Annotated in this window: 522 protein-coding genes, 1 other RNA gene, 10 pseudogenes, 7 riboswitches and 1 other annotated feature (1 of these 541 cut by a window edge); of the genes and pseudogenes, 436 read left to right on the forward strand and 97 right to left on the reverse strand. The window is 43.9% G+C overall.

Translation table 11 applies throughout. The features are described from left to right. The 6 genes from comGD to RKD52_RS07410 all read left to right on the forward strand — a co-directional run. Positions 1-109: the final stretch of a competence type IV pilus minor pilin ComGD gene (gene comGD / locus RKD52_RS07385; RefSeq protein WP_454099212.1), read on the forward strand. The gene continues 305 nt to the left of window position 1, outside the view; only the last 109 of its 414 coding nucleotides appear in the window; its start codon lies beyond the left edge, outside the window; the stop codon is at positions 107-109. After that, positions 96-404 carry a hypothetical protein gene (locus tag RKD52_RS07390; protein ID WP_454099213.1) on the forward strand — a complete coding sequence of 103 codons (309 nt, stop codon included), beginning with the start codon at positions 96-98 and terminating at the stop codon, positions 402-404. Before comGD ends, RKD52_RS07390 begins: the two co-directional genes overlap by 14 nt. Continuing rightward, positions 289-828 carry a competence type IV pilus minor pilin ComGF gene (comGF, locus tag RKD52_RS07395; RefSeq protein WP_454099214.1) on the forward strand — a complete coding sequence of 180 codons (540 nt, stop codon included), beginning with the start codon at positions 289-291 and terminating at the stop codon, positions 826-828. Before RKD52_RS07390 ends, comGF begins: the two co-directional genes overlap by 116 nt. Further along, on the forward strand, positions 825-1,199 hold the full coding sequence (gene comGG / locus RKD52_RS07400) for a competence type IV pilus minor pilin ComGG (protein ID WP_454099215.1): 375 nt from the start codon (positions 825-827) through the stop codon (positions 1,197-1,199). The genes comGF and comGG overlap by 4 nt, the downstream gene beginning before the upstream one ends. 73 nt (positions 1,200-1,272) lie before the next feature. Next, positions 1,273-1,791 carry a shikimate kinase gene (locus RKD52_RS07405; RefSeq protein WP_454099216.1) on the forward strand — a complete coding sequence of 173 codons (519 nt, stop codon included), beginning with the start codon at positions 1,273-1,275 and terminating at the stop codon, positions 1,789-1,791. A gap of 25 nt (positions 1,792-1,816) precedes the next feature. Further along, positions 1,817-1,996 carry a YqzE family protein gene (locus tag RKD52_RS07410; protein WP_369735850.1) on the forward strand — a complete coding sequence of 60 codons (180 nt, stop codon included), beginning with the start codon at positions 1,817-1,819 and terminating at the stop codon, positions 1,994-1,996. 48 nt (positions 1,997-2,044) lie between these two features. Here RKD52_RS07410 and RKD52_RS07415 read toward each other — a convergent pair whose 3' ends face one another. After that, positions 2,045-2,368, reverse strand: a complete 324-nt coding sequence (locus RKD52_RS07415; RefSeq protein ID WP_454099217.1) for a DUF3889 domain-containing protein — start codon at positions 2,366-2,368, stop codon at positions 2,045-2,047. Positions 2,369-2,434: 66 nt separating this feature from the next. On the opposite strand from RKD52_RS07415, the gene RKD52_RS07420 reads away from it, so the two are divergent. The 3 genes from RKD52_RS07420 (at position 2,435) to RKD52_RS07430 (ending at position 3,411) form a co-directional block, all read left to right on the forward strand. Beyond that, complete coding sequence (locus RKD52_RS07420) at positions 2,435-2,647, forward strand: hypothetical protein (protein ID WP_454099218.1); 213 nt, start codon at positions 2,435-2,437, stop codon at positions 2,645-2,647. A gap of 270 nt (positions 2,648-2,917) precedes the next feature. Next, positions 2,918-3,199 (forward strand): DUF5658 family protein, encoded by a 282-nt coding sequence (locus RKD52_RS07425; RefSeq protein ID WP_454101160.1) that lies wholly within the window; start codon positions 2,918-2,920, stop codon positions 3,197-3,199. A 14-nt stretch (positions 3,200-3,213) separates the two neighbouring features. Next, the gene (locus RKD52_RS07430) at positions 3,214-3,411 is read left to right on the forward strand and encodes a hypothetical protein (RefSeq protein WP_369735847.1); all 198 of its coding nucleotides are present in this window, start codon (positions 3,214-3,216) and stop codon (positions 3,409-3,411) included. A 55-nt stretch (positions 3,412-3,466) separates the two neighbouring features. On the opposite strand, the gene RKD52_RS07435 is transcribed toward RKD52_RS07430, so the two are convergent. The 4 genes from RKD52_RS07435 to RKD52_RS07450 form a co-directional block, all read right to left on the reverse strand. Further along, entirely contained in the window at positions 3,467-3,796 is a 330-nt protein-coding gene (locus RKD52_RS07435) for a helix-turn-helix domain-containing protein (RefSeq protein WP_369735846.1), read from the reverse strand. A 97-nt stretch (positions 3,797-3,893) separates the two neighbouring features. Beyond that, positions 3,894-4,025: an anti-repressor SinI family protein gene (locus tag RKD52_RS07440; protein ID WP_369735845.1), complete on the reverse strand. Its 132-nt coding sequence runs from the start codon at positions 4,023-4,025 to the stop codon at positions 3,894-3,896. Between the two features lie 31 nt (positions 4,026-4,056). Further along, positions 4,057-4,143, reverse strand: a riboswitch (cyclic di-GMP riboswitch). Between the two features lie 296 nt (positions 4,144-4,439). Continuing rightward, positions 4,440-5,234, reverse strand: coding sequence for a YqhG family protein (locus tag RKD52_RS07445; protein WP_454099219.1), 795 nt, complete (start codon positions 5,232-5,234; stop codon positions 4,440-4,442). A gap of 3 nt (positions 5,235-5,237) precedes the next feature. Beyond that, the gene (locus RKD52_RS07450; RefSeq protein WP_454099220.1) at positions 5,238-6,914 is read right to left on the reverse strand and encodes a DEAD/DEAH box helicase; all 1,677 of its coding nucleotides are present in this window, start codon (positions 6,912-6,914) and stop codon (positions 5,238-5,240) included. A gap of 304 nt (positions 6,915-7,218) precedes the next feature. Continuing rightward, a riboswitch (glycine riboswitch) is annotated at positions 7,219-7,311 on the forward strand. A 165-nt stretch (positions 7,312-7,476) separates the two neighbouring features. Here RKD52_RS07450 and gcvT point away from each other — a divergent pair. From gcvT to gcvPB, 3 genes and pseudogenes are all read left to right on the forward strand, one after another. Continuing rightward, positions 7,477-8,580 carry a glycine cleavage system aminomethyltransferase GcvT gene (gcvT, locus tag RKD52_RS07455; RefSeq protein WP_454101161.1) on the forward strand — a complete coding sequence of 368 codons (1,104 nt, stop codon included), beginning with the start codon at positions 7,477-7,479 and terminating at the stop codon, positions 8,578-8,580. Between the two features lie 25 nt (positions 8,581-8,605). Next, positions 8,606-9,952 (forward strand): aminomethyl-transferring glycine dehydrogenase subunit GcvPA, encoded by a 1,347-nt coding sequence (gene gcvPA / locus RKD52_RS07460; protein WP_454099221.1) that lies wholly within the window; start codon positions 8,606-8,608, stop codon positions 9,950-9,952. Beyond that, a pseudogene (gene gcvPB / locus RKD52_RS07465) lies at positions 9,945-11,406 on the forward strand (aminomethyl-transferring glycine dehydrogenase subunit GcvPB). Before gcvPA ends, gcvPB begins: the two are co-directional and overlap by 8 nt. 213 nt (positions 11,407-11,619) lie before the next feature. On the opposite strand, the gene RKD52_RS07470 reads toward gcvPB, so the two are convergent. Beyond that, positions 11,620-11,979, reverse strand: a complete 360-nt coding sequence (locus tag RKD52_RS07470; RefSeq protein WP_234703420.1) for a rhodanese-like domain-containing protein — start codon at positions 11,977-11,979, stop codon at positions 11,620-11,622. Between the two features lie 231 nt (positions 11,980-12,210). Between RKD52_RS07470 and RKD52_RS07475 the strand changes: the two genes are divergently transcribed. The 5 genes and pseudogenes from RKD52_RS07475 (at position 12,211) to RKD52_RS07495 (ending at position 17,823) form a co-directional block, all read left to right on the forward strand. Next, positions 12,211-13,047, forward strand: a complete 837-nt coding sequence (locus RKD52_RS07475; RefSeq protein ID WP_454099222.1) for a lipoate--protein ligase family protein — start codon at positions 12,211-12,213, stop codon at positions 13,045-13,047. A gap of 318 nt (positions 13,048-13,365) precedes the next feature. Further along, positions 13,366-14,154 (forward strand): annotated as a pseudogene (locus RKD52_RS07480) (ribonucleotide reductase N-terminal alpha domain-containing protein); the annotation flags it as partial. A gap of 341 nt (positions 14,155-14,495) precedes the next feature. Further along, positions 14,496-16,262: pseudogene (locus tag RKD52_RS07485) on the forward strand (vitamin B12-dependent ribonucleotide reductase); the annotation flags it as partial. A 130-nt stretch (positions 16,263-16,392) separates the two neighbouring features. Further along, a pseudogene (gene mntR / locus RKD52_RS07490) lies at positions 16,393-16,825 on the forward strand (transcriptional regulator MntR). A 125-nt stretch (positions 16,826-16,950) separates the two neighbouring features. Further along, complete coding sequence (locus RKD52_RS07495) at positions 16,951-17,823, forward strand: patatin-like phospholipase family protein (RefSeq protein ID WP_454099223.1); 873 nt, start codon at positions 16,951-16,953, stop codon at positions 17,821-17,823. A gap of 18 nt (positions 17,824-17,841) precedes the next feature. Here the strand turns inward: RKD52_RS07495 and RKD52_RS07500 are convergent, their stop codons facing one another. Next, the gene (locus RKD52_RS07500; protein WP_203288043.1) at positions 17,842-18,216 is read right to left on the reverse strand and encodes an SA1362 family protein; all 375 of its coding nucleotides are present in this window, start codon (positions 18,214-18,216) and stop codon (positions 17,842-17,844) included. 43 nt (positions 18,217-18,259) lie between these two features. After that, a complete protein-coding gene (locus tag RKD52_RS07505) occupies positions 18,260-19,207 on the reverse strand; it encodes a DUF1385 domain-containing protein (protein WP_454099224.1) in 948 nt (315 codons plus the stop codon). 250 nt (positions 19,208-19,457) lie between these two features. Here RKD52_RS07505 and RKD52_RS07510 point away from each other — a divergent pair, with 250 nt between their 5' ends. From RKD52_RS07510 to efp, 4 genes are all read left to right on the forward strand, one after another. After that, a complete protein-coding gene (locus tag RKD52_RS07510; protein WP_454099225.1) occupies positions 19,458-19,988 on the forward strand; it encodes a YqhR family membrane protein in 531 nt (176 codons plus the stop codon). Between the two features lie 154 nt (positions 19,989-20,142). Then, entirely contained in the window at positions 20,143-20,598 is a 456-nt protein-coding gene (aroQ, locus tag RKD52_RS07515) for a type II 3-dehydroquinate dehydratase (protein WP_369735833.1), read from the forward strand. Then, on the forward strand, positions 20,585-21,649 hold the full coding sequence (locus RKD52_RS07520; protein WP_454099226.1) for a M24 family metallopeptidase: 1,065 nt from the start codon (positions 20,585-20,587) through the stop codon (positions 21,647-21,649). Before aroQ ends, RKD52_RS07520 begins: the two co-directional genes overlap by 14 nt. A gap of 48 nt (positions 21,650-21,697) precedes the next feature. After that, positions 21,698-22,255: an elongation factor P gene (gene efp, locus RKD52_RS07525; protein ID WP_454099227.1), complete on the forward strand. Its 558-nt coding sequence runs from the start codon at positions 21,698-21,700 to the stop codon at positions 22,253-22,255. A 195-nt stretch (positions 22,256-22,450) separates the two neighbouring features. Here the strand turns inward: efp and RKD52_RS07530 are convergent, their stop codons facing one another. Beyond that, on the reverse strand, positions 22,451-22,633 hold the full coding sequence (locus tag RKD52_RS07530) for a hypothetical protein (RefSeq protein ID WP_369735831.1): 183 nt from the start codon (positions 22,631-22,633) through the stop codon (positions 22,451-22,453). Positions 22,634-22,821: 188 nt separating this feature from the next. On the opposite strand from RKD52_RS07530, the gene RKD52_RS07535 reads away from it, so the two are divergent. The 9 genes from RKD52_RS07535 to RKD52_RS07575 all read left to right on the forward strand — a co-directional run bounded on the left by RKD52_RS07535 (position 22,822) and on the right by RKD52_RS07575 (position 28,308). After that, positions 22,822-23,103 (forward strand): YqhV family protein, encoded by a 282-nt coding sequence (locus RKD52_RS07535; RefSeq protein ID WP_035207096.1) that lies wholly within the window; start codon positions 22,822-22,824, stop codon positions 23,101-23,103. Positions 23,104-23,175: 72 nt separating this feature from the next. Then, a complete protein-coding gene (gene spoIIIAA, locus RKD52_RS07540; RefSeq protein WP_454099228.1) occupies positions 23,176-24,099 on the forward strand; it encodes a stage III sporulation protein AA in 924 nt (307 codons plus the stop codon). After that, positions 24,093-24,608 (forward strand): stage III sporulation protein SpoIIIAB, encoded by a 516-nt coding sequence (spoIIIAB, locus tag RKD52_RS07545; RefSeq protein WP_369735829.1) that lies wholly within the window; start codon positions 24,093-24,095, stop codon positions 24,606-24,608. The genes spoIIIAA and spoIIIAB overlap by 7 nt, the downstream gene beginning before the upstream one ends. A 21-nt stretch (positions 24,609-24,629) precedes the next feature. Then, positions 24,630-24,836, forward strand: a complete 207-nt coding sequence (spoIIIAC, locus tag RKD52_RS07550; protein WP_029279768.1) for a stage III sporulation protein AC — start codon at positions 24,630-24,632, stop codon at positions 24,834-24,836. A gap of 12 nt (positions 24,837-24,848) precedes the next feature. After that, positions 24,849-25,238 carry a stage III sporulation protein AD gene (gene spoIIIAD, locus RKD52_RS07555; RefSeq protein WP_454101162.1) on the forward strand — a complete coding sequence of 130 codons (390 nt, stop codon included), beginning with the start codon at positions 24,849-24,851 and terminating at the stop codon, positions 25,236-25,238. 10 nt (positions 25,239-25,248) lie between these two features. Next, positions 25,249-26,427, forward strand: coding sequence for a stage III sporulation protein AE (gene spoIIIAE, locus RKD52_RS07560; RefSeq protein ID WP_035207086.1), 1,179 nt, complete (start codon positions 25,249-25,251; stop codon positions 26,425-26,427). 12 nt (positions 26,428-26,439) lie between these two features. Further along, a complete protein-coding gene (spoIIIAF, locus tag RKD52_RS07565; RefSeq protein ID WP_454099229.1) occupies positions 26,440-27,069 on the forward strand; it encodes a stage III sporulation protein AF in 630 nt (209 codons plus the stop codon). Further along, on the forward strand, positions 27,062-27,715 hold the full coding sequence (spoIIIAG, locus tag RKD52_RS07570) for a stage III sporulation protein AG (RefSeq protein ID WP_454099230.1): 654 nt from the start codon (positions 27,062-27,064) through the stop codon (positions 27,713-27,715). Before spoIIIAF ends, spoIIIAG begins: the two co-directional genes overlap by 8 nt. Positions 27,716-27,732: 17 nt before the next feature. Further along, a complete protein-coding gene (locus RKD52_RS07575; RefSeq protein ID WP_454101163.1) occupies positions 27,733-28,308 on the forward strand; it encodes a SpoIIIAH-like family protein in 576 nt (191 codons plus the stop codon). Positions 28,309-28,792: 484 nt separating this feature from the next. Here RKD52_RS07575 and RKD52_RS07580 read toward each other — a convergent pair whose 3' ends face one another. Then, the gene (locus RKD52_RS07580; RefSeq protein ID WP_454099231.1) at positions 28,793-28,960 is read right to left on the reverse strand and encodes a hypothetical protein; all 168 of its coding nucleotides are present in this window, start codon (positions 28,958-28,960) and stop codon (positions 28,793-28,795) included. An 83-nt stretch (positions 28,961-29,043) separates the two neighbouring features. On the opposite strand from RKD52_RS07580, the gene accB reads away from it, so the two are divergent. From accB to spo0A, 14 genes are all read left to right on the forward strand, one after another. After that, entirely contained in the window at positions 29,044-29,544 is a 501-nt protein-coding gene (gene accB / locus RKD52_RS07585; RefSeq protein WP_454099232.1) for an acetyl-CoA carboxylase biotin carboxyl carrier protein, read from the forward strand. An 11-nt stretch (positions 29,545-29,555) separates the two neighbouring features. Next, positions 29,556-30,908: an acetyl-CoA carboxylase biotin carboxylase subunit gene (gene accC, locus RKD52_RS07590; RefSeq protein WP_454099233.1), complete on the forward strand. Its 1,353-nt coding sequence runs from the start codon at positions 29,556-29,558 to the stop codon at positions 30,906-30,908. A 22-nt stretch (positions 30,909-30,930) separates the two neighbouring features. After that, positions 30,931-31,338, forward strand: a complete 408-nt coding sequence (locus tag RKD52_RS07595) for an Asp23/Gls24 family envelope stress response protein (RefSeq protein WP_454099234.1) — start codon at positions 30,931-30,933, stop codon at positions 31,336-31,338. Positions 31,339-31,887: 549 nt separating this feature from the next. Continuing rightward, positions 31,888-32,280, forward strand: a complete 393-nt coding sequence (gene nusB, locus RKD52_RS07600; RefSeq protein WP_454099235.1) for a transcription antitermination factor NusB — start codon at positions 31,888-31,890, stop codon at positions 32,278-32,280. Positions 32,281-32,314: 34 nt separating this feature from the next. Beyond that, positions 32,315-33,181 (forward strand): bifunctional methylenetetrahydrofolate dehydrogenase/methenyltetrahydrofolate cyclohydrolase FolD, encoded by an 867-nt coding sequence (gene folD, locus RKD52_RS07605; protein WP_454099236.1) that lies wholly within the window; start codon positions 32,315-32,317, stop codon positions 33,179-33,181. A gap of 19 nt (positions 33,182-33,200) precedes the next feature. Continuing rightward, positions 33,201-34,553 (forward strand): exodeoxyribonuclease VII large subunit, encoded by a 1,353-nt coding sequence (xseA, locus tag RKD52_RS07610; RefSeq protein WP_454099237.1) that lies wholly within the window; start codon positions 33,201-33,203, stop codon positions 34,551-34,553. Continuing rightward, positions 34,546-34,779, forward strand: a complete 234-nt coding sequence (locus RKD52_RS07615; RefSeq protein WP_282032901.1) for an exodeoxyribonuclease VII small subunit — start codon at positions 34,546-34,548, stop codon at positions 34,777-34,779. The genes xseA and RKD52_RS07615 overlap by 8 nt, the downstream gene beginning before the upstream one ends. Continuing rightward, positions 34,776-35,657: a polyprenyl synthetase family protein gene (locus RKD52_RS07620; RefSeq protein ID WP_454099238.1), complete on the forward strand. Its 882-nt coding sequence runs from the start codon at positions 34,776-34,778 to the stop codon at positions 35,655-35,657. Before RKD52_RS07615 ends, RKD52_RS07620 begins: the two co-directional genes overlap by 4 nt. 393 nt (positions 35,658-36,050) lie before the next feature. Continuing rightward, a complete protein-coding gene (dxs, locus tag RKD52_RS07625; protein WP_454099239.1) occupies positions 36,051-37,943 on the forward strand; it encodes a 1-deoxy-D-xylulose-5-phosphate synthase in 1,893 nt (630 codons plus the stop codon). 3 nt (positions 37,944-37,946) lie between these two features. Then, positions 37,947-38,786 carry a TlyA family RNA methyltransferase gene (locus RKD52_RS07630; protein ID WP_454099240.1) on the forward strand — a complete coding sequence of 280 codons (840 nt, stop codon included), beginning with the start codon at positions 37,947-37,949 and terminating at the stop codon, positions 38,784-38,786. Between the two features lie 181 nt (positions 38,787-38,967). Beyond that, positions 38,968-39,417, forward strand: a complete 450-nt coding sequence (gene ahrC, locus RKD52_RS07635; RefSeq protein ID WP_029279800.1) for a transcriptional regulator AhrC/ArgR — start codon at positions 38,968-38,970, stop codon at positions 39,415-39,417. 29 nt (positions 39,418-39,446) lie between these two features. Further along, on the forward strand, positions 39,447-41,171 hold the full coding sequence (recN, locus tag RKD52_RS07640) for a DNA repair protein RecN (protein WP_454099241.1): 1,725 nt from the start codon (positions 39,447-39,449) through the stop codon (positions 41,169-41,171). Between the two features lie 185 nt (positions 41,172-41,356). Then, on the forward strand, positions 41,357-42,646 hold the full coding sequence (gene spoIVB / locus RKD52_RS07645) for a SpoIVB peptidase (protein ID WP_454099242.1): 1,290 nt from the start codon (positions 41,357-41,359) through the stop codon (positions 42,644-42,646). A 303-nt stretch (positions 42,647-42,949) separates the two neighbouring features. Continuing rightward, the gene (spo0A, locus tag RKD52_RS07650; RefSeq protein ID WP_029279806.1) at positions 42,950-43,738 is read left to right on the forward strand and encodes a sporulation transcription factor Spo0A; all 789 of its coding nucleotides are present in this window, start codon (positions 42,950-42,952) and stop codon (positions 43,736-43,738) included. A gap of 68 nt (positions 43,739-43,806) precedes the next feature. On the opposite strand, the gene RKD52_RS07655 is transcribed toward spo0A, so the two are convergent. Next, positions 43,807-43,944, reverse strand: coding sequence for a YycC family protein (locus RKD52_RS07655; protein WP_342823461.1), 138 nt, complete (start codon positions 43,942-43,944; stop codon positions 43,807-43,809). Between the two features lie 43 nt (positions 43,945-43,987). On the opposite strand from RKD52_RS07655, the gene RKD52_RS07660 reads away from it, so the two are divergent. Further along, positions 43,988-44,722: a glycerophosphodiester phosphodiesterase gene (locus RKD52_RS07660; RefSeq protein WP_454099243.1), complete on the forward strand. Its 735-nt coding sequence runs from the start codon at positions 43,988-43,990 to the stop codon at positions 44,720-44,722. Between the two features lie 44 nt (positions 44,723-44,766). Here RKD52_RS07660 and RKD52_RS07665 read toward each other — a convergent pair whose 3' ends face one another. Beyond that, the gene (locus tag RKD52_RS07665) at positions 44,767-44,997 is read right to left on the reverse strand and encodes a DUF2627 domain-containing protein (protein WP_029279810.1); all 231 of its coding nucleotides are present in this window, start codon (positions 44,995-44,997) and stop codon (positions 44,767-44,769) included. Positions 44,998-45,192: 195 nt separating this feature from the next. Between RKD52_RS07665 and RKD52_RS07670 the strand changes: the two genes are divergently transcribed. The 8 genes from RKD52_RS07670 to RKD52_RS07705 all read left to right on the forward strand — a co-directional run bounded on the left by RKD52_RS07670 (position 45,193) and on the right by RKD52_RS07705 (position 55,443). Continuing rightward, the gene (locus RKD52_RS07670) at positions 45,193-47,253 is read left to right on the forward strand and encodes a sigma 54-interacting transcriptional regulator (RefSeq protein ID WP_454099244.1); all 2,061 of its coding nucleotides are present in this window, start codon (positions 45,193-45,195) and stop codon (positions 47,251-47,253) included. Positions 47,254-47,399: 146 nt separating this feature from the next. Next, positions 47,400-48,290: a phosphate butyryltransferase gene (gene yqiS, locus RKD52_RS07675; protein ID WP_454099245.1), complete on the forward strand. Its 891-nt coding sequence runs from the start codon at positions 47,400-47,402 to the stop codon at positions 48,288-48,290. Between the two features lie 42 nt (positions 48,291-48,332). After that, positions 48,333-49,427 (forward strand): branched-chain amino acid dehydrogenase, encoded by a 1,095-nt coding sequence (gene bcd, locus RKD52_RS07680; protein WP_454099246.1) that lies wholly within the window; start codon positions 48,333-48,335, stop codon positions 49,425-49,427. 64 nt (positions 49,428-49,491) lie between these two features. Beyond that, positions 49,492-50,610 carry a butyrate kinase gene (gene buk, locus RKD52_RS07685; protein WP_282032890.1) on the forward strand — a complete coding sequence of 373 codons (1,119 nt, stop codon included), beginning with the start codon at positions 49,492-49,494 and terminating at the stop codon, positions 50,608-50,610. A gap of 41 nt (positions 50,611-50,651) precedes the next feature. After that, positions 50,652-52,073 carry a dihydrolipoyl dehydrogenase gene (gene lpdA, locus RKD52_RS07690; RefSeq protein ID WP_282032889.1) on the forward strand — a complete coding sequence of 474 codons (1,422 nt, stop codon included), beginning with the start codon at positions 50,652-50,654 and terminating at the stop codon, positions 52,071-52,073. 44 nt (positions 52,074-52,117) lie between these two features. Further along, positions 52,118-53,110, forward strand: coding sequence for a thiamine pyrophosphate-dependent dehydrogenase E1 component subunit alpha (locus RKD52_RS07695; protein WP_282032888.1), 993 nt, complete (start codon positions 52,118-52,120; stop codon positions 53,108-53,110). A 12-nt stretch (positions 53,111-53,122) separates the two neighbouring features. After that, positions 53,123-54,106 (forward strand): alpha-ketoacid dehydrogenase subunit beta, encoded by a 984-nt coding sequence (locus RKD52_RS07700; protein ID WP_282032887.1) that lies wholly within the window; start codon positions 53,123-53,125, stop codon positions 54,104-54,106. 29 nt (positions 54,107-54,135) lie between these two features. After that, complete coding sequence (locus tag RKD52_RS07705) at positions 54,136-55,443, forward strand: dihydrolipoamide acetyltransferase family protein (protein ID WP_454099247.1); 1,308 nt, start codon at positions 54,136-54,138, stop codon at positions 55,441-55,443. Between the two features lie 450 nt (positions 55,444-55,893). Here RKD52_RS07705 and RKD52_RS07710 read toward each other — a convergent pair whose 3' ends face one another. Together RKD52_RS07710 and RKD52_RS07715 are read right to left on the reverse strand one after the other, a co-directional pair. Further along, positions 55,894-56,796 (reverse strand): YegS/Rv2252/BmrU family lipid kinase, encoded by a 903-nt coding sequence (locus RKD52_RS07710; protein ID WP_454099248.1) that lies wholly within the window; start codon positions 56,794-56,796, stop codon positions 55,894-55,896. 28 nt (positions 56,797-56,824) lie between these two features. Further along, the gene (locus tag RKD52_RS07715) at positions 56,825-57,001 is read right to left on the reverse strand and encodes a hypothetical protein (RefSeq protein ID WP_454099249.1); all 177 of its coding nucleotides are present in this window, start codon (positions 56,999-57,001) and stop codon (positions 56,825-56,827) included. Positions 57,002-57,201: 200 nt separating this feature from the next. On the opposite strand from RKD52_RS07715, the gene RKD52_RS07720 reads away from it, so the two are divergent. The 9 genes from RKD52_RS07720 to RKD52_RS07760 all read left to right on the forward strand — a co-directional run bounded on the left by RKD52_RS07720 (position 57,202) and on the right by RKD52_RS07760 (position 66,861). Next, positions 57,202-59,061 (forward strand): methylmalonyl-CoA mutase family protein, encoded by a 1,860-nt coding sequence (locus RKD52_RS07720; RefSeq protein ID WP_454099250.1) that lies wholly within the window; start codon positions 57,202-57,204, stop codon positions 59,059-59,061. Continuing rightward, positions 59,062-61,215: a methylmalonyl-CoA mutase gene (scpA, locus tag RKD52_RS07725; RefSeq protein WP_454099251.1), complete on the forward strand. Its 2,154-nt coding sequence runs from the start codon at positions 59,062-59,064 to the stop codon at positions 61,213-61,215. Beyond that, the gene (gene meaB / locus RKD52_RS07730; protein WP_454099252.1) at positions 61,212-62,231 is read left to right on the forward strand and encodes a methylmalonyl Co-A mutase-associated GTPase MeaB; all 1,020 of its coding nucleotides are present in this window, start codon (positions 61,212-61,214) and stop codon (positions 62,229-62,231) included. The genes scpA and meaB overlap by 4 nt, the downstream gene beginning before the upstream one ends. A gap of 76 nt (positions 62,232-62,307) precedes the next feature. Continuing rightward, complete coding sequence (locus RKD52_RS07735; protein WP_454099253.1) at positions 62,308-62,745, forward strand: BrxA/BrxB family bacilliredoxin; 438 nt, start codon at positions 62,308-62,310, stop codon at positions 62,743-62,745. A 245-nt stretch (positions 62,746-62,990) separates the two neighbouring features. After that, positions 62,991-63,767, forward strand: coding sequence for a transporter substrate-binding domain-containing protein (locus tag RKD52_RS07740; RefSeq protein ID WP_029279836.1), 777 nt, complete (start codon positions 62,991-62,993; stop codon positions 63,765-63,767). Positions 63,768-63,846: 79 nt separating this feature from the next. Next, positions 63,847-64,506, forward strand: coding sequence for an amino acid ABC transporter permease (locus RKD52_RS07745; RefSeq protein ID WP_029279838.1), 660 nt, complete (start codon positions 63,847-63,849; stop codon positions 64,504-64,506). Then, positions 64,499-65,221 carry an amino acid ABC transporter ATP-binding protein gene (locus RKD52_RS07750; protein WP_369734022.1) on the forward strand — a complete coding sequence of 241 codons (723 nt, stop codon included), beginning with the start codon at positions 64,499-64,501 and terminating at the stop codon, positions 65,219-65,221. The genes RKD52_RS07745 and RKD52_RS07750 overlap by 8 nt, the downstream gene beginning before the upstream one ends. Positions 65,222-65,341: 120 nt before the next feature. Then, on the forward strand, positions 65,342-66,325 hold the full coding sequence (locus RKD52_RS07755; RefSeq protein ID WP_454099254.1) for an aromatic acid exporter family protein: 984 nt from the start codon (positions 65,342-65,344) through the stop codon (positions 66,323-66,325). Between the two features lie 20 nt (positions 66,326-66,345). After that, complete coding sequence (locus tag RKD52_RS07760; RefSeq protein ID WP_369734018.1) at positions 66,346-66,861, forward strand: L,D-transpeptidase; 516 nt, start codon at positions 66,346-66,348, stop codon at positions 66,859-66,861. Positions 66,862-67,298: 437 nt separating this feature from the next. Here RKD52_RS07760 and prli42 read toward each other — a convergent pair whose 3' ends face one another. Continuing rightward, entirely contained in the window at positions 67,299-67,391 is a 93-nt protein-coding gene (gene prli42 / locus RKD52_RS07765; protein WP_369734016.1) for a stressosome-associated protein Prli42, read from the reverse strand. A 182-nt stretch (positions 67,392-67,573) separates the two neighbouring features. Between prli42 and mce the strand changes: the two genes are divergently transcribed. From mce to RKD52_RS07795, 6 genes are all read left to right on the forward strand, one after another. Next, positions 67,574-67,990 carry a methylmalonyl-CoA epimerase gene (mce, locus tag RKD52_RS07770; protein WP_454099255.1) on the forward strand — a complete coding sequence of 139 codons (417 nt, stop codon included), beginning with the start codon at positions 67,574-67,576 and terminating at the stop codon, positions 67,988-67,990. Between the two features lie 2 nt (positions 67,991-67,992). After that, positions 67,993-69,540: an acyl-CoA carboxylase subunit beta gene (locus tag RKD52_RS07775; protein WP_454101164.1), complete on the forward strand. Its 1,548-nt coding sequence runs from the start codon at positions 67,993-67,995 to the stop codon at positions 69,538-69,540. Positions 69,541-69,558: 18 nt separating this feature from the next. Next, a complete protein-coding gene (locus RKD52_RS07780) occupies positions 69,559-70,683 on the forward strand; it encodes a M20/M25/M40 family metallo-hydrolase (RefSeq protein WP_454099256.1) in 1,125 nt (374 codons plus the stop codon). 64 nt (positions 70,684-70,747) lie between these two features. After that, entirely contained in the window at positions 70,748-71,275 is a 528-nt protein-coding gene (gene msrA / locus RKD52_RS07785) for a peptide-methionine (S)-S-oxide reductase MsrA (RefSeq protein WP_454099257.1), read from the forward strand. Between the two features lie 108 nt (positions 71,276-71,383). Beyond that, a complete protein-coding gene (locus RKD52_RS07790; RefSeq protein WP_369734012.1) occupies positions 71,384-71,560 on the forward strand; it encodes a hypothetical protein in 177 nt (58 codons plus the stop codon). 540 nt (positions 71,561-72,100) lie between these two features. After that, positions 72,101-72,331 (forward strand): hypothetical protein, encoded by a 231-nt coding sequence (locus RKD52_RS07795; protein ID WP_454099258.1) that lies wholly within the window; start codon positions 72,101-72,103, stop codon positions 72,329-72,331. A 37-nt stretch (positions 72,332-72,368) separates the two neighbouring features. Here the strand turns inward: RKD52_RS07795 and RKD52_RS07800 are convergent, their stop codons facing one another. Further along, positions 72,369-73,631 carry a cation:dicarboxylate symporter family transporter gene (locus RKD52_RS07800; protein ID WP_454099259.1) on the reverse strand — a complete coding sequence of 421 codons (1,263 nt, stop codon included), beginning with the start codon at positions 73,629-73,631 and terminating at the stop codon, positions 72,369-72,371. Between the two features lie 88 nt (positions 73,632-73,719). Beyond that, a riboswitch (cyclic di-AMP (ydaO/yuaA leader) is annotated at positions 73,720-73,860 on the reverse strand. 167 nt (positions 73,861-74,027) lie between these two features. Here RKD52_RS07800 and RKD52_RS07805 point away from each other — a divergent pair. From RKD52_RS07805 to RKD52_RS07840, 8 genes are all read left to right on the forward strand, one after another. Next, positions 74,028-75,269, forward strand: coding sequence for a DNA polymerase IV (locus tag RKD52_RS07805; protein WP_454099260.1), 1,242 nt, complete (start codon positions 74,028-74,030; stop codon positions 75,267-75,269). A 104-nt stretch (positions 75,270-75,373) separates the two neighbouring features. Continuing rightward, a complete protein-coding gene (gndA, locus tag RKD52_RS07810; protein WP_454099261.1) occupies positions 75,374-76,786 on the forward strand; it encodes an NADP-dependent phosphogluconate dehydrogenase in 1,413 nt (470 codons plus the stop codon). A 100-nt stretch (positions 76,787-76,886) separates the two neighbouring features. Beyond that, complete coding sequence (locus RKD52_RS07815; RefSeq protein ID WP_029279862.1) at positions 76,887-77,069, forward strand: YqaE/Pmp3 family membrane protein; 183 nt, start codon at positions 76,887-76,889, stop codon at positions 77,067-77,069. A 159-nt stretch (positions 77,070-77,228) separates the two neighbouring features. Continuing rightward, complete coding sequence (locus RKD52_RS07820; RefSeq protein ID WP_454099262.1) at positions 77,229-77,660, forward strand: VOC family protein; 432 nt, start codon at positions 77,229-77,231, stop codon at positions 77,658-77,660. 140 nt (positions 77,661-77,800) lie between these two features. After that, positions 77,801-79,168, forward strand: coding sequence for an MFS transporter (locus RKD52_RS07825; RefSeq protein WP_454099263.1), 1,368 nt, complete (start codon positions 77,801-77,803; stop codon positions 79,166-79,168). Between the two features lie 378 nt (positions 79,169-79,546). Next, entirely contained in the window at positions 79,547-80,179 is a 633-nt protein-coding gene (locus tag RKD52_RS07830; RefSeq protein WP_454099264.1) for an immunity protein Imm33 domain-containing protein, read from the forward strand. Positions 80,180-80,401: 222 nt separating this feature from the next. Then, positions 80,402-81,046, forward strand: coding sequence for a hypothetical protein (locus tag RKD52_RS07835; protein ID WP_454099265.1), 645 nt, complete (start codon positions 80,402-80,404; stop codon positions 81,044-81,046). 99 nt (positions 81,047-81,145) lie between these two features. Continuing rightward, complete coding sequence (locus RKD52_RS07840) at positions 81,146-82,384, forward strand: MFS transporter (protein WP_454099266.1); 1,239 nt, start codon at positions 81,146-81,148, stop codon at positions 82,382-82,384. Between the two features lie 57 nt (positions 82,385-82,441). Here RKD52_RS07840 and RKD52_RS07845 read toward each other — a convergent pair whose 3' ends face one another. Beyond that, complete coding sequence (locus RKD52_RS07845) at positions 82,442-83,473, reverse strand: SDR family oxidoreductase (protein ID WP_454099267.1); 1,032 nt, start codon at positions 83,471-83,473, stop codon at positions 82,442-82,444. A gap of 452 nt (positions 83,474-83,925) precedes the next feature. On the opposite strand from RKD52_RS07845, the gene RKD52_RS07850 reads away from it, so the two are divergent. After that, on the forward strand, positions 83,926-84,237 hold the full coding sequence (locus RKD52_RS07850; protein WP_454099268.1) for a hypothetical protein: 312 nt from the start codon (positions 83,926-83,928) through the stop codon (positions 84,235-84,237). 190 nt (positions 84,238-84,427) lie between these two features. Here RKD52_RS07850 and RKD52_RS07855 read toward each other — a convergent pair whose 3' ends face one another. Then, the gene (locus tag RKD52_RS07855) at positions 84,428-84,835 is read right to left on the reverse strand and encodes a hypothetical protein (protein ID WP_454101165.1); all 408 of its coding nucleotides are present in this window, start codon (positions 84,833-84,835) and stop codon (positions 84,428-84,430) included. A gap of 232 nt (positions 84,836-85,067) precedes the next feature. On the opposite strand from RKD52_RS07855, the gene RKD52_RS07860 reads away from it, so the two are divergent. After that, positions 85,068-85,631 (forward strand): hypothetical protein, encoded by a 564-nt coding sequence (locus tag RKD52_RS07860; protein WP_454099269.1) that lies wholly within the window; start codon positions 85,068-85,070, stop codon positions 85,629-85,631. A gap of 88 nt (positions 85,632-85,719) precedes the next feature. Here the strand turns inward: RKD52_RS07860 and zwf are convergent, their stop codons facing one another. Continuing rightward, a complete protein-coding gene (gene zwf, locus RKD52_RS07865; RefSeq protein WP_454099270.1) occupies positions 85,720-87,210 on the reverse strand; it encodes a glucose-6-phosphate dehydrogenase in 1,491 nt (496 codons plus the stop codon). A 253-nt stretch (positions 87,211-87,463) separates the two neighbouring features. Between zwf and RKD52_RS07870 the strand changes: the two genes are divergently transcribed. The 6 genes from RKD52_RS07870 to RKD52_RS07895 all read left to right on the forward strand — a co-directional run bounded on the left by RKD52_RS07870 (position 87,464) and on the right by RKD52_RS07895 (position 93,694). Beyond that, positions 87,464-88,165, forward strand: coding sequence for an ABC transporter ATP-binding protein (locus RKD52_RS07870; RefSeq protein ID WP_454099271.1), 702 nt, complete (start codon positions 87,464-87,466; stop codon positions 88,163-88,165). Beyond that, positions 88,162-90,405, forward strand: coding sequence for an ABC transporter permease (locus RKD52_RS07875; RefSeq protein ID WP_454099272.1), 2,244 nt, complete (start codon positions 88,162-88,164; stop codon positions 90,403-90,405). Before RKD52_RS07870 ends, RKD52_RS07875 begins: the two co-directional genes overlap by 4 nt. Positions 90,406-90,886: 481 nt before the next feature. Further along, the gene (locus RKD52_RS07880; RefSeq protein ID WP_454099273.1) at positions 90,887-91,384 is read left to right on the forward strand and encodes a hypothetical protein; all 498 of its coding nucleotides are present in this window, start codon (positions 90,887-90,889) and stop codon (positions 91,382-91,384) included. Between the two features lie 471 nt (positions 91,385-91,855). Then, a complete protein-coding gene (locus RKD52_RS07885; RefSeq protein ID WP_454099274.1) occupies positions 91,856-92,464 on the forward strand; it encodes a hypothetical protein in 609 nt (202 codons plus the stop codon). Between the two features lie 53 nt (positions 92,465-92,517). Continuing rightward, complete coding sequence (locus RKD52_RS07890; RefSeq protein ID WP_454099275.1) at positions 92,518-92,697, forward strand: hypothetical protein; 180 nt, start codon at positions 92,518-92,520, stop codon at positions 92,695-92,697. 445 nt (positions 92,698-93,142) lie between these two features. Then, the gene (locus tag RKD52_RS07895) at positions 93,143-93,694 is read left to right on the forward strand and encodes a GNAT family N-acetyltransferase (RefSeq protein ID WP_454099276.1); all 552 of its coding nucleotides are present in this window, start codon (positions 93,143-93,145) and stop codon (positions 93,692-93,694) included. 129 nt (positions 93,695-93,823) lie between these two features. Here the strand turns inward: RKD52_RS07895 and RKD52_RS07900 are convergent, their stop codons facing one another. Then, positions 93,824-94,705, reverse strand: coding sequence for a GNAT family N-acetyltransferase (locus RKD52_RS07900; protein ID WP_454101166.1), 882 nt, complete (start codon positions 94,703-94,705; stop codon positions 93,824-93,826). Positions 94,706-95,072: 367 nt separating this feature from the next. Continuing rightward, positions 95,073-95,372 carry a hypothetical protein gene (locus tag RKD52_RS07905; RefSeq protein WP_454099277.1) on the reverse strand — a complete coding sequence of 100 codons (300 nt, stop codon included), beginning with the start codon at positions 95,370-95,372 and terminating at the stop codon, positions 95,073-95,075. 272 nt (positions 95,373-95,644) lie between these two features. On the opposite strand from RKD52_RS07905, the gene RKD52_RS07910 reads away from it, so the two are divergent. The 10 genes from RKD52_RS07910 (at position 95,645) to RKD52_RS07955 (ending at position 101,480) form a co-directional block, all read left to right on the forward strand. Next, positions 95,645-96,019, forward strand: a complete 375-nt coding sequence (locus RKD52_RS07910) for a DUF2750 domain-containing protein (protein ID WP_454099278.1) — start codon at positions 95,645-95,647, stop codon at positions 96,017-96,019. A 471-nt stretch (positions 96,020-96,490) separates the two neighbouring features. Beyond that, positions 96,491-96,625: a hypothetical protein gene (locus RKD52_RS07915; protein ID WP_454099279.1), complete on the forward strand. Its 135-nt coding sequence runs from the start codon at positions 96,491-96,493 to the stop codon at positions 96,623-96,625. Positions 96,626-96,968: 343 nt separating this feature from the next. Then, positions 96,969-97,460, forward strand: a complete 492-nt coding sequence (locus tag RKD52_RS07920) for a DUF6584 family protein (RefSeq protein ID WP_454101167.1) — start codon at positions 96,969-96,971, stop codon at positions 97,458-97,460. Positions 97,461-97,501: 41 nt separating this feature from the next. After that, positions 97,502-97,897: a VOC family protein gene (locus RKD52_RS07925; protein ID WP_454099280.1), complete on the forward strand. Its 396-nt coding sequence runs from the start codon at positions 97,502-97,504 to the stop codon at positions 97,895-97,897. Between the two features lie 371 nt (positions 97,898-98,268). Beyond that, the gene (locus RKD52_RS07930; RefSeq protein WP_454099281.1) at positions 98,269-98,676 is read left to right on the forward strand and encodes an NUDIX hydrolase; all 408 of its coding nucleotides are present in this window, start codon (positions 98,269-98,271) and stop codon (positions 98,674-98,676) included. After that, positions 98,648-99,151, forward strand: coding sequence for a DUF4304 domain-containing protein (locus RKD52_RS07935; RefSeq protein WP_454099282.1), 504 nt, complete (start codon positions 98,648-98,650; stop codon positions 99,149-99,151). Before RKD52_RS07930 ends, RKD52_RS07935 begins: the two co-directional genes overlap by 29 nt. A 195-nt stretch (positions 99,152-99,346) precedes the next feature. After that, positions 99,347-99,625 (forward strand): hypothetical protein, encoded by a 279-nt coding sequence (locus tag RKD52_RS07940; RefSeq protein ID WP_454099283.1) that lies wholly within the window; start codon positions 99,347-99,349, stop codon positions 99,623-99,625. 118 nt (positions 99,626-99,743) lie between these two features. Next, positions 99,744-100,250, forward strand: a complete 507-nt coding sequence (locus RKD52_RS07945; RefSeq protein WP_454099284.1) for a hypothetical protein — start codon at positions 99,744-99,746, stop codon at positions 100,248-100,250. Between the two features lie 89 nt (positions 100,251-100,339). Then, positions 100,340-100,861, forward strand: a complete 522-nt coding sequence (locus RKD52_RS07950) for a DUF4279 domain-containing protein (protein WP_454099285.1) — start codon at positions 100,340-100,342, stop codon at positions 100,859-100,861. 121 nt (positions 100,862-100,982) lie between these two features. After that, on the forward strand, positions 100,983-101,480 hold the full coding sequence (locus RKD52_RS07955; protein WP_454099286.1) for an NUDIX hydrolase: 498 nt from the start codon (positions 100,983-100,985) through the stop codon (positions 101,478-101,480). Positions 101,481-101,550: 70 nt separating this feature from the next. On the opposite strand, the gene RKD52_RS07960 is transcribed toward RKD52_RS07955, so the two are convergent. Then, positions 101,551-101,955 (reverse strand): hypothetical protein, encoded by a 405-nt coding sequence (locus tag RKD52_RS07960; protein WP_454099287.1) that lies wholly within the window; start codon positions 101,953-101,955, stop codon positions 101,551-101,553. 289 nt (positions 101,956-102,244) lie between these two features. Between RKD52_RS07960 and RKD52_RS07965 the strand changes: the two genes are divergently transcribed. Together RKD52_RS07965 and RKD52_RS07970 are read left to right on the forward strand one after the other, a co-directional pair. Next, complete coding sequence (locus RKD52_RS07965) at positions 102,245-102,760, forward strand: AAA family ATPase (protein WP_454099288.1); 516 nt, start codon at positions 102,245-102,247, stop codon at positions 102,758-102,760. Position 102,761: 1 nt separating this feature from the next. Continuing rightward, positions 102,762-103,007: pseudogene (locus RKD52_RS07970) on the forward strand (IS1595 family transposase); the annotation flags it as partial. Between the two features lie 15 nt (positions 103,008-103,022). Here RKD52_RS07970 and RKD52_RS07975 read toward each other — a convergent pair. After that, complete coding sequence (locus RKD52_RS07975) at positions 103,023-103,466, reverse strand: hypothetical protein (protein ID WP_454099289.1); 444 nt, start codon at positions 103,464-103,466, stop codon at positions 103,023-103,025. Between the two features lie 528 nt (positions 103,467-103,994). On the opposite strand from RKD52_RS07975, the gene RKD52_RS07980 reads away from it, so the two are divergent. The 10 genes from RKD52_RS07980 to RKD52_RS08025 all read left to right on the forward strand — a co-directional run bounded on the left by RKD52_RS07980 (position 103,995) and on the right by RKD52_RS08025 (position 111,090). Beyond that, the gene (locus RKD52_RS07980; RefSeq protein ID WP_454099290.1) at positions 103,995-104,498 is read left to right on the forward strand and encodes a hypothetical protein; all 504 of its coding nucleotides are present in this window, start codon (positions 103,995-103,997) and stop codon (positions 104,496-104,498) included. Positions 104,499-104,606: 108 nt separating this feature from the next. Beyond that, positions 104,607-105,716 carry a sensor histidine kinase gene (locus tag RKD52_RS07985; RefSeq protein ID WP_454099291.1) on the forward strand — a complete coding sequence of 370 codons (1,110 nt, stop codon included), beginning with the start codon at positions 104,607-104,609 and terminating at the stop codon, positions 105,714-105,716. Next, positions 105,694-106,383: a response regulator transcription factor gene (locus RKD52_RS07990; RefSeq protein ID WP_454099292.1), complete on the forward strand. Its 690-nt coding sequence runs from the start codon at positions 105,694-105,696 to the stop codon at positions 106,381-106,383. The genes RKD52_RS07985 and RKD52_RS07990 overlap by 23 nt, the downstream gene beginning before the upstream one ends. A gap of 123 nt (positions 106,384-106,506) precedes the next feature. Next, positions 106,507-106,884 (forward strand): VOC family protein, encoded by a 378-nt coding sequence (locus RKD52_RS07995; protein ID WP_454099293.1) that lies wholly within the window; start codon positions 106,507-106,509, stop codon positions 106,882-106,884. Between the two features lie 144 nt (positions 106,885-107,028). After that, on the forward strand, positions 107,029-107,574 hold the full coding sequence (locus RKD52_RS08000) for a GrpB family protein (RefSeq protein ID WP_454099294.1): 546 nt from the start codon (positions 107,029-107,031) through the stop codon (positions 107,572-107,574). A 62-nt stretch (positions 107,575-107,636) separates the two neighbouring features. After that, positions 107,637-108,503, forward strand: coding sequence for a phosphotransferase (locus RKD52_RS08005; protein ID WP_454099295.1), 867 nt, complete (start codon positions 107,637-107,639; stop codon positions 108,501-108,503). A gap of 162 nt (positions 108,504-108,665) precedes the next feature. After that, complete coding sequence (locus tag RKD52_RS08010) at positions 108,666-109,160, forward strand: GNAT family N-acetyltransferase (RefSeq protein ID WP_454099296.1); 495 nt, start codon at positions 108,666-108,668, stop codon at positions 109,158-109,160. 32 nt (positions 109,161-109,192) lie between these two features. Then, on the forward strand, positions 109,193-109,765 hold the full coding sequence (locus tag RKD52_RS08015) for a GNAT family N-acetyltransferase (RefSeq protein ID WP_454099297.1): 573 nt from the start codon (positions 109,193-109,195) through the stop codon (positions 109,763-109,765). A gap of 222 nt (positions 109,766-109,987) precedes the next feature. Beyond that, positions 109,988-110,626, forward strand: coding sequence for a hypothetical protein (locus RKD52_RS08020; protein WP_454099298.1), 639 nt, complete (start codon positions 109,988-109,990; stop codon positions 110,624-110,626). Positions 110,627-110,700: 74 nt separating this feature from the next. Continuing rightward, on the forward strand, positions 110,701-111,090 hold the full coding sequence (locus RKD52_RS08025) for a VOC family protein (RefSeq protein ID WP_454099299.1): 390 nt from the start codon (positions 110,701-110,703) through the stop codon (positions 111,088-111,090). Between the two features lie 96 nt (positions 111,091-111,186). Here RKD52_RS08025 and RKD52_RS08030 read toward each other — a convergent pair whose 3' ends face one another. The 4 genes from RKD52_RS08030 to RKD52_RS08045 all read right to left on the reverse strand — a co-directional run bounded on the left by RKD52_RS08030 (position 111,187) and on the right by RKD52_RS08045 (position 114,155). After that, on the reverse strand, positions 111,187-112,185 hold the full coding sequence (locus RKD52_RS08030) for an HAAS signaling domain-containing protein (protein WP_454099300.1): 999 nt from the start codon (positions 112,183-112,185) through the stop codon (positions 111,187-111,189). Beyond that, a complete protein-coding gene (locus RKD52_RS08035) occupies positions 112,172-112,519 on the reverse strand; it encodes a PadR family transcriptional regulator (RefSeq protein ID WP_342826893.1) in 348 nt (115 codons plus the stop codon). The genes RKD52_RS08030 and RKD52_RS08035 overlap by 14 nt, the downstream gene beginning before the upstream one ends. A 239-nt stretch (positions 112,520-112,758) precedes the next feature. Next, positions 112,759-113,544, reverse strand: a complete 786-nt coding sequence (locus RKD52_RS08040; RefSeq protein WP_454099301.1) for a GNAT family N-acetyltransferase — start codon at positions 113,542-113,544, stop codon at positions 112,759-112,761. Positions 113,545-113,765: 221 nt separating this feature from the next. Beyond that, on the reverse strand, positions 113,766-114,155 hold the full coding sequence (locus RKD52_RS08045) for an RDD family protein (protein WP_454099302.1): 390 nt from the start codon (positions 114,153-114,155) through the stop codon (positions 113,766-113,768). Positions 114,156-114,326: 171 nt separating this feature from the next. Here RKD52_RS08045 and rnz point away from each other — a divergent pair, with 171 nt between their 5' ends. The 18 genes from rnz (at position 114,327) to RKD52_RS08135 (ending at position 129,902) form a co-directional block, all read left to right on the forward strand. Beyond that, positions 114,327-115,256 (forward strand): ribonuclease Z, encoded by a 930-nt coding sequence (gene rnz, locus RKD52_RS08050; RefSeq protein ID WP_454099303.1) that lies wholly within the window; start codon positions 114,327-114,329, stop codon positions 115,254-115,256. After that, entirely contained in the window at positions 115,246-115,791 is a 546-nt protein-coding gene (locus tag RKD52_RS08055) for a histidine phosphatase family protein (RefSeq protein ID WP_454099304.1), read from the forward strand. The genes rnz and RKD52_RS08055 overlap by 11 nt, the downstream gene beginning before the upstream one ends. A 75-nt stretch (positions 115,792-115,866) precedes the next feature. Then, entirely contained in the window at positions 115,867-116,016 is a 150-nt protein-coding gene (gene rpmG, locus RKD52_RS08060; RefSeq protein WP_029279966.1) for a 50S ribosomal protein L33, read from the forward strand. A gap of 158 nt (positions 116,017-116,174) precedes the next feature. Then, positions 116,175-116,723 (forward strand): hypothetical protein, encoded by a 549-nt coding sequence (locus tag RKD52_RS08065; RefSeq protein WP_454099305.1) that lies wholly within the window; start codon positions 116,175-116,177, stop codon positions 116,721-116,723. Positions 116,724-116,843: 120 nt separating this feature from the next. Next, positions 116,844-117,671 (forward strand): endonuclease VIII, encoded by an 828-nt coding sequence (nei, locus tag RKD52_RS08070; RefSeq protein ID WP_454099306.1) that lies wholly within the window; start codon positions 116,844-116,846, stop codon positions 117,669-117,671. Between the two features lie 423 nt (positions 117,672-118,094). Continuing rightward, complete coding sequence (locus RKD52_RS08075; RefSeq protein ID WP_454099307.1) at positions 118,095-119,501, forward strand: Ig-like domain-containing protein; 1,407 nt, start codon at positions 118,095-118,097, stop codon at positions 119,499-119,501. A 302-nt stretch (positions 119,502-119,803) separates the two neighbouring features. Beyond that, positions 119,804-120,118 (forward strand): hypothetical protein, encoded by a 315-nt coding sequence (locus RKD52_RS08080; protein ID WP_454099308.1) that lies wholly within the window; start codon positions 119,804-119,806, stop codon positions 120,116-120,118. A 109-nt stretch (positions 120,119-120,227) separates the two neighbouring features. Then, positions 120,228-121,037, forward strand: a complete 810-nt coding sequence (locus RKD52_RS08085; protein ID WP_454099309.1) for a class I SAM-dependent methyltransferase — start codon at positions 120,228-120,230, stop codon at positions 121,035-121,037. Between the two features lie 88 nt (positions 121,038-121,125). After that, positions 121,126-121,338, forward strand: a complete 213-nt coding sequence (locus RKD52_RS08090) for a DUF4017 family protein (protein ID WP_454099310.1) — start codon at positions 121,126-121,128, stop codon at positions 121,336-121,338. Positions 121,339-121,481: 143 nt separating this feature from the next. Further along, positions 121,482-121,649 carry a hypothetical protein gene (locus RKD52_RS08095; protein ID WP_454099311.1) on the forward strand — a complete coding sequence of 56 codons (168 nt, stop codon included), beginning with the start codon at positions 121,482-121,484 and terminating at the stop codon, positions 121,647-121,649. 37 nt (positions 121,650-121,686) lie between these two features. Then, on the forward strand, positions 121,687-122,508 hold the full coding sequence (locus RKD52_RS08100; RefSeq protein WP_454099312.1) for a CbrC family protein: 822 nt from the start codon (positions 121,687-121,689) through the stop codon (positions 122,506-122,508). A 63-nt stretch (positions 122,509-122,571) separates the two neighbouring features. Next, positions 122,572-123,360 carry a phosphotransferase gene (locus RKD52_RS08105; RefSeq protein WP_454099313.1) on the forward strand — a complete coding sequence of 263 codons (789 nt, stop codon included), beginning with the start codon at positions 122,572-122,574 and terminating at the stop codon, positions 123,358-123,360. Positions 123,361-123,623: 263 nt separating this feature from the next. After that, entirely contained in the window at positions 123,624-123,932 is a 309-nt protein-coding gene (locus RKD52_RS08110; RefSeq protein ID WP_454101168.1) for a DUF402 domain-containing protein, read from the forward strand. Between the two features lie 41 nt (positions 123,933-123,973). Continuing rightward, positions 123,974-124,681: a DNA alkylation repair protein gene (locus RKD52_RS08115; protein WP_454099314.1), complete on the forward strand. Its 708-nt coding sequence runs from the start codon at positions 123,974-123,976 to the stop codon at positions 124,679-124,681. Positions 124,682-124,787: 106 nt separating this feature from the next. Further along, entirely contained in the window at positions 124,788-125,780 is a 993-nt protein-coding gene (locus tag RKD52_RS08120) for a LacI family DNA-binding transcriptional regulator (protein WP_454099315.1), read from the forward strand. Between the two features lie 140 nt (positions 125,781-125,920). Beyond that, a complete protein-coding gene (locus RKD52_RS08125; RefSeq protein WP_454099316.1) occupies positions 125,921-127,357 on the forward strand; it encodes a PTS transporter subunit EIIC in 1,437 nt (478 codons plus the stop codon). Between the two features lie 65 nt (positions 127,358-127,422). After that, complete coding sequence (locus RKD52_RS08130; RefSeq protein ID WP_454099317.1) at positions 127,423-128,913, forward strand: glycoside hydrolase family 32 protein; 1,491 nt, start codon at positions 127,423-127,425, stop codon at positions 128,911-128,913. Positions 128,914-128,924: 11 nt separating this feature from the next. Continuing rightward, entirely contained in the window at positions 128,925-129,902 is a 978-nt protein-coding gene (locus tag RKD52_RS08135; protein WP_454099318.1) for a carbohydrate kinase family protein, read from the forward strand. 89 nt (positions 129,903-129,991) lie between these two features. Here the strand turns inward: RKD52_RS08135 and RKD52_RS08140 are convergent, their stop codons facing one another. Together RKD52_RS08140 and RKD52_RS08145 are read right to left on the reverse strand one after the other, a co-directional pair. Next, positions 129,992-130,780 carry a phosphatidylserine decarboxylase gene (locus RKD52_RS08140; RefSeq protein ID WP_454099319.1) on the reverse strand — a complete coding sequence of 263 codons (789 nt, stop codon included), beginning with the start codon at positions 130,778-130,780 and terminating at the stop codon, positions 129,992-129,994. 2 nt (positions 130,781-130,782) lie between these two features. Continuing rightward, a complete protein-coding gene (locus tag RKD52_RS08145) occupies positions 130,783-131,331 on the reverse strand; it encodes a helix-turn-helix domain-containing protein (RefSeq protein ID WP_454099320.1) in 549 nt (182 codons plus the stop codon). 291 nt (positions 131,332-131,622) lie between these two features. On the opposite strand from RKD52_RS08145, the gene RKD52_RS08150 reads away from it, so the two are divergent. The 21 genes from RKD52_RS08150 to RKD52_RS08250 all read left to right on the forward strand — a co-directional run bounded on the left by RKD52_RS08150 (position 131,623) and on the right by RKD52_RS08250 (position 146,289). Then, a complete protein-coding gene (locus RKD52_RS08150) occupies positions 131,623-132,147 on the forward strand; it encodes a tubby C-terminal domain-like protein (protein WP_454099321.1) in 525 nt (174 codons plus the stop codon). 141 nt (positions 132,148-132,288) lie between these two features. Continuing rightward, entirely contained in the window at positions 132,289-133,029 is a 741-nt protein-coding gene (locus tag RKD52_RS08155; protein ID WP_454099322.1) for a class I SAM-dependent methyltransferase, read from the forward strand. Between the two features lie 198 nt (positions 133,030-133,227). Next, positions 133,228-133,488 (forward strand): GNAT family N-acetyltransferase, encoded by a 261-nt coding sequence (locus RKD52_RS08160; protein ID WP_454099323.1) that lies wholly within the window; start codon positions 133,228-133,230, stop codon positions 133,486-133,488. A gap of 208 nt (positions 133,489-133,696) precedes the next feature. Continuing rightward, entirely contained in the window at positions 133,697-134,344 is a 648-nt protein-coding gene (locus RKD52_RS08165) for a uridine kinase family protein (protein ID WP_454099324.1), read from the forward strand. Between the two features lie 16 nt (positions 134,345-134,360). Beyond that, positions 134,361-134,864 (forward strand): GrpB family protein, encoded by a 504-nt coding sequence (locus RKD52_RS08170; RefSeq protein ID WP_454099325.1) that lies wholly within the window; start codon positions 134,361-134,363, stop codon positions 134,862-134,864. 266 nt (positions 134,865-135,130) lie between these two features. Beyond that, complete coding sequence (locus tag RKD52_RS08175) at positions 135,131-135,685, forward strand: RNA polymerase sigma factor (protein WP_454099326.1); 555 nt, start codon at positions 135,131-135,133, stop codon at positions 135,683-135,685. After that, positions 135,672-136,436 (forward strand): hypothetical protein, encoded by a 765-nt coding sequence (locus RKD52_RS08180; protein WP_454099327.1) that lies wholly within the window; start codon positions 135,672-135,674, stop codon positions 136,434-136,436. The genes RKD52_RS08175 and RKD52_RS08180 overlap by 14 nt, the downstream gene beginning before the upstream one ends. Beyond that, positions 136,430-137,302: an ABC transporter ATP-binding protein gene (locus RKD52_RS08185; RefSeq protein WP_454099328.1), complete on the forward strand. Its 873-nt coding sequence runs from the start codon at positions 136,430-136,432 to the stop codon at positions 137,300-137,302. Before RKD52_RS08180 ends, RKD52_RS08185 begins: the two co-directional genes overlap by 7 nt. 5 nt (positions 137,303-137,307) lie before the next feature. Then, a complete protein-coding gene (locus RKD52_RS08190; RefSeq protein WP_454099329.1) occupies positions 137,308-138,543 on the forward strand; it encodes a hypothetical protein in 1,236 nt (411 codons plus the stop codon). A 1-nt stretch (position 138,544) separates the two neighbouring features. Continuing rightward, complete coding sequence (locus RKD52_RS08195; RefSeq protein ID WP_454099330.1) at positions 138,545-139,684, forward strand: hypothetical protein; 1,140 nt, start codon at positions 138,545-138,547, stop codon at positions 139,682-139,684. Positions 139,685-139,875: 191 nt separating this feature from the next. Further along, on the forward strand, positions 139,876-140,277 hold the full coding sequence (locus tag RKD52_RS08200) for a hypothetical protein (protein ID WP_454099331.1): 402 nt from the start codon (positions 139,876-139,878) through the stop codon (positions 140,275-140,277). Positions 140,278-140,337: 60 nt separating this feature from the next. Then, on the forward strand, positions 140,338-140,712 hold the full coding sequence (locus RKD52_RS08205; RefSeq protein ID WP_454099332.1) for a DUF2750 domain-containing protein: 375 nt from the start codon (positions 140,338-140,340) through the stop codon (positions 140,710-140,712). A gap of 40 nt (positions 140,713-140,752) precedes the next feature. After that, positions 140,753-141,475 (forward strand): hypothetical protein, encoded by a 723-nt coding sequence (locus tag RKD52_RS08210; RefSeq protein ID WP_454099333.1) that lies wholly within the window; start codon positions 140,753-140,755, stop codon positions 141,473-141,475. A gap of 25 nt (positions 141,476-141,500) precedes the next feature. Then, a complete protein-coding gene (locus RKD52_RS08215) occupies positions 141,501-141,965 on the forward strand; it encodes a hypothetical protein (protein WP_454099334.1) in 465 nt (154 codons plus the stop codon). A gap of 183 nt (positions 141,966-142,148) precedes the next feature. Next, positions 142,149-142,598 (forward strand): DUF5063 domain-containing protein, encoded by a 450-nt coding sequence (locus RKD52_RS08220; protein WP_454099335.1) that lies wholly within the window; start codon positions 142,149-142,151, stop codon positions 142,596-142,598. A gap of 209 nt (positions 142,599-142,807) precedes the next feature. Then, a complete protein-coding gene (locus RKD52_RS08225; RefSeq protein ID WP_454099336.1) occupies positions 142,808-143,185 on the forward strand; it encodes a hypothetical protein in 378 nt (125 codons plus the stop codon). Between the two features lie 50 nt (positions 143,186-143,235). Beyond that, positions 143,236-143,769 (forward strand): ClbS/DfsB family four-helix bundle protein, encoded by a 534-nt coding sequence (locus tag RKD52_RS08230; RefSeq protein WP_454099337.1) that lies wholly within the window; start codon positions 143,236-143,238, stop codon positions 143,767-143,769. Between the two features lie 56 nt (positions 143,770-143,825). Next, positions 143,826-144,275, forward strand: coding sequence for a GNAT family N-acetyltransferase (locus tag RKD52_RS08235; protein WP_454099338.1), 450 nt, complete (start codon positions 143,826-143,828; stop codon positions 144,273-144,275). A 12-nt stretch (positions 144,276-144,287) separates the two neighbouring features. Further along, positions 144,288-145,145 carry a M23 family metallopeptidase gene (locus RKD52_RS08240; protein ID WP_454099339.1) on the forward strand — a complete coding sequence of 286 codons (858 nt, stop codon included), beginning with the start codon at positions 144,288-144,290 and terminating at the stop codon, positions 145,143-145,145. Positions 145,146-145,173: 28 nt separating this feature from the next. Beyond that, positions 145,174-145,962, forward strand: coding sequence for a class I SAM-dependent methyltransferase (locus RKD52_RS08245; protein ID WP_454099340.1), 789 nt, complete (start codon positions 145,174-145,176; stop codon positions 145,960-145,962). 132 nt (positions 145,963-146,094) lie between these two features. Beyond that, on the forward strand, positions 146,095-146,289 hold the full coding sequence (locus RKD52_RS08250) for a hypothetical protein (RefSeq protein WP_454099341.1): 195 nt from the start codon (positions 146,095-146,097) through the stop codon (positions 146,287-146,289). Positions 146,290-146,552: 263 nt separating this feature from the next. Here the strand turns inward: RKD52_RS08250 and namA are convergent, their stop codons facing one another. Continuing rightward, positions 146,553-147,569: an NADPH dehydrogenase NamA gene (namA, locus tag RKD52_RS08255; protein ID WP_454099342.1), complete on the reverse strand. Its 1,017-nt coding sequence runs from the start codon at positions 147,567-147,569 to the stop codon at positions 146,553-146,555. 458 nt (positions 147,570-148,027) lie between these two features. On the opposite strand from namA, the gene RKD52_RS08260 reads away from it, so the two are divergent. The 3 genes from RKD52_RS08260 to RKD52_RS08270 are packed head-to-tail and all read left to right on the forward strand — an operon-like array spanning position 148,028 to position 150,877. Continuing rightward, positions 148,028-149,680: a M20/M25/M40 family metallo-hydrolase gene (locus RKD52_RS08260; protein ID WP_454099343.1), complete on the forward strand. Its 1,653-nt coding sequence runs from the start codon at positions 148,028-148,030 to the stop codon at positions 149,678-149,680. Further along, positions 149,661-150,425 (forward strand): alpha/beta hydrolase, encoded by a 765-nt coding sequence (locus RKD52_RS08265; RefSeq protein WP_454099344.1) that lies wholly within the window; start codon positions 149,661-149,663, stop codon positions 150,423-150,425. Before RKD52_RS08260 ends, RKD52_RS08265 begins: the two co-directional genes overlap by 20 nt. A 14-nt stretch (positions 150,426-150,439) precedes the next feature. After that, positions 150,440-150,877 carry an NUDIX domain-containing protein gene (locus tag RKD52_RS08270; RefSeq protein ID WP_454099345.1) on the forward strand — a complete coding sequence of 146 codons (438 nt, stop codon included), beginning with the start codon at positions 150,440-150,442 and terminating at the stop codon, positions 150,875-150,877. Between the two features lie 24 nt (positions 150,878-150,901). Here RKD52_RS08270 and RKD52_RS08275 read toward each other — a convergent pair whose 3' ends face one another. From RKD52_RS08275 to proC, 4 genes are all read right to left on the reverse strand, one after another. Continuing rightward, positions 150,902-151,597 (reverse strand): cobalamin B12-binding domain-containing protein, encoded by a 696-nt coding sequence (locus RKD52_RS08275; protein WP_454099346.1) that lies wholly within the window; start codon positions 151,595-151,597, stop codon positions 150,902-150,904. 20 nt (positions 151,598-151,617) lie between these two features. Next, positions 151,618-151,980, reverse strand: a complete 363-nt coding sequence (locus tag RKD52_RS08280; RefSeq protein WP_454099347.1) for a hypothetical protein — start codon at positions 151,978-151,980, stop codon at positions 151,618-151,620. After that, on the reverse strand, positions 151,977-152,282 hold the full coding sequence (locus RKD52_RS08285) for an antibiotic biosynthesis monooxygenase family protein (RefSeq protein WP_454099348.1): 306 nt from the start codon (positions 152,280-152,282) through the stop codon (positions 151,977-151,979). Before RKD52_RS08285 ends, RKD52_RS08280 begins: the two co-directional genes overlap by 4 nt. 75 nt (positions 152,283-152,357) lie before the next feature. Beyond that, positions 152,358-153,197 carry a pyrroline-5-carboxylate reductase gene (gene proC, locus RKD52_RS08290; RefSeq protein WP_454099349.1) on the reverse strand — a complete coding sequence of 280 codons (840 nt, stop codon included), beginning with the start codon at positions 153,195-153,197 and terminating at the stop codon, positions 152,358-152,360. Between the two features lie 498 nt (positions 153,198-153,695). Between proC and RKD52_RS08295 the strand changes: the two genes are divergently transcribed. The 6 genes from RKD52_RS08295 (at position 153,696) to RKD52_RS08320 (ending at position 159,560) form a co-directional block, all read left to right on the forward strand. Further along, a complete protein-coding gene (locus RKD52_RS08295) occupies positions 153,696-154,652 on the forward strand; it encodes an MBL fold metallo-hydrolase (protein WP_454099350.1) in 957 nt (318 codons plus the stop codon). 10 nt (positions 154,653-154,662) lie between these two features. Then, positions 154,663-155,457 carry an SDR family NAD(P)-dependent oxidoreductase gene (locus tag RKD52_RS08300; protein WP_454099351.1) on the forward strand — a complete coding sequence of 265 codons (795 nt, stop codon included), beginning with the start codon at positions 154,663-154,665 and terminating at the stop codon, positions 155,455-155,457. A 120-nt stretch (positions 155,458-155,577) separates the two neighbouring features. Then, a complete protein-coding gene (locus tag RKD52_RS08305) occupies positions 155,578-157,119 on the forward strand; it encodes a spore germination protein (protein WP_454099352.1) in 1,542 nt (513 codons plus the stop codon). Further along, on the forward strand, positions 157,116-158,315 hold the full coding sequence (locus tag RKD52_RS08310; protein ID WP_454099353.1) for a Ger(x)C family spore germination protein: 1,200 nt from the start codon (positions 157,116-157,118) through the stop codon (positions 158,313-158,315). The genes RKD52_RS08305 and RKD52_RS08310 overlap by 4 nt, the downstream gene beginning before the upstream one ends. After that, positions 158,302-158,469, forward strand: coding sequence for a hypothetical protein (locus RKD52_RS08315; protein ID WP_454099354.1), 168 nt, complete (start codon positions 158,302-158,304; stop codon positions 158,467-158,469). Before RKD52_RS08310 ends, RKD52_RS08315 begins: the two co-directional genes overlap by 14 nt. After that, entirely contained in the window at positions 158,466-159,560 is a 1,095-nt protein-coding gene (locus RKD52_RS08320; protein ID WP_454099355.1) for a GerAB/ArcD/ProY family transporter, read from the forward strand. Before RKD52_RS08315 ends, RKD52_RS08320 begins: the two co-directional genes overlap by 4 nt. Before the next feature lie 18 nt (positions 159,561-159,578). Here the strand turns inward: RKD52_RS08320 and RKD52_RS08325 are convergent, their stop codons facing one another. Further along, positions 159,579-159,773: a YqzH family protein gene (locus tag RKD52_RS08325; protein ID WP_454099356.1), complete on the reverse strand. Its 195-nt coding sequence runs from the start codon at positions 159,771-159,773 to the stop codon at positions 159,579-159,581. 778 nt (positions 159,774-160,551) lie between these two features. Here RKD52_RS08325 and RKD52_RS08330 point away from each other — a divergent pair. Next, positions 160,552-161,814: a Y-family DNA polymerase gene (locus RKD52_RS08330; protein WP_454099357.1), complete on the forward strand. Its 1,263-nt coding sequence runs from the start codon at positions 160,552-160,554 to the stop codon at positions 161,812-161,814. Positions 161,815-161,828: 14 nt separating this feature from the next. Then, the gene (locus RKD52_RS08335) at positions 161,829-162,161 is read left to right on the forward strand and encodes a YolD-like family protein (RefSeq protein WP_454099358.1); all 333 of its coding nucleotides are present in this window, start codon (positions 161,829-161,831) and stop codon (positions 162,159-162,161) included. Positions 162,162-162,671: 510 nt separating this feature from the next. Here the strand turns inward: RKD52_RS08335 and RKD52_RS08340 are convergent. After that, entirely contained in the window at positions 162,672-162,869 is a 198-nt protein-coding gene (locus RKD52_RS08340; RefSeq protein WP_454099359.1) for a CDGSH iron-sulfur domain-containing protein, read from the reverse strand. A gap of 129 nt (positions 162,870-162,998) precedes the next feature. Between RKD52_RS08340 and RKD52_RS08345 the strand changes: the two genes are divergently transcribed. After that, positions 162,999-163,322: an iron-sulfur cluster biosynthesis family protein gene (locus tag RKD52_RS08345; RefSeq protein ID WP_203287788.1), complete on the forward strand. Its 324-nt coding sequence runs from the start codon at positions 162,999-163,001 to the stop codon at positions 163,320-163,322. Between the two features lie 13 nt (positions 163,323-163,335). Next, positions 163,336-163,578 carry a DUF2552 family protein gene (locus RKD52_RS08350; RefSeq protein WP_454099360.1) on the forward strand — a complete coding sequence of 81 codons (243 nt, stop codon included), beginning with the start codon at positions 163,336-163,338 and terminating at the stop codon, positions 163,576-163,578. Positions 163,579-163,624: 46 nt separating this feature from the next. Here the strand turns inward: RKD52_RS08350 and RKD52_RS08355 are convergent, their stop codons facing one another. Next, positions 163,625-164,545, reverse strand: coding sequence for an alpha/beta hydrolase (locus RKD52_RS08355; protein WP_454099361.1), 921 nt, complete (start codon positions 164,543-164,545; stop codon positions 163,625-163,627). Between the two features lie 97 nt (positions 164,546-164,642). Further along, positions 164,643-164,771 (reverse strand): hypothetical protein, encoded by a 129-nt coding sequence (locus RKD52_RS08360; protein ID WP_277987828.1) that lies wholly within the window; start codon positions 164,769-164,771, stop codon positions 164,643-164,645. Positions 164,772-164,882: 111 nt separating this feature from the next. Between RKD52_RS08360 and RKD52_RS08365 the strand changes: the two genes are divergently transcribed. Beyond that, positions 164,883-165,176: a DUF5316 family protein gene (locus RKD52_RS08365; protein ID WP_454099362.1), complete on the forward strand. Its 294-nt coding sequence runs from the start codon at positions 164,883-164,885 to the stop codon at positions 165,174-165,176. Here RKD52_RS08365 and RKD52_RS08370 read toward each other — a convergent pair. Beyond that, positions 165,169-166,077: a hydroxymethylglutaryl-CoA lyase gene (locus RKD52_RS08370; protein ID WP_454099363.1), complete on the reverse strand. Its 909-nt coding sequence runs from the start codon at positions 166,075-166,077 to the stop codon at positions 165,169-165,171. The two genes, RKD52_RS08365 and RKD52_RS08370, sit on opposite strands and share 8 nt — an antisense overlap. A 934-nt stretch (positions 166,078-167,011) precedes the next feature. Here RKD52_RS08370 and RKD52_RS08375 point away from each other — a divergent pair. The 4 genes from RKD52_RS08375 (at position 167,012) to RKD52_RS08390 (ending at position 169,917) form a co-directional block, all read left to right on the forward strand. Then, positions 167,012-168,211, forward strand: coding sequence for an acetyl-CoA C-acetyltransferase (locus RKD52_RS08375; RefSeq protein ID WP_454099364.1), 1,200 nt, complete (start codon positions 167,012-167,014; stop codon positions 168,209-168,211). 3 nt (positions 168,212-168,214) lie between these two features. Further along, positions 168,215-168,910, forward strand: a complete 696-nt coding sequence (locus RKD52_RS08380; protein ID WP_454101169.1) for a CoA transferase subunit A — start codon at positions 168,215-168,217, stop codon at positions 168,908-168,910. Between the two features lie 14 nt (positions 168,911-168,924). After that, entirely contained in the window at positions 168,925-169,593 is a 669-nt protein-coding gene (locus tag RKD52_RS08385; protein ID WP_454099365.1) for a CoA transferase subunit B, read from the forward strand. 66 nt (positions 169,594-169,659) lie between these two features. Continuing rightward, positions 169,660-169,917: a DUF3886 domain-containing protein gene (locus tag RKD52_RS08390; protein WP_029280048.1), complete on the forward strand. Its 258-nt coding sequence runs from the start codon at positions 169,660-169,662 to the stop codon at positions 169,915-169,917. Between the two features lie 222 nt (positions 169,918-170,139). Here RKD52_RS08390 and RKD52_RS08395 read toward each other — a convergent pair whose 3' ends face one another. After that, positions 170,140-171,012 carry an AraC family transcriptional regulator gene (locus tag RKD52_RS08395; RefSeq protein WP_454099366.1) on the reverse strand — a complete coding sequence of 291 codons (873 nt, stop codon included), beginning with the start codon at positions 171,010-171,012 and terminating at the stop codon, positions 170,140-170,142. A gap of 183 nt (positions 171,013-171,195) precedes the next feature. Between RKD52_RS08395 and RKD52_RS08400 the strand changes: the two genes are divergently transcribed. The 4 genes and pseudogenes from RKD52_RS08400 (at position 171,196) to argS (ending at position 175,053) form a co-directional block, all read left to right on the forward strand. After that, a complete protein-coding gene (locus tag RKD52_RS08400; protein WP_454099367.1) occupies positions 171,196-172,047 on the forward strand; it encodes a phytanoyl-CoA dioxygenase family protein in 852 nt (283 codons plus the stop codon). Beyond that, positions 172,044-172,868 carry a sugar phosphate isomerase/epimerase family protein gene (locus tag RKD52_RS08405; protein ID WP_454099368.1) on the forward strand — a complete coding sequence of 275 codons (825 nt, stop codon included), beginning with the start codon at positions 172,044-172,046 and terminating at the stop codon, positions 172,866-172,868. Before RKD52_RS08400 ends, RKD52_RS08405 begins: the two co-directional genes overlap by 4 nt. Positions 172,869-172,879: 11 nt before the next feature. Then, positions 172,880-172,975, forward strand: a pseudogene (locus RKD52_RS08410) (DUF3886 domain-containing protein); the annotation flags it as partial. 140 nt (positions 172,976-173,115) lie between these two features. After that, positions 173,116-173,336 (forward strand) — a binding site (T-box leader). A gap of 40 nt (positions 173,337-173,376) precedes the next feature. Continuing rightward, positions 173,377-175,053 carry an arginine--tRNA ligase gene (gene argS / locus RKD52_RS08415; RefSeq protein WP_454099369.1) on the forward strand — a complete coding sequence of 559 codons (1,677 nt, stop codon included), beginning with the start codon at positions 173,377-173,379 and terminating at the stop codon, positions 175,051-175,053. A 237-nt stretch (positions 175,054-175,290) separates the two neighbouring features. Here argS and RKD52_RS08420 read toward each other — a convergent pair whose 3' ends face one another. Continuing rightward, positions 175,291-176,193, reverse strand: a complete 903-nt coding sequence (locus RKD52_RS08420; RefSeq protein ID WP_454099370.1) for an aldo/keto reductase — start codon at positions 176,191-176,193, stop codon at positions 175,291-175,293. Positions 176,194-176,264: 71 nt separating this feature from the next. Continuing rightward, positions 176,265-176,387 carry a Z-ring formation inhibitor MciZ gene (gene mciZ / locus RKD52_RS08425; RefSeq protein ID WP_081414156.1) on the reverse strand — a complete coding sequence of 41 codons (123 nt, stop codon included), beginning with the start codon at positions 176,385-176,387 and terminating at the stop codon, positions 176,265-176,267. 139 nt (positions 176,388-176,526) lie between these two features. Here mciZ and RKD52_RS08430 point away from each other — a divergent pair, with 139 nt between their 5' ends. Together RKD52_RS08430 and RKD52_RS08435 are read left to right on the forward strand one after the other, a co-directional pair. Beyond that, entirely contained in the window at positions 176,527-177,078 is a 552-nt protein-coding gene (locus RKD52_RS08430; RefSeq protein ID WP_454099371.1) for an NUDIX hydrolase, read from the forward strand. A gap of 1 nt (position 177,079) precedes the next feature. After that, complete coding sequence (locus RKD52_RS08435) at positions 177,080-178,249, forward strand: endonuclease Q family protein (protein ID WP_454099372.1); 1,170 nt, start codon at positions 177,080-177,082, stop codon at positions 178,247-178,249. A 331-nt stretch (positions 178,250-178,580) separates the two neighbouring features. On the opposite strand, the gene RKD52_RS08440 is transcribed toward RKD52_RS08435, so the two are convergent. Beyond that, positions 178,581-179,144 carry a GNAT family N-acetyltransferase gene (locus RKD52_RS08440; protein ID WP_454099373.1) on the reverse strand — a complete coding sequence of 188 codons (564 nt, stop codon included), beginning with the start codon at positions 179,142-179,144 and terminating at the stop codon, positions 178,581-178,583. A 125-nt stretch (positions 179,145-179,269) separates the two neighbouring features. On the opposite strand from RKD52_RS08440, the gene spoIIM reads away from it, so the two are divergent. From spoIIM to lysA, 19 genes are all read left to right on the forward strand, one after another. Further along, positions 179,270-179,920 (forward strand): stage II sporulation protein M, encoded by a 651-nt coding sequence (gene spoIIM / locus RKD52_RS08445; protein ID WP_454101170.1) that lies wholly within the window; start codon positions 179,270-179,272, stop codon positions 179,918-179,920. A gap of 113 nt (positions 179,921-180,033) precedes the next feature. Further along, positions 180,034-180,498 carry a ferric iron uptake transcriptional regulator gene (fur, locus tag RKD52_RS08450; RefSeq protein ID WP_369733846.1) on the forward strand — a complete coding sequence of 155 codons (465 nt, stop codon included), beginning with the start codon at positions 180,034-180,036 and terminating at the stop codon, positions 180,496-180,498. A 100-nt stretch (positions 180,499-180,598) separates the two neighbouring features. Then, positions 180,599-180,829 (forward strand): YqzK family protein, encoded by a 231-nt coding sequence (locus RKD52_RS08455; protein ID WP_029280067.1) that lies wholly within the window; start codon positions 180,599-180,601, stop codon positions 180,827-180,829. 6 nt (positions 180,830-180,835) lie between these two features. Next, positions 180,836-181,729, forward strand: a complete 894-nt coding sequence (xerD, locus tag RKD52_RS08460) for a site-specific tyrosine recombinase XerD (protein WP_029280070.1) — start codon at positions 180,836-180,838, stop codon at positions 181,727-181,729. A gap of 212 nt (positions 181,730-181,941) precedes the next feature. Beyond that, on the forward strand, positions 181,942-183,129 hold the full coding sequence (gene deoB, locus RKD52_RS08465) for a phosphopentomutase (protein ID WP_454099374.1): 1,188 nt from the start codon (positions 181,942-181,944) through the stop codon (positions 183,127-183,129). Positions 183,130-183,142: 13 nt separating this feature from the next. Continuing rightward, positions 183,143-183,976 carry a purine-nucleoside phosphorylase gene (locus RKD52_RS08470; RefSeq protein ID WP_454099375.1) on the forward strand — a complete coding sequence of 278 codons (834 nt, stop codon included), beginning with the start codon at positions 183,143-183,145 and terminating at the stop codon, positions 183,974-183,976. After that, positions 183,973-185,277, forward strand: a complete 1,305-nt coding sequence (locus RKD52_RS08475) for a pyrimidine-nucleoside phosphorylase (RefSeq protein WP_454099376.1) — start codon at positions 183,973-183,975, stop codon at positions 185,275-185,277. The genes RKD52_RS08470 and RKD52_RS08475 overlap by 4 nt, the downstream gene beginning before the upstream one ends. Before the next feature lie 117 nt (positions 185,278-185,394). Then, entirely contained in the window at positions 185,395-186,555 is a 1,161-nt protein-coding gene (locus tag RKD52_RS08480) for a D-alanyl-D-alanine carboxypeptidase family protein (protein WP_369733840.1), read from the forward strand. Between the two features lie 110 nt (positions 186,556-186,665). Beyond that, positions 186,666-187,019, forward strand: a complete 354-nt coding sequence (gene spoIIAA / locus RKD52_RS08485; protein WP_029280080.1) for an anti-sigma F factor antagonist — start codon at positions 186,666-186,668, stop codon at positions 187,017-187,019. Further along, positions 187,016-187,456, forward strand: coding sequence for an anti-sigma F factor (gene spoIIAB / locus RKD52_RS08490; RefSeq protein WP_369733839.1), 441 nt, complete (start codon positions 187,016-187,018; stop codon positions 187,454-187,456). Before spoIIAA ends, spoIIAB begins: the two co-directional genes overlap by 4 nt. A gap of 11 nt (positions 187,457-187,467) precedes the next feature. Further along, positions 187,468-188,226 (forward strand): RNA polymerase sporulation sigma factor SigF, encoded by a 759-nt coding sequence (sigF, locus tag RKD52_RS08495; protein WP_029280082.1) that lies wholly within the window; start codon positions 187,468-187,470, stop codon positions 188,224-188,226. Between the two features lie 709 nt (positions 188,227-188,935). After that, positions 188,936-189,556, forward strand: coding sequence for a stage V sporulation protein AA (locus RKD52_RS08500; RefSeq protein WP_454099377.1), 621 nt, complete (start codon positions 188,936-188,938; stop codon positions 189,554-189,556). Beyond that, positions 189,546-189,968: a stage V sporulation protein AB gene (locus RKD52_RS08505; RefSeq protein WP_454101171.1), complete on the forward strand. Its 423-nt coding sequence runs from the start codon at positions 189,546-189,548 to the stop codon at positions 189,966-189,968. Before RKD52_RS08500 ends, RKD52_RS08505 begins: the two co-directional genes overlap by 11 nt. A gap of 17 nt (positions 189,969-189,985) precedes the next feature. Continuing rightward, positions 189,986-190,435, forward strand: a complete 450-nt coding sequence (spoVAC, locus tag RKD52_RS08510; RefSeq protein WP_369733835.1) for a stage V sporulation protein AC — start codon at positions 189,986-189,988, stop codon at positions 190,433-190,435. A 22-nt stretch (positions 190,436-190,457) separates the two neighbouring features. Then, positions 190,458-191,492, forward strand: a complete 1,035-nt coding sequence (gene spoVAD / locus RKD52_RS08515; RefSeq protein WP_454099378.1) for a stage V sporulation protein AD — start codon at positions 190,458-190,460, stop codon at positions 191,490-191,492. After that, a complete protein-coding gene (gene spoVAE / locus RKD52_RS08520; RefSeq protein ID WP_029280091.1) occupies positions 191,480-191,830 on the forward strand; it encodes a stage V sporulation protein AE in 351 nt (116 codons plus the stop codon). Before spoVAD ends, spoVAE begins: the two co-directional genes overlap by 13 nt. Positions 191,831-191,839: 9 nt before the next feature. After that, positions 191,840-192,448: a stage V sporulation protein AE gene (locus RKD52_RS08525; RefSeq protein WP_454099379.1), complete on the forward strand. Its 609-nt coding sequence runs from the start codon at positions 191,840-191,842 to the stop codon at positions 192,446-192,448. Further along, positions 192,405-193,883, forward strand: a complete 1,479-nt coding sequence (locus RKD52_RS08530) for a spore germination protein (protein WP_454099380.1) — start codon at positions 192,405-192,407, stop codon at positions 193,881-193,883. Before RKD52_RS08525 ends, RKD52_RS08530 begins: the two co-directional genes overlap by 44 nt. Positions 193,884-194,019: 136 nt before the next feature. Then, positions 194,020-195,342 carry a diaminopimelate decarboxylase gene (gene lysA / locus RKD52_RS08535; protein ID WP_454099381.1) on the forward strand — a complete coding sequence of 441 codons (1,323 nt, stop codon included), beginning with the start codon at positions 194,020-194,022 and terminating at the stop codon, positions 195,340-195,342. A 241-nt stretch (positions 195,343-195,583) separates the two neighbouring features. On the opposite strand, the gene RKD52_RS08540 is transcribed toward lysA, so the two are convergent. Next, positions 195,584-196,435: an aldo/keto reductase gene (locus RKD52_RS08540; RefSeq protein WP_454099382.1), complete on the reverse strand. Its 852-nt coding sequence runs from the start codon at positions 196,433-196,435 to the stop codon at positions 195,584-195,586. 226 nt (positions 196,436-196,661) lie between these two features. On the opposite strand from RKD52_RS08540, the gene RKD52_RS08545 reads away from it, so the two are divergent. The 6 genes from RKD52_RS08545 to RKD52_RS08570 all read left to right on the forward strand — a co-directional run bounded on the left by RKD52_RS08545 (position 196,662) and on the right by RKD52_RS08570 (position 203,200). Beyond that, entirely contained in the window at positions 196,662-197,582 is a 921-nt protein-coding gene (locus tag RKD52_RS08545; protein WP_454099383.1) for an AraC family transcriptional regulator N-terminal domain-containing protein, read from the forward strand. 398 nt (positions 197,583-197,980) lie between these two features. After that, on the forward strand, positions 197,981-199,423 hold the full coding sequence (locus RKD52_RS08550) for a GntP family permease (RefSeq protein ID WP_454099384.1): 1,443 nt from the start codon (positions 197,981-197,983) through the stop codon (positions 199,421-199,423). Positions 199,424-199,453: 30 nt separating this feature from the next. Beyond that, the gene (locus RKD52_RS08555; RefSeq protein ID WP_454099385.1) at positions 199,454-200,155 is read left to right on the forward strand and encodes a CoA transferase subunit A; all 702 of its coding nucleotides are present in this window, start codon (positions 199,454-199,456) and stop codon (positions 200,153-200,155) included. A 15-nt stretch (positions 200,156-200,170) separates the two neighbouring features. After that, entirely contained in the window at positions 200,171-200,824 is a 654-nt protein-coding gene (locus RKD52_RS08560) for a CoA transferase subunit B (protein WP_454099386.1), read from the forward strand. A 30-nt stretch (positions 200,825-200,854) separates the two neighbouring features. Then, complete coding sequence (locus RKD52_RS08565; RefSeq protein ID WP_454099387.1) at positions 200,855-201,640, forward strand: 3-hydroxybutyrate dehydrogenase; 786 nt, start codon at positions 200,855-200,857, stop codon at positions 201,638-201,640. Positions 201,641-201,775: 135 nt separating this feature from the next. Then, positions 201,776-203,200 (forward strand): sigma-54 interaction domain-containing protein, encoded by a 1,425-nt coding sequence (locus tag RKD52_RS08570; RefSeq protein ID WP_454099388.1) that lies wholly within the window; start codon positions 201,776-201,778, stop codon positions 203,198-203,200. A gap of 39 nt (positions 203,201-203,239) precedes the next feature. On the opposite strand, the gene RKD52_RS08575 is transcribed toward RKD52_RS08570, so the two are convergent. Next, positions 203,240-204,121: a DUF1002 domain-containing protein gene (locus RKD52_RS08575; RefSeq protein ID WP_454099389.1), complete on the reverse strand. Its 882-nt coding sequence runs from the start codon at positions 204,119-204,121 to the stop codon at positions 203,240-203,242. A gap of 171 nt (positions 204,122-204,292) precedes the next feature. Here RKD52_RS08575 and RKD52_RS08580 point away from each other — a divergent pair, with 171 nt between their 5' ends. The 7 genes and pseudogenes from RKD52_RS08580 (at position 204,293) to RKD52_RS08610 (ending at position 211,140) form a co-directional block, all read left to right on the forward strand. After that, entirely contained in the window at positions 204,293-204,727 is a 435-nt protein-coding gene (locus tag RKD52_RS08580; protein WP_029280109.1) for a peptidylprolyl isomerase, read from the forward strand. Positions 204,728-204,909: 182 nt separating this feature from the next. After that, complete coding sequence (locus RKD52_RS08585; protein WP_454099390.1) at positions 204,910-205,827, forward strand: nuclease-related domain-containing protein; 918 nt, start codon at positions 204,910-204,912, stop codon at positions 205,825-205,827. Between the two features lie 1,047 nt (positions 205,828-206,874). Further along, positions 206,875-207,020: riboswitch (FMN riboswitch) on the forward strand. A 147-nt stretch (positions 207,021-207,167) separates the two neighbouring features. Continuing rightward, a pseudogene (ribD, locus tag RKD52_RS08590) lies at positions 207,168-208,305 on the forward strand (bifunctional diaminohydroxyphosphoribosylaminopyrimidine deaminase/5-amino-6-(5-phosphoribosylamino)uracil reductase RibD). Beyond that, entirely contained in the window at positions 208,260-208,901 is a 642-nt protein-coding gene (gene ribE, locus RKD52_RS08595; protein ID WP_454099391.1) for a riboflavin synthase, read from the forward strand. Before ribD ends, ribE begins: the two are co-directional and overlap by 46 nt. A gap of 15 nt (positions 208,902-208,916) precedes the next feature. Then, entirely contained in the window at positions 208,917-210,113 is a 1,197-nt protein-coding gene (locus RKD52_RS08600) for a bifunctional 3,4-dihydroxy-2-butanone-4-phosphate synthase/GTP cyclohydrolase II (protein WP_454099392.1), read from the forward strand. 17 nt (positions 210,114-210,130) lie between these two features. Continuing rightward, positions 210,131-210,595: a 6,7-dimethyl-8-ribityllumazine synthase gene (gene ribH, locus RKD52_RS08605; RefSeq protein WP_029280121.1), complete on the forward strand. Its 465-nt coding sequence runs from the start codon at positions 210,131-210,133 to the stop codon at positions 210,593-210,595. Positions 210,596-210,783: 188 nt separating this feature from the next. After that, on the forward strand, positions 210,784-211,140 hold the full coding sequence (locus RKD52_RS08610; protein ID WP_369733819.1) for a GNAT family N-acetyltransferase: 357 nt from the start codon (positions 210,784-210,786) through the stop codon (positions 211,138-211,140). 73 nt (positions 211,141-211,213) lie between these two features. Here the strand turns inward: RKD52_RS08610 and RKD52_RS08615 are convergent, their stop codons facing one another. Together RKD52_RS08615 and RKD52_RS08620 are read right to left on the reverse strand one after the other, a co-directional pair. Continuing rightward, positions 211,214-211,735, reverse strand: coding sequence for a DUF309 domain-containing protein (locus RKD52_RS08615; RefSeq protein ID WP_454101172.1), 522 nt, complete (start codon positions 211,733-211,735; stop codon positions 211,214-211,216). A 133-nt stretch (positions 211,736-211,868) separates the two neighbouring features. Continuing rightward, positions 211,869-211,964 carry a YjcZ family sporulation protein gene (locus RKD52_RS08620; RefSeq protein WP_081414149.1) on the reverse strand — a complete coding sequence of 32 codons (96 nt, stop codon included), beginning with the start codon at positions 211,962-211,964 and terminating at the stop codon, positions 211,869-211,871. 198 nt (positions 211,965-212,162) lie between these two features. Here RKD52_RS08620 and RKD52_RS08625 point away from each other — a divergent pair, with 198 nt between their 5' ends. From RKD52_RS08625 to RKD52_RS08750, 26 genes are all read left to right on the forward strand, one after another. Next, entirely contained in the window at positions 212,163-212,912 is a 750-nt protein-coding gene (locus RKD52_RS08625) for a segregation/condensation protein A (protein WP_029280125.1), read from the forward strand. A 4-nt stretch (positions 212,913-212,916) separates the two neighbouring features. Next, a complete protein-coding gene (gene scpB, locus RKD52_RS08630) occupies positions 212,917-213,501 on the forward strand; it encodes an SMC-Scp complex subunit ScpB (RefSeq protein WP_277987827.1) in 585 nt (194 codons plus the stop codon). Positions 213,502-213,600: 99 nt separating this feature from the next. Then, complete coding sequence (locus RKD52_RS08635; protein ID WP_454099393.1) at positions 213,601-214,008, forward strand: hypothetical protein; 408 nt, start codon at positions 213,601-213,603, stop codon at positions 214,006-214,008. A gap of 24 nt (positions 214,009-214,032) precedes the next feature. After that, a complete protein-coding gene (locus RKD52_RS08640) occupies positions 214,033-214,524 on the forward strand; it encodes a DUF3907 family protein (RefSeq protein WP_369733815.1) in 492 nt (163 codons plus the stop codon). A gap of 848 nt (positions 214,525-215,372) precedes the next feature. Continuing rightward, positions 215,373-216,524, forward strand: coding sequence for a D-alanyl-D-alanine carboxypeptidase family protein (locus RKD52_RS08645; RefSeq protein ID WP_369733814.1), 1,152 nt, complete (start codon positions 215,373-215,375; stop codon positions 216,522-216,524). Continuing rightward, entirely contained in the window at positions 216,517-217,110 is a 594-nt protein-coding gene (locus RKD52_RS08650; protein WP_320155939.1) for a nucleoside recognition domain-containing protein, read from the forward strand. The genes RKD52_RS08645 and RKD52_RS08650 overlap by 8 nt, the downstream gene beginning before the upstream one ends. A 2-nt stretch (positions 217,111-217,112) precedes the next feature. Continuing rightward, the gene (locus RKD52_RS08655) at positions 217,113-217,640 is read left to right on the forward strand and encodes a spore maturation protein (RefSeq protein ID WP_454099394.1); all 528 of its coding nucleotides are present in this window, start codon (positions 217,113-217,115) and stop codon (positions 217,638-217,640) included. A gap of 174 nt (positions 217,641-217,814) precedes the next feature. Beyond that, positions 217,815-218,540, forward strand: coding sequence for a 23S rRNA pseudouridine(2605) synthase RluB (gene rluB, locus RKD52_RS08660; protein ID WP_369733812.1), 726 nt, complete (start codon positions 217,815-217,817; stop codon positions 218,538-218,540). A 100-nt stretch (positions 218,541-218,640) separates the two neighbouring features. Beyond that, positions 218,641-219,165, forward strand: a complete 525-nt coding sequence (gene resA, locus RKD52_RS08665; RefSeq protein ID WP_454099395.1) for a thiol-disulfide oxidoreductase ResA — start codon at positions 218,641-218,643, stop codon at positions 219,163-219,165. 16 nt (positions 219,166-219,181) lie between these two features. Then, complete coding sequence (gene resB / locus RKD52_RS08670) at positions 219,182-220,807, forward strand: cytochrome c biogenesis protein ResB (RefSeq protein WP_454099396.1); 1,626 nt, start codon at positions 219,182-219,184, stop codon at positions 220,805-220,807. A gap of 20 nt (positions 220,808-220,827) precedes the next feature. Beyond that, complete coding sequence (ccsB, locus tag RKD52_RS08675; protein ID WP_454099397.1) at positions 220,828-222,003, forward strand: c-type cytochrome biogenesis protein CcsB; 1,176 nt, start codon at positions 220,828-220,830, stop codon at positions 222,001-222,003. A gap of 110 nt (positions 222,004-222,113) precedes the next feature. Continuing rightward, positions 222,114-222,836, forward strand: coding sequence for a response regulator transcription factor (locus RKD52_RS08680; RefSeq protein ID WP_029566080.1), 723 nt, complete (start codon positions 222,114-222,116; stop codon positions 222,834-222,836). After that, positions 222,833-224,638 carry an ATP-binding protein gene (locus RKD52_RS08685; protein WP_454099398.1) on the forward strand — a complete coding sequence of 602 codons (1,806 nt, stop codon included), beginning with the start codon at positions 222,833-222,835 and terminating at the stop codon, positions 224,636-224,638. The genes RKD52_RS08680 and RKD52_RS08685 overlap by 4 nt, the downstream gene beginning before the upstream one ends. Positions 224,639-224,715: 77 nt before the next feature. After that, positions 224,716-224,907, forward strand: a riboswitch (cobalamin riboswitch). Between the two features lie 150 nt (positions 224,908-225,057). After that, positions 225,058-225,471: a DUF4430 domain-containing protein gene (locus tag RKD52_RS08690; protein ID WP_454099399.1), complete on the forward strand. Its 414-nt coding sequence runs from the start codon at positions 225,058-225,060 to the stop codon at positions 225,469-225,471. Between the two features lie 12 nt (positions 225,472-225,483). Then, complete coding sequence (locus RKD52_RS08695) at positions 225,484-225,999, forward strand: ECF transporter S component (RefSeq protein WP_454099400.1); 516 nt, start codon at positions 225,484-225,486, stop codon at positions 225,997-225,999. Positions 226,000-226,079: 80 nt separating this feature from the next. Then, positions 226,080-226,658 carry a cob(I)yrinic acid a,c-diamide adenosyltransferase gene (locus tag RKD52_RS08700; RefSeq protein WP_454099401.1) on the forward strand — a complete coding sequence of 193 codons (579 nt, stop codon included), beginning with the start codon at positions 226,080-226,082 and terminating at the stop codon, positions 226,656-226,658. 117 nt (positions 226,659-226,775) lie between these two features. Further along, positions 226,776-227,312 (forward strand): RNA polymerase sigma factor SigX, encoded by a 537-nt coding sequence (gene sigX / locus RKD52_RS08705; protein WP_454099402.1) that lies wholly within the window; start codon positions 226,776-226,778, stop codon positions 227,310-227,312. After that, positions 227,309-228,445, forward strand: coding sequence for a GerMN domain-containing protein (locus RKD52_RS08710; protein WP_454099403.1), 1,137 nt, complete (start codon positions 227,309-227,311; stop codon positions 228,443-228,445). The genes sigX and RKD52_RS08710 overlap by 4 nt, the downstream gene beginning before the upstream one ends. Before the next feature lie 210 nt (positions 228,446-228,655). Continuing rightward, the gene (locus tag RKD52_RS08715; protein ID WP_454101173.1) at positions 228,656-229,396 is read left to right on the forward strand and encodes an alpha/beta fold hydrolase; all 741 of its coding nucleotides are present in this window, start codon (positions 228,656-228,658) and stop codon (positions 229,394-229,396) included. 36 nt (positions 229,397-229,432) lie between these two features. Then, on the forward strand, positions 229,433-229,843 hold the full coding sequence (locus RKD52_RS08720; RefSeq protein WP_454099404.1) for a DUF5412 domain-containing protein: 411 nt from the start codon (positions 229,433-229,435) through the stop codon (positions 229,841-229,843). A gap of 75 nt (positions 229,844-229,918) precedes the next feature. Further along, complete coding sequence (locus tag RKD52_RS08725; protein ID WP_454099405.1) at positions 229,919-230,347, forward strand: hypothetical protein; 429 nt, start codon at positions 229,919-229,921, stop codon at positions 230,345-230,347. A 107-nt stretch (positions 230,348-230,454) separates the two neighbouring features. Next, entirely contained in the window at positions 230,455-230,940 is a 486-nt protein-coding gene (locus tag RKD52_RS08730; protein WP_454099406.1) for a hypothetical protein, read from the forward strand. A 54-nt stretch (positions 230,941-230,994) separates the two neighbouring features. Continuing rightward, positions 230,995-231,276 (forward strand): hypothetical protein, encoded by a 282-nt coding sequence (locus tag RKD52_RS08735; protein ID WP_454099407.1) that lies wholly within the window; start codon positions 230,995-230,997, stop codon positions 231,274-231,276. 556 nt (positions 231,277-231,832) lie between these two features. Next, positions 231,833-232,681, forward strand: a complete 849-nt coding sequence (locus tag RKD52_RS08740; RefSeq protein WP_454099408.1) for a LysM peptidoglycan-binding domain-containing protein — start codon at positions 231,833-231,835, stop codon at positions 232,679-232,681. Positions 232,682-232,751: 70 nt separating this feature from the next. After that, positions 232,752-233,564 (forward strand): histidinol-phosphatase, encoded by an 813-nt coding sequence (locus RKD52_RS08745; RefSeq protein ID WP_454099409.1) that lies wholly within the window; start codon positions 232,752-232,754, stop codon positions 233,562-233,564. Between the two features lie 142 nt (positions 233,565-233,706). Further along, the gene (locus tag RKD52_RS08750) at positions 233,707-234,960 is read left to right on the forward strand and encodes an ATP-binding protein (RefSeq protein WP_454099410.1); all 1,254 of its coding nucleotides are present in this window, start codon (positions 233,707-233,709) and stop codon (positions 234,958-234,960) included. Between the two features lie 42 nt (positions 234,961-235,002). On the opposite strand, the gene serA is transcribed toward RKD52_RS08750, so the two are convergent. Continuing rightward, entirely contained in the window at positions 235,003-236,577 is a 1,575-nt protein-coding gene (gene serA, locus RKD52_RS08755; RefSeq protein ID WP_454099411.1) for a phosphoglycerate dehydrogenase, read from the reverse strand. A gap of 178 nt (positions 236,578-236,755) precedes the next feature. Continuing rightward, positions 236,756-236,896: riboswitch (FMN riboswitch) on the forward strand. Between the two features lie 152 nt (positions 236,897-237,048). On the opposite strand from serA, the gene RKD52_RS08760 reads away from it, so the two are divergent. After that, positions 237,049-237,630 (forward strand): ECF transporter S component, encoded by a 582-nt coding sequence (locus tag RKD52_RS08760; protein ID WP_454099412.1) that lies wholly within the window; start codon positions 237,049-237,051, stop codon positions 237,628-237,630. A 43-nt stretch (positions 237,631-237,673) separates the two neighbouring features. Here RKD52_RS08760 and RKD52_RS08765 read toward each other — a convergent pair whose 3' ends face one another. Further along, positions 237,674-237,922, reverse strand: coding sequence for a ferredoxin (locus RKD52_RS08765; RefSeq protein ID WP_029280187.1), 249 nt, complete (start codon positions 237,920-237,922; stop codon positions 237,674-237,676). A 287-nt stretch (positions 237,923-238,209) separates the two neighbouring features. Between RKD52_RS08765 and RKD52_RS08770 the strand changes: the two genes are divergently transcribed. The 11 genes from RKD52_RS08770 to RKD52_RS08820 all read left to right on the forward strand — a co-directional run bounded on the left by RKD52_RS08770 (position 238,210) and on the right by RKD52_RS08820 (position 248,043). After that, positions 238,210-239,259 carry a helix-turn-helix domain-containing protein gene (locus RKD52_RS08770; protein ID WP_454099413.1) on the forward strand — a complete coding sequence of 350 codons (1,050 nt, stop codon included), beginning with the start codon at positions 238,210-238,212 and terminating at the stop codon, positions 239,257-239,259. 9 nt (positions 239,260-239,268) lie between these two features. After that, positions 239,269-240,747 carry a RecQ family ATP-dependent DNA helicase gene (locus RKD52_RS08775; RefSeq protein ID WP_454099414.1) on the forward strand — a complete coding sequence of 493 codons (1,479 nt, stop codon included), beginning with the start codon at positions 239,269-239,271 and terminating at the stop codon, positions 240,745-240,747. A 4-nt stretch (positions 240,748-240,751) separates the two neighbouring features. Continuing rightward, positions 240,752-241,336: a CPBP family intramembrane glutamic endopeptidase gene (locus RKD52_RS08780; protein WP_369733790.1), complete on the forward strand. Its 585-nt coding sequence runs from the start codon at positions 240,752-240,754 to the stop codon at positions 241,334-241,336. A 4-nt stretch (positions 241,337-241,340) separates the two neighbouring features. Beyond that, entirely contained in the window at positions 241,341-242,006 is a 666-nt protein-coding gene (locus tag RKD52_RS08785; protein WP_454099415.1) for a LysM peptidoglycan-binding domain-containing protein, read from the forward strand. A 109-nt stretch (positions 242,007-242,115) separates the two neighbouring features. Beyond that, complete coding sequence (locus RKD52_RS08790; protein WP_454099416.1) at positions 242,116-242,574, forward strand: DUF2663 family protein; 459 nt, start codon at positions 242,116-242,118, stop codon at positions 242,572-242,574. 69 nt (positions 242,575-242,643) lie between these two features. Then, positions 242,644-243,279 (forward strand): CBS domain-containing protein, encoded by a 636-nt coding sequence (locus tag RKD52_RS08795; RefSeq protein WP_454099417.1) that lies wholly within the window; start codon positions 242,644-242,646, stop codon positions 243,277-243,279. Between the two features lie 42 nt (positions 243,280-243,321). Continuing rightward, complete coding sequence (locus RKD52_RS08800) at positions 243,322-243,690, forward strand: hypothetical protein (protein ID WP_454099418.1); 369 nt, start codon at positions 243,322-243,324, stop codon at positions 243,688-243,690. Positions 243,691-243,818: 128 nt separating this feature from the next. Next, positions 243,819-244,736, forward strand: coding sequence for a MerR family transcriptional regulator (locus tag RKD52_RS08805; RefSeq protein ID WP_454099419.1), 918 nt, complete (start codon positions 243,819-243,821; stop codon positions 244,734-244,736). A 121-nt stretch (positions 244,737-244,857) separates the two neighbouring features. Then, complete coding sequence (locus RKD52_RS08810) at positions 244,858-245,460, forward strand: genetic competence negative regulator (RefSeq protein ID WP_454099420.1); 603 nt, start codon at positions 244,858-244,860, stop codon at positions 245,458-245,460. A gap of 233 nt (positions 245,461-245,693) precedes the next feature. Further along, on the forward strand, positions 245,694-246,965 hold the full coding sequence (locus RKD52_RS08815; RefSeq protein WP_454099421.1) for a Glu/Leu/Phe/Val family dehydrogenase: 1,272 nt from the start codon (positions 245,694-245,696) through the stop codon (positions 246,963-246,965). Positions 246,966-247,065: 100 nt separating this feature from the next. Then, on the forward strand, positions 247,066-248,043 hold the full coding sequence (locus RKD52_RS08820) for a YpdA family putative bacillithiol disulfide reductase (protein ID WP_454099422.1): 978 nt from the start codon (positions 247,066-247,068) through the stop codon (positions 248,041-248,043). A gap of 32 nt (positions 248,044-248,075) precedes the next feature. Here RKD52_RS08820 and RKD52_RS08825 read toward each other — a convergent pair whose 3' ends face one another. Then, positions 248,076-249,044, reverse strand: coding sequence for an asparaginase (locus RKD52_RS08825; RefSeq protein WP_454099423.1), 969 nt, complete (start codon positions 249,042-249,044; stop codon positions 248,076-248,078). A 105-nt stretch (positions 249,045-249,149) separates the two neighbouring features. Here RKD52_RS08825 and prsW point away from each other — a divergent pair, with 105 nt between their 5' ends. From prsW to fni, 9 genes are all read left to right on the forward strand, one after another. Beyond that, positions 249,150-249,824, forward strand: a complete 675-nt coding sequence (gene prsW / locus RKD52_RS08830) for a glutamic-type intramembrane protease PrsW (RefSeq protein WP_454099424.1) — start codon at positions 249,150-249,152, stop codon at positions 249,822-249,824. Between the two features lie 257 nt (positions 249,825-250,081). Further along, a complete protein-coding gene (gene sleB, locus RKD52_RS08835) occupies positions 250,082-250,999 on the forward strand; it encodes a spore cortex-lytic enzyme (protein ID WP_454101174.1) in 918 nt (305 codons plus the stop codon). Positions 251,000-251,011: 12 nt separating this feature from the next. Next, a complete protein-coding gene (ypeB, locus tag RKD52_RS08840) occupies positions 251,012-252,355 on the forward strand; it encodes a germination protein YpeB (RefSeq protein ID WP_454099425.1) in 1,344 nt (447 codons plus the stop codon). 95 nt (positions 252,356-252,450) lie between these two features. After that, entirely contained in the window at positions 252,451-253,095 is a 645-nt protein-coding gene (locus RKD52_RS08845) for a flagellar brake protein (protein ID WP_454099426.1), read from the forward strand. Between the two features lie 51 nt (positions 253,096-253,146). Then, positions 253,147-253,341, forward strand: coding sequence for a DUF5359 family protein (locus tag RKD52_RS08850; RefSeq protein WP_029280217.1), 195 nt, complete (start codon positions 253,147-253,149; stop codon positions 253,339-253,341). A gap of 83 nt (positions 253,342-253,424) precedes the next feature. Continuing rightward, complete coding sequence (cmk, locus tag RKD52_RS08855; RefSeq protein ID WP_454099427.1) at positions 253,425-254,096, forward strand: (d)CMP kinase; 672 nt, start codon at positions 253,425-253,427, stop codon at positions 254,094-254,096. A gap of 5 nt (positions 254,097-254,101) precedes the next feature. After that, on the forward strand, positions 254,102-254,686 hold the full coding sequence (locus RKD52_RS08860; RefSeq protein ID WP_369733776.1) for a lysophospholipid acyltransferase family protein: 585 nt from the start codon (positions 254,102-254,104) through the stop codon (positions 254,684-254,686). Positions 254,687-254,815: 129 nt separating this feature from the next. Further along, the gene (rpsA, locus tag RKD52_RS08865; RefSeq protein ID WP_029280223.1) at positions 254,816-255,964 is read left to right on the forward strand and encodes a 30S ribosomal protein S1; all 1,149 of its coding nucleotides are present in this window, start codon (positions 254,816-254,818) and stop codon (positions 255,962-255,964) included. Positions 255,965-255,976: 12 nt separating this feature from the next. After that, positions 255,977-257,038: a type 2 isopentenyl-diphosphate Delta-isomerase gene (gene fni / locus RKD52_RS08870; protein WP_454099428.1), complete on the forward strand. Its 1,062-nt coding sequence runs from the start codon at positions 255,977-255,979 to the stop codon at positions 257,036-257,038. Between the two features lie 50 nt (positions 257,039-257,088). Here the strand turns inward: fni and RKD52_RS08875 are convergent, their stop codons facing one another. Further along, positions 257,089-257,220: a YpzI family protein gene (locus RKD52_RS08875; protein WP_369733774.1), complete on the reverse strand. Its 132-nt coding sequence runs from the start codon at positions 257,218-257,220 to the stop codon at positions 257,089-257,091. A gap of 126 nt (positions 257,221-257,346) precedes the next feature. Here RKD52_RS08875 and RKD52_RS08880 point away from each other — a divergent pair, with 126 nt between their 5' ends. The 39 genes from RKD52_RS08880 (at position 257,347) to ypjB (ending at position 295,247) form a co-directional block, all read left to right on the forward strand. Beyond that, positions 257,347-257,940 (forward strand): YphA family membrane protein, encoded by a 594-nt coding sequence (locus tag RKD52_RS08880; RefSeq protein ID WP_454099429.1) that lies wholly within the window; start codon positions 257,347-257,349, stop codon positions 257,938-257,940. Position 257,941: 1 nt separating this feature from the next. Next, positions 257,942-258,838, forward strand: coding sequence for a YIEGIA family protein (locus tag RKD52_RS08885; protein ID WP_454099430.1), 897 nt, complete (start codon positions 257,942-257,944; stop codon positions 258,836-258,838). Beyond that, a complete protein-coding gene (locus RKD52_RS08890) occupies positions 258,835-259,026 on the forward strand; it encodes a capping complex subunit for YIEGIA (protein ID WP_029280230.1) in 192 nt (63 codons plus the stop codon). Before RKD52_RS08885 ends, RKD52_RS08890 begins: the two co-directional genes overlap by 4 nt. A 222-nt stretch (positions 259,027-259,248) precedes the next feature. Further along, positions 259,249-260,559, forward strand: coding sequence for a ribosome biogenesis GTPase Der (gene der / locus RKD52_RS08895; protein WP_369733771.1), 1,311 nt, complete (start codon positions 259,249-259,251; stop codon positions 260,557-260,559). 15 nt (positions 260,560-260,574) lie between these two features. Beyond that, the gene (locus RKD52_RS08900) at positions 260,575-261,609 is read left to right on the forward strand and encodes an NAD(P)H-dependent glycerol-3-phosphate dehydrogenase (RefSeq protein ID WP_454101175.1); all 1,035 of its coding nucleotides are present in this window, start codon (positions 260,575-260,577) and stop codon (positions 261,607-261,609) included. Between the two features lie 427 nt (positions 261,610-262,036). Continuing rightward, entirely contained in the window at positions 262,037-262,237 is a 201-nt protein-coding gene (locus RKD52_RS08905) for a DUF2768 domain-containing protein (protein WP_203287659.1), read from the forward strand. A gap of 28 nt (positions 262,238-262,265) precedes the next feature. Further along, positions 262,266-262,985 carry a hypothetical protein gene (locus RKD52_RS08910; protein WP_454099431.1) on the forward strand — a complete coding sequence of 240 codons (720 nt, stop codon included), beginning with the start codon at positions 262,266-262,268 and terminating at the stop codon, positions 262,983-262,985. Positions 262,986-263,187: 202 nt separating this feature from the next. Continuing rightward, positions 263,188-264,666: a stage IV sporulation protein A gene (gene spoIVA / locus RKD52_RS08915; RefSeq protein WP_029280240.1), complete on the forward strand. Its 1,479-nt coding sequence runs from the start codon at positions 263,188-263,190 to the stop codon at positions 264,664-264,666. A gap of 526 nt (positions 264,667-265,192) precedes the next feature. Then, positions 265,193-265,471: a non-specific DNA-binding protein Hbs gene (gene hbs, locus RKD52_RS08920; RefSeq protein ID WP_029280242.1), complete on the forward strand. Its 279-nt coding sequence runs from the start codon at positions 265,193-265,195 to the stop codon at positions 265,469-265,471. 205 nt (positions 265,472-265,676) lie between these two features. Further along, positions 265,677-266,243, forward strand: a complete 567-nt coding sequence (gene folE / locus RKD52_RS08925) for a GTP cyclohydrolase I FolE (RefSeq protein WP_454099432.1) — start codon at positions 265,677-265,679, stop codon at positions 266,241-266,243. 30 nt (positions 266,244-266,273) lie between these two features. Then, positions 266,274-266,501: a trp RNA-binding attenuation protein MtrB gene (gene mtrB, locus RKD52_RS08930; RefSeq protein WP_342826604.1), complete on the forward strand. Its 228-nt coding sequence runs from the start codon at positions 266,274-266,276 to the stop codon at positions 266,499-266,501. Between the two features lie 102 nt (positions 266,502-266,603). Beyond that, positions 266,604-267,419 (forward strand): heptaprenyl diphosphate synthase component 1, encoded by an 816-nt coding sequence (locus RKD52_RS08935; RefSeq protein WP_051827265.1) that lies wholly within the window; start codon positions 266,604-266,606, stop codon positions 267,417-267,419. 1 nt (position 267,420) lies between these two features. Continuing rightward, a complete protein-coding gene (locus RKD52_RS08940) occupies positions 267,421-268,116 on the forward strand; it encodes a demethylmenaquinone methyltransferase (RefSeq protein ID WP_369733766.1) in 696 nt (231 codons plus the stop codon). Positions 268,117-268,232: 116 nt separating this feature from the next. Next, on the forward strand, positions 268,233-269,195 hold the full coding sequence (gene hepT, locus RKD52_RS08945; RefSeq protein WP_454099433.1) for a heptaprenyl diphosphate synthase component II: 963 nt from the start codon (positions 268,233-268,235) through the stop codon (positions 269,193-269,195). 101 nt (positions 269,196-269,296) lie between these two features. Continuing rightward, positions 269,297-269,743 (forward strand): nucleoside-diphosphate kinase, encoded by a 447-nt coding sequence (gene ndk, locus RKD52_RS08950; protein WP_029280253.1) that lies wholly within the window; start codon positions 269,297-269,299, stop codon positions 269,741-269,743. Between the two features lie 632 nt (positions 269,744-270,375). Continuing rightward, positions 270,376-271,149 carry a CheR family methyltransferase gene (locus RKD52_RS08955; RefSeq protein ID WP_454099434.1) on the forward strand — a complete coding sequence of 258 codons (774 nt, stop codon included), beginning with the start codon at positions 270,376-270,378 and terminating at the stop codon, positions 271,147-271,149. 76 nt (positions 271,150-271,225) lie between these two features. After that, positions 271,226-272,398: a chorismate synthase gene (gene aroC / locus RKD52_RS08960; RefSeq protein ID WP_454099435.1), complete on the forward strand. Its 1,173-nt coding sequence runs from the start codon at positions 271,226-271,228 to the stop codon at positions 272,396-272,398. Next, positions 272,398-273,483: a 3-dehydroquinate synthase gene (aroB, locus tag RKD52_RS08965; protein WP_454099436.1), complete on the forward strand. Its 1,086-nt coding sequence runs from the start codon at positions 272,398-272,400 to the stop codon at positions 273,481-273,483. The genes aroC and aroB overlap by 1 nt, the downstream gene beginning before the upstream one ends. Next, positions 273,480-273,845, forward strand: a complete 366-nt coding sequence (aroH, locus tag RKD52_RS08970) for a chorismate mutase (RefSeq protein WP_454099437.1) — start codon at positions 273,480-273,482, stop codon at positions 273,843-273,845. Before aroB ends, aroH begins: the two co-directional genes overlap by 4 nt. 336 nt (positions 273,846-274,181) lie before the next feature. Continuing rightward, the gene (gene trpE, locus RKD52_RS08975; protein WP_369733759.1) at positions 274,182-275,726 is read left to right on the forward strand and encodes an anthranilate synthase component I; all 1,545 of its coding nucleotides are present in this window, start codon (positions 274,182-274,184) and stop codon (positions 275,724-275,726) included. Further along, positions 275,698-276,714, forward strand: coding sequence for an anthranilate phosphoribosyltransferase (trpD, locus tag RKD52_RS08980; protein ID WP_454099438.1), 1,017 nt, complete (start codon positions 275,698-275,700; stop codon positions 276,712-276,714). The genes trpE and trpD overlap by 29 nt, the downstream gene beginning before the upstream one ends. Continuing rightward, on the forward strand, positions 276,707-277,465 hold the full coding sequence (gene trpC / locus RKD52_RS08985; protein WP_454099439.1) for an indole-3-glycerol phosphate synthase TrpC: 759 nt from the start codon (positions 276,707-276,709) through the stop codon (positions 277,463-277,465). The genes trpD and trpC overlap by 8 nt, the downstream gene beginning before the upstream one ends. Beyond that, positions 277,462-278,118, forward strand: a complete 657-nt coding sequence (locus RKD52_RS08990) for a phosphoribosylanthranilate isomerase (RefSeq protein ID WP_454099440.1) — start codon at positions 277,462-277,464, stop codon at positions 278,116-278,118. The genes trpC and RKD52_RS08990 overlap by 4 nt, the downstream gene beginning before the upstream one ends. Continuing rightward, positions 278,099-279,328 carry a tryptophan synthase subunit beta gene (trpB, locus tag RKD52_RS08995; protein ID WP_454099441.1) on the forward strand — a complete coding sequence of 410 codons (1,230 nt, stop codon included), beginning with the start codon at positions 278,099-278,101 and terminating at the stop codon, positions 279,326-279,328. The genes RKD52_RS08990 and trpB overlap by 20 nt, the downstream gene beginning before the upstream one ends. Further along, the gene (gene trpA / locus RKD52_RS09000) at positions 279,291-280,112 is read left to right on the forward strand and encodes a tryptophan synthase subunit alpha (RefSeq protein WP_454099442.1); all 822 of its coding nucleotides are present in this window, start codon (positions 279,291-279,293) and stop codon (positions 280,110-280,112) included. The genes trpB and trpA overlap by 38 nt, the downstream gene beginning before the upstream one ends. A 51-nt stretch (positions 280,113-280,163) precedes the next feature. After that, entirely contained in the window at positions 280,164-281,246 is a 1,083-nt protein-coding gene (gene hisC / locus RKD52_RS09005; RefSeq protein ID WP_454099443.1) for a histidinol-phosphate transaminase, read from the forward strand. 58 nt (positions 281,247-281,304) lie between these two features. Then, complete coding sequence (locus tag RKD52_RS09010; RefSeq protein WP_454099444.1) at positions 281,305-282,417, forward strand: prephenate dehydrogenase; 1,113 nt, start codon at positions 281,305-281,307, stop codon at positions 282,415-282,417. 11 nt (positions 282,418-282,428) lie between these two features. Continuing rightward, positions 282,429-283,739: a 3-phosphoshikimate 1-carboxyvinyltransferase gene (gene aroA / locus RKD52_RS09015; RefSeq protein ID WP_454099445.1), complete on the forward strand. Its 1,311-nt coding sequence runs from the start codon at positions 282,429-282,431 to the stop codon at positions 283,737-283,739. Between the two features lie 269 nt (positions 283,740-284,008). Beyond that, positions 284,009-284,638: a hypothetical protein gene (locus tag RKD52_RS09020; protein WP_454099446.1), complete on the forward strand. Its 630-nt coding sequence runs from the start codon at positions 284,009-284,011 to the stop codon at positions 284,636-284,638. A 13-nt stretch (positions 284,639-284,651) separates the two neighbouring features. Next, positions 284,652-284,906 carry a hypothetical protein gene (locus RKD52_RS09025; RefSeq protein ID WP_454099447.1) on the forward strand — a complete coding sequence of 85 codons (255 nt, stop codon included), beginning with the start codon at positions 284,652-284,654 and terminating at the stop codon, positions 284,904-284,906. Positions 284,907-284,929: 23 nt separating this feature from the next. Then, a complete protein-coding gene (locus tag RKD52_RS09030; protein WP_454099448.1) occupies positions 284,930-286,195 on the forward strand; it encodes a tetratricopeptide repeat protein in 1,266 nt (421 codons plus the stop codon). 81 nt (positions 286,196-286,276) lie between these two features. Beyond that, the gene (locus RKD52_RS09035) at positions 286,277-286,816 is read left to right on the forward strand and encodes a ReoY family proteolytic degradation factor (protein ID WP_029566046.1); all 540 of its coding nucleotides are present in this window, start codon (positions 286,277-286,279) and stop codon (positions 286,814-286,816) included. 213 nt (positions 286,817-287,029) lie between these two features. Next, positions 287,030-290,725 (forward strand): alpha-amylase family glycosyl hydrolase, encoded by a 3,696-nt coding sequence (locus RKD52_RS09040; RefSeq protein ID WP_454099449.1) that lies wholly within the window; start codon positions 287,030-287,032, stop codon positions 290,723-290,725. A gap of 347 nt (positions 290,726-291,072) precedes the next feature. Further along, on the forward strand, positions 291,073-291,528 hold the full coding sequence (locus RKD52_RS09045; RefSeq protein ID WP_454099450.1) for a YpiF family protein: 456 nt from the start codon (positions 291,073-291,075) through the stop codon (positions 291,526-291,528). A gap of 143 nt (positions 291,529-291,671) precedes the next feature. After that, positions 291,672-292,181, forward strand: a complete 510-nt coding sequence (locus RKD52_RS09050; protein WP_454101176.1) for a QcrA and Rieske domain-containing protein — start codon at positions 291,672-291,674, stop codon at positions 292,179-292,181. A 3-nt stretch (positions 292,182-292,184) separates the two neighbouring features. Beyond that, entirely contained in the window at positions 292,185-292,859 is a 675-nt protein-coding gene (qcrB, locus tag RKD52_RS09055) for a menaquinol-cytochrome c reductase cytochrome b subunit (RefSeq protein ID WP_029280290.1), read from the forward strand. A gap of 60 nt (positions 292,860-292,919) precedes the next feature. After that, a complete protein-coding gene (locus RKD52_RS09060) occupies positions 292,920-293,687 on the forward strand; it encodes a c-type cytochrome (protein WP_454099451.1) in 768 nt (255 codons plus the stop codon). 71 nt (positions 293,688-293,758) lie between these two features. Beyond that, the gene (locus tag RKD52_RS09065; RefSeq protein WP_369733743.1) at positions 293,759-294,355 is read left to right on the forward strand and encodes a DUF1405 domain-containing protein; all 597 of its coding nucleotides are present in this window, start codon (positions 293,759-293,761) and stop codon (positions 294,353-294,355) included. Between the two features lie 79 nt (positions 294,356-294,434). Beyond that, positions 294,435-295,247 (forward strand): sporulation protein YpjB, encoded by an 813-nt coding sequence (gene ypjB, locus RKD52_RS09070; protein ID WP_454099452.1) that lies wholly within the window; start codon positions 294,435-294,437, stop codon positions 295,245-295,247. A gap of 307 nt (positions 295,248-295,554) precedes the next feature. Here the strand turns inward: ypjB and RKD52_RS09075 are convergent, their stop codons facing one another. After that, positions 295,555-296,427 carry a YitT family protein gene (locus RKD52_RS09075; RefSeq protein ID WP_369734087.1) on the reverse strand — a complete coding sequence of 291 codons (873 nt, stop codon included), beginning with the start codon at positions 296,425-296,427 and terminating at the stop codon, positions 295,555-295,557. A 148-nt stretch (positions 296,428-296,575) separates the two neighbouring features. Between RKD52_RS09075 and RKD52_RS09080 the strand changes: the two genes are divergently transcribed. The 19 genes from RKD52_RS09080 (at position 296,576) to RKD52_RS09170 (ending at position 313,000) form a co-directional block, all read left to right on the forward strand. Beyond that, complete coding sequence (locus tag RKD52_RS09080) at positions 296,576-296,905, forward strand: nucleotide pyrophosphohydrolase (protein ID WP_454099453.1); 330 nt, start codon at positions 296,576-296,578, stop codon at positions 296,903-296,905. A 12-nt stretch (positions 296,906-296,917) separates the two neighbouring features. Then, positions 296,918-297,715 carry a 4-hydroxy-tetrahydrodipicolinate reductase gene (dapB, locus tag RKD52_RS09085; RefSeq protein WP_454099454.1) on the forward strand — a complete coding sequence of 266 codons (798 nt, stop codon included), beginning with the start codon at positions 296,918-296,920 and terminating at the stop codon, positions 297,713-297,715. Positions 297,716-297,728: 13 nt separating this feature from the next. Continuing rightward, positions 297,729-298,157 (forward strand): methylglyoxal synthase, encoded by a 429-nt coding sequence (mgsA, locus tag RKD52_RS09090; protein ID WP_454099455.1) that lies wholly within the window; start codon positions 297,729-297,731, stop codon positions 298,155-298,157. Continuing rightward, positions 298,120-298,860 carry a bacillithiol biosynthesis deacetylase BshB1 gene (gene bshB1 / locus RKD52_RS09095; RefSeq protein WP_454099456.1) on the forward strand — a complete coding sequence of 247 codons (741 nt, stop codon included), beginning with the start codon at positions 298,120-298,122 and terminating at the stop codon, positions 298,858-298,860. Before mgsA ends, bshB1 begins: the two co-directional genes overlap by 38 nt. Next, positions 298,857-300,002, forward strand: coding sequence for an N-acetyl-alpha-D-glucosaminyl L-malate synthase BshA (gene bshA, locus RKD52_RS09100; RefSeq protein ID WP_454099457.1), 1,146 nt, complete (start codon positions 298,857-298,859; stop codon positions 300,000-300,002). The genes bshB1 and bshA overlap by 4 nt, the downstream gene beginning before the upstream one ends. Next, on the forward strand, positions 299,995-301,194 hold the full coding sequence (locus RKD52_RS09105; RefSeq protein ID WP_454099458.1) for a CCA tRNA nucleotidyltransferase: 1,200 nt from the start codon (positions 299,995-299,997) through the stop codon (positions 301,192-301,194). The genes bshA and RKD52_RS09105 overlap by 8 nt, the downstream gene beginning before the upstream one ends. Beyond that, positions 301,179-302,162 carry a biotin--[acetyl-CoA-carboxylase] ligase gene (locus RKD52_RS09110; protein ID WP_454099459.1) on the forward strand — a complete coding sequence of 328 codons (984 nt, stop codon included), beginning with the start codon at positions 301,179-301,181 and terminating at the stop codon, positions 302,160-302,162. Before RKD52_RS09105 ends, RKD52_RS09110 begins: the two co-directional genes overlap by 16 nt. A 251-nt stretch (positions 302,163-302,413) precedes the next feature. Beyond that, the gene (gene panB, locus RKD52_RS09115; protein ID WP_454099460.1) at positions 302,414-303,256 is read left to right on the forward strand and encodes a 3-methyl-2-oxobutanoate hydroxymethyltransferase; all 843 of its coding nucleotides are present in this window, start codon (positions 302,414-302,416) and stop codon (positions 303,254-303,256) included. Further along, positions 303,253-304,095 carry a pantoate--beta-alanine ligase gene (gene panC, locus RKD52_RS09120; protein ID WP_454099461.1) on the forward strand — a complete coding sequence of 281 codons (843 nt, stop codon included), beginning with the start codon at positions 303,253-303,255 and terminating at the stop codon, positions 304,093-304,095. The genes panB and panC overlap by 4 nt, the downstream gene beginning before the upstream one ends. 24 nt (positions 304,096-304,119) lie before the next feature. Beyond that, positions 304,120-304,503 carry an aspartate 1-decarboxylase gene (gene panD, locus RKD52_RS09125; protein WP_454099462.1) on the forward strand — a complete coding sequence of 128 codons (384 nt, stop codon included), beginning with the start codon at positions 304,120-304,122 and terminating at the stop codon, positions 304,501-304,503. A gap of 132 nt (positions 304,504-304,635) precedes the next feature. Then, the gene (locus RKD52_RS09130; protein ID WP_454099463.1) at positions 304,636-305,103 is read left to right on the forward strand and encodes an exonuclease domain-containing protein; all 468 of its coding nucleotides are present in this window, start codon (positions 304,636-304,638) and stop codon (positions 305,101-305,103) included. 25 nt (positions 305,104-305,128) lie between these two features. Then, entirely contained in the window at positions 305,129-307,441 is a 2,313-nt protein-coding gene (gene dinG, locus RKD52_RS09135; protein ID WP_454101177.1) for an ATP-dependent DNA helicase DinG, read from the forward strand. 181 nt (positions 307,442-307,622) lie between these two features. Next, the gene (locus tag RKD52_RS09140; RefSeq protein ID WP_081414144.1) at positions 307,623-307,793 is read left to right on the forward strand and encodes a YpmA family protein; all 171 of its coding nucleotides are present in this window, start codon (positions 307,623-307,625) and stop codon (positions 307,791-307,793) included. A gap of 12 nt (positions 307,794-307,805) precedes the next feature. Then, positions 307,806-308,297, forward strand: coding sequence for a cell wall elongation regulator TseB-like domain-containing protein (locus RKD52_RS09145; RefSeq protein ID WP_454099464.1), 492 nt, complete (start codon positions 307,806-307,808; stop codon positions 308,295-308,297). Between the two features lie 14 nt (positions 308,298-308,311). Then, on the forward strand, positions 308,312-309,499 hold the full coding sequence (locus RKD52_RS09150) for a pyridoxal phosphate-dependent aminotransferase (protein WP_454099465.1): 1,188 nt from the start codon (positions 308,312-308,314) through the stop codon (positions 309,497-309,499). 113 nt (positions 309,500-309,612) lie between these two features. Next, positions 309,613-310,905 (forward strand): asparagine--tRNA ligase, encoded by a 1,293-nt coding sequence (gene asnS, locus RKD52_RS09155; protein ID WP_454099466.1) that lies wholly within the window; start codon positions 309,613-309,615, stop codon positions 310,903-310,905. Between the two features lie 179 nt (positions 310,906-311,084). Then, entirely contained in the window at positions 311,085-311,789 is a 705-nt protein-coding gene (locus RKD52_RS09160) for a DnaD domain-containing protein (RefSeq protein WP_454099467.1), read from the forward strand. 22 nt (positions 311,790-311,811) lie between these two features. Then, on the forward strand, positions 311,812-312,474 hold the full coding sequence (gene nth / locus RKD52_RS09165; RefSeq protein WP_454099468.1) for an endonuclease III: 663 nt from the start codon (positions 311,812-311,814) through the stop codon (positions 312,472-312,474). Continuing rightward, positions 312,467-313,000 (forward strand): YpoC family protein, encoded by a 534-nt coding sequence (locus RKD52_RS09170; protein WP_454099469.1) that lies wholly within the window; start codon positions 312,467-312,469, stop codon positions 312,998-313,000. The genes nth and RKD52_RS09170 overlap by 8 nt, the downstream gene beginning before the upstream one ends. A gap of 75 nt (positions 313,001-313,075) precedes the next feature. Here RKD52_RS09170 and RKD52_RS09175 read toward each other — a convergent pair whose 3' ends face one another. Further along, complete coding sequence (locus RKD52_RS09175; RefSeq protein ID WP_454099470.1) at positions 313,076-315,754, reverse strand: PBP1A family penicillin-binding protein; 2,679 nt, start codon at positions 315,752-315,754, stop codon at positions 313,076-313,078. Positions 315,755-315,798: 44 nt separating this feature from the next. Continuing rightward, positions 315,799-316,392, reverse strand: a complete 594-nt coding sequence (gene recU, locus RKD52_RS09180; RefSeq protein ID WP_454101178.1) for a Holliday junction resolvase RecU — start codon at positions 316,390-316,392, stop codon at positions 315,799-315,801. Between the two features lie 146 nt (positions 316,393-316,538). On the opposite strand from recU, the gene RKD52_RS09185 reads away from it, so the two are divergent. After that, entirely contained in the window at positions 316,539-317,510 is a 972-nt protein-coding gene (locus RKD52_RS09185) for a DUF2515 domain-containing protein (RefSeq protein WP_454099471.1), read from the forward strand. 565 nt (positions 317,511-318,075) lie between these two features. Here RKD52_RS09185 and RKD52_RS09190 read toward each other — a convergent pair. Further along, on the reverse strand, positions 318,076-318,180 hold the full coding sequence (locus RKD52_RS09190) for a spore protein (protein ID WP_369733723.1): 105 nt from the start codon (positions 318,178-318,180) through the stop codon (positions 318,076-318,078). 193 nt (positions 318,181-318,373) lie between these two features. Here RKD52_RS09190 and RKD52_RS09195 point away from each other — a divergent pair, with 193 nt between their 5' ends. Both RKD52_RS09195 and RKD52_RS09200 read left to right on the forward strand, forming a co-directional pair. Further along, positions 318,374-318,622, forward strand: coding sequence for a hypothetical protein (locus RKD52_RS09195; protein WP_454099472.1), 249 nt, complete (start codon positions 318,374-318,376; stop codon positions 318,620-318,622). Between the two features lie 58 nt (positions 318,623-318,680). Further along, positions 318,681-319,052 (forward strand): DUF1798 family protein, encoded by a 372-nt coding sequence (locus RKD52_RS09200; protein WP_454099473.1) that lies wholly within the window; start codon positions 318,681-318,683, stop codon positions 319,050-319,052. 115 nt (positions 319,053-319,167) lie between these two features. Here the strand turns inward: RKD52_RS09200 and RKD52_RS09205 are convergent, their stop codons facing one another. Beyond that, entirely contained in the window at positions 319,168-319,347 is a 180-nt protein-coding gene (locus RKD52_RS09205; RefSeq protein ID WP_454099474.1) for a hypothetical protein, read from the reverse strand. 109 nt (positions 319,348-319,456) lie between these two features. After that, complete coding sequence (gene yppF, locus RKD52_RS09210; protein WP_029280340.1) at positions 319,457-319,636, reverse strand: YppF family protein; 180 nt, start codon at positions 319,634-319,636, stop codon at positions 319,457-319,459. Between the two features lie 172 nt (positions 319,637-319,808). Here yppF and RKD52_RS09215 point away from each other — a divergent pair, with 172 nt between their 5' ends. After that, the gene (locus tag RKD52_RS09215; RefSeq protein WP_454099475.1) at positions 319,809-320,258 is read left to right on the forward strand and encodes a YppG family protein; all 450 of its coding nucleotides are present in this window, start codon (positions 319,809-319,811) and stop codon (positions 320,256-320,258) included. A gap of 34 nt (positions 320,259-320,292) precedes the next feature. Continuing rightward, positions 320,293-320,595 carry a phage holin family protein gene (locus RKD52_RS09220; protein WP_369733719.1) on the forward strand — a complete coding sequence of 101 codons (303 nt, stop codon included), beginning with the start codon at positions 320,293-320,295 and terminating at the stop codon, positions 320,593-320,595. A gap of 23 nt (positions 320,596-320,618) precedes the next feature. Here RKD52_RS09220 and RKD52_RS09225 read toward each other — a convergent pair whose 3' ends face one another. The 4 genes from RKD52_RS09225 to RKD52_RS09240 form a co-directional block, all read right to left on the reverse strand. Beyond that, positions 320,619-320,753, reverse strand: a complete 135-nt coding sequence (locus tag RKD52_RS09225) for a hypothetical protein (RefSeq protein ID WP_454099476.1) — start codon at positions 320,751-320,753, stop codon at positions 320,619-320,621. Beyond that, on the reverse strand, positions 320,753-321,004 hold the full coding sequence (locus tag RKD52_RS09230; RefSeq protein ID WP_454099477.1) for a sporulation protein: 252 nt from the start codon (positions 321,002-321,004) through the stop codon (positions 320,753-320,755). The genes RKD52_RS09225 and RKD52_RS09230 overlap by 1 nt, the downstream gene beginning before the upstream one ends. Next, a complete protein-coding gene (locus RKD52_RS09235; RefSeq protein WP_454099478.1) occupies positions 321,004-321,159 on the reverse strand; it encodes a hypothetical protein in 156 nt (51 codons plus the stop codon). Before RKD52_RS09235 ends, RKD52_RS09230 begins: the two co-directional genes overlap by 1 nt. 61 nt (positions 321,160-321,220) lie before the next feature. Next, a complete protein-coding gene (locus RKD52_RS09240) occupies positions 321,221-321,625 on the reverse strand; it encodes an Hsp20/alpha crystallin family protein (RefSeq protein ID WP_454099479.1) in 405 nt (134 codons plus the stop codon). A gap of 202 nt (positions 321,626-321,827) precedes the next feature. Here RKD52_RS09240 and RKD52_RS09245 point away from each other — a divergent pair, with 202 nt between their 5' ends. From RKD52_RS09245 to RKD52_RS09305, 13 genes are all read left to right on the forward strand, one after another. Beyond that, a complete protein-coding gene (locus RKD52_RS09245; protein WP_454099480.1) occupies positions 321,828-322,331 on the forward strand; it encodes a PTS sugar transporter subunit IIA in 504 nt (167 codons plus the stop codon). Between the two features lie 103 nt (positions 322,332-322,434). Beyond that, complete coding sequence (locus tag RKD52_RS09250) at positions 322,435-324,720, forward strand: DEAD/DEAH box helicase (protein ID WP_454099481.1); 2,286 nt, start codon at positions 322,435-322,437, stop codon at positions 324,718-324,720. After that, a complete protein-coding gene (locus RKD52_RS09255) occupies positions 324,711-325,955 on the forward strand; it encodes a ribonuclease H-like domain-containing protein (protein ID WP_454099482.1) in 1,245 nt (414 codons plus the stop codon). Before RKD52_RS09250 ends, RKD52_RS09255 begins: the two co-directional genes overlap by 10 nt. A 344-nt stretch (positions 325,956-326,299) precedes the next feature. Next, entirely contained in the window at positions 326,300-326,722 is a 423-nt protein-coding gene (locus tag RKD52_RS09260) for a CotD family spore coat protein (RefSeq protein ID WP_369733710.1), read from the forward strand. Positions 326,723-326,786: 64 nt separating this feature from the next. Beyond that, positions 326,787-327,353 carry a DUF1273 domain-containing protein gene (locus tag RKD52_RS09265; RefSeq protein ID WP_454099483.1) on the forward strand — a complete coding sequence of 189 codons (567 nt, stop codon included), beginning with the start codon at positions 326,787-326,789 and terminating at the stop codon, positions 327,351-327,353. A 77-nt stretch (positions 327,354-327,430) separates the two neighbouring features. After that, positions 327,431-327,736: a cell division regulator GpsB gene (gpsB, locus tag RKD52_RS09270; protein WP_029280358.1), complete on the forward strand. Its 306-nt coding sequence runs from the start codon at positions 327,431-327,433 to the stop codon at positions 327,734-327,736. Positions 327,737-327,805: 69 nt separating this feature from the next. Next, positions 327,806-328,196: RNase P RNA component class B (gene rnpB, locus RKD52_RS09275), an RNA gene on the forward strand. A gap of 457 nt (positions 328,197-328,653) precedes the next feature. Beyond that, on the forward strand, positions 328,654-329,805 hold the full coding sequence (locus RKD52_RS09280) for a THUMP domain-containing class I SAM-dependent RNA methyltransferase (RefSeq protein WP_454099484.1): 1,152 nt from the start codon (positions 328,654-328,656) through the stop codon (positions 329,803-329,805). Positions 329,806-329,860: 55 nt separating this feature from the next. Then, positions 329,861-330,058 (forward strand): hypothetical protein, encoded by a 198-nt coding sequence (locus RKD52_RS09285; protein ID WP_369733707.1) that lies wholly within the window; start codon positions 329,861-329,863, stop codon positions 330,056-330,058. Positions 330,059-330,200: 142 nt separating this feature from the next. After that, positions 330,201-332,138 (forward strand): ATP-dependent DNA helicase, encoded by a 1,938-nt coding sequence (locus tag RKD52_RS09290; RefSeq protein WP_454099485.1) that lies wholly within the window; start codon positions 330,201-330,203, stop codon positions 332,136-332,138. A gap of 760 nt (positions 332,139-332,898) precedes the next feature. Then, a complete protein-coding gene (locus RKD52_RS09295) occupies positions 332,899-334,422 on the forward strand; it encodes a carboxypeptidase M32 (protein WP_454101179.1) in 1,524 nt (507 codons plus the stop codon). A gap of 147 nt (positions 334,423-334,569) precedes the next feature. After that, positions 334,570-334,671, forward strand: a riboswitch (purine riboswitch). A 90-nt stretch (positions 334,672-334,761) separates the two neighbouring features. Beyond that, entirely contained in the window at positions 334,762-335,352 is a 591-nt protein-coding gene (locus RKD52_RS09300; protein WP_369733704.1) for a xanthine phosphoribosyltransferase, read from the forward strand. Continuing rightward, on the forward strand, positions 335,349-336,659 hold the full coding sequence (locus RKD52_RS09305) for a nucleobase:cation symporter-2 family protein (RefSeq protein ID WP_454099486.1): 1,311 nt from the start codon (positions 335,349-335,351) through the stop codon (positions 336,657-336,659). The genes RKD52_RS09300 and RKD52_RS09305 overlap by 4 nt, the downstream gene beginning before the upstream one ends. Before the next feature lie 67 nt (positions 336,660-336,726). Here RKD52_RS09305 and RKD52_RS09310 read toward each other — a convergent pair whose 3' ends face one another. Then, positions 336,727-337,485 (reverse strand): L,D-transpeptidase family protein, encoded by a 759-nt coding sequence (locus RKD52_RS09310; RefSeq protein WP_454099487.1) that lies wholly within the window; start codon positions 337,483-337,485, stop codon positions 336,727-336,729. Between the two features lie 105 nt (positions 337,486-337,590). Between RKD52_RS09310 and RKD52_RS09315 the strand changes: the two genes are divergently transcribed. From RKD52_RS09315 to RKD52_RS09330, 4 genes are all read left to right on the forward strand, one after another. After that, the gene (locus RKD52_RS09315; protein ID WP_454099488.1) at positions 337,591-338,244 is read left to right on the forward strand and encodes an MtnX-like HAD-IB family phosphatase; all 654 of its coding nucleotides are present in this window, start codon (positions 337,591-337,593) and stop codon (positions 338,242-338,244) included. A 76-nt stretch (positions 338,245-338,320) separates the two neighbouring features. Beyond that, complete coding sequence (locus tag RKD52_RS09320; protein WP_454099489.1) at positions 338,321-338,857, forward strand: N-acetyltransferase family protein; 537 nt, start codon at positions 338,321-338,323, stop codon at positions 338,855-338,857. Between the two features lie 185 nt (positions 338,858-339,042). Further along, positions 339,043-340,143, forward strand: a complete 1,101-nt coding sequence (locus RKD52_RS09325; RefSeq protein ID WP_454099490.1) for a type III polyketide synthase — start codon at positions 339,043-339,045, stop codon at positions 340,141-340,143. Then, positions 340,140-340,703: an isoprenylcysteine carboxyl methyltransferase family protein gene (locus tag RKD52_RS09330; protein WP_454099491.1), complete on the forward strand. Its 564-nt coding sequence runs from the start codon at positions 340,140-340,142 to the stop codon at positions 340,701-340,703. Before RKD52_RS09325 ends, RKD52_RS09330 begins: the two co-directional genes overlap by 4 nt. Positions 340,704-340,975: 272 nt before the next feature. Here RKD52_RS09330 and RKD52_RS09335 read toward each other — a convergent pair whose 3' ends face one another. Beyond that, positions 340,976-341,263, reverse strand: a complete 288-nt coding sequence (locus tag RKD52_RS09335) for a hypothetical protein (RefSeq protein WP_454099492.1) — start codon at positions 341,261-341,263, stop codon at positions 340,976-340,978. Between the two features lie 208 nt (positions 341,264-341,471). Between RKD52_RS09335 and RKD52_RS09340 the strand changes: the two genes are divergently transcribed. The 4 genes from RKD52_RS09340 to RKD52_RS09355 all read left to right on the forward strand — a co-directional run bounded on the left by RKD52_RS09340 (position 341,472) and on the right by RKD52_RS09355 (position 343,841). Then, positions 341,472-342,107, forward strand: coding sequence for an FMN-dependent NADH-azoreductase (locus RKD52_RS09340; protein WP_454099493.1), 636 nt, complete (start codon positions 341,472-341,474; stop codon positions 342,105-342,107). A 139-nt stretch (positions 342,108-342,246) separates the two neighbouring features. Then, a complete protein-coding gene (locus RKD52_RS09345; RefSeq protein WP_454099494.1) occupies positions 342,247-342,582 on the forward strand; it encodes a PadR family transcriptional regulator in 336 nt (111 codons plus the stop codon). A 3-nt stretch (positions 342,583-342,585) separates the two neighbouring features. Further along, positions 342,586-343,107: a DUF2812 domain-containing protein gene (locus tag RKD52_RS09350; RefSeq protein ID WP_454099495.1), complete on the forward strand. Its 522-nt coding sequence runs from the start codon at positions 342,586-342,588 to the stop codon at positions 343,105-343,107. Positions 343,108-343,214: 107 nt separating this feature from the next. Then, complete coding sequence (locus RKD52_RS09355) at positions 343,215-343,841, forward strand: metal-dependent hydrolase (RefSeq protein ID WP_454099496.1); 627 nt, start codon at positions 343,215-343,217, stop codon at positions 343,839-343,841. Positions 343,842-344,041: 200 nt separating this feature from the next. Here RKD52_RS09355 and RKD52_RS09360 read toward each other — a convergent pair whose 3' ends face one another. Then, the gene (locus RKD52_RS09360; RefSeq protein WP_454099497.1) at positions 344,042-344,434 is read right to left on the reverse strand and encodes a sporulation protein; all 393 of its coding nucleotides are present in this window, start codon (positions 344,432-344,434) and stop codon (positions 344,042-344,044) included. Positions 344,435-344,662: 228 nt separating this feature from the next. On the opposite strand from RKD52_RS09360, the gene RKD52_RS09365 reads away from it, so the two are divergent. From RKD52_RS09365 to RKD52_RS09390, 6 genes are all read left to right on the forward strand, one after another. Next, complete coding sequence (locus RKD52_RS09365) at positions 344,663-348,238, forward strand: dynamin family protein (RefSeq protein WP_454099498.1); 3,576 nt, start codon at positions 344,663-344,665, stop codon at positions 348,236-348,238. Positions 348,239-348,415: 177 nt separating this feature from the next. Further along, complete coding sequence (locus tag RKD52_RS09370; RefSeq protein WP_454099499.1) at positions 348,416-348,691, forward strand: YpbS family protein; 276 nt, start codon at positions 348,416-348,418, stop codon at positions 348,689-348,691. Positions 348,692-348,759: 68 nt separating this feature from the next. Continuing rightward, complete coding sequence (locus tag RKD52_RS09375) at positions 348,760-348,885, forward strand: hypothetical protein (RefSeq protein WP_087946327.1); 126 nt, start codon at positions 348,760-348,762, stop codon at positions 348,883-348,885. A gap of 638 nt (positions 348,886-349,523) precedes the next feature. Beyond that, positions 349,524-350,423, forward strand: coding sequence for a 5'-3' exonuclease (locus RKD52_RS09380; protein WP_454099500.1), 900 nt, complete (start codon positions 349,524-349,526; stop codon positions 350,421-350,423). A 100-nt stretch (positions 350,424-350,523) separates the two neighbouring features. After that, complete coding sequence (locus RKD52_RS09385) at positions 350,524-351,180, forward strand: NAD(P)H-binding protein (protein ID WP_454099501.1); 657 nt, start codon at positions 350,524-350,526, stop codon at positions 351,178-351,180. A 22-nt stretch (positions 351,181-351,202) separates the two neighbouring features. After that, the gene (locus RKD52_RS09390; protein ID WP_369733684.1) at positions 351,203-351,481 is read left to right on the forward strand and encodes a DUF6123 family protein; all 279 of its coding nucleotides are present in this window, start codon (positions 351,203-351,205) and stop codon (positions 351,479-351,481) included. Between the two features lie 27 nt (positions 351,482-351,508). On the opposite strand, the gene RKD52_RS09395 is transcribed toward RKD52_RS09390, so the two are convergent. Genes RKD52_RS09395 through RKD52_RS09405 form a run of 3 tightly spaced genes read right to left on the reverse strand, consistent with a single transcriptional unit; the run spans position 351,509 to position 353,493 of the window. Next, positions 351,509-352,405: a DMT family transporter gene (locus RKD52_RS09395; RefSeq protein WP_454099502.1), complete on the reverse strand. Its 897-nt coding sequence runs from the start codon at positions 352,403-352,405 to the stop codon at positions 351,509-351,511. Beyond that, complete coding sequence (locus tag RKD52_RS09400; RefSeq protein ID WP_454099503.1) at positions 352,402-352,803, reverse strand: reverse transcriptase-like protein; 402 nt, start codon at positions 352,801-352,803, stop codon at positions 352,402-352,404. The genes RKD52_RS09395 and RKD52_RS09400 overlap by 4 nt, the downstream gene beginning before the upstream one ends. A 12-nt stretch (positions 352,804-352,815) precedes the next feature. Further along, positions 352,816-353,493, reverse strand: coding sequence for a queuosine precursor transporter (locus tag RKD52_RS09405; RefSeq protein ID WP_454099504.1), 678 nt, complete (start codon positions 353,491-353,493; stop codon positions 352,816-352,818). Between the two features lie 275 nt (positions 353,494-353,768). Between RKD52_RS09405 and RKD52_RS09410 the strand changes: the two genes are divergently transcribed. Beyond that, the gene (locus RKD52_RS09410; RefSeq protein ID WP_454099505.1) at positions 353,769-354,437 is read left to right on the forward strand and encodes a reverse transcriptase-like protein; all 669 of its coding nucleotides are present in this window, start codon (positions 353,769-353,771) and stop codon (positions 354,435-354,437) included. Beyond that, positions 354,430-354,615: a zinc-finger domain-containing protein gene (locus RKD52_RS09415; RefSeq protein WP_454099506.1), complete on the forward strand. Its 186-nt coding sequence runs from the start codon at positions 354,430-354,432 to the stop codon at positions 354,613-354,615. The genes RKD52_RS09410 and RKD52_RS09415 overlap by 8 nt, the downstream gene beginning before the upstream one ends. Before the next feature lie 38 nt (positions 354,616-354,653). Here the strand turns inward: RKD52_RS09415 and RKD52_RS09420 are convergent, their stop codons facing one another. Further along, positions 354,654-354,920, reverse strand: coding sequence for a DUF2564 family protein (locus RKD52_RS09420; protein WP_369733677.1), 267 nt, complete (start codon positions 354,918-354,920; stop codon positions 354,654-354,656). Positions 354,921-355,111: 191 nt separating this feature from the next. Between RKD52_RS09420 and RKD52_RS09425 the strand changes: the two genes are divergently transcribed. Beyond that, positions 355,112-355,318, forward strand: a complete 207-nt coding sequence (locus tag RKD52_RS09425) for a hypothetical protein (RefSeq protein WP_029280413.1) — start codon at positions 355,112-355,114, stop codon at positions 355,316-355,318. A gap of 57 nt (positions 355,319-355,375) precedes the next feature. Here the strand turns inward: RKD52_RS09425 and cspD are convergent, their stop codons facing one another. Continuing rightward, complete coding sequence (cspD, locus tag RKD52_RS09430) at positions 355,376-355,576, reverse strand: cold-shock protein CspD (RefSeq protein WP_029280415.1); 201 nt, start codon at positions 355,574-355,576, stop codon at positions 355,376-355,378. A 237-nt stretch (positions 355,577-355,813) separates the two neighbouring features. Between cspD and RKD52_RS09435 the strand changes: the two genes are divergently transcribed. From RKD52_RS09435 to RKD52_RS09445, 3 genes are all read left to right on the forward strand, one after another. Next, positions 355,814-356,065 (forward strand): hypothetical protein, encoded by a 252-nt coding sequence (locus RKD52_RS09435; protein WP_029280417.1) that lies wholly within the window; start codon positions 355,814-355,816, stop codon positions 356,063-356,065. 69 nt (positions 356,066-356,134) lie between these two features. Continuing rightward, complete coding sequence (locus tag RKD52_RS09440; protein WP_426866055.1) at positions 356,135-356,401, forward strand: phosphocarrier protein HPr; 267 nt, start codon at positions 356,135-356,137, stop codon at positions 356,399-356,401. Positions 356,402-356,474: 73 nt separating this feature from the next. Continuing rightward, positions 356,475-356,657 (forward strand): hypothetical protein, encoded by a 183-nt coding sequence (locus RKD52_RS09445; RefSeq protein WP_454099507.1) that lies wholly within the window; start codon positions 356,475-356,477, stop codon positions 356,655-356,657. 596 nt (positions 356,658-357,253) lie between these two features. Here the strand turns inward: RKD52_RS09445 and RKD52_RS09450 are convergent. Then, positions 357,254-357,409, reverse strand: a complete 156-nt coding sequence (locus RKD52_RS09450) for a hypothetical protein (RefSeq protein WP_168713766.1) — start codon at positions 357,407-357,409, stop codon at positions 357,254-357,256. Positions 357,410-357,421: 12 nt separating this feature from the next. Beyond that, entirely contained in the window at positions 357,422-357,649 is a 228-nt protein-coding gene (locus tag RKD52_RS09455) for a DUF3892 domain-containing protein (RefSeq protein ID WP_369733672.1), read from the reverse strand. Between the two features lie 138 nt (positions 357,650-357,787). On the opposite strand from RKD52_RS09455, the gene RKD52_RS09460 reads away from it, so the two are divergent. Both RKD52_RS09460 and RKD52_RS09465 read left to right on the forward strand, forming a co-directional pair. Next, positions 357,788-358,486 (forward strand): class I SAM-dependent methyltransferase, encoded by a 699-nt coding sequence (locus tag RKD52_RS09460; protein ID WP_454099508.1) that lies wholly within the window; start codon positions 357,788-357,790, stop codon positions 358,484-358,486. After that, entirely contained in the window at positions 358,483-359,181 is a 699-nt protein-coding gene (locus RKD52_RS09465) for an AIM24 family protein (RefSeq protein WP_454099509.1), read from the forward strand. The genes RKD52_RS09460 and RKD52_RS09465 overlap by 4 nt, the downstream gene beginning before the upstream one ends. A 48-nt stretch (positions 359,182-359,229) precedes the next feature. Here the strand turns inward: RKD52_RS09465 and RKD52_RS09470 are convergent, their stop codons facing one another. From RKD52_RS09470 to metA, 3 genes are all read right to left on the reverse strand, one after another. Continuing rightward, on the reverse strand, positions 359,230-360,237 hold the full coding sequence (locus tag RKD52_RS09470) for a metal-dependent hydrolase (RefSeq protein WP_454099510.1): 1,008 nt from the start codon (positions 360,235-360,237) through the stop codon (positions 359,230-359,232). A gap of 43 nt (positions 360,238-360,280) precedes the next feature. Next, positions 360,281-361,426 (reverse strand): diglucosyl diacylglycerol synthase, encoded by a 1,146-nt coding sequence (locus RKD52_RS09475; protein ID WP_454099511.1) that lies wholly within the window; start codon positions 361,424-361,426, stop codon positions 360,281-360,283. Positions 361,427-361,589: 163 nt separating this feature from the next. Next, the gene (gene metA / locus RKD52_RS09480) at positions 361,590-362,498 is read right to left on the reverse strand and encodes a homoserine O-acetyltransferase MetA (RefSeq protein WP_454099512.1); all 909 of its coding nucleotides are present in this window, start codon (positions 362,496-362,498) and stop codon (positions 361,590-361,592) included. A gap of 139 nt (positions 362,499-362,637) precedes the next feature. Between metA and RKD52_RS09485 the strand changes: the two genes are divergently transcribed. The 16 genes and pseudogenes from RKD52_RS09485 to RKD52_RS09560 all read left to right on the forward strand — a co-directional run bounded on the left by RKD52_RS09485 (position 362,638) and on the right by RKD52_RS09560 (position 376,663). Then, entirely contained in the window at positions 362,638-364,314 is a 1,677-nt protein-coding gene (locus RKD52_RS09485; RefSeq protein WP_454101180.1) for a formate--tetrahydrofolate ligase, read from the forward strand. Then, positions 364,314-364,814, forward strand: coding sequence for a hypothetical protein (locus tag RKD52_RS09490; protein WP_454099513.1), 501 nt, complete (start codon positions 364,314-364,316; stop codon positions 364,812-364,814). The genes RKD52_RS09485 and RKD52_RS09490 overlap by 1 nt, the downstream gene beginning before the upstream one ends. A gap of 2 nt (positions 364,815-364,816) precedes the next feature. Then, positions 364,817-365,300, forward strand: a pseudogene (locus RKD52_RS09495) (glutathione peroxidase). A 57-nt stretch (positions 365,301-365,357) separates the two neighbouring features. Then, positions 365,358-366,221, forward strand: a complete 864-nt coding sequence (locus RKD52_RS09500; protein WP_454099514.1) for an amidohydrolase family protein — start codon at positions 365,358-365,360, stop codon at positions 366,219-366,221. A gap of 59 nt (positions 366,222-366,280) precedes the next feature. Beyond that, complete coding sequence (locus tag RKD52_RS09505; RefSeq protein ID WP_454099515.1) at positions 366,281-367,129, forward strand: DegV family protein; 849 nt, start codon at positions 366,281-366,283, stop codon at positions 367,127-367,129. A gap of 13 nt (positions 367,130-367,142) precedes the next feature. Then, positions 367,143-367,793 carry an HD domain-containing protein gene (locus RKD52_RS09510; protein ID WP_454099516.1) on the forward strand — a complete coding sequence of 217 codons (651 nt, stop codon included), beginning with the start codon at positions 367,143-367,145 and terminating at the stop codon, positions 367,791-367,793. Positions 367,794-367,872: 79 nt separating this feature from the next. Then, positions 367,873-368,997, forward strand: a complete 1,125-nt coding sequence (locus RKD52_RS09515; protein ID WP_454099517.1) for a conserved virulence factor C family protein — start codon at positions 367,873-367,875, stop codon at positions 368,995-368,997. Positions 368,998-369,145: 148 nt separating this feature from the next. Next, a complete protein-coding gene (locus RKD52_RS09520) occupies positions 369,146-369,850 on the forward strand; it encodes a class I SAM-dependent methyltransferase (RefSeq protein WP_454099518.1) in 705 nt (234 codons plus the stop codon). Between the two features lie 31 nt (positions 369,851-369,881). Continuing rightward, positions 369,882-370,628, forward strand: a complete 747-nt coding sequence (gene map, locus RKD52_RS09525) for a type I methionyl aminopeptidase (protein WP_454099519.1) — start codon at positions 369,882-369,884, stop codon at positions 370,626-370,628. A 385-nt stretch (positions 370,629-371,013) separates the two neighbouring features. Next, positions 371,014-372,726, forward strand: a complete 1,713-nt coding sequence (gene ilvD / locus RKD52_RS09530; protein ID WP_454099520.1) for a dihydroxy-acid dehydratase — start codon at positions 371,014-371,016, stop codon at positions 372,724-372,726. Positions 372,727-372,800: 74 nt separating this feature from the next. Then, on the forward strand, positions 372,801-373,235 hold the full coding sequence (locus RKD52_RS09535; RefSeq protein ID WP_454099521.1) for a BrxA/BrxB family bacilliredoxin: 435 nt from the start codon (positions 372,801-372,803) through the stop codon (positions 373,233-373,235). 124 nt (positions 373,236-373,359) lie between these two features. Further along, positions 373,360-374,141: pseudogene (locus RKD52_RS09540) on the forward strand (class I SAM-dependent methyltransferase). A gap of 27 nt (positions 374,142-374,168) precedes the next feature. Then, entirely contained in the window at positions 374,169-374,294 is a 126-nt protein-coding gene (locus RKD52_RS09545; protein WP_454099522.1) for a YuzL family protein, read from the forward strand. Between the two features lie 285 nt (positions 374,295-374,579). Then, positions 374,580-375,167: a YpjP family protein gene (locus tag RKD52_RS09550; protein ID WP_369734083.1), complete on the forward strand. Its 588-nt coding sequence runs from the start codon at positions 374,580-374,582 to the stop codon at positions 375,165-375,167. A 16-nt stretch (positions 375,168-375,183) separates the two neighbouring features. Beyond that, positions 375,184-375,708, forward strand: a complete 525-nt coding sequence (locus tag RKD52_RS09555) for a phosphatidylglycerophosphatase A family protein (protein ID WP_029280458.1) — start codon at positions 375,184-375,186, stop codon at positions 375,706-375,708. Between the two features lie 178 nt (positions 375,709-375,886). Continuing rightward, positions 375,887-376,663 carry a TerC family protein gene (locus RKD52_RS09560; protein ID WP_454099523.1) on the forward strand — a complete coding sequence of 259 codons (777 nt, stop codon included), beginning with the start codon at positions 375,887-375,889 and terminating at the stop codon, positions 376,661-376,663. A gap of 46 nt (positions 376,664-376,709) precedes the next feature. On the opposite strand, the gene RKD52_RS09565 is transcribed toward RKD52_RS09560, so the two are convergent. Next, entirely contained in the window at positions 376,710-376,865 is a 156-nt protein-coding gene (locus tag RKD52_RS09565) for a hypothetical protein (protein WP_454099524.1), read from the reverse strand. A gap of 145 nt (positions 376,866-377,010) precedes the next feature. Between RKD52_RS09565 and RKD52_RS09570 the strand changes: the two genes are divergently transcribed. The 4 genes from RKD52_RS09570 (at position 377,011) to RKD52_RS09585 (ending at position 380,014) form a co-directional block, all read left to right on the forward strand. Next, entirely contained in the window at positions 377,011-377,754 is a 744-nt protein-coding gene (locus tag RKD52_RS09570; protein ID WP_454101181.1) for an anthrax toxin lethal factor-related metalloendopeptidase, read from the forward strand. Between the two features lie 26 nt (positions 377,755-377,780). Further along, positions 377,781-378,575, forward strand: a complete 795-nt coding sequence (locus tag RKD52_RS09575; protein ID WP_454099525.1) for a thymidylate synthase — start codon at positions 377,781-377,783, stop codon at positions 378,573-378,575. After that, entirely contained in the window at positions 378,572-379,063 is a 492-nt protein-coding gene (locus tag RKD52_RS09580; protein WP_454099526.1) for a dihydrofolate reductase, read from the forward strand. The genes RKD52_RS09575 and RKD52_RS09580 overlap by 4 nt, the downstream gene beginning before the upstream one ends. 225 nt (positions 379,064-379,288) lie before the next feature. Beyond that, a complete protein-coding gene (locus RKD52_RS09585; protein ID WP_369733648.1) occupies positions 379,289-380,014 on the forward strand; it encodes a lysophospholipid acyltransferase family protein in 726 nt (241 codons plus the stop codon). A gap of 21 nt (positions 380,015-380,035) precedes the next feature. On the opposite strand, the gene trhA is transcribed toward RKD52_RS09585, so the two are convergent. From trhA to RKD52_RS09600, 3 genes are all read right to left on the reverse strand, one after another. Then, complete coding sequence (gene trhA / locus RKD52_RS09590) at positions 380,036-380,677, reverse strand: PAQR family membrane homeostasis protein TrhA (protein WP_454099527.1); 642 nt, start codon at positions 380,675-380,677, stop codon at positions 380,036-380,038. Continuing rightward, positions 380,661-381,731 (reverse strand): sigma 54-interacting transcriptional regulator, encoded by a 1,071-nt coding sequence (locus tag RKD52_RS09595; RefSeq protein ID WP_454099528.1) that lies wholly within the window; start codon positions 381,729-381,731, stop codon positions 380,661-380,663. The genes trhA and RKD52_RS09595 overlap by 17 nt, the downstream gene beginning before the upstream one ends. A gap of 103 nt (positions 381,732-381,834) precedes the next feature. Next, positions 381,835-382,062 carry a hypothetical protein gene (locus RKD52_RS09600; RefSeq protein WP_454099529.1) on the reverse strand — a complete coding sequence of 76 codons (228 nt, stop codon included), beginning with the start codon at positions 382,060-382,062 and terminating at the stop codon, positions 381,835-381,837. A gap of 111 nt (positions 382,063-382,173) precedes the next feature. Between RKD52_RS09600 and ilvA the strand changes: the two genes are divergently transcribed. The 4 genes from ilvA (at position 382,174) to RKD52_RS09620 (ending at position 385,680) form a co-directional block, all read left to right on the forward strand. After that, positions 382,174-383,442: a threonine ammonia-lyase IlvA gene (ilvA, locus tag RKD52_RS09605; protein ID WP_454099530.1), complete on the forward strand. Its 1,269-nt coding sequence runs from the start codon at positions 382,174-382,176 to the stop codon at positions 383,440-383,442. A 90-nt stretch (positions 383,443-383,532) separates the two neighbouring features. Continuing rightward, positions 383,533-383,784, forward strand: a complete 252-nt coding sequence (locus RKD52_RS09610) for a DUF2535 family protein (RefSeq protein WP_454099531.1) — start codon at positions 383,533-383,535, stop codon at positions 383,782-383,784. A gap of 775 nt (positions 383,785-384,559) precedes the next feature. Next, positions 384,560-385,402: a DegV family protein gene (locus RKD52_RS09615; protein ID WP_454099532.1), complete on the forward strand. Its 843-nt coding sequence runs from the start codon at positions 384,560-384,562 to the stop codon at positions 385,400-385,402. A 17-nt stretch (positions 385,403-385,419) separates the two neighbouring features. Beyond that, entirely contained in the window at positions 385,420-385,680 is a 261-nt protein-coding gene (locus RKD52_RS09620; protein ID WP_454099533.1) for a hypothetical protein, read from the forward strand. A gap of 72 nt (positions 385,681-385,752) precedes the next feature. Here RKD52_RS09620 and RKD52_RS09625 read toward each other — a convergent pair whose 3' ends face one another. After that, positions 385,753-386,259, reverse strand: a complete 507-nt coding sequence (locus RKD52_RS09625) for a PCYCGC motif-containing (lipo)protein (RefSeq protein ID WP_454099534.1) — start codon at positions 386,257-386,259, stop codon at positions 385,753-385,755. Positions 386,260-386,379: 120 nt separating this feature from the next. Between RKD52_RS09625 and RKD52_RS09630 the strand changes: the two genes are divergently transcribed. The 7 genes from RKD52_RS09630 to ypmT all read left to right on the forward strand — a co-directional run bounded on the left by RKD52_RS09630 (position 386,380) and on the right by ypmT (position 392,280). After that, entirely contained in the window at positions 386,380-387,336 is a 957-nt protein-coding gene (locus tag RKD52_RS09630) for a nucleoside hydrolase (RefSeq protein WP_454099535.1), read from the forward strand. Between the two features lie 69 nt (positions 387,337-387,405). After that, positions 387,406-387,978 carry an SCO family protein gene (locus tag RKD52_RS09635; RefSeq protein WP_454099536.1) on the forward strand — a complete coding sequence of 191 codons (573 nt, stop codon included), beginning with the start codon at positions 387,406-387,408 and terminating at the stop codon, positions 387,976-387,978. Between the two features lie 123 nt (positions 387,979-388,101). Next, entirely contained in the window at positions 388,102-388,896 is a 795-nt protein-coding gene (locus RKD52_RS09640; protein ID WP_454099537.1) for an SGNH/GDSL hydrolase family protein, read from the forward strand. Positions 388,897-388,911: 15 nt separating this feature from the next. Beyond that, the gene (locus RKD52_RS09645; protein WP_454099538.1) at positions 388,912-389,496 is read left to right on the forward strand and encodes a YpmS family protein; all 585 of its coding nucleotides are present in this window, start codon (positions 388,912-388,914) and stop codon (positions 389,494-389,496) included. A 270-nt stretch (positions 389,497-389,766) separates the two neighbouring features. Continuing rightward, entirely contained in the window at positions 389,767-390,939 is a 1,173-nt protein-coding gene (locus tag RKD52_RS09650) for an FxLYD domain-containing protein (protein WP_454099539.1), read from the forward strand. Positions 390,940-390,952: 13 nt separating this feature from the next. Then, complete coding sequence (locus RKD52_RS09655) at positions 390,953-392,074, forward strand: S1C family serine protease (protein ID WP_454099540.1); 1,122 nt, start codon at positions 390,953-390,955, stop codon at positions 392,072-392,074. 5 nt (positions 392,075-392,079) lie between these two features. Next, a complete protein-coding gene (ypmT, locus tag RKD52_RS09660; protein WP_454099541.1) occupies positions 392,080-392,280 on the forward strand; it encodes a protein YpmT in 201 nt (66 codons plus the stop codon). A gap of 45 nt (positions 392,281-392,325) precedes the next feature. Here ypmT and RKD52_RS09665 read toward each other — a convergent pair whose 3' ends face one another. Both RKD52_RS09665 and RKD52_RS09670 read right to left on the reverse strand, forming a co-directional pair. Then, positions 392,326-392,556 carry a hypothetical protein gene (locus tag RKD52_RS09665; protein WP_369733630.1) on the reverse strand — a complete coding sequence of 77 codons (231 nt, stop codon included), beginning with the start codon at positions 392,554-392,556 and terminating at the stop codon, positions 392,326-392,328. Positions 392,557-392,718: 162 nt separating this feature from the next. After that, positions 392,719-393,486, reverse strand: coding sequence for a DUF4397 domain-containing protein (locus tag RKD52_RS09670; RefSeq protein ID WP_426866011.1), 768 nt, complete (start codon positions 393,484-393,486; stop codon positions 392,719-392,721). A 145-nt stretch (positions 393,487-393,631) separates the two neighbouring features. On the opposite strand from RKD52_RS09670, the gene RKD52_RS09675 reads away from it, so the two are divergent. Together RKD52_RS09675 and RKD52_RS09680 are read left to right on the forward strand one after the other, a co-directional pair. Continuing rightward, positions 393,632-394,444 (forward strand): alpha/beta fold hydrolase, encoded by an 813-nt coding sequence (locus RKD52_RS09675; protein WP_454099542.1) that lies wholly within the window; start codon positions 393,632-393,634, stop codon positions 394,442-394,444. Beyond that, the gene (locus RKD52_RS09680; protein WP_454099543.1) at positions 394,441-395,205 is read left to right on the forward strand and encodes an SDR family NAD(P)-dependent oxidoreductase; all 765 of its coding nucleotides are present in this window, start codon (positions 394,441-394,443) and stop codon (positions 395,203-395,205) included. Before RKD52_RS09675 ends, RKD52_RS09680 begins: the two co-directional genes overlap by 4 nt. Positions 395,206-395,239: 34 nt before the next feature. Here RKD52_RS09680 and RKD52_RS09685 read toward each other — a convergent pair whose 3' ends face one another. Continuing rightward, positions 395,240-395,488: a DNA alkylation repair protein gene (locus RKD52_RS09685; RefSeq protein ID WP_454099544.1), complete on the reverse strand. Its 249-nt coding sequence runs from the start codon at positions 395,486-395,488 to the stop codon at positions 395,240-395,242. A gap of 58 nt (positions 395,489-395,546) precedes the next feature. Further along, on the reverse strand, positions 395,547-395,975 hold the full coding sequence (locus RKD52_RS09690) for a MarR family winged helix-turn-helix transcriptional regulator (RefSeq protein WP_454099545.1): 429 nt from the start codon (positions 395,973-395,975) through the stop codon (positions 395,547-395,549). Positions 395,976-396,207: 232 nt separating this feature from the next. Between RKD52_RS09690 and msrA (RKD52_RS09695) the strand changes: the two genes are divergently transcribed. Beyond that, entirely contained in the window at positions 396,208-397,155 is a 948-nt protein-coding gene (gene msrA / locus RKD52_RS09695; RefSeq protein WP_454099546.1) for a peptide-methionine (S)-S-oxide reductase MsrA, read from the forward strand. Positions 397,156-397,256: 101 nt separating this feature from the next. On the opposite strand, the gene RKD52_RS09700 is transcribed toward msrA (RKD52_RS09695), so the two are convergent. After that, a complete protein-coding gene (locus RKD52_RS09700) occupies positions 397,257-398,090 on the reverse strand; it encodes a LysR family transcriptional regulator (protein ID WP_454099547.1) in 834 nt (277 codons plus the stop codon). A 103-nt stretch (positions 398,091-398,193) separates the two neighbouring features. Between RKD52_RS09700 and RKD52_RS09705 the strand changes: the two genes are divergently transcribed. Beyond that, positions 398,194-399,036, forward strand: coding sequence for a sulfite exporter TauE/SafE family protein (locus tag RKD52_RS09705; protein WP_454099548.1), 843 nt, complete (start codon positions 398,194-398,196; stop codon positions 399,034-399,036). Positions 399,037-399,774: 738 nt separating this feature from the next. Here the strand turns inward: RKD52_RS09705 and RKD52_RS09710 are convergent. Together RKD52_RS09710 and RKD52_RS09715 are read right to left on the reverse strand one after the other, a co-directional pair. After that, positions 399,775-400,416 (reverse strand): class F sortase, encoded by a 642-nt coding sequence (locus RKD52_RS09710; protein WP_454099549.1) that lies wholly within the window; start codon positions 400,414-400,416, stop codon positions 399,775-399,777. After that, complete coding sequence (locus tag RKD52_RS09715; protein ID WP_454099550.1) at positions 400,385-401,191, reverse strand: DUF4397 domain-containing protein; 807 nt, start codon at positions 401,189-401,191, stop codon at positions 400,385-400,387. Before RKD52_RS09715 ends, RKD52_RS09710 begins: the two co-directional genes overlap by 32 nt. Before the next feature lie 212 nt (positions 401,192-401,403). Here RKD52_RS09715 and RKD52_RS09720 point away from each other — a divergent pair, with 212 nt between their 5' ends. The 3 genes from RKD52_RS09720 to RKD52_RS09730 all read left to right on the forward strand — a co-directional run bounded on the left by RKD52_RS09720 (position 401,404) and on the right by RKD52_RS09730 (position 402,799). Further along, complete coding sequence (locus RKD52_RS09720) at positions 401,404-401,790, forward strand: VOC family protein (RefSeq protein WP_029565968.1); 387 nt, start codon at positions 401,404-401,406, stop codon at positions 401,788-401,790. Next, positions 401,783-402,565: a GNAT family N-acetyltransferase gene (locus RKD52_RS09725; RefSeq protein WP_454099551.1), complete on the forward strand. Its 783-nt coding sequence runs from the start codon at positions 401,783-401,785 to the stop codon at positions 402,563-402,565. Before RKD52_RS09720 ends, RKD52_RS09725 begins: the two co-directional genes overlap by 8 nt. A 99-nt stretch (positions 402,566-402,664) precedes the next feature. Next, positions 402,665-402,799: a YjcZ family sporulation protein gene (locus RKD52_RS09730; RefSeq protein ID WP_081414138.1), complete on the forward strand. Its 135-nt coding sequence runs from the start codon at positions 402,665-402,667 to the stop codon at positions 402,797-402,799. A gap of 102 nt (positions 402,800-402,901) precedes the next feature. Here the strand turns inward: RKD52_RS09730 and RKD52_RS09735 are convergent, their stop codons facing one another. Further along, positions 402,902-403,456 (reverse strand): peptidoglycan-binding domain-containing protein, encoded by a 555-nt coding sequence (locus tag RKD52_RS09735; RefSeq protein ID WP_454099552.1) that lies wholly within the window; start codon positions 403,454-403,456, stop codon positions 402,902-402,904. 294 nt (positions 403,457-403,750) lie between these two features. On the opposite strand from RKD52_RS09735, the gene RKD52_RS09740 reads away from it, so the two are divergent. The 5 genes and pseudogenes from RKD52_RS09740 to thrS form a co-directional block, all read left to right on the forward strand. Beyond that, positions 403,751-404,548, forward strand: a complete 798-nt coding sequence (locus tag RKD52_RS09740) for a toll/interleukin-1 receptor domain-containing protein (protein WP_454099553.1) — start codon at positions 403,751-403,753, stop codon at positions 404,546-404,548. 29 nt (positions 404,549-404,577) lie between these two features. Continuing rightward, positions 404,578-405,261, forward strand: a complete 684-nt coding sequence (locus RKD52_RS09745) for a hypothetical protein (RefSeq protein ID WP_454099554.1) — start codon at positions 404,578-404,580, stop codon at positions 405,259-405,261. A gap of 17 nt (positions 405,262-405,278) precedes the next feature. Beyond that, on the forward strand, positions 405,279-406,088 hold the full coding sequence (locus RKD52_RS09750; protein WP_454099555.1) for an alpha/beta fold hydrolase: 810 nt from the start codon (positions 405,279-405,281) through the stop codon (positions 406,086-406,088). 64 nt (positions 406,089-406,152) lie between these two features. After that, positions 406,153-406,776: a hypothetical protein gene (locus RKD52_RS09755; protein ID WP_454099556.1), complete on the forward strand. Its 624-nt coding sequence runs from the start codon at positions 406,153-406,155 to the stop codon at positions 406,774-406,776. Positions 406,777-407,811: 1,035 nt separating this feature from the next. Continuing rightward, positions 407,812-409,482 (forward strand): annotated as a pseudogene (gene thrS, locus RKD52_RS09760) (threonine--tRNA ligase); the annotation flags it as partial. Positions 409,483-409,696: 214 nt separating this feature from the next. Here the strand turns inward: thrS and RKD52_RS09765 are convergent. Further along, positions 409,697-410,155 (reverse strand): divergent PAP2 family protein, encoded by a 459-nt coding sequence (locus RKD52_RS09765; protein WP_282034239.1) that lies wholly within the window; start codon positions 410,153-410,155, stop codon positions 409,697-409,699. A gap of 188 nt (positions 410,156-410,343) precedes the next feature. Next, a complete protein-coding gene (locus RKD52_RS09770; protein ID WP_454099557.1) occupies positions 410,344-411,135 on the reverse strand; it encodes a hypothetical protein in 792 nt (263 codons plus the stop codon). A 196-nt stretch (positions 411,136-411,331) separates the two neighbouring features. On the opposite strand from RKD52_RS09770, the gene RKD52_RS09775 reads away from it, so the two are divergent. Beyond that, positions 411,332-412,558, forward strand: a complete 1,227-nt coding sequence (locus RKD52_RS09775; protein ID WP_454099558.1) for an MFS transporter — start codon at positions 411,332-411,334, stop codon at positions 412,556-412,558. A 42-nt stretch (positions 412,559-412,600) separates the two neighbouring features. On the opposite strand, the gene RKD52_RS09780 is transcribed toward RKD52_RS09775, so the two are convergent. Then, on the reverse strand, positions 412,601-413,125 hold the full coding sequence (locus RKD52_RS09780) for a hypothetical protein (protein ID WP_454099559.1): 525 nt from the start codon (positions 413,123-413,125) through the stop codon (positions 412,601-412,603). Positions 413,126-413,618: 493 nt separating this feature from the next. Here RKD52_RS09780 and RKD52_RS09785 point away from each other — a divergent pair, with 493 nt between their 5' ends. The 5 genes from RKD52_RS09785 (at position 413,619) to RKD52_RS09805 (ending at position 417,083) form a co-directional block, all read left to right on the forward strand. After that, positions 413,619-413,996, forward strand: coding sequence for a DUF2975 domain-containing protein (locus tag RKD52_RS09785; RefSeq protein WP_454099560.1), 378 nt, complete (start codon positions 413,619-413,621; stop codon positions 413,994-413,996). Positions 413,997-414,007: 11 nt separating this feature from the next. After that, positions 414,008-414,568 carry a hypothetical protein gene (locus RKD52_RS09790; protein WP_454099561.1) on the forward strand — a complete coding sequence of 187 codons (561 nt, stop codon included), beginning with the start codon at positions 414,008-414,010 and terminating at the stop codon, positions 414,566-414,568. Between the two features lie 226 nt (positions 414,569-414,794). Further along, a complete protein-coding gene (locus RKD52_RS09795; RefSeq protein WP_454099562.1) occupies positions 414,795-415,355 on the forward strand; it encodes a tyrosine-type recombinase/integrase in 561 nt (186 codons plus the stop codon). A 21-nt stretch (positions 415,356-415,376) separates the two neighbouring features. Next, positions 415,377-415,871 (forward strand): cation:proton antiporter regulatory subunit, encoded by a 495-nt coding sequence (locus tag RKD52_RS09800; protein WP_369733601.1) that lies wholly within the window; start codon positions 415,377-415,379, stop codon positions 415,869-415,871. Next, on the forward strand, positions 415,872-417,083 hold the full coding sequence (locus RKD52_RS09805; RefSeq protein ID WP_454099563.1) for a cation:proton antiporter: 1,212 nt from the start codon (positions 415,872-415,874) through the stop codon (positions 417,081-417,083). 88 nt (positions 417,084-417,171) lie between these two features. Here the strand turns inward: RKD52_RS09805 and RKD52_RS09810 are convergent, their stop codons facing one another. Beyond that, positions 417,172-417,324, reverse strand: coding sequence for a hypothetical protein (locus RKD52_RS09810; protein ID WP_454099564.1), 153 nt, complete (start codon positions 417,322-417,324; stop codon positions 417,172-417,174). A 13-nt stretch (positions 417,325-417,337) separates the two neighbouring features. After that, entirely contained in the window at positions 417,338-417,664 is a 327-nt protein-coding gene (locus RKD52_RS09815; protein WP_454099565.1) for a winged helix-turn-helix transcriptional regulator, read from the reverse strand. A 131-nt stretch (positions 417,665-417,795) separates the two neighbouring features. Here RKD52_RS09815 and RKD52_RS09820 point away from each other — a divergent pair, with 131 nt between their 5' ends. The 7 genes from RKD52_RS09820 to RKD52_RS09850 all read left to right on the forward strand — a co-directional run bounded on the left by RKD52_RS09820 (position 417,796) and on the right by RKD52_RS09850 (position 423,029). Next, positions 417,796-418,287 (forward strand): lactoylglutathione lyase family protein, encoded by a 492-nt coding sequence (locus tag RKD52_RS09820; protein ID WP_035206834.1) that lies wholly within the window; start codon positions 417,796-417,798, stop codon positions 418,285-418,287. Positions 418,288-418,347: 60 nt separating this feature from the next. Then, a complete protein-coding gene (locus RKD52_RS09825) occupies positions 418,348-418,782 on the forward strand; it encodes an NUDIX hydrolase (RefSeq protein WP_454099566.1) in 435 nt (144 codons plus the stop codon). A 132-nt stretch (positions 418,783-418,914) separates the two neighbouring features. Continuing rightward, positions 418,915-419,367, forward strand: a complete 453-nt coding sequence (locus RKD52_RS09830; protein WP_454099567.1) for an NUDIX hydrolase — start codon at positions 418,915-418,917, stop codon at positions 419,365-419,367. A gap of 70 nt (positions 419,368-419,437) precedes the next feature. Then, complete coding sequence (locus tag RKD52_RS09835) at positions 419,438-420,466, forward strand: alpha/beta fold hydrolase (protein WP_454099568.1); 1,029 nt, start codon at positions 419,438-419,440, stop codon at positions 420,464-420,466. Positions 420,467-420,686: 220 nt separating this feature from the next. After that, the gene (locus RKD52_RS09840; protein ID WP_454099569.1) at positions 420,687-421,286 is read left to right on the forward strand and encodes a class I SAM-dependent methyltransferase; all 600 of its coding nucleotides are present in this window, start codon (positions 420,687-420,689) and stop codon (positions 421,284-421,286) included. Beyond that, positions 421,261-421,947: a response regulator transcription factor gene (locus tag RKD52_RS09845; protein WP_369734079.1), complete on the forward strand. Its 687-nt coding sequence runs from the start codon at positions 421,261-421,263 to the stop codon at positions 421,945-421,947. The genes RKD52_RS09840 and RKD52_RS09845 overlap by 26 nt, the downstream gene beginning before the upstream one ends. Next, positions 421,944-423,029: an ATP-binding protein gene (locus tag RKD52_RS09850; RefSeq protein WP_454099570.1), complete on the forward strand. Its 1,086-nt coding sequence runs from the start codon at positions 421,944-421,946 to the stop codon at positions 423,027-423,029. Before RKD52_RS09845 ends, RKD52_RS09850 begins: the two co-directional genes overlap by 4 nt. A gap of 43 nt (positions 423,030-423,072) precedes the next feature. On the opposite strand, the gene RKD52_RS09855 is transcribed toward RKD52_RS09850, so the two are convergent. Continuing rightward, positions 423,073-423,627, reverse strand: coding sequence for a TetR family transcriptional regulator (locus RKD52_RS09855; RefSeq protein WP_454099571.1), 555 nt, complete (start codon positions 423,625-423,627; stop codon positions 423,073-423,075). A gap of 92 nt (positions 423,628-423,719) precedes the next feature. On the opposite strand from RKD52_RS09855, the gene RKD52_RS09860 reads away from it, so the two are divergent. The 4 genes from RKD52_RS09860 (at position 423,720) to RKD52_RS09875 (ending at position 426,920) form a co-directional block, all read left to right on the forward strand. Next, positions 423,720-424,151: a hypothetical protein gene (locus RKD52_RS09860; protein ID WP_454099572.1), complete on the forward strand. Its 432-nt coding sequence runs from the start codon at positions 423,720-423,722 to the stop codon at positions 424,149-424,151. 152 nt (positions 424,152-424,303) lie between these two features. Then, entirely contained in the window at positions 424,304-424,696 is a 393-nt protein-coding gene (locus RKD52_RS09865; protein WP_454099573.1) for a DUF1349 domain-containing protein, read from the forward strand. Further along, positions 424,693-425,898: an MFS transporter gene (locus RKD52_RS09870; protein ID WP_454099574.1), complete on the forward strand. Its 1,206-nt coding sequence runs from the start codon at positions 424,693-424,695 to the stop codon at positions 425,896-425,898. The genes RKD52_RS09865 and RKD52_RS09870 overlap by 4 nt, the downstream gene beginning before the upstream one ends. 11 nt (positions 425,899-425,909) lie before the next feature. Continuing rightward, positions 425,910-426,920, forward strand: coding sequence for an ROK family protein (locus RKD52_RS09875; RefSeq protein WP_454099575.1), 1,011 nt, complete (start codon positions 425,910-425,912; stop codon positions 426,918-426,920). Between the two features lie 241 nt (positions 426,921-427,161). Here the strand turns inward: RKD52_RS09875 and RKD52_RS09880 are convergent, their stop codons facing one another. Continuing rightward, complete coding sequence (locus tag RKD52_RS09880; RefSeq protein WP_454099576.1) at positions 427,162-427,446, reverse strand: hypothetical protein; 285 nt, start codon at positions 427,444-427,446, stop codon at positions 427,162-427,164. Positions 427,447-427,757: 311 nt separating this feature from the next. Here RKD52_RS09880 and RKD52_RS09885 point away from each other — a divergent pair, with 311 nt between their 5' ends. From RKD52_RS09885 to RKD52_RS09895, 3 genes are all read left to right on the forward strand, one after another. Continuing rightward, a complete protein-coding gene (locus RKD52_RS09885) occupies positions 427,758-427,994 on the forward strand; it encodes a hypothetical protein (RefSeq protein ID WP_369733582.1) in 237 nt (78 codons plus the stop codon). An 11-nt stretch (positions 427,995-428,005) separates the two neighbouring features. After that, positions 428,006-428,671, forward strand: a complete 666-nt coding sequence (locus tag RKD52_RS09890) for an HAD family hydrolase (RefSeq protein WP_454099577.1) — start codon at positions 428,006-428,008, stop codon at positions 428,669-428,671. 105 nt (positions 428,672-428,776) lie between these two features. After that, positions 428,777-430,516 (forward strand): M3 family metallopeptidase, encoded by a 1,740-nt coding sequence (locus tag RKD52_RS09895; protein WP_454099578.1) that lies wholly within the window; start codon positions 428,777-428,779, stop codon positions 430,514-430,516. A gap of 51 nt (positions 430,517-430,567) precedes the next feature. Here the strand turns inward: RKD52_RS09895 and RKD52_RS09900 are convergent, their stop codons facing one another. After that, positions 430,568-431,164 carry a TetR/AcrR family transcriptional regulator gene (locus RKD52_RS09900; RefSeq protein ID WP_454099579.1) on the reverse strand — a complete coding sequence of 199 codons (597 nt, stop codon included), beginning with the start codon at positions 431,162-431,164 and terminating at the stop codon, positions 430,568-430,570. A gap of 119 nt (positions 431,165-431,283) precedes the next feature. Between RKD52_RS09900 and RKD52_RS09905 the strand changes: the two genes are divergently transcribed. The 23 genes from RKD52_RS09905 to RKD52_RS10015 all read left to right on the forward strand — a co-directional run bounded on the left by RKD52_RS09905 (position 431,284) and on the right by RKD52_RS10015 (position 448,417). Continuing rightward, a complete protein-coding gene (locus RKD52_RS09905; RefSeq protein ID WP_454099580.1) occupies positions 431,284-432,135 on the forward strand; it encodes an ABC transporter ATP-binding protein in 852 nt (283 codons plus the stop codon). Next, positions 432,135-432,839, forward strand: a complete 705-nt coding sequence (locus RKD52_RS09910) for a hypothetical protein (protein WP_454099581.1) — start codon at positions 432,135-432,137, stop codon at positions 432,837-432,839. Before RKD52_RS09905 ends, RKD52_RS09910 begins: the two co-directional genes overlap by 1 nt. After that, positions 432,836-433,795 carry an ABC transporter permease gene (locus RKD52_RS09915; RefSeq protein ID WP_454099582.1) on the forward strand — a complete coding sequence of 320 codons (960 nt, stop codon included), beginning with the start codon at positions 432,836-432,838 and terminating at the stop codon, positions 433,793-433,795. The genes RKD52_RS09910 and RKD52_RS09915 overlap by 4 nt, the downstream gene beginning before the upstream one ends. Before the next feature lie 138 nt (positions 433,796-433,933). Continuing rightward, positions 433,934-434,800 carry a PPK2 family polyphosphate kinase gene (locus RKD52_RS09920; RefSeq protein WP_454099583.1) on the forward strand — a complete coding sequence of 289 codons (867 nt, stop codon included), beginning with the start codon at positions 433,934-433,936 and terminating at the stop codon, positions 434,798-434,800. A 160-nt stretch (positions 434,801-434,960) separates the two neighbouring features. Beyond that, on the forward strand, positions 434,961-435,218 hold the full coding sequence (locus RKD52_RS09925) for a hypothetical protein (RefSeq protein WP_454099584.1): 258 nt from the start codon (positions 434,961-434,963) through the stop codon (positions 435,216-435,218). 186 nt (positions 435,219-435,404) lie between these two features. Next, positions 435,405-435,686, forward strand: a complete 282-nt coding sequence (locus RKD52_RS09930) for a hypothetical protein (protein ID WP_454099585.1) — start codon at positions 435,405-435,407, stop codon at positions 435,684-435,686. A 32-nt stretch (positions 435,687-435,718) separates the two neighbouring features. Continuing rightward, the gene (locus RKD52_RS09935; RefSeq protein WP_454099586.1) at positions 435,719-436,543 is read left to right on the forward strand and encodes a hypothetical protein; all 825 of its coding nucleotides are present in this window, start codon (positions 435,719-435,721) and stop codon (positions 436,541-436,543) included. Between the two features lie 124 nt (positions 436,544-436,667). Further along, positions 436,668-437,198 (forward strand): NTTRR-F1 domain, encoded by a 531-nt coding sequence (locus RKD52_RS09940; RefSeq protein ID WP_454099587.1) that lies wholly within the window; start codon positions 436,668-436,670, stop codon positions 437,196-437,198. Between the two features lie 154 nt (positions 437,199-437,352). After that, on the forward strand, positions 437,353-437,793 hold the full coding sequence (locus RKD52_RS09945; RefSeq protein WP_454099588.1) for a MarR family winged helix-turn-helix transcriptional regulator: 441 nt from the start codon (positions 437,353-437,355) through the stop codon (positions 437,791-437,793). 20 nt (positions 437,794-437,813) lie between these two features. Beyond that, a complete protein-coding gene (locus RKD52_RS09950) occupies positions 437,814-438,449 on the forward strand; it encodes a nitroreductase family protein (RefSeq protein WP_454099589.1) in 636 nt (211 codons plus the stop codon). 19 nt (positions 438,450-438,468) lie between these two features. Then, positions 438,469-438,765, forward strand: a complete 297-nt coding sequence (locus RKD52_RS09955) for a putative quinol monooxygenase (RefSeq protein WP_454099590.1) — start codon at positions 438,469-438,471, stop codon at positions 438,763-438,765. Positions 438,766-438,981: 216 nt separating this feature from the next. After that, on the forward strand, positions 438,982-439,731 hold the full coding sequence (locus RKD52_RS09960) for a sugar phosphate isomerase/epimerase family protein (protein ID WP_454099591.1): 750 nt from the start codon (positions 438,982-438,984) through the stop codon (positions 439,729-439,731). Between the two features lie 6 nt (positions 439,732-439,737). Continuing rightward, the gene (locus tag RKD52_RS09965; RefSeq protein WP_454099592.1) at positions 439,738-440,685 is read left to right on the forward strand and encodes a sugar kinase; all 948 of its coding nucleotides are present in this window, start codon (positions 439,738-439,740) and stop codon (positions 440,683-440,685) included. Positions 440,686-440,698: 13 nt separating this feature from the next. Continuing rightward, complete coding sequence (locus tag RKD52_RS09970) at positions 440,699-441,979, forward strand: MFS transporter (protein ID WP_454099593.1); 1,281 nt, start codon at positions 440,699-440,701, stop codon at positions 441,977-441,979. 18 nt (positions 441,980-441,997) lie between these two features. Further along, positions 441,998-442,663, forward strand: a complete 666-nt coding sequence (locus tag RKD52_RS09975; RefSeq protein ID WP_454099594.1) for a bifunctional 4-hydroxy-2-oxoglutarate aldolase/2-dehydro-3-deoxy-phosphogluconate aldolase — start codon at positions 441,998-442,000, stop codon at positions 442,661-442,663. A 55-nt stretch (positions 442,664-442,718) separates the two neighbouring features. Then, positions 442,719-443,732: a LacI family DNA-binding transcriptional regulator gene (locus RKD52_RS09980; RefSeq protein ID WP_454099595.1), complete on the forward strand. Its 1,014-nt coding sequence runs from the start codon at positions 442,719-442,721 to the stop codon at positions 443,730-443,732. Between the two features lie 51 nt (positions 443,733-443,783). Next, complete coding sequence (hxlA, locus tag RKD52_RS09985) at positions 443,784-444,401, forward strand: 3-hexulose-6-phosphate synthase (RefSeq protein ID WP_369733565.1); 618 nt, start codon at positions 443,784-443,786, stop codon at positions 444,399-444,401. Next, positions 444,398-444,946 carry a 6-phospho-3-hexuloisomerase gene (gene hxlB / locus RKD52_RS09990; protein WP_454099596.1) on the forward strand — a complete coding sequence of 183 codons (549 nt, stop codon included), beginning with the start codon at positions 444,398-444,400 and terminating at the stop codon, positions 444,944-444,946. The genes hxlA and hxlB overlap by 4 nt, the downstream gene beginning before the upstream one ends. A gap of 192 nt (positions 444,947-445,138) precedes the next feature. Continuing rightward, positions 445,139-445,378 (forward strand): helix-turn-helix transcriptional regulator, encoded by a 240-nt coding sequence (locus tag RKD52_RS09995; RefSeq protein WP_454101182.1) that lies wholly within the window; start codon positions 445,139-445,141, stop codon positions 445,376-445,378. After that, positions 445,359-445,712 carry a DUF2178 domain-containing protein gene (locus RKD52_RS10000; protein WP_454099597.1) on the forward strand — a complete coding sequence of 118 codons (354 nt, stop codon included), beginning with the start codon at positions 445,359-445,361 and terminating at the stop codon, positions 445,710-445,712. Before RKD52_RS09995 ends, RKD52_RS10000 begins: the two co-directional genes overlap by 20 nt. 24 nt (positions 445,713-445,736) lie before the next feature. Further along, entirely contained in the window at positions 445,737-446,606 is an 870-nt protein-coding gene (locus tag RKD52_RS10005; RefSeq protein ID WP_454099598.1) for an ABC transporter ATP-binding protein, read from the forward strand. Next, positions 446,590-447,318, forward strand: coding sequence for an ABC transporter permease (locus tag RKD52_RS10010; RefSeq protein ID WP_454099599.1), 729 nt, complete (start codon positions 446,590-446,592; stop codon positions 447,316-447,318). Before RKD52_RS10005 ends, RKD52_RS10010 begins: the two co-directional genes overlap by 17 nt. Before the next feature lie 742 nt (positions 447,319-448,060). Beyond that, on the forward strand, positions 448,061-448,417 hold the full coding sequence (locus RKD52_RS10015; protein ID WP_454101183.1) for a glyoxalase superfamily protein: 357 nt from the start codon (positions 448,061-448,063) through the stop codon (positions 448,415-448,417). 29 nt (positions 448,418-448,446) lie between these two features. Here the strand turns inward: RKD52_RS10015 and RKD52_RS10020 are convergent, their stop codons facing one another. Then, positions 448,447-448,836, reverse strand: coding sequence for an SET domain-containing protein (locus RKD52_RS10020; RefSeq protein WP_029280620.1), 390 nt, complete (start codon positions 448,834-448,836; stop codon positions 448,447-448,449). Between the two features lie 256 nt (positions 448,837-449,092). Between RKD52_RS10020 and RKD52_RS10025 the strand changes: the two genes are divergently transcribed. Then, entirely contained in the window at positions 449,093-449,659 is a 567-nt protein-coding gene (locus tag RKD52_RS10025; RefSeq protein ID WP_454099600.1) for a hypothetical protein, read from the forward strand. Positions 449,660-449,677: 18 nt separating this feature from the next. Here the strand turns inward: RKD52_RS10025 and ppc are convergent, their stop codons facing one another. Further along, positions 449,678-452,428, reverse strand: coding sequence for a phosphoenolpyruvate carboxylase (gene ppc / locus RKD52_RS10030; RefSeq protein ID WP_454099601.1), 2,751 nt, complete (start codon positions 452,426-452,428; stop codon positions 449,678-449,680). Positions 452,429-452,711: 283 nt separating this feature from the next. Between ppc and RKD52_RS10035 the strand changes: the two genes are divergently transcribed. From RKD52_RS10035 to RKD52_RS10045, 3 genes are all read left to right on the forward strand, one after another. Continuing rightward, complete coding sequence (locus RKD52_RS10035) at positions 452,712-453,392, forward strand: YIP1 family protein (RefSeq protein ID WP_454099602.1); 681 nt, start codon at positions 452,712-452,714, stop codon at positions 453,390-453,392. Continuing rightward, positions 453,389-454,615, forward strand: a complete 1,227-nt coding sequence (locus tag RKD52_RS10040; protein ID WP_454099603.1) for an efflux RND transporter periplasmic adaptor subunit — start codon at positions 453,389-453,391, stop codon at positions 454,613-454,615. The genes RKD52_RS10035 and RKD52_RS10040 overlap by 4 nt, the downstream gene beginning before the upstream one ends. Before the next feature lie 126 nt (positions 454,616-454,741). Then, a complete protein-coding gene (locus RKD52_RS10045; protein WP_454099604.1) occupies positions 454,742-455,797 on the forward strand; it encodes a glycerophosphodiester phosphodiesterase in 1,056 nt (351 codons plus the stop codon). The last annotated feature ends 47 nt before the right edge of the window (positions 455,798-455,844 follow it).

Below are 455,844 nucleotides of genomic sequence, written 5' to 3' on the forward strand. Positions count from 1 at the left end.
TGACGGGAGGCTCTCTGAAAGCGGCACGATTGTCGTGCAGTACCGTAAAAAAAGATACAATATGATTTTTTACATGGGGATGGGGAGGATGGGTGTTGAGGAACAATAGAGGCACTACATTGGCTGAGACGGTTATGGCTTTTAGCATCTGGTCTATGATTTCGCTGATTTTGCTCCCTGCCTCTATGTATATCAGTCAGGAACGGGAAAAAACGCGGCTTAAACATGAAGCTGTCACTGAATTGCAGACAATCATTGAAAAGCGCGCGTATAAGGAAGGAGAACAAAATGAAGAAGGAAAGGATATCAGCTGGAGTGTTTCCGGAGAGCTTGAAAAAGCATGCATTGAGTGGAGCTTCAAAGGCACGCTCGAAGTGGAATGCCTCTATTCTTTCAGCCCATAGCGGTTTCACATTCTTGAATATGCTGTTTTCTTTCAGTATATTCGCTGTGATTACAGCATCGTCAGCTCTGCTCATTCCCCATCTTTACAGAGTGTCGGAAGATAAACGGGACATAAATCCGCTGGAATGGGAGATCTTTCAGCAGCAGGCTGCCATTGAGTTCAGAGAAGGCACCGGCTTCAAAGTCCAGGACCAAAAGCTTTCATTTACCTCAAAAACGGGAAGAAGCATTGAATTTGAAAAGTACGGAACGATGATTCGGAGACAGGTGAATAACACCGGCCACATTATTTGCTTGAGACATGTGAAGGATATGCATTTTACCCAAATTGAAGGCGGAGCGTTGCTCACAGTTGTCAGTACTTCAGGCAAAACCTACAGGTGCACATTCAGAAGCTTTTTAGGATTGAAGCGATCAGGATGAGAAATGAAAAAGGATTTATCCTGCCGTCTGTTTCAATGATCGCGTTCTTTATCTTACTGATTCTTCTTCACCAGACAGCCGTGTTCACAGCTGAAAAAAAGTTTTACAGCGAGAGAGAGCGTTCAATGATTCTTGAGAATCTGCTCCTTTGCGGTGTTCAGCATTCCATGCAGTCCATTGCGGATCAAGAAGGGATAAACCACTATGAAATAAAGACGGACGATGGTTCCATCACTTATACGGCTGCTGAAAAAGGTGAAGGCGAATTGCTGGTATCACTTGCTGCAAAACTGAATACGGGCCATTTTTCATCAGCAAAATATACGTACAATCTGAATTCAGGAGTAATGACTGATTGGACGGTCTACTGATATAAGTGAAGAGCAGTTCCCTGCATACTGATTCTGTGGTAAGGTAATGGAAAAACAAGCGGAGTGAACAGCAGTGAAGCCAATTTTTATCACGGGATTTATGGGGACCGGTAAAACGACTGTAGGCAAGGTGCTTGCCGAAAAACTCGGATACCCTGTATTAGATACTGATCAAATGATTGAACGTGCAGCAGGGAAGCAGATCAAAGACATCTTTAAAGAAGACGGGGAAGAGGTGTTCCGTTCACTTGAAACGCAGATGATTGAGCGTGCGCCTACAGAAAATGCTGTAATCACGACAGGCGGCGGGCTGCCTGTGCGAAAAGTGAACAGGGACAATATGAAAGAGAACGGCATTGTGATTTTCCTTCAAACCGATCTTGATGTCATTTTTGAACGGGTGCAGCAGGATGAAAACCGCCCGCTTGCCTCAAAGGCTTCAAAAGAAGAGCTTTCATCCCTGTATGAGTCGCGCATAAATGCTTATGAGGACTGTACAATAAAAATCAAAACAGAGGGAAAAACCATAGAACAGCTGGCAGATGAATTGATTGAACGTATAAAAGAGCTGGAAACGCGGCATACTAGCTAAAAAGTGCGTATGAGGTGTGTTTGCAGTGTCTACGAATGATTATGTGAAATATATGACTCAGCAGCTGGTCAGATATATGGATACTCCAAAAGAAGAGCGGAAGGCACTAAAAACAATGCGGAAAACGGAGAAGTCGCCGTTTGCAAGCAGGTGGTTCGGCATCCTTCCCTTTGCTTTTATGTTTTTCTTAAAAAAGAGAAAATAGAAAGAAGGTACCTCATAGAGGTACCTTCTTTCTATTTTCTGCATCTGCTTAATCCGCTTCTTCCAGAACCTGTATCTTTTTGATTTTTTCTGTTTTTGCATCGTAAGAGATGGTGACAAACACCCCGATGTCTTTTATTCCCTCGCGCAATGTCACCTTGTATTGTTTGACCGTCTGATTCTTCTTGGTGTTGTCCCAGATCTTCTGGGCAAACAGTACTTGTGAGAGCGGATAACGTTTTTTCGTTTCTTTAACCGCTACGTTTTTCCAGTCTGTATGCTTTTCCGCATAAACATTTGCTGAATGTGAAACCAAAGCCGGCTGCAGACCGTATATAAGGAGAAGCAGCAAAAGCAATATGGTTTTCCTCATGATATTCACCGTCCTTGTTAGTTATTTTTTCCAAAAATCATGCTGCTATTCAAAGGGGGATTCGAAATGGAATTTATCATGGTTATTGTATTTGTCGGAATTTTGGCAGTGATGGGGATTGCTGGTGACAGCAGAAAAAGAAGCAGACGCAGGGACTCCTCTGGTTTTACGTATACGGGTTCAGACAACGGCAGAGACTGTCATTCTGATTCAGGATTCTTCGGCGGAGGGGATTCAGGCGGGGGAGACTGCGGCGGCGGTGGCGGCGGAGGAGATTGAGAAAGAGGGAGCCTGCAGACACAGGCTTTTTTGTTTTCTATAAAGAATATAGCGTTGTATTGGACGTTCTTTATAATGTTTCAATATAGTAAGATTGTTGAAGATATTTGGAGGGAACCGGCGGTAAACGTTCTTTAAAAAGAAATATAGCGGAATTTGACCCTGTTTTTATTCGCTGAAGAGGTATATACTTTTAGTAGACGAATTAAGTTTGCTTTTTTGTTCTTTATTAAGAATAAAGGCGGAAATGTGTTGAAGGCACTCTTTTTGATGTTAGCAGCTTTAAACAGTATGGACGCAGCATTGACCCTTGCCGGTCTGCACTTTGAGCTGATTACAGAAGCCAATCCTGTTATGAGGATTCTGTATGAGGTGCATCCTGCGGCATTTACATGTACTAAGCTGTCATTTTCATTATTTCTGCTTTTGTTTGTATTCACGGGGCGTGTACCGTCATCACCGACAATTAAAGTCCTTTCAATTGCCGCTGCATTTCTGTATTCGGCTGTTCTTTTGGCTCATTTGCACTGGATCCGGCTGCTGATTGGATGAAAAGGGGAAAAGCGATGTATAAAAAACTTTGCAGTCAGTGCTATCAGCCATCTTTCAGCAGCAGCAAAACAAATCAGTGGATTTGTCCTGTCTGCTCGAATGATATTACCTCCCATAAAGCGATACAGGCTGTTCACGCTGTAAAGAAAATACCGCTGTCAGCCTATCAGCCAATAAGGGCCACAACTTACGGATTTGACAGAAAAGGATAGCTGCATGAAAACAGCACCATACAAAAGGGACCAAAAGACCTTTTGTATGGTGCTGTTATTTTTCCTGATTCATTTTCCAGCGGTTGAATTCCAGAAACTCTCTGAACTGATCCTTGGTAACACCTGAATCCATTGCCTCTTTGACCAGGTTTGCCCAATCATGATCAAGGTTAGCCTGTTTCGTGTTCTGCTCCTCAAGAATAAGTGTATTCATCGAGACCCCGAGAACAGTAGAGACCTTTTCAAGAAATTGAACAGAAGGATTTGACTGCAGGTTCCGTTCGATTGAGCTTAAATATGATTTGGCAACTCCGGCCCGATCGGCAAGCTCTGATAGTGACAGTCCCCGCTCTTTGCGGTATTTTCGTATGCGTTCACCAATCATATAATCACCTTCCCAGAGGTATTATAGCATATAGCGAAGGGGTTGTTATATATATAGAACGAATTTACGAAAAAAAATTACGTCATGCAGGAGATTGTCAACTTTTAACTGTTTGCGTTTTCAAAAACTCTCTGATTTCTTCTTTGCTGATTCCCATTTCCAAGGCTGACAGAATTAACTCTTTCCATTCCTGATCCAGCATTTGAACATCCTGCATTAACACTTCCATTGTAACTCCTCCTAAAATACGCGATAGTATTTCAGGCAGTCCAGCCATCATAGCTCCGGAGAACCGTAGACCTGTGACTTTGCGTCCCGGCTTTTCAGCAGGTTTGCCTTTGTCTGATTATGTGCAACTCTGACACTGCATCAATAACAAAGTATTTCTTTTGTCACTTCTTGCTGTCTATCTAATTTACTACTATTATAAAATTTCATTTTCACTGATTGTGCTGAAATATGTCGATAGAAAAAAATATTTTCATTTTTTTCAAAAAAATACTAATAATTAGAAGTATATTCCTTTTGTGTAGGTATTTTGGCTTGATTTACCTGTTTTCTTCGACAGCCATTCTTCGGCAAAAATAAAAAGGCAAAAAATGATTTTCTGACACTAAAATCATTTTTTGCGTAAATTTTGACATTAAGCGAGGGCAGTCCGGGATAAGTAGAATAAACCGCCGTTTGTAATCGAGACATGAATGTGAGGATCATACAGCTCTTTCAAGGCTTCTTTTTCAAGATGGTAAGATTCCGGCTTTACTTCAAGATCTTCGTAAAAGTGGCTTAACAGCATCATGTCCGAATTCCAGCGCTGTCTTGCATCATCTGCCCAGGAGTGGTCGTCCTGTTCAAATTTAGCTTGTATATAATTCTGAATCCGAACAAGGCCGCTTTGTACTTTGATCATTGGCGATGTTGTAAAACACAAATCAGGAATTCTCGGAGTAAGGGCCATGTTTTCCAGATGATCTTGAAAATCTTCTATGATTGCTCCGCTGATCAGGTGAAGTCCGATTGAATAGAGATGATCCTTTTTCTTGTCGCTCTGATAGGATACCATGACATTCACACCGAGCCATGGATGCAGGGACTGGGAGCTTCCTGTATTTGGCGGGTTTTCATATAGGCGGATATGGCCTCCGAATTTTTGGGCAGTCCGGAAAATCTGATGCAGTCTTGGTGCTCCAAAGTGCATGATTTCCCCTTTCAAATCAGCTGGGGCCCGTTTGGCATCTGTTATTAAAGTCAGCTGCATCGGATTTGGCACGCCGCCTGTTTTCTCAAGATATGTCCAGTAAAACGGCCTGTTCATCAATTCTTTATCCATGTCCACTGTCAGCTGGATCGTCATATAGCCAGGCTGTTTTTCTGTAATGTCGCATGAATTGGCCGTGAAAAAGGTTTCAAGAAACTCGCTGATCTGCTGCTGCTGCATCGTTTATCCCTCCATTCTCTGTTTTGTGTGTTCCTGTTCTGCAGAATGCAGGATGGATGTCAGGTTTTCCATCTTAATTTTCATTTCTCCATCGCTTTTTGATTTGAACAGGATGTCCTGCAGGTGATCTTCGAAATTGGATATCTCCAGTTTTGTCAAAATTTCATCAAGCTCGCCGATGACCTTTTCAAACAGGTTGATTTTTTCATAGAGAAGTTTCAGAATGTGTTCTTCAACGGTGTTTTTTGTTGCCATATTATAAATGTGGACATCTTTTTCCTGCCCGAGACGGTGAATCCGTCCAATCCGCTGTTCAAGCCGCATCGGATTCCAGGGAAGATCATAGTTGATGATGTGATTGCAGAACTGCAGGTTGATTCCTTCACCGCCAGCCTCTGTCGCAATCAAGACTTGAACACGGTTTTTGAAAAGGTCCTTCATCCAGTCTTTTTTTCCTCTCTTGAATCCTCCCCTGAATGGAACAGATGAAATGCCGTGCTGCTGAAGGAACCATTGAAGATAAAACTGGGTGGCCCTGTATTCTGTGAAAATGATGACTTTGTCGTTGATTTGCTGAATCAGTTCAACGGTCCGCTGTGCTTTGGAATTTCCGTCAACTTCATTAATGCAGTTCATCAGTTCTTCAATGACAGAGTCTGGAAGAGGGGATGCTTCACCTTCAGGACGCTCCGCCATTTTTTTCAGCGTCATGTAGACAGCTTCCCTGCTTGAGCATGCCTCTCTTTGCAGCGTCATGATTGAAAAGGTGCTGGCCGAAGAGGCGCCGAATGTTTTTAGACGTGAGATAGCCGTATACAGCTGGCGTTCACTTTCAGACAGTTCAATCGGAACGGTTTCAACATGCCGTTTAGGCCATTCAATGCCCGTATCTCCCCTGCGGTTGCGGATCATGACTTTGTTCACGAGTTCCTGAAGATGCTCATGGTGTTCCAAAGAGCGGTTCTTGGCAGAAAATACTTCTGAAAAGTAAGCTTCGTTGCCTAAATGACCGGGCTTCAGCAGAGAGACAAGATTAAAGATCTCTTCTACGCGGTTTTGAATGGGCGTTGCAGTAAGAAGCAGGCAGTATTTCTTTTTCAGGCTCTGAACAAATTCATAGTTTTTTGTTTTGCTGTTTTTCAGTTTATGAGCTTCATCGATGATGACCAGGTCGTACTGCTGGTTTAGAACAATTTCCCGGTGAGGGCTTCTTTTAGCCGTATCAATAGAAGAAACGACGACATCGCAGGCTTCCCATACGTAGCTTTTCTTTTGCTCAACGGCTGGAATATAGAACTTTTCATGAAGCTCTTTTGCCCACTGGGAGACAAGAGAGGCCGGAACAAGAATGAGAATTTTCTTAGCCAGTCCCCGAATCATATATTCCTTGACGATAAGTCCTGCTTCAATCGTTTTTCCAAGGCCCACTTCATCTGCAAGAATAGCCTTTCCGTTCATGTTTTCCACCACTTGCCTCGCGACCTCCAATTGATGGGGAAGAGGAGTGAAGTCTGTCAGGTGATTTGGAGCCTGAAGCCCTTCAAAGGATGGAACAATCAGGTGCTTTTGCACGGCGCATGCCAATTTGTAATTCTCCCAGCTGGCCCATGGGCCGTCATCATCAAGTTTTTTAAGAAAAGCATCTTGCCACGCGGAGTCAAATTTCAGTTTTACGTTCATGATTGACAGCCCTTTCAAAAAAGAATAGATCTATCTCTATTGTTCACGTTAAGTGGTAAAATAGCAGGTTATCACGATGGATTAGATGAAATGACAGTAAAACACGAACATTCCAATGTGTTTTAAACGAAACATTTGTGAAAAAAGTGATTGATGAATAAAGACCTTAATGGTAGGATGTTAATAAGTAAGAAAGTTGCTAACTTACTCAGTTTTCAGTCAGCGGGCTTCTTATGTCAAAAATGTCATAATGTCTAAAATGTCTACTTATCAGTATCACCAATTAATGAAAAAATATGAGCGGATGAGAGCAAGGGGAGAGACTGCAGCATACGCATGCAGCGCCGAAGGAGCAAACTGATGTGAATCTCTCAGGCAAAAGAACTCTTGCTTGACGCAACTCTGGAGAGAGTTTGTGAAAGCGGCAAACCACCAAAGGGGAAAGCTCGGCCATTTTATTGACCGGGTAAACTTTCAGGTGCAGGGACAGAGACTTCCATTAAAGGGAGTTCTCTGTCCTTTTTTTGATGAAAAAAAGAGGATCATACCGGGAGGCGATGAGATGGCGGATTTAAAGCGGACACCGCTTTTTGACTTATACAAAGAGCAGGGTGCAAAAACGATTGATTTCGGCGGCTGGGACTTGCCGGTGCAGTTTTCTTCTATTAAAGAAGAACATGAAGCTGTTCGCGAAAGAGCAGGCTTGTTCGATGTATCCCACATGGGGGAAATTGAAGTAACAGGCACAGGCAGCCTTGCGTTTCTTCAAAAAACAATGACAAACGATGTTGCTCTTTTGAAAGACGGAGGAGCACAGTATACCGCTATGTGCTATGAAGACGGCGGAACGGTGGATGACTTATTAATCTATAAAAAATCAGATGCGCATTATCTCCTTGTAGTGAATGCATCCAACATTGAAAAGGATTTTGAGTGGCTGAATTCCCAGCTGTTCGGGGACACGGAACTGCAGAATGTATCGTCAGATGTTGCCCAGCTCGCTATCCAGGGACCGCTTGCTGAGTCAATCCTTCAAAAACTCACGGATACAAATTTAAGTGAAATCAGGTTTTTTAAATTCAAAGATAACGTAAAAATTGCAGGAGCTGATGCTCTTGTGTCAAGAACAGGCTATACAGGTGAAGATGGTTTTGAGATTTACTGCGCCGCGTCTGAAGCACCTAAGCTTTGGAAGGCGATTTTGGAAGCCGGAAAAGAAGATGGTCTTCTGCCATGCGGACTCGGCGCCCGTGACACGCTTCGCTTTGAAGCGAACCTGCCGCTTTACGGCCAGGAACTTTCCAAAGACATTACACCGATAGAAGCAGGCATCGGGTTTGCGGTGAAACCGAACAAGGAAAGTGATTTCAACGGCAAAGCAGTATTAAAGGAACAAAAGGAAAACGGACCGGACCGAAAGCTTGCCGGAATTGAAATGATCGATAAAGGCATACCGCGATACGGCTATGAGGTGTTCGCAGGAGAAGAACAGATCGGGGAAATTACAACCGGCACACAGTCTCCTACACTTAAAAAGAATATCGGGTGGGCACTGCTTAAGAAAGAATTTGCTGAGCCCGGCACTGAAGTGTTTGTTCAAGTACGAAAGAAACGCTTAAAAGCAGTTGTCGTGCAGACGCCTTTTTATAAACGACCAAAAAAATAAACCGGGTTGAAAGGGGAATACATCCATGAAACATCGTTACTTGCCGATGACAGAGCAAGATCAGCAGGAGATGCTTCAAGCTGTCGGAGTAGCATCGATTGATGAGCTTTTTCAAGACATTCCTGAAAGCGTGCGATTTAAGGGCGAATACAGCATCAAGAAAGCGAAATCCGAAACAGAGCTAATGAAAGAGATGAGCGCGCTTGCTGCTAAAAATAAAGATTTAAGAAGCAACGCATCTTTCCTTGGAGCTGGTGTTTATGACCACTACATGCCGATCATTGTGGATCATGTGATTTCAAGATCAGAATTTTATACGGCCTACACGCCATATCAGCCTGAGATCTCACAGGGCGAGCTGCAGGCTATCTTCGAATTTCAGACGATGATCGCAGAGCTTACCGGCATGGATGCAGCCAACTCTTCTATGTACGATGGCGGAACGTCACTTGCTGAAGCGGCTATGCTTGCCTGCGGACAGACGAAAAAGAAGAAGGTCATTGTGTCAGGAGCCGTTCATCCTGAAAGCAGAGATGTGCTGAAAACGTATGCTAAAGGACAGTACATTGAGGTTGTAGAAGTGCCTGTCAAAAACGGCGTGACGGACCTTGATGCTTTGAAAGCAGAAATGTCTGATGATGTGGCGGCAGTTGTTGTTCAGTATCCTAACTTTTTCGGCCAGATTGAACCTCTTAAGGACATTGAGCCGATTGCCCATACAGGCAAAAGCATGTTTATCGTCTCTTCCAACCCGCTTGCACTTGGAGCATTGACACCACCGGGTGCATTCGGTGCCGACATTGTTGCTGGAGACGCGCAGCCGTTCGGGATTCCTACGGCATTTGGCGGCCCGCACTGCGGCTATTTTGCTGTCACACAGAAACTGATCCGCAAAGTGCCCGGCCGTCTTGTCGGACAGACAAAGGATGACCAGGGACGCAGAGGCTTTGTTCTGACGCTTCAGGCACGCGAACAGCATATCAGACGTGATAAAGCGACATCAAACATCTGTTCAAATCAGGCTTTGAATGCACTTGCAGCATCTGTTGCCATGACAGCGCTCGGAAGAAAAGGAGTCAAAGAAATGGCTCTGCAGAATATCCAGAAAGCAAACTATGCTAAAAAGGCATTTAAAGAAAAAGGATTCGACGTGCCGTTTGACGGACCAATCTTTAATGAGTTTGCCGTTAAATTAACTAAGCCCGTGAAAGAAGTGAATGCCCGCCTGATTGAAAAGGGCATCATCGGCGGCTTCGATCTCGGCAGCGTATATCCTGAGCTTGAAAATCACATGCTCGTAGCTGTAACAGAACTTCGCACGAAAGAAGAAATTGATGCATTCGTTGAGGAATTGGGGGATGGACATGAATAACGAGAATCAGCCATTGATTTTTGAACTGACTAAGCCTGGCAGAACAGGCTACAGCCTGCCTGAAATGGATATTCCAGAACGATCAGCAGATGAACTCATTCCCGCTGACTATCTCCGCACAGAGGAAGCTGAACTGCCGGAGGTATCAGAGCTTGATATCATGAGGCACTATACAGCTCTTTCAAAGCGCAATCATGGAGTGGACTCAGGCTTTTATCCGCTTGGTTCATGCACGATGAAGTATAACCCGAAGATAAATGAAAATGTTGCCCGCATGGCAGGGCTTGCCCATATCCATCCGCTTCAGGATGAGAGCACCGTACAGGGAGCCCTTGAGCTGATGTATGACCTGCAGGAGCATCTTGTAGAAATTACAGGAATGGATGAAGTCACGCTTCAGCCGGCAGCAGGTGCTCACGGAGAGTGGACCGGACTTATGATGATCCGTGCCTATCACGAAGCAAACGGCGACACCGGACGCACAAAGGTCATCGTACCTGATTCTGCCCACGGAACCAATCCTGCATCTGCCACGGTAGCGGGTTTTGAAACGGTTACTGTAAAATCAAACGAACACGGACTCGTCGATCTTGAAGATCTGAAGCGTGTGGTAGGAGATGATACCGCTGCGCTGATGCTGACAAATCCGAATACGCTGGGTCTTTTCGAGGAAAATATTCTGGACATGGCAAAGATCGTGCATGATGCAGGCGGCAAACTGTACTATGACGGAGCCAACCTGAACGCCGTACTAAGCAAGGCACGTCCCGGAGATATGGGATTTGACGTCGTTCACTTAAATCTCCATAAAACCTTTACCGGGCCGCATGGCGGGGGAGGACCGGGTTCAGGTCCTGTCGGTGTAAAAGCAGATCTTATTCCGTACCTTCCGAAGCCTGTTTTAGTGAAACGTGATGACAAATATGCATTTGACTATGACAGACCGCAGTCCATCGGAAGAGTCAAGCCGTTTTACGGCAACTTCGGAATCAATGTGCGTGCATATACGTATATCCGCACAATGGGTCCGGACGGATTAAAAGCTGTGACAGAGTATGCTGTTTTAAACGCAAACTACATGATGAGAAGACTTTCAGAAGCGTATGATCTGCCGTTTGACAGACACTGCAAGCATGAATTTGTTTTATCAGGGAAAACGCCAGAAAAAACTTGGCGTGCGCACGCTTGATATCGCGAAGCGCCTTCTGGATTTCGGCTACCACCCGCCGACGATCTACTTCCCGCTCAATGTTGAGGAGTGCATCATGATTGAACCGACGGAAACCGAGTCAAAAGAAACACTTGATTCATTTATTGATGCCATGCTTCAAATTGCGAAGGAAGCAGAGGAAAACCCTGAAATGGTTCAGGAAGCTCCTCATACTACCGTTGTTGGACGTCTTGATGAGACAACGGCAGCACGCAAGCCGATTCTCCGTTATCAGAAGCAATAAGAAAAAGGATTCGCCAAGTGGCGAATCCTTTTTGGTTATTTACAGAATGTTAAATTGTTCAGTGATGTGGACAACCTGATAAAGTCATCTGCGTCCAGCTCCAGCGCCTAAATCCTCTGTCAGAACAAATCCGTCAAAAAAGTCAAACCCGGACTTTTCTGCCGGATTCTTATCTGCCTATCGGATCTGATCACGGCGCTTCCGCTTTTGTTATTATTTTTTCGTTTTAATTCTTCCGCTCCAGCCTTTAAAGCCGCCTTTTAATGTGTAAAGGTCCGAATAGCCTTTTTTCTTAAGCATCTGAGCTGTGCGTCCGCTTCTTACTGTGTTTTGGCAATACAGATAAACAGGCTGGTCTTTGCGGATTTCTTTATGGCGCTGTCTCATTTGTGACATTGGGATGTTTCTTGCGCCAAGAATATGGCCGCCTTCAAATTCGTTCGGCTCGCGTACATCGATAAGCTGAGCCTTTCTGTATCCTGCACGGAATTCCTCTTCCGTTAATGTTTTCATAATTTTACGCTGGTAAAAATAAGAGAAGATAGTGTAGGCTGCAATTGCGCCGACTAAAATTAATAAGAAAACCCATGTTGTCAAGCTGACCCGACTCCTTTTTTATACCCTTTATGCGGGCTGGTTCATGTAAACCTCTGTTTATTGGACAAATATAATTATATAAGAGCAGGGTCAAATTGTCATCCATGAATCAGAGTTATTTATTTTCATCCGGTAATTCTTTTTGATAGACTATGATAGCGGAATGAATTTAACAAACAGCCTAAGCATGAAAAATGGGGTATGAACATGGAGAAAGAAATTTGGAGATTTATTGATTCGGGCAATTGCTCTCCTGCTTACAATATGGCGCTAGATGAGGTGCTGCTTGAGTGGAACAGCGAAGGGAACTTTCCGCCTGTAATCCGTTTTTACGGATGGAACCCTGCGACACTCTCTGTAGGTTATTTTCAGAAAGCGGAAAAAGAAATTGATCTTGAAGCTGTTAAACGGAACGGACTCGGCTTTGTGCGCAGGCCAACCGGCGGCAGGGGTGTCCTGCATGATCAAGAACTTACATACAGTGTCATTGTTTCAGAAGACCATCCTGAGATGCCGAAGACCGTTACAGAAGCATACCGTGTGATCTCAGAAGGAATTCTTCAGGGATTTAGAGAGCTTGGCCTAGATGCATATTTTGCTGTGCCAAGAACGGAGGAAGAGAAGCAGGGGCTTAAAAATCCGCGTTCAGCGGTTTGCTTTGATGCCCCATCCTGGTATGAGCTTGTCGTTGAAGGAAGGAAAGTGGCAGGCAGTGCCCAGACACGTCAAAAAGGCGTGATTCTCCAGCACGGCTCGATTCTGCTTGATCTTGATGAAGATCTTTTGTTCAGCCTGTTTAAGTACCCAAGTGACAGGGTAAAAGAACGAATGCAGAAGAACTTTAAAAATAAAGCAGTTGCAGTGAATGCTCTCAGAGAAACAAAAGTAACAATTGAAGAGGCAAAAGAGGCGTTTATAAGAGGGTTTGAAAAAGGGCTGAACATTAAGCTCGAACCGTATAAACTGACTGAAAAAGAACAGGCTGCAGCCATGAAACTGGCAGCTGAAAAATATGAATCGGATGAGTGGAATTATAAACGATAAGCGGCTGAAATAAGTCGCTTTCGTTTATTTTTATTTTTCTATTTATTTCTATGTGTTCCTTATTTTTCTAGGTTTCTGCTCTCTTTTAAATTTGCAACCGACAAATTACTTCAAAAAAAGTGATTTACAATCTCCTATCTTCTTTATTCTCTTTTTTTCACACTCAATTATGAAGTTTTCAATTTGACAAAATGACAACAGACTGACTTTTTATCCATATATAGTATTGTCGAACAAAAAAGAAACACTATATATTGATAAACGGATGGCTGTGTGATAAATTAAATCAAGTACAAAGATAATAGGGGAGTTGTTTGAATGACCGTTGCACTGAATGAAAATCTGAAACTTGATGTGGACAAGCTTAACCACGATATTTCACTTTTTCCCCAAGTTCATCCGATTACAGAAGATATGAAGCTTACACACAAAGGTGTATCCCGTTTAGTCATGCTTGACCGGTACACATTTAAAGACACTGAAAAGCTGACGCTATCCAAAGGCGATTTTGTCGTTCTGACAATTAAAGAAGATCCGAAATTCCCGGCAAGAGGCCTCGGGTACATCTTAGATATAGACTGGCAGGCAAAAATGGCGCATGTACAGGTGGAAGAAGAGTACCGCCTTTCACTTGAGAAGCCTGAAGAAGTAGAATCAGGAGTCATTCACCGCTCTCTTGACGTTATAGAAAAACCGCTTGAAGTATATTACGAACAAATAGCCAAACGGAATGCGACAGGTCTTGCATCTGTTGAGAAAACAGAAGAAAAACGCAAGGAATGGTTTGAGAAGTTCTATCATGAACTTGTCGGCCTGAACTTTGTTCCTGCAGGACGCGTGTTATACGGAGCGGGAGCGGGAACAGATGTGACGTATTTCAACTGCTACGTGATGCCGTTTGTGCAGGATTCACGCGAAGGCATTTCCGAACACCGCAAGCAGGTCATGGAAATCATGAGCCGCGGCGGAGGCGTCGGGACAAACGGTTCAACGCTGCGTCCGAGAAACACCCTTGCAAGAGGAGTCAACGGCAAATCATCAGGCTCCGTATCCTGGCTTGATGACATCGCGAAGCTGACTCATCTGGTTGAGCAGGGCGGATCCCGTTAAATACAAAGTCCACACGGCGGGATAAAAATCTCGTGAATTGCTGGAACACCCTAAAGCTTTTTCAGCCACAACGTGACTGGCAACAGTGAGCGTGAAGGCCTGAAAATGAAAAAGATGACACAATGGGCAATCAGCAGCGAAGCATCTTTGGAAACGGAGATGAACGTTCAGAGACTATTGAAAGCACCTGTAAGATGGTGCGAGTAAACCGGATTTAGTATCCGGGGCACGAGACAAAATCATACGGCTGATTTTGATGATAGAGTCCGATCTCATGTGAAAGCATGAGAGTCAGGCAGAAATGACCTGACCCCTCTTAATGGAGGAGTAACAACTTGCGTGGCGCACAAATGATCATGCTTGCCGACTGGCATCCTGACATTATTGAATTCATTATTTCCAAAATGCAGAATCCCCGTATCCTGCGTTACCTGATTGAAAATACAAATGATGAAACAATTAAGAAATACGCCCAGGAAAAGCTGAAGTTCAAGCCGCTTACACAGGACGAAGAAGCCATGTATCAGAGCATCGTCAATTACAAGCAGATTCCGGGCTACGGCGGATTTAACGAGAAAATCATTAAAGACGCTGAAGTGAAGCTTGCAGTCGGCGGAACTTATACAGTTCACAATTCCGAATTCCTTACAGGAGCCAACATCTCTGTCACGCTGACAAAGGATTTCATGGATGCTGTTGAAAAGGATGCCGATTACGAGCTGCGCTTCCCTGATGTTGAAAGCTACAATGCAGAGGAAATGAAGGCTTACAATGAAGACTGGCATAACCACGGTGATGTACGCGAGTGGGAAAAACTCGGCTACAAAGTGCGCACATACCGTACGATCAAGGCGAAAGAACTTTGGAACCTGATCAACATCTGCGCAACATACTCTGCAGAGCCGGGCATTTTCTTCATTGATAACGCCAATGACATGACAAACGCTAAAGCATATGGACAGAAGGTAGTTGCAACGAATCCTTGCGGGGAACAGCCTCTCGCACCATATTCTGTCTGCAACCTTGCTGCCGTAAATCTTGCAGAAATGGCAGACAAAGAAACGAAAACAGTTAATTTCGAAAAACTGAAAAGAACGGTTGAAGTCGGTGTTCGCATGCAGGATAACGTAATCGATGCAACGCCGTACTTCCTTGACGAAAATAAAAAACAGGCACTAGGCGAACGCCGTGTAGGTCTTGGTGTTATGGGACTTCACGACCTTCTGATCTACTGTGAAACACAGTACGGTTCTGAAGAAGGCAACGAGCTGATTGACAAAGTCTTTGAAACAATCGCTGTCACGGCTTATAAAGCATCTGTAGAGCTTGCAAAAGAAAAAGGCAGCTTCCCGTTCTTGACTGGCGAAACGGCTGAAGAAACGAACAGACTGCGCCAGGCATTTACTGAGACCGGCTTTATGAGCAAAATGCCGACTGATATCCGGGAAGATATCAAAGAATACGGTATCCGCAATTCACACTTGCTGACTGTTGCTCCCACGGGATCCACTGGAACGATGGTCGGAGTTTCAACCGGACTTGAACCATACTTCTCCTTCTCTTACTACAGAAGCGGAAGACTTGGCAAATTCATTGAAGTAAAAGCAGATATCGTACAGGAGTATCTGGATAAAAATCCTGATGCAGATCCGGAGAATCTTCCGGAATGGTTTATCTCAGCTATGGAACTGAGTGCAGAAGCGCATGCAGATGCACAATGCGTCATCCAGCGCTGGATTGACAGTTCAATCAGCAAAACGGTTAACGCTCCTAGAGGATATACGGTGGACCAGGTCCAAAAAGTGTATGAGCGTCTATATAAAGGCGGAGCAAAAGGCGGAACAGTCTACGTTGACGGAAGCCGGGACACTCAGGTCCTTACATTAAAAGCGGAGGAGAATACCTTCTCTGAAACAGAAGAAGCACCGAAAGAAAAAGGCAAAGTTGTTCTTGTGGATACAATCCAGGCTTTGCGCTCGACAAATGTAACAATCGGAAACGAAGTGGGCAATACATGCCCTGTATGCCGCGAAGGTACAGTTGAAGACATTGGCGGTTGCAACACATGCACAAGCTGCGGTGCACAGCTGAAGTGCGGATTATAAGAAACGGAAGAGCCGGGACATCCGGCTCTTTTCTTGTGCTTCTCCCGCAAGCTTTCTTGTCATGACCTGCAAACTAGTGTACACTTGTAATGATTTCCTATGTTTTGAACGTTTTTTTGGAGGGGACCGCATGCCAACACCAAGTATGGAAGATTATATTGAACAAATCTACATTTTAATAGAAGAAAAAGGATATGCCCGTGTTTCAGATATCGCGGAAGCATTATCCGTTCATCCCTCCTCAGTGACAAAGATGGTCCAAAAACTAGACAAAGATGAATATCTCATATACGAAAAATACCGTGGACTTATTTTGACGCCTAAGGGCAAGAAGATCGGAATAGCGCCTTGTCTACCGTCACGAGCTGCTTGAGCAGTTCATGCGTTTGATCGGCGTGGATGAAGAAAAGATTTACAACGATGTTGAAGGCATTGAGCATCACCTCAGCTGGAATGCCATTGACCGTATTGGAGATCTCGTGCAATTTTTTGAAAGTGATGAAGCGCGTGTAGATACCCTGCGTGCAATCCAAAAACAAAATGAACAGGATAATGAGTCCTGAAAAAACGAAAGCAGCTGCTTTCGTTTTTTTCTTGCGCAAAATTGGAAAAGGTCTATTTCCTCGGCCTTCATCTTACACTATAAGGATAGGATAGGATAGGATAGGAGAAGAGGGGAGGAGCTTCTGTGTACATTGATGGTGTCTTCTCTGGCGGCGGCATAAAAGGGTTTGCGCTGATTGGAGCCTATCAGGCAATTGAACAGCGAGGGCTGCAGTTTGTAAGAGTGGCAGGCACCAGCGCGGGTTCGATTGTGGCATCCTTTATCGCAGCAGGATACAAAAGTGATGAAATTATCCGAATGATGGACGATATGGAGCTTGGAAAGTTTCTTGAGAAAAACCCTTCCATTCTTCCATTTAAATTGATGAAATGGCTTAACCTCTATTGGCGCCTCGGTCTGTACAAAGGCGGGAAGCTTGAGGAATGGATCGCAGCCAGGCTGAAGGAAAGGGGAGTTTCCACCTTTGGTGATTTGAGGCCCGGATCTTTAAAAATTGTAGCCTCTGATCTTACAAACGGCAGGATTATTGTGCTGCCTGATGATCTCCCCAGGTACGGACTTGTTCCCGAGCGGTTTTCAGTTGCCCGCGCTGTGCTGATGAGCTGCAGTCTTCCGTATTTCTTTGAGCCTGTTAAGCTGACGAGTGCTGAAGGGACGAACATAGTGGTAGACGGGGGAGTTTTAAGTAACTTTCCAATCTGGCTTTTCAAGGAAAAGGCGAGGCCTGTAATTGGAATCAAGCTCAGTCCGAGAGATGAAGAAAGGCCGAGGAATCAGATTAAAAATGCGATTGAAATGTACGGAGCGCTGTTTGAAACGATGAAAGATGCCCATGATGCCAGGCATATATCAAGCAGGCATGAGAGAAACATCATTTTTCTTCCGGTAGAAAGCATTCTCACGACAGAATTTGATCTCTCAGAACAAAAAAAACTAGCTCTGATTGAGCTAGGAAGAAGCCGGACGGAACAGTTTCTCAAACGGTGGACTTATTAAGGCGAAAAGAAAAGCAGGTCAGAAAAAAGCCCTGCTTTTCTTTTTGCCTTTTCTGCCTTCAATCACGGTCAGGTGTGAAGCCTGCTTCTTTTTAAGAGCGCTTGTTTTGCTGCTCTTTTTTGGAGCCGACACACTTTTCAAATGGGAGCTGCTCTGATTGCGGTCGCTGAAACGCCTTTTGGACTGTTTAGCAGCTTTGGAATAAGAGGAAGAGTCTTTTCCCATTCTTTGTTTTGTAAAGTAACGGACAACAAAATAGATGATGGCTAGAACAGCAGCAAACACGAGCATTTCTCTGAAGAGGAAGCCAGGCCTGCTGATGAGAGTCACTAAAAACCCGATTCCTCCCAGAGCTAACACAATCATCACAAATGGATTCATTCGATTTTTCATGAGTCCACCTCCCAAGATGAAAATGAGTTAATGAAGTTTTAGCTTATACAATTTGTTCTGTTTTTATACCTTCTTCTGTTTCTTTTTCCAGGCGGAGCATTTCATTGAAGCTTGCAATTGCGACTTCGGTCTGTTCGTTGTCAGGCTCTTTTGTGGTTAAAAGCTGAAGGCATAAGCCCGGGTACCCAAGCCATTTCAGGACAGGCACGTCTCTCAGCTTGTTTGTAAACTGCAGCACTTCAAATGAAATGCCGATCACAACGGGAATTAGGGCAAGTCTGTTCAGAACGCGCACATAAAGCGGTTCAGTCGGAACGAGCATGTAGACAAAAACTCCGACAATCACGGTGAAAAGAAGGAAGCTGCTTCCGCATCTGTAATGAAGGCGGCTGTTGCTCTGAACGTTCTCAACTGTGAGCGGCATACCGTTTTCATAACAGTTAATGACTTTATGCTCTGCCCCGTGATACTGGAATACACGCTTGATCAGCGGAGTAAAGGATATCGCGTAAATATAGGCAAGCAGGAGAATAAGTTTGAAAAGACCTTCAATCAGGATCTGTGACAAATCCGATGAAAAAACAGGTCTTGTAAGCTCTGCAAGAAAAAGCGGGACGAGTGTAAAGATGAATTTTCCGAATAAAAAGGACAGAACCCCAATTGCTGCAACACCGAGTATCATCGTCAGCTTTGATTCTTTTTTCGGCTCGTTCAGCTGCTCGTCATCTTCTGGATCAAGGTCGTACCTGTCTGTTGAAAAGTTGAGATGTTTCGTACCATTTGCGCTTGCTTCTATGATTGCTGCGATCCCGCGGATAAATGGTATTTTTTTAAGGGCTGTCAGTGTGCTGTTTGATTTTCTCGGCAGCCGGAAATAATCAATTTCCTTGTTTTTCCGTCTGATGGCTGTAACGTAGTGATGCTTGCCGCCAAACATGACGCCCTCTACTACTGCTTGCCCGCCATATGCGGGCTTGTTCTGCTTTGACATTTTTCACCAACCTACCTATCTATTCTCTTTTTGAGCGGATTTTAAACAAAACGGAAGAGAATGTTATGTTTATATTCTACATAAAAACAGGATAAACCTCTAGGCAGTTGTATTTTATTCTTCATTTTATGCAGGCCGGAAAGGTTCGATGTGAAAGTACGTATGTAGTATATCCTTTTACCGGCCAGTTAGACATTTTCTGCATCAATTTTCGGGATGACTGTACATACTAGGAGAAGGAGGTGTACATATGACAGATGATTTTCAGTCTAATTCTGCTGGAATGAAAGATGAACAGGATGAAAAGCAGGGCGAGGGTCTCCCGTTTATCGCAAGAGCTATGATTACCGGATTTGCAGGAGGTATTTTCTGGAGTTTAATCGGCTATTTGGCTTATGTGCTGAACATGACAGAAATCAGTCCGAACATGCTGCTGCAGCCGTTTCTGCTTGGTGACTGGAAAAACGGCACGATCGGAAATTTTGCGGGAGTATTGGTCATCGGATTCCTTTCTGTAGGAACGGCACTCGTCTATTACTTAGTTTTAAAAAGGTTTTCGTCTATTTTCGTCGGCATGATATATGGAGCGGCTTTATGGGCGCTTGTCTTTTTCCTCTTGAATCCGATCTTTCCAAACGTCAAAACAGTCTTTGAACTCGAGCGCCTGACAACGGTTACGATGATATGTTTATACATTTTATATGGGGTCTTTATCGGGTATTCCATTTCCTTTGAACAAAATGAGCTTCAATCGAAAAAAAAGGGCAGCGCTTCCACGTAACAATGGAGGTAACGCACAATGAAGTATGGTAGAATGTTCTAAAATGAACATTCTATTTTTTGTCGGCTTTTTATTCATGCGGCTTTTGAGAGCGTTTTTGACGAAAACATCTGTCACATGAAGAAGAGTCCTCATAGTGCTTGGAGGTCGAAAGATGAGACACTATATGGTAATTAACGGCCCAAATCTAAATCGCCTTGGGTTGCGTGAACCTGATATTTATGGAAGCAAAACGCTGACAGATCTTGAGCGTGAGCTGATGGTTTTTGCTGAAAAGCAGGGGTTTCAGGTCACTTGCTTTCAGTCCAATCATGAAGGGGACCTGATTGATGCCATTCATGGATCAGATGGCCACTACGATGGCATTGTGCTGAATCCGGGGGCGTTTACCCACTACAGCTATGCATTGAGAGATGCCATTGCAAGCGTTCCTCTTCCTGTGATTGAAGTGCATATCTCCAATGTTCACAGCCGGGAGCCGTTCAGGCATCAGTCTGTCACTGCGCCGGTCACTGCCGGACAGGTGGTCGGACTCGGATTTCAGGGGTACCAATTTGCCCTGCAGGCAATACATACAAAGATAGGGGAGAAACAGCATGCTGAAGATTGAGAAATTAAGAAAAAGGCTTAAGGAGCTTGATGTTGACGGACTTCTTATTGCAAGCGACTATAACAGACGGTACATGACCGGTTTTACAGGCTCATCGGGTGTCGCGCTCATTTCTCTGTCAGGAGCCGTATTTATCACGGACTTCAGGTATACAGAGCAGGCAGCCAAGCAGGTTGAAGGCTATGACATTGTTCAGCACAAGGGGCCGATTCTTGACGAAGTGGCTGCACAGGCAGAAAAGCTTTCAATCAAGCGTCTTGGCTTTGAACAGGATCATTTATCCTTTGCAACGTATTCCGCTTATGCTTCCAAACTGAAGGGAATTGAGTTTGTTCCGGTGTCTGAGGCGGTGGAAAAGTTACGCTTGATTAAGTCTGCAGCAGAGATTAAGATATTAAAGGAAGCTGCGGAGATCGCCGATGCTGCATTTAAGCATATTCTTACAGTAGTACAGCCCGGCATGAAGGAAATTGAGGTTTCAAACGAACTTGAATTCTTTATGAGAAAGCAGGGCGCTGTTTCTTCATCATTTGATATCATAGTCGCATCCGGCCACAGGTCAGCTCTTCCGCACGGTGTGGCAAGTGAAAAAGAAATTGAAAAGGGCGATTTTGTAACCTTCGACTTTGGAGCATACTACAAAGGATATTGTTCAGATATTACACGCACGATTGCAGTCGGCAATCCAAGTGATGAGCTGAAGAAAATCTATTCCATTGTTCTTGAAGCCCAGCTGCGCGGCATGAATGGTATTAAAGCAGGTATGACCGGAAAAGAAGCTGATGCTTTGACAAGGGATTATATTTCAGAGAACGGCTATGGCGAGTATTTTGGCCATTCAACCGGACACGGCCTTGGAATGGAAGTTCACGAAAGTCCGTCATTATCCGCAAAATCAGAAACGGTTCTTGAGCCGGGCATGATTGTTACAGTAGAGCCGGGAATTTATGTTCCTAAGCTTGGCGGAGTCAGGATCGAGGACGATACAGTGGTTAAGGAAGACGGCAATGAATCTCTGACACACTCCCCTAAAGAGCTTATTATCTTATAAAAAGCTTCCGGAAGGCTAAAAAGTGTTATTTACATAGGAGGAACAAATATGATTTCAGTTAATGATTTTCGTACGGGCTTAACAATCGAGGTAGATAACGGCATTTGGCTCGTTATGGATTTCCAGCATGTAAAACCGGGAAAGGGCGCTGCATTCGTACGCTCTAAACTGCGCAACCTCCGTACTGGAGCTGTTCAGGAAAAAACGTTCCGTGCTGGTGAAAAAGTAGCAAAAGCTCAAATTGAAAACCGCAAAATGCAGTATCTTTATGCAAATGGCGACCAGCATGTGTTCATGGACAATGAGTCTTATGATCAAGTGGAACTGCCTGAAGCTTCAATCGAGTATGAACTTAAATTCCTTAAGGAAAACATGGAAGTATCCATCATGATGTTCGGCAGCGAAACGCTTGGTGTTGAGCTTCCTAACACAGTGGAACTTGAAGTTATCGAAACAGAGCCTGGCATTAAAGGTGATACAGCTTCCGGCGGAACAAAGCCTGCTAAAGTGCAGACAGGACTGATCGTCAACGTCCCGTTCTTCGTTAACGAAGGAGACGTTCTGATTATCAACACAACAGACAGCTCATACGTGTCACGCGCGTAACCAGCATAAAAAAACTCCATCTCATCAGATGGAGTTTTTTTTGTTTATTCATTCATCAAAAATTCTCGGGTGTGTATATTTTTATAAAGTTTTCTTCTTGCAGCTTCAGCGACTAGATCCTCTGTCAGAACAAATCCGCCTTAAAAGTCTAGCCTGGACTTTTCTGTCGCATTCTTATCTGCCTATCGGATCTGTTCAAGGCGCCTGCGCTTTTGTTCCTTCCTCAATCATTGTCTGCGCCTGGAAAGTACGCGGCTCCTGCTCTCTTTTTTTCCCCGCTTTGAAAAGAAGTGCGGCCGGCAATAGTATGTATACGGCAATCCCGATGGCCCACTGCAAATAGTGATAGACCTCATAAGCTTCTATTCCAAATCCCATGACACATCCCCCTTTGTACCTATTATTATAAAGTCTGAAAATTCTGTCAAGAATTCTTTTTGTCTAAACGGCCTTTTTCTCTCATAGACTGGACTATAACTCCGTTTGCGGGCTCCGGTTTCGTTCTTTTGGGAATGGACAAGCGAAAATCCGCAGCTTTGTGATTAGAAGAATAGGGGAGGAAGAAGATGAAGCATTTTCTTGCCGGTCTGGATCCTGCTGTCAGATCCATGGCCCTTTTGAGGCTGCTGTCTGCAAGCATTGAAATGACGGCTGCTGTTTTGATGCTTGTCTTTAATGATGTGCGGAAGGCTGTACTGATCAACTCCATGCTGGCTATTGTCGGGCCGGTCATTTTTATTTTGACAATGACGATCGGCATTTTCCAAATTGCAGAACAGCTGTCTTATGCAAAACTGATTTTCATCTCAATCGGCGTAGCCTTTATCTTAATTGGCGTTTATAAATGAGGTCACAGTCATAATGTGTCCAAGCCTGCATACACATAGGAGTATTAAGAGACTATGCAAGGAGGAAGCCATGTGAATGAGATTACAGCTATGCTTCCTGAGCCGATCAGTCAGCATATACTGGACCTTCCGCAGCATGTGCTGCAGCAAATGGAAGAGATTCGCATCAGAATTTCAAAGCGGGTTGAAGTGACAGCGGCGGGAAAACCTGTTTTCCTGTCATACATCGCTACACATCAGGACGGAATTTCTCTTCTGAGCGAATTGAGCCAGTACAGCATCTACGCACTTGAAGAAGAGCTTAAACGCGGCTTTATCACCATTCAGGGCGGCCATCGTGTAGGGCTTTCGGGGCGGGTCATTACAGAGAACGGACGTGTAAAAGCCATCCGGAATGTCACGTCTTTCAACATTCGTGTGGCGCGTCAAAAACGCGGGATTGCTGACCGGTTCATCCCTTGCTGCTACAGCGGAGAGTGGCTGAATACCATGATTATCGGCCCGCCTCAGACTGGTAAAACGACGATGCTCCGCGACTTTGCACGAATCATGAGTACAGGTCATGGACAGATTCCATCAAGAAAAGTAGGGATTGTAGATGAGCGCTCAGAGATTGCAGGATGCATAAACGGCATCCCCCAGCACGAGTTCGGCGAAAGAGTGGACGTGCTTGATGCATGTCCGAAAGCAGAAGGCATGATGATGATGATCCGCTCTATGAGTCCCGATGTTCTCGTCGTGGATGAGGCGGGGAGAATGGAAGATACAGAAGCGATTCTTGAGGCTGTTCATGCGGGTGTCGGACTGTTTATATCCGTTCACGGATGCTCTCTTGAGGATATTAAAATGCGGCCGACTATTGCTCCTCTATTAAACCATCATGTTTTTAAGAGATTCATAGAGCTGTCAAGAGTGAGCGGCCCCGGAACGGTTCAGAGAGTCATTGATGCACAAGGGCGGATTGTCAGAACGGAAGAAGGTGTCCCGCTATGCTGAAGCTGCTTGGAGCTGTATTTATCCTGCTTGCTACAACATGGGCCGGCTTTGAAACGGCAAAACACATCAGTGAACGCCCTCGCCAGCTGAGACAGCTGAAGGTTGCTCTGCAGGCGCTCGAAGCTGAAATTATGTATGCACATACCCCATTAAAAGAAGCAGCCGCCACCCTTTCAAAGCAAATGCCAAAGCCGCTTTCCTGGTTTTTTGAGGTATTTTCAAAGCGTCTGTCTGCAGGGCATACAAGCGTCAGGGCAGCCTGGGAAAACAGCATGCAGGAAGTGTGGAGGATGACTGCCTTTAAACAGGGAGAGTACGAGATTATGAAGCAGTTTGGCGAAACACTCGGCCAGCATGATCTGATCTCGCAGCAGAAACATATTCGCCTCGCACTTGCCCATCTTGAAAGAGAGGAAGCAGATGCACTCGACAGACAGAGCCGCTATGAAAAGATGCTGAAAAGCCTCGGATTCTTATCTGGTTTATTGCTGGTTATTTTATTGATGTAGCAGTCAGGAGGATTACATGCAATGGGAGTAGATGTAAATATCATTTTTCAAATAGCGGGCATCGGAATTGTCGTCGCTTTTCTTCACACAATCCTTGATCAGATGGGCAAAAAAGAGTATGCGCAATGGGTCACGCTCCTGGGCTTTATTTATATTCTGTTTATGGTGGCTTCCATTGTGGAAGATTTGTTTCAGAAAATTAAATCAGTCTTCCTTTTTCAGGGATAGGGGGGCTCAGCCATTGAAATTATCCAGATTGTCGGACTTGGTTTAGTTGCTACCTTTCTCGCGCTGATTGTAAAAGAACAAAAGCCCACATATGCATTCATGCTCGTGGTTTTTGTCGGCTGCGTCATATTTCTGTTTTTAGTTGACGGCGTTGCTCAGATCATCACCATGATTGAAAAAATTGCGCTCAATGCAAACATCAACATGATGTATGTGGAGACGATCCTGAAAATTATCGGAATTGCCTATATTGCCGAATTTGGCGCACAGATTACAAAGGATGCAGGTCAGGGAGCCATTGCTTCGAAAATTGAGCTTGGCGGAAAAATCATTATTCTTGCGATGGCCGTTCCGATCCTGACTGTCATAATTGAAACCATCATCGGCCTGATACCGGCGTGATGGATAAGGGGTGAGAGTTATTAAAAAGGGAATCGCAGCTGTCTTTTTTCTTTTCTTTTTTTCATTTCCGGCACTTGTACAAGCTTCTCCCCCTCCGCCGCAGCAGGAATTGGTTGATCAGCAGATAGACAAGCTTGGGATCCAGGAAATTAAAACGTTCTGGGACGACATTATGACAGAATACGGAGGGTATCTTCCTGAAAGCCAAAAAGGAAGTCTGCTTCAATTTTTAAACGGTGAGAAAGAATTATCCTTTAAAGAATGGTCAAAAGCTTTCCTTAGCTACATTTTCCATGAAATCATTGCAAACGGAAAACTGCTCGGGACATTGATTATGCTTACGATCTTCAGCATGCTGCTGCAGCTCCTTCAGGACGCGTTCAGTCAGAGCACAGTCAGCAAAGTCGCTTATGCTCTCGTTTACATGGTTTTAATGATCATCGCTCTGAACAGCTTTCATATTGCCATTGAATATACTGTTGAAGCGATCCGGACGATGTCAAGCTTCATACTCGCACTCATTCCGCTTCTTCTTGCTTTGATGGCGGCTTCCGGAGGGCTGATATCAGCCGCCTTTTTTCACCCGGTCATCCTTTTCCTCATGAATACAAGCGGAGTGCTGATTGAGAAAATTGTTCTGCCGCTATTGTTTCTCTCCGCCTTGCTGAGCATTGTCAGCACGCTCACAGATCAGTATAAAGTCACCCAGCTAGCCCAGCTTTTAAGAAACATAGGGATCGGGCTGCTTGGTACGTTCTTGACGGTATTTCTCGGAGTGATTTCCGTTCAGGGGGCATCAGCTGCCGTTTCTGACGGGATGGCCATCCGCACGGCCAAGTTTGTCACAGGAAACTTTATACCTGTCCTCGGGCGGATGTTTACCGATGCAACCGATACGGTCATCAGCGCTTCTGTTCTTCTGAAGAACACAGTGGGCATTCTCGGTGTGGCGATTCTGCTGTTTATCGCCGCTTTCCCGGCGATAAAAGTGCTGACTCTGGCCTTTATTTATAAATTTACAGCTGCACTGCTTCAGCCCCTTGGCGGCGGTCCGATCATCAAATGCCTGGATATCATCAGCAAAAGTGTCATCTATATTTTTGCGGCGCTTGCCATCGTGTCACTGATGTTTTTCCTCAGTCTTACAGTCATTATTGCGGCTGGCAATATAACCATGATGGTTCGTTAGGAGGGAGTCAGCATGTCATTTCTGACAGAGTGGATTGCAAACATTATTCTTTTCATCATGCTGGCTGTCATACTGGATCTGCTTTTGCCGAACTCGGCCATGCAAAAGTACGCCAAAATGGTGATCAGCCTTCTGCTAATCGTGATTATCCTGTCGCCGATCTTTAAGCTCTTGTCCGCCGATATCCCGGCAATGGTCCAGGAAGCCGGCATCGGCAGCTATTCATCTGCAAAAGAAGCAGAAATAAAAAAATCCATAGATTCACAAAAAAAAGAAATACAAGCCTCAAATGATGCATATATTTTAGAAAACATGGCTGTCCAATTAAAAACGCAGGCAAAAGAGGAGCTGGTGAAAAGCTATGATCTAGCGATAAAAGACATCCGTCTATCTGCAGAAGCGCCTTTTGAAAAAATAGAAACCAGTCTGCAGAGCATTGAAGTAACGCTTCAGGCCGGCGCAAAAGAAACCGGAGCCGTTGAAGCCGTACAGCCGGTTGACATCAGCGGTACTAATAGGGGAGAGGAAGATTCCATTGCTTCTGAACCTGAGATTAAAACTTATTTAGCCAGTATCTGGGGAGTCGACCCTGAGAAGATTTCCTTGAAAATGGAAGGAGGGGAGGGCAGCACAGATGAATAGTCCCAAACAAATGCTAGAAAAATTGAAAACACTGCTAAACTCTGAAAACGGCAAAAAACCGAACAAGTACCACTACCTCCTGATCGCGCTTGCGCTTGGCATCGGATTTATGCTCGTAAGCAATCTGTTGTCCGGTCAGACGGCCATGCCTGACGTATCTCAAGTATCCGGGTTGTCTTCTACATCTGCAAAAGACGAAGAAGTGTTTAAACCAGCTGATGAAGGCGGGGGCTCAGGTTCGATCGAGAAATATGAGCAAGAATACGAGAATCAATTAAAAGAAGCGCTTGATTCCATGTCCGGAATAAACAATGCCATGGTCGTTGTCAACGTAGAAGCGACTTCCGAGCAAATTCTTGAGAGAAACAGCGTGAGCCAGAATCAGACAACTGAAGAGACAGATCCTCAGGGCGGCAAGCGGACAGTGGAAGATGGTTCAACAGAAGAATCCGTTGTTATTATCCGAAAGGGAGATCAGGAGACACCCATCATCCTGCAGACGAAAAAACCGGAAATCAGGGGTGTGCTTGTGGTAGCTGAGGGTGCTGACAACATTCAAATAAAAAAATCAATCGTTGAGGCTGTAACGAGAGTGCTTGGAGTTCCAAGCCACCGCGTAGCAGTAGCGGCGAAAAAAGGGAAATAGAGGAGGATTCTTGAATGATGCTGAAAAAACAAACGGTTTGGTTATTGACAATGTTAAGCTTGGTGGTTGTGCTTTCAGTGTACTACATCACGACACCTGAAGAAATCAAAAATGATGTGGCTATGACAGGTGCTGAAAAAGCAGAAAAAGCGGAAGCTGCGAAAGAAGCAAAGAAGGATGGAGAGGCTGAAGTGACAGTTGAAGAAGCAGAAGAAGGAACGGTTGTTTCTGTTTCAAATGATGAACTTTTTGCAACGATACGCATGCAGCTTGAAGATTCCCGAAACGCCAAGAAAGAAAGCCTTGAAGACGTTGTAGCAAGCAAAGAGGCGAGTGCTGCAGAAAAAAGCGCTGCCCGTGATGAAATGAATGCCATTGACGAAGCAGTTGCCAACGAGGAAATCCTTGAGACGTTCATCAAATCAAACGGCTACGATGATGCCCTTGTTAGAATTGAAGGCGAAAAAGTCAAAGTAACAGTAAAAGCGAAAGAAAGTTCGGCTTCAGAAGCCAACAAAATCATCCAGCTAGTCAGCGGCGAGATGAAAGGCATGGAAGATGTAGCTGTTACGCTTGAACCTTCAAATCAATAATCGTAAAACCCCGCGTCCATGGCGCGGGGTTTTGTCTTTTACCTGCCTGTCATTTCAAAATTTTCAATTATCCCTTATAATTGAAAAGAACAGTTTATTTTAAGATCACCGGGGGCGGGCAAGAATACATATTGAATTTAAGGACTCAAATGTCGTAAGATAGACATAGGACTTCGTTTTAGTACTAGGCTATAAGAAAAGCGTAAACAGCCGTTTAGCTCCGGGAGTCAGAAAAGGAATCGGCGGGAAAGGCGCTTTTTGCCTTTTTCGACGATTCTGTTCTGACAGAGGAGCTGGCTGTTGAAGCTGGACAATGCGACAAGCGGAAGCACCCGTTTAGCTCCGGGAGTCAGATAAGAAATCACCCGAAAAGTCCGGGTTTGACTTTTTGGGGGATTTTGTTCTGACAGAGGAGCTGGGTGCTGGAGCTAGACAATGCGAAAAGCGGAAGCACCCGTTTTATCTCCGGCAGTCAGATAAGAAATCACCGGAAAAGTCCGGTTTTGCCTTTTTCGACGATTCTGTTCTGACAGAGGAGCTGGCTGTTGAAGCTGGACAATGCGAAAAGCGGAAGCACCCGTTCAGCTCCGATAGGCAGACAAGAAATCACCCGAAGAGTACGGGTAATGCTTTTTTGGCGTTTTTCTGTCATAGTCCATTATCCTTAAATGAAGCTTTGCCTTGCTTAAAACGCGGAAACACAATCATCAAGAATTTGAATAGGGGTGCCAGCAGATGTTGAAAATACAAGAAATCAGAGAACTGATCAAGCTTGTTGACCAGTCTTCAATCGACGAATTTACGTATGAACATGAAGGATCTAAAATTAAATTAAAGAAACGCATGGAAGAGCTTGAGAAAGCAGCTGTGCAGACAGCTCCTGTACAAGCAGCTCCTCAAATGCCAGCAGTACAGCCGGCTGCGGCTCCTGCAGCCCTTCAGGAAGTAAAAGAAGTGCCAAAGGAAGAAGCGAAGGCTCCTGCCCAGGAAGAAAATCTACATAAAATCACTTCGCCGATGGTCGGCACATTCTATGCAGCCTCATCTCCTGAAACAGACAACTATGTGAGCGTTGGCTCAAAGGTAACAAATGATTCGGTTGTCTGCATCGTGGAAGCGATGAAGCTGTTTAACGAAATTGAAGCAGAAGTAAAAGGCGAGATCGTGGAAATCCTGGCTGAAAATGGACAGCTAGTAGAATACGGACAGCCTTTATTCCTTGTCAGACCAGAGTAAGGAGAGAAACTATGATTAAGAAATTGCTTATAGCAAACAGAGGAGAAATTGCGGTACGGATCATTCGGGCCTGCAAAGAACTGGGTATTGAGACGGTTGCCGTCTTTTCAGAAGCAGACAGAGATTCTTTGCACGTTCAGCTCGCTGATGAAGCTTATTGTGTCGGACCGACAGCTTCAAAAGACAGCTATCTGAATTTCACAAATATCATCAGCGTGGCAAAACTTACAGGTAGTGAAGCCATTCATCCGGGTTACGGATTCCTGGCGGAAAATGCTGATTTTGCAGAGCTGTGCGAAGAGTGCAACATCATCTTCGTCGGACCAAGCGCAGATGCGATTTCTAAAATGGGAACAAAGGACGTTGCCAGGGAAACGATGAGAAAAGCCGGTGTTCCGATTGTTCCGGGATCTCAAGGCATCATCAAGGATACGGGCGATGCTGTTTCACTTGCCAATGACATCGGATACCCTGTCATTATTAAAGCAACGGCAGGCGGAGGCGGAAAAGGAATCCGTGTTGCAAAAACAGAACAGGATCTGATCAAAGGCATCCAAATCACCCAGCAGGAAGCTGCCACTGCATTTGGAAATCCCGGTGTCTATATTGAGAAGTATATCGAGGATTTCAGACACGTGGAGATTCAGGTCATGGCCGACTCTCTCGGCAATGTGATCCATTTAGGAGAAAGAGACTGCTCCATTCAGCGCAGACTTCAAAAACTGGTTGAAGAAACTCCGTCTCCTGCCCTTTCAGCTGAAATGCGCGAGACGATGGGAAGAGCTGCAGTTAAAGCTGCTGAAGCCGTCAATTATACCGGAGCAGGCACAGTCGAATTTATTTTCGATCACATCGAAGATAAGTTTTACTTCATGGAGATGAACACGCGGATTCAGGTTGAGCATCCTGTCACGGAAATGGTCACAGGCATCGACCTGATCAAGGAGCAAATCATGGTTGCTTCAGGCAAAGAACTTTCTGTAAAGCAGGAAGATGTTGTCTTTAACGGCTGGTCAATCGAATGCCGCATCAATGCAGAGAACCCGGAGAAGAATTTTATGCCCTCTCCTGGTAAAATAGAAATGTACTTGCCGCCCGGTGGCCTTGGTGTTAGAGTAGACTCAGCAGCATACCCTGGTTATTCTATTCCTCCTTATTACGACTCCATGATTGCCAAATTGATCACTTATGGAGCAACCCGCGAGGAAGCGATTGCGAGAATGAAACGGGCGCTGAGTGAATTTGTTATCGAGGGGATCTCAACAACGATTCCTTTCCATCAAAAACTGCTTGAACACGAAACGTTTGTTTCCGGAGATTTTAATACGAAGTTCTTAGAAATCCATAAGGTTATGGAATCTTAAAAATACACGGAGGTGCTGACTCTTGAAAGAAAACAGGCTGCTTGAAATGACCCATGAAGAAAATGGTCTCGGCAAAGTTGAAATTGCCCCGGAAGTCATTGAAGTGATTGCCGGAATCGCTGCATCTGAAGTAGAAGGCGTTGCACAAATGCGCGGAAACTTCGCTTCAGGCGTTGTAGAACGCCTCGGCAAGAAAAACCACGGCAAAGGCGTAAAGGTTGATCTTTCTGAAGACGGAATCACAATTGATGTCTACTGCGTCATGATGTTCGGGGTTTCCATTCCGACTGTCGCCCAGCGTATCCAGGACAACACACGCCAGGCGCTGTTCAACATGACCGCTCTTGAAATCAACGAGATAAATATCCATGTAGTCGGAATTCAGTTCGAAACAAAATCACAGGAAATTGAAATCGACCAGGAAATGTAAAGCCAGAGGAGTTCTTCCTTTGGCTTTTTTTCTTAAAAAGTTTGGAAGAAGGATATTTTCGAATGGAGTATCAAATTGTAATGCATACAAACCGAGTGGACTGTAGCGGAAGGCACTTGACTCCTTGTCTAGCTGCAGCGCCCAACTCCTCTGTCAGAACAAAATCCCCCAAAAAGTCAAACCCGGACTTTTCGGGTGATTTCTTATCTGACTCCCGGAGCAAAACGGGCGCTTCCGCTTTTCTTCGGGATGAAGAGGGCACGGGAGACCCCGCAAGCGAAGCGAAGAGGCTCCAGGCGCTCCCCGCGGAAAGCAAGTGACTGGAGCGAAAGGGAACGGGTATTACTTCAGGCAGCCATTTAATAAATTGCCATATTCCAGACTGAATAGAGCGAAGATTCCACAAACTACGAATGTTTTAAAGAGAAGGCAGTTTTTTATTCGTTATTTGGCCGAAAAACAACAACTGCAGTGTGCTTCTGTCCGTAAAATATGGTATGATCGTTCTATGACATTTCGACATTTTTGTACATAAAGGAGCAAGTAAGAATGAAACGAAGATTAGCAAGAGAAAAAGCACTTCAGGCACTCTTTCAGATAGACGTAAGCGAGATTGATCCAAAGGAAGCTATGAATCATGCCCTGGACGGAGAACAGATGGATGAATTCATGACGGCACTCGTTCTTGGGACAGTGGAACATACAGAAGAAATTGATGAGCAAATTAAGCCTCACCTCGTAAACTGGAAGCTTGAACGGCTTGCAAACGTTGACCGCTCTGTTCTTCGTTTAGCTGTTTTTGAAATGATGTTTATGGAGGAAATTCCTCTTAACGTTACCCTTGACGAAGCCATCGAACTCGCCAAAACGTTCGGGGATGATCAATCGCCGAAATTTATCAACGGAGTCCTCTCAAACATTAAATCAGCACTCGACAGATAACACTGTCAAACACCACCTGAGGAGGAACAAAACAATGACAGCTTCAATCATCAGCGGAAAAGAATTGGCACAGGAAAAACGCAGACAGCTTGCCGAGGAAGTAAAAGGATTAAAAGAACAGGGAATTACTCCTGGATTAACGATTATTCTTGTCGGTGACAACCCCGCATCTCTTTCCTATATTAAAGGGAAACAGAAAGCGTCCGAAGAAATCGGGGTTGCTTTTAAACTTGAACATTTTTCAGAAAAGATGACGGAAGAAGAACTGCTTAATGTGATTGATACCTACAATGAGGACGACAGCTGCCATGGCATACTTGTACAGCTGCCTCTGCCTGAGCACATCAGCGAAAAAGCAGTCATTGAAAAAATTTCTCCTGAAAAGGACGTTGACGGATTCCATCCTCTTAATGTCGGACAAATGATGGTCGGACAGGACACTTTTCTTCCATGTACCCCTGCAGGAATCGTGGAAATGATTAAATCTGCCGGGATTGAAATTTCAGGAAAGCATGTCGTTGTTGTCGGAAGAAGCAACATTGTCGGAAAACCTGCCGGCATCCTGCTGCTTAATGAGCATGCGACAGTAACGTACTGCCATTCAAGAACGCCAAACTTAAAAGAAATGACCCGTCAGGCAGATATTCTGATTGCTGCTGTTGGAAAAGCGAACTTCATTACAGGAGACCATCTTAAAGAAGGCGCAGCTGTCATTGATGTCGGAGTCAACAGACTGGACACCGGAAAGCTGTGCGGAGATGTTGTCTTTGAGGATGCAATGAACAAAGCCAGCCATATTACTCCTGTTCCAGGCGGCGTTGGTCCGATGACAATCACTATGCTTGCGCATAACGTTGTAAAATCAGCCAAAAAATCTGCTGTTAAACAGCCTTCCAAGTAAGATAAAGGAGTTCAGGCGGATGAGTGAAATCAAACATGTGACGGTAACCGCCCTCACAAAATACATCAAGCGGAAGTTTGATGCCGATCCGCATTTAAAGGATATTTGGGTCAAAGGCGAGCTTTCCAACTTTAAAATGCACAGCCGCGGCCACATGTATTTCACATTGAAGGATGAGGGAGCGCGTATTGCGGCTGTTATGTTTGCAGGCCAGAACGCTTCCTTAAAATTCATGCCGGAAAACGGGATGAAGGTGCTGCTGCGCTGTGAAATTTCCGTGTACGAACCAAGCGGAAATTATCAGGTCTATGTAAAAGAAATGCAGCCTGACGGCATCGGAAGTCTGTATCTTGCTTATGAAGAGCTGAAAAAGAAGCTTGAAAAGGAAGGGCTTTTTGACGAAAGGCACAAACAGCCGATCCCGAAATATCCTTCTGAAATAGGTGTCATTACATCACCTACAGGCGCTGCTGTGCGTGATATTTTAACAACAATCAAACGCCGCTACCCGTCTGCAAAGGTAATCATTATTCCTGCCCTTGTACAGGGAATAAACGCAGGTCCGTCTGTTGTGAAAGCAATCCGGCAGGCAAACAGCCTAGGAACACTTGATGTGATTATTGCAGGCAGGGGCGGAGGTTCCATAGAAGAACTTTGGGCGTTCAACGAAGAAATCGTCGCGCGTGAAGTATTCAGCTCAAAAGTGCCGATTATCTCGGCTGTCGGACATGAGACGGATTACACAATTGCCGATTTTGTCGCTGATTTGCGCGCGCCGACGCCGACAGGTGCTGCGGAGCTTGCTGTTCCCCATTATGCAGATCTTCTTGAGAGAACGGCAAACAAAAAGACCAGGCTTTTGAGAGCGATGCAGGAAAAGCTTACGGCGAAGAAAGAGCAGCTTGCCTATTACCAGAAATCATATGCGTTTAAATACCCGAAGCAGCTGTATCAGCAAAAAGAGCAGCAGCTTGATGTTCTCGTTGAATCCCTGCAAAAGGAGAGCATCCGCAACATCCAGATGAAAAAAGAACGGTTTGCAGCATTGAGCAGCCGTTTGCTCAGGGTTCATCCGGATGAAAAGATCAGCCGCGAAAAAGAACGCCACCAGCAGCTTGTCAAAAAAATGACGCGTGATATGTCTGTGCTTCTGAAACAAAAACAGGCTGCGTTCGGGGCAATGGCTGCAAATCTTAATGCACTCAGCCCCCTTAAAATCATGGACCGGGGCTACAGTATTGCTTATAAAGATGACAGGCTCGTAAAAAGCATTTCGCAGGTGAAAAAAGGCGACGGTCTGAACATTCATCTGCAGGACGGACAAGTCATCTGCCAAGTTACAGGAGTGGAGGAGCGAAAGTCACATGAGTGAAAAAAAAGAGGTTACGTTTGAACAGGCTATGGAAGAGCTTGAGGAAATTGTGGAAAAGCTTGAAGAAGGCGATGTTCCGCTGGAAAAAGCGATTGCCTACTTTCAGGACGGCATGAAGCTGTCAAAGCTTTGCCACGATAAGCTTCAATCGGTTGAAAAGCAAATGGACCTTATTCTCCGCGAAGACGGGGAGCTTGCGCCGTTTGACCTTCAGGAGGAAGAATGATGAACCTCAGCCAGTTTCTTTCTTCGAGAAAAGAAATGATTGAAGCAAGGCTGCCTGAGTACATCAGCAGCCTTCATGCTCCCGCTGTTATTAAAGAGGCAATGTCCTATTCCCTGACAGCAGGAGGCAAGCGTCTGCGTCCCGCGCTGGTTCTCGCGGTTCTCAGAGCTTTCGGAAAAGAAGAAGAAATGGGCATTCCTGCTGCATGCGCGGTTGAAATGATCCATACTTATTCTCTCATTCATGATGACCTCCCGGCGATGGACAATGATGATTTGCGAAGAGGCAAACCGACAAACCATAAAGTGTTTGGCGAAGCAATGGCGATTCTTGCGGGTGACGGTCTATTGACACACAGCTTCGGCGTCATATCAGACCAGCAGGACATATCTGCAGAAATGCGTCTGTCTTTAATCAGTGAACTTGTGCGCGCATCGGGTGCAGAAGGGATGGTTGGAGGGCAGGTCGCTGATATGCAGGGTGAGGGGAAAACTCTTTCCCTTACGGAGCTCGAATACATACATGAGCATAAAACAGCAAAGCTTCTTGGCTTTTCCATCATGGCAGGAGCAATCCTTGCAGAAGCAGAAGCGGATGAAAAAGAAATGCTCAGAACGTTTTCCTATCATTTAGGTATCGCTTTTCAAATCCAGGATGATATTCTGGATATTGAAGGACAGCAGGCCAAGATCGGCAAGCCTGTCGGTTCAGATGAAGGAAATCAAAAAACAACCTATCCTGCTCTTCTCACCCTCGAGGGAGCAAAAGAAAAGCTTGCAGGCCATATTGCACAAGCAAAAGGCATCCTTTCAGAAATGAAGATAGATTCGTCTCTTCTAGAGGAGCTTTGCGATCTGATTGCTTCAAGAGACCATTAAAAAACGCGACGCCAGGTCGCGTTTTTTTATTGGAAAAGGGATAATAAATTATATAAGGCTACCGCATGAAAAAGATAACCTCGTCCAGCGCCCAGATCCTCTGTCAGAACAAATCCGGCAAAAAAGGCGGGACCCGGACTTTTCTGCCGGATTCTTATCTGCCTGTCGGAGCGGGTCTTGGCGCTTCCGCTTTTGTTATAAACCTACGTCAAATTGAGGTTTTTCATACGGTATGGTATACTATCACCATATTTTATACATATCTTAAGCAGACAGCGCGGTAAAGACTGCAAATAAAGCGATAATTAAACAATGGCGCCGTTATCACTTGCTGTGTTAGCGGCTCTTTTTTAGCAAAAGACCTTGAAAATGAACTGAAAGCGAGTGATCCATTTGGATCTATTATCCATTAAAGACCCGTCCTTCCTTAAGAAGCTTTCAAACCCTGAACTAGAACAGCTGGGTGCGGAAATCCGCAAATTTTTGATTGAAAAGCTTTCTGTAACAGGAGGGCACATCGGACCGAATTTAGGTGTGGTTGAATTGACAATTGCCTTACATAAAATCTTCGACAGTCCGAATGATAAATTTCTGTGGGACGTTGGCCATCAGTCTTATGTACATAAAATTCTGACAGGCCGTGCGTGCGAATTCGATACAATCAGACAGTACCAGGGATTGTGCGGATTCCCAAAACGCAACGAAAGCGAACATGACGTCTGGGAAACCGGCCACAGCTCGACTTCTCTTTCTGCTGCTATGGGAATGGCAATTGCAAGAGACTTAAAAGGCACAAAGGATCACATTGTGCCGATTATCGGAGATGGGGCGCTGACAGGCGGAATGGCACTTGAGGCCCTGAATCATATCGGTCATGAGCAAAAGGACATGATCATCATCTTGAATGACAACGAAATGTCCATCGCGCCAAACGTCGGTGCTCTGCACAACGTTCTTGGAAAGCTTCGGACAGCAGGAAAATATCAATGGGTGAAAGATGAACTCGAATATATCCTGAAGAAGATCCCTGCTGTAGGCGGCAAGCTTGCTTCCACTGCAGAACGCGTGAAAGACAGTCTTAAATACATGCTTGTATCAGGCATCTTTTTCGAGGAGCTCGGCATTACTTATCTAGGTCCTGTCGACGGACATAACTATGATGACCTTTTTGAAAATCTGCAGTATGCGAAGAAGACGAAAGGTCCTGTGCTGCTGCACGTCATTACGAAAAAAGGGAAGGGCTATCAGCCTGCTGAAACCGATAAAATCGGCACTTGGCACGGAACAGGGCCGTATAAAATTGAAACAGGCGACTTTGTGAAAGGGGAGGCAGCCGGTCCGGCATGGAGCGCTTTAGTCAGTGAAACAGTGCGCAAACTTGCCCGGGAAGACAAGCGGATTGTTGCCGTTACTCCTGCCATGCCTGTCGGCTCCAAGCTTGAGAAGTTCGCAGCGGAATTTCCTGACCGCATGTTTGATGTGGGCATCGCCGAACAGCATGCAACGACAATGGCCGCGGGTCTTGCAGCCCAGGATATGAAGCCTTTTCTTGCCATTTACTCAACGTTCCTACAAAGAGCGTACGATCAGGTCGTGCATGATATTTGCCGCCAGAATTTGAACGTTTTCATCGGGATCGACCGCTCAGGCCTGGTTGGTGCAGACGGCGAAACGCATCAGGGTGTTTTTGACATTGCTTTCCTGAGACACTTGCCGAACATTGTCCTGATGATGCCGAAAGATGAGAATGAAGGCCAGCACATGGTTAATACGGCCATCAAATACAATGACGGGCCGATTGCCCTGAGATATCCGCGCGGAAACGGCATCGGAGTCAAGATGGACGCCGAACTGAAGGAGATTCCAATAGGCACATGGGAAGTGATCAGACCTGGAACCGATGCTGTGATCCTGACCTTTGGAACGACCATTGAAATGGCGCTTGAAGCTGCTGAAAGCCTCGCCAATAAAGACCTTTCTGTAAGAGTGGTCAACGCAAGGTTCATCAAACCTCTTGATGAGAGCATGCTGTCAGAGATTTTTGAAGAAAAGCTTCCTGTTCTTACTATAGAAGAAGCTGTCCTTCAAGGAGGATTCGGCAGTGCCGTTCTGGAATTCGCGCAGGAAAACGGCTATTCAGATGCTGTCATTGACAGAATGGGAATCCCGGATCGTTTTATCGAACACGGGAGTGTAGGCAAGCTGCTTGATGAGATCGGGATGACAGCGGCGCATGCAGAAGACCGGATCATCAGCATTTCAAAAGAGAAAGAGAAAAGGGTTTAATGAATGAGTTCAAAAAAAGAAAGAATTGATATCCTCCTTGTAGAAAGAGGGTTAATTGAAACAAGAGAAAAAGCGAAGCGGGCCATTATGGCAGGGCTTGTGTATGCAAATGAAGAGAGAGTGGAAAAACCGGGTGAAAAGGTCGACACTTCTCTAAAGCTTACTGTAAAAGGAAATGTCATGCCGTACGTCAGCCGCGGTGGCTTAAAGCTTGAAAAAGCATTGAAAGAATTTGACTTAACGGTAGAGGGCAAAATTCTTTTGGACATTGGATCATCAACCGGAGGTTTTACAGACTGTGCCCTCCAAAACGGGGCAAAAAGCTCCTATGCGCTTGATGTCGGGTATAACCAGCTTGCATGGAAGCTCCGACAGGATGAACGGGTGACGGTGATGGAACGGACGAATTTCCGTTATTCAGAGCCTGCTGATTTTACAGAAGGTCTGCCTGAAGTTGCATCCATTGATGTGTCGTTTATTTCTTTGAGGCTGATTCTCCCTGCACTTAAGAAAATATTAGTCGCAGGGGGAGACTGCATCGCGCTCGTCAAACCTCAGTTTGAAGCAGGCAAAGAGCTTGTAGGCAAAAAGGGCATCGTCAGAGAACCGAAAACACACAGACTGGTGCTTGAAGATATTACCCAATTCGCTCTCAAAGAGGGCTATGACTGTGTCAATCTTTCCTACTCTCCCATTACAGGCGGAGACGGAAACATTGAATTTCTGCTGCATCTGAAGAACGCCATGGACCAGCCTGGTGAAAACCTGCTGCCGGAGAGCATTGATGCAGTAGTCGAAAAAGCACACAGTGAACTGAAAACAAAGAAACAGGAACAGGAATAACGCTGCTGCCGTTATTCCTGTTTGTTCTGCCGGCAGAAATGCAAATGCTTCTGACATTTCTGAGTATACTACCAGTAAATCAATGAACCGCCTGAACATGCAGGCTGACAAAAACATGTACATTTTTAGCGATTTCATATAACATATTCAGTATAATCATACAGTTAACAAGGGGTGCCCAATGAATAAAGGTCAACGACACATTAAAATCCGCGAGCTGATCACACATAATGAAGTGGAAACGCAGGATGAACTGGTGGACATGCTTAAGGAAGCTGCCTTTAATGTCACTCAGGCTACAGTCTCAAGAGACATTAAAGAGCTGCACCTGGTAAAGGTCCCGATGCTTGATGGGCGGTATAAATACAGCCTCCCTGCAGATCAGCGCTTTAACCCGCTTCAGAAACTGAAACGGGCGCTAATGGATGCCTTTGTAAAAATTGATTCAGCAGGCCATAACATTATTATGAAAACACTTCCCGGCAATGCAAATGCCATAGGAGCACTTATCGACAACCTGGATTGGAATGAAATATTAGGGACAATCTGCGGAGATGATACGATCTTAATTATCTGCAGAACACCAGATGATACCGAAACCATCTCCAAACGATTCCTGGATATGCTTTAAAGAATGAAATGGAAGGGGGATTCGGCCCTGTGTTAGCAGAACTTTCCATAAAGAACTTTGCCATAATCGAAGCACTGACTGTCTCTTTTGAAAAAGGGCTTACCGTCCTTACCGGAGAAACAGGAGCTGGAAAATCCATTATTATAGATGCCGTTCATTTGCTGGTAGGAGGAAGAGGATCATCTGAATTTGTCCGCTACGGAGAAAAAAGGGCTGAACTTGAAGGTCTTTTTTTGCTGGATGATGACGCTCATCCGGTCCTTGACAGATGCCAGGAATTTGGGATCGATACAAGTGACGGGATGATTGTCCTGAGACGTGATATTTCAGCAGCCGGCAAGAGTATTTGCCGTGTGAACGGAAAGCTTGTGACCATCGGAATTCTCAGGGAAATCGGCCAGCTCATGATTGATATTCACGGCCAGCATGATAATCAGGAGCTGATGAATGAAGAAAATCACTGGAAGCTGCTCGATCAGTACGGTTCGTCAAAAATAAACCATGCCCTTTCGTCATACAGAGAGATTTACACTACATATGCTTCGCTGCAAAAGAAAATCAAACAGCTTTCTGAAAACGAACAAGAAATGGCCCACAGGCTTGATCTTATTCAGTTTCAGCTCGAAGAAATTGAAAAAGCTGATTTGAAACTAAAAGAAGACGAACAGCTCATGGAAGAAAAAAATGAAATCTCCAACTTTGAAAAGGTTTATGAATCCCTGCAGAACAGCTATAATTCCCTTCACGGCGAACAGCGGGGACTCGACTATATCGGCCATTCCATGAGCCACCTTGAAGAAGTGTCTTCAATTAATGACTCATTGAAAGAAATGTCAGAAACCGTCTCCAACTGCTACTACATGCTTGAAGATCTGTCGTTTCAGATCCGCAGTGAACTTGATAGGCTTGAGTTTGACCCGGAGCGGCTGAATGAAATTGAAGCAAGGCTTGCGGAGATTACGCATCTGAAGAGAAAGTACGGTCAGAGTGTAGAGGAAATCCTTGAATATGCAGCGGGAATCGAAGAAGAGATTGATACGATTCAAAACCGCGACAGCCACCTTTATAAACTGAAAAACGAACTTGATTCGGTTACGAAGGATCTGGTGATTGAAGCTTCGAACCTGACGGCTGTCCGCAGAAAAAGTGCTGCCGAGCTGATAAAAAACATCCAGCAGGAGCTTAAAGAACTTTATATGGAAAAAACAAAGTTTGAAGTTGTGTTCGGCGTCCGCAAGGGTCATGCAGACAGTGTCCAAATAGACGGTGTCCCTGCAAAATTCACTGAAAACGGAGTAGATGAAACAGAATTTTATCTATCTACAAATCCGGGTGAACCCCTTAAACCGCTTTCCAAAATTGCGTCCGGGGGAGAGCTTTCAAGAATCATGCTCGCGATGAAAAGCATTTTCTCCAAGCATCAGGGTGTGACGTCCATCATTTTTGATGAGGTCGATACTGGAGTGAGCGGGAGAGTGGCCCAGGCCATCGCAGAAAAGATCTATAAGGTTTCTGTCGGGTCCCAGGTGCTCTGCATCACTCACCTGCCTCAGGTGGCTGCCATGGCTGATACGCATCTTTTCATCTCCAAAGAGACGGTTAAAGGCCGCACGAAAACAAGTGTCAAACCTCTTCTCGAGGAAGAAAAGATAAAAGAAGTCGGCCGGATGATTGCAGGTGTTGAAGTAACGGATTTGACGAAACAGCACGCCAAAGAATTGCTTGCTCTTGCAGAAGCTGCAAAGAGTTTCTAAATACTGCCCACCTCGGCAGTATTTTTTTTGCCTGCAAAAAAACACCTCATGACCTGTCCTGCGGCATTATACGCCAAAACAGCAACATTTTCTTTTTATATCAGTTATAAATGCTCCTCCAAAAGGCAAAATTAATGAATGTAGCCGATGTATTGGTGTGGTAGGAGCGAGGAGAGTGTGTATAGTTGGGCTCAGATAAAATAAGAAAAATAATTGGTTGTATTCTCCTTGTTTCTTTAATGAGTTTAGGATTTGTAAAACCTGTTAAAGAATACATTCTATTGCCAAATTCTTTAACTGTATTCGAAAATCAGCAATTATCAATGCAGACATCCCTGCAGGCTGATGCAGCTGCGGCGGATTCAGAGCAGGTATTTTCCATTAAAACAGGGAGTGAATCCCTTCAAATTGAAGGCAGGCAAAGCGGAGTCGGAGAAATCGTATTTGACCTTGCCGGCATTCCGATAAAAAAAGTGGACGTTAAAGTCCTTGAAGATTTCCGGGTGATTCCGGGCGGCCAGTCAATAGGCGTCAAACTGAATTCACTTGGCGTGCTTGTTGTCGGACATCATCAAATTAAAACATCCGGAGGAAAAAAATCCCCCGGGGAAATAGCCGGAGTGCAAGTCGGTGATATGATCACGAAAATTAACGGCACCACAGTTGAGAGCATGAGTGATGTGACGCCGTTTATTCAGGATTCTGGAAAGACCGGCAAGCCTCTTGACTTAGTGATCTCGAGGGACAACAAAGAGCTTAAGACAAAGCTTGTTCCGGTAAAAGATGAAAATGAAGGCGCATACCGGATCGGCCTTTATATCAGAGATTCAGCAGCGGGAATCGGGACGATGACCTTTTATGATCCTAAATCAAAGAAATACGGCGCTTTAGGCCATGTTATTTCCGATATGGATACAAAAAAACCAATAGTTGTACAGGACGGACAGGTTGTCAGATCGACTGTCACATCCATTGAAAAAGGAAGCAACGGGAATCCCGGAGAGAAGCTTGCCAGATTTTCAAGCGACAGACAGATTATTGGGGACATTACACGCAACAGTCCATTCGGTATTTTCGGCAGGCTGAACGGAGATATGACAAATGGTCTTTATGACCAGCCTATGCCAATTGCCCTTTCAAATGAGGTAAAAGAAGGTCCTGCGCATATTCTGACGGTTGTAGACGGTGACAGAGTAGAGGAGTTTGATGTACAGGTGGTCAGTTCCACTCCTCAGAAGTTCCCGGCAATAAAAGGGATGGTCATAAAAATTACAGATCCAAAACTGCTTGAGAAATCAGGCGGGATTGTTCAGGGGATGAGCGGAAGTCCGATTATCCAAAATGGCAAAGTGATTGGCGCCGTTACACACGTGTTTGTAAACGATCCGACTTCAGGGTATGGTGTTCATATCGAGTGGATGCTGAGTGAAGCGGGAATTGATATCTATACGCAAGGTGCAAAGAAAGCAAGCTAAAAGGGCAGCTGTTGAGAGGTGATTCTTGACAGCTCTTTTTTATGTCTTTCTTTATTCCCGTTTTTTCGGTAGAATAGAGGGAAGAAGATTATTCGACAAAACTGTTTAACTTTGGAAGCGATTGGTTGCGGGAATCGTCGAAAATGTGAGGAAACTGGAGAAAAAATTAGATATTTCATTTTTTTGGTATTTTTTAAAATAATTAGAGGAATTTATGTTGCATTGTCGAAATTCTCATTTAGAATAAACAATAGAGATGCTAACCGGTTAAGGCGGAGAAATGAAGACTGAGGAGGAACTTTAGTGAAGAAGATAAAAGTATGTGTCGTTGATGATAATCGTGAGTTGGTCGGCCTTTTAGATGAGTTTATATCGAGCCAGGATGACATGGAAGTACTGGGAATCGCCTATAACGGGCAGGAATGTCTGAACATGCTGAAGGACAAAGATCCTGATGTCCTTGTACTGGATATTATTATGCCGCATCTTGACGGCCTTGCTGTCCTTGAAAAAGTCAGGGAGATGGAAAAATCCAAACAGCCGAATGTCATCATGCTGACAGCGTTCGGACAGGAAGATGTCACGAAAAAAGCTGTCGACCTTGGTGCATCTTACTTCATCTTAAAACCGTTCGACATGGAAAACCTTGTCAGCCACATTCGCCAGGTAAGCGGAAAATCCGCTCCTATTCTTTCCAGATCCAGTTCCTCACTCAGATCCCAGCCTGAAAACAAAGGCAAGAACCTTGATGCGAACATTACCAGCATCATTCATGAAATCGGTGTACCTGCTCATATTAAAGGGTATCTGTACTTAAGGGAAGCCATTTCAATGGTTTATAACGATATTGAGCTTCTCGGTTCGATTACAAAAGTTCTCTATCCTGACATTGCAAAAAAATACAACACAACGGCAAGCCGTGTCGAGCGTGCGATCCGCCATGCGATTGAAGTGGCCTGGAGCCGCGGAAACATCGAGTCTATCTCATCTCTTTTCGGCTACACGGTGAGCATGTCAAAAGCAAAACCGACAAATTCAGAATTTATCGCAATGGTTGCCGATAAACTTCGACTTGAGCATAAGGCTTCCTGAGAAGGAAAGAAGCTTTAAATAAAGAAAGAACCCGCTTTCGCCTGAAAGGGGTTCTTTTCATTTAAGCATCATTTCTCTTTTTTCTCGAGTTCGGCAAGCTTTGCAAGCAGAATGTGCTGAGGCATATGCATCAGCTGTTCAACCGGAACATTCAGTGCTTCGCTTAATTTTACAGCCGTATCAGCTGAAATTGGCAGTGGTCTCATGGGAAATCCTCCTTTATTCTATTTTAAGCGGGTGAGAAAGGCAATGACGATAATATTTGGCCACCGGGGTGCAGCCGGCACGCATCCTGAAAATACGATGCCGTCTTTTCAGGCGGCCATTGACCTTGGTGCAGACGGAATTGAGCTGGATGTGCATCTTTCAAAAGACGGCATTCCCGTTGTGATCCATGATGAAACGGTTGACCGAACCACAAACGGCACCGGCTATGTAAAAGATTTGACGTATTCAGAGCTTCAGCAGCTTGATGCGTGCTATTTGTTTCCTGAGTGGAGCGGAAAAGCATCTGTGCCGTCTCTTGAGCAAGTGGCAGAATGGATCAGACCGCTGAATGGCAAGCTGAATATTGAACTTAAAAATGACCGGATCCATTACGGGCAAATCGAAGAAAAAGTTATCAGCATCATTGAAAAGTACACCTTAGAGAGCCGCGTTATCCTTTCTTCGTTTAATCATGACAGCTTAGTAAAATGTTATCACATTTCACCTCATATTGAACGAGGGGCTCTGATTCACGAAAGGCTGTATCAGCCTTGGGCATATGCAAAAACCATCCCTGCAGCTTCCGTGCACCCCTACTATCTGTCGGCTGATCAAACAATGGTTGCGGAAAGTCAGGCGCACGGAATCATGGTCAGACCTTATACGGTCAACGATGAACAAATGATGAAGGACCTAATGAATGCCGGCTGTGCAGGTTTCTTCACGGATTACCCTGAAATGGCTGTTCGGATAAGAAAATCATTAGATACTGTTTAAATGATTGGATGAAGCGCACAGGTTGACTGGGCGCTTCCGCTTTTCTACCTCTGAAACCTCTTCTGAACCTTTTTCCTCTTTGAGTCTCTGCGGAAGATGAATCCTGCGACAAAGCTTAATCCTCCTATAAACAAAAGCAGTCCTCCTATGAACTGCATCCATAATGCCGGAAATGGCGGCTGAAGAATGCCAAACAGCATATCGCGCATGAGTTTGATGCCATAGCCTGCCAAAACGCCAGGTATGACCATTATAATCAGAGCAACTATCCTCATATTTCCCCTTGTCCTTTCCCTGTTCTTTCTAAATTGTCAAGTGAATGAGCCTTTTTGTCAAGTGAGCAAAAGTGGATGTTGAAATCGTGCAATTTTTTGCATAAATGGAACTGTTCGAGTACACTAATGAGGGAATGGGATAGGCTTTTTATATGAAGTATTTTTTGATTTTATAAAAAACAAGGGGATAGATTGATGCAAAAAGTGCTGCTGGTTGGTGCGGGCAAAGGCGGGACTGCACTCCTTAAAATGCTGCTTGAGATCAAAGCGATGGAAATTATGGCTGTTGTTGATATCGATTCAAAAGCACCGGGTATCGAATATGCCAAAAAAATAGGAATTCTGACCAGCTCAGACTGGAAGCCGCTTCTGTCTGATCAGATTAACATTGTCATAGAAGCAACGGGGAGTTCTGAAGTGTTTGAAGAACTGCTTCAGCAAAGAAGCAGGAGCACAGTCATCATACCGGGCAGCGTGGCTCATATCATAACAAATCTGATTAATCAGAAAGAAGATCTGATTACAGCTCTTCAAGAAATTACATATAAGCATGAAACCATTTTTGACGCAACGAATGACGGCATGATTGTCATCGACGACAAAGAGAGGCTCATTCTTTTTAATAAAATGGCCGAAGAAATGACAGGCTTAAAAAAGGAGGATGTCATCGGCAGGCTTGTCAGGGAAGTCATGCCATCAAGCAAACTGCCGAGAATTCTCCAAACGAAGGAAGTTGAAATGAACCAGGAGCAGGTTCTTGAGAACGGCCTGAAAATAATTACAACCCGAATCCCGATTTTTGATCACTCGGGCACTCTGATTGGTGCGCTTTCGCTTTTTAAAGATATAACGGAAATTGTGAATCTTGCTGAAGAGATGACGAACCTGAAAGAAATTCAGACCATGCTTCAGGCGATTATTCAGTCTTCGGATGAAGCGATTTCTGTGGTGGACGAAGAAGGGAGAGGCATCATGATTAATCCTGCCTACTCCCGCATGACCGGCCTGACTGAGGGCGAGGTCCTCGGAATGCCTGCTACAGCGGACATCTCAGAGGGTGAGAGCATGCATATGAAAGTACTTGAAACAAGAAGGCCTGTCCGCGGAGCGAGAATGAAAGTCGGCCCTTCTAAAAAAGACGTCATCGTCAATGTAGCCCCGATTATCGTCGACGGCAAATTAAAGGGAAGCGTCGGCGTCATACACGATATGTCTGAGATTCAGACGCTGACTACAGAATTAAACCGGGCAAGGCAAATTATCAGAACCCTCGAAGCGAAATATTCCTTTGAAGACATTGTCGGAGAAAGTGAAGAAATCAAGCTTGCGATTGAACAGGCAAAACTTGGGGCAAAAACACCTGCAACTGTACTCCTGAGGGGAGAATCGGGGACGGGAAAAGAGCTATTTGCACACGCTATACATAATGCGAGCGACAGAAAATACAAAAAATTTATTAAAGTAAACTGTGCAGCTATTTCAGAAACCCTGCTTGAAAGTGAATTGTTCGGCTACGAAGAAGGAGCATTTTCAGGCGCAAAACGCGGAGGCAAGCGCGGGTTTTTTGAAGAGGCGAATAACGGAAGCATCTTCCTTGATGAAATCGGTGAACTGTCAGCCAGTGTACAGGCAAAGCTGCTTCGCGTTCTTCAGGAAAAAGAAATTGTCAGAGTAGGGTCGGCGAAATCGATTTCCATCAATGTAAGGGTAATTGCCGCGACAAACATCAATATTGAAAAAGCCTTGTCTGACGGTACGTTCAGGGAGGATCTATATTACAGATTAAACAGGTACCCAATATCCATTCCTCCGCTGCGGAACAGGAAAAGTGACATTCCCATGCTTGCCGAACACCTGATCAGAAAGCTGAATCAGGATTATGGACGGAGCATTGAAGGAATTGATGAATCTGCAGCAGCGGCACTGATGGGATACAGCTGGCCGGGTAATGTGAGAGAGCTTGAAAATGTTATCGGAAGAGCAATGATCTTTATGCATTATCATGAACTGAGAATCACAGCCCGCCATCTGCCTGAACTAATCCAGAGTTCTGAAAAAGAAAGACATACCGGGAATGTCCTTATAGAAGATTCCGGAAATATCACGCTGGCCGAAGCTGTAGAAGAAGTTGAAAAAAACCTGATACAGAACGCACTTATTAAACACGGCTATAACCGGACAAAAACCGCTGCTTCATTAGGTGTTTCATTAAGAAACCTGTATTATAAGATGGAGAAATACGGAATTGAAAAATAATGCATGCAATATCTTGCGTGATATGCAATATTTTGCACGGTAATAAAATGACAGATGAAGCGGTTTCACGTTTTTTCATTTGGCACGCTTCTTGCATTATAAATAATCGGGTGCTGTGATTACATCAAGAAAGGGTTGAACGATACATGACATTAGACGACCTGCTGGAAAAAGCGGCACAGCTGGAAAATAAGACGGTTGCTGTTGCAGCGGCAGAAGATGGCGAAGTTCTTGAAGCTGTGAAGCTTGCTCTAGAACGGGAAATGGCTGATTTTATGCTGTTTGGCAACAAAGAAGTCATTGAAACAATGCTTCTTGAAAAACAAATGGATTCCAGAAGAGTCACAATCCATCACGCAAGATCCGCCGAACAGGCTTCAGAAGCAGCCGTAAAAGCCGTTTTTCAAAATGAAGCGGATGTCCTTATGAAAGGGAATGTTCCGACTGCTGTGATTTTAAAAGCTGTGCTGAACAAAGAGTTCGGTCTCCGCACGGGAAACATCCTTTCACACGTGGCCGTTTTTGATGTGCCAGGCTACGACCGGTACACCATCGTGACAGATGCTGCTATGAACGTTGCGCCGGATCTTCAGCAAAAAAAGCAGATTCTTGAAAACTCCGTGACGGTAGCTAGGAAAATTGGCATTGAGATGCCGAAAGTTGCACCGCTTGCAGCGGTTGAAGTCATCAACCCGGCCATGCAGGCCACACTTGATGCTGCTGCACTAACGCAGATGAACACCCGCGGGCAAATCAAACATTGTCTTGTAGACGGACCGCTTGCTCTTGATAACGCCGTTTCCATTGAAGCTGCGGAGCATAAGGGCATAAAGAGCGGGGCTGCGGGACAGGCGGATATTTTATTGGTACCAACCATTGAAGTTGGCAATGTTTTATATAAATCACTTATTTATTTCGCAGGGGCAAAGGTTGGGGCTGTCATTGCAGGAGCAAAAGCGCCAATCGTACTGACAAGCCGTGCAGATTCAGCTGAAAGCAAGCTTTATTCACTGGCGCTTGCCATTTGCACAAGCTGAGAACAGAAAAAGCAAAAATGATACCACTAGGAGGATTTACAGATGGAAATTTTCAAATACATGGAACTATACGACTATGAGCAGTTGGTTTTCTGCCAGGATAAACAATCAGGACTAAAAGCGATCATTGCCATTCACGATACAACGCTTGGACCGGCTCTTGGCGGAACGCGCATGTGGACATATGCTTCTGAAGCGGATGCCATTGAAGATGCCCTTCGTCTTGCACGTGGCATGACTTACAAAAATGCTGCAGCAGGACTTAACCTTGGCGGCGGGAAAACGGTCATCATCGGAGACCCTAGAAAAGATAAGAATGAAGAAATGTTCCGTGCATTCGGACGCTATATTCAAGGGCTGAACGGCCGTTATATTACAGCAGAAGATGTAGGGACTACAGTAGAAGATATGGACCTGATTCATGAGGAAACAGATTACGTAACAGGTATTTCTCCTGCATTCGGCTCTTCAGGCAACCCGTCTCCTGTCACTGCATTCGGTGTATACCGCGGAATGAAAGCAGCAGCTAAAGCAGCATTCGGAACAGATTCACTGGAAGGGAAAACAGTAGCTGTACAAGGTGTTGGAAATGTTGCCTTTAACCTTTGCAGACATCTTCATGAAGAAGGTGCGCAGCTTATCGTAACAGACATCCATAAAGAAGCGGTTCAAAGAGCCGTTGAAGCATTTGGAGCAAAAGCTGTCGATCCTGATGAGATTTATTCTGTTGACTGTGACATTTATGCACCATGTGCACTTGGAGCGACAATTAACGATGATACTATTCCGCAAATTAAAGCAAAAGTCATTGCAGGTGCTGCGAACAATCAGCTGAAAGAAACGCGCCACGGCGATACGATTCATGAAATGGGCATCGCTTATGCACCTGATTATGTCATCAATGCCGGCGGAGTTATCAATGTAGCTGACGAACTTCTTGGATACAACAGCGAAAGAGCGATGAAAAAAGTAGAAGGCATCTACCAGAACATTGAGCGTGTATTTGAAATTGCAAAGCGTGACGGCATTCCTACTTATATGGCAGCTGACCGTCTGGCAGAAGAGCGGATTGAAAGAATGAGAAACTCACGCAGCCAGTTCCTGCAAAACGGCCACCATATCTTAAGCCGCCGCTAATTTGGAAATACAAGGAGAAGGAGCTGCTTGATCAGATCCTTCTCTTACCTGGAGGTTATGAAAGTTGCAAGAAAAAGAATATCGAATACTCGTCATCAACCCTGGTTCAACTTCTACGAAAATTGGTGTATTTGATAATGAGCGTTCTATTTTTGAAAAAACAATCCGTCATGATGCAGAAAAGATTCAATCTTTCTCTCAAATCATTGATCAATACGAATTTAGAAAACAAACGATTCTTGAGACGCTTGATGAAGAAGGCATTAATATCTCTAAATTAAGCGCCGTCTGCGGAAGAGGCGGACTGCTTCGTCCGATTGAAGGCGGAACGTATCATGTCAATGAGCAGATGCTTCAAGATCTCCGGATAGGCTATGCAGGCCAGCATGCCTCAAATCTTGGAGGAATCATTGCCTATGAAATAGCGGGAGGCCTTAATATCCCTGCATTCATTGTGGATCCTGTCGTTGTAGATGAAATGGAACCGATTGCAAAAGTATCAGGCGTTGCTTCAATCGAAAGGAAAAGTATTTTTCACGCACTGAACCAGAAATCAGTTGCCAGAAAAGTGGCCAGGCAGTACGGGAAATCGTATGGAGAAATGAACCTGATCGTCGCTCACATGGGCGGCGGGATTACAGTAGGTGTCCATAAGCAGGGAAGAGTGATTGATGTGAACAACGGTCTTCATGGTGACGGACCGTTCAGCCCTGAAAGAGCGGGTACGGTTCCTGCAGGAGATCTTGTCAGCCTGTGTTTTTCAGGGGACTACTACCGCGAGGAAATAATGAAAATGCTTGTCGGCCGCGGAGGCCTTGTGGGCTACCTTGGAACAAATGACGGACAAAAGGTTGAACGCATGATTGCAGCAGGTGACGAGCGGGCAAAACTGGTTTTTGATGCAATGGCGTATCAAATCGGCAAAGAAATCGGTGCTGCAAGTGCAGTCCTCAAAGGCAAAGTAGATGCCATTATCCTTACCGGAGGCCTCGCATACGGGAAGAGGTTTGTAAAAGAAATCTCGTCTTATATTGACTGGATTGCAGACATTACAGTATTCCCGGGTGAAAATGAGCTGCAGGCTTTAACAGAAGGTGCACTGCGCGTCCTTCGGGGAGAAGAAGAGCCGAAGGAATATCCTAACCCTTCACTTGTAAGTGCGAAACCGCTCAGCAGAGGCTGAGCACAAAATAGATCTTCTTTTTAAGAGAGGAGCATGACCCTATGGCAACTGAATATGATCTCGTGATTGTCGGCGGAGGCACAGGCGGCTATGTCGCAGCCATCCGTGCAAGCCAGCTCGGCTTAAAAACAGCTATTGTTGAAAAAGGGAAGCTTGGCGGCACATGTCTGCATGCAGGCTGCATACCAAGCAAAGCATTGCTTAGAAGCGCGGAGGTTTTTGCAACAGCTAAGCGAAGCGAAGAATTCGGCGTCATTACTTCCGGAGTCGAGCTTGATTTTGCCAAAGTGCAGGAACGGAAGCAGTCCATTATCGATACACTACATAATGGAGTGCAGCATTTAATGAAACAGGGGAAAATTGATGTATACGAAGGAACGGGCAGAATCCTTGGACCGTCGATTTTTTCTCCTATGCCTGGAACCATCTCCGTAGAAATGAACAACGGGGAGGAAAATGAAATGCTGATCCCGAAGAATGTGATTGTCTCTACAGGCTCAAGACCGCGCAGCCTTCCCGGCCTTGAAATTGACGGAGAAGCAGTCCTTACTTCAGATGAGGCATTAAACCTTCCGTCTTTGCCGAAGTCCATCATCATTGTCGGCGGAGGCGTGATCGGCATTGAGTGGGCGTCCATGCTTTCTGATTTCGGCCTTGACGTAACGGTCCTTGAATATGCAGACAGAATACTCCCTACAGAAGATGCGGATATTTCAAAAGAAATGCAGCGCCTGCTGAAGAAAAAGGGCGTCACGGTCGTGACAGGTGCAAAGGTGCTTTCTGAAACACTTGAAAAAGGAGAAGCAGTCTCCATATCTGCAGAGCATAAAGGAGAAGTAAAAACCTTCTCGGCAGAAAAAATTCTTGTATCCGTCGGCCGTCAGGCAAATGTTGAAGGTATTGGCCTTGAGAACACCGACATTCAGATTGAAAACGGATTTATCAAGACAAACGCATTTATGCAGACGAAGGAATCACATATCTACGCAATCGGGGATGTAATCGGCGGCATGCAGCTTGCTCATGTAGCTTCACACGAAGGCATTACCGCCGTTGAACACATTGCCGGGAAAAATCCTTCTGCCATCACGTACAGAAACGTATCAAGATGTGTCTACAGCACACCTGAAATCGCAAGTGTGGGCTACACGGAAGCAGAAGCAAAAGATGCCGGTTTTGACGTGAAGACAGGGAAATTTTCTTTCCGTGCAATCGGCAAAGCGCTTGTTTTTGGAGAGTCGGACGGGTTTGTCAAATTAGTTGCAGATGTTAAAACAAATGACCTTCTTGGCGTTCATATGATCGGACCGCACGTGACAGATATGATTTCAGAGGCCGGTCTTGCCATGGTGCTGGATGCAACCCCGTGGGAAATCGGGCACACGATCCATCCGCATCCTACGCTTTCTGAAGCAATCGGCGAAGCTGCTCTTGCAGTGGATGGCAGCGCAATACATTCTTAAGGGGAACGACTTCCCTTACATACTGATTTTTAGGAGGCAGCAAAATGGCTGAAAATCGTCATCAAACTCTTGGTCTGACAGATCAGGATGTTCTTGAAATGTATGAAACTATGGTTATGGCCCGTAAAATTGATGAGCGCATGTGGCTGTTGAACCGTTCAGGAAAAATTCCGTTTGTCATCTCTTGTCAGGGTCAGGAAGCGGCACAGGTTGGAGCTGCTTTTGCCCTTGACCGCAAGAAAGATTACGCACTTCCTTACTACAGAGATATGGGCGTTGTTCTTGCATTTGGCATGACAGCCAAGCAATTGATGCTTTCAGGGTTTGCAAAAGCGGAAGACCCGAACTCAGGCGGACGCCAGATGCCCGGTCACTTTGGACAAAAAGTAAACCGCATCGTAACAGGTTCTTCTCCTGTAACCACGCAGGTGCCGCATGCTGTCGGCATTGCTCTTGCAGGAAGAATGGAGAAAAAGGACATCGTGACGTTCGTAACATTCGGAGAAGGCTCATCCAATCAGGGTGACTTCCATGAAGGTGCAAACTTTGCAAGTGTTCATAAACTTCCGGTTATTTTCATGTGCGAAAACAACAAATACGCGATCAGTGTGCCGTATGAGAAGCAAGTGGCGTGCGAAAAAATCTCCGACCGTGCAGTTGGATACGGCATGCCTGGCGTGACAGTGGACGGAAACGATCCGCTTGAAGTTTATGCAGCGGTGAAGGAAGCAGCAGACAGAGGACGCCGCGGTGAGGGGCCGACTCTTGTTGAGGCCGTTTCATACCGTCTGACACCTCATTCAAGTGATGATGATGACCGTTCATACCGCGGTCAGGAAGAGGTATCTGAAGCGAAGAAAAAGGATCCGATTTTAACGTTTGCCTCTTATTTGAAGGAGACAGGCGTCCTGACAGAAGAAAAGGAAAAAGAGATCCTTGATCAGATTATGAAGGTTGTCAATGAAGCGACGGATTACGCTGAAAATGCACCGTATGCAGAAGCGGAATCAGCACTCAAATACGTATACGCAGAGTAAGGGGGAAGTACAATGCCAGTCATTTCTTATATAGATGCAGTAACAATGGCCATTCGCGAAGAAATGGAACGCGACCCGAAGGTGTTTGTCCTTGGCGAAGATGTCGGCAGAAAAGGCGGAGTCTTTAAAGCTACAGCAGGACTCTACGATAAATTTGGAGAAGAACGCGTCATTGATACGCCGCTTGCAGAATCTGCGATTGCCGGAGTAGGTATCGGAGCGGCCATGTATGGCATGAGACCGATTGCCGAAATGCAATTTGCTGATTTTATCATGCCGGCTGTCAACCAGATCGTATCAGAAGCGGCGAAAATCAGATACCGTTCCAATAATGACTGGAACTGTCCGATTACCATTCGTGCCCCTTACGGCGGCGGAGTGCATGGCGCTCTGTATCATTCCCAGTCAGTTGAAGCTCTTTTTGCCAATACACCGGGTCTGAAAATTGTGATGCCGTCAACTCCTTATGATGTAAAAGGATTGCTGAAGGCAGCCATCAGAGACGAAGATCCTGTTCTTTTCTTTGAACATAAGCGGGCTTACCGTCTAATCAAAGGGGAAGTCCCTGAGGATGATTATGTCCTGCCGATCGGGAAAGCGGATGTGAAACGGGAAGGCGAAGATATCACGATCATCACTTATGGCCTTTGCGTTCATTTCGCCCTTCAGGCTGCGGAAAAGCTTGCCCAGGACGGCATTTCAGCTCATATTCTTGATTTGCGCACAGTCTATCCGCTCGATAAAGAAGCGATTATTGAAGCGGCATCAAAAACAGGCAAAGTCCTTCTTGTCACTGAAGACAATAAAGAAGGAAGCATCATGAGTGAAGTGTCAGCGATCATCGCTGAAAACTGCCTGTTCGATCTGGATGCTCCAATCATGCGTCTTGCAGGTCCTGATGTTCCTGCGATGCCTTATGCCCCGACAATGGAAAAGCATTTTATGATCAACCCTGACAAAGTCGAAGCAGCCATGCGGAAGCTTGCGGAGTTTTAAGAAACGTTCTAGTTGAGGAGGGAACTTTCATGGCAGTTGAACAGATGACCATGCCCCAGCTTGGGGAGAGTGTAACAGAAGGCACCATCAGCAAATGGCTCGTATCCGTTGGAGATACCGTTAATAAGTACGACCCGATTGCAGAGGTTATGACAGACAAAGTAAATGCAGAGGTCCCGTCCTCTTTTTCAGGCGTCATCAAGGAACTGACAGCTGAAGAGGGAGACACGCTTGCTGTAGGAGAAATTATCTGCAAAGTAGAAGTCGGAGGCAGTGCAGAAACAGAAGCACCGGCTCAAGCTGAAACACCTGCAGCTGAAAAATCAGTTCAGGAGCCAGCACAGGAACAGGAACAGGATCAGTCTAATAAAAAGAGATATTCACCAGCTGTCCTTCGCCTTGCCCAGGAGAATGACATTGATCTTTCCCAAGTGAACGGCACAGGGGCAGGCGGCAGAATCACAAGAAAAGATGTTCAGCAGCTGATCGAAAGCGGAAATATCCCTAAAGCTGCAGAAGCAGGCAAGCAGGCTCCGGCTGCCGCAGAGAAGCAGGCGCCTTCAGCACAGAAGGAAACCACGGCAGCTCCTGCTCCGGCCAAACCTGCTCCGGGTACATCTGTCTCCGCGCAGCCGGGAGACGTGGAAATTCCGGTTACCGGCATCCGCAAAGCCATTGCAGCGAACATGCTTCGCAGCAAGCATGAAGCTCCGCACGCCTGGACGATGATGGAAGTGGATGCAACGAATCTCGTTGAATACCGCAACAGTCTTAAAAACGAATTCAAACAAAAAGAAGGCTTTAACCTGACGTTCTTTGCCTTCTTCGTCAAAGCAGTTGCCCAGGCACTGAAAGAATTCCCGCAAATCAATTCCATGTGGGCTGGCGACAGCATCATCCAGAAAAAAGATATCAACATCTCGATTGCAGTCGCAACAGATGATGCGCTTTTCGTCCCTGTCATCAAACATGCGGACGAAAAAACCATCAAAGGCATAGCACGCGAAATATCAGAGCTTGCAGGAAAAGTCCGTGCCGGCAAACTTTCTGCAGACGATATGAAAGGCGGCACCTTTACGGTCAACAACACAGGCTCATTCGGCTCTGTCCAGTCCATGGGCATTATCAATTACCCGCAGGCTGCCATCCTTCAGGTCGAATCCATTGTAAAGCGCCCGGTTGTCATGAACAACGGCATGATCGCTGTAAGAGACATGGTCAACCTCTGCATGTCCCTAGATCACCGCGTACTCGACGGATTGATATGCGGAAGATTTTTGGCGCGGGTGAAAGAAATCATCGAACAAACATCAAAAGAAACAACATCGATCTATTAAAAAATAAGCAGGCAGGAAAACTTCGGTTTTTCCTGCCTGTTTTTTTGTTTTGAGAAGGGGGAGGCCAGCAGGGTTCTTTTGCAGCACTTTGAAGTGGCTAGGAAGCCTGTAAAGAGTTCTAACCTGGGTTTAACAACATTTTGCAGATGTTAGAAAGTCCGGAAAGTGTTCTAAATGTGTTTTAACAACACTTTGCAGTGACCAGAGAGCCCGGAAAGAGTTCTAACCTGTCTTTAGCAACATTTTGCAGAGGCCAGAAAGCCCAGAAAGAGTTCTAATCTGGCTTTAACAACATTTTGCAATGGACAAAGAGCCCGGAAAGTGCTCTAACCTGGCTTTAACAACACTTTGCAGAGGCCAAAAAGCCAGCAAAGTGTTCCACCCCCCAACCCCTCCACCAAACCACCCTACAAAAAAAGTGCTCCAACAGCAAAAGCTGCAGAACACTTTTTAAATAACCGCTTTTGGAACCAGCATCCGAAAATGCTTATGCAGAATGCGGATGGATTCGGGAGTGGAGGAGTAGACTTCTCCGTCGGTGTCGCAGTTCATTTCGTCCTCCGTTTCAATTTTCATGATGCTAGTCCGGTAATGCTGGAGCTGTGAATCGAGATGATCCCAGTCGATGCTGTCTTTCATGGTGAAGATTTCTTTTAATACCGTGAAGCTAGCCTCTTTTATAATAAAGATATCTGCAAGGCCGTCATCTATTTGTATATCAGGGTAAGGAAGCTCGTTTGTTCCGATCATCCGTCCGTTTGCAAGCAGGACCATGATGGCTTCATCTTCTATGACTCTGTCATCAAGCTCCAGTTTAAAGGTAAATGGCTTCATGCTTTTGATTGTTCTGAGTGCGCTTAGAAAGTAGCTGACTCTGCCAAGCAGTGCTTTTTCTGTGTCGTTAATATTTTCAGATGTTTCGGCGATCAGGCCGATGCCCCAGAAATTGAGGAAATAACCGCTTGTGGATTCGGCTGCATCTACTCCGCGCACTTCGCCTTCAAACATGCTTTCTGCAGCTTTTCTCAGGTTTTGTGGAATGCCCAGTGTTCTGGAAAAATCGTTGCAGGTGCCTCCTGGAAGGATGGCAATGACCGGTCTGTTTACAAGTCCGCCAAGACCGTTTATGCACTCATGAACGGTTCCGTCACCCCCAAGAATGATGACAATATCACTTTCTTCGCCATGTTCCCGGCAGAATTCCAGGGCATCCAGAGGTTTTTTCGTCTGCAGCAGCAACAGCTGCTCCACATGCTGCGAGATAATGGGAACGCAAACGCCAAGCGTCTTTTCCGCATCTTTTTGACCGGCATTGCCATTGTAGATAAGAATGCCCTTTTTAAATTCAGCCATAAAAAAACCCCTTACGAGCAAAAGTCATTTAAAAGTTAAAAAGATCTCCGACTGCCTTAAACACAGCACGGAGCAAATAATAGATGATGCGGAAAGGAAGAAGGATCAGCAATTCGGCCAGTTCAAGGAGATCGAACAGGAAATCAAGCCATTTGCTGCTTCTTTTTTTCCGCTTCTTTTTTAATCCGAATGGTCTCTTCTTCATTAAATTATCCTCTCTTCTGTTAAATGAAACATCTTTCTTCCTATACGTTTCAAAACAAGCTCTGGTTTCAATTATGAATTACATTTGCTGACTTCTGCAAGGTGTACTAAAATAAAAGAAACTAAGTTTTTATTATTTTCAAAAATGTAAACGCATTCTTTTGCGTCGAGGGGGTGTGCTTCCTTCAGGGAAGCGGGAGAATGAAGCAAAGAATCAGCAGGGAAAGATATGATTTTGAAAAAGCAACTGAACAAATGTGGGTGGAAGAAGCAGAAAGAGCGCTGAAAGGAAAAAGCATTGAGACCCTTTCAAGAAAAACATATGAAGGAATTACACTGCGTCCTGTTTATACAGAGCAAAACAGCCGGGGTGCGCATCAGATTCCAGGGCATCAGGAGAAGCAAAACGGCTGGGAAGTGAGCCAAAAACTTCAGAAATCAAAAACGCCTGAAGAACTGAAAGCGGAAATTCATGAGGCGCTGAAATGCGGGCAGGATGCCATTCATCTTGAGGATGTCTCTTTTCTCAATACATATGAAGATATTCAAATTGCGTTTGAAAACACTGATTTAAGTGTAACCCCGTTTCACATTTCGCTTAAAGAAAACATCGGATTTTTTCCGATTTTCACAGCCTTCCTGAAAAACCGGAATGGAAGCGGCCGGTTTGCTTTTGATCCGCTTGGGGAGTGGATTGAGAGCGGGGGAAGCCATATGCCGCTTTCAGAAAAACTGGATGCTGCGGCTGATATGATGAAGGCGCTGGAAGAAGCAAACCTGCCGGACGTCAAAACCATCCTTTTGGACGGGCAGATCTACCGGAATGCCGGAGCTTCTGCAAAAGAGGAGCTTGCTTATACTTTCGCCAATGCCATTGACCTGTTTAATGCATTAAAAGAACGGGGTGTGCCTGTTGATGTGATTGCCGGCAGAACGGCATTTTCATTTTCGGCAGCGGCGCCGTTCTTTATGGAAATTGCCAAGTTCAGAGCAGCTAAGAAACTGTGGGCTGCTGTTTTAAGCGGGTTTGGTACAGATCCTCTGAAGTTCCCGATTGATCTGCATGCGTCCACATCAATCATCACGAAAACGAGACACGATATTCACGTTAATATGCTGAGGGCAGCGACAGAAGCATTTTCTGCTGCTGTCGGTGGAGTCAGCAGCCTGTCAATTTCTCCATTTGATGAAGTGCTTGGCAAGCCCGGCAAAACCGGAGAACGGGTGGCGAGAAATACGCACTACGTGCTGAAAGAAGAAAGCCTTCTTTCAAAGGTGCAGGACCCTGCAGCCGGCTCATGGTACATTGAAGAACTGACAAGTGAGCTTGCAGAGCAATCATGGAAGGAAATTCAGGCAATTGAAACGCTTGGAGGGTTTGCAGAGGCTGCAAAGACCGAGTATATCCAGAACCATTTAAGCAGTCTGCTTGAGAAGCGCCTGGAGGATATCAGCAAACGGACCGTGCAGCTGATTGGAACGAACGTTTATGCCAATCTTCAGGAATCAGCTAACGAGGCAAAGGCAAAAGAAAGAGTGAATCCTGGGAAAAGCACAACCAATTCTGCGCCTGACATTGCGAAATGGATACAGGAAGCTTATACATTCAAAGCAACAGAAATCAATAGCCTGATGTACAGGGATGAACTTCAGGACGGGGTAAAACCGCTGCTTCAAAAGAGGCTTTCCGAGCCGTTTGAAGAGCTCAGGGCTGCTTCGTCAAGATTTAAAAAAGAAACAGGAAGCTTTCCTTTCATCCATGTGGTCGTGCTTGGTAATCCGATTGATTATAAAGCAAGACTTGATTTTACAGCAGGCCTGCTTGCTGCAGGAGGCGTGGAAGCAAAAATCACGGCCATGGATGAGGCAGAGGCAGAAAAGCCTGTCATCTTATGCGGAACAGACGAAGAATACGGATTGCTGGACGTAAAAAGCCTGTCGGAAAAACATCCGCTCTTCCTTGCAGGGCGTTTTAAGACCGAATATGCTTCTGCCCTGTACCAGGGGATGAATGTGCATGAGTTTTTAAAAAATCTTCATAGTTATTTGGGGGTGAAGTAAATGAGCCGGATCAGTTTTGCAAATGTAGAATGGTCTGAACAAAAGAGTGCAGAAAGACAGACAGCCTCCACAGAAGCGTTTCTGTCAAACGAAGGGATTCCGCTTAAACCAGTCTATACAAAAGAAGACAGAAAAGAGATGCCGTTTTTGGACAGCTATCCGGGCATTGCTCCTTTTCTAAGAGGCCCGTATTCCACGATGTATGTGAACCGACCGTGGACAATCAGGCAGTATGCTGGTTTTTCAACCGCTGAAGACAGCAACGCGTTTTACCGCCGGAATCTTGCCATGGGGCAAAAAGGCCTCTCGGTTGCCTTTGACCTTGCCACGCACAGAGGATATGATTCTGACCATCCAAGAGTCGAAGGAGATGTCGGGAAAGCGGGAGTTGCCATTGACTCAATCCTGGATATGAAAATTCTCTTTCAGGACATTCCGCTCGATCAGATGTCAGTGTCGATGACAATGAACGGGGCTGTGCTTCCGATTATGGCCTTTTATATTGTGACAGCGGAAGAACAGGGGGTCTCTAAAGAGAAGCTTGCAGGTACAATTCAGAATGATATTTTAAAAGAGTACATGGTGAGAAATACGTACATTTACCCTCCTGATACATCCATGAGAATCATAGGGGATATTTTTGAGTACACCGCAAAGCATATGCCGAAGTTCAACAGCATCAGTATTTCTGGCTATCATATGCAGGAAGCTGGGGCAACGGCGGATATAGAGCTTGCTTACACGCTTGCCGACGGACTTGAATATATCCGTACGGGGTTGAAAGCCGGTCTTACCATCGATCAGTTTGCGCCGAGGCTTTCGTTCTTCTGGGCAATCGGCATGAATTATTTTATGGAAGTGGCCAAAATGAGAGCGGCGAGATTAATGTGGGCGCAGATTGTGAAACAGTTTGAGCCGAAAAACCCGAAATCACTCGCGCTCCGGACACACTCCCAGACATCCGGCTGGAGCCTGACTGCGCAGGACCCATTTAACAATGTCATCCGGACATGCCTTGAAGCACATGCCGCTGCCATGGGCCATACCCAGTCTCTGCATACAAATGCGCTTGACGAGGCGATTGCCCTGCCTACTGATTTCTCTGCGAGGATTGCTAGGAATACTCAGCTTTATCTTCAGGCGGAATCAGGCATCTGCGATGTGATTGACCCGTGGGGAGGATCCCATTATGTGGAGTCACTGACTAAGCAGCTGATGGATAAGGCATGGGAACACATTGAAGAGGTTGAAAATCTCGGGGGTATGGCAAAAGCGATCGAGACCGGTCTTCCTAAAATGAAAATAGAAGAAGCTGCCGCAAAACGCCAGGCGAAAATTGACTCAGGATCAGAAACGATAATCGGCGTGAATAAATTTCAAGTCGAGGAAGAGGATCCGATAGAAATTCTTTCTATTGATAATACCGAGGTAAGGCGCAAGCAGATTGAGAGACTTCAAGTGCTTAAGGCATCGCGTGATCAGATGGAGGTGGATCAAGCGCTTCAGGCTCTCACAGAAGCCGTTAAGACGGGAGAGGGGAACCTCCTTGAGCTTTCGGTGGAAGCGGCGCGGGCCAGAGCCACTCTCGGTGAAATTTCAGATGCTGTTGAAAAAGCGTCTAAGCGCCATCAGGCAGTGATCCGGTCAATCAGCGGCGTGTACAGTTCAGAGTTTTCAAATGAAGAAGAAATTGAAAGCGTCAGAAGGATGACCGATGAATTTTCACAGCTGGAAGGAAGAAGGCCCCGTATTCTGATTGCGAAAATGGGTCAGGACGGACATGACCGCGGAGCGAAGGTAGTCGCCACCGCTTATGCAGATTTAGGCTTTGACGTTGACATCGGCCCTTTATTTCAGACTCCTGCAGAAACGGCGGCACAGGCTGTTGAAAATGATGTGCATATCGTCGGGATGAGCTCGCTTGCAGCCGGACACAAAACCCTTCTGCCGCAGCTTGTTCAGGAACTGAAGGCTTTGGGAAGAGAAGATATCATGGTCATCGTCGGCGGCGTGATTCCGTATCAGGATTACGACTTCCTTCTGAGCAACGGTGCTTCTGCTATTTTCGGTCCTGGAACGGTGATTCCGAATGCTGCAAAAATCATGCTTGAAAAAGTGTATGAACGTCTTGGCTATGAGGCAGCAGAAGAATGACCGACGCTCCTAAACGAAGAAAAAAGGCAGGAGAAGCTGAAAAGAGTGCAAACGAGTATGCAGACGGCGTGCTAAGCGGAAATAAAGTCGCGGTTGCCCAAGCCATTACGCTCGTAGAAAGCAATGCGGAAAAGCACTTCGAAACGGCCCAGGAGATGATTGAAGTGCTGCAGCAGCGGACAAGCAAGTCCGTCCGGATCGGGATTACAGGCGTACCTGGGGCCGGAAAAAGCACTTTCATAGATGCCTTCGGAACGTATTTGTGCACAAAGGGCCATAGAGTGGCTGTACTTGCTGTCGACCCGAGCAGCAAGGTGTCCAAAGGCAGCATTCTTGGAGATAAAACGAGAATGGATCGGCTGTCCAGAAATCCGGATGCCTTTATCCGCTCTTCCCCGTCTGGCGGAACCCTGGGGGGAGTAACCAGAAAAACGAGAGAATCTATCATTGTCTGCGAAGCGGCTGGCTATGACGTGATCCTGGTCGAAACAGTGGGTGTCGGCCAGGGGGAATTTGCAATCAGAGGCATGGTTGATTTTTTCCTTCTCCTCGTCCTTACCGGTGCAGGTGACGAGCTTCAGACGATGAAAAAGGGGATTATGGAGCTGCCGGACCTGGTTGTCGTCAATAAAGCGGATGGAGATAACGTAAAGAATGCAGAGAGAGCAAGACATGAATATAATCAGATTCTTCACTTTCTGACATCCTACACAAGAGGATGGGAAACAAAGGCTGTCACGGCTTCTGCCATTCAGGAAAAAGGAATTGAAGAAATCTGGGACACGGTTACGGCTTTTCTGGACATAACAAAGAAAAGCGGCGTGTTTGAAAAAAGAAGACAGCTTCAGCAAAAAGAGTGGCTCTATGAGATGATTCAGGAACAGCTGAAGCATCACTTTTTTCAGCATCCTTCGATTAAAGGAACGATGCCTGTCCTCGAACAGGAGGTCATCAGCGGAAAACGCCCGGTTTCTGGAAGTGTCAAAGAGCTGATTGCAGCCTTTTTAGAAAGGTGAGTCTTGCATTACAGTAGTTTTTTTCAAAATCTGCTGGTAGAATAGATGTATAGTGTGTATAAAGGAGATGCAACCAATGAATATTGATTTTAATATGTTTATGAACGATGTCGTTGCTCAGGCAAGAAAAGAGATTACGGCTGCAGGCTATACAGAGCTGAAAACACCTGAAGACGTTGAAGAAACGTTCAAAAAAGAGGGAACAACGCTTGTTATGATCAACTCCGTCTGCGGATGTGCCGGTGGAATTGCAAGACCGGCAGCTGCGCATTCCGTGCATTATGATAAACGTCCTGACCGACTTGTAACGGTTTTTGCCGGACAAGATAAACAAGCGACTGCATACGCCCGAGACTTTTTTACGGGGTATCCGCCATCATCTCCGTCTTTCGCCCTGCTAAAAGATGGAAAACTCATGACTATGGTCGAGCGCCACGAAATTGAAGGACATGACCCGATGAGTGTTGTAGCAAAGCTTCAGGAAGCATTTGACCAATATTGCGAAGAAATCTAAACTGCCGCTTATGCGGCAGTTTTTTTGTGTGTAATTATATTTTTCCATAGTTTAACATTCTTTCTTACTATAATAATCTTGCATAAAAATAAATTATTAAAAGATATATTGCATAATTATAAGTCTGTGTTAAAATACATTTATTCGGATATTTATTCGTGAAAAAAGTCTTGTAAATTATTATTCTATAGAAGATAATATTATTAAATTTAGAATTTTAAGAAAATAACGAGGGGGAAGTAGAAATGAAGAAGTTTGCACTATTTTTGATTTCGATTTTGGTGATTGGAGTTCTTGCTGCCTGCGGTTCTTCGGAAACATCAGGCAAAGAGGAGAAAAAAGTCCTAAAAATGGCAACATCAGCCGATTATCCTCCATTTGAGTACATTGACACAGCAAAAGGAAGCGAAATTATCGGGTTTGACATCGATCTTGCAAAAGCAATCGGCAAAGAGCTTGGCTATGAAATTGAAGTTCAGGACATGGATTTCACAGGATTGATCCCTGCGCTTCAGGCCAACAAAGCTGACCTGGTTCTTGCAGGAATGACGCCTACTGAAGAACGTAAAAAGAGCGTTGATTTCTCAGACGTTTACTACACGGCAAAGCACATGATTGTGACTAAAAAGGGCAGCGGCATCAAGTCAGTTGAAGACCTTGAAGGCAAGACAGTAGGTGTACAGCTTGCATCCATTCAAGAAGGCAAAGCAGAAGAAATTGCTGAAACAGTGAACATCAAAGTAGAAAACCGCAACAGAATCCCTGAGCTGATCCAGGAAATGAAAGCCGGCCGCTTTGATGCAGCGATTATCGAAGATACTGTAGCAAAAGGCTACTTCAAAAATGACAAAGAGCTTGAAGGCACAGTCATTGAAGACGGTGAAACAGAAGAAGCAGGTTCAGCAATCGCATTCCCGAAAGACAGCAAATATGCTGAGGAATTCAACAAAGTGCTGAACGAAATGAAAGAAAACGGCGAACTTGAAAAGCTTGTCTTGAAATGGTTCGGCGGAGAAGAATAAGCAGTCCATTCAGGAAAACGTTCAACACAAGAATGTTGAACGTTTTTTTGTTTAACATGAGAAAGGAGTGTCGAAATCAATGAATCTGGATTTTCCGGCGATAGCGCCCTCGATACCGTTTATCCTTCAGGGGATTCCGGTAACACTTAAGATTGTCGGCCTTTCTGCACTGCTCGGTTTTACACTGGCTGTCATTCTTGCTCTCTTTAAAATCAGCAGAATCAAGCCGCTGATGTGGTTTGCGGATGCATACACATCCATTTTCCGCGGTACACCGCTTATCCTGCAATTATTGATTATTTACTACGGTGCGCCTCAGATACTGGGATTTGAAATTGATCCATATCCGGCTGCAGTCGCAACATTCGCTCTTAACTCAGGAGCCTATATTTCAGAAGTAATAAGAGCAGGCATTATGGCCATTGATAAAGGACAGCGTGAAGCGGCAATGGCCCTTGGAGTTCCTTATTCAAAGATGATGAAAGACATTATTTTCCCGCAGGCCATTAAAAACATTCTGCCTGCTTTAATGAACGAATTTATCACCCTTACAAAAGAATCAGCCATCGTGACGATTATCGGAGTACAGGATATTATGAGAAGCTCCTACATAGTCGGCGGCCAGACGTACCGTTATTTCGAGCCGATCTTGATTGCCGGACTCATCTATTACGTCATGGTCATTATTTTAACGGTTCTTGGCAAACTTGTTGAAAGGAGAATGGCGCGCAGTGATTAAAGTGGACAACCTTCATAAATCATTCGGAAAATTAGAAGTGCTGAAAGGCATCTCAACACACATTGCAGAAAAAGAAGTTGTGGCCATCATCGGCCCGTCCGGTTCAGGAAAATCCACCTTTTTACGGTGCATGAACAGGCTTGAGGATCCGACAAGCGGCCATATCTATATTAAAGATCAGGATATTACTAATCCGAAAACAGACATCAACAAAGTCCGCCAGAATGTCGGAATGGTGTTTCAGCACTTTCACTTGTTCCCTCATAAAACGGTTCTTGAGAATTTAACGTATGCTCCTCTTACCGTTAAAGGAACTTCTAAAAAAGAAGCAGAAGAACAGGGACATGAACTGCTTAAGAAAGTCGGGCTCGCTGAAAAAGCGCATGAATATCCAAACCGACTCTCCGGCGGACAGAAACAGCGTGTTGCTATTGCAAGAGCACTCGCGATGAATCCTGAAGTGATGCTGTTCGATGAACCGACATCCGCTCTTGATCCTGAAATGGTCAAGGAAGTTCTCGAGGTCATGAAGAACCTCGCATTTTCAGGCATGACGATGGCGATCGTCACGCACGAGATGGGCTTTGCCAGAGAAGTTGCAGACAGGGTTCTTTTCCTTGATGAAGGAAGACTTGTAGAAGATGCTGCGCCAAAAGAGTTCTTTTCGAATCCAAAAACACAGCGTGCTCAAAACTTTCTTGAAAAAATGCTATAATAGCTTTTTAGAAAAAGATGATCATCATGATCATCTTTTTTATCTTTGTGCCTTCAATTGGGCACCGTATGAAAAAAGGATATGAAACCTCATATCACATGAAACGCAAGGGGAAGACACATGTTTAAAATTGGTTACCGCACACTCAAAACAGCACTTGGTGCAGCCATCGCCATCAGTCTTGCCGAGCTTTTCGGACTGCAGAATTTTGCATCCGCGGGCATCCTGACGATTCTATGCATCCAGGTGACGAAGAAAAAATCGCTTCAGACCTCATGGGCACGTTTTTTTGCCTGCCTGATCGCCATCTTATTTTCCTTTGTCTTTTTTGAAGGAATCGGCTATCATCCGTTAGTGATCGGCCTGCTGCTCTTATTTTTTATTCCAGTAACCGTTCTTTTAAAAGCGAAAGAAGGAATTGTCACAAGCTCGGTCATTATTCTCCATCTCTATACAGCCTCGCACATTACGTTTGATCTGGTCTTGAATGAGATTGCTCTGATTGCAACCGGCATAGGAGTAGCGCTTATCATGAACCTTTACATGCCGAGTGTAGATAAAAAGCTGAAAGAATATCAGCTGGAAATTGAGGACCGCCTCTCGAAAATCTTCCTTGAGATTGAGGAATACCTGCTTTCGCATGACAGTTCGTGGGATGGAAAGGAAATTACAGAAACAGCCGCCATCATCAACGAAGCAAAAACGCTCGCGTTCAGAGATGTAGAAAATCATTTTATGAGACATGAAAACCTCTACTATCATTATTTTAAAATGAGGGAAAAACAGTTTGAAATCATTGAGAGGGTACTCCCAATCATTGCCTCAATCAAAGTAACGGTCGATCAGGCGGAGATTGTGGCGGACTTTATCCGGGAAGTGAGAGAAGCGATCCACCCCGGCAACACCGCTCACAAATTTCTTGTAAAGCTTGCTGAGATGAGAAGAATGTTCGAAGAAATGCCGCTCCCGGAAACCCGGGAAGAATTCGAGGCACGGGCCGCGCTCTTGCATTTTGTCCGTGAGATGGAACAATATCTTGTGATAAAAAGTCAATTTAAAGGCATGTCCCGCAAGAATGAAATGAAGCCTGCAGGAGCATCATAATTCAAAAAGGGTGATAGACTTTGAAAATGCTGTTCCTGCTCATAATGTTCCTGTCTCCGCTTTGGCCGCTCGGACAAAATCCGTCAGTCGGCGATCCGTACCTCATCATTAATAAGCAGACGAACGAACTTGCTTACATTGATAACGGGCAGATTATTAAAACCTTTGATGTGGCAACAGGAAAAAACGATGATCTGACGCCTGAGGGAGAATTTACAATCACAGTTAAAGCGGCAGAGCCCTATTACCGGAAAAAAGATATCCCCGGCGGAGATCCGAAAAATCCTCTTGGCACAAGGTGGATCGGCTTTGACGCCGAAAACACAGATGGACGGATATACGGCATCCACGGCACAAACAACGAGGATTCCATCGGATCCTTCGTCACTCAAGGCTGTGTTCGCATGTACAACGAAGAAGTCGAGATCCTCTTTGAACACATTCCGGTTGGAACCAAAGTGTTTATCACAAAAAACGGCAAGTCCTTTGAAGAGATTGCAGCTGAAAAAGGGGCAATTAAAAAAGGTGATTCCTGAGAGGGAATCACCTTTTTTTGCGTCCTTTAATCTGACTTTCGGAGCTGAACGGTCGGCTTCGCTTTTCGCATTGTCCAGCTCCATCGCCTAACTCCTCGGCCAGAACGTCTTCGCCGCAAAAAGCAAAACCGGCTTTTTGCGGCGAAGCCTTTTCTGCCCTTCGGAGCTGAGCAAGGCGATTCCGCTTTTCGTGGTGTCCAGCTCCGCCTCCCAGCCCTTCCGTCAGAACAAAATCCCCCAAAAAGTCAAGCCCGGACTTTTCGGGTGATTTCTTTTCTGCCTGTCAGGGCTAAACGGTCGGCTCCGCTTTTCTTATTGTCCAGTGCCATCGCCCAACTCCTCTATCAGAACGGAACCGTCGGCAAAGGCAAAAAGCGCCTTTACCGCCGTTTCCTTATCTGACTCCCGGAGCTAATCGGGCGATTCCGCTTTTCTTATTAGAACCACATACTCATCCCAGCTAAAAGAGTAGTTGCCAGCATGACGAAGAGCATGAGATAGATAATGACTTTTTGAAATCGTTTAGACATGTCTTTCACTCCATTTCAGAGGGTTTGTCCTTCTATTCTAACGCGGATAGGAGGTACGGACAAGGGAGGAGATATGAACAAAGATGGACATTTTTGCCCGAAAAAGAAGGAATTTCGTCGATTGGCAAAGAAGTATGTCATGTTCACGATGTTAAGCGTTTTCATCATGAGGAGGGGAAGAAATGGTCAAAAAGGTCGATCACATTGGGGTAGCCGTCCATTCAATTGAAGCGGTGCTTCCTTTTTATCAGGAAACACTCGGGTTAAAGCTTGAAGGAATGGAAACGGTAGAAGAACAGGGAGTCAAAGTGGCTTTTCTGAAAGCAGGAGAAACGAAAATCGAGCTGCTTGAGCCGGTTTCAAAAGAAAGTGCTGTAGCCAGGTTCATTGAAAAGCGCGGAGAAGGCATACATCATTTGGCTTTGGCAGTAGATGATATAGGAATGAGGATTCGTGAATTGAAAGAACACGGAATCAAAATGATAGATGAGACTCCAAGAAACGGTGCAGGCGGTGCCTCCATTGCTTTCCTGCATCCTAAAGCTGCAAATGGAGTGCTGGTTGAACTATGTGAAAAGAAAGGAGGAACGATATCATGAACATCGATATCTTTGATAAAATCAACGAGCTGTATGACCGGAGACGGGAAGTTGAGATGGGCGGCGGGGATGAGCGCATTGAAAAGCAGCACGAAAAGGGCAAGCTGACTGCACGGGAGAGAATAGACCTTTTGGTTGATGAAGGCACGTTCGTTGAAATGAATCCCTTCATTGAGCACCGCTGCAATGATTTCGGGCTGAGCGGGAAAAAAGGACCGGGCGACGGTGTCGTTACCGGCTATGGTAAAGTAAACGGCCGTCCGATTTATTTGTTCTCACAGGACTTCACGGTTTTTGGGGGAGCACTCGGAGAAATGCACGCCAAAAAGATTGCTGCAGTCATGGATCTTGCCGTAAAAAGCGGAACGCCGTTCGTCGGCCTGAATGACTCCGGAGGTGCCAGGATTCAGGAAGGTGTGGTATCATTAGATGGCTACGGGCAGATCTTTTACCGGAATACCATCTATTCGGGAGTCATTCCGCAAATATCTGTCATTCTCGGCCCCTGTGCCGGGGGAGCCGTATATTCTCCGGCAATCACCGATTTTGTGTTCATGGTCGAGAAAACAAGCCAAATGTTCATTACAGGGCCTAAGGTCATTGAGACCGTGACCGGAGAAAAAATCAGCTCGGAGGATCTGGGCGGGGCCAAAGTACATAATACGATCAGCGGGAATGCCCATTTTTCCGGACAGACGGAGGAAGAAGTGCTTTCCCAGGTGCGAAAATTACTTACATATTTGCCGCAGAACAACCAGGAAAAAACGCCGGTTTTGCCGCATGAAGAAGAGTCTGACTACAGGCCGAATCTGACGGACTGCATCCCGTTTGATGCTCTTAGACCCTATGATGTCAGGGTGGTTATTGAGGAAGTCGCGGATGCAGGATCTTTTTACGAGGTTCAAAAAGACTTTGCCAAAAACATTGTTGTCGGGTTTGCGCGCATTAAAGGAGAGGTTGTGGGCCTTGTCTGCAATCAGCCCAAATATATGGCAGGCGGGCTTGATATTGATTCATCCGATAAAGCATCCAGATTCATTCGCTTCTGCGATTCATTCCAGATTCCGCTTATTACATTTGAAGATGTAACAGGCTTTTTCCCGGGAATTAAACAGGAGCACGGGGGAATTATCCGCCACGGGGCAAAAATCTTATATGCATACTCAGAGGCGACGGTGCCAAAGCTTACGGTCATTCTCCGCAAAGCATACGGCGGAGCATATGTGGCGCTGAACAGCAAGTCGATCGGAGCGGATCTGGTTTTTGCATGGCCGAATGCCGAGATCGCTGTTATGGGTCCTCAGGGTGCTGCGAATATTATTTTTGCCAGAGAGATTGAAAACAGCGAGAATCCGGAAGAAACGCGGGCAGCCAAAATAGAGGAGTACCGCGAAAAATTCGCCAATCCTTATGTTGCAGCAAGCCAAGGGATGGTCGATGACGTGATTGACCCCCGCGATACAAGAATAAAGCTTATTCAGGCTCTCGAGATGCTGCGCACAAAGCAAGAGCAGCGTCCTGCCAAAAAACATGGAAACATTCCGCTTTAAGCCTAGGAGGAAACAAACATGATTAATCAAGAACGTTTAGTGAATGAGTTTTTAGAGCTTGTTCAAATTGATTCTGAAACAAAATTCGAAACAAAAATCGCCAAAGTCCTGACTGAAAAGTTTGAAGCACTTGGCGTGCGCGTTGAAGAAGATGATACAACAAGTATTACTGGACATGGTGCGGGCAACCTGATCTGCACGCTGGATGCTGTGCAGGACGGCATTGATCCGATTTATTTTACATCCCATATGGACACGGTCGTTCCGGGAAAAGGAATAAAACCTTCTATTAAAGACGGATACATTGTAACAGACGGCACAACGATTCTTGGGGCAGATGACAAAACGGGATTATCAGCCATGCTTGAAGCTGTGCGTGTGCTGAAAGAAAACAACATCGCTCACGGGAAAATTGAATTCATCATCACAGTTGGAGAAGAATCCGGTCTAGTAGGCGCAAAAGCGTTGGACGGATCTAAAGTGACGGCTAAATTCGGATATGCCCTTGATAGTGACGGAAAAGTAGGAACCATTATTGTGGCTGCTCCGACACAGGCAAAAGTGAGAGCGTCTATTTTCGGCAAGACCGCCCACGCAGGCGTTGCACCGGAAAAGGGCATTTCTGCGATTACAATTGCTTCAAAAGCGATTGCAAAAATGCCGCTTGGAAGAATTGATCATGAAACAACAGCAAACATCGGCCGATTCGAAGGAGGCACGCAAACAAACATTGTGTGCGACCAAGTGAATATCCTGGCTGAAGCGAGATCACTCGTTCCTGAAAAAATGGAAGCCCAAACAGCTAAAATGAAAGAAGCGTTCGAAAGTGCGGCGGCTGAAATGGGAGGCCGTGCAGAAGTTGAAATCGAAGTGATGTATCCTGGCTTTAAGTTTGGAGAGGGAGATCACGTTGTAGAAGTGGCAAAGCGCGCGGCAGCAAACATCGGCCGTACAAGCGAACTTCAGACAAGCGGCGGCGGAAGTGACGCAAACGTAATTGCCGGCTTTGACATCCCGACTGTCAACCTTGCTGTCGGATACGAAGACATCCACACTACAAATGAGAAGATGCCAATTGAAGAACTTGTCAAAACAGCCGAGCTTGTGGTATCAATAATTAAAGAAGTAGCTAAAAGCGAATAATTGAAAAAATGGCAGGCACATAGATTGTGTCTGCTGTTTTACATCATAGAAAGAGGTGCAGATCATGGGAAGAAGAGAAAAGGCAACATTTGCAGGAGGCTGTTTTTGGTGCATGGTGAAGCCGTTCGACGAACAGCCGGGAATTATTGAAGTCGTTTCGGGCTATACGGGGGGAACACTTGAAAATCCTTCATATGAACAAATCAAAACAGGTGAAACAGGACACAGGGAAGCGGTTGAAATTACCTTTGATCCGGATGTCTTTTCCTATGACACCCTGCTTGAACTCTATTGGCCGCAGATTGATCCGACAGATGACGGCGGCCAGTTCTTCGACCGCGGCAGCCAGTATCGCACTGCCATTTTCTATCACACAGAAGAGCAAAAGCTGAAGGCTGAAAAAACAAAGCAGGAAATTGACGCAAGCGGACGCTTTCAAAAGCCTGTCGTGACAGAGATCCTGCCTGCTTCCCCATTTTATCCGGCAGAAGAATACCATCAGAAGTTCTATGCGAAAAACCCTGAAAAATACAAGCAGGAACGAGAAGAATCCGGAAGAGAAGAGTTTATCCGGAACAACTGGAAGAAATAAAGCAAGCAAGCCCTCTGTTCATCTGGACGGAGGGCTTTATCGATGTTCGGCTCTGTGTTTGTATAAGGTCTGCAATGGGTATTTTCCATATTAAGGAGAGTGATCACAATGAATACATTTAATGAAAGTGCCATTGCATCTTACGTGAGAACAAGAGCCGAAGAAAACTGCAAACTCCTCCAGGAGAACATGGAAGAGCTGGAAAGAGGAAAAATCCTCGGCAGAATGGAAGCCTACAATGAATTTCTGGAGCGGTTTGGATTTGATAAGGTAGAGTGCAAGTAATCAGGGGCAAGCAGAGCACATCATTCTTGTAAGGGATGGTGTGTTTTTGAATTTCGGGAACGCGAGTCAATTTAAAGTGAGAATCGTACCCTCGTAAATCAAGAAACGATGTGGGAGGGTAAGCAAAGAGGCGAATCCTACCCTCGGAAACTGAGAAACGATGTGGGAGGGTAAGCAAAGAGGCGAATCCTACCCTCGGAAACTGAGAAACGATGTGGGAGGGTAAGCAAAGAGGCGAATCCTACCCTCGGAAACTGAGAAACGATGTTGGAGGGTAAGCAAAGAGGCGAATCCTACCCTCGGAAACTGAGAAACGATGTGGGTGTAAGCAAATGGATGAATCGTCCCCTCGGAAACTGAGAAACGATGTGGGTGGGTAAGCAAATGGATGAATCGTCCCCTCGGAAACCGAGAAACGATGTGGGAGGGTAAGCAAAGAGGCGAATCCTACCCTCGGAAACTGAGAAACGATGTGGGAGGGTAAGCAAATATATAAACCGTGTTCTGCTTAAAGTCTATAAAAATCAAGAGGAGTATAACATGAAACATTTTTTTCTGGGGTTTTTAATTTCAGGGTTTGGATCATTTATCCTGATCGTATTGGGCCTTGCGCTCTTTACTGAATTTTATCCTAATGAGGACCCGTCCGTAGGTGCAGGAGTTGGATTTGCAGTGGCAATCGGTTTCGTGTTTTCAGCACCGGTTGCTGCCATGATCGGGATTGTTGGAGGAGTGCTTACATATGGTTTCAAGGAGTACAATAAGAACTAACAAAACCCCCGGAACATTTTCCGGGGGCTCAACTTATTTATGCACTTGCTTTCATAACTTCATCCGCTTTAATCCGGTTGTACTGGCCTTCGGATTTTGACATCACAATGGCAGCGAGTGTATTGCCGACAAGGTTGACGACTGTGCGGGCCATATCCATGATGCGGTCAACACCTGCAATGAAGGCAAGTCCTTCTGCAGGAATTCCAATCGTTCCGAGAGTGGCAAGCAGCACGACAAAGGATGTTCCAGGAACGGCAGCCATCCCTTTAGACGTAACCATCAAGACTAAGATCAGCGTTAATTGCTGAACGATCGTTAATTCAATGCCGTAGACCTGTGCGAGGAACAAGGCAGCGATGGCCTGATAAAGCACTGATCCGTCAAGGTTAAAAGTGTATCCGATCGGAACGACGAAAGACACAATTCCTTTAGGGCATCCCATTTTTTCAAGCTTTTCCATGATGCGGGGAAGGACGGTTTCAGAGCTTGACGTACTAAATGCAAGCAGCAGCTCGTCCTTAATGTAGCGCAGCAGCATAAAGATATTGACGCCCGCCCATTTTGCCACTGCACCCAGCACGACAATCAGGAAGAAAATCAGTGCAGCGTATACTAATAGAACCAATTTTCCAAGAGACAGCAGTGAATCAATTCCAAATTTCGAAACGGTTACTCCAATCAGGGCAAACACGCCGAGTGGAGCCACTTTCATTACGAGATTTACGACGTGGAACATCGCGTGTGAAACACCGTCAAAGAATTGCAGGACGGGCTTTCCGCGTTCTCCAATGGCTGCTACGCCAAGGCCGAAGAGGACGGAGAAAAAGATGATGGCAAGCATATCGCCTTCTACGACGGATTTAAAGAAGTTCGTCGGCACAATATGAAGGAACGTTTCGGCAACCGATTTTTCACTTTGCTCCTCAGATGTGTCGACATACTGCTGGATATCTGTCTTTTGGGCAGATTCAAGGTCAACACCCTGTCCCGGCTGAAAGACGTTTGCAAGCAATACACCGAGGACAATCGCTACGGTTGTAATGATTTCAAAATAGAGAATGGTTTTTCCGCCGAGTCTTCCAACGTGTTTTCCATTCCCGGCACCCGCAACTCCAACAATCAGACTGGAGATAACAATCGGAATCACGATCATTTTGATCAAACGGAGAAACAAGTCACCAAGCGGCTGCAGCACGGCTGCAAGGCGAGGGTCATTAAACCAGACGACACCAACTAAAATACCTAAAATCAAACCAATGAAAATTTGGGAAGCCAGTCCCAAACGAAATTTCTTCATAGATGAACCTCCTCTTTGATGTAAGAATTCTGAAAATACAAAAAAAGACCAATCTAAAGTAAGAAAGGTCTTTAATACACAATTAAAGTCTTTCTCCCAATAAAGCATACGAGGTTAACTGTCGGATTCGGGATTGAGAGTTCCCTTCCATTTACGGATTCACCCCAAGGTAAGAGCCTTACCAAATGCATGATTCCCCCGCTCTGAAAAGATTAAGCTTATTATGAAGTTTGTCTGTTTATAAAATCACACAAGATATAATTTACTCTGAATGCAGACAAGTTGTCAATTGTTTTTTACTAGCATTCAGCCTGGACAATACGCTCAGTTGGTACTTTTAATTAGGGTTATGGTAAACTTTTAACATAAAAGAGCCTTGAAAGAAGTTGAATGGAAATGAACGGACGAAGCGGTCCAAGAGTGATTCTCCATGTGGATATGAACAGTTTTTACGCATCAGTTGAGATGGCGTTTGAGCCTGAGCTGAGGGGGAAACCCCTCGCCATTGCCGGAAATGTGGAAGAACGGAAGGGAATTGTTGTCACGTGCAGCTATGAGGCAAGAGCAAGAGGAGTGAAAACAACAATGCCGCTGTGGCAGGCGAAGCGCCATTGTCCCGAACTGATTGTCAGGAAGCCGAATTTTGACCGGTACCGGAAGGCATCAAGAGCAATGTTCGACCTGTTAAGAGAATTTACCGAGCTGGTTGAGCCTGTCTCTATTGATGAAGGGTATATGGATTTGACGGAATATCTGAAGGAAGGCAATCCGCTTCAAGTGGCAAAAACGATTCAGCAGCGATTGCTTGAAGAGCTGCTTCTGCCATCAAGTATTGGCATTGCCCCGAATAAGTTCCTTGCCAAGATGGCTTCCAATATGAAAAAGCCACTGGGCATCACCGTCCTCAGAAAACGGGAGCTTCACGAGACACTGTGGCCGCTTCCAGCAGGCGAGATGCACGGAGTGGGAGAAAAAACGGCAGAAAAACTCCGCACCATTGGCATTCAGACGATCAAAGATCTGGCTGAAGCCGATCCGATTTCATTGAAACAGCTCCTGGGCATTAACGGTGAACGGCTGAAAAAAAGGGCAAACGGTATAGACAGCAGGGAAGTCAACCCGGACAGCATCCATGATTTTAAGAGCATTGGGAATTCTACCACTCTCTCCAAAGATTCAAGTGATGTTCGCGTCCTGTACGATACTCTGAACCGCCTTTCCCAGTCCGTCAGCATGCGGATGAAACGGAAAGAGGTGCTTGGAACAAAGATCTTTATTACGATTCGCTACTCAGACAGAAGCACATTTACCCGCAGCCGGACAGTCAATAATCCACTTGGTGAAAAGGAAGAGCTGTACACTCACGCAAAAGAGATTTTTGACAGGCACTGGACGGGAGATCCCGTACGTTTGCTTGGGGTTACGTGCCAGGACCTTGTGCCAAAAGGAGCTGCCTATAAACAGCTGGATCTGTTTTCTTTTCAGGAGGATGCAAAAAAAGAGCCTCTATTTAAAACGATTGAGGACATTCAGAAAAAATTTGGAGAAAGTGTCATTAAACGCGGGATGAAAGCGGTCCACCTGGAAGATGATAAAACAAGCGGGACAAGTTTCAATAAAGATTTTTTAAGGGAATGAGACAAGGCGCTTTCCTTGATAAAAGCAAGGGCACTGTGTTATTTTACAGAAGGAATGCATATTCATGCGAACAACGATATTTGGGACAGAAAGGGAGTATAAACATGTCTAAACAGCAAATTGGCGTTATCGGTTTGGCCGTCATGGGCAAAAACCTCGCTCTTAATATAGAAAGCCGCGGCTATTCGGTGGCCGTTTATAACCGTTCTTCAGATAAAACAGAAGAAATGCTGAAAGAACACAGCGGCAAGAACCTGACAGGTACATACAGCATTGAAGAATTTGTTCAGTCTCTTGAAACACCGCGCAAAATTCTTCTTATGGTAAAAGCCGGTTTTGCAACAGATGCAACAATCGAGCAGCTTCTTCCACATCTTGATAAAGGCGATATTCTGATCGACGGCGGAAATACGCTGTACACAGATACACAGCGCAGAAACAAAGAGCTTGCTGAAAGCGGCATTCACTTTATCGGCACCGGCGTTTCAGGCGGAGAGGAAGGAGCCCTTAAAGGACCTTCGATCATGCCTGGCGGACAAAAGGAAGCATTTGAGCTTGTAAAGCCGATTTTTGAAGCGATATCTGCAAAAGTGGACGGAGATCCATGTACAACTTATATCGGTCCGGACGGTGCCGGCCATTATGTGAAAATGGTGCATAACGGCATTGAGTACGGCGATATGCAGCTGATTTCAGAAGCGTATTTCATCCTTAAAAATGTTCTTGGCCTATCTGCACAGGAACTGCATGAAGTATTTGCCGAGTGGAATAAAGGCGAGCTTGACAGCTATCTGATTGAAATCACGGCTGACATTTTCACAAAAACAGATGATGAAACAGGCAAGCCGCTTGTTGATGTGATTCTTGATACAGCAGGACAAAAAGGAACTGGAAAATGGACAAGCAAAAGTGCCCTTGATTTAGGTGTTCCGCTTCCGATTATTACGGAATCCGTGTTTGCCCGCTTCATCTCTGCCATGAAAGATGAGCGTGTAAAAGCGAGCGGCATTCTTTCGGGTCCTTCTGTTACACCATTTGAAGGCGACAAAAAAGAACTGATTGAAGTTGTCCGCAAAGCGCTTTATATGAGTAAAATCTGCTCGTATGCACAAGGTTTTGCCCAAATGAGAGCAGCTTCTGAGGAATACAACTGGGATCTTCAGTACGGCGACATCGCGATGATTTTCAGAGGCGGATGCATCATCCGTGCAGCCTTCCTTCAAAAAATCAAAGATGCGTATGACCGCGACGGCGAGCTTGCGAATCTTCTGCTTGACCCTTACTTCAAAGAGATCGCAGAAAGCTACCAGGGAGCTCTACGCAAAGTGCTGACAGTTGCTATTGAGCAGGGTGTTCCGGTACCAAGCTTCTCGGCTGCCCTTTCCTATTACGACAGCTACCGCACGGCTACATTGCCTGCCAACCTTATTCAGGCGCAGCGCGACTACTTCGGAGCGCACACTTACCAGCGTACAGACAAAGAAGGCATTTTCCATACAGAATGGATGTCTAAGTAAAAACAGAACACGGGGCCTTGTGCTCCGTGTTTTTTACTGTTTCTAAACCGGTGAATCGGGGTAAAATGTTACGGATAAGAAAAGAACGGGGTGAATAATGATGCTTTATTTATTGGCAATTTTACTGCCGCCTGTGGCTGTGCTGTTTGTCGGCAGACCGTTTCAGGCACTGCTTAACCTGATTTTAACACTCATTTTTTATCTTCCTGGAGCCATACACGCCGTGCTCGTCGTGAAGGATGCAAAGGATGAAAAGCGGATGAAAAAGTACGGAGTGAGGTAACTTAAAAAAAATGCTGACTTTGCAGGAAATTAGCCCGCCTCTAAAGAAGTAGAGTGCGGGCTTAGTTTAGTTTGAAAATTGTTTGGCAAATGAAAACGAATCATGCTATGATAATAGCGAACAAATGTTCTTATTAAAATTATGACGATGAGGTGTAACATGATCACATCAGTAAATCCTTACATTGTAACAAATGGAAATGGTCAAGAGGCAGTGAAGTTTTATGTAGATGCTTTGGATGCTGAACTGATTTCAATTCAGACATTTGGAGAAATGCCCGAAGATCCTAATCATCCAATCCCTGCTGATGCAAAGGACCGTGTGATGAATGCACAGTTTAAGACAGGCAATACAATCATGATGCTGTCAGATACGTTTCCTGGTATGCCTTATACTCTCGGTTCACAGCTTTCCATAGCGATGCATATTGATTCGGCAGACGCAGCCAAGGATGTATTTGAAAAGCTTTCAGCAGGCGGAACAGTCACAATGCCCCTTCAGGAAACATTTTGGAGTCCGGCTTACGGACAGGTTAAAGACAAATATGGTGTTGAATGGCAAGTATCTGCTGTTAAAGAAAACAAATACTAAACCTAAAAGAAAACCCTTCTTGGTTAAGAAGGGTTTTCTTCTTTATACAGGAATGATTAAAGCAAATCGTTTGACTGTACAGGCTGTAAGAGTATATATTTCTTTAGGTATACGAAATAATAAACTGAAGGCGGGATAGTGTGTCAACGAAAATAGAAGAAAGACCGCCGGCAGTTCCTGGCTTAAAACATGAAAATAAAATTGTCTGGCTCTGGAGCTTAACAGTCTGGCTTGTCGTCATGAATACGACCATGTTTAACGTGGCGCTGCCGAGCGTACTGAGTGATCTGAGTCTCTCATCTGCTACAGCTTCATGGATTGTCTCCGGATATTCCATTGCTTTTGCCATTTCGACGCTGACTTACAGCAGACTGTCGGATTTCATTCCCATTTCGAGGCTTCTCGCAATCGGACTTGCGATGCTTGGTGCAGCCTCTGTCATTGGATTTTTCTCTGAAAGTTTTTATCTTCTCTTGTTTGCCCGGGTTCTCCAGGCTGCAGGAGCGGGAGCTGTACCGGGACTTGCCATGGTTCTTGCCGGAAAATATATTCCGATTTCAAGAAGAGGAAAGGCGATGTCGCTGATTTCTTCTGCCGCATCGCTTGGTTTTGGACTTGGTCCGGTCATCGGTGGAGCCATTACCACCTATCTTGGATGGAATTATCTATTTGTGATCACGGCATTTGTTGTACTGTTTCTACCGGTTTTCAAGAAGCTTCTCCCAAAAGAAGATGTACAGAAGGTGCACTTTGATTCTGCCGGCGGATTGCTGACAGGTCTTGGAGTAACAGGCCTGCTGCTCTTTTTATCCACCTTGTCTGTGCCGCTTCTGATCGGTTCGCTTGCGGTCCTGTATCTCTTGTGGAGGCATGTCCATAAAGTAAGCATGCCGTTTGTGCAGCCTTCGCTGTTCAAAAACAGACAGTATGTAAAGCTTGCCGCATCCGCCTTTGCAGGATTTATCCTGCACTTTTCAGCACTCTTTATGATGCCGATGATCTTAACGGAACTTTATGAAAAAGATCCTGCCGCCATTGGACTGATCATTTTTCCCGGTGCCATACTCTCGGCAGTTGCAGCACAGTTTATTGGCCGGCTGATTGACAAATTCGGAAATATTCCGCTTATCTCCTTTGGTCATGTGATGCTGCTGATTTCACTGCTGATTTTGTCTTTATTCGCAGGATTATCACCATATGCCATTATGATTGCATACATGTTCATGAGCACAGGCTTCTCAAGCCTGACGTCGAGCATTGCCAATGAGGCATCCCGAATTCTTCCTGAAGATGAAATTGGATCAGGCATGGGACTCATGCAGCTGATCCAGTTTTTCGGCGGTGCCTTCGGAGTCGCGCTGTCAGGTTTATTGATAGGATGGCAGCAGAATGTCCCGGCTGCATCTGTTTATACGAACATCTTTTGGGGAATGACGCTGCTGATCGGAGCTTCAAGCGTGCTTTTCTTATCGTATGTTCGAAAAGATAGAAAACTGCAGCACAGCTGAATAGATAACAGCAGCGAGGATGAACGAGTGATGAGTTTTTAAAAAACAAATAGCAAAATAAAAAGAAATCCAATTTATATATAAATTGGATTTTTTTTTATTTATTAACATAAACGTTTTATTGCTCATTTAACAGGTGGAATTAAATCCTAACCAGCTAGAAACTGCTGGTTAGAAGATAGGTGCCCAAGAATATGCTAAAATTGGAATTAGCTTGGACCAATGATGATGCTGAATGTAAAAACCTTACTTAATCCAATCTTATTACAACTTTGCTTTGTATTTAGAACACATGAGTTTGCAATTCCAGCTCACCGGCTAGTAATAGCTAAAAGGTTTCTACTATTTATTTATATCGAGGTCAGGGGGAGAAACAGAATGAACTGGTACTTAGATAATGTCTATGACCTGAACAAAGAATCACCGTATACATTTTATGTCCCTAGTTTAGAAGTGTTGGACAAATTAAAAGTTGGTGATTATGTAAAGGTAATCTTCGTCACTGAGAAGGCTGAGGATGATGGATATAGAGGAGAGAGAATGTGGGTTCAAATTACCAGCATAAACGGAAAAAGATTTAAAGGCAAGCTGGATAATGAACCACATCGTTTGCCATTGAAAATAGGCAATGAGATTTCATTTGGAGTTGAGAATATTTGCGCTACGGAATATCAAGACCCAGCTTCATCCAACTGGGATTTTTATTTTGACAGCTTAGTTACAGTTAGCGAAGATGTACTTGAAAAAAGAGAATATAACTTTTTGCTGAGGGATCATCCAAACGGTGAAGAAGATTTTGGCTGGTCTATATTCAGTGGCTACGAAGATAATGACTATCTAAGTGATTCAGAAAACTTTCACATTGTCTCTATTGGAGTAATCTTGAATTTCGATGATTCCATATTAGAATTTATTCATGATTCACCTTTGTGTGCTTATGAAAGAAATGATAAAGGAGAATTTTATAAGATTGATGACTACGATTGGGACGGTTATTTAAATGGTAATTAAACAGGAGTGAATTCAGCTTCTTTTTGCTGAATAATCTATGTCATGCATCCTTAATTGTGTTCTCATAATCGTAATCCTGCCGTCATTAACAGAGATGGATCTTCATTTGTGGCGTCATTCAGCGAAGTGTCACCTCTGAAGCTTTCAAAATTATCTGCATTTAAAGTGGTCAATATGTGATAATAGTAAGTGGAAAATCACAATGATTGCGTGGAGGTTGATGTGGAATCTAAAATAGATTTTTATGAAAGAGAATCAAGGGTGTTCCAGCCGGCACGTCACTTTCATTTGTGCATGGAAGAAATGAAGGACACCTCGCAGTATGGTGCTGACATCGCTGAAAAATGGCTGGATGTGTTTACCCGCATCCTGGCTAAAGAAGAATATCCTGTTGTCCATCCAATTGGCCAAGAAACGTTTTCACTGTATGCGGTATATGAAACAGGAGTATTTGAATACGCTCTAGACATAGATGGAGCAACATCATATATAATTAAAAATGGACTTAAAGCAGAAATTTTTGAGCCGTCCCGCATCATCCATGCAGTTGATCAAGGGAATGTAAACACTGATCCTGCTCGGATAAAGCCCAATCACAAAAATCCTGTCATGATCCTTCAAAACAGTTTGCTGACAAACGGCAAGCCCTATTGCATAAACGGAAACCACCGTCTGACTGAAGCTTATAAATCAGGATGTCAGCCTATACAGGTTTATGTATTCAGAGAGATGGAAGCAGTTCCTCTTTTTTATGACACACTTAGTAAAGCCGCTTATTTCCTAGAGATTGACCGCAGGCAAATTGCCGGGGACCTGCCCGCAGGAATAAATGCGAAGTCTCCTATGGTCAATTACTTTCTGGGATAAAGACAAAGAAGGGTTCATTCAGAAAGGATGAGTTCCATTGTAATCACACTTTCACTTACTACTTAAACATATTTTAAGACAAGTGAAGGTGATTGACAGGTGAAAAACCATTCGTTTCATTTTTTGTGGATTGGCCAGGGTTTTGCCAATGCTGCAGATGTATTCTACATCGTAGCCTTGTTAAGTTACATGTATTTCGTCTCAGGCTCAATCGCAATGACAGCAGCTGTTCCGTTTGCTGTAACGCTGTCAAGGTTCGCAGGCGGGGTGACAGCTCCGTTCATTATTGACCGATTCTCTTATAAAACCATTCTTGTATACTCTCAACTGATTAAGACGTTGTTCTTACTCATGCTTGCTGTTTGCTTAACTCTGTTTCCGGGGGAAAGGATCCTTACGGTTTTTCCTCTAATTTCAGTCATAGCTTTTTTCGACGGGTGGGCTGTGCCGATCAGAAATTCGCTCATTCCGTATTTAGTTCCAGAGGACCGCATCGTCCGCGTGAATGGATTTATGGCGGTTGTAGATCAACTTGTTCAGCTTGGGAGCTGGCCGCTTGGAAGTATCGCGGTTTCGCTTGTCGGCGGAAAAGAAGTATTATATTTCTCTGTGCTGCTTTTTGCCGGATCAACCATTATGATGTCATTCATACAGATGCCGCATATCAATGAAGGCAGAAACGAAAAGGAAGGAAAAACGAAGTGGAGTTCCATGCAGGAGGGCTGGAAAGCGATTTGGAAAACCCCGTCCCTGCGGGTCATTTCTGTCGTTGATTTCTTCGATTCTATAGCACAAGTCGTATGGATTGCTGCTGTTCTACTTGTTTATGTGGAAGAAGTGCTGAGCAAAGGTGAAGCATGGTGGGGGTATTTGAACTCAGCATACTTTGCCGGTTTGATTTTAGGCGGGCTTTTATGTATAAGATTTGAATCCATTCTAAAAAAGTCTATTCGCTATGCAATCATTGCAGGTTCAACAGCCGGGGGGATCTTAACCCTTTTGTTCGGCTTCACAACAGCGGGGACCGCACCGCTTCTGATTTCATTCCTTGTGGGAATAGGGAGTGAAATCAAGTTGATCGGACAAATCACGCTTATACAAAATCACTCAGAAAAAAAGCTTCTGCCGAAAGTGTTTGCAGCCAGAGACGCTATCTTAACTGGTGTTTTCGGCATTTCCAGTCTGCTGTACGGCATGATAGCTGAAGCTTACGGCATTACCATCCTGTTTGTGCTGTCTTCCGTTATATTGATTGGTACAGGGGTGTATTCTTTTACTTTGAGAAAGTATGTAAGATTTATAGAACCTGATAAGACTATTTCCTCTTCCTTCCTTTAAGGGTAATAATGAATTAAAAAAGATGATTTCATTATGAAATCATCTTTTTTGGTCTTTTTATGCCAGCAGGCCGTCAGCCTCAAGCTGCTCGTTCTGATCAATCAAAGTCTCTTTAAGGCTTCTGTAAGTCATGCCCAATTCATTTATGCTTTTTCTGTTATCAAAGCGGGCGTTTACTCCAACGTTTTTGTTGACATACTTCCGAGTCAGACCTACTTTAGGTGCAATCAGCCAGATGAGCGGTTTTGGCACTTCTCGTTTAGGAAGAGGATAGTGATTTGGGCGGTTCTCTTCAAATATCCGTGCCATATCAAGCAGGGAGGCCTCTTCATTTGAAATCAGGTATCTGCCCTTTGCAGATTCTGTGAAGGCTGCAAGCACATGGGCTTTTGCGACATCGCGCACATCAACGGTTCCGTTGATTAAGTTGGGAACACCGCTTTTAAATCCGCCTTTCAGAAGGTCGAGAATCGTACTGATGCTCGTTGAATCTGACCGTTTAGAAAGCGAAGGACCAAGAACAAAGGTTGGGTTAATAGTGACTAAATCAAAATGCTGCTTGTCCGCCATTTCCCAGGCCGCCTTTTCAGCGAGTGTTTTTGAGTAGCTGTATGGCTGATGGGAAACACTGCTTGTTGTGTTCCAATCCTTTTCATTAAACGAGGACTTGCCCTCCTTATCCGCATTATCCCCAAAAATGGCCACTGCACTGCTCGTAAGGACAACCCGTTTCACTTCAGGTGAACGTCTGACAGACTCCAGAACGTTTTTCGTGCCTTCCAAAGCCGGTTCAATCAAGTCCTTTTGAGCATCTTTAAATCCGCTGATGAAAAAAGGAGAAGCGGTATGAAAAACATATTCAGAGCCTTTCACGGCTTCATCAAAGCTTCCTTTTTTCAGTAAATCCGCCTCATAGACTGTCAGTTTTCCGGCAGATTGTTTCTCCGCATCCAGGAGATGCTGGTATTTTTCTGTCTTCGCTGCATCGCGGACAGTAATTCTTACATTATGGCCGCCATCAAGCAGCTCTTTAACGACCCAGGCTGCAACATAGCCGGTTCCGCCTGTGACAAGTACGGTTTTCTTCATTACTAAGATCATCCTTCCAACTACTATATGTTTAAGTGTTTAAACATATAGTAATATTTGTAGGTGGTTCTGTCAACGAATATGATTAAAGCCAGCTCAGCAAAAACAGTATGAGTGAGTTTATGGTAGTATATAAGTGTAATGATTACCCAGAGGTGACACCCATACTAGTTTCTATGGTGTTTAAGGAATAAGGAACAATTTGAAATGCAGTTAAAAAATACTCAAAGAGAAAGGGTGAGAGACATGAGTGCACTTTTAACTCTTCTTGGAGATATTTTTTCAGCTATAGCAGCATCCTTTTTGAATAAAGAAAACAAACATAATAAGAATAATAAATGAATTTCAAGTAACAGAAGAAGGCTTTCCGGTAAAGCCTTCTTTTTTATAGAAAAGATGTTGTTAATCTTGTTGCGATTTGAAATAATTGGAATTGGATGGAGGTAAATCGATTGGTGAAGAGAACAGAAGTAATGCTTGACGGGGAAATGGATGAACAAGAAATGATACACCAAGTATCTTTATACTATAAGAAGTGCTGCTTCATATATGCAATCATCCCAGATTATGAAGCAGAACTTTTAAAAACACTCTCTGCAAATTTCATCTCAGTTAAAACCATTTCGTTATCCCGTTTTTTTAAAGGGGATACTGGTAAGGTGGGGTACGTAAAGGACCTTAACAAACAATTTATCTATGAATTTTATTTGCGGTCAACAACGATGGACTATATTGTCTTTTCTGAAACAGATGTGAAAACTTAATAAGCGCGATGATTTTTATAACCTATTTGAGTTAAATGAAATCCCTCATATCACAATAGGTCCGGATGGCCAGTGGTTAAACGTTATGGAGTATAAATAGGTTCTGGAGACTGACGTTTTAATCATCAGTACACTGGACTGGCACTATAGAAGAAGCTGAATAAAAGGCCTCTAAATCGAGGCCAAATCATTATTTCTGCTCAGATAACTGTTCGCCTGTCAGTATTTCAAACAGTTCTGCCGACTTGTTTTTGTCTAATTGAATATATTTACTTTCAGCATCAATGACGAGTTCTACTTTGTCTTTATTTGGACTTACCCATAGTTCAAATAAAGCCACTTTGGCTTCTGGATTTGGGAAAGAAAATTGGAAGTCAGCAGGACGTGCCATATCTACTTTTACCTTTTCCCAATCAGCATCATCTACGATTTCTTCCGCTTTTTTTACTTTTTCATTATCTGTAATGACTTTGAAATCCTCGTATTTATTTTCATCACCAATACGCTGTAGAACTTCAATGCTTTCAGCTGCTGTACCGTTTGAACAACCTGCTGCAAACAGTGGAATTACTGCCATTAAAAATAGTAATAGCTTCATTTTTTTCAAGTTCAACCTCTCCTTTTAACATAATCAGACGTATATATCAAAAAAAAGTTTCAAATTCTTCCATCACCTATTATGGGCTATTTTTTAAATCCAACGATTTTTAAAGAAACAGCGTTCTATCTAAATTATATGAAGGGTTAACATGATGAGGGAGGATTTGGCTGCAGCGGCTTAGAATTATGAAAGAGGAATAAGAGAAGCCAACAAAACAGGAGAATGAACAATGAAACGGAGAAATCCTTTTGCAATCAAAATCGAGAATCAATGCTGGCTTTGCAATGATGAATATGACGAACAAGACTTATGTTCTCACGGTGAAATTTTCTTGAGTGTTCATGATACGATTATTACACAATCGTGTGTGAACGAAGAATGGGGAATCAGTGAGTCCGCTTTGGCACTGCTGAGAACTCTTGAAAATGATTATTGCTGCGACCCTGAACATGATAAAGGCCTGATCTTCCACGGATGCGGGGCGATCCTGATGATGGGCTGCCCCATTACTATCCATTGGAGCGTCAAACATTTGGACGATCACGTAATTTTATCGGATTTTGTTAAAATTACTACAACCAATCCGGCTACGGGGAGTATCTATTATCCAGGGGCAGAAGTGAAAATAAGCAACGTCGATTATAAAGACCAGATTGTCTCTTTTGCCCTTCAGGCGAAAGAATTGTTTAATCATTCGAAAGAAAAACAGATTTCTGATGACTACGATAAAGAATTGTATGAAGAATTTTGGACTGAATACAACCAGCTGTTAAACAGGAATATGAAATTGTGACGTTTTTAAGTTTCTCTGTTTTTATGCAATAAAAAAAACACCGCTTAAAGCGGTGCGATTGTACATATTCATCGTTGAACTTTTTGATTTAATCAACCATATCCGTAATTGGCCACCAATGGAAACCGTCTTTTTCAAGCAGTTCATCAGCGGCTTTGGGACCCATTGAGCCGGCTGCGTAGTTAGGGAATTCTGCTTTGTGCGTTTCCCAAGCTTTGGAGATGGTGTCCACATAGCTCCATGAGAGGGACACTTCATCCCAGTGAGTGAAGTTGGTGGCATCTCCGCGCAAGCCGTCGTAGATGAGCTTTTCATAGGCTTCAGGCGTGTTGAACTGATCAACGCAGTTGCTGCAGTAGTCAAGCTTGATCGGCTTGACGTAAGAGCCGCCGCCTGCTTCTTTAGCATTCAGGTGAAGCGTGATGCCTTCATCAGGCTGAATGTGAATGACAAGCAGGTTCGGATGCTTGCTGTCTACGTCGTTTGAGTAAAGGTTCATCGGCAGGTCTTTGAACTGTACAACAATCTTCGTTGATTTTGCCGTCATGCGCTTTCCTGTGCGGATATAGAAAGGCACGCCAGCCCATCTGAAGTTGTCGATCATCAGCTTGCCGGCAACATATGTTTCTGTGTTGGATTCAGGATCTACATTGCTTTCTTCGCGGTAGCCGGGAACAGATACGTCTTCTGATTCGCCTTTGCCGTATTGTCCGCGTACGAAGTAATCAGGCACGTCCTTCTCTGTAAGAGGGCGGAGTGCGCGCATCACTTTCACTTTTTCAGAGCGGATCTCGTCTGTTTCAAGCTTGATCGGCGGCTCCATCGCAAGAAGGGCGACCATCTGCATTAAGTGATTTTGAACCATATCACGAAGCGCACCTGAATTTTCATAATAGCGTCCGCGGTCTTCTACACCCAGAACTTCGCTTGAAGTTACCTGAATGTTAGAGATATAGCGGTTGTTCCAAACCGACTCAAACAAAGCATTTGAGAAGCGGATGACTTCGATATTCTGCACCATCTGTTTTCCGAGATAGTGGTCAATGCGGTAAATTTGATCTTCAGAGAAAGCTTCGCGGATTTCATCGTTCAGCTCCTGTGCTGAAGGCAGGTCGTGTCCGAACGGCTTTTCAATGACAAGTCGGCTCCAGCCTTCTGTCGCTGTCAGCCCTTCGCTTTTTAAATTCCGGGCAATCGTTCCGAAAAATTCCGGCGCCATCGCCATGTAGAACATTCTGTTTCCAGGGATGCCGTATTTGCCGTCAAGGTCTGAAAGCATTCCTTTCAGCTCAAGGTAGGAAGATGGATTTGTCACATCAAATGGATGATAGTAAAAATGGGATGCAAATTCATCGAGTTCAGATGACTGCTTAATCGATGACTGAATCGAGTCGCTGACATTTGAGCGGAATTCTTCATTCGTCCACGGTCTCCTGCCCACGCCTACAACAGCGAAGTCACTGTCGATTTTTTTGCTGCGGTGCAAACGGTAGATGGAGGGGAAAAGCTTGCGCTTGGCAAGATCTCCTGTTGCTCCGAAAATTACGATTACTGCTTTTGGTTTATGTTCCGTATTCATGTATTGAACCTCACTTTGTATCAGCGGATTTATTAATAATGATATGTAACCTGTTCAAGTACTTAATTTTAATGCTAACCATGAAGTAAATCAAACATTTAAGATCAATTTCCTACATAAGTAGTATGAACCATTTCTATTGTATCCATAAAACGGAAATGAAAATGATTACAAGTAAAAGAAGAGATCGTCAAGAATGAAGATTTTTAGTACGATACAGAGGAAGATACTAGAAATAATCGGGGGTGTCTGTATGAGTTTCATCTTTGAGAATGTTAGAAAAATATACCGTACAGGTGAAGTAGAGGTGCCTGCATTAAATGACGTGAGCATTGCCTGCGGAAAAGGAGAAATCATTGTCATTCTAGGACCATCCGGCTCCGGGAAATCCACCTTTCTGAACGTGGCCGGAGGCATTGACAGAGCGGACGGGGGACAGGTCACCGTCCAGGGAGAAAACCTTCATGAAATGAACGACAGGCAGCTAACGCTTTTCAGAAGAAAGCATGCGGGCTTTATTTTTCAGTCCTATAATCTTATTTCTGCACTGACTGTCAGGGAAAATGTTGAAACCGGCGCCGACATCAGCGATGATCCTCTTTCCCCTGAAGAAATCCTGGATAAGGTCGGAATGAGTGAACACCAGCACAAATTTCCCCATCAATTAAGCGGGGGAGAGCAGCAGAGAACAGCCATTGCACGGGCAATCGTAAAAAATCCAAGTATCTTGTTCTGCGATGAGCCGACAGGAGCTCTTGATGAAGAGACCGGGAAAAAAATTCTTTCGCTTATTCAGGAAATCAACCGCATATACGGTACAACCATTCTAATGATCACCCATAATCCAGGCATTGCCGATATGGCCCATACCGTTATGAAAATGAAAAGCGGAAAAATCATTGAAACCATTAAAAATGGGGCTCCAATACCTGCAGAGCAGGTGAAATGGGTATGAAAATCAAGGCCATGGCTCTGCGCACCATCAGGCAAAAGCCGCTGCAGTTTGGAGGTTCGGCGCTCCTTCTTGCGGTTGCCGTCATGCTTTTTGTAACGCTCTCAAGCACAATGGCACTGATGGATTCGAGCAATCAGCTGTTCAGAGAAAAATATAAGCAGGAGGATTTTCAATTTACAGCAGGAGAACGGCTGTCTGAGGATCAGCTCGGATCCTTTGGAAAGGAATTTGACGTAACAATCCAGGCCCGCCAATGGCAGGATATTGAATGGAAGGAGGGAGTTACTGCCCGGATTCTTTCCATTCAGCAAGGAATCAATGAACCGTATGTGGTAAAGGGCCGTTTGCCTGATGAAAAGAATGAAGCAGCCATAACCGCTTCTTTTGCAGATGCACACGGCCTGAAAGTGGGAGACAGCTGGGACGCCGGAGGGGAAACCTACAAAATCACAGCCCATGTTAATCTTCCGGACTATATTTACGGCGTACAAAACGAGAATGACCTGATGGCTGATCCGAAGACATTCGGTGTCGTCCTGATGGCCAAGGAGGATTTTCCTGGGGGAAATCAGCAGCCCGTCTATTATTCCGGTAGATTCTTTGAAAACGGCGATTCTCTAAGCAGTCTGAAAAAGGCCGTTTCAGAAACAGTTCCTGTCCTGAAATGGACCGATGCAAAAGACAACGTCAGAATTTCATACATTGACGCAGAAATTGAGTCCAATCAGTCATTTGGAAGTGTTATTCCAGTTTTTATTGGACTGCTTGCGCTGTTTATGGTTGTCTTAATGCTAAAACGGCAAATAGACGTCCAGTCCACTCAAATTGGAACCCTTCTTGCACTCGGGTATACGAGAAAAGAAGTCACGTTCTCCTTTATGATGTATCCTTTGATCATTTCCATTGCCGGCACGGTACTCGGCATAGCGTCGGGACTGATTGCAGCGGGGCCGCTGACAGAGCTCTACACCGCTTTTTACAATCTTCCCATCTTAAACCGGCTTGCCTTTGATCCGGTGACTCTGATTGCTGGATTTGCCGTGCCCATTTCCGTTCTTTGTCTGGCCGGTTTCCTGACAATCAGGAAAAAAGTCAACAAACCGCCGCTCCAACTGCTGCATTCAAGACCGTCTTTTTCAAGAAAAGGAGCGATAAAGCTCCCATTGAAATGGAGCTTTAAAAGAAGGTTCCGTCTGAAGATGCTGCTCAGCAGTCCATCCAAGAGCCTTGTACTCTTTACAGGAATTCTCTTCTCTTCCTTATTAGTCACCTTTGGATTCATTTCCATGAATTCAATGAACGTGCTCATGAAAAAGACATATGAAGATGCTTATCGCTATAACTATGCGGTCCATTATCAGGAAGTAAAAACGGAGCCTGCTCAGGCAGAGGAAAGTCCGTTTTCTGCATCAGAAGCCATAATTAAAGGAGAAGACGGCAGAAAAGACGTTAAAACGCAGCTCATCGGTATGGATCCCTCAACGCCAATGCTGAAACTGATTGACAGCAGCGGGACGGAGCTGAACGGCACGCTTCCTGATGGGGCAGTCGTAACGCAGGCTTTGGCTGCAGTTGAAGGTCTTAATGCCGGAGATTCCATCACGATTCAAAATCCCTGGACCGATCAGGAGCAATCCGTCACCGTCACTGGAGTGGCAGATATTTTCATCGGTCATGCCATCTACATGGAGCGAGGGGACGTGAACCGCTTTCTGAGCATTGAAGAAGATGCATATGTCGGAAAATGGACGCTTAAAAAGGAGTCTGGCGAAGCAATCGCTGCGATTGAAGACAAAAATGCCATGAAAAAAGGCATGGAACAGCTCCTTGAGCCGACCAACTATTCGGCAGCAGTCATCGGGGTCTTCGCATTCTTGATCGGACTCCTCATCATATACCTGATCACCAGCATGATGATGGATGAGCACACCGTGAACATTTCCCTGCTGAAAGTCATGGGCTATGACCGAAAAGAAATTTCATCCCTGCTTCTGAATGTCTATACTCCGGTCGTCATAGCGGGATACGTACTCGGTGTTCCCCTCGCATTTATCAGCTATAAAGGACTGATGGCATCCGTTTCGGAATCAACGGGATTTTCCCTTCCCATCGAACCTGACTATCTGATGACAGCCGCCGGTTTTGTCATCATCTATGCATCATATGTAATCTCCCTGCAGCTCTCAAAGCGAAAAATCAGCCGCATTCCGCTGCAGGAAGTGCTGAAGCGCCAGGAGTAGTTGGATTGTTATTGCCCTGGAAATTTGAGGCCGGTGAGAGCAGAGGAACGAATGGGATAAAAGTTCATAGAAGAGACGCCATGAAATACACCAATTAGCAGTGTCTAAGGAGTTCCGTTTGCGGCGCGAAAACTCTAAATAGCACATTAAATGCAGGTTGATTCGATTAGAATTTAACCTGCTATTTTTTTATTGCAAGGTTTATAACCTTCTTTGAAGAGGAAAAGTTCCCTGCTTAAAGACAAAAGCTATTAGTGATTATGAAACTTAGCGTTCAAATTGAAGCTATGAATTCTCCAACTCTATGGGATTTTTATGATAGTATTATAAATAATGGATATACCATTAAAAGGAAGATTTGAGAAGTGCACTTCTAGAAAAAGAAAAGTAACTTCTAAAAGAATCAGCAAATTGCAGGCTAATTGGACTTTATTGGAATGAATCTCAAACAACAGTATTAACTATGAACAGGGGCCTTTTCATGATTAAAGATTCAAAAATGAGAAAAATTCAGCAAAAATATAGAAATGATATCGAATTAAAAAGCAGTGAGCAGAAAAGTGGAGTTGAAGCAGTACTTATTATTTTTTCATTCATTTTCCTATTATACCTGGTGACTAAATTTACAGTTACAGAATTTGAGGGTATTCAACCAATCCAAGCTAATGATGTTGAGGCAAACTGGATGGAAGTCACTGTAGAAATTGATGATGCCTTAAAAAAGAATAATGATGAATATACCGGGATAGCAATAGACTTTAATCCTGAACCTTTAAAAATAATCATCAAGACTTCATTGAAAAAAACTAATCTGCAGGGTGATGAAAATCTAAATACAGTTATTAGTGCAGCTAATGAATATGTCGTATCAAATAATCTACCTGCTCTATTACAAGCAACTGATACTTATGAAATTATCGTACTATCAAAAAATAAAGAAGAAATAGCACGTAAAGAGTTTGATAACCAGGGGAGGTAAAATTTTATGGAGTTTAAAAAAGCATTTGCCTTCGGATACATGGTATTTTTGATGATCCTTGCGTTTATTTACTTCATCATTCCCTCAGAAAATACGTGGATTGCAATTATCATACTGTGTATACTCTTCGGGATCTATCAAGTAGTTATTGCTAATGCGTTAAAACAAAAATAAACAATTTATCTCAGCTCAACTGAGAACTGGTAATTTTGTTTTGTGAAAAACTCCGTTTATAGCGGTATGAATTAATGTGCAAAGCCATTCGCAGTGCCAAATACAGTGTGATTTCAGGTTTTCTCTCACAAAACGCAACAATTAAATTTCCTTGCTGGCTATGCAGCGACATTAAATTCAGCAGATGGTCATAAAGTCGAACCTTAAATTATCAGAAAAATGAAACTTTTACCGCCTTTTTACGTAAATTAAACTACTTTCATTTGGTTTGCAATTGTTTTATGAGGGAGGCCTAGTTTGAAAAAAAGAGACTATTCAATTATCGCTTTGGTCATATTTTTAGCAATGATGATCATCAATAATCTAAACATGGGGAATGAGGCAGAGATACTTCAAAAGGAAAAAGACAATCTGACAGAGCAGGTTGCAGCTTTTAAAGAGGACGAAGAAAAAAAATCTGTTGCATTGGAAGAGACATTAAAAGAAAATGAACGATTAAAAAATGATGCTGACGACCTTAAAAAAGAAATTGATCGCTTGAAATCACCAGTTTTGTATCAAGATTTCTTAGAAGCTGTTCGGACAGTCGAAGCGTATAAAAGGGAAGATTCATTTAATAAGGCAAAAGATTATTTTGGATTTTCATTAAATGGGGGGTTCTCACCTCTAGACAGAGCAGGGAATTGTCCTTGCAGTATTCATTTCGGGACCGGTAGCATTGACTGGGAACCAAATTCGGTGCTCGATCTTAAGAAGATGGGGACAGAAGGAGAAAAAATACTACTTACCTATCAAACAGGAGAAATGATAAAGGAGGATTATCAATTTGTCATGACGAAGACTGAAGGATTTAATGATAAGACTCTTAAGTGGAAGATCGAAGAAATTAATCCAATCAAGAGGTAGCGTATTTGTATCCATTTACAGCAGGCTGCACCGCTGTGAGAAGGGAGAATCTTATGAAGAAACTATTTATTACCGTCCTTATATTAGGAGTATTGTCTGGATGCACGAATTCATTTATAAACCTTTCAGGGCAAAGCAAAAGCTGGACCGGAAAATACACAGCAACTATGGATGGAAATGAAGAGCATGGCAGCTATGAATTTCATTTTAAGGACGGAAATGAGAGCACTTAATTTAACGCTCTTGACATAAACATAGGCGACGGAAAGACGACCCAATCAGAAAAAAATGTTAAAGCCGCTACGATTACTCTGTCTTCCAACTGCAGAGGATGTTCTTTAACAGGAAAAGGGGAAAAGCAGAAGGTGACAATTAAATGGGACGATCTGAATGAGGAAACCTTCTATTTGCAAGAGAAGTAAGTTTGACGAGCGAATTGATATGAAAGTTTACTTTGGAGGTCCGACAATTGAATAGGAACAGAAGAGGTATAAGAAGAAACTCATTTAAAGAGAAATGCAGGGAATTTGGATTTGAAATTCTGTTTGAAGTGGTTTGGAATATCATCACGTTTATTCCGAGATTGCTGTTTCGTTTTGTGAAAAGTATTTTTGATCATAATTAACAGTTATTGTACAGCTGCGATGGGATATATAAATATAAGATGAGGAGGCCAGTATGAAGATAAGAAATTCAACTATTACCGGTGAACATATATTCTTGCGGGAAATGAGACAAGAAGATTGGTCAGGTGTTCACCAATACGCTTCTCAAGAAAGGGCATGCGCTTTTCAGCCATGGGGCCCGAATACAGAAGAAGAGACGAAAACTTTCGTCAGCCAAATCGTTGAAGACTCCAGAATAGATAAAAGAACAAGATATGCTTTTGCCATCATTAACAAAAAAGACAAGAAAATGATAGGTGCAGCGGAACTAAACATAAGTGACTGGGAAAACAGGGCGGGGGAAATTTCATACATAGTGAATCCGGATTACTGGGGCAAGGGAGTTGCAGCCGAAGCGGCCAATTTACTAATCAAATTAGGTTTTAAAGAGTTTCGTCTTCATCGGATATATGCTACCTGTGATCCTGAAAATACAGGGTCGTTTCGCGTTATGGAGAAGGCTGGAATGAAAAAAGAAGGCCGAATCCGTGATCATCTAAAGTTGAAAGATAGATGGAGAGATTCATTGCTTTACAGTGTATTAGAATATGAATGGTTAGAATAATGCCCGACTCCATGGGCTGGTTATTTGTGTACAATGAGATGTTTGTACAGAACAAACTAATTGATTTTATCAGGATGAAGAAATAAACAGCCCTTTATTCCTAAAGAGGCTGTTTTTTTCATGCATTCGTTATTTTTTCATCTCCTGGTAATATACCTCAAGAAGCTTTTCGACTGGAATATCGTCAATTGTCATACCTGCTATATCACAATCTGCGATGCGCATGTTTTTCAGGCTGCTGTTCGTAATGGTCGTTCCCTGAAGGTCACATCTTTCAAAAGAGATTGGTTCTTCATCATCTCCGAGGTTTGTATCCATAAAGCGGGCTCCTGCAAGAGTGACTAATCTCATTTTGCTGTAAGAAAGGTTTAAATCCGCGAAAAATGAATGTCTGAAATTAATATTCTGAAATTTTGAGTGACTGAGGTTACAGTTGCTGATATGAGTATTCATTAAATTGCTGTTACTAAAGGAACTGCCTTCTGCGTTTACTTGATAGAACTCTGTTTGACTCATATTGCAGTTTTCATATTGAGTTTTCGAAAAATCTTGATTCTCTGTCAGCCTTTCTATATCTGCAGAACTTTCTCTTCTCTTTATATAACAGTATTCATCTTCTGTTTTGAAAGTGGTTCGATACCCCATCTTCTCGTAAAAATGGTGGTTATTCACTTGTCTGCTGGATGTCTCAAGGTCCCATGTTCTTACGGCCGGAAATTCCTCTTCCATTAACTCAATGACCTTTGAGCCAATTTTTTTTCCCTGATAATCGGGGGCCAGGAAGATCCGGTCTAATCTGCCGAAAGATTTACCCGTTATACTCACGATGATGCCGCCAACAATATGGCTGTTATAGATGATTTTAAAGTAAATCAATTCTTCAATCATATATTTTGTCATTTCAACTGAAGAATATCCAGGAGGCTGGATGTTGTAATCAATCATTTCCTGATTTGGAAGCCATCTTCTTGCTTCTTCATCAAATGCAGTTTTCATTATGTCTGTTAGCATTGCTGCATCTGATATGACTGCTCTTTCGATTGTTATCACTGTTTTATTCTCCCTTTTTCCAAATAGAAATAAATTCTGTTCAACTATAAAAATCTTTAAGTTTGCAGGCTGCCAAGTATATAATATCATGAAAAGTAAACGTTACCATATATTTAAAATTAAGTGGAATATTAGAAATGAGCAGATACATCTTTCATAGTTTGTTATTGTTTGGCCAAGTGATGATGCCATTGATTATTATAAGAAAAATGGGTATGCACATTGTGTAGAGCCGATGGAATATTTTCCTTCTTAAGTGAACGATTTAGTTCTTACGTTTGCCTTTGTTCATCGACAGAAATCGATGGCTGGGGCAAACGATAAGCCTCTAACTGTACTTGGATTTCACTCTATGATAATAGCCAAAAGATAAAAGAACGGTTCCTATGACAGCAGCTGTTGAAATGTAAACGCCATCCCAATCCTCCGAACTCCCTGCCAGGATCCAGACCTCATATGTGATAAAGATGAGTGATAAGACAATGACAATTCCCGACAGCATGGAACGGGCAATTTGTTTTGCTTCTGCAAGAGTCGTCTTTGGATTTGTTTTTTCACCTGAAACCATTTTACGGACTGCAAACAGCAAAACGAAAAGTCCCGCAGTAAGCAATAGAACATGCATCATATCTAAATCTCCTTTCTTCATTACTATTGGAAAATACTGATAAGATGAGTTTATCATAGGAAGGCTGAATTCAGATATATAAATTAGACCTCTCTGTTGAAAGAAATAAATGTTTCTTGAATGAAAAAAGGTGTTGTTACTGGTGTATCTATTTGGAATAATTAGTATGGATCAGGCGGATGAAGAGGATGCCTTGCCTGACTGCGGCCTCAAGAGAATGAAAGAGCTCGAGAGTTCCTGATTCATAGAAACTACATACAAAGGAAAGATAGATGATGAAATTCATTAAACGATTTATTTTAAACCGGCCTGCTGAAAAGCGGCTGGCATATTTTTACGGAATGATTGCAACAGATGAGCAGGTGTGGCTGCTTAAGGACGAGAATGGAGAATTGGTTCTAATTGAAGATGAACTTGGAGAGTATCCATTTTTACTGCCGGTTTGGCCAAGTCGAAGCTTTGCCGAGATGGAGGCAGCGCATGTCAATAAATCAGCCGCAGCATTCAACATGCCGCTTTCGGAATTTCTAGAAGAACTGCTGGTGGATATTGAAAAAGACGGGGGAGCTGCAGCCATTTTTCCAAACGAAAAGAATACGAGCATACAAAATCGTGACGAGATAAAGGAAATGCTCACCCGTATTTAATGGTCATCTAATTTGCTTCTGACAGGAGCGTCAATCAAGAAGGATTGGCGCTTTTTATGGCGAACTGTATTGGAATATTTGTATAAGGAGCCCTGTTCTATGAAAAAACTGTTAGCTGCAGCATTGCTCTTACTAAGCTGCTCTGTCTACATCCTGTTTAAACTGCTTCAAAGCCAACTGCACCTCCCCCATTTCTCCGCAGACGCCGTCAATCCCATAAGCTTTGAATGGAACAGCATTAATATCGACACCAAGTTTCAGGTGGGAGAACCCGGGTCTGTTTACCGAATCTGGTTAACGCCCATATACGTAATCGCAGGCTTGTCACTTATACTAATGTTTTTGCCATTGAAGAAGAGAAAAAGCAAAGTCTGAACATTCTCCTGTAGCCAGCTGAATTGAAGCATAGGCCGTCAGCTGCCTGATGAACAGCTTTCGCTATAGAGGGAAATAAGAAAGGGGAGGAACACAATGAAGAAAGATAAAAGTAAAATCAATACGGATGACGGCTGGAACCGTACTGTTTTCGGCAGTCCAACAATTGGCGGTTTTGCCGTCATCGGATTAATTGCCGTTTATATCGGATATCAATGGTTAGCCGGGTGATTGGCTGTTAATGAGGTGATTTTTATTTTACAAGTGGATAAGAAACCATGGCTGTTCATCAGTTCATTGATTTTGACAGTTTTCCTGTCATTTATTCCTGGCATAGGATACCGGGAGGAAGGAAACTACCGGTTTTTTGGAATGCCGGCTCAATGGCTTGGGTACTACGGAGACGACAAATCAGCTTCGAAATCTGGGGTTTTCTGTTGAATGTATGTATCATGTATTGGCTTTTATTTGGTGTCGTCAAACTGGTAAGTGGAAGATCTTCATGAAGATGATTTCCTGTTAAAAAGACGGATTTTATAAAGATGGAACGAATAAATCAAATGAGGTGTCTCACATAGAAAAAGTGCCGGCAAATACTCTCCTTAAGATTGAAGAGGATCTTAAGAAAAACGATTTAGGGAAAGCCAGGGACAGACTGCATGGATTAATTGCAACGTACCCTGATGAATTAGAGCTCCGCAGAAAATTAGGGGATATTTACTATGCATTGAAGTACCCGTCAATGGCAGGACGCTACTGGTATTTGGAAAAGAATAAAACACCTGAGATGCAGCATGCCTGTATTGAATTCGAAAAATCGATGGGTAATGATCCTTTTCAGGTTGTAAGAGCTTTAAAGTTTAAAGGTGATAAAGAAATAGTAAAAGATCTGGAATTCAGTGAGAATTTTTCACCTGTACAAAAAAAAGTAACTGAAAAACTGCTGGAGGAACCTGAGGATTCAGTGTTTGATAAACTGCTTGTTGCCGGCTGTCTTACAGTCTTAGTAGGTACCGTTCTATTTGCTGTTTTAGGAGTGTATTCATTTTTGAAATGGCTTTTCTAGCAATGGGAAATATATGAGGATAAAAGATAGGAGCGGATATTTTGTCAAAAGGATTGATTCACCACATTGAAATATATGTATCAGATCTAAAAAGATCTATTGAATTCTGGGGTTGTTTTCTTGAAGAACTGGGTTACAGCAAGTATCAGGAATGGGACCAGGGGCAGAGCTGGAAAATTGAAGATACTTACCTTGTCTTCGTACAAACACAGGAACAATATATGGACGTTTCTTTTAATAGGTGCCGAGTTGGCCTAAACCATCTGGCCTTTCACTCAAGTTCACGAGAGCACGTAGATGAAATGACAAGTAAATTAAAGTCGAAAGGGATTCCTATCCTTTATCCGGATAAACACCCATTCGCAGGTGGTAATGGACATTATGCCGTGTATTTTGAAGATCCTGATCGAATAAAAGTGGAACTTGTAGCGCCTTAAATCTTTCCTTCATAAGAAGGAAAAAGTCATATATTAATTAGCTTACATATCTAGTGCTATATAGATTGGCCAGCAACCGATCGTGAATACAATGATTGTTGAAATCGATGGATTTTATCATCAAATACTGATTACAGGAAAGAAATGTTCAAAACAAGAATTAAGACAGATGTATGTATGTGCAAAACAAATGACTGTTGATGTTTGTGATCTGCCCAGCATCTTTTGCAGAATAAATAAATTTGACATCGTCCCTTTTGAGGAAAATACTCAAGTGGATTTTGTAATTGATACAGATACGGACAGGATATATACTCCTTCATACTGAGCAAAGTCTACAAACAGCAGTCATCAACTTGGAGGAATGAGTTTTGGGACCAGCTTTTTCTCGTGTATTAATTAAAGATACAAGAAATAATATATTAGTTGTTCAGGACAGAGCGGATGACTGGAACTTCCCGGGCGGAAAGCAAGAAGCTGGTGAAACTCCTTTAGAATGTGCGAAACGAGAAGTAAAAGAAGAGATTGGAATAGATGTTAGTGATCTGATTGAGATTTGTAATGGATTCTTTTATTTCGGAGATATCAAATGGCACGGCTACTTTTATTTTGCAAATACCGCTAGTGGAATTCCCGCTATTAATGAAGTAGATAAGATTATAGGGATTCAATTTATTAATGATTTAAAATCAGTAAAATTCCATTCAGAATTATCACGGATAATTGATCAAATGTCTGGAAGTAAGCAGCTTGAAACAAGTACAACCACTTGGAACTAGAATATTCATTAAGAGGGCGTTAACCAAGAAGAGATTAACGCTTTTTTATTTCGAAGAAAGTAGGTGCAATATGCCATCAGGGAGATTGAAAATGATATCTGCTCTAAGGAACAATGTAGTTACCACACTTAGAGAAAAAGGTTTTAAAGGCTCCTTTCCTCATTTTCGACGAATCACTGATAAAAAAATAGATTTACTTACTTTCCAATTTGACAAGTACGGTGGTGGTTTTGTTGTTGAAGTTGCAAAGTGTTCTCCAAAAGGCCTTACTCATCACTGGGGCGAGAAAGTTCCGCCGAACAAAGTAACAGCACACGATGTACATCCCGATGATCGATTAAGGTTAAACGATGGACCAGATGATTGGTTTAGGTACGATCTAGCTAACGCTCCTGAGAGTATTTATGAAAAGGTCGCAATTGAGGTCTTGAATCATTTAGATGAAGCTGAAGCATATTGGGATAATAGCAAATAATTAATTTCTATCATTGACTCGCTGAATAAAAGTCTCCTAAGAACTATCGGTTTATAAGTTCAAAACAGAAAATATAAATTGGAACTTGTAGGTGAATTAGCATCAGAATTAGTCAGTAATGGACTTATATTGAGGAATTAGACAGGAGAGAATCAGAAATAGATACAATACATAATTTTTAGGAGCTGGCTTTTGATGTTGAAAAATGTTTGTAGATGCAAATTGACAAATTCATTTAAACTTGAAGCGGATTATGGGGCTGATCCAATTTGGTGCACCATATGTGGATGGAATCTTGACATTGATGAATTTCCATTGAAGGATGATCTTAAGAATGACTTATTTCAATGGGTTGAACAATACAAGAAAATTTCAGCTAATGAACATAATGCAATCGGGCAAAACCTGACTGAAAAGGTAAAAGAAGAATTGGGTTCTGAATATAGGATGATGTTTATTCCTCAGCATTACTAAAGTACAGTGTAAGAAACCTCTTATCCTACCGATGGTGCCCATAATAGCAAATTGTGTTAATCAATTAGAAAAGAATCGGGCGATGAATAATTGATGTATTAGAATAAGGAGAGTAAGAATGCGCGCAGCAATAGAAATGGAATTAGGAAAAATAAAAGGTTTGAAATTACAGTATGCAGGAAGAGCCTCCAACCTATTTTGGCTGGGGTTTGGTGAAATGGTTCAAATTATTAGGAGAGGTCAGATAGAAGAAATAGCAGAATATGCCTTACATATCCAATGTTCGTGGCGGATTACATCAGATAACAAAATTGTTATAGCTGCTCGCGATTTCTATTCTCCAAACTCGAAGTGGGACGGCCTTATTGAGGATTTCGATTGGGACATTCAAGGTAATAATCGATTTGATGAACGAATTAAATCTTTTATTAACGATAATGAACCAATAATCGTAGAAGAAATTGAAGTAGATGATATCGGGGGATTCTCGGTTATTTTATCAAGTGCTTATAAGTTAGAAACGTTTCCAGACAGTTCAGAAGAAGATGAGCATTGGAGGTTTTTTAATTCAAAAGAAAAAAGCCCTCACTTTGTTGTTTCCGGAGAAGGGATTGAAAGAATTTAATGCTCCGCAATCGGGAAATTGCAATCCAGTGCGATACAACTTTCGCAGAGACTTAACATTCAAGGAATAAAATTAGATTGGAAGGTTTTATGAAGAGAGAATATACACAAACATATACATACTTTGGAATAGAGAGCAATGGATGGATCAGCTCTAAAGGATTAGTTGGAAACAAAAATGGAATTTTTGATCCTAATGAAATCACAGATGAATTAGGGATCCAACCTTTTAGTTCCTGGAAGAAAGGTGATAAAAGAAGAGATTGCTCCGAATATCTTTTTTCATCTTGGGCTGCAGAAAGATCTGATAAAGACATTTTGGATGTCGAAGCACAATGTTTAGATACAATAAAGAATTTAAGAAATAAAATATCAGTGCTGCAGAATTTCAAGGAAAAATACGATTTAAATTACATATTGATGGTTGTACCGAGTATTTACGGTGAGGAAAAGCCTCACATTGCCTTCAACGAAGAGATTATCGAGTTTTGTTATTTGACAGGAACGACAATTAACTTTGATACGTACATTTATCATATTACGATTGGTGATCGAATTCTTGATTTTATCCATAGAATGAAGAAGATGATTTTTGGCATGAAAGCAAGGTAAGAGTTATTCCACAGTCGGGGACAATTCAGGAAGATCCAACCAGATTGGTTCCTCCAAAAGGATTAATACAAAGAGACGTATTTCTCTCATACAGAATGGAGGGGTTATCATTTTTAATAAAATGTTAGGAATTCAGGAGATTGATGATAAAAAAGTCAGGATAAACAACAGAGAAGCGGTCAGGGCTGTAATTATCCAAAACAATAAAATCCTTATGGTTCATTCAAATCTTGGAGACTATAAATTTCCAGGTGGTGGAGTAGAAAAGAATGAAAGTCATGCAGAAGGTCTAATGCGTGAGGTAGCAGAAGAGACAGGCTATTTAAACGGTTCATTTGGAGACAAAATGGGCGTTGTCATTGAAAGACATTTAGATGATTATGATAATGAATCTATCTTTCAAATGACTTCACATTATTATCTGTGTGAATTAACAGACGAGAAGGTCATTGGCCAACAGTTAGAGGATTACGAGTCTGAACAAGAATATACGCCTAAATGGGTAAAGCTTGAAGATGCGATAGAACAAAACCAAATCATTTTAAATCAATGTGAGAAGAACGTATGGATACACCGTGAAAATTTTGTTTTGACGGAATTAAAAAAATTAATGAATTAGTATAAGATTTGTTGTATCTTCTGCAGTTTGGGCGTTTTATGCAAAACGTCCAAACTATGAATAAGAATACTTAAACCCAACCCTTCAAACAAATGTGCGAATATCTTTTTTCAAGCACTCTCAACCCTTCGTCTGTAAGAAAAAACAGGATTGAGCACAGAACAGCATAATACATAAAATCTTCACTGATAAAGTAAAACAAAAACCCTCCTAATAAATGCAGGAATCCCGAAGCAAAAGCGCGTACAAAATTATACGATATCTTCTTAGTAATAAGCTCTGCAAGGATGGAAATTGGAAGCCCATAGGCTGTACAACCAATTATGCAGATGGCAAATACAATCAAACTTGAAAACAAAATAGATGGATCCAATTCAAAATTAGTAAAACCACCTGTATAAAAATATCCAGTATACATCATAGCAGAAATGACTACGACTATACATTTTCTATAAAAGCAGACTAACCGCTCCACTATTAACACTCCTTTTAAGCTTCAATTTATGATAGTTATTTCTAATGGTACCATATATTAACAGCAATTATTGATGGAACTTTAATTAATCTTGTTGGTTAATCTTTAAAAGAAAAAAGACTAGAATCCAAAGTGTTTTTTGGAATATAGAGTGGAGAATGAAACAAGACAAAAGATTGAGACATTTAGAATCTGGAGGAACTTTAAAGATAGAGGGAATTTCCTTTTCCAAATAGAATAATTTTTGAACGGGAATTTTAATGAAAAATGATAAATGGTGGTCTAAAATATGAAAAAGAATTTTCCTAGGAAAATACATATTATAGGTTCAGTAGGTAGTGGGAAAACAACGTTAGCAAGGGATTTATCCTCTAAATTGAATTTCCCATTCTATGAATTAGATAACGTCATTTGGATAAGGCATAACTCTGGTGATATAAGAAGAACTGAAGTAGAAAGAGATGAATATTTGAAAACTATTATTGATTCTGAAGCTTGGATTATAGAAGGGGTTCATAATGAAGAATGGGTTTCTAATAGCTTTCATAAAGCTGAATTAATCATCTTCTTAGATACAAATTATTCAGTGAGAACGTATCGAATTGTAAAGCGGTTCCTCTTACAGCAACTCAGATTAGAAAAGTCAAATTATAAACCTACATTTAAAATATTTTTAAAGATGTTTAAGTGGAATAGACATTTTGAAGAGGTGGGAAAACCAAATTTCTATAATAAATTCGGCAAATATAGTAACAAAATTTTAGTTGTAACTAATATGAGTGATATTGAGAATTACTTGAAATAGCAAAGGTCGCCGCGATATTATCCATAGAAAAGCAAAGAAAAGTGGAGAAAAGCAAAAAGAGGAATTTTCAATCAAAATAGTAGTAGTAGTTGCACAAGACCGAAATGGGAATATGATTGCTCGCAAAGCAGGTACTGGTCGGGTTAAATACGAAGAAATTGATGCAGTGATAGGGGAATTCATTCTTCCATCTGCATTGCTGTGCACTAATACTGCGATGAATGATAAAAAGTTTGCAAGGATAAGGGTTTGCTGCACGAAATCATTGCGATTCTTTAAGCACCCAAGGTATTTCTATTTCAAAATCCATCTGAAGAGTTGGACTGGAAAATCCATCAGGAACGAATTGTAAATCGTTTGAAAAAACAAAAGTGAAACGACCTATTTCAGATACATTGTTATTATTCCAACTGTTGGTGTTCACAGGTCTTCCCTTTATTATTTTGCCGACGATATGGTAGCAGCCGCTGTATAAGTGCAGACCCTTTTCATTGGGACCAAATTCTGATAAATGAACACACTTAGAAGGGTTAATACCTAGACTATTTAAGAATTTCAACTCTAAATTAGATGATGATTTCATAACTTCATAATAGTTCAAACAATCTAAGCATTGGCATAATATCCAATTATTGTTGTACTGCTTTTTAGTTGCATCAACATCCACTTCAATAATCCAATTATGGACTTCAACTTTTTGAAACAATTTCACCACTCCTTGAACTTATCCAAAATGACAACGATAAAGTACTAAGATTATATTCCTTATTTATAAGTCCTGCACATTAACGGATTAAGCCATATGCATAAACAATACCATAAAATTAAAATATCTTTAACGGAGGCGTTTGCAGATTCGTAAAGGGTTGTTGAATATGGATATATTGCTAATTGTGACAGGGAGGAAAGAGATATGAAATCAAAAGAAGTCGGCAAATTCTTAGGTTCAGACTGACGACACCATAGACATTTATAAAGAACTTAAAGAAGAGGTTCTATTATTCCAAAGAGGCCAACAATTAGAACAGAAATAAAACCGTCATCTAATAATATGAATTTCAAAAATGAATATATACCACTCTGACGTGATCCTTATGAGATTGCGTTTTTTTATTTGCGGCATTTAAGAATAAATTAAGAAATGCATAAGAAATCATTTCGAATTGTTCCTTACAATGAGTTCTAGTCAGCCGATAAGGCGACGAAAACTACTGATTGAAAAGGAGTTTATCGCATGGCAAAAAAAGCAGGTTATTACTCGGTTTTATCTCATCTTTGGATTCAGTGGATCATATTGGGGAGCATCTTGCTTAATACGTTTATGGTCTATCCGAATATTTTTCATAACGTACCGGAAACATTGGAATCATCCATGGATTGGATGGAAGCCGCAAGCCCCCATACTTATTTTCCACCGTTGGGATTTGCGAGTATCCTGACTGGTGTTCTGGCAGGGATTTTTGTGTGGAAGGTGAAACCGGCAAGAAAATGGGTACTCTTCAGCCTGCTGGCCATTCTATTAGAAGGGGCAGCTTCCATTCTTTTTGAGTGGCCCCGGAATGAGATTATGTTTATTGAAGGTGCTGACGTTCATTCTGCAGAATTTCTAAAGCAAACGGTGAAGGAATTTAAGATCGTACATTGGTTCAGGGTTATGTGCAATATATTTGGATCACTGTTCATCTTCGTAGGATTTATTAAGTTTGATCGTTTTATGACAGCAAAAGGAAATAACTAAATCATAGAAACGATTGCCGGACAGTGTGTTTTTTGAAGCTGGATAAACGTCCGGCTTTACCAGCACAAGAACTGAAAATATGAGTGTGAATGAGGAGGTGTCATAGAGGTGTCCTTAAAGAAAAGGCTGATTCTATCTAATATCGGTATGGTTATCATCCCGATTCTCGCTTTAATCATTGTCGAACTCGCTGCCGGGTATTTGTTTTTTTATGTGCTCGAAAGAAAGCCGGAAGGGGAGGACATGCAAGTCTTTCAAACCTTTCGTTTCGCAGCAATGATTGTGATACTGGCCATCACCAGCGGAATCCTGACCTATTCTCTTTCCAGAAGTATTCTTGATCCGATTGAGAAATTATCCACGACGGCGAAAAAGATCAGTGAAGGCGACCTCAATCACAGCTGTGCTTCAGATCAGAAGCATGAATTGGGGCAGCTGTCCAATACCTTTGAAGACATGCGGTTGAAACTGAAGAAAGCGGCAGCGGTTCAACAACAGTACGAGCTGAACCGACAGGAGCTCATTGCCAGTATTTCGCACGATCTAAAGACTCCCTTAACCTCGATAAAAGGATATGTGAGCGGCATTCAGGATGGAGTGGCGGGCACTCCTGAGAAACTGAACCGTTATCTTTCCAAAATTGAAAAAAACGCACATGAGATGGACGTCCTCATCGATGAACTGTTTCTCTATTCCAAGCTGGACCTTGAACAAATTCCATTTGCGTTTGAGAACGTAAAACTGGACGATTATTTTCATGATTTCATTGAGGAACTTTCGTTAACACTTGAACAGGAACAGGGGAAAGCGGTTCTGATCTATGATCCTCTTCAATCTTATAGTGTGGAAGCGGACAGGGAAAAATTAAACAGGGTCGTTATGAATATCAGCCAAAACAGTCTGAAGTACATGGATAAATCAGTGAAAGACATCCAGATTATCCTGAGTGGAAGGGGAAAGGAAGTTCAGGTGGAAATCAAAGATAATGGGAGCGGAATCCGGAAAAAGAATATTGATCATATTTTTGACAGCTTCTACCGGACAGACGAATCAAGAAATTCGTCTACTGGAGGCACTGGTCTCGGACTGTCGATAGCCAAAAAAATCATCGAAAAACACGGAGGGAAAATCTGGGCAGCGAGTGAACCGGGAGTGGGGACGAGTATTTATTTTACACTGAAAAAGGTGAATGAGCGTGAAGAAAATATTGATTATTGAAGACGAGACGGATATTGCTGAACTGGAAAGGGATTATTTAGAAGTGAACGGGTTTGACAGTGATATCGCTTCTACCGGGGAGGAAGGGCTGCACCTGGCAAGGACTCATTCGTACAATCTTATATTACTTGATTTAATGCTGCCGGGTATAGATGGGCTCGAGTTATGCAAAAAACTTCGGGACTTTCTGGATATTCCGATTCTCATGGTGACCGCCAGAAAAGAAGACATTGATAAAATCAGGGGATTCGACCGCGGGGCAGATGATTATATTGTAAAGCCCTTCACACCAAGTGAATTGGTTGCTCGCGTAAAAGCACATATTTCAAGATATGACCGGCTAATCAAGCGGGATTCCCTGAAAAATGAAATTGAGATTAAAAACCTGAGGGTGGACCTAGATTCCCGCAGAGTATACGTCGACAATAAAGAAAAAGCATTTACCGCAAAAGAGTTCGATTTATTGGTGTTCATGGCGATCCACCCTGAAAGAGTCTTCACGAAGGAACACCTATTCGAGAGGATCTGGGGATATGACTCTCTTGGGGACATCACGACGGTCACCGTCCACATCAGGAAAATCCGGGAGAAAATTGAGCAGGATCCATCTGCACCTAAGTTTATTGAAACCATTTGGGGAGTAGGGTACAGATTTAAAAAAGAATAGAAATACAATAAAAGGAAATGTAAAGACGGCTCATCTCTACTCGTTGAAGGAATAATGAGCATCTTTCTCGAAATCAATAATTAGTAGTGTATTAAATTAACTTTTGGATATGGAGTGAAGAAAATGATACGCAGTCTGGGTCAAGTAATGGTATATGTTAAAAATCAAGATCAAGCTAAGGATTTTTGGGTGGAAAAAGCAGGTTTTACCGTTATTGCAGACGAAGATAACAAACAAGGCATGAGATGGATCGAAGTAGCTCCGGAAGGGGGAGGAACAAGTATCGTGCTTCATAATAAAGACTTCATTGCTCAAATGGAACCTGAACTGAATCTCGGTACTCCTTCTCTCATGTTCTTTACAGACAACGTGGACCGTTTGTATGACGACTTAAAGAATAAAGGTGTGAAGGTCGGTGAGATTGTAGACTTACCATCCGGAAAACTATTAAACTTTGCCGATAATGAAGAAAATTATTTTGCCGTACAGGAAAGGCAGTAATGAAAGAAGCAACCTTGGAGTACGCCAAATTAGAAATATGATTTTGGCATGAAAGCAAGGTAAGTGCTATTTCAAAATACGGAGCGGCTGCAGCAAATGGATCGCCTTTTCTTAGTGGAAAATTGGGCGAGGGGGATAGAGTTTGTGGACAATGGCAATGAGCATAACAACATTCCAGTGTGGGCTTTTGAAAGAATTGAGATAGAAAAGCCAGACCCTGATTGGAAGGCCAAAGGTATTCGGGAAAGAGAAGAGCTTTACAATGTACTTTCAGCTTTTAATGTAAAACAAGTAGAGCATATTGGCAGTACAGCAGTTCCTAACTTGCCCGCTAAACCAATTATCGACTTAATGGCCTCTGTTCCATCATTGGAACTTATCAGCGAAATAGTGGAAAATCTAGCTTTACACCATTGGCATTATGTACCTCCTAAATTAGACAAACAGCCTTGGAGAAGATTTTTCGTGAAAGTGAAGAACGACAAACGAGTAGCACATTTGCAGTTGATGCAAGAAGGGGAAGAACGTTTGGAAAAACTCCTCATATTTAGAGATAAATTAAGAATTGACGCACACCTGGCAAATGAATACGCTGCAATGAAAAGTCAGTTAGCACGAGAATTTAAGGATGACCGTGAAAGATATACAGAAGCTAAAACAGAATTTATTAATAAGGTGTTATTTAGTTAAAAGTGGCGTTAGCCGAAAAGAATCGTTGCAATTGAATTTTATTAATCTTTTGGAGCTGCTGTATGGAAATAACCGATACAATTATTGATGTTTTAGATAGTGAAGGATTGTTAAGGAAAGCTGACATAGAGTTAAAGCAGATGAATAGTGGCACTACCAGTGGAGTCTTATATACTCTTTTATTTGATAAAAACCCTGCATATGTTATAAAAATAGATGATCAGAAAATCATAAGTTCAACTAAAGATTTCCTGCTGGCATACCAAGAAATTAGTGTATTACCTGATGTCATTTATGCGGATGAAAATGACAAATACATAGTTTACACTTACATCCTCGGAGAAACTCACAACAACCGAGGTTCTAAGAAAGAATGGATGACGAATTTAACCCGAAGTTTATTTACTAAATACTACAAGGTAAATGATGATATTTCTTGGGGCAGGGTTAATGGAAAATATAGAAGTACCTGGTCAGATTTTAACAGCATTAGTTTCCAGCTTGCTCAAGAAAGCATAGGAAATCACCTGCCTAATGAAGACCACAGAAGAGTCGAACGGTTAGTAGAGAAACTTAGAGATTTTCATAATGAAGAAGAAAAATATTATCTTCACGGAGATACAGGGGTTCATAATTTCATCTATTATTCAAATAAACTAGTGGGGGTTATAGATCCTTCACCTTTAATTGGTCCAAGGATTTATGATTTTACGTATGCGTTCTGCTCATCTCCAGATAGCCTTAATATAGAAACGCTGCTGCCATTATTTGCACTTTGGAAAGAAAATACACCTTTCACAGAAGAACGCCTTATAGATGAGGTGATTTTTCAACTGTATACCCGTATTGGTGTATGCATTAAAGTACATCCTCATGACTTAAGAAACTATATGAATGCTTGGAGTGAATGGAGGAAGTATCTTAATTGACCTGAAAATTAGTATATAGGATGAGTATTATTGAGCAATAGGGGCAACTATTGCATAAGATTAACCCCATTATTTAACAATGAAATTCGCAAATCTTCATAGTTTATTATTACACTAAGTAAATCCCGAATGAAGGTGAAAATGATTTTGAGGAGAGGTATTTTGAAAACCGTTAGAGCTGCTAAAAATGAGGATATGAGTTCGATTTTTATGATGGGTTATGATGCCTGGGGTGGAAAACTTGCTGTTCAGGATTATATGAATACATGTAAAGAATCTAGCAAGTACAAAAGTGGAGTATGGTATGTGCTGGTTGATACAGATACTAACGAGCTGCTAAGCTCGCTCATAATATATACGTTAAATCCTTCTAAAGACTTGATAGTTAAAGGGTTTGGATCTATAGCTACCCCTCCAGAATTAAGGGGGAAAGGTTATGCATCTCAGCTCATAAAAGAGACTATAAAAGAATTAGAAGAGAAAGAACAATGCAATTTGATTTTTCTGTACAGTGACATTGATCGTAATTTCTATAATAAAATGAATTTCAAAGCACTACCAGCTACTCAGCAAAAATATAAAAATAGTGTTTGTATGTATTACTCCACTGGATTAGAAATGGAGAATATGTCTTATGAAGTACCTGACTATTTTTAGAACATATTTAAAAATGAAAGTAAGTGAAATGTATGTTATTTCAAAATGGAAAACTGATCGTCCGTGAACTAGATTTAAAAGATAATTATTTGTTAGCAAAATGGCTTTCAAACTCATTCGTTTTAGAATATTACGAAGGCAGGGACAATCCATTTGATTTGGAAAGGGTTAATAATAAATTTTATAACCGCGAGACTGGTGTCACTCGCTGTGTGATTGAATACGACGGAGTAGAAATTGGATACATACAATATTACCTTTTAGATGAGCAGTCCATTAAAACATACGGTTATGATGGAATAGAAAATATTTATGGAACTGACCAATTTATTGGAGAAATTGACTATTGGAATAAAGGGATTGGAAAGCTTCTTGTGAATTCAATGGTAAAATTTCTAGTAGAACAAAAACATGCTGATAGAGTAGTCATGGATCCACAAACCTGGAATGAGAGGGCCATTAAGTGTTATGAAAAATGTGGTTTTAAAAAAGTGAAACTTCTTCCTGAACATGAATTTCACGAGGGACAATATCGTGATTGTTGGCTGATTGAGTATAAAAATCTAGTTAGTATTCATGAAACAATTGTGGATTTAATGGAATAAGAAAGAGAACTCCTTTTTTAAATTGGAGTTCCTTTTTTTATTTTCCCGATCTGTTACGAAATCTAAGACGTATAAGGCCATTTCCATCTATAAAGTGACTAAGCTAACTTCACTTGTACATCAAAAGCAGTATAGTCATTCCTCCAAACAGCTGAAGCCTTTTCTTTTTAAAACAATTAAGCTGGAATTAATAGCTGAACGAATTATTGAAGGGAGATCATAATGAATTTATTTCATTATCACTGGTGGACGCATAAAACAGAAGAGATGGAAAACTTTTACGTGAAATTAGGCTTTAAGGTCACTATAAGAGTAGGCAGGTTGAAAGGTAAGTTTGAAGCTTTTAACCCTCCGCTGCAATGGAATGATTTTAGACATGAGGATATCAAGTTTAGAATTATCGAAATGGTAAAAGGGCAAACAAATATTACATTTGGCAATGGTATTCGTGACATTTTTGATCATTTCGGATTTTTAGTGGATTCAGCTGAATATGATCAGATCATTTATAGCGCAAAAGATCTGGGGTGGGAAGTGAATGAAGATGTACGGAGAACGTTTATCTCTACCCCTTGGAAAGTGAAAGTAGAAGTACAAAAAAGAAGAGATGTTGTTCAAGAGGAAAATCATACACAAATTGACCAGATGGAAATACACTTACCATTCTCCAATAACAACCCTTCATTATTCAATACGCTTTTTGGTCAGAAAACAATTCAGAAAAACTCAGAGGTAGTAATCATCGGGAACGACGATTGGACGATAAAGTTTGTAGATTCCACTGTGACACGTTTACATTCTGTTTCATTTAACTCGGATCGTCTTTCTCTAATGCAGCAGACCCGGTCAATACCTGCCTAATTGGGCATGATTCAGACTAATATTGAAGCCTTTCTTTTCGTTAAGTGTAATCATAATAAAAAGGGGGAGACTAGATGAATTATGTACAAGTTCGTGTAGCTAGACCAACAAACAACTTACAGGAAATCGTTCAGTTTTATGGAGAAGGATTAGGGTTGAAACAAATCGGGCAATTTCAAAATCATGAAGGCTATGACGGGGTTATGTTTGGTATTCCGGATGCATCCTACCATTTAGAATTTACCCAGCACATAGATGGAAGTCCTTGCCCAGCTCCAACAAAAGATAATTTACTTGTTTTCTATATTCCTGTTCAAGATGAAATTCAGCGTTTACATAGCCATTTGACAACAATGGGCTACAAGGAGGTCGAACCTGAAAATCCTTACTGGAAAGAGTCTGGTGTTACGATTGAAGATCCAGATGGCTGGCGTATCGTTTTAATGTGTACTAAAGGAATTTAGTTGAAGTTTTTTATAAAAAAACAAAGGAACTTCTAAGTTTGAAGTTCCTTACATATAACAACTTCACAATTCTTGCTAAATCATGCCCACACAAAATTAACGAATTCTAGCCTTGCGAAATCCATTTAACACATTGAATGCCGCAGACAGTATATAAATGATTATCGCGCTTCCGACAAGCCATGTTTGAAATTGCACAGCTGTAGTGTTGAATAAATTACTCATATACGTGATAAATTCTTGGGTCATTACCTTCGGGTTGCTTAGTATGACAAGGAATACAATTGTTCCGATAAGTTCAAGAGCAGCAGTAAAGATAGCCATTCTTTTTGTCCATTGCCCTTTGATTAGTTTATATAGAGATAACGCTATTTCGAGGGCAATGATAACGAGAACTATCGGCCAATACTGAAGCAATATTTCTTGATTAAAGGCTGGTATCAAGAATTTGAGACCCGCTTCTCCGCCTTTATAGATACCCAAAAGATGATTGGAATGAAAGTATAGGGCTGCCCAAATCGCCGTCCACATTAAATATCCAAACACTTCGAGTTTCGTAATGGCTTTTTTCTTAGGGATATATGGAATGTTCTTCAGATCATCAGGTGTCCATTTTTTCAAACTTGCGGATAATGGCTGCTGGTCTTTTCCTTTATCTGTTCTTTCGATAATGACGAAAACAAGGGTAAGCCAGAAAAAAGTGTGGATGCTAACTTCGATCATTTTCCAAATACCGAAACCAGTTATAGCTAAAACCGCATCAATGATTGATTCTCCGCGGGGGAACCCTATCACATATTCTGCTATAACCGTTATCAGGGAAATAGCAGCACCAATAGGCAAGATCATTTTCAATAAAGAGACATACACATCAAAATAGCGCGGTCCAATAAGATGCATAGGCTGATCCCGGTATCCGCTGGCCAGTGCCGCCGGATTCCCTAATTTTTCAAGAACTCCATGTGCATCCTCTTCAGTGTAATCATCAGGCAGCATATCCTCAATCGTTGACCGCAGCTCAAGGGCAATATCCTGACGGTTCTTTTCAGGCAGCCTGCGAGTGACTTCATGGATATAAACCTCAATCACATTCATCTTCGTTCTCTCCTTTTACCAAACGATAAAGTTCTTTCGAATTTTTTAACCATTCTTGTTTCAGCTGCAAAAAGATTTCCAGTCCGTATTCGCTTAATACGTAATATTTACGGGGCCTGCTTTCGGATGTGTCCCAGCTGCTCGTGACTAATTCCTGTTTTTCTAAACGGCGAAGCAATGGATATAAGGTGCTTTGATCGATGTTTATGCCTGATTCCTCCAGTAACTGTACAAGTGAATAGCCATATTGTGGTGACCGTAATTGACTTAAAACGGCCAATGTCAGCGTTCCTCTCCTAAGCTCTGTCGATAATGAATTCAATAACGTGCTCATTCACCCACCTCGTTTTTAAATACTGTATGACACACACTATTTGTCTTATGCTATGTGACATACACTATTGTGGTTACAGGAATAATGGAAAATAGTCAGTTGATTTAAGTGGAAAAACTGCGTTTCAGGCCGGAAATCGTGCCTTGGATGGTGCTTGAAATGCAAAAAAGCGCTGATCCTTGATATAGGAAAGCGCTTGGGGATGAAAAATATTCGGAGGCTAATGTATTCTAAAAGCATTATCCTTGGATGTCTTTAATACTTCTACCGCCCAAGAAAGCATGCCCTGTTTTCAGTTTTGCAACAGTCTTAAACCCATATTTCTGATATACTTTTTCAATTTTTTCGTTAATCGGAAATACCCAGAGTTTCTCCAGACCCTGTCTGGCAACCTCTGTCTGTATGTAACGAATCAATTCGCCGATTAAACCATTGCCCCTGTATTCTTTCAGAGTGGCTACGCTTTCCATCCTTGCCTGCTGACCACTGATAAACAGACAGGCTGTTGCACAGGCCGCGCCATTAAAGCGGAGGATATAGTGTACAAAGCTTGGATGGTTAAATTCTTCATCAAAAGCCTTTTCCCTGACGGCTTTGCCCCCAAATTCGGTAATGCTGCACTCTATGTCCAATGCTTCAGAATAATTGTCTTTTGTGACCACTTCAATAGTAACTGCCTGATCCATTTCTTTCTTCGAAATTACTTGATCCCACAATTGGACAGGACTGATTAATTCTTCAAATCCAAATTGATTCAATTTCAGCAGGTTGACCAATTCCTGTTGAGCTTCCAAGTTGTAGATGTAAAACCTCGGAATGATTTTTTTAGATTGGTAGAAATTCATGACTTCATCAATCACTCGTTGAGGCTGTTCACAAACCTGATCGATATGAGCATGGTTTGCATCGTAATAGGAAGGCTGATTTTCATTGCAGAAAATAGATCCCCAATCCGTGTCTGTCCTGGTAGTGAAGGTTTCCAGATAGGCAAAATCCAGTTTTAAAATATCTTGTATGTTTGTCATAGTAGTTACCCCTGTATCTTAATATAGTTGTTGATGAATAACCAAATCATAGCATACTGCTTCTTATTGCTTAGCATTCTCCTTAATATAGGAGGGTTTAGCACAATGACATGACGTGGGTGTTTACGTCATGTCAAAAAAATAATAGAGTGCATGATTATAAAAATCGGTCCGCATGTTTAGGGACCGATCATTTTAGTAAATTCAAAACCCCTCCACCTCTAAACTTCCCGTACTTCTGTACCCGAAAAGCGATCATGCGGCAGGACGGCTCCTTCTTTGGCTTCAAACGTTTTCCGGTTTTTTATGTAATCAAGTGTACTTACTGTATCCCTGTAGCCCATGCGCTTGATGATTTGGCGGGAAGTCGGTTTTGACCCATCCTCATTTTCAAGAACAAGCCCCATTTTTTTGTAGCCGGCGGTTTGACCGCTTTTGCGTAGCTGTGCGTACTCGAGTGTCCACATGACAATAGTCGGTGTGATCAGCGTATGTACTGCTTCGCTTTTGACTTTTTTGCGCAGGAAATACTCAACTCCAGCTGTTACAGCGCTTGAGATCGCCAAGTCTATTAGAATCGCTTTTGTCCGTTTTTTTGTTAATGATTTCACCAATGTTCCTCCTCTGTTTTTGATTGCTAGTACTTATACGAATTAAGAACAGGTAAGTTTCAATTGGGTGAAAAATACATGTCTTTTCCCATCTAAATTCTTTCCAATCTTCATCTTTTTCCCGTTTTCATGTATTCTAGAATTACTAGAAAGCGGATGAGGTGAAGCTTCATGGATTTGCTGTTTTTGGGAACAGGTGCCGGGATGCCGGCAAAAGCGAGAAACGTTACGTCGGTTGCGCTACGGCTGCTTGAGGAGCGGCAGGCGGTCTGGCTGTTTGACTGCGGGGAGGCCACGCAGCATCAGATCCTGCATACAAGCATTAAACCGAGAAAAATAGAGAAGATTTTCATCACCCATATGCACGGGGATCATATTTACGGACTTCCAGGGCTGCTTGGAAGCCGTTCGTTTCAGGGAGGGGAAGAACCGCTTGTGATTTATGGTCCATCGGGCATAAAAGACTATGTGGAAGTTTCTCTGAAGTTAAGTTATACGCATTTAAAATATCCGCTTGAAATCGTGGAATTTGAAGACGGGACTGTTTTTGAAGACAGCCAGTTTAAAGTAGAGGCCAAGAGGCTTTCCCATGGGGTGCCGTCCTACGGCTACCGGATCACGGAAAAGGATCTGCCCGGCATGCTCATGGTGGATAAGCTGAAAGAAGCGGGTGTTCAGCCAGGACCGCTCTACAAGAAATTGAAAGAAGGAGAAACGGTCACGCTTGAGGACGGACGGACCTTGCACGGGCAGGACTTTCTCGGCGCTCCTAAAAAAGGAAGAGTCGTTACGATACTTGGTGATACAAGAACTTGCCCTCAGGTAGAGGAGCTTGCGGCAAATGCCGACCTTCTTGTGCATGAATCCACGTTCGGCAAGGATGATGAACAGCTTGCGTATGAGTATTTTCATTCATCCACTACTCAGGCTGCCCGAGCTGCACTGAATGCAGGAGTGAAAAAATTGGTTCTGACACATATTAGCGCCCGGTATCAGAATGAGGATCAGCTTACTCTCCTAAGCGAAGCATCTGCTATTTTCCCGAATACTTCTGTTGCAGAAGATTTTTCATGTTTTGAGGTGGAGAGACATGACAGCTAAACACCTCTATTTGGTCCGCCACTGCCAGGCGCATGGTCAGGAGGTTTCGGCCTCTCTGACTGAAGAGGGGTTTCGGCAGGCTGAAAGGCTCGTTTCTTTTTTTGAAGGGAAGAAAATAGACCGGATTTTCTCCAGTCCGTTTCGCCGTGCCATCCAGACCACTGAGCCTCTTGCTGCTGCGCGGGGACTTGAAATTGAACGGGATGACAGACTGGCAGAGCGGGTCATGAGCGGAACAGATATGGCAGACTGGAAAGAGAAATTGAAGGAAACGTTTGATGATTTTTCCCTCGCTTTTGACGGAGGAGAATCAAATGAATCAGGCATGAAGCGGGTAAGCTCCCTCATTGGCGACTTGCTGGCAGCTGAGGAGAGGCACCTCGTTTTAGTCAGCCATGGAAATCTGTCTGCGCTTTTGCTTAGGTTCTTTGAAGAGAGCTATGGATATGACCACATGATGAAGATGAGCAATCCGGATGTTTTCCATATTGAACGAAATGAAGATGAAACAAAGATCTGCCGGATATGGAGTTGACAACTTCGGGCAGAGGAGATAAAATGTTCTTATCAAATCGTAATTATTACGTTTTATTAATTGGGAGGTACATTCATGAGAGTTAACGTTACACTTCAATGCACAGAATCAGGGGATCGCAATTACATTACAACTAAGAACAAACGCAACAATCCTGACCGTCTGGAGCTGAAAAAATATTCTCCGCGCCTTAAAAAAGTAACGGTGCACCGCGAAACAAAGTAAGAATTCACAGGGAACTCATCGGAATATGATGAAGTTCCTTTTTTCTTGCCTGGAATTAGCGAAATCCCTCGCATGATTTCTCCTTGACTCAAAAGGAATACAGCACAAAGACCTAGAATATTAAAAGGTAAGAAGACAGAAAGAGAAGGGGGAATAGGATGAATAAATACCGCATTTATTTAGGCTTGTTCATTTGTTTTGGCCTGGCATTTGTGATCTGGTCCATGACAGAAATCTCTCACTCCTACGACGAACCCCTTGAAGCTCTCAAACAGACGAAGCAGGATATGGAAGTCATCATTCCAGCCTACAATATCAACGACGAAGCCCTCTATTTCTTCATTGATGAAAACGATCAGCTCGGTACGGCATTTATGAAACAAGGTATTTACGGGTGGAAGGCAGGCGCGATTTCAGCCAGCCCCCAGCAAGAAATGAAGGCGGATCAAAAGCTCATTGACTACCATGTGTACAATAATTCCATGATATACGGTCTTCTTTCTGACACCGAAGGAGCACTTGAAGTGAACGTAAACGGTGCACCGGCACGGACACTTGAAATTGGTGCCATGCTCGAGCAGGAAGTAGCGCAAAAACATAACCTCAAGGATAAAATCCTATGGTATTACCAGCAGAAAGATCCGATGCCTGAAGGTGTGAAAACGCTGAAAAACAGTGTCATTGTTCTGAATAAAAAAGGATTTTAGCGCTGAAGCTTCCAAGGCTTCTTTTTTTTGGCCGCATACTGACTTGTTTTGAGGGCAGCTGGATGAGGGTACACTTCATCACAAAAGGTTTTTTTACTTAGATGAAAGGAGTGCTGCCCAATGCCAGAAGGCCCGGAAATCCGGCGTGCAGCCGACCAGATTGAAAAAGCTCTTCTTCCGCTGCCGGTAGGAGAGGTGTCCTTTGCATTTGACCATCTGAAAGATTACGAACCTCTTTTTGAAGGGGCGCGAGTGGAAAAAGTAGAGACAAAAGGAAAAGCGATGCTGATCCGCTTCAACAACGGCTTCACCATCTATTCCCACAACCAGCTTTACGGGAAATGGGTTGTCCGAAATGCCTATACATATCCTAAAACAAACCGGATTCTCAGACTCGCCATTCACAACGAGAAAAAATCGGCTCTACTGTACAGCGCCTCTGACATTGAGGTTCTCAGAGACAGTGAAGTGCCGGCTCATCCGTTCATCTGCAAAGCAGGTCCTGATGTCCTGAACGACGACATCACGCCTGAGGATCTATTTTACCGTTTCATGGACAAGCGCTTTTTCCGAAGAAGATGGTCAGCTCTGCTTTTAGATCAGGGCTTTGTCGCCGGAATCGGAAACTACCTGCGAAGCGAAATCCTGTATGCGGCAAAAATCCACCCCGACATGAGACCCGTCGACTGCACAGAGGAACAGCTCCGCGCAGCTGCCGAGGCCATCATCCGCATCACAGTCCAATCTTACAGGCACAAGGGAATTACAAATGACCTGGAGCTTGCTGAAAAACTCAAAAAGCAGGGAGAAAAAAGATCCCAGTACCGCCACTGGGTTTTCAACCGCGAAGGAAGGCCCTGCCGCAAAGACGGAACGGAAATTGTGAAGATCATCGCTTCATCCAGGCGGCTGTATTACTGCCCGGAGTGTCAGAAGAGTGGAGGATGAGTGAAGAAACCGCATGAAAATAGGGTTACAGGGTGCGAAACAAGCATCCTGTTTTTTTATATGGTGTTTTGTCCAGCTGTGATTGTGTTTTCTGTTAAGTTAATGAGTTTAATAGGCAAGTTAATTTGCGAAACTTGCGCAGCTGATTTTGCTGATTCAGTTGTAAGATAATTTTCTTCATAAGTGGAGACTTACACTGGCAAAGTATAATGAACGGTACGAAACAATTATCCATTCTATACAAAGAAATAAGTATATCTAGGTTATTTTAACCATATATCTAAAGTGAAGAGCGGCTTTCATGCTGGTCTTTTTAATTTTCTCTAAAATTTTTAGGTAATAAGAATTAAAAAAATGGAAATATTGGGTTATTTCATAGTATGATTAAATTGTTCTTAATAAGGGATAGGGGAGAGGTTGTCTATGAGTAAAAGAAATATTGTTTCTTTGATTGCAGTTGGTGGGTTGGCTCTTGGATTAACTGCAGGTAGCGTTAGTGCCCAAGGCAATAAATTTGAGCTTTCGAAAAAAACGAATGAAACTCAATTGCAAAAGGAGAAACCATTATCTCAAGATCTTATTAATTCCCGTGGTTTTGAAGAATTAGAGAAAGATATAAAAAACTCTGAATCTCACTTGCAAAAAACCCTGGCAAAAATGGGGATGATGTCCACTTCATCTGCAAGTAATGATGAGGATTATATTTTAGAAGCAGAGTATAACGATACCTTTAATACTGCAAATTCAAGTTCCTATGATAAGCCAACAATTGGGCAATTGCTTCCTTTGAATGATGTCGATTTCCACAAGGTAGTGGTCCCGGTAAATGGTGTATTGCTTCTAGCTGGTACTACAAATTCATATGCTATTGATCTGGGCTTTTTTGCAACTCAAAAAGATTTCGTTAACAGTGACAAACTGGTTTATATAGGCACGGAAGTTGAGGATGGGGTTGTTTATCAGGCATATCAGGCCAAAGGTGGTACATACTATGCTGCCGTCTTAGATATGGACAATGAGTATTATGACGACAATACTGAAGAAGACTTATATGCGATTGCCACTGGATTTGTAGACAATGTCCCTCCAAATGCACCTACAGTAAACAGAGTTGATAACAATGACGTATCTGTAACTGGCAAAGGAGAATCAGGCGCCACCATTACTGTTAAAAACGGAAGCACTGTACTAGGATCTGCTAAAGCAGCATCAAATGGCAGTTATTCAGTAAAAATAGCTGCACAAAAAACGGGTGCCAAATTAACTGTGACAGCTAAAGATAAAGCTGGAAACTTAAGTGTAACTGTGAATACCACGGTGGTAGATGGTACTCCTCCGAGTAAGCCCACAGTGAATAAGGTTGATAATAATGATAAAGTAGTAACAGGTAAAGCCGAGGCGAATTCTACAGTTACTGTTAAAAGAGGGAGTTCGGTATTGGGAACTACGAAAGCTGCATCCAATGGAACTTTCTCAATAACCATACCTGTTCAAGGAGCTGGCACCAAACTTGATGTGACTGCCAAGGACAGCGCCGGAAATGTTAGTCAGCCAACTTCAGTTAAAGTAGCTGATGTAATTGCCCCTACAAAGCCGACTGTAAATAAGGTAGACAGTAATGACAAAGTTGTAACTGGTAAAGCAGAGTACAATTCAACAATTACTGTAAAGAATGGAAAAACTGTACTTGGAACAAGTAAAACTCCGAAAAGTGGATCATTTTCTGTCTCTATACCTGTCCAAAAAGCAGGAGTAAAGCTAACTGTTACTGCTAAAGACGGCGCAGGCAATGTTAGCTCTCCATCCAGCGTTACAGTAATCAAGCATTAGAATTGAGAATAATTTATACTAATAATAAAAAAGAGTAGCTTTATAGCTGCTCTTTCTGTCATTAACGAAGGAGTTAAAGTACTCCCTGAGACGCCTGGTTTGCAGAGTGATTGTTTCACCGGCATTTGCGCCATCAAGCAATGCTTTCGTATTAAATTTTGTTTAAGTTGCTATATTGTCGATTTGAGCAAAAAGCTCTTCTAGTTCAGATTGAATTTTTTAGAGTCATCAGTAGTCAAAGTATCATAAGCTACTTGAGTAGTTAGCTCAGTCATACACTGTAGCATTGGATGGTGAGTGAGATGAAGGTTTACCAAAAGGATTTTTCAGAAGCTTTTTTAACCACTATCATAACTATTGAAACCGCAATGAAGAGACTGATAGAAAGGTTGCTGGTTGAAAACAAGACTGTTTTTGCAGAAAAAAACCTGAATCTGCATGGTGAGTTCTATAGAGAAGGAAACGATCCTTTTCTACCTGACTACAGTTCATCTGTATCGATTGGCGTTTCTGAAGAGAGCGGAGAACTTATTGATTTACATACGATTAAAATATGGGAGTGCCATCGGTCTTTTTTAGGAATGACTACCTCAAAGAAGATTCTGGGAGTACCATAAGTGGTGAGCTGCTTGATGAAAGAGTGGAAGAAGTTGAAAGTGAGTTAGTAGAGTATATGAGTGATTTTTTAGAAGAGTTTCTGCCATCCCTATAGAAACAAGGTGAACTATGAGTGACATCATCAGCTATTACAATACTTTTGATGAATGGGGCCGGCTTGAACGCGAGCCGGTCGAGTTTCAAGTGAACTGGCACTATTTAAAAAAATATCTTCCGAGTGCCGGGCATATTCTTGACAATGGCGCGGGACCAGGTAAATATTCAATGGTGCTAGCTGCAGATGGATATAGCGTGACGCTGACCGATTTAACTCCGAAACTGGTAAAAATGGCTGAGGATAAAGCACAAGAATTCCATTTAGCCGGGCAGTTTGAGGGTTTCCATGTGGCAGATGCGAGAGATTTGAACATGTTAAAAGATGAGCAGTTTGACTCAGCCTTAATGCTTGGCCCCATGTATCATTTGCAGGAAGAAAACGACCGGATCAAAGCTGTAAGGGAGTTATACCGCGTAACAAAGCAGGATGGATTAGTGTTTGTAGCTTTTATGCCAAGAATCAGACACATCCTCACGTCCCTCTTGTTTCCCGACAACTGGAGACCTAACGATAATATGGACAGCATCACTCAGTTCTCGCAAACCGGATGCTTTAATCACGCTGATAAGGGCAGGTTCACAGGTGCTTATTATTTTGAGATTGCCGACATCAAGCCCTTTATGGAAGCCCATGGATTTGAAACGCTTGAGTTAATAGGATCTAATGCGGGTGCTATTTTATCAAAAGAAAACTGGACTTACTGGCATGATAAAGGGGAGGAAGAGGTTCAGAAACTAATTGAGTTAATCAAACAGAAAGCAGCGGATCCTTCTATTTTGGGGATATCTTCGCATTTGCTTTATATCGGGAGGAAGAGGTAGGGGAAAGAGTAAAAATACTATCATTCATCAAAAAAGCATTTCCATTTACGTCCATTTAGTGTAAAATTACACTAAAAAAGGATGCGAAATGAAATTATTAGAAGTAATCATGCCGCCAGTTGCTGTGTATCTTGTGATTTGTTTGTTTGGACTCCTTATACCCTCTGGAAGTCCGGAGGGTTCTGGATATGACACAGTGGGCTGGACTTTAATTGTTGTCCAGGTTTATGCTGTCCCTGGGTTTCTGATTGCACTGATGGTATCGCTCTTTGCGAACAGAAATAAGAAAACTGCTGGCTAAAAAGGATTTGTGGCTGACAACAGAAAGCATATATTAATAAAAAACCTGATAGATTTTACCGAAGCGTGTGTCCGGAGAAGGGTTCATGCTTCTTTTTGTTGAATACACTCTTGAAAACAACAGACGGCTGGAGGACATGGGAATTGACGATTCTTGAACTGCTTGGCATTTTTACTGTAGTGTATGTGATCAGGTATTTATTTGATTCAAATTACAAGCAGAGAAAAAAGAAATGGATTGTTTTTGATATTTTGCTTACAGCCTTGCTTGCTTTGATGGTTCAGGAAATCTATGTTTTCTTTTTCAATTAATAAATGAAGCTTAGACTTGCTTAAGGAAGGATCCAATATGTCTCATACATTTGTTTTAGAAATTGATTTATCCCAGTGGCATCAGAATCAAAAGGGGACATTCTTTTCCCGGGTGAGCCAGATCTTGCCTGCCCATGATTTTGAATATTTCAGAAAAGCCGTTACGAAGAAAAAAAAGGTTTACCGCGCGGAAGATTTTGAATATGACAGAATGCTGCTAATGAAAGCAATCATTGAACTGGTAAGTGCCGGTGCTGACTATACGGTTTACAAAGAAACACAAGATCAGAAATGGACTATCAGTCTCACAGACTTGGAAAAAGAAATTAAAGAATTTAAAACTGCACTGGGCCTTCCTCATTTTACTTATCATCCAGATGTGTATGAAAGCGGATCTTTGTCTTTTTATCATGATACATGCGAGGTATGCAGTCAGGAAGGCTATATCTTTCATGAAGGAGCATACGGAGAAGACGATTTGGATGTGATTTGTGTTCATTGCATTGCATCAGGAAGAGCCGGGGACGAGTATGAGGTTTTCTTTAATCAGCCCTATGCAGCTACATTTGACGATGATTTAAAGGTGAAGGAGCTGCATATGCGGACCCCTTCCATCCGGTCCTGGCAGGAAATTTCCTGGCTTGAACACTGCCATGACTTTTGCGCTTATAAAGGAGCTTCAAACTGGCGTACTATCAGTCACCTGGAGGAGGAACTGCAGCAGGATTTACTGCTGGAAGCTGATAAGTACGATTATCAAGTAGATGAATTAAAGAAAGCGATGAATTCATACATGACCGTCCATCTTTTTGCATGTCTTCATTGCGGGAAACACCGGATTACGACTGATATGTCATAAGGGAGAAATAATAAAGGGATAGGAAATCGCCCACAAATAATGAAAACAAGGAGGTGCGTCGTTTTGTCAAATACTTCAAACGAAGAATTGCTCACTGGAGGCAACGTGTCCAGTGTATACCGCTCAGGACAGACAGTAAGACGTGAATGCAAGTCAAATAGCAGAAAGATTCATTCACTACTAAGGCATCTGGAACACAAAGGATATAAGTATGCTCCCAAATATCTCGGTATCGATGAAAAAGGCAGAGAGATTCTGACCTTTATTGAAGGTGAAGCCGGACATTATCCGCTGAAAAAGTACATGTGGTCAGATGCTGTTTTGCAAGAAACAGCTGAAATGCTAAGGCTCTATCATGATGCTGTCAGTGATTTTCCAATCGACAGCAGCTGGAAACCGCTTGATAACACTCCTCAGCCATATGAAGTACTTTGTCACAATGATTTTGCGGTATATAACATCATTTTTAATAACCAGCGTCCAATCGGAATCATTGATTTTGATGTCGCTGGACCTGGTCCGCGAATTTGGGACATTGCATACACTCTTTATACATGCGTCCCGCTAAGCAGATTTTATCTCTCAGAAAAAGGGGATAAGGTTTATTATCAAGCATCGGAGCATGCCAGCAGGATTAAGCGGAGAATAAATTTGTTCTTTGATTCTTACGGAAAGACGTTTGAAGAAGATGTTCTGGATATCGTTCTGCTGCGAATTGAAGGCTTGTGCAAAACGATTGAAAGAGAAGCAGGTGAAGATCCTGCTTTTCAGAAAATGATTGAAGAAGGCCATCTTGAACATTATCAAAAAGATCTTTCATTTATATCAAATCATAGGAATGATTGGGAATAATTCATTTTCGACCTGAAAGCGGGGGTTGGCATGCTAAAGCGGAAATACGGAGATTACAGGGACTGGAAACGAGTTGTACAAAAAAGGTTTGCAAGTGCGATAATTTGTTCTAAAGAGTTTATAGGGCATGTAACCTTAATCAAAATTGTCCAAGTAACCGAACCTCTAATTAAAAACTATGGAGAATCGAGTGTTTGTATTGCAGATAAAGGCTACAAATGGCTTCAGTACTTCCCAAAAACGAAAATTTTTCGCTTACTGTCATGTTTGATTCCTGCGGAAAGGTGACACAGTGGTATATAGATATATGTAAAGAAATTGGGGCAGAAAAGAATGTGCCGTGGTTAGATGACTTGTTCATTGACATTGTGGTTCTTCCATCGGGAGAAGTGTTTCAGTTGGATACAGAAGAGCTGGAAGAAGCCCGCAAACAGGGAGATATTGACCAGGAGCTTTATGAACTAGCCCGGTATGAAGCTCATCGAATAACAAAGAGAATACATAACAATGAATTCCCTCTATTAAATTTATTGAATGAACATAAATTTTTGCTCGAACAAAAACTCAGCTAGTAGCGTTGCGTTATAAAAATATGAAAGGACGTGCAAAAACAATGGATGTCAAAACGGTTATGCAGGAGCTTGAATCTCTCGGCAAGGAGCGTACCAAAAAAATGTACCTGTCAAATGGTGCTCAGGAACCTCTTTTTGGTGTGGCAACTGGAGCGATGAAACCAATCGCCAAGCAAATTAAAATCAATCAGGCACTGGCAGAAGAGCTGTATGCCACAGGGAATTATGATGCGATGTATTTTGCCGGGATTATTGCAGATCCAAAGGCCATGACGGAGGATGATTTTGAACGCTGGATCGATGCCGCATATTTTTATATGCTGTCGGACTATGTGGTGGCTGTGACTCTATCTGAATCAGATATTGCGCAGGATGTGGCAGATAAGTGGATTGCGAGCGGGGAAGAGCTCAAAATGTCGGCAGGCTGGAGCTGCTACTGCTGGCTGCTCGGAAACCGCAAGGATCATGAATTTTCCGAGAGCAAGATCGCTGCGATGCTTGATGGGGTGAAAACCACCATTCATGATTCGCCGGAACGAGCGAAATATGCCATGAATCAATTTGTTTATACGGTCGGGATTTCGTATGTGCCGCTGAGTGAAAAAGCAGTTGAGACTGCTAAGGCAATAGGAACAGTTGAAATAAGGCGGGACACGAAAAAAAGCACTGCTCTGAACGCTTTCGAAAATATTCAAAAGGATCTGGATAAAGGCCGGCTTGGGTTTAAGCGGAAGTATGTGAGGTGTTAGATGAGAGCCGGGGAAGAATTGAAGACCTTCAGCTTATTCCCCATCTTGACAGGATTGATTTATAATAGAGGCATGGAGCTACTATTTTGACTGGAGTGTTCGTTTGATGAGTGTAACAATTAATGACATTGCCAAGCTGGCCGGAGTTGCAAAGAGTACGGTATCCCGTTATCTCAATGGGGGGCATGTTAGTGAAAAGACGAAAGAAAAGATTCGCCGGGTGATTGATTCAACAAAATATGAACCTAATTCATTTGCACAAAGCCTGAAGGCAAAGAAAACAAATTTTATTGGCGTTATCGCACCGACCCTTGATTCCTTTGTCACGTCAACTGTTCTGATGGCTATTGATGAAGAACTGAAAAAACGTGATTTTACAACACTGATCATTAGTACAAGCAAGCACGTTGACAGGGAAATCGAGAGTCTGATCAGTCTTTCCAGGCAGAAGGTTGACGGGATCATTTTGATTGCAACAGGAGTTACTGAAAAACATATCGAGACGATTCATTCTATCCGCATTCCCGTGCTGATCGTTGCCCAGGAAGTGGAGGAGGTTGCAAGCATCATCAATGATGATTATCACGCAGGGTTTATGATGGGGCAGTATATCGGAGATAAAGGACACCAATCCGTTGCATATATTGGTGTAACAGAAAAGGATATCGCTGTTGGACAAAAAAGAAAACAGGGTGTCTTAGCGGGGCTTGATGATGCAGGTGTAAAGAACACAGAAGTCTTTCACTCAGAGTTTAATTTTCAGGATGCCGCTGAAGTAACGCTTAAGATGCTTGAAAGCTTTGAACCCACGGCTATTATTTGCGCCACAGACACGATTGCATTTGGGGCGATGAAAGCTTTATCGAAATTGGGAAAAAACGTGCCAAATGATATGTCGCTTGCAGGTTTTGGAGGATATTCCATTTCAGAAGTCATTCATCCGGCGCTGTCTACAATCCGGTTTAACAACGAAGAAACCGGCGTAATGGCAGCAAACACAATTATTCAGATGACTGAGGGAAAAGAAGTGCCGCAGCTGCAGATTTCCGGCTTTACTCTTGTAGAAGGTGAGAGTGTTAAAAGAATACAGGGCTGTTAACGTTTGCAGAAAAGGCTTGCAAGAAGAATGAATCTGTATTAAAATGGTCTTGTGGAACCGGTTCCTTATCAATGGTGAGGAACACTCTTTTGCTTGTAACTGGAACCGGTTCCTCTTTTAATAAAGGGAGGAATTCAAAAGTGGCTAAAACATCAATCAAGTCTAAATACCTGCCCACTGTTAAGGAGATCATCCGTTTAATAGGCGGAAAAGAAAATATTCAGGGTGCTGCACATTGTGCAACAAGACTGCGTATTGTGCTTCACGATAACGAGAAAGCAGACATAAATGAAATCGGCAAATTGGATCATGTAAAAGGGTCTTTTATGGCCGGAGACCAGCTTCAGATTATTATCGGAGCCGGAACGGTCAATGATGTATACGCTGTCTTTACTGAAGAAGCGGGTGTGCAGGGGATGTCTCTTGGAGATGTGAAACAGCAGACTGCCGGGAAGCAGAATGCGTTTCAACGAGGAATCAAGGCATTATCGGATGTATTTGTAGAAATTATTCCAGGGCTGCTTGCCGCTGCTTTACTGATGGGGGTTACAGGACTGCTGAGCCAAAAAGGAATTTTCGGGGCACAGTCTGTCGTTGAAATGTATCCGCAGATTGCAGGCTTTAACCGCTTCATCTCCATTATGTCAACGGGGATCTTTACAATTCTGCCTTTACTGGTCGTTTACTCGGCTACTAAACGTTTCGGCGGTAATCCTGTACTTGGTTTAGTGCTTGGTGCCATTATGCTTCACCCAGATCTTGCGAATGCCTACGCTGTAGGAAATGGATCTGTTAAACCGGAAATAATCAGCATTTTCGGATTGAAGGTTTCTCTGGTAGCCTTCCAGGGCGGTATTATTATTGCCCTGATGATGGGACTTGTCATTGCGAAGCTTGATCAGTTTTTCAACAGAAAAGTTCCAGATATTATTAAACTGTTTTTAGCCCCATTTTTGACCATTGTCGTGGCAGGATTCCTTCTGTTCACTGTAGTTGGCCCTTTTGGCAGGATTCTTTCCGAAGGAATAACAAATGGGCTGATGTGGTCGGTTGATAATCTGGGTATCTTTGGCTTCATGCTGTTTGCCGGCATCCAGCAGGTGATTGTTATCACAGGTCTGCACCATGTCATCGGAGCTGTTGAAGCGCAGTTGATTGCGGACACAGGCTCTAACTTTATTATGCCGCTTATGTCTGTTGCTCTAATGGGTCAGGGCGGAGCTGTTCTGGGCTACACTCTTGGTCTTTGGAAAAGTGATAAGGCCCGCCAGATCGGCGTCTCTGCCTTTGCTTCTACGCTTTTCGGCATCTCAGAACCTGCTCTGTTCGGAGTGAATGTCAGATATAAATTCCCGCTGATTATGGGCTGCATCGGCGGCGCTGCCGGAGGAGCCTATGTCTACCTGACCGGCATCAAAGCTCTTGGCTTCGGGGCCACGGCCGTACCCGGTTTTGCAATCGTTGCAGCACAGGGCGGTGGTCATTTAAATTACATTATCGCAAACCTTCTGGCTCTTGCCACGGGTGCGGTACTGACACTTATTTATCTTAAAGTGAAAAAACCTGTTTTAGACTAAACATTCACGATAAATCGGGGAGAGGAGCACATCCTCTCCTCAAAGCTTTTACAGGAGGGAACAGTATGTCACGCTATACGGAACCAAAGTACAGAACTATTTTTGAAGCAAAGGAAAACGAACTCGGGCAATTAAAAAAGAAATCTGCAGATTCCGGCTGGAAGCCTGCCTTTCATATTCATCCACAGTACGGATTAATCAATGACCCGAACGGCTTAGCTTATTTTAACGGAGAATTTCATGTGTTTTATCAATGGTATCCTTTTGGAGCCATGCACGGGATGAAACATTGGGCACACGTAAAGTCGGCAGACCTGATAAACTGGGAGCGTCTTCCTGTCGCAATTGTTCCGGTTGAGGATTACGAATCACACGGGGCTTATTCAGGTGCATCACTTGAAGTGGATGGCAGGCTTTACTTGTATTACACGGGAAATATTAAGTACGGGCCGGAGGAAAGATCGGCTAATCAGTGCCTTGCTGTCATGGAAAAGGATGGTTCCATTCACAAGTACGAGCACAACCCGATTATTAAAGGAGTACCTGAAGGGTATACGGGGCATGTACGCGATCCTAAAGTATTCAAACGCGGCAATAAATTTTATATGCTTCTTGGCGCCCAAAGATCAGATCAGACGGGAGCCGTTATTGTCTATGATTCGGATAATGCCGTTGACTGGTCCTTTAAAGGGGAGCTTACAATTGAGGCTGATCTGCCTGAAACGGTATATATGCTCGAATGCCCGGATTACTTTGAACTTGACGGCCGCGATGTTCTGATTGTTTCCCCTCAAGGGCTTAAGGCTGACGGTCATGATTACCAAAATCTTTATAATGTGATGTATATGATTGGACATCTTGACCTTGAAGCATTGACGTTTAAGGTCACCCATTATCAGGAAGTCGAAAAGGGCTTTGATTTCTATGCTCCCCAAACGTTTGAGGGCAAAAATGGCGAGCGTCTGCTTCTTGCCTGGGCTGGAATGGGGGAGATGGATTACCCCAGCGATCGAGAGTCATGGGCGCATTGTCTGACGATTCCGCGTGAGCTTTCGATTGAGAACGTAAAATTAATTCAGCAGCCAGCTGAAGCAGTGGAGCAATTGAGAAGAAATACGGTGTCTGATTGTTTCACTTTAGACAGAGACAGCCGGGAAATTGAGAATGAATCAGTTCAATATGAACTCGAAATGGAATTCTCTGAAATGCATGGAGAGCATATTCGTTTAGAACTTTTCTCATCAGAAACAGAAGGATTGGTGCTGACTATTGACAGAACCAGTCAGACGGTAAGCTTAAACCGTGAGAAATTCAACGAATCATTTGGCGGTGATTACGGCTTTATTCGAAGTGCGGAACTGGGCGCAGCTGATGTGGTTAAAGCCCGGATATTTGCGGATCGAAGCATAGTCGAAATTTTTCTTAATGACGGTGAAACTGTGTTCACATCGCGCGTCTTCCCGGACAGTCAATCTAACGGCATCAGAGTGTTCAGTGACGGCAGTCTGACTGTAACCTATGCAAAACATGAGTTGTTACGTGGAATTTCTATTTAGGAGGCATGATAATGGGTGAACTATTTTCGATTGGTGAAGTATTAATTGATTTCATTCCTCAGGAGCGCGGTGCATCTCTTAAAGAAGTGGTTACCTTCGAGAGGGCCCCGGGAGGCGCTCCTGCCAACGTAGCAGCTGCAGTTGCAAAATACGGAGGAGAAGCCTCGATGATTACCCAGGTCGGAGCGGATGCTTTTGGTGATTATCTGATCGATGAGCTCGAAAAAGCAGGAGTAAAAACAGATAAAATACAAAGAACAAACAAAGCCAATACGGGACTTGCCTTTGTATCCTTAACTGAAAACGGTGAGCGGGAATTTTCTTTTTACCGTAATCCCTCAGCCGATCTGCTGTTTTCACCAGAAGATATAAGAGATGAGTGGTTTTCAGCAGGTGACGTTCTTCATTTCTGTTCGGTCGATCTGATTGACAGTCCAATGAAGCTGGCCCATAAAAGGGCAATAGAACGTATGAAGAATCATGGCGGATTAATCAGTTTCGATCCCAATGTCAGACTGCCCCTTTGGGAACGTCCTGAAGATTGCCGTGCAGCCATCCTGGAATTTCTTCCTTCGGCGCATCTTGTGAAAATTTCAGACGAAGAGCTGGAATTTATAACAGGAATCCGCGACACAGATGAGGCCGTACAATCTGTTTTTACGGGTGATGTACAGGCTGTTGTATACACAAAAGGTGCTGATGGTGCAGATCTTTACATGAAGAATGGACGTAAATGGGAGACCGGCTCATACAAGGTGAACGTTCAGGATACGACAGGTGCCGGAGATGCATTTATTGGCGGCTTCTTGTACAAGCTGCTGGGAGCAGGCGCAACTCCGGACAATCTTGAAACCATTCTGCAGAAAGAATACCTTGAAATTCTTCAGTTTGCCCATGCCAGCGGCGCACTTACGGCTGCAGGCAAGGGGGCAATTTCCGCTCTTCCATCTAAGACGGAAATCATGGCGCTGATTGAAAAGAATAAATAAAGCAACCAAAAAAGCAGCCGTCCGGCTGCTTTTTGATTGTACCGGCTCTAAATAACCGGATATTCTAAGATTATATCCTGAATGTGAAATTACAGCACGTCACCGGCAGACTGCCACTTGCCAATTTCCTCACCCATTTTCACTGGTCCCGTCTTTCCGGTAAAATTCAAACGTCCTTTTGGAACACAGATCACAACAGTTGAACCGAATGAGAAGTAGCCAAACGGGTCGCCGCGGCGAACATTGGGCTGATGATTGGTTCTTTCAATAGAGTTAACATTCAGAGCACCGACCATCACTTGTGCAAATGGAGCTCCGTCCACGCTGAATTTCGTCACTAAACGGTAATTTCTCGTCAAAGGGCGGAGTCCGTATTTTAATCCGATTGTATTAACGGGCGCTGCTTCTTTCCCCAATGTATATACTTCTTCGACCTTTGCATCCATTGGAACATGAACCCGGTGGTAGTCAGTGGGACTTAAATAAAAGATCAGCACTTGTCCGCCTGAATATACCTCGGCTTCGCTTTTAGACCCAAGCAGCTCTTCCACTGTATATTCCTGTCCTTTCACAACGAACCTGCTTTCAGGCGTCAGGTGGTCAACAACCGATAAGACACTGTCACTTGGACTGACGAACGAATCCTGTCCTTCTGCAATCGGACGGACATCCGGTTTTAATTCACGGGTGAAAAGATCATGAAGAGATTCGTAGTCCTGCAGACTTTTGCCTGCTTCCTGCATATTTAATTTATACAGTCTTGAAAATGAACCTGTGAAAGGTTTACTTGCTTTAGATTGCGCAAACCTTTTGAGTAATTTTGCAGCGGCTGGATGGCCGTTTAATTCAAACACTTTACGATAAAATCGGGTTAACATTGTCAGTCAGCACTTCCTTTGATAGTCTTGGGCTCCGGTAAAAGCATTTGAATCAGAGTAACCTTCTCGTTCTCCGGGGAAGGTTTATTGGATAGAAAACGGCTGAGGAGTTCATTCATGCTTTTAGATAAATCCTCAACTTCCTCCTTTGTCAGGTGGAGATCTACTTGACTGTATCCAAATGGATCATTGGACAAGTCAGGATCGGCTAGCAGATAGCTTTTGGCCTGGCCGGTCACGTTGGATAAAAAGGTCATAAACATGTTCAGGTGGTCTTCGCCGGACATACTTGTCAGCTCTTCCAAAGACACCACTGGGTTTTGTTTTTCAATCGCATACGTCCGCTCAACGGCGCCTCTTATTTTCCGTTCTTCTTTTACAAAAATAATCTTATTTTCCTTCAGAATATTTAAATGGCGGTAAAGAGTTGCCTGGGGAATATCGGAGAGCCATTCCTTCAGCTGACTCACAGTTGCATCATTCCTGGAAAGCTGCTGAATAATTTGTATTCGGACCGGATGCAGGATTAAATCCATCTTGGCCTTAGTCACTGTTCTCACCCTTCATTGTTATTGTTATTAGTAATGATAATAATAGAAAGCTGAGAGATTGTCAAACATCTTTTAGATTAATGGCTAACATAATGAGGAAGTACTGTTATAGATTTGGATAATTATGCTAAAGTAGAGTGAGAACTGTTAAAAAAGGCTGTATGCTGATAGTGGATGCCTGAGAAATGATGGATCTAACCAATATGAAAACCAGTTTACGTTCTGCTTGTCAAGATAAGCAAAACGTTTTAGCACCTTCTTAAAAGTACACTATCTAAACCTGGAGGAAAGATGCAGAGTTTTACTTATCACCCGCCAAAAGTCAAAAATTCAACTAAAATAGTTAACGTAAAAGATAGTAATGGTGAAATCGTATGCAGCTTTAAACGGACATATAATAACATGTTCAGAAGAATGGCTGATATCTTTTTAGATCATAATTTTTTTGTGCAGTTCGATGTATTTACAGAAAGCGGAGAACCAAAATACCAGGGGAATAAGGTGCCGCTATGGGGAAGAACACAGTATAAAATAGTTAATTTAGATAATCAGGAGGAATATAATGTATCGTACAGTAGTTGGCAAACAATATCTCCCGAATTGCTAATTAAATGCACATCTGGTGATGAATTCACTGTAAAGAAAGAGTTAATGGATTGGGCAAAAGTTTACTGTGATGGTAAGGAAGCTGCAAGGTGGAAAATGAAAACAACGGAACTCTTTAAAACTTATTTGGAAATTGAAGAACATTCTCCTATAAAGGAACCTGAATTCTTCATATGTCTTTTCCAATGTATTTTTTATATCGGAGATTAATGAACCTAACCCTTCAAAGTCTATGAATACTTTTACTCAATAAATGGGTGATTTTTTTCACTTTGACTTTCCCTGTATATTATTTGAATTTAGCAGAGCCTAAATGATTAAAGTAGAACCGTAAACACAGGAGGGATACAAGTGGAGTTCAGAGGAGCCAGTGCCTATAATCAGCAGGATTTTTTTGAACAGTACATGAGCAGAAGGAACAGACACGACAGTCCCAATAATGCCATTGAAAGTCCTATCATTCATGAATTAATCGGGGATATTAGGGACAAAAATATTTTGGATTTAGGGTGTGGCGATGCCAGGTTTGGTAATGAGCTTTTACACCATGGGGCTAAACACTACACAGGTGTAGAAGGTTCGGAGCAAATGGCTGAAGCAGCGCGATCCAATCTGATTGGACAAAACGGAACTATTATCTGCGAAGCGATTGAATCACAAAGTTTTCCTGAAGAAACGTTTGATCTTGTAACGTCCCGGTTTGTCCTGCATTACATCTCGGATCTTCGCAAGCTATTTCAAGATATCCATCAAACACTTAAAGAAAACGGCAAATTCGTCTTCAGCGTACAGCATCCGCTTACAACTTCTGCTTTTGCAAGTAAAGAGCATGGGGATAAACGCGGCAGCTGGCTTGTTGATGACTATTTCCTTGAAGGAGAAAGAAAAGAACCGTGGATTAACCAAACTGTCGTAAAGTATCACCGGACAATCGAACATTATTTTTCAGCACTTAGACGGGCTGGTTTTATAGTGCTGGATCTGAGTGAAGGCACTCCTAAAAGGGAGCATTTCAGCAGTGAAGAAGAATTTTTAAGAAGGCGGCGGATTCCGGTAGTCTTGGTTTTTTCTTGTGTAAAAGATAATGGATGATAGGAAGATGAACATAAGATTAGTTTCTAGACAAGACTTGAAGCAAGTTTTGCATATGTACAATCAAGTTACAGCCGACTTGCACAAAAAGGGAATAAACCAATGGGAGTAACCCTGGTGTGCAGAAAAGCTTTTAAGCAAAATTAAGAACCATGAAATGTACGTACTAGTAGATGACTCAATGGTAATTGGTGCCTTTTGTATAGAAGAAATCAATCATATTCTGCCAGTATCTATTTAAGTCAACTAGCTATTCTGCCTGCACATCAGGGAAAAGGGATTGCCTTATACATCACAGAATTTGCTTGTTCTTACGCCATGTCAGTAAAGAAAAAGATTTATTTGGACTGCTGGGCGGGAAATGAAAAACTGAAAAATTTCTATTTGAAAGCTGGCTTTGATTTTCAGGGCGATTTGCCTGAAGGGGACTATTCGATCAGCATTTTCACGTTCGGCTAATGGTTTTCAACATTTACTGGAAGGTGTGTGTCATGAAGCATTTTATAGATGATTTTGCTGGAGCAATCTCTGATTTCCTTAAGAGTATCTTTAAAAGTATCTGTTACTTTTTAGCGGGAATGCTGATCGTCGGCATACCTCTTTATGGAATTGTATTTTTTATTCGTTTTTTTTATTAGATTAAGCGCGTTACTGAAGGGTTGAAGGTATGAATCATTTAACAGAGAGCATCATAAATTGGACTGCAAACTCAAATAAAAGAATTGTAATAGGCATTTCAGGCCATGGAGCCGCTGGAAAAACAACCTTCGCAGATAAACTCCTGGATGCACTGAAGAAAGAAGATACCAATTACCTGAATACGGATCCATACATAATTAGTTCAGGTGTTAGAAAGCATGCACGGATTGAATACAGCTATGGGAATGAAAATCATGCCTATAAAATGACAGCCTGCCACCCGGACGCTCATCATCTGCCTTCATTGGAAAGAGATGTACAAATGATCAGGCAGGGAGTGGATTTCCTTACAATCGATGCTCCTTATTCAAAAAGTTTGTTGATTGATTCAAAGAAAAGGATATCTATTGTTGAGGGTATGGCTGTTGCTTTCACGAACCCGGTACTCTATGATTTAAACATCTATTTTTATACGGATGACGAAACAGAACTCGCCAGAAGAATGAACCGGGATGTTCTTGAACGTGGAACGAATAAAAAGTACTTGCTCTTTTCCCATAATCAGCGCCGGATACAGTACAAGTTGTTTATGCATCCTTACAGCGAGCGGTTTGATATTATAATCAAATCTTCAGACCAAGGGGAAGTCATAGAGAAAAATAGTTTTGAGTTTTAAGGATAGGAGATGCAACATGCTCGGATTACCCAAAGGTGAAGTTTTCTTAGTACCGTGGACGAACAAATGGATAACTGAATTTGAAACAGAAAAGCAGCGCATTCAAGCTTTGATTGGTCCATACGTCCATCGCGTTCATCATATTGGAAGTACAGCCATCGAAGGCCTTTGTGCAAAGCCAATCATTGACATAGCTATAGAAATACATGATTTCTCAGACGGAGAAAAGTGTGCACCCGCACTAGAGAAAATAGGTTACTCCTACAGGGGCACAAACGTTTTACCGGAAAGGCATTACTTCAATAAAGGAGAACCGAGAACACATCAGATCCATATGTACGAAACAGGTAATAGATACTTGGCAGAACAGCTCAGATTCAGAGATTGCTTGAGAAGGAACGAGCAGCACAGACAGGAATATGAACAGCTGAAGCTTGCATTAGCAAGCTCAAATTCGAATGATAAACATAAATATGCAGATGAAAAAACGGAATTTGTTAAGGCGATTCTAGAAATGTAGAATCGGTATTTCTCCTGAGCAAATTTTTAAAAAAAGACATGAGAGGCCAAATCATTCGAAATCAGTGTCAAATTAAGTCTTAATCTTACTGATTATGCTAAAAGATTCTGGAAAAATATGAATTAGATAGATAAAATGAAAAATGCAGGAAGAAAACGGATATGTTTTCTGCCTGCATTTTTTATGATGAAAAATAAAATTTTTAAAACTATTTATAGTGGCTTTACGAATATACAGGTGAACGATGAAAGTGATGTGATGCAGCGGTGGATTTTGAGGGCAGATGGATTAGGAAGATACAGCAGCATGCCCATGAAGAAAGTGCCAATAAATTGATCAAGAAATACTACAAAGAAATGTTCGCGTTTGTGTACAGACAATTTTTTGACGAACAAATGGCACAGGATTTGACACAGGAAATTTTTATCCGCGCGCTGCAGTCCATTTCGCATTTTGATGGAAACAAAGCTTCATTTCGCACATGGCTTTATCGAATTGCGTCTAATCATTGCATTGATTATTTCCGCTCGAGATCGTATCAGGCTGGCCAGCAAACGGTATATGTAGAGGAAATTGAAATGGAAGGGTCAGACAGTGTTGTAGAGCAGCTCTCTACAAAAGAGGACATACAGCTTGTGAATGAACTGCTCCAAAGATTTGATGTGAAAGATCAGCAAATTGTCCGCTTTAAATTGTTTTTAGAACTGACATTTCATGAGATTGCAGGGCTGCTGGTTCTGTCTGAATCAACGGTGAAAACAAAGTATTATGCCATTTTAAAGAAGCTGAGAAAGGAGATTGAGAATCATGGCAACGGATAAGAGTAAATGGTCAATTCCCTATCCTTCTGATGAAGACATCAATAAACAGGTAGCACTGATTGTAAAACAGGGTCTCCCGAAAAAACAAAATTTAATACTTTCAATTGCTGAAATAAGACGTCAAATGGGCTGGCAGTATCTTTTCATTAATCGGGGTGAGGCATTATTCAGCGGCTGTTTAATGATTATTGTATTGGCATATTTGTTTTTAGTAAGTAATGAAGCTGCTAATCAAGCACCTGACTTTTATGGAATGCTTTTTATTCTGTCTCCATTGTCTTTTCTAAGCTTCATGGCATATGGCTACTATCACAAGAAAGTAAATGACACTTTTGAATTAGAGATGACCATGAAATATACGGTCTATCAACTGTTAGTTGTTAGAATGCTTGTGTTCAGCAGCATGGCTATCTTTGTTAACATTACAGTTGTTTTCATTCTGTCCTATAAAGTGGATCTCAATGTCCTGCGTGGAATCCTGGTGTCAATGACCGGTTTGTTTGTCTTTTCAGCCGGGCTGCTGTTCGTTTTAAGATCAGGACATTTCTTGAAACGCAGTGTTTTATTTATAGCCGCATGGGTCCTGGTCAATACAGTTTTATTTCTTTTATCAGGGAAAGAGTATGGAGCGGTGCTCAATACTCTGCCAATGATCTCTTATGGCGTTATTCTGCTGGTGAGCTTCTGGATCTATCTGATTTCTTTGAAACACGTATTTAATCGAAGACACGAGGAGGCTTTGGCATGTTAGAGCTAAAGGATTTAGGAAAACGATATGGTGATTTTACAGCGCTTAATGCCGTTCATTTAACATTTGATCAGGGTATTTTCGGATTGCTGTCGCCAAATGGCGCCGGTAAGACGACGTTGATTAAAATGCTGGTTACCCTTATTCAGCCCACAAGCGGAACCATCCTGTATAAGGGTGAGTCAATTGAATCGCTTGGAGAGTCTTACCGCGAGCTAATAGGCTACTTGCCGCAGCAATTCGGTTATTACAAACACAAGACACCAAAACAATACCTGACGTATTTAGCAGCGCTAAAAGGAATGGATAGAAAATCTGCAGGACAGCGCATCGACGAAGTACTTGAGATGGTGGCACTTTCAGAAGTGAAAAATAAAAAAATGAAGAAATTTTCAGGCGGAATGATACAGCGTGTCGGTATTGCGCAAGCATTGCTGAACGATCCGAAGATTCTTATCCTCGATGAGCCGACAGCAGGGTTAGATCCGAAAGAACGTGCGCGTTTTCGTCATTTATTATCTGAATTGGCCCGAAACCGCATCATCATTATTTCCACACACATTGTATCGGATATTGAATCCATCGCAAATGAAATCATCATGATTAAAAATAAAGAGCTGCTGCATAAGGCTTCTGTTTCGGAGATTTGTGAAACCCTTGCTGGAAAAGTGTTTGAGACGTCCATGTCATTTGATGATTTTTCATCATTCCGAAAAACATATTTAACCCTGCAGGAAAAGCAGGAGCATGGGGCAATGCTGGTCAGATTTGTTGCAGATGAACAGGCTGACCCGGCGTGGAAACCGGTTCATCCGCAACTGGAAGATGTCTTTTTGGTTGAATATGCAAATGAAAGCACGGGCGGGTAATCAACATGCAAATCACCTGGATGGAAATGAAAAAAGCGTTATGTTCACCCGTCATCCTTTGTTTGCTGGGGTTATTTATTTCGTTTAATCTCTTTACCATTTACAGTGGCGCTGACTATAAGGCTGAGTTAAAGGTTGTAAATCATATTGTAGAAGAATACGGACTGACTTTTGATGATTCCATTTTGAACACGATGCAGGAACATGTAAATGAAGATGTACGTAAAGTTGATTCTAGCTATCAAGATGCCGATGCATTCTTAAAAGCTATGACGTTTGAACAATACTCAATGGCGAGTAAAGAAGAGCAGCAGGAAATCGACCGTATCGGTCTGATGCAGATGTACATAGGGCTGGGGAAAAGTCTGGACGGACGCTATTCGGAACTTGACGCCGGTCAAATGCGAGACTCGATGGTTAAAGGGCTTAGTTTAAGCGGGATAACACAAAAAGCCGTAACGGCTGAATATAAAAAGCTGGATACGCGTCTTGAGAAAATGAAGGAAAACGCAGAATATAAGCAGTGGTTTTTTGCCGGGGATTATCGCATGCATACTGAATTATTTCGAAACCTATTGAAAAATACGGCTCTTGAGGGTGTCATGCTCGTTGTGCTGCTGACAGCGCTTATCGCAAATTACGAGTTTGAAAATTGCTCGCAGTTAGTTGCGTATACGACAAAAAGAGGACGGCACTTAATCTGGAATAAGCTTGCGGCAAGTCTGCTGAGCACGTTGCTTTTGATCGTTCCATTATTCGGTATAAGCCTACTGGCATACTTTCAATTTTATGATTATTCGGGGCTTTGGCATTCGCTGATTAGCAGCGGTCTGAACTGGGAATACAAATTTCCGTATATTACACGGTGGCCAATAGAGTTTCACCATTATTTATGGATGGCAATTGCCATTCTATCATTCATATTGATAATCGTGTCTTTACTGACTTTTGCATTAAGCATAGTTATAAAAAATAGCTATATGACATGGATCGTCATGATTTTGCTGCTGGTCAGTATGTTTGTGATCCCGTCTTTTTTTGCCGGAATGCCACTGGTTCTGATTTTGATGAATTTCAATTTGACGCTGTTATTGGTAAACCCTCATATGTATTTTTCTGGAGTTTCCAGCTTAACGATGTTTGAGCACTATGAAATCGTTACATTAACAAGCTGGTTTGCGGCAGGCGTTGTTTTCAGCACTCTGGCGATGAGGCGTTTTTATAGAAAGGATATCGTTTAATATGCAATTATTCTGGATGGAAATGAAAAAAATCTTTTCCTGGAAAATCATCACTCTCCTTCTATTTGCAAATGCAGTTTTGTATTTCCTGCTCTTTGAATTTCATATTCAGTATTTTCCGAATGGACGCCCTGCACTTGACCATTTCACCTTAGAGCAGCAGATCATTCCAAAGTATGGGCCAGATGTGAATGAGCGGGAATTTGCAGACTTTGTTAAGCAATACGAAAAGAAAGTGGAGGACGCTGATACATACTTGCAGAATGACCCAAAAGCGAAAGCCACAGGGCTTACGTCTTTTGAAGCTTTTGAAAATGCAGATGACAACAATCAAAAACAAATGGACTATCACGATTTAGTCTTCTTTGAACGGAATGAAGACCTCTTCTGGGAGCTGCAGGCTATGGAATACACCATAAATGAGCTTTACAAATACCGGACTGCCTCTTTGGAATTAAAAAAAGAGGGAACAACTGGTGCTCTGAAGAAGCATATTGAAGAGATCATGCGTGATGAAAAGTATTCATTCTATACGAGTACAGTATTAGATAACTTTATAAACGTAAAAAAGAATATGGCGATTATCCTTTTCATTAGCATAGCAATCTTACTTTCTCCCATCTTTTTGAGAGATAAACTGACAGCTGTGGAACTGCTTCAATACAGTTCGAAAAAAGGGAGAGAAATCTACAAAACGAAGTGGCTGGCCGGATTAGCAAGTTCAGTATTGCTTACAACGCTTTTACTAGGTGTTTACTTGTCCATTTACGCTGCAAATCAAACAGCGTCACATTTTGACTTGCCTTTATATGCAATGAACAACCTTTACTCATGGTATGACCTTACGTTTTGGCAGTATATCATATTGTCAGTGCTCGCCATATTTTTAGTTTCTATCCTGCTCGGTATTTTAACAATGACGATTTCAACGATTGTGTCTCATACAATCGGACTTATCGGCGTGCAAATCGTGACTGTTTTTGTGATGATAGCTGTAGTGACAAGGTTTTTGATTGGTGACATAGTGAGTCTTAGGCAGCCGATTTGGTTGGTGCCGTTAGGGTATGTACTGTTTTTTGGAGCGGTGATTGTCTTCATGTTGGCTATATGGAAGAGAGAGATGAAGAGGGATATAGTGTAAGTGTTTGATTTAGAGGCACATATCTTATGGATGTATAGTAGAAAGGACGGTTACTGTAAATGGTAATCGTTTTTTATTTTGCGTCATAATAAGTAAATTACAGGAAACAAAAGACTTTTTGTCGAATTTAGTTGCTGATGATTTATAGAATTAGGTTTATGCTGTTTGCTCATTTCGAGGTGACTATAAAAATGAAAATGTATATTTTTATTGCAGCTTTCTTTGTCATATTCCTACTGGAAGGTTGTACCAATCGTGAAGTTATGTTTAAAGACCTCTTTGATAGTGATCCTAAACGAATTCATAAAATTACAATCACCAATGGTGCAAACGGTGAACGGAGAGCATTAAATTCATCTAGAGAAGTAAACGATTTTTTCAATGAGTTAGAGAATGTCACTTTTAAAAAAAGTGACACAGACAAAGGTGAAATTTCTGGATTCCTTTATGCTGCCGCTTTTTATGAAAAGGGGAGTGATGAACCTTTCTTCACTATGTCAACAAATCTAGTCAATGAACATGTTTATGAACCTAATAAAAATCTGGATGATTTGTTTCATAGGCATTTTATGAACGGAGAAGTTGAAGACTGATTTTAAAAAGGTAAGCTCCAATCCATAATACAGAGGGAATATAAGTAAGGGATGATCAAAATGCATAATGATGAAATTAACACCGTATCGAAGCTTCCAGCTAATGTCAGATATGAGTATTTTATAAAAAAAGTCACTGATTATGAAGAGGTCTGGAGTTTGTTCAACGATGGCTGGGCCACTTCAAGGGATGAAGATGGGAACTTATTCATTCCGTTTTTCCCCAAAAAGGAATTCGCAGAAATCAGTGCTGAAAAAGAGTGGGCATCGTATAAAGCAAGATCAATCAGCTTAGATGATTTTATCGAGAAGTGGCTAACAGGTATGAAAAAGGATGGCATTATACCATCTATATTCCCCTCAGAAAACGATAGGGTAGCTGTAAGTATAGATGTATTGTTTAAGGATCTTGAAACGGAATTGGAAAACTATTAAGTAAGCGGGAAATAAAAATTTTCCGGGGTGAAACATGCTGTTGAGAGAAATTGATTTAGATTTGCCTTTTACTGAAAATGAAGGTTTCATCCAGCATCTTATTCTTAACGAGGGGATGGAAAAGCAAGCGGCCATTGAATGTGACTATGATACAAACTGGAAGAAAAAGCGGATGGTGTTTCGAAACGAAATGCGCTGCATAGCAGCAATGTATATGAGAATCTTGGGAAGATTTGAAACACTGGAAACCAAGAAGATCATAATAAACTGTGTGCAGGCATGCAAACAGGAATTACCTATTATCACGGTAGATGGTTTTTCAGAAGTAGAAGTAGAAGCAGATCTATCAGGCTACTTCTCCCTAAAAAAAGAACAAAAGAAAAAGGTTCTTTTGGAAAAATTGCATGAAGGGATGCTGAAAACTGCTCTACATTATCATTGGCAGTCGGAACGTTTCGATTATGTTTACTTGAAAATGGTGGAAGATCAACTCGATAATGTGTACATATGGACAAAAAAATCTTCCCCGAGCAGAAAATATCAGGCTGAAATTCACTGCAGGCACGAACTGGATGTTTTCGAGATTTCCCTGACAATCATATCCAAAGGCGATTCCCGTGTGGTAAAAAAGGAAGTGCTGATACAAGAGGTGCCGAATGAATTTTTGTTTGTTCCTCATTTGGGAAGGTTGAGTTGGGTGTCTGAATCTGAGCTGTGTTTTTTCAATCGTAGTGGTTCACGAAAGATAGCTGTGAAAATTTAGTGCATATATGCAAAGGAGAACAAAGATGAAATTTTTCACCGATGAGGTTAACAACTTCGACGGGTATATCAAACAATTGGAGCAACTGAGACCTCGGCTGTCTGAAAATGTATTTGCGTTTTTAATGGGCGATACTTTTCATGACGCTCATATATATTCAATTCAAGTAAGAAATGGCTTTAATCCATATAAGGGAGATGAAGAGAAGGATCCCACTAGTATAGAAGCTCATGTCCTTCACGCAGACGGAGAGCGGTATCTAATTAAGTGGACCGGAGTAAGCCGGTTTCTTATGGACTTTGATATTACCAGAAATACATATATAGATAGTGATGAAATTGTATGCGATGGACAAAGAGGATTGGATGACTGGATAGTAGATGAGGTAACCGCTTATGATGATGCATATCTTTCGCACGAAATTGTGCTTGCATCAGATGCCAGGCTAATCATTCGATTTTTATCTCTAGAAATTGACAAGGCCAGTTAATTCATTCATATAATCCGTCCTATTTGTATCCGTCTCGTTTGGGTATAAATATTGTCTTTTCGTTATTATTCTTTTTCACTCTTTTCGTCTCTTTCCTGATTTAGCCTGGACAAACTGAATACTGGTCAAATTAGTAGTAAATGTCAAATGGAATTTTCAAACACTCAGGATAGGAGAATGTATGTGAATGAAACGGAAGCATTTCTAAATACGGCATCAGAATACTGCCATCTGATAGAAAATTTCACCTTATCCTCGGAGTCAGAAAAGGCCATCACTCTGCTCAGAACGATTTCATCATTGTATGCAGCAGCACTAAGACTTCCCGAAGCGGACCATGGAGAAGAGGAGATTGCGGTGTTTGAGTTTGCTTTGCCAGATATCCATCTTGGAGATATGGCCAATTATTGGGCCTTGTTTGATCCATACACGGATGAAGAACCTGTTGCATGCAGTTTAAATGATGATCTTCAAGATATTTACAGAGATATAAAGGGAGGTATTCTGCTGTTTCAAAACGATAAAAGGCCGGAAGCAACATGGCATTGGAAATTCACCTTTGAGTCTCATTGGGGTCAGCATGCATTGCAGGCTATGCGTGCGCTGCATGGGGCAGTAGGGACAGAACGATAAGTGGTCAACAGCAAAACTCATGCAGAGGTACCAGGCACTGGAACTACTGAACTTGGTGAATTCGAAGATGCACAGACTGGAATGACAGTTCCAAATACATGCAATATCAGGTGAAGATAAGGCATATTTCAAGGTTCATCACGTTGGTAATTAATACTTTGATAAGAATGGGCAGTTTCCTTCAAGGGGTTAGAGGTGTTTTGATAAAAATGTTAACAAACAAAATCAATGAAATTTTAGAAGAATATGATTTTACTGACAGTATAATAACTGATATGAGATGGGAGAAGAGTTTATTAGATTTTTCAATAACGATTGATTATAATTTTAAGCTTCCAAAAAATGAAATGAAAACTAAAGATTTAAAATTAATTTTTAAAAACTGTACTACTTTAAATTTAAATTTGGCTAGAAACTTATTTGATCATATTGAACCTAATCAAACAAATTTTTATAGTTGGTTTACGATAGTGAAATATCACTTTATAGAACAAGATAAAGATTACAAAATTGAATTATATACATACGAGTTTGCTATACCATCTATTTCAATAACATGTCACTCTATAGAATTACATAGATATTAATAAATTTCTCCAAAGTGAATGTATATTTTGAGGGAAATGAGGAGATTAGTATGACTTCGATAAGTGAAAAAGATATTCTATTGTTAAATAGCGACACGTATTTTAGTAAATTGATTGAAATCATTGAGTCTGTTCCCAGCAGAAAAAGAACGATCTCTATTAATACTCAAGAGCGAGACAAAAATTTTCGCGATGTATTGATGCATCTTTATGAATGGCATGCCATGCTTGAGAGATGGTACCGGGAAGGTATGAATGGGGATCAGCCTTTTATGCCGGCACCAGGTTATAAGTGGAGCAGCATAAAACTTCTCAACATGAAAATCTGGGAAGGGTATCAGGATGTAACGCTTAATCAAGCCGTTAAGAAAGTAAGGTTAAGCCATGGGAGAGTAATGGACTTAATCAACTTACATACAAATGAAGAAATCATGACAAAAAAATACTATAAGTGGACAAAAACAAGTAATCTTTACAGCTATTTCGAAGCAAACACGTCCAGTCATTACATTTGGGCAATAAAAAAATGCGAAGTTATTGCAACTTGTATTCAAGAACGGGAAATGGAAAGGTCTGTAAAGTGATTGTTCATGGGTTCCAACGTTAAAGGAGATTATTAAACTAATAAAGGGGCAGAAACATGAAAAGAATTCTTGCTGCAGACATTGCAGACTTAGATAGGTTAGTAGACATAGACAGTGAGGTTATTGGCAACGCAAGCAGGCGGGGAATGATCAAACGTGCTATCGAGAATGGGCAGTGCCTTCTTGCAAAAGAAGAAGAGGAGATTGCGGGGTTCCTCATTCATGATACCAGCTTTTTTGAGTGTGCGTTTATCTCCCTTGTTATTGTGGCCCCGTCCAAGAGGCGAAGGGGATTTGCAAGTTTGCTCATGGATGAGATGGTAAAGTCATCCGCAACAGAGAAGGTTTTTTCTTCAACGAATCAATCGAATGCAGATATGCATAAAGTCTTCCTTTCAAATGGGTTCATTGAAAGCGGCATTGTGGAGAATTTGGATGATGGAGATCCGGAAGTGATTTATTTTAAATCTAAGCCGTTATCTTCAGATTGCCAGATTGTAAAATAAGGGGGATTTTTCATGAAAGTTGTGCCTGAACATTTTGGGAGATTGTTTTTGGACGGGGAGTTTGCAGCTGTCTATTCTCAGACAACGGAAGAATTTAAAGAAATAGCCACACTTGAGGAATTTATTGATCTTGGAGAATCATTTAATGAAGGTGTTGAAGCGTATCACCTTGAAATTAGCACGAGTTTGCACAAAGACATGACCCAGTATGTATGGCTGGACAATTTAAAGAAAAAGGCAATCATTGTTTTTTTCGATAAAGATCATCGAATTCACGGGCTGCGCCTGGCTCCGTTCATATCTTTTCCTGAAAGCGATATGCAGTTTACACAGAATACCTACTGTATGCCGATTCAAGCAGAATGGTTTGTATTTTGGGGCGGGACGAATGAATTTATCAATTATCACTACGCCTATGAAAATCAAAGGTATGCATATGACCTTGTGATGATGAGAGACGGACAAACGTATCGGAATTCTCCTGACAGTCTCCAACATTATTACGCATTCAATCAAGAGGTAACAGCACCTGCAGATGGGAGAGTCGTGAAAGTAATTGACGGCTTTCCAGATAATCCGATTGGTGAACGTAATGAAGACCAGCCTGAAGGAAACTGCGTCATCATTGAACATGAAAATCAGGAATACAGTATGCTTGCCCACTTGAAAGCAGATTCCGTTTCAGTAGCTGAGGGGGAATGTATCAAGCAGGGAGACTTGGTGGGTCTTTGTGGGAATTCAGGCAATTCAACCGAGCCCCATATTCATTTTCAAGTAATGGACTCCCCGGATTACACGACAGGCAGATCCATTCGTATTCGTTTTCAGGACGAGGGTGATCCGGTTCAGGGAGATTTTGTGGGGAATTAAAACATTTTACGACAATAAGGAGACCTTCATGCAAGAAATGAATCCGCACAACAACTTCGAAGAGTACGACGAACCAGCTCTCTATGACGGGGAAAACGATTCTTATACAAGCGACATTCCATTATTGTTGAAATGGGCATCGCTGAAAAAAGGAGCAATAATCGATATTGCCTGCGGTACAGGGAGAGCCACTATTCCTTTAGCAAGGCAAGGTCATCGCGTAACTGGAGTGGACGTACATAAAGGAATGCTGGTCGAGGCAAGGAAAAAGTCTTCGGACCTAGGTCTTGAAATCAATTGGGTTCAGCAGGACTGTATGGATTTGAACCTTGAAACCACAGCGGATCTCATCTATACCGTTGGAAACTCTTTTCAGCATTTTCTTACCAACGAAGAACAGGATAAGCTATTGGCTTCAGTCAGCCGGCATTTAGATCCTGATGGCATCTTTATTTTTGGAACCAGATTCCCGGGGCCAGAAGAGCTGATTTCAACGACGACGGAGGAATTTTGGAAAACTTATGAGGATGAAGTAAGTAAGCTGCAAGTAGACGTTTATTGTCTATCCTCTTATGATGCGATCACCCAAATCCAGCATAATACAACAATAAGAAAGTATAAGAATGCCGCGGGAGAAGTTGTGAAAGAGAAAAAGACAGCAATCTCCCTGCGCTATGTGTTCCCAAGGGAAATGGAGAGGCTGCTGACCATGAACGGGTTCAAGATTTTAAGCGTGTATGGGGATTGGCATGAAAATCCTTTGACAGGCCGAAGTAAAGAAATGGTATATGTTTGTCAAAAAGCAGGGGGGCAATAAGCCAGTCCCTGCTTTTTAAAATGGACAAATTATCTCAACGGGTCTGTTTTTTTCTCATAAGAGTCTCTCTTATTTACATATACTGCTGATAATGCCCTTATGATTAACTGGCCAGTCAGGAAAACAAAACCCGTGAATACGATAGCAAATTCCACTCCAAAAGGATTAAACCATGAGGGGTTCGGGGGAGTTAAAAATCTCATCCCTAATCCTGCAGATAAAAGAATTGAAATTAGGTTTGCCAGCAAAAAATACAAAAGACTGATAGTTCTTGATAATGCTCCTGTAAGTACTGTTAGTAACAGCAGCAAGATTATAAATAGATAAGCATTGCTTGCATCTTTTTCGAATTGCATGATTTCAAAGTAATGAAATAAGTAAGGTACCGGAATGAGTACGAGTATATACCATAAATACTTTATAATAATACCTCCTAATCGAATGTAAACTCAGTTTATCATTCATTTAACCATTGTCATATCCTTTTGGGGGTTGCTAAAGCTTCGTTCATAACGAACGGTGTTTTTTTAAATACAAAAAAACACCGCCAAAAGCGGTGCTGAATTGAATTTCTTTCATTGCAAAAAGGCTTACCACCCGCGCGCATACTGCTTAGGCGCTTCAATCTCAACGCCAAGTTCAGCTGCTGCAGTCCGCGGCCAGTATGGGTCACGGAGCAGGGCACGTGCAATGAAGATAAGGTCTGCGCGGCCGTTGCCAAGGATCTCTTCAGCCTGTGTTCCGGTTGTGATCAGGCCTACAGCTCCAGTATCGATGCCGGCACCTTCGCGGATGCGCTCTGCAAATTTCACCTGGTAGCCGGGGAAGACTTTGATGTCTGCCGGAACAAGGGCACCTGAGCTGACATCAATCAGATCGACTCCCTGTTCTTTCATCCATGAGCAGTAATCCACGTAATCTTCTACGTTAAGTCCTTCAGGATTGTAGTCTGTTGCAGAGACCCTTACAAACAGCGGTCCGTCCCAGACTTCCTTGACAGCATCGATGATTTCTTTCAGGAAGCGGTAGCGGTTTTCTTTGGTGCCGCCGTATTCGTCTGTCCGCTTGTTGGAAAGCGGCGAGAGGAACTGGTTGATTAAGTATCCGTGTGCGCCGTGAAGCTCGATGATATCAAATCCCGCTTTTTTCGCACGGATTGCTCCGTCTTTAAAAGCTTGAATGGTTTCTTTGATTTTTTCTGTTGTCATCTCGACAGGTGTTTTGCTTTTTTCATTAAATGCAAGGGCGGATGGTGAGACAATCTCGCCATCAAGGACCGCTTTTCTTCCGGCGTGTGCAAGCTGGATTGCCGTTTTGGCGCCATTTTCTTTCATGCCGTCAACTAATTTTTTCAGGCCTTCGATATGGTCATCGCTCCAAATGCCAAGATCCTGCGGAGAGATTCTGCCCTGAGGCGTAACAGATGTCGCTTCAATCATGATCAGCCCCGTACCGCCGATGGCGCGGCTAATGTAATGGGTCATATGAAAATCCTCGACCATTCCGCCTTCGCGGTGTGATGAGTACATGCACATCGGAGACATGACGATCCGGTTTTTAAGTGTGACGTTTTTTACGGTGTATGGTGTAAATAAGTGATTCTTCATGTTAATTGCCTCCCTGAGTGAAATTCAATAAAAAAAGTATATCAGCTTTGCGGTAAGACTTCATGTAAGTTGCCTGACGATGGAGCATTGAGTGAATGCATCCCTATAATCAGGAGCGCTGAAGATATAGGGTAACAAAAAGGAAAAATGCATCCTTATTATCAGGGGCGCCGAAAATATGGGGTAGCAAAAAGTAATAATGCTATCCCATAAATGCGAGTTCTGAAAATATGGGGTAACAAAAAGTGAAAATGCTATCCCATAATCGCGAGCACCAAAAATATAGGGTGCCAAAAAGCGAAAATGCATCCCTATAATCAGAAGCTCAAAAAAATATAGGATACCAAAACTGCAAACCCACTCCTCCAAATCCTCTCCCCATAACCAAAATGACCCTCTTTTAAAAATTGTGAAAATTCTTTAGAATAGAGTCAGCATCTATTTTAGGAGGTCTCATCATGACAGCAAAATGGCAATCGAAAGAGCAGCTGACAGAGCTTTTAACAGGACTAGTGAATCTTGCGAGCATCACGGGATCAAAGGATGAGATCGCCCTTGCCCAGCATCTTTATTATGTGCTGAATGATTTTCCTTATTTCAAAGAACATCCGGATCATGTGAAACTGCATCCGCTTGAAGACGGCCGCTATTTTCTGACGGCTCTTGTTAAAAGTAAGAAAGAAACAGAAGATACGGTGATCCTGATGAGCCATTTTGATGTGGTGGATGTGAAGGATTACGGCCATCTTGAGCATCTTGCTTTCCGGCCGCACGAGCTGACAAAGGAACTTGCGAACTCGGCGAATCTTCTCCCGCAGCCGGTGAAAGAGGATCTTGAAACAGGCGACTGGCTGTTTGGCAGGGGAACGATGGATATGAAGGCAGGACTGACGGTTCAGCTCGGCATGCTTGAGCAGGCTATGAACGGTGAGTTTGAAGGAAATTTACTCTTGCTGACGGTTCCTGATGAAGAAGTAAATTCAGCAGGGATGCTCGGGGCTGTGCCTGTTCTTCAAAAGCTGAAACAAAAGCACGGTCTTTCCTACACGGCCTGCGTCAATTCAGAGCCGATGTTTTCGAGGTATCCAAATGATGAGAATTTTTATGTTTACAGCGGGTCGATCGGAAAAGTGCTTGCGGGATTTTACTGCAGCGGGGTGGAAACCCATGTAGGGGAGCCCTTTTCTGGACTGAACGCGAACTTAATCATTTCCGAGCTGAACAGGCTGCTTGAGCTGAATGAAAACTATTCGGAAAAGGCCGGCGGAGAAGTGACGCCGCCGCCGATGAACCTTATGCAAAAGGATCTCAAAGAGGAGTATTCGGTGCAGATTCCGCATGAAGCCGTTTCGCTGTTTAACATCTTAACGATGAAACGCAGCATGCTTGAATTGCACGGGATGCTTATGAATACCGCCTCTGCCGCAGCGCGCAGAGTGGAGAAGTTTTATGATGAAAAAGCCAGTCATTACAGCAAGTCTGTCGGCTACACGCCTGCATCCTACCGGGTAACGGTCATGTCTTATGACGAACTGCTTGCCTACGCCATTCAAAAGGTCGGCGAGGAAGAAGTCAACAGGCACATAGGGTACTTGAAAGCCAACCGTGGTGATCTTGATGACCGTCATTTTACGAATAAGATCGTTTCCGGTCTGTCTGGATTGTGCAAGGAGCTTGCTCCTTTAATTGTTGTGTTCTACAGTCCGCCGTTTTATCCGTCTGTTTCATCAAAAGAGGACGCGTTTATCCAGGAGGTACTGTCGGATGTGCAAAGCTATGCCGGCAGCAAATTCGGAATCTCTCTTGTGAATCAGGAGTACTTTGCGGGCCTGTCGGATCTGAGCTTTCTACAGCTGCGTGACAGTGAGGAGTCGATCCGCGAGCTTACGGCCAATATGCCGATCTACGGGGATCACTATAAGCTGCCGCTGGATGAAATAAAAGCGCTGAACATTCCTGTTTTAAACGTCGGTCCTTACGGAAAGGATCCGCACAAGTGGACAGAGCGCCTTCATCTGCCGTACTCCTTTGAAACGTGTCCGGAGCTTCTGAACTATACTTTGAAACAAATCTTTAAAAAAGCAGACAGTGATGAACTGCATCAGGCTTGAGCTGAAAAATTCGAGGGGACTTACCCTCATCGGCCATTTATATGAAGCAGCTTCCCGCAGACTTGTCATCATGTGCCACGGGTTTACGTCGGACAAGTCATCGCGTGGCCGGTTCGACCGGTTTGCCGCTGTCTTCCAGTCGCTCGGATGGAACGTGCTTGCCTTTGATTTCAGCGGCTGCGGCGAGAGTGATGACGATACGCTGACAATGGCAAAAGAAAAGGATGATCTTCAGTCGGTTATTGAATACGCAAAACAACGCGGCTTTCATTCGATTGTCCTTTATGGCCACAGCCTCGGAAGCAGAATCTGCCTGATGGGTTATTCAAACGAAGTGTGCACGATGATTCTGACTGGTGCGTCAACAGGCCCCCACACGTACGACTGGAATGACCACTTCACAGTTGAGCAAATGAGAGAGCTGCATGAAACAGGAGTTATTACAGAGCACCTTTCGTCAGGTCCGCGGAAAAAAATCATCATCGATCAGCAGATGCTGCTTGATTTTGAACAGGGGAATCAGGAGGAGCTGCTGGCGGCCGTTGCCTGTCCGGTTCTGATCATACACGGGAATGCGGACGAAGAAGAAAGAACGCTTTTAGAGACGTCTAAGAGGGGAATGAAGTGGCTGCCCCAAGGCTCAAAACTTGAGGTGATTGATGGAGCTTCGCACAGTTTTATGGAGCATCTTGATGAAGTAGAAAAGCTTGCTGTAGAGTGGCTATGCAGTCAGATAGACGGGTGAGGGAGAAGAACAGAATGTTCATCGTAAACGCAGAAGGAGCCGTTTTTAAAGAAAACAAATGGCTCATCATTGAACGCAGTATGAGGGAAGAGCACGCCCCAGGGCTGCTTTCCCTGCCAGGCGGAAAAGCCGAAAAAGAAGGCGCTGCAATGGATATACTCGAAAAGACGGTCAAACGGGAAGTGGAAGAGGAGACAGGTGTTGTGGTTAAGGATGAAGTCCAATATGTTCATAGTGCATCGTTCGAGTCAGATGACGGCTTTCCTGTCGTGAACATCGTGTTTTTATGCGAATATAAAAGCGGGACGGCCCATCCGAAAAGCGAGGAGGAAGTTTCGGCTGTTGCCTGGATGACGGCGGAGGAAATTTTTGCTCATTCGAATGCACCTGTGTGGCTGAAAACCAGTATCCGTCTTGCAGAACGCAAAAAAGCGGCAGGCGTCATCCTTTAACGGGATGGCGTCCGGCCGCTTTTTTTAATATCGGGTCAGACTTTCATTTGCTTTTACAGTAAGCAAAGAAGATCTGCCGCTGTTTTTAATCAGACTGTGTCTCTTCAGCCAGTTGTCCACCGATTTCAGGTCGTACATGATTTCTGTGTTTCCAGAGCTGTAAGGACTGATATCATACTGTCCGACAATTCGTCCGCCAAGCAGGATCGCCGGGTGGTTAGGAAGGGAAGATAGGGCATCAATGTATTTTTTGACGTTCGGAAGATGATATACGATAGATACTGAAAGGCAAATCACTTCCGGTTTCCAGAGTTCTGCTTTCTTAATGGCGTACTCCAGCGGAAGATTTGGTCCTAAGTAATGGGTTTCCCAGCCCTGCTGATCAAACAGGCTGTTGACCATCTTCAGTCCGAGATAATGCTGCTCGCCTTCCACGCAAAGCAGCATGGCCTTGTTTCTGTTTTCTGACTCGGGATACTGTTCCGGTGGATACAGGGTTGAAAGGATAAAATCGCACACAACACTTGCAAGGTGTTCATCTGCAACCGTAATCTCATTATTTTCCCATAAGTCCCCGACATGCTGCATGGCGGGGGTAAACAACTCTTCAAACAGTTGGATCCGTGACAGGTGACTGTGGTCCTTAACCAGCTGAACAGCGGCTGTTTCATTGCCGTCAAGCAGCAGGTTTGCAAACTCAAAAGCTGCTGAACTCTTCATACAGAGCACCCCATTTCTCTTTATTTCTCGTTCATTAGTGCATCTGTGCCGGCTTTAAGGTAAGCCAGGTAGGCAGACACTCTCTCCTGATCCTGAATCTCCATTTCAAGGAGCACTTCTTTCAAGTAATCATAGTTATCAATCAAATGCTGCGTCTTCATGCCGTGTTTGACAAGAATGCCGTTCAGCCAGATGGCATAGTCCGCAAACACCTGGGCATTTTCCAGGTCATAGGCGGTTTGAAGGTGCTTAAGATGATGATGATTATCTTCTCTGCATTTCTCTTTGCCTTTTTCTCCGAATCTCTCAAGAAGGGACGGCTCATTTTGATAGATTTTCTCGGTTGCTTCATATACAATCTGATCCGCAGGGAAAAAGCTCATCGCGCGACCACCTTGTATTGTTTTACCTTTGGAATGACAGCAGCGAGTTCCTGATCCGGATACTTCTTTTCAAGGTCATGAATCTTTTTGAAATCCTCGCTTTTGACCCAGTTCATGTAATCTTCTTTTCTTTCAAATAGCAGCTGCACGGTTAATTCTCCCGGCCGCTTATCATTTTGCAGAAGCAGAAAATCAACAAATCCGTCTGCTTCATCTACCATTCTTGAACGGTTCTGATATATGGAAATGACTTCTTCGGCCTTTGCATCCGGCACATCGAAGGTCGAAAAAACTGTATACATGCAACCACCTGTCTGTAAATGTGACGTTCCTTTTTAACTTCAACAAGGCTGAGATATTTCCTGCACCTTATCTTGTCAAGTATGCTCTTTTTGAGCGTTTTTTGCAAACAATTCACCCATTTCGGCAGAGCGTTCCGTCGCTGTTTTCACACATTCTCTTAATGCTTTTTTAACGGCATAGTGCTCAAGCCTTGCAATGCCGGCCTCTGTCGTGCCCCCAGGACTTGTTACTTCTTTTCTGAGAAGTTCCGGCTGTTTTCCTGAATGCAGGAGCATTTCGGCCGCTCCGAGGAGAGTCTGGGCAATAAGTGCTTTTGCCGTGTGTGCTTCAATGCCATTATCGGCTGCAGCTGCTTCCAGTGCCTCTGCTAAGTAATAGATGTAGGCAGGTCCGCTCCCTGAAAGGCCTGTAACCGCATCGAGCTGGTTTTCTGAAACGTGCACGACCGTACCGATCGCGCGGAACAGTTCGGATGCTGCATCCAGTTCCGCCTGGCTGACTTCCGGTGTGCAGGCAAGGGCGGTAGCCGATTTCCGGATGGCAGCTGATGTATTTGGCATAGCCCTGATTACGGACAGTTTTTTTCCGAAAAGCTCCTGGATCGTTTCCGTAGAAATTCCCGCAAGGACAGAAATAATTAATTGGCTGCCTGTCACATGCTCCCGTATGCTTTCAATCCCTGCTCTGACATCTTTCGGCTTCATGGCAAGAATGATGATATCGGCATGTTTGACAGCTTCGCGCTTGTCTCTTGTGACTGAGACTCCGTAGGACTCTTTTAAAAATGAAAGGCGTTCATCATTTGAATGGTTCGTGACAACTAGTTGGCCAGGGAGGCAGACACCGTCGCTGATTAACCCGTTGATGATGGCTTCGGCTATAGCTCCTGCACCTGTAAATGCGATGTTTTTCATCTTTTTCCTCCTGGAATTTTTTTCAAAATAAAAACCGCCTCGTCCAGTAAAAAAAGGACGAAACGGTTTCCGCGGTACCACCTTCATTGAGCGACGTGAATCACTCCAGCTTATGCTCCCGTATCGAGGGGCAGCGTCAGGTTTGCCTGAAAGCTCACAGGGCAGGTTCGACTGGCAAGAGGATGATGAAACCTTTCAGCCGGCGGGTTTCATTCTCTGTTCATCATTGCGGATCTACTATTCCTGTTCACAGCTCATTACGTTATTTATTTTGCAGCATTCGCGCGTTAAAGCATATTAGTTGTTCATCATTATGCGAGGTTGGACAGGCGTTTGTCAAGGAGTATTTTTTCAATAATGACCGGTGAATTATTTGAAAATAATGACACGTTTGCAGGGAACGTGTAAAATAGGCTTAATAATAGGTGAATAAGCATTCATTTTACATGTATTGAATATAGTAGACATATATAAAAATAACAAAATGAGGACGATGGTATGAAACTAAAATCAGATTACATAATCCCTATCACCCTCCCGACGCCTTTTCCTGTGGGGGATGTGAACGTTTATCTTGTAAAAGGAGACCGCCTTACCCTGATTGATGCCGGCCCGAAAACACCTGAGGCATTTGCCGCTCTCACGTCCCAGATGAAGGATGCCGGGTACCGGCCGGAGGACATCGAACAGGTGATTTTGACCCACCACCATCCGGATCATGTCGGGCTGCTCGATTATCTGCCCGAGTCTGCTGAAGTGATCGGTCACCGCTACAATGCTCCGTGGATCAGCCAGGACCAGGTATTTATGGAAGAGCAAAAGACCTTTTTTCTGAAGCTGTTTGCCGAGTTGGGCGTTGAAGAAAAGCAGCTTCCTTACCTTGCGAGATTTGTATCGAATCTAAAATATTCATGCAAACGGGAGCTCTCATCAGACCTTAGAGAAGGAGATCCTGTTCCGGGAATGAACGGGTGGCACGTCATTGAGACACCGGGGCATGCGCAGACGCATATCGCGCTTTACAGGGCTGAGGATGGCATGATGTTTGGAGGGGACCATATCCTGAAGCATATATCGGCAAATCCGTTATTGGAACCGTCGATGGAAGGCGGGGCGCGGCCGAAACCGCAGCTGCAGTTTAATGAATCCTTTGAGGCTCTTTTGAAAATCCCGCTCTCAAGTGTGCATTCCGGGCATGGTGAAACTGTCGCAAATCCGCACGAACTGATACAATATCGGTTGAAAAGACAAAAAGAACGCGCCTATGAAGTGCTGTCGTTTTTAAAAGAAAAGCCGATGACAGCGTTTGAAGTATCCGAAAGGCTGTTTCCGCGTCTTTATCAGAAGCAGATGATGCTCACGATGTCAGAAACGGTGGGACAGCTGGATTATCTGGAAGTTATGGGGGAAATTAAGGGTCAAATGGAAGGGGTACACATCCTTTACTCTTGCTGAGGTGAACGAAATGAATCAAAAACTGAAAGACCGCTATGTCGTCATTACCGGCGCATCAGGCGGGATCGGCGAAAAAATGGCCGCACTCGCAGCGGCAAGCGGCGCACATCCAATCCTGATTGCAAGACGGGCTGACCTGCTTGCGGCAGCAGCAAAACGAATCTCTGATCAATATGGCGTCACCTGCACGTATTATCCGCTGGACGTAAGCGACCTGGACGCTGTTGCACAGACGTTCGCCCGGATTTTAGACAGTGTTCCCCAGATTGATGTGCTTGTGAACAACGCCGGTTTCGGCATCTTTAACACAGTGGAAGAAGCAACGCTGGATGAAATGACCTCCATGTTTGAGGTTAACGTATTCGGACTGATCGCCTGCACCAAAATGGTCCTGCCGGGGATGAGAGCACGGAACGACGGCCATATCATCAACATTGCCTCACAGGCCGGAAAGCTCGCAACACCGAAATCAAGCCTGTACTCAGCCACAAAGCATGCGGTTCTCGGCTTCACGAACAGCCTCCGGATGGAGCTTGCCGGCACCGGCATTCACGTCACATCCGTCAATCCGGGACCGATCCAGACGAATTTTTTCAACATTGCAGATCAGAGCGGAACGTACGTGAAAAATGTTCAGCGCTTTATGCTTGATCCTGATAAAGTATCTGAAAAAATTGTCAGCGCCATGATGACCGAAAAGCGCGAAATCAACCTTCCCGGCTGGATGAATGCCGGCAGCAGCTTTTATCAGCTCATGCCGCGCGTGTTTGAAAAGCTCGCGGGAAAAGCACTATCAAGAAAATAAAGACAAAAAACAGCCCTGCTCTCATGAGCAGGGCTGTTTTTTGAGGGGAAAACTCATACTTTACCAGTGTTTACCTCATACTACGTGTAATAATCTGTTACCAGGAGGTGAAGGCCGGACATGAATGGACCAACCAATGAAACAAAGAAGCTTCAGCAAATTCAGAAGGAACAGGGCGAGCTCGAGCAATTTGCAGGTGAGGAAATCCGGGAAAATGCCTGTGAAAACATGGAGCGCTTATCCGCCATATTCGGAAAAAGCGCTGATTTGAAGACATTGGTTTATGAACAGGAGGCCTTCACATTCGGCATCGCCTATCTTGACGGAATCATCAATAAACATCAGCTTGAAGAAACGGTCATTGAACCGCTCATTGTCCATCAGCAATCTTTGAAAGCCGGGGGTGCAGACAGAGAGACCCTGATTGAGAATCTTATTTCTCCTGCTGCGGTGCTTTCAGCAGCCTTTCATTACAAGCAGCTGCTCGAATCACTGTTAAACGGCAGCGTTCTTCTATTCATTGACGGCCTGAAAGTAGCGTATACCATTCCTTTGGAATACTGGCCTTACAGGTCAATTGAAGAGCCTCAGACTCAAACGATGGTAAAAGGGCCGAGAGAAGGCTTTATTGAGTCTCTTCAAATTAACATGACACTGCTGAGGAGGAGAATTGCCACGCCGTCCCTGCATTTTCTTCCGCGCACAATCGGGAATGTGACAAGAACGAAACTTCTTGTCTGTTATATGGAAAAGCTTGTAGACCGTGATGTTCTCAATAAACTGCTTGTAAAAATAGACAAAATCAAAACCGACAAGGTCTTTGATACGGGCATGCTGGAGGAGTTATTGGAGGAGAAGCGGTTTACCCCGTTTCCCGCTTTTCAGTCGACAGAAAGGCCGGATGTTGCAGCAGCCGCCATTGCCGAGGGCAAGGTGGTCATTATGATGGAGGGAACGCCTTTTGCCATTATTGTACCGGCCACTTTCTGGTCCTTTTTTCAGGCAGCCGAGGATTATTACAATCACTTTGACCTGGCGACCTTTATTCGCTTCATCCGGCTGATTTCATACATCATTGCCCTTGCGCTGCCGGCGTCCTATATTGCGGTAACCACCTTCCATCAGGAACTGATTCCTCCGAATCTTCTGGTCAGTCTCGCAGCCCAGAGAGAGGGCGTTCCGTTTCCCGCCTTTCTCGAGGCCCTTCTGATGGAGCTGATCTTTGAGATATTAAGAGAAGCTGGAATTCGGATGCCAAGGCCGATCGGTTCTGCGGTTTCCATTGTCGGCGCAATTGTCATTGGGGAATCCGCCGTTGCTGCAGGGCTTGTGTCGCCAGCAATTGTTATTGTCGTCTCCCTGACAGCTATTGCGAGTTTTGTATCTCCTTACTATTCTTTCAGCGGAACAGGAAGGCTGCTCCGGTTTATTCTGATGATTCTTGCCTCAACACTTGGAATTTACGGGATGATTATGTTTATGATTGCACTTGCTATTCATCTGAGTTCGCTGCAGACCTTCGGTGTGCCGTACTTTGAACCTTTCGCTCCTTTTAAAGCGGAGAAACAAAAAGACAGCTTTCTGCGGTTTCCTCTCTGGTGGACGCAGACAGCTTTCTACTTAAAGTACAGAAGAAAACTGGAAAGCGGGAAACCGAAATGAAAGCATACCTTGTATTTTTCCTCCTTCTTTTTCTTATAACCGGCTGCGGCCGGACAGAGCTGAATGATCTTATTGTTGTATCGGGAATCGGAATTGATAAGAGCGGGGAGGGGCTGCTGATGCACTTTCAGGTCATCAATCCAAGCGGTACGGCTGCTTCGCAGAGCGGTGCGCCTAGCGGCGGATCGGGAGGCCCGGTGTACACGTATTCTTTTGAGGGGAAAAATGCGAGCGAAATTCTGCAAAAGGCTAAAAACACTATTTCGCGGAAACTCTATTTCTCCCATGTATCTACCATTGTCGTGAGTGAGCGTTTTGCAGCCGAAGAGGGCCTTCTGCCGGTACTTGAATTTACCGAACGGTTTTATCAGATCAGAAGGAACGTCAATTTTCTGATTGCCAAAGATGCGGATTCCTCCTCCATTTTGAAAATGTATACGCCCATCCAGAAGATGCCGGCATTATCGCTTGAATCACGGATTCCAAACACAAAAAGTTCAATGGGTTTCAGAGCCGGAATCACATTAAAATACATTTTAAAATGGTTTTCCAATCCTCATCAGGAGCCCTTCATTTTCGGAGTGGAAAAACAGCAAAATCAAAAGGCAGCCAGCAAAACGGAAGATTTGTCCAGCATCGATGGAAATCCGAACAGCTTTACGATTACCGGTCTGGCATTATTTAAAAAAGACAAGCTGATTGACTGGCTCACATATGATGAATCACGTTCGCTCGGACTGATGAAGGGACTTGTGTCAGGGCCGTCTGTCTACACGATTGATTGTCCGAATGCGAAATCCGGTTCCATCATTCTTGTTGCGCAGCATATGAAAGGCTCCCTATCATATGTAAAAGCAGATGTCCCGTCTTTTCAGACCCACATCCGCATCAAGGGCTTCGTCCAGGAAGCATCCTGCAGCAAGTCCCTCGACAATTCCGGGCAGATTAAACAAATTGAGAAACTGGCAGAAAAGAAAATCAGCGGGGAACTTCAAGCTGTATTTGAAAAGATAAAAGAAAACAGCACCGATTCTTTCGGCTTGAGACGGATCATTTTTGAAGCCGATCCTCAACTGTTTAAAAAGTGGGAGCCAAGATGGGACGAACTGTACCAGGAGGCCAGACTGAGTACAGATGTTACATTCACGATTGAAAATACAGGGTTAAGGATGAAGAGCATGTATGAAGACAACTAATCGCCGTTTTGTACTTGTCCTTTCTGTCTTTTGGCTTTTTACTCTGGCCTATACAGCGGATTATATGATGAAGATTGGCCTGTTCCAGTTTGCCGACTGGACCAGGGCCGTCTTCAGCCCGGTTATCCGGTTCATCCTTGGAGGTATGCAATGAATCACAAACTTACTGAGGCGCAGCTCTTTCTGCTTAATATCAGCTTTGTAACAGGCAGTTCGATCCTGATGGCACCGGGACTGACGGCAGCCTATGCCAGAAATGACGCGTGGCTGTCCATGCTTTTCGCTTTGGGTGCAGGACTGCTGCTGAACGTTTTTTTTCTGCTCTGTCTGAAGCAGTTCCATTATGCCTCCATATTTTCTGTCATGGAGCAGGCGGCAGGCCGTTATGCAGGGACAGTAATAAACATCATCATTATTTTTTATTCTCTTCACTTAGCAGCCTATGTCGTCAGGAACCTGAGCAACTTTATGACTACCTCTATCAGCCCTGAGGCAAGCAGCTTCACGTTTCAGGCTGCCATTATTTTAATTTCGCTTTATTCGGTCTATTTTGGGGCCAACAACCTGGCAAGGGTTAATCAGTTTTATGCGCCGATCGTCATGATGCTTCTCTTTTTTTCCTTTATTTTGGTCATCAATCAGTTCGATTTCTCCAATCTGAAACCTGTTCTTTACCGGGGAATAAAACCTGTTTGGAGCGGAGCCTATACGACAATCGGCTTCCCCTTTCTTGAAATGCTGCTCCTTTTTTCTCTCACTGGCTATATGAGCAAGAAAAAAAACATTCCCGCGGCCTATCTTTTTTCCCTGTTTACAGGAGGAATCATCCTTGTGCTGATTGTGCTGTTCAGCATTGGCATTCAGGGCTACGATCTCGTTCAGAGACAAACCTATTCAACCTTTGAACTTATGCGGGATATTGACATCATTGACCTGCTTGAACGGGTGGAAGTGCTGATCGGGATTGCCTGGATTTTTGGGATTTTTGTGAAAATCACAATTTGCTTTTTATGCGCCATGCTTGGCTTTCAGTCCATCTCCAGGCACCCTACCTACCGCCCTTTCTTATTGCCGGCAGGAGTTTTCGTTTTCGTGCTCTCAAATGGCATCCATGAAAATATTATCAGCTTTTCGGATTTCGTCTCAAGCTATTGGACGATTTGGTGGTTCGCCCTGTACCTCCTGTTAACCCTTACAATGATTGCCGGGATTCTTTTTAAGCGCCATACAAAAACGCTGAATTAAATGGACCCGGCGTGCCATTTAATTCAGCTCCTGATTTGTGACATAGCCGTACACGGTATCTTCCACAGCCTCAAACCATTCGGATCCTTCCGTTTCTCTCTGTTCCCTTACTTTTGCAACAAGCTCAGCCGCTTCCTCTTCACTGAGCCTGCCATCCATCTCATACTGCTCAAAAGATTGCTGAATCATCTTCCAAATCCATTTCTCGTTCATAGTTCACCTCGTTTGTATCCTGATTATATGAGGGTTTCCGGAGAATGCCAAGCTGAGATTTTTTGTCCGGCTTACGGGTGTTAGGGGAGGTCCGGCTTTTTAGTGTCCTCCATTTTTGATTTTTGGGTTTTGGGGGTAGGATACCGATGAATTCTTTTCTGTCCTTCGGAGCTAAACAAGGCGATTCCGCTTTTCGTGTTGTCCAGCTCCATCGCTCAACTCCTCTGTCAGAACGGAATCGCCGGTAAAGGCAAAAGGCGCCTTTTCCGGCGATTCCTTTTCTGACTCCCGGAGCTAAACGAGCGATTCCGCATTTCGTGTTGTCCAGCTCCGCCTCCTAGTCCTTCTGTCAGAACAAAATCCCCCAAAAAGTCAAACCCGGACTTTTCGCGTGATTTCTTATCTGACTGAAAGGATTGAACAGTCGGCTCCGCTTTTCGTGTTGTCCAGCTCCATCGCTCAACTCCTCTGTCAGAATGGAATCGCCGGTAAAGGCAAAAGGCGCCTTTTCCGTCGATTCCTTTTCTGTCCTTCGGAGCTAAACAAGGCGATTCCGCTTTTCGTGTTGTCCAGCTCCGCCTCCTAGTCCTTCTGTCAGAACAAAATCCCCCAAAAAGTCAAACCCGGACTTTTCGGGTGATTTCTTATCTGACTGCCAGGCCTGAACAGTCGGCTCCGCTTTTCGCAGAAAAAACTACCATTGAAATCGAACGTATATTCGCTTACTATTAGCATATACTGAATGGGAACATATATTCTGTTGTGAGGAGTAAGAACGATGATTGAGGATTACAGTCAATTTCCAAAACGAAAGATTCTGTGCATTGATATGAAGAGCTTTTATGCCAGCTGTGCCGCGGTTCTGGAAGGTCTTGACCCGCTTACGTGCCATTTGGCGGTGGTTGGTGACACAGAAAGGCAAGGGAGTATTGTTCTGGCAGCTTCGCCCTGTCTGAAAAAAGATTTTGGCATCAAGACCGGATCCCGTCTGTTCGAAATTCCGAAAGATTCCCGCATTCGGATTGTTAACGCAAAAATGGCTTCTTTTGTCCGTATTTCGACTGAACTGACGCGCCTTTTTCACCGGTATGTCCCGAAGGATGCCATCCACACGTACAGCGTCGACGAAAGCTTCATCCAGGTTGACGGAGTGGAGGGTATCTGGGGAGATGCGTGGGAGGTTGCTGCAAAAATCAGAGATGATATGGACCGTGAATTTTCGCTGCCGTGTGCAATCGGCATCGGACCCAACATGCTGCTTTCGAAAATCTGCCTTGATCTTGAGGCGAAGAAAAAGGGCATTGCGGAATGGACGTACGACGATGTGAAAGAAAAACTGTGGAAGGTGCAGCCGCTCCGGGAAATGTGGGGCATCGGCAGCAGAGTTGAAAAAACGCTGAACCGGATGGGTATTTTCAACGTAGGGCAGCTTGCCGCCCATCCGCTTGAAGTGCTTGAGAAAAAGTTCGGAATTATGGGCAACCAGCTTTATTACCATGCATGGGGCGTTGATCTCTCTGAAATTGGTGCGCCGATTCTGCAGGGGCAGATCAGCTTCGGGAAGAGCCAGATTCTCATGCGGGATTATCCTGATCCGGAAGAAGTAAAGCACGTGATTCTTGAAATGTGCGAAGAAGTCGCAAGAAGGGCGCGCACGCACAGGAAAGCAGGCAGAACGATCAGTCTCGGCATCGGCTACAGCCATGATGAGCTTGGGGGCGGATTTCACCGCTCCCGGACGATGGACCGGCCGACCAACATCACCATGGAGCTCTACGAAACATGCCTCGCCTTATTTGAACAATTTTACGCACATAAAACCGTCCGGAAAATTTCGATTGCCCTCTCCAACATTGAAGATGATTCCGAAATGCAGCTCGATTTATTCCAGCCAAACCGCGAAAAAGAACAGATCCTTGGCTATGTCATGGACTCCATCCGCGGGAAATACGGACCCAATGCCCTGCTGCGGGCCGTTTCCTATACAAACGCAGGCACAGCAAGGCACCGCGCCAAGCTTGTCGGCGGACACAAAGCGTAAAAGGAGGGATACTCATGATTCGGGATCGGGGCAATATCAAATGGACATCCATGATGCTGCCTGAGCATGTAAAAATCTTAAGAGAACTTGAAATTGAACAGGGCTATAAAACGAAGCCCGCAGTAGACGAACAGCAGCTCGAGCATTTTAACGAAATCATCAGCCTCGCCATGGAGGAGAACCGCGAGCTTGCGTTCACCTACTACGAACATCACGATTTTCACGTGCTCAAAGGCCGTGTACACTACGTAGATCCGATCCGCGGATGCCTGCGGATCATCGGCGGAGACCACACGCGCGTTGATCTGCCAATCGAAAAAATAACGGATATAGGGGAGAAGGAGTGAGGTGAAGGCGGGCGGAGGATGCCTGCCTTTTCTTGCGAAGATGTGAGAATGGGCGTGATCATACTGATCATGCTCTTTTTGTTGTATCGAGTTATAATCCTGTTTTAAAACACTTTGCAGGCGTTTGAGATGGGGAAAAGTGTTGTAATGGGATTTTAAGAACACTTTGGAGATGGGAGAGACGGGAGAAAGTGTTGTAATCGGATTTTAAGAACACTTTAGGAATGGGAGGGGCGAGAGAAAGTGTTGTAATTGGTTTTTAAGAACACTTTGAGAATGGAAGAAGCGGGTGTAAGTGTTGTAATCGAGCTTTAAGAACACTTTGGAGATGGGAGAGGCGGGAGAAAGTGTTGTAATCGGTTTTTAAGAACACTTTGGAGAAGGGAGAGCCAAGGGGAAAGTGCTGTAATCCTGTCTTAAGAACTTTGGAGGCTCCGCCGGAAAAAGCAAACCCTGCTCTTTCCGGTGGATTTTTTTAACCTTCTGAACTAAACGGCCGCCTCCGACCTCCTACTCCGCCCTAACCACCGACTGAAACACGCCCTTATGCGAACCGTCGCAAAACGGCATTTTTTTGGAGAGTCCGCAGCGGCAGAGAGAGAAGCTCTGTTTGGTCTGGAAGACGTTTCCTTCTGCGTCGATGAGTTCGATGTCTCCTGTTATGCGCAGGGAGCCGTTGTCGTTTACTTTGATTACGGGTTTGGTCATCTTATCACTCCTTCTATATTTAGACGTTATTCGGCTGGGGCATGGGGTATGACAGGCAAGCCTCGGTGCGCATCTGACCGAGTTGTGATAAAATGTCCCTAAGCAACCTGAAACGAGGAGACATGACGTATGGAAATTAAATGGACAGACCGTGCCATGAAAAAAATAGAAGGCAGTGTGCAGGCTCACTCCGATAAACAAGTGAAGCTCAAATATGATACGGACGGCTGCGGATGCGTGGTCAGCGGAGTGACTGCACTCTGGCTTGTTGATGAAAAAGACGGGGATGATGTTCAGATTGAGACGAACGCATATCCGGTTCTGGTTGAAAAATCAAAGATGGTGTTTCTGGATGAAAAGATGACAATTGATTTTAACGAGACAGCGAACAGCTACATGCTGACATGTCCTTCGCAAATCTTGAATCCGCGCATGAGTCTGACTGTAAAGTGAGGTGGAGAGAAAGATGAAGGACCGCTTAACAACTCTTAAAAACATCGCATTAAATAAAACATGGGTTTCGTTTTTGAACAGCAACCATCCGTACACCCTGCTTCACTGGTCGATCGGCGGAGTGTTTGAGGAAAAGAAGGATGTCTGGCTGCTTCAGGATGAAATGACATTTGAAGCACAGGAATTTGCCACAATTGATGAAGCAATTGCCTGGCTTGATGAACATATGCATGACATTACGGACGTGCTTGGATAAACCCCAAAAAGCCCTGATTCAGTTGGAATCAGGGCTTTTTTACGTTTTATACAGTTGCTTCCTGTTCTTTCATTTCTTCATAAAATTCATCAATGATCCGTTCATATTCCTCGCGGTTTTCGGTGTAGGACATGGCGTGGGCGCCTTTTTCAGCAAAGTACAGCTTTTTCATCCCGGATTTTTTCTCGAACAGCTGCTGGGTCATCGCTGACGGTATGTAATCGTCGTCTTTGCTGTGGATAAACAGAACAGGATGCTGAATTCTGTCCATCACCGCAATCGGTGAAACGTCCTGGATGGTGTACCCGTCCCGCAGTTTCAGAAACCGCCTTGCAATCGGCATCACAAGGTAGCCGGGAAGCTTGAAGTCGGATTTCAGACGGTATAGCAGCTGCTCTTGAAGATCTGAAAACGGACAGTCGGCAATATAGTAATCAGCACCGTCTTCTACGAGTCCTGCATAAAGCAGCGTCGTGACGGCGCCCATGGATTCCCCGTGAATGCCGAGGTGCAGGTCATCGCCGACACGGTCCTTCAGCCAATGCACGACAGACTGAAGGTCGTATTTTTCATAGTGCCCGAAGCTTGTTGTTTTACCGCCTGTTTCTCCATGCCTTCTGTGATCATAGATCAGCACATTGATTCCCCGTTTTAAAAACAGCTTCATGTACTTGACCGAGTTAATCCGGTTCATGGTAACTCCGTGGCAGATAATGACATAGGAGGAGGTGCTGTGGGGGGCAATCAGATGGCCCCTGATGTCATATCCGAACTGGGACGGGATGGACACTTCAATTTTGTTGTAGGCTTCATACTCGCTTTCGTCGTAATGGCCGTCTTTTGTTTCGCGGTCAATAATTTCTTTGTCTGACTTCTTTCGCATGTACATCATCTGGTTGGTGAAAAAGAATCCTACGACAAAGATATAGGAGAGGATGATGCCTGCTCCGATCAGCCACTTTTTCATCTGCATTCTTCCTTCCGCTGTATAATACATCCATTTTATCACGAAGAAGGAAAAGGAGAAAAACAAAAGCAGCAAGCACATGGGGCTTGCTGCCGCGTTATTGTTCCGAGTTTTGGCGTTTTGTCGGATGTACAGCCTTTTCCATTTCTTCAAAAGCCATCGTTTGCTTTGGCGTATCTGCATTCGGCTTGCCTTTTTGGCTCTTAGATGCCTTTTCGTTTGTCATGATATCCGCTCCTTTCTGTCATCTAAGATGTGAAATAAGAGGGAGAAATATACATGGAGGTGAAACAACTTGTCCGTTCGCTCCGTATAGATAAAAAGGAGAGTGACTGTAATGAAATTAACAGGAATCGGTATAGCTGTTTCAAGCGCTGCAGGCTTCATCAGCTATACAGCTGGAGATCTGCAGCTGCTGTTTATCGTGATGTGCGGGATCTCGCTTATCTGTTTTGGCATCTCGGGTTTTATGACCTATGCTTTTCTTGGAGGAGAGGCTATGCACGCAAATTTCCAATCAGAAATAGCCGTGCATAGAAAAACAAGGACAGATTGGGCAAAGGACTTATTTCTTGCAGGTCTGCCAAGCTTCGGGGCGGCTGTTATATCCACTGCTGTTTTATTCAGTTAAGAAGCGTTTTTGACCGTTTGCTGAGCTGATACTGTTTGCTTTGAACACTTCCTGAGAGATGCGGCTCGATTACCTCAACTGCTTTCAGAAGCTGGCTCATGTCAATGCCTGTTTCGATATTCAGAGCCTGCAGCATATGCAGCACGTCCTCTGTTGCAGCATTTCCTGTAGCACCGGGTGCGAAAGGACAGCCGCCGAGTCCGCCTGCAGAAGTGTCAAACCTGTCGACGCCTGCCTGCAGCGCTGCGTATATGTTGGCAAGCGCCATGCCTCTTGTATCATGGAAATGGGCCGTAATCAGCACGTCCGGCAGCGCTTTTTTCAGCCGTGAAAAAAGCTCATGCACCTCAAGTGGATTTGCCATGCCAATGGTGTCAGCCACACTTAAGTCATCAACTCCCGCATCTGCAAACTGTCTGCAAAGATCAACAACGGCATCCTCTTCTATTTTTCCTTCATACGGGCAATAAAAAGAAGTCGAAATACACGCCCTCACAAAAAAGTCTTCTTCTTTGAGCGAGCGGATCAGCGGCAGAAGCTTCTGCATGCTTTCTTCTGTTGTCGCGTTAATATTCTTTTGATTGAAGGTGCTGCTGACTCCCACAAAAAAAGCCACGTCTTTGCAGTTTGCTTCTTTTGCACGCGCAATCCCTTTTTCGTTCGGAGTCAGAACAAGGTTTCTGTTCTCATCGGAACAATAGGTGATGATGTCTCCAGCATCTTTCAGCTGGGGAACCCACTTTGGCGAGACAAAAGAGGTCAGTTCCATTTCTTTGAATCCTGCCTTTTTAAGTTCTTTAATAAACTGAATTTTAACGTCTGTCGGAATTTCATTTTTTTCATTTTGCAGCCCGTCGCGGGGACCGACCTCAATTAATGTCGCCTGTTTTGGCAGATTCATAGGAAGCACCAGCCTTTCGGATTTTTGAGTACCTTCAATTTCTGGTTTTCAGGTTTTGAGGGTGTGAATTGGGATTTTGCGTACCCTCAATTTTGGATTTTTAGATTTTGATGGTACGAATCGGAATTTTGCGTACCCTCAATTTTGGATATTGAGGTTTTGATGGTACGAATTGGGATTTTGCGTACCCTCAATTTTGGATATTGAGGTTTTTGTGGTACGAATCGGCATTTTGCATACCCTCAAATTTTGATTTTGAGGTTTTGAGGGTACGATTCCGCAATTTGCGTACCCTCAATTTCGGATTTTGAGGTTTTTGTGGTACGAATCGGCATTTTGCATACCCTCAAATTTTGATTTTGAGGTTTTGAGGGTACGATTCCGCAATTTGCGTACCCTCAATTTTGGATTTTAAGGTTTTGAGGGTACGAATCGGGATTTTGCTTGCCCTCAATTTTGAATCTTTAGGTTTTGAGGGTACGAATCGGCATTTTGCGTACCCTCAAATTCAGGTTTTTAGGTTTTGAGGGTACGATTCCGCTTTTCTCATTGTCCAGCTCCATCGCCCAGCTCCTCCGTCAGAACAAAATCCCCCAAAAAGTCAAACCCGGACTTTTCGGGTGATTTCTTTTCTGCCTGTCGGAGCTAAACGGACGATTCCGCTTTTCGTATTGTCCAGCTCCGCCTCCTAGTCCTTCTGTCAGAACAAAATCCCCGAAAAAGTCAAAACCGGACTTTTCCGGTGATTTCTTATCTGACTGCCAGGCCTGAACAGTCGGCTCCGCTTTTCTGATGTAAGGGTTTACATATTCCCATATTAATAGTTTACTAAGAGTGTATGCAACTGAAAGCTGAATTTTGAAAAGATTGCAGGAATTTATCAGGATTTAGCGAAACCAATGGATAAAGCCATGACAAAGGGGATGAGTGTAGTATGAGCAGCAATGAAGTAGTCATCGTGAGTGCTGTCCGCACGGCAATCGGGAGTTTCGGAGGAGCGCTTAAGGGTGTGTCTGCACCGGAGCTTGGAGCGATTGTGATTAAGGATGCTCTTGAAAAAGCGGGTTTAAAGGGCGAGCAGGTTGATGAAGTTATTATGGGGAATGTGCTGCAGGCGGGACTTGGGCAAAATCCGGCGCGCCAGGCGGCTATGAAAGCGGGTCTTCCTGAAAATGTGCCTTCTATGACCATTAACAAAGTGTGCGGATCCGGTTTGAAAACGGTCCATCTTGCTGCACAGGCGATTTTATCGGGTGATGCAGAGATTGTGGTTGCAGGCGGTATGGAAAATATGAGCCAGGCGCCTTACATATTGAAAAATGCGCGGGACGGATTTAAGATGGGCGATCAGAAGCTGATTGATACAATGGTTTCTGACGGTCTGACGTGTGCGTTCAATAATTATCATATGGGTGTGACAGCAGAGAATTTATGCGATAAATACGAGATTACTAGAGAAGAGCAGGATGAGTTTGCAGCGTGGAGCCAGCAAAAAGCGGTGAAGGCGATCGAGTCCGGTACGTTTAAATCGGAGATTACGCCTGTCGTCATTCCTCAGCGAAAAGGGGATGCTGTTACGTTTGATACAGATGAGTTCCCGCGAGCCGGCACAACGGCAGAGAAGCTCGGCGGACTTCGTGCTGCGTTTAAAAAAGAAGGATCCGTAACGGCAGGAAATGCGTCCGGCATTAATGACGGTGCGGCAGCTGTCGTTGTCATGAGCAGAAAAAAAGCAGAAGAGCTTGGCATTCAGCCGCTTGTTAAAATCACAGCCAATGGAAATGCAGGCGTAGACCCAAGCATTATGGGGATTGGACCTGTAGCAGCTGTTCAAAAAGCTTTCCAAAAAAGCGGGCTGACAATGAATGACATGGACCTTGTCGAAGCGAACGAAGCGTTTGCGGCCCAGTCGATTGCCGTTGACCGCGAACTTCATTTTGAGAAAGAAAAACTGAATGTAAACGGCGGCGCCATTGCTCTCGGACATCCAATCGGAGCAAGCGGCACGCGCATTTTGGTCACGCTGATTCACGAAATGAAGCGCAGAAATGCAAAGCACGGCCTTGCCACCCTTTGCATCGGCGGCGGTCAGGGTGTTGCGACAATCGTTGAAAATCTTTCATTGGAGGGATAAATGATGAAGAAGATCTATACATCTTTTACAGAAGCGGTAAGCGAGATTAAAGATGGTTCCACTCTGATGGTCGGCGGTTTCGGTCTGTGCGGCATTCCTGAAAACCTCATCCTTGCCCTTGTTGAAACAGGCGTAAAGGATCTTACGATTATTTCAAACAACTGCGGTGTAGACGACTGGGGCCTCGGGCTTCTTTTGAAAAATAAGCAAATCAAAAAGATGATCAGCTCGTATGTCGGCGAGAACAAGGAATTTGAACGCCAGGTGCTCTCGGGCGAGATTGAAGTCGAGCTTGTTCCTCAAGGGACGCTTGCTGAAAAAATCCGCGCAGGCGGAGCAGGCATTCCTGCATTCTATACGCCTGCAGGAGTGGGAACGCCGATTGCTGAAGGAAAAGAAACGCGGAACTTCAACGGGAAAGAATACTTGCTTGAAGAAGCGCTGACAGCAAATTTCAGCCTTGTACGCGCGAGCAAAGCCGATAAAATGGGCAACCTGCTTTATAACAAAACGGCTCAGAACTTTAATCCGATGATTGCAGCGGCCGGGAAAGTCACGATTGCTGAAGTGGAAGAGATGGTGGAGACGGGGAGCATTCAGCCGGATGGAATTCATACACCGGGCATTTACGTTCAGGCACTCATTCTCGGAGAGCAGCAGAAGCGCATTGAGCGTCTGACTGTACAAAAGACAGGATGACAGGAGGCAAAGCTATGATCCAAAACAAAGCAGAAGTCCGCGAGAAAATTGCCAAAAGGGCGGAACAGGAAATTGAGAACGGTTTCTACGTCAACCTCGGTATCGGCATGCCGACACTGGTCGCCAATTATATCAGTGAAAACAAAGAAGTTGTGCTGCAGTCAGAAAACGGCCTTCTCGGCATCGGTCCGTATCCGAAAGAGGGAGATGTCGATCCTGATTTAATCAATGCGGGAAAGGAAACTGTCACAGCAATTCCTGGATCCGCTTACTTTGACAGTGCAGAATCATTTGCAATGATCCGCGGAGGACACGTAAATGTGGCTATTCTAGGCGGCATGGAAGTGTCAGAAAGCGGAGATCTTGCTAACTGGATGATTCCGGGCAAAATGATTAAAGGGATGGGCGGCGCGATGGACCTCGTTCATGGAGCGCAGCGCATCATTGTCATTATGGAGCATGTGAATAAAAACGGCGAACCGAAGATCCTGAACACGTGCACACTGCCGCTGACAGGCAAGGGTGTTGTGAACCGGATCATAACGGATCAGGCTGTCATTGATGTCACAGAACTCGGCCTCAAACTGAAAGAAGTCGCAAAAGGCTATACAGTGGAGGATATAAAGCACTCCACTGAACCTGAGCTGATCGTCGGCGACGATGTTATCCTGGACGCCTATTAATCAGTCAAATCCCTTTCTAACATCGCCTTTTCTTGTATATAATGTGTGTATATAGGAGTGATCATCATGGCGAAAAAACAGAAAAAACATCAAAAGGCACAGCCGAAAAAAACAGACGACGCGTCCCTCAACCTGAAGGACCGCCTCGATTCCGGCCTGTTCGAACAGCTATCCGGAATGAAAAAAGGACTGCTTGAAGAACAGGAACAAAAGCAGGAGCAGGAACGCCTGCAGAAGCTTAAGGAAAAGAAAGAAAAAGAGAAAAACAAAAGCTTTGAAGAACTGCTCAACGATAGTCAGTTGAAGTGGTCGGATTATAAATAGAAAAATGCCTTCGCAGATGCGGAGGCATTTTTCTGTCGTTCATGGAAGATTGAAACGCAGTATACAAAAATAGCCTTCCTGAACGGAAGGCTAAAAGGGGGATATGTATCTTTTGAAATCCCCTTCATCCACCATCAGCATACTTAAAAGCTCAGAAAAGCACAATCTTATGGCATTAGCCGTAACAAAATGTTCAAAGATCTATGACGATTTCCTGACATGTTAGTTCATTCTTCTGAACTCACCGGGACTTTTGCCAAGCTGCTGTTTGAAGCGTTTATGAAAATGAGACAGACTCTTGTAGCCGCACGAATCAGAAATGAAGGAAACGCTGTGGTCTGAGGTCAGCAGCAGCTCCTTGGCTTTTACAAGACGCTTCATTTCCAGAAAAGCAGGGAGTGTAAAACCTGTCGTCTTTTTAAATGTTCTGCTGAAATGGGCAGGGCTTACCAATGCTTGATCGGCAAGGACGGTGAGGGACAGATGGGAATTCGTATAGTGAGAGTCAATGTAATTCAGGACATCCTTCATCCACCAGTCCCTTTTATCCGGTATGTGCCCGTTTTTCGCATGTTCAAAGTGCGTATTCATTCTGCTGATTTGAAGGAGCATCCAGTGAAGCAGGAGAATCACTGCGCTGCGGTTTCCTTTTTCAGCGCTGCCATATTCATCATCCATCATGACAAGCAGCTTTTCAAATTCCTTCATCCGCTCCGCTGAAAGACGCAGCTTAAACCGGCCGCTGCGAATAAGGTCATGAAATGGCCCAAGATAGGAAAAAGAATCTCCTACTTCAGCTATCTGAATAAGCATGGGGTGAAAGAGAATGACTGAGCATGTATAAGGGGCTGTTTTTTCAGCGGATGCCTTATGAATGACATCCCCCGGAATCAAATAAAGATCATTTTTCTCCATATTAAAAAAATGCTTATCAATTAAAAAGGACCCTTTTCCGTCGTGAACAAAAACAAGTTCATACCAGTTATGAAAATGATAAAAAGGTACATTCTCACCTGGATTCCCAGTTAATTTTGGGAGGTACACAAGGGGGAAAAGCGGGTCATATTCGTGCCGTTCCTTTACTGCTTTCATCATAATCTGTCCAATCTCTTTTTTATTAGAATAGCAAAGAAAAACGGACTTTGCTCATGAATGCTTCTTTTCATCAAAAAATCGCACATTGGCAGCAAAAAAAGCAAACTTTATGCGCTTTCATTCTTTTATGATCATTGTAGAGACAAAGTCTGCAAGACAATTTATAAAGAAAGAGGGATCGCAATGACAGAGAAAACCAAGCAGGAGCTGCCGGATTTAAAGGGAGAATACGAGCTTTCAAAAGAGCAGATTGCAGCATATCAGGAGGATGGGCATATTTGTCTTAGAGCAGTTGCTTCAGAAGAGGAAGTTGCATCCTACAGGGACGCTGTCCAACAATCTGTGCAGCGCCACGCAGAGAAGCTTGCGCCATTGGAAGAAAGGGATACGTATGGAAAAGCGTTTATTCAGGTCATGAATGTGTGGGAGCATTCGGAGGATGTGAAGAAATTCGTCATGGCAGAAAGATTTGCCAAAATTGCAGCCGACCTTCTCGGTGCAGACGGAGTAAGGATATATCATGATCAGGCGCTTTACAAAGAACCGGGCGGGGGACACACACCCTGGCATCAGGATCAGACATACTGGCCTGTCGACACGGAGAAGACGATCACTATGTGGATGCCGCTTGTGGATGTGACAGATCAAATGGGCTCCATGAGTTTTGCTTCAGGCTCCCATAAACAAGGATACATCAGCAAGCTCGGCATTTCTGATGAATCTCACCGGACACTCGGTGAGTATATTGACCAAAATGATTATAAGAAGGTGACTTATGGCGCCATGAACGCAGGGGACGCCACATTTCACTATGGATGGACGCTGCACAGCGCACCGGGAAATCCGTCGGACTCAACCCGTGAAGTGATGACCGTCATTTACATGGCAGACGGAACAAGAGTTGCTGAAATAGACAATGAAGCAAGAGCAAATGACTTAAAACAATGGATGCCCGGGCTTGTTACCGGGGATGTTGTGAACAGTCCTCTTAACCCGCTTGTTTATCATAAAACGAAAAAAGCAGATGAGAAATGACGGCAGAGTTAATCAGCATAAAGTCGCTTTGGGGAATGCCTGAACCTTTAGAAACACAATTTCAGCGTATTTACGATGCCGGCTATAAAGGAATTGAATGCCCGCTGCCGGACAGCGGAAAAAGGTCCGAATTAAAGGAGCTTCTGCATCAGTACGGGTTTGTTTATGTCGCGCAGATCTTTGCGGACGACAGCAAAAGCTTTGAGGACCAGGTTCAAAAAGCCGCTGAATTAAACCCGCTGCTGATCAATTCCCAAAGCGGCAAAGACTCCATGCCGTTTGACAGGCAGCTGGATTTTTTCCGGAGGGCAGTGGAGGTCGAAAAGGGGATTGGCCTTCCTGTTGCGCACGAAACACACAGGGGAAGAGCAATGTACAGCCCTTGGACAACAGAACGGCTTCTAAACGAGATAGAGGATCTCAAGCTTACTGCCGATTTCAGCCACTGGGTATGTGTGTGCGAGTCACTGCTTGAAGAGCATGCAGAATGTCTCGAGCTTGCGGCAGGCAGAACCATCCACGTGCATACGAGAACCGGCCATGCGCAGGGGCCGCAGGTGCCTGACCCGAGAGATCCGGTCTGGCGGAAAGAACACGATGCCCATTTGAAATGGTGGCGGTCGATCTTTACCCGTCATCAACGCGCGGGAACCGATTTAACCTTTACGCCTGAATACGGTCCGCCGGGCTATATGCCGACAGTTCCTTACACACAGGATCCGGTAAGCGATTTGTGGGAGATCTGCCTCTGGAAAAAACAGGTTATAGAGAGCGAATGGGCAAAAAAAGACCTGCTTGAAGAACAAGAGCAAAAACAGTAACAGGAACGCCTGCAGAAGCTGAAGGAAAAGAAAGAAGAAGAGAAAAAAACTACAGCTTTGAAGAATTGCTTAGTGATAGTAATTTAAAGTGGTCGGATTATAAATAAGAAATGCCTCCGCTTAAGTTTAAGTTGTGAAGGGAAAACTGAAAATACGAAAAGCAGCAGGTTAATTCGCATGTGAATTTAGCCTGCTATTTTTTGGTTGCTTTTCAAAAGTAAATGGATATAATATACATTAATAGATAATAAAATCATTGATAAAGAGAGTAATTATTTGTGGAAAATAAGCGAGTCAGGGATGGTGTAAGCCTGTCATGAAGCAAGTAATGAACCGGACTTTTGAGATGCTTTCCTGAAATCAGTAGGGGGAGCCGGGGAAACACCTCGTTACTAATAGTGAGTGGTTTTTTAATTTTAAAAAACAAGTAGAGTGGTACCACGGGAATATAAAGCTCCCGTCTCTTTTTTAAGAGACGGGAGCTTTTTTATTTTGGAGGAGGAAACTTATGGACTTTAAAATTATTTATGCAGACATATTATTTAAGGTGTTGAATGGTCAGCTTGAAAAGAACAAAATCATCCTGATGATAGAAAAACCGAAATTTGAGAACATGGGAGATCTGTCATTTCCTTGTTTTGAATTGGCAAAAAGCTTTCGAAAATCACCTCAAAACATCGCACTTGAGATTGCTGCAGAAATTGATGCATCAATCTTTGAAAAGGCAGAAGCAGTTAGTGGATATGTGAATGTATTTCTCGATAAGCAAAAGGTTTCATCTATTGTGCTAAAAGAAATTCTGTCTGAAAAGAATCACTATGGGAATTTAAACCTTGGAAACAACGAGGTTATTACAATTGACTTTTCATCACCTAATATCGCGAAACCTTTTTCAATGGGACATTTACGTTCAACGGTTATCGGCAATTCTCTGGCTCTTATAGCAGAAAAATGCGGTTATTCACCAGTGAGAATTAACCATTTAGGAGACTGGGGTACTCAATTTGGCAAGTTAATTGTTGCTTATAAACGATGGGGGAAAGAAGAAGAAGTAAAGAATCAGCCTATAAAAGAGCTGCTGAAATTGTATGTGAAGTTCCATGAAGAAGCAGAAAAGGATCCTAAGCTTGAGAATGAAGCGCGAGCGTGGTTCAAAAACCTGGAAAATTCAGATCCTGAAGCCATTCAACTATGGGAATGGTTTCGGGAGGAATCATTAAAGGAGTTTTCAAAAATATATGATTTAATGGGGATAGAATTTGACTCCTATCATGGGGAAGCGTTTTATAATGACAAGATGGACAGGGTCGTTCAACTTCTTGAGGACATGAACCTGGCAGAGGAGTCTGAAGGCGCTCAAGTTGTTCCGCTCAAAGAGTTACCGCCATGCCTGATAAAAAAAAGAGATGGAACAACCCTTTATGCTACCCGCGATTTAGCGGCAGCCATTTATCGTCAGGAAACCTATCATTTCGAAAAATCTTTATACGTAGTAGGCAACGAGCAAACCCTTCACTTTAAACAACTGTTCGCTGTGTTAGATAAGATGGGATACCAATGGCAGATGAAGCACGTGCCTTTTGGCATGATGTTAAAGGACGGAAAAAAGATGTCTACCCGTAAAGGAAAAGTTGTATTGCTTGAAGAGGTTTTAGATAACGCAATTAAATTAGTATCGGACCAAATTAACAAGAAAAATCCAAATCTTATTTCTAAGGTGGAAGTTGCCCGTCAGGTAGGGACGGGGGCGGTTATCTTTCAAGACTTGAAAAATTACCGTCAAAACGATATCGAATTTTCCTTTGAAGACATGTTGAAATTTGAGGGTGAAACCGGGCCATACGTTCAATATACGCATGCTCGGGCTTCTTCCCTTTTAAGAAAAGGGGCCTTCTTCAAGAATCACGAAGCCGTAAGCATAAGAGATATCGAAGCTTGGCCTATTATTACGACCTTACGATCATTCAAGGACGTTATTAAAAGAGCAATGGAAGAATACGACCCATCCCTTGTTGCAAAATATGTGATTGAACTGGCAAGGGCATTTAATAAATATTATGCATCAATCCGAATTTTAGATGACAGCCATTTAAAACAGGAAAGGCTGACACTTGTTTGTGCAGTTACAATAGTCCTTAAAGAAGGGCTGCGTTTATTGGGGATGAAAGCTCCGGAGGAAATGTAATAGGAATTCAATTTATTTAAGCCCTATTCTAGTCGCTGTTAATTAAGAATAAAGATGGCGGAATAAAATAGTCTTCTCTAAAGCTTTTTATTACCTGCCTAATAAGTTTCTCCAAGATGTTGGTGGTAAAATAAGGATAAAAAATATCAAATCAAAGGATTGAAAAATTTCAGTTCATAAACAACGGCAGAAAGAGTGATTCACTCTCTCTGCCGTTATTCGTTCCAATTGAAATCCTCAGCGATGCGCCTCATACTTATCAAACTTCGTCAATGCTTGCAGCGCAACAAATTCTTCACCAGAGAGCGGGCGTGCCTCTGCAGCGCGGCAGTTTGCCTGAACCTGTTCGATTTTGCTTGCGCCGGGAACGATGGTTCCGACTGTCTGCTGTTTCAAGCAGTACTGGATGGCCGTTTCGGTCATGGAAAGTCCGCTTTCTGCAGCGATTTGCGGAAGCAGTCTGCGCAGGTCTTCTTCGCTGTATGATAGGTAGCCTTTTTCATTCAGCTTTGTTTCCCAGTTGTCTGTAAGCAGTCCCTTGGCCATTGGACCGCGGCCGATGACGCTGACCCCATGGTCGTTTAGAAGGGGAAACCATTCTTCTGGACGGCGGTCAAGAAGGCTGTATTGCATCATGACAGAGACGATGGAGGATTTCTCCAGGTACTGTTTAATGACATTTGGACGAATGGAGGAGATGCCGTAGTAGCGGATCAATCCCTCTTTTTTCAATTCCTCGAAAGCCTCGATGGTTTCATCGATATTATCTTCGATTGTGCCTCCGTGGAGCTGGTAAAGGTCGATGTAATCTGTTTTCAGGCGTTTCAGACTGTGTTTGACGGCTTCTTTTATGTAGCTTTTAGAAGCGTCCCACGTCCAGCCGTCTTTTGCTTCGTTCCAGCGGTTGCCCGCTTTTGTGGCGAGAATGATTTCTTTTCGTTTCTTTTTCAGGGCAGCTCCGACAAACTCTTCATTCAGGCCGAAATCGTATAGATCGGCCGTGTCAAAATAGTTGATGCCTTCATGAAGCGCTGCATCGATGATGGATTCTGCCTGCTCCTTGTCAGTGCCAAGGGACATGCAGCCGAGTCCGACTTCACTTACCAGTAAATCAGATGTGCCAAGCTGTCTTTTTTTCATGCGTCTCACTCCTGCCTGATAGTCTTTCTTCTGACATTAGTACAAGAAGGAGGAAAAAGCAATTGTGACGCTTATTTGTCCTTTGTCCACTGTTCAATTGTTTCATATTTTCTGCTGTATTCCTTCAGCTTCTCCCGGACTTCCCAGGCTTTGCCGACCAGCACGATGCCCTTTTCAAGAAGGTAGATCTTCATGTTTATTCGCCTCGCTTCCCGTGTAGTGGATATCAGTATGTCCATTAAAGCGGTGTTTCAGGCGGTGCCTCTGATGCTTGTTAAGAATGTGGTAGAATATATGTATTCATGAGAATTTGTAGAACGCGGAGGTACGGAAATGAACCACTTAAAGGAAACCACTAAAACATCAGAAAAATTATTTTCAGGACGCATTATTGATTTATACCTGGAAGAGGTGGAACTGCCTAACGGAAAAACAAGCACGCGTGAAATTATCAAGCATCCAGGTGCTGTCGCTGTCCTTGCACTGACGAAAGACAAAAAGCTTGTGATGGTTCAGCAGTACCGAAAAGCCATGGAGCGGGTGCTTGTTGAGATTCCTGCAGGCAAGCTTGAAAAAGGAGAGCTTCCGGAAGTGACGGCAAAGCGTGAGCTTGAGGAAGAAACAGGCTATACAACACAATCGCTGCAGCATCTGATTTCTTTTTATACATCTCCGGGATTTGCCGATGAACTTGTGCATGTTTACTACACGGATGACCTGCACGTACTTGAAGAGAAGGCAGAGCTTGATGAGGACGAGTTTGTCGATGTGCTGGAGGTGACGCTTGAAGAGGCGCAGCAGCTGATTGATGAGCAGCGGATTTTTGATGCGAAAACCGCCTATGCAGTTCAATATCTGCAGTTAAAGCAGGCTCTTCAAAGATAGCATGAACGATTATTATGCGGACTTACATATTCATATAGGCCGGACTTCTTCCGGAAAGCCTGTAAAAATAACGGCTTCTAAGCAGCTTACGCTTGAAAACATTTTAATAGAAGCAAGCGGGCACAAAGGGATGGACATCATAGGAGTCATAGACTGTCACGTTCCTGAAGTACTTTTGACGCTTGAAAACGGTATTGGGGAAGGGAAATGGAGCGAGCTTCAGCAGGGCGGCATCAGGTTTGAAAAAACGACTCTTCTTCTTGGCTGTGAAATAGAAGTGTATGATTCTCACTGCAAAGGTCCGCTGCATGTTCTGGTGTTCATGCCGACAATCGAGAGAATGAAGGACTTTTCCTATTGGCTCGGCAGCCGAGTGAAAAATCTGACGCTGAGTACACAGAGAATGTACGGGGAAGCCAAAACGCTGCAGAAGAAAGTAAGGGAGCTTGACGGGCTTTTTATCCCAGCCCATATCTTCACTCCGCATAAAAGTCTGTATGGAAGCGGAGTCCGTGCATCACTTGGAGAGGTTCTGGATCCTGAACTGATTGACGCCGTTGAGCTTGGCCTGAGTTCAGACACAGAGATGGCATCGAAGGTTACCCAGCTTGACAAGTATCCGTTTTTGACCAATTCGGATGCTCATTCGACGGCCAAAATCGGAAGAGAATATCAGAAGCTCAAGCTTGCCGAACCGTCATTTGAAGAGGTCCGGATGGCGCTGAAAGAGGAAGGGAACCGCAGGATTGCATCCAACCACGGGCTGAATCCGCTGCTTGGAAAGTATTACAGAACCGTCTGTGAGACATGCGGTGCTGCAAAAGAAGGACATGAACAGGCATGCAAAAACTGCGGCAGTTCCCGGTTTACAAAAGGCGTCAGCACCCGCTTGTCTGAACTGGCGGACAGAAGGGCCGGAAGCGGCAGGGAGCGCCCGCCTTATCTGCACCAGGTTCCGCTGCAGTTTATCCCCGGCATTGGCCAGAAAACACTGGAAAAACTGAAGACTGCATTCGGAACGGAAATGACAATCCTGAATGTGGTTTCAAAGGAACGTCTCGAGAACGTACTTCCTGCTAAAACAGCAGCATACATACTTGCTGCAAGGGAAGGCAGGCTTGGGGCCGAACCAGGCGGAGGCGGGATTTACGGCAGGGTTTCTAGAGTGTAAATGAGGTAGGGACATAAATAAAAAAGGGTGAATTTGAGTGTGAACTAGTCAAATTCATCCTCTTTCATTTTTCTTATATTGCTTTGAGATTTGCTACCAGATCCCTATAACGAACTATTAACCTTCTTTATACGGTATAATTAACGGCCGGAGCAAAAATAGCATAAGATTCACTCGCGGTCGTACGGTATAATCTACAGCTGATGTGTAAATAGCATAAGGTAGACGCCTTTTTTGTAGGGATTTTCAGCTTTGAATCAATTCAGCGCACAAAGAATCAATTTTTCGATTAGTGTGAACTGTTCTATGTTTTGTCCCAGCCTCTCTTGCGTTAAAAGATTTTAGCAAACACACACGTATCTCTGAGAGTACGCCCGTCTGCAGAAACATCGTCCTGTCTAAGGATGCCTTCCAGCTGATAACCGAGTTTTTCAGGGATGCGGCGGCTTTTTGTGTTCTCCGGATCGCACCTGATTTCCACACGTTTGGCGCCGAATTCTCTGGCGGCAAAGGCAGTCAGTGCTTCAACAGCCTCAGTCATATATCCTTTTCCGGAGTGCTTTGTTGAGATCCAGTAGCCGATTTCCACTTTCGGAACATCCCAGTCCATGCGGTGGAAGCCGGTGCTTCCTATAAACTCGCCGGTGATCCGATCAAAAATAAGAAGACGCAGATCCTCCCGCAGCATGAATTTAGCACAGGATTCCCTAATATTTGCTTCCGTGTCTTCGATGGTCTGGGTTTTCTGGGCAAACGGCATCCATGGCTTTAACTCCTCAAGCGATTCGTTTACGGCGGCGTTCACTGCCTTGCCGTCACCTGGACGCGGAGCGCGGATCAGGAGTCTGTCTGTTGTCAGTTCATTCGGAAAATCAAGTAAGATTGGTCGTTTCATAGGAACACCGCCTTGTCAGTTTTAAGAATTATAACCTTTTTGGAAAATAATGCAATAGGGGCTTGTCATAGTTTCTACCGTTTTTTCATACAATCTAGTAAGTGAAAAACCGGGAGGAAGAAATGATGCGCAAACATCCATTAAAAGCAATGATGATCCAGCATATGAAAGAACGCTCGTCGCTCTACCTGTTTGTTTTTGTATTGTTTTTGATGGGGGTTATTTTCGGGGCGGTCATCGTCAACAGCATGAACTTTACTCAAAAGGAAGATTTGTATTTTTATTTAAGCCGCTTTTTCGGACAAGTTTCTGAAGGGAAAGTGGCAAGCTCGGTGGAAATGCTGCAGCAGAGTTTTTTTCATAATCTGAAATATTTGGGCCTGATGTGGGTGCTCGGCATTTCAATCATAGGTTTGCCGGTGATTCTGATTATGTTATTCTTAAAGGGAATTGTCGTTGGCTTTACTGTCGGTTTTCTGGTCAATCAAATGGGCTGGCAGGGCTTTTTGCTTTCATTTGTTTCGGTTATGCCGCAGAATATGATTTTAATACCGGCATTTATTATTATGGGTACGACAGCCATCTCGTTTTCTCTTAAAATTGTAAAGCAGCTCTTGAATAAAAAATCAAATTTGTCAGAGTCGCCGTTTTCGATGTTCGCGCGGTACGCAGCATTCTTTGTAGGTATTGCTGTGCTGACTGCCGCCGCATCAGGGCTTGAGGCATATGCGTCGCCTGTATTAATGAAAAATGTCATTGAGATTGTATCTAAATAGAATGATTTTTATCTAATAATCATTTTATTTATTAGATTGGAATGATTTTCGTTGGACACATCCCTTTCTTTTGATATAATGGATGAGGAACGCGGCGAGGGAGGAATGTGTGTATGGAAAGCAGAATTGAGCGGATAAAAAAGCAGTTGCATTCATCCAGCTACAAGCTGACTCCTCAGCGCGAAGCTACTGTCAGAGTACTGCTTGAGCGCGAAGAAGATCACTTGAGTGCTGAAGATGTTTACCTCCTCGTTAAGGAAAAAGCGCCAGAGATTGGTTTAGCAACTGTTTATCGTACGTTGGAGCTACTTACAGAACTTAAAATTGTCGATAAAATAAACTTTGGAGACGGCGTATCGCGCTATGATTTGAGAAAAGAAGGCGCAGCGCACTTTCATCATCATCTTGTCTGCATTGAATGCGGCGCGGTCGCTGAAATAGAAGAAGATCTTCTTGAGGATGTAGAACAGATTGTTGAGCGGGACTTTCAATTTAAAATTAAAGATCACCGTCTGACCTTTCACGGCATTTGCCGCCGGTGTCAGGAGAAAGAACAGAAGGATGAAGAGCAGGAGTAAACCTTTCCTAATTATTGGAGAGGTTTTTTTGCGTTTTTTCGTATAAAGTTTGTCCTTTTTGGCATATGTTTAGGTAAGATGCCGGGTTCTTAAGGAGGCAATGCGAGTGAGAGCAGCACGGACCATGTTTGATATGATCAAAGTGTTTATTTTGTTTACCGGATTTACGATTCTTTTCTATTATGCTATCATTTGGGTTAACTTAGAGTATGAAGAAATGCACCGCTATGACCAGCCCGAGGGTGCAGCGCTTAAGGTCACCAAGATGGTGGCCGATGAAGAGGAGCACTGGCTGAACAGGCTGCTTTTCTTTTACTTAAACGGGGAGTAGAGGAAATTGAAAGATCAAATTCAGGATTTCATGCATTACCTGGTGGTGGAGCGGGGGCTTTCCCACAATACCATTGTTTCGTATGAACGTGATTTAAAAAGCTACCATCACTATTTGACTGAAAAAGAAGAGCTTTCGTCTTTTCAGGACGTGACGCGACTTTCAATTATCCATTTCTTAAAATCCTTAAAGGAAGCGGGAAAATCAAGCAAAACGATCGCCCGGCACACTGCTTCCATCCGCAGCTTTCACCAGTTTCTTTTAAGAGAAAAGGCCGCAGACCACGATCCTACTGTACATATTGAATCTCCCCAGGTCGAACGGACCCTTCCTAAAGTGCTTTCACTGACAGAAGTTGAAAAACTGCTTGATACGCCAAAACTTACTTCGCCGTTTGGCTACAGGGATAAAGCCATGCTTGAGCTGCTTTACGCGACAGGCATACGGGTGAGTGAGATGATTAACCTTGATATAACCGACGTGCATCTAACGATGGGTTTTGTCCGCTGCATCGGAAAAGGCAATAAAGAGCGGATTGTTCCGATTGGAAGAACCGCTGCAGAAGCGCTTGAGACGTACATCGACAGGGGAAGAACAAAGCTTGCATCGAAGAAAAACCAGACAGATGCCCTGTTTTTAAACCATCACGGAAACAGAATGACACGCCAGGGCTACTGGAAGAATCTGAAGAAGCTTGCTCTTGAAGCAGGCATCAGCAAAGAGCTTACGCCGCATACTCTCCGCCATTCGTTTGCAACGCATCTTCTAGAAAATGGAGCAGATCTCCGGGCAGTGCAGGAAATGCTTGGCCATGCAGATATCTCCACAACTCAAATTTACACACACGTTTCAAAGACAAGACTGAAAGACGTCTACAGACAATATCATCCAAGAGCATAAGCCATCCTTAGGGGTGGCTTTTTATCATTTTTTTGCCAAAAAGGTTTTCGAACAAATAAAACAAGGAAAAAGAAAGATAATGATTGTCAGAATCCGTGAAAACGGTTTATACTTTAGATGTCAGACTTCTGACCAATGAAAACGCGTAAATCAATCTTCATCGATTTGGAAATGGTAGTAAAGAGCAACTTTAAGTCATAAGGAGGATCTACATGTCTGATTATACATATAAAAGAGTTTTTCTGATCGTCATGGATTCAGTCGGCATCGGGGAAGCACCGGATGCAGCTGATTTTGGCGACAAAGGCTCCCACACACTCGGCCACATTGCAGAGCATATGAAAGGCCTTAACATGCCGAACATGGCAAAGCTTGGACTGAGCAACATAGAAGAAATCGAAGGAATTCCTGCTCAGGAAAAACCGCAGGCATTCTATACAAAAATGAAGGAAGCTTCAAACGGCAAGGATACGATGACTGGTCACTGGGAAATCATGGGCCTTCGTATTGATACACCGTTTAAAGTGTTTCCGGACGGTTTTCCTGATGAACTGATTTCTGCTATAGAAGAAAAAACAGGCAGAAAAGTGATTGGAAACAAGCCTGCATCGGGAACGGAGATTCTGGATGAACTCGGCGAAGAGCATATGAAAACCGGAGCGCTGATTGTCTACACATCTGCGGATTCAGTTCTTCAGATTGCGGCTCATGAGGACATCATACCGATTGAAGAGCAGCTAAAAATCTGTGAAATGGCACGCGAGATGACCCTTGATGAAAAGTATATGGTCGGACGCGTCATTGCCCGTCCTTTTGTCGGAAATCCGGGAGATTTCAAGCGTACGGCAAACCGCCACGACTATGCGCTGAAGCCATTTGAGCGCACAGTTATGAATGAGCTTCAGGACGGCGGGCTCGACGTCATTGCCATCGGCAAAATTTCGGATATTTATGACGGTGAAGGCATTACAGATGCGCTCCGCACGAAATCCAATATGGACGGAATGGATAAAATCGTTCAGACGGCAGACCGTGATTTTACTGGCTTAAGCTTTGTAAACCTTGTTGATTTTGATGCGCTGTTCGGGCACAGAAGAGATCCTGAGGGATATGGACGTGCACTTGAAGAATATGATGCACGCCTGCCTGAATTAATGTCCAAATTAAATGAAGATGACCTGCTCATCATTACGGCTGACCACGGAAATGACCCTGTTCATCATGGGACAGACCATACACGTGAATATGTTCCGCTTTTGGTGTACAGCCCGCGCATGAAGCAGGGCACGGAACTGCCTGTCCGCGAAACATTTGCTGATATCGGCGCAACGATTGCCGACAATTTTAAAGTGACTATGCCAAAGCATGGAAAAAGCTTTTTGAGCGAATTGAAAAACTAAGGGGGAACGTGACATGCTGCAAGAAATCAAACAGTCTGCAGAATTCATGAAGGAAAAAATAAAAAATCTTCCTGAGATCGGTCTGATTCTTGGATCTGGTCTTGGTGTTCTGGCGGATGAAATCGAAAATCCGGTTAAAATTCCATATGAGGACATTCCAAACTTTCCGGTATCCACTGTTGAGGGTCATGCCGGACAGCTTGTATTCGGAACGCTCAAAGGAGCAAACGTTGCTGCTATGCAGGGCCGTTTCCACTTTTACGAAGGCTATGACATGAAAAAAGTGACGTTCCCTGTTCGTGTTTTAAAGGAAATGGGCGTAAAAACGATTATCGTCACTAATGCAGCAGGCGGGGTGAATGAATCATTTCAACCCGGTGATTTAATGATTATCTCTGATCATATCAATAATATGGGGACTAGCCCGTTAATCGGACCAAATGATTCAGACCTTGGCGTGCGTTTCCCTGACATGTCCCAGGCCTATAGCCGCAAACTGAGAACTCTTGCTAAAGATGCTGCCGCAGAGCTTGGGATCAAAGTACAGGAAGGCGTGTATGTTGGAAATACAGGACCTGCTTATGAAACACCTGCAGAAGTTCGTCTCGCGAGAGTGCTTGGCGGCGATGCGGTCGGCATGTCTACTGTGCCTGAAGTTATTGTAGCGAACCATGCAGGAATGAACGTGCTTGGCATTTCCTGTATTTCAAACATGGCTGCCGGTATTCTGGACCAGCCGCTTTCACATGACGAAGTAATGGAAACAACAGAAATGGTAAAAGCGAACTTCCTGAATTTAGTGAAGAAGATCGTTTCAGATATTCACAGCGAGGTGGAGAAAAAATGAGAATTGTTGACTTAATTGAAAAAAAACGTGACGGAAAAGAACTGACAAATGAAGAAATCAGCTTTATCATCAAAGGCTATACAAACGGTGACATTCCTGACTATCAAATGAGTGCTCTTACAATGGCGATCTTTTTTAAAGGCATGACAAAAGAAGAGCGCGCAAACTTAACGATGGAAATGGTTCATTCAGGCGACACGATTGACCTCAGCAAGATTGAAGGCATCAAGGTTGATAAGCACAGCACAGGCGGAGTCGGCGATACAACGACACTTGTTCTTGGACCTCTTGTCGCTGCAGTCGGCGTGCCGGTTGCGAAAATGTCAGGACGCGGTCTTGGCCACACTGGCGGAACGATTGATAAACTTGAAGCCGTACCTGGATTCCACGTTGAAATTGAAAACGAAGAGTTCATTAAGCTTGTAAACCAAAACAAAATCGCGGTTATCGGCCAGAGCGGCAACTTAACTCCTGCTGATAAAAAGCTTTACGCTCTTCGTGACGTAACAGCTACTGTTGACAGCATTCCGCTGATTGCAAGCTCCATTATGAGCAAAAAAATTGCAGCAGGCGCAGATGCAATTGTTCTTGATGTAAAAACAGGCGCAGGCGCATTTATGAAAGACCTTGATGATGCAAGAGAGCTTGCACAGGCAATGGTTGAGATCGGAAATGCAGTCGGACGCAAAACGATGGCCGTTATTTCTGATATGAGCCAGCCGCTTGGCTACGCAATCGGAAATGCCCTTGAAATCAAAGAAGCGATTGATACGTTAAAAGGAGAAGGTCCGGAAGATCTTCACGAGCTGTGCTTAACTCTTGGAAGCTACATGGTATTCCTTGCAGAAAAAGCGTCATCACTTGAAGAAGCGCGCAGCATGCTTGAAGAAGTGATTCAAAACGGAAAAGCTCTTGAAACGCTCAAAGTTTTCCTTGAAGCACAGGGGGGAGACGGTTCAGTTGTTGATGACCCGAGCAAAATGCCGCAGGCAAAATACAAGGTTGAACTTCCTGCAAAAGAAGACGGCTATGTATCTGAAATCGTAGCAGATTCTGTAGGGGTTGCTGCGATGTGGCTTGGAGCCGGACGCGCTACGAAAGAATCTGAAATCGACCTTGCAGTCGGTCTGATGCTGAACAAAAAAATTGGAGAGGCCGTCAAAAAAGGCGATTCTCTAGTGACTATTTACAGCAACCAGGAAGATGTGGAGCAAGTAAAAGCAAAGCTTTATGAGAGCATCAAAGTGTCACAGCAGTCAGTGGAAGCACCGCCGCTTGTGCATGATACAGTAAAAGAATAAGAACAGCCAGAGCCGGGATGAACTCCCGGCTTTTTGCATGCAAAAATTTTGGTATCCATAAGTATATTTTTTCATCACATGGAAAAAATGGGAAGTATATGAATGGAGGGCTTGGAGATGAAACGTCTACTATCAACCGCAGTGCTCAGCACCATGATATTGACCATTGCAACACCTGCTTTTGCAGAAGAAGGCTCAGTCCAGCTTGCGGATAAAGCAAAATCGGCTGTGCTGATCGAACGCGACACCGGCAACATTCTCTATGATAAAAACAGTGATGAAAAGCTTCCTCCGGCGAGCATGACAAAAATTATGACCATGCTGCTGATTATGGAAGAGATCGATAAAGGGCAGCTGAAAATGGACGAAAAAGTCCGCACAAGCGAATACGCCGCTTCCATGGGCGGATCCCAGATTTTTCTTGAACCGGGAGAAGAGATGACTGTTCATGAAATGCTTAAAGGAATTGCAATTGCATCCGGAAATGATGCGTCTGTTGCCATGGCCGAGCGCATTTCCGGCTCAGAAGATGCATTTGTAGAAAAAATGAACAAACGCGTGAAAGCGCTTGGACTGAAGAATACAGCTTTTCAAAATCCAACAGGCCTGCCTGAAAAAGGTCATTACAGCACAGCACATGACATGGCCGTGATGGCGAAAGAACTGCTGAAGTTTGAAAAAATCACACAATACACCGGATCTTATGAAGACTACCTTCGCGAAGATACCGATAAAAAATTCTGGCTCGTCAACACGAACCGCCTTGTAAAATTTTATAAAGGCGTCGACGGTGTGAAAACAGGCTTTACAAATGAAGCAAAATACTGCCTGACTGCCACTGCCAAAAAAGACAACATGCGTGTCATTGCCGTTGTTATGGGAGCACCGACTCCAAAAGACAGAAATGCACAAGTGACAAAAATGCTTGATTACGCATTCAGCCAATATGAAACGCACCCTCTGTTCAAACGGAACGAAGTCGTTGCAAAAATGAAGATCAGCAAAGGAAACAGCAAAACGCTAAATCTTGTCACATCTGAACCGATTTCAGTACTGACGAAAAAAGGCGGAAGTGTAAAAGATGTCACTCAGGAAGTTGTCATGAAACAAAATCTTCAGGCGCCGCTTAAAAAAGGCGATGAGCTTGGAAAATTGATTCTGAAAAAAGACAGCAAAACCGTTGTTGAAAGCCCTCTTGTAGCAGAAGGCGATATCGAGCAGGCCGGCTGGTGGACACTCTTTAAACGAGTTCTTTCAGACTTTACGAAATCAGGCTGAAAACAGAAACTGGCTAATGTTGGCGAATAGGCACTAGTTTTGTCACAGGGCAGGAAAAAAGCGTCAAAACCTCGAAACTGACTATATCCGGAATTTAGGGAGGAATAGGGATGAGTCTAGCAGTAGAGCTTGATGTCAAACAATCTGTCCTGTGCATTCGTCTGATCGGTGAACTCGATCATCATACCGCGGAAGAACTGCGCCAGAAAGTGACAGACATTCTTGCATCTGAAAATGTTCAGCATATCGTACTGAACCTTGAGCACCTGTCTTTTATGGACAGTTCAGGGCTTGGCGTCATTTTGGGAAGATACAAACAAGTGAAGCAAATCGGCGGGGAAATGGTTGTCTGTGCCATATCGCCGGCAGTCAAACGCCTGTTTGATATGTCAGGCCTGTTTAAAATCATCCGTCTGGAATCGTCTGAAGAAAGAGCGCTCGTCACATTGGGGGTGGCATCATGAGAAATGAGATGAACCTTCAATTTTCCGCGCTCAGCCAGAACGAATCCTTTGCACGGGTGACAGTTGCGGCATTTATTGCCCAGCTTGACCCGACACTTGATGAACTGACTGAAATCAAAACGGTCGTATCTGAGGCGGTCACAAACGCCATCATTCACGGCTATGACAACGACCCAAGCGGAATTGTCTATATTTCTGTCACACTGGAAGACAGCATTGTCAAACTGTCCATCCGCGATGAGGGTATGGGAATCAGCGATGTAGAAGAAGCAAGACAGCCTCTTTATACAACTAAGCCGGAACTTGAACGGTCAGGAATGGGCTTTACCATCATGGAAAACTTCATGGATGAAGTGGAAATTGAATCGTCAAAATCCCGCGGAACATCGGTAAAGCTTACAAAACACTTATCGAAAAGCAAAGCTTTAGTAAACTAAGGAGACTTGCTATGGATGTGGAGGTCAAGAACGATATCTCGAAAACTCAGCTTAAGGACCATGAAGTAAAGGAACTGATCAAACGCAGCCAGGAAGGCGATCAGACGGCAAGAGATACGATTGTTGAAAAAAACATGCGCTTAGTGTGGTCTGTCGTTCAAAGATTCCTGAACAGGGGCTATGAAGCAGATGACCTGTTTCAAATTGGCTGTATCGGCCTTTTAAAATCGGTTGATAAATTTGACCTGTCCTACGACGTTAAATTTTCAACCTATGCGGTTCCGATGATTATCGGCGAAATTCAGCGCTTTATCCGGGATGACGGCACAGTAAAGGTGAGCCGCTCTCTAAAAGAACTGGGCAACAAAATCAGAAGAGCAAAAGATGATTTATCAAAATCGCTCGGCAAAATGCCGACTGTCTCTGAGATCGCAGACTACCTTGAGATCACACCTGAAGAAGTCGTTCTTGCACAGGAAGCCGTACGCGCGCCATCCTCCATCCACGAAACCGTCTACGAAAACGATGGCGACCCAATCACCCTTCTCGATCAAATCGCTGACTCGGGCGAGACGAAGTGGTTTGACAAAATCGTCCTGAAAGATGCCATAAAAGAACTCGATGAGCGGGAAAAGCTGATCGTGTATCTCAGATACTACAAAGACCAGACCCAATCAGAAGTGGCCGAACGCCTCGGCATCTCACAGGTGCAGGTATCCCGGCTCGAAAAAAAGATCCTCCAGCAGATGAAAGACCGGATGGATCAATAATTTTTCAAAAAGACATATCATGCGATGTGTCTTTTTTGAGTTTTCGAAAATACTAAGTGAGATGGATTGAGGTTGAGGTGGCAGCAGGCTGTGAACGATACCCGGATTTTGAGAGTTGGTAGTAAAACCTGAAAAGTTGGTAGTAATTCAACGAATGTTGGTAATTGCAGCTGAGTAGTTGGCAGTAAATCAGGAGAAGCTGGTAGCAAATGCGGAAATCTGATTGCTGACGGGGCGCTTGCGGCACAGGATCGGACATTGAATTGATTGCCGACTGCAGGAACCGCAAAATCGGAAGATAATCGGAAATCTGCAGCCGTATTATTGCCAATCTGCTTCAAAATTTTAAAGGTTGGTTGTAAAAATCGGAAAGTTGGCTGTATTTCACGAAAGTTGGTAGTTGCAGCAGAGAAGTTGGTAGTAAATCAGGAGAAGCTGGTAGTAAATGCGGAAACCTGATTGCTGTCAGACTGCCGGCAGCACACAATCGTGCAATTGATCGCTTATTTGAAGCTGTATTTCAAACTTAATTCGAATTTTCCTTTAAATCGCATCACCATTTCCCCCTCCAGCCGCATTTTCGCGCACAGCCCCGAGTACTCCCTTAATAAAAACTCCTTTGGTAATTAATGGCCCGCTGCAAGTTGCATGATATAAATTCTTCCAATGCATACTACAGGTACAATCCTATTTTCAGGAAGTGAATGTGATGGAAAAAACGGTATACATCCGGCTGCGTCACAGAGTGCAGGTCCGTCCTGACGATTGTATTACCGTCTCAAAAATTGCTCAGATTGTGGCTGAAGAGGAGCTCCGGACCCGGATATCAACTCTTGTTGTTCACAGGGTAGAGCCGAGTGATAAGAATATCGTCGTGATTGATGTCATGCGGGTGCTTGCAGAGGTACATAAGACAGACCCGGATATTGATGTTCAGGCTGTTGGGCCTGCGCAGACAATTGTGGAGATTGTGTTTCAGAAAAAATCGTATTCGCCTGTTTTGTTCGCGCTTGTCTGGATTCTGCTCTTTGTCGGAGCTGCGCTTGCGATTATGAATTTTCATGAAGATGTCAGCATGCAGCTTGTGCATAAACGGCTGTATACGATTATTACGGGAAAAACGTCTGAGCATCCGCTTCTTCTGCAAATCCCATATTCGATCGGACTCGGTCTTGGGATGATTCTGTTTTTCAATCATCTCTTTAAAAAGAGAATTAATGAAGAGCCCAGTCCGCTTGAGGTCGAGATGTTCAATTATCAGCTCGACATGGATATGTATGTGTCCATGAAAGAAAACAAAGAAAGCATGAAAAAAATTGATGATCATTAACCTTCTGATCACGATGCTGATCGGGCTTGCAGGGGGTCTTGCTGTAGGGTCGGGGTTTGTCGCATTTTTAGCGGTTCTCGGGATCATTCCCCGTCTCACCCAGCTGACGAAAACCGTCGATATGATTCAGGCGTACGAGTGGGCCATTGTAGCCGGGGCCATTACAGGGGGATGGGTCAGCTTAAGGGATTCGAAACTGTTCTTGCCGGAGTTTTTTCTTTTGCCCGTCGGCTTAATCAACGGGATCTTTATCGGCATGCTTGCCGCAGCGCTCACTGAAGTACTGAATGTTTTTCCGATTCTCGCAAAAAGAATCGGGATTGCCGACAAGATTGTCATTCTCTTAATGGCGATTGTGTTTGGAAAAGTGGCAGGGTCCCTGTTTCACTGGATCTATTTCGTCTATCAATAATTCCGGGAGGAGAAAACATGGCAAATTTAAAGGACGATTACAAAAACAAGGTAAAGACGTATCAGCCGAAGCCGCCGTATTTTTTGAACTGCCTGAAGGCTTTTTTAGTGGGAGGTCTGATCTGCACGCTTGGCCAGGCCATATCAAACATGTATATTCACTTCTTTAATTTTACGGAAAAAACCGCCGGAAACCCTACGGTCGCAACACTTATATTAATTTCAGCTCTCCTTACGGGTTTTGGCATCTACGACAGGATCGGCCAGTTTGCAGGAGCCGGTTCAGCCGTGCCTGTTACCGGCTTTGCCAATTCTATGACAAGTGCGGCCCTTGAGCACAGAAGTGAAGGGATTGTGCTCGGAGTTGCGACAAACATGTTTAAGCTTGCCGGGTCGGTCATTGTTTTCGGTGTTGTGGCAGCGTACGTGGTAGGGATTATCAGATATGTTTACGGACTGGCATTTTAAAAAGAAGGAGGGGCTATAAAAAATGAGATTAACCGGTAAGCAGACGTGGGTTTTTGAAAATCCTGTTTATGTTCAGTCAAGCGGAACGGCTGTCGGGCCAAAAGAAGCAGATGGACCGCTCGGCAGCGGATTTGATAAAACATATGACAATCTCCACTGCAATGAGGACAACTGGGAACTTGCGGAACGGCGGCTGATGGAGGATGCGATCGTTTTTGCCCTGAAGAAAGGAAATTTCACAAAGGAAGACATTGATTTTTTCCTTGCAGGAGATCTCCTCAATCAGAACGTGACAGCAAACTATACAGCAAGGCATAACAAGATCCCTTTTCTCTGCATGTTTGGAGCATGCTCAACCTCCATGGAAACACTGGCTGTGAGTTCGGCGCTAGTTGACGGGGGATTTGCAAACAGGGTGTTAGCCGCTACGAGCAGCCATAACGCAACAGCAGAGCGGCAGTTCAGGTACCCTACCGAATATGGCGGTCAAAAGCCGAAAACAGCACAGTCCACCATTTCAGGTTCAGGAGCCGTCATTGTCAGCCGCGACGAGAGTGACATCAGAATTACGTCAGCGACCATCGGCAGTGTGGCAGACCTTGGAATAACGGATCCCTTTGATATGGGATCTGCGATGGCACCAGCGGCTGCGGATACCATTGCGCAGCACTTTAAAGACTTAAACGTATCTCCAGCCGAGTACGATTTGATTGCAACGGGCGATCTGGCTTCTGTTGGCAGCCCGATCTTGAAGGATCTTTTAAAAGAAGAAGGATTTGACGTCTATGCCAATCATAACGACTGCGGCATTATGATTTACCGGCCTGACCAGAACGTGTTTGCAGGGGGCAGCGGCTGCGGATGTTCGGCTGTTGTCACGTATAGCCATCTTTTTAACGAAATGAGAAACGGCAATTTGAAAAAAGTGATGGTGGTCGCAACGGGCGCTCTCTTAAGCCCGACGATGATTCAGCAAAAAGAATCCATTCCGACAATTGCTCATGCAGTTGTTTTCGAGAGAGTGGACAGGGGTGGGAACAATACATGGAATACTTAATTGCGTTTGCGGTAGGCGGGGCCATATGTGTCATCGGCCAGATTCTCCTTGATTTTGCAAAGCTTACACCGGCACATGTTATGAGTACGTTCGTCGTGTCAGGTGCGATTCTTGACGGCTTCGGCATTTATGATAATTTTATAAAATTTGCAGGAGCAGGCGCCACCGTTCCGATTACAAGCTTCGGCCATTCCCTTTTGCACGGGGCAATGAAGCAGGCGGAGGAACACGGCATTATCGGGATCGGAATCGGTATTTTCGAACTGACATCTGCAGGGATCTCAGCTGCTATTGTGTTTGCTTTTTTCGTGGCACTTATTTTTAAGCCGAAAGGATAAGATCATCCTATGACAGAGACAAGAAGGGTCATTATCGTGACAGATGGAGATGTGTATGCGGCCAAAACGATTGCTTATGCGGCAAAGAAAGTCGGCGGCAGATGCATTTCCCAGTCTAAAGGAAATCCCACTTTTTTGACAGGTCCGGAGATTGTGAAGCTAATCTTAAAAACCCCATATGACCCTGTCTTTGTCATGTTTGATGATTGCGGTCTTTTAGAGGAAGGTCCGGGTGAAAGAGCGCTTATACATGTGGCGGAGCATCCTCAAATTGAAGTGCTTGGGGTCATCGCCGTTGCAGCGAAAACGCACGGATCTGAATGGACGAATATTGATGTATCCATCGACCGGGACGGACAGATTTCCGAATATGGGGTCGATAAAAGCGGCATAAGAGAATTTGAAGTTGGAAAAATGACGGGAGACACCGTTTATTGCCTGGACAGACTGAATGTGCCGATTATCGTCGGAATCGGCGACATTGGAAAAATGTCCCGAAAAGACAGCGTTGACCGCGGTTCTCCAATCACCATGAAAGCAGTTGAATTAATCCTGGAAAGGAGCGGTATGGCAGATGAGCGAAAAAAAAGCAGAACAGAAGACGAAAATTTCATCTAAACTATCCGTCAATGAAAACTATTTTAAAAACCATGTCGGGTTAAATCAAAGCTTTGACCTGGGTGTCCGGAAAATTTTTGTCCTGGGCGTAGAGGTCAATATGTACTACGTGACAGGCCTTTGTGATACTTCTTTTCTGATTCCGATTTTAAAAGAACTCGTCGAAATCAATGACTTTGAGTTTGAACGGATGAAAGTCAATGAAATTATCGAAAATAGGCTTGCCCATCAGCAGGTGCAAAAGCTTAAAACGATGGATGAAGCAGTCGATCAGGTCCTTTCCGGATTAGTTGTCTTCATGATTGAAGGCTTTGATTACGGAATTGTCGTTGATGTGCGGAGCTATCCCGGCAGAAACCCTGAAGAACCGGATACAGAAAAAGTGGTCCGGGGTTCAAGAGACGGTTTTGTTGAAAATATCATTGTGAACACTGCTTTGATGCGCAGAAGAATCCGGGATGAAGGCTTGCGTTTTTCGATGATGAAAATCGGTGAACGCTCGAAAACGGATGTATGCTTGTGCTACATAGAAGATGTTGCAGACCCCGATATGGTTGACGTGGTAAAAAAAGAGCTTGAGACCATTAAGATAGACGGACTTACGATGTCAGATAAAACGGTGGAAGAATTCCTGGTGAAACAGGGATATAATCCGTTTCCTCTTGTCAGGTACACAGAGCGGGCTGATGTTGCGGCCAATCATTTGCTTGAAGGGCATGTATTAATTATTGTTGATACATCTCCAAGTGTGATCATTACGCCAACCACGTACTTTCATCATGTTCAGCACGCGGAAGAATACCGCCAGGCCCCTGCTGTCGGAACGTTTTTAAGATGGGTGAGGTTTCTCGGCATCATAGGATCGATTTTTATCGTCCCTCTATGGTTTGCTTATGTGCTTGAACCATCGCTTTTGCCTGAAGCAATCAATTACATTGGTCCTAATGAAAAGAAAAATATTCCGATAGTCGTACAGCTGTTTCTCGCTGATCTGGGAATCGAATTTTTAAGGATGGCGGCCATTCATACTCCGACCGCATTATCTGTTGCCATGGGCTTAATTGCGGCAGCTCTCATCGGACAGATTGCCATTGATGTCGGACTTTTTGTTCCCGAGGTCATTCTCTACGTGGCGATCGCTGCCATCGGGACATTTGCAACACCAAGTTATGAGCTCAGCATTGCCAATAAAATGGTGAGGCTGGTACTCCTTGTGGCGGTTGCACTGTTTCACGCAGAAGGACTTGTCGTCGGGACTACCTTGATTTTCTTATACTTGGCGAGCATCAGATCGTTGAACACGCCATATCTATGGCCGTTCCTTCCATTTAACGCCAAAGCTCTGTGGCAGGTTTTCATCCGTACATCGGTGCCAGGGGCAAAGGTCAGACCAAGCATCGTACACCCCCAGAATATCAGGAAACAGCCGCGCTAAAAGGATTGAAAGTGCAGGGATTTTGTGATATTGTAAGCTTAATTTACCTGAAGGACCAGAAGTGCGGAACAGCTGTTCACCCAAAAGGTAGCAGCTGTTCTTTTGTCCTTTTACGGAATGAAAGAGGGATGCTAAATTGTTCTTACACGGAAGCAGCAAAGTCAACGAGCAGAATCACCTTGAAATCGGGGGAGTAGATGCAACTGAACTTGCATCTAAATATGGTACACCTCTTTATATTTACGATGTCGCGCTTATTCGCGAACGTGCGAGAAGCTTTAAACATACATTTGAAAAACTTGGCGTGAAGGCGCAGGTTGCCTATGCAAGCAAAGCGTTTTCATCCGTTGCCATGTTTCAGCTGGTCGAAGTAGAAGGACTTTCCCTTGATGTCGTATCAGGAGGAGAGCTTTATACAGCTGTAACAGCAGGCTTTCCGGCAGACAGAATTCATTTCCACGGCAATAATAAAAGCAGAGAAGAGCTGGAAATGGCGATCAAGCTGAACATAGGCTGCGTTGTTGTTGACAATTTCAGAGAAATCGAGCTTATTAAAGAAATTGCCGCTCAGGTAAAAACGACTGTGCCCGTTCTATTGAGGGTAACTCCAGGTGTTGAAGCGCATACACATGACTACATTACGACCGGACAGGAAGATTCAAAATTTGGCTTTGACCTTCAAAACGGCCAGGTAGAACGCGCGATGGAAAGTGTTCTTTCATCAGATGCATTCGATCTTCTCGGCTATCACTGCCATATTGGTTCACAGATCTTCGATGCAACGGGTTTCGTTCTGGCTGCTGAAAAAATCTTCACTAAAGTGACGTACTGGAAAGAAACGTTTCAGTATGAACCGAAAGTGGTCAATCTAGGCGGCGGATTCGGCATCCGCTATACAGAAGAAGATGAGCCGATGCCGGCAACGTATTATGTTGAAAAAATCGTTGAAAGCATCAAGCAGCAGGTGAAGGAAAGCGGGATTGCCATGCCTGAGATCTGGATTGAACCGGGCCGTTCGCTTGTAGGTGACGCCGGCACAACCATTTATTCCATCGGCTCAGAAAAAGTGGTGCCGAATGTCCGCAAATATGTCTCTGTCGACGGCGGCATGAGCGACAACATCCGTCCTGCCCTTTACCAGGCAAAATACGAAGCAGCCCTTGCGAACCGCATGAATGATCCAAAGGATGACTCGGTTTCCATCGCCGGCAAATGCTGCGAGAGCGGGGACATGCTTATTTGGGATCTTCCTCTGCCTCAAGCAAATCCCGATGATCTGCTGGCAGTCTTCTGCACAGGTGCATACGGATACTCCATGGCAAACAACTACAACCGCATTCCGCGTCCGCCGGTTGTTTTTGCAGAAAATGGAGAAGCACAGCTTGTCATTAAAAGAGAAACGTATCAGGATCTGGTCGCACTGGATCTGCCGTTAAAATCAAAAGTGTCTCAATGCTGATAGATTGAAAAAACCGCTTCCGGTTGGGGGCGGCTTTTTTTTATTTTGGAGGGAGGAAAAAGGCTGGGCTAAACAGTGAAAGCACCTCTATAAATGTGGGGAATACTAAGCCGCTCTCAATTAGAAAAAAGCAAATAAAAATCACACTGACGCTGAACTTTTCTCTCTGAGTTAAATACCGTTTGTCCTCATTACATAGAACGTTTTTAGTTGGTATCCTCATTCAACCTTAAAAGGACAATTAAATATCAAGCTTACGGGTACCAATCCATTTCACCATTTCAGGTTCCCGATGTGAAAAGAATAAACTTTCTTTCGTATCCAGGGCAGCAATTTGCTCCATATCCTCCTTGTTTAATTCAAAGTCAAAGATATTGAAGTTTTCAATGATTCTTTCCTTATGGACAGACTTCGGAATCGCAGCAACTCTTCTTTGGGTCAGCCAGCGTAAAGCCACCTGAGCGACGGATTTATTGTACTTTTCAGCAATCGATACCAAAATTTCATTTTGGAAGAAGTTGTTTTTTCCTTCGGCAAATGGTCCCCAAGACTCAATTTGAACATTATTCTCTTTCATAAATTTGTGACTTTCAATTTGTTGATTGAAAACATGTGTTTCGACTTGATTGACGGCAGGAACCACTTCATTATGAATGATTAAATCAATTAGGCGGTCTGAATGGAAGTTGCTTACTCCGATTGCTCTAATCTTCCCGGTGCGGTACAATTCTTCCATTGCTCTCCATGAACCATGTACATCGCCGAACGGCTGATGAATCAAATACAAATCTAAGTAGTCCAATTGAAGTCTTTCAAGTGAATTGGCAAATGCTTTCTTTGTTCTTTCATAACCAGCATCCTGAACCCAGAGTTTTGTGGTGATGAACAATTCCTCTCTCGGCACTCCACTTCGTTTAATTGCTTTGCCAACTGCTTCTTCATTTAGGTAAGAGGCAGCAGTATCAATTAGACGATAACCCGCCATTATCGCATCGTAAACAGCTTGTTCACATTCTCTTTCATCTTGAATCTGAAATACGCCAAAACCGAGTATCGGCATTTCAACGCCATTATTTAAAGTTACTTTTTGCATATTTTTTCTCCCTCTCTTTTTGTAAATAGTAATTTTGATTACAATACATGATTTGCTGTTTCCGTTATTCTTAGATCGGTAACTTTGTTAATACATAACTATATTAACCGAAAAAGGTTAAACTTCCTTTGTCTAATCATCGCAATTCATTGCCTGATCCTCTCAAAAACATATTTTTATGTTTTATAATAGAGATAATAACGACAAGTAGAACTAGGAGGATATTATGTCTGAACCAACGTATAGACAGCAATTTGAGCTTTGCGAACTCATTGAGCGTCAAACTGATAAGGACGGTGCACACATGACTGCAGTTCCATCTTTATATTTTGCGCGTTACTCTACTATTACTAAACCAAAATTCGGAGTGTACAAACCCTCCTTATGTATTGTGGCTCAAGGAGCAAAAGAAGTCTTATTATCAGAGGAGCGTTTCCGGTATAGTCCTGTTGATTATCTAATTTCTTCTGTTAATCTTCCTGTTACAGCGCAAGTAACGGAAGCAACTTTTGAAGTTCCTTATTTGGCTGTTATTCTTAACTTTACTCCCAGTGAAATTCTATCTGTTTTACGAGAATCTCGGATGGAAGTATATAAAAGGGAAAATCCTAAGCGGGGAATGTATGTCAGCAAAATGGATACATCTTTGCTGGACACAGTAATCAGATTAGTCCGTTTGCTGAATCATCCAAAAGATATCCCTGTACTTGCACCTCTCATTACTAAAGAGATAATCTATAGGATTCTGCAAGGAGAGCACGGAGCTGCGCTAGGTCAAATTGCAATAAAGGGAAGCTCAGCAAATTTAATCAGCGATGTAATTGAACATATTTTGATTAATTATGAGAAGTCTTTAAAGATTGAGGAACTGGCGGAAATAGCTAACATGAGTGTTTCATCCCTGCACAGGCACTTTAAAGAAGTTACTGCTATGAGTCCTATTCAATTCCAAAAGCGATTGAGACTACAAGAAGCTCGACACCTGTTACTATCCGAATCAATAGATGCGACTGAAGCAGCATTTCGGGTAGGCTATGAAAGCCCATCACAATTCAGCCGTGAATATTCTCGTATGTTTGGTTTACCGCCAAAGGAAGATAGTAACCGCCTCAAGGAGACTTATGAGCATGGCGTTGGATCTGAATAAATACAGCCGATTTTATGAAATGCATATTCTGGTTCTACATCTTGTAAGGTTTTTAGGGTAATCAGACTCTTTATCTCAAAGCCTATTTCCGTATTTCCGGAATATTCCGCTATTACGGAATGGAATGAGACGCATTTCCGAAATTGCGGAAAAAATCATCCTTTTAAAATTGAATTTTCAATCTTATAGTAACTAACAAGCCAAGCGGTCACTGAATTTAAGTCAATTTTCCGAATTTTTTATGAAGAAAGGCTATGTTGGCACGCATCTTGCAAGTTATAACTGTGAGCTGGTCATTTGGATGGGTAGCGCAAGCGGGCAGGGGTACCTAATTTGTAAGCGCTTTCCATTAAAGGGTCTGCTTATGCAGAAGAACACTTAGGCTAAGGGGGATGTTTGTGGAAATCATTATTATTTTATTGTCGCTGAGTTTATTGATGTTTGTGGCATACCGGGGATTTTCGGTTATTTTGTTTGCTCCGATCTGTGCACTGTTTGCCGTGCTGCTGACAGATCCGAGTTATGTCCTGCCGTTTTTCTCCAATGTGTTTATGGAAAAAATGGTCGGGTTCATTAAACTTTACTTTCCTGTGTTCCTGCTTGGGGCCATTTTTGGGAAAGTTGTTGAAATGTCAGGCCTTGCTGAATCGATTGCCAAGACGATTGTCAAACTTGTCGGTGCAAAGAGAGCCATTCTTGCCATCGTTCTGATGGGTGCGATTTTAACGTACAGCGGCGTCAGTCTGTTTGTTGTTGTGTTTGCCGTCTATCCATTTGCGAAGAACCTTTTCATCCAGGCAGACATTCCAAAACGCCTGATTCCGGGAACGATTGCTCTCGGTGCCTTTACTTTTACAATGGATGCCCTTCCAGGTACTCCGCAGATTCAAAACGTAATCCCGACTACTTTCTTCAAAACAGATATTTATGCAGCGCCAGTTCTTGGGATTATTGGTGCCATCTTCGTCCTGGCGTTTGGTATGTGGTATTTGGAATCCAGACGCAAAAAAACTGAGAAAGCCGGAGAAGGATATGCCGGATTTCATTCAGAGACGGCTGCCGGGCTTGATCCTGAGATCGTCCGCGAAAAGGAAGAGGCGACATTATCGGCTGGAACTGAACCGAGTGTGGCGCGCCAGATTTTGGCTTTTGTGCCGCTGATTCTTGTTGGAGTCATGAATAAATTTTTCACAGTTTCATTTCCAAAATGGTATCCGAACGGATTTGATTTTTCTGCCATCGGGCTTGAAGCGTTCGGAAAAATCGAACTGCCGTCTGTTGTAGCCATCTGGTCTGTTGAACTTGCGCTGTTAATTGGAATCATTGCTACGATTGCTTTTGACTGGAAAGCTGTAACCGCCAACATTAAAGAAGGTCTGAATGCCGGTATCGGCGGTGCCCTGCTTGCAGCTATGAATACAGGCGCTGAGTACGGGTTCGGCGGCGTTATTGCTGCATTGCCTGGATTTAAAGCAGTAAGCAACGGAATTTCTTCTACTTTCACAGATCCGCTCGTAAACGGTGCGGTTACGACGACGACACTTGCAGGTATTACCGGCTCTGCATCAGGCGGTATGGGAATTGCGCTTAGCGCGATGTCTGATAAGTACCTTGAGGCGATTGAAAAGTTCAATATTCCTCCTGAGGTTATGCACAGGGTCATTTCGATGGCATCCGGCGGTATGGATACGCTTCCTCACAATGGAGCGGTTATCACGCTTCTTGCTGTTACCGGATTGACTCACAGACAATCCTACCGTGATATTTTTGCCATTACGATTATTAAAACAGTTGCCGTGTTTGTCATCATCGGAATTTACAGCCTATTCGGTCTAGTATAAAAAAACATCGGGGAAAGAGAGGGAACAGTGATGGGGAAAGGGAAAGTGCTCGATTCATTTGAACAGGCAATAGAAAAAATAGAAGACGGTGCAACATTGGTCGTTGGAGGCTTCGGCCTCTGCGGCATTCCGGAAAAAGCGATTCTGGCATTAAGAGATAAAGGGGTAAAAGACCTGACAGTTGTCAGCAATAACTGCGGAGTGGATGACTGGGGTCTCGGCCTTCTTCTCGCCAACAAACAAATTAAGAAAATGATGTCCTCTTATGTAGGGGAAAACAAAATTTTTGAACGACAGTATTTAAGCGGCGAACTGGAAGTGGAACTGATTCCGCAGGGAACGCTCGCCGAGAGAATGAGAGCGGGCGGTGCAGGCATTCCGGGTTTTTATACAGCCACAGGGGTGGGAACAAAGGTCGCAGAAGGAAAAGAACATAAGAATTTTGACGGCCGGACCTATATTCTTGAAAGAGGGATTGTCGGTGATTTTGCCCTCGTAAAAGCGTGGAAAGCAGATACCCTCGGCAATTTGGTCTTCCGGAAAACATCAAGGAATTTTAACCCGGTAGCTGCAATGGCAGGGAAAATAACGATTGCAGAAGTGGAAGAAATTGTAGAAGCAGGCGAACTGGATCCGGACGAAATTCATACACCGGGCATCTATGTCCAGCATGTATTGCTTGGATCAAACTATGAAAAGCGCATTGAACGCCTGACTGTGCGCCAGGCATAAGGGGGAGGCAAAAACATGAATGACAGCAGACGGAAAATGGTGCAGAGAGCAGTAAAAGAAATTCAGGACGGAATGAACGTGAATCTCGGAATCGGAATGCCGACGCTTGTGGCTAACGAAATTCCGGATGATTACAATGTTCTTTTGCAATCAGAGAATGGCCTCCTTGGAATCGGTCCTTACCCGGTTTCCGGAACAGAAGACCCAGACCTGATCAACGCAGGAAAAGAAACGGTGACAAGTGTACCTGGAGCTTCCTACTTCGACAGTGCCGAATCCTTCGCCATGATCCGCGGAGGGCATATTGACCTTGCTATTCTTGGGGGCATGGAGGTATCTGAAGAGGGGGACCTTGCCAACTGGATGATCCCGGGGAAAATGGTAAAAGGAATGGGCGGTGCCATGGATCTTGTAAACGGCGCAAAAAGAATCATTGTCATTATGGAGCATGTGAATAAATACGGCGAATCCAAGGTGAAGAAGGAATGCAGCCTTCCGCTGACAGGGAAGCATGTAGTCAACCGCCTCATTACAGATCTTGCGGTCTTTGATTTTGCGGATGGTGCGATGGAGCTTGTCGAACTGCAGGACGGAGTGACCATTGAAGAGGTAAAAGAGAAAACAGAGGCCGCGTTTACGGTCAACCAATCATTGATGACCGCCCATTAAGGCGAGCTACAGACAGAAAGGAACATGGCGATGAACCAATTACTCAGCGGAAAAACAGCGCTGATCACAGGCGCTGCAGGCGGGATCGGCTTTGAAATAGCAAAAGAGTATGCAAGAGAAGGTGCTGCGGTCGTAATTTCAGATATTAATAGAGAAGCAGCAGAAGCAGCGGCATCAAAGCTGAAGGGTGAAGGATTTGAATCCATTGCGGCAGCGTGCGATGTAACAAAGGAAGACGAGATGATTGGAGCAATCGAAACCGTCCAAAAGCAATATGGACGACTGGATATTCTGGTCAACAATGCAGGACTGCAGCACGTTTCTCCAATTGACGAATTTCCGACTGACCGGTTTGAATTTCTGATTAAAGTCATGCTGACAGCTCCGTTTGTCGCAACAAAGCATGCTTTCCCGATCATGAAAAAACAAAAATTCGGCAGAATCATCAACATGGCATCCATAAACGGAGTCATCGGTTTTGCTGGAAAAGCGGCATATAACAGCGCCAAGCATGGTGTCATCGGATTAACAAAAGTAGCGGCGCTTGAAGGGGCAGAACATGGCATTACCGTAAACGCACTTTGCCCAGGCTACGTGGATACACCGCTTGTGCGCAATCAGCTCGCAGACCTTGCAAAAACAAGAAATGTAGAGCTCGAACGCGTGCTCGAGCAGGTCATCTATCCGCTTGTTCCCCAAAAGAGACTGCTCGCTGTTCAGGAAATTGCGGATTATGCCGTCTTCCTTGCAAGCGACAAAGCGAAAGGAATAACTGGTCAGGCAGCGATTCTTGACGGCGGGTATACGGTTCAATAAGAGTGAAAAAAAGACAGCGTGCCATGCTGTCTTTTTTATATGCTGAATCTCTTAATCTATTGATTTTTGTCAATGCGTCCGTGTAAGATGAACATAAAATGTAAACGGTTTATAGAAAGGAAAGAGGTGGAGAGAATGAAAGGGCTCATGGAAAAGCTTCCTGCAGACTGGATCGAAGAGGTCGTCAACTTAGCAGCTGAATGCATGGTAGTAGTGGATCATGAGGGGACAGTTCTTTATCTCAACTCTGCCTATTGTGAATTCTTACATGTGAATGCGGAAGAATCAATCGGAAAGCCTGTTCAGGATGTGATTGAAAACACGAGAATGCAGATTGTGGCCAAAACCGGACAGGCTGAGGTGGCGTCCATTCATCCTATTAAGGGAAGCGAAATGATTGCAAACCGTTATCCTCTCTATGTAAAAGGCGAACTCGTTGGCGCGGTGGGAACGGTCATGTTCCGCAATGCGCAGGAATGGATTGACTATTCAAAGAAAATTCAGCCGATCATGGAAGAGTTAAACTATTATAAAAGAAAATTTGAAAAAGAGCTCTTCAGCAAATATCATTTCGGGGATCTTGTGGGAAACAGTCCGAAATTCACGGAAGCAAAAAGGTTGGCAGAAAGAGTTTCAGACAGTCAGTCAGCCGTGCTCCTCCTGGGAGCGTCCGGAACCGGAAAAGAACTGTTTGCGCATGCCATCCATCAGACAAGCGGCAGAAAATTTGCCCCATTTATGAGAGTGAACTGTGCATCCATCCCCGAGCACCTTTTTGAATCGGAAATCTTCGGGTATGAAGAAGGCTCCTTTACCGGTGCTAAAAGAGGAGGAAAAAAAGGGAAATTTGAGCTCGCGCACGGGGGCACGATTTTTCTCGACGAGATTGGTGACCTTCCCCTGCAGATGCAAAGCAAGCTGCTTCGCGTACTGCAGGAAAAAGAGATTGAACGCATCGGCGGCAGGGGGCCTGTTCAAATTGATGTCAGGGTCATTGCCGCTACCCACAGGAATCTGGAGAAGATGGTTTTGGGCGGAGAATTCAGAGAGGACCTCTACTACAGGCTGAATGTCATAAAAATTGAGATTCCCTCCCTTGCAGACAGAAAGGAAGACATTGTTCCAATCTCAAGAGTTCTTTTGAAAAAACTCGAGACGAAATTTCACAGATATGGCTTGGATTTATCAGAAGAAGCGATGCATGATCTTGAACGGCATACATGGCCCGGAAACATCCGGGAACTTGAAAACGTGCTCGAACGGGCTGTAAATGTGCTCGACGGACAAATCATCTTACCTGAACATCTGCCTCTTTATCTTCAGAAAGAAGAACACAGCCAGAGCATGCCATACACTGCCGGCTTGCCGCTGCAGCCAGTAAACAGAAACACGTTCGAAGGTCCTGTGAAACCGCTAAAGAGCATTGTAGCTGATGCTGAGAAGGGAGCCATTCTCCATGCTTTATCAGAAGCAAAAGGAAACAAATTGGAGGCGGCAAAGCTTCTTGGCATTGGGAAAACAAGCTTTTATGAAAAATGCAGAGAATATGAAATCAGATAAAAAACAGCCTGCAGAAATAGTTTCTGCAGGCTGTTTGCGTCAGGCATTATCTTTATTGCTGAAAATAGCGATGATCGCATCCCAAAGAGCAATAAAAAACTCTTTCAGCTGATCAAGGAAGTTTTGGCCTTCCTCTGAATCTATGAATTTTGAAATCTTGTCTTTTGCCTGATCAAGCTGCTGTCCTACTTGATTCCAGTCGATGTTGACGTCTTTCATTTTATTGAACAAAGCAACAAGGCTGTTGATCTCTTCTTCAGACAGCGTAATGCCAAGGTCGTTTGCTGATGTTTCAATCAGTTCGCGGAACTCGGCATCTGTCTCAGGAACTCCGTTGTTCGCGATTTCTTCTTTAATTTTAGCCATAAGTGCACTGGCGTTTTCCTGTCCGACTTTGTCGCCTAGCTCAGCTGTTTTGACAAGTTCTTCGTTCGCCACCTGTTTCACATCTTCCGGAATAGCCTCATCTGAACTTACTTCATAAGCTTTCAGCAAACCTGTCAAAGCTGCTGTGCCGGATACCTCAAACGGTGCTGAAACCTGGATGGAAGCATCTTTTACGCCCGCTGTCATCAGGGCGTTCAAATACATTTCATCCGTTACCCAATTGACATTTTTCGTATTGACTTCAAGCCCTGCGCCGCTCTCTTCAATCGTAATGGCTGAAGAGGAAATCGCTCTCGTCCCAATTTGCGCCTTCGGAATATAGTTTCCGAGATATTTATGTTCTTCTTCGTTTGTCACTTCTATGACTTGAGCACTGTCATCCGCTCCCATTTCAGAAAGCATGGAATCCTTCTGTGCTTCTGTTAAGTTCTTTCCAAGTGTAATAATTTTGTCTCCGGGTGCTGCATCGGCAAGTCCCATTGACGGAAAAGCAAGCAGTGCCAGTGAGAATGCAGTAATCATTATCTTTTTCAAAAAAAGACCTCCTTCTTTATGACAGCAATCTTCATTATAATCTGTTTATCGGTTTGGCGACAGGTTTTTTCAGGAAAACAGCGAACTGTTTGGCTTTATGAAACGTTATATAGTAGAATGAATAACGTTCAGTCTATTAGACGAAAAAAAGATGCAGGAGGTTTCATACATATGAAAAAAGGTCAAATCACAATGGAAAACGGCGATCAAATGGTGATCGAATTTTATCCTGAAGCAGCACCTAAAACAGTAGAAAACTTTGAAAAGCTTGCTAACGAAGGCTTCTACAACGGCGTAACATTCCACCGCGTTATCCCTGGCTTCGTTGCACAAGGCGGAGATCCAACTGGAACTGGCGCAGGCGGCCCTGGCTACTCAATCAAATGTGAAACAGCAGGAAACCCTCACAAGCACGTTGCCGGAGCTCTTTCAATGGCGCATGCAGGAAAAGACACAGGCGGAAGCCAATTCTTCATCGTTCACGAGCCTCAGCCTCATTTGAACGGCGTCCATACTGTATTCGGACAAGTTGTTGAAGGACTAGACAACGTCTACAAAATCAAACAGGGCGATGCAATGAAAGAAGTTAAAGTCTGGGAAGAATAAGATAGATGGAAAGCTGTCCTTATGCGGGCGGCTTTTTTTGTTTGCATTTGTGCACGGGTGAATGTCCCGGATTGTTTGGTCCAAACAACTAATTAAGTTATGTGGATTGACAGATAACTTGATTTTCATGATTTGCCGGAATCTTCTTCTTATCATACGATGGCGGAAAAGGAGGAATGCATTTGAAAGATCTTCGAGAATCAAAAGAGCTGCTGATGTACCGGAAGCTGAATGCCCGAAAGGCTTTAGATGCTGAAGAAGCAGTGCACTTTCTTAACCTTGAAAAAGGGTTTGAAGGGGAAAGACAGTTTGAGGCGTGGCTGAAACTTCATCAGGGGAACGGAATCATTCTGAGTGATTTGCTGCTTGAAACCAATCAAACAACCTATCAGATCGATTCCTTGTACATTTCGCCGCAAAAAATCTATTTGTTTGAAGTAAAGAACTTCGAAGGAGATTATCACCTGGATAAAGATAAGTGGCTATCTCCTGTGAAAAAAGAAGTCAAAAACCCTTTGCTGCAGCTGCATAGAAACGAAACCCTCTTTCGAATTCTGCTTCAGGAACACCGTTTTCAGCTGCCTGTAGAAGCAATCCTGGTTTTTATCAATCCCCGCTTTCACCTCTATCAGGCATCGTCCACACACCCCATCATATTCCATTCCCAGCTGGACCGTTTTGCAAAAACACTAAAAAAGAATAGTGCCGCCCCGCTTAAAGCCATTCACTCGAAGCTTGCGGAGAAGCTTTTGACACTTCATCAGGAGGAATCCCGTTTTGAGCGGCTGCCTGAGTATCGATATGACGAGCTTGAGAAGGGGGTGGGGTGCGGGTTTTGCGGGTCAATCTACTCTACTTTCCAAAACTCCAAGTTTCATTGCTCCAATTGTGAATTCGCGGAATCTCATTTTCCAGCCATCCTGCGTGCGATAGAAGAATTTCAGTTTCTCTTTCCTGAAAGAAAGCTTACTGTTGAGCAGGTTTGGGAATGGTGTCATTTGGTAAAATCAAAAAAGACCATCAGGAAGATCTTAACCAATCATTTTTTACAGACAGGTAATGGCAGAGCAATTCATTATGTGCCACGTGAAAAAGTGTAAATTTAGTTAAATCCTCCTCCGCAAAGCGGAAAAAACAGGTGAGCTGGGTAAGCAAAGGGAAGAATCTTACCCCGCAAAGAGGAAAAAGCGGGCGAGCTGGGTAAGCAAAGGGAGGAATCTTACCCAGCAAAGCGGAAAAAACGGGTAAGCAGGGTAAGCAAAGGGAGGAATCTTACCCCGCAAAGCGGAAAAAACGGGTCAACTGGGTAAGCAAAGGGAGGAATCTAACCCCGCAAAGCGGAAAAAACGGGTAAGCAGGGTAAGTAAAGGGAGGAATCTTACCCAGCAAAGCGAAAAAAACGGGTAAGCAGGGTAAGCAAAGAGAGGAATCTTACCCAGCAAAGCGGAAAAAACGGGTCAACTGGGTAAGCAAAGGGAGAAATCTTACCCCGCAAAGCGGAAAAAACGGGTCAACTGGGTAAGCAAAGGGAGGAATCTTACCCAGCAAAGCGGAAAAAACGGGTCAACTGGGTAAGCAAAGGGAAGAATCTTACCCCGCAAAGAGAAAAAAGCGGGCGAGCTGGGTAAGCAAAGGGAGGAATCTTACCCAGCAAAGCGGAAAAAACAGGTAAGCAGGGTAAGCAAAGGGAGGAATCTTACCCAGCAAAGCGGAAAAAACGGGTCAACTGGGTAAGCAAAGGGAGGAATCTTACCCCGCAAAGCGGAAAAAACGGGTCAACTGGGTAAGCAAAGCTAGGAATCTTACCCAGCAAAGCGGAAAAAGCGGGTGAGCAGGGTAAGCAAAGGGAGGAATCTTACCCCCGCAAAGCGGAAAAAACGGGTCAACTGGGTAAGCAAAGGAAGGAATCTTACCCCGCAAAGCGGAAAAAGCGGGTGAGCAGGGTAAGCAAAGGGAGGAATCTTACCCAGCAAAGCGGAAAAAACAGGTGAGCAGGGTAAGTAAACGCATAAAACGTACTCTCAAAAAACCAGTATCCTTTTCTAAGCTGAAAATTCAATCTCCAATCAGAAAACCCCGGAATTAAATCGTTGCAATCTTCCGCATATCCGGATAAGATGATAGAAAGGAACAATTTCATACTCATTGTTTTCCTTCGGGGCAGGGTGAAATTCCCAACCGGCGGTGATAAAGCAGATGCTTTTCAGTCCGTGACCCGGCTGCACATGGTGCAGGCGGTGGATCCAGTGAAATTCTGGAGCCGACAGTATAGTCTGGATGGGAGAAGGAACACAGTGTTGACGTGCGGGTATTATTTTTCTGAAAAAACAGAGGAATGGTACTCTTGTTTGGCATGCAAATGTGACCAATAATCCCTGACAAGCCCCCAGGTATCAAACCTGCGGGCTTTTTTGCATTCAAAAAGAAAGGGGATATGGTTTTGGAAGATCGCGAGTATATGATGACGGCTCTTCGCCTGGCAGAACAGGGAATCGGGCAGACGTCGCCCAATCCTCATGTTGGTGCGGCTGTGGTGAAAGACGGCAGGATTGTCGGTCTTGGCGCACATCTTAAAGCGGGTGAGCCGCACGCAGAAGTTCATGCGATCAGGATGGCGGGTGCTGAGGCTGAAGGGTCGACTGTTTATGTGACACTTGAGCCCTGCAGTCATCACGGGAAGACGCCGCCTTGTGCGGATCTGCTTATTCAGTCCAAAGTGAAAAGAGTGGTTGTGGCTGTTGAAGACCCGAATCCCGCAGTTGCCGGCAGAGGAATAAGGAAACTCCGTGATGCCGGAATTGAAGTGGAGCTTGGCGTCTTGAAAGAAGAAGCTGAAGAGCTGAACAAAATATTTTTCCATTATATTCAAAATAAACGTCCGTTTGTTACGCTGAAGTGGGCTGGGAGTCTTGACGGCAAAACAGCCACTGTAACGGGAGAGAGCAAATGGATTACCGGGGAAGAGGCAAGGAAAGATGTCCACTCCTACAGAGAGAGGCATGATGCCATCCTTACCGGTATTGAAACAGTTATAAAAGATAATCCGTCTTTAACATGCAGGACGGAACATGCTAAAAAGCAGCCTGTCCGAATTGTGCTTGATACGCATCTGAGAATTCCGGAAAAAGCCGCCGTGCTGAATGACGGTCTTGCGGAAACGTGGCTGATCGCCGGCAGCGGTGCATCTGCTGAAAAGATAAGCCTGCTTGAAAAGAAAGCCAAAGTGATAAAAATGAACACGCCGTCCATAAGAATTGAGGAATTGCTGCAGACCCTCGGTGAGATGGGAGTGACGTCATTATTTGTTGAAGGCGGCGCAACGGTACATGGAAGTTTTATTGAAAGCGGCATGTTCAATGAAGTCATCAGCTATACGGCTCCCGTTCTGATTGGAGGGGAAGGTGCCCCGTCTCTTGCAGGAGGAACAGGGATTAAGGAAATTAGTAAAGTGGTCCGACTGAAAATTCAGTCAGCTGAGCTGATTGGAGAAGATCTGAAGCTTGTCTGCGTGAAAAAGGAGGGGTAAAGCGAAATGTTTACAGGAATTATTGAAGAAATCGGCACGATCGGCAGCATGAGCGGAAGCGATAAAGCCATTGAAATGACCATTCATGCATCAAAAGTTTTGGAAGATGTGAGGCTTGGGGACAGTATATCAGTGAACGGCGTGTGCCTGACGGTAACAAAGTTCACATCCACCTCCTTTACAGTGGATGTAATGCCTGAAACCGTGAAAGCTACCTCGCTGAATGCCCTGAAACAGGGATCAAACGTAAATCTTGAGCGGGCGATGGCGGCAGGAGGAAGGTTCGGCGGGCATTTTGTCACCGGACATGTGGATGGAACAGGTACGATTATCCGCAAACGGCCGTCTGCAAATGCGGTTTATTACGATATAAAAACGAGCAGGGACCTGACTTCATCACTTGTGATGAAAGGCTCAATCGCCATTGATGGAATCAGCCTGACGATTTTCGGCCTTGAGAATGAACAAGTAACTGTGTCCATCATCCCGCATACTCTCTCTGAAACCGTTCTTGGAGGCAAAGAGGCAGGGGACGTTGTTAACATCGAATGTGACATGCTCGGCAAGTATGTGAAGAAATTCATTGATCAGTCACAGGGATCTTCATCGATTACACCTGATTTTTTAAAAGAAAACGGATTTTACTAGAATGGAGGATACACCATGGCATTTCATTCCATAAGTGAGGCAATTGAGGATTTGAAAAACGGCAGGGTTGTGATTGTCGTAGATGATGAAGACCGTGAAAACGAAGGAGATTTTGTAGCCCTTGCAGACCATGCTACTCCTGAAGTGATCAATTTCATGATTAAACACGGCAGAGGACTTGTCTGTGTGCCGCTGTCAGCAGAATACGCGGAAAAGTTTCAGTTTCATCCGATGGTCAGCGACAATACGGACCCGCATGGAACGGCGTTTACAGTGAGTATTGACTATAAAACCACTAAAACAGGGATAAGCGCTTCTGAACGATCAGATACGATAAAAGCGATTTTAAATGAAGATGCCGTTCCATCCGACTTTAAACGTCCGGGTCATATTTTTCCGCTTGTAGCGAAGCAGGGAGGCGTGCTGAGACGGGCAGGACATACAGAAGCTGCTGTTGATCTTGCGAGGCTCTCTGGTGCAAGCCCGGCAGGCGTCATCTGTGAAATTATTAAAGAAGACGGAGAAATGGCACGGGTTCCGGATTTAATGGAAATTGCCGAGCACCACGGTTTAAAAATGATCACCATTAAAGATCTGATTCACTACCGCAATGTGTCTGATGCTCTTGTAAAAAGAGAAGCGGATATTAAGCTTCCAACTGAGTTCGGCATGTTCAGAGCGGTCGGATATTCAAACGTTCTTGACGGCAAAGAGCATATCGCTCTTGTAAAAGGAGAAATTTCTCCTGATCAGCCAACTCTTGTGCGCGTCCATTCAGAATGTCTCACAGGTGATGTTTTCGGGTCAAACCGCTGCGACTGCGGACCCCAGCTCCATGCAGCGCTTGCCCAGATTGAAGAAGCCGGAAGCGGGATTCTTTTATATATGAGACAGGAAGGCAGAGGGATCGGCCTTTTAAATAAGATGAAAGCCTATGCCCTTCAGGAAGAAGGCTATGATACAGTCGAAGCCAATCATAAGCTTGGATTTGCCGATGATCTGAGGGATTACGGAATTGGTGCCCAGATTTTAAAAGATCTTGGCGTGGCAGAGATGAAGCTTCTGACGAACAATCCGAGAAAAATCGCAGGGCTTGAAGGGTACGGACTGACAGTTGTGGACCGTATACCGATTCAAATGCCTTCAAAAGAAGAAAATGAAGGCTATATGCAAACGAAAAAAGGAAAGCTTGGACATTTACTTAACCTATAATATTGGAGGAAACAGTCATGAAAACATACGAAGGTAATTTAGTCGGATCAGGATTAAAAGTAGCGGTTATCGTAGGGAGATTTAATGAATTCATTACAAGCAAGCTTTTGAGCGGGGCAACAGACGCACTGAAGCGCCACGGCGTAGAGGAAGAGAACGTTGAAATCGCATGGGTGCCTGGCGCATTTGAAATTCCGCTGGTTGCCAAAAAAATGGCCGCTTCAAACAAATATGATGCAGTGATCACACTTGGAACGGTCATAAGAGGATCTACGACTCATTATGACTATGTCTGCAATGAGGCGGCTAAAGGAGTGTCGCAGGCATCCATGTCAACAGGCGTTCCGGTGATTTTCGGTGTCCTGACGACTGAATCGATTGAACAGGCGATTGAGCGTGCCGGCACAAAAGCTGGGAATAAAGGCTATGAAGCAGCTGTTGCGGCCATCGAAATGGCGAATTTAATGCGCACATTGGATTAATTTCGCTGAAAAGTGTTTAAAAAGCCCGGAAAACTGTTTATAATGTTCTGAGAGTGATTCTTGCCTGATCCGGGATCTGCTTAGGTGAACGGATGAAACATGGACCGAACATCAGTCTGATGACAGGCTTTCATTTTTTGTTTTTGCTTTCTCTAATCGGAAGGTTATTTCGTTAATGAGGGGTTCATATGTTAATTCGCTATAAGAAAAGCTTTGAAAAAATTGCCATGGGTCTTTTGTCTTTTATGCCAAATGAAAAAGATTTAAAGCATTTGCAGCAGACAATGAAACAGTATGAAACAGATGAATTCTGGCAGCTGTTTCTATGGAAAGAAGACGATGATATCATCGGCACAATCGGAGTCGTGCATGAGGACGATGACCGCGTGAAGATTCAGCATGTAAGTGTGAACCCTTCTCACCGTCATCAGGGAATCGGCAGAAAAATGGTGGCGGCATTAAAAGAACAGTACAAAACAAAAACAGTGGTTCCGGATGAACGGACAAAAGCTTTTTTCGAAAAGTGCACGGAACCGGACTGCTAGCTGCAGACTTTCAGGACGTTGGGCAGGGACAGTATTAGTACCTGCTTTTAAAAAAACAGATGAAGCATATGCTTCATCTGTTTTTTTTCTTTTGCAGAAGACTTCTGTTCCGTTCTGCAATAACATCCGATCTGTCCCTCGTGGAATGTCTGTGAACGAGGGAGGCATCGGTAAGATTGCTTGGGTTTCCCCACGTCATGCCGTTTTCTTTACAGTGTGACTTCGCCTGCTTCAGAAGCTCTTCATCAGAAACCGGAAGACTGATGCTTTCATATGGCCGCTTTTGTTCGATTGCGAGAGATGTTTTTCTCATCAGCTCAAGAAGAGATTCGGGGTGCAGACCGAGTGAAGCAACCGCATCTTTTTCCTGCGAACAAATGGAAATGGCATTTTTAATCATCCGCTCTGCCCCGTTCCAGTTTTCCCTTCTGTAATGATAAAGCCCGACCGCAAGCTGAATGAGTCCGACCCAGTATGCCTTGCGCTTTCCGGGAGGATCTTCCTTCCAGTGTTCTTCAAGCACTTCATGGCATTCAAAATAGTCGCGGTCTCCGTGGAAGTGAACTAAATAATCTAAATAGGCTTCAGGATACAGATAACATCACCCTCACATCAGAAAATATGTATCTTCAGTTTAGCATAAAGGGGCATCGATCATGAAGAAATGAAACACAAAAGGTGCTCATTAGCCTGAGCACCAGAATGTTGCGGTCTTTAATAGGCGCTGATTAGTACAGCCAAGCAGCTCCAACGATAATTAACAAAATGAACAATACAACGATCAGCGCAAATCCAGAACCGTAGCCAAAACCTTTATCTCCCATTACTAATTCCTCCTTAAGAACTTTCGAATTTACATTGGTATCTTATGCAGGGCGCATTGATGTGTATGGGCGAATATCCCGGTTCTGGACTTTTTTCTCATTGTTCTCTGAATCACCTAAAATAGTAATGGAGATTGATCACATTATGTTCTATACTAAAGGGTAGTCTGCTTAAGCGGTACAGAATGAAGTGGTGGGATGAACGTGCAGTACAAAGTGAAAATCGATGCATTTGAAGGGCCGCTGGATCTTCTCCTGCATTTAATCAATACACTTGAGATTGATATTTATGATATACCGGTTGCTGAAATAACCGAGCAGTATATGCTCTATATACATACAATGAAAGAACTTCAGCTTGATGTGGCGTCTGAGTATCTGGTAATGGCAGCAACGCTTTTGTCCATTAAAAGTGGAATGCTTCTTCCAAAACATGAAGAAGAGCTTGAAGAGGATGACTTTGGGTTTGAACCTGAAGAAGATCCGCGCGACGAACTGATGAGAAGACTGATTGAATACCGTAAGTACAAAGAAGCTGCAGATGATTTAAGACACATGGAAGAAGAACGGTCAAAGGTTTTTACAAAGCCGCCCAGTGACCTTAGCGCATATGCCGCTGAGCCTGCTGCAGGATCAGATCCGGTGAATGTCACCATTTATGATATGCTAGGGGCTTTCCAGAAGATGATGCGCAGAAAAAAATTGCAGAAGCCACTGCAGACGAAAATCGCCAGACAGGAAATTCCGATTGAGAAGCGGATGGATGAGATACTTGATGAATTCAGGCGAAATCCCCGCAGACGCAAATTTACCGAGCTGTTTCCCTCAGACCAGAAGGATCATCTAGTGGTAACCTTTCTAGCCATCTTGGAATTGATGAAAAACAACAGCATCATGATCGAACAGGAAGAAAATTTTTCAGATATTTATATTCTGGGGAGGGTTTAAAGCCTTGGAGAAATGGAAATCCATTATGGAAGCCCTGCTGTTTGCTGCAGGTGATGAGGGGCTTTCAAAGAAACAGCTCACAGCCGTGCTTGAGATTGAAGAAGAGGTTGTAGCAGAAGCGATAGAAGAACTTCAAAAAGAGTATAAGAAAAAGCAGCGGGGCATTGAATTGATTGAAGTCGCAGGTGTTTATCAGCTGACAACGAAGAAAAAGCATGCCGCTTATTTAAAGAAACTGGTTGAAACACCAAACCACAGCTCCCTGTCACAGGCAGCACTTGAAATTCTTGCAATCGTAGCCTACAGACAGCCGATTACAAGAGCTGAAATTGAAGAGATAAGAGGAGTCAAGTCCGAGCGGCCCCTTCAGACACTCACAGCCAAGGTTCTTGTGAAAGAAGTCGGACGGGCGGAAGGAACAGGACGGGCCATTCTCTATGGAACGACCAAGGAATTTCTCGAGCATTTCGGCCTGAAGAACATTAAGGAGCTTCCTCCACTTCCCGAAAAAGAAGACGACGAGGCTTTCGGAGAAGAAGCAGATCTCTTTTTTGAAAATTTCAATCAGACATTTGAAGAAATCAAATAATTTACACAATTGAAGCAGAACCTGTGGTAAAATAGGGTACAACGGAACAAAGGACACTCTTTGTTCCGTTTTTTGAATCTAAATCAGGAGGGCAATCAGGTGTACATAACCATGTGCAGAGGCTATGAGTTAGAAAAAGAGATGCCGAATACATCCGAGGATTTTTTTAACCGCTCTGAAATCACGATTGTCACAGGTAAAACCGAAAAAACGTTTCACGTCCTGTATGTCAGGTACTTTGAAGAGGTGTTTGCCGGTCAAAACCCTGCCCTTTTCAAAGATGCGGCAATAAAGGATGTATTGGCGTTAATTTGCATTATTCAAAATGAATCGCTCTTAAAGCGGAAACGATTTTATGTAAATGAACAGGATGTTTTCCTAAAGTACTTGGATGGAATCAATCTTCAGCAGGCCCTGGAGATTCCGGCTCACGTAAAAGAGCATGGCAGGATCAGCCTCTTGGATGCTGCTGAAAAAATAAAAATGACAGTACATAAAGAAATCTAAACAAACGGAAGGGAAGTGTCTCAAGTGGGAAATGCCATTGTAAAAGCACAAACAGAACAAGTGGAACGTTTTTTGGGGAATGTCGTAAATGAGCTGAATACGTTTTTAAACCATGCGACAATCTCATCCTTTTTAAACGAGGAAGCGGGAGGAGAAGAGGAGTATTATGAAGATCTTTTCCGCAATCTGAGAAGGCTGTCCGTTTACTGCGAGGAAGGGCTTGAAGCGTGCAGAATCGTGCTTCAGAATGAGCCTTTCAGGAAGCCTGCTGCCGAAAAGGCGCTTTATAAAATTTATCATCAGTGCATTGAAGAGTTTTATAATCCGAAAAATGATGTGTGGTATGAAGACAGCAGGTCCGCCTATACAGGCAAAAACGCCATCAAATACCGCCATGCTGCACCGGCAACCCTTCAAACGATGATTGCTTCACTCGAAAGCGGCTTTCAGGAAATCCGCGAAGAGCTTGAATACTACGAAACCGATTACCGTACAAAAATGATTCAATCCAAATAAACGATGTGAGCAGCTGTCCAGTGGGCAGCTGTTTTTTTGGTTTGCGGTATTGTTATGAGGTGCGGGCACGGTAATCGCACCCTCGGAAACCGAGAAACGATTTGAGAGGGTAAGCAACGGCTTGAATCGTAGCCTCGGAAACCGAAAAACGATTTGAGAGTGTAAGCAACGTGGCGAATCGTACCTTCGGAAACCGAGAAACGATCAGGGAGTGTAAGCAACGTCTTGACTCGTACCCTCGGAAACCGAGAAACAATCTGGGAGGGTAAGCAACGGCCTGACTCGTACCCTCGGAAACCGAAAAACGATTTGGTAGGGTAAGCAACGTGGCAAATCGTACCCTCGGAAACCGAAAAACGATCTGGGAGGGTAAGCAACGTCCTGAATCGTAGCCTCGGAAACCGAAAAACGATTTGAGAGGGTAAGCAACGTCCTGAATCGTACCCTCGGTAACTGAGAAACGATCTGCGAGGGTAAGCAACGTCGTGAATTGTACCCTCGGAAACCGAAAAACGATTTGAGAGGGTAAGCAACGTCCTGAATCGTACCCTCGGAAACCGAAAAACGATTTGAGAGGGTAAGCAACGTCCTGAATCGTACCCTCGGTAACTGAGAAACGATCTGCGAGGGTAAGCAACGTCGTGAATTGTACCCTCGGAAACCGAAAAACGATTTGAGAGGGTAAGCAACCGCACGAATCGTACCCTCCCAAGCTGTAATTCGATTTCAGAGGACTAGCATCAAACTTCAGTATCACAACACTTTTCATCCAAAAGAAGAAATTATTCCTTCATAACCTTTGTCCACCCGCATAAACTTGTACAAAACGATCAAAGGACGTGGGGGCTGTGCGGCAATGGAAACAGATCGCAGTGACCGCACTTGTTTGCCTTTTGCTTATTTCGGGTCTGCCGCATAAGGCTGATGCGATGGGCGTCAGTGCAAGAAGTGCTGTACTGCTTGAACAGGAATCAGGAAGAATCCTTTTTGAAAAAGATGCCCATACAAAACGGAGGATTGCGAGCATTACTAAAATTATGACTGCCATTCTTGCGATTGAATCCGGGAAGATGGATGAAAAGGCAACGGTCAGCAATCGAGCGATACATACTGAAGGGTCGGCGGTCTACCTTCAGGAGGGTGAGAAGATTAAGCTTGAGGACCTTGTGTACGGCCTGATGCTCCGTTCCGGAAATGATGCGGCTGTCGCCATAGCAGAGCATGTCGGGGGAAGTGTTGAAGGGTTTGTCCATATGATGAACCAGAAGGCAGCGGAAATCGGCATGATGAATACGGAGTTTGCGAATCCGCATGGTCTGGATGATCATGAAAATCATTATTCAACTGCCTATGATATGGCGATCCTGACAAGGTATGCCATGGAAAACCCGATGTATCAGAAAATATCAGGAACTAAGGTGCACCGTGCCCCTAATCCGAATGAGCAGTGGGACCGGGTGTGGAGAAATAAAAATAAACTGCTGACAAGTCTTTATGAGTACAGCACCGGCGGGAAAACGGGGTATACGAAACGGGCGAAGCGGACGCTTGTGTCAACTGCTTCTAAAGAGGGCATGAACCTTGTGGCTGTTACGATTGATGCTTCTGATGACTGGAATGATCATATTGCCATGTTCAATATGGCATACAGAGATTATGATCTTTTTAAAGTGAAAGAGTCTGGAACGCTGAAAGATATTCAGGAGAAAATCTATAAGAACCGGCTGTTCATCAAAAGAGATGTGTACTATCCGCTGAACGATGAGGAGGAGGATGAAATCAGAATCGACATCACGCTCATCAAACCGGATAAAAAATGGGATAAGCCGGAAGATGTGCCGAATGTCGTCGGGAAAATGTCCGTTATTGTAGAAGATGAACGTGTCGATGAGGTGCCCATTTACTATGATAATGGCCTGACCAACAAACCGAATGCCCCTCTTTGGGAAAAATTCCGGAAGCTATTCTTTATCGGAGCGGGCTACAGCGGACATGATTAACATCATATGGGTGGGGTTGACCGTCATCGGAATAGTGTTTGCCATGGTGAACGGCACGATGGAAGAAGTGAACGCTGCGGTTTTTAAAGGGGCAAAAGACGCTGTTACCATCAGTATCGGCTTGATCAGTGTGCTTGTGTTCTGGCTTGGTCTGATGAAGGTGGCGGAAAAAGCCGGACTGCTTGAAAAATTGAGCAATTTGTTTAAGCCGCTTGTTAAAAGACTCTTTCCGGAGATTCCTCCTGAACACCCGGCAATGGGCTACATTCTGTCGAACATGATGGCGAACCTTTTCGGACTCGGCAATGCAGCCACACCTCTTGGCATTAAAGCGATGGAGCAGATGAAAAAGCTGAATGGGAATAAGCCTGATGCAAGCAGGTCGATGATTACGTTTCTCGCGCTGAACACATCAAGCATTACGCTGATTCCAACGACAGTCATTGCGGTGAGGATGACATACGGGTCAAAGTCACCCACTGATATTGTTGGGCCGACACTGCTTGCAACCATTATTTCCGCCATTGGCGCCATTCTGATAGACCGCTATTTCTACCATAGAAGAATGCGGAAGGAGAGGAGATAGGAATGGGGCTTGTCAGCATCATATCTCTATGGATGATTCCCCTGATGATCGGGTTCATTCTTGTTTACGGCACGTTTAAGAAAGTGCCGACCTATGAAACGTTTGTTGAAGGCGGCAAGGAAGGAATTGAAATTGCCTTTTCTATTATTCCTTATTTAGTGGGAATGCTCGTAGCCATCACCATTTTTCGCGCATCTGGTGCGCTTGAATTTTTCGTCGGGATGATGAAACCCGCACTGGATGCAATCGGTGTGCCGAGTGAAATTGTACCGCTCGCTTTTATCCGGCCGATTTCAGGGACTGCCGCTCTTGGCATGACGACAGATTTGATTGCAGCCTACGGACCGGATTCTTTTATCGGAAGGCTGGCTGCCGTCATGCAGGGAAGCACGGATACAACGCTCTACATCCTGACGGTTTACTTCGGGGCGGTCGGTGTGAAAAAAATGGGGGATGCGCTGAAAGTGGGGCTCCTCGCAGACTTGCTGGGGATTGCGGCTGCTATCTTTATTGTGATGCTTGCTTTTTAATGGCATAGAATACAAGTCTTCCTCATCCGGAAGGCTTTTTTATATGCCTGTTTCGGCAGTTATGAAGATTTTTGAGCAGGCGCATCATTTTTGTGAGATAATAAGGCTTCGTGCATGCCACGAGAACTTGTCTAATCAAATTTTTAGCAGTAAGATGTTAACGAGGTGAAAAGAATGGAACGTTTGCAAAAAGTGATAGCTCACGCAGGCCTTGCATCAAGAAGGAAAGCGGAAGAGCTTATATTAGAAGGAAAAGTTACAGTGAATGGCAAAACCGTCCGGGAGCTTGGGATAAAAGTATCCGGAAATGACCGTGTTGAGGTTGCCGGAGTTCCTGTTGAAAAAGAAGAACCTGTGTATTTTATTCTTTACAAACCGCGCGGAGTGGTCTCGACTGCTTCTGACGATAAAGGAAGAAAAACGGTGACAGATTTCTTCCAGCATATTAAAGAGCGCATCTATCCCGTTGGAAGGCTTGATTATGATACGTCCGGCCTTGTCATCATGACTAATGACGGCGAATTTGCCAATTTGATGATGCACCCCAAGAGCGAAGTTGAAAAAACCTATGTGGCAAAAATCAAAGGCATTCCTCCGCGTGAAACGCTGAGATCGCTTGAAAAAGGAATCATGCTTGAAGACGGGAAAACGGCTCCTGCAAAGGTGAAGTTTGTATCTCTTGATAAAAAGAAGCAGACAAGCATTGTGGAACTGACCATCCATGAAGGCAGAAACAGACAGGTGCGCCGCATGTTTGAAGCGATCGGACACCCTGTTCTAAAGCTTAAGCGCGAAACATACGGCTTCCTTGACCTGAAGGGACTGAAAACAGGCGATGCCCGCGAGCTTTCCCCGCATGAGGTGAAACAGCTCAGATCCCTTGCCAAATTTGGAAAGTAAGCGCCTTAATTTTCACATAAACTTCAAATTATCAGGAAAATGTTCCAAAAAAACAGTGATATAATGAGTTGAAATGTATGAGGATATGGGAGAGTTTTCAATGAAGAAAAAAAGACGTCTGATCATGAGATCCATTATCCTCGCCCTGCTTGCCGGGGCGCTGGGATATACGTTATACACAAATTTTTTCTCAAGCAAAGAAAAGGTGAAGGTTGGCAGCGAGGCGCCTGATTTCGTATTAACAGACCTGAAAGGGGAAAAGCACCAGCTTTCTGATTACAAAGGAAAAGGTGTTTTTCTGAATTTCTGGGGAACATGGTGCGAGCCGTGCAAACGCGAGATGCCCTATATGCAGAACCAGTATGATTATTATTCAGACCAGGGCGTTGAAATTCTCGCAGTGAACATTGAAGAATCAAACGTTGCCGTGCAGAGCTTTATGGAAACATATGATTTATCTTTTCCCGTAGTCCTTGATAAAGACTCACAGGTGCTTGAGGCATATGGAGTTGTCCCGCTTCCGACTACATTTCTCATTGACAAAAATGGAGTAGTGAAAGAAATTATCACTGGCCAGATGAATGAGCGGATGGTCAGGGATTATATGGAATCAATCAAGCCGTAAACGGGGAGTTTTCATCATGAATGAAGTGAAATGCTTATGCGGCCACAGCAATCCGCATGGAACGGTTCTCTGCGAATCCTGCGGCCGTCCTATTCAGGAAAAGGAGAACGGAAGCAAGCTGCTTGATATGAAGTATGACGGCAGTGCAAGACGGTCCCAGACCTATAAAAGAACCCCGGTCGACAAGATCTGGAATTTCTTTTCTTCCGTAAAAGTCGGGATTTGGATTATCGTCCTGATTTTAATAGCGTCAGCGATCGGCACCATTCTTCCTCAAGTGATGTACATACCGCCGAATGTGACGCCTAAAGATTTCTACCGGGAAGAATACGGCGTAATCGGCCAGCTTTATTATCAGCTTGGATTTCATGAACTTTTCAGCTCGTGGTGGTATATCGTCCTGATCGGGGCACTGGCAGCTTCGCTTGTCATTGCAAGCCTTGACAGATTCGTACCGCTTTACAGGGCGCTGAAAAAGCAGGGCGTCACACGCCATGAAAGTTTTATGAGAAGACAGCGACTGTTCAGCGAGACACCGTCTGTCACAGACGCAGATGCGCAGCTGAAAATGGTGAAAGAAAAGCTTGAGAGAAAACGCTATCATGTCAGAGAAGAGAACGGCAGCCTTCTGGCTGAAAAAAACCGTTTTTCAAGATGGGGACCCTATGTCAACCACATCGGTCTGATCATCTTTTTGTTTGGAGCAATGCTCAGGTTCGTGCCGGGCATGTATGTGGATGATGTCTTGTGGATCCGCGAAGGAGAAACAAAGGTCATCCCTGGAACAGACGGCAAGTATTTTCTGAAAAGCGATCAGTTCATTATGGAAACCTACCAGAAAGAAAGCGAAGATGAAGTATTTGAAAACGCGATTACTAGAGTAGGAGACGGCAGTGTAGCCAAAAACTATCAGACAAACGTCACCTTATTTGAACGAAAAGGGGAAGCGCTCGTTGGCGCAGATCCTGAGCTTGAGAAAGTAAAGGATGAGCAGATTAAAGTAAATCAGCCGTTAAAGCATGATTCGTATGCTCTTTATCAAGTTGACTTCAAACTGAACGAATTAAACAAGATGAAATTCAGTCTGATAGACAAAGAGACGGAAGAAAGCTACGGTGAGCTTGCCATTGATCTGCTGGATCCGAAAAAACAGTACGACCTTGGAAATGGCTATAAAGTTGAAGTCGCAAGCTACCTTCCTGATTTTTATTTCAACAGCGAGGGAGAGCCGGCAACGAAAACAAGAATACCGGATAACCCGGCATTTGTTTTTAAAATGATTTCTCCTGATAAACCTGAGGGCGAAACGAGTTTTGTTGCGATTCAGCAGACGATTGAGCCTAATGAGGATAATCAGATGAAGATGAAGTTTGAAGGAGTCGAAACGAAAAACCTTTCTGCTCTTACGGTAAGAAAAGACAATACCCTCTGGTTCCTTGGACTTGGCGGAGCCATTTTCATGATCGGTGTCACTCAGGGCATGTACTGGAATCACCGCCGCATTTGGATCAGGCGGAACGGGGATGCCATTCTCCTTGCAGGCCATACCAATAAAAACTGGTACGGTATTAAAAAGGAAATGGAAGCTGTGCTTGAAGGAACAGTGATTGAAAAGCCGGCTGACCAGTCAGATGAGAAATAAAGCGATGAGGAGGAAAAGGTGTGGCGGCTTTAAGCAGTAATTTGCTATTTGCAGCATTCTTTCTATACCTGGCTGCAACCTTTCTTTTTGCAGGAGCAATCCGCGACAAGAGAAAAGAATATAAAAAGCCCACGAAATGGGCGGCTGCAGGCATTGGGGTAACAATCGCCGGGTTTGCAGCACAGACCGGCTATTTTATCACAAGATGGATGGCTTCCGGGCATGCTCCTGTCAGCAATCTTTTTGAGTTTACAACGTTTTTCGGCATGATGCTTGTTCTGGCATTTATTGTCCTCTATTTTATTTATAAAGTATCGGTTCTTGGATTGTTTACACTACCTGTTGCTTTACTTCTGATTGCCTATGCAAGCATGTTTCCAACAGACATATCTCCCCTGATTCCGGCTTTGCAGAGCAGCTGGCTTCACATCCATGTGACCACTGCAGCTCTTGGACAGGCAATCCTTGCGATCAGTTTTATTGCGGGAGTCATTTATCTGATTCGTACAGTCGATCAGTCCGTGAGATCCAAAAAGACATTCTGGCTTGAAGCGGTCATGTATGCGCTTGTTGCCACGATTGCGTTTATAGCGATTACCAGCACATTCAGATTCATGGATTATGAGGCTGTTTATAAGTGGACGGATAAGAACGAACAGGAAGCAGAAATGGTCTATAACCTTCCTGCTTTAGTAGGTCCCCATAAAGGCGAACTGCTGACAGAAGGAAAAATGGAAGCTGCTGTTGAAGTTCCGGCCCTGATTTCAGCACGAAAACTGAATACAGTGATCTGGTCGCTTGGAACAGGATTGCTGCTGTACGGTGCGCTGCGCCTGATTTTAAGAAAGCGGATATCCGCCTTTTTGCAGCCGCTGACGAAAAACGTCAATCTGGACCTTGTCGATGAAATTGGCTACCGTTCTGTGACAATCGGTTTTCCGGTATTCACATTAGGCGCGCTGATTTTCGCCATGATCTGGGCGCAGATTGCATGGACCCGTTTTTGGGGCTGGGATCCAAAAGAGGTCTGGGCACTGATTACGTGGCTGTTTTATGCGGCATATCTCCATCTGCGGCTTTCAAAAGGCTGGCAGGGAGAAAAATCAGCCTGGCTTGCTGTAATCGGTTTTGCTATTATCATGTTTAACTTGATTTTTGTGAACCTTGTCATTGCCGGATTGCATTCTTACGCTTAAAATACGTTTAAAAAGAGCCTTCACTCCTATAAAGTGAAGGTTTTTTGGTAAAATAGGAAGTAATCATTCTTTCGGTGCCTATGATTCCGAATAAGAGAGGAAAATGCACAATGGAAACCAATCCAAATTATAAAATACTTGTTGTAGATGATGAAGACAGGATCAGAAGACTGCTGAAGATGTACCTTGAACGTGAAAATTATCAAATAGAAGAAGCCGACAACGGAAGCGACGCGCTGGAAATGGCGCTTGCAGAAGAATATGATCTGATACTGCTTGATTTAATGATGCCGGGCATTGACGGCATTGAGGTATGCAGACAGCTGCGCCTGAAAAAAGCGACCCCGATCATCATGCTGACGGCAAAAGGGGAAGAAGTGAACAGAGTTCAGGGCTTTGAGGTCGGAACGGATGACTATATCGTAAAGCCATTTAGCCCGAGAGAGGTTGTTTTGAGAGTGAAAGCTCTGCTGAGACGCTCTTCGACGACTTCTTTCCTTAAAACAGAGACAAAGGCCAAAAATGTGATTGTCTTCCCGCATCTTTCCATTGACCATGATGCCCATCGTGTTCTTGCTGATGGAAAAGAAGTCAGCTTAACGCCTAAAGAGTATGAGCTGCTTTATTTTCTTGCGAAAACGCCTGACAAAGTGTATGACCGTGAGAAGCTTTTGAAAGAAGTGTGGCAGTATGAGTTTTTCGGAGACTTGAGAACGGTTGATACACATGTTAAGCGTCTTAGAGAGAAACTCAGCAAAGTTTCACCCGATGCTGCCTCGATGATAGTTACGGTCTGGGGTGTCGGCTACAAGTTTGAGGCAGGCAGTGAATGATGTTCTGGAAAAGCGTAGTCGGTAAACTTTGGTTTACCATTCTGCTTCTTGTATCATTCGTCTTGTTTGTCCTGACCGTTCTGCTGCTCCAGTTTATTGAAAGCTTTCATGTTGATGAAGCTGAAAATGAACTGACGCAGCTGGCCAATAAAGTGTCTGTTATTTTGGAAAACCATGAAGACCAGGAGCTAGCAAGGTCCATCACCTGGGAGCTTGCGGATGAACTGACAAGCATTGTGATAGCCGAGAACGTAAATGAATACTGGTTTTCACCAAAAAAGTATGATAACACACCAACCTTCAGCATGGAGGACATCCGCGCTGACAGAGAGCTGTCAAAGGTGTTTCAGGATCAGAAAAATGTAAGCAAGCTCACCCGGCTGCCTGAAGAACAGCAAAAAAACTCCGGAAACAAGGAGGAAGTGCTTGTAGTCGGTGTTCCCTATAAAACAAGCGACGGCAAAGACGGAGCCGTTTTTATGTCACAGTCCCTGCAGGCCGTTCAAAAGACGACCGAGCACACGACAAAATATATTCTTCTTGCAGCAGGTATAGCCATCATTCTGACAACGGTTTTTGCCTTCTTCCTGTCTACTAGAATTACCTATCCATTGAGAAAAATGAGAGAGGCGACACAAGAGCTGACACGCGGCAATTTTGATACAAAAGTTCCTATTTTGAGCCACGATGAAATCGGTGAGCTCGCCATTGCGTTCAATCAGATGGGGAGACAGCTGAAGTTTAACATCAACGCTCTTAATCAGGAGAAAGAGCACTTAACGAGCATTCTGAGCAGTATGGCAGACGGAGTTATCACACTTAATATTGATGGAACCATTCTTGTGACCAATCCCCCTGCGGAACGCTTCCTGCAGTCATGGTACTATGAACAAAAAATGCAGATAAACGAGGGGGAAGAAATTCCTCCGGAAGCAAAAGAATTGTTCCAGCGGGTTGTCAATACAGAAAGAGAGCATATCGTTGAAGTAACTCTTCAGGGAAGAAGCTGGGTGCTTGTCATGAGCCCTCTTTACAATCAGTCTTACGTCCGGGGGGCGGTAGCCGTGCTTCGGGACATGACAGAAGAGCGCCGCCTTGATAAATTGCGCAAAGACTTTATCGCAAACGTCAGCCATGAACTGAGAACGCCGATTGCCATGCTCCAGGGGTATTCTGAAGCAATTGTGGACGATATTGCAAGCTCGGATGAGGAGAAAAAAGAGATTGCCCAGGTTATTTACGATGAATCGCTCAGAATGGGCCGGCTTGTCAATGACCTGCTCGATCTTGCCCGGATGGAAGCGGGGCATATCACCCTCAATCTTGAGAGCATTTCCATTTATGAATTTATTGAAAAAATCAACCGCAAGTTCCAGGGACTTGCGAGGGAAAAAGATATTACGCTCACCTCCAGTTTTGCACTCGACGAACCTGAGTTTGTTCTGGATCCGGATAAAATTGAACAGGTTCTGACGAATCTAGTGGATAACGCAATCAGGCATACTCTTGAGGGCGGTACAGTCGAAATGGCCGTGCAGTCCGTTGCGGCCGGGATAAAGGTTGATGTGAAGGATACAGGCACAGGAATTGTCGAAGAAGATCTGCCGTTTGTTTTTGAACGCTTCTATAAAGCAGATAAGGCGAGGACGAGAGGCCGCTCCGGAACAGGCCTTGGTCTTGCGATTGCCAAGAACATTGTCGATGCTCATTCAGGTTCGATTAATGTGCACAGCAAAGTAAATGAAGGAACCACATTCAGTTTCTATCTGCCTCGAAAAAACGTTTTTCCTGATAGAATGTGACGAATATTCTTGTTTCATACGAAACACCTGTTGATGCCGCATGTCGTTTTAGGTACAATAAAAGCTGGATATAAAAGTGAATACGAAAAGAAACTGGTGCAAACTTTGCTTAATAGGGAATCAGGTGAGATGCCTGAACTGTCCCCGCAACTGTAAGTGCAGACAATACCTGCTTTTAGACCACTGTCAGAATGACTGATTCAGACGGGAAGGTGCAGGCTTGAGGATGAAGCACGAGTCAGTAGACCTGCCGGGTTCTTTCAAACGTTACTATTCTTCGGGGATTTGAGCATAGAAACGGCACAGTTATGGCACCAGTGCCTGCAGTTTCTTCTATGCCGTTTTTAAAAGCCCATCTTCTAACAGATGGGCTTTTTGCTATTCCAATACATACACAACAACAAGAGGAGAGATGGATCATGAACAAATTTTACAGCTTTCTCGCAGTGCTTCTTCTTGCACTGATGAGCGCCTGCGGAAATGCGGCAGAGGAAAATAAAACAGAAGAAGCAAAACCTGCTGCTGAAAGCGAAGAGCAGGCGGAGGAACTGAAAGCCTCTGTCACGCTGACTAAAAATGAGATGGCGGAGAAAGTAGAATCGAAAGAAGTAGTTTTTGAAGAAGGCCAGAGCCTTATGGATGCAATGAAGAGCCAGTTTGAAGTAGAAGAGTCAGGCGGCTTTATCAGCGGAATCGACGGCATTAAGGCGAGTGAATCCGACAAAACGTACTGGCATTTAATTGTGAATGGGGAAGATGCCATGACAGGAGCAAATGACATTAAGCTGAAAGACGGCGATAAGATTGAATTTGATCTGCGGAATTATGAATAAGTGTGAGAAACAATGACAACGAGAAGAATCAGTCTTCTGTCTTTGCTTATTGCCTTGTCCGTTGTAGGCAGGCTGACTTTTCAGTTCATTCCGAATGTGCAGCCGATGACAGCTGTCATACTTATAACCGCCATCCTTCTCGGTCCGGTAAATGGAATGATTGTCGCCGTCCTGGGCTGTTTTCTCAGCAACCTTTTACTTGGCATGGGCATGTGGACAATCTGGCAGATGCTTGCCTGGGGGACCTTGGCTCTAATCTTCGGCCTGCTTGGAAAAGCGGTTAAAAGAAACAGACTTCTCGTTTTTACCCCGGCAGCCGTTCTTGCGGGATATCTTTTTGGATTCATCGTTTCTCTGAATATGTTTGTCCTGACAGAAAATGGACTTGCCTACTATCTTGCAGGAATCCCGTTTGATACGATGCATGCAGCAGGAAACGGCATTTTCTTTCTCGTGCTGTACCCGGTCATGCAAAAAACGTTTCAGTATTATCTCTATAAAAACGATTATGGCGTTACACTTCAATAAAATAATGGCAGAATAAGAGAGAGACTTTCTTTTTAGCTTAGGCAAGACAGTCTGAGAACAAAGGACAGGAGCTGCTGAATATGAATTTGTATACTAGAACCGGCGATAAAGGGAAAACAAGCATTATTGGAGGCCGGGTCGATAAGGATGATCTGAGGGTAGAAGCCTACGGAACAATCGATGAGGTAAACTCTTTTACCGGTCTTGCCATGACATGGATGAACGATGAAAACCTAAAAGACATGAAACAGGAATTTGAAAAAATCCAGCATGAACTTTTTGACTGCGGAAGCGATCTTGCTGTCATCCACGGCAAACAAAAGCATCCCTATAAAACAACACCTGACATGATTGAGTTTCTGGAAACGCGCATTGATGCGTACACTGCAGAATCCCCTCCGCTCGAGCGGTTCATTCTTCCAGGAGGGACAGAGGCTGCTGCTGCCATCCATGTGGCAAGGACCGTAGCAAGAAGGGCTGAGCGGTGTATTGTTTCGCTCAAAAAAGAAACGGAAATCAATGAGCATGTTTTAACGTACATGAACAGACTTTCCGATTATTTCTTTGCGGCAGCGAGAGCGGCAAATGCCAGACTCGGTTCAAAAGATGTGGAGTATGAAAGAAGTGCTATCGTATTTACTAAAAAGAAAGAGTCATAATTTCTTTGAAAAGGAAGGCGGAAACTGCCTTCCTTTTTTTATTCAATCCCGATATAGTAAAAGATGTGTAACTTTTTATTCTTCATTCCGACTAATGTATTGATTGGAGGTTCGTTCATGGAAGAGGCCTTTCAAAGAATTTATGAAAAATATCACAGCGATCTTTTCCAGTTCTTGTTTTATATGGTGAAGAATCGTGAACAGGCCGAGGACCTCGTTCAGGAAGTGTATATACGAATATTGAAATCACACAGCAGTTTTGAAGGACGGAGCAGTGAAAAAACCTGGATCCTCTCCATTGCAAGACATGTTGCCATCGATTATTTCCGCAAACAGAAAACACTCAAACAGCGCATCTTTGAAGCGTTTGACTGGGACCGTGAGCAAATACGGGATCAGCAGCCGCTTCCGGAGGAAATCGCTGCCTTAAATGAAGAGATGCAGATGGTTTACCGGACGCTTGATGCATGCACAGTCGATCAGAAGGCTGTCATTATCTTAAGGTATATTCAGGGAATGTCCATTGCGGATACCGCAGCAGCCCTGGGATTTACGGAAAGCAAAGTGAAAACGACCCAGCACAGAGCGCTGAAAGCTCTGAAAAATAAATTGTCTGAACACTCGATCAGGAAGGAGGGAATAGTAAAGGGATGAATCAATCAAAATGGAACGATGAGCAGATTACAGACAAACTTCAAGCAATGCCGGATATCAAAGACCGGCGCTCGCAGCAGCAAATTTACACCCGTTTGCAGGAACGTATGCACAAAAAGCAAGTTCAGTGGAAAACGCCGGCTCTTGCAAGCTTTGCCGCCTTTTTTATTCTTTTAATCCTTTCACCCTTTTTCCTTCAGAACTTCCAAATGAGTGAAAGCAAATTTGAAGACAGTGCGGATAAAGCAGCCGAAAGCGGCCAGACGCCGAAAGAGAACGCAGACATGAAATTAGAAGCAAAGTCTTCACCAGAGACTGAGAAAAAGTCATTTGTAGCAAGGACAAAGGGCAATCAGACAATTGTAACGGTTGCCTATCCCGATCTTCAGGTTCAAAACACGATACCGCTCAGCTTTCAGTTCGATTCCTCTGACTCCTACATGACTCTTTTTGAAACGGCGTTGTCTTCATTTGACCCGGGGAGCGCTGGACTGAGTCCTTCTCCGCTATCAGGAACAAAGCTCTCGTATGAGACAGGAGAAGACCGGATGTCTGTTGATATAAAAGGCAATGCATATGCTGCTTCCAGCTCAGAAACGGAAAACAGACTCTTTACCGAGGGACTTGAAGAATCTTTCCGCTGGCAGGATGCCTTGCAGGCTGACTATTTCACCGGCAGTGAAAAGGGAGCGGAAATCGGAGCGTATGGCTATCAGGATAAGCTGACATTCACAAAGTTCAAAAAGAAAGCCTATTTCCTGTATCAGGAGAGCCTTGACTCACCTAAACTCCTGGCGCCTTCCCTTCTATCCTTTAACAAGCTGACAGATGCCCTGACGGCTATGAAGGAAAAAGGAACACTCGGGTTAAAACCGGTGATCGAAGAAACAGTTGTCATCGATGAAATAATAGAATCAGATAATAGAGTAACCATTGAATTTACAGACGCCTCAACAATTGATGATAACGAAACAGACACACTGATGCTCGAAGCGATATTGATGACCGCTAAAGATTTCGGCTACGAGAGTGTAAAATTCGAAGGAATCGAAGCCGGCAGAATTGGTGAAATGGACGTAACACAGGCCGTGCCCGTTCCGTTCTCGCCAAACCCCGTTGATCTTGAAGAATAGAAGGAAAAACCCGCAGCATGATGCTTGCGGGTTTTTTGCCGTTATGAAAAGAAGCAGGAGGGTGCTGTGATTTTATTTATGGCTTTAGATTTATCTGGATGGCAGATGGGATATTTGTGATATTATTGTAAATATTGGTTATTTCGTTAGAGGAGTTAATTTAAATATTGTCTAATATCAAAGGAACAAAAAAGTGAGGATTTTATCATGATGTCTAAAGAGATGTATATAAAAGTATGTGACTTTTTAATGTTTGCTAACTTGTTTGGAGAAAAAAAGGGGAAACCAACCGTTGTTATGGATGCCGGGTATGGGGATTATTCAAAAGGGTGGAATGCCATAATTTCCGAAGTTTCTTTGCTGACAGAAGTTATTGTATTTGATAGAGCAGGTCTAGGCAGAAGCGAACCAAGTACTAATCCCAGGAATAGCAGAGAGATGGTAAAGGAACTGAAAGAACTTTTAGATAAACTGAATATAATTCCTCCATATATACTTGTAGGACACTCTTTTGGGGGAGTAAATGCACGGTTATTTGCGAGTAAATACCCTGAGAATGTATGTGGGCTGCTTCTAGTAGACTCTACTCCGGAGGATTACCGAGAAAGATTTCTTCCAACGATGTCCGAAGATTTTCAAGAAGCATACAATAAGCAATTTGTTCACGAAGGTAATTATGAAGAATTTATGCAAAGTTTAAATCAATTAAAAGAAGACCAAAAGAAATTAAACATTCCTTTAATAGTCCTTTCTGCCGGCAAAAAAAATCACTATACACCCAAGTCACAAGATTTATGGAATACAATGCAAGAAGAACTTCTTCAAATATCTTCTATCAGTGAATTTATGATTGCTGAAGATAGTACACATTATATACAAAATGATGAACCTGTATTAGTAGTAGATGCCATTAAAAGACTAATTGAAAATCTTAAGGCAGGAGTGATGTAGTAAATGTAATTTGATTTAGGTAAAGGAGTATTAAATATGTTTTTTAAACAGAAAAATACGGCTTCTGAAGATGATGTAAATAGAAAGTACAAAGTGAGATTTATTAGAATTTCAATAGTTGGATTATTGGTAATGGCTTTTTTAGGATATGGAGTTTACTGGGCCTTTTATGATATGAACAGGCTGCCGACAGGATCATATCTTACTGAAGTTAAATCACCGGATGGGAAGTACACCTTAAAAGCATATATCACAAATGGAGGAGCAACCACTTCTTATTCACTTCGAGGTGAATTAGTATTTAATAAAGAAAACAAATCTAAAAATATATATTGGAATTATCGTGAAAACTCTGCAAATATTACTTGGACAGACAATGATACTGTAGTAATAAACGGTCATACATTAAAGGTTCCCAGTGGCAAATATGATTTTAGACATCAATAGATTGCGGCACATAAGTACATACCTCTTTTACGAAAGATTATATTTATTGAAGCAATAAAAAGGATTTGGTTATAGATGACAAAGATGTTTTCAACAGATGCGTTCTCTTATTTCGAATTTATATTAAAAGAAGTGGAATATCGTTTACCAAGCATATGTGTAGACTTAGAAGTTCATAATCGGGGATTTACAGCATCTTTACCAAATGTCTGGATTGAATTATCAAGCATTGAAAAATTTTTGGGTGAAAGCAAAGATCTTTCTTTTATAGATACATTTCAGCATGCTTTTACAAGTATGAGCCCTGAAGAAGTGATTATTAATGCGAATAAGGTAAGTCCTTCAATTTGTCAAATCAGATATACATTCAATAAAACGTATTATTCAAGTGATCTTAATCCGGTTCTTGAATCTATACAACAAAAAGGTTCATTTGAACTGGAAGTATATAAAATAGAAGAATCAAGAAAAGCCCTCTTAGAAATTAGTGACCTATTTCATTAAATTCATTTTTTGATATTTAACAATCGGAGGCGATTTCTGCACAATGTGATCGCCTCTTCATAGTAAGGAATCGGAAGGGATTGAGTAGTATGGGGGGGTTTAGGAATATGAAGAAATTCATTGTGATTATAGCTCTAAGCATAATAATAGTATTTGTTGGACTTTATTCTTTTCTCAAAATCAATTCTCCATTGGTCAGTGGTACAGTTGGTTCAACACAAGATAATAAAGCAGTTGTTGTTGCAATAGGGAATGAGGGGTTTGGAAAGCTGAAGATTAATGAAGTTCTAGTAAATAATTACAACGAACCTATAAAGCTTAAAATACAGGTCACGAATCCCCTTAAAGGTTTTGTTATATCTAATACGTTTGACGAAAACGAATTTGGCATTAGTAATATCGAAACTATCGACATTGAGTCCGACACATCTCCAATAACCCAACTAGAAAAGATGAATGATGGAACGGCAACTAAAAATGATAAAAGTTATGGAATAAGTGTTGTACATAATGAACCCATAGAAAGTTTGCATATAACATATAGTTACTTTGGATTGAAGTTTGAAGAAACGGTATCTGTTGATAATCCTTAAATGGCTGGATTGTTACCTCCTAATGCCTATGCTATGGATATGGATGGTGTGACTATGATTTATTTTAAAGATGCTCCTGATACAATGGTCATCACAACAAAAGAAATAATAGATGGAACAAAACCTGTATTGTATGTGTCGCACGATAAAGAAGATGGTATGTGGCAATTTTTTGATGGGTCAATGAAATTTGATATAGACTGCGCAAGAATAGTTTCTCTTGAAGAAATGCTGGAGATTGATAATTCCCTTGCTTCAATTGGGGATTTACCTCTTGGTTGGATAGCGGAGAGAGACAATAGAAAGGCATTTTGGAAAAGGGTTGAAAAAGAATAAAACTATTTACATTCTTAAGCTATCGAAGGCTCCAATTGAATAACTAATGAACTCAGTTCAAAAATGAACTGAGTTTTTATACTGCAAAAACCTCAGCTAAATGCGGTGCAAATCTTGATTTAATCTAGATTGTCCCAAGTACTTAACCATTGGAACCGTCACAGTTTATATATCAAGGTTTTTAAACTATATATTCCTGACTGAAGTAGAATCACCACTCACCAGTGGACTGAAGCGGAAGGCACTTGACTCCTGCGGGATGAAGAGGGCACGGGAGACCCCGCAGGCTGGCCGAGGAGGCTCCCGGCACTCCCCGCGGAAAGCAAGTGACTGGAGCGCAAGGAAACGGGTATCACTTCAAACCAACAATCATCACAAAGTCAGGCTCCCTTTAAAGATTAGAGAAGAATAATTAGGCCTTATCTAACAGAATGCTGTAAGAATAACCCTCACCCAAAACCCCCCTCTTCACACAACTTTAACGTATGAATTGGCAAAGACTGCATAATACTAGTATTGGTCATTTTTTGACAAATGAACAAACTAGGGGGAACTCATGTTAGATTTGCTGAGAAGGTTATCCATTGCTCTGATTGTCGGAATTTGCGTCATGCTGCTCTTTGTCGGAGGAACACTCGCAAAAGCAGAAAGTCCAGCTGAAGACAAAAGCTGGATTCATCCCGTCAAGGGCACAATAACAGACACATTTGGAACAAGAAGCGGAAAACATAAAGGAATTGATATTGCAGCACCTGAAGGAACGGCCATTTCCGCTGTACAGTCAGGAACAGTGACAAAATCCTATCTTTCGAATACATATGGCCATGTCGTCTTTATTTCTCACCCTGAAGGATATGAAACGGTCTATGCCCATCTGAGCAAAAGGACCGTTTCAGAAGGTGAACAAGTAGCAAGGGGCCAAAAAATCGGTGTGATCGGCAACACGGGTGTATCCAGAGGGACTCACCTGCATTTTGAAGTACATAAAGGAAAATGGACATACGACAAAAAACAGGCTGTAGATCCATTTATCATGGTGGCAGCCCACTCTATTGAAGCCGTTCCCGCGACTGCACAGCCTGCTGCCGAAGATGGATCTGTCACTGTCCAAAAAGGGGACACGCTGTGGGGGATTGCCAAAAGAAATGGACTGAGCGTAGATGGACTGAAGAAAATAAACGGCCTTGTATCTGACCGTCTATACGCAGGACAGAAGCTGATGATTGAGCAAAGAATGGCTTCCGTCAGCCAGTACACCGTTAAAAAAGGGGACACCCTGTATTCGATAGCAGAACAGCTTCAAATCACTGTTCAGCAGCTGAAGCAAGAAAATGACCTGTCATCTGAAGCTATTTTTCCTGCCCAAACCTTGAAAATCACACATTCTTCAGCTTCTTCTAAATAAACTGAAAATACATTGTCACACTTTCCAAAAAGCGATATAATAGGACAAAACTTCGCGGAGGGAGCAGACAATGCGCACCGACTATCACAATCATCTCGAAAGAGGCACTCTGACGCTTGATTATTTAAAGGAATTTACAGATGAAGCTGCCGCTAAAGGCATACAGCATTTCGGCATTTCCGAACATGCCTATCATTTTTATCAGACAAAAAACATTTTGAGCAACCCATGGGTAGACGAGAGGCGCTACTATGATATGAAGGACTACGTGTCTCTTTTTCACGAAGCATGGAATCAGGGAATTGATGTGAAAATGTCAATTGAAATGGACTATACACCAGGCAGGCATGCTGAAATGAAATCGTTTATTGATACATATGATTTTGATTATGTGATCGGTTCCATCCACTGGGTGGATGACTTTGGAATTGACCTGAAGGAATATTTGCATGAATGGGACAAGCGTGATGTAAAAGAAGTGTATGAGCACTATTTCAATCAGGTCGTAACCCTTGCCCAGTCGAATCTGTTTGACATCGTCGGCCACCTGGACCTTGTCAAAATTTTTAAATATGTCCCGGATGACGAAGAGTTTCTAATGAAGCAGTATGACCGGGCGACAGATGCTCTTGCCAAGTCCAAGACATGCGTTGAGATCAGCACTGCAGGGCTCAGAAAGCCTGTCGGCGAACTGTATCCTGATGAAAGGCTGTTAAAGCTATGCCATCAAAAGCAAATTCCAATCGTCCTGTCTTCGGATGCACATGTCCCAGGTGATGTCGGTGCCGATTATGACCAGGCTGTGGCTCTTGCAAAGAGAGTTGGATACACATCGCTGATGACATTTTCAAAAGGCGAGCGCAAAGAAGTTCCATTAGATTGAAGAAGGAGACTGCAGGCTGATGCCCGCGGTCTTTTTTACTTGAAAAAACATGTCTGATTTAAAAATTTCAGCCGATGCCTATCCCTTTTCCCGGATTTAGTAGTAAAATGGAAGTCTACATCTTAATTTTCGGGAGACATACATGTCAAAAATGAAAAAGGTTTTATATTTCTATGTTTTACTAAGCGTCGTGTGGGTATTTGGCACAGACCACTTGATTGCACTGCTTGATTATGACATATACACGTTTATTGTGATTTCAAAAATAAAAGCTGTTTTTTTTATTGCAGCCACTTTTATCTTCATAAAATACCTGATCAGCAAGAATGAACAGTTTCAAGAGCTTGAGCGGGAAAAAGAAAAGCTGCTGTCGCTTATTAATTCAATGGTGGACTTTGTAAACTTTAAAGACGGAGAAGGCCGCTGGATTGAGGTAAATACGTTCGGGCTGAATCTGTTTGACCTGCAGGGAGTGGACTACAAGGGAAAGCGGGACAGGGATCTTGCTGAATACACGGAATTCTACAGAGACGCGCTGCTTTATTGCGAGGAATCGGACGAGCAGACCTGGATGAGCGGATCGGTCAGCAGAAGTGAAGAACAGATTCCGCAGCCGGATGGAAGCTTTAAAACCTTCGATACGATTAAGGTCCCGCTGTTCAATGATGACGGTTCGAGAAAGGCCCTTGTCGTCATCGGACGGGACATCACCCAGATGAAAGAAGCGGAGAACCGCCTTCAAAAAGCAGAAAAGCTGAGTGTCGTCGGTGGCCTTGCCGCAAGCGTTGCACACGAGATAAGAAATCCGCTCACCTCTTTAAAAGGATTTGTTCAGCTGATGAACAAAAACGACAGTGTGAATAAACTGTACTATGAGATTATGGAAAATGAGCTAGACCGAATCAATGAGATTGTCGGAGAGCTCCTTGTTCTCGCAAAGCCTCAAAACATCCGCTTTACGAAAACAAATGTAAGCAAGCTGATGTGCAGTGTCATTTCTCTGCTTGAATCACAGGCGAATATGTACGGGGTGAATATTGTGTTTCAATCAGACGCGGGGATGAAGGAAATTGACTGCGAACCGAATCAGCTGAAGCAGGTTTTTATCAATATTATAAAAAACTCTATTGAAGCAGGATCAAAAACGATTTCCATCTCTCTTTTTGAAGAAGGCGGATCAGCGCGCATCATGATTGAAGATGACGGGGAAGGCATGGAAGAGGAGAGGCTGAAACGCCTTGGAGAGCCGTTTTATTCCGTTAAAGAAAAAGGAACAGGGCTCGGCCTTACGGTCAGCTACAGAATCATCCAGTCGCATGGCGGCACCATCACGTATTCAAGCAAGGTGGGAGAGGGCACTAAAGTTGTCATTGACCTGCCTGTAAAAAGAACGTAAAACGAGCAAGCAGATGATCTGCTTGCTCGTTTTTGCTTAATCCTACAGTTCAATAGGTTTTATGGATACAATGTCGTCGATGTCAGAAAGGGTTTTAATAAGGGAATCATCAAGCTTGCGGTCGAACGACAGCATCATGATGGCTTCTCCGCCTGCATTTTTCCGGCCCACCTGCATCGTTGCAATGTTGACTTCGTGATCTCCTAGAATTCTTCCCACCCGTCCGATGACTCCGGGCTTATCTGTATGCTGAATATAAATAAGATGACCTGCCGGATAGAAATCAATGTTAAAGGAATTGATGCCGACAATCCGTTCGCCGTAATGCGGAATATGTGTTCCTTTTATTTCAAACGTAGTCTGGTCCCCGTGAATGGATACCGTAATACAGTTTTCGTATCCTGACTGATTCGAAGTGATTTTTTCGCTGAAGCTGATGCCGCGCTCTTTGGCGATCATGCCTGCGTTTACTTCGTTTACATTTGATGCAACGCGCGGAGTCAGGAATCCTGCAATCAGGCTTTTTGTCACAAACGACGTTTCAAGCTCTGCAACAGACCCTTCGTATTTAATGGAAATATCATGAACAGGCTCTTTCATGCACTGGGAAACGATATTGCCCATATTCTTGGCGAGCCTGTAAAATGGCTGGATTTTTTCGAATACTTCCTTAGTCAGAGCCGGAAGGTTTACTGATGTTGTAACGATTTTCCCATCAAGGAAATGGAGCACATCCTGTGCAACCTGCGCGGCTACATTCAGCTGCGCTTCTTTTGTTGAGGCCCCTAAATGAGGTGTGGCAATGACATTGTCAAATTTCAATAGCGGATGATTTTCCGGAGGCTCTGTTTCAAATACATCCAGGGCGACACCGGCAATATGGCCGTTTTCAAGATAAGGGATGATTGCTTTCTCGTCTATAATTCCGCCACGTGCACAATTGAGCAAATAAACGCCTTTTTTTGTTTTCGGCAGAGATTCAGCACCAATCAGGCCTCTTGTCTCTTTAGTAAGCGGTGTATGTACGGTGATAATGTCCGCCTGTGTCAGAACTTCATCCAATGTGGCGCTTTTAACAGATATTTTGGCTGCGCGGTCGCGGGTTAAAAACGGATCAAATACAATCACATTTACCCCGAAGGCCTGTGCACGCTTGGCAATTTCAGTTCCGATTCTGCCAAGTCCCACGATTCCGAGCGTTTTTCCGAAAAGCTCCGTGCCGACAAATGCATTCCGGTTCCATTCATTGGATTTAACAGATACAGTTGCCTGAGGAATATGACGAAGGAGAGATGTCATCATGGCAAATGTATGTTCAGCTGTCGAGATGGTATTTCCGTCCGGTGCATTAATGACGACAACACCGTGCTTTGTAGCAGCATCAAGATCAATGTTATCGATTCCAACACCGGCCCTGGCAATAATTTTAAGAGAGGTCATTTTTCCAATTAGTTCGTCTGTGACTTTTGTGGCACTGCGCACCAGTAAAGCATGAAATGTATGAAGCTCATCTTCTGCTTCGGCAGCTTTTTTCTGGACAACTTCGACGTGTTCTGCTTCGAGTAAAGGCTGCAGACCGTCTGCACTCATTGAATCTGAAACAAGAATTCGGTACATGTTTATCCCCCTAAGTACATCTAGTAAATATCAGATAATTTATCATATTACGATTATTGTGTCAATAACATTAACGCGGTACAACGATAAAGACATTTGCTGGAAGATGTTTCGTAAGCAAATGTATTCACAAATTGAAACAGATGCAGTATACTTATCTCGAAAACAAAATAACATGATCTATCTTCGGGGCAGGGTGAAATTCCCGACCGGCGGTAAGGAAAGAGTTAGTTTCCAAAGCCCGCGAGCCGTCCTTGTGATGGCAGGATCTGGTGAGATTCCAGAGCCGACAGTAAAGTCTGGATGGGAGAAGATGGAGGTTCTGGCGTTTAAAATGAAGATTTTAACCGTTTATTTGACCTTGATTAAATTCTCCCCATAGTGAATCGTCACTTGGGGTTTTCTATTTGTCAGGGAAAAACAGGACGTATCCTTTCTTTCCGGATGGATCGAAAAAGGAGAGAAGCAGCAATGCAGCAAAGTAAAGTCAAAAAGCAGGTATCGATTGCGATGCTTGCCAGTGTAGGGTTTGTGTTAATGATTTTTAATTTCCCGATTGGTTTTTCAAGCTTTCTGGAGCTTGATTTTGGGGACGTGCCGGCCATTATTGCAGCCATTCTTTACGGACCTGGCGCAGGAATTATGGTCGAGGCGCTGAAGAACATTCTTCACTATATCATCATGGGAAATGCAGCTGGAGTGCCTGTCGGGCAGCTGGCTAACTTCACCGCCGGTGTTCTTTATATTCTGCCGGCATCCTATCTGTACAGAAGAATGAACAGCATGAAAGGTCTTGCAATCGGTCTTTCAGCAGGAACTGTCCTCATGGCAGGTGCTATGAGCGTCCTGAACTACTACTTGTTTATTCCTGCCTACACGTGGTTCCTGAATGCACCGGCAATGGCAGCGCCTGAGCTTAAAGCGCTGATTGTTAGTGGTATTCTGCCGTTTAACTTAATTAAAGGAATTGCGATGGGCTTTGTGTTTATGGCGATATTCGCCAAGCTGAAAACATGGGTTCATGCTCAAAACGACTATAAACGGGCTGCTTAAGCCCATTAAAAAACCCTCCGCAGATGCGGAGGGTTTTCGTATGCTATTCAAATTTCAATGCGTCGCCGTCAAATGACTCATCAGCAATTTTAATGGAATCAGTCGGGCAGCCCTCATATGCATCCATCATGTCTTCTTCAAGAATTTCAGGAACTTCAACAATTCCCTGGTTATCATCAAGGGTTACAAATGCAATCCCCTCATCATCATAATCATAAATGTCCGGTGCAGCAGCTCCGCAAGCACCGCAAGCAATGCACGTATCTTTGTCAACAATTGTATACTTTGCCATCAAAAAAACCTCCTCTGAATTGGTTACACTCTATGATATGGTACTGTCATTCATTTGTCAGTGCATAAGAAATGAAAGTCTGAACGAGTGCGTACCTCTTTATATTTATACATTGTAAATCTGTTTATAAAACTTTTCAATAGTAAAGTACATTGAGAATGCTTATCATATAAGGGTTTCTAGTATTTAAGGTACCCTTTGAACGCAACTTTAAACGCCTTTTTTTATACAGAATCTGTTACAATGAACATATATCGAATCGTGTCAAAAAGTGCAGGGTGATGACCATGACAGATACTTATATGGAGTGTATTTACTTGGAATGCCTTGATGGGTTCAGAGGCGAACGGACTGCATCTGCGGTCTTTCATCTGCTGAAAGGGAAAAAATCTTCCCAGACCATTCAGGACAGCAAGCTTTTCGGTTTGTCCCGCCTCTTCGGAATGTTTCCCGATCTTTCAAGAAAAGAATTTGATGCAGCCATCGTGGGACTAGTAAAGAAAGGGTGGCTGCTTCCCGGTGAAGGCGATGTCTGCCGGCCGAATCCTGATGCCGTCATTCATAAAGAAAATAGGTTAAAGGAAAAGCCGCTTCCCGAAGATTTGGACGGCACCCTCTATTCGCAGGCAGGTGTGCATTTTTGGAAGCGGACCGTCCTTCTTGCGCAGGTGCTTTCTCATGCAGCAGCCGGGAGTGCGCGCTATCTGCCTGTGATAAAAGACGAGAAAGTGCAGCGATGGGTGAAATCCTATCTTAAAGGGATGCCATTCTCAAAAGAAGAGCTTGCCTTCAGCATGTATCAGGAGATGCAGGCATTTCTGAAGCAGGCTGACAATACAGCGGCCGCTATGTGGGTGTATCAATTAAGTTCCAAAAGCAGAATCGGCTTCACCTACCAGCAGCTTGCCGAGAAGTTTAATGACGATGAAGTTTACATCAGGCTCAAGTTCTGGGGGCTTGTTCACCGTTTTTTAAAGGAATCAACGAAAAATGTTCACGCCTATCCGATACTGCATGCCGTTTCAAAAGATTTGACAAAAAGCGATTCTCTGACTGAATCTGCTTCCAAAACACTTCATTTGATCCGCTCAGGAAAGTCGGTTGAAACGATTTCTGACATCAGGCGTTTAAAAAGAAGCACGATAGAAGACCACATTGTCGAGATCTCATTAAATGACCCAGGTTTTGATATCTCAATGTTTCTTGAAGAAGAGGGGCTTGCTTTGATTACACGCAAGATTCATGACCTGAATACCCATCAGCTGAGAATCGTAAAAGAGGCTTTAGATAACCGGTTCAGCTATTTTCAGATCAGGCTTGCCTACACAAGGACCTAGGAGGATGCTATGAACGTTCAGCAGGCATTGTCCCGCTATTTTGGATATGATCACTTTCGGGAAGGGCAGGAAACGATCGTACGGGATGTCCTCTCAGGCCGGGATGTCCTTGCCATGCTTCCGACCGGAGGGGGAAAGTCGCTGTGCTATCAGCTTCCAGGCTATCTTCTTGAGGGGACCGTTCTGATTATTTCCCCCCTGCTCTCGCTTATGGAAGACCAGGTGCAGCAAATTCGCCTGCGGGGTGAAAAAAGAGTGATTGGTCTAAATGGCTCTCTTCCATATCTTGAAAGGCAGAGGGCTCTTTCTCATTTAAATCAGTACAGGTTTATCTTTGCTTCACCGGAAATCCTTCAGTCTGAAGCGGTTCTTTCCGCGCTAGCTGAAGTCAAAATATCCTTATTTGCTGTCGATGAAGCACACTGCATCTCCCAGTGGGGCCATGATTTCAGGCCGGACTACTCGAAATTGGGCGAACTTAGAGAACGCCTCGGCAATCCCCCTTGTCTTGCCCTGACGGCGACGGCAACAAAAGAGGTTTTAGCAGACATTGAACAATCACTGAACATGACAAAACCAATCAGGCACGTCTATTCAGTGAACAGAAGCAACATCAGCATCAAAATTGAGGAATACTCATCTCTGGAAGATAAACTTCAGCGGGTTCTTGAGCTGGTGCGGACCCTTGAGGGACCCGGAATTATTTATTGTGCAAGCAGAAAGTGGACAGAAAGCATATCGCTGTTTTTACAGGCTGAAGGCATTAAAAACACAGCTTTCTATCACGGAGGCATGGACCCGGAACAGCGGACGCTGATTCAGCATCAGTTTTTATACGGACAGCTGGATGCTGTATGCTGTACGAACGCATTCGGGATGGGAGTAAACAAAGCGGATGTGCGGTATGTGATTCATTTTCATTTTCCGGCTCAAATGGAATCCTATGTTCAGGAAATCGGCAGGGCGGGAAGAGACGGGCTGCCAAGTGCTGCCGTCGCACTGATTGGAAAAGGAGACCGCGATCTCCCTTTATCCATGATCGATTCTGAGTTTTGCACCTACAGCCAGCTCCATGAATGCATGTATGCCATGTCATCCGGAATGGCCCCCGAAGATGCGTTTAACAGGGCGGGGATCAATGAAATTCAGGGCAGGTTTATCCTTCATCATTTACCATCATTTGAAAATGGGATTCACGGTTCTGAACAGAAAGCTGTCGACTGGATTTTTTCCCGCATTGAAAACCGGCGCCGATTGAAACTGGAAAAGCTTGACGGCGTCTTGCACTGGCTGTCTTCACCGGAGTGCAGAAGAAAAGGGATATTGGCATACTTCGGGGAAGAAACATTTCAAAAACAGGAATTCTGCTGTGACAGATGCGGTGTGAGCCTGTCTTTTCTAAAACAGGAACAGTCAAAGAAAAGGACGGATGACCAGCTGCCTGACTGGGAAACAGAATTAAAGGCTGTATTTGGCCAGAACGAGTGATAGCATGGTAAAGCGTCAAAATGATCTTGTTAAAAGCATGAGTGACAGTCAGCTGCTGAAGCAGCTTTACTTTACTCAAATTTTACTACTTACAATTTCCGCTGTTTTGAGTATGATATTATTTAACGGCGTGTCAGATTTTGCGGGCTTGTGGAAGCCTGACACCGGCCAGATCCTTCTTATTGGGGGACTGACAGCAGGAGCTGTTCTTATATTTGACTGGATCATCATGAAGACGATGCCTGAAGATATGTATGATGACGGCGGAATCAATGAAAAAATGTTCAGGAACCGCTCTGTTCCCCACATCATTTTTCTGTGCCTGCTGATTTCTTTTACAGAAGAAGTGCTTTTCAGAGGAATTCTGCAGACACATTTCGGGTTTTGGGCAGCGAGCCTCATTTTTGCAGTTCTCCATTTCAGATACTTGTCAAAATGGCTGCTTTTTTGCATGGTGGTGCTGATCAGCCTGCTGCTCGGATACGTGTATGAGCAGACTGGGAACTTATTTGTAACGGTATTTGCCCATTTTTTAATAGATTTAGTGTTTGCCATTCAAATTCGCTTGAATCACATAAGACGGAGGTGACAAGATGAGCAGAATGGAAAGAGCGGCTTTAGCCAAAAAAGCAAAAATTGAAGACGTGAAATCCCGGACCGGGAGCTATCCTTCACGAAGCGAGATTCACAAAAAGAAAGAGAAAAAAAAGTCACCCTATAAATATCCGGCAGTCAGTTTGCTTGCCATTTTCTTTTTTCTTCTTCCCATCGGGTTTTACTACACCATTTCGTATTTTGATGAACGCAGCAAAACGGTTGATGGTGAAAATATTTCCGATTATGAAGACGTGCTGATAAAATACGGCGATGATGAAGAGCAGGAAACAGAGGACCAATCAAGCCTGGCCCCTGATGAAAGCGATTCTGCTGCCGGCTCAGAGGATCAAACCGAAAAAACAGATACAATGACAGCCTCTGCAGATCTTTCTGCCGGCAAAGACCTTCAGGAGAAAGAGCCTGATAAAAAGCCGGAACCTCAGCCGAAAATAGAGCCAAAGCCGGAGCCGGCAGCCGCATCTGAACCAAATGAGAACTACAGGATTGTTGAACATACCGTTGGACCTGAGGATAACCTGTACCGCATATCCGTTAAATACTACGGGGGACGATCTGGAGAGGACCTGATCAAACAATGGAATCAATTAAGCGGAGACAGTGTGTACGAAGGACAAGTCCTGAAAATACCGCTTAAACAGTAAAACGCATGCAAAAAAACGCATGTGTTTTTTTGTACATGCATTTCATAAGGAGGCGGACAACATCATATAGTTTAATAGACAATTTGTTCGATCGGGAGATGTGATGCATGTGGAAAAGCAAATACTGGAGCTTGGCGGGTCGACAGATCAGGCAACAAGGGAAATGCTGCAGAGCGTGCTGAATAAAAAAAGAAAGTACGAAAGGTATAAAAAGAACTGTTTTAAGTGGCAGATGTTTACACTATTTGGCGGATTAGTGTATTTCCTGTATTTTTATCAGTTTATTGTCGTTCCCAATGGAAGCAATATCGAGTATATGCTTGGAGAGCTGGTCGGCAGCGTTCTGCATTTTTTCATCGTGCTGCTGCTTGGGTCAGGCTATGCAACAGCCCGTTATTATAAGAAAAAAGAAGAAAAATATGAAAAGGAATACCATGGCCTCCGCACAGAAATCATCCGCAAAAGTTCAGAGCTATGGCCGCAGCCGTATCATTGGAAAAAAAGAGGAGAGGTTTATGACATGATGAAGAAGCATTATGACATCAATCTTTATTTCGAAAGCAAATAATTGCATGAATCATAAAGGAATTTGACAGATAAAAGCGAATGTATGCTAAAACGTTAATGGGGTGATGCGATGTTTGTCAAAAGCACAATGATACCGAAAAACCGGACGGTACATGCAGAAGCAGGCGATTCATTAAAAACAGTTCTTGAAAAATTGGAGCATCATAAGATTGACGGTGTTCCTGTCCTAAAAGGGGCAGCATACATAGGCATTGTCACGAGATTTCATCTTTATGAAGAGTTTTTCCAGTCAGAATTGAAAAAAGAAGCCTTTCTTTCTGAAAAAAAGGCTGAGGACATTGCTGTACACACTGACGTTTATCTTGAAGGCGAAGAAATTTTTGAAAATACACTCCTGCAGCTGAAGGATTATCCCCTGATTGCTGTAGTCGGCGAGGAAAAAGAATTCCTCGGAATCGTGACGCGTTATGATGTGCTTGAACAATTTCAAAGTGCTTTTGGAATGAACAAAAAGGGTGTAAGAATTGCTTTTACATCTGTGGAAACAGAAGGCAGGATTGCGAGGCTGACTGAACTTGCGAGACAATTTCATGAAGATATTATTTCTCTGGTTACGTTTGATGAAACAGAGAGCATGGTCAGAAGAATCGTCATGAAAATTGAGAAAAAGGACAATATAGACAGGTTCATTGAACGAATTGAAAAAGCCGGCTTCCGGATTCTGGACATTCACGAAGATGAATAAAGCTCCCTTCCCTGCATATAAAGATGTGGGGGAGGGGTTTTTTTGTTCAGTTTGCTGCTGCGCCTTATCGCAGGCTTTGCTGCCGGGAGTGTGTCCTGCTTCTTTCTTCCGGTTCGTCTGCCTTTTCATTTTCCTGAATTCATTATGGGGCTTGCCCTGTTTCCGGGCAGATCCTTTTTGGGCATGGTTTTTTTTACGGTCTCCTTTATTCTTCACGCATCCTTGCTTAAAGAAGCTGTTATGAATGGAAGGAAGCTAGTAAAATCGGCAGTTTCCTTTTGTGTTTTTTTGAATTTTGCCCTATTAGCCCAAATTGGCATCTGGCAAACAGCCGGAATAGCCTGTGTTACCGCCATCTACAGTCTCTCATCCTATTTCCTGCACAGACAGCACCCGAAAAGAGCGCATTGAAAGAAACCTGCCCCGTTATATCAGAAAATACCAGAAAACAGACTATTCAACTGTTATACAAAGTTTACACAAGGTGTTTAATCCTATATACTTTGATTACAGTGATTTTTGTAATTGGAGGATTTGATATGTCCAGTCAAGAAGGCAAATACAACATAAAGGCAGTCTCCAAAATGCTTGGAATCCAGCCGGGAACCCTTAGAGCCTGGGAAAGACGCTATAACATGATTGCACCGGTCAGAAATGATTCCGGCCACCGCTTATATACAGAAGAACACATAAAAATTTTAAAATGGCTGATCACAAAGGTGAATAAAGGGTTTACGATCAGCCAGGCTGTCAATCTTCTTGAACACAGCGAACTGCCTTCAGAAGACCCTGTCAGCGTCTCAGCTGCACCTGATGTCGACCGGTCGATGGATTTAACGGAGGAGCTTCTGACTGCGCTGCTGTCTTTTGATGAAAACACCGCTCATGAGCTGCTTAACAGAGCCTTCAGCCTTTACTCGATTGATAAAGTGCTTATCGATATCCTCGGAACGCTGCTTGTTAAAATAGGAGATCTGTGGGAGAACGGGAAAATTACATCTGCCCATGAGCATTTTGCTTCCTCTTTTCTCAGATCAAGAATCGGCATCATCCTTCATACTCTTCCGGTAAACGGACTGCTTCCCAAAGTGGTATCCGTGTGCGGACCGGGTGAATGGCATGAACTTGGCCTGTTGATTTTCACCCTCTATCTGCGGAGAAAAGGGTTTGAGGTCATTTATTTAGGGACAAGCATTGCAGACGGAGATATAGATATTGTTCTGGGTGAAGTGAACCCGAAATTTCTTTTCTACTCCTGCACCCTGCAGGAAAATGTTGAAAAGACAATTGCATCTGCAGATGAACTCAGAGGAAAGCATGAACATCTGATTATTGGACTTGGAGGAAACGGCTTTAATAAGGTTTCAAGAGATGTCATGAAGCCATATGAGAGCATGTTTGTCGGCAATACAAAACAAGAGTGGGACACCTGGCTGAAAGAACGCCTGTCTGTCTGAAACATTTTGCTTGTCTAAACCTGTCCGGCCGGTGTAAACTTGCTGAAAATCAGGCGAACCATCCCGCCTGCAATTCATATGATAAAGAAAAAAGTACGTTCTGACGGCAGGAGGGTAAGGGATGCGGCTAGAGCGATTGAACTATAACAAGATCAAAATCTTCTTAACCATAGATGATTTAATGGACAGAGGACTGACAAAAGAAGACTTGTGGAAAGACTCTCTGAAAGTGCATCAGCTTTTCAGGGAAATGATGGACGAAGCAAGTGAGGAGCTTGGATTTGAAGCGAGCGGCCCAATTGCCGTAGAGGTTTATTCTCTTCAGGCGCAAGGCATGGTGATCATCGTCACCAAAAACCATGAAGAAGAAGAATCAGATGAAGATTATGCGGATGACTATATTGAAATGCAGGTGAAGCTGGATCAGAATTGCGACATTGTGTATGAATTTAATGATTTTGAAGACATTATCCAGCTGACAAATGCTCTTTATTCACAGGGTCTGAAGGAAGGAACAGTCTACTCATATCAAAACCGTTTTTTTCTTATACTCGATGAACACCAGCCAATACATGTCGATACGCTTGTATCCATTATCGCAGAATACGGCAATCCGTCGATGATTTCCATCCATTACTTACATGAGTACGGCAAGTGCCTGCTTGAAGACTTCGCTGTTGAAAAGCTGTATTCCTATTACTGGAAGAAAAACCCGCAGTCTTAATTAGACTTCGGGTTCTTCTTTAAATAAAAATGTCTTACTATTCAAAGCTTTCGAACTTTATTTATGTGTTTAAACCCTGTTTTATCCATATCCGCCACTTCATTGAAATCGCTTACAAAAATACGTTTTCTTTTCGCTATTTCTACTTTGCAGAAAAGGGCCAAAGGTGTATACTATGTCATGAAAGGTGGACATTCCACCCATCCTGAAGAGACAGTAGGAGGTTTACTGCGATGGTAGCCGAAAAGAGCACCAATCATAAACGAGAAAAGCATGATGTGCTGAAATCAACACAAACGGTGATACATAAAGCCCTTGAGAAACTGGGTTATCCTGAAGAAGTGTATGAATTACTAAAAGAACCGATGAGAATGATGACGGTAAAAATACCTGTTCGAATGGATGATGGTTCAGTTAAAATTTTTACTGGCTATCGCGCGCAGCATAATGATGCAGTAGGGCCTACAAAGGGCGGAATCCGTTTCCATCCTGGCGTAACCGAAACTGAAGTTAAAGCGCTGTCAATCTGGATGAGTCTGAAGTGCGGAATTGTTGACTTGCCATACGGCGGAGGAAAAGGCGGAATCGTCTGCGATCCCCGCGATATGTCATTCCGTGAACTCGAGCGGCTCAGCCGCGGCTATGTAAGAGCAATCAGCCAGATTGTCGGTCCGACAAAAGATATTCCGGCACCGGATGTTTTTACTAATTCACAGATTATGGCCTGGATGATGGATGAATACAGCCGCATCGATGAATTTAACTCTCCGGGATTTATTACAGGAAAACCTCTTGTACTTGGCGGTTCGCACGGACGTGAATCAGCTACAGCTAAAGGTGTTACGATCTGTATTCATGAAGCTGCAAAGAAGAAGGGCATTGAGCTGAAAGGGGCGCGGGTTGTCGTTCAGGGCTTCGGCAATGCGGGAAGCTACCTTGCGAAATTCATGCATGATGCAGGAGCCAAAGTCATTGGAATCTCCGATGCGTACGGCGGTCTTCACGATCCTGATGGTCTTGATATCGACTACCTTCTTGACCGCAGAGACAGTTTTGGTACAGTGACAAAGTTATTTAATGATACGATTACAAATAAAGAGCTGCTTGAGCTGGATTGCGACATTCTTGTACCTGCAGCGATTGAAAACCAGATTACAGAAGAAAACGCCCATCTCATCCGCGCAAGCATCGTTGTTGAGGCGGCAAACGGACCAACAACGATTGAAGGTACTCAAATTCTGACTGACCGCGGCATTCTGCTCGTTCCTGATGTGCTTGCAAGTGCTGGCGGAGTTACGGTTTCATACTTTGAGTGGGTTCAGAATAATCAGGGCTACTACTGGACGGAAGAAGAAGTTGAGGAAAAGCTCGAAAAAGTTATGGTCAAATCCTTCAATAATATCTACGAAGCGTCACAGACAAGACGCGTCGATATGCGCCTTGCTGCCTACATGGTGGGTGTCCGCAAAATGGCGGAAGCATCAAGGTTCAGAGGCTGGATTTAAGTTAATTGTTTGCAACTGTTCAAAAAATCTCCTATCATTACCGGTAGGAGATTTTTTTTGCATGTAGAAAAAGTAGAAATTCAGAAATTCAGGAGTGAACATGGTGAAAAAAGAAGAGGTCATCATTATCGGAGGAGGTCCATGCGGACTTGCGGCGGCACTTGCTTTAAAAGAAAAAGGGATCGATGCCCTTATTATAGAAAAAGGAAATATTGTCAATTCCATTTATCATTATCCTACACACCAGACTTTTTTCAGTACAGCTGAGAAGCTGGAAATAGGAGACATTCCGTTTATTACTGAAAACAGGAAGCCGTACAGAATTCAGGCGCTTGCCTATTACCGTGATGTAGTAAGGCGCAGCAGTCTGAGAATTCATGCTTTTGAAAAGGTGACAGGCGTCACGAAGGAAGGTCAGTCCTTTATTGTTTCAACATCAAAGGATACATACAATGCAGATTACGTCATTGTCGCAACGGGATATTATGATCATCCTAACTATATGAACATTGAGGGTGAGGATCTTCCAAAGGTGTTTCATTACTTTAAAGAGGGTCATCCTTTTTTTGATAAGGATGTCGTTGTTGTGGGCGGAAAAAACTCAAGCGTCGATGCGGCGCTTGAACTGGTGCACTCAGGGGCGAGAGTCACGGTTATTTACAGGGGCCAAACGTATTCGCCGAGTGTTAAGCCTTGGATTCTACCTGAATTTGAAGCGCTTGTCAGAAACGGAACCATTAAAATGGAATTTCATTCACTCTTAAAGCGGATAACAGAGGATGCAGTTGTCTATGAAAAAGACTGCAAAGAAGAAGTGACGATCCGAAATGATTTTGTCTTTGCGATGACAGGCTATCATCCGGATCATTCTTTCTTGACCAAAATGGGTGTGGACATTGATCCCGCTACAGGACGTCCTGCTTTTTCAGAAGAAACAATGGAAACAAATGAAGCTGGCATTTATATTGCGGGCGTCATCGCTGCAGGCAATAACGCGAATGAAATTTTTATAGAAAACGGCCGTTTCCATGGCGGACTGATTGCAGAGGATATCGCAGCAAAAAAAGACATCACTTGATGAGGTGATGTCTTTTTTTTTTGCATCTTATTTTAGAAAGAGAAAATCTCCTGAATTTCACTTGCATCCTGTGTCGTTTCAAGAGCGATCATGAGTTTCAGGCGGGCTTTTTGCCCGTTAAGGCCGTTGCTGAAGATGATTCCTGCTTCTTTCAGTGTTTTTCCTCCGCCTTCGTAAGAATATATGTCCTGTACGATTCCGTTAAAGCATCTTGAAACAATGACGATTTTAACGCCTGCCTTCATCAGCATGGCAAGTGAAGGCATCAAGGTTGGCGGCAGGTTGCCCTGTCCGAGCGCCTCAATGACAAGACCGTCAGGCTTCACTTCGGCAATTGCCTTCAGGATGGTGTCGTCCATTCCTGCATAAGCTTTGAGAAGCATAACCTGTTTCGTGAGATGATCGGCTTTAAGATGAGTGCGGTTTACAGGTTTATGATGAAAGGATACTCCGCGCTTGTTGACAATTCCAATCGGTCCGTACTGGGGACTTTGGAAGGTGGCTACATTGCTGGTATGGGTCTTGGTCGCATTTTTTGCTGAGTGCACCTCATCATTCATCACCACAAGCACGCCCATATCTGCAGCTTCAGTGCTTGCAGCAACTTGAATAGATGACACGAGATTATAAAGCCCGTCCGATCCCAGCTCATTGCTGGATCGCATAGCGCCTGTTATGACAACGGGGATCTTCACATTCAGGGTCAGGTCAAGAAAGTATGCGGTTTCTTCCAGTGTATCTGTTCCGTGTGTAATGACAATTCCATCTATTTGATCTTTTTGACATGCTTTTTCGATCGTTTCCTTAAGTTCGAGCATTTCTTTTGGCGTGATGTGCGGCGACGGCAGATAAAAAAGTTCCTTTGAAGTTATCACAATATCGTTAAACGTAAGCAAATGCTTAAGCAGCGGATTGGATTCGCCCTGCTTTACCTCGCCGGTTGTTTCATCCTCGCTCATCGAAATGGTTCCGCCTGTATGGATGACAAAAATATGTTTCATAAGCCCCTCCGGTTGTTCAATATCTTTTCTCTCAATTCATTTTCAATTTTACGATAACATGATACCATTATAAATAGAAGAATTTTGAAGAAAGAAGGCCTGCGGATGATTGCCATTATTTCTGCCGGCATAGCCCCTGGCTTAGCCATTTTAAGTTACTTTTATTTAAAAGACCAATATGAAGCAGAGCCCATTTACATGGTGTTCCGGTCATTTGCATTCGGGGCGCTGCTTGTTTTTCCGATCATGTTTATTCAGTATGTGCTTGAGACGGAACAGATCATTGATTCTAAGGTGCTCCTGGCTTTTTTCTCGAGCGGACTTCTGGAAGAATTTTTCAAATGGTTTATTTTGTTTGTCACCATCTATCCGCATGTTCATTTTGATGAACATTACGACGGCATTGTGTACGGGGTCGCTTCATCACTGGGCTTTGCTACACTTGAAAATATTTTATACTTAATCGGAAACGGACTTGAATTTGCCGTCGGCCGCGCGCTTCTGCCGGTTTCCAGCCATGCATTATTTGGAGTGATTATGGGCTATTACATGGGAAAAGGAAAGTTTTCCGGGCTCTCGGAAAAAAGAAAGTGGATTCTTTTTTCGTTAATGGTTCCCGTCATTTTGCATGGATTGTATGACTATATCCTTGTTGCACACAAGCTCTGGCCGCTTTATATGGTGCCATTTATGCTTTGTCTCTGGTGGTTTTCCCTTCATAAAGCAAAAAAAGCGAGAATGATTAAACATAACAAGTATGCAGTCGCTTTAAAACAATAAAATACGGATCCGAAAAAGCAATCCTGCGGCAGGATTGCTTTTTTTTGCGCATTGCGCCACCTGCGGAAAGTGCGGTTCAGCTTCAGGATTACAGCTGAACTGCCATTTCCATTTTACCTCCAAATGAACAGAACTTTTAAACATGCTGTATAAAATACCAATTAGTACAAAAAATACGTTGTAAGGAAATTCATCAATCATGAGGAGGCAGCAGCATGCAGAAAAAACGTTTCATTTGGATGACGGCGGGTGCAGTGATGATTGCCCTTGTTTTTCAATTAACGATTTTCAATCAAAATGAAGCCCATGCGTTTTCGGATCAAGTGATTCAAAAAGGCGCTGTTGGCGATGATGTTGTGGAACTGCAGGCAAGATTGCAGTACAACGGCTATTATAATGGTTCAATTGACGGGGTGTATGGGTGGAGCACATACTGGGCGGTGCGCAATTTTCAATATGAATTTGGACTGAAAGAGATTGATGGTCTGGTCGGAGAAGCAACGAAGCATAAATTGTCACAGACTACAAAATACTACCGTGATTTTGTCCACAGACAGCTGAACAAAGGTAAAGATTTCACTCATTATGGCGGCGTGCCGCTCGACAGACAGGTTGCTCCTTCAAAAGAATATAAGGCGAAGCTTAAAGCGACCTACGGAAAAAAAGGCGGCCAAAAAGCGCCTGCAGGCCAGGCGCAGCAAAAGCAGCAGCCAAAAGCGCAGGCACCTCAGCAGAAGCAGCAGGCACAGCCAAAGAAGCAGGCTCAGCCTAAATCACAAAGCAAAGCAAAAACAACGGCAGTCAATATGCCGGAAGGATTTTCACAAAATGATATTCAGCTGATGGCTAATGCAGTATACGGGGAAGCGCGCGGCGAACCTTATATCGGACAGGTTGCGGTTGCAGCGGTTATCATCAACCGTGTTGACAGTGCAACCTTCCCGAATACCGTGTCCGGTGTTATTTTTGAACCGCGGGCGTTCACAGCTGTAGCTGACGGCCAGATTTGGCTGACCCCAAACGACACAGCTAAAAAAGCAGTCATGGATGCGATCAACGGATGGGATCCGACTGAAGGGGCCATTTACTACTTTAACCCTGATACAGCTACAAGCGGATGGATTTGGGGACGTCCTCAAATTAAACAGATTGGAAAGCACATATTCTGTAATTAAGAGGTGAACAAAATGATCAGAGGGATTTTGATCGCAATACTTACAATTGGTGTCGTCGGAACGGCTTATTGGGGTTATAAAGAGCATCAGGAGAAAAATGCCGTGCTGATACATGCAGAAAACAATTATCAGAGGGCTTTCCATGACCTGACCTATCAAGTGGATCAGCTGCATGATAAAATCGGCGCAACTCTTGCCATGAATTCAAGAAAGTCACTTTCTCCCGGTCTTGTTGAAGTCTGGAGAATCACATCAGAAGCACATTCAGACGTTGGCCAGCTTCCGCTGACTCTGCTGCCGTTCAATAAAACAGAAGAATTTCTGGCAAGCATTTCTGACTTCAGCTACCGCACAGCTGTCAGAGACCTTGACAAAGAACCGCTTTCAGATCAGGAATACGCAACTTTAAAGCAGCTGTATGCGAAATCAGAAGATATTCAAAAAGAGCTGCGGAACGTTCAGCATATGGTTATTGATAATAATCTGCGCTGGATGGATGTAGAGCTGGCACTTGCTGCAGGCGAAGAAAAGCAGGATAACACGATTATTAACGGATTCAAAACGGTTGAAAAAAATGTGAATGCGTACTCAAGCACAGACTTTGACCCATCTTTTACTTCGGTAAAAAAAGAAGAGGAAGGCTTTAATCATTTAAAAGGTAAAGTCATTACTGAAAAAGAAGTTCCGGGAATTGTCGAAAAATTTGTTCCCGGCTCTACGGGAGATATGAAAGTTACTCCAAACGGAAAAGGATCTCCCCTTGAATTTTACAGTGTATCGGTCAATGACCCTAATAAGAAATCGGAGATCTATCTTGATATCACGAAAAAAGGCGGATATCCTATCTGGCTCCTTCAGAACCGCCAAGTCGCAGAACCGAAAATCAGCCTCAATGAGGCATCAAATAATGCGGCCAAATTTTTGAAAGATCAGGGTTTTTCAGATCTTATTCTTTACGAAAGCGCACAGTTTGAGAACATCGGAATCTTTTCCTTTGTTTCCGTCTATGAAAACGTAAGGCTGTACCCGGATGCAATCCGCATGAAAGTGGCGCTTGATGACGGCAAAGTAATCGGTTTTTCCGCAAGGGATTATCTTGCCTCTCACAGAAAACGAGACATTCCAAAGGCAAAGCTAAGCACAGAGCAGGCTAAAGGCTTTGTGAATCCGAACCTGATGATTCAGGAAGACAGACTCGCCATCATCACAAATGAGCTTGGTGAAGAAGTTCTCTGCTATGAGTTTTTGGGAACGATGGAGAATGACACGTACCGGATCTTTGTGAACGCTGAAGATGGTTCAGAAGAAAAGGTTGAAAAACTGGATAACTCCGAACCGATTTATCAGGAAATTTAGGAGAACTTTTTTCAGAAGGAAAAGCAGAATAAGGCTTTTCCTTTTTTTTATTACATGATTTAATAAAAGAAGAGAGAATGAAAGAGTGTGATCATGTGCTGGCAATTGGAGATACACTGTATATTGAAGTGCAGGGCGGGGATACGGCAAGATTAAGATGCCGGGTAGTCGATCTAAAGGACCGGGTCTTATATACCGATTATCCGATTAACGATCAAACAGGCAAAACGTCCTTTCTTTTAAATGGAACAGAAATAAACGCCTTTTTTTCTCAGCATGGGCAGGCGTATTTGTTTCAGTCTGTTCTGCTTCACAGAAAAAAAGAAACGATTCCTATGCTTGCTTTTACTCTTCCTGAACAGAATGACTTTACAAAAGTGCAAAGACGAGAATATGTAAGAGTTGAAACAGATGCCGATGCCGCTATTCACTCTGTATCTGATGCTTTTAAGCCTTTTACAGGTTCAACCGTGGATTTAAGTGCAGGCGGAGCCGCCGTGAAGGTGCCTGCAAATGCTGGGCTTAATGAAAATGATCAAGTATGGATGTGGCTTTCTCTCCATTTCCAAAACGGCAGTATCCAATACGCGAAAGTTCAGGCGAAGGTAAAAAATGCCGGCAAATCCGGAATAGCGGCCCTGGAATTTACTGACCTGACAGAAACTGACCGGAAACAGCTGCTGCAGTATTGCTTCGACCAGGAGCTTCTTTTGAAGAAAAAGAATGCCGCAGCCGAATAAGACCCGTGCTCCTGCACCATACTAATGGTAAAAACGGAGTTTGATAAGCAGATGAAACGGGCAGAGAGAATACTCTTTAAATTAATCATGATCCATCTGATATTGCTCCTATGCGCGCAGGCTGCCCTGACAAATCCTGGTTTGCAGCCTCACATCTCGCGTGTGGTACAATATGAAGGTGTAAACAAACTGACAATCAGCGAATGGCTTGAAACGTTCAAACAATCCAGTGTGCAGGACAAGTAAACCTGCATTCTTTTTTGTTTGTTCTAAAAAGCCTGCCAGATCGGCTTAAGCTCAGAATCTGGCAAACTACCCGAGGAGGAACTATGGAACGTACTATTTCTATTGCAATTGACGGCCCTGCTGCTGCGGGCAAAAGTACAGTTGCGAAAATTTTGGCAGAAGATTATTCATATTTATATATTGATACGGGAGCTATGTACAGAGCACTCACATATAAGGTTCTTATGAAAAATGAAGACCTTGAAGATGAAGCAGCTGTTAAAGAAATTCTTTCAGATGCACATATTGAACTAGTTCCAAGTGAAAGTGGCCAGCTTGTATATGTGAATGGGGAAAATGTCACAGAGCAAATCCGTTCACATGAAGTGACTAATTCTGTATCCATTGCGGCCAAGCATGCATCTGTGCGCGAAGAAATGGTGAAACGCCAGCAGGATATGGCTAAAAACGGAAGAGTTGTCATGGACGGCAGGGATATCGGGACGCACGTGCTGCCGAATGCGGAAGTGAAAATTTTCCTTCGCGCTTCTGTTACAGAGCGCGCAAAAAGAAGGCATGAAGAAAATCTTTCTAAAGGCTTCACCTCGGATCTTGCGCAGCTCGAACTTGAAATCGAAAGAAGAGACAAGCTTGATTCAGAAAGAGAAGTAGCTCCGCTGAAAAAAGCAGAGGATGCAGTAGAAATCGATACTACCTCTCTCTCAATTCAGGGAGTTGTAGATGAAATCAAAAAAATTGTCCAAGAGAGGCTTTGATGCGGATGAGTTTTTATCAATTTGCCAAGGGTGTTGTCGCGTCGGTTTTTTTTCCGCTTTACAGGATTGAAATTCACGGGAAAGAACACTTTCCAAAAGACGGCGCTGTCCTTCTCTGTTCAAACCATATTGACAATCTTGATCCCCCAACCGTTGGAATCTGCGCGCCGAGACAGGTGCATTTTATGGCAAAAGAAGAATTGTTTCAGGTGCCGGTTCTTGGGGGTATAGTTAGGAAAGTCGGCTCTTTTCCAGTTAAAAGAGGAATGAGCGACAGGGAAGCCATCAGGAAAGGGCTGAATGTCCTGAAAGACGGCGGAGTGCTCGGCCTGTTTCCGGAAGGAACGCGGAGCAAGGACGGCAAGCTTGGAAAAGGACTGGCCGGAGCAGGTTTCTTTGCGCTGAAATCAGACGCCAGCATTGTCCCGTGTGCCATTATCGGCACCTACAAGCCTTTTCAGAAAGTAAGGGTTTATTTCGGTCCTCCGATCGATTTTGCTCCGCTCCGTGAGAAGAAAACGTCCGCAGATGAGGCTACAGAACTGATTATGTCGAAAATTGCTGAATTGCTCGAAAAACATCAATCTTAAGAGTCTAACTACTTGACAAAATGTAGCATTTATTAGAAGTTAGTAAAAAGAGTATTTTCACTTTATTCTAAAAAGTGATTTCATACATATCCAACTAAGTCGTGGGTTGTGACCAAGGAGGTAATTGGAATGGTTGAAGACATGAATGATGTAGAAGTAAAAACACCGGAAGTCGGTGATGTCCTGAAAGGGATCGTTACCAAAGTAGAAGACAAACAGGTAATTGTTGAAATTGACGGCGTAAAGCATACAGGCATAATTCCAATCAGTGAATTGTCCAGTCTGCACGTTGAAAAAGCTTCCGATGTTGTAAGTGAAAATGAGGAATTGCAGCTGAAAGTAACAAAAGTCGAGGATGAAGCCCTCATCCTTTCAAAAAGAGCGATAGATGCAGATCTTGCCTGGGATCAGCTTCAGGCTAAATTTGAATCAAAAGAAGTGTTTGACGCGGAAGTGAAAGACGTTGTCAAAGGCGGTCTTGTTGTAGACCTCGGCGTCAGAGGATTCATACCGGCGTCTTTAGTGGAATCACATTTTGTTGAAGATTTTTCTGATTACAGAGGCAAAACGCTTTCTCTTATGGTCGTTGAAATTGACCGTGAGAAAAACCGCGTCATTCTGTCTCACCGTGCGGTCGTAGAAAAAGAGCAGGGTGAGAAAAAACAGCAGCGCCTTGACATGATCAAAGCGGGAGAAGTGCTGGAAGGCACTGTTCAGCGCCTGACTGATTTCGGTGCTTTCGTTGATATCGGCGGAATTGACGGCCTTGTTCACATTTCACAGCTTTCGCATAATCACGTTGACAAGCCTTCTGAAGTTGTTGAAGAAGGGCAGAAGGTCCAAGTTAAAGTCCTGTCTGTCGACCGTGACAACGAGCGGATTTCTCTTTCCATCAAAGAAACCCTGCCGGGACCTTGGGAAAATATCACAAGCCAGGTGAAAGCGGGAGACGTTGTTGAGGGTACAGTAAAACGTCTTGTTTCTTTTGGAGCTTTCGTTGAAATTCTTCCTGGGGTAGAAGGCCTTGTCCATATCTCCCAGATCTCAAACAAGCACATCGGCACACCTCATGAAGTGCTGTCTGAAAACGAGAGCGTTCAGGTCAAAGTGCTTGATGTCAACGAGAACGAACAGCGCATTTCCCTCAGCATCCGGGAGCTTGAGGAACCTGAAAAAGCGGACGAAGAAGACTACCGCAATTATCAGGCAAAGGAAGAATCATCCGGCTTCCAGCTTGGTGAAATGATCGGTGATCAATTAAACAAACTAAAAAAGTAAACGGTGATGACTGTGAGCAGAGCTAAGCGAAAGATTGACCATATTCAACATGCTTTAAAAACAGGGCAAAAACGTGATAATGGATTCAGCGATATCCTGTTTCTTCATCAAAGCTTGCCTGATACAGCTGTTCATCACATTGATATGCATACTGAAATTGGCGGACTTGTCTTAAGTTCGCCAATTTTTATCAATGCGATGACAGGCGGAGGCGGTTCTGAAACAGTTAAGATCAATGAAGCATTATCATCTGCAGCTGCTGAATGCAGGATACCGGTTGCAGTCGGATCGCAAATGTCGGCGATAAGGAATCCTTCTGAGCGGGAATCTTATGAAATTGTCCGCAAGGTGAACCAAAAAGGCATCCTGTTTGCCAACCTAGGCAGCGAGGCAACGCCTGACCAGGCAAAAACAGCGATTGACATGATAGAAGCAAATGCTCTTCAAATCCATCTTAACGTTGTCCAGGAACTTGTGATGCCAGAAGGAGACCGTGACTTTTCAGGGGCTTTAACCCGCATCGCTGCTATTGCAGATGCTGTGGATGTACCCGTCTTCGTAAAAGAAGTGGGCTTCGGCATAAACCGTGAGGCAGCTTCAAGACTTGCGGATGCAGGTGTTAAAGCCATTGATGTTGGCGGCTATGGCGGAACGAACTTTGCCAGAATCGAAAATGAGCGGAGAAGCAGGCTTCTTGAAAGCTTTAATGATTGGGGCATTCCAACGGCGGCGTCAATCGCAGAGATTGCGTCATCTGTGAAAGGTGTTTCCATCATTGGTTCAGGAGGCATTCAGGATGCGATGGATATCGCTAAAGCTGTCGCTCTCGGTGCCTCTGGAGCCGGCATGGCAGGCTTCTTTTTAAAGATCCTGATTGAAGACGGCTATGAAGCACTCGTTCATGAAATTAAAAATGTTCAGGAAGAATTGAGAATGATCATGGCTGCCCTTGGTGCTGAAAGCGTCAAACAGCTACAGGAAGCGCCGGTCATTATATCCGGGTTTACCCACCATTACCTTTCCGAACGGAATGTAGATACAAAAGCATGGAGCAATCGAATGATCAGGAAATAAAGTAATCCGCATCTCTAAGCAGAGATGCGGATTTTTTGCGTTTTTGAAGATTATTTATTCCGAGCTCTCGATTCTTCCGGACTTTCAAGTGATGTAGCGCCTTTATAAGTTAACGATTGATCTCTGTCAGATTCCACTCGTCTGCTTTGCTTCAGTTTCTTTTCCTGTCTGTCGCGTCCCATGTTTTTCCCTCCTTTTATGGCTTAGTATGACTCAATGCCGCTTGCTTCATCAGCAAAATTTTTGCCGGTATTTTGGATTAAAGAATTAAGAATGCAGCCATACTGGTAGAAATAGGAGTGAGAAGAGTGGAGAACGTATTTTACTATTGGATTTTGTGGGGAGCATGGATCATAGCGGTGTTTTTTATGAAAAAATCTGCAAATCGCACCTTTCTTTCATTTTTGATGCTGACATTCATCATAACAGGAGAAATGACTGCACAGGTCGCTCCATTTACGGTCAGTGTGCCGTTCGTTCTGACCTTACTGTCGGGGTATTATCTTATATCGAAGTCACCTAGAAAGCTCTATTCTTTTTTGTCAGTGATGACGATGTCTGCGGCTTATGCAGCTGTTCACTTAGTGGAACTGTTTGATCCGGTCTGGTTTGCGGTGGACAGGTTTTATGTCGTGACCGGTCTTATAAGTATATTAGCGATTTATCTTGGGAAAAGTATCCATGAACGTTTAGGCTTCTTATTTGTGGCAATGGCTCATGGAGATGTCCTGTTCTTTGGGATCTTAAGCAGGTTTTACAGCGGCCTTGCCATTGGATCCTATGACTACATGAATATGGCGGCTGTCAGTCTGCTGGCTGTCTGCGCGTGGACATACGTGGAAGCGGCAATGGCTGCCTTGAATCAAACTCTGCAGAAAGCAGCAAGGGGGAAGCAGGCATAGGATGAATGAATATACGTTACCAATCATTTTTGGTGTAGCATTTGGTGTTTTTACAAGACTGTATATGCTTCGGACTGATTACAGGCAGTATCCCACCTATCTTCACGGAAAAATCATTCATGTGGCGCTTGGAGTCATAGCAGCCGGTCTTGGCACAATTGCGATTCCGGCAATCATGGAAGAAGAATTTACCGCCATCACGTTTTTAACCCTTGCAGCTTCACAGTTCAGGGAAGTAAGAAACATGGAGCGAAATACATTAACAGAGCTTGACGGCTATGAACTTGTGCCGCGCGGTGCTACTTATATTGAAGGAATTGCCGTCGCATTTGAAAGCCGGAATTATCTTGTGATTTTTACATCTCTTCTTGTAACGCTTTTCTACATAGTGCTCAATGTATGGGCAGCAATTGCAGCTGGAGTGGTTTGTCTGCTCGTCTCAAAAAAACTGATGGCAGGAAGCAAGCTTAAAGACATTGTGGACATTGCATATGTAGCGCCTCACTTTGAAGGGGCCGGACTTTATGTAGATAATATTTATATTATGAACATCGGGGTTCCAGACAAACAGGAAGCTGTCTTAAAATACGGCATGGGCTTTGTGCTGACTCCAAAAAATTACAACGCCCGAAATACAATTGCCAATCTGGGTCAGAGGCAGGCAATCCTTCATGATGTGTCTACAGCCCTCGGCGTCCATCGCGATTCCGGAGAGCCTTCACTTGTTCCGCTGGCGAAAAGAGACCTTGATGACGGCCGTCTTGGCGTTTTTGTCCTTCCGCAGGGCGGAGACAGAGAGCTTGCAAAAACCGTCATTGGCGAGGTACCTACCCTTGAGAATGCCATTCGCATGCCAAGTGAGTCAAAAGCAAATAATGAAGGCAGGTCGGTCAAGTGAACACAGCTCTTGAAAAGTATATACTCGCTGCAGTGACGACCAACCCGGCGAAGGTAGCAGGAGGGACGGCTGTCTTTATTGTGAAAGACAAAGAAGAAATGGATTTTTTCGCAAAGAATCTTGAAGCCATCCTGGATGGCATTGCCCATGGAATCGGCGAGGATCTTTACATAATTGTCAAGCATTGAGTTGTACAACATGCTAATCTCTGCTAATATATAAAAGTTAAGCCCTTCCTAAAAGAGAAGGGTTTCTTTCATGAAGGCTCTTCCCCGAGTCTTGTTATCATGGTCAGAAAGGCTGCAATGTACAGCCTGAGTTTTTTGAAAAAGCTTATTGTACAGAAAATGAGACTGATGCTGCCTGTTTAACATAAATACGTAAATTGTAAGCTGAAAGGAAAGATCGCTATGGCTAAACCCGTAATTGCAATTGTTGGACGCCCGAACGTCGGCAAATCAACGATTTTTAACCGGATTGTCGGAGAACGTGTATCTATCGTTGAAGACATCCCAGGAGTAACACGTGACAGAATTTACAGTTCAGGAGAATGGCTGAACTACCAGTTTAATGTGATTGATACAGGCGGTATTGACATTGGCGACGAACCGTTTCTGGCACAGATCCGCCAGCAGGCTGAAATCGCGATTGATGAAGCTGACGTCATCATCTTTATGACGAACGGCCGCGAAGGTGTTACAGCTGCAGATGAAGAAGTCGCAAAAATTCTTTACCGCAGCAAAAAACCTGTCGTTCTTGCTGTAAACAAAGTTGATAACCCTGATATGAGAGCGAGTGTTTATGACTTTTATGCGCTTGGATTCGGCGAGCCGTTTCCGATCTCAGGATCTCACGGCCTGGGCCTGGGTGATTTGCTTGATGCCGTGGCAGAGCATTTCAAAAACCTTGTTACAGAAGAATATGATGAGGAAACAATTAAGTTTTCCCTTATCGGGCGCCCGAATGTCGGGAAGTCTTCCCTTGTCAATGCCCTGCTTGGTGAAGAGCGTGTTATCGTCAGCAACATTGCCGGCACTACGCGTGATGCGGTCGATACAAGCTACCGCTACGAAGGACAGGACTTCGTAATCATCGACACAGCTGGAATGAGGAAAAAAGGGAAAGTATATGAATCAACGGAAAAATACAGCGTGCTTCGCGCCCTTAAGGCCATTGACCGCTCGGATGTCGTTCTTGTCGTCATAGACGGAGAAGAGGGCATTATCGAGCAGGATAAGCGCATTGCGGGCTATGCTCATGAAGCAGGCCGTGCCGTTGTCATTGTAGTAAACAAATGGGATGCTGTTGAGAAAGATGAAAAAACGATGAAGGACTTTGAAGTGAAGATCAGAGATCACTTCCAGTTCCTTGATTATGCTCCGATTGTTTTTCTTTCGGCGAAAACAACACGCCGCATTCATACACTGCTTCCGCAAATTGTGCGTGCAAGTGAAAACCACGCTCTGCGCGTTCAGACCACTGTATTGAACGATGTCATCATGGATGCAGTCGCCATGAACCCGGCGCCGACAGATAAAGGCAAGCGACTGAAAATTTACTACGCTACTCAGGTTGCGGTCAAGCCGCCTGCGTTTGCTATTTTTGTCAATGAACCCGAATTGATGCATTTTTCTTATGAGCGCTTCCTTCAGAACCGCATCAGGGATGCATTTGGATTTGAAGGCACACCGATCAAGATCTTTACACGGGCCAGAAAATAATAGAGGTGAATGAAGATGCAGCGAATTGCCGTTCTTGGCGCGGGAAGCTGGGGCACTGCTCTAAGCCTTGTTCTCGCAGACAATCAGCACGATGTAAGATTATGGGGTCACCGCAAGGAGTTAATTCAGGAAATTAATGAAACGCATAAAAATCAAAAGTATCTACCTGATATAGAGCTTTCAAATAACATCAAGGGCTGCACTGATTTAAGAGAAACCCTTCAGGATGTGCAGATTGCCGTTCTCGCCGTTCCTACAAAAGCCATACGGGAAGTTCTTCAGGATGTCATCAAAGTAATCAGCCATAAGCTGACAATCGTTCACGTAAGCAAAGGAATAGAGCCTGACAGTCTTCTGCGCATTTCTGAGATTATTAAAGAAGAAGTTCCTGAAGATCTCCTTCAGGACGTCGTCGTTCTGTCCGGGCCAAGCCATGCTGAAGAAGTCGGGCTAAGGCAGCCGACGACTGTTACATCTTCATCTGATAACCTTGCAGCTGCCGAGCTTGTACAGGACCTGTTTATGAACCAGCATTTCAGAGTGTACACGAACCCTGATGTCATAGGGGTGGAAATCGGCGGTGCGCTTAAAAATATTATTGCTCTTGCAGCAGGCATTACAGACGGACTTGGATATGGGGATAACGCAAAAGCGGCTCTTATCACAAGAGGGCTTGCTGAGATCGCCCGCCTCGGAAGCATCATGGGAGGCAATCCTCTTACGTTTTCAGGACTGACAGGGATCGGGGATCTGATTGTAACATGCACAAGCGTTCATTCGAGAAACTGGAGAGCGGGGAATCTGCTCGGCAAAGGCCAGAAGCTTGAAGATGTTCTTGAAAACATGGGCATGGTCGTAGAAGGCGTGCGCACAACAAAAGCGGCTTACCAGCTGGCTCAAAAATTTGATGTGAAAATGCCGATCACAGAAGCGCTCTATGCCGTTCTTTTTAACGGGAAAGAAGTGAAGGACGCTGTGGACTCGCTGATGGCGAGAGTGAAAACACATGAAATGGAAGATCTTGTGAATATCAGCGAAAATCGCTGCTGACCTTGTGGCACATGGGTTTGGGGCTGCATACTATACCTTGAGTTTGTGAAGCCTATTCATCAACCTCATGAAAACGGACCACTAGGTGCAATTACGTGAAACATGAAAGCATTGAACTGTATACTTACGTATCCTTTTTGGCGAATTTCTCAGTGAAATTAGGCATTAGAGGATGCAAATGCTCTGATATTCGCATAAAATGCATCGTAGTAAATCATGAGTTGTTCTAAACAATGGGTACCGATTAGTCAGGTGCAAACGCATGACCGAAGTAGAGCTGCCCCCTCTTTACTTCGGTTTTTTTGCGTTCTGAATAGTTTGAAGGCTGAATGTATCCTGGTGAAGCAATTGCCTTTGAACCAGACAATTCCGCTTTTTGAAATATATGCTATAATATGTTCGAAACGATAGGGAGGTAAAACAAGAAATGAGTCCAGCGTTAATGAAAATGTGGATTGCGCTTGCATCGATGGGATTTATGTTTATCGCCATTCTCGCAATCTATTTAAGCAGATTTAAAATGAAAGGGTTTTTAAAGGGCGCATTTGCCGCAATCGCCTACTTTTTTATGATTCTTGCAGGACTTCTGATCTTTTTTGTTGTGTTCAGCGGACCCGTCAATGAATAAGGAATTCACTACATAAAGGAAGATTTTCATGAAAAAGCCTGTTATTTTTGCAACCGTTTTTACCATGCTTATGCTATTATCCGGCTGTCTTTACCCTGAGGAGCAGCTGAATCAGAATCAGGTCCCATATGAGGATCAGATTGCAGCCGTGCAGAATTCAGTCGACAGGTTCAGAGAAGATTCAGGAGGCCTTCTTCCCATCAAAACGCGTGATATGACAACGCCAGTCTATCAAAAATACCCTGTAGACTTCAGCCAGATTGCTCCCAAATATATGGCTGAACCGCCGGGAACTTCTTATGAAAACGGCGGCGTGTACGTGTATGTGCTTGTTGATGTAGAGGACAATCCGACTGTTAAGCTGATTGATCTCAGAATGTCAGAGACGATCCGTGATATTAAAACAAGGCTGAATGTGTATAAAGCTTCAAACGGATATCCTCCATATAAGGATGTAGTCGCTGAAAACGTGTTCACTCTGGATTATAAGAAACTCGGCTACAAAGAAGCACCTCAAGCTGTCAGCCCTTACTCAGGAGAGTCACTGCCGTTTGTGATTGACAATAAAGGCGAAGTATATGCTGATTACCGGATTGACCTGTACAAAAAGCTGAACGAAGGCAAGGAAGAATACAAAGCTGGAGAAGATATCCGGAATGTCCTTGTGAACGACTCTCCATTTGTTCCTGCTTTTTCATTGCCTTATACAGTTAATGAAAAAAATGAACCTGTCTTTTTGAATAATTAAGTCATGAACCCTTCTTTCGGGAAATAAACTCTGAAAGAAGGGTTTTTCATTTATAAAAAAACCTGTTCATAAAATGAACCAAGAAAAAAATTTCAGATCACTGTCATAAAGAAATAGGACAACGTCATAAATATATAGTGTCCTAAACACGAAAAAGCAGACGGTCAATAACCCAAGAAGCCTATGATCGGGAGGGGATCACTTGGAAAAGGTAGATATTTTCAAAGATATCGCAGAGCGCACAGGCGGCGATATTTATCTTGGAGTAGTAGGAGCAGTAAGAACAGGCAAATCTACATTTATCAAAAAATTCATGGAGCAGGTTGTGCTTCCGAATATTGATAACGAGTCAGACCGGGCACGCGCGCAGGATGAGCTGCCGCAAAGTGCTGCAGGCAAAACCATCATGACAACAGAGCCTAAATTTGTCCCTAATCAAGCGGTTTCGATCCATGTTGAAGAGGGGCTTGACGTTAATATCAGACTGGTGGACTGTGTCGGGTACACGGTTCCCGGAGCAAAAGGATATGAAGATGAAAACGGCCCGAGAATGATCAATACGCCTTGGTACGAAGAACCGATTCCGTTTCATGAAGCAGCTGAAATCGGAACAAGAAAAGTGATTCAGGAGCACTCCACAATTGGCGTCGTTATTACAACAGACGGTTCAATCGGAGAGATTCCAAGAAGAGATTATGTAGAAGCAGAAGAACGTGTGATTGAAGAGCTGAAAGAAGTAGGCAAACCGTTCATTATGATCATCAACACGGTCCAGCCGTATCATCCTGAGTCGGAAACGCTCCGGAGACAGCTCAGTGAGAAGTATGATATTCCTGTGCTGGCCATGAGTGTGGAGAGCATCCGCGAAACAGATGTCATGAACGTTCTCCGCGAAGCGCTTTATGAATTCCCTGTGCTTGAGGTGAATGTTAATCTCCCGAGCTGGGTAATGGTTCTGCGCGACAACCACTGGCTGCGCGAAAGCTACCAGGAGGCTGTAAAAGATACCGTTCAGGATATTAAAAGACTGAGAGATGTGGACAGAGTCGTCGGCTATTTCAGTGAATACGACTTTATCGACCGCGCAAGCCTTGCCGGAATTGAGATGGGTCAGGGAATTGCTGAAATTGACCTCTATGCTCCGGATGATTTATATGATCAGATTCTAAAAGAAGTCGTCGGTGTTGAGATAAGAGGGAAGGATCATCTCCTTCAGCTCATGCAGGATTTTGCCTATGCAAAAGCTGAATACGATCAAGTCGCAGATGCTCTCAGAATGGTAAAACAGACCGGCTACGGCATAGCTGCACCGGCTCTCAGCGACATGAGCCTTGATGAGCCTGAAATCATCAGGCAGGGTGCAAGGTTTGGAGTGCGCCTGAAAGCAGTTGCCCCTTCCATCCATATGATTAAGGTGGATGTTGAGTCTGAATTTGCGCCGATTATCGGTACAGAGAAGCAGAGTGAGGAATTAGTCCGGTACTTGATGCAGGACTTCGAAGACAATCCGCTGTCGATCTGGAACTCTGATATCTTCGGACGCAGCCTGAGCTCTATCGTTAGAGAAGGCATCCAGGCAAAGCTGTCACTCATGCCTGAGAATGCAAGATACAAACTGAAAGAGACGCTTGAACGCATTATTAACGAGGGATCAGGCGGATTAATCGCGATTATTCTATAAGCATTCCCAAAATGACGGCCACTTTCGGTGGCTGTCTTTTTGTCTTTAATAATAGTTTTCAGCCAGATGACAAAGTGGTTACAAAAATGTATTTCAGTAAAATATTCGCTTTCGTACCCCCTTATATGCAATCATGTTCGGCGTATGTTATTACATATTTTAAAATAGTATTTGCTTCTCCTATCATTTTTTTGTAAAATAGAGTCCCGGCAAGAATGCACGTTCGCCTGGGGTGGCCTCAATGCCTGATTTATAAAGGTTTTCTTGAGGTTTCTCCTTGCTTAGCGAAACCTGATGTGTTAATCTACTATCAGAAATTATTTTCTGCATTGGTGCAATCTTCCTGGAAACCCACTATTCATGCGGAAAAACATTGAATTTCAGGCGTTAATCGGATAAGATTAGCGTGTTCACAGTAAAATGCGTTTCTATCATGTATAGATTTCGCAGAATCTGTGAAGAAATGAATTTAACAGAATGGATTTATGCTGAATCTGACAACAAACTTTGGGAGGAGGTGAAAGGCATGAATAAAACAGAACTAATCAACGCGGTAGCAGAAGCTAGCGAACTGTCTAAGAAAGATGCAACGAAAGCGGTTGATGCTGTTTTCGATACACTTTTGGATGCACTTAAAAACGGTGATAAAGTACAATTGATCGGTTTTGGTAACTTCGAAGTACGTGAGCGCGCGGCTCGTAAAGGACGCAACCCTCAAACTGGAGAAGAGATCGAAATCGCAGCAAGCAAAGTGCCTGCGTTCAAACCAGGTAAAGCTCTTAAAGATGCTGTAGCCGGTAAATAATGTGCTCTTACCCGTGTATGATGCATAAAATACATACACAACAAATGGACAGCCCCTTTTATAGGGGCTTTTCCTTTGTGCTGAGAAAGATGAAGAAGCCTGCAGAAAGTTTATGCTGACAGAGCAAACGTGCATCATTCTTTGCTTTTAATCTTTCACCTGTGCTAGAATCTGTATCAAATAACTTGTTACCGGGAGGAAAAGTATGGGGCAAATCAACACACAGCAGATTGAAGAGGCGGTCAGGCTGATCCTTGAAGCAATAGGTGAGGATCCTAACCGCGAAGGGCTGCTTGATACTCCGAAACGAGTCGCAAAAATGTACTCGGAAGTATTTTCAGGACTTAACGAGGATCCAAAGGAACATTTTAAAACCGTGTTCGGAGAGGATCATGAAGAACTCGTTTTAGTAAAAGATATCCCTTTTCACTCCATGTGCGAGCATCATCTCGTCCCTTTCTTCGGAAAAGCGCATATCGCATACATACCCAAAGGCGGAAAAGTAACCGGTCTGAGCAAGCTTGCAAGAGCAGTTGAAGCCGTTTGCAGAAGACCTCAGCTGCAGGAGAGAATCACGTCAACTATTGCGGAAAGCATCGTCGATTCCCTTGAGCCGCACGGCGTTATGGTTGTCGTCGAAGCAGAACATATGTGCATGACAATGAGAGGCGTCAAAAAGCCGGGGAGCAAAACGATCACATCAGCTGTCAGAGGCGTCTTTACAAATGATGCTGCTGCCAGAGCAGAAGTTCTTTCATTTATAAAAGAATAAGCAACTACATAAAAACGGGGGTGAACCTGCTTGAAAGAAAATACAAATGATTTCCTTGTGATTAAAGCAATCGAAGACGGAGTAAACGTAATCGGGCTTACGCGGGGGTCGGATACCCGCTTTCATCATTCTGAAAAACTTGATAAAGGCGAAGTAATGATTGCGCAATTTACAGAACACACATCTGCCATTAAAATCAGGGGCAAAGCGCTTATTCAGACAGGCCACGGAGAAATAGAGAGCGATTCCAGAAGATAATACTCCGCCCGGCGCACTTATGGTATAATAATCAGTACTAAGCATGACGAACGTTGTTGCTATTGCTGGCTTTCCGAAAAAATTTCTTACGTGGGGACAAGGGTGATTCATTTGCAAGACATCTATGTACAATTAGCTAAAATCAAAGACGCATTACATGTAAAACTCACTCATCCATTTTTAGCGAAATATATACCTTCTCCAATGATTGATGAAGATAAATTGCTTCTCTTTTATGCTCTGTTTGATCAGACGGATCTTCCGGAGGAAAAGAAAGAAAATTACATCATTACTGCGATGCTTGTGCAAATTGCCCTTGATACTCATGATGAAGTCTCAACGTCTGCTCATCTCAGGCAGGAAGAGTTCAAGCAAAGACAGCTTATTGTTCTTGCAGGGGATTATTTCAGCGGACTCTATTACGCGCTTCTTTCTGAAATGCAGGATATCGGAATGATTCGGACGTTAGCAACGGCAATAAAAGAAATCAATGAACACAAAATCCGTCTTTACGAACAATCGGCGGCTGATTTTGATTCATTTACAGCAAGCCTGCTTAAAGTGGAAACCTCCCTGTTTGAGCATGTGTCAGACTATATTCAGGCCGGCATATTCTCAAGGCTTACGACTGCGTTTCTTTCATACAAACGGCTCCTGCTTGAAAAAAGCAAATACAGCTCAGAATCTCATCACCGCACAGGTGATTCTGCCAAAAAGAAAAAGAATGCCGGTGCCATTGAATGGACGGGTGTCTATTTAAAAGAGTTCTGCAACCGTTATTTTGAAGAAACGGCAGCCTTGATCGAAAGCAGTTTTCAGCAGCCGTCTTCTCTTCAGAAGGTTCTCTTGGCGAGGCTGCAGTCTTTTAAGTATAATCAGGAGATGAGATACACTACGCTTGCGGAAGAAGGGTTATAACATGCAGCAGTCAAAAGAGGAAAGAGTACACTCTGTATTTGAGAAAATCTACAAGAACTATGACAAAATGAATTCCGTTATCAGCTTTCAGCGCCATATAGCATGGCGCAGGGAAACGATGAAGCGAATGAACGTAAAAAGGGGAGCGGCGGCCCTTGATGTATGCTGCGGGACGGCGGACTGGACGATTGCCATGGCAGATGCTGTCGGTCCTGAAGGCAGGGCGGTCGGTCTTGATTTCAGCAACAATATGCTGAAGATCGGAAGAGAAAAAATCAAAGCCCATTCAAACATTGAACTGATTCATGGAAATGCGATGGAGCTGCCTTTTGCTGACAATACCTTTGATTATGTCACAATCGGATTTGGCCTCAGAAACGTTCCTGACTATATGACAGTCCTCAAAGAAATGCACCGTGTAGTCAAGCCGGGCGGGAAAGTCGTCTGCCTGGAAACCTCACAGCCGACGATGATAGGCTTTAAACAGGCATATTACGCTTATTTCAGGTTTGTCATGCCGCTGTTTGGAAAGCTGTTTGCCAAAAGCTATGATGAGTACTCATGGCTTCAGGAGTCTGCAAGAGACTTCCCGGGCATGAAGGAGCTTGCCCGGATGTTCAGGGATGCCGGCTTTAATGACGTGGAAGTAAAACCTTATACAGGCGGAGTTGCAGCGATGCATCTCGGTGTAAAGTAGAAAAGGACGGGTACTTATGCGGCCTGTAACACGGGTCTCACAGGAATTGCACTTATTTTTTTTCAGCACGCACAGGTTCATCCGGATTTAAAAATGCGAGTATTTAGGTGAATTGAATGAAATTTAAAATGGCGTATTCGTTTCTAAATGCAGATCTCGATCTGATCGAACAGGAACTTGAAAAAACGGTTAGCTCCACAGAGCCTCTGCTAAGCGAGGCAGGGCTGCATCTTCTTCAAGCAGGGGGAAAGCGGATTCGCCCTGTTTTTGTATTGCTTTCGGCCATGTTTGGCGAATATGATATTGAAAAAGTGAAAAAAGTGGCCATTGCACTTGAAATTATACATATGGCATCACTTGTGCACGATGACGTCATCGATGATGCTGAACTCAGACGCGGAAAACCTACGATTAAAGCGAAATGGGACAACCGCATTGCCATGTACACCGGAGATTATTTGTTTGCAAGATCACTTGAAATTATGACATCCCTCGAGAACGTTGCCGCCCACCAGATTCTCTCCAAAACCATTGTAGAAGTTTCGCTTGGCGAAATTGAGCAGATCAAAGACAAATATGACTATGAACAGAACCTGCGGGTCTACTTGAGACGCATTAAGCGGAAGACGGCTCTTTTGATTGCTGCAAGCTGCCAGCTAGGGGCGATCGCAGGAGGAGTGCCGGAATCTGTTCACAGAAAACTGTTTCTGTTTGGCTATTATGTCGGCATGTCTTTTCAGATTACAGATGACATCCTTGATTTTACTTCTACAGAAGAAGAACTCGGAAAACCGGTAGGGGGAGATCTGCTTCAGGGAAATATTACGCTTCCGGTTCTTTATGCAATGGAAGATGACGAACTGAAGCAAAAAATCAGCAAGGTGCACAGCAGAACGACGAAAGAGGAGATGGATGAAGTCATCCGTGCCATCATAGCGTCTGATGCGATCAGCCGGTCTGTAAAGGTCAGCGATATGTATCTTGAGAAGGGTTTCAAAATCCTGAGCGAGCTCCCAAGAAACAGAGCGAGATCAGCTCTTTCAAGCATTGCAAAATATATTGGAAAAAGAAAATTTTAATTTCATCCGCTCCATGCGATTGCGAAAATAGTGAAATAATGGTACGATTTCCATGGGCCATGAAAGCCCATACATAACAATCGCGGGGTGGAGAAATTAACATGGAAAAAACATTTATGATGGTCAAGCCTGATGGCGTTCAGCGTCAGCTTATCGGTAAAATCGTTTCCAGATTTGAAAGTAAGGGTTTACATTTGGTCGGGGCAAAATTGATGCAGATCCCTGTATCTCTTGCTGAACAGCACTACGGGGAACATAACGGCAAGCCATTCTTCGGTGAATTAGTTGAATTCATCACATCCGGACCAGTTTTCGCAATGGTTTGGGAAGGGGAAAATGTGATTGAAATTTCACGCACGATGATGGGGAAAACCAAACCAGCCGAAGCATTGCCGGGTACAATCAGAGGCGACTATGGTTTATTTGTCGGAAAGAACATCATTCATGGATCTGACTCTCCTGAGAGCGCAGAGCGCGAAATCGGCTTATTCTTCAAAGCTGAAGAGCTTGTAGAATACGATAAAGATATTCATACCTGGATCTACTGATCCGCATGAAAAGCCAGCAGAGATGCTGGCTTTTATTTATTTTCGACTAGAGCAAGCAGATAGAACCTCTTTCTGCTGCAGGACATTCCCTTTGGTGAATGGTTAGAGGAAAGGGGATGAATCGTTCCCTTTAAAACCGAAAAACGATATCGGAGGGTAAGCAACGGTCAGAATCGTACCCTGCAAAACCGAAAAACGATATCGGAGGGTAAGCAACGGTCAGAATCGTACCCTGCAAAACCGAAAAACGATGTCGGAGGGTTAGCAAAGTCCCGAATCGTACCCTGCAAAACCGAAAAATGATAACGGAGGGTAAGCAACGGTCAGAATCGCACCCTGCAAAACCGTAAAACGATATTGGAAGGTAAGCAGCGGTCAGAATCGTACCCTGCAAAACCGTAAAACGATATCGGAAGGTAAGCAACGGTCAGAATCGTACCCTGCAAAACTGTAAAACGATATCGGAGGGTAAGCAAGCCCGCGCCCTCCCCCCAGACAGCCAGTGAAAAGGAGCTGAGTACGCTTGAAACATCCATCCACCCTGATTTTTCAGATTTTTTAAAACTCATTTCACAAGTCGTTCTCCAAATCCGATATACTATACATAATGCATGTACAGAGGAGAAACGTTAATGGAATACGAGCAGTTTATAAACGAAATTAAAAGGATGACGGGGATTGATCTGTCGCTCTACAAGGAAGCACAGATGAAAAGAAGGTTAATTTCCCTCTACATAAAAAGAGGATGCAGCGGGTTTCGGGACTACAGTGAACGTCTGCGGAAAGAGCCGGAGCTGCTGGCCGAGCTGCTTGACAAAATGACGATAAACGTCACAGAATTTTACAGGAATAAAAAACAGTGGGAAATGCTTGAAACGAAGCTTCTTCCGGACATGATCAAAAAGCCCGGGACGCTGAAGGTGTGGAGTGCGGCCTGCTCAACCGGCGAAGAGCCCTATACGCTTGCCATGATTTTGTCAAAGTACGCTGCCCTGTCAGACATCCGCATTCTGGCAACAGATTTGGATGAAACGGTACTAAAAAGAGCGGAAGCGGGGGTTTTTCCTGAAAGAAGCCTGTCAGAGCTGCCTGACGGAATGAGGGGCAAATACTTTTCAGGAGATGGGACAGGCTATAAAATTAAGAATGACCTGAAAAAATCGGTGCAGTTCAGAAAGCATAATCTTCTCTCAGACCGTTATGAAAGCGGCTTTGATTTGATAATTTGCCGCAACGTTCTGATTTATTTTACAGAAGCGGCGAAAGAAACCATTTATGAAAAGTTCTCAAATGCGCTGAAACCGGGGGGAATCCTGTTTGTTGGAAGCACAGAGCAGATTTTTCATGCCCATACATATGGTCTGGAATCGGCAGGCACTTTTTTCTACAGAAAAAAACAACTGTAAATCTTTCTATTCATCCTTAGGAGGATATGATATAGTGTTACTTAAAAGCGTTAGTGCGATGAAGGGAGAGCTTTAGATGAGATACTTAACAGCAGGAGAATCACATGGTCCTCAGTTAACTGCAATTGTGGAAGGAGTGCCGGCAGGTCTTGCTATTACTGCCGAGGACATCAACCGCGATCTTGCGCGCAGACAAAAAGGACATGGCAGAGGAAGAAGAATGCAGATAGAAAAAGATGAGGTGCAGATAACAAGCGGAATCCGCCACGGAAAAGCGCTTGGCTCTCCAATTGCACTCGTTGTTGAAAATAATGATTGGAAGCATTGGACAAAGATTATGGGGATCGAGCCTTTAGAAGAAGGCGAGGAAAAGGAGATCAAGCGTCAGATCAGCCGCCCCCGTCCCGGTCATGCTGATTTGAACGGTGCCATTAAATACGGACACCGCGATATACGCAATGTGCTTGAGCGGTCTTCAGCCCGTGAAACAACGGTCAGAGTAGCTGTAGGCGCAGTCGCTAAAAGACTGCTTGCAGAACTTGGGATCAAAGTGGCAGGTCATGTTGTGGAAATCGGTTCTGTAAAAGCAGAAAAGACAGAATACTCTTCAATTGAAGAACTGCAGCGTGTAACAGAGGATTCGCCGGTCAGATGCCTCGATGAGGATGCTGCCGTTAAAATGATGCAGGCGATTGATGATGCCAAGAGCAACGGAGACTCAATCGGAGGCATTGTTGAAGTGATTGTTGAAGGGATGCCTGCAGGAGTAGGCAGCTACGTCCATTATGACCGCAAGCTTGATTCGAAAATTGCGGGTGCTATCATCAGCATCAATGCTTTCAAAGGCGTTGAGTTTGGAATGGGCTTTGAGGCTGCACGAAAATTCGGAAGCGAAGTGCATGATGAAATTACTTGGTCAAAAGAACAGGGCTACTCCCGCAAAACGAACCGTCTCGGAGGATTTGAAGGCGGAATGTCAACGGGCATGCCGATTGTGGTCAGAGGAGTCATGAAGCCGATTCCTACCCTTTACAAACCGCTGCAAAGTGTTGATATTGAAACAAAAGAGCCGTTTTCTGCAAGTATTGAACGTTCGGACAGCTGTGCAGTTCCTGCTGCAAGTGTTGTGGCTGAAGCGGTTGTCGCATGGGAAATTGCATCAGCCATAGTAGAACAATTCGGCTCTGACCGTATGGACGCCCTGCAAAAAGAAATTCAGGAAATTCGCGAGTACGCGAGGGAATTCTAATGAAACAGCTTGTTGTTGAAACCTCTGCAAGTTCCTACCCTGTTATTGTCGGGGCAGGTGTGATTGAAACAGAACTAATGAAACAGCTGGAGCGGTTAAACCCAAGCAGAATCCTGGTTATTGCCGATTCAGCTGTTCAGAATCTATACGGGGATAAGCTGATGCGGGCAGTCAGCTCATTCCCGTCCGATGTTTATGCCGTTCCGAGCGGAGAGGAAAGCAAGTCATTTCAAATGTATTATGACATTCAAACGTTTGCCCTGAAGCAAGGACTTGACAGAAAATCTCTCATTCTCGCATTCGGCGGAGGCGTTATTGGCGACCTTGCCGGCTTTGTCGCTGCTACCTATATGAGGGGCATTCCTTTTATCCAGCTTCCTACAACGCTGCTTGCCCATGACAGCGCTGTTGGCGGTAAAGTGGCCGTCAATCATCCGGAAGGGAAAAATATGATTGGTGCCTTTTATCAGCCTGAAGCTGTCATTTATGATCTTGATTTCCTTGAATCCCTGCCTGAAAGCGAACTGCGGTCAGGTTTTGCAGAAGTCATCAAGCATGGGCTGATAGGAAATGAAGAGTTATACAGATGGCTGAGTCGTGAGATACATGATGTGCGCAGAATCAATGATTCCATGCTGCAGCGGATGATCCTGCAAGGCATTTCTGTAAAGGCTGCTGTCGTTAAAGAAGATGAAAAGGAATCAGGAGTGAGGGCGCATCTGAATTTTGGCCACACCCTCGGTCATGCAATCGAATCAGGAGCAGGATACGGGAAGATCAGCCACGGCGACGCAGTCGCAGCAGGCATGCTCTTTGCTGTATGGCTGAGTAATCTCACTCTCTGCGCGGATCTTCCGTACGAAGAGATTAAATCGTGGTTTGGTGAGCTCGGGTTTCCAACAGCAGTTCCGAGCCATCTTGATACAGACCTGCTCATTAGCAAAATGATGAAAGATAAAAAAGCCAGCTCGGGAACCATCACAATGGTGCTTCTTCAGTCTATTGGTGAATGCAGAACGCAAGCCTTTGAAAAAGACCGTTTAAGATCCCTGCTGGAAAACTGGAGACAGGAGGGAACTGTATGATTCGGGGAATAAGAGGAGCTGCAACCGTTCAGCAAAACAATGAGCAGGAAATAATACAGGCAACAGAAGCGCTGCTTCTTGAGATGATCGATCTCAATCATGTGAAGGCTGAAGATGTGACGTCCGTCCTGTTTTCAACAACAGCGGATTTGACCACAGTGTTCCCTGCTAAAGCGTTACGGAATTTTGATGGCTGGGAATATGTTCCTGTTATGTGCATGCAGGAAATTCCGGTTGAAGGAAGCCTTGAGAAGTGCATCAGGGTCATGATGACGGCTGAAACACCGCTTAGCCAAAAGGAAGTCAAACATGTTTATCAGGGAAAAGCGACGGTTTTAAGGCCGGACCTTTCAGGAAAATAAACGTCACAGCTGGGAAGTCTTTCGTTGACACTATTCAAAAGCTGTATTAACATAGTTCACAAGAATAGAAATTAGAAGAGAGCTTCTAATATGTTCCAGTGCGGTAGTTGAGTTTAGAGATCAGGAAAACACAAGAGACACGATACATTTAGCAAGAGTTTAGTTTAGGGTAGCCGAGAATGAGTCAGTTTAGCTGAGGTATTTTTATATTTACGCTGCGGCATACGTCTACCCAAAAACAGGTCATCCTCGTTTTTGGGTTTTTCTGTTTACCGCGGGCAACCTTCTATAACCTCCTAAATACTTATTCTCCACACTGCTGGAGGAGTGAGTACAATGTTTCATACTGATTTTGCCTCATTTAAAGAGGACAGCGGACAGTTTCGGACGATCCCCGTCATCAAATCCTTTCAAGTTGACACCTTTACGCCGATACAGCTCTTTAAGGTGTTTGAGGATGAAGCAGTCTATCTGCTTGAAAGCAAAGACGCGGAATCATCCTGGTCACGCTATTCCTTTATCGGATTAAATCCATTTTTATTTATTGAAGAAGAAAAGAACCGTTACTGTGTCCGTTCCAAACAGCGGCAGACGCTGCATGAATCATCCTCTCTTAAAGAGATTTTCAAGTGGATGGACGCGTATTTAAAAGTGAAGGTCCCGGACCTCGATATTCCTTTTGCCGGCGGAGCAGTCGGATATCTCGGATATGATTCTGTCACGATGTTTGAACGGGTTCCGCAGCACAAACATCAGGATCTTTCCTTTAAAAAATGCCTGCTGTTTGTCTGTTCGACCATGATTGCCTATGATCATCAGGATAAGAAGCTTTCGTTTATCCAATATGAACGTCTTACCGGCAAGGAATCGGAAGAGGGAATACGCGCTGTCTACGGAATGGCAGAAGCGAAAATCAGCCAGCTGATCTCAAAGCTTGGCGAGAAAAGGGATTTTCACGACCTGATGCTTTCGCCTACGGATCAGGCATCCGTTTCTTTTGAGGGTGTCACTTCAAACTTCGAAAAAGCAGACTTCCTTGAAGCTGTTGAAAAAATCAAAGAATATATCCGCTCAGGCGATATTTTTCAGGGCGTTCTTTCTCAGCGGTTTGAAATCCCGGTAACGGCAGGAGGATTTGATCTCTACCGCATGCTCAGGGTCGTGAACCCTTCCCCTTATATGTTCTATATTAAGTTTGACGGCACAGAGCTGATCGGAAGTTCTCCTGAACGGCTGATCTACGTACAGAACGGATATTTGGAAATCCATCCGATTGCAGGCACAAGGAAGCGCGGGAAAACCGAGGAAGAAGATTTGCTTCTTGAAGAAGACCTTCGACAGGATGAAAAAGAAAAAGCAGAGCATTACATGCTGGTGGACCTTGCAAGAAACGATATAGGCAGAGTGGCCGAATACGGATCAGTTAAAACGCCTGTTCTAATGGAGCTTGGACGCTTTTCACATGTGATGCACCTGATATCAAAAGTAACCGGCCAGCTGAAAAGCAGCACACATCCGATTGATGCCCTGCTTTCTTCCTTTCCCGCCGGCACAGTGTCCGGTGCTCCCAAGGTTCGTGCCATGCAGATTCTGCAGGAGCTTGAGCCGACAGCGAGAAATGCATACGCCGGCTGCATAGCCTACATTGGATTTGACGGAAATATCGATTCCTGCATCACAATCAGAACAATCGCTCTTCAGGGAGGTAAGGCTTATGTACAGGCAGGAGCCGGAATTGTTGCCGACTCAAAGCCTGAGCTTGAGTGGAAGGAAACGAGAAACAAAGCAAGTGCGCTTATTAAAACGATCGAGCTTGCTGAAAAAGTGTTCGGACAGAAGGAGGGTGACGGGAATGAAAGCTTTGCTGAACAAATGCATTGAAGGCCACACGCTGTCTGAACAGGAAGCGATGAGTGCCATGAATCAGGTCATGGAAGGAAAAGCAACTCCTAGTCAGATAGCAAGCTTTATTTCCATTCTCAGATTCCGCGGGGAAACGGTCGATGAACTTGTCGGGTTTGCTAAAGCAATGAAGCAGCATATGACGCGGATTGAATATAAAGAAGATGTGATTGATACGTGCGGAACAGGCGGAGACGGCGCCTCAACCTTCAACATTTCAACTGCATCCGCCATTTTGGCATCCTCAATGGGCGTAAAAGTGGCAAAGCATGGGAACCGTGCTGTTTCGTCAAAGAGCGGCAGTGCAGATGTGCTTGAACAGCTCGGAATCATGATTCAAACCTCACCTGAGGAAGCGAAAAGAGCCCTCCATGAATATGATATGAGCTTTTTGTTCGCGCCGATCTATCACGCATCCATGAAGCATGCGGTAAATCCCCGGAAGGAAATCGGATTCAGGACTGTTTTTAACCTTCTTGGTCCTCTTGCCAATCCTGCAAATGCAAGACGGCAGGTGATGGGTGTCTTTTCGGCGGAATATGCTGAGAAAATTGCTCATGCCCTCAGGGAGCTTGGTTCTGAGCACGTTCTTCTTGTGACCGGGAGAGACGGTCTTGATGAATGCAGCATTACTGGCATAACAGATGTCGTAGAACTGAAAAACGGAAACATCACGCGTTATGAAATCACACCTGAAGAAATGGGTCTTGAAAAAGGGGAACTAAAAGACATTCAAGTGGAAAGCCCTTCTGAAAGCGCCGAATTAATTCTTTCCGTTTTCCAAGGCAGGAAAAAAGGGGCTGCAGCCAATATTGTTGCACTGAATGCGGGAGCTGCCCTTTACGTTGCAGGTAAGGCAGACAGTCTGAGAGAAGGAGCTGCGGCTGCTAAACAGGCGATTGAAAATGGTACGGCATACCGTCAGCTTGCACGGCTTCAGCGCAAAAAGGAGGAACAGTATGCTTAATCAGATTCTTGAGAAAAAACGGGAAGAAGTTCAATCCCTGAATATACCTGAAAGAAAGCACGTTTCAGAGAGGTCTTTTTACAGTGCCCTCAGACAATCTGCAAGAAAGCCAGCTCTGATAGCAGAAGTTAAGAAGGCTTCTCCCTCTAAAGGGATCATCAAAGAATCGTTTCATCCTGTTGAAATCGCAAAGGCATATGAAGCCGGAAAAGCAGACTGCCTGTCGGTATTGACGGATGAAACGTTCTTTCAGGGGCACAGAGATTATATCGCCCAAATAAAAGAGAAAGTCAGCCTTCCTGTATTGAGAAAAGATTTTATCATTGATCATAAACAAATCATTGAGTCCAGCCATATTGGCGCAGATGCTGTCCTGCTGATCGGTGAAGCGCTGGACCCGATTTTGCTTCATGAGCTTTATGTTCATGCGGGTGAACTGAATCTTGACGTCCTTGTGGAAGTGCATTCGCTGCCAGTGCTTGAAAAACTGCTGCCGCATTTCACGCCAAAGATTCTGGGAGTCAACAACAGGGATCTTACGACCTTTCAAACCGATATCCGTCAAATTGAAAAAATCAGTGAGGCAGTGCCTAAAGAGACGCTGCTCGTGAGCGAGAGCGGCATTTTCACGTTCAGCGACGTAGAAACCGTTAAAAGCAGGGGCGCTGACGCCATTCTGGTCGGAGAATCCCTGATGAGGGAAGAGAATCAGACGTCGGCCATTCAAAGGCTTTACGGTGAAACAGAATGAACAAGCCGCTCATTAAGATTTGCGGGAATCGCTCTCTTCACGATTTATCACTGACCGCGGCTTCATCCGCTGACTATCTGGGTCTGATTTTTGCAAAAAGCAAGAGGCGGGTTCAGACGGAGCAGGTAAAGGAGTGGCTGCAAAAGGTGGACCTGAGAGGGAAAAAGCTCGCAGCAGTGTTTGTAAATGCGCCAAATGAAGAAATTGAGAGCGTTCTGAGAGAACTTCCGATTGACGTTATCCAGCTCCACGGAAGCGAAACCCCTGATCAAGCAGGCGAAATCAAGCGCAGGTTCGGGGCGGAAGTCTGGAAGGCCCTTCCCCATAAAGAGGATACTCTCTCCCTTATGAGAGACTATGAAGATTCAGCCGATGGTTTTGTTATAGATTCAAAAGTTAAAGAGACGTTTGGCGGAACAGGGGAAACCTTCGACTGGTCGAGTGTCCCTGCCTATATAAAAGCAGCAGAAGAAATGAACAGGAAGATATTTATTGCAGGAGGAATCGGTCCTGACAACATTGACGGCCTGCTGGCATTGACGCCTGGTGGAATCGATCTGTCGAGCGGTATTGAACAGAATGAGAGAAAAGACGAGCTATTACTCAGAAGATTTGAAGAAAGGGTGAATCAGCATGTATCAATTTCCCGATGAGTTTGGCAGATATGGAGAATTCGGAGGAAAGTATGTTCCTGAAACGCTAATGCAGCCGCTGGCTGAACTTCAGGAGGCATTTGAGGAAGCCATTGCAGACAGCGGGTTTATGAACGAATACCGCCGCCTGCTTTCGGAATATTCCGGACGCCCGACGGCTTTGACCTATGCAGAAAACGTGTCGGAAAAGCTTGGCGGAGCAAAAATCTTCTTGAAAAGAGAGGATTTGAATCATACAGGCGCCCACAAAATCAATAACGCAATCGGCCAGGCGCTGCTTGCAAAAAAAATGGGGAAAACGAAGATCATAGCTGAAACAGGAGCAGGCCAGCACGGTGTTGCGGCTGCAACGGTAGCGGCAAAGTTTGGCCTCGAATGCAAAGTATTCATGGGACAGGAGGATGTCAGCAGACAGGAGCTGAACGTATTCCGGATGAAGCTGCTTGGCGCAGAGGTCATTCCTGTCCACAGCGGAAACAAAACGCTGAAGGATGCCACGAATGAAGCGATCCGCTACTGGGTGCAGCATTGCGAAGACCATTTTTATATGATCGGATCCGTTGTCGGTCCACACCCGTACCCGCAAATGGTCAGAGAGTTTCAGAGAGTTATAGGAGACGAGGCAAAAGAGCAGCTTCAAAGCAGGCTGAATACTCTTCCGGACAAAGTTGTGGCATGTGTCGGAGGGGGAAGCAATGCGATTGGCATGTTCGCTGCCTTTATTGATGAAGAAGTTGACCTTGTAGGTGTAGAGGCTGCAGGTAAAGGAACTGATACTGACCTTCACGCAGCAACGATTGCTAAAGGAACGAAGGGTGTCATCCACGGCTCTCTGACGTATCTGCTTCAGGATGAACACGGCCAGATTACGGAGCCGTATTCCATTTCGGCCGGGCTTGACTATCCGGGAATCGGTCCTGAGCATGCCCATCTTTCGTTAACAGGCCGTGTTTCCTATGAAAGTGTAACAGACGATGAAGCAATGTCAGCATTAACGTTCCTTGCGCAGGAGGAGGGAATTCTTCCTGCCATCGAAACAGCCCATGCGCTGGCAAAGGCGTTTGACCTTGCAAAGCAGATGAAACGGGATGAAACACTGATGATTTGTTTATCCGGACGCGGTGATAAGGACGTCCACACATTAATGGATTCTTTTGAAGGGGGCGGCAAGCATGAAGACACACCTGCAGAACCTGCTTTCACAAAATAAGAAGCTTTTCGTTCCGTTCATTACAGCGGGAGATCCAAACGGTGAGGCGACCATCGGACTTGCACTTGCCCTGCAGAAAGCCGGCGCCTCGGCTATTGAGCTTGGCATTCCCTATTCAGATCCGCTTGCAGACGGACCTGTTATTCAGCGGGCATCTCAAAGAGCTCTCGCAGAAGGAATGAATATTGTAAAAGCAATGGAACTCGTTCCGGTGATGAGAGAAAATGGTCTGACTATTCCAATCATTCTTTTTACGTATTATAATCCTGTGTTACAATTAGGAAAAGAATCCTTTTTTGCTTTAGCGGAGAAAAATACAATCGACGGACTGCTGATTCCGGACCTTCCTTTTGAAGAAAGCGGAGATCTGAGGGAATCATGCAGACAGCATGGGGTGACGTTCATTTCCATGGTGGCCCCGACTTCAAGCGGCCGGCTGAAAAAAATCGTCTCAAGTGCGGAAGGCTTTCTGTACTGCGTATCATCGCTCGGTGTAACGGGCTCGCGCAAAACCTTCGACAAGCGCATCTTTGATTTCCTTGAAGAAGTAAAACAGGAGGCGGATGTCCCTGTCCTAGTCGGCTTTGGCGTTTCCACGAGGCAGCATGTGGAAGAACTGACCAAAACGTGCGACGGAGTCGTTGTAGGCAGCGCCCTGATCGAAGAAGTGGAACGATTATCGCAAAAGCTCAAAGACCCGGATGCGCGGATTGCTGCTTTTGAAGAATTTCAGAAGAAAGCCGCTTCCTTTGTATTGCCCGCTGAAGTTGAAATCGGATCATAGAGCAGCATGCGAAGGCTTCCTTCGCGTTCAAAACAGAAGAGGTGTCTACTTATGCAAATTAAAGATCAGCTTACAAATCTAAAACCCTACCAGCCGGGCAAGCCCATTGAAGAAGTGAAGAGAGAATACAATCTGACTCATATCGTCAAGCTTGCTTCTAATGAAAATCCATACGGCAGCTCCGAAGCTGCCAAGGCAGCCATCCAGAATGAACTGAATCAGCTTGCCATCTATCCGGATGGCTACAGCGCCATGCTGCGCGAAAAGCTTGCTTCATTCCTGAACGTCAGCGAGTCTGAGCTGATTTTCGGAAATGGTTCAGATGAAATCGTTCAGATCATTTGCCGTGCGTTCTTGAAGCCGGGGACAAATACCGTTATGGCTACGCCAACTTTTCCCCAGTACCGTCATAATGCGGTGATTGAAGGAGCAGAGATCAGAGAAATTCCACTTGTGGACGGATACCATGATCTTGATGCGATGCTTGCGGCGATCGACCCGGAAACAAAGGTTGTCTGGCTGTGCTCGCCGAATAATCCGACGGGAACTTACATCAATGAACCGTCTCTTTCGGCTTTTCTTGAAAAAGTGCCGCAGCACGTGCTCGTCATTCTTGATGAAGCCTACTATGAATATGTGACAGCGGAGGATTTTCCGGAAACACTTCCGCTCATTAGAGAATTCAAAAATGTCATGATTCTCCGCACGTTTTCAAAAGCGTACGGACTTGCCGCCCTCCGCGTCGGGTATGGTGCAGCCAATCGTGAGCTGATTAAAAGCATTGAGCCTGCAAGAGAGCCGTTCAATACAAACCGCCTCGGACAGGCAGCCGCTCTTCATGCTTTGGATGACCAGGAATTTATTCTTCAGTGCAGAGAAAAGAATAAACAGGGACTAGAGCAATTCTATCAGTTCAGCGAAGAGCATGGGCTCAGCTACTATCCTTCAGAGGGCAATTTCATTCTGATCGATTTTAACAGAGACTCTGACGAAGTGTTTCAGGCTCTTCTTGAAAAAGGATACATTGTCCGTTCCGGCAAAGCGCTCGGATTTCCGACTTCTATCCGCATTACTGTCGGCACAAAAGAACAAAACGCGGAAATCATCAGCATCCTTGCCGAATTGATTTCTTAACCTAAAGAGGTGATGCTGTCACCTCTTTCTTCATACATAAAATCCGTAGGTGATAACAATGGATCAGCCAATAAAAAGAATACATCTGATCGGACTCGGTTTAATTGGAGGATCGATTGCGCTATCAGTAAAAAAGGAATTTCCTGATGCCTGGATTACCGGGTATGATATTAATCAAAGCCAGCTTGAGATTGCCAAAACACTTACCGTAATAGACGAGGCAGCCCGCAGCCAGTTTGAAGACATTGAAACAGCGGATTTAATCATTCTTGCGGCACCGGTGGAACAAACTCTTTCAATGATAGATACGTTAAGCGGCATGGAGCTGAAGAAGGACGTCATCATCACGGATGTGGGAAGCACCAAGCAGAAGATCACGGCCTGTGCAGCAGCAGCCTTTAAAGGCGATGTCCATTTTATCGGCGGACATCCGATGGCAGGCTCTCATAAATCAGGTGTCACTGCCGCACGAGCGCATCTTTTTGAGAATGCGTTTTATATTCTGACTCCCGCCAAAACAACGAGTGAGGACTCCATAAATAAACTGAAGAACATTCTAAAAGGAACAAATGCGCATTTTATTGAAATGACACCGGAAGTCCATGATGAAGTAACAGGAGTGATCAGCCACTTTCCCCATATCGTCGCAGCAAGCCTCGTTCATCAGGCTGGACGGTTTGAAGACACTCATCCTGTCATTAAAAGACTTGCAGCAGGAGGCTTCAGGGACATTACGAGAATCGCTTCAAGCAGTCCAGCTATGTGGAGGGACATTCTCCTGCATAATAAGGAGAAGCTCCTCACTCTGTTTGAAGACTGGGAACGGGAAATGAGCCGTGTGAAGCATATGGTGGAAGACCTGGACAGTTTCGCTCTCTTCTCTTATTTTAAAGATGCAAAGGACTACAGAGACGGACTTCCCGAAAGAGAAAAAGGCGCAATTCCTTCTTTTTATGATTTATATGTCGATGTTCCTGATTATCCAGGGGTTATCTCTGAGATTACCGGGTACCTTGCAATGGAGGAAATCAGCATTACGAATATCCGGATCATTGAAACACGCGAAGAAATTTACGGTGTCCTGAGACTGAGTTTTCAAACGGACATCGACCGTGAGCGAGCACAGAAGTGCATAGAAAAATATACAGATTACAAAACTTTTTTCAGTTAAGAGGTGCTGGTATGAAAAGCGAGAGAAAACTGCAGATAGCAGAAGGCCTCAAGGGCTCGATAGCTATACCCGGAGATAAATCCATTTCACACAGAGCGGTGATGTTCGGCGCGCTGGCAGAAGGGGAAACGGTGATCGACAACTTCCTGGCAGGGGCGGACTGTCTGTCTACAATCGCCTGCTTCAGGCAAATGGGCGTTGAAATTGAGCAAAACGGAACTCATGTCAGAGTAAACGGCAAGGGAATGGATGCTCTTAAGGAGCCTTCAGGCATTCTGGATGTGGGCAATTCCGGAACAACTACCCGGTTAATGCTTGGCATTCTTGCAGGACGGCCTTTTCATTCCTGCATCATTGGAGATGAATCTATTGCAAAACGGCCCATGACACGGGTGACGAATCCGCTCAGAGAAATGGGCGCTTCCATTGACGGCAGGGAGGAAGGCAATTATACGCCGATTTCCATCCGCGGAGGCAAACTGAAGGGGCTGAAGTATACGTCTCCTGTAGCAAGCGCACAGGTGAAATCAGCTATCCTGCTTGCAGGGCTTCAGGCGGATCAGGAAGTGACAAGCGTAACAGAGCCGCATAAATCACGTGACCACACAGAACGGATGCTTCGTGCGTTCGGTGCAGAGGTGCGGGAAGATGGACTGACTGCTGAGATTGTAGGCGGCCAGACATTAAAAGCTGCAAAAGTGGACGTGCCGGGAGATATTTCATCCGCAGCGTTTTTCCTGGCGGCGGGGGCAATTGTTCCAAACAGCAGGATCACTCTTGAAAATGTCGGTATTAATCCAACGAGAACAGGTATAATCGATGTTTTAAATAATATGGGCGCAGATCTGACAATTGAAGAAAAAGGTTCAAGCACCCATGAGCCTGTCGCGGATTTAACTATCTCAACTTCCTCATTAAAAGGAACGGTGATTTCAGGGGACCTGATCCCGCGTCTGATTGATGAAATCCCGATCATTGCCCTGCTTGCCACACAGGCAGAAGGCGAAACCATTATTAAAGATGCCAGTGAGCTGAAAGTGAAAGAAACAAACCGGATTGATACAGTCGTTCAGGAGCTTGGCAGGCTTGGAGCTGAAGTGATCCCGACAGATGACGGAATGATTATCCGCGGCAAACAAAAGCTGTCAGCTGAGAAAGCATCCGTTTCAAGCCATGGTGATCACAGAATCGGCATGATGCTTGCTGTTGCAGCCATGATAACAGAGGGTGAAGTCAGCCTTTCCGGACATGAAGCGATTGATGTTTCGTATCCTTCATTTTTTGAGCATGTGAATGAACTCTCAGGAAACTCTGCGGTTTAATCCACATACAGCCTGCGGAGAATCTCCGCAGGCATTTTTCATCGCTAAGGAAAGACTATTGATATCATGACAAAGTTATCCACGGCTAGCGTAAGCGCCTAGATCCTCTGTCAGAACAAATCCGACAAAAAAGTCGGGACCCGGACTTTTCCGTCGGATTCTTATCTGCCTATCGGATCTGATCAAAGCGCTTCCGCTTTTGTTAGCATATTTCCCTCTATATCCTCATAGCTTGTCTTAAGAAGATGACAAGGGAGGGATAAGCGGAAGTGGCCTATATAATTGAAGATGCAGTCATTATTAAGCATGCAGCAGCTGAAAAAACGTCCATTCTCGTACGGAACAACAAAATGGATTATATCCATTCTTCAGTTAAAAATATGGCCTATATGAAAATGGACGCTTCTCCGTATGTGATGACACCCGGGCACGTTATGCTTGATTTCTCCATAAACGGTCCTTATTCGGAAGCCAAACCCATTTTTAAGGACAAGCTCATAGCAGCCGGGTGTACAGCCGTCATAACGGTTGCCCGCGCCGAATATGAACGTGAATTATCAGATGCAGTCAGGAAAAAAAGACAAAGGATGATTAATTCCCCAATTGATTACTGCATCGGTGCAGCCATTCCGCTCAAAAGACTGACTCCATCCCTGCTAATTGCCTGCAAACGCCAGAAGATTCCTTTGCTTGTACTTGAGATTCAGCCCCAGGATGATCTTACAGGATTCCCGTGGGAGTGGATCCGCAGCAGCATCTACCAATTCCCGATGACGTTTCTGCCAAAATGGCCAGAACGTGCCTTGCAGGACAAGCAGCAAAAAACGTTCGAAGCTCTGATGAAAAAAACACCGCTTCTCAGCAAGTGTTGCCTGCCCGCCCGAGCATACCATTCTTGATAAAAACCTTCTGATGAAAATCGGCCTGTTTCCTGATAAAGGAGATATCCGCATCGGCGGCGAAGTTGACTATAACCTGTATGAGGGAAATGCATTCAATTCAGTTGAAGATTTGTCCTCAAGCGGGTATCATAGTCATATTCCTAAATTTACGGTTCATAAAGGACAGCTGCTGAAAGCCGGTGAAACGATTTTTTTAAAGCCGGGGTTTGGAGAAGAGCGCACCGTTGCCATGTCCGGCAGGTTTGCTGCTCAGGCTGTTCCGTAACTGGAATGGAAAGGGCGTTAAAGGTGAACAACACATTATCTGAAGCAATTGAACTGGTTGAATCGGGACAGGTTGAGGAAGGGCTTAAAAGGCTTTCCGGTCTCGAAAACAAACTGCACGATGAAGAAAAATTTCTGCTCGCAGAAAAATACTATCAGTGGGGGAATACAGATCAGGCACTCTCCATTATGGAGGATATGTATCTTCTCTATCCTGAAGAGTCTGAAGTAACCGTATTTCTTGCAGAAATCTATATCGACATGGATCAGGAAGAAAAAGCAATCGACCTCCTGAATACCATTCCTGAGACAGATCCTGCTTATGTACAGGCATTGATTCTCTCAGCAGACCTTTACCAGATGCAGGGTCTGAACGAAGTAAGCGAACAAAAGCTTCAAGCAGCAAAAAAATTAGTGCCTGATGAGCCGATTATCGATTTTGCACTCGGAGAGCTTTATTTTCATCAGGGGCATTACCATAAAGCCATTCCTTTTTTCAAAGACGTGCTTAAGGAACACAGTACCGTCACAGGTGTAAACGTTTATCAGAGATTGGCAGAATCCATCAGCGCAAGCGGCGAATTTGAAGAGGCTCTGCCTTTTTACGAAAAAGCAGCAGTTGAGCAGGTTGATCTGCACACGCTGTTTGGCTACGGGTTTACGGCCCTGCAGGCAAATTATCCGAAGACAGCGATTGAGCAGTTTCTGAAGCTGAAAGAACTGGATCACGAATATACATCGCTCTATCTTTTCCTTGCAAAGGCTTATGAGGCTGAAGGAATGCTCGGGGAAAGCCTTGATGCTGTTAAAGATGGACTTAAAGTAGACGAATACAATAAAGAGCTGTATGTATACGGCGGAAAAACTGCACTTAAAAACAATCAGCCGGATGAAGCTAAAGCATTGCTTCAGCAGGCGATTGCCATTGATCCGGGTCATGTGGAAGCGACCATCACCCTGACGAATATCTACATGCAGGAACAGCTTTATGAAGAGGTCATCGACTGTCTGAAAGAAGTCATGAGGTACGGTGAAGAAGATCCTCAATATGACCGCAAGCTTGCACGCGCCTATCATGAAACAGAACAATATTCGGATGCATTAAACCATTACCAGCGAGCATATAATTTCTTCAAGGAAGAACCAGACTTTTTAATGGAGTACGGGTATTATCTGCTTGAGGACGGAAACCGGACAGCTGCAAGGGAGATGTTCAGCAGGGCTTTAAAGCATGATCCTGCGAATGTCGAAATCGAAGAGATTTTGATGCAATTAGAAGATGATTTTTAACACTCGGCCGGAAGGAATTCACCTGGGATCTGTTGAACTTTTAAAGTAAGAATCTACAGTTAGCAGAGGAGGGAAATGCATATGATGGCCCCTGTATCTGTCATTGAGAAGAAGGATTTTATCAGGTGGTTTTTAAATCATTATCAGCTGAAAAGACGAGAATGTGTATGGATTCTGAATTATTTGATGAGTCATGATACTCTGATGGAAAAAGTTCATTTTGTCGAGCAGGCACAGTATTGTCCCCGCGGAATTATCATGTCAACCCACTGTGTAGAGGAAGTGCCGTTTCGTTTTTACAAAGAAAATGTCATGACTACGGATGCCGAAAAATCGTTCCATGACATTCGGTTAAATAAAGACGAGGATCTGTATATCCAGCTCAATTTCCGCTCATCTTATCAGTCTCCGAATTACGCAGCCGTGCTTGAGGCAAACCCGTTTATGCCGAAGCACCTCAATATTAATGAAAAAGACCGTGTAGTAGCTGAGAGAATTCTTGAAGAATCCATTCAGACGTTCCAAAAAGAAAAACTCCTTCAAATGATTGATGATGCGCTTGACCGCCAGGATAAAGAAGCATTCAACCATTTGACAGACAAATTGAAATGCCTCAGATAAGCTTGCCTGCTGCCGGAACTGCAGCTTTTGAGAAGAAACCTTCAGAAAAGGAGGTTTCTTTTTTTAGGCTTTTCAGCTTATTTTTATTCAGAATTTTCAATTGATTTTTCGGTCGAACCGTGACAAAATAAGGATGTTGATGAAACCGTTTACATAGACAGGCATTGGTCTCGAGTGCATCCGATTTCTTTATATGGCAAAGGGGGAAATGGAATGAGAAACAAATGGGGGAGATGGACGGCGGCTATAGCCATACTGGTCCTTCTCGCGAGCAGTGTGCTTGGAACGTGGCAGGGATTTGCCGCTTCGGCACCGGATGCAATAAAGGTTGACGGAAGCGGAGAAGACTGGTCTGAAATGCAACCGCTTGCATCATCTGGAACACCGGGATACGAGGGGTTTCAGATTGGGGATTTGCATATAACGAACGACAGCCGGTACCTCTATTTTTGGACAGAAGCAAAGAATGTTCCAAATTGGGGAAGCGACGGAATGTTTTTAAACCTTGCACTGAATGTGAATGAAGAAGATTCAAAAATAGAAGGCAATCCATGGGGAGCTCCTTTTGACTTTGGAGGCACAGAAGCCAAGCCGCAGTTTCATATTACTGTCAGAATAAAAAATGACAATGAACTTGCCGGAGCTGCTCTATACAGCTCGGAGGATCTGACGGCTCCAAAACTTTCAACCTGGGAAAACAGCAAAGGGGCACAATTTGCTGCTGATCGCACGAAAGGCTTTGAAGGGAAAATTCCGCTCAGTGAGCTTGGCCTGAAAAATGATGACTCGATCAGGGCCATTGCCGTTTTAAGCGGAAACAATCCGGCGGAGCATGGTGCATTTGATGTAAGTCCCGAAGCTGATGGGAATGTTCTTGCCGGCACCTGGAATGAATCAGGAAATTCAAACAGCCAGGCAGTATACAGCAGCAGCTACACAATAGGAGGAGTGGAGGAAGCTTCCCAGCTGGAAGTTTTGTCTTCCTCACCGGCTGAAGGGGAAGCTGATTTTAAACCTGAAGCCCCGCTGATTGTTACATTCAATGAACATGTGGCTGTGGAAAAGCAGGATGCTATAACACTATCAGAAAAAGACGGCAGTAATGTACAAGCAGCCGTAAAAACAGAAGGAAATCAGCTCAGCATCACAGCAGATCAGCTGAAAAAAGGACAGTCCTACACGCTGTCAGTAAAGAAAGATGCTGTAAAGGGACAGTCCACGAATACGTTTCTTCAGGAGGATTTTGTTCTTTCTTTTACAACCTCAAACATGATTGAACCTGCTAAAAGATCTATTCAATTTACCTATGTCAGGGAGGATGCAGACTACGCTGACTGGAACATCTGGACCTGGCAGACCGGACTGCAGGACGGTGAAAAGCTGTTTTCTGACATAACAGAACAAGGCGCCGTCTCGAAATTTGAGATCAGTTCAGATGCAACGGCTGTCGGTTTTGTCATCCGAAAAGGCCAGGACTGGGCTGTAAAAGATCCATTTGATGGGGACAGATACATCACTGCAGAAGCGGGACAAGCTCTCACAAAGGTAGTTGTTGAAAGCGGAAAAGGGGACTTTCATACCGTTCCGGCCGTAAAAGGCCCTGTTCTGTCAGAAGGAAAAGCGACCTTCTTTTACAGAGATCCCGAGCTGTTTGCGGATAATGCAATGGATACGGTTGAAAAAGTGAGCCTTAAAGTTGCAGGGAAGCAATATGAGATGACCTATGACGAGAAAAATGAGTACTTTTCCCATACAGTAGCCCTCCCTGGGGAAGGTACCTATGACTACAGTTATTTGGTCACTGTCAATGGGACAGAAACAGAAGTAAGAGACCCATATTTTGAAAAATCATCTGTAGACTACATTGTGCCGGATGTATCCATGAATGTGTCTGTTTCGCCGAAGGCCGTAACCTCAAATCAAAATGCTGTGCTGAGCCTTGATGTTGAAACAGATCAGGAGGTCAAATTTACCGAGCTGACAGCTGACGTTTCCGCACTTGGCGGACCACAGGCGATGAAAATTGATCTGCAGCTGATGGAAGCAACACTCTCAGTTGCGGATACCGTGACGGCAGGTGAAAAACAAATTCCTGTGACTGCTGTTGACCAATACGGGAATAAACATACTAAGACTGCATCCATCACAGTTAAACCGCGTGTTTCTAAAGGAGAAGGGGACTTTGACTGGGATGAAGCAAGAATCTATTTTATGCTGACAGACCGTTTTAATGACGGGGACAAAACAAACAACGATCCAAACGGGGAAGGCTATGACACGAGCCATTTAGAAACGTATCATGGCGGTGATTTTAAAGGAATTACAAACAAACTAGATTACCTTGAAGACCTTGGCATCAACACGATCTGGATCACTCCTGTCGTTGACAACATTGACTGGGACCTGCGCCATGACAAGAACGGGCATCAGTATGGCTATCATGGGTACTGGGCAAAGGACTTTTCAAAGCTTGATGAACATCTGGGCTCAATGGATGACCTGAATGAATTGCTTGATAAAGCACATGAAAAAAACATCAAAATTATGGTGGATGTTGTTCTTAACCATACAGGCTACGGTTTAAAAGAGACAGATGCAGGAAATGCGGGAATTTCAAACTATCCGACAGATGAGGACAGAAGCCGTTTCAGCGGCATGATCCGCAGCGGCGGAACGGACGTCATCAAAGGCGAGCTCGCCGGTTTGCCGGATCTGATGACAGAAGACCCTGCTGTCCGCAAACAAATAATAGACTGGCAGACAGCATGGGCTGCTCACCGGACTGAAAAGGGCAACGCCATTGACTACTTCCGTGTAGATACAGTCAAGCATGTCGAGGATACAACGTGGAAAACGTTTAAAAATGAACTGACGAAAATCAATCCTGATTTTAAACTGATCGGTGAATATTACGGAGGCAGCATCGGCAACACCGGGGGCTACCTAAACAGCGGCCAGATGGACTCTCTGCTTGATTTTAACTTTAAGTACGATGCGAGAGACTTCATCAATGGTGATGTAGAAGCAGTAGAAGCAAGACTCGAAGAACGCAATGGAAACCTGACAAGCTCTGCCACAATGGGACAATTTCTCAGCAGCCACGATGAGGATGGATTCCTTCTGACTCATGCAGGCGGTGACATCAGCAAGCAGAAAATTGCTGCAGCCCTTCAGATTACGGCAAAAGGACAGCCGGTCATCTATTACGGGGAGGAAATTGGACAGACGGGCAAGCATGCCGGGGACATGGACAAAGGCGAATATAATGAAAACCGGTACGATTTTGCCTGGGACAAAACAGAGAATAATGACCTGTTAACGCACTATCAGAAGCTGCTGAACATCCGTAAAGACTACTCAAAGGTCTTTTCAAAAGGAACCCGCGCAAAAATCGGGGGCAGCAACGATGAAGGCTACCTCGTGTTCACCAGATCATACGGCAAACAATCTGTTGCAGTCGGACTGAATACAACAGAAAAGGCTCAAAAAGTGACCGTATCTGTTCCGTTTAAAAAGAACACGAAAGTGATTGATCTTTACAGCGGAAAGGAATACAAAGTTTCTGCAGGCGGAAAAGTGACAGCAGACCTGCCTGAAAGGGAAGCGGGAGGCACCTTTATTCTGGCTGAAAAAAACAGTCAGCCAAAACCTCCTGGAAAAGACGAAAAACCTGACGGCGCCGTTCAGCCTGATGATAAGGATGGACAAGGAACCCCTCCGACTAAAGGAGGAGATGCTGGCGGCGGAAACGGCTCATCAGGCAGCACGTCATCTCCCGGTGCAGGAAAAGGACTTCCTGAAACAGCCACAGCGTCCTACAGCATCATGCTGATTGGAATCGTGCTGCTTGCAGCCGGCTTCAGCGGCTGGGTGCTGAAAAGGCGTTTTGTTAAACGGACTGTTTCATAGACTTGTAACAAAAAGAAGTGTCTCTGATTTTTATGCAGGGACACTTTTTTTATAAGTGGCTGGAGGCGGTAAATGTGCATCACCAAGTGCCTTACTTGCCACAAATAGCAAAATACATGCAAGAATTCCTCTTTTACTTGAAAAAACAGAACCGTTACTTGCTGGAAACGGGTGTTTACTAAAAAGGTTCCAGCTGCCTCCTGACTGGCAGTGTGCATCCACCATATATCTGCTGCCTGCTTGAAGATTAAAGGTCTCAAAGAAACGTAGAGATTTCAAATCTTCTTTTCCGATTCCTGCAAAACCTATATAATGAAAAGCAACACAACTTGAAGGAGCTGAAATGAATGAAATGGACAGCCGGGGACGCAGCGTCCTATCTGGAGTCGGCAGATTATGTGGATACGGCAGTCGTGCCGCTCATCCAGGCCAATTTCGGGACAGGCCTGAAGCATGCTGCTGCAGAGGGTGAATACGCTTTGCTGATTGCTGAAGACCTTGAAAGGCAGCTTAAAGGAAGAGTCTTCCTCATGCCGCCGATCTCTTATCTGAAAGAGACAGCTGAACATGCAGAAAATACGGTGCAGCAATGGTACAGTGAGCTTGAAAAGAGCTTCAGCCATATCTTTTTTATGACAAGTGATCCTCATTGGAAAACCAAAGAAGCTTTTTCAAACGGAAAAGTCATTTACCTTCCGCCGGTACCTATGGAGCATATGGATGAATCACTGAAGAGAAAGATGGTTGAGGATCAGGTCGGTCAAATTATGAACATTTTCTTACAATTTTGGAGAGGGAAATAAAAACCCTTACATATTTATTAAGTTCCAAAAAAGGATAATATTGACCTTACTGGAAGATTGATATATCATGAGATTGTCCTAGTTTTATATGGTTTTATCGTATGTCCTGACGGACTTCAGCTTAAGATAGAGGGGGGAAAATGATGAGCGAGAAAAAACATCGGGTATCAAGACGGCAATTTCTCAACTATACACTCACTGGTGTAGGCGGTTTCATGGCTGCGGGTATGCTAATGCCTATGGTACGTTTTGCGCTGGATCCGGTACTTGGCAAGGTCGAAGATCAGGATCTGGTTCAGGTTGTCAGTGTAGATGAAATTACAAATGAACCAACCCGTTTTAACTTTAAAATTAAACAGGTTGATGCTTGGTACAAATCTGAAGAGCCTAGGGCTGCCTGGGTTTACAAAAACGATAATGGGGATATTATAGCGCTTTCTCCTGTCTGCAAGCATTTGGGATGTACAGTTAACTGGAACAGTGATCCATCGAATCCAAACAAATTCTTCTGTCCATGCCACTACGGCCTGTATGATAAAGATGGCACGAATGTTCCTGGTACACCGCCGCTTGCTCCGCTTGATGTATACAAGAGTGAAGTGAAGGATGGATTCCTGTATCTTGGTTCGGCTAAACCGCGAAAGGAGGCGTAATAAGTGTTAAACAAAATTTATGACTGGGTTGATGAACGGCTTGATATTACGCCTATGTGGAGAGACATTGCTGACCATGAAGTGCCTGAGCACGTAAATCCGGCTCACCATTTTTCAGCTTTCGTATACTGCTTTGGCGGACTGACGTTCTTTGTAACGGTTATTCAGGTATTATCAGGCATGTTCCTGACAATGTATTATGTTCCCGACATTAAAAATGCATGGGAATCTGTTTATTATCTTCAAAATGAAGTCGCTTTCGGGCAAATCGTCCGCGGCATGCATCACTGGGGAGCAAGTCTAGTTATCGTCATGATGTTCCTACATACTCTCCGCGTATTCTTCCAGGGTGCATATAAGAAACCGCGCGAACTTAACTGGGTTGTCGGCGTACTGATTTTCTTCGTCATGCTTGGTCTTGGATTTACGGGCTATTTATTGCCTTGGGATATGAAAGCGCTATTTGCGACGAAAGTTGGTCTTCAAATCGCTGAAGCAACGCCGCTGATTGGTACTCAGGTCAAAACATTGCTTGCCGGCCATCCGGAAATCGTCGGTGCACAGACACTGACCCGTTTCTTTGCGATTCACGTGTTCTTCCTTCCAGCAGCGCTGTTTGGCTTAATGGGGGCTCACTTTATCATGATCCGCAAACAGGGTATATCCGGACCTCTGTAAAATACAAATGATGATCAGCCGCATAAGTATGCGGAACTGCCAAAGAAGGAGGGGAAATCAATGCATCGCGGAAAAGGGATGAAATTTGTTGGAGACTCTCGTGTTCCAGCTGAAAGAAAACCGAATATTCCAAAAGACTATTCAGAATTCCCGGGTAAAACGGAAGCGTTCTGGCCGAACTTCTTATTGAAAGAATGGCTGGTTGGAGCTGTGTTCCTGATTGGGTTCCTGTGTTTGACTGTGGCGCATCCGTCGCCGCTTGAACGTGTTGCAGATCCGACGGACACTGGTTACATTCCATTGCCTGACTGGTATTTCTTATTCTTATACCAATTGCTTAAGTACACGTATGCTGCAGGTCCATACACAGTGATCGGCGCATTTATCATGCCGGGTCTTGCATTTGGTGCATTGCTTCTTGCACCGTTTATTGACCGCGGGCCTGAGCGCAGACCTGCAAAACGCCCTGTTGCAGTCGGAATGATGCTTCTAGGCGTAGCGGCAACGATTTTCCTGACTTGGGAATCTGTTGCAACTCACGACTGGGAAGCAGCTGCTGAACAAGGAAAAATTAAAGCAGAAGCTGAGATTGACAAAGAATCAGATGGCTACAAAATCTTCACTGAACAAACATGTGTTTCATGTCACGGCGACAATTTAGCCGGCGGCGCAGCCGGTCCTTCACTGGTCGATACTGGCTTAAGTCCTGAAGAGGTTGCCAAGATCGCAGTAGAAGGTCAGGGCGGCATGCCTGCTGGCATCTTCAAAGGAACAGATGAAGAATTGAAAGTGCTTTCTGAGTTTGTCTCCAGTGTTACTGCAAAATAATCAGAAAAAGCTGACGAAATGTCAGCTTTTTTCTGCGTTGTGAACTACATATAAAGGAAGTTGAAACCATTATGAAATGGATGCACTATCTGCTTGTAAGACAGCCTTTTCTTTTTCTGATGTTTACGGTCAACTTATTTGGAACCATCTACGGGTATTACTGGTACAGATATCAGCTGTACGAAACGCCGGCCATTTTCCTGCCGTTTGTGCCGGACAGCCCGACGGCAAGTCTTTTTTTTACGATTGTCATGCTCGGCTTCCTTTTTAAGAGGAATCTCCCTTTAATTGAAGCTCTTGCCATTATTACGCTGTTTAAGTATGGAATATGGGCAGTTGTCATGAATTTGCTCGTATTGAATGAAACAGGGGTATTGGACCCTGTCGGCTACATGCTGATATTGTCCCATCTTGGCATGGCCGTTCAGGGGCTGCTTTATGCACCGTTTTACAGGTTTAAAGCCTGGCATCTTGCGGCAGCAGCTGTCTGGACACTGCATAATGAAATCATTGATTATGTGTTTGGGCAAATGCCGAAGTACAGTGTTTTGATGAACTATTTGCCTGAGATCGGGTATTTTACTTTCTGGCTTAGTCTTTTCTCTATTTTTCTGGCTTATTATTTTGTGGTCAGAAAAGATTCGTATAAGCTGGACCTCCTGAAATAGATTCTCTTTTATCAAAAAAGAAGGTCTATCCTTGTCCACTTTTTCATAGTTTTAAGTAGAAGCTGTGGGAGGGACAAGGATGAAAAAACGAATAGCCGCATTGGCAGTTTTTATGATCATGGCGATGGCTCTGCCGTTTTATTCTCTGGCTGATCATCGTGCAGGGCACATGGAAAGCAGCTGGGAAGATTTAAATAAACTCACGGATACAGCACTTCAGCTGACGAAACAAAACAGATTTGAAGAATCGCTTCAGCTTGTCAATTATTTTGGCAGAGAATTCGAGAAAACCATAAAAGGTAATAACGAAGTTTCAGCAAACGAGATCCGGACAATTTCGGCTTCTCAGCAGACGGCAGTTGACAAGCTGCAGGAAACAGCTTCCTCGCCTGATCAAAAAGTAAGAGCCCTGATCCGGCTCAGGCTCGTTGTCGATGCAGCTGCATCGGAGCATCAGCCTCTGTGGAGTTCAATGGAAGCGCCTGTTATGAGTGCCTTCACACAAGTGAAAGATGATGTGCAGGACGGAAATAATCAGGCTTTTGAACAGAACTGGGAGGAATTTGTCTCTCTTTATGAAACGGTTTATCCCAGCATGCTGATGGATCTTGATTCTGAGCAGCTTAAGAGAATTGAAGCCCACAAGTCAGTGGTGGAAGATTCATTTTTTGCAGAAATTCCTGTAGAATCACAAGTCAATCAGCTGACATTAATGGAGGAAGACTTGCAGAGCTTATTTGAACGAGTAAAAGAAGATGAAGCGGATCCGTCTCTCTGGTGGGTCATGATATCTACCGGAAGCATTATCTTTATGGCGCTTTCCTATACAGGGTGGAGAAAGTACAAAGGCGAAAAAGACAAAATGAATAGAGAACGTGACTTTAACAAGTAAGAGGCCTCGTGAACGAGGCCTCTTACTTGTTTTATATGAAGTTGGCGGGGCGATTCCGCTTTTCTTGTTGGCCAGCTCCATCGCCCAACTCCTCTGTCAGAACAAAATCCCCCAAAAAGTCAAACCCGGACTTTTCGGGGGATTTCTAATCTGACTCCCGGAGCTAACCAGCTGATTCCGCTTTTCTCGTTGTCCAGCTCCATCAGCCAACTCCTCTGCCAGAACAAAATCACCCAAAAAGTCAAACCCGGACTTTTCAGGTGATTTCTTATCTGACTCCCGGAGCTAACCGGCTGATTCCGCTTTTCTACCGCTGTATAGGATTCTTATCCGCATCGAGCGTGAATCCTTCTCCGAGGACGTCGTGGACGTCGCTGACGGCCACGAATGCGTGGGGGTCGACGGATGTGATGACGGCTTTGAGGCGGACGATTTCATTTTTTGCAACGACACAGTAAAGGATGTTCCGGTCCATTTTTGTATAGGATCCCATGCCTTTTAGAGTCGTGACGCCGCGGTCCATCTCCTGCATGATCTTTTCTGCGATTTCTTCGTTTTTCTCCGAGATGATTGTCGCTCCTTTTGCTGCATAGGCCCCTTCCTGCATAAAGTCGATCACTCTTGCGCCAATAAAGACTGCCACAAGGGTATACATTGCTTCTTTATAGGATAAGTAGGTAATGAGGGAAAGTGTAATGACGACAAAGTCAAAGATGAACATCGTTTTTCCCATGCTGATGCCTTTGTATTTATGTACCAGTCTTGCAATAATATCAACACCGCCGGTTGTGCCGCCGTATCTGAAAATGATGCCGAGGCCGACTCCGATAAAAACACCTGCAAATAATGAAGCAAGGGTCAAGTCATCTTTAAGCGGCATGAAGATTTGAAATCGCTGGAAGAGCCAAAGGAAGACAGACAGTGCAACCGTACCGATAATGGTATAGAGAAAGGTCGTCCTGCCGAGCAATTTCCAACCGATGAAAAAGATCGGGATGTTCAGCACCAGGTTGGATATCGAGGGGTCAATGTTAAAAAGAAAGTATAAAAGAAGGGTTATTCCGGTAAATCCGCCTTCAGCAAGATTGTTCTGCATGTTAAAATGAACTAGTCCGAATGCAAAAATCGCTGAACCGAGTAAAATAAAGAAAATATTCCGTATTTTCAATTGAAGAAACATGATGTCGATCATCCTCTTTTCTATGTACTTTGCGATAATAGTATAGATGATGGAAACAAAAGGTGCAATCACGCCTTTTGTACAAGCCGGAAAATTTGTCAAAATGTCCTGAACCCGCTAACATGAAGAAGAATGAAGAGGTGATTCTATGAGCCAAAAGACAATGAAAGACCTTCAAAAAGAAGTAGATGAGTACATCGGCCAGTTTAAAGAGGGATATTTCAGCCCGCTTGCGATGATGGCAAGGCTGACCGAAGAAATGGGAGAGCTTGCAAGGGAAATAAACCATACATACGGCGAAAAGCCGAAAAAGGATACAGAAAAAGAAAAGAAGATTGAAGAGGAAGCGGGAGATATTCTGTTTGTGCTGATCTGCCTTGCTAATTCTCTTCAAATCGATCTTGAAGAAGCGCATGATCTTGTCATGAAAAAATTCACAACAAGAGATAAAGACCGCTGGACAAAAAAAGAGTCATAAGGAGAAACAGCTATGGAACAGATTAAAGTTGTCATTGCAGGACCAAGAGGAAGAATGGGGAGAGAAGCGGTTAAGCTTGCTGAAGAAACGCCGCATTTTACTCTGGTAGGGGCAGTTGATCATAAATTCGGAGGCCAAACGCTTAAAGAAGCCGGTGATTTCAAAAGCGAAGCCCTTATTTATACGGATATAGAAGCATGCTTTCAGGAAACAAAGCCTGATGTGCTTATTGATTTAACCACACCTGAGATTGGGAAGATTCATACGAAGAAAGCTCTTGAATACGGGGTAAGGCCTGTAGTCGGCACAACCGGTTTTTCGGATGCTGACCTGAAAGAACTCGAGCAGCTGACAGAAGAAAAAGGCATCGGCGCCATTATTGCCCCAAACTTTGCAATCGGCGCAATCTTAATGATGAAATTTTCACAAATGGCCGCCAAGTATTTTGCGGATGTAGAAATTCTTGAGATGCACCACGATCAAAAGCTGGATGCACCTTCCGGGACGGGTTTGAAAACGGCAGAAATGATTTCTGCTGTCAGAGAAGAGAAAGAACAGGGCCATCCGGATGAGAAAGAGATATTAGATGGAGCCCGCGGTGCCAACTATAAAGGAATTCACGTGCACAGCATCCGTCTTCCGGGGCTTGTTGCCCATCAGGAAGTTCTGTTCGGGGGAGACGGACAGACACTTTCGATCCGCCACGATTCATTTAACCGCGCATCATTTATGTCGGGGGTAAAACTGTGCGTGGAACAGGTAATGAAGCTGGATCTTCTTGTATACGGCCTTGAAAATTTAATCGACTAAAGGGGAATGTCTGATGAATATCGCACTCATAGCTCATGATAAGAAAAAAAATGACCTTATTCAGTTTGCACTGGCCTACAAAGGCATCCTTGGAAAACATAAACTCTATGCGACCGGAACTACAGGTTTCAAAGTAACAGAGGCGACGGGCCTTGAAATACACAGATTCCAGTCCGGGCCGTTTGGCGGTGATCAGGAAATTGGCGCATGCATCGCAAACAATGCAATGGACATGGTCATTTTCTTCCGTGATCCCCTGACTGCCCAGCCTCATGAGCCTGATGTGTCCGCTTTAATCCGGCTGTGTGATGTTTATGCGGTTCCGCTTGCGACGAATATGGGAACAGCGGAAATTCTGATACATGGACTGGAGCGCGGTGATTTGAAATGGAGAGCAATAGTAAATGACAAAGAAATTGAAGATGACTATGGAAAAGAATAACCTTGATATCCTTGCATTCGGAGCTCATCCCGATGATGCCGAAATCGGGATGGGGGGAACTCTCGCTAAATACGCAGAGCAGGGGTACAGAGTGGGAATCTGCGATTTAACGGAGGCAGAACTTTCTTCAAACGGAACAGTTGCCATCAGGAAAAAAGAAGCGCAGCTTGCTTCAGACATACTGGGTCTGCAGGAACGGATTTTCCTTGACCTTCCTGACAGGGGACTTTATATGAACAAACAATACATAGATAAGATCATAACGGTTATCAGGCAGTATAAACCTAAGCTCGTATTTGCACCCTGGTTTCAGGACCGTCATCCTGATCACGGAAATTGTGCAAAGCTTGTAGAGGAAGCAAGCTTTTCTGCAGGTGTAAAAAATGTCCGTGATTCAAAATCACAGGCTCCTCACAGAGTAAGCCGCGTCTATTTTTATATGATCAACGGTTTTCACAAACCTGATTTTGTCGTTGATGTGACCGGTACGATGGAGAAAAAGCGATTGAGTCTGAATGCGTACGAAAGCCAGTTCGTTAAAGGGGAATCATCCGTTGATACTCCTCTTACGAACGGATACATAGAAAGTGTCGAGAGCCGTGAGCGGCTGTTTGGGAAAGAAGCGGGAGTTACTTATGCAGAGGGATTTTTCTCAAGGTCACCTCTATTGATTGATAAGGACCTGCTCGGTGAACACCTATGAAAAAGTTAAAAATCGGCATTACCTGCTATCCGTCTGTCGGCGGTTCTGGGGTAGTGGCAACCGAACTTGGAAAAAAACTGGCGGAAAAAGGACACAGTATTCATTTTGTCACAACCAGCAGGCCCTTCAGGCTTGATAAAATGTATCCCAATATCTTTTTTCATGAGGTGGAAGTGAATCAATACTCTGTCTTCAAGCACCCTCCTTATGATCTTGCGCTCGCAAGCAAGATGGCTGAAGTGGCGAAAAGGGAAGAGCTGGACTTGTTTCATGTTCATTATGCGGTGCCGCACGCAATTTGCGCCCATCTCGCAAAACAGATGACAGGTGACCATCTGAAAATCGTTACAACTCTGCACGGAACCGATATTACCGTCCTTGGCCATGATCTGTCCCTGTCCAATATGATCAAGTTCGGCATAGAAGCCTCAGATGCAGTGACGGCTGTGTCAAAGGCACTTGCTGATCAGACGTATGAGCTTCTTCATCCCGAGAAAGACATACAGACCGTTTACAACTTTATCGATGAACGCATTTACAAAAAGAAAGATGTGAATCATCTAAAAGCGGAATATGGCATAGCGGAGGATGAAAAAGTACTGATTCACGTTTCAAACTTCAGGCAGGTAAAAAGGGTGCAGGATGTGGTCAGGGTATTTGCACGCGTTTCCAAAGAAGTAAAGTCAAAGCTTCTTCTTGTCGGAGACGGACCGGAGATGACGTCTGTCTGCAAACTCGTGAAGGAACTCGGCATCAGTGAAAACGTTCTGTTTCTTGGAAAGCAGAATCACCTTGAAGAACTTTATTCCTTAAGTGATGTGAAGCTGCTCCTTTCACAGAAAGAAAGTTTTGGACTTGTCCTTCTTGAAGCGATGGCATGCGGGGTTCCCTGTGTGGCAGCCAATATTGGAGGCATTCCTGAAGTCGTTCAGGACGGCGTTTCCGGATACCTGTGCGATGTAGGTGATATTTCAGCTATAGCAGAAAAAACGATTTCGCTGTTAACGGATCATGAACTACATGAGCGAATGTCAAAGGAATCCGTTAAAATCGCACAAGTAACCTTTCATTCTGCCCATATTGTCAAACAGTATGAAACACTTTACTATCAACTGCTGGAATCAGGTGAGAAGGGTGAATAGAGAATTTCAGGAGGCGCTTCCTGTTCTTTCAAAGCTGAAAAAACACGGCTTTGAGGCTTATTTTGTCGGTGGCTCTGTCCGCGACCAGCTCCTCGGCAAACCGATTAAAGATGTCGATATCGCCTCATCCGCGACACCGGATCAGGTACAGCAGCTCTTTCACAAAACTATTGATATCGGCTCAGAGCACGGCACGGTAATCGTGATTGAAAACGGGATTCACTACGAAATCACAACGTTCCGGACAGAATCGGCGTATGAAGATAACCGCAGGCCAAGCGGAGTGACGTTTGTTTCCTCATTAAAAGAAGATTTAAAACGCCGTGATTTTACGATCAATGCTATGGCGATGGACGAGAACGGCAGCATCATCGATTATTTTAACGGCAGGGAAGACGTTGAAAAAAAACGGATAGCTACTGTAGGCAGTCCTGAGGAACGATTTTCAGAAGACGCTCTCAGGATGATGAGAGCGGTCCGTTTTGTCAGTCAGCTCGGCTTTTCTCTAAGCGAATGTACACATGAGGCCATTGTTCGTCATGTATCCCTGCTTCAGCATATATCGGCAGAACGCAAAACAGCCGAATTTGAAAAAACGATGGCAGGCTCTGGATGCAGCGAAGGCATGAGGCTGATTGCAGAGACGGGCATGAGTGACTACCTTCCTGGCTTAAAAGAAAAGAAGCAGCAGATTTTTCAAGCGGCCGAACTCCCTTTTTACTGCCTGAGTTCGAATGAAGAGCGCTGGACCGCCTTCCTCGACGTCATTGGAATAAGCGGCATTGAAGCTTTTCTGAAAAAATGGAAGCTTTCCAACAGGCAAATTGGGTCCATCAGGCAGAATCTTCTCTTCTTGGAGGAGCGCAGGCAGTCTGACTGGCCAAAGGTTAATCTGTACAGGGCAGGCCTGCAGTGTGCGCTGCAGACGGAAGCTGTATTCTGTCTGCTCAGCGGTCTGCCGTTCAGTGAATCAAAGATCCGCGAGATCAAAGAGCGTTATCATTCACTTCCTGTCCATTCAAAGAGGGAGCTGGCAGTGAACGGGAATGATTTGATGGCTATTGAAGGCCGGAATCCCGGACCGTGGCTGAGTGAGTATATGGAAAAAATAGAACTTGCCGTAGTTAATGGTCAGGTAGAAAACAGCAAGGAAGCGATTAAGGAGATGTTGAAATCGTGCAATCTGAATTAAGAACGCGATTGCTTCAGGCTTTTTCAGAAGCCGAGGGAGAATTTTTATCCGGACAGAAATTGAGTGAGACACTCGGATGCTCAAGAACGGCTGTCTGGAAGCATATTGAGGACTTGAGAAGCGAGGGCTATCAGCTTGAAGCGGTCCGAAAACGCGGCTACAGAATTACCCGCAAGCCGGACAAAATTACCGGGAATGAAATACAGCTCGGACTGAAAACGGAATTCATGGGCAGGCATATCCATTTCGAGGAAGTGGTGGCTTCTACACAAAAGATTGCCCATACTTTGGCAGGCGACGGCGCATTAGAAGGCACTCTTGTAGTAGCCGACCAGCAGACAGAAGGCAGGGGGCGGCTTGCAAGAGCATGGTATTCCCCGAAACAGACCGGCGTTTGGATGAGCATGATTCTGAAGCCTGAAATTCCGATCAATAAAACCCCGCAGCTGACACTGCTGACGGCGGTTGCGCTGATTCAGGCCATTGAAGATGTCACGGGACTGACTCCTGAAATTAAATGGCCGAATGATATCCTTATTAATGGCAGAAAAGCCGTCGGAATATTGACAGAGCTGCAGGCTGAAGCTGACAGGGTCCATTCTGTCATTATCGGGGTCGGCATCAATGTGAATCATACAAAGGAGCAATTTCCGGAAGAACTTCAGCATATTGCTACATCTTTAGCTGAAGAGACAGGGCAGCAGATTGACAGGGCAAAGCTGATACAGTCTGTCATGATCCGCTTTGAAAAGCTGTATAAGAGCTATCTCTCGCACGGATTTAAACCTGTCAAGCTTCTTTGGGAAAGCTACGCCATCAGCCTGAATAAACATCTGATTGCAAGAACTCTGCAGGGAACCCTGCGCGGCAGGGCTGCAGGAATCGATGATGAGGGCGTTCTTCTGCTTGAAACCGATGAAGGAAAGCTTGAAAAGATCTATTCTGCTGATATCGAAATCCAGTCATAAATACTTGGTATCCCCTTTTACTTTCTGGTATAATTCAAGGCGGGCAGTATCCTTTTTAAGGAATTGCACCTGAGGGCAATGAAAACCAGATTTTAATAGTTCTGCCTTGATCCGGAATTCGGACTGGGACAGAGGGATATCCAGCCAGATATGATGAGACCATCAATCCTTCTTCCTATTGGAGAAGGTTTTTTTGCGGTCAGCCATTTGCTGGTTACGAAATTCCTCTGCATCACATGGGAGGGAAAAAAATGAAAACGAGACTTGATTTTGTCAAAATGAAGCAGGGAAATGAACCGATCGTCATGCTCACTGCTTACGATTATCCTTCAGCCAGGCTTGCAGAAGAATCAGGTGTGGACATGATTTTAGTCGGTGACTCACTCGGCATGGTCGTGCTCGGATACGACTCAACTGTGCCTGTTACTGTCGCGGATATGATTCATCACACGAAAGCTGTCAAAAGAGGGGCGCCTTCCACGTTTATCGTGACTGACATGCCGTTTATGTCCTATCATGTCTCAAAAGAACAGACCCTTAAATATGCAGCGGAGATTATGCAGCAAAGCGGGGCACATGCTCTAAAGCTAGAAGGGGCAGATGGGGTGCTTCAAAATATTGAAGCGCTTACATGTGCGGGAGTGCCGGTAGTTGCCCATCTTGGCCTTACACCGCAGTCAGTAGGAGTGCTTGGAGGATATAAAGTTCAGGCAAAAGATGCAGAAAGTGCGAAAAAATTAATGCATGATGCAAAGCAGTGCGAGGAAGCGGGTGCGATTGCGCTTGTGCTTGAATGTGTACCGCGCCAGCTTGCATCAGAAATTTCAAATACATTATCCATTCCTGTCATCGGAATTGGGGCAGGAGCCTCAACCGACGGACAGGTCCTTGTCTACCACGATGTTCTTGGCTACGGTGTTGACCGGGTGCCAAAGTTTGTAAAACAGTACACTTCTGCCGGCAGCGAGATGAAGTCCGCTCTGACTGCTTATGTGCAGGAAGTGAAAAAGAGAGAATTTCCTGAAGAAAAACATACATTCACGATGAAAGACGAAGAACTTCAGGCGCTGTACGGGGGTACTGCTGCAAAATGAAAACTGTCACAACCATAAAAGAACTAAAGCAGATTATAAAAAATCATAAAAAAGAAAACCGGACCATTGGCTTCGTTCCAACGATGGGCTATCTTCACGAGGGCCACTTAAGCCTGATGAAAAAAGCACGGGAAGACAATGATCTGCTTGTCGTCAGCATTTTTGTCAATCCACTGCAGTTTGGAGAAAATGAGGATTTTGATTCGTATCCCCGGGATATGGAACGGGATTCTAATCTGACAAAAGGTGAGGGTGCAGACTATTTGTTTGCCCCCTCTGCAGCAGAAATGTATCCTGATGAACCATCTGTTGCAATGAAGGTCGTTAAGCGCACGAATGTCCTCTGCGGGAAATCAAGACCAGGTCATTTTGACGGTGTGGCTGAAATCCTGACCAGACTGTTTCATCTTGTTCAGCCGGACAGGGCATATTTTGGAATGAAGGATGCTCAGCAGGTTGCGGTGATCAGCGGACTGATTGAAGATTTTCATTTTCCTGTTGAGCTTGTTCCGGTTCAAACGGTCAGAGAACCGGACGGACTGGCCAAAAGTTCCCGCAATGTTAATTTGCTTGGAGAAGAAAGAGAACAGGCGCCTGAACTGTATAAAGCCTTGAACGAAGGTGCCGGGCTGCTTGCTTTAGGCCATTCTCCGGAACATGCGGCTGATTTTGTGAAAAAGAGGATTGAAGAAAGAACAACCGGCGAAGTTGACTATGTCGAGGTTTATTCCTATCCGGAACTGCAGCCTTTGCAGGAAGCAAAAGGAACCATCATTCTTGCAGCAGCTGTTAAATTCAGCAAGGCAAGATTGATCGATAATATTACGTTACAGCTATAGAGAAAGATTCAGGAGGAGATAGTGATGTTCCGCACCATGATGAAGGGTAAAATACACCGTGCAAGGGTGACAGAAGCCAATTTGAATTATGTAGGCAGCATTACGATCGATGAAGATATACTCGATGCAGTGGATATGCTTCCAAATGAGAAAGTCCAAATTGTAAATAACAATAATGGAGCCCGCTTTGAAACCTACATTATACCCGGGAAAAGAGGTTCCGGCACAGTTTGTCTGAACGGCGCTGCAGCGAGACTTGTTCAAGAAGGTGATGTTGTGATTATTTTAACTTATGCCATGATGTCAGAAGAAGAAGTCCGCACACACAAGCCGAAGGTTGCCATCATGAATGAAAACAATGAAATCGTGGAGATGCTGGGCCAGGAGCCGGCCTCAACCATCATGTAATGAACAAATAGCACCGATTTCAAAAAAATCCCCCAAAATCTTGGGGGATTTTGCATTATAAGTGGTAAAATAACGATATTGGTTTTTTGGATAGGGCTTTTATGAGCCCTGGTTAATTGAGGTGTAGCAAAGATGAAACAAAGATTTGTTGTAGTTGACGTGGAAACAACAGGTAATTCTCCGAAAAAGGGAGACCGGATTATACAGCTTGCTGCCGTTGTCATTGAAGAAGGAAAGATCATTGACCGCTTCTCAAGCTTTGTGAATCCGAAGAAAAAGATTCCCTCTTTTATTGAACAGCTGACAGGCATTACGACAGAAATGGTGGAACATGCCCCTGCATTTAAAGAGATTGCAGATAAAGTGTCATCGCTTTTGAACGATGCTTATTTTGTTGCACATAATGTTCATTTTGATCTTTCTTTCATTCAGGAGGAATTGAACCGGTGCGGAATCCAAATGTTTACAGGGCCGATTTTAGATACAGTTGAGCTTTCCCGGATTGTTTTTCCGAGTGCTGACAGCTACAAGCTTTCCGAGCTGTGCCGAGACCTTGGGATCCAGCACATGAATCCGCACAGGGGCGGACAGCGATGCTGAAGTAACGGGAGAACTGCTTATACATATTCTTTCCAGGCTTTCAAGCTTGCCGTCTGTTACTCTTCATTCCCTCAAAAGATTATCAGCATCTTTTATCAGCGATGCAGAGGAAATGCTTGAGGAGCTTCAAACAATGAGTGAGCTGAGGCTGAAAGAGGCGGGGGATATCGAGGTTTACCGGTCCGTTGCTGTCAGAAAAATGGCCGATATCGAGCAGAATCCGGATCAGTCCGGGACTGAAAAACTTCCTTTCAATGCGTTTGCAGAGAAGCTTATGAATGAAAATGGCTCTGTCGCAGCCCACTTTGTGCAATATGAAAAGCGCAGTGAACAGGTAAACATGATGAAAACGATTTATAAGTCATTTTCAAGCCATCAGCACAGTCTGATCGAAGCAGGGACAGGGACGGGGAAAACACTGGGCTATCTTGTTCCCGCTGTCTATTATGCTATGACTGAAAAGAAGAGGGTGCTAATCAGCACATATACGACAGCCCTTCAGCAGCAGGTGATGGAAAAAGAATATCCGCTTTTAAAACAGGCAGCCGGGCTGCCGTTTTCGATGGCTGTTCTTAAAGGGAAATCTCATTACCTTTGCTTAAGGAAATTTGAAAAGTACCTCCATGAAGAAGATATGAATTATGATAATCTTTTGACGAAAGCGCAGCTGCTTATTTGGCTGACCGAGACGGAAACAGGCGATGTGGATGAACTGAACCTGCCTTCAGGCGGGAAACTCCTATGGCAAAGGCTCCACTACGATCCTAAGCTGTCGGGTTCTCCCTCCAATCCTTGGAAGGAACGCTGTTTCTATACAAGAGCCTATAAGCGGGCAAATCAGGCTGATGTGATCATGACGAATCATTCGCTTTTGCTCTCAGCTGTTTCTTCTTCTTCAGACATGCTTGAAGGCATCGAGGAAGTCGTCATTGATGAGGCGCATCATTTTGAGCGGACAGCAAGTGAGCATTTAGGGAAAAGAATTCATTACCTGACTCTCCAATCCCTGACAAATCAGCTGGGCAACCTATACACTGACGGTCTGCTCCGCAAAACGCAGCAGCTTTCTAACAAAAAGAAATGGAGTGAACCATTTCTTGAAATCGACACGATTCTAAAGCAGCTTACAGAAGACAATCAGCTCCTGTTTACAACCCTTCACAGCTATGTGCTGCAGAATGAAAAGGACTCTTCATCAAACAGGATCTCCTGCCGCTTCAGGCATGATGAGAAAAAAAGCAGAAAGTGGCTGGCCATTTTAGAGCTTGCTGCCAGAGTGAAATTTCAGCTGCATGATGTGATGTCCATTATGAATAAACAGAAGAATGTTTTCAGCAAACTGGAAGAAAAAGAAGAATCGTTCGATCTTTATGAATACTGGGAAGTGATTGACCGGTTTAAGGCAGCATATAACAGCCTGGATTCCCTCTTCTTTAAGGACAGCCCGGGAGAAGTGAAGTGGATTGAGATTGAATCAAGGGGAGCGAGAAATGCAGTAAGTGTGTATTCACAGCCTGTTTCTGTGTCTGATCAGCTGGCTGACGGATTTTTTGCGAGTATGAAAAGCGCTGTTCTTACATCAGCCACTCTCACTGTAAACGGTACGTTTGATTATATGATTTCTGAGCTTGGGCTGAGTGATTTCTATCCTTCTGTCCACAAAATTGACTCACCTTTTGATTATAAGAAGCAGGCAATGCTGATGATTCCAACAGATTTCCCTTCTGTCCAGCATGTTACGCTTGATGAGTATACGGAAGCAATCGCCGGCAGGGTTTCTGAAATAGCCAAAGCGGCGTCAGGAAAGCTCCTTATCTTATTCAATGCCTATGATATGCTTAAAAAAACGCAGCAGCTGCTTAAAAATGATCAGAGCCTGGATGATTTTGTCATCATGGGGCAGGGCGGCGGCAGCATCACGAAGCTGACTAAAAACTTCCGTCAGTTTGAAAAGGCCATTCTTCTCGGAACCAGCACGTTTTGGGAAGGAATGGACTTTCCGGGCGATGAGCTGACAACGCTTGTGATTGTCAGGCTGCCGTTTTCTCCGCCTGATGATCCGAGAACAGCAGCCAAATGCGAGCAGCTGACGAAAGAAGGAAAGAATGCCTTTTATCATTATTCGCTTCCGGAAGCGGTCCTGAAGTTTAAGCAGGGATTTGGACGCCTGATCCGGACAGAAAACGACAAAGGCCTTCTGTTTGTTTTTGACAAAAGAATTATTGAAGCCAAGTACGGCAGGCATTTCATTGATTCTCTGCCTGAGATTGAAGTCGCTGTTGAGCCGATGAACCGTCTGCACAGAAAAATGGCGGACTGGAAAAACAGCAGAACGTAAAAAAGCCTGTGTGAGCGCACAGGCAATGGTGTGGGTAGGAGAAAATTTATTTTCACTAAATGATCATGATGCTGTTATAATGGGTACATAAAACAACATGTCGTTGTCTGTACTTTTATTGTGGCCGTTTGCGGCTGTGATATAAGTTACAATTTTTGTTTTTGCACTGGAGGTATAGACCATGGAAAGCAAGATTGAAATTCTGTCTACTGTAACCGTGGAGCATTCGGATGATCTCTATAAAATTGTCGACGGGCTGAACCGGACGCTGAAAAGAGAAAATCTGATGTTTGGGCTCGCTCTTGATCAGGAAGACAAAAATAAAGCTGTTTTCACGATATACAGAACGTAAGGATTTGAAACAATGGGGAGAAAAATAGCGATTGCATCCATTTCTGCAGGAATTTTGCTGCTTATTGCCGCGGCTGTATTTATGAATGTCTACAACACGGCTATGGCTCAGAAGAAGGATGGCCATGCAGAAGCCATTCAGAGAGCCGAACAAGAAACGGAGCTGAAAAAGGCAGAGAGTGCTGAAACCTTTAACGGCCTGGAACAATACATCGTCATTACAGGATCTGATGAGAGCGGAAAGCCCGTGTATGTATTTGTTCCTTCAGACAAAAAGAAAAAGCCTGTACTGAAGCTTGTGTCAGACGGCATTTCAGAAAAGGAAGCACTTGAAGCTGTCAGATCGGAACAAAACCCGCAAAAGCTGATTAGCGTGCAGCTTGGCATGGAGCGAAACGTTCCTGTCTGGGAAGTAAAGTATATTGATGATCAGAACAGGTATACATATGATCTTGTGCAATTTACAGACGGAGAAATCAGAAAGCATATTGCCATCAGGAAATAGGGGGACTATTAGTCATGAAACTAGCTGACAGAGTATCTGCATTAACACCATCAACCACTTTGGCCATTACTGCAAAAGCAAAAGAACTTAAAGCTGCAGGACATGACGTGATTGGCCTCGGTGCAGGCGAGCCTGATTTTAATACGCCGCAGCACATAATGGACGCTGCCGTAAACGCAATGAATGCCGGCCAGACAAAGTATACACCTGCAGGCGGCCTGGCCGAGCTGAAAAAAGAAATCATCAGCAAGTTTGAACGTGACCAGGGAATTGCCTATAAACCGGGAGAAGTGATTGTGTGCAGCGGCGCAAAGCATGCTCTGTACACCCTGTTTCAGGTTCTTTTAAATGAAGGTGATGAAGTCATCATCCCTGCACCATACTGGGTCAGCTACCCTGAGCAGGTTAAACTTGCCGACGGAGTGCCGGTTTATGTAGAGGCATCTGAAGAGAACCAATTTAAATTAACTCCTGAACAGCTGAAAGAAGCGATTACCGAGAAGACAAAAGCTGTCATCATTAACTCTCCGAGCAATCCGACGGGGATGCTCTATACGAAGGAAGAACTGGAAGCGCTTGGACAAATTTGCCTGGAGCATGATGTTCTGATTGTTTCCGATGAGATTTATGAAAAACTCATTTATGGAACTCATAAGCATGTTTCCATCGCTGAATTGTCAGAAGAGCTGAAAAATCAGACAATCATCATCAACGGTGTTTCCAAATCGCATTCGATGACAGGATGGAGAATCGGGTATGCAGCAGGCAATGAACAGATCATCAAAGCGATGACGAATCTTGCGAGCCACAGCACTTCTAACCCGACTTCCATTGCTCAATATGCCTCGATTGCTGCATACGCGGGATCACAGGAGCCTGTTGAGGAAATGCGGAAGGCGTTTGAAGAGAGGCTGAACATTATCTATGATAAGCTCGTTGCCATTCCGGGTATATCATGCCTGAAGCCTCAAGGTGCATTCTATTTATTCCCGAATGCAAGGCAGGCAGCTGAAATGACAGGCTTTGCATCAGTGGATGAATTTGTAGAAGCGCTGCTTGAAAAAGAAAAAGTTGCCATTGTTCCAGGGTCAGGTTTCGGATCCCCGGACAATGTGAGACTTTCTTATGCGACTTCTCTTGACGTCATTGAAGCGGCACTTGAGAGAATCGAACGGTTTGTAAAAGAAAACAGTTCAAACTAATGGGCAGATGGGCCGTCAATTGACGGTCCGCTCTTTTGTTTGGAGATGCCATAAGGTATAATAGGAAGCATGTACATATATTTTGATCTGCGGTTTTTTTGGAGGGACATAACGTGAAAACAACGATTAAAGAAGTAAGCAAATTTGTAGATAAAGAAGTAACAATCGGCGCATGGATCGCCAATAAGCGTTCTAGCGGCAAAATCGCTTTTCTGCAGCTGCGTGACGGAACTGGTTTCATTCAGGGCGTTGTCGTAAAGGCAGAAGTGGACGAGGCTGTGTTCCAGACAGCCAAATCAATTACACAGGAATCATCTATCTTTGTAACCGGAGTTGTGCGGGTGGACGAGCGCTCACCGTTCGGTTATGAGCTTGGGGTAACAGGCATTGAAGTCATTCATGAATCTGTTAATTATCCGATCACACCTAAAGAACACGGCACTGAGTTCCTGATGGACCACCGTCATTTATGGCTGAGATCAAAACGCCAGCATGCTGTGATGAAAATCAGAAACGAAATTATCCGTGCAACTTATGAATTTTTCAACAAAGAAGGATTTACAAAAGTAGATCCTCCAATCCTTACAGGAAGCGCGCCCGAGGGTACATCAGAGCTGTTTGCAACAAAATACTTTGATGAAGATGCCTACCTTTCACAAAGCGGCCAGCTGTATATGGAAGCAGCTGCAATGGCTCTTGGAAAAGTGTTCTCTTTCGGCCCGACATTCCGTGCAGAAAAATCAAAAACAAGACGCCACCTGATTGAATTCTGGATGATTGAGCCAGAGATGGCATTCTATGATTTTGAAGACAACCTTGTGGTTCAGGAAAACTACGTGTCATACGTTGTTCAGAGTGTCCTTGAAAACTGCAGTCTTGAACTGACGGTTCTTGGGCGCGATACAGAAAAGCTTCAGCAAATTAAAGCACCGTTCCCGCGCATTTCATACGATGATGCGATCAAATTCCTGAACGAAAAAGGCTTTGACGATATCAAGTGGGGTGATGATTTCGGCGCGCCGCATGAAACTGCCATTGCTGAAAGCTTTGATAAGCCGGTATTTATTACACATTACCCGACAGGCATTAAACCGTTCTACATGCAGCCTGCTCCGGACCGCGCCGACGTTGTCCTTTGTGCAGACCTGATTGCACCTGAAGGATACGGTGAAATCATCGGAGGATCACAGCGTATTCATGATCATGATCTGCTGAAACAGCGTATTGAAGAACATGATCTTTCACCAGAAGCGTATCAGTGGTACCTGCAGCTCCGTGAATTCGGATCAGTGCCGCATTCAGGCTTCGGGCTTGGGCTTGAGCGAACAGTAGCATGGATCAGCGGCGTTGAGCATGTACGTGAAACAATTCCGTTCCCTCGTCTGTTAAACAGACTTTATCCTTAATCAGCAAAACGGGCGAACATGAGTCTCTATAGAGGCTCATGTTTTGTTTTCCTGCCAGTATTGAATCCGGCGCTTTGCAGCTGCTCTTTCCTTCCGGTCCTGTCTGGAAATTGGTTTAAAAGACCATCGCCGTTTTACAGACCGGCCGTGTTATACTAAGTGAGGTGAGGTGACCCGTGATGAATAAAGAACAATTTACAGCCATGCAGGAACAGGGCTATTTGACTGTGCCTTCAGCGCTTATATCCAATTACTTCCGGTTAGGCCTCAAAGAAGAGGAGCTGGTTTTGCTTCTGCAGGTAAATCTGCATCTTCAAAACGGAAATCAGTTTCCTACACCGGACGAATTATCAAATTCCATGACCATCCAGACATCTGCCTGCACGTCTCTTTTAAGAAGTCTGCTGCAGAGAGGGTTTATTGATATTGAAGAATATGAGCAGGCTTCCATAAAATATGAACGTTATTCCCTAAAACCGCTTTGGGGCAAATTGTATGATGATTTGCTGAAAAAAGAGGAGGTTCAATCTGAGGAAAAGCAGGAACAGGAAAATATAAACCTGTATCCTGTATTTGAACGTGAATTTGGAAGGCCCCTGTCTCCATTTGAAGTCGAAACGCTGTCTATTTGGATGGATCAGGATTATCATGATCCCGTTATTATTAAAGCAGCCCTTAAAGAAGCGGTGATTTCGGGCAAACTGAACTTCAGATATATTGACAGGATTCTTTTTGAATGGAAAAAGAACGGCATCAGAACGATTGAACAGGCAAGAAGCTACGGGAAACGGTTCAGGCAGCATCAAGTGCAGCCGCAAAAACAGCCGGAGTCTGAAGAAGAGTACAAACGGAAAGTGCCTTTTTACAACTGGCTGGAAAGTTAAATGAAAATGAACAGGTGATGTTATGCTGAACAAGAAACAAATCAGAGAAGCACTGGATACGATCGGAGACATGTTTCCGGACGCCCACTGCGAATTAAATCACAGCAATCCATTTGAGCTTGTCATAGCAGTTGCTCTTTCTGCCCAGTGTACAGATGTCCTTGTAAACAAAGTGACGAAGAGCCTGTTTGAAAAATATAAGACACCGGAAGATTATCTTGCAGTTCCCATTGAAGAACTGCAAAATGACATCCGGTCCATCGGACTTTACAGAAATAAAGCTAAAAACATTCAAAAATTGTGCACGCTGCTTATCAATGAGTATGGCGGAAAAGTTCCTGAAGACCGTGATGAACTGACCAAGCTTCCCGGTGTAGGGAGGAAGACGGCAAATGTAGTCGTTTCCGTAGCTTTTGGCATACCTGCCATCGCTGTTGATACTCATGTGGAAAGGGTGAGCAAAAGGCTTGCGATCTGCAGGTGGAAAGATTCTGTTCTGGAAGTTGAAAAAACCCTGATGCGGAAAGTGCCTGAGGAAGAATGGTCTCTGACCCACCACAGACTGATCTTTTTCGGCAGATATCACTGCAGGGCCCAGGCGCCAAAATGCTCAGAATGTCCGCTTTTACATATGTGCAGGGAAGGGCAGAAGCGCATCAAAAAAGGGACGGTCAGAAATGTATAGCGGCAGTGTGCCCCGGGATTTTCTCCATGAGCCGTTCGGTCCTTTTGAAGAAGCTTTTCATAGTGAATTGGAACATGTGCTGGCCATTAATCCCTTTTACTATGACATCTGCCTGAAAGCAGGAGAGCAGGTGCTGTGGAGACCCTGGGTGCATGCAGATCAATCGGTTTCCGCCATTATGAAAAGGTGGGATGCACTTAAGGAAGTAATTGCATCCGGCTTCCGTTCCAGTCAGAAAAAAGCCTCAAGGAAAGACATGATTGACGGGGTCTCCCTATTCATTTGCTGTCTTTACTGGAGCAGCGGCAAACCGGTCGGGCATTTAGATCTCAGGAACACAGACTGGAATTCTTTTGACGTACAGCCAATGAATGTACATGAAAGACTGAACTATATCCTTATAAGGCCAGAACAGTATCATTCTTTTGTTCAGCTTGATCAGCTCTTTCAGGAGTGCGAAAAGCAGTTTTCAAAAATAATGACACTAAAAAAATACAAACAAAAAAACGCAGGAAAATCGGAATGATTTTCCTGCGTTTTTTGTTTTAGGTAGACCTGCATGTGCAGGTCTACTGTTTAACAGACGCTTGTGCTTTTCTTATCAATCATCATCATCATCATTATTTCCATTGTTTCCATTATTGCCATTTCCGTTCCCGTTGCCAGGCGGAAGCGGGATCAGAGGTTCAGCGGGCTCCTGAGGTGTTTCGCCTTCACCAGGAGGTGTTTCACCATCTCCAGGTCCGCCTTCACCAGGAGGCTGTTCCCCTTCGCCAGGAGGCTGCTCGCCTTCACCAGGCTCACCTTCACCCGGAAGTTCACCGCCAGGGAATTCTTCCTCAGGAGGCTGTTCACCTTCATCTGGCTCTTCTTCAGGCTCTTCCGGTTCTGCAGGCTCCTCTATGACTGCTTCAGGAATTTGTATTGCTGCTGCGGCAGAGTCGCTTCGGTTAGAACCGTCGTCATCGCTGACCGCTGCAATCTGGAATTTATACGTTGATCCAGGAACCGGGTTAGGGATGGCCATGCCGGTGTCTTTCGTCTGATTGATCACCTGGGCAGGACCTCCGTCAACGGACTGGCTGATCTCAAAGGTAACAGAGTCTTTCAGCTCCTCTTTGTAATCCCAGCTCAGTACAATCTGATTGGCTGTCTGATCATATTCCACTTTAAATCCTGATGGTTTAGCAAGACGCTTATACTGCTCGGAAACCTTTGTCGGCTCTGTGCCTTTTACAAAGTATTCACTGATTTTCCTGCTGTCAGGAGTATAGTCACTTGCAAGCTTCGGCGGGTTAGAGCCGTTTTCAACTGTAACTTTTACAACTGAGTTCGGTTTTTTGAAATCTTTGCCGTTTCCGCTTGATACTTCTGAGATCACTTCTTTAAAAAGTTTCTTCGCAATTTGCTGATCCGTTTTATTCAGATGCATTTTTTCATCATTTTTTGAATAACCGGTCCATACTGCAGCAGCGTATTCTGGAGTGTAGCCGACAAACCAGCTGTCTTTCGCACCGCCGGATGGAACGTTGTATCTTTCTTTATCCTCTTCAGAGAAGTTTGTCGTTCCTGTTTTTCCTGCAACTGTAACGCCGGGAACTCTTGCTGCTGTACCTGTTCCTTCTTCAACAACAGAAATCATCATGCTTGTTGTCATATAAGCGGTGTAATCACTCATTGCAGCTTCAGCTTCAGGAGAAAGATCAAATTCTGTTCCGTCGCTTAAGACAACTTTTGTTACGGCATGAGGCTCTGTGTAAATGCCGTTATTGCCGAACGCTGCAAATGCTCCGGCCATATGAAGAGGGGATACTCCCGTGTCAAATCCTCCAATAGAGTATGCTTCCGGGATTTCTTCTTCAAGCGGAATGCCAAGTCCTGCGGCAAAGTCACGGGCTTTGTCAATTCCGACTTCCTGCATAGCTTTCAGAGCTGGGATGTTACGCGATTGTGCCAGGGCGTCGCGGATGGACATCTGTCCTTTGTAGCTGCGGTCAAAGTTATTGATTTTGACGCCGTTTGAATAGGTATATGGTTCATCCTTAATTTGTTCATATGTGGACCACTTCAGATATTCAATGGCCGGACCGTAATCCAGGACAGGTTTAATAGTCGAACCCGGCTGTCTTCTCGTATCAATTGCGTAGTTGAAGTCTCCGACATTCTGGTTGCGTCCGCCGCCGATTGCGCGGATTTCGCCGGACTCTGTATCAATGAGCGTGATGCCTGCCTGGAAGTTGTCATCAGGGAAGCCGACATCATTTCCATTAAGAAGATCTTCTACGTATTTTTGTGCATCTGTATCGATTGTCGTATAGATTTTCGCACCTGCCGAGCTTACATCGATATCCGTTTTTTCTTTCACTTCTTCAATGACCTGCTCGACATACGCACTGTATGGATTTGATTTTTCTTTTTCAGGAACAACGGTAGACTGAACAGGAACTTTTTTCGCTTCTTCTGCTTCCTGCTCTGTAATAAAGCCTTGTTTCACCATCATATTCAGGACGATGTTTCGTCTTTTTTCAGCTGACTCGGGATTTTTTCTCGGGTCAAAGTTTGTCGGGCTCTGAGGGATCCCGGCAAGCATGGCTGCCTCGTGAAGCTCAAGGTCTTTCAGTTCTTTGCCGTAAAAGCCTTCAGCGGCTTTCCCGACTCCGTAATATTGAGGATGATAGTAAATTTTATTTAAATACATCTCAAGAATTTCATGCTTTGAGTACTTTTGCTCAAGCTGAAAAGCAAGCCATAGCTCCTGAACCTTGCGGGTAATCGTTTTTTCATGAGTGAAGAAAGAGTTTTTAATAACCTGCTGGGTGATCGTGCTTCCGCCCTGGGAACCGAATCCCTGTGTAACGTTGGCCACGACTGCACCGCCAAGGCGGATAACATCTACGCCGCTGTGTTCATAAAAGCGGGCGTCCTCCGTTGCAAGAACAGCTTCTTCAAGTACTTTAGGAATGTCATTGTAGGAAATATAGGTTCGCTTTTGAGCGCCTACTTCCGTAATTTCATTGCCTTCTTTATCGTAAATGGTGGATGAGTAGGAATCCTTCAGTTTCTTCTCATCAAGCTTCGGGGCTCCTGCTGCGATAACCGCAAACGTTACGCCGCCTGCAATCATGCCGATCAGTCCGATCGATATCAGGATAAACAGGATGCGTTTCCATAAGGACCCGCCGCCGGGTTTGTACGGTTTTTTCGATTTGCTTTTGCTTGTTTTACTTGTTTGCGCAAGGGCCCTGCGGCGCTCCTCGCGGCTTTTGTATTGATCTGACATTGCGTTTTTCCAACCTTTCATTACAAGATCCGCACTGCGGCGAATTAATGGAAATAAAGCTTTTCTAATATCTTAATATAATCAATTCTGGGCTGATAGCCAAGCGGTATCAAGTGGGACGATGCTTCAATTTCTTTTTTTGAGATGGACTTTCTGCCTCCGTTTTCTCTTCTTTCCCAAAAGGCAAATAGAACGGCTGCTTCCATCAAGTACACACTTCCGAAGGCAGACAGAATCACAAACGAAATGCCTCCATGGTCAATGACCATTTTCATATGGCGGATCTGATGCTCATGGAAATTCTTCAGCGGAAAAGACGTATCGCTCTGTGTTTCCTTCGCTTCAAAATCAATGTACTTTCCTTTATAGACCCCGTTATAGTCTGTTGTAGAGGATTGTTTAAAATAGGCCTCACGGATAACCGCTGCGCTCCTTTTCGGAAAATCAACATTTACAATCTGCACAGGAGTCGGCTTTTTATGAATGACGGCAATCGCTCTGTTTAAATAGAACTGATTGGTTTCATTCAAATCCTCTTCAAGAGTCATCCCTCTATTACTGTAGGATTCCTTAGCCTCACGCTTTTTAGCCGGAACAGCACCAGGATTGTACGTTTTTCCGTTAGGATAACGAAAAATCATTTCTTCCCTCCTCAGGTAAAACTACTACCTATCATATCAAAAAAATGAAAAAAGACATGGTGAAAAAGTTTCGATTTTGTTAACAGCCGCCGCGCGTAGTTCCGGATTCCCTGGGCAAGCTTAAAATAGGGAGGCGAATGCTGATGACAGGCGGCAGCCATATAGATGAAAAGAATATTATAGCACTTATAAAGAATACGGTGCGCAAAAAAAATTACGACAACATTTCGCGCACACAAAGCTATCAGGACTTTTTTCTCCGTCACCCCGAAATCAGATGGTCCTTTCTTGCAAGCATGGTCTCGCGGAATGCAGGCTACTGTATGACGGATTTGAAGGGCGTTTGGTTTCAAAAATTATTGGACGAGAAAACAAGTAAAGCCCTCTTTCTAACCTATGAGGATGCCAACTGGCTGATTTTTTCGGATGCGTATCCGCAGCTGATGATTTATGAATGGTCAAAAACAGCAGGGAAACCCCTGTTCCACCTTCTTGATGTGTTTTATGTTTCTGCCTTTATGAAAAAAGAATGGAACTTGTTTTGGGAAAGAGGGGACAGGGAGCGGCTGCTCACTTCTCTCATCATAAATGAACAGCATCTTATCCAGAAACCCGTTATAGAGGGACCTGTCTTTAAACGAAAAGTATTCGGAACACCGTTTTTTCTTTTTCAGGATCTGTTTCACTTCAGCACGGTCATTTTTCCCGGAGAGGGCGGCAGACTTTACGGATTCTCCGTACATGATTTCAGAAAGCTGAAAAGCAGAATCCGGCTCGGACGTTCACTTGCATGGCTTCTTTTTCATCCTGATTATTACGGTGAGTTTTTGACTTTCGCAGTCAGGACGATCCATACCGGCTCAAGAGCAGATTATGAGCCGATGAGCAGGCAGCGGATGACCCCGTATTTAAGAACGGCCTTTCCTTTCGTTTCCCATCAATTAGACGAAAAGAAACGAAAATGGTTTCATGGCCAGCAGCTTGCCAGGTGGTACAGACCGATACCGGAGCCTCAAACGATCGATCTGACAGACTGGCTTGTAAAAAAGGAGAATCAGCTGCACGCTCTGGCCCTGGCTAATGAGTATGTAAAGGCGAAGAGAAAGAAGACATAAAAAAATCCCCTATGCAAAGGGGATTTTTGATTTCATACATTTTGCAGGACCGAACAGTCGGCTCCGCTTTTCGCATTGTCTAGCTCCATCGCCTAACTCCTCGGACAGAACAGCTCCGCCGCAAAAAGCAAACCCGGCTTTTTCCGTCGCATCCTTTTCTGACCTTCGGAGCTGACCAAGGCGATTCCGCTTTTCGCATTGTCCAGCTCCGCCTCCTAGTCCTTCCGTCAGAACAAAATCACCCAAAAAGTCAAGACCGGACTTTCCGGGTGATTTCTTATCTGCCTGTCAGGCCTGACCAGTCGGCTCCGCATTTCGCATTGTCTAGCTCCATCGCCTAACTCCTCGGACAGAACGGCTCCGCCGCAAAAAGCAAACCCGGCTTTTTCCGTCGGATCCTTTTCTGTCCTTCGGAGCTGAGCAAGGCGATTCCGCTTTTCGCATTGTCCAGCTCCGCCTCCTAGTCCTTCCGTCAGAACAAAATCACCCAAAAAGTCAAGACCGGACTTTCCGGGTGATTTCTTATCTGCCTGTCAGGCCTGACCAGTCGGCTCCGCATTTCGATTTACGTAGAAGGCCTGTTTGGCCCACCAAGCTTTTTGTCGAGGTCATTTTTTGACGGGGCTTGCTGCTGCTCTTTTTGTGTGTTCTTTTTGTTTTCTTTTGCCATGTTAGACACCTCCTGAGTGTAGTGTTTGCATGGGAATCGATTTCATGCAGCTTGTCGCGGGGAGATGTCGAAAAAACAGTAATATCCAATCATTTCTTCTTTCTTTGCCGAAAGTGAACTAGTTTTGTCATCCATGAAGGGAGGAGCGTTTTGGCCCGCGAATAATACGAGTAGATTGAAAGGAGGAGTTAGGATGGAACACCTCGTGCCGAAAATGGTTGTGGAAAGACTTTTAATGGAACTCGATGAAGAGATGACGAAATTAGAACTTGCCATACAAAAGAGAGTATCGGAAACCATTTTGCAGAGCGAAGAAGATCTTCAGCGCAGCATAAAGAGCATTTCAGTGAAGACGGAAGAAACGGTTTTGCAGGCAAATGGAGAAGAAAGCAGGGAAGATCCCACATCCCGGGTAAAACCAAGCTACCGGCTCAGTTATTAGCAGGAATCTGGCTTTTCATGCTTATGTCTGGTAAGATACCCCAGAGAGGGGTTACAGCATGAAAACGACAATTCTTGAAAATTCCGAAAAGCTTCTATATATAACGGACGAATGTGTCCGCCGTTTTGAGAATGACAGTAAAAAGAAAGAGGACGTTGATTTTTTTCACGAAGTAAAGCCTGCTTTTGAGGATGCGATGAAAGTAATGAGCGAGTGGAAAAGAGACGTGCTTGCATGGAGAGATGAAGCAAAACCAAAATATTTGTTTCCGGCTCAAATTGATTCAGCTGAAGAAAATTTTGAGCAGCTTGTGCTTCAGTCGTTTTACAAAGATTCCAAAGCCATCCGATTTAAGAACATGAAACAGTCCATTGACTATACAATTGAATCTGTTATGGACCGCCTGGAGGCACACAGCTCCTTACAATGAGGGGCTTTTTATTTTGCCTTAAGACCTCAGGCTGCAGATACACAGACAGGATCATGGCAGAATTTTTCTCGGGTAAAAAGGGTGTCCGGAATATTCCGGACACCCTTCATGACGTTTATTCGTCTATTTCACGCGCTTCCTGAAACGTTACAGCGCGGTCTCCTTCGCTTGCGACAGGTTCAATTGCATATTCAACATCTTTAGAATGTTTAGCAGCGGCAGGCTGTCCCTTTTTTGACAGTGTTAAATCCTGTCCTTTTTTCTTATGGTTGAAATGATTGCCTCTTCCCATCATAATGACCTCCATAATCGAAATGGTGAATCCTTCTTAATATGTTTCAGGTGGGGTGCTGCTATGTATGGAAAATAACACAATAAAAAGAGAGGGTGTCCCCTCTCAATCATCAATTGCTTATCTTTTCTAATTCTGACGCTTCAAGGTACATGACAGCAGTCCTGTATTCGCTGATGGTCATCTCACCCTTGATATAAAGCGTTTTGATAAAATTCATTAATTCGCTGATGCTGGTCGGTTCATACTTCTTTGTTTCTAAAAAAGCGGATTGTATGCTCTGCAGATTCATCGTGTATCTCCTCCCATTCCCTTGCCTTAATGGTATCACGGGAAATTTTTATCTCGATTTTTCAAATAATTTAAACTTCCGACAAGAGTTGACAATTTCTTTTAGACACGCACAGCAGCCTTTTCTTCTGCATATGTATGAAATAGCCCATTATGCTGAAAGGAGTTCTGTTATGTATTCTCAAGAAATGAGTTCGTTTAAAAACCGCAGAAGAAAAAAAGAAGAGAGAATCAGCTATTACTATCCATATGAGGGCTATACACCATATGAAAATCCTGCATATTTGCCTCAAAGTCAGCATACCTATCAGCAAGTGCAGCAAAATCAAGCCTTCTATCAGCAGTCCCAGATGCCGTCATACGGCTATCAGACACAGGGGTTTATGATGCAGCAGCCCCAGCAGAACATGATGCCGCAGGCAATGTATGCAAATCCATACCCAAAACCGGTACCTGCAGCTAAAAATCAGCAGGGAGGCATTTCTACAGTGATGTCCCAGTTTAAAAAGCCGGATGGACAGATGGATTTCAACAAAGTAATGGATACGGCAGGGCAGATGATGGGAGCTGTTAATCAGATGAGTTCTCTTGTAAAAGGGGTCACATCAATGTTTAAAGTTTAGGCTGCATGAAAGCTGATAAACGAGGTGGATAAGCATGGTTACTGCAGCGCTCTCAGGTCTGTTTGATCAGATTAATGTTCATCCCCAGCTCGTGATTGTCGTTCCGGCCCTCATGATTTTAGGGTATGCTTTAAAACGGACTCCTAATGTGCAGGACTGGATGATTGTTTGGATCCTGCTCGGAGCTGGCATTATCGCAAGTATTTTCACACTGGGTTTTTCAGTCAGCAGCATTGCCAACGGATTTATCGCGGCAGGAGCGGCCATCACCACTCATCAGGCGTATAAACAATCTGTTCTCGAACGAAATGGGGACGGCGAAAACAAAGACGCATAACCTTATGCGTCTTTGCCTGCTGTTCACTTCTTTTCATTTAGTCTTTCTGCCAGCCTCTTTTTAACTTCAGAATAGGACAAGCCTGAAGCGGCATTAAGTTTTTTAACTTCCTCTGCATTCGTAGTGCTGAATGATTGAAGTCCGGTATCTTTTCTCATTACAGCAGTTCCTCATAAACGTCATTCAGCTGATTCATCCTGACATAGTCCTGCTCACCCATCGCATGCTTTATTTCATACGGGAGCATTTTATTTAAGAACATCTGCTCTTTTTCAGAAAGCATTCTGATGAATTGCTTTTCGTCTGTAAATGATTCCCTGGAGAGCTTGAAATAAATGTGCCTGCTTATTTCATGCTCCTCCAGATAATTGGAAAGGGCCTCTCTTAAAAAAAACAGTGACTGTTCCATCAGGACGGATCCTCAAAGAATTCTTTCACTTTTCTTGGATCACTGCCGGATGCGTATGGATTTTCCGCGGCAGCACCTTCATCCAGATTTGTTTTTATGACAAGCATCGGAGACCCGGATGGCTCTGCGCTGATTCTTTTTTCATGTTGCTTCATAAAAGCACCTCCTGTTAGTAGTTTTCATAAGCAGGGGGGATTTTATGGTGTTAAAATCTGGTCAGCTGAGCGGAAAGGATATGAGCAGGCATCCGTTATGAAAAGAGGCATCCACTTCATCCATCGTCGGCGCCTTAGGCAATAGAATGGTTTTTGTCACTTGTTTCCTCGTCTGCGAATAAGCAGATCCATTTATATGACTGAGATTTAATTCTTCCTTGTGGCTGACGGTCAGGGTCAGGCACAGGTCATGAAATTCAATTGTGATCTGCTCTTTTTTCATGCCGGGAAGCTCGGCTTTTACAAAATAGCGGTTATCCTTTTCCCATGAGGATATTTTCATATAAGCCGTATTCATCTGCTCCTGAAATACTTTCTCAAACTCCAGTACGTTCTGTTTGAATGAACTGTCTCCGAAGAACTGCTCCGCAAGTTCATATAATGGGTTGTGCTTTTTTTCACTCATCTGCCGTGTCTCCTTTTGAATGAGGATAGTGACTGCTTTTAGGCTAAAATATGCATGGCGCTGTAAATTGGTTGCTTGATTCAGGCGTTTTATGGTTAAATGATGATAATTATAAAGGGACGGGTGAAGTGAGAAGCGTTTAATTTCAGGGAGACAGGGGTATTTCTAAAGTAGAATTCAATGCAGAAAAGGAGCAATAGCCATGCTTAAAAAACTATTCGGCAGTAAAAAAACGGAAAAACAGACAGAAGAAACGGTATATGCACCATTAACAGGAAAGCTTTTGCAATTGGAAGAAGTTCCGGATCCTGTTTTCTCCCAGAAAATGATGGGCGACGGAATGGCGATCGAACCTTCAGAAGGCATCCTGGTGTCACCTGTTGAGGGAGAGATCATTCAGCTCTTCCACACAAAACATGCGATTGGCATCAGAAGCCAGACGGGAATGGAAATTCTTCTTCACATCGGCCTTGAAACAGTGGCGATGAACGGAGAAGGTTTTGAAGCGTTTGTCAAAGAAGGAGACAGCGTCAAGCCGGGTGATAAACTGATTTCGTTTGATCTTGATCTGATCAAAGAAAAAGCAGCAAGCACGATCACTCCAATCATCATCACAAATGGCGATATTGTAGAAAGCGTCCAGAAAGCGCCTGCAGGTCAGGTGAACGGCGGGAAAGATAAAGTATTTGATATTAAGGTTAAATAAGTACTGAACAAAGCAGGCATTGAGCCTGCTTTTTTTATGTTGTCGTCTGTTTTACTTAAAATCGAACATCTATTCTGTTAAAATGGAGAAAGAGGTGATCAGAGTGCGAAGAAAGCAATCACTGTCAGAAATTATTGATTTTTTAAAACGCGATGAAGAATTTAAAGAGCAGATTGTACATGCTCATACGATAGAACCAAGAGAAGCAAGAACAGCCGCTATGCCGTCTTCTGTTGACATCAGATTAAGAGAGGCGCTTGCAGCAAGAGGCATAGGGTCTCTTTATACCCATCAGGCTACAGCCTATGAGCTTGCACGCAGCAGAAAAAGCTTTGTTGCCGTCACTCCGACTGCTTCAGGAAAAACGCTCTGCTACAATCTTCCGGTTTTGCAGCAGATCGTTCAAGATGAAAGCAGCAGGGCGCTTTATTTGTTTCCTACCAAAGCACTTGCCCAGGACCAGAAAAGCGAATTGAATGAGCTGATTACAGAGCTTGGCGTTCCAATCAATTCATACACTTACGATGGAGACACTGCTCCGACAATCCGGAATGTCATCCGGAAGGCGGGTCACATTGTCATGACAAATCCTGATATGCTTCACTCAGCAATCTTGCCCCATCATACAAAATGGGTTTCCCTTTTTGAAAACTTGAAGTATATCATTATTGATGAACTTCATATTTACAGGGGAATATTCGGCAGCCATGTCGCAAATGTGATCCGCAGGCTAAAACGCATTTGCCGTTTTTACGGTAGCAATCCGGTCTTTATCTGCACATCAGCAACGATTGCCAATCCAAAGGAGCTTGCAGAAGAGCTGCTTGGGGAAGACGTAGTGCTCGTTGATGATAACGGTGCCCCCTCGGGGAAAAAGCACTTTCTTTTTTACAATCCTCCAATCGTCAACAAGCCGCTGAATATCCGGAAAAGCGCTACACTGGAAGTAAGAAAGATAGCATCCGAACTTCTTAAAAATAAAATTCAGACAATCGTATTTGCAAGGAGCAGGGTGCGTGTGGAGATTATTTTGACGTACTTGCAGGAGCTGATCAAAGGGGAGCTTGGAAAGAAGACGATACGCGGCTACAGGGGAGGATACCTGCCTAAACAAAGGCGCGAGATTGAAAAAGGGTTGAGGAACGGAGAGATCCTTGGCGTTGTCAGCACAAATGCCCTTGAACTCGGGGTTGATATTGGACAGCTTCAGGTCTGCATTATGACAGGCTATCCTGGAACCATCGCGAGTGCCTGGCAGCAGGCGGGCCGTGCCGGCAGAAGAAGCGGGGAAGCCCTGATTGTAATGGTGGCGGGATCGACCCCAATTGATCAGTACATCATTCAGCACCCGGATTATTTTTTCAGGCAGAATCCGGAAACGGCCATTATTAATCCTGACAATCTTATTGTTCTTGTGGATCATATTAAATGTGCAGCGTTTGAACTGCCTTTCAAAAAGGATGAATCATTCGGACAATTGGATATCGAGGAGATTCTGGAATTTCTGACAGAAGAGAAAGTTCTCTATTTTAATAGAGACAAATATCACTGGATGAACGATTCTTTCCCGGCCCACAACATCAGTCTGCGCTCGGCTTCGCAGGAAAATGTCGTCATCATTGACCAGTCGGATGTTGCAAACGTCAAAGTCATCGGGGAGATGGACAGATTCAGCGCCATGACCCTGCTTCATGATGAGGCGATCTACCTTCATCAGGGCATTCAGTATCAGGTGGAGATGCTCGACTGGGAAGAGAAAAAAGCCTTTGTAAGAGAAGTGGATGTCGATTATTTTACAGATGCAAATCTTGCCGTGCAGCTGAAAGTGCTTGAAGAAGACAAAACGAGAACAAAAGATACCCACCATCTAGGATACGGGGATGTTACGGTTCAGGCTATGGCGACCATTTTTAAAAAAATCAAGTTTGACACACATGAGAATATCGGATCGGGCCCCATCCACCTTCCGGAAGAAGAATTGCACACAAATGCTGCGTGGATCAGTCTTTCGGATGAACTTGCCGGAATGCTGAAGAAAGACAGGCTTGAAGAAGCCCTTCTCGGTCTGGCGCATGCCTTGAAGCATATTGTGCCGATCAGCGTCATGTGTGACCCGTCTGATATAAGCGTTGTTCCGCAAATGAAGGCGACGCATAATGACCAGCCTACCGTTTTTCTCTATGATAAGTATCCCGGAGGAGTCGGTCTTGCTGGGAAAGTATTTGAGACAATGGAAATCGTGCTCGGTGAAACGTATGCCATGATCAGCGGATGCCCCTGTGAAACAGGCTGTCCGTCGTGCACGGGCCTGGAAGGATCCGACCATCAAAAGAAGGATACCCTTTACTTATTAAACGGTCTTAAAGGAGCAGAAGATTCTTGTCGTTAAAAGGAAAGCTAAACCGGTTAAAATCACATATGTCACTGGAAGAGAAACCAGAGACTGTCAAAAGGGAGCCTGAAGGAGAAGTGCCGCACCTTTCAAAGTGGGAGTCACTTGATACAAAACCGTTCTGGTTTGATGGTGAGTACTGTCTTGTAAGGGAAAGGACATATGATCTTTCTTTTCAGCACGGCCTCTATCAGCTTGGTGAATTTCATAGAGCGGTTTCCCTGTGGAATGAGAGAGACAGCCTTCATCCGCTTTCTTCTAAAGAGCATCAATCGCAGGATCTCTTTTTCTTTGACACAGAAACGACAGGTCTTGGGGGCGGGGCGGGAAATACGATCTTTCTGCTTGGCCATGCGCAGGTGTTTGAGGATAAAGTTAAAGTCGTTCAGCATTTTCTGCCGAAACCGGGAAATGAAGTGGCGCTTTATCAAAGTTTTCTGAGCCGGGTCAATACGAAAACCCTTGTCACTTATAACGGTAAAGCCTTTGACTGGCCTCAGGTGAAAACGCGGCATACGCTGATTAAAGATCAGGTGCCGAAGCTTCCGTCCTTCGGCCATTTCGATCTTTTTCATGCTGCCAGAAGGCTTTGGAAAACGAGGCTTGAGTCGGTTAAATTGAGTCATGTCGAGAAGGAGATTCTTGGAATCGAGAGGGAGCATGATGTTCCGGGTTATCTTGCTCCCATGCTGTATTTCAGCTATGTTCAGTCAGAGGATCCAGATCACATCAGCGGTGTGCTGACTCATAATGAAATGGATATTCTTTCACTCATCACTCTCTACACGCATCTCACACACAGAATTTTGTTTCCCTCTGTCGAAGCAACCGGCATTGAGCAATATGAAGTCGCGCGCTGGCTGCTGTCGGCAGGCGAAAAGGCGGCAGCCTTCGACACATTTAAATCTGCAGCAGAATCAGGCTCAGAGAGGGAATTTGAAGCGAAATTCGAGATGGCGATGCAGCTGAAAAAGAACAATAAGATGGAAGAAGCACTGCCGATATTCCTCTCTTGTGCGGAAGGCGGAAGCTTGAAATATAAGATAAAGGCATCAGTTGAAGCGGCAAAGTATTATGAGCACAAGGCGAAAGATGCAAAAAAGGCCCTTTCATTTGCCACATCAGCATATCTTGCAGTAAAGGAAAAGGATCAGGCGCTGAAAACCGATTCACAAAAAGAGAAGGCAGAGCTTTTAAAAAGAATGAAACGGCTGGGGAATAAAATGGGGTAATTATTCCCCGGGGAACCGCATAATCCGCTCTTTTTCGCGTGAAATTTGTCGATATTGTGAAATTTTTAAGTTGGGCATTCAAGTAATTGTAGAACGGTGAAGATGCGTGTAAAATTAGGGACTGTAAACATTAATAACCGGGGTGAGCACGATCATGTACAAAGGCATCTTCTACTTGTTTTTCATCGTCTTATTTGCAACAGTCTTCATCTTTTCAAACTTCAAAGACAGTTTCTATGCATTCTTGTAAAAAATAGGTTATTGCATCAGTACATGTACACTCCTTGCTTCATAGACTATCACTGTAAGACAGATAAGAAATGAAGGAAAGGAGACAAACAAACATGATGCCAAATAACAACATGCCTCCGAATATGGTGGGCGGCGCTCAAATGGGGCCGAACATGCCGAATATGGTAGGCGGCGCTCAAATGAACATGCCAGCTCCAAATATGGTGGCAGGTGCACAAATGGGACCTAACATGCCAGCTCCAAATATGGTGGCCGGTGCTCAAATGCCGATGATGCCGATGGGACCTGTCAAAATGTGTCCGCCGATTGTTCATCCGACAAAGTGCTGCGTGCAGCATACTTTCTCTACTACAGTTGTTCCTCATATCCACCCGACTCACACAACTGTCGTTAACCACCAGAACATTCAGCACAAGCATTATTTCCCTCAAACAAATTCTATGGTAAACTCTGTTTCAAACCAACAATTCAACTGCGGCGGCGGAAGACCCCCTATGAGTCCTTACGGCCGTTAATACCTCACCTTAGGAGCTGATGAAACATGTCAGCTCCTATCTTCTTTGAAGGGAGACATACAAAATGAAGGTCATCACGGTATCCGGATACAAACCTTTTGAACTCGGCATCTTTAAAAATGATGACCCGGGAGTCGCCTACATAAAAAAAGCCATTGAAAAATCATTGCGGCCCCTTGCAGAAGAAGGACTCGAGTGGGTGCTGATCAGCGGCCAGCTCGGAATAGAGCTCTGGGCTGCAGAGGTTGTCTTTGATTTGCAGGTAGAGTATGATGAACTAAAGCTCGGCATTCTGACTCCATTTTTGGAGCAGGAAGAAAAATGGAATGAAGACAATAAAGAATATTACGAATACATTGTGTCATCGGCCGACTTTGTTGACAGCATCACAAAAAGAAAATATGATAATCCAAATCAGTTCAGAGTGAAAAATGAATTTTTTGTTTCAAAAAGTGAAGGACTCCTGCTGGTTTATGACGAAGAAAACCCTGGGTCTCCAAAATATTTGCTCGAGACGGCCAGAAAAAAGGCAGAGTCCCGCGAATACTCCATCATGACGATTTCTTTTGCAGATCTGCAGCTCATTGTGGAAGAAGAGCAAAGCAAGGATCATTTTTGGACAGGCGAATAACTGAAGAAAAATTGACAACTGCATCAGAACTATGAAAAAATATGAAAAGATGATTTCAGTGTGACGAGGTGAAAGAGATGCTTTCCGATAAAATTAAATTAACAGCGAAAGAAATCTTAGAAAAAGAATTTAAACAGGGAATGCGCGGCTACAAACAGGAAGACGTGGATAAGTTTCTTGATTTGATCATCAAGGATTATGAAACATTCCATCAGGAAATTGAAGAGCTTCAGCAGGAAAACCTGCGTCTGACAAAACAGCTTGAAGACTCATTCAACCGCAAGCAAGTTCAGCCTGTACAGACAAACACGACAAACTTTGATATTCTGAAACGTTTATCGAACCTTGAGAAGCACGTATTCGGAAGCAAGCTTTACGATTGATTTCCATTATTTGCTCTTGCAATCCTGTCTGTAATTAACTATACTAGTATTTGCTCTTAAAAAATAATAACGTTCAGGTAATCGCTGCAGTCTTTAGGGCTGTAGAGGAAAGTCCATGCTCGCACGGTGCTGAGATGCCCGTAGTGTTCGTGCCTAGCGAAGTCATAAGCTAGGGCAGCCGGGTGATCCGGCTGACGGCAGGGAAGGGGCCTAAGTCTTCGGATATGGCTCTGCTACCTTGAAAGTGCCACAGTGACGTAGTCCTCAGGGAAACCTGAGGAGTGGAACGCGGTAAACCCCTCGAGCGAGAAACCCAAATATAGGTAGGGGCACCTTCTCTTAGGAACTGAACAAGGAGAAGGCCGGAAGCTTTAAGCTTCCGTAGATAGATGATTACCACCGGAGTACGAGGTGATACCGGCCGTTTGCAGTACAAAGGGACAAAACATGGCTTACAGAACGTTATTTCAGGTAAACTTAACATGTTTAAAACAGGCTCTCTTCATAAGTGATGAGAGCTTTTCATTTATTTACATATAGAAAAGTGGAATCGCCTTGTTCAGCTCCGAAGGTCAGAAAAGGATCCGCCGGAAAAAGCCGGGTTTGCTTTTTTTGGCGGAGCCGTTCTGGCCGAGGAGTTAGGCGATGGAACTGGACAATGAGAAAAGCGGAATCGCCCGTTTTGCTCCGACAGGCAGGAAAGAAATCACCCGAAAAGTCCGGGTTTGACTTTTTGGGGGATTTTGTTCTGACGGAGGAGTTGGGCGGTGGAGCTGGACAATGAGAAAAGCGGAATCGCCCGCACGGTTACAGGAAGTTTGAGCTGCGTACACTATGCACAAAATAGAATGAAATAAAAATTGAAATAAAAATGGATCTGCAGGCTTATCCTGCAGTCTGATTTAGAAGGTGATGCAATGAGTAAGGTGACATTAATTGCAACAGCTGCCATGGGACTTGAGGCGCTTGTTGCCAAAGAAGTGCGGGATCTTGGATATGAATGCACGACCGACAACGGCAAAGTGACATTTGAGGCGGATCCAAAAGATATTCCCCGACTGAATTTATGGCTTCGCACAGCTGACCGCGTAAAGCTGAAAGTGGGCGAGTTTAAAGCCTACTCTTTTGACGATCTGTTTGAAAAAACAAAGGCTCTTGACTGGGGAGCAATTATTCCCCGCCAGGCAGAATTCCCAGTCACGGGAAAATCGGTAAAATCAAAGCTTTACAGTGTGCCTGACTGTCAGCGTATCGTGAAAAAGGCAATTGCCGAAAAACTGAAGCAGCAGTACAAGATTGCTTCAGAGTGGTACGAAGAATCAGGTCCGCTTTATAAAGTGGAAATTGCTCTATTAAAAGATACGGCGACCTTGACGATTGATACAAGCGGCGCAGGGCTTCACAAGCGCGGCTTCAGGCTTGACCAGGGAGGGGCGCCACTTAAGGAAACACTGGCTGCTGCTCTGGTGATGCTCACAAACTGGACGCCTGACCGTCCGTTTGTAGACCCTTTCTGCGGATCGGGCACGATTCCGATAGAAGCGGCATTAATCGGACAGAACATTGCCCCTGGTTTTAACCGGGAGTTTGTTTCCGAACAATGGGATATCATCGGCAATAGTCATTGGGACCAAGCACGCACAGAAGCAGAAGATCTTGCAAACTATGATCTGGAGCTCGATATTTCGGGCTATGACATTGACCACCGCATGATTTCGATTGCAGAGGAAAATGCGGATGAGGCTGGTCTTGGCGGCATTATTCAATTTAAACAAATGCAGGTCAGTGATTTCACGACCCGCAAAGAGTATGGCGTAATTGTCGGAAACCCGCCATACGGCGAACGTCTGGGAGAAAAAGAAGAAGTTGAGCAATTGTATAAAGGCATGGGACGGGCTCTGCTCCCTCATGAAACTTGGTCTGTCTACATGCTGACCTCCCATAAAGGCTTTGAAGATTTTTACGGCAGGCAGGCTACGAAAAAACGCAAGCTTTTTAACGGGTTTATCGAAACGGATTATTATCAGTATTGGGGAAAACGCCCGCCGAGAGAACGAAAAGAGGTATAGAAGTCTCGCTCCTTGAATACACTGAAAACAGTATTGATTTCTTTTCAAGGAGTGAGTGATTCTGGGCGGAAACAATGATTTTAATCTCATATCAAAGGCGTTGTCATCTACTTATTTGTCTCTAATTGAAAACGGAGATGAAGCGGCTGCGCATGCATCACTGAGCAGTGCAAGAGCTGATTTTCTAAAAGCAGTGGCACATGCTTCTGCGATTGACCAAAAGGTAATGATTGATACGCTGTACGACCGCTGAGATAGGCTTTCATATGATGAAAGCCTGTCTTTTTTCATGGCTCCTTAATTCAGGGGCATAGTCAGCTCACAGCAGTTGACGAACAGAATGACAAATGAGAAAATAGTTGTTTGAGTATAAATGATTGCGGGGGATCTGATACATGCCGACGTCACGTCTGCCATTTGCTGTTTCCAAAAATGAAACCTTCTATGAAGGGCTGAATAATTGGATCGGAGATGTATTTTACGATATTTTGCCTGAAAAAGGCTTTGAACTTAGAGATGAACAAATTTTTATGGCGTTTCAGCTTGAACGTGCATTCCGTGAAAAGAGTGTCATGTTTGCAGAAGCTGGCGTAGGAACGGGAAAAACACTGGTGTATCTGCTCTATGCGATCAGCTATGCACGCTACACCGGAAAACCGGCTGTTATTGCATGTGCGGATGAAACACTGATTGAACAGCTTGTTAAAAATGAAGGGGATATTGCAAAGCTCAGAAAACATCTGGATCTAACCATTGATGTGAGACTCGGAAAATCCCAGGATCAGTATTTGTGCCTGAAAAAACTGGATCAGACGATTCAGCGTACAGGTGATGACCTGTATCTTGATCTATTTGAGTCGCTTCCGGGCTTTGTCCATGAAAAAGCAGGTATGCAGTCTTTCTATCATTACGGAGACCGGAAAGAATATCCTAACCTGACAGATGAAGAGTGGAGCAATGTCAATTATGATTCTTTCCAGGACTGTCTGTCATGTGACCAAAGGCATCGCTGCGGGCTGACGCTTTCACGCGAGCACTACCGGAAAGCAACCGACCTGATTGTCTGCTCGCATGATTTCTACATGGAGCATATCTGGACATACGACTCAAGAAAGCGTGAAGGACAGCTGCCATTGCTGCCTGAGCACAGTTCGGTTGTTTTTGATGAAGGACATCTTCTTGAATATGCAGCCCAAAAAGCCCTTACCTACAGAGTGAAAAGCAGCACGCTTGCCATTTTGCTTGAAAGACTGCTTCAGAATGACATCAGAGAAGAATTTGCCCATTTAGTTGAAGACACGCTCGTCATCAACGAGGAATTTTTCGACAGCCTGCTTGAAGCATCGGAAGAAGTAAAAGGCTCACACCGCTCTAAGATTGTGATGAACGATACGCTGCGGAAACAGGGGCTTGAACTGCACAGGATGCTGGCTGAAATTGGAGAGGCCCTTGTATTTGAAGGGGAAATGTATACCATTGATTCCTACGAACTGAAGATTGTCGAGGAATATTTGGACAGCATGGAATTTTCCATTTCCCTTTTTAATAAACAAAAAGGTGCCATCCACTGGATTGAAAACGGGGAGCAGGATTTCTCCCTGATCATAATGCCAAGAACAGTGGAAGAAGTGTTGAGAGAGAAAGTATTTTCTCAGAAAAAGCCGTATATCTTCTCATCAGCGACACTGTCCAACCATGGATCGTTCGACTTTATTGCAGGCAGTCTTGGAATTAAAGACTATTTGTCATTGAACGTCGAATCGCCGTTTGATTATGAAGAAAACATGAAGATCTCACTGCTCGACGTGTCAGCGTCAGTTTCCCTCAATGAAGTAAAATGTGCGGAAACAATGAAAAGAATTGAACAATCAGGAGGCCGCGCGCTCGTCCTGTTTAACACGAGAGATGAACTTGACGTATTTAAACGTTATGCATCAGCCCACAAGGCAGACTATCGCTTCTTATTTGAAGGAGACCAGGAAATAAGCAAGCTTGTTTCTGAGTTCCAGAATAATGAGACATCTGTATTATGCGCCGTGCATCTGTGGGAAGGACTAGACATTCCAGGGGCATCCCTGTCGAACGTGATCATCTGGTCACTGCCGTTCCCTCCAAATGACCCGGTGTTTGAATCAAAACGGAGCAGCTCGGCCGATCCGTTCGCTGATGTGGATATGCCATATATGATGCTGAGACTGAAACAGGGCATTGGCCGCCTGATCAGAACCAGCACTGACAGCGGGGAGATTTCAATCTACCTCTCCACAAAGCAGGATCTGAGCGTACTTGAAGAGGTAAAATCCGTATTGCCTGTAACAGCTGAAGAACTGTAAGAGCGAGGGGAGAAGTCCCTTCGCTTTTTTTGTATGGAAAATGAGTCTGGAGAGCCCGAATCGTACCCTCGGAAACCGAGAAACGATTTGAGAGGGTAAGCAAACGCGTGAATCGTACCCCCGGAAACCGAGAAACGATGTGGGAGGGTAAGCAAGCGAGCGAATCGTACCCCCGGAAACCGCAAAACGATGTGGGAGGGTAAACAAGCGAGCGAATCGTACCCTCGGAAACCGCAAAACGATGTGGGAAGGTAAGCAAACGCGTGAATCGTACCCCCGGAAACTGAAAAACGATTCGGGAGGGTAAGCAAACGCGCGAATCGTACCCTCGGAAACCGAGAAACGATGTGGGAGGGTAAGCAAACGCGTGAATCGTACCCCCTGAAACCGAGAAACGATTCGGGAGGGTAAGCAAACGCGTGAATCGTACCCCCGGAAACCGAGAAACGATGTGGGAGGGTAAGCAAGCCCAGGAATCGTACCCCCGGAAACCGAGAAACGATGTGGGAGGGTAAGCAAACGCGTGAATCGTACCCCCGGAAACCGCAAAACGATGTGGGAGGGTAAGCAAGCGAGCGAATCGCACCCTCGGAAACCGCAAAACAATTTGAGAGGGTAAGCAAAAACCGGAATCATCCCTCCAATAACAAAAATAAAACCGACCCGTCAGTTTATAAAATCATTGACAAAGACCTTTTCTTTCCTTTAATCTAAAAATGTTAGAAAATTACTACTATTTTACATACCTAAATAAGGGGTGATCAGATTGACCATTCAATCCGTTGAAACGTCATTTTTAGAGTACCTGCAAAAGATGAAAAGCTATAATGAAGCCATTTCGCTCATGTTCTGGGATCTGCGCACAGGTGCACCGAAAAAAGCGATTGAACAGCGTTCACAGGCAATTGGCATTCTATCTACGGAAGTATTTCAAATGCAGACTTCTGATGAAATGAAATCCTATATTGATCAGATTCTGAGCGCGAAGGATGAGGTTTCGGAAATCACCTTCAAAGCAGCTCTTGAAAGTGAGAAAGAATACAAACTAAGCAAAGTGATTCCGCAGGAAGAATACAAAGAATACGTTATTCTTCAGTCCAAAGCAGAGTCTGTGTGGGAAGAAGCGAAGGAAAAATCGGATTTCAGCCTGTTTGCACCGTACTTGAAGAAGCTAGTTGACACCAACAAAAAGTTTCTGGAGTACTGGGGCTACAAAGAAAATAAATATGACACGTTCCTTGACCAGTATGAGCCGGGTGTAACCGTTGAGGTGCTTGACCGGGTTTTTGGTGAACTGAGAAGCCGCATTGTGCCGTTAGTAAAAAGCATTACGGAGTCACAGAACCAGCCGGAAACTCACTTTTTGTATGAACCGATTTCAAAAGACAAGCAGCGCCAGATCTCAGAGTTTTTCCTTAAAGAGCTCGGCTACGATTTTGAAGCGGGGCGCCTTGATGAGACGGTCCATCCATTTGCGATCAGTCTAAACCGCGGGGATGTGCGTGTTACAACAAAATATGCTGAAAAAGACTTCCGTACAGCGCTTTTCGGTACGATTCATGAATGCGGTCACGCGCTGTATGAGCAGAACATTTCAGAGGATCTTGAAGGAACCCTGCTGTGCGACGGTACATCCATGGGGATTCATGAGTCGCAGTCTCTTTTCTATGAGAAATTCATCGGCAAAAATCCTGGATTCTGGAACCGTTACTATGATTCGCTTAAGCAGTATGCTGACGGGCAGTTTGATGATGTAGCGCTCCATGACTTCTACCGTGCAGTCAACGAATCCAAGCCGTCACTTATCCGCATCGAGGCAGATGAACTGACGTATCCGCTTCACATCATGATCCGCTATGAAATTGAGAAGGGTTTATTTAATGATGAAATTGAAGTAGAGGATCTTCCGCGCATCTGGAATGAAAAATATACAGAGTACCTTGGCGTAACGCCATCAAATGACGCAGAAGGCGTGCTTCAGGACGTTCACTGGTCCGGCGGCATGTTCGGCTATTTCCCGTCCTATGCGCTTGGCTATATGTACGCCGCGCAATTTAAACATGCGATGCTGAAAGACTTGCCTGACTTTGACCAGCTTGTTGAAAACGGTGAGTTCGGCACAATTAAAAACTGGCTGACAGAAAAGATTCATCAGTACGGAAGAATGAAGCAGCCGCTTGAGATCCTCCATGATGTAACAGGAGAAGGCCTGAACGCCAAGTATTTAATTGATCATCTTGAGGCGAAGTACTCGAAACTGTATCAGCTTGAGCCAGCAAAATAATTAAGGGAACCGCACGAATTCCGTGCGGTTTTTTACATGAAAGTTTTTAGAGAAATACGAATAATCCAAAATGAAAATCGTGTCATTATTCGCTTTTTATTCTAATTCCTCTTCCCATAACGAATAAACCCTGTTATAATGCTACTATTCTAATAAAACGTGCACACTCATATAATCGCGGGGATATGGCCTGCAAGTTTCTACCGGATGACCGTTAATCATCTGACTATGAGTGAGCAGTGCTTTGTTTTGCAGCCTGCTTCTTTTAAGCGATCTTCTAAACGGCATTGTCTCACTCTATGAGACGATGCCGTTTTTTTATAGCTGGAGGGAAATAGGATGATTATGCTGCAGGAAAAAATCAAACGTGAAGGAAAGGTGCTTTCAGATCAGGTATTGAAAGTAGACTCCTTTTTAAATCATCAAATTGATCCATTTTTAATGAGAGAAGTAGGAAAAGAGTTTGCAGGAAGATTTAAAAACGAAGGCATTACGAAAATTCTTACCCTTGAATCCTCAGGAATTGCGCCATCGGTAATGACAGGGCTCGAGCTGAACGTGCCGGTTGTTTTTGCAAGGAAGCGCAGCTCTCTTACGTTAAAGGGCAAGCTTCTCACAGCAGCTGTTTATTCGTTTACGAAGCAGGAAGAAAACACGATCGCTGTTTCAGGCGAACATCTGAAAGAAACAGACCGTGTGCTCATCATTGACGATTTTCTGGCAAATGGCCAGGCTGCACTGGGACTTGCCGAAATTGTTAAGCAGTCCGGAGCAAAAATCGCGGGCATGGGCATTGTAATCGAAAAATCATTTCAGGACGGCGGGAAATTGCTTCGTGAAAAAGGCTTTCGCGTGGAATCTCTCGCACGAATCGAGTCTCTTGAAAACGGAACGGTGCAATTTCTTGAAGAAACGGAGGCCGTGCGATGAATAACAATTCCTTTAAAGTGTTCTCACTCGGCATTCAGCACGTTCTTGCCATGTACGCAGGTGCGATTATCGTGCCTCTGATTGTAGGCGGAGCCCTCGGATTAACGCCTGAACAGCTGACTTATCTTGTTTCCATTGATATTTTCATGTGCGGTCTTGCTACACTTCTTCAGGTGTGGAAAAACAAGTTTTTCGGCATCGGCCTTCCGGTTGTGCTCGGATGCACGTTTACAGCAGTTGGTCCAATGATCGCCATTGGGACGGAATACGGAATATCTTCTGTCTATGGTGCGATTTTAGTTTCAGGAATTTTCGTCATTCTGATTTCAACCGTGTTTGGCAAGCTGGCTGTATTCTTTCCGCCTGTTGTAACAGGATCTGTCGTCACGATTATCGGAATCACGCTGATTCCGGTTGCCATGAATAATATGGCGGGCGGACAGGGGGCCGCTGATTTTGGATCTCCGTCGAATCTTGCGCTTGCTTTTGGTGTTCTGCTGTTTATTATTCTGCTTTACAGATTTTTCACTGGTTTCATCCGCGCTGTTTCCATCCTGATCGGACTGATCGCTGGAACGGCAGCGGCTGCGTTTATGGGAAAGGTAGATTTGCAGCCTGTCTCTGAAGCAGGATGGTTTCAGATCGGCAAGCCGTTTTACTTTGGAACGCCGACGTTTGAGATTGCTCCGATTTTGACAATGATCCTTGTCGCAATCGTCAGTTTGGTAGAGTCAACCGGGGTTTACTATGCGCTTGGAGATCTCACGAAAAAGAACATCACTAAAGAGGATCTTGCGAAAGGGTACCGTGCAGAGGGTGTCGCTTACTTGCTTGGGGCAATCTTTAATGCTTTTCCTTATACAGCCTATTCTCAAAATGTAGGATTGATTTCTCTTTCGGGCGTTAAATCAAGGAATGTCATTTATACAGCAGCAGGAATGCTCATGGTGCTTGGACTTGTACCGAAAATTGCGGCCTTCACAACCATTATTCCTGAAGCCGTTCTTGGCGGGGCCATGATCGCCATGTTTGGAATGGTCATTGCTTACGGCATCAAGATGCTGAGCAGGGTAGAGTTTGCTTCACAGGAAAATTTGCTGATTATCGCGTGCTCTGTAGGAATGGGACTTGGAGTGACTGCCGTGCCTGATATGTTCGCCACTCTTCCCGAGTCTGTTAAAATCCTGACCAACAATGGCATTGTGGCAGGAAGCCTGACAGCCATTCTGCTGAATATTGTATTCAATGTTGTACGAAAAGAAGAAAAAAGCGAAGCCGTTCGTCTGAACGAAAAACATGCATCTTAATTCTTCTGATGCAAAATAATGTCCAAAAGAAAAGCCATACCCTGAACATCTTCAGGGTATGGCTTTTTTAATACATACTAAGAGCTTTTTTTGTAGCCGGGCCGACTATGCCGTCTGATGACAGCTTTTTGCTTTTTTGAAAAGACCTCACTGCTTTATCGGTATTGTTTCCGAAAATCCCGTCAATGCCGCGGGTGTTGAACCCTTTGGAGGTGAGAAGCTGCTGGAGATGTTTGACTTCGCTTCCCCGGCTTCCTTTTTTCAGATTTTGTCCCGTAAATCCGGATGGTTTAGATGATACGGCTTTGCTGCCGCTCACTTTAAATCCTTTTGATGAGGCAATGGCATCAAACGAACTGCCGGAAGATGTTATGATAACAGGTGTATTCATTTTCACCTGGCTGTACAGCCATTCCACTTCATTATCATACATTCTGATGCATCCGTTGCTGATGTACTGCCCGATGGAGCTTGGATTGTTGTTACCGTGTATGGCATACGTTGTGCCCCACGTGCCTCTGGCGTTGATGCCGAGCCAGCGGTTTCCAAGAGGGTTGCGCGAGTCACCGCCTGGAATGCCGAGCTTGTAGTAAGGTCTGTTCACAATCTTACTGACAACTTTAAAGGTTCCTTCAGGAGTGTAGGAGGGCTTTTTGCCGGTCGCCACTTTAAACACGCTGCTGAGCTTGCTGTTCTGATAAAATGCGAGCTGATTTTTAGACTTGTTAATAATAATAAAGTCACTTCCTGCTGCCTCTGTTTTGCTGATGCCTGCGCCGAAAAAGATAAACAGCGCGGCGGTGAAAATAACGAATAGTTTCTTCATGTGTCTCTCCTTTGATGTTAGTAATTGAAAGCAATTACTACATGATATGATGAGAGAAATCTATATATTTCCAGAAGGGGAAATTAAATCAATGGAGGGTTTACAATGAAAAAATGGGCATTTGTATCCGATTTTGACGGGACGATCTCTAAAAAAGATTTTTATCACCTTGTGATAGAGGAATTTTTCCCTGAAGGAGAAGCGCTGTTCAAGCAGTGGAAGCGGGGGGAGATGCTGGATATTGACTTTTTAAGCCGTGTCTTTTCCTCGATTCACCTTGAAGAGGAAGAGCTGATTAAAACCATTCTGACCTTGCCGCTTGACGATTATATCGGTCCATTTATTGAACGTGTCCAACAAAACGGCGGTGACTTTTATATTTTAAGTGCAGGAACAGATTATTATATTAAGCACATTTTTGACGCGCTTGGCGCCGAAAACGTTGAGATCATCTCAAATAAAGGCCATTTCAAAAGCAAAAACATCCATCTGGAAATTGATAAAAATGACTGGAGCTATTCCGAAAGATACGGAATTGATAAATCAAAAGTCATTCAGAAGCTGAAAGAAACTTATGATACGGTTTACTTTTACGGAGACAGCGAACCTGATTCCCATCCTGCAGCCTTTGCAGATGTAACCTTCGCAAAGGACGCGCTGTGCGGGCTCCTTGACAAAAAGGGAGTTGCCTACATTGAAGCAGACACGTTTTTAGATGTAGAAACGTATTTGCGCGGACGCGGAGTACTTGTCATTTGAAAAATCGGGAAACAGCCTGTATAATGTGTTACTTCTTGAGCGCAGAGATATACTAACGTCAAGGAGCTGAACTTCAATGATTACTCAAGATAACAAAAGGGTTTTTACTGCAAAAAATGGAGAAGAGGTTACATTGAGGCCTGTAAGGGTAGAGGATGCAGCTGACATTATCGAATCCGTACAGAGCATCATTGACTCGGGAACGTACATACAAAAAGAAAATCCGCGTTCCCTTGCAGAAGAAAAAGCCTTTATTCAAGAAATGAAAGAGAAAGATAACTTTTACCTCGGTGTTGAAATGCAGGGGAAAGTTGTCGGCATCGCAAGAGTTCTGCGGGGTGAGCTTCAAATGAAAAGACATACCGGTCTGTTCCGGACATGGATTTCAGATTCTGCACAGGGCCTTGGCATCGGCAAGGAAGTCATGAGTGCAACACTTGACTGGTGCAGAAAGAATAACCTTCACAAACTCTGTCTGACGGTTTTTGCTTCCAATGAAGTAGCGGTAAAGCTTTATGAAAAATACGGCTTTACAATTGAGGGAGTACAGCGTGAGCAGGCGGTTCTGAACGGGAAATACGATGATGAGATTCATATGGCCTACTTCTTTTAAAAATTTCCATCCATTCATGTCTGTTCAAACCAGCTTTTCGCGATATAATAAAAGAGCACAACAACAACTCCTTTAAAACGTTGCTTTTCCCTGATCGGGGAAGAGCTTTTTTTTATCCGAATTTACATAAATACCACCTTATTTGGAAAAAGTAACCTTTACCAGAAAAAAATGAGGTGGATGGGATGGCCTATCTTTTATCAGTCGGCAAGAGCATACCGGAAAACAGGATGCAGCAGGACGCGACTGTAGAATTTGCAAAAGAACTCTTTGAAGGGACGTTTAAAGATATTAACCGGCTGCTGCCTGCTTTTAAAAATGGCGACATAGAGTCACGGCAATTTGTTAAAGACATGAGCTGGTACAGGACTCAGCACACTTTTCAGGAAAAAAACAATACATACATTGAGGCGGCTGTAGCTCTTGGAACGGAGGCGATTATAAGCTGCCTGCAAAACCCCGTCTGTTTAAAAAGAGAGATTGGCTGTGAAGAAATTGACGCGATTTTCTTTGTATCGAGTACCGGGATTTCTACTCCGAGCATAGATGCCAAAATCATCAACAATCTCCCGTTTAAAGAGTCAGTGAAACGAGTGCCGATCTGGGGGCTCGGGTGTGCAGGCGGCGCATCAGGTCTGTCGAGGGCTCATGACTACTGCAAGGCTTATCCGGACGCGAAAGTCATTGTTGTCTGTGTCGAGCTCTGCAGCCTGACCTTTCAGCATGACGATCTGTCCAAAAGCAATTTTATCGGCACATCGCTGTTTGCAGACGGCGTTGCATGTACTCTTCTTGCGGGAGAAAACGCTGATATGGCTCATTTATCTGCTCTCTCTGTCCTTCCGAAAACACGGTCGACACGATCAGTGTTTATGAGAGATTCTGAAGATGTGATGGGGTGGGAAATTAAAAACAACGGATTCTATGTGATTTTTTCAAGAGATATTCCGTCTATTATCAGAAACTGGCTGAAGGGTACGGTGGAGAATTACCTTGCTGATGAGGGGGTTTCACTCAAAAGCATTCAGCATTTCCTCGCACATCCCGGAGGAAAGAAAGTGCTTGATGCGTATCAGGCAAGTCTCGGGTTCACCGAGGAGCAGCTGTCCGTCTCAAAAAATGTTTTAAGGCAGCACGGAAATATGTCGTCTGCAACGGTTATGTATGTGATTGATGAGTACATGACAAACAGCCGCGTCAACCCGGGGGATCTTGGCATCATCGCAGCGCTTGGCCCTGGATTTTGTGCAGAGCTGCTTTTAGCGGAATGGGAGCGGGTATCATGATCTTCGCCTTTTTCCTGATGATTATTATTCTTCAGCGACTGAGTGAGCTTGTGATGGCAAAGCGAAACGAAAAACGCTTGCTGGATCTGGGAGGGCAAGAACATGGCAGAAGTCACTATCCGTGGATTGTAGCGCTGCATAGCCTGTTTTTGCTCTCGTTCCTTCTTGAAGTGCTGCTTTTTAATAAACAGCTCTCCCCGCTATGGATGGTCATTCTTCCGATTATCGTGCTCACGCAGATTATCCGTTATTGGGCTGTGTTCAGTCTTGGGCCGTACTGGAATACGAAAATCATCATCGTCCCAGATCTTGAGGTTGTGGCAAGGGGACCGTACAAGTATATGAGGCATCCTAATTATCTGGTTGTTGCCGTTGAAATCCTGTTTCTGCCAATCCTTTTTCAGGCATATGCTACAGCTGTGATATTTACCCTGCTCAACGCAGTCATTCTGTCTATCAGAATCCCCGCTGAGGAAAAAGCCCTTGCCGAACATACGGCAGATTACGCTTCATCTTTTTCATGGAAAAAGAGATTTGTCCCCCGAAAACGGGAGGAATAACAGTTTTAGTCGTGCATAATCTAAGCATAGATGCCGCAAATAGAATGAATGAACCTCATCATTTTAAATCGTGTACATAAATCCCTGTTGAAAATGATTTTCATTCGTGGTAGAGTGAAGGTAATAATCATTCTCAGTGAAAAGGTTGTGTGAGACGATGGAAATGACACTCGTATTAGGAACGGTTTTGGCCTACAGCACACTGATTGGCTACATATTGAAAAAAGTGAATACTGCTTCTTAACCTCATGCTGCCTGATTCGGCAGTTTTTTTATGTCTTTTTTTCATACCTGCGATACGCTTTCAGCGAAGTTTTAAGAGAGGAATAGGCTCCTGCAGCAGCACTTCCGTGAAAGAATCCCATAAACAGCCCTGTTGAAAAGTGGCTGGGATGGCTGATGAACAGACCGATAAACAGCCCGGTGAGTCCCGCAGCAGAAGGGACAAATGGCGGAAGAATCTTAAAGATCAGCTTAACGATTTGCGTAATAACCACAACAGCAGGAACGGCAATGACCGCATCCCAGAAATTTGTATGGATAATCGGAAATTCTGTCATTTCTCTCCATCCTTTCTTTTTTTAGTATGAGAGAATGAGGCAAATAATATTTCTGTAAGCTTTATGTTTGACAAAATTCGCCGGATTCGATATTATTATCTCGAATTGAAGATATTCAATTTAGAGATTCTTAAATTATTGTTTTAATCACATGGATTTAATCAATAATAAAACGGGATCAAACTTTTAAAAAGGAAAGGTGACTAACATGTCAAAAGTTTTATACATCACTGCGCATCCGCACGACGATACAGCGTCTTTCAGTATGGCAGCAGGAAAAGCATTTCTAGATGAGTACAAAAAAGCAAATTCAGGCGATGAGGTTGTTCACATTGATCTTTATAAAGAAAACATTCCGCATATCGATGCAGATGTTTTCAGCGGCTGGGGAAAACTGCAGACCGGAAAAGGCTTTGAAGAACTTTCAGCTGAAGAAAAAGTTAAGGTTGGACGCCTGTCTGAGCTGAGCGAACAATTCATTTCAGCTGACAAATATGTTTTCGTAACACCACTTTGGAATTTCTCTTTCCCTCCTGTTATGAAAGCTTATCTTGACTCTGTGGCTGTTGCAGGCAAATCGTTCAAATATACAGAGCAGGGACCAGTCGGATTGCTGACAGACAAAAAGGCTCTTCACATTCAGGCGCGCGGAGGCATCTACTCAACAGGCCCTGCTGCTGAGATGGAAATGGGCCACCGCTACCTCGGCATCATGATGCAGTTCTTCGGTGTTCCTTCATTCGAAGGCCTGTTCATTGAAGGACATGCAGCAATGCCTGACAAAGCACAGCAAATCAAAGAAGACGGGATCGCACGCGCGAAAGATCTTGCACATACATTCTAAGACAGTAAAAAGAATCTCCAGCCGGGGGTTCTTTTTTTTATTAGAAAAGATTGACAGCAAACAGGAAATACCATTATTATATTATTAATAGATATATCATTAAACGATATATTGATACATGATATAAAGAGGTGATACATTGCCGAGGAATGCGATGATGGAAATGGAACAGCTTACAGATCCAGCTTATTACATTGTTTTATCTTTGCTTGAAGAAAAGCACGGATATCTCATTATGAAACATATCGAAGAACTGACAGACGGAGAATTTATAATAGGCCCTGCCACGCTTTATACGCTGACTAAAAAGCTGCTTGATGCTGAAATTATTTCGCTTTCTGCCAGTCAGAACGACAGACGGAAAGTTTACAAAGCAACGGAAAAGGGCCGGAAACTCCTGGAGCTCGAGATAGGCCGCAGACAGAGGATGGCTGCACATGGACTCCATGCTTTTAAGAAAAATAAGGAGGTCTGATCGATGGAAAAAAGAAGATATATGCCTTCAGCAGGTCTGGCTTTTGCAGAAGAACGGGAAATGAAAAAACTCAGTAAAATGGCCCAAAAGGGCTGGGTGCTTGAAAAATTCTCCTTTATGGGCTATACGCTTAAAAAATCCAATCCTCAGCATCTGATATACAGCCTTGACTATCAGAATGTAAAGGAAGATGAAGCTGAGGAGTATTATAACGTTTTCAGGGCTGCGGGCTGGGAGCCTGTTACATCAAGTGGAAGCGTCCATGTTTTTTCAGCAGAAGAGGGAACTCCGCCTATTCATACAGAGGATGAATCTAAAGCAGAAAAATATGCCGTGATGAAAAACTGGTTTGGATCGATTGCCTGTTTCCTCACGCTGCTTGCCATTGCGTCTGTCTTTTTAATGCAGGAGTCAGTCATTATCCAGCGGTTTATCTTTCCGGCATCACTTGCTCTGGCTGTTCCTGCAGCCCTGACGTTTATTACTCTGCAAATTCGGTATGCATCTGTTAGAAAGAACCTGTAAATCTGTGTTTGTGTGAGCTAAAAGAATGATTTTCCACATAAGTCCTCCAAGCAGGGCTTTTTTGTATTAGAATGTAGGGATGAACGTTAAAGGAGAGAAAGTACAGCATGGATGGAACATCACATATGGCGATAGGAGCGGCAGCAGGTTTCGGGGCTGCGAGCGCAGTCGGAGCAGATCTGGAAGCGACGCTCATTTTATCTGCGCTTGGAGGACTCACAGCCTTAATGCCTGATGCTGATATTGACGGCAAGCTTAGAAACAGACTGACATTTTCACATCATTTTATCCGCAGTGTCGCGCAGGTCGCGGGATTTCTAATGATTATGTACAGTTTTTTTCAAGGAAAGGGAAATGAAATCTGGACTGGCATGGGAGCAGGAGCGGCAATTATCGTGCTGTCTGCTTTTATCAGGCAGAGGCATATGCTGACGATGACAGGGGCGGGAATTGCTGCAGGAGGTTTCTCCCTGCAGGAAACATGGGTTATTCTGCTTGGTGTCTTTATGATCATAGCTTCTTTTGTCCCTCACAGAAGCTATACGCACAGTATTGCAGGGCTTTTGTTTTTCGCAGTTATAGCCTCACAATTTGAACAGGCAACAGGGCTTCAGGGAGCTTTTTATGCAGGTACTGCCGGGTATGCGAGTCATCTGATTGCAGATATGAAAATGCTGCCTTTTAACAGGCGCGGAGTTAAATTTTTTCTGCCGTTCTCATCGAAGGAGTTTTAAAGAACAAAAGCGCAAGCGCCAAGGCCCGCTCCGATAGGCAGATAAGAATCCGGCGGAAAAGTCCGGGTCCACCCTTTTTTGACGGATTTGTTCTGACAGAGGATTTAGGCTCTTCCGCTTGCCGAGGATTAATTTGCTATTTTTTATGACATTGAAAAAATGCAGTCCGCATCCGGACTGCATTTCTGATTTTAAAAGGTTCAGCCTGGCTGAATAATGACTTCATCGTGGTCAACGCTGCTGATGCCGTCAGTAAAGATTAGACGGGTAATAAATTTATAGGAAATATGGCTGTCTGTCGGCAGCAGGGAAGGAGGGAGCTCAAAAGAAAAATTCATTGTTTTTTCTTCCTGTGCTGAAATGACCGCGGATGAAAAAATGGTCTTTGTGTTGATTACCCGTTCCGTATCATTCTCTGCGTGTGTCTGCACGAGATCTGACTCCACTCTTTTAAGGCGCTGTTCAGCAACCCCGCCTTTTATAATGTATTCTCCTTTAATCATATCGCCAATGCAGTATGTATCTTTTCTAAGGACAAGATCGATTTTGGCAGATCCTACACCAAATTTGCACAGCACTTTTCCAAGTAACAAGAAAATACCCACCTTCCGGCCGAGCGGCCATCTGTTATCATTGATTATTTTACGTATTTATTGTAATTTTTCAACCATAATTTCAATAAAAGTTTGTCTTTTTTACGTCTCCGCAAGAGAAAAGTTTCAAAAACGGCTGTAACTGTTTAAAGATTCTTATAATAGGATGGGAAAAAGGGAAAAAATCAAGTAAAATAGCAATATACGCCAGACAAAGGGGTTTAGGGAATGAGTACGAAAACGTTAAAACAGCATCTGCTTCCCAGAACAGCTGCTGTATGGAACAAAATACAGGATGAACCTGAAACAGCCGATAAACTGATCGAGCTGTTCTATAAAATTCAAAAGAATACGAAGCACATTGCTTTTACAGGCCATTTTTCAGCAGGAAAATCAACGATGATCAATACGCTGCTCGGCGAAGAGGTTCTGCCGACAAGCCCGATTCCGACAAGTGCAAATGTCGTGCTGCTTCAAAAGGGTGAAAAATCTGTCATCCTGCATGACACGAAAGGAAACCTGATCAAGCTGAAGGGATCCTACTCCATTCAGCAAGTGAAGGACTACTGCAGGCAGGGCAGTGAGGTCTTAAAAATCGAGATAAAAGATGAGTATTTGTCCCTTCAGGAAAACGTTGTGATTATGGACACGCCTGGAATTGATTCCACGGACGCCGCTCACCGCATGGCGACTGAATCCGCTCTGCATCTCGCAGATTTAGTGTTTTATGTGACAGATTACAATCACGTTCAATCCGAAGAAAATGTGGCATTTGTCCACGAAATGATACATAAAGGCAAACAGATTTATTTAATTGTGAATCAAGTTGATAAACACAGGGAAGAGGAAGTAGCCTTCTCTGCATTCAGGGCTCAGATTGAAATGACGTTCGAAGCTTCGGGACTGCCTTCAGACCATGTTTTCTATACGTCACTTACGGCTTTAGACCATGAGCATAATCAGCTTTCTTCCGTGAAAAATCTTATCAGCCAAATGATCACTAAAGAGGGTCTTGTACAAGAGAATGCCCAAAACACGCTGATCTCATTAACTTCAGACTATCTCGGCCAGAAGGAAGAAGATCTTGAAATGAAGGATATTTCAGCAGATGAACTGCTCTCGCAAATCAGCAGTGTTCAAAAAGGACTGGACGCATCCCAAGCTGCATTTAAGACGCTTTCTGACAGCATCAGCTCTGTTTCAGCAGACTTGCGTGATCAGCTGGATTATATCCTTAAAAATGCCAATCTGATTCCATTTGAGACAAGATCAAAGGCTGAAAGGTTTATTGAAGCGTCACTGCCGGGATTTAAGGTGGGGCTGTTCTTCTCAAAAGCGAAAACAGCAGAAGAACAGAAAAAACGGGAAACGGAACTGTTTGAGGACATTTCAGGCCATTTGCAGTCTCAAATTGCCTGGCACGTGAATGAACTGCTGAAGAAAAAAGCAGCAGAGCATGAGATCAGCAGCCCTGATTTTTTGCAGAAGCTTCAGGATTTTTCAATCACAACAGATGCTGCCCTTTTGCACAGTTCCGTTCAAAAAGGGGCTACGGCCAACGCGCAGTATACGCTCACCTACTCCAATGATTTAAGTGAATCGGTAAAAAAAGAGACAAAAAAACAGGTGCTGCCTTTGATCGAACAGATGGAACAGCATGTGAAAGATCAAAACGATGCTCAGCTTCAAGCATTATTCTCAGACGTATCGAAACGAAAAGAGAAACTTGAAGCATTAAACGAACTGTACCGCAGACTGATTGGGTTTGAACAGCTGAAAAATGACGTGATGGAGCTTGCCTCACAGGAAAAGCTTCCTGAACTCGACCTTGCCGAGTGGATAAGGGAGCATCCGGAAAAAGCTGCCTCAGAAGGAACGCTTGAGCAAAAGAACGCCGTTAATCGGAAGGTTGAGAAGGAATCTGCTGAAAAGACACATGTTCAGGATCAAACGGCTGATCAGGCATTTTTTGCAGACCAGATCGCTGCAGCATCAAATGTACTGACCGGTATTCCGGGCTTTCAGCAGCTTTCAGCCTCCTTAAGGGCAAAAGCAGAGTCCCTTCAGAACAAGTCGTTTACTGTTGCCCTGTTTGGAGCATTCAGTGCAGGAAAATCTTCTTTTGCAAATGCGCTGCTTGGTGAAAAGCTTTTGCCTTCATCGCCAACACCGACAACGGCTGCAATTAATAAAATCAAACCTGTTACAAAGGATAAACCGCACGGGATGATTGAAGTGACATTTAAGACTGAACGTGCATTTCTGGAGGAGATTGCGGATGTTTTCTCTATAGAGGCAGTTTCAGCCGAGGATGCCCGCAAGAAACTTGCTGTTATGAAAGGGGACAGCGAGAGACTTAAGTCGCTTTTGCCCCTCTATCAAAAGGCATTGTCTGTGATCGGTACAATCAGCGGCAAAACGATTGCCGTAAACAGGGAAGAATATAAAGACTATGTGTCAAATGAGGAAAAAGCATGCACGGTTGAAGAAGTTGTCATTTATTTTGACAGCCCCCTGACGCAAAGCGGAATTACGATCGTCGATACTCCTGGAGCGGATTCGTTTAATTCAAGGCACACCGAAGTCGCATTCGATTACATTAAAAATGCAGACGCCATCTTGTTTGTCACCTATTATAATCATCCGTTTTCAAAAGGAGACAGAGAGTTTCTGAAGCAGCTTGGAAGGGTGAAAGACACCTTCTCGATGGATAAAATGTTTTTTATCATCAATGCCATTGACCTTGCAGGAAGCAAAGAAGAAATTGATCTGGTGAAAGATTATATCCGGGACCAGCTTTTGACTCACGAGATCAGGCATCCCCGCCTTTACGGGATATCAAGCATGCAGGAGCTTGCTAAAACGGCAGATCCTCTCCAATCTGAATTCGGGGTGATGAAAGAGGAATTCCATCACTTTATGAACCACGATCTTTCAGCTTCCATGATTCAGTCTGCAAAGCTTGAGCTTTCGATTGCAAAGCAGCAGCTGCAGTCGGTCCTTGATGCAGCAGACAGCAATCAGGAGAAAAGAGAACGGGAAATAAAGACGCTGACAGCTCAAAGAGAAAAGGTGCTGTCCATGCTGAATGCAGAAACGCAAAATCTCAGGGAGAAACAGCTGGAGCAGGAAGTGAAAGAGCAGCTGTTCTATGTGAAGCAGCGGACGATGCTCAGGTTTCCGGATCTGTTCAAAGAAGCCTTTCATCCGGGAGCATTTGGCGGTTCCAAATCCCCGAAAGAAGTATTGGACGAGTGCTATCAGGATCTTCTTGCTTCCCTTCAGTTTTATGTTCTGCAGGAATTGCAGGCCGTTACTCTGAGACTTGAGAAGTACGTGCACGGTCTTTTATCTGATGCATTTAAACAGGCGGCAAGAGAAATGCTGATGCACAACGGACAGCTCCGGACTTCCATGCCGGATTTACAAAAGATTGAAACGCCCAAAATCAGAACGTCTTTGAAAGAACATGTAACAAATGAAGAAAAACAGCCGCTGAAGAAATTTAAAAATACGAAGGCTTTTTTTGAGAAAAACGAGAAAAAGCAAATAAGTGAAGAGCTTCAGGAAAAGCTTGCTCATCCTGTTTCAATTCAGCTGACTGAGAGCGAAAATCAGTTTAAGGCTTATTATGGAGAAAAGCTGAGAGAAGCAAGCAAGGAGCTTACCGGGAATCTTGTCCTCCAGACAGAGTCATTTTATGAAGCGCTTCTGTCAGCATACACGCTTGAAGATGTCTCGGCCTATGAGCGGAGTAACGAGGTGCTTGAGAAGATTCTTTCTGCGGCAGGTGTCAAGTCATGAAGTCACCCTATCAGGTATGCGCAGCCTGCATACACTTTCACAGCTTCAGGGCTGAAGGGCGGATGGTTTACCGCTGCAGCCGGCTCGGATTTGAAACAAAACCTGATTATTCCTTTGACTGCTGGAGTCCAAAAGAATCAGTAAAAAAACTAATGGAAAAAAGAGGAGATCAACAAGATGAGCAACGTACATGAAGCCATTACGGCACACAGCAAAAAGCAAAATGCCATCGTAACAAAGTTTGCAGCATTAGAGGAGAAAAGAGAGGCGCTGATTGAGAAAGCGGTTCTGCACTGCAGACAATCCGAGCCTTTTTCAGTGAATGGAATAAATGAAGTCACAGCTGAAATCAATGAACTTGCTAAAGGGGGCATTATTCCAACGAGACAGCACGTTACAGAGGAAATGGTCAAAGAATATGTTCAAAGAAAGTTCGGCCAGGACAGCCAATAACTTCTTCGTGTCAGGCAGCTGCTCCCTGAAGATACTAAAGCTAACCTAACTGAAAAGAGGTGTCAGCTTTGGGAAAAACGAAAAAAGGGAATGCCAACGCACAGCGCAACAACAATGCCAAGGGCTATAATGAAGAATTCGCTTCATACGCAGAAACTGAAGTGAAAAAAATGAACAGCAAAAAAGAGAAATAACCAAACCTGGGAGATCTGAACAGAAATAGATTAGGGTGAATTTGAGTTAAAACTACTCAAATTCACCTTTTTTCATTCATGCTCTTTCGTACGGTGTAATCAGCGGCCTATTCTCAAGTGGAATAAGAAAGACGCTCTTTCGTACGGTATAACCAGCAGCCGGTTCTCAAATGGAATAAGAAAGACGCTCTTTCGTACGGTATAATCAGCAGCCGGTTCTCAAATGGAATAAGAAAGACGCTCTTTCGTACGGTATAATCAGCAGCCGGTGCTCAAATGGAATAGGAAAGACGGTCTTTTGTACGTTATAATCAGCAGCCGGTCCTCAAATGGAATAGGAAAGACGCTCTTTCGTACGGTATAATCAGCGGCCGGTCCTCAAATGGAATAGGAAAGACGCTCTTTCGTACGGTATAATCAGCGGCCGGTCCTCAAATGGAATAGGAAAGACGCTCTTCAGTACGTTATAATGAGCAGCCAATGTTCAGATAGCATAAGATACAAGTGTTTCCTGCGGAATAACCTCTGCGCTAATGTTTTGTCCCATCCTCTTTTCATGTTTTTCCCTTTCTTCCCGTGAACATAATTATGGTATGATAGAGACAGCGTATTTTTTAGAATAGGAGTTTGATCTCTATATGGATAATAAAAAAGAACATTTGCTGATCGTTGACGGCATGGCTCTCTTGTTCAGGGCTTTCTACGCCACAAGCGTTTACGGCAACTTTATGATAAACAGCAAGGGCGTGCCGACAAATGCAGTAAACGGCTTCCTGAAGCATCTGCTCGCATCCGTTAAACATTTTCAGCCGACACATGTCATCTGCTGCTGGGATATGGGCAGCAAAACATACAGATCTGAGCTTTTTGATCACTATAAAGCCAACCGTCCGGAAGCTCCTGTTGAAATGCTTCCCCAATTTGACCTTGCAAAAAAGGCTGCAGAAGCTTTTAACATTCCGAATGTCGGTCTTGCCGGGTATGAAGCGGATGACTGCATCGGGACCATTGCAAAGCTTTATTCTGCTGAAATGAATATTTCCATTCTGACGGGCGACCGTGATCTTCTTCAGCTGCTTGATGAAAGCATACAGGTCGTTCTAATGCAGAAAGGAATTGGCCAATATAAAGTGTATACGCCGGATTTCTTTACAGAAGAAACTGGCATTCTTCCAGCTCATCTTGTGGATGTAAAAGGACTGATGGGCGACAGCAGCGATAACTATCCCGGAGTTAAAGGCATCGGAGAGAAAACGGCCTACAAGCTGATTGCCAAATACAAGTCAATTGATGTTCTGCTTGAGCGGCTTGAAGAGCTGACGAACGCACAGCGATCAAAAATTGAGCAGGATTTGGACATGCTTCATCTCTCAAGACGGCTTGCAGAAATAGCGTGCGATGTACCTGTTGAATGCACCCTTGAAGAAGCTTTATTTGATGCAGAGCACAGCCGAGCTGCACGTTTAATTGAAGAAATGGAGCTTAGAGGACTGCATGGCTTTTTATCAGATGCATTGAATTCCAGAGAGGCAATGTGACCTCTCTTCTCTTTTACATAATCGGCCCCAAAACGGGAGCAAGCCCTTTGCTTTTGAACCCGTTTCCTTTATGATCCGAAGAAGATTGGAGTGACAAATCATGAAGAAAGCAATGATTGTCGGGGCAAGCGGCCTCATCGGCACGGAGCTGCTCGAGCTGCTGCTCTCATCAAAGCATTATTCAGAAGTGAAGACGGTTACAAGGAAAGCATTGGACCGCAAACATGATAAGCATAAGAACATTGTTGTTGACTTTGATCATCTTTCAGCCAGCAAACGTGAATTTGAGGTGGATGACCTCTTCTTATGTCTTGGCACAACCATGAAAAAAGCAAAATCAAAAGAAGCTTTCTATAAAGTTGATTTCGAATATTCAGTGGAGGCGGCAAAGCTTGCAAAACAGCAGGGAGTGAAACGGGTTCTGGCTGTCTCTGCAATAGGTGCTGACAGAGATTCGCTCTTTTACTATAACCGCGTAAAAGGACAAATGGAGGATGCACTCAGAAACCTCGGCCTCCCGTCAGTTATTCTGTTCAGGCCGTCCCTTCTGCTTGGAGACAGACAGGAATTCCGGATGGGGGAAAAACTGGGTGAGTGGCTTTTTAAACTTTTCGGTTTTGTCTTTATAGGCAAACTAAAATCGATGAAGCCTATACATGCGAAAACGGTTGCAAAAGCTATGCTGAAAGAAGCACAGAATAAAGATCCTCTGGTTATCACATTTCAATCTGATGAAATTAAGGATATTGGCTATTAGAACATGCTAAGGCGGGGTATGCTTGCTACATACGATACAATCAGTGACAGATTATTTGCAGCATTTACAGGATAAGGGGTTTCACTTTAAAGAAGATGCCCTCGGATTTATCGAATTCGGAAAGCACTATACAGGCGCAGAAGATAAGCTGGTCATAGCTGCAATCGAGCTGACATTAAAAGCGCAAAAAGAATTTGACGGCGCCTTTTTCGTCTCTCTTCTTGAAAGACTGACAAAAGAAAAGGCAAGAAACCGCAGCCAGGCGATGCGGGTAGCAAGGGAACTGAACATTTTAAACTGAAAAATCCCGGAGATCTCCGGGATTTTTTCAATGTGAAGCAATCGATTCTTTTTTTCGCGCAGGCTTCCATTCTGCCATCAGCATCGCAGAAAGAATAAGCACACAGCCGAAGATACCGGCTGAAGAGAGGCGCTCACCTGCGAAGAAATAGGCAGTCAGCGCTGCAAATACAGGCTCAGATGCGTAAATGAGGGCAACTCTGGATGCTGTCGTATACTGCTGAAGCTTTGTCTGAACAAAAAAAGCAAAAGCTGTTGCAAAAAAGGCTGTAATGAACAGGGCTAAAAGCACGTCCGCAGTCAGCATTTTTCCCGCATCCGGAACACTTTCAAAAAGGCCGGACGCTGAAAAACTCAGAACAGAAACAGTAAACAATTGGACGATGGTCAAAAGCCAGGCATCGTGCTGACCAGAGAACTTTCCCGTAAACAGAATATGCAGAGCAAAAGCAAGGGCGCAGCAGAAAACGAGCAAATCACCCTGGTTGAACGATGAAAAGCCGCTGAATGTCAGAAAATACAGACCTGCTGTGCCAACCGCCGCTGCGGCATAAACCGTTTTCCTTGCCGTTTCCTTAAGAATCCAGATGGAAAGCAGGGGAACAATCATTACGCTCAGACCCGTGATAAATCCTGCTTTAGAAGAAGTGGTATACAAAAGGCCGACTGTCTGGAAAGCGTAGCCGAGAAAGAGAAACACTCCCAATGTGACACCGGCGGCAACTGAACGTTTCGAAGGGACCAGACGCGTCATTTTCCTGCCAATTAGAGCAACAAACACGGCAGCAAGGAAAAACCGGACGCCGTTAAAAAAATGAGGGGGCATAAACTGAATCGCTTTTTGAACAATGACAAAAGTAGACCCCCATATGCATGCCACAAGAAGCAGGCTGATGTCGGCTGTGAGAGATGATTTAAGCTTCATCCGTCATCGCTTCCGTTCATCCGGATCGCTTTTCTCGCCAGCTCATCAGCAACCGTGTTCTGCTTACTTGGAATCCATTTAATGAAAAAGAGATCAAATCCGTTTTTCAGCTCCAGAACTCTCTCAAGCAGCGGAACAAAGGAAGGGTTCTTCACATACTCTTTTTCTACAGCCCGCTCAACAAGCTGGGAGTCAGTTCTTACGGAAATGATGGAAAAACCTTTCTCCAGGCAAATTTCAAGACTTTTTATCAATGCATGATACTCAGCTTCATGATTTGTCATTTTTCCAAGAGGCACTGCAAACTGCTCGCCCTTGCCATGTCCTTTTATGAAAATCCCTGCTCCGGAAGGGCCCGGGTCTCCGGCACTGGCACCATCCACATAAACTTCAATCATTTCTTCCTCTCCTCATTCAGCAGGTTTTATTCTTTTGGCTAGATAAGCAAATGGTGTATCAATAATAGCAACGACAAATTTAATCAGATAAGTCGTAATAAAAATCTGAATCCAGATGTCAAACGGATAGACGCCCAAAAAGGCGATTGACGTGAAGATGAGGGTGTCCAGAAGCTGGCTGATCATTGTGCTTCCGTTATTTCTGATCCACAGCAGCCTGTCAGAAGGAAACTTCCGTCTGAGCCATGAATAAATTGCCACATCTGCATACTGGCTGATAATAAAGGCTGCAAGGCTGCCGATGGCAATACGGGGAATCATATCAAAAATCGTCTTTAATGCCCCTTGTGCAATGTCCGTTTCATCAGGCTGGAACATGAGTACACCCTGCATAATAACTGTAAGGGAAATTAATGTTGCAAAACCCAGCCAGACGGCTTTTTTTGCTTCTTTTTCCCCGTATTTTTCATTGATGATGTCTGTTACTAAAAAGGCAGTACCATACATGATATTCCCCATCGTAGCCGTTAATCCGAAGATCTCGATCGTTTTGACTACCTGAAGGTTGGCTGCAACTGTCGAAAAACCGATCCAGACAAATAATCCGCTTTTGCCGAAAAGTTTATAAAATAGCAGAACAATGATAAAATTAATGAATGCAAATCCGATCCACAGTAATTCGTTTGGCATATAAAATCTCCTTGCTGATATAATTTAGGAAGGTTTTTTTTGGCTGTTTAGAAAATTATTACTGCGTCCAGCTCCAGCGCCTAAATCCTCTGTCAGAACAAATCCGTCAAAAAAGTCAAACCCGGACTTTTCCGCCGGATTCTTATCTGCCTATCGGATCTGACCAAGGCGCTTCCGCTTTTGTATTAAGCCGAATATGATTATAGCATATTGAATACAATTGCCGGTACAAGCAAGACTACTTATAACAAGGAACCATGAAGTCAGGAGTGAAAATGGTGAAATATCACATTCAATGGATGTATAAAACCCCGAAAAAGCAGAGCGTCCTGTTCAGCTCAGATGAAACGGATCTTGAGACTGCCATCAGCATAGGAGAAGATGCCGAAAAAACAGGGAGAGCCCAGACACTTGAATTTATTGATTCCAGAGGCACTTCATGGACACTCAAAGAACTTAAGAAACTTAAACTCGAAGTTGTGCATGAGCCAACTGATGTAGAAGCTTTTTTTGACGGAAATTATAATAAGCTGTCAAAAGAAGCGGGACTCGGCGCCGTGATTTACTATACAATAAACGGAAAACGATCAAGAATGAGATACAGCGAAAAAGCGGAAGCTCTTTCTAACAATGAAGCAGAATACATGGCCTTTTACTTCCTGGTCCAAAAGCTTGAAGAGCTTGGCGTGCAGCATCAGGACGTCACATTTAAAGGAGACTCCCAGGTCGTTCTCAATCAGCTTTCAGGAGAGTGGCCCTGCTATGAAGAAGCATACTCCCGCTGGCTTGATAAAATAGAAAAAGCACTCAAAAAGAGAAATATACGCCCAATCTGCGTTCCGGTCGCCAGAAAAGACAATGCCGAGGCAGACAAACTTGCAGGACAGGGCCTCAGCGGCATAAAGGTTGCAAGTGAATGGACGGCTGGTGATCAAGATGAATGAGAGAGACAAAAAACAAATCGTCCATGATATAGATGAGCTGAATGATACATACTGCTCAGACTGTCTTCTCAAAAAGCTCTTCAGAAAAGAACGCGGGAGAAAAGCGGCCCATGCATTTTGCATCGGAGAATGCACAGTAGGGCAAAAGATGAAGGAGTACGGCAAAAAACTTGTATAGAAAAACAGAGAAAAATCCGCTGAATTCAGCGGATTTTTTTATTTTTTCGCTTCATTGAGCTGATGCTCGCATTGCAGCAAAAGCTCTTGCTGATTGCTTAAAAACGGCTGATCAACGCCTGTCTCTCCGGCTGTCTGGTAAATGGCTTTTGCATCCTGCAAAGCTTTTTCTGCGTTCTGGATAGCTTCCGGATCCATGCTCATCGTTGCAGAGCCCGTCATTTTCTGTGCAGCAGCAACTGCCATTTCAAGCTGCTTTAAGTTGTTGAAACCGCTGATAAGACCTGTGTGATTAATTTGATCCAAGTCCTCACCTCCACATCTTTATCGTTCGACAACCTTCTTAAAATATACATCGAAAAAATAGGACGAAAGAAACTGGATGAAATTTCTCTAAAATAAAAATTCGTTAAAAAGAAGGAATTTGTTCTTTATTGAAGAATAACTGTAGATTAGGATGAACCTTTTTGACTATGCCGCAGGGGAGGGTGACAGCAATGAAGACAACAATCAAAATCAATGATGATATAAAGCAGGCTTTTTACGAAATATATGGCGATTTAGATATGCTTTTGTTCATGGCAAAAAACGGCAGCGTGTTTAATCAGTTTGAGGTAAAAAGAATCGAAGGGAAGCTGAAGCAAAACTTAAAGGCTGTGGAATTTTTAATTGTCAGCCAGGATTTAACGAAAGAAAGAGGCTGAGATATCTCAGCCTCTTTCTTGCATTCGTATATGATCAATTATAATGTACGTTTGTAATTATAGTTTCACTACGTTAGCAGCTTGTGGTCCACGGTTGCCTTCAACGATTTCGAAAGAAACTTCCTGTCCTTCTTCAAGAGACTTGTAGCCGTCTCCCTCGATAGCTGAGAAATGTACAAATACATCGTCTCCGCCTTCAACTTCGATAAAACCGAAACCTTTTTCGTTGTTGAACCATTTAACTTTACCGTTTTGCATAGTACTTTATCCTCCTAATACTGTAGCACAGGTGTTGCTACCTGGAAATATTTTATCAATCAGCGAATATGTATGCGCAAACAAAGTTTGGAAAAACGATGTTTCACTAACTATTAGCTAAATGATGCTTTTAATATACACTATTGGAAATTTGTCGTCAAGTTGCCTATAGATTTTTACGGAAATTTCAGATATTTTATTTATAGGTGGAATAACTTGTAAAGGGATGTGGGAAACGTGTACAAAACAAACATTGGAAACATGCAGGTTATTTTTAAAAAAGACCGAAAAATGAGCGATGACCGTTTTCTGCAGGCATGCAGCCAGCTCGAGACGCTTGAATCACTGCTTGACTTCGAGCATGAAAGACTGATTCTCATTAAAGATGCCCTTCAGAACACCATCATCGTGGAAAAAAAGAACACGCAAATCTGCACCATTTATCTGCACAGCTACATTACCAATGAAGAAATCATTAAGCTTGCTTAAAAAACAGTTCCCTTTTGGTCAAAAATGATTATAATATTTCTTTGTAGAATGAGGAGAGGGGAAAGAAAGATGCAGCAGAAGAAATTTGAAATTACAAGCGAGTCAGGCATACATGCACGTCCTGCAACATCTCTTGTCAATGCAGTCAACTCTTTTACAGCAGATGTGAACCTGGAAGCGAACGGACGCAAGGTTAACTTAAAATCAATTATGGGTGTTATGTCACTCGGCATTGGAAAAGGAACAACCATTACCGTATCAGCCGAAGGCGACGACGAAAAAGAAGCCATCGAAGCAGTAGAGCGTGTCATCATTGCAGAACAGCTTGGCGCCTGATCATGAAAATCTCCTGGAAACAGGAGATTTTTTTAATGGCAGGAGATACTATACCTGAATGGAGGCGAAATAGATGAAGGATAAAAAATACCCATCTTACCTTGGAAGTGAAGAAACAACACGCGCCAATGACGGCATCAATGAAGCATTCTATGACAACGGGGACAAAATGCAAGTCCCGCTCTATATGAACAATGAAACAGCGGCTATTACGATTGACAGAGGGAGAAATGAGCAGGCTGATCCTGAAAAGTAAAGTTGCATATAAATTAAATTGGTTTCAGCAAAAGAGAGGCGTCGCTCGGGTGAGTGGTGCCTCCAAACGGTTTTAACACGATGAAAAGTGGCATCACTCCGGTGAGTGACGCCACAAACAGGTTCCATGCGAGAAGAAAAGTGGCATCACACCGGTGAGTAGCGCCACAAACAGGTTCCATGCGAGAAGGAAAGTGGCATCACTCCAGTGAGTGACGCCACAAACAGGCTCCATGCAAGAAGGAAAGTGGCATCACTCCGGTGAGTGACGCCTCAAACAGGTTCCATGCGAGAAGAAAAGTGTGGCATCACACCGGTGAGTAGCGCCACAAACAGGTTCCATAAGGGAAGAAAAGTGGCATCACACCGGTGAGTGACGCCTCAAACAGGTTCCATGCGAGAAGAAAAGTGGCATCACACCGGTGAGTAGCGCCACAAACAGGTTCCATAAGGGAAGAAAAGTGGCATCACACCGGTGAGTAGCGCCACAAACAGGCATTATCCGCAAAGAAAAGTGGCATCACGCCTGTGAAAAGCGCCATAAAATAGAGTATGCAGAAAGAAAACCAGCTGCCGCGGCAGCTGGTTTCATCATCCTTATTTCCCGGAAGTCTTAGATTTCTGGTCTTTGTTGCGTTTGTTTCCCTTGCTGTTGTCTCCTGAAATGATTTCCTGGCCGAATTCTTCCTGGAAGTGTCCTTTTTCAGGGGAGTTGCCGTTTGCGCTGCCTTGTTTGTTGTATTTTTTTGTCATTGTGTTTTCCTCCTAAAATAGTGGAAGTGCGTCAAGGTTATTTGCTTTGCTGTTGTCAGGGTTGCTTCGGATGTATGTGCCGCCGCCTTTTCCTTTAAAGGTGCTGACACCTTCAATCATGCCGCTTCCTGCTTCAGCAAGCGCCTGTTCGTAGGAAAGAATTCTGCCGCCAGAGGTTTTAAAAGCGGACAGGTCGCCTTCGCTGTTTTTCTGAACAGCAATAAATGTTTCTTTCTCCATTGTAAGCACTCCTTTCACATGCAGAGAGAGATCTGCTCTTATTAGTCTTTATTCTTTGGTGACTTTTATTCGGCAGAGAGGAATTTGGTTGATTTCCTAGAACTCTATAAGGAATGCTGATAACTGGAGCTGATTCAAGTGGTAAATACATATGACTGGGAAAAAGAAGCAGAAAAGAAGTGGGACGAACGGGCTGTATTCTGGAATAAGAGCAGCAAGGATATGTGGGATACCGGAAGCAGGAGCACGGTTATCTCTTTTTTCAAAAAGTATGTACCAGAAGGATCGACTGTGATTGATATCGGCTGCGGGGACGGCTATGGGTCGTTCCTTTTAATGCAGGAGGGCATGAAGGTGACAGGAGCTGATTTGTCCCCCGAAATGATCAGGCTTGCAAAGCAGCATGAAAAAGAAGGCAGGCTTGTCTTCGAACAGGCAAATATCATGTCCCTGCCATTCAGTGAAGGACAGGCCGATGCGCTGCTGACGATTAATTGTCTTGAATGGACAGCAGATCCGCTTTCCGGATTACAGGAATTAAAGAGGGTTGTTAAAAAGGAAGGCTATTTGTGCATTGCGGTTCTTGGACCGACAGCGCATCCGAGAGAAAACAGCTACGAGAGGCTATATGGAAAAGATGTCATCTGCAACACTATGATGCCGTGGGAATTTGAAAGGCTGGCGCTTGAAAATGGCTGGGAATTGATTGACAGTCAGGGTGTATACAAACGGGGAGTGACAGAGGATATGGTCCATAAACTTTCTGCGGAATTAAAGCAGTCACTTTCATTTTTATGGCTGTTTATGCTTCAGAAAAAGGGAGAGGATAAGCGATGAACAGATACAGTATTCAAGAATTTGTGGAGAAAACAGAGCAGCAGGACAAAGGGGAGGGACTGTTCGAGCTTGAGACGGAGAGGCTGCTTGAGATCAATTTGAATGGCCAAGTCTGGACAAAAGCCGGAGCAATGGTCTCCTACCGCGGTCAGATCAAATATGAACGTGAAGGAATTCTTGAGCACGGCCTCGGGAAAATGTTTAAAAAGGCGCTTACAGGCGAGGGCACGGCTCTTATGAAAGCGACTGGAGCAGGAAAGCTGTATGTAGCTGACCAGGGAAAAAAGATTTCCATTATAAATCTGCAGGGAGAATCCATTTTTGTGAACGGCAATGACCTGCTTGCGTTTGAACCTTCCATCTCATGGGATATCAAAATGATGAGGAAGATTGCGGGCATGCTCTCAGGGGGACTTTTTAACGTGCGGCTTGAAGGCAGGGGAATGCTTGCGATTACCTCTCACTATGAACCGCTGACACTGATTGTCAAGCCGGGTGATCCGGTTTATACCGACCCGAATGCAACTGTCGCCTGGTCAGGGAGTTTGACTCCGGAGTTCGTTACCGATATCTCGCTGAAAACCTTATTCGGTAGAGGAAGCGGAGAGTCTATACAGATGAAGTTCGAAGGAGAAGGCTTTGTTGTGGTTCAGCCATTTGAAGAGGTCTATTACAGTCAAACGACATCAGGCTGACGCGGCCAAAATAATATAAAACAAACCCCCGGAATTCCGGGGGTTTTATCATGCGTCGAGACCTGCCGCCCCTGAGGAGTTCTGGGGAAGGAGGGTTTTATGCAGCTTTCCTGTCTGATGAATCCACCCTGTTTGTGATGAGAGGATCGCTCCGTTCCGGGCCAACAGGCAGACAGCCATGTAGGGATAATGATTTTTCGTCCGGAAACGGAGGTCAAAAAAGCGGACTTCATATCCGGATGGATTAGGAATGACAATACTGTGCACATGTTTTGAGTTTTTCAGGAAGTGCTGCACGTTTTGATCTTTTTCAGCAGCTGATATAAGCTCATGCTTTGTTTTTTCGAACGAATGAACCGGCCTGACCTGGCCTGAGCGCAGTTCACCTGAGGTAAAGCCTGTTTCTGTTTCGGACACAAATTGCCATACTGACCAGCGGATTGTAGGGACGACAGTCAAAACAGAAGACTCACGGAGTTCGCTTCTGATTCGTGCAAGAGCCCTTCTGGAACTGAAGAATCGTTCAATGACATAAACAAATATGATTGTGTAAATAACAGAAAAAGTAAGACCAGGGCTCTCTCCAGCGGCCCATAATGAAAAGCCGGCAATATGCAAAAAGACAATCAGCGGGTCAAACAGCGGGATGAAATTCAGGGACAGCCATCTTTTTGTGAATGGCCGTGCTGCCTGAGTGCCGTATGCGTTAAAAAGATCAAATAAGACGTGAACCAGCACCGCAGCGAACGTCCAGCCGGCAAGGTGCATCCAGCCCTGCCCCGATAAGGAAGGTGAAAAAATGAGAATAATGGCAGTGAGCAGAAAACTCCAAATAAACCATGCGGGCACAGAGTGAGATAACCCGCGGTGATGCTCGGTGTACATTCCGTTACCTTTAAAAACTCTGACCGCGTAATCAAAATCCGGTGCATTTGATCCAAGAACGGTGCCGGCCATTACAGCCGCAGCAAGTTCGGGATTCTGTCCGACAGCAGGGTCGATGTATGCGAATCCTGCAAGGCCGAAACCCATGATGATGTGCGTGCTTGTATCCATTTTTTTAGCCTCCGGGGGTGTATTCCCCTTCATCCGGAAGGTCTTATTGAGCCTTAATAAATTTGTTCTCTTTAAAAAGAGAAGCTTCTCTGAGTATATCTTCCATAATGGTTAAGGATGAGTTCGGATGGTGCAGACGCTTGATGTTGCGTTTCATTCTCTTAAGTTTCTTGTCGTCTTTCAACAGGCTGCTGACAGTTTCATACACTTCTTCTGAGCGGTTGACTACAACAGCTGCCTCGTTTTCTTCAAAAAAGAGCGCATTTTCCTTTTCCTGTCCGGGAACAGGTTTGAAAAGAATAACGGGAACACCGACAGCTGCGGCCTCGCTTAACGTGATGCCGCCTGGTTTTGTTACCATGCAGGATGCGACTCTGAACAGCTCATCGACTCTTTCAACGTAGCCAAGAAGCTTTAGGTTTCTTACATTTTTGCCGGTTATCGTTTCAAGGTTTTCTTTCAAAACCGCATTGTTTCCGCAAACGACGACCGTCTGCAGATCCTGGTCTTCAAGAAACGACTCGCACAGTTCTTTTACGTTTTTAAGAACACCGTGGGCGCCTGCCATGACAAGCAGAATTTTTTTATTGGGGTCAAGCCCGAATTTGCGGCAGATTTCATTTTTATCAAGATTTTCTTCAAATACGGAACGGATCGGGATGCCTGTCACCTTGACGGAAGCAGGATGAATGCCGAGGCTCATGACCTTTTCTTTCACCCGTTTGCTTGCCACATAATATTTATCTATGTTTTGGTGAACCCAGATTTTGTGAAGGCAGAAGTCAGTGAGCACATTAAAGGTTGGTATAATATGGCCAGTGCGTCTTCTGTACTCAGGCACGACGATAATCGGGAATGTATTGATGATCAGGTCGGGCTGCTCTTTTTCAATCAGTTCAAAAAGCCGTTTATTTCCGAGCTTGAAGTACAGCGTCAGCAGTTTCTTGTTGTAAATTTTATCGACGCCGTAATAAAACATACGGTAAAACTGTTTGCCGATTGTGAAGCTTTTTAAATAAAGGTATTGGGTGATTTCTGTAAAAACAGGGTTCGATTCAGCGTACAGATCAGAAACAACCACTTCCTCAATTCCCATGTCCTTGCATTGCTTAACAAGTGTTTTTGAGACTTGAACATGTCCGTTCCCGTATTTTGCGGTTAAAATTAACACTTTCGGTTTTTTTAACAATGCATTCACCTCAACTATAATCATAAACAGGACGCTTATGTTCCTGCTTTTAAAAGCGTATCACAGGAATATTTACAAAATATAAAGATTAGATAAAAATTAAATTAAATTCACCTTAATTTTAACAAATAAAGCCAATTTGTGTGATGTTTTTTTCCATTTCTCATTCCCACTCGTAAGGCGTTTCCTGATACACGCAGTAGTTCAGCCAGTTCGCAAAAAGGAGATGGGCATGGGATTTCCACTTTTGAACAGGTTTTTCAGACGGATCGTTATTTGGAAAATAAGAGGCCGGAACTGCCGTCTGGAGTCCTTTAGCCCGGTCCCGCTCATATTCCTGTTTCAGGGTAAGGAGATCATATTCCGGGTGGCCGGTCAAAAAGACGTGCTTTGCATCCTTTGACGCTACAAGACATACGCCTGCTTCTTTCGATTCGCTTATAATGTCTAGTTCTTCAACTGCCGCAATATCTTGTCTCTTTATATCCGTATGCCGGGAATGCGGCACATAGTAGTGATCATCGAATCCGCGGACAATTTTTACAGAATCATTACAAATGACATGTTCGAATACACCGAAGCATTTTTCTTCCAGACTATATTTATTTACGCCGTAGTGATAGTAAAGTCCTGCCTGAGCACCCCAGCATATATGAAGAGTGGACGTGACATGCTTGTTTGTCCATTCAAAGATTTCCTTTAGTTCGTTCCAGTAGGAAACCTCTTCAAAAGGAAGGTGCTCGATCGGGGCGCCTGTTACAATCATTCCGTCAAACTTTTTGTGGCGGATCTTTGAAAAAGTTGTGTAAAACTGCTGCAGATGCTCTTCCTTCGTTGTTTTGGATGTATGGGTTTCAGGCCTCATAAATGTAATGTTCAGCTGAAGAGGGGAATTTCCAAGAAGCCTCAGCAGCTGTACTTCTGTTTTCTGTTTTTCGGGCATAATATTCAGGATCACAATGTTCAGCGGTCTGATATCCTGCTGATACGCTCGCTTATCGTCCATGACGAAGATGTTTTCTTTTTCAAGAATTTCTTTTGCGGGAAGGTCAGATGGAATATTTATAGGCATGAATGAACCTCAACTTTCTGTACATTTCAGAGTTTTCTCTATTATAGAAAGTTTGGAATAATAATTCAATTTGCTTTTGTGTTACAATTGTGCGTGAAATCAATCTATTAAGCAGAAAGTAGGGCGCTGTGTGCTAAAAATGAAACATAAATCAGACATCGAAATCGCTCAGGAAGCTGCGATAAAACCAATACAGGAAATTGCGGGAAAACTTGATATTTTAGAAGATGAACTGGAGCAATACGGAAAATATAAAGCGAAACTGTCACTTGACCTTCTTAAAAGAAAGCAGGATGCTCCGGACGGGAAAATCATCCTTGTTACCGCCATTAATCCGACACCTGCCGGAGAAGGCAAATCGACGGTAACAGTGGGCCTTGGCCAGGCGCTGAATCTGCTTGGGAAAAAAGCAGTTATTGCTATGAGAGAGCCTTCACTCGGTCCGACGATGGGAATTAAGGGGGGAGCTGCAGGCGGGGGCTATTCACAAGTTATTCCGATGGAGGACATCAACCTGCATTTCACTGGAGACCTTCATGCCATTACAACGGCAAACAATGCTTTGTCAGCTTTACTTGACAATCATATTCATCAGGGAAATGAAAAAGGGATTGATCCAAGAAGGATTACGTGGAAGCGGGTCATGGATTTGAATGACCGGGCACTCCGAAATGTCATTGTCGGTCTTGGAGGCCCTGTTAACGGAACTCCGAGAGAGGATCATTTTGACATAACGGTCGCATCGGAAATTATGGCCATTCTCTGTCTTGCATCAGGTCTTGGCGATTTAAAGAAAAGACTTGCTGAGATCGTTGTAGGATTTACATACAGCAAGGAGCCGGTCACAGTCGGAGAGCTTGGATTCGAGGGAGCGCTTGCGCTCTTGCTGAAAGACGCCCTGAAGCCTAACCTCGTTCAGACGCTTGAACATACGCCCGCGATCATTCACGGCGGCCCGTTTGCAAATATCGCCCACGGCTGCAACAGCCTTCTCGGAACAAAAATGGCTGCCAAGCTTGGCGATTATGTTGTAACAGAAGCTGGATTTGGAGCAGATCTCGGCGCAGAGAAGTTTCTCCACATTAAAACACGGGCAGGAGGATTTGAACCTGCCGCAGTAGTCATCGTAGCGACCGTCCGGGCTCTTAAAATGCACGGCGGAGTAAATAAGGACCAGCTCCAGGAGCCTGATAAAGAAGCGATGCTTGCAGGAGCATCGAATCTTGCAAAACATATTGAATCCATCCAGCAGTTTGGGCTGCCATATACGGTTGCCATTAACCGTTTTACATCCGATGCCGATGAAGAAATCGATGCGCTCCTTACCTGGTGCGCAGACCATTCCCATCCTGCAGCTCTTTCCGAAGTATGGGGAAAAGGCGGCGCAGGTGGAATTGAACTTGCTGAAAAAGTCATTCAGACGATTGCAGAAAACAAAAATCAGTTTTCGCATTTGTATGAGCTTGCCGACAGTATTGAAGCCAAAGTTGAAAAAGTGGCAAAAACCGTTTACGGGGCAAAAGCGGTGGAATTTTCGTCAAAAGCCAAAAAGCAGCTTAAGGAGTTTGACGGGTACGGCTGGTCCCATCACCCTGTTTGTATGGCAAAAACCCAGTATTCACTTTCTGATCAGCCTGAACTGATCGGAAGGCCGGAAGATTTCACGCTTACGATTAGAGAGCTGAAGCCTTCAATTGGAGCGGGGTTCATCGTATGCTTAACAGGGGATATTATGACAATGCCCGGACTCCCGAAAAAGCCTGCGGCACTCGGCATGTCGGTAGATGCAGACGGGAAAGCGGCAGGGCTGTTCTGATGTTTGATCCGACTGCATTTGATAACTTAAAAACGGTTCTTGAAGGTGCTGTTTACGACGCGGATCTTGACGGCAGCATTTCAGTCACAGGCAGAAAGGATCTTGTAGACCTTGCGGCGATGTCAAGGGTGTATGAGATTCAATTTCAGCTGAAAGAATCAAAGGGTGCAGCTGCGGTATTCAGGCTCGCCATGAGCCTCCCGGAGCTTTCTGGGGAGCTGATGAAAACCAATGATGTACATTCGTGCGAGATTGGCCTCACTTTTCATGAAACAGCAGCAGAAGAGTATACGTTTGCTAAACGAATGATTGAAGAAGACTGGGGGGTCAACTTTAAAGTGCGTCATCAGGTGATGTATGATGTACCGTTTAAAGAGTACAGCCATGCTTATCACGTTCAGTTCGGGCGGAGCATAAGCGAGGATCATGTGGATGATCTGATGGCAATGACAGAGCATGCTATCACAACTCTCGAAAAAATAGTTGAAGGAGGAAGTTGATTTTGAGTATTTATGATCTTCATGTAAAAACAATTGGCGGCGATGATAAATCAATGGATGCATTCCGCGGAAAAGTGCTTGTGATTGTGAATACGGCGAGCAAATGCGGATTCACTCCGCAGTACAAAGCGCTGCAGGAACTTTACGAACGGTATCAGCCGGAGGGGCTTGAAATCCTTGGCTTTCCGTGCAATCAGTTTATGAGCCAGGAACCTGGGACAGAAGAAGACATTAAAAGCTTTTGCGAATTGAACTATGGCGTTTCTTTTACCAATGTTCGCTAAAGTCGATGTAAATGGCCCGAAGGCTCATCCGCTGTTTACCCATCTGACAAATGAAGCACCGGGCCTGCTCGGTTCAAAGGCTGTGAAATGGAATTTTACTAAGTTTCTCGTAGATCGTAACGGAAAAGCTGTTGAACGCTTTTCTCCCAATACAGACCCAAAAGAAATGGAAGAAACGATTCAGAAGCTGCTGCAGCAGTAAATTCGCCGGAAAGAAGCCAATAGAGGCTTCTTTTCGTTTATAAAGGAGGAATGAGCAGTGAAAATCATTGATGCCCATATTCACATTTCAGAGATTCAAAGCTTCAGGCAAACAGGGGATGACGTTTCTTTTGTGGATTATTCCCTGAAAGGGCTGCAGAAAGAATATGAAGATGCCGGAGTTGTAGCTGCCATTGCCATGGGTGTGACAGAAACAGCCGGCGGAGCTTTTCCGGATAAAGCTGCACAAACACCAATGGGAGTCGACCTTGATGGAAATGTGCCCAAGAATTTTTTCGTCTGTCAGGGAATTAATCCGTATAAGCTCAGCGAAGAAAACCTGCTGATGCTCGAGAAATCCCTCCAGCACCCCCAGACGGCCGGGATTAAAATTTATCTGGGATACTATCCTTTTTATGCCTATGACAAAGTGTACGGACCAGTTTATGAGCTTGCAGAAGCATTCAGCCTTCCGGTTGTTTTTCATACGGGCGATACCTATTCAGAGAGAGGTCTTCTCAAATACAGCCACCCTCTCACTCTTGATGAAGTGGCAGTTGAACACCGGAATATCCAGTTCATGATGGCGCATCTTGGAGACCCCTGGGTGCTTGACGGTGCTGAGGTCATTAACAAAAACCACAATATGCATGCTGATTTATCCGGACTGCTTGTCGGAACGGACAAGACCATTGCCGCCAAAAAGAATACGAGGTTCTTTGATCACCTCATTCATGCGCTTTCCTACTGCGATCACTACGACAGACTTTTATTTGGGACAGACTGGCCGCTAATAGGAATTAAGCCATACATTGACCTGTTCAGCGAACTGATTCCGGAGGAACATCACGGGCTCTTCTTCTACGATAACGCCCTGCGTCTATTTCCAAAATTAAATGAGTTTTTAATAGAGGAATCCTAAACTCTTTCGACTAATACTAAGAATAGGGGTTTGAAAGCTTAAAGAGAAAGGGGAATACGATGATGGGGAGAAAAATTGCATGGGTAACAGACAGCACGGCAAGCATTGATCAGGAAATCAGGGATCACCCCGACATATACTGGGTGCCTCTCCTTGTATGCATTAATGGAGAAGACTACTTGGACGGTGTGACTCTTGCACCGGAAGAATTATATCCGCTTCTTAAAAAACCTGAAAATGCCATTACCACATCACAGCCGCCGCCTGGCGCTTTTGCAGAGCTTTACAGGAAGCTTGCAGAAGACTATGACGAAGTGATTTCCATCCACCTGTCAAGTCTTCTCAGCGGTACCTACTCTTCTGCTGTTCAGGCAGCAGGCGAAGCAGAAATACCGGTTACGGTTATTGATTCGCTTATTTTGACTGAACCACTGACAAGGATTGTGAAAGCTGGCGTTCTCATGCACGAAAAAGGCATGGAGACGGAACAAATCGTTACAGAGCTTGAGAGTCTTAAGGAGAAACACCATACATACGTGCTGATCGGGGACCTTACAAGACTTCACAAGAGCGGAAGAATGACCGGAACTCAATATTATCTTGGAAGTCTTTTAAACATTCAGCCAATTATCCGCATTAAGTCAGGGTCGCTTTCTACCGAAGAAAAAGTCAGGTCTGAAAAGAAAGCGTTTCAGTATATAGCAGGTCAAATCAAAAAAGGCAGTCAAACACATTCAATCCGCGAAATTGCGGTGATGTTTACCTCAAAACGCGACAAGGCCGACCGCCTGCATGACACGCTTGTGAAAGAATTTCCCAAAATTCCGGTCAAGCTTGTGCCGCTTTGCACAACAATCGGTGTTCATACAGGCGAAGACGTAGCCGGCGTATCCTGGTTCCAAGAATAGGAAGTGTCTTAAATTGAAAGAAATTATTGAAAACATCGAACGCACCGTAAAGGATCGCCTGAAAAAAGAAGGCACAGGCCACGACTGGCACCATATTGAAAGAGTAAGAAGGACGGCTGTTAATCTAGCGAAAAAATACGCGTGCAGCCAATCTGTTGTTGAACTTTCTGCTCTCCTTCATGATGTGATTGACGAAAAGCTGTCAGATGATATCCGGATGAGTACCGAAGAAGTCGCAGCCCTGCTTGAAAGGGAAGGACTCGATCAGTCGTCTATCAGTGACATTCTGGCAGTTATTACTTCCATTTCATTTAAGGGGGGCAACAGGGAAAAGGTTTCTTCCATTGAAGCGCAGATCGTCCAGGATGCCGACAGGCTTGATGCTATGGGGGCAATAGGAATAGCAAGAGTCTTTTCCTACGGAGGATCAAAAGGCAGCCTCATTCATGATCCGGACATGCCTGTCAGGAGCAGCATGACTGAAAAAGAATACCGCTCGGATCGTTCTACGTCCATCAATCATTTTTACGAAAAACTCCTGAAGCTGAAAGATCTCATGAATACAGAGGAAGGAAGGGTTCTGGCCCTTCAGCGCCATCAATTTATGGTTGCCTATCTCAAGCAATTTTACCTTGAATGGGAAGGGCCCGGAAGGAACTCGTGACGTGCGGTTTCTCTAAATGGCAAGAGCAATTACAGCTATGTTAGAATGGATGCAGACACGAAACAAGGAGTGACATGGCTTGAATATTAAATCAATTGAACCGACACCGAGCCCAAATACGATGAAAGTCATTTTGGATGAGGAGCTGCCGGGCGGGAAAAGCAGCAATTATAAGCCTGAAACAGCTGAAGGTGCACCCGGCGTCATCCAGGAGATCCTCAAAGTGGAAGGCGTTAAAGGCGTATATCACGTGGCGGATTTCCTGGCAGTAGAACGCAATGCCAAATTCGACTGGAAAGAGATTCTTCCCAAAGTCCGTGCTGCATTCGGCGAAGAGACGGAAGATAAAGCTGATTCCAGCTCAAAAATCAATGATCATTTCGGCGAGGTCAATGTCCACGTTCAGATGTTCAGCGGCATCCCGATGCAGGTAAAGCTTTCTGACGGCGAGACAGAAAAGAGGTTCGGACTTCCCGAGCGTTTTCAAAAAGCTGTTCTTGCTGCGCAGCAGAACGCTGACAATGTTGTGCTTGAAAGAAAGTGGAAGGAACAGGGAGTAAGGTATGGCGACTTTGATGAAATTGGAAAAGACGTCACTGAAGAGCTGCAGGCAGCCTATACAGAAGAGCGGCTGACAAAGCTTACAGAAGCTCTTTTGAAAAAGGACAAGTCTGAACCGGTTCCAGCCCGCAAATCATACACGGTGACAGAGGACATGCTCGAGGATCCGGAATGGACAGTGCGCTATGCGCATCTTGAGCAAATGGATCCAAAGGAGAGCGATCTCCCTGTTTTAAATAAAGCATTATCAGATGAAAAGGCCTCAATCCGGAGACTTGCTGCTGTATATCTCGGCATGATCGAGGAGCCTTCTGTGCTTCCTTACCTGTATAAAGCCCTGAAAGACAAATCGGTTACCGTTCGCAGAACCGCCGGCGACTGCCTATCAGACATCGGTGACCCTGCAGCGATGGAAGAAATGATGCTTGCCCTTAAAGACAAAAACAAGCTCGTCAGATGGCGTGCAGCCATGTTCCTATATGAAGTCGGCGATGAGCGCTCATTGAGCGCACTAAAAGAGGCCGAAAACGATTCTGAATTCGAGGTCAGTCTTCAAGTGAAAATGGCCATTGAACGAATTGAAGGCGGAGAAGAGGCAAAAGGCTCCGTCTGGAAACAGATGACAGAAAGCAGACAGCAATAAGACGGCTGAAAGACTAAATCACTTAGTGGATTTAGTCTTTTTGCAGAGTTTTTTTCTAAGATGGAAAGACCCATTCTAAGACTTTGGCCATATTATTTTAGCGAGGTTTCTTAGCGATTGATGAAAAAACGATGGGGGAAAATCTCATATGCCGAATAAGACAAAAGAAGCATTTGACCGACTTGCAAGGATCTATGAAACCGAAACGGACAGTCTTTATAATACAGATTATGAAAGGCCTGCTATGATGGCTAATATTCCTGAAAACCTGAACGGCTCGAGTATTCTTGATGCCGGCTGTTCTGCCGGCTGGTATTCGGATCAGCTGCAAAAAAGAGGAGCGCAGGTGACGGGCGTTGATATCAGCCCCAATATGATTGAAGCGGCCATCAGGAAAACGGGAGGGCGTGCAAAAATGATCTGTCACGACCTCTCAGAGACTCTTCCTTTTGCTGATGCCTCATTTGACGGCATTGTGAGTTCACTTACGCTTCATTACTGTAAAGACTGGAAGCCTGTATTAAGCGAATTTTCCAGAGTTCTAAAACCATCAGGCTGGCTTCTTTTTTCCACTCACCATCCATTTATGGACTGGAAACTGTTTGAGTGCAAGAACTATTTCAGCGAAGAACTTTTGCATGATACCTGGAAAAAGTCAGGTCAGACATTTGATGTGAGTTTTTACAGAAAACCTCTGGAAAAAATCGTCACGGAAACGAGCCGTTTTTTTTCAATAGATGAACTGATTGAACTTAAGCCTGCTGAAAGTTTCTATGAAAAAAATCCTGCAAACTATGAATATTTAACGAATAACCCTCATTTTATAATGATTAGGGCAACTGCAAGATCATAAGAAGAGGACCAATTCCAAGAGGAGACGTTCGATGATTATTTTAAAAAGCGAAAGAGAAATCAGCCGGATGCACGAAGCGGGAAAGCTGCTTGCTTCGTGCCATAAAGAGGTTTCAAAGCTTTTGAAACCCGGTGTAACGACACTTGAGATTGATTCCTTCGTGGATAAGTACCTTGCCGACCACGGAGCGGTGCCTGAGCAGAAAGGCTATAAAGGCTACGAGTTTGCCACGTGTGCATCGATTAATGATGAAATCTGCCACGGCTTCCCGAGAAATCAGCCTTTAAAAGACGGTGATATTGTAACGGTCGATTTTGTCGTGAATGTAAACGGTGCTCTAGCAGACTCGGCGTGGACACATGCAGTAGGAAATGTATCTGATCAGGCGCTGAAATTAATGGATGTCACAAAAACGGCCATGTATAAAGGGATTGAGCAGGCAGTGATCGGCAACAGGCTTGGTGATATCGGCCACGCCATTCAAACATATGCAGAAGGTGAATCCTTTTCAGTGGTGAGAGATTTCACTGGTCACGGCATTGGACCGGCGATGCATGAGAAACCGACCGTGCTGCATTACGGAATGCCCGGAAAAGGCCTCAGACTCAGGGAAGGAATGGTCATTACCATTGAACCGATGGTGAATGAAGGAACATGGTATTCAAAAATGGACGACAACGGGTGGACTGCCCGGACAGTGGACGGAAAACTTTCAGCCCAATATGAGCATACTGTGGCCATTACGAAAGATGGGCCACTTATTTTGACAGAACATTAAGCGATTTCCAGATGGAGATCGTTATTTTTTTGCCTCTTAGAAAATCTATTTGAAGCAATTTTTAATAAATACAGATACTTGAAGTTATTGTGCTCTGTATAGTGCCTTTTAGATTCTGAGGGGAATAAAGCAGATAGGTAATGACCCTTCATGAAGATCAGCATGTTCTGAAGGGAACAAACCAAAGCGTTAGAACTTCTGGAATACAGTCTCAAGGGCATTACCATCTATCTAAGCTAAGGCACCCTTCCATCAAATCACATCACGTTATGGATCTGAAAAAACTTCAAGCTATTTTATTTTTGTAAATTATTCGAATATTGTTGAAATACGGCAGAATTCGGACTATAGTATATAACAATACCAATTTAATGGGGTGATGTAAGTGAGCAAAAAAGATTTGAGAATCAAGAGTAAAGTAATCAGCGACGATATGAAACGAATGCCGAATCGTGCCATGCTTCGTGCGGTTGGGTTGAAAGATGAAGATTTCCAGAAACCGATGATCGGCATCGCCTCTACATGGAGCGAAGTAACTCCATGTAATATACATATTGATAAACTTGCCCAGCTGGCTAAAAAAGGCGTAAACACTGCAGGCGGCGCAGGCATGATTTTCGGCACAATTACGGTTTCTGACGGCATTTCAATGGGTACAGAAGGCATGCGCTATTCACTGCCGAGCCGCGACGTGATTGCGGACTCTATTGAAACGGTAGTCGGAGCTGAAAATCTCGATGCATTTGTTGCCATTGGGGGCTGTGATAAAAACATGCCCGGATGCATGATCGCCATCGCACGCGCTGAAGTGCCGGCGGTATTCGTATATGGGGGCACGATTAAACCGGGCCGCTTAAATGATAAAGATATTGACATTGTATCTGCGTTTGAAGGCGTCGGAAAATTCAACAACGGAGACATCGACAAAGACGGTCTGCACCAAATTGAATGTCATGCATGCCCTGGCGCAGGTTCTTGCGGAGGCATGTACACGGCGAATACGATGGCATCTGCAATCGAAGCGATGGGAATGAGTCTGCCGGGCAGCTCTTCAAACCCGGCTGAAACAGAAATGAAGCAAAATGACTGTTATGAGGCTGGACAAGCCGTATACCGCATGCTTGAGCAGGATATTTACCCGAAAGACATCATGACGAAAAAAGCATTTGAAAATGCGATTACGGTCGTGATGGCGCTTGGAGGATCAACAAATGCCATTCTTCATCTCATGGCCATTGCCCATTCAATCAATGTAGAACTATCGCTTGAGGATTTTGAGCGTCTGCAGCGCAAAGTGCCTCATATAGCAGATTTGAAGCCGAGCGGAAAATATGTCATGCAGGATCTGCACGAAGCAGGCGGAGTACCTGCTGTTATGAAGCTTTTACTTGAAGCAGGGCTTCTGCACGGAGACTGTCTGACAGTAACAGGAAAAACAGTAGAAGAAAACCTGCGTGAAATGGAAGGCCTGAGAGAAGGACAGGACGTCATCTATCCTCTTGAGCAGGCATTGAGAAAAGACGGGCCGCTTGTGATTCTGAAAGGGAACTTATCGCCAAGCGGGGCGGTTGCAAAAGTTTCCGGTCTGAAAGTAACGAAAATGACAGGGCCTGCAAAGGTATTTGATACAGAGATTGAAGCGACAGAAGCTGTGATGTCAAACGAAGTGACCGCAGGTGATGTGCTTATTATCCGCTATGAGGGCCCTAAAGGCGGACCGGGTATGCCTGAGATGCTGTCCCTGTCATCCATCATTGTCGGCAAAGGCCTTGGAGAGAGCGTAGCACTGCTGACAGATGGCCGCTTTTCCGGCGGGACTCATGGTCTTGTAGTCGGGCACATTACGCCTGAAGCACAGGTCGGCGGACCGATTGCCCTTGTGAAAAATGGTGATCTTATTACGGTTGACAGCGATAAGCGTGAACTTCATCTGCATGTGTCGGATGAAGAGCTTGCTGAAAGAAAAGGTTCATGGAGCGCTCCTCCTCTCAGAAACCGCGGTGTCCTCGGCAAATATGCAAGAACCGTTTCCTGTGCATCACAGGGTGCGGTGACAGATGCATTTGAAGAGGCAAAAGAACCTGCCAAAACCCGCTGAGGGCCCGTCTGTTGAATTGTCATTCCACCTGTAGTATTCTTTTACTACATGCGAAGGCTTAGGAGGAATGACAAATGTCAATGGCATATGAAGAATACATGCGTCAAATGGTGAAACCAATGCGTGCAGAGCTTACAAATGCAGGGTTTCAGGAATTAACGGCTGAAGAAGATGTGAAAGCGTTTATGGAGAAGGCACAAGGCACGACTCTTGTAGTAGTCAACTCTGTCTGCGGCTGTGCAGCAGGACTTGCAAGACCGGCTGCAACTCAGGCGGTTATGCAGGCTGAAAATGCGCCGGACCACCTTGTGACGGTGTTTGCAGGGCAGGACAAAGAAGCTACGGCTGCAATGAGAGGCTACTTTGAAGGGTACGAACCATCTTCTCCCTCAATGGCGCTTTTAAAGGGAGATAAAGTTGTTCACTTTATCCCTCGTCATGAAATCGAAGGAAATACTATCGAGAACATTATGGAAAATCTTCTCAGCGCCTTTGACTCAGCTAAATAAGGATTATCGGGATGCCTGGAAGCAGGCATCCCTTTGTCATGACTTGAAAATGGCGCATCTGCAATCCAAGGGGTCCTGTCCAGAAGAAACGGGCACCCGCGCTTTAAATGGGAGGTGAAAGCCTGTGATTGTCACAACCGCCGGAAGGACGAATCCTTCGATGATCCGGCTTGCAGAAGGAATAGCAAATGACCTGAAGGCAGCTTATATCAGCCGGAAGAAACAGTCCGTACAGACGCTGTCAGAAGAGCACGGAGATGTGCTCGTGGTCGGAAAGAACAGGCTGGAATGGCATAAAAGAGGAGGAGCGGAGCCGTTTTTCTTTCATCCCAATTCAGCCATGTTCAGACTCAAGAGGCTTCAAAAAGGAGAGCATGATCCCCTTATTGTAGCAGCTGATCTGAAACCGGGTGACACGTTTTTGGATTGCACGCTTGGTCTTGGCTCTGACAGCATCACAGCAAGCTATGCAGTCGGATCAAAAGGGAACGTAACAGCAGCAGAAGCGAATCCGCTCGTAGCATATCTCGTAGAAAAAGGACTTGAAACGTGGGAAACGGGAGTGGATGAGTTTGATTACTGCATGCGGAGAATACAAGTCAAAAGCGGGAATCATCTTGATCTGCTGAAGGGACTGGATGCGAATTCTTTCGATGTCGTTTACTTCGATCCCATGTTTGAAGAAGCAATCACAGAATCTGATGGGATCGGACGATTGAGGTCGCTGAGCGAGTATTCTCCAATTGCGGAAGACACGATAAAGGAAGCCAAACGGGTTGCCGCAAAAAGGGTTGTTTTAAAGGATCATTGGAAAAGCCCGTCATTTGACGAGCTCGGCTTTCAGGTTTTATTAAAAGAAAATCAGCTAAATTTCATTATGGTGTGATAGAAACAAAAGATCTGTGAAAAATAGGATGAGGAGGTGCTCATCCAATGTCAAAACAAAAAAGCGATCCATCTAAATCACAGCTTGGTTCACCTGAAACTGAAGGACAGGGAACAACGGCTTCAGAAGCAGGAAGAAAACAATCTTCTGCATCCAAAAAGCAAAAGCGTTAAAACGAAAAAGCTCATGGCAGATGCCATGAGCTTTTTTCAGTCCGTAATTTCAGTGAAAATAAAATAAGCCAGTGTCACGAATGATGCAATAATAAAGACGGATTCCATTCTGATTCACTCCAAACACTCTAGGTTTTTATTTCCAGCTTCTCCTTTAGTTTAAACGTTTTCATTTGGATTTAAAACCATTAGAAGGTCGCTTTTTCAAAAAAATTCTATAAATAAAGAATTTATTTATGATAGAATAATAGTATTATAGGAAGACTTGGAGGAAGACACGGCATGATGAACAAATGGATGCGTAAAACGCTTGTCATCTTATTCACTATTGCAACCTTCGGAATGGTTGCTCCTCCGGCAGCCCTGACAGTTGAGGACCGCTCATCTGAAGATTCTTCCGTTAAATTAAATGCACCGCCAAAACCCGTATATGCTGATGAAACCGCTTACTGGCAGGTTCCGTCCAAAGAAGAGTACATTTCCTCTTTTTTAGAAGCGGCGGAAAACCAGTCTTTTCAGAAATTCGGAGACAAAATCGGAATGAAAATCGAGGATGAATTCAGGCAGATCATTCTTCCGAAAATGGAAGAAGCCATCAGGGAGTATGCTGAAGACTATTCGGATGAGGACATCAGGGATTTAGTGATTTCCAAAAAACCTGCTGATGGAAAAGGCGAAAAAATCTTTCACCTGTATAACAAAGAAACCGGTGAGGACATCTTAAGATTTCACGTTCGCCGCGACCACCCTCCAAAGCAGGGATACTGGTTTAACTTTCATTACCACACGCACCATGATTCTTTTCAGAAGCATCACGAACTTGGAAGCATCTACTGGAATCAGAATATGCCTCCAAACTGGATGACACATTAAAGGGGTGCAATGTCTAGTGGGCAAATACACGATTGATGAAATGGTGAAAACAACAAAAGAAATGCTGTATGACAGGGGCGTGGCGCTGACTGATATCGCAGAGATCGTCATGACGCTGCAGAAGAAATATATCCCTGATATTACACTTGAAGATTGTGTTGAAAACGTAGAGAGAGTTCTGAACAAGAGGGAAATTGTCCATGCCGTCCTCACGGGGCTGGCGCTGGATCAGCTGGCGGAGCAGAATCTGCTGCCGCAGCCGCTTCAGCATCTTGTTGAAACGGACGAACCGCTCTACGGCATCGATGAAATCATTCCGCTTTCCATCGTGAATGTGTACGGCTCCATAGGCTTGACCAATTTCGGATATCTGGACAAAGAAAAGTTCGGCATTATTAAAGCGCTTGATGAACATGGCGGAAACCGCGTCAATACCTTTCTCGATGATCTTGTGGCCGCACTTGCCGCAGCCGCAGCAAGCCGGATGGCTCATAGAGCACGGGACATAGCGGACGGCCGCGATGCAAAAGCCACAGTATAAAAAATGTGCACCTCTTAGGTGCATATTTTTTTTGAAACCTTTTCCGGGCTCATCCGTATTAAGTTAGGCAGACAGCTTAAAAGAGTCTTTTTCATGAAGAAAAGTGAAAATACTTAACAAGCAATCTATTTTTCAGTATAATGAAAAAGTTAATGTGAAGTTTAGGAGGAAATGGAAAATGGCAATTTTGGAAGGCATGCTTGAAACATACGCACTTTTTTTTGATTGGGATATGTGGGTTAAGGTACTTACAGATCCGGTTTCCTGGGGACTAATTGGAACACTGATTATTCTCGAAGGTCTTTTATCAGCAGATAATGCTCTGGTACTGGCTGTTATGGTTAGACATTTGCCTGAAGAACAGCGCAAAAAAGCTTTATTCTATGGTTTGCTCGGAGCATACATCTTCCGTTTCATCGCCATTGGCGTCGGGGTATTCCTGATCAAACTATGGTGGGTAAAAATATTAGGTGCAGCATATCTTGCATGGCTTGCAATTAAATATTTCATGGATAAACGAAAAGAAAATGCCGAAGGTGAAGAAGAGCACGGCGGAATCAATAAAAACGGCCTGCTTATCCGTCTTTTCGGTACGTTCTGGGGTACAGTTGTTGCAGTCGAATTAATGGATATCGCGTTCTCTGTAGACAGCGTTCTTGCGGCATTCGGCGTCAGCGAAGAAGTTTGGGTTCTTCTTCTTGGAGGAATTTTCGGCGTGCTTATGATGCGTGGAGTAGCCGGTGTATTCCTGAAACTGATTGACAAAGTACCTGAGCTTGAAACAACAGCCTACATTCTTATTGCTCTGATTGCAGTTAAAATGGGTCTGGCTGTAGCACACATTCACATTGAGCACTCTGTATTCTTCATCGTCATCCTTGTGATGTTTGCAGGTACATTCGCTCTAAACTATTTCCGCAAAAAATCAAGCCACAGCAACAGCACTGGCTTATAATCTTCAAAGTGAAAAGCTGCATTCGTGCGGCTTTTTTATTTGGTTTTTATCCCAAGAAGAGCATTGAAAACAGCGCAATCAATCCAATCGAAGTAAGACCGTCAAGGACCATGTAGCTCTTTAACGTCATGACTTCAATGACTTCTTCTGTCAGCTGCTGCCTTTCTCTGTATGGAATTCTCCGGTTTATTAGCATCCTCATCAAAATCACCTAATTTCCATGATAATTTCCATCATATGGCGGAATTGCCGTAAAAGTGACAGGACAGAGAATATGGGAAGGGTGTATTCAATATGTTACTATTTTCATAAGGATATAGAACGGATAAAGGAGGTATACATATGTGATGAAACGATATCTTATTTTGGCAAGCCTCTCCATTACAGCAGCGTTTGCCTTCTATTCCTATACATCCGTAAGTATCCCCTCCGGTCAGCTTCTGAAAGAACATCCTCTTATTCTGGAAACATCAGCGATACCTGCAGGCTCCCCGCTGAACGAAATGGTCTATTTGCCGGAACAAAGCATCAAGGAGCAGGAAGCAGAAAAGATGCTGAAAAACCTTCATCATATCCATCCTGCCATTCTCAATGCTGCAAAGGAGCAAGGTGTGGTCATTAAGCTGTTCGAAGGGAAATTGACCGAAGAAAAAGGGCTTAAGCATCTGGATGGATTAACACCAAAGGGGCGCAGTGAAGAAACAGGCTGGGAAAGCGTTCCGGGCATGACAGAGGATAACAGAGTGTACGTGAAGATCGGCATGAGCGAATACGGTATGGGACATGGATCGGTGTCACTTGAACTGCACGAATTTGCCCATGCTGCAGATCTCAACGTTTTCTCCCGGGTCAGAAGCAATCCGCTTTATTTGAATATATGGAAAAAAGAAGCCGGCATGCTGTTTTCTGACCAAACCTATTTCACAAGGTTTCCGGAAGAATATTTTGCCGAGATCTTTGCGATGTATTATCACAGCAGGGAGACAAGAATAAAGCTGAAAGAAATGGCGCCGCTTTCTCATCAGTTTATCGCAAATCTTTATAAATCAACGGTAGAAAACGGGACAGACTTCCGATACAATTATCACTAGTATGAAAACGAAGGAAGTGTCTTTAAATGAAGCAATATTTGGATTTATGCAAGCATGTTCTTTCAAATGGAACGGTGAAAGAAGACCGGACAGGCACCGGAACAATCAGTACGTTCGGTTACCAAATGAGATTCGACCTAAGCGAAGGATTCCCTCTTCTGACAACGAAAAAGCTTCACTTAAAATCCATTATTCACGAATTGATCTGGTTTTTGAGGGGAGATACGAACGTAAAGTATCTTCAGGATAACGGAGTGCGCATCTGGAACGAGTGGGCTGATGAAAATGGCGAACTCGGCCCTGTTTACGGACGCCAATGGCGCTCGTGGGAAGGTGCAGACGGGGAAACAGTGGATCAGATTGCAAAGCTGATTGATCAGATTAAAACCAACCCTGATTCAAGACGGCTGATCGTGAGCGCGTGGAACCCGGCAGATGTCGACAAGATGGCACTGCCGCCATGCCACTGTTTTTTTCAGTTTTATGTAAACGACGGAAAGCTATCGTGCCAGCTTTATCAGCGGTCAGCTGATGTCTTCCTCGGCGTACCGTTCAACATTGCCTCATACGCGCTGCTGACGATGATGGTGGCCCATGTGACGGACCTGGAGCCGGGTGAATTTGTTCATACCTTCGGGGATGTTCATATCTACAAAAATCACCTTGAACAGGTCGATCTGCAGCTGACGCGCGATGTCAGAAAGCTGCCGAAAATGAAGCTCAATCCGGACGTGAAATCGATCTTTGATTTTACATTTGAAGATTTCACACTTCAAGACTATGAACCTCATCCGCATATTAAAGGGGCTGTCAGCGTATGATTTCGATGATTGTCGCAATGGATGAAAATCATCTCATCGGACGCAACAATGATCTGCCGTGGCGAATACCCGCAGACCTCGCCTACTTTAAAAAGGTGACGCTCGGACATCCGGTCCTGATGGGGCGGAAAACCTTTGAATCAATCGGCAAACCTCTTCCGGGAAGAGAAAATATCATTCTGACACGGAATAGACAGTATTCTCAGGAAGGCACAAAGGTCATTCATGAGCTGGGTGATGTGCTAGGTGATCAGTCACTTAATGAGAAGAATCTGTTCATCATCGGCGGAGCAGAAATCTTCAAAGAATGCCTGCACCTTGCAGACAGGCTGTATATAACGAAGATTCATGATACGTTTGAAGGCGATACATTTTTCCCGGAATTTAAAGAAGAAAATTACCGTGTCATCAGCCGTGAAAAAGGGCCAAAAGACGAGAAGAATCCGTATGATTATGAATTTATTATTTATGAAACATCAAAAGCGTAAGCGCCAAGGCCCGCTCCGATAGGCAGAACAAATCCGGCGGAAAAGTCCTGGTTTGATTTTTTTGACGGATTTGTTCTGACAGAGGATCTAGGCGCTGGAGCTGGACGAAGATAACTTTGTTATTGTTATACACAGACTTTAATTCGTTATAATTTCAATAACAGTGAAAAAAGCCTCCCGTATAATAGGGAGGCTTCTTATCGGGACATCAGGAGGAACAATCAAATGATCAGAATGTTAGTGACGGTTTTGTACGGGATTGGCTATCTAATCTGCAGCCTGCCGGAACTCAGCCGTGTGAAAAAGCTTGACCCGCGCCTTTCCGTCGAAAAAAGAGACGAAGCGGCGCACACACTCCCTAAAAACTGGGCAGCATCGTTAATCAGGTCTTCAGGTTCTAAGGTGAAGGTAGAAGGAGAACATAACATGCCCGACGGTCCCGTCCTCATTGTGAGCAACCATCAAAGCAATTTTGATATACCGGTTTTAATGAGTTCGCTTAAAAAACCGGCAGGATTTCTCTCGAAAACAGAGGTGAAAAAACTGCCCCTTCTTCCCAAATGGATGGAAGTCATGAACTGTATTTTTGTTGACCGCAAAAATAAACGCCAGGCTCTGCTGTCTTTGAAAGAAGGAAGCGAAAAACTGAAAGAGGGCCACTCCCTGATTATTTTTCCGGAGGGAACAAGAAGCAAAGGGGACGATCTGGCCGAATTTAAAACAGGTGCTCTCCGAATGGCTGCAGGAGCGGGGGTTCCGATTGTGCCGGTTGCGATTGACGGAACGTATGACATTATGGAAAAACAGGGCGGATGGAGATTTAAGCCGTCCCAAGTCAAAGTCATTGTCTGCAAGCCGGTTCAGGCCGAGGACTATACAGGCCGTGACTTAAAAACAACGGCTGAAGAACTAAGGCAGACCATTGCAAAAACACTCAGGAATCCCTCCTGAGTGTTTTTTTTGAACGGAAATTTAAATGAACGGTACATCTGTGACATAAAACAAAACACAGAAGAACATAGCGGCACTGCCTGCAAGAACAAATCCGTGCCAGATTGCATGGTGGTAGGGGATCTTCCTCCATACGTAGAAGACAGCGCCGATTGTATAGAGCAGACCTCCTGCCAGCAGCAGTCCGAAGCCTTCAGGGCTTAAATAGGCATATAAAGGCTTAATCGCAACAATGATCAGCCAGCCCATCAGAATGTATGCAAGTGTTGAAAGGATGATAAATCGCTTTACAAAAAAGATCTTCAGCACAATGCCTGCAATCGCAAGACCCCATACAATGCCGAGCAGCGTAAATCCAAGCGTTCCACGGAGAGGAACAAGAAGAAATGGAGTATACGTTCCGGCGATCAGCAGATAGATGGCCGAGTGATCCAGTATTTCAAAGACATCCTTTGCCTTTCTGTGCGGAATGGCATGGAGAAGGGTAGAGAACAAGTAAAGCAGGATCATCGTTGCCCCAAAAATGGAAAAGCTGACAACGTGCCACGCATCTCCGTATTTAGCGGCAAAGATAATCAGGTAAACGAGAGCCGGGATGCTTAGAAGCACACCGATTCCATGGGTGATCGCATTTGCAATTTCTTCTTTAATCGAGTATTCCATCTTTAGCTGCCTCCTTTTGAATCGTTTCAAGGTTCTGACTCAGTGACTGAAGAAAATCAAGGCCTTCAAGCGTTATTTTAGTGCCTGCGCGGCCGCGGCCCTTTGTCACATACTCATTTCTTTCAAGAAAATCCAGTCTGTGCCTGACCTGCTGAGGTGTAAGCGGGTTTTTTGTCTGTTTGCTGCTGTCGGAGATGGTTCTCCTGCTGGCAGGGTCCCCGTCTTCATTTGAATCCCGGATCGACTCGAGAATAAACAGGTATTCCTGCTTATCCATCATCGTTAAGGGCTTATCTTTTGTCTTCTTGGGTTCTTTTTTGCTTTCCGTCTCCTTTGAAAGAAAGGGATCCTTCGGAAGATCATGCAGCTGAATGGATCTGCCGTCGCAAACCGTAAGCAAGTAGTCCATCGTGTTTCTGAGTTCAAGAATATTGCCGGGCCATGAATAGCCCAAAAGAATTTCACTGACCGTCTTATCAATGCGCACCTCATGCCCTCTTTCCTTTATAAAAAAGGCAGAGAGAAGCGGGATGTCCGTCTTTCGCTCGCTTAATGGAGGAAGTGTCAGTCGGAGCACATTCACATGATAATAAAAATCCTGACGAAGAGTTCCATTTTCTACAAGAGCTTTTAAATCCTGAGAAGAAGAAACAATGATCCGGATGTCTGACGGAACGGAAGGTGAAGACCCTGTTCTTTTTGTTTGCTTTGTCTGAAGGACTCTCAGAAGCTGAGCCTGAAGGTCCAGGCTTAAACCTGAGATTTCATGAAGGAAAACAGTTCCTCCATCTGCAGATTCGATCAGACCGCTCCTTTGATCTGAGCCGAAAAGCTCTTCATAAAGAGCAGCTTCAGAATATGTACTGCAGTTAACAGAAGCGTAAGGGCGGGAGGATCTCTCAGAAGCCAGATGTATCGCGTGTGCAAATGTTTGCTTGCCGCTTCCTACGGGGCCTTCAAGCATGACAGGCAGATCAGCCGCAGCCATTTTTTTGGCAAGTGATTTTTTTTCAATAAACAGAGGGTGTTCGCCGATTAATTTTTCAAGTGTCATATGTTTGCTCCTCGAATGTTCTAATTGGTTTCATTATAACACCCAATTGCAACTAAATGGAACCAATAAAAACATCTTTACAGAATATTAATAAAAATGCAAGCTATTGCTCCAGCGTTTTAAGATTTTCAAGCATGTATGTAAACTGCTTTGGATTTTCAAATTGAGATTCCGTCCAGTTCAGCCTGATCCACTCTTTCAGTTCCTGCACGGAGTTAAATACTTCCCCGCTCGTATCCTCTTTCCGGATCATATACCGGCCGTTATCTGCGTCTGCTGTGACCAGGCATGGAATGGCACTGCCTGCTGATTTCAGTTCAAATTCCATCATAAACCCTCCAATGTTAAATAATTGTGTGAATTTTTTAATAATAACTTTTAATTTTGAATATTCATGATATAATGTTTCAATTAAACTCCAGATGCAGAAAGGATTTTCCGAATGAAACAAATGATGAATCTTGAACCCGCACTTCATGTGGCTGACATCCTAAAGGCGCACCATTTGTTAAAGGATGTAATCGTCCACACGCCTCTCCAAAAAGACGAGCGTCTTTCTGAAAAATATGAGTGCAGCGTTTATTTGAAAAGAGAAGACCTTCAGATTGTCCGATCATTTAAATTAAGAGGGGCATACAACAAGATCAAGCAGCTCTCAGAACAGGAAACGGCTAACGGTATTGTTTGTGCAAGCGCCGGGAATCATGCACAGGGCGTTGCCTATTCCTGCAAACAGCTGAACATTCACGGCAAAATCTTTATGCCGTCAACCACGCCGAGGCAGAAGGTTTCACAGGTGGAGCTTTTTGGCCGCGGGCACATTGAAATCATTCTCACAGGCGACACGTTTGATGATTCTTACAAAAAAGCGAGAGAGTGCAGCGAGGCCGAAGGAAGATCCTTCATCCATCCGTTTGACGATCTCGACGTGATAGCAGGACAGGGTACGATTGCCCTTGAAATTTTGAATGACGCAGATGCTGAGATGGACTACGTGTTTGCGAGCATCGGGGGCGGCGGCCTGATCTCAGGCGTCGGCAGTTATTTTAAGCAGGTTTCCCCAGGCACGAAGATCATCGGCGTTGAGCCGGAGGGAGCTCCGTCATATGCGGAATCCATTTCAGCCGGCAAAGTGGTTGAGCTTGATAAAATTGATAAATTTGTAGACGGAGCTGCAGTAAAAAGAGTAGGAGACAGCAATTTTTCCATCTGCAGGTCCGTTGTGGATGACACGGTTCTTGTTCCGGAAGGCAAAGTGTGCACGACCATTCTCAGCCTCTACAATGAAAATGCGATCGTAGCGGAGCCTGCCGGTGCCCTGCCGATTGCCGCCCTGGACTTCTGCCGTGACCAGATTAAAGGAAAAAACATTGTCTGCATCGTAAGCGGAGGGAACAACGACATAGGACGGATGCAGGAAATGAAAGAGCGGTCGCTTATGTACGAAGGCCTGCAGCATTATTTTATTGTCAACTTCCCGCAGCGTGCAGGCGCACTCAGAGAATTTCTGGATGAAGTCCTCGGCCCGGATGATGACATTTCAAGATTTGAATATACAAAGAAAAACAACCGTGACAGCGGCCCTGCATTTGTAGGGATTGAACTGAAAAAAAGGGAAGATTACAGCGGCCTTATCGAAAGAATGAACCGCAAAGGATTCCCGTACACAGAAGTGAAAAAAGACAGCAGCCTGTTCCATCTTTTCATCTGAAAAATTTCATCCTTCCTGACACAATTAGACAGATTTCTTAAAGCCGTTGGGGTATAATATAAGAAACGGGTGAAAAAGAGGATTGATAACTTGTTATTCAAAAGCCTAGAGTTCAAGCTGTTAAATGGACATAAGGTAAAGATCACAGATATTCCAGTATTGGAGGAAGATAATCAATACCGATTTCTCGTTCAAAGCCGTCTGCAGTCCTTCCTGACAAAGATTACTGCAAAACCGAAACCAAACGCTGTTTACTCATTTAAAGACTACTTAAAAAGAACCGTCAAATGGACCGATTATGAAGCCATCTATCAGCCAGTCACATTAAAGCATAATGCATAGCACAAGAGCGCATGCCCCGGGCATGCGCTCTTTCATTTTGCCTGGGGGGAAGAGGAGTGTGCCATGCGATGCGGCATACAAGCCAGTGAATCTTCCCCTGCGAAACCGAGAAGCGATTTGAGAGAGTAAGTAAATGCTCGAATCGTACCCTCGGATATCGAATCTCGATTTGAGAGGGTAAGCAAATGCCCGAATCGTACCCTGGGATATCGAATCTCGATCTGGGAGGGTAAGCAAATGAGTAAATCGTACCCTCGGATATCGAATCGCGATCTGGGAGGGTAAGCAAATGCCCGAATCGTACCCTGGGATATCGAATCGCGATCTGGGAGGGTAAGCAAATGCCCGAATCGTACTCTGGGATATTGAATCGCGATCTGGGAGGGTAAGCAAATGCCCGAATCGTACCTTGGGATATTGAATCTCGATCTGGGAGGGGAAGCAAATGCCCGAATCGTACCCTCGGATAACGAATCTCGATTTGAGAGGGTAAGCTACGGAGAAAATCGTACCCTCGCAAACCATAAAACAATCTGAGAAGGTAATCAACCCACTGGACCTGCCTATGGAATCGCGCTGCGAGAGTTCATTTTATACAGATATTTGTCAGAAAAAACAAAGACTGGTATGATGAAAAAACAGTCTTTTGTGTACAGTAAAAAGTCTGAAGCCTGCAAAGTTGGCAGTTTCCATAAGTTTGTATGCGATTTCGATTGAAACATCTTTATTTGAATGTATAATACAAGGTAGCAAGAATAATAGGGAAGTGATACCGTTGACAAAAGTGAAAATTGTGACTGATTCAACCGGAGATTTGAGTCAGGACATTCTTGAGAAATATGAGATTAACGTTGTTCCGCTGACGATTGTGATAGATGGAAAATCGTACCTTGACCGTGTAGATATTCAGCCTGCTGAATTTATTGAAAAGATGAAAAAAGCGGACGAGCTCCCAAAAAGCTCGCAGCCGCCTGCAGGGAAGTTTGTGGAGATGTACGACAAGCTTGCATCTGACGGAAGCAGCATCATCTCTATTCACATGACAGGCGGTATGAGCGGGACTGTCCGTTCTGCAGAGAGTGCAGCCGGAATGACGGATGCAGATGTGACCGTTGTTGATTCTATGTTCATTTCAAGAGCGCTAAGCTTCCAGGTCATTGAAGCTGCTAAGATGGCACAGGACGGGGCTTCTAAAGAAGAAATTCTTGAGCGGTTGGAGGAAATCCGTCGCAACACAAGCCTATTTGTAACGGTTGACACGCTTGAGAACCTTGTAAAAGGAGGCCGTATCGGCAGAGGAAAAGCCATGATTGGATCCCTGCTGAACATCAAGCCGATTGCCTCTCTGGCAGATGGTGTATACACACCGGTTACAAAAGTGCGAAGCCATTCACAAATTGTTAAGTATCTTGCAAAACAATTTGCAGAGGATGTAAAAAACAAAACGGTTAAAGCTGTCGGAATCGTGCACGCGGATTCTCTGACACTTGCGACCAATTTAAAAAATGCCCTGCATGAAATGAACGCAGACTATCCAATTGATGTCCATTTCACAACGCCGGTTATCTCAACTCACACCGGTCCAGGAGCTATTGGTTTTATGTACTATGCTGAATAGATAAAGAGAAAAGGCGCATGAGCAATCGTGCGCCTTTTTTTGAAGATTCTGAAACTTTAACTCCAGACATCCGTATTAGTATTAATCTAATGAAAGAAGGTGAATCAAATATGCTTTGGCTGCTGATTCTTTCCCCGGTTTTCATCCTGTCGGCTCTTGCCATTTATTTCAGCAGAAAATCCGGAATGACACTTCCTGAGGATTCTAAACAGGATGAGCAATCCGGGTTTCTGTCCGGTTCAGGCTCAACTATGAATTCTTACGGTCCTCCAAATTAGGTTCCGCAACCCCAAAAAGACCCGGGAATATCACGATTCCCGGGTCTTGTCTCACATATGAGCTGCCTCTGCTTATACTCCGGGCAGTTTAGTATCCGTAGGCTCAGCATACCCTTCCTTATATTGCTCATCAATCATTTGCCGCACTTCTTTTACAGAGGTGCCTTTTTCGCGTTCGATAATGGCTTTGGCGGCAATCTCCAGGCACACACCGCATTTTGTGCCGTGGTCGTCCCAGACAATAGTGCCGTCTTCTTTCCGTTCATTAATAAAGCAGTCCCCGTTATCTTTGTGCCCGGCGGATTCGCCGCAGCCGCAATAGCATGGCATATAACTCAGCAGATCCTCATGTCTGGCTGCCGCTGCATAAAGAGTTTTGATTTCGTCAGGCTGCTTATCCAGAAATGCAGGGAGAACTTCCGCTGAAGGCGTTTCCTCGCGGATGTCTCCGCTGTTTTTAAATGATGAATGACTGCTGTGGTCTTCGTGGTTTTCGTTGCCGGCAGATTCCTGACAGCCTGAGAGAATAAGAGAACATGACAGAAAAGCGGTCATGAAGAATGGGATTTTCTTTTTCATTTCGGTCACCTGCTTTACTTGATTATCTTTACTCTAACACACTTCAGAAGAGGCGGTACTTCTAAACTTTTGAACAAATATTGAATTTCTTCTCATACAGTAAGAAAAAGGGGGGAAGAGATGGGAACGAAGAAGGTGCTGTTTTTTGGCGATTTTGGAGTGGACGATATCACGGCGCTGATGTTCAGTTATTTTGATGACGATACAGATATCATCGGCATTGTGGCAGACTACGGGAACGTTTCCAAGCAGACGGCTTTAAAAACAGCGCAATACTTGGCAAAGCTGTCAAAAACGGAAAACATTCCGCTTATTGGAGGCGCAGCAAGGCCCCTTACCGGAGAAATTCCTGTCTACTATCCGGAGATCCATGGCGAACAGGGGCTGGGACCCATCATACCGGAAGGAGAATTTCCGGTTGGCAATTTTGAAAACTTTGAAATGATCCGATCATTGATCACTCAATATAACTATGATGTCACAATCGTAAATGTAGGACGCCTTACGTCGCTGGCAACGGCATTTGTTTTATTTCCGAACATTGTCGGAAGGGTGAAAGATATCATTATTATGGGCGGCGCCTTTTTATATCCCGGCAATGTAACACCTGTTGCAGAAGCAAACTTCTACGGCGATCCTTCAGCAGCAAATCTTGTTTTGACCCTTGCGAATAAGGTCTCTATTTTCCCGCTGAATGTTACAAATTACGCAATCATTCCGGATGAGGTTATTCAGGAACTGGATCAATTCTACAAAGACACAAATAATCAGTTTGGCCAGATCTTGAAACCGATGATTGATTACTATACGAATTTTTATAAAACAAACAATCCGGATATCGCAGGCGGCCCGCTTCACGATCTTCTGGCATTCTGGGGCGCAGTCAGGGAAGATAAAATTACCTATGTGGAAAAACCGGTGAAGGTAATCGTAGAATCCGAGTATGCCAGGGGCCAGAGCATCGCTGATTTCAGGCCGTATAAAATGCTCGCAGACTACCCGGTGCACAGAATTGCCGTTAAATTTGATTACGGGGCATTTGTGTCTGATTTTCAAAAGATTATGAGAAAGGAATGAAATCCTTTTCATGCCAGGCATGTTTTGATACACTTTCCTTATTGAAAGATAAGGAAAGGTGAACCCGTGATGAAAAAATGGCTGTGGCTTATAGTATCTCTTACTCTCTTAACCGGGTGCGGATCCGGAGGCATTAAGGGGGCGCTCAATTATGAAATTGAAGATTTCTCCTATACAAATCAGGACGGGAAAAAAGTTGGACTGAGTGACCTGAAAGGTGACGTCTGGGTAGCGAATTTTATCTTTACAAGCTGTGACACCGTTTGTCCTCCAATGACTGCCCATATGACAGAACTCCAGAAACAGCTGAAAGCGGAGGGCCTTGATGACGTGAGGCTTGTTTCCTTCAGTGTTGATCCCGAAGTGGACACCCCTGAAAAACTGAAGGAATATGCAGGCAGGTACCCGCTGTCATTAGATAACTGGGATTTCCTTACCGGATATAACCAGAGCGACATAGACGCTTTTGCGAAAAACAGCTTTAAAACGATTGTTCAGAAGCCTGAAGGACAAGATCAGGTGATACATGGAACGGTGTTTTATTTAGTAGACCAAAACGGAAAAGTGATGAAGGACTATGACGGCGTGGAGAATGTGCCGTATGAGGAAATCATCGGGGATGCTAAAAAAATTCTTGACTGATGCCCGCACGAATGCGGGTATTTTTAATTTCCAGAATACATTGTATAGATTTCCACGCTGTAATTGTCAGCAAAAGCATGGTATAATCATAGGCTAAAAGAACGAGGAAAGGGGGATAACGACATGCGGAAATCGTTTTTAGTGCTGACAGGATTGTGTCTCATGCTTGCCGGATGTGACGTATTTTCTGCAAAGCCTGCTAATATGGCTATGAAACCTGAAGCAGCCGAGGACCCATTCATGAAGAAACCTATCCCCTCTGACTTTATCGAAAGCAATTTAAACGTGGTGGCAGTGGGAGACTCACTGACAGCAGGCGTCGGGGATGCAGATAATAACGGTGGATATGTCGGTGATGTCAGCGATCTTCTGCAGCTTGAAGAAGAGGTTTCTTCAGTAGATGTATCCAACTTCGGCGTCAGGGGACATAAAACAACGGATTTGTTAAAAGTACTTGGCAAACGGGATGTCATTGAAAAGCTGAGAGAAGCAGACATCATTCTGATGACAATCGGCGGAAATGATATCATGAAAGTTACCCGCAATCATATTATGGATCTACAGCTGGAGCCGTACAGAGAAGAACAGCCGCGTTTTGAGAAGCGGTTTGAAAAAATTTTAAAAACAATCCGCAGCGCAAATCCGGATGCCGTTATTGTATACACGGGACTTTACAACCCATTCAAATTCATGCTCCCTGAACTGAGCGAGATTGATACGATTGTCGAGGAATGGAATCAGGCGTCAAGCAAGATGATTATGGCGGACGGAAATGCTATATTTGTTCCGACAGAAGATTTGTTTGCAACCAGGTCTTTTGGCAAACTGCTGTATATAGATGAGTTTCACCCCAGTGAAACAGGGTATTCATTAATTGCAGACAGAGTTTATTCAAGTTTGTCTGAACAGAAAGAATAAGATTGGATGATGAACATGGGAAAATGGAAACTCGCATTTATCGTACTGCTCACATTAAATCTGGTATTTCTGCTGTTTTTGGCCGTATCTCCGTTTTTGCCCGCAGAACAGCCGAAAACAGAAACAGCAGATTTCAATGCCGGGGATACGATTCCTCTTACCGTCAGTTCTTCAAAGAACGACCTGAACCGCCTGATTAACTATTATCTGGTGAAAGAAGCAAAAGCAGAGGAACTGAATTACAAGGTTCTGCTTGAAAATAAAGTAAACCTGTATGGCTCGGTAAAGGCTTTTGGAAAAGATGTTGATTTAACGCTCTCATTTGAGCCGCAGGTGAATGAGAACGGCAACATGCTGTTAAAGGTTGAACGTCTTTCTATCGGCAGGCTTCCCATTCCGGTGCCCTATGTTATGAGCTATATTAAAAAGACATATCCGCTGCCTGAGTATGTTTACATTGATCCTAAACAGGAAAGTGTTACTGTCCAGATTACTGAATTGAAGTTAAAAAACAATCTCAAGGCCAAGGCAGAATCATTTAATCTGAAAAATGATGATATCCGGTTCAAGCTGTTTGTGCCGGCGGACTTCGAAAAGTAGCACTGTATCCTCAAGCGGATACGGTGCTTTTTTATTTTGAAAAAAATGAGTCAATTGACACCGGTCAGGCTGAGCTTCGGTCAACCGCATCAGTGATAGAAGGAATATACGGGGAGGAAGCTGTCCCACGTACCTTGTTATTAGGAAATTAGGCCTGCAATCATAAAGCTTCGACGCACGGACGAAAGTAGAGCGAAAAGAGCGAACCATGTATACTTAATAGAGATCCAGTCGAAATAAGGCGTCTGTACTCAGAAAAGGAGGCCGGACATGGAGTGTCATTATTGCGGTGAAAAAGAAATAGATCCACTTTCGAATTATTGTCCATATTGCGGAAAAAAAGTATTTATGAATGAGCAGGAATGGAAGCATTACCGGATATCCAAGCGTGCCCTGATTATTCTTCCAGCTGCAAGCATCGGGCTTGTTTGGATGCTTCTTACGGCAGCGGATAAGCATGAGGCTTCGATTAATGAAAAAGTGATTGCCTATCAGCAAAAAGCTGAAGATACAGCCCTTGCAGGTGAGTATGAGAAAGCACTTGTTTTTGCAGATAAAGGACTTGCCCTCAGAGAAGACTACCGGATTCTCGAACAGGAAAAAGAATTGATTCTCGGGGTTCTTCAGCATAAAGAAGACCTCCATCAGATCAATGCTCATATCCAAAAAGGAAATCTGGATCAGGCGGCAAAGCAAATAGCCGTGCTGTCAAAAACGTTCAGCGGACATTCATCCCCTCTGTATGCAAAACTTAAATCTGAGCTTGAACAGGCAGACAGAAATGTGACAGTGGCCGAAGTGAAAAAAGAAATAGAAACGGTTAACACGATTGAGGAGCTTTCTGAAAAGCTCAAGGAAGTGACTGTTTTAGATGCAGCTGAAGCAGGTAAAGTGAAAGAACAGATAAAGGCCAAAATGGTTCTGATCGGTTCATCAGCTGCAGAAGAAAATCTTGAAGAAAAGCAATTTAATGCAGCCATTGTGTCTGTAGATAAGGCCCTGCAATATGACGGGGACAATGAAAAACTTCTTTCCTTAAAGGAGAAGATTCTTTCTGAGCGGACCCATTTTGAACAGGCTGAACAGAACAGACTGAAACAGATAGCCATGGCAGCAAATGAGGAGAAGGAACGGACAGACAAAGTCCTGAAAGCGTCGAATCCCGCAGTGGAAGTAGACGAATTTGGTGATGCACATATTACCGGGAAAGTGAAAAACATTTCAGCTGCTCCCGTCCAGTCCATTACGATTTATTTTACTGTTAGGAATGGAGAAGGAACTCTTATTGAAAAGGGGAAAACAAATGTGTTTCCAAATGAACTTAAGCCTGGTGAAGAAGCTGATTACTCACATATCTCATATGGAGTGAAAGAAAAGGTTTCGTTTGCAATTGAACGCATGACATGGCATGCAGGTCAAAACACGATATCTAAGCACCAGTAAGAAAGGAACGTATATGAAAAAGAATTGGATTATCAGCATTTCGCTGTCACTCCTTATCTTTTCAGCAGGGGCAGCAGGATATGTTCAAATTAAAAGTGATGCTGCAGAAAAAATCTTTTCTGAACCTTCTATTCTGCGTGAATCAAAAAAGGAAGAAATGCAGCTTGATTTAAAGGAAATTATCAGGGAAACGCAGAAAAAAACAGTAATGGTTGAGCTTGAAGATGGAACAGTTGGGTCAGGATTTCTTTTCAACAAGGAAGGCGACATTCTCACAAATGCGCATGTGGTTGCCGGAACAGACGAAGTCAAAGTGAGAACGACGGATGCGAAAGGCTACGACGGGAAGGTTATTGGCATCAGCACTGAAACAGATGTTGCATTAGTAAGAGTGGAGGGGCTAAAAGGGCAAGAGCCGGTACGCATAGCAGAAAAATTTGATGCTGAACTGGGACAGGAAATTCTGGCTCTTGGAAGTCCCTTAGGGTTCCAAAACACGGTAACAACGGGTATTATCAGCGGAACAAACAGAGATTTTGATCTTCCTCCATACACGTATAAAGGCGTACATCAAATATCGGCACCTATTGCTCCGGGAAACAGCGGAGGGCCTCTTATTGACCGTAAAACCGGACATGTTATCGGCATGAACTCTGCGCGAATGGAAGAAGGGGAAATTGGCTTCAGCATACCGATTGAGGATATTTTGCCGCTCGCAAAAACATGGGCGCAAAATCCGATGCAGTCATTGCCTGCATATACAGGTCTTGACGATTCAGGGGAAATGAGTGAAAATAAAAAGTCAGAAACGGCCGATTATCTGGTCAGCTATTACATAGAGAGTCTTGACTTCCACGACTATGTAACGGCGTATTCTCTGCTTGGAAGCGAACTGCAGTCAGAATTGACCTATGAAGTATTTAAAGAGCAGTTTAACCGTTTTTCATCTATGTCAATTGAGACAATCACAACAGAAACATCCGGTGAGGAAATTATCGTGCATGCAGACATATCTGTGCAGCCAAAAACTGGCGGAAAGCCTTCGGAACAGATGTTAAAAGCTTCCTATACAGTGGCCTACGAAAACGAACAGGCCAAAATTATTGACCAGGAGATAAAAGAGGATAAGAGGTGAAAAGGTTGAAGGATCTTTTTTTGATGATCAGCGCAGCGGGGCTGATGATTTCTATGTATTTCGGGGGAATGGCGTACTTTGCCTATGCAGAGGAAAAGTACAATGAAGTATTTATGAACGTATCGTACTGTGCTGTATTCCTAAGTGCTTCGGTTTATACACTTCATTTAAAGGATGAAAAAAAGAAAGCTCAGAAAAATAATTAACGGACAAAGAGGAGGCTGTGAGCCTCCTTTTTGCTTATCGTAAAATTATTGTCCTTCTTCTTCAGTGCTTTCTTCCTCTTCAGGTGCTTCTTCAGTTGTTTCTTCCTCAGTTGTTTCTTCTTCAGTACCCTCTTCAGTAGTTGTTTCCTCTTCCGTGCCTTCTGTTTCTTCCATGTTGTCTTCTTCAGGTGCGTCCGTTTCTGTGTCGTTACAAGCAGTCATTAATGAGATAGCCAATAAAGAAGCCCCAACTTTTAATAGCATGTCTTTCTTCATTTTCTTTTTCCTCCCTTGTAACCTATCTGAATGAGATTTTTAACCTGCATTCCTGCTGGTCAACCTCATCATAATCGATTTGGGGAGGGAAAATAGAGATTTTACAGAAAATGAACATGCTTTTTACATTGGCTTATCATCTTTACATGACGTTAAACATTTTTATCCAATTGCAGCAAGTGCTTCGAGCTCAGGTGTCCCATTTGCAAAACCAACGGCAAAGATCGTATAGGCTGTATCATTTTTAAGCTGTACTTTTGGAACCGTCAGCACGACATTGTCTGTCCCGGCAACACGCACTTCAAGATCGTATTTTCCCTGAGGAACTTTCACGTTTTTGGTTGCCTGCGTAAATTGAACATTTTTAAAGAGGATATCCCCGTTTTTAACGGCAATATCAACGGCAGGTGCATCAGGTGAAAGATGGACAAATTTCACGCTTGCTTCACCAGCAGGCACAAACGTTTTATCCACAAATGGAAGCAGCCTGATGGAGTTCAGGTTTCCGGCGGCAGCGATTGTATACGTTATGCCTGGCAGGAGCATATACATTTCACTCAGAACCGGGCCGTTCGTCGTTCCTGCCTGGTAAACATCAACGCGGTACTGGCCGGTCGGAAGCTTCAGGTAGTCGCTGATTTCCTTGTACTTTACATTTTGAAGGGTCAGTTTGCCATTCACATAAATATCAACTGCCGGGGCATCAGGTGAAGCATGGATGACTCTTACCCGTGACATCCCAGGCTCAAGCTGGCCTCCCTGCGGAACTCGCGAGGCTGCCTGATATTGCATGCTGTACATCCATTTCTGCATCGCGTTCAAATGTTTCTGATAATACATGACATGCTTCTGCGGGTCTGTATATTTATAGTAGCAGGCAAGCAGGTCATACATCATGGCTTTTTCGGCATACTTATTCGGTTCGTTCATTAGCGCGCACTCCCATCTATTCATTCGTCATTAACATATGAAAGGAGATGGGTGATTGTCACAAAAAAGGGATGTGAATGTGGTTTTAATTTAATCTTTGAAGGGAAAATATAGGGTTGATGTCTAAATCCGGAGGTAGAATCGTATGGCAAATTATGAACAGAATATCGGAGACGTATCTTTATCTTATTCAGATGATGGCGAGGGCCATTGCATCGTGCTGCTTCACGGATTTTGCGGAAGCAGGGAATATTTTAACAAAATCATACCGGATATCTCGGAGAAGTACAGAGTCATCGCTTGTGACTTAAGAGGACACGGACATTCAAGCACAGTGAAGGATGAATTCAGCATCACGTCAATGGCGGATGATCTGGCCAAATTGTTTGACGTCCTTGAAATCGAGAAAGTCACAATGATTGGACATTCGCTTGGAGGATATATCACACTTGCATTTGCTGAAAAATATGCGCACATGCTCCATTCATACGGGCTATTGCATTCAACGGCGCTCCCGGATGATGAAAACGGGAAAGCGGGCCGGGAAAAAGGCATTGCGAGAATTGAACAAGAGGGAATAAAAGGGTTTATTGATGATTTAGTGCCGAAGCTGTTTGCTTCAGAAAATCAGGAGCCGTTCCATGCAGAAATGGAGACGGTGAGGCAGATTGGATATAAAACACCTGAAACCGGGGCAGCAGGCGCGCTGCACGCGATGAAAAACCGTCCTGACAGGCAAAAGGTCCTTCATAATGAAGACTTGCCTGTCCTGCTTATTGCCGGCAAAAAAGATCAGATTGTACCGCCTGAAAAAACCTTTTTGCATAGGGGGAACCATCTAACAGAAGTCATTCTTGAAAATAGCGGACACATGGGAATGATAGAGGAACCTGAAAAGGTGGTAAAAGTCATAGAGGAGTTTATTGAGAAGTCTGTTATAAAGGAGAGAAATGCATGAAATATACAGTCATTACAGGTGCCAGTTCAGGAATTGGGTACGAAGCGGCACTTGCGTTTGCCAGAAGAGGAAAACATCTGATTGTTGCTGCAAGAAGAGAGGATCAGCTTCTAGAATTAAAAAATCAGATACACAAAATAAACCCTGAGCTTGAAACAGTGATAAGACCTGTAGATTTATCTGTTCCGGAACATGCACGGTCTTTTTACGACAGTTTAAAGGAATATGACCTTGAAACATGGGTCAACAACGCAGGCTTTGGAAACTTTGCCTCTGTAGGGGAGCAGAACCTGGAAAAAATAGAGACCATGCTGCAGCTTAATATTCAGGCTCTGACGATTTTATCCACCCTGTTTGCAAGAGACTACTCATCCAGCGAGGGAGCTCAGCTTCTGAATATATCATCTGCAGGCGGCTATACCATTGTAGAAGGTGCTGTGACTTATTGCGCGACAAAATTTTATGTGAGTGCCTTTACTGAAGGAATGGCTCAGGAATTGAAAGGAAAAGGCGCAAAGATGCAGGCTAAAGTACTTGCCCCGGCAGCAACAGAAACAGAATTTGCAAAGCGCTCCATGGACCTTGAGGACTTCAGCTACAGTCAATCCATGCGGAAATTCCATACGGCACAGGAAATGGCTCAATTTCTCCTTGATTTATATGACAGCAGCAAAACAGTAGGTATTGTGGATGGAGAAAGCTATGAGTTTACGCTCAGAGATCCAATATTTTCTTATGCACAGAGAAAACAAAATGATTAAATGCACAAAAAAACGCTTATTTCTAAGCGTTTTTTTAGTTCTGGTTTAATTCGGCAAGCTTTACAAACGTCAGTTCATCTTCAATCAGTCCGCATACACCGCATTGTACTTTATAATGCGGCCCTCTATAGGCGAGATGGAACGGATCAAGGGCTTCCTGAGAAAATTCCTGAATGACATCGCCTGTCTGCGGATCCAGCTTAACAGACTTTGGCGTCTGTTCAATTAAATTAAAGCGCGTGCGGTTTGTTTTGCAGTTCGGGCATAAGTATGGTGCAGTCATAAAAGGACCTCCTTCTGTCGGTGAAGTTATTTTTTCCAGAAGGAGGCAGGACTATGTATCACGGTTTTGTCCGGTCGAGTTTTCCGAAAAGCTGAATCAGATTTTGCAGTTCATCATCGGTAAAACAGTCGAATCTTTCGGAAAAATACTCTGTCTTCTTTTTTTCCAGTTCACTTAAAACGGTCTGCCCGTCTTCGGTCAAATCGATCAGCGTAATTCTCCGGTCATTAGGGGACCTTTTCCGTGTAATTAACGCTTTCGAAAGCAGGGAGTCTGTTACCGCCGTTATATGGCTTGCGGAAACATCAAGCTCTTTTGCCAGGTTGGACGCATTTTGAGGACCATTTTCTTTTAATGACTTTAAAATAATAAATTCATTCCTTGAAAGAACGCTGCCGAGGACAACGTTTATCTCATTCCGCAGCTGGCGGAAAATGCTTCTCATGAGCGACTCTAAATCATACATTTTTTCTTCGCGTTTTTTCACTGCAAAACCTCCGGGGGAAACAGTTGAAATCAGACTGTTCATCTGCTTAAATAATTTTAATGTAAAGAAACGTGTCTGTCTTGTCAAGGAAAACCGTATCAGAGAGCAGAATTCTGGGATTATGAAATGGAAATGATATAATGATACTAAATTACGGACAATCCCGGCATTAAACGCAGTTCTGACTGCGTGGCCGGTGAAGTGACGGAACAGTGCAGGAGGAGGAAACAGGATGACTGAAAAAACATATGAACTCGCTACCTTTGCAGGAGGATGCTTCTGGTGCATGGTGCAGCCGTTTGATGAACTGCCGGGCATTGAAAAAATCGTTTCCGGCTATACAGGAGGCCATAAAGAAAATCCAACTTATGAAGAAGTCTGCAGTGAAACTACAGGCCACTATGAAGCTGTGCAAATCACATTTAATCCTGACATCTTTCCATATGAGCGCCTGCTTGAATTATACTGGCAGCAAATTGATCCGACAGATGCCGGAGGCCAATTCTTTGATCGCGGGGATTCCTACCGCACAGCTATTTTCTTCCATAATGAAAGGCAGCAGCAGCTTGCTGAAGAATCAAAACAAAAACTCGAAGCAAGCGGCCGCTTCAAAAAGCCCATTGTCACGGAAATATTGCCGGCAAAGCCTTTCTATGAAGCAGAGGAATACCACCAGGACTATTACCAAAAAAGCCCGGTTCGCTATAATCAGTACCGCAAAGGCTCAGGCCGCGATGCGTATATTAAAGAACACTGGAAAAAAAGCAGCCTGAAAGAAAAACTCACGCCGATCCAGTACGAAGTTACCCAGAACAACGGAACTGAGCGTCCTTTTCAGAATGAATACTACGACAATGAACAAGATGGCATTTACGTGGACATCGTCTCTGGAAAACCTCTTTTCAGTTCAACAGACAAATACGATGCAGGATGCGGCTGGCCGAGTTTTACGCGCCCGCTGTCAGATTATGAAATTGTCGAGAAAAAGGATTTTTCTCACTTTATGATCCGTACGGAAGTAAGAAGCAAATCTGCGGATTCTCATTTAGGACATGTGTTTAACGATGGGCCGGGTCCAAACGGCTTAAGATACTGCATAAATTCAGCTGCTCTCAGATTTGTTCCAAAGGAAGAACTTGAAAAAGAAGGGTACGGAAAATTTTTAGGGCTTTTCCAGTAAGGGAAGCTTTGCAGTAAAGTGCTTTAGAGTGACGAAAACCATCAGCAGCCGGAGCTGTCATTCTCCGGTCCTGATGGTTTTTTTGCGTCTTCAAAAGTCAGTTATGCATATAGAAGCAAAGGAAGCAGTTCTTCTATGAACGGAGCTGCAGCTATTTCATCATGAACTGCATAAAACGGCCGGTAGACAACATGAGATTCGAGAGGAACGAGCTTTCCGTTTTCTACTTCATCTTTGACCATCGAATGGGAAAGGAACGCCGCGCCAAGCCCTCTTACTGCCAGCTGTTTAATGAGATAGTGGCTGCCTGCCTCAATAACTTCAACAGGATTGATTCTCTCAGACAGAAGAAATTGATCAGCGTATTCTCTTGTGCCTGAACCTCTCTCTCTGAGGAGGAGAGGAGAATTCCTGATTGAAATGTGATGACTGGCATAAAACCTCAGTTCATCCCTGCTGATAACGTTCACTTTAAATGGCTCAAGTCCTCGTTTTCCTTCAACGAGGGCAAGGTCAAGCTTGTGCTGCTTAAGCCCGTCAACAATCTGTTCATGATTTTTGATGGTGAGCTGAAGGCGCACATGCGGATAGATGGTTTTAATTTTTTTAACAAAATCAGGCAGCAGGACGTCACTGACTGTATGCGTTGCTCCCAGTTTTAACAAAACCTCGTTGTTTTTCTCTTTTATCCGCTCGATGGTCATGCTGATCTCAAGCATTTTTTTCCCCTCTTCAAAAACGTGCCTTCCCGCATCCGTTAATTCAAATGGCCGGTTTGGTGCCGATCTTTTTATTAAACTTGTTCCGAGAAAGTCCTCCAGTTTCTTCAGGTGAATACTGATTGTAGGCTGTGACAGATTAAGAAATTCACTTGTCTTTGTAAAGTGGCGAAGCTGTACAAGCGTTACATAGGTTCGAATCCAATCTAGCTGCATGGTACCTCCATTAATTATAAAACGTAATAAACTACATTGTATTTATTTATTTCTATTATAAAGATGAGAGAGATACAATGAAAGAGAAAGGTTGTGACGTGAAATGGAAACCATTTTATTTCTCGCAGGGGGAGCAGCAATTGGTATCATGTCAGGATTTTTCGGTATTGGAGGAGGAATTATTCTTACACCGGTGCTGTTAATCCTTGGGTATGATCCAAGTCAAGCCGTCATTTTGTCTCTCATGCTGACATTGGGTTCAACGATAACTGGAACGATTACGCATTTCCGTCTTAAACATATACATGTCTCTTTAGCGGCAAGGCTTGGACTGTTCGGTATGATTGGGGCAGTTTCCACTGCCCCGGCAGTCCGCCTGCTCGAGGAGGTTCATTCAGCCTCAGCTGTCATTTCACTTGCTTATATCGGGATTTTAGGATGGTTTTCGTATCAATTTTTAAGGAGGGTGAAAGAGGTAAAGAAGCCGAAGAAGGGATCAGTTCCAATGATCGGACTTCTTACCGGTGCCGTTTCTTCACTGATGGGAGTCAGCGGAGGATTTGTTATGACTCCTCTGTTAAAGAATTTTAGAGATATTGAACTGAATAAGGCGATTGGAACAAGCATTGCGGCAGCCTCCATTATTGTCCTGTCAGGAATAGGCTCTTATTTATTCAGCGGAGCGGAACTGGATTACACACATGGCGCGCTGCTTATTGCAGGTGCTATGATCGGTACGCCGGCCGGTTCCATGCAGCTAAGAAAATTCCCTGAAGCTTATGTGAAAAAAATGCTCGGCCTTCTTTATCTGGTTGTTGCCGGAAGTGTTATCTTCACATTTATGTCAGTCCCTGCTGTTTCACTGGCCCTGATCGGCACAGCATGCATGATCTTTTTTGTCTTGCTGGTTTTTAAGTCTGCAAGGAGGGTTTTGGCTGCTGAGTAAAAGGAAGGGTATATGAATAGAAGATGGAAGACATTTTAACATTTCTCAGGACACTTTTTAATTTGAAAAGATAGATTTGTTTGAAAAGAATTGACAGAATGAAAGGTATCGGCGCCACAAACGAAGTGAAGACATGAAGAAAAGTGGCAGCACTCTTGGCAGTGGTGCCACAAATGAAGTGCAGTCATGCAAAAAGTGGCAGCATTCTGTGTAGTAGCGCCACAAACAAAGGAAAGACATGAAGAATAGTGGCAGCACTCTGGATAGTGATGCCACAAATGAAGTGCAGTCATGCGAAAAGTGGCAGCATTCTGAGTAGTGGCGCCACAATCGAAGGGAAGACATGAAGAAAAGTGGCAGCATTCTGTGTAGTAGCGCCACAAACAAAGGAAAGACATGAAGAAAAGTGGCAGCACTCTGGATAGTGATGCCACAAATGAACGGAAGACATAGAGAAAAGTGGCAGCACTCTGTGTAGTAGCACCACAAACGAATTGGATACATGAAGAAAAGTGGCAGCACTCTGAGTAGTGGCGCCACAATCGAAGGGAAGACATGAAGAAAAGTGGCAACACTCTGTATAGTGGCGCCACAAACGAAGTAAAGACATAAAGAAAAGTGGCAGCACTATGTGTAGTACCGCCACAAATGAAGCTGAAATACAGAGAAAACCCGAACTGATCAATGAGTTCGGGTTTTCGTACAGACGTTAATTATGCAAGTTCATACTTTATAACTCTAGCTTTCTTCTTTTAAAACCCCGGTCACAACCAGCCTCTCCAAATGCGTCTTCTTCTTCCGGTCAAATTCGCCTGTGCATGTAATCAGATTCAGCTTTCTCTGCTGACTGAACCCGAAAATAGCGGGAAGAGGAGCATCATCATACGGATACGAATTGATTTCCTGGACAACAAATGTCAGCGCTTCGCCATTCTCTCCGGAGACGATGATTTCATCTCCAGTGTTGATCTCTTTGAGATTAAAAAACACTGACGGGCCAGTTTTGTTGTCTACATGCCCTGCAATTACAGCGTTTCCCTGCTCGCCTGGCATTGCGCCGTTTTCGTACCATGCTGTGATTTCGTCATCTGAAGGAAGTTCCATAATCCCGCCTTCAGTCAGACCGGCAGATTCTACGCCTGCACTAATATTAAGGGAAGGGATAGAAATACGGTTTGGGCTGATTCCTTCTGTTTTAGTTTGCTGGACGGGTTTGGGCTTTGCCTCTGAAGTCTCAGCTGAAACGGAGACGGCAGAGGCTTGTTCTGCACGTGTTTCTTTTTTATCCGGTGAGGCGTTTTCGCCAGTCTGTGCACATCCGGCCAAAAGGAGAATCAGGGCTGCCGATTTAATGGCTGCTTGCTTTTTTCTTAATTCCATATGCCATCAAAGCACCTAATCCAAGGATAGCTGCTGCTGCGACTGGCAGGTAGTTTGTCTCAGCTTCAGATGTTCCGCCCATTCCTGTTTTCGGCATTTCAGAAGGCATCATCGCCGGATCAGCAAGAACAAGTGCTTCAAGAGCAGGCTCTCCGCCGGCAAGTCCAACTGCAATGACCGTGTAAGACATATTAGCCTTCAATTCAGTTCCTGCAAGGTCAAGGACTACATCTTCTGTTCCAGCGCCTCTTACTTCAAGATCATATGAGCCAGGGTCTACTTCCAAGTAATCTGTTACACCTTTAAATTCAGCTCCAGGGAAAAGGACGTCTCCGCCTTTAACAGCTACATCAACTGCAGGTGCATCAGGTGAAAAGTGGGCAACGCGCACTTTTGATTTTCCTTCTGTTACATTCAAATCGTCGTTAAGGACTTTTAGTTCAAGAGAATCAAGTGTGTTAATCGCTGCAGCTGTATAGGCTTTGCCTGCTTCAACTGTTAAGTCTGCTGAGATAACAGGCTCGCCGTCAGCAACTGTGCCAGCTGCGAAGATTTCAACCTTGTGGTCGCCTGCAGGAAGCATCATGTAGTCGGTTGCTGCTTTAAACTCAGCACCTTCAACAACTGTTTTGCCGTCGACAACAACATCAACTGCAGGAGCATCAGGAGAAGCGTGAACGATTCTGACCATTGCGTCATTCTCTGCTGCAGAAGCACCTGCTCCAAATGCCAATAATAAAACCATTGCTGCTACTACTGAAAAAATCTTTCTCATTTTTCCACTCCTCTTTTTTGTTTTTTTTTTGGACGTATGTCCTGAATTAAATATAAACAAAACTTATACAAGATGTATACAGTTTTGATGCGCTGAATGTGCTGAGGAAGTTTTTCCCGGTTTTTCTGATGCTGAATGTACAGAAAATCAAAGGAATTTAGCAGAAGATTTGGTATAATCGAAACATCATCTGAGAATAGGAGTGAATCACTTTGGCAGTCAAAGGATTTGAACATGTGGGAATACAAGTAAGAGATATTGAGAAATCGATTGAATTTTATCAGCAAGTTGCAGGTCTGCAACTGATTGACCGCTTTTTACATACAGATGGAAACATGAAACTGGCATTTTTAGGAGTGGAGGGGTCCATCATTGTTGAACTGATCGAAGGGTATAACCCTGATCTTCCTGCAGAAGGAAAGGTTCATCATGTTGCCCTTAAGGTAAGCGGAATTGAAGGAGAAGAGGAAAGGCTGAAGGAATTAGGAGCAGAGCTGATCTATGATGAAATAACAACTCTGCCGAATGGAGCGAAATATCTGTTCTTCAAAGGGCCAGACGGGGAATGGATTGAATATTTCGAACCGATGAATGAATAAGGCCGTCAATTTTGAAAAGGTGCTTGATGCCGCAGAAGATGAGTATTTGCAATTGTTCTGCAAGGTCAAAAAAACGGCCCTTTACAAAGCATATACAGACGATGCATTAAAAGCCATGTACAGTCATCATTTTGCCAAAATGACGACACCCTATCACCCAATTCTGTTAAAAGAAGTGCTTGAACACTCCAAATCAGCCCTGAACAGGAGTTTTGTCCATGTAAAGCTGCCGTTTAACAGCAGGGTAGACAAAAGGACCCGGTCTTATCTACATGAAGAAGAATATTACTGCGATCTGGACTTGTATTATTTTCATACGCTTGAAGAAATTGAATCATGTTCAAGGGTCATGACAAAGCTCGGAGAAGGAGATGTGCTGCAGGATGCATGTTTCGCTATGGAGCTGTACGATGCCCGCCATATAAGTGCTTCATTTGCAAAATCCAAGCTCCAGCGCAAAAAGCCGTACTATATGAAAAAGACTGTGCGTCTTTACGTCTGCTATGAAAAAGGCGTTCCAATCGGAAGTGCTGAATTGTATCTTTCGCCTGTAACAGGTCTTGCAAAGATTGAGGAAGTAGCCATTCTTGATGAATATCAGCGGATGGGCTATGGTTCTTCCTTCATGAAGTGCCTGCTGCAGGAGGCGGCGCAGCTCGGGGCAGAGTCTGCCTATCTTGTCACCATGAACGATGAGGGATCAAAAGCCTTTTATGAAAAGCTTGGTTTTGTGAAGGTGCTTGAACAGGAGAATGTTTTCAAAAATTTACTTTAAAAGCTTTTTAATAAAAATGGGCGAATGCACATACAGGACAGCCACCTACCTCATAATGTAAGGATGTAAAGAAAAACAAAATGAAGAGGTGTTTGATTCATGTACGGTTATGACTGCGGATGTTCATATCCTTCTTATCCGGTTCATTGCGGAGGCGGACTAGGAAGCAGCTTTGTATTGATTGTTGTTCTATTCATTTTGCTTATCATCGTCGGTTCTGCTTATATTTGCTAGTACCTGAAAAAGCCTCTGGAATGAGGCTTTTTCTCATTTATTGAACACTTTCAATCAATAAATCAATGAAAAAAGCAGAAAATATTTTCTGCTTTCCATACATCAGCTATTCAGCACTTTTTCCATCACGCTGCGCGTTTTAGGGCCATAGATTCCGTCATCGGCCAAATCAGGGAAGCGCTGCTGGAATTTCAGGACGGCGGCTTTTGTTTTTTCTCCGTAAATGCCGTCTTCAGTCAGTCCTGAACCGATATCATTCAATCCCTGCTGAAGTTTCAGGACATCGCTGCCTTTGCTTCCAAGCTTTAGTACAGTATTGGGCAGTCCGAAGGTATTGACGTCAATGGACAATGCTTTGTGAGTGTTTGGACCATACACGCCATCTGCCTTCAGGCCTTTTGCTTTCTGGTAGAAGAATACGGTATTGGTTGTTTTCGGTCCGAAAACGCCGTCTACAGTTAGTGAAGCTTCTGCTGCTTCGTTCAAGCCGCGCTGCAGAATTTTTACATTTTCTCCTCTAGCTCCTTCTTTCATAATACCTGATTCAGGTAGTGTGAAGATGTACGGCACATTTTCCTGTGCGCTTGCCTGAGGCACTGACATCCATAGAGCTGAGGCGGTTACGACTGATGCTGATACGACTTTCCATTTTTTCATTCTTTCTCCCCCTTTATTTCGTTTGACATGCATGAGACGAAGGGAAGAAAATCATTGTTTCATATAATTGTAAAAAAAGAGGGGAATTAACAAAAACAAACCGCCGGTCGGTCAAATTCTGAGCTTTATCTTCAAAAATCATCAAATCTGTGCGGAATATGTGCGCTCCACTTTTACCGTGGAGCGTTTTTTACTGTTCCGAGCATGTCCAATTCCGTTCATATCTGCCGGAAAACATGAATAGAATGTCAAGGAGACTGCATGTAAGAGTTTAGGAGGAAGGAGACACTGCACTTGATCGATACCATTTTTATCAGTCATGCGCACCGTGATGAGGCATATGTCAGAGAGCTTGTAAATCTGCTGACAATGATCAAGGTGCCGAATATTGTCTGCAGTTCGTATCCCGGCTATCACATTCCTAACGATGAGGATATTTATGATTATCTTCATCAAAAACTGAGCGGAAATTCGTGGGTTATCTATGTGCTGTCTGACCATTATTACAAGAGCCCTGCCTGCCTGAATGAAATGGGAGCCTGCTGGATCTTAAACAAAAAGTACACGGCAATCCTGACGCCTTCATTCGATTACAAAGAGATGAAGGGCGCAATCAATCCAAACCAGATTTCGTTCAAATTGAATGACCTGGACAGGCTTTATGAGTTTCTTGAAAACGCGAGAGATGTTTTTAAAATAGAAAAACAAACCGGCACATTTCTGGTGAAAATATGCGAGCAGGCAGTCAGTCACGTGAATCAGCTTGCTGATGATGAACGCAGAAACAGGAAAATGGCCGGCTGCAGACTTGAGGGCATCCGCCTGGATCCAGAAGACGGAAGGAAATTTCAGTTCAGGCTGAGACTTTCAAATCCTGAAGAATTTGATATCCGGGTCGATGTCATAAAAATTGAGGCAGCGGATGAAAACGGGGAAACCTTTTCGCAGACATTGCAGCCTGCGAATCTGAAGCTTTACAGCAAGGAAAATAAAATTGTTTTTCTTTCTGCGGAGATTGGTGATTCAAACTATGAGCCATACATCCATCAGAGAGAAATGGTTGATTTGAAGTTCAGCAGAGATGTCTGGTAGAGGGCTGCTGCTAGATAGGAGGGTAATGGATGAAAGTAGAATTAAGTGCCGAACAATCAGAGCTGAAAAACATGATTCAATCTAAGCTTGAGGAAATCCTTCACTTTCTTTCGCTGTCAAGAGAAGAAAGACAGGTTCAGTCGTACCGTCATATTGAGCAGGTTTATGACGAAATGGGAATAGCCGCCCACTCTCTTTATCTCTCCCTGAATCCAAAACCAAAACATTTGAAAAAAACAGTCCGGCTGCGCAAAATGACACCGGGAGATCCCCAGTTTTACCAGCACATCCGGCCTGTTCAGGAACTCCTGAATTATTTAAATAATCAGCAGGCGAATGATGAACCGTGTGATCAGACACTGGGCGAGACGTTTTATCTAAATGTGTTCACCCGCAAATGGGGCAAAAGCGACAAGTATACTCTGATCCGTAATGAGGAGGGATGGCTTGTCAGGCACTCATCCCAAACAGAACAGGGAGGAAGGGATGCTGAGCCTATCCTGAGCTACGTTCTCAGATATGATCAAGTTTCTTATCCGCGGAATTTGAGCACTATCATGGAGGATATCTGGTACCGTGCAGCCGAAGAAGGACTGCCGCGGGAAAAGGTTCAGGCAATGCTTCAGGAAGTCGCCGACTGGATTACGATGACAGAGCAGAACTATCCAAGTCATATCGCACTGGAAAATGAGGAGAAAGGGTATTTCTCGTAACCGGGAAAGGGGTAAACATGGGATATTTTATACAGACGGATGATGCTGTCAAGATCTTCGTTGAAGATGTGGGGCCAAGTGATGGCCAGGTGCTTTTTCTGATCCACGGCTGGCCTGTTGATCACAGGATGTACGAATATCAGCTGGATCAGCTTCCTAAGCTTGGTTTCAGGTGCGTTCTCATCGACCTGCGTGGATTTGGAAAATCAGACAAACCCTATACCGGTTATTCCTATGACCGGCTATCTGATGACGTTAAGGCCGTCATTGAAATCCTCCAGCTGAAAGACATTGCACTGGGCGGTTTTTCAATGGGCGGTGCCATTGCCATCAGGTATATGGCGAGGCATTCAGGTTACAGGGTCAGGAAGCTTGCCCTTTTTGGGGCAGCGGCTCCTTCCTTTACCAGGCGGCCTGACTATCCGCATGGAATGGCCAGATCTGAAGTCACCAAACTGATTCAGCAGACCTATACTGACAGACCGGACATGCTGACAGGATTCGGGCAGATTTTCTTCGCCAAGTACATTTCAGAAAGTTTTAAAAACTGGTTCCAGAGCCTTGGACTTGATGCGTCCGGACATGGGACGGCACAGACAGCCGAGTCTCTCCGTGATGAGGATTTGAGAGAGGATCTAAGAAAAATCACTGTTCCGGCAGCTATTTTCCACGGCATGAAAGATCAAATCTGTCCGTTTATATTCGCAGAGCTGATGCATAAAGGCATACTTGATTCTGAACTTATTCCGTTTAAATACAGCGGTCATGGCCTTTTCTATGATGAACTGGAAAAGTTCAACCGGGAACTCATTCGATTTTTGGAATAAATGCTATTGCTTCCCTTTCCGTCACACTTTATGATGAAGCTAGTGTACATAAAGGGGAGGCACAATGTTGAAACAGCACATCATTTTTTATACGGTTATCTTTCTAGGATGCTTTTTACTTGGATTTTTTGAAGCGCCTATTTACCTGATTGGATTACTGCTTACTCTGTCAATGGGTTGGTACATGTATGTCCAGATAAGTCCGGTCCTGTTTTCAAAGGATATCCGGAAGTCTGAATCCTATATTCTCAAGCATCAGAGTAATCCAATGTATCAGTTTTATTATGCTATCGCGAACAACCTGGATGCTGAAGCCGAAGAGGCTATGGGGAAATTCCAGGCAAAATATAAAAACTCAGAGCGCCGGGCGTTGATTCAAACGACTTATGCCTTATATAAACAGGAGCCATCCGAAGCGAAAAAACACGTCCATTTGATTAAATCTCCGGCATACAGGACCTATTATGAGGGACTGATTGCAGCTGAAAGCAGAAATTTCAAAGAAGCCAAAGAACATGCAGACAGGCTGCCGGAGGGCTGGATGAAAAACAGCATTCTTGCAGAAATGGCAGAAAAACAAGGGAGAAAGAGCGAAGCCAAAGAGCGCGCCGCAATCGCATTCGAGCAGACAAGAGGGCTTCAGCGGTATATCCTTTATAAAAATTTTGAAACGCATCTGGCTTCCTAGCCGGAAAAAACGACGCAGAAATGCGTCTTTTTTAATTTTAAAAAAGGAGAAAAAGCAGTGGCGCAGGAGAAATCTGCAGAATCCGGGAGAGTAGAATAAGATGAAAAACGAATATTCAGGGGGATGGGAATGCAAAGAGTAAGGAAAACGTTGGCCATAGAACCATGGACAAACATGCCTGAAACATGAAAAATTGGCATCACTGATCAGAGATTTTTCACATAAACTAAAAAAAACAGTTGAAATCATTTTCGTCACATTGTAAAATCATGTTAATTTAGAAAACGTGATGAAAAGGACACGAGCCATTTTTACCGGTTGCCAGAGAGGGAAGGACTGCTGGAAACTTCCCAACACGGAAAATGTGCTTACCGCCTTTGAACCGCACGGAGGAAATGCCGTGCCGCAGCCGCTGCGTTAAAGCACTGGAGCCGTTGTTTAGGAAAGTTTGGGTAAAGGTTTGCCCATCGATGCGGGCACTTACGCTTTTCTAATTCGGGAATCTGGGTGGAACCACGGGCAAAGCGCGCTCGTCCCTGTTATAGGGATGAGTGCGCTTTTTATATTTTAAAGGTTTCGAAAAGGACACGAGGTATGAACACCGCGCAACAGAGAGGGAAGGATGGCTGAGAACTTTCCGGCGCAGGAGCATGAACTTACCGCCTTTGAATAACCGTACGGAGGAAATGCCGTGCCGCAGCCGCTGCGTTAAAGCGCTGGAGCTGTTTTTAGAAAAGTATGGGTAAATGATCTAGCATCTTTGTCCAGCTTCAGTGCCCAACTCCTCTGCCAGAACAAAATCCGCCAAGAAGGCGGGAACCGGACTTTTCGCCGGATTTCGTATCTGTCTTTCGGAGCTGAACGGGTACTTACGCTTTTCTAATTCGGAAATCTGGGTGGAACCACGGGCAAAGCGCGCTCGTCCCTGCTATAGGGATGAGTGCGCTTTTTTATATTTCTGCGAAAGAAGGGATTATGATGGGAAATCAGAAAAAGGAAAAAAATCAGGAGGACATCAATTATTCTAGTGCACAGCTTCTCGCAAGGGCAGTCAGCAGACTGTATCCGGGAGCGGTCCTTGGAGGCGAGGCTTCTCATCAGCACGGTTTTTATGCAGAGCTTCTGCTTCCGCAAAGCATAAAAGAAAAAGAACTGAAAGACATTGAAGCGGAAATGGAGCGCATCTTAGGACAGGGTGAAAAGTGGGAGCATATTTCGTTATCCCGTGAAGAAGCCATCGCTTTATTTTCAGAAAAGGGAGAGTATTTAAAAGCAGAGCAGCTGTGTGAGATGGACGAGGAAAGTGTGATAGTTTGCAGACACGGGGAGTATATGAACATATCGAATGAACCCCTCTCCATCTCTGCCATTAAAGCTTTAAAACTTCATGCAGTTGCAGGCGCCTACTGGAAGGGTGACAAGTCAGGACATGTGCTTCAGCGGATAAGCGGTACAGCATTTGCAAGCAGAAAAGAAATGGTTTTGTTTGAAAAAGAACAGGAGGAACTAAAAAAACGGGATCACCGCAAGATTGGAAAAGAGATGGAGCTTTTCCTGTTTTCTGAAGAAGCACCCGGCATGCCCTTTTTCCTGCCAAACGGTCAAATTATGCGCAACGAGCTGCAGTCGCTGCTCCGGGAGGTTCAGGGTGCAGCAGGCTATCAGGAGGTTTCTTCCCCGTTTATGATGAATGAGCGGCTATGGAGACAATCCGGCCACTGGGATCATTATCACGAAAATATGTATTTTTCAGATGTTGATGAAGAAACATTTGCGCTTAAGCCGATGAACTGTCCGGGACACATGATCATGTTTAACCAGCAGCTTTTTTCCTACAGAGATCTGCCGGTCAGATATGCAGAATTCGGACAGGTGCACCGGCATGAGTACAGCGGCGCCCTGAATGGCCTGCTTAGAGTCCGGACTTTTTGTCAGGATGATGCTCATTTGTTCGTGCGTCCGGATCAAATACAGGATGAAGTAAAAAGTGTTCTTGGGATGATTGATTATGTCTACCGTACTTTGGGATTTGACTATTCGGTCGAGCTTTCAACTAGACCGGAAAATTCAATGGGAGAGGATGAACTATGGCAGGATGCGGAAGCGGCACTGCAGGGAGTGCTGGACGAGATGGGGATGCCTTACCGTATAAATGAAGGAGACGGAGCTTTTTACGGACCGAAGATTGATTTCCACATACAGGATGCCATGAAGAGAAGTCATCAATGTGCGACAGTACAGCTTGATTTTCAGATGCCTGTGAAGTTTGACTGCAGTTATATCAGCGAGAAAAATGAAAAAGAGCGGCCAGTCGTCATTCACCGCGCCATTGCAGGCTCTCTTGACAGATTTCTTGGAATTCTTATCGAACACTTTGCCGGTGTGTTTCCATTGTGGCTTGCCCCTGTTCAGGCTGTGATTCTTCCAGTTGCAGAAGTGCACCGCGGCTATGCAGAAGAAGTCAAAAATAAGCTTGCAGCAAAAGGCATTCGCGTTCAAATGGATGTAAGCGGAGAAAAGCTTGGTTATAAAATCAGAAAGGCGCAAAAAAGCAGGGTGCCTTACATGTTGATACTTGGTGATCAGGAAATGAGTGCGGGCCATGTTAATGTCAGGAAACACGGGGAGAAACAGTCTCTGACAATGGAGATTGAAGAGCTGGTGGATCATCTCAGGGAGAAGATTGAGAAGCGGGAATTGAGCTGAAATGATGATGCTTAAGCGGAAGCCGGCTGGCAGCGAATGCAATGAAGTTGGCAGTTATTCTGTCAAAGTCGGCAGTAAATGAATGAAAGTTGGCAGTAATTTAACCAAAGTTGGCAGTAAAACCGTGGTAGTTGGAAGTAAACCATGTTAGTAAGTGTTTTTCTTAAAGAGTTCTTCTTCACAAAAAGAAAAGAGAGCAATTTTGCTCTCTTTCTTACTTATCTTCAAGTTTTGCACTGATTAACCCAAGAACCACACCTAAAATACCTCCGCCAACAACTTCAAGAGGCTGGTGTCCCAGCACTTCTTTCAGTTCTTCTTCGCGTTTAATGTGTCCAAGTCCGGGAAGGTGCTCTGAAATAACGGCCATCTCTCCGTCAATGTCATTGATCAGTTTGGCAATTTCACCTGTATGCCGTCTGATGCCCTGTGCATCGTACATCACAATGATGCCGAAAATAACGGCAATCGCCGTTTCAATGGAAGTTGTTCCGTTTTTAGCTGCAACATAAGTGGAAAGAGCAGCAACGCCTGCTGAGTGGGAGCTCGGCATTCCGCCTGTCGTGACAATTTGCTTCACATCCCATTTTCCTGAAAGACGTTTGTACGTGAATATTTTTAATCCCTGAGCAATGGCAATAGCACCAACTGCTGTTATGATTCCTCGATTCATGCTCATCTTTTTGTCGTCACCTCTTGAATTAGTAGTCGGAAGCATTGATGTAGCATAAATACCCCTCGGGTGCTTTTCTAAACGTTAGTATCCGCAAATGGAGGTGAAATATTGCAAGCTCTCCCGGGAAAAATCAGCCATTGCAGAGGCACTGAAATAAAAAAAGCACACCAGTAACGGTGCGCTGATCAGTCTTTGACGATTTTAGACGGATTGTTGATTTTGTAAGGAACAGAAACGTCGAGCAGCATAGATTCATCTTCTACGTCTTTTCCTTTAGGCAATGTTTTTTTGACGATCTTCCCGTTAAAGTTCAGGATGTCGCCAGCTGCAAGCTCATATTTTTTCAGGGTTTTGCTGTGGGAGCACCAGGCAAGTCCGACTTCAAGGGCATCGTCACCCACAACCGCGACATCTTCGAGGATCACTACTTCGTCGTTTTCTTCATTAAAATGATTCCAGCTGAGCGCCAGCTGCTTCACTTTTGCCGTAAAATGCACCTTGTCATCAGGCAGGGCAAGCTTTGGCTGCTTAGCTTTTTTAGCGGCAGGCTTTTTGGGTTCTTCAGAGAGTTCAACCTGCTTGACGGCAGTAGCTTCGACTGGTTCTGAAGGAGACTCTAATGCAGTTTCATGTGTAATCTTAGAAGCGGCAGCATCAGGAGCAGGCTCTTTTATTTCCTTGCCGAAGTTTCCCGACTGCATTTCTTTCAAGTAAGCCGGATGAATGCACGACAGATTACCGTCTTGAAACTCGATGACAAGCGTTGTATGTGATGCACCGAAAGTCTGGTATCCTTTAATCGCAACAAGTCTCTGGTGTGTACGTTCTTTATACCAGTACTCCTTTTTTACGCGCAGTCCCCATTCTTTTACTTTTTCTTCATAGTCCGTTTCATTTTCAAATGTTTCATAATCTCCAGCAGGAGGGATATAGCCCGTTGTGTTGGCATCTTCAATATGCGGCAGAACGACAGCCATTTTAGCACATCCTTTCTTGCTCTATTGTACCTTCTCTTTTGTTTGAAAAAAAGGTATTGAAACTGTGCATTAAGAATCAGCAAGGTTCGTTTGAAAAAAATACTGAAATTTGGAGAAGATTCACAATTGAAGGAAAAAACAACTGATGAAAAGTGGTACGATATCATTACATAATTCTTCTATACGGGGTGGGTTAATGAATGCATGGAAAGTGCCGTCTCTGCTGATTACAGGAATCGGCATATCAAATTTGGGCAGCTGGATCTACCTGATTGCCATCAATTTATCTGTCTTAAACTTAACAGGCTCGGCAGCAGCGGTCGCAGGACTGTATATGATCAGGCCAATTGCCATGCTGATTACAAACACATGGGCAGGCAGTGTCATTGACCGGATGGATAAAAAGAAGCTGATGATTTTCACAGATATTTTCAGAGGCGGTATGGTGGCTGTCATCCCGTTTTTGGATTCACTTTGGTTTATTTATCTGGCTGTTCTGCTTATTAATATGGCAGGTTCTTTTTTTGGTCCAAGTTCTTCTGTATACATAACGAAAATGATTTCTTCTGAAAAGAGAAAGAGATTTAATTCCGTTATGGGGATGGCTAGTTCCGGAGCTTTTTTGACCGGTCCTGCTGTTGCAGGGTTTATGATTATGCATTTTGGAACAGACATTTGCATTTTTATCAATGCTGTATCCTTTATTGCCTGCGGATTAATTCTTTGTTTCCTGCCGAAGCTAGAGGAAGAGCCGTATCAATCGAATATACGCGGCAAATTTCAAACGATTGTCGATGATTGGAAAACTGTCTTTCAATTTGGGAAAAAGGCATCTTACTTTATGGCGGTATACGTTTTCTTTCAGGCAGCCATGCTGATTGGCTTTGCCCTTGATTCTCAGGAGGCAACCTTTATTAAGCAGCATCTTGAGCTTTCTGACAGGGATTATGGAATGATCGTCAGTCTGACAGGACTCGGTGCGCTCGCCGGCGCTGCCGCATCAGCAGCACTTGCTTCCAAAATGAAGCTTGGCTTCTATATGGGAACAGGCATGCTGATGACTTCTGCCGGGTATTTGTTTTTTTACAGCTCAAACGGATTTATGACAGCTACTCTGTCTTTTGTCTTTCTAGGCTTTTTTATGGCGTTCGCCAATTCGGGCTATGCGACTTTCTTTCAGATGAATGTTCCTGTCGCCATTATGGGCCGGTTTGGGAGCGCTGCTGATATGCTTCAGGGAATCGTACAGATTGTGCTGACGCTTCTTTTAGGATTATCAGCAGAATGGTTCACCCTGCAGACAGTCTGTCTCGTCTTTTCAGGTGCAAGCGTCCTGTTTGCAGCTGGTCTGCTTGTGGCAGTAATGATGCCTTCTAAGGCTTCTTATTTTGATGAAAAATCAAATCGCACAATCAATGCTTAATGGAAGCGGGCTCTGACACGTCAAAAACAATTTCTTATTCTGCTAAAGAGGTTTTTTCAAAAAAGGAACGATATCTTTCGTTTTCACTTCAAATTCCGCATGGTCACCCTGTGCATGGCTTACTCCAATGCTGATGCCTAAGGAATCTTCTGTCCAATAGCTGAAAACATCAGACTGATCGTTTTCTCCGATACGTTCAAGCTGATCTGCAGTTTGAAGTTTAGTAAGCAGGTCCTGATTCGATAATCCCTCAAGGTAACCTTGCAGGGCAGGGGATAGTGCCTTGCTTTTTTTCTTAAGCGTTTCAGCAAAAGCTTCGTTAAGGATTACGAGCTGATTTAATTTTACCCGCCTTCCATCAGTCAGCAGATAGGTTGATGTATAAAAATGATGAGAGGGATGGGCTGTGCCTGATACATTGCCGAGTCCATCATACTGTATACTCAGCAGTTCACGGTCCATTCTTTTTATCGTGTATTTGATGTCTAAAGTAAGTCCATCCGTCAGGACTCCATCCGGGTAATAGTGAAGGACCGTTAAGGCATCTTCTTTGATTTTCCTATTCAATGTTGCTTGGACCGCTGGGTTTTTCATACCGGATAGCTGGGGGTAGGAAATGGCAGTCTGGTCTTGATGATAGAAAATTTCTGTTAATTGATAATACTCATGAGTATTCGAAGAAACGGACTGTAAAGAATGTAGATCACTTGCAATCGGTTGGGGCAAAACAAAACATGCAAAAAGAGTGTAAAAGATAATCATGAGCTGCTCCTTCTCTATTAGTTGTTTTTTTCCTTATTTTTCTCTGTGGAGATGTGTTTATTCATAAGCTTCGTCCTGTAAAACAGCTGCTTTCTTTATCAAGGAGGCTGGCTGTTTTTTTAGTTTTAACAACAAAAATTTATTGATTTACAATAAATTAAGGGGTAATATATAGGAAAACACTGGAATGAGGTGCTATATGCAAAACGGATTTATCCTTATCTTAAAAGCCTCTGTGCTCCTGATAGGCGGGGTTGTTTTTGGTTTAAGTGTTTTGTGGCTTCCGGGGCTTGCTGAGTTGTCTGCTGAGCAATTTCCGGAGTTTGCCTATTTAAAAGGAATTGTACTTGCTGGAATTTATTTGACTGTCATCCCTTTTGCATTCGCTTTAAAGCAGACTGTGCATTTACTTTCGCTTATAGAGAAAAGGAAGGCTTTTTCAGAAGCGGCTTTAACATCTCTCCACAGAATTAAAGGATGCGCTTGGATAATTGCCTTTATATATGCGGGAGGGATACTGCTGTTTATGATCATTGGCATTCTTCATCCTAGTTTAGCCTTAATGGGGGGCACTGTTTTTCTCGCTTCACTCTCAATTGGCTTTTTTGCAGACGTACTTAATGCTCAGTTAGTCCATGCTCTCCAATATAAATACGAAAATGAAATGACGTTTTGAGGTCCTGTGCAATGACACTGATTATAGGTTTAGTTTTGATTATTTTGTTAGTATCAGGAATCCGCAAATGGAAGAAAAACAAACTGGCCGCACTATTGCTGTTCAGTCCCATATTCATCTGCATCCTATTTGTCAGTTTCTTTCTTTTTCATTCCGTTGATCGGGTAAAGCGGGATTCTCTTATTTTTGAAACATCCGCAGAAAACGGCAGGGTGCATATAAGCGGAAGCTGGTCAGAAAGGCTTGATTACTACCGTTTTCCAACTGATTATCTTATCTTCTATATTCCTGAAAATAAGAGTGCGGGCTCTGTTTCCCGCAGCCGGGCGGATTTGCATACCCAGATGGACTGGAAATACCTCGTTGAAGATGTTGAACATGCGATTAAAAGAGAAGGTTTTTCAGACCTGGAGCCTCAGATCTATGATGTGGGAACAGCGGAAGACTTTCACTTTTCATTTACTTTGCCTGATGGTGTTAAGCCGGAGGAATTGGAGATCTATTACGCGCACGTGAGGGAGGAGCCAATGGAGGCGCTGGAGTATTGGTTTAAGAAGGTGCCGATCCAATAAACGGAACATCAGGTCTGCAATGTATACTTGTATAACGGTTTGTACAGCTCATGTTTAATGAGCTGTTTTTTTATGGGGAATTTCAAATCCTGCAGCCGGTGCATAAAGGACTGCAGGATGAATTCCATTCTTGGGAATTACTAAGAAGATTGTAAGTAGCCTGTATATTTGAATGTAACTTATTTATATGATAAACTAATATTAAGTAACATTGGAGAGTGATAAAATGGAAACGGTAAGTGCAATCAGAAACGTAAATGACATTCAGGCAATAAAAGATTATCTTATACAGCAATCCGAAAGAGACTATCTTTTATTCGTTTTTGGCATTAATACAGGTTTAAAGGTGTCAGAATTGACTGCAGTAAAAAAGGATGATCTGCTGGATGAAAACGGAAATGTTGCAGAATTTTATCATTACTCCGATTTAGACGAAAGGAGGAGATCTGTTTATATTAATAAAAAACTCAGATTGGCAATCACCGAGTATCTGAAGAAGGCGAATTCCGATATGTGCTACTTGTTTCAATCCCGCAAATTCAAAAAGCCCATTACTAGGCAGCAGGCATACAGAATCATCCATGACGCTGCCGTTCATGCCGGGGTGAATGAGAAAATCGGAACCAATTCCCTGGCCAAAACGTTTGGCTACCACGCATACAAAAAAGGGGTCTCACTTGCCCTTCTGCAAAAGCATTTCCATCATGCAACACCGGCTGAAACCCTTAAGTTTTTAGGAATAAAAAAAGATGAACAGATTGTCACGCAAATCGATGTGAATCTTTAAAAATGGTCAGGAGGAATCCAGATGAAAATCAGAGAAAGCGAACTTCCCGGAATTGGATGCAAATTTGAGGTCATCACAAAAAATCAGGAAAAAGCGGTAATCGTCATCCATGATGACGGAAGAAGAGAAATCTATCATTTTGACGAAGATCATGAGGAAGTTGTTTCAACGATTGTATTCAGTGACTCAGAAGCAAGACAGATCGCGGCTATTCTTGGCGGCATGGCCTACAAGCCAAAAGCTCTTGAAACAATTGAAATGGCCTTTTCGGGACTTGTCATTGAATGGTTCAAAATCGAACCCGGGGCAGCTGCTGAAGGGAAAAGCATCGGCGAACTTGATATCCGCAACCATTTCAGTGTCACTGTGATTTCCATTTTGAAAAACAACATGAAAGAACTGCTGAATGCTGGCCCTGATGAGATTCTTGAAAAAGGGGACACGCTTGTCATTTCAGGGAAGAGAGAGGAAGTTAAACGTGTAATCAGCGAACTATTAACAAACCGGGGTGATTAAATGGATCATTTAGTATTTGAAGTTGGAACCGCATTACTGATTGTTGCAGCAGCCGCCCTGCTTGCAAATAAATTTAAGTTTTCTATTATTCCCTTTTTAATCGTGTTCGGCATGGTTGTAGGACCGCATGCACCTCATATAGGAGTAATTGATCTGAGATTTATTGAAAGTGAAGCGATTATCTCGTTTCTTGGAAGAATCGGTGTCCTGTTTTTGCTGTTTTATCTGGGGCTTGAGTTCTCTGTTAAGAAACTGATCAAATCAGGAAGATCGATTGTAACCGGCGGTACCATTTATATTGGCATCAATTTTACATTGGGCCTTCTATACGGCTTTATCAATGGGTTTACTCCGGTTGAAGTTTTGGTGTTTGCCGGAGTGATAACAATTTCCTCAAGTGCCATCGTGGCAAAAGTCCTTGTGGATTTAAGGCGGACAGGAAATAATGAGACAGAGCTGATTCTGGGAATTATTATGTTTGAAGATATTTTCCTCGCTGTGTATCTTTCTGTTGTTTCAGGTCTTGTACTGGGGGATGCTACATCGTTCAGCGGAGCGCTTATTTCCATTCTCACTGCACTTGGCTACATGCTTCTTTTCTTCATTGCAGCCAGAAAAGGTGCACCTCTGATCAACAAACTGATCAGTATTTCCTCTGATGAAGTATTCATCATCGTCATTTTCGCCTCCCTGTTCTTCGTGGCCGGTGTTTCAGAACTGATTCACGTAGCAGAAGCCATTGGCGCTCTTTTACTGGGACTTGTATTTTCTGAGACGGAGCACAGTGACAGAATTGAGCACCTGGTCGTTCCTTTCAGGGATTTCTTCGGCGCCATTTTCTTCTTCAGCTTTGGATTGAGTATTGATCCATTCTCCCTCGGCGGCGCTGTATGGCTTGCACTCGGTGCGGTCCTATTGACCATACTCGGAAACTTTATTGCCGGAATGATTGCCGGAAGGAGAGCGGGCTTGTCACATAAAGCGTCCACAAACATTGGTCTGACTATTGTATCAAGAGGCGAGTTTTCCATTATTGTAGCGAATCTTGGCATAGCCGGAGGTCTTACTCCGATGCTGAAGCCATTCTCAGCACTGTATGTTCTGATTCTGGCGATTATTGGACCTTTAATGACCAAAGAGTCAAAAAGAATTTACTTGTTCCTTAACAAAATCTTTAAGTGGGATAAAAAGAAGAAAGTGAATCATATGTAAAGGCGGAGAGACGGTAATTGGATGATTATCGTCTTTTTGTTGCTCACCAATGTTTTTTGAAATAGATTCCCTTAAAGGGAGGCAATCGCTATTCCCCGCCGCTGGAATAGCGATTGTCGCCCATTGTAACGTTTTTTTCCTCACCGGGGTTGTGAGATACGGTTTTTCTGTTCGTTCTTTTCCGGTCAATCAAGTAAGCCAGCCCTAATGTTCCAGCCAGCAAGCAAATGGTCCATCCCACTTTCATTCCTCCTTTAATCCTGGTCCCAATTTTCTTTGCCCCACACATGCATGTGCTGAAAAATCGGCATCAATGTATGTCCTTTGGATGTCATGGTATATTCTACTTTCGGAGGCATCGTATCATATTGCCTGCGTTCGATAAACCCATCTTCTTCAAGTTCTTTTAACTGCCGGCTTAATACCTTGTGGGTTACTCCTGTCAACAGCCTTCTGATTTCACTGTATCTAAGCGTCCCATCAGTCCCGAGATGCCAGAGGACAACCGTTTTCCATTTTCCCCCTATTTTATTTAGTGTATATTCAATGGAGCACTTTAATTTTCCTTCATTTGAGTTCAATTTGCTGCTTCCTTTCTTACTTCTATGATAGTAACTGACAAAAAAGTGCATACTTACATCATTGGAAATGATTCGTTACACTAATTCTGTAAGGAACTCTATCGTACAATTGAGGAGGAATATAATCAATGCTGACGTATCCAAGATCGTTTTCACATATCGGACTTTCTGTTCCTGACCTGGACCAGGCAGTCAAATTTTATACAGAGGTTTTCGGATGGTATGTCCTTATGGAACCGTCTAAAGTAGAAAACGATGACTCTGCAATCGGGCAAATGTGCAGGGACGTTTTCGGAAATGAGTGGGAAACATTCCGCATAGCCCATCTATCGACCGGAGACAAAATCGGAATTGAACTGTTTGAGTTTCCACACAATGAAAAACCTGAGAACAATTTTGAATACTGGAAAACGGGCATCTTTCATTTTTGCATCCAGGATCCTGATATCGAGGGCATGGTGCAGAAAATCATTGAACATGGCGGGAAGCAGCGCATGCCGATCCGGGAATATTATCCTGGTGAAAAGCCGTTCAAAATGGTTTATGTGGAAGATCCGTTCGGAAACATTTTTGAAATTTATACACACAGCTATGAGCTCACCTACTCAGAAGGAGCTTATTAACAAGCACTGAGGCACATCATTTAATATGATGTGTCTTTTTTTAAGATTGGATGGGTATTTATGTTAAAATTGGAAGTGTTAAGCGGAATTGGAGAGGGAACTGGAATGAGCGACTACATACAAACAATGCGAAATTTAATCGGCCATCAAACGTTATTAACTGTGGGCTGCGGAGCCATTATTGAAGATGAAAATGGCAGAATCCTTCTGCAGCAACGAACAGACCGCCAAGAATGGGGAATTCCCGGGGGATTGCTTGAACTCGGAGAGACCTTTGAAGAAACTGTCAAAAGAGAAGTGTACGAGGAAACAGGATTATCTGTGGAAGACCTGAATTTATTTGGCATTTATTCAGGGAAAAAGGGATTTGCAGAATACGAAAATGGAGACAGGGTTTACAGCGTGCAAGTCATCTTTGTCACAAAGAAGTTCTCGGGACAAATAAAACAAAATGAAGAGAGTAGTTTTTTTAGAGAAACACAACTTGCCAAATAAATTTAATCCGCATCAGCTTCCGTTTATCAAAGATTGGATACAAGGTGCAAAGGCACCGGTCATAAAATGAGTTAAAATAGCTGATCAGCATAATAATCTTGAAGTTTAGTATTGGAAGGAGCTAAGAGGGCTTTGAATTCAATTGCCTCAGCAGGATGTTTTTCAATCATTAAAAATAACGAAGGGAACATTCTATTAGTAAAACGCCGCGATTATCCAATCTGGGATCTGCCAGGGGGCAGGGCTGATCCGGGCGAACTCCTGGAGGAATGTGCGGTTAGAGAGGCAGAAGAGGAAACAGGGTGCTGCATTAAGATTGCAGCTAAAATAGGTGAATATCATTTGGCTTATGAAAATGATATGCAGCATATCTATGCAGCTGACCCTGTAGGCGGAAAGTTGTTTACAAAAGGACCTGAAACAGCTCAGACGGGCTGGTTTGATCCGAAAAAACTGCCGCTGCTTATGGTACCTAACCGAAAACGGCAAATCAGAAACTATCTGTCTGCAGAAGGCATGGTTAAGGAAACGGTAAAAACGATTTACATAGTAAGATTTTTAAGAGCAGTTGTACACAAACAATGATGAATCTATTAACATCTTATTGCAAGGATAAATGCCTTTATAAAAACGCACATTCGAGGAGAGATATGTCATGAACCCTAAGAAAGATACCGGATCCCAAAAACGCAAGAAACTTAAAACAATTTCTTTTGCAGCGGCAGGAATCATTCTTTTAGTTTGTATCATGGGATCAATTTATGAATGGTATGGGTATAACCAGGCAAAAAACAATTATCCTTCGAATGGACAAATGATTAAAATCGGGGATCGGTCCATACATACAGTGATCAGGGGAGAAAAATCTGATCTGCCGGCGATTGTCATTGAAACAGGTGCCGGACAGTGGTCATATGACTGGGATAACATTCAAGAGGAGCTGTCTAAATATACCCAAGTTCTTACCTACGACCGGGCAGGATACGGATATAGCGATTCTCCAGAGGATGGTTTTTCAGTCGAAACCACTATTCAGGATTTATATACTGTCTTGGAAGGAACAGAAATAAAGGGACCCATATTGTTAATTGGACATTCAGCAGGAGGCATTTATTCACGGCACTTCGCAGAAAAATATCCGGAAAAAGTAGCGGGCATGGTACTGGTAGATGCCAGAAATGAGTTTTTTGCCAAGCAGGCTGAGGCTTACAACGCTGTATTCTTCGAAACTCAAGACCAAACAGTGAATGGCCTTCTCGCTCGGATAGGGCTCGTCAGACTGTTAGGCGAGAAAATGTTTTCAGATAAAGCACCAGAATTTCTTTCTCCTGAGAAATATGTTCAAGTACACTGGGATGCTCCTTTCTTCAGTGTGATGAATGAAGAAATAAAGCAAATGAATATCCTTGAAAGAAAGCTTGCTGAGACAAGTCATCTAAGAGATAAACCTCTGGCAGTCATTACACCTGAAAAGCCAGATATGCAGGCAAAGGCGATGGGATTTACAGAACTGGAGGAAAATAAGTTTGAGGAAAAATGGCTGGAAGCGCAGCAAATGCTAACTTCTCTATCCAATAACAGCGAACTCATATTAATCTCTGACAGCAGCCATTCCATCATGCATGATCAGCCTGAAATTCTGGCTTCAGCCATATTGTCGGTTGCTGAAAAAATTAAAAATTAGTGCTTCATCGAAGGCCGACCGATTGATAAAATCGGTCTTTTTTCAATCCAAATGTATAAGTTTTGGCTTGGTATATGTTTTTCAAAAACAGATATCCAGCATTTCAAGAACCGCTTATTCATCTGTCTTATCTTAAGAATTCTTAAGAATTTCCCCGGGTAAAGGTTAAGGTTTGGTCTCTATCATAGAGATCATACTACTTGAACACGGAGTGATAACGATGAATTCTTTAGCCTTTTTATTAGAATATATAAATAAGCCCAGATCTACAGGTGCTCTGCTGCCTAGTTCCCCAAAGCTTGCAGAACACATGACAGCAGCTATTGATTTTCAGACAGCTGAGTATATTATAGAATATGGTCCTGGTACAGGCGTTTTTACAGAAAAGCTGATTCATAAAAGAAGAAATGGAACCCGTATTCTTTTAATTGAACAAAATGAAGTGTTTTGCAGGCTTCTTAAGGATAAATACGGCGATGTGAAAGATCTAGTCATTGTAAATGGATCTGCTGAGAACACTTCTTATTATATGAAGAAGTATGGGTTTAAAAGGGCAGACTATATCCTGTCAGGACTCCCTTTTGCGAGTATTCCGAGTGATGCAGCAGATTTGATCTTATCAGAAACGGCATCCATTCTTGGTGCCGAAGGGGAATTTATCACGTTTCAGTATACGCTGTTTAAAAAAGCTCTTTTTAAGAGGTATTTTTCTGCCATACGCGTATCGAGAGAATATCAGAACTTGCCGCCTGCCTATGTACTGGCGTGCACGAATGGCGAAAGGAATGAAAGCTTTGCCTTCAAACGTATTAGTCGTTGATGATGACAGAGAAATAAGAAAACTGATTACGATTTATCTTGAAAATGAGGGAATTCGTGCTGCAGGGGCGGAAACTGCTTCGGAAGCTATTACTATGCTTGAAAAAGAATCATTTGATTTAGTGATATTGGACATTATGATGCCGGAAATGAATGGAATTGAGGCATGCATGAGAATCCGCGAAGAAAGAAACATGCCCATCATTATGGTATCAGCAAAGTCTGCGGATATGGATAAAATTCATGGGCTTGCTTCCGGTGCAGATGATTATGTGACAAAGCCGTTTAATCCCCTTGAGCTGATGGCCAGAGTCAAGTCGCAGCTTAGAAGATTTACAAAATACAATGATCAGCAAAAGTCTGACGCACCTGTAATTGAACTTGACGGTCTAAATATCAATACAGACACACGGCAGGTCATGGCCAGAGGACGGGAGATAAGGCTGACTCCGAAAGAATTTGATATCCTCTCTTTGCTTGCCAGAAATAAAGGAACGGTCATGAGCATCAGGCAGATCTATGAATCTGTCTGGAATGAAGACTTTTTCAAATCAGACAGTACGGTAATGGTTCATATTACGAAAATCAGAGAAAAAATTGAGTTGGATCCTAAACAGCCAATTTATATAAAGACGATTTGGGGAGTTGGCTATAAGATATGATCCGGTTTTGGAATAAACTCAGTGTGAAGCTGTTTTTTGCTGTGGCTGTCAGTTTTATCGTCTCACTTGCAGGGATATCAGTCCTTTCGAATATCCTTGTAAGGTTTGTACTCGCTGAACCTATAGAAGAAATGAACATTCTTCTTTACAACGTTCTGGTTATCGTCATTTTTTCAAGTGCTATCATTCTTTTTATCATCAGCTTATGGCTGTTTATTAAGAAAAAAATAATCTTCCTGAATGAAATATCTGATGGGGTCCAGTCGATAGCCGGCGGAAACCTCAGTCATGTTATTGAAGTTAAGGGCAGGGACGAACTTGCAAGACTTGGAGAAAATATCAATCAGATGTCGAAAGAGCTTGAAGCGAGATTTCTTCGTGAGCGGGAGCTTGAAAAGAATAAAAATGAACTGATCACGAACATTTCGCATGATCTCCGAACACCTTTAACCTCAATAATTGGTTATCTTGATCTTCTGGAGAACAGGGGGAATTTGACTGAGCAGCAGGCAGCGGAATACCTGGCCATTCTCCGGTTTAAATCCCAGCGCCTCAAGCATTTACTGGACGAATTGTTTACGTATAACAAACTGACAAGTCCTGATATTCAGGTGAAGAAATATGAGGTGAATCTTGCAGGGATTATTAGACAGCTTGCCGGTGAATATATTCCGATTCTGGAGGACCGAAGCCTTAAAATGGAGGTAGACATTCCGGAAGAAGAAGTGACAGCCCCAGTTGATGTTGAACAGATCATCAGGGTTTTTGAAAACCTGCTGTCAAATGCAGTTAATTACAGTCTTAAACCGTCTGTCATACAACTGAGTCTTAAAACAAGAGGTCATCAGGCAGTATTCACTTTGGCAAACCGTGTAAACTCAAAGCCCGAAGGAAGCCTTGATACTCTATTTGAACGTTTTTACAGAGGAGATCAATCAAGAAAAGAGGATGGGGGAACAGGCCTAGGTTTAGCCATTGCAAGGCGAATTGCTGAACTGCATGGGGGACATTTAGAAGCGGACTATGAGGAAGGATGGCTGATATTTACATTGTCGCTTCCTCTAACTGGAGAACATGCATGAATAGACAAGGGTTTCTGCTTCAAGCAGAAACCCTTTTGCTGTTTTATGTGTTTTTTTCATGATAGGAAGAAATGCTCTCAATTGCTTTTTCAATGCTTGCGTCAAAATCAATGGCATCAAGCAGTGCAATTCCTTCAACTGTGACAAGAGTCAGGGCTGCCAGCCGTTCTTTTTGTTCCTCATTTTCCGCATCGAGAAGAAGAGCAAAGTAGTTTTGAAAGCCTTCACCTATTATTCTTGCTACAGAGAAGTACGGATTTTCTTTTTTGGATGCAAGCGCAATTAATTCCAGCCATAGTCTCATAAATGGTTTTACTTCCGGTTCCTTCATCAAATGGTACATATGTGGAACGAGCTTGCTGAACGGCATAGGATCTGCCGGCGATTTTTTTAGAATCGTAATCAGATTGTCGGATATGAGCGTCAGAACCTCTGTGAGAAGCTGTTCTTTATCGTGAAAATAATGGAGCAGCATTCTGTCGCTTGTCTCTGCTGCCTCTGCCAGATTTCGCAGGCTTGCTGAATGAAGCCCGTGATGAAGGATATATTCTGCCATTTTCGTCTTAAACGTTTGCTTGCGAAGTTCACCTTTTTTCATTGTATGTTCCTCATTGCTTTTATTGTGTAGTATATGCTACATTTTAATTATGTAGCAAGTGCTACATAATTTGATTCGGGGGGAAGAATAGTATGGGATTAAAAACAGAAAATAGTGAATTGAAGCGTTTATTCAGTAAACAGCAAACTGCCGTTTTGGTCGTGCTGGGTATGGCTTTTTGGTTTTGCGGAGCCATGGCCGTCAGATTTGGTTCGGACGTCGGTATGTTTGGAAAAACAGGGAGCGTATTTTCGTTTCTTATAGCATTGCCGGTATCCTGGATTTCTGTCTTGCTCATTATGAAAGCTGCAAAATTAAAGGCTGATCAAATCATACCCGGTGTAAGTCTTGGTCTTTTGACAGCCACATTTTTAGATGGAATTGTTCTAACGTGGGGAACGCAGTTGTACGGTACAGATGCTGGTCTGATCGGGCTTGGTGCAGCCTGGATTTTATGGGGAGCATTCACATTCCTTGCTTTTGCCTTTATTGAAGCCTGGCGCAGAGGCTTAAAGCTCGTTTAGCGGCTGAAAAAATGATCTGTCTCTTACAGGGATAGGTCATTTTTTTATGACGGTTATAGGAAAAGATACTAATAAAATCAGAAGTTTTTTGACAGTTCCTTGAATAGTTATTAAAATGGTTTTAATAACTATTTTAATAAAAGGAGACGGCAATGTTTACATTAGACATAAAAGACGGTCAATGGCTTAATGCTCCAGCAGAGTTTGAAATCATCAATCATAGCCTGACGTTTACTTCCATGCCATATACGGATTTCTGGCAGCGCACAAATTACGGCTATTTAGACTGGGCGGTAGCGGAAGAGGGAAAAACAAATGAACCAGCTATTTGGTACAGACTGACAAGAAAACATAACGATTTTCTCACAGAAGTTTCACGTGATGGAAATACGTTCAGTCAAATTCGAATGTCCCATTTATTCAAAGCGTCTCATGAAATCCAATTTGGATTATATGCCTGCAGCCCGAAAAATTCCTCATTCCAGACAGTGTTCTCATGCATGAAGCTCGAGCCATCCGTATGGTCAGGAGAGAACCATATATGACTCAAAGGGAAAAGAAGATACATCCAAGTCAGGTACTGATCCAAAACGCACAGACAAAACCTGCTTTATTGTTTCTGATGCTTCTTTATCTTGCATTTATAGCACTTGGCCTCCCTGATACCGGGCTTGGGGTGGCGTGGAACCAAATGAGGGAGGACTTTGGTGTGCCTCTTGAATACGCAGGATTTATAACGATGACAATCACGGTTTGTTCGGCCATCTCAGGGTTTGTAAACGGCTCGCTGCTGAATCGGTACGGTACAGGCAGGGTGACCGCTGTATCCTGTACAATGACAGCTCTTGCGATCCTGGGCTTTGCGGTAAGCGAATCCTACTGGCTGATTCTTCTTCTTGCGGTGCCGCTTGGGCTGGGTGCGGGGGCAGTTGATGCCGGTCTTAACAGCTATGCAGCTGAAAATCTATCATCTAAACATATGAACTGGCTTCACAGTTCATGGGGCATCGGTGCCACCTTAAGCCCTATCATTTTAACAGTTGGCATATCGAACTATGGAAGCTGGAAGGTTGGGTATGGCTTTATAGGAGTGGTCATTCTTTGTTTATCCCTGTCCTTCTTTATGACCCTGTCCTTTTGGAAGCAGACAAAGCAGGGCGGTGCATTAGAGGAAGACAGAGAGGACAAGCCATGGATTGGAGGGATTGCTCCGTATTTGTCTGTTTTGGCTTATATCGTTTATGTTGCCGTTGAGGGCGGACTGGGACTGTGGCTGAGTGCTTTGCTTGTAGAAAGCAGGGGGCTTAATCTCTCAGCAGCAGGATTTTTGACAGGAGGCTTTTTTGGAAGCATCATGATTGGCCGGTTTTTAATGGGGTTTATTGCTGACCGCCTGGGAAACCGTAAGCTGATTGTCCTCGGATTGGTGATTTCTGCCCTCGGCTCAGCTGCTTTTTTCTCTCAGCAGCACGCTTTTATTTATGGAACGGGAATCTTTCTTTTAGGTCTGGGATTTGCTCCGCTTTATCCGGCGATGATGCATGAAACATCAAAGCGCTTCGGGACCGTGCAGGCGAAAAAAGTCATTGGCTATCAAGTGGCGTTTTCCTATATCAGCCTGCTGACATTTGTCCCGCTGATTGGATATATCGCGAGCCGCACGACGCTTGAATTTATTCCGGTGTTTACTGCAATCACCGTAGCAGCCCTTGCTCTCATTATCAAAACATTAAATCAATTAACTTAAGAGGTGAAACGATGCCATCGCACGATTCAGCGCATCTCATAAAACGGGCAAATGAACAGCTTATTTTGAAAGAAATTGTTCAGCAGGAAACGTTTATTAAAAAAGATCTGGCTGCAAAGCTCGGTCTAAGTTTTCCTACCGTAAGCAAAATGCTGGATGATCTTGAAGAAAAAAACGTGATTATGCTTACAGGCATGGCTTCATCAAGCAACGGAAGGCGGGCTTCTATTTACGGAATTAACCCTGCTTATGGATCCATCCTTGTCCTGTATATTCAGTATTCACGCTTTTGGATTCTAGTCGCTAATGCCAAAAAAGACGTTCTTTTCAAAGAGGAGCGGACACTCGGGCAGGATTACCTGTCAACGATAAAAGCTATTATAAAAGAAATGAAAGCAAGATTCACAGATTTAAACGTCATCTCCATCGGTGTTCCGGCAGGGGTGATGGACGGTGAAATCAAATATATGAACTACTACGATGATCTGCAGGGACTTCATTTGAAAAAGATTCTGGAAGAAGAATTCCGCGTGCAGGTTACAGTGGAACGTGATGTGAATGCCATGCTGCAGGGGTGGGTGCTTGGAGCTGACGGCGAGAAATCTAAAAATGTATCGCTTTTAATCTTCACGGATGACGGTCCAGGTGCTGCTTCTCTTATTAATGGGAGAATCCTGAGGGGCTTTTCTGCTTTCGCAGGCGAAGTCGGATTTCTTCCAATCGGAGAGGGGGATACGCTGCAGGATAAAATGACACAGCCTCAAACACAAGAAGAATGTGTATATCATGCAGCCCACCTCATTTCGGTTATCAGCATCATGCTGAATCCGGAAACACTTATTTTATCCGGAGATGATTCAGTCCGAAAACTCATTCCGGACATTGTTGACGCATGCAAACAAAGGGTTCCCGAAGTAGCTGTGCCAAAGATCCAGTTTTCCGCAGACTATCACCAGCTCTACAGCGAAGGATTGCTAGAAGTGGGGAGAAACGCTCTGCTCGGAATTGAAACAGATCTATAATCGGCTGATAGAAAGAACGGAGACAGGGATGAGATCAGAACAATTTTGATGAATTCCTTGTAAGATAAAAAACAAGAACATGGTAACGGGTTTCCATATGAGATGCAAGCAACCAATTCACAGGGTAAATCACACTATTTCTCACATCAAAAAGGCTTAGAGGTTTTTTTCCTCTAAGCCTTTTTCTTTATTTCAATGAATCAGTGAAGTATATAAGGATAAATAATGCGCCGATAAGTCATTATTTTTTATCCTTCATTTCTAATAGTACAGGTGCTATATTCAGCAAGATTGAAGCAATTGTCAAAAACCATAAAGCCCTTTCCATTCCTGGTACTACATCCAATAAAGCTGACCAATCTTCCACTTTTACCCACTGGGACACTGCACTGTATTCAGCACAAAGTGTGAATGCTGTAAATGATAATCCTGCAGCCATAGCAAGTTTATAATCTTTTCCTGTTTTATATAAATAAAGATTTATTAGAGTTGCTGCAATGGCAATAAGTCCTAATAGTAACCACATTATTTTTTGCCTCCATTGAATTTTTATTTAAGGTGAACCATCTAATAGTTATATTAAAAGGTCCAGTTATCCTATTTTGAATTGATCTGTGCCAAGTATATGCCGAATCTATATATTAACATATTTTTCTAGTATTCTATGTGAAAGATAGTGCGTTTTGAATGGATATTTATTTGTTTGCACCCGTGAACTAAACCTGTTAAGACCATGTCACTGCTCTTTCTCTTGGAAAATATTTAGAAGATAAAGTGGAAATAAATGCTATAATAAAAGGAAATAAGTCTTTTATAAAAGTGCTGGGGGAATGTGACATGAACAAACGAGGTGCCGGTGTTTCTTTTTTGGCTATTTCCGCTTTTTTGCTGGCTGCAAAGTATATCAGCGCAGCCATGTTCGGGTCAGGGGTAACCACATGGGATGAAAAAATCTTTGATGCAATGATTAAAAGCGTGGGATTTACGCTGAACACATTCAGCATTCTGGCATTGATCGCAGGAATTCTCTATTTGCTTGCAGCTGAAAAAGAAGACTTAAATAAAAAAGCTTAGGGAGTATACATATGACCGCTGTGATTTTTGACATGGACGGAACACTTTTTCAAACCGATCTTATTTTGGAATGGGCTCTCGATGAAACGTTTGTACAGCTTAGAGAGCTTGGAAAATGGGAGAAAGAGACTCCCATTACTCTTTACAGAAAGATCATGGGTGTGCCTCTTCCAGTTGTATGGGAGACATTATTGCCGGATCATACGCAGGAAGACCGTGATTTTGCAGACAGCTATTTTCTCGATAAGCTGATTCTGGCCATACAAACTGATCGAGGTGCGCTATATCCTAACGCGAAGGAATTGCTGGAGAAGCTTACCTGTTCCGGATTTCAGCTGTTTATTGCAAGCAACGGGCTGACAGGTTACCTTCAGACGATCGTTGATCACTATGGTCTTGCGGAATGGATCACAGAAACCTTCAGCATCCAGCAGATTGATTCCCAAAACAAATCAAACCTCGTAAGGTCAATCCTGCATAAATACAATCTGAATGCAGGCGCTGTTGTCGGCGACAGATTGTCAGATATCCTTGCTGCGAAAGACAATCACCTAAAAGCAATCGGGTGCAGGTTTGACTTTTCCGACAGTGAAGAATTAGCGCAGGCTGATTTTGTGGTGGACGATTTAATGGAAGCAGATCAGATTTTAAATCGTTTATTTGTCAGAAATAACTGAGTGTATATACATGGGGAAATTTAAGTCTTAAGAACGCATGACATAAAGTGTTATGCGTTTTTTATACTGGATGAAAATGATAACGCTTAAATGGGGGGGTTTGGAGTGAAGACCGCTGATTATAAAACCAGATGGAATCTAGACACTCTTCTTACTGGGCCAGACCTGGAAAAGGTAAGCTTGTATATTGGTAATATAGAAGAAACAGTATCGCTTCTGGAATCAGTTTCTAAATCGGAAAGGGTGAATGAAAACACACTGACCGATTTTTCGAACAGCATCCGTCAAATTGAATCATTGGAATCATTTTATTATTGTCTGACAACAGAAAAAGTTGAGCCTTCTCTGTTAGCCGCTGTAAACGGCAGAATTTCAGCGCTGAAAACGAGACTTCTTCATATCCGATTTCTTCTGGAAGAAATCTTTTTGGACATTCCAGAGAAGCCGGTACATATGACTGAAAAAGGTTTTTTAATGAATCAATTAAGGCGGAGAAAGATCAATAGAGAAGAAGATAAGAATATTCATCTTGCCAGTGAATCATTAAGACGGCTTCAAAACGATTATGAACAGCTGAGAAATCATTTAGTAATAAACATAAATCCTGGTACTGGAGAAGAAACATTGACTTTTGGGGAAGCCATCCAAATGGCTATGTCCAATTCAGATTTGAAATTGAAAACCAAGGCATTTAAAAGCCTGAATGAATCACTGGAAAACCAGTCAGAAGAATTTTCGGCTATCTATGGCCAAATGGCTGAAGTACGATTGAAGGAATATGGGCTGAAACAGATCCATTTCCTTGAACAATCTCTCAAACAGAATGGAATATCGAACCGCTCACTGGGTGCAATGTGGACTGCGATCGATGACTGTTCAGCTGAACTTTCAGAGTATTTACTGGTAAAGGCGGAGGAAGCTAAAAAGGAGAAGCTCACGTGGCATGAGGCGATGACTTCAACACATGATGTACAGCTTGAATTTACTGTTTCTGACGCAGTAGCCGCTATTTCGAAGTCTCTAGAAAGGATTGACCGTGATATTCCTGAATTCATCCATCATGTGATCACCAATGGGTGGATGGATTTGGAAAAGCGGAAGGAAAAGCCGCCGGGGGGATTTTGTGCTCCGTTTCTTGCAGAAGGTGAGTCAAGGATCTCACTCACGTTTGACAACAGCTTAGAAAGTGCGAGAAGACTCTCTCATGAATTAGGCCATGCCTGGCATTTCAAGCAGATGAAAGCTGCTCCATCCCTGTATTTTGCCGACGAAACGTTTGAGATGACTTCTGCCGAAACGGCTTCCATCTTTTTTGAAACCGTATTTATTGATTACGTCATTGAAAACTCAAAAGATAGTCGAACAAAAAAAGCCATTCTCGGCTGGAAAATTGAGCGCAATTTAAATTATCTGATGTCAATCAGAGGGGCTTTTCTATTCGAAAAAAGCTTTTACGAGCTCAGTAAGACTGAAGACGTTAGTGCAGCGAAAGTGGAGCATCTTTCTTTGCAGTGCCAGGAAAAAGCGTATGGCAGTGCTTTGAGTGAATACGAACCTTTTGTGTGGATAAAATATGGGCAGTTTTATCAGGCAGATGTTCCTTTTTACAATTATCCTTATTCATTTGGTTTCTTATTGAGTGCAGGTCTATTGGAGAAATCAAAAACAGATGAGGATTTTGATGAAAAATTTCTGAAGTTTCTTGGTGAAACGGGAACACTTCCGCTTGAGCAGCTGGTAAAAAAACATTTTAAGATTGATCTTACAGAGCCAGAATTTTGGAAGAAATCCATGAAGAGTATGATAAAAGATATTTATCAATATAAAAAGTTACCCGTTCATTGATAATAGCTTAAACAGCCTCCGAAATAGGAGGCTGTTTCATTTCTTTACGTATTACTGATTCTTATAACCTGCTATTCCATAAAGCAGAATCTTTAATAGTGTTTCATGGTATTTAATTTCTTCCTGACTGGAAAAAAGAATACTGTTTTCGGACGAGATATCCTTTCGGTAAAGTTCAATCACTTTCATGATCATTTCATCCGGCAGCTCTTTCGAAAAAGCGCCTTCTGATTTAGCCTGCTGTATGAAATCTTTAATCAGCTCGTAAGTCCTGTAAAGAAATTCTTCTTCTATTAGTTTTTTCATACTTGGATCATTCATGATAAAAGAAATAAAATCAGGATGAAATTGACTGAGCAGTTCAGTTTTTGTAAAAACTAGCCTCGCTATCTTTTGATCAGCAGGGTCATTGGATTTTGTAATTTCTTCTGCCAGCTGTAATTGTGTTACCAGTACAGACCTGACTACTTCGAGCATCAAACCTTCTTTACTTCCAAAATAATTGTAAATGGTCACAACTGACACCTGTGCCTTTGCGGCGATTTCACGTATTGAAACTTTACTTGGAGAGTATTCTTTAAATAGCAGGAGAGCTGATTGGATAATCAGTTCTCTTTTTTTATCTGTTCTGGCTTTAAACCCGTCCATTTCTTCACCTCGAAAATATTATAACAAATTGTTGACTTTGTTTCAAAAAGTACTATACTAATTTTATATCTAATGAAACAAATTAGTTAAATTGTTTCAAAAAAAGGGAGGAAGCAGAAATGTCATTTGCAATCGAAGCAAAAGAATTAACTTATTCATATGACAACAAAAGCAATGCTGTAGATCAATTATCATTTCAAGTAAAGAAGGGAGAGGTATTTGGTTTCCTGGGACCGAGCGGCGCTGGGAAATCCACTACGATTAAATTGTTAACCAGACTGATTGCACCTCCACTTGGAAAAGTGTTTATTCTAGGGCAGGATATGTCAAAAGCAAATCATTCATTTTACAAAAAAATAGGAATTGCTTTTGAAAATGATGTGCTTTACCCTACATTGACCGGTTATGAGAACCTGATCTTTCATGCAGGGTTATACGGAACGGGAAAAAACGAGGTTTATGACATACTGAAAAAAATGGATCTCTATAAATCGAAAGATAAAAAAGCAGGCGAGTACTCGAAAGGAATGAAAACAAGACTCGTTCTGGCAAGAGCGCTTGTCACTAATCCTGAAATCCTGTTCATGGATGAGCCGACATCAGGTATGGACCCTGAAATTGCAGCCTATGTTCGCGAGGTGGTAAAGGATATGAATAGAAGAGGCACCACCATGTTCCTGACAACTCATGATATGAATGAAGCAGAAAAACTTTGTGACAGAATTGCCTTTTTCAATAATGGAAAGATTGTTGAACTCGATACTCCTGAAAACTATAAGAAGCGTTTTGGCAAGCAGACTGTGTCGATTGAACAAAGCGGAAAGAAGATAACTTTTTCTAAAGAGGATGATTTGACGAAACTGACCGAAATCATCAAAAGCAGGCACTTCGACAGCATTCATACCCAGGAAGCAAGCCTGGAAGAAATTTTTATTAAGGTTGTCGGCCGGGGGCTTAAGGGGGAAGCGTGATGCTGAAAATGGAATGGATTAAGCTTATTAGGAATAATATCGTCGCATTGATATTCGGCTACATCCTTTTAATGTCGCTTGGAATCAACATTCTTGCATTTGGATTTCGGGAAGTTTCATGGGTTGAAATGTGGCTTCCGGTTTTTACAATTTTCTATATCATTATTCTCATTGATCTCTTATTCTGGATGGCTGCTATGCAGATTTCAGAGGATATGGAAACTAATATGATTCAAGTTATGAGAACAAGCAGAAAGGTCGCACACTATTTTTTCAGTAAGCATGTTTTACTTTTGATGATCATTGTTGCAGCAGCTTTCCTTGCACTCATACCTACATTAAATCAAATTTCGTTTTTGCTGCAGTTCCTGTTTTTAACTCTCATTCTTTCGATCGTAATGATTGCAAGCGGGGTGCTTCTGGCGATGATTGTTAAAAAACAAAGTGTTGTGATGCTTGCCGGAAGTGTTGTCACAGGGTTCATATTTGCGGTTATGATTCGCCTCGTTTTGCCGATGTGGAATATTAAGCCTGTACCATTTAACCCATTTGAACCATTCATTGGGGCATACTATTCCATATATTTGCCGGAAGGGCCCTCTGCAGGTACTTATATCGAACTCACTATTTTTGCCGTAGTTTTTTACGTCATCAGTCTTATAATTTTTAAAAAAGTAACGTTCGAGAGAGGGTTCAGACTATGAAAACAGGATTCACAGCTTATATAAGAAAAGATTTTGCGCTTTCAAGAAGAAATATGCTCATTTGGCTTATTGTCTTTTTTCCAATCATTACGGCCTTTGGGGCTTCCGGCATAACAGAAACCTATTCGGATACTCCGAAAATTGTCGTTCTTGAAGAAGAAAAAAATCAATTTCGCATTCCGGATCAAGTTCAAGTTTTGATTTCAGCTAATCAGGAAGATTTAATTCAGGAGGTAAACGATCTTGATGCTAAGATTGGCTTTGTTGAAGGAAATCTGGTTACAGACGGCCGTGAACCGGCTGAAGCAGTCGAGAAAGCAAAGCTGATTCTTGAAGAAAAACCAATTGAATCAGACAGCCTGAGTTCCAGTCTATTTGAAAAAGTGTATGCTTTTAACCTTTATGGATCTTTTCTTTTCTTTGGCATCATCATTTTGTTCAGTCTGGTAGAAGAACGGAAGAATAAAACAACAGAGCTTCAAAATGTCCAGCCGGTACATCCGGCAGTACCAATTCTTTCTAAAATAACCATTGCCTCATTCATTACATTATTTGATTTTGTGATCTGCAGTTATTTATTAAAATTGCCTTTTGTATGGGAGTCAGCAAGCCTTATTATCCTCATTGGTATTTTGCTTGGGACCGTTCTTGGAATGGCAATGGCTTTTTACGCATCAACTGAAACGCAGGCACTTGCTATTTTAAAACCTGTTACACTTGTATTTTTAATGGCAATCCCCGGACTCGGATTCTTTTTAGAGGGAGAAATCATCCATAATATTGCGATGGCAGACCCATTCTACTGGCTGCTGCAGCTAGTCTATGGTTTGTATATAGATGACTTGAACTACACGTATGTATACTTGAGCCTCGGTTTATCAGCCGCAGCTTTGTGCTTCATTGCAGCCAACTGGCATAGGACGCCATATGGCATAAATAAGGCAAAACCATATTGAACGTAAAGAGGGTGAAAAATCATTTGCATTTCCCGTTTGCGCTCTCATGAACTTGGGTAAAGATGGAGGAATGAACACAAATTGCATTGTTTTTAGCGCCATCAGGAAATGGTTGTTCAGCAGACCTAGGAGGAAAACATGAACGTAAATAAATATAGGATTGAAGGCAATAAACAATTAAAATTAAGAGATTACTCTCCGGGCGAGGAGCATGATTTCTCAGAAAAAGAACTGCTGGAGAAGTTTATTCCTGAAAGCATAGACAGGCTGAAGGAATTGCACTGGCGCCTTCATGCGGAAGAGAAGAAAGGCATAATCGTTGTGCTGCAGGCCATGGATGCTGCAGGAAAAGATGAAGCCATCAGCTACATTTTTTCTAACTTAACCGCCCAGGGACTGAAAACGACTTCTTTTCAAAAGCCGTCGGACTCAGAGCAAAAGCATGACTATCTCTGGAGAATTCATAAGGCACTTCCTGCGAGAGGACAAATCGGGATTCTGAACCGTTCCCATTATGAAGAGGTTATAGCACCAAGAGTTCATGATCTGCTTGAGGAGGAGGCAGTACCGGATGAAAAAGAGAAAGAAGAAACATGGGCAGTCCGCTACAGACAAATCAATGACTTTGAGCGCTATTTAACGGAGAACGGCTTTGAAGTGGTGAAATTCTTCTTTCATATGTCAAAAGAAGAACAGAGGAACAGACTCCTCGAGCGGATGAAAAACCCGAAGAAGAACTGGGAATTCTCATTCAGCGATGTGGAGGAGCGAAAGCATTGGGACAGCTACCAGGACATTTTCGAAGACATGCTGAACCATACGTCAACGGAATACGCGCCTTGGCACATACTCCCTGCAGATGATGAATGGTATTCGCGCTACATCATTTCTGAAGTCATGATAAAATGCCTGGAAAAAATAGATCCGCAGTTCCCTGAAATTTCACAGGAGAACAGGGAGAAGCTGGAGCATTATATTGAGGTACTTGAAAATGAAAAAGAATGAATTTTAGTCAGGAATAGCTCGTCATCCATGTGACGGGCTTTTTTATGTTTTTCGTAGACTGTTTTTTGAAAATTGTTGTTGTTTTGATTTTAATAACAAATAACAAGTGGTAAAATAAGTAAGATTAACGATAAGATTTATTCCTAAAAGGGGGATGGTTATGAGAAAGTCAGGCATTATATCAATTACCGCTTTTTTAATTTCTTTGATCCTGTACGCATCTTGGTTTTTTAACGAAGATTTATTCTCAAATTCTGCAATGATTATAGCAGGTGTACTGCCGATAATAGGAATCATTACTGCCTTACTTACTCAGATAGCATCTCTTAAAATAGCGGGGCTGGTTGGGAATTCGTTTGTGCTTTTATGGGTTGTTGTAATCCCAATTGCTTCTACTTTATTTTGGAATACACCATGAAACGATAGAGTCACTTTTATTGAAGTGGCTTTTTATTATGCGTTTTTTACCATCTCAACAGTTGTAAATTACTTAAGACCATTCTTTCTATTAAGGATTGTTCTCGACGCCAATATCTGAAATAATTGGAAAAAACAAATGGTTTTGTTCAACAATGGGAAACTGAGAAACTGGGAGACTTATGAAATGAATACATCCACAGAGCAAAGGATGAAGAACCTATTGATGCTTTTTGCCATCGTCATTTTTGGAGGTTCAGCATTGACAACCCTGACAAATCCTCTTCCTGCAAATGAACGAATTGAATTTTTGTTGTTTTTAGGAATTAGTGCCGGGATATATTTTCTCTTTCTTGTTCTTTATTTTCTCGGCGGATTATGGCGCAGGCTGTTTTTTATCTTCTTACTCATCGCAGGCATAATGAGTGTGATTATGAGTTTTTATCTCGCAGTTTATTCATTAAACTGAATGGAAGGCATATAGGGGAGGGATCACTTTTTATGAATGGTTCATTTATGAAATTTGAAGAGAGGGATTCAAATCTGCCAAAATGGCGGGAAGAATTGATGGCTAAAATAGAGCAGGATCTTCTTCTCGATGATAGCGTGTCAGGAGTATTTTACGGGGGATCAATAGGAGCCGGAAATACAGATCTCTATTCAGATATCGACCTTCGTATTGTGGTTAAAGATGACGTGTTTGAGCAGTACCGGCAAAATAAAAAGAATAGGGCAGAAAGATGGGGACATGTTTTGTTTTTTGAAGATTTTCCGCAGGCAACTTACAGTATTGCTCACTTTGACTGTTTTATTAAAGTTGATTCCTTTTATTACAAGAGCAGTGACTTATCTCCTTCTGTGTGGTTAAGGGATATTGAAATAGTTAAAGATCATGAGGGTTTCCTGGAAGATCTTCGCAGCCATTCAAAACCGCTAAGATATAAGGCAAGTGAGGCTGAATTTGACATCTGGAGAAATAAGTTTTTTGCCTATGCACATGAAGCTTACCGGAGATGTATGAGGAATGAATTTTACTATGCTTTACACTGTTTGGACATGATGAGATGGTCGATTGCTGCCGGCTGGTATATGGAAAAGGGATATCCGCCAAATAATCCCGGAGACTGGGCTAAGCTTGAAGGGGTTAGGAGCAGACTCTCTGAACAACAAAAACTGCTGCTCAGCAGCTGGCACAGCAGCAGGGATAAGGAACAAATCCTTTACGTCCTTCATGCCATGCTTCCCGAATTCATTGCTCTGCATGAACGATTATGCGGAAATGGCCATTCAGGTTCAATATGCCGTACCCTTGATATGATCCGCTAACGTTAAAATGTCTAAAGGCTTTTTTGACAATCACCTTTTTTAAGTAGTCAAAAACACTGTCAACTCCAGTGAATAGTCATAACTTAGTACAAGAAGTAAGTTTAAAGGATTCGGGGGAACCGGAGTGACGGATAATCGGATAGTAAACGGTAATTTTAAAACAGGCGATCTTGCTCCCTGGACAGGATTTCATGCAGTCATTGCAAAAAGAAAAGGATTAGATGGCGTTCGTTTGCTTGGCGGAGATTTGAACAGTTATATTTCTCAATATGTAAAAGCTGAACCGGGGGAAAGTTTTGAACTGAATGCAGCACTGACAAATGGCGGAACCTTTAACAGCCCTCAGATAAGTGTATCCATTGCTTATTATAACGCGGCTTATAAACTGCTTGGACATGGGTTAATCAGAACAATTCCTTCAGGAAGACTCACAGATGAGAAAAGCAGATGGTGGGTTTGGATAGCATCACCTGCACCGCCTGAAACAGCACAGGCTATGGTAGTCATCAATAAATTGCCTCAATTAGGAGCACCCGATGTTATAGTCGAACATTTGGAGCTCTATCCAACTGGAGAAGGTGGTCCGAAAAACCTTCGCAAAGAAAAAACCGAATTTGTAAATATTTACAAGGAAATTCAGAAAAGAAATTATTAGCGGGCTGGTTTCTATAGCTGTTTTGGCGCTTCGATCAGAAGCGCTTTTTCTATTGTAAAGTAAGATGTATGCATCTTTTTTGACTTTTGATGAAAAGTCCTTTATAGTAGTTGACAGGTCAATAGTTGACTTATCAATTATATAAAGGCGGAGGATGCGATTGACTGACCACTGTAAAGAAGAAGAAGAGATTTTATACCGAGTGTTCGAAATCACAAAACAGACTATGAGCAAGTTTGAGAGCTGTACCGGCATTAGTCAGGCAAGGCTTGATATTCTTCATGAACTCTTTGATGTAGAAGAGATTAGTCAAAGAGAGCTTCAAAAAAGGGTTCGTATCGATCATGCTGCCGTAACAAGACATCTTAAACAGCTCGAAGAAAAAGGAATGGTTGTCCGCCGGAAAAATCCTGATGACAACAGGTTTACCTTTGTGAGTCTTTCAGCTGAAGGAAAGTCTAAAATTGTTGCATATTGCGCTGAAAAAAAGCGGTTTATCTCAAATGTAATGGCAGATTTTTCGGAAGAGGAGCGCAAAGCTCTTATGGGTATGCTATCCCGCATTAAAGAAAATGTTGAAAATATCACTAATTAGCATCAAGGAGGAAATTCATCATGAATACAACAAAAACAAATGATTACCAGCAAATTGTTAAAGGACGCAGATCCATCCGGGTATATGATCCGTCGGTAAAAATAAGCAAAGATGAAATGACTGAGATTCTTGAAGAAGCGACTCTTGCGCCGTCTTCGGTTAACCTTCAGCCGTGGCGCTTTGTTGTCATTGATTCGAAAGAAGGAAAAGAAACACTTGCACCGCTTGCAAAATTCAATCAAAGACAAGTTGAAACATCAGCAGCTGTTATAGCTGTATTTGCAGATATGAAAAGCGATGAGTATCTTGATGAAATCTACAGCACAGCTGTAGAAAAAGGCTTTATGCCGGCAGAGGTCCGCGATCAGCAAGTCGCAGCCATTAAAGGCTTCTTTGAAGTGATGACATTCGATCAGCTTAAGGAAATGAACTTAATTGATGCAGGACTTGTTTCTATGCAGCTTATGCTGACAGCAAGAGCTCACGGCTATGATACAAATCCGATCGGCGGCTTTGAAAAAGACCAGATTGCAGAAGCATATGGACTTGATAAAGAGCGCTATTATCCGGTTATGCTTCTCTCAATCGGAAAAGCAGCAGATGCAGGCTACCAGTCGGTAAGATTGCCTGTCGAAAAAATTACAGAGTGGAAGTAACCGAAAGGATGATGGAAAAATGATTATTATACATGCAGGTTTTAAAGTGTTAACTGAAAAAGAAGCTGACTTTCTAAACGAAATTCATCCGCTTGTTGCAGCTTCAAGAGAAGAAGAAGGCAATATTGCGTACGATCTGATGAAGGACACGGAAACAGATGGCGCGTACAAAATGATCGAGCTGTGGAAGGATGCAGAAGCAGTTGAACTGCACAACAGCAGCGAGCATTTTAAGGCGTTTTCAGGCAAAGCCATGCAGTTTTTTGCTGCACCGCCTGAGGTTAAAGTTTTCAATGGAGAAGAAATGAAAAAATAATGAAGAAGTGCCCATTTCAGTCAAATACTGAAGTGGGCTTTTTTTTTAAAAACGCCTAATACCTATCAATCTCTGAAAAACAATTGATTACAGTGCAGCTGACTTTTGTGAAAGCTGTGCAAAAAAAGAGTTGTAAACCGCTTTCAAAAAGAGTATACTTTCACTAAACCGATTTACTAAACCGATTTATTAAAAGGATAGGAGGCTGACCGCTACTTGATTATCGTTCCAATGAATGTTTTTGACAGAAAAGAAGTTTTAGAAAAAGGACAGCTGAATTTCATCCGGATAGCAGCTGAAGCAGGAGCAGACGGAATTGAGATACGCAAGGAGCTGCTTTCAGAACGTGACTCATTAACCTATCTGAAAGAAGAACTGGAGCGCCTTTCCATGTTTACGGTCTATTCTGCTCCGGCAGAGGTATGGAGGGAAGGGGGAATCTTAAATTCTTCTGAACTAGTAAAAGTGTTCGGAGAGGCTCTCGCAGTTGGCGCAAAATGGCTGAAACTTTCTCTCGGTCAATATTCACAAGGCGTTTCCGATCTTAAAGAACTGGACCTGTTTTTAAAGGAATATAAAGAATTGCAGCTTCTTATCGAAAATGATCAGACACCCTATGGAGGCAAAGTCGAGCGTCTGGCGGGCTTTTTTGAAAGCGCTTCGAATATGGGGATTTCAGTCAGGATGACATTTGACATCGGAAACTGGCACTTTACAGGTGAGGAGCCTGAATCAGCTTTCAGCAGATTACAAGAGCACATTTCCTATTTGCATCTAAAAGAAGTGGCATTAAGAGGGGGCGAGCTTCATCCATTCGAACTGTCAGCAGCAGAGCAGGCCGGGTGGAGGATGTTTCAAAACAGGACGGGGAAATCTGTCCCGGCTGCACTGGAATTTCCAATACATCCCCATGAAAGATTAAAAGAATTGATCGGTTTAGCAAAAGAAAATCAGTTGGAAGGATGAGAGGGCATGAAACCAATGGATGTTGTGACGTTTGGTGAAGCGATGGCGCTATTCATGGCTGATGAGCCGGGACCGCTTGATGAAGTAAAACATTTTACCCGTGAGCTTGCAGGCGCAGAAACGAATGTTGCAATCGGACTTGCCAGGCTGGGTCTCAATGCCGGATGGGCAAGTAAGGTCGGGGAAGATGCATTTGGCACCTACATTATGAAAAGGCTTGCAGAGGAAAAAGTGGATGTCGAGCATGTGTTGAAAGATTCACGGTATCCGACAGGGTTTCAGCTGAAGGAAAAAGTTCTGTCGGGTGACCCTTTCGTTCAGTCTTTCAGAAAGAGCTCGGCAGCAAGCTATATGAACGAAGAAGACTTCAGGCCTGAGTATTTCAGCCGTGCGGCACATTTACATATGACGGGCATTCCGCTTGCTGTTTCTTCCCATACCCGGTCATTTGCTGAAAAAACGCTGAAGCACATGAAAACACTTGGAAAAAGCATAACATTTGATCCGAATCTGCGGCCGGCATTATGGGCTTCCGAAGAGGAAATGATTGAAACCGTCAACAGAATGGCTGTTCAGTCAGATTATGTTCTTCCCGGTTTAGCGGAAGGAAAGCTTTTAACCGGTTTGAACAGCCCTGAGGAAATTGCGGCGTTTTATTTGAATGAAGGCGTAAAAGCAGTTGTCATCAAGCTTGGAGAAGACGGAGCCTATTATAAATCCTTTAAAGAAGAAGGGGTTGTCAGTCCCTTCCAGGTGGAAACTGTTGTCGATACCGTTGGGGCGGGAGACGGATTTGCAGTCGGGCTCATCAGCGGTCTGCTCGAAAACCTCAGCCTACACAATGCTGTTCTGCGGGGAAATGCGATTGGAGCACTTGCTGTTCAGTCCCAGGGAGACAATGATGGCTACCCTGACAGACATGCTTTATTTGACTATATGAATCAGACAATTTGAGGAGGACATTCCTATGAACCAGCCGCTTGCAAAGCAAAGATGGATCCGCTTAATACCTGTAGTCTTTATTACTTACAGCCTTGCTTACCTGGACAGGGCGAATTACGCTTTCGGGGCAGCGGGAGGCCTTGCAGAAGATCTGCAGATTACACCTGCCATTTCCTCCCTGCTTGGATCACTGTTTTTCCTGGGATACTTTTTCTTTCAGGTGCCCGGTGCACATTATGCGGAAAAAAAGAGTGCCAAGGTACTGATCTTCTGGTCGCTTATCGGGTGGGGAATACTTGCCACTCTGACCGGAATGGTGTCTAATGTCAACTACTTGTTCGCTATTCGTTTTTTGCTCGGAGTAGTTGAAAGTGCCGTTATGCCTGCGATGCTGGTCTTTTTAAGTCACTGGTTTACAAAAGCAGAGCGTTCAAGAGCCAATACGTTCCTGATTCTTGGCAATCCTGTGACGGTGCTTTGGATGTCAATTGTTTCAGGTTACCTTCTTGAAGCATACGGATGGAGATGGATGTTTATTATTGAAGGCCTTCCTGCAGTCATTTGGGCGTTTCTTTGGTGGAAACTAGTATTTGATCATCCTAAAGATGCGAAATGGCTGAATGCGAAAGAAAAAGCGGATCTTCAGTATGCTTTAGAGCAGGAGCAGCAGGGCATTAAGCCGGTTAAAAACTATAAAGAAGCGTTTAAATCAAAAGTTGTCATCTTACTTGCGGCACAATATGCTCTTTGGAGCGTCGGACTATACGGTTTTGTTATGTGGCTGCCTTCCATCATAAAAGCAGCTCCGAATATGAGCATTGTCCAAACAGGATGGCTTTCTGCTGTTCCATATGTGCTGGCCGTAGCTCTGATGCTGCTTGCTTCCCATTACTCAGATAAGCTTCAGAAACGGAAAGAGTTTGTCTGGCCATTTCTTTTCATTGGTGCCATTGCCTTTTACGCATCGTATTTAATCGGTCCTGATCATTTCTGGCTAAGTTTCGGTCTGCTTGTTCTGGCGGGCGGTGCCATGTACGCTCCGTACGGTCCGTTTTTTGCCATTATTCCGGAGATTCTTCCGAGGAATGTTGCCGGCGGCGCCATGGCCCTGATCAATTCCATGGGAGCACTGGGGTCATTTGTAGGTTCATATGTTGTGGGCTATTTGAACGGTTCTACAGGCGGATTTGGAGCTTCTTATCTATTTATGGCAGGGTCGCTGCTCATTTCAGCCATCTTAACCATTCTGGCAACAAAACAGTCCAGTAAAAAACAAATGAAGAACGGTGCATTAAACGTTTCATAATAAAAGGAGGCTACTGAAATGGGAGCAGCAGAAATCAGAAAACGCGGAGTTGTAGCAGTCATCAGAGGGGCTACGCCCGAATCGATTCTATCAATCGGAAAGGCTTTGAAAGCAGGAGGGGTAACGGCGCTTGAGATTACGATGGAAACACCGAAAGCCAGCAGTGTGATTGAGGCGGCAGCATCTCATTTTGGAAGTGATGTGCTTGTGGGAGCAGGAACCGTTCTGGATCCTGAAACAGCGCGCGCAGCCATTATGTCAGGGGCAAAATTCATCTTTTCCCCAACTGTCAAAAAAGAAACAATTGCCATGGCGAAAAGGTACGGAGTCATCAGCGTGCCCGGGGCCTTTACACCAACCGAAATACTGACGGCATTTGAATACGGAGCTGACCTGATTAAAGTGTTTCCGGCAGATTCAGTCGGACCAGGCTACTTGAAAAATATTGCCGGACCGCTTCCGCACATTCCGCTAATGCCGACAGGAGGGGTGGATCTCCACAACACAGGGGATTACATCAAAGCTGGCGCAATTGCAGTAGGAGCAGGCAGCACACTTGTCAATACAAAAGCCGAGCTTACTGATCAGGTTCTTTTTCAGATGACAGAGAAAGCTGCAGCCTTTATTGAAGAGGTGAACAAAGCCCGCAATACGGATAAATACGCGCAAGTCAGGGGAGGCTGAAACGTCTAAAGCAGTGGATTCCCCTTCTTCTATCAGATAGAATGAAGGGGAAGACATGTTTGAAAGAGTGATGACAATGGCACGTATAACAATGGCGGATGTTGCCAGAGAAGCTGGAGTGTCCAAAAGCACGGTCTCCCAGTTTATCAACAAGCGTTATGAATATATGGGAGAAGACACAAAAAAGAAAATAGAAGCAGCGATTAAGGACCTTGGCTATCAGCCGAATTATCTGGCCAGAAGCCTGAAGCAAAAACGCACGTCCATGATCGGCATTATCGTGGGAAACATTATGCACCGGCTGTCGACTGAAGTCAGCCGTTCGATTGAAGACTATTGCCATAAACATGATATACACGCTATTCTCTGCAATGCAGACGATGATCCGGAGAAAGAGCGGAAGTACATTGAAGTGCTCCATGCCAAGCAGGTGGATGGCCTGATCATTTTTCCGACAGGCAGAAATCTGGATTTGTATCAAAAATTGATCAAAGAGAACTATCCGGTCGTATTTATGGACCGCAGAGTGGAAGGGTTGGAAGCAAACTACGTGCTGGCAGCAAATGAAGCTGCAGCTGCTGAGTCCATCAGGCATCTGCTGGCCGGCGGGCACAGGGAAATCGCCATAGCAACCCAGCCGCTTGTCATCAGTCCGAGGATCGACAGACTAAACGGATACAAAGAAGCTCTTCGCGAGGCAGGCATTCCGCTTAAACAGGAATATATGATTCATGCAGAAAGAGAGCAGATGAAGACAGAACTTAAAAAGCTGTTTTCACTAAAGGATCCACCAACCGCGCTGTTTGCTGGAAACGACTTGGTCTTTATGGAAACTCTTGAATTTTTCAAAGACAATCAGCTGAAAATCGGAAAGGATGCGGCACTGGTCGTATTTGATAATATTCCGCTTGCCCATTTGGCTGAAACAGGAGTGACGACGATCGACCAGCCCGGTTACAGTATGGGACAGAGAGCTGCAGAACTGCTCCTGAAAAAAATCAATGGTGAACATGTTGCTCCTACAGAAGAAGTGTTTGACTGCGAATTAATCATAAGAGAATCTTCCTGATGATTCTCTTTTTTTAAACGGATTAACTAAACCGGTTTAGGAGGACGAAAAATGAAGATACAGCTCGCGCTGGACCGAATGACGATAGAAGAAGCGATAGAAACGGCATCCAAAGCTGCACCATATGTCGATATTCTTGAGACCGGAACGTCCCTTATAAAGGAATTTGGAATGACCAGCGTTCAAAAATTGAAAGAAGCTTTTCCGGACAAGCAGGTAGCAGCGGATATGAAAACTATGGACAACGCGGTATACGAGTGCGGTCTGTGCTTTGATGCGGGAGCTGACATAATGACAGTGATGGGGGCAAGTCCCATTCAAACAGTGGAAGCATGCGTAAAAGAGGCTGAAAAAAGAGGGAAACAGGTAATGATTGACCTGTTGAACACAACGGCAGAACAGCGGGAAGAACTTGCTGTATTTAAACATGCGGTTTTCTGCGAACATGTGAGCAAGGATGAACAGGAACTGACGGGAGCAAGACTTACCTTTACTGAAGGAAGGCTTAATACAGCTGCAGCAGGCGGACTGACTCCGGAATCCATCAGCAGGATGAATGAGCTTCCTGACATTCTCATCATAGGGTCGGCCATTACAAAAGCAGAAAACCCTGGTCTTGCAGCTGCAAACCTGAGAACCCTGATTCTTGAAAAGGAGGCAATGAAATGAGCGGAACGGACACGATTTTAAAAGAGATAGAGACTGTATTAGGCAAAATAGACGATGGTCAGCTGATTGCCATCGCAGAGGAATTAAACAAAAACAGGAGGATTTTTGTCACAGGAGAAGGTCGCTCGGGACTAATGGCAAAATCGTTTGCCATGCGCCTGATGCATCTGGGTGCAGAGGTGTATGCTGTCGGAGAAACGATCACACCAGGCATGTTGAATGATGATATGGTTGTTGCCGTATCCGGTTCAGGAAAAACGAAAAGTGTTCTGTGGACAGCTGAAAAAGCAAAGGAATTAGGCTGCTCCGTTCTGGCAGTCACAGCTGATTCTGAAGGTCCGCTTGCAGAAACAGCTTCCATGGTTCTCCATGCACCGGCAGCAACTAAATACCGCAAAGAAGGCGAACAGCCAACGGTTCAGCCTCTGGGTTCGTTATTCGATCAGTGTGTCCATCTTCTTTTTGACGCAATATGCCTGAAATACGCTGAACTTAAAAAGGTTTCGAATGAGCAGGCTTTTTTAAAGCACAGTAATGTGGAGTAAAAAAACGTAGATATTCATTTATGGGATCTTAATGTGAACCTGACGATAAATTATCGTCAGGTTCTTTCTGCATGATAAGTCTTATTTAATCAAAGTAACAAAATAAAAAGTAAAAACATTTAGTTATTTTGTATAAGTTTACTTTACTTTTATAAAAACCAAGTTTATAATTTGACTTAAGAGGTGTTGATGATGAAGAAAGATTTTGGGGATTCCATATCCAACAAGGTTTACGAGTACCGTGTACTAGCAAGAATGTCTCAGCAAGAATTGGCAGAGAAAGTCGGAGTTTCCAAACAAACCATTTTTGTAATGGAAAAAGGAAATTATGTACCCACAATGCTTTTGGCTTTCCGGATTGCCGATTTTTTTGATGTTGATGTAAACGAAATTTTTACTTATGAGAAAGGGAATGATGGAAATGATGTTTGATTATGTAACAAATACACTTTTTTCCCCACTAAAAGCATGGGTGGAACAATCAACTGCTAATTGGAACATGCTGATTGTTATTGGTTTTATACTTGTTTTTGTAGGTATAGGGCTTATATTCATACTTCGAAACAAAATAGGTAAGGAGGACGAAAGAACAAATCAAATATATTTAAAAAGTTCTCTTATCATGTTAAGTGGAATCATTTTGTGCGATATGTTTTTCCCGAAAGATTATATGTGGCAAATTTTCTTCTTATTTAAATATTCAATCGCCTTCATTGCTGCAGCTATATATCTTACCATTCGATATGTAAAAGATTTTTCAAACTGATGAACAATATAGGGGGATGGTAAGATGCATATTGATGCAATTACTAAGAAATACAAGGACGCTGTTGTTTTAAATGGGTTGTCTTTTTATTTCAAACAAGGGGAAATCGTCGGTTTAGTTGGCAATAATGGCGCTGGAAAAAGTACGCTGATGAAGATAATCGCTCAAACAATTCAGAAATTTGATGGATCAGTTAAAGACAATGATCACGTTGGATACTTGATTGAGGAACCTAAGCTATTTAGTAATAAGACTGGATTAGCACATTTATCTTATTTTTCAAAAATTTACGGGAACAAATTTAAACTTAGTGAATACGAAGAGCTTTTAAAGAGTTTACATATATTTGATGTATTGAATAAAAAAGTAAAGGAATATTCCTTGGGAATGAAGCAAAAGTTAGGAATAGTTATAAGTCTATTGAACAATCCGAAGTATGTTGTACTAGATGAGCCGACAAATGGTATGGATATCGAAACATCCATCCAAGTATTGCAACAATTGAAAAAAATGGCTAAGGAGCGGAGAATTGGTGTTTTGATATCCAGCCATAAGTTAGAAGATATTGAGAGCGTCTGTAATCGTGTCTTGTTTTTAGAAAATGGGAACATTCTTGAAGAAGAGCAATTAAATGACAAGAGCCAGTGCATATTAAAACTAGTTTTCGATCATCCTAGTGAATTAGCCGCTTTTATTGAACATCAAAAGTTTGGTATTATCATTTATTCGAGTGAAAAAACAATTGAAATTGAAACAACTTCAGAAAACGCTGATATTTTCCGTTTCTTAAATAAATTGGGGATAAAATTAGTTGATTTTACTAGTGAAAAGAAGACGCTTCGTAATGTCTATATGAAAAAACTTGGAGGTGAAGATCGTGGTATTGGATATTAAAAATTATGTTAATGAGAATTTAAGTGATTTATTAAAGAGGGGACATTTGATTGTCGGATTACTGGGAGCATTAGGCCCGGCAATACTCATAAGTTATCTCATCCTAATAGGAACTGCTGCATCGTTTAACATTAAGCATGTCTCGAACTTTTATTGTATGTTGGGAATGCTCGCTGCTGTATTACACCCCCTTTATTTTGTTAATAGAGACTATTTATCTAAGACAGTCTCATTGATTAACAACTCAAAACAAAACAGAAAAAACTATGTACTAGCAAATGTCGTAATTGCACTATGGGTCAGTTTCATATATGTGACAGTAGGGATTGCCTTACTTTTAGTTACAAAACAACTTGGGGTGTCTGGAGAGTTGAAGATTTCCTTCCTTCTGGGATTTTCTGCTAACGTGTTCCTTCTAGTGCTAACTTTTTTCTTGTTCGGATATTTTTTATTATTATATGGTGTCGTAAGTGGAGCAGTTTATGGTATTTTGACAGCGTCCCTGCTCTTTTTTCACAATATTTTGTCAAATGTGTTGGAGAGCATTGATAACGTATTTTTTTCAAACTTAGTTGAAAATTTCCCTGGTTATTTCTATCCAGTCATGGTTGCCTCAAATCCACTTTCTTCTCTGCAGTACTTGATTGGATGCTTGACATTGATTGTACTTTTCGTGCTAGTCCTTAAAAAAAGTGAAAAAATTGAAATTTAATTTAAATAAAGGACTGTGACATAACTATCTTCTAATAATCAAACCAGGAATCTTTATTCTTGATAGCACTTATCGGGGAGAAAGGAACCGCCAAACGAGGAATCACTGTTCTTGATGGCACTTAACAGGCAGACATGAACCATCAAACCAGGAATCTCTGTTGTTGATGGCACTTATCAGGCAGAAATGAACCATCAAACCTGGTATCTCTGCTGTTGATGGCACTTATCAGGCAGAAAGGAACCGCCAAACCTGGAATCTCTGTTGTTGATGCACTTATCAGGCAGAAATGAACCATCAAACCTGGTATCTCTGCTGTTGATGGCACTTATCAGGCAGAAAGGAACCATCAAACTCGCTATATCTGTTGTTGATGGCACTTATCAGGCAGAAAGGAACCACCAAACCTGGAATCTCTGTTGTTGATGGCACTTAACAGGCAGTAATGAACCATCAAACCAGGAATCTCTGTTGTTGATGGCACTTATCAGGCAGAAATGAACCATCAAACTCGCTATATCTGTTGTTGATGGCACTTATTAAGCAGAAAGGAACCATCAAACCTGGTATCTCTGCTGTAGATGGCACTTATCAGGCAGAAAGGAACCGCCAAACCAGTAATCTCTTTTGTTAATGGCACTTATCAAGCAGGAAGGAACTGCCATTACACTTAAGAATAGGTTTAGCTGGTGAAAATAGTAAACTGATAAAGGAGAGGGAAATAGTGAGTCCAGCATTCCAAATGAAAAGTCCGACCCCTATTTTTCGCATATTTGATGAAGAAAAAGCCAGAGAGTTCTATCTATCATTTCTGGAATTTAAAGTGGACTGGGAGCACCGTTTTGAAGAAGAACTGCCCCTCTATATGCAAATATCCTTCGGTGCTTGTATTCTTCATCTTTCAGAAAACTACGGGGACTGCTGTCCGGGGGCAGCGGTGAGAATTGAAGTCTCAGATATAGAGGCGCTTCATGCCAGCCTGACAGCCAAACAGTATAAATACGCAAGGCCTGGGATTGAAGAGACGCCATGGAATACCCGTGAAGTTCGTGTTGGGGATCCATTCGGAAACCGGATTGTGTTTTATGAGACTATGTAAAAAAACTGACTCCTGAGAGTCAGTTTTTTCTAGTTGTTTTCGTCTTCGCGGTCAAACCAGAGGAGCTCCTGATCTTCTTCATCGCCGTTGTAGTTTATGAGTATTTCTTCTCCGGCTTTGATGTCTTTGTAGGCGCTGAAAATAAACACGTGTTTTTCAAAGCTGATGTCATACGTGGCATTCGGTGTATAGGAGTGGTTGAAGAGCATTCCGTAGCCAAGGAGAATGCAGGTGTGGTTTTTGCCGTACTCGAATGCATAATCAGCTAATGTTGTTTTTTCAATGTGGGCATGCTCTGCGTTAGGGTAGGGGATTACCGGTGCTTCGTGGATAATCTCGCCTTTTTTAATGTCACGCGTTGCGAAAACGCCTCTATTAAATTCCCCGTCACTAAGGGAGGATGTTTTGATTTCAATCATTCTGTCACCTATTTCTCTTTCCTGCTGCGTTTTTGTACCTATCCTAGCTTGACAGTTAACTGGTAAAAAAGCAACTGTTTTAAGGAAATTCTTTTATCGTGTGAAGCGTGCATTTGGATTGTTAGTGTACATGTCCGGATTGTAAGAGAGAGTATTGGGACTGTCAAAAAACACATCTGGACTGTTAATCTGTTTGTAAGGAAAAAGTGCGCTATTCCTTGAATAAATTTTAAAAAAGCAATGGGAGGGATTCGAGATGAAAAACGTACATGTGTTTTCAGGCTGGCTCTACCAAAAAATCGGCTGGAAAACCGTGATTGCTGCATTAGCTGTCTTCATACTTTTTATGATTTTTGTCCTGCCGAATGCTGCAGAATCGAGCAAGGCGGCAACAGGCACAGGAGAATCGCCGGACGGGTCATACCTTTATTCCGCTCAAACTCTTTATGAAATAGCTGAAAGCTATGGTGAGAAGGGGAGGGACTATTACATTAAAGCAAGGTTCACGTTTGATGTCATCTGGCCTCTTGTTTATTTGTTTTTTCTTGCATCCGTTATCACTTTTTTCCTGCGCGGCCTCAAACCGCAGCTGTTAAAATTGGCTAATCTTCTTCCGTTTGGAGGAGCGCTCTTTGACTTTCTCGAAAACATCAGTGCTTCAGCTGTTATGGCAAGGTATCCTGCCAAAACGCCCGTTGCAGCAGAACTCACGCCTGTTTTTTCCTTTTTAAAGTGGTCGCTTATTTATGCCAGTTTTGGCTGTGTGTTTTTAAGCCTCATGATCTGGCTGTTTTTAAAAGCCAGAAAAAAACCGGACGCATGACGCGTCCGGTTTGGGCAATCAGCCAGTATTTCTAAGTCCTGCGGCAATGCCGTTAATTGTGAGCAGCACTTCGCTTAACAATTCTCCGGCATCTGATTCTTCATCCGTTTTGCGAAGCTTTGAAATGACATCCACCTGCAAAAAGCTCAGCGGGTCGACATAAGGGTTGCGGAGTCTGACAGATTCCTGGATGTTAGGAATGTGATCCATCAGTTCATTCTGGCCTGTAATCGCAAGAAGCGCATTTTTTGTCTGCACATACTCCGTTTCGATATCGTTGAAGATGCGTTCAGCAGCCTGTTTATTTTCTACCATCGCCAAGTATTCTCTTGCAGCCATCAAATCTGCTTTCAGAAGGGCCATTTGAAGATTATCAATGGTCGAACGGAAGAACGGCCATTTTTTGTACATTTGTTTTAAGTTATCAAGATTTCCTTCAGACAGTCCGGTGCCGGCTGCATACCAGGCAGGGAGAAGCTGTCTGCTTTGAGTCCAGGCAAATACCCATGGAATTGCGCGAAGATCTTCAAACCGTTCGCTGCCTTTTCTGCTCATTGGACGTGAGCCGATATTGAGGGCCCCAAGTTCCGGAAGCGGTGTTGCCTCTTTGAAATAGGTCAGGAAGTCAGGATCTTTAAAGACCAGCTCTTGATATTTGCTCAGGGATACAGATGAAATTTCATCCATTTCTTTTTCCCACTCCCCGGTCCGGACGTTGGACTGTTCGGCTTCTGATGAGACATGTGCTGCAGCTGTTATCAGTGTGGATGCCGCCTGTTCAAGACTGCGGTAGGCAATATCATACAAGCCGTAGCGGGAGGATAGAACTTCACCCTGCTCTGTAATTTTCACCCCGTCACCCAGTGTTTCAGCAGGCTGAGAAAGAAGACTTCTATTAAGCGGACCGCCGCCGCGTCCGAGTGAGCCGCCGCGTCCATGGAAAAATTTCAGCCTCACATTGTAATGCTTAGCCATGTCATGAATTTCCTGCTGCGCTTTGTAAAGCTTCCAGTTTGCGGTCAGCGTTCCGCCGTCTTTGCTGCCGTCTGAATAACCGAGCATGATTTCCTGCAGATTATTCTGTTCACTCAGGTGCTTTTGGTAAAAATCAAGCTGAAACAGCTGTTCCATAATTTTCGGTCCTGCCACCAGGTCGTCAATCGTCTCAAGCAGGGGAGCGACGTTCAGCCTGCTTTCGATTCTTCCATCCGGATGAAGCCTGTAGATGCCCGCTTCTTTTGCAAGCACCATCACTTCAAGAAGATCGCTTGCAGACTGGGTCATGCTGATTAAGTAAACTTCAATGGAACGTTTGCCGAATTCTTTATGGGCACGTCTGATCATATGGAAAACGTCCAGAACGTCCTGAGTTTCTTTTGTATAGTTCTCTTTAAACGAAACTAGAGGCCTCGGATCCTGAAGCACGTCCTGCAGCAGCTTCATTTTTTCTTCTTCTGTGAGACTTGAATAGTCTTCTGCAAGGTTAACAGAATGGAAAATCTCTTTGATGGCAGCCTCATGCTCTCCGCTGTGATTTCGGATATCAAGCGTTGCAAGGTGAAAACCGAACAGCTCCACTTGCCTGATCAGTTTTTGCAGGCTTTTCAGTTCGTACCCTTTCGGATGATGAAGCAGAACGCTCTGCTGAATCATTTTCAAATCTGTCAGCAGCTGATCAGAACGCCTGTAGCAGAAGGCCTGCTGCTGATCAAGTTTTTTCAGCATGATGGTCAGCTTGCAGCGGTAGATTTCATGCTCCACCTGCCATCTTTCTCCTTTGCTTAAAAGAGGCGTTTCCTCCTGCACGGACGCAAGCAGTTCATCGCTGACAGCAACCCGTTTGGTCGACTGGCTAAGGCGTTTTCTGAGGATTTTCAGCGATTCTCTGTACTTTCTGAGCGCGAGCGCTCTCTGTTTCGTCAAGGTTTTCCACGTAATCTCAGGTGTTACGTTAGGATTTCCGTCTCGGTCTCCGCCAATCCATGAACCAAAGCGGAGGAAATTAGGAACATGCCATTCCTGCCCAGGATAATTTTTAGACAGGCAAAGCTCCAGCTCCTGGTGAATTTGCGGAAGCACTTCAAAGAGTGTTTCATCAAAATAGTAAAGTCCGTTTGCGACTTCATCCATTACAGTAGGTTTACGGTCACGCAGTTCATCCGTCTGCCACAGAATAACCACTTCATTGAACAGTCTGTCCTCAAGTTCTGCACGCTCGCGTTCTGTGTGAATCGGCTGGTCAAGACTGTGCAGCAGGCCGGCAATGCGTTTATGAATTTCAAGAACACTGCGGCGTGTCGCTTCTGTCGGGTGGGCTGTAATAATCAGTTCAAGGGAGAGAGTTTTCAAAAGCTGCTGAATCACTTCTGATGAAACCCCGTTTTCCTTCAGCGAAGCTACAGCATGTTCAAGGGAGCCCGGCTGTTTGCCTGAGTCTTCCTGAAATTGATACTCGCGTCTTCTCCTGATGCGGTGATTTTGTTCTGCGATGTTCACCAGATGAAAATAAACAGCAAAAGCCCTGATCACCTGTTTTCTGAGCTCTGGGTCAAGTGTCGAAATCTCAGCTTTTAAGTCTGCGTATATGCTTTCATCCGCATGGCTGCGAAGTGATTTTGTCATTTCTCTAATCTTTTCTACCATTTCAAGCAGCGGATGACCGCCCTGGTGAACAAGGACATCTCCAAGCATATTCCCTAAAAACTTCACATCGCGCCTCAAAGCAGCATGATGATCGCGTTCCTTGATCGTTTCTGTTTTAGCTGTCATATTTAGCACCTCTTTACTGGAATGGATTCCATCTCTGATTAAAGATGTTTTTTGAAAATTAAAATAATGATAAGTTTACCATAAAACGTATAAAGATGCATAGTGTGAGGTTATCTGCCAATTCAATTTACTGAAAAAACTCGTCGCAGGTGGCTGGGAAATGTCTAAAAATAGACCGGAATCTGAGCTGATTTTTCATAATATGCCAAAAGTGACTATTAACCATGCCGGAAATATGCTATAAATTTCTAGTAATCGTTTTTTTTTGACAGGGGGAAATAGAATGCATCACGTTCGTATAGTAGAAGGCTTAACAGAACCCTCTGCTTACTTTGGAAAATTGAAAGAAGCTGAAGCCATTAAAGGATTTTACGCAAGATTTGCAGCCTTGATTGTGCTTAGCGTGCTTCTTGCAGCAGCAAGTGCGTACCTCGGTGTACATACTGAGGCCATTACTGCTTATCTTGATCTGATAAAAAGGGAGAAATTTGAGTTTGCCAAGCTGTTATTCGGCATCGGCGGCATCGTTGCTTCAATTACTGCTCCTCTTGTTATGGTTCTCTTTTTCACCTTCGTATTTAAAGTGTTTTATAGAGATATAGAGTGGGACAAGCTGATCACGCTTCAGCTGTTTCCGTTGTTTTTAATGACGATGGAAAAACTGCTGAACTTTCCGTTCTTTCATTTACTTGGCGTTCAGCGCGATTCCTCCCCATTTGGATTTGGCGTTCTGATTCAGCTTTTGACAGATCAGACCTTCGCCGTAACGTTAGTCAGCTTCATAACAGTGTTCCTTATATGGAGCGCATATGTGCAGATGATTGGACTGAAAATGCTTTCGGATAAATCATGGAAGCGTGCTGCAGGAACCGTAATCTTCTCAAACCTTCTCTACATTCTGCTTGTAGCTGTCTTTACAGTACTTGTGCAGGATATCGGGATTTCGCTTCAGGGGGACGTATGAAAAAACAAGCAGTGATCGGAATCATTTCTTTAGCCGTTGTATTTATAGCTGTTAATACAGCCGTTATTTTCACATCAGACAAAATCGAGAGATCTAAATCAATCAGTCAGTTTACAAAAGCGGAAACGGGGGACCTGCAGAAACTTCTTTTCACAAAAGGGGTGGTTGTTCCTGCTTCAGATTATAAGGTCATGTACAGCAAAGACCTTGGAACGCTTCAGGAAGTACTTGTCAGAAAAGGTGATGCCGTAGTGACAGGAGATCCTCTCATCACTTATGAAACCGGCCACCTGGACGCTGAAATGGAAGAACTGCAGGATCAAAATACGGATCTTAAGTCCAGAATATCCTCTGCAGAATCAGACCTGTCCGATTTGCAGGACGACTTAGATGAAGCAAGCGTTCCTGTTGAAGTGGAAGAAGGCGTCTATCTGGATGATTCCGCAGGCAAGAAAGCCATAAGCAGTCAAATTGGCGACAAGCAGGATCAAATTGACTACCTGAATCAGCAGATTGACAGTAACGAGCAGAAGATTACAAGACTGCAAGCTCAAAAAGAAGCTTATAATGTGACGAGCAAAATGGACGGGATTGTAACAGCCGTCAATCCTTTTCCTCAAAGCCCCGAAGATCCGATGATCGTCATTCAATCCAGTGAGCCCTTTCTAATAGAAGGCAAACTGTCCGAAAAAGACGCTGTGCAAGTAAAAGAGGGTCAAAAGGCGACTGCCGAAGCAGAAGCCCTTCCAAATACAGAAAAAGAAGCGATAATCAGGGAAGTGACGATGACGCCAATCGATAAGCCTTCTGTTGATCAGAACGAGAGTTATTATCCGTTTCTCGCTGAACTGATTGAACCCTCTGAAAACTGGCATCACGGATTTCATGTCGGCATGGACATCGTGCTTGAAGAGCGGAGCGGGGTCATCGTCATCGACGACACAGTGATGAAAAAACAAAAGGGTAACCAATACATTTATGTGCTGAAAAAAGGGAAACTCGAAAAAAGGAAGCTGGATCTCGGCCTGAAAATAAACAGCCGAAATGAAGTCCTTCAGGGTCTTGAAAAAGGCGAACGCATCGTCACAAAGCCATCTCCAGACCTTAAAAACAACATGAACGTATTTATCCCGATGAATCATCACTACCTTGAAAAGAAAACGCTGAAATCATTTACAAACGAACAGAAAATCAGGCTGATTATCAGCGGAATGGTGAAATGAAGGTGCTTTTGAAGCACTTTCTTTTTTTTGCGTCATTCTTTAACGCAACTTATTAAATCCTTTATCTGCCGTTAACAATTGATCATTACACTGGAAAGTGAATCTGATGAAGGAGATGAACATACGATGAAAAGATGGACAAGAACAGCACTTGCAGCCATGCTTTTAACCTCTGCAGGTGTTATGCCAGAGAGCAGTGCCTCGGCAGCGGACAGAGAGTTTGATCTCCAGGCTCACCGCGGGGGAATGGGACTGACAGTAGAATCGACCATTGCGTCATTTTCACACGCCTTAGAACTTGGCGTGAATACGCTGGAGCTCGATGTGCAAATCACAGAGGATCAACAGGCCGTTGTGACTCATGACCGAAAAATATCAGGCGGAAACTGCAGTGATACGGAACCTGCTTTTCCCGGTGATCCGGAATTTCCGTATGTGGGAAAATACATAAAAGATCTGACACTTGAACAAATACGGACAATGGACTGCGGCTCAGTGACCAAACCGCAATATCCGGGTCAACAAACAAGTCCCGGAGCGAAAATGCCGCTGCTTACTGAAGTGTTTGATTTAGTAGATTCCTATAAAGCAAAAAAAGTAAAAATGAACATTGAAACAAAAGTAGAGGCAGGAGCTCCTCATGAAACCGCTCCAAGAGAAGAATTTGTGCAGATTGTGGCAAAACAGGTCCGCGAGGCGGATATGCTGGACAGAGTGACGATTCAAAGCTTTGACTGGGGCTCCCTCATGAGAATGCGCGAGGTAGAGCCAAGCCTGCCGATCGTGGCTCTGACAAACGGCCCTCAATTTCTGCAGCCCGGACAGCCTGGGGCTTCGCCGTGGCTCGGCGGCATTGACATCGATGATTTTGACGGAGACCTTGTAGCCGCAGCCAAATCATTTGGAGCAGACGCCATCTCGCCTGTGCACGGCTTTCCGCAGAACGGAGCTGTTACAGAGGATGGGTATGAACCCTATGTGACAAAAGAAATGGTGGATCGTGCACACAATGCAGGAATGCAGGTTATTCCTTGGACAGTAAATGACTTTCCCACAATGAACAAACTCATTGAAGACGGTGTGGACGGGATGATTACAGACTATCCTGACCGTTTGCGGAGCGTCATGGAAGATCGCGGGTACAAGCTTCCGAAATCGTATAAGACGCCAAAAAATGAATGATGCACATTCGGCAGTCCTGAAGAATTGGGGCTGCTTTTTTCTGCGGT

It is taken from the genome of Metabacillus sp. SLBN-84 (assembly GCF_053629595.1).

Coding starts and splice junctions, on each gene's coding strand:
- comGF (WP_454099214.1), top strand. CDS start 289: ATGAAGAAGGAAAGGATATCAGCTGGAGTGTTTCCGGAGAGCTTGAAA.
- comGG (WP_454099215.1), top strand. CDS start 825: ATGAGAAATGAAAAAGGATTTATCCTGCCGTCTGTTTCAATGATCGCG.
- RKD52_RS07415 (WP_454099217.1), bottom strand. CDS start 2,368: ATGAGGAAAACCATATTGCTTTTGCTGCTTCTCCTTATATACGGTCTG.
- RKD52_RS07420 (WP_454099218.1), top strand. CDS start 2,435: ATGGAATTTATCATGGTTATTGTATTTGTCGGAATTTTGGCAGTGATG.
- RKD52_RS07425 (WP_454101160.1), top strand. CDS start 2,918: ATGTTAGCAGCTTTAAACAGTATGGACGCAGCATTGACCCTTGCCGGT.
- RKD52_RS07430 (WP_369735847.1), top strand. CDS start 3,214: ATGTATAAAAAACTTTGCAGTCAGTGCTATCAGCCATCTTTCAGCAGC.
- RKD52_RS07435 (WP_369735846.1), bottom strand. CDS start 3,796: ATGATTGGTGAACGCATACGAAAATACCGCAAAGAGCGGGGACTGTCA.
- RKD52_RS07440 (WP_369735845.1), bottom strand. CDS start 4,025: ATGGAAGTGTTAATGCAGGATGTTCAAATGCTGGATCAGGAATGGAAA.
- RKD52_RS07445 (WP_454099219.1), bottom strand. CDS start 5,234: ATGCAGCAGCAGCAGATCAGCGAGTTTCTTGAAACCTTTTTCACGGCC.
- RKD52_RS07450 (WP_454099220.1), bottom strand. CDS start 6,914: ATGAACGTAAAACTGAAATTTGACTCCGCGTGGCAAGATGCTTTTCTT.
- gcvT (WP_454101161.1), top strand. CDS start 7,477: ATGGCGGATTTAAAGCGGACACCGCTTTTTGACTTATACAAAGAGCAG.
- gcvPA (WP_454099221.1), top strand. CDS start 8,606: ATGAAACATCGTTACTTGCCGATGACAGAGCAAGATCAGCAGGAGATG.
- RKD52_RS07475 (WP_454099222.1), top strand. CDS start 12,211: ATGGAGAAAGAAATTTGGAGATTTATTGATTCGGGCAATTGCTCTCCT.
- RKD52_RS07500 (WP_203288043.1), bottom strand. CDS start 18,216: ATGAAAAATCGAATGAATCCATTTGTGATGATTGTGTTAGCTCTGGGA.
- RKD52_RS07505 (WP_454099224.1), bottom strand. CDS start 19,207: ATGTCAAAGCAGAACAAGCCCGCATATGGCGGGCAAGCAGTAGTAGAG.
- RKD52_RS07510 (WP_454099225.1), top strand. CDS start 19,458: ATGACAGATGATTTTCAGTCTAATTCTGCTGGAATGAAAGATGAACAG.
- aroQ (WP_369735833.1), top strand. CDS start 20,143: ATGAGACACTATATGGTAATTAACGGCCCAAATCTAAATCGCCTTGGG.
- RKD52_RS07520 (WP_454099226.1), top strand. CDS start 20,585: ATGCTGAAGATTGAGAAATTAAGAAAAAGGCTTAAGGAGCTTGATGTT.
- efp (WP_454099227.1), top strand. CDS start 21,698: ATGATTTCAGTTAATGATTTTCGTACGGGCTTAACAATCGAGGTAGAT.
- RKD52_RS07530 (WP_369735831.1), bottom strand. CDS start 22,633: ATGGGATTTGGAATAGAAGCTTATGAGGTCTATCACTATTTGCAGTGG.
- RKD52_RS07535 (WP_035207096.1), top strand. CDS start 22,822: ATGAAGCATTTTCTTGCCGGTCTGGATCCTGCTGTCAGATCCATGGCC.
- spoIIIAB (WP_369735829.1), top strand. CDS start 24,093: ATGCTGAAGCTGCTTGGAGCTGTATTTATCCTGCTTGCTACAACATGG.
- spoIIIAC (WP_029279768.1), top strand. CDS start 24,630: ATGGGAGTAGATGTAAATATCATTTTTCAAATAGCGGGCATCGGAATT.
- spoIIIAF (WP_454099229.1), top strand. CDS start 26,440: ATGTCATTTCTGACAGAGTGGATTGCAAACATTATTCTTTTCATCATG.
- spoIIIAG (WP_454099230.1), top strand. CDS start 27,062: ATGAATAGTCCCAAACAAATGCTAGAAAAATTGAAAACACTGCTAAAC.
- RKD52_RS07575 (WP_454101163.1), top strand. CDS start 27,733: ATGCTGAAAAAACAAACGGTTTGGTTATTGACAATGTTAAGCTTGGTG.
- RKD52_RS07580 (WP_454099231.1), bottom strand. CDS start 28,960: ATGACAGAAAAACGCCAAAAAAGCATTACCCGTACTCTTCGGGTGATT.
- accB (WP_454099232.1), top strand. CDS start 29,044: ATGTTGAAAATACAAGAAATCAGAGAACTGATCAAGCTTGTTGACCAG.
- accC (WP_454099233.1), top strand. CDS start 29,556: ATGATTAAGAAATTGCTTATAGCAAACAGAGGAGAAATTGCGGTACGG.
- nusB (WP_454099235.1), top strand. CDS start 31,888: ATGAAACGAAGATTAGCAAGAGAAAAAGCACTTCAGGCACTCTTTCAG.
- folD (WP_454099236.1), top strand. CDS start 32,315: ATGACAGCTTCAATCATCAGCGGAAAAGAATTGGCACAGGAAAAACGC.
- xseA (WP_454099237.1), top strand. CDS start 33,201: ATGAGTGAAATCAAACATGTGACGGTAACCGCCCTCACAAAATACATC.
- RKD52_RS07615 (WP_282032901.1), top strand. CDS start 34,546: ATGAGTGAAAAAAAAGAGGTTACGTTTGAACAGGCTATGGAAGAGCTT.
- RKD52_RS07620 (WP_454099238.1), top strand. CDS start 34,776: ATGATGAACCTCAGCCAGTTTCTTTCTTCGAGAAAAGAAATGATTGAA.
- RKD52_RS07630 (WP_454099240.1), top strand. CDS start 37,947: ATGAGTTCAAAAAAAGAAAGAATTGATATCCTCCTTGTAGAAAGAGGG.
- ahrC (WP_029279800.1), top strand. CDS start 38,968: ATGAATAAAGGTCAACGACACATTAAAATCCGCGAGCTGATCACACAT.
- RKD52_RS07655 (WP_342823461.1), bottom strand. CDS start 43,944: ATGAGACCACTGCCAATTTCAGCTGATACGGCTGTAAAATTAAGCGAA.
- RKD52_RS07660 (WP_454099243.1), top strand. CDS start 43,988: ATGACGATAATATTTGGCCACCGGGGTGCAGCCGGCACGCATCCTGAA.
- RKD52_RS07665 (WP_029279810.1), bottom strand. CDS start 44,997: ATGAGGATAGTTGCTCTGATTATAATGGTCATACCTGGCGTTTTGGCA.
- RKD52_RS07670 (WP_454099244.1), top strand. CDS start 45,193: ATGCAAAAAGTGCTGCTGGTTGGTGCGGGCAAAGGCGGGACTGCACTC.
- yqiS (WP_454099245.1), top strand. CDS start 47,400: ATGACATTAGACGACCTGCTGGAAAAAGCGGCACAGCTGGAAAATAAG.
- bcd (WP_454099246.1), top strand. CDS start 48,333: ATGGAAATTTTCAAATACATGGAACTATACGACTATGAGCAGTTGGTT.
- lpdA (WP_282032889.1), top strand. CDS start 50,652: ATGGCAACTGAATATGATCTCGTGATTGTCGGCGGAGGCACAGGCGGC.
- RKD52_RS07695 (WP_282032888.1), top strand. CDS start 52,118: ATGGCTGAAAATCGTCATCAAACTCTTGGTCTGACAGATCAGGATGTT.
- RKD52_RS07700 (WP_282032887.1), top strand. CDS start 53,123: ATGCCAGTCATTTCTTATATAGATGCAGTAACAATGGCCATTCGCGAA.
- RKD52_RS07705 (WP_454099247.1), top strand. CDS start 54,136: ATGGCAGTTGAACAGATGACCATGCCCCAGCTTGGGGAGAGTGTAACA.
- RKD52_RS07710 (WP_454099248.1), bottom strand. CDS start 56,796: ATGGCTGAATTTAAAAAGGGCATTCTTATCTACAATGGCAATGCCGGT.
- RKD52_RS07715 (WP_454099249.1), bottom strand. CDS start 57,001: ATGAAGAAGAGACCATTCGGATTAAAAAAGAAGCGGAAAAAAAGAAGC.
- RKD52_RS07720 (WP_454099250.1), top strand. CDS start 57,202: ATGAAGCAAAGAATCAGCAGGGAAAGATATGATTTTGAAAAAGCAACT.
- scpA (WP_454099251.1), top strand. CDS start 59,062: ATGAGCCGGATCAGTTTTGCAAATGTAGAATGGTCTGAACAAAAGAGT.
- meaB (WP_454099252.1), top strand. CDS start 61,212: ATGACCGACGCTCCTAAACGAAGAAAAAAGGCAGGAGAAGCTGAAAAG.
- RKD52_RS07735 (WP_454099253.1), top strand. CDS start 62,308: ATGAATATTGATTTTAATATGTTTATGAACGATGTCGTTGCTCAGGCA.
- RKD52_RS07740 (WP_029279836.1), top strand. CDS start 62,991: ATGAAGAAGTTTGCACTATTTTTGATTTCGATTTTGGTGATTGGAGTT.
- RKD52_RS07745 (WP_029279838.1), top strand. CDS start 63,847: ATGAATCTGGATTTTCCGGCGATAGCGCCCTCGATACCGTTTATCCTT.
- RKD52_RS07755 (WP_454099254.1), top strand. CDS start 65,342: ATGTTTAAAATTGGTTACCGCACACTCAAAACAGCACTTGGTGCAGCC.
- prli42 (WP_369734016.1), bottom strand. CDS start 67,391: ATGTCTAAACGATTTCAAAAAGTCATTATCTATCTCATGCTCTTCGTC.
- mce (WP_454099255.1), top strand. CDS start 67,574: ATGGTCAAAAAGGTCGATCACATTGGGGTAGCCGTCCATTCAATTGAA.
- RKD52_RS07780 (WP_454099256.1), top strand. CDS start 69,559: ATGATTAATCAAGAACGTTTAGTGAATGAGTTTTTAGAGCTTGTTCAA.
- msrA (WP_454099257.1), top strand. CDS start 70,748: ATGGGAAGAAGAGAAAAGGCAACATTTGCAGGAGGCTGTTTTTGGTGC.
- RKD52_RS07790 (WP_369734012.1), top strand. CDS start 71,384: ATGAATACATTTAATGAAAGTGCCATTGCATCTTACGTGAGAACAAGA.
- RKD52_RS07795 (WP_454099258.1), top strand. CDS start 72,101: ATGAAACATTTTTTTCTGGGGTTTTTAATTTCAGGGTTTGGATCATTT.
- RKD52_RS07800 (WP_454099259.1), bottom strand. CDS start 73,631: ATGAAGAAATTTCGTTTGGGACTGGCTTCCCAAATTTTCATTGGTTTG.
- RKD52_RS07805 (WP_454099260.1), top strand. CDS start 74,028: ATGAACGGACGAAGCGGTCCAAGAGTGATTCTCCATGTGGATATGAAC.
- gndA (WP_454099261.1), top strand. CDS start 75,374: ATGTCTAAACAGCAAATTGGCGTTATCGGTTTGGCCGTCATGGGCAAA.
- RKD52_RS07815 (WP_029279862.1), top strand. CDS start 76,887: ATGCTTTATTTATTGGCAATTTTACTGCCGCCTGTGGCTGTGCTGTTT.
- RKD52_RS07820 (WP_454099262.1), top strand. CDS start 77,229: ATGATCACATCAGTAAATCCTTACATTGTAACAAATGGAAATGGTCAA.
- RKD52_RS07830 (WP_454099264.1), top strand. CDS start 79,547: ATGAACTGGTACTTAGATAATGTCTATGACCTGAACAAAGAATCACCG.
- RKD52_RS07845 (WP_454099267.1), bottom strand. CDS start 83,473: ATGAAGAAAACCGTACTTGTCACAGGCGGAACCGGCTATGTTGCAGCC.
- RKD52_RS07855 (WP_454101165.1), bottom strand. CDS start 84,835: ATGAAGCTATTACTATTTTTAATGGCAGTAATTCCACTGTTTGCAGCA.
- RKD52_RS07860 (WP_454099269.1), top strand. CDS start 85,068: ATGAAACGGAGAAATCCTTTTGCAATCAAAATCGAGAATCAATGCTGG.
- zwf (WP_454099270.1), bottom strand. CDS start 87,210: ATGAATACGGAACATAAACCAAAAGCAGTAATCGTAATTTTCGGAGCA.
- RKD52_RS07870 (WP_454099271.1), top strand. CDS start 87,464: ATGAGTTTCATCTTTGAGAATGTTAGAAAAATATACCGTACAGGTGAA.
- RKD52_RS07875 (WP_454099272.1), top strand. CDS start 88,162: ATGAAAATCAAGGCCATGGCTCTGCGCACCATCAGGCAAAAGCCGCTG.
- RKD52_RS07880 (WP_454099273.1), top strand. CDS start 90,887: ATGATTAAAGATTCAAAAATGAGAAAAATTCAGCAAAAATATAGAAAT.
- RKD52_RS07890 (WP_454099275.1), top strand. CDS start 92,518: ATGAAGAAACTATTTATTACCGTCCTTATATTAGGAGTATTGTCTGGA.
- RKD52_RS07895 (WP_454099276.1), top strand. CDS start 93,143: ATGAAGATAAGAAATTCAACTATTACCGGTGAACATATATTCTTGCGG.
- RKD52_RS07900 (WP_454101166.1), bottom strand. CDS start 94,705: ATGCTAACAGACATAATGAAAACTGCATTTGATGAAGAAGCAAGAAGA.
- RKD52_RS07905 (WP_454099277.1), bottom strand. CDS start 95,372: ATGATGCATGTTCTATTGCTTACTGCGGGACTTTTCGTTTTGCTGTTT.
- RKD52_RS07910 (WP_454099278.1), top strand. CDS start 95,645: ATGATGAAATTCATTAAACGATTTATTTTAAACCGGCCTGCTGAAAAG.
- RKD52_RS07915 (WP_454099279.1), top strand. CDS start 96,491: ATGAAGAAAGATAAAAGTAAAATCAATACGGATGACGGCTGGAACCGT.
- RKD52_RS07940 (WP_454099283.1), top strand. CDS start 99,347: ATGTTGAAAAATGTTTGTAGATGCAAATTGACAAATTCATTTAAACTT.
- RKD52_RS07945 (WP_454099284.1), top strand. CDS start 99,744: ATGCGCGCAGCAATAGAAATGGAATTAGGAAAAATAAAAGGTTTGAAA.
- RKD52_RS07950 (WP_454099285.1), top strand. CDS start 100,340: ATGAAGAGAGAATATACACAAACATATACATACTTTGGAATAGAGAGC.
- RKD52_RS07955 (WP_454099286.1), top strand. CDS start 100,983: ATGTTAGGAATTCAGGAGATTGATGATAAAAAAGTCAGGATAAACAAC.
- RKD52_RS07965 (WP_454099288.1), top strand. CDS start 102,245: ATGAAAAAGAATTTTCCTAGGAAAATACATATTATAGGTTCAGTAGGT.
- RKD52_RS07980 (WP_454099290.1), top strand. CDS start 103,995: ATGGCAAAAAAAGCAGGTTATTACTCGGTTTTATCTCATCTTTGGATT.
- RKD52_RS07995 (WP_454099293.1), top strand. CDS start 106,507: ATGATACGCAGTCTGGGTCAAGTAATGGTATATGTTAAAAATCAAGAT.
- RKD52_RS08005 (WP_454099295.1), top strand. CDS start 107,637: ATGGAAATAACCGATACAATTATTGATGTTTTAGATAGTGAAGGATTG.
- RKD52_RS08015 (WP_454099297.1), top strand. CDS start 109,193: ATGTTATTTCAAAATGGAAAACTGATCGTCCGTGAACTAGATTTAAAA.
- RKD52_RS08020 (WP_454099298.1), top strand. CDS start 109,988: ATGAATTTATTTCATTATCACTGGTGGACGCATAAAACAGAAGAGATG.
- RKD52_RS08025 (WP_454099299.1), top strand. CDS start 110,701: ATGAATTATGTACAAGTTCGTGTAGCTAGACCAACAAACAACTTACAG.
- RKD52_RS08030 (WP_454099300.1), bottom strand. CDS start 112,185: ATGAATGTGATTGAGGTTTATATCCATGAAGTCACTCGCAGGCTGCCT.
- RKD52_RS08035 (WP_342826893.1), bottom strand. CDS start 112,519: ATGAGCACGTTATTGAATTCATTATCGACAGAGCTTAGGAGAGGAACG.
- RKD52_RS08040 (WP_454099301.1), bottom strand. CDS start 113,544: ATGACAAACATACAAGATATTTTAAAACTGGATTTTGCCTATCTGGAA.
- rnz (WP_454099303.1), top strand. CDS start 114,327: ATGGATTTGCTGTTTTTGGGAACAGGTGCCGGGATGCCGGCAAAAGCG.
- RKD52_RS08055 (WP_454099304.1), top strand. CDS start 115,246: ATGACAGCTAAACACCTCTATTTGGTCCGCCACTGCCAGGCGCATGGT.
- rpmG (WP_029279966.1), top strand. CDS start 115,867: ATGAGAGTTAACGTTACACTTCAATGCACAGAATCAGGGGATCGCAAT.
- RKD52_RS08065 (WP_454099305.1), top strand. CDS start 116,175: ATGAATAAATACCGCATTTATTTAGGCTTGTTCATTTGTTTTGGCCTG.
- nei (WP_454099306.1), top strand. CDS start 116,844: ATGCCAGAAGGCCCGGAAATCCGGCGTGCAGCCGACCAGATTGAAAAA.
- RKD52_RS08075 (WP_454099307.1), top strand. CDS start 118,095: ATGAGTAAAAGAAATATTGTTTCTTTGATTGCAGTTGGTGGGTTGGCT.
- RKD52_RS08080 (WP_454099308.1), top strand. CDS start 119,804: ATGAAGGTTTACCAAAAGGATTTTTCAGAAGCTTTTTTAACCACTATC.
- RKD52_RS08085 (WP_454099309.1), top strand. CDS start 120,228: ATGAGTGACATCATCAGCTATTACAATACTTTTGATGAATGGGGCCGG.
- RKD52_RS08090 (WP_454099310.1), top strand. CDS start 121,126: ATGAAATTATTAGAAGTAATCATGCCGCCAGTTGCTGTGTATCTTGTG.
- RKD52_RS08100 (WP_454099312.1), top strand. CDS start 121,687: ATGTCTCATACATTTGTTTTAGAAATTGATTTATCCCAGTGGCATCAG.
- RKD52_RS08110 (WP_454101168.1), top strand. CDS start 123,624: ATGTTTGATTCCTGCGGAAAGGTGACACAGTGGTATATAGATATATGT.
- RKD52_RS08115 (WP_454099314.1), top strand. CDS start 123,974: ATGGATGTCAAAACGGTTATGCAGGAGCTTGAATCTCTCGGCAAGGAG.
- RKD52_RS08120 (WP_454099315.1), top strand. CDS start 124,788: ATGAGTGTAACAATTAATGACATTGCCAAGCTGGCCGGAGTTGCAAAG.
- RKD52_RS08130 (WP_454099317.1), top strand. CDS start 127,423: ATGTCACGCTATACGGAACCAAAGTACAGAACTATTTTTGAAGCAAAG.
- RKD52_RS08135 (WP_454099318.1), top strand. CDS start 128,925: ATGGGTGAACTATTTTCGATTGGTGAAGTATTAATTGATTTCATTCCT.
- RKD52_RS08140 (WP_454099319.1), bottom strand. CDS start 130,780: ATGTTAACCCGATTTTATCGTAAAGTGTTTGAATTAAACGGCCATCCA.
- RKD52_RS08150 (WP_454099321.1), top strand. CDS start 131,623: ATGCAGAGTTTTACTTATCACCCGCCAAAAGTCAAAAATTCAACTAAA.
- RKD52_RS08165 (WP_454099324.1), top strand. CDS start 133,697: ATGAATCATTTAACAGAGAGCATCATAAATTGGACTGCAAACTCAAAT.
- RKD52_RS08170 (WP_454099325.1), top strand. CDS start 134,361: ATGCTCGGATTACCCAAAGGTGAAGTTTTCTTAGTACCGTGGACGAAC.
- RKD52_RS08180 (WP_454099327.1), top strand. CDS start 135,672: ATGGCAACGGATAAGAGTAAATGGTCAATTCCCTATCCTTCTGATGAA.
- RKD52_RS08185 (WP_454099328.1), top strand. CDS start 136,430: ATGTTAGAGCTAAAGGATTTAGGAAAACGATATGGTGATTTTACAGCG.
- RKD52_RS08190 (WP_454099329.1), top strand. CDS start 137,308: ATGCAAATCACCTGGATGGAAATGAAAAAAGCGTTATGTTCACCCGTC.
- RKD52_RS08195 (WP_454099330.1), top strand. CDS start 138,545: ATGCAATTATTCTGGATGGAAATGAAAAAAATCTTTTCCTGGAAAATC.
- RKD52_RS08200 (WP_454099331.1), top strand. CDS start 139,876: ATGAAAATGTATATTTTTATTGCAGCTTTCTTTGTCATATTCCTACTG.
- RKD52_RS08205 (WP_454099332.1), top strand. CDS start 140,338: ATGCATAATGATGAAATTAACACCGTATCGAAGCTTCCAGCTAATGTC.
- RKD52_RS08215 (WP_454099334.1), top strand. CDS start 141,501: ATGAAATTTTTCACCGATGAGGTTAACAACTTCGACGGGTATATCAAA.
- RKD52_RS08225 (WP_454099336.1), top strand. CDS start 142,808: ATGTTAACAAACAAAATCAATGAAATTTTAGAAGAATATGATTTTACT.
- RKD52_RS08230 (WP_454099337.1), top strand. CDS start 143,236: ATGACTTCGATAAGTGAAAAAGATATTCTATTGTTAAATAGCGACACG.
- RKD52_RS08235 (WP_454099338.1), top strand. CDS start 143,826: ATGAAAAGAATTCTTGCTGCAGACATTGCAGACTTAGATAGGTTAGTA.
- RKD52_RS08240 (WP_454099339.1), top strand. CDS start 144,288: ATGAAAGTTGTGCCTGAACATTTTGGGAGATTGTTTTTGGACGGGGAG.
- RKD52_RS08245 (WP_454099340.1), top strand. CDS start 145,174: ATGCAAGAAATGAATCCGCACAACAACTTCGAAGAGTACGACGAACCA.
- namA (WP_454099342.1), bottom strand. CDS start 147,569: ATGAAGAATCACTTATTTACACCATACACCGTAAAAAACGTCACACTT.
- RKD52_RS08260 (WP_454099343.1), top strand. CDS start 148,028: ATGACAGCAAAATGGCAATCGAAAGAGCAGCTGACAGAGCTTTTAACA.
- RKD52_RS08265 (WP_454099344.1), top strand. CDS start 149,661: ATGAACTGCATCAGGCTTGAGCTGAAAAATTCGAGGGGACTTACCCTC.
- RKD52_RS08270 (WP_454099345.1), top strand. CDS start 150,440: ATGTTCATCGTAAACGCAGAAGGAGCCGTTTTTAAAGAAAACAAATGG.
- RKD52_RS08275 (WP_454099346.1), bottom strand. CDS start 151,597: ATGAAGAGTTCAGCAGCTTTTGAGTTTGCAAACCTGCTGCTTGACGGC.
- RKD52_RS08280 (WP_454099347.1), bottom strand. CDS start 151,980: ATGAGCTTTTTCCCTGCGGATCAGATTGTATATGAAGCAACCGAGAAA.
- RKD52_RS08285 (WP_454099348.1), bottom strand. CDS start 152,282: ATGTATACAGTTTTTTCGACCTTCGATGTGCCGGATGCAAAGGCCGAA.
- proC (WP_454099349.1), bottom strand. CDS start 153,197: ATGAAAAACATCGCATTTACAGGTGCAGGAGCTATAGCCGAAGCCATC.
- RKD52_RS08295 (WP_454099350.1), top strand. CDS start 153,696: ATGAAACTAAAATCAGATTACATAATCCCTATCACCCTCCCGACGCCT.
- RKD52_RS08300 (WP_454099351.1), top strand. CDS start 154,663: ATGAATCAAAAACTGAAAGACCGCTATGTCGTCATTACCGGCGCATCA.
- RKD52_RS08305 (WP_454099352.1), top strand. CDS start 155,578: ATGAATGGACCAACCAATGAAACAAAGAAGCTTCAGCAAATTCAGAAG.
- RKD52_RS08310 (WP_454099353.1), top strand. CDS start 157,116: ATGAAAGCATACCTTGTATTTTTCCTCCTTCTTTTTCTTATAACCGGC.
- RKD52_RS08315 (WP_454099354.1), top strand. CDS start 158,302: ATGAAGACAACTAATCGCCGTTTTGTACTTGTCCTTTCTGTCTTTTGG.
- RKD52_RS08320 (WP_454099355.1), top strand. CDS start 158,466: ATGAATCACAAACTTACTGAGGCGCAGCTCTTTCTGCTTAATATCAGC.
- RKD52_RS08325 (WP_454099356.1), bottom strand. CDS start 159,773: ATGAACGAGAAATGGATTTGGAAGATGATTCAGCAATCTTTTGAGCAG.
- RKD52_RS08330 (WP_454099357.1), top strand. CDS start 160,552: ATGATTGAGGATTACAGTCAATTTCCAAAACGAAAGATTCTGTGCATT.
- RKD52_RS08335 (WP_454099358.1), top strand. CDS start 161,829: ATGATTCGGGATCGGGGCAATATCAAATGGACATCCATGATGCTGCCT.
- RKD52_RS08340 (WP_454099359.1), bottom strand. CDS start 162,869: ATGACCAAACCCGTAATCAAAGTAAACGACAACGGCTCCCTGCGCATA.
- RKD52_RS08345 (WP_203287788.1), top strand. CDS start 162,999: ATGGAAATTAAATGGACAGACCGTGCCATGAAAAAAATAGAAGGCAGT.
- RKD52_RS08350 (WP_454099360.1), top strand. CDS start 163,336: ATGAAGGACCGCTTAACAACTCTTAAAAACATCGCATTAAATAAAACA.
- RKD52_RS08355 (WP_454099361.1), bottom strand. CDS start 164,545: ATGAAAAAGTGGCTGATCGGAGCAGGCATCATCCTCTCCTATATCTTT.
- RKD52_RS08360 (WP_277987828.1), bottom strand. CDS start 164,771: ATGACAAACGAAAAGGCATCTAAGAGCCAAAAAGGCAAGCCGAATGCA.
- RKD52_RS08365 (WP_454099362.1), top strand. CDS start 164,883: ATGAAATTAACAGGAATCGGTATAGCTGTTTCAAGCGCTGCAGGCTTC.
- RKD52_RS08370 (WP_454099363.1), bottom strand. CDS start 166,077: ATGAATCTGCCAAAACAGGCGACATTAATTGAGGTCGGTCCCCGCGAC.
- RKD52_RS08375 (WP_454099364.1), top strand. CDS start 167,012: ATGAGCAGCAATGAAGTAGTCATCGTGAGTGCTGTCCGCACGGCAATC.
- RKD52_RS08380 (WP_454101169.1), top strand. CDS start 168,215: ATGAAGAAGATCTATACATCTTTTACAGAAGCGGTAAGCGAGATTAAA.
- RKD52_RS08385 (WP_454099365.1), top strand. CDS start 168,925: ATGATCCAAAACAAAGCAGAAGTCCGCGAGAAAATTGCCAAAAGGGCG.
- RKD52_RS08390 (WP_029280048.1), top strand. CDS start 169,660: ATGGCGAAAAAACAGAAAAAACATCAAAAGGCACAGCCGAAAAAAACA.
- RKD52_RS08395 (WP_454099366.1), bottom strand. CDS start 171,012: ATGATGAAAGCAGTAAAGGAACGGCACGAATATGACCCGCTTTTCCCC.
- RKD52_RS08400 (WP_454099367.1), top strand. CDS start 171,196: ATGACAGAGAAAACCAAGCAGGAGCTGCCGGATTTAAAGGGAGAATAC.
- RKD52_RS08405 (WP_454099368.1), top strand. CDS start 172,044: ATGACGGCAGAGTTAATCAGCATAAAGTCGCTTTGGGGAATGCCTGAA.
- argS (WP_454099369.1), top strand. CDS start 173,377: ATGGACTTTAAAATTATTTATGCAGACATATTATTTAAGGTGTTGAAT.
- RKD52_RS08420 (WP_454099370.1), bottom strand. CDS start 176,193: ATGAAAAAAAGACAGCTTGGCACATCTGATTTACTGGTAAGTGAAGTC.
- mciZ (WP_081414156.1), bottom strand. CDS start 176,387: ATGAAGATCTACCTTCTTGAAAAGGGCATCGTGCTGGTCGGCAAAGCC.
- RKD52_RS08430 (WP_454099371.1), top strand. CDS start 176,527: ATGAACCACTTAAAGGAAACCACTAAAACATCAGAAAAATTATTTTCA.
- RKD52_RS08435 (WP_454099372.1), top strand. CDS start 177,080: ATGAACGATTATTATGCGGACTTACATATTCATATAGGCCGGACTTCT.
- RKD52_RS08440 (WP_454099373.1), bottom strand. CDS start 179,144: ATGAAACGACCAATCTTACTTGATTTTCCGAATGAACTGACAACAGAC.
- spoIIM (WP_454101170.1), top strand. CDS start 179,270: ATGCGCAAACATCCATTAAAAGCAATGATGATCCAGCATATGAAAGAA.
- fur (WP_369733846.1), top strand. CDS start 180,034: ATGGAAAGCAGAATTGAGCGGATAAAAAAGCAGTTGCATTCATCCAGC.
- RKD52_RS08455 (WP_029280067.1), top strand. CDS start 180,599: ATGCGAGTGAGAGCAGCACGGACCATGTTTGATATGATCAAAGTGTTT.
- deoB (WP_454099374.1), top strand. CDS start 181,942: ATGTCTGATTATACATATAAAAGAGTTTTTCTGATCGTCATGGATTCA.
- RKD52_RS08470 (WP_454099375.1), top strand. CDS start 183,143: ATGCTGCAAGAAATCAAACAGTCTGCAGAATTCATGAAGGAAAAAATA.
- RKD52_RS08475 (WP_454099376.1), top strand. CDS start 183,973: ATGAGAATTGTTGACTTAATTGAAAAAAAACGTGACGGAAAAGAACTG.
- RKD52_RS08480 (WP_369733840.1), top strand. CDS start 185,395: ATGAAACGTCTACTATCAACCGCAGTGCTCAGCACCATGATATTGACC.
- spoIIAA (WP_029280080.1), top strand. CDS start 186,666: ATGAGTCTAGCAGTAGAGCTTGATGTCAAACAATCTGTCCTGTGCATT.
- spoIIAB (WP_369733839.1), top strand. CDS start 187,016: ATGAGAAATGAGATGAACCTTCAATTTTCCGCGCTCAGCCAGAACGAA.
- sigF (WP_029280082.1), top strand. CDS start 187,468: ATGGATGTGGAGGTCAAGAACGATATCTCGAAAACTCAGCTTAAGGAC.
- RKD52_RS08500 (WP_454099377.1), top strand. CDS start 188,936: ATGGAAAAAACGGTATACATCCGGCTGCGTCACAGAGTGCAGGTCCGT.
- RKD52_RS08505 (WP_454101171.1), top strand. CDS start 189,546: ATGATCATTAACCTTCTGATCACGATGCTGATCGGGCTTGCAGGGGGT.
- spoVAC (WP_369733835.1), top strand. CDS start 189,986: ATGGCAAATTTAAAGGACGATTACAAAAACAAGGTAAAGACGTATCAG.
- spoVAD (WP_454099378.1), top strand. CDS start 190,458: ATGAGATTAACCGGTAAGCAGACGTGGGTTTTTGAAAATCCTGTTTAT.
- spoVAE (WP_029280091.1), top strand. CDS start 191,480: ATGGAATACTTAATTGCGTTTGCGGTAGGCGGGGCCATATGTGTCATC.
- RKD52_RS08525 (WP_454099379.1), top strand. CDS start 191,840: ATGACAGAGACAAGAAGGGTCATTATCGTGACAGATGGAGATGTGTAT.
- RKD52_RS08530 (WP_454099380.1), top strand. CDS start 192,405: ATGAGCGAAAAAAAAGCAGAACAGAAGACGAAAATTTCATCTAAACTA.
- RKD52_RS08540 (WP_454099382.1), bottom strand. CDS start 196,435: ATGCAAAAAGTAACTTTAAATAATGGCGTTGAAATGCCGATACTCGGT.
- RKD52_RS08545 (WP_454099383.1), top strand. CDS start 196,662: ATGTCTGAACCAACGTATAGACAGCAATTTGAGCTTTGCGAACTCATT.
- RKD52_RS08555 (WP_454099385.1), top strand. CDS start 199,454: ATGGGGAAAGGGAAAGTGCTCGATTCATTTGAACAGGCAATAGAAAAA.
- RKD52_RS08560 (WP_454099386.1), top strand. CDS start 200,171: ATGAATGACAGCAGACGGAAAATGGTGCAGAGAGCAGTAAAAGAAATT.
- RKD52_RS08565 (WP_454099387.1), top strand. CDS start 200,855: ATGAACCAATTACTCAGCGGAAAAACAGCGCTGATCACAGGCGCTGCA.
- RKD52_RS08570 (WP_454099388.1), top strand. CDS start 201,776: ATGAAAGGGCTCATGGAAAAGCTTCCTGCAGACTGGATCGAAGAGGTC.
- RKD52_RS08580 (WP_029280109.1), top strand. CDS start 204,293: ATGAAAAAAGGTCAAATCACAATGGAAAACGGCGATCAAATGGTGATC.
- ribE (WP_454099391.1), top strand. CDS start 208,260: ATGTTTACAGGAATTATTGAAGAAATCGGCACGATCGGCAGCATGAGC.
- RKD52_RS08600 (WP_454099392.1), top strand. CDS start 208,917: ATGGCATTTCATTCCATAAGTGAGGCAATTGAGGATTTGAAAAACGGC.
- ribH (WP_029280121.1), top strand. CDS start 210,131: ATGAAAACATACGAAGGTAATTTAGTCGGATCAGGATTAAAAGTAGCG.
- RKD52_RS08610 (WP_369733819.1), top strand. CDS start 210,784: ATGTTAATTCGCTATAAGAAAAGCTTTGAAAAAATTGCCATGGGTCTT.
- RKD52_RS08620 (WP_081414149.1), bottom strand. CDS start 211,964: ATGGGAGATAAAGGTTTTGGCTACGGTTCTGGATTTGCGCTGATCGTT.
- RKD52_RS08625 (WP_029280125.1), top strand. CDS start 212,163: ATGAACGTGCAGTACAAAGTGAAAATCGATGCATTTGAAGGGCCGCTG.
- RKD52_RS08650 (WP_320155939.1), top strand. CDS start 216,517: ATGATTAACATCATATGGGTGGGGTTGACCGTCATCGGAATAGTGTTT.
- RKD52_RS08655 (WP_454099394.1), top strand. CDS start 217,113: ATGGGGCTTGTCAGCATCATATCTCTATGGATGATTCCCCTGATGATC.
- rluB (WP_369733812.1), top strand. CDS start 217,815: ATGGAACGTTTGCAAAAAGTGATAGCTCACGCAGGCCTTGCATCAAGA.
- resA (WP_454099395.1), top strand. CDS start 218,641: ATGAAGAAAAAAAGACGTCTGATCATGAGATCCATTATCCTCGCCCTG.
- resB (WP_454099396.1), top strand. CDS start 219,182: ATGAATGAAGTGAAATGCTTATGCGGCCACAGCAATCCGCATGGAACG.
- RKD52_RS08680 (WP_029566080.1), top strand. CDS start 222,114: ATGGAAACCAATCCAAATTATAAAATACTTGTTGTAGATGATGAAGAC.
- RKD52_RS08685 (WP_454099398.1), top strand. CDS start 222,833: ATGATGTTCTGGAAAAGCGTAGTCGGTAAACTTTGGTTTACCATTCTG.
- RKD52_RS08690 (WP_454099399.1), top strand. CDS start 225,058: ATGAACAAATTTTACAGCTTTCTCGCAGTGCTTCTTCTTGCACTGATG.
- RKD52_RS08695 (WP_454099400.1), top strand. CDS start 225,484: ATGACAACGAGAAGAATCAGTCTTCTGTCTTTGCTTATTGCCTTGTCC.
- RKD52_RS08700 (WP_454099401.1), top strand. CDS start 226,080: ATGAATTTGTATACTAGAACCGGCGATAAAGGGAAAACAAGCATTATT.
- sigX (WP_454099402.1), top strand. CDS start 226,776: ATGGAAGAGGCCTTTCAAAGAATTTATGAAAAATATCACAGCGATCTT.
- RKD52_RS08710 (WP_454099403.1), top strand. CDS start 227,309: ATGAATCAATCAAAATGGAACGATGAGCAGATTACAGACAAACTTCAA.
- RKD52_RS08715 (WP_454101173.1), top strand. CDS start 228,656: ATGTCTAAAGAGATGTATATAAAAGTATGTGACTTTTTAATGTTTGCT.
- RKD52_RS08720 (WP_454099404.1), top strand. CDS start 229,433: ATGTTTTTTAAACAGAAAAATACGGCTTCTGAAGATGATGTAAATAGA.
- RKD52_RS08725 (WP_454099405.1), top strand. CDS start 229,919: ATGACAAAGATGTTTTCAACAGATGCGTTCTCTTATTTCGAATTTATA.
- RKD52_RS08730 (WP_454099406.1), top strand. CDS start 230,455: ATGAAGAAATTCATTGTGATTATAGCTCTAAGCATAATAATAGTATTT.
- RKD52_RS08735 (WP_454099407.1), top strand. CDS start 230,995: ATGATTTATTTTAAAGATGCTCCTGATACAATGGTCATCACAACAAAA.
- RKD52_RS08740 (WP_454099408.1), top strand. CDS start 231,833: ATGTTAGATTTGCTGAGAAGGTTATCCATTGCTCTGATTGTCGGAATT.
- RKD52_RS08745 (WP_454099409.1), top strand. CDS start 232,752: ATGCGCACCGACTATCACAATCATCTCGAAAGAGGCACTCTGACGCTT.
- RKD52_RS08750 (WP_454099410.1), top strand. CDS start 233,707: ATGTCAAAAATGAAAAAGGTTTTATATTTCTATGTTTTACTAAGCGTC.
- serA (WP_454099411.1), bottom strand. CDS start 236,577: ATGTACCGAATTCTTGTTTCAGATTCAATGAGTGCAGACGGTCTGCAG.
- RKD52_RS08760 (WP_454099412.1), top strand. CDS start 237,049: ATGCAGCAAAGTAAAGTCAAAAAGCAGGTATCGATTGCGATGCTTGCC.
- RKD52_RS08765 (WP_029280187.1), bottom strand. CDS start 237,922: ATGGCAAAGTATACAATTGTTGACAAAGATACGTGCATTGCTTGCGGT.
- RKD52_RS08770 (WP_454099413.1), top strand. CDS start 238,210: ATGACAGATACTTATATGGAGTGTATTTACTTGGAATGCCTTGATGGG.
- RKD52_RS08775 (WP_454099414.1), top strand. CDS start 239,269: ATGAACGTTCAGCAGGCATTGTCCCGCTATTTTGGATATGATCACTTT.
- RKD52_RS08780 (WP_369733790.1), top strand. CDS start 240,752: ATGGTAAAGCGTCAAAATGATCTTGTTAAAAGCATGAGTGACAGTCAG.
- RKD52_RS08785 (WP_454099415.1), top strand. CDS start 241,341: ATGAGCAGAATGGAAAGAGCGGCTTTAGCCAAAAAAGCAAAAATTGAA.
- RKD52_RS08795 (WP_454099417.1), top strand. CDS start 242,644: ATGTTTGTCAAAAGCACAATGATACCGAAAAACCGGACGGTACATGCA.
- RKD52_RS08805 (WP_454099419.1), top strand. CDS start 243,819: ATGTCCAGTCAAGAAGGCAAATACAACATAAAGGCAGTCTCCAAAATG.
- RKD52_RS08810 (WP_454099420.1), top strand. CDS start 244,858: ATGCGGCTAGAGCGATTGAACTATAACAAGATCAAAATCTTCTTAACC.
- RKD52_RS08815 (WP_454099421.1), top strand. CDS start 245,694: ATGGTAGCCGAAAAGAGCACCAATCATAAACGAGAAAAGCATGATGTG.
- RKD52_RS08820 (WP_454099422.1), top strand. CDS start 247,066: ATGGTGAAAAAAGAAGAGGTCATCATTATCGGAGGAGGTCCATGCGGA.
- RKD52_RS08825 (WP_454099423.1), bottom strand. CDS start 249,044: ATGAAACATATTTTTGTCATCCATACAGGCGGAACCATTTCGATGAGC.
- prsW (WP_454099424.1), top strand. CDS start 249,150: ATGATTGCCATTATTTCTGCCGGCATAGCCCCTGGCTTAGCCATTTTA.
- sleB (WP_454101174.1), top strand. CDS start 250,082: ATGATTGCCCTTGTTTTTCAATTAACGATTTTCAATCAAAATGAAGCC.
- ypeB (WP_454099425.1), top strand. CDS start 251,012: ATGATCAGAGGGATTTTGATCGCAATACTTACAATTGGTGTCGTCGGA.
- RKD52_RS08850 (WP_029280217.1), top strand. CDS start 253,147: ATGAAACGGGCAGAGAGAATACTCTTTAAATTAATCATGATCCATCTG.
- cmk (WP_454099427.1), top strand. CDS start 253,425: ATGGAACGTACTATTTCTATTGCAATTGACGGCCCTGCTGCTGCGGGC.
- RKD52_RS08860 (WP_369733776.1), top strand. CDS start 254,102: ATGAGTTTTTATCAATTTGCCAAGGGTGTTGTCGCGTCGGTTTTTTTT.
- rpsA (WP_029280223.1), top strand. CDS start 254,816: ATGGTTGAAGACATGAATGATGTAGAAGTAAAAACACCGGAAGTCGGT.
- RKD52_RS08875 (WP_369733774.1), bottom strand. CDS start 257,220: ATGGGACGCGACAGACAGGAAAAGAAACTGAAGCAAAGCAGACGAGTG.
- RKD52_RS08885 (WP_454099430.1), top strand. CDS start 257,942: ATGAATGAATATACGTTACCAATCATTTTTGGTGTAGCATTTGGTGTT.
- der (WP_369733771.1), top strand. CDS start 259,249: ATGGCTAAACCCGTAATTGCAATTGTTGGACGCCCGAACGTCGGCAAA.
- RKD52_RS08900 (WP_454101175.1), top strand. CDS start 260,575: ATGCAGCGAATTGCCGTTCTTGGCGCGGGAAGCTGGGGCACTGCTCTA.
- RKD52_RS08905 (WP_203287659.1), top strand. CDS start 262,037: ATGAGTCCAGCGTTAATGAAAATGTGGATTGCGCTTGCATCGATGGGA.
- RKD52_RS08910 (WP_454099431.1), top strand. CDS start 262,266: ATGAAAAAGCCTGTTATTTTTGCAACCGTTTTTACCATGCTTATGCTA.
- hbs (WP_029280242.1), top strand. CDS start 265,193: ATGAATAAAACAGAACTAATCAACGCGGTAGCAGAAGCTAGCGAACTG.
- folE (WP_454099432.1), top strand. CDS start 265,677: ATGGGGCAAATCAACACACAGCAGATTGAAGAGGCGGTCAGGCTGATC.
- RKD52_RS08940 (WP_369733766.1), top strand. CDS start 267,421: ATGCAGCAGTCAAAAGAGGAAAGAGTACACTCTGTATTTGAGAAAATC.
- hepT (WP_454099433.1), top strand. CDS start 268,233: ATGAAATTTAAAATGGCGTATTCGTTTCTAAATGCAGATCTCGATCTG.
- ndk (WP_029280253.1), top strand. CDS start 269,297: ATGGAAAAAACATTTATGATGGTCAAGCCTGATGGCGTTCAGCGTCAG.
- RKD52_RS08955 (WP_454099434.1), top strand. CDS start 270,376: ATGGAATACGAGCAGTTTATAAACGAAATTAAAAGGATGACGGGGATT.
- aroC (WP_454099435.1), top strand. CDS start 271,226: ATGAGATACTTAACAGCAGGAGAATCACATGGTCCTCAGTTAACTGCA.
- aroB (WP_454099436.1), top strand. CDS start 272,398: ATGAAACAGCTTGTTGTTGAAACCTCTGCAAGTTCCTACCCTGTTATT.
- aroH (WP_454099437.1), top strand. CDS start 273,480: ATGATTCGGGGAATAAGAGGAGCTGCAACCGTTCAGCAAAACAATGAG.
- trpE (WP_369733759.1), top strand. CDS start 274,182: ATGTTTCATACTGATTTTGCCTCATTTAAAGAGGACAGCGGACAGTTT.
- trpD (WP_454099438.1), top strand. CDS start 275,698: ATGAAAGCTTTGCTGAACAAATGCATTGAAGGCCACACGCTGTCTGAA.
- trpC (WP_454099439.1), top strand. CDS start 276,707: ATGCTTAATCAGATTCTTGAGAAAAAACGGGAAGAAGTTCAATCCCTG.
- RKD52_RS08990 (WP_454099440.1), top strand. CDS start 277,462: ATGAACAAGCCGCTCATTAAGATTTGCGGGAATCGCTCTCTTCACGAT.
- trpB (WP_454099441.1), top strand. CDS start 278,099: ATGTATCAATTTCCCGATGAGTTTGGCAGATATGGAGAATTCGGAGGA.
- trpA (WP_454099442.1), top strand. CDS start 279,291: ATGAAGACACACCTGCAGAACCTGCTTTCACAAAATAAGAAGCTTTTC.
- hisC (WP_454099443.1), top strand. CDS start 280,164: ATGCAAATTAAAGATCAGCTTACAAATCTAAAACCCTACCAGCCGGGC.
- RKD52_RS09010 (WP_454099444.1), top strand. CDS start 281,305: ATGGATCAGCCAATAAAAAGAATACATCTGATCGGACTCGGTTTAATT.
- aroA (WP_454099445.1), top strand. CDS start 282,429: ATGAAAAGCGAGAGAAAACTGCAGATAGCAGAAGGCCTCAAGGGCTCG.
- RKD52_RS09025 (WP_454099447.1), top strand. CDS start 284,652: ATGAAAATCGGCCTGTTTCCTGATAAAGGAGATATCCGCATCGGCGGC.
- RKD52_RS09035 (WP_029566046.1), top strand. CDS start 286,277: ATGATGGCCCCTGTATCTGTCATTGAGAAGAAGGATTTTATCAGGTGG.
- RKD52_RS09040 (WP_454099449.1), top strand. CDS start 287,030: ATGAGAAACAAATGGGGGAGATGGACGGCGGCTATAGCCATACTGGTC.
- RKD52_RS09045 (WP_454099450.1), top strand. CDS start 291,073: ATGAAATGGACAGCCGGGGACGCAGCGTCCTATCTGGAGTCGGCAGAT.
- RKD52_RS09050 (WP_454101176.1), top strand. CDS start 291,672: ATGAGCGAGAAAAAACATCGGGTATCAAGACGGCAATTTCTCAACTAT.
- RKD52_RS09060 (WP_454099451.1), top strand. CDS start 292,920: ATGCATCGCGGAAAAGGGATGAAATTTGTTGGAGACTCTCGTGTTCCA.
- RKD52_RS09065 (WP_369733743.1), top strand. CDS start 293,759: ATGAAATGGATGCACTATCTGCTTGTAAGACAGCCTTTTCTTTTTCTG.
- ypjB (WP_454099452.1), top strand. CDS start 294,435: ATGAAAAAACGAATAGCCGCATTGGCAGTTTTTATGATCATGGCGATG.
- RKD52_RS09075 (WP_369734087.1), bottom strand. CDS start 296,427: ATGTTTCTTCAATTGAAAATACGGAATATTTTCTTTATTTTACTCGGT.
- RKD52_RS09080 (WP_454099453.1), top strand. CDS start 296,576: ATGAGCCAAAAGACAATGAAAGACCTTCAAAAAGAAGTAGATGAGTAC.
- dapB (WP_454099454.1), top strand. CDS start 296,918: ATGGAACAGATTAAAGTTGTCATTGCAGGACCAAGAGGAAGAATGGGG.
- mgsA (WP_454099455.1), top strand. CDS start 297,729: ATGAATATCGCACTCATAGCTCATGATAAGAAAAAAAATGACCTTATT.
- bshB1 (WP_454099456.1), top strand. CDS start 298,120: ATGACAAAGAAATTGAAGATGACTATGGAAAAGAATAACCTTGATATC.
- bshA (WP_454099457.1), top strand. CDS start 298,857: ATGAAAAAGTTAAAAATCGGCATTACCTGCTATCCGTCTGTCGGCGGT.
- panB (WP_454099460.1), top strand. CDS start 302,414: ATGAAAACGAGACTTGATTTTGTCAAAATGAAGCAGGGAAATGAACCG.
- panC (WP_454099461.1), top strand. CDS start 303,253: ATGAAAACTGTCACAACCATAAAAGAACTAAAGCAGATTATAAAAAAT.
- panD (WP_454099462.1), top strand. CDS start 304,120: ATGTTCCGCACCATGATGAAGGGTAAAATACACCGTGCAAGGGTGACA.
- RKD52_RS09130 (WP_454099463.1), top strand. CDS start 304,636: ATGAAACAAAGATTTGTTGTAGTTGACGTGGAAACAACAGGTAATTCT.
- RKD52_RS09140 (WP_081414144.1), top strand. CDS start 307,623: ATGGAAAGCAAGATTGAAATTCTGTCTACTGTAACCGTGGAGCATTCG.
- RKD52_RS09145 (WP_454099464.1), top strand. CDS start 307,806: ATGGGGAGAAAAATAGCGATTGCATCCATTTCTGCAGGAATTTTGCTG.
- RKD52_RS09150 (WP_454099465.1), top strand. CDS start 308,312: ATGAAACTAGCTGACAGAGTATCTGCATTAACACCATCAACCACTTTG.
- RKD52_RS09160 (WP_454099467.1), top strand. CDS start 311,085: ATGAATAAAGAACAATTTACAGCCATGCAGGAACAGGGCTATTTGACT.
- nth (WP_454099468.1), top strand. CDS start 311,812: ATGCTGAACAAGAAACAAATCAGAGAAGCACTGGATACGATCGGAGAC.
- RKD52_RS09170 (WP_454099469.1), top strand. CDS start 312,467: ATGTATAGCGGCAGTGTGCCCCGGGATTTTCTCCATGAGCCGTTCGGT.
- RKD52_RS09175 (WP_454099470.1), bottom strand. CDS start 315,754: ATGTCAGATCAATACAAAAGCCGCGAGGAGCGCCGCAGGGCCCTTGCG.
- RKD52_RS09185 (WP_454099471.1), top strand. CDS start 316,539: ATGACAGGCGGCAGCCATATAGATGAAAAGAATATTATAGCACTTATA.
- RKD52_RS09190 (WP_369733723.1), bottom strand. CDS start 318,180: ATGGCAAAAGAAAACAAAAAGAACACACAAAAAGAGCAGCAGCAAGCC.
- RKD52_RS09195 (WP_454099472.1), top strand. CDS start 318,374: ATGGAACACCTCGTGCCGAAAATGGTTGTGGAAAGACTTTTAATGGAA.
- RKD52_RS09200 (WP_454099473.1), top strand. CDS start 318,681: ATGAAAACGACAATTCTTGAAAATTCCGAAAAGCTTCTATATATAACG.
- RKD52_RS09205 (WP_454099474.1), bottom strand. CDS start 319,347: ATGATGGGAAGAGGCAATCATTTCAACCATAAGAAAAAAGGACAGGAT.
- yppF (WP_029280340.1), bottom strand. CDS start 319,636: ATGAATCTGCAGAGCATACAATCCGCTTTTTTAGAAACAAAGAAGTAT.
- RKD52_RS09215 (WP_454099475.1), top strand. CDS start 319,809: ATGTATTCTCAAGAAATGAGTTCGTTTAAAAACCGCAGAAGAAAAAAA.
- RKD52_RS09220 (WP_369733719.1), top strand. CDS start 320,293: ATGGTTACTGCAGCGCTCTCAGGTCTGTTTGATCAGATTAATGTTCAT.
- RKD52_RS09225 (WP_454099476.1), bottom strand. CDS start 320,753: ATGAGAAAAGATACCGGACTTCAATCATTCAGCACTACGAATGCAGAG.
- RKD52_RS09230 (WP_454099477.1), bottom strand. CDS start 321,004: ATGGAACAGTCACTGTTTTTTTTAAGAGAGGCCCTTTCCAATTATCTG.
- RKD52_RS09235 (WP_454099478.1), bottom strand. CDS start 321,159: ATGAAGCAACATGAAAAAAGAATCAGCGCAGAGCCATCCGGGTCTCCG.
- RKD52_RS09240 (WP_454099479.1), bottom strand. CDS start 321,625: ATGAGTGAAAAAAAGCACAACCCATTATATGAACTTGCGGAGCAGTTC.
- RKD52_RS09245 (WP_454099480.1), top strand. CDS start 321,828: ATGCTTAAAAAACTATTCGGCAGTAAAAAAACGGAAAAACAGACAGAA.
- RKD52_RS09260 (WP_369733710.1), top strand. CDS start 326,300: ATGATGCCAAATAACAACATGCCTCCGAATATGGTGGGCGGCGCTCAA.
- RKD52_RS09265 (WP_454099483.1), top strand. CDS start 326,787: ATGAAGGTCATCACGGTATCCGGATACAAACCTTTTGAACTCGGCATC.
- gpsB (WP_029280358.1), top strand. CDS start 327,431: ATGCTTTCCGATAAAATTAAATTAACAGCGAAAGAAATCTTAGAAAAA.
- RKD52_RS09280 (WP_454099484.1), top strand. CDS start 328,654: ATGAGTAAGGTGACATTAATTGCAACAGCTGCCATGGGACTTGAGGCG.
- RKD52_RS09290 (WP_454099485.1), top strand. CDS start 330,201: ATGCCGACGTCACGTCTGCCATTTGCTGTTTCCAAAAATGAAACCTTC.
- RKD52_RS09300 (WP_369733704.1), top strand. CDS start 334,762: ATGATTATGCTGCAGGAAAAAATCAAACGTGAAGGAAAGGTGCTTTCA.
- RKD52_RS09305 (WP_454099486.1), top strand. CDS start 335,349: ATGAATAACAATTCCTTTAAAGTGTTCTCACTCGGCATTCAGCACGTT.
- RKD52_RS09310 (WP_454099487.1), bottom strand. CDS start 337,485: ATGAAGAAACTATTCGTTATTTTCACCGCCGCGCTGTTTATCTTTTTC.
- RKD52_RS09315 (WP_454099488.1), top strand. CDS start 337,591: ATGAAAAAATGGGCATTTGTATCCGATTTTGACGGGACGATCTCTAAA.
- RKD52_RS09320 (WP_454099489.1), top strand. CDS start 338,321: ATGATTACTCAAGATAACAAAAGGGTTTTTACTGCAAAAAATGGAGAA.
- RKD52_RS09325 (WP_454099490.1), top strand. CDS start 339,043: ATGGCCTATCTTTTATCAGTCGGCAAGAGCATACCGGAAAACAGGATG.
- RKD52_RS09330 (WP_454099491.1), top strand. CDS start 340,140: ATGATCTTCGCCTTTTTCCTGATGATTATTATTCTTCAGCGACTGAGT.
- RKD52_RS09335 (WP_454099492.1), bottom strand. CDS start 341,263: ATGACAGAATTTCCGATTATCCATACAAATTTCTGGGATGCGGTCATT.
- RKD52_RS09340 (WP_454099493.1), top strand. CDS start 341,472: ATGTCAAAAGTTTTATACATCACTGCGCATCCGCACGACGATACAGCG.
- RKD52_RS09350 (WP_454099495.1), top strand. CDS start 342,586: ATGGAAAAAAGAAGATATATGCCTTCAGCAGGTCTGGCTTTTGCAGAA.
- RKD52_RS09355 (WP_454099496.1), top strand. CDS start 343,215: ATGGATGGAACATCACATATGGCGATAGGAGCGGCAGCAGGTTTCGGG.
- RKD52_RS09365 (WP_454099498.1), top strand. CDS start 344,663: ATGAGTACGAAAACGTTAAAACAGCATCTGCTTCCCAGAACAGCTGCT.
- RKD52_RS09370 (WP_454099499.1), top strand. CDS start 348,416: ATGAGCAACGTACATGAAGCCATTACGGCACACAGCAAAAAGCAAAAT.
- RKD52_RS09380 (WP_454099500.1), top strand. CDS start 349,524: ATGGATAATAAAAAAGAACATTTGCTGATCGTTGACGGCATGGCTCTC.
- RKD52_RS09385 (WP_454099501.1), top strand. CDS start 350,524: ATGAAGAAAGCAATGATTGTCGGGGCAAGCGGCCTCATCGGCACGGAG.
- RKD52_RS09395 (WP_454099502.1), bottom strand. CDS start 352,405: ATGAAGCTTAAATCATCTCTCACAGCCGACATCAGCCTGCTTCTTGTG.
- RKD52_RS09400 (WP_454099503.1), bottom strand. CDS start 352,803: ATGATTGAAGTTTATGTGGATGGTGCCAGTGCCGGAGACCCGGGCCCT.
- RKD52_RS09405 (WP_454099504.1), bottom strand. CDS start 353,493: ATGCCAAACGAATTACTGTGGATCGGATTTGCATTCATTAATTTTATC.
- RKD52_RS09410 (WP_454099505.1), top strand. CDS start 353,769: ATGGTGAAATATCACATTCAATGGATGTATAAAACCCCGAAAAAGCAG.
- RKD52_RS09415 (WP_454099506.1), top strand. CDS start 354,430: ATGAATGAGAGAGACAAAAAACAAATCGTCCATGATATAGATGAGCTG.
- RKD52_RS09425 (WP_029280413.1), top strand. CDS start 355,112: ATGAAGACAACAATCAAAATCAATGATGATATAAAGCAGGCTTTTTAC.
- cspD (WP_029280415.1), bottom strand. CDS start 355,576: ATGCAAAACGGTAAAGTTAAATGGTTCAACAACGAAAAAGGTTTCGGT.
- RKD52_RS09440 (WP_426866055.1), top strand. CDS start 356,135: ATGCAGCAGAAGAAATTTGAAATTACAAGCGAGTCAGGCATACATGCA.
- RKD52_RS09445 (WP_454099507.1), top strand. CDS start 356,475: ATGAAGGATAAAAAATACCCATCTTACCTTGGAAGTGAAGAAACAACA.
- RKD52_RS09450 (WP_168713766.1), bottom strand. CDS start 357,409: ATGACAAAAAAATACAACAAACAAGGCAGCGCAAACGGCAACTCCCCT.
- RKD52_RS09455 (WP_369733672.1), bottom strand. CDS start 357,649: ATGGAGAAAGAAACATTTATTGCTGTTCAGAAAAACAGCGAAGGCGAC.
- RKD52_RS09465 (WP_454099509.1), top strand. CDS start 358,483: ATGAACAGATACAGTATTCAAGAATTTGTGGAGAAAACAGAGCAGCAG.
- RKD52_RS09470 (WP_454099510.1), bottom strand. CDS start 360,237: ATGGATACAAGCACGCACATCATCATGGGTTTCGGCCTTGCAGGATTC.
- metA (WP_454099512.1), bottom strand. CDS start 362,498: ATGCCTATAAATATTCCATCTGACCTTCCCGCAAAAGAAATTCTTGAA.
- RKD52_RS09485 (WP_454101180.1), top strand. CDS start 362,638: ATGAAACATAAATCAGACATCGAAATCGCTCAGGAAGCTGCGATAAAA.
- RKD52_RS09490 (WP_454099513.1), top strand. CDS start 364,314: ATGTTTGATCCGACTGCATTTGATAACTTAAAAACGGTTCTTGAAGGT.
- RKD52_RS09505 (WP_454099515.1), top strand. CDS start 366,281: ATGATGGGGAGAAAAATTGCATGGGTAACAGACAGCACGGCAAGCATT.
- RKD52_RS09520 (WP_454099518.1), top strand. CDS start 369,146: ATGCCGAATAAGACAAAAGAAGCATTTGACCGACTTGCAAGGATCTAT.
- map (WP_454099519.1), top strand. CDS start 369,882: ATGATTATTTTAAAAAGCGAAAGAGAAATCAGCCGGATGCACGAAGCG.
- RKD52_RS09535 (WP_454099521.1), top strand. CDS start 372,801: ATGTCAATGGCATATGAAGAATACATGCGTCAAATGGTGAAACCAATG.
- RKD52_RS09545 (WP_454099522.1), top strand. CDS start 374,169: ATGTCAAAACAAAAAAGCGATCCATCTAAATCACAGCTTGGTTCACCT.
- RKD52_RS09550 (WP_369734083.1), top strand. CDS start 374,580: ATGAACAAATGGATGCGTAAAACGCTTGTCATCTTATTCACTATTGCA.
- RKD52_RS09560 (WP_454099523.1), top strand. CDS start 375,887: ATGGCAATTTTGGAAGGCATGCTTGAAACATACGCACTTTTTTTTGAT.
- RKD52_RS09565 (WP_454099524.1), bottom strand. CDS start 376,865: ATGAGGATGCTAATAAACCGGAGAATTCCATACAGAGAAAGGCAGCAG.
- RKD52_RS09570 (WP_454101181.1), top strand. CDS start 377,011: ATGAAACGATATCTTATTTTGGCAAGCCTCTCCATTACAGCAGCGTTT.
- RKD52_RS09575 (WP_454099525.1), top strand. CDS start 377,781: ATGAAGCAATATTTGGATTTATGCAAGCATGTTCTTTCAAATGGAACG.
- RKD52_RS09580 (WP_454099526.1), top strand. CDS start 378,572: ATGATTTCGATGATTGTCGCAATGGATGAAAATCATCTCATCGGACGC.
- RKD52_RS09585 (WP_369733648.1), top strand. CDS start 379,289: ATGATCAGAATGTTAGTGACGGTTTTGTACGGGATTGGCTATCTAATC.
- trhA (WP_454099527.1), bottom strand. CDS start 380,677: ATGGAATACTCGATTAAAGAAGAAATTGCAAATGCGATCACCCATGGA.
- RKD52_RS09595 (WP_454099528.1), bottom strand. CDS start 381,731: ATGACACTTGAAAAATTAATCGGCGAACACCCTCTGTTTATTGAAAAA.
- RKD52_RS09600 (WP_454099529.1), bottom strand. CDS start 382,062: ATGATGGAATTTGAACTGAAATCAGCAGGCAGTGCCATTCCATGCCTG.
- ilvA (WP_454099530.1), top strand. CDS start 382,174: ATGAAACAAATGATGAATCTTGAACCCGCACTTCATGTGGCTGACATC.
- RKD52_RS09620 (WP_454099533.1), top strand. CDS start 385,420: ATGAGCAATCGTGCGCCTTTTTTTGAAGATTCTGAAACTTTAACTCCA.
- RKD52_RS09625 (WP_454099534.1), bottom strand. CDS start 386,259: ATGAAAAAGAAAATCCCATTCTTCATGACCGCTTTTCTGTCATGTTCT.
- RKD52_RS09630 (WP_454099535.1), top strand. CDS start 386,380: ATGGGAACGAAGAAGGTGCTGTTTTTTGGCGATTTTGGAGTGGACGAT.
- RKD52_RS09635 (WP_454099536.1), top strand. CDS start 387,406: ATGAAAAAATGGCTGTGGCTTATAGTATCTCTTACTCTCTTAACCGGG.
- RKD52_RS09640 (WP_454099537.1), top strand. CDS start 388,102: ATGCGGAAATCGTTTTTAGTGCTGACAGGATTGTGTCTCATGCTTGCC.
- RKD52_RS09645 (WP_454099538.1), top strand. CDS start 388,912: ATGGGAAAATGGAAACTCGCATTTATCGTACTGCTCACATTAAATCTG.
- RKD52_RS09650 (WP_454099539.1), top strand. CDS start 389,767: ATGGAGTGTCATTATTGCGGTGAAAAAGAAATAGATCCACTTTCGAAT.
- RKD52_RS09655 (WP_454099540.1), top strand. CDS start 390,953: ATGAAAAAGAATTGGATTATCAGCATTTCGCTGTCACTCCTTATCTTT.
- RKD52_RS09665 (WP_369733630.1), bottom strand. CDS start 392,556: ATGAAGAAAGACATGCTATTAAAAGTTGGGGCTTCTTTATTGGCTATC.
- RKD52_RS09670 (WP_426866011.1), bottom strand. CDS start 393,486: ATGAACGAACCGAATAAGTATGCCGAAAAAGCCATGATGTATGACCTG.
- RKD52_RS09675 (WP_454099542.1), top strand. CDS start 393,632: ATGGCAAATTATGAACAGAATATCGGAGACGTATCTTTATCTTATTCA.
- RKD52_RS09680 (WP_454099543.1), top strand. CDS start 394,441: ATGAAATATACAGTCATTACAGGTGCCAGTTCAGGAATTGGGTACGAA.
- RKD52_RS09685 (WP_454099544.1), bottom strand. CDS start 395,488: ATGACTGCACCATACTTATGCCCGAACTGCAAAACAAACCGCACGCGC.
- msrA (WP_454099546.1), top strand. CDS start 396,208: ATGACTGAAAAAACATATGAACTCGCTACCTTTGCAGGAGGATGCTTC.
- RKD52_RS09700 (WP_454099547.1), bottom strand. CDS start 398,090: ATGCAGCTAGATTGGATTCGAACCTATGTAACGCTTGTACAGCTTCGC.
- RKD52_RS09705 (WP_454099548.1), top strand. CDS start 398,194: ATGGAAACCATTTTATTTCTCGCAGGGGGAGCAGCAATTGGTATCATG.
- RKD52_RS09710 (WP_454099549.1), bottom strand. CDS start 400,416: ATGGAATTAAGAAAAAAGCAAGCAGCCATTAAATCGGCAGCCCTGATT.
- RKD52_RS09715 (WP_454099550.1), bottom strand. CDS start 401,191: ATGAGAAAGATTTTTTCAGTAGTAGCAGCAATGGTTTTATTATTGGCA.
- RKD52_RS09725 (WP_454099551.1), top strand. CDS start 401,783: ATGAATAAGGCCGTCAATTTTGAAAAGGTGCTTGATGCCGCAGAAGAT.
- RKD52_RS09730 (WP_081414138.1), top strand. CDS start 402,665: ATGTACGGTTATGACTGCGGATGTTCATATCCTTCTTATCCGGTTCAT.
- RKD52_RS09735 (WP_454099552.1), bottom strand. CDS start 403,456: ATGAAAAAATGGAAAGTCGTATCAGCATCAGTCGTAACCGCCTCAGCT.
- RKD52_RS09745 (WP_454099554.1), top strand. CDS start 404,578: ATGAAAGTAGAATTAAGTGCCGAACAATCAGAGCTGAAAAACATGATT.
- RKD52_RS09750 (WP_454099555.1), top strand. CDS start 405,279: ATGGGATATTTTATACAGACGGATGATGCTGTCAAGATCTTCGTTGAA.
- RKD52_RS09755 (WP_454099556.1), top strand. CDS start 406,153: ATGTTGAAACAGCACATCATTTTTTATACGGTTATCTTTCTAGGATGC.
- RKD52_RS09765 (WP_282034239.1), bottom strand. CDS start 410,155: ATGAATCGAGGAATCATAACAGCAGTTGGTGCTATTGCCATTGCTCAG.
- RKD52_RS09770 (WP_454099557.1), bottom strand. CDS start 411,135: ATGGCTGTCGTTCTGCCGCATATTGAAGATGCCAACACAACGGGCTAT.
- RKD52_RS09775 (WP_454099558.1), top strand. CDS start 411,332: ATGAATGCATGGAAAGTGCCGTCTCTGCTGATTACAGGAATCGGCATA.
- RKD52_RS09790 (WP_454099561.1), top strand. CDS start 414,008: ATGACACTGATTATAGGTTTAGTTTTGATTATTTTGTTAGTATCAGGA.
- RKD52_RS09795 (WP_454099562.1), top strand. CDS start 414,795: ATGGAAACGGTAAGTGCAATCAGAAACGTAAATGACATTCAGGCAATA.
- RKD52_RS09800 (WP_369733601.1), top strand. CDS start 415,377: ATGAAAATCAGAGAAAGCGAACTTCCCGGAATTGGATGCAAATTTGAG.
- RKD52_RS09805 (WP_454099563.1), top strand. CDS start 415,872: ATGGATCATTTAGTATTTGAAGTTGGAACCGCATTACTGATTGTTGCA.
- RKD52_RS09825 (WP_454099566.1), top strand. CDS start 418,348: ATGTTAAAATTGGAAGTGTTAAGCGGAATTGGAGAGGGAACTGGAATG.
- RKD52_RS09835 (WP_454099568.1), top strand. CDS start 419,438: ATGAACCCTAAGAAAGATACCGGATCCCAAAAACGCAAGAAACTTAAA.
- RKD52_RS09840 (WP_454099569.1), top strand. CDS start 420,687: ATGAATTCTTTAGCCTTTTTATTAGAATATATAAATAAGCCCAGATCT.
- RKD52_RS09850 (WP_454099570.1), top strand. CDS start 421,944: ATGATCCGGTTTTGGAATAAACTCAGTGTGAAGCTGTTTTTTGCTGTG.
- RKD52_RS09855 (WP_454099571.1), bottom strand. CDS start 423,627: ATGAAAAAAGGTGAACTTCGCAAGCAAACGTTTAAGACGAAAATGGCA.
- RKD52_RS09860 (WP_454099572.1), top strand. CDS start 423,720: ATGGGATTAAAAACAGAAAATAGTGAATTGAAGCGTTTATTCAGTAAA.
- RKD52_RS09865 (WP_454099573.1), top strand. CDS start 424,304: ATGTTTACATTAGACATAAAAGACGGTCAATGGCTTAATGCTCCAGCA.
- RKD52_RS09870 (WP_454099574.1), top strand. CDS start 424,693: ATGACTCAAAGGGAAAAGAAGATACATCCAAGTCAGGTACTGATCCAA.
- RKD52_RS09875 (WP_454099575.1), top strand. CDS start 425,910: ATGCCATCGCACGATTCAGCGCATCTCATAAAACGGGCAAATGAACAG.
- RKD52_RS09880 (WP_454099576.1), bottom strand. CDS start 427,446: ATGTGGTTACTATTAGGACTTATTGCCATTGCAGCAACTCTAATAAAT.
- RKD52_RS09885 (WP_369733582.1), top strand. CDS start 427,758: ATGAACAAACGAGGTGCCGGTGTTTCTTTTTTGGCTATTTCCGCTTTT.
- RKD52_RS09890 (WP_454099577.1), top strand. CDS start 428,006: ATGACCGCTGTGATTTTTGACATGGACGGAACACTTTTTCAAACCGAT.
- RKD52_RS09900 (WP_454099579.1), bottom strand. CDS start 431,164: ATGGACGGGTTTAAAGCCAGAACAGATAAAAAAAGAGAACTGATTATC.
- RKD52_RS09905 (WP_454099580.1), top strand. CDS start 431,284: ATGTCATTTGCAATCGAAGCAAAAGAATTAACTTATTCATATGACAAC.
- RKD52_RS09910 (WP_454099581.1), top strand. CDS start 432,135: ATGCTGAAAATGGAATGGATTAAGCTTATTAGGAATAATATCGTCGCA.
- RKD52_RS09915 (WP_454099582.1), top strand. CDS start 432,836: ATGAAAACAGGATTCACAGCTTATATAAGAAAAGATTTTGCGCTTTCA.
- RKD52_RS09920 (WP_454099583.1), top strand. CDS start 433,934: ATGAACGTAAATAAATATAGGATTGAAGGCAATAAACAATTAAAATTA.
- RKD52_RS09925 (WP_454099584.1), top strand. CDS start 434,961: ATGAGAAAGTCAGGCATTATATCAATTACCGCTTTTTTAATTTCTTTG.
- RKD52_RS09930 (WP_454099585.1), top strand. CDS start 435,405: ATGAATACATCCACAGAGCAAAGGATGAAGAACCTATTGATGCTTTTT.
- RKD52_RS09935 (WP_454099586.1), top strand. CDS start 435,719: ATGAATGGTTCATTTATGAAATTTGAAGAGAGGGATTCAAATCTGCCA.
- RKD52_RS09945 (WP_454099588.1), top strand. CDS start 437,353: ATGCGATTGACTGACCACTGTAAAGAAGAAGAAGAGATTTTATACCGA.
- RKD52_RS09950 (WP_454099589.1), top strand. CDS start 437,814: ATGAATACAACAAAAACAAATGATTACCAGCAAATTGTTAAAGGACGC.
- RKD52_RS09955 (WP_454099590.1), top strand. CDS start 438,469: ATGATTATTATACATGCAGGTTTTAAAGTGTTAACTGAAAAAGAAGCT.
- RKD52_RS09965 (WP_454099592.1), top strand. CDS start 439,738: ATGAAACCAATGGATGTTGTGACGTTTGGTGAAGCGATGGCGCTATTC.
- RKD52_RS09970 (WP_454099593.1), top strand. CDS start 440,699: ATGAACCAGCCGCTTGCAAAGCAAAGATGGATCCGCTTAATACCTGTA.
- RKD52_RS09975 (WP_454099594.1), top strand. CDS start 441,998: ATGGGAGCAGCAGAAATCAGAAAACGCGGAGTTGTAGCAGTCATCAGA.
- RKD52_RS09980 (WP_454099595.1), top strand. CDS start 442,719: ATGTTTGAAAGAGTGATGACAATGGCACGTATAACAATGGCGGATGTT.
- hxlA (WP_369733565.1), top strand. CDS start 443,784: ATGAAGATACAGCTCGCGCTGGACCGAATGACGATAGAAGAAGCGATA.
- hxlB (WP_454099596.1), top strand. CDS start 444,398: ATGAGCGGAACGGACACGATTTTAAAAGAGATAGAGACTGTATTAGGC.
- RKD52_RS09995 (WP_454101182.1), top strand. CDS start 445,139: ATGAAGAAAGATTTTGGGGATTCCATATCCAACAAGGTTTACGAGTAC.
- RKD52_RS10000 (WP_454099597.1), top strand. CDS start 445,359: ATGATGGAAATGATGTTTGATTATGTAACAAATACACTTTTTTCCCCA.
- RKD52_RS10005 (WP_454099598.1), top strand. CDS start 445,737: ATGCATATTGATGCAATTACTAAGAAATACAAGGACGCTGTTGTTTTA.
- RKD52_RS10015 (WP_454101183.1), top strand. CDS start 448,061: ATGAAAAGTCCGACCCCTATTTTTCGCATATTTGATGAAGAAAAAGCC.
- RKD52_RS10020 (WP_029280620.1), bottom strand. CDS start 448,836: ATGATTGAAATCAAAACATCCTCCCTTAGTGACGGGGAATTTAATAGA.
- RKD52_RS10025 (WP_454099600.1), top strand. CDS start 449,093: ATGAAAAACGTACATGTGTTTTCAGGCTGGCTCTACCAAAAAATCGGC.
- ppc (WP_454099601.1), bottom strand. CDS start 452,428: ATGACAGCTAAAACAGAAACGATCAAGGAACGCGATCATCATGCTGCT.
- RKD52_RS10035 (WP_454099602.1), top strand. CDS start 452,712: ATGCATCACGTTCGTATAGTAGAAGGCTTAACAGAACCCTCTGCTTAC.
- RKD52_RS10040 (WP_454099603.1), top strand. CDS start 453,389: ATGAAAAAACAAGCAGTGATCGGAATCATTTCTTTAGCCGTTGTATTT.
- RKD52_RS10045 (WP_454099604.1), top strand. CDS start 454,742: ATGAAAAGATGGACAAGAACAGCACTTGCAGCCATGCTTTTAACCTCT.